General features: G+C 70.9%; 305 protein-coding genes, 7 tRNA genes, 5 pseudogenes and 1 riboswitch (1 of these 318 only partly in view). Of the genes and pseudogenes, 133 read left to right on the top strand and 184 right to left on the bottom strand.

The genetic code is table 11. From position 1 onward, the window contains the following. Positions 1 to 3: 3 nt before the first annotated feature. Complete coding sequence (purB, locus tag KBX00_RS02635; protein WP_210822767.1) at positions 4 to 1,428, bottom strand: adenylosuccinate lyase; 1,425 nt, start codon at positions 1,426 to 1,428, stop codon at positions 4 to 6. Positions 1,429 to 1,518: 90 nt separating this feature from the next. Between purB and KBX00_RS02630 the strand changes: the two genes are divergently transcribed. The 4 genes from KBX00_RS02630 to KBX00_RS02615 all read left to right on the top strand — a co-directional run bounded on the left by KBX00_RS02630 (position 1,519) and on the right by KBX00_RS02615 (position 2,837). Continuing rightward, positions 1,519 to 1,728, top strand: a complete 210-nt coding sequence (locus tag KBX00_RS02630; protein WP_210822765.1) for a type II toxin-antitoxin system VapB family antitoxin — start codon at positions 1,519 to 1,521, stop codon at positions 1,726 to 1,728. Then, entirely contained in the window at positions 1,725 to 2,150 is a 426-nt protein-coding gene (locus KBX00_RS02625; protein WP_210822763.1) for a PIN domain nuclease, read from the top strand. Before KBX00_RS02630 ends, KBX00_RS02625 begins: the two co-directional genes overlap by 4 nt. Positions 2,151 to 2,241: 91 nt before the next feature. Further along, positions 2,242 to 2,496 (top strand): hypothetical protein, encoded by a 255-nt coding sequence (locus tag KBX00_RS02620; protein ID WP_210822761.1) that lies wholly within the window; start codon positions 2,242 to 2,244, stop codon positions 2,494 to 2,496. Further along, on the top strand, positions 2,493 to 2,837 hold the full coding sequence (locus tag KBX00_RS02615; protein WP_210822759.1) for a type II toxin-antitoxin system PemK/MazF family toxin: 345 nt from the start codon (positions 2,493 to 2,495) through the stop codon (positions 2,835 to 2,837). Before KBX00_RS02620 ends, KBX00_RS02615 begins: the two co-directional genes overlap by 4 nt. Before the next feature lie 78 nt (positions 2,838 to 2,915). Here the strand turns inward: KBX00_RS02615 and KBX00_RS02610 are convergent, their stop codons facing one another. Then, positions 2,916 to 4,208 carry an acetyl-CoA C-acetyltransferase gene (locus tag KBX00_RS02610; protein ID WP_210822757.1) on the bottom strand — a complete coding sequence of 431 codons (1,293 nt, stop codon included), beginning with the start codon at positions 4,206 to 4,208 and terminating at the stop codon, positions 2,916 to 2,918. 54 nt (positions 4,209 to 4,262) lie between these two features. On the opposite strand from KBX00_RS02610, the gene KBX00_RS02605 reads away from it, so the two are divergent. From KBX00_RS02605 to KBX00_RS02575, 7 genes are all read left to right on the top strand, one after another. Continuing rightward, complete coding sequence (locus KBX00_RS02605; RefSeq protein WP_210822755.1) at positions 4,263 to 5,636, top strand: 3-oxoacyl-ACP reductase; 1,374 nt, start codon at positions 4,263 to 4,265, stop codon at positions 5,634 to 5,636. A gap of 290 nt (positions 5,637 to 5,926) precedes the next feature. After that, positions 5,927 to 6,784: a MaoC/PaaZ C-terminal domain-containing protein gene (locus tag KBX00_RS02600; protein ID WP_301547246.1), complete on the top strand. Its 858-nt coding sequence runs from the start codon at positions 5,927 to 5,929 to the stop codon at positions 6,782 to 6,784. A gap of 84 nt (positions 6,785 to 6,868) precedes the next feature. Next, positions 6,869 to 7,621: an NUDIX domain-containing protein gene (locus KBX00_RS02595; protein ID WP_210822751.1), complete on the top strand. Its 753-nt coding sequence runs from the start codon at positions 6,869 to 6,871 to the stop codon at positions 7,619 to 7,621. Then, positions 7,618 to 8,592, top strand: coding sequence for a serine/threonine protein kinase (locus KBX00_RS02590; RefSeq protein ID WP_210822749.1), 975 nt, complete (start codon positions 7,618 to 7,620; stop codon positions 8,590 to 8,592). Before KBX00_RS02595 ends, KBX00_RS02590 begins: the two co-directional genes overlap by 4 nt. A 10-nt stretch (positions 8,593 to 8,602) precedes the next feature. Continuing rightward, positions 8,603 to 9,562 (top strand): hypothetical protein, encoded by a 960-nt coding sequence (locus KBX00_RS02585; RefSeq protein ID WP_210822747.1) that lies wholly within the window; start codon positions 8,603 to 8,605, stop codon positions 9,560 to 9,562. A gap of 113 nt (positions 9,563 to 9,675) precedes the next feature. Beyond that, positions 9,676 to 10,968 (top strand): adenylosuccinate synthetase, encoded by a 1,293-nt coding sequence (locus KBX00_RS02580; RefSeq protein WP_210822885.1) that lies wholly within the window; start codon positions 9,676 to 9,678, stop codon positions 10,966 to 10,968. A gap of 54 nt (positions 10,969 to 11,022) precedes the next feature. Further along, on the top strand, positions 11,023 to 11,637 hold the full coding sequence (locus KBX00_RS02575) for a DedA family protein (RefSeq protein ID WP_210822745.1): 615 nt from the start codon (positions 11,023 to 11,025) through the stop codon (positions 11,635 to 11,637). An 11-nt stretch (positions 11,638 to 11,648) separates the two neighbouring features. On the opposite strand, the gene KBX00_RS02570 is transcribed toward KBX00_RS02575, so the two are convergent. After that, on the bottom strand, positions 11,649 to 12,233 hold the full coding sequence (locus KBX00_RS02570) for a TetR/AcrR family transcriptional regulator (RefSeq protein ID WP_301547244.1): 585 nt from the start codon (positions 12,231 to 12,233) through the stop codon (positions 11,649 to 11,651). A gap of 121 nt (positions 12,234 to 12,354) precedes the next feature. On the opposite strand from KBX00_RS02570, the gene KBX00_RS02565 reads away from it, so the two are divergent. Genes KBX00_RS02565 through KBX00_RS02555 form a run of 3 tightly spaced genes read left to right on the top strand, consistent with a single transcriptional unit; the run spans position 12,355 to position 15,587 of the window. Further along, complete coding sequence (locus KBX00_RS02565; RefSeq protein WP_210822741.1) at positions 12,355 to 12,807, top strand: SCP2 sterol-binding domain-containing protein; 453 nt, start codon at positions 12,355 to 12,357, stop codon at positions 12,805 to 12,807. 1 nt (position 12,808) lies between these two features. After that, complete coding sequence (locus KBX00_RS02560) at positions 12,809 to 14,023, top strand: acyl-CoA dehydrogenase family protein (protein WP_210822739.1); 1,215 nt, start codon at positions 12,809 to 12,811, stop codon at positions 14,021 to 14,023. 1 nt (position 14,024) lies between these two features. Then, on the top strand, positions 14,025 to 15,587 hold the full coding sequence (locus tag KBX00_RS02555; protein ID WP_210822737.1) for an AMP-binding protein: 1,563 nt from the start codon (positions 14,025 to 14,027) through the stop codon (positions 15,585 to 15,587). A 64-nt stretch (positions 15,588 to 15,651) separates the two neighbouring features. Here KBX00_RS02555 and KBX00_RS02550 read toward each other — a convergent pair whose 3' ends face one another. From KBX00_RS02550 to KBX00_RS02505, 11 genes and pseudogenes are all read right to left on the bottom strand, one after another. Beyond that, a complete protein-coding gene (locus KBX00_RS02550) occupies positions 15,652 to 16,155 on the bottom strand; it encodes a hypothetical protein (RefSeq protein WP_210822735.1) in 504 nt (167 codons plus the stop codon). A gap of 343 nt (positions 16,156 to 16,498) precedes the next feature. Then, positions 16,499 to 17,005, bottom strand: a complete 507-nt coding sequence (locus KBX00_RS02545; RefSeq protein ID WP_210822883.1) for a SigE family RNA polymerase sigma factor — start codon at positions 17,003 to 17,005, stop codon at positions 16,499 to 16,501. A gap of 167 nt (positions 17,006 to 17,172) precedes the next feature. Beyond that, positions 17,173 to 22,224 (bottom strand): DNA repair ATPase, encoded by a 5,052-nt coding sequence (locus tag KBX00_RS02540; RefSeq protein ID WP_307867963.1) that lies wholly within the window; start codon positions 22,222 to 22,224, stop codon positions 17,173 to 17,175. Then, a complete protein-coding gene (locus tag KBX00_RS02535) occupies positions 22,217 to 24,238 on the bottom strand; it encodes a flotillin family protein (protein WP_210822733.1) in 2,022 nt (673 codons plus the stop codon). The genes KBX00_RS02540 and KBX00_RS02535 overlap by 8 nt, the downstream gene beginning before the upstream one ends. Positions 24,239 to 24,380: 142 nt before the next feature. Then, positions 24,381 to 25,013, bottom strand: coding sequence for a hypothetical protein (locus KBX00_RS02530; RefSeq protein ID WP_210822731.1), 633 nt, complete (start codon positions 25,011 to 25,013; stop codon positions 24,381 to 24,383). A 118-nt stretch (positions 25,014 to 25,131) separates the two neighbouring features. Then, a complete protein-coding gene (locus KBX00_RS02525; RefSeq protein WP_210822729.1) occupies positions 25,132 to 25,728 on the bottom strand; it encodes a hypothetical protein in 597 nt (198 codons plus the stop codon). Continuing rightward, positions 25,725 to 26,231 carry an RNA polymerase sigma factor gene (locus KBX00_RS02520; protein ID WP_210822727.1) on the bottom strand — a complete coding sequence of 169 codons (507 nt, stop codon included), beginning with the start codon at positions 26,229 to 26,231 and terminating at the stop codon, positions 25,725 to 25,727. The genes KBX00_RS02525 and KBX00_RS02520 overlap by 4 nt, the downstream gene beginning before the upstream one ends. A gap of 173 nt (positions 26,232 to 26,404) precedes the next feature. After that, complete coding sequence (gene purD / locus KBX00_RS02515) at positions 26,405 to 27,655, bottom strand: phosphoribosylamine--glycine ligase (protein WP_210822725.1); 1,251 nt, start codon at positions 27,653 to 27,655, stop codon at positions 26,405 to 26,407. 84 nt (positions 27,656 to 27,739) lie between these two features. Then, positions 27,740 to 28,441 carry a hypothetical protein gene (locus tag KBX00_RS02510; RefSeq protein WP_374225237.1) on the bottom strand — a complete coding sequence of 234 codons (702 nt, stop codon included), beginning with the start codon at positions 28,439 to 28,441 and terminating at the stop codon, positions 27,740 to 27,742. A 93-nt stretch (positions 28,442 to 28,534) separates the two neighbouring features. Next, a pseudogene (locus tag KBX00_RS29035) lies at positions 28,535 to 28,651 on the bottom strand (type IV toxin-antitoxin system AbiEi family antitoxin domain-containing protein); the annotation flags it as partial. Between the two features lie 215 nt (positions 28,652 to 28,866). Further along, positions 28,867 to 30,156 (bottom strand): adenylosuccinate synthase, encoded by a 1,290-nt coding sequence (locus KBX00_RS02505; protein WP_210822721.1) that lies wholly within the window; start codon positions 30,154 to 30,156, stop codon positions 28,867 to 28,869. A gap of 125 nt (positions 30,157 to 30,281) precedes the next feature. On the opposite strand from KBX00_RS02505, the gene KBX00_RS02500 reads away from it, so the two are divergent. Both KBX00_RS02500 and KBX00_RS02495 read left to right on the top strand, forming a co-directional pair. After that, positions 30,282 to 31,280, top strand: coding sequence for a hypothetical protein (locus KBX00_RS02500; RefSeq protein WP_210822719.1), 999 nt, complete (start codon positions 30,282 to 30,284; stop codon positions 31,278 to 31,280). Positions 31,281 to 31,356: 76 nt separating this feature from the next. Beyond that, positions 31,357 to 33,324, top strand: a complete 1,968-nt coding sequence (locus tag KBX00_RS02495; protein WP_210822717.1) for a chromosome partitioning protein — start codon at positions 31,357 to 31,359, stop codon at positions 33,322 to 33,324. 97 nt (positions 33,325 to 33,421) lie between these two features. On the opposite strand, the gene KBX00_RS02490 is transcribed toward KBX00_RS02495, so the two are convergent. Continuing rightward, entirely contained in the window at positions 33,422 to 33,850 is a 429-nt protein-coding gene (locus tag KBX00_RS02490) for a DUF3151 domain-containing protein (RefSeq protein ID WP_210822715.1), read from the bottom strand. Positions 33,851 to 34,102: 252 nt separating this feature from the next. Here KBX00_RS02490 and KBX00_RS02485 point away from each other — a divergent pair, with 252 nt between their 5' ends. Continuing rightward, positions 34,103 to 35,347: an LOG family protein gene (locus tag KBX00_RS02485; protein WP_210822713.1), complete on the top strand. Its 1,245-nt coding sequence runs from the start codon at positions 34,103 to 34,105 to the stop codon at positions 35,345 to 35,347. 54 nt (positions 35,348 to 35,401) lie between these two features. Here KBX00_RS02485 and fbaA read toward each other — a convergent pair whose 3' ends face one another. Together fbaA and KBX00_RS02475 are read right to left on the bottom strand one after the other, a co-directional pair. Further along, the gene (fbaA, locus tag KBX00_RS02480) at positions 35,402 to 36,427 is read right to left on the bottom strand and encodes a class II fructose-bisphosphate aldolase (protein ID WP_210822711.1); all 1,026 of its coding nucleotides are present in this window, start codon (positions 36,425 to 36,427) and stop codon (positions 35,402 to 35,404) included. A 158-nt stretch (positions 36,428 to 36,585) separates the two neighbouring features. Next, positions 36,586 to 36,978 carry a phage holin family protein gene (locus KBX00_RS02475; RefSeq protein ID WP_210822709.1) on the bottom strand — a complete coding sequence of 131 codons (393 nt, stop codon included), beginning with the start codon at positions 36,976 to 36,978 and terminating at the stop codon, positions 36,586 to 36,588. A gap of 158 nt (positions 36,979 to 37,136) precedes the next feature. Between KBX00_RS02475 and KBX00_RS02470 the strand changes: the two genes are divergently transcribed. The 4 genes from KBX00_RS02470 (at position 37,137) to KBX00_RS02455 (ending at position 42,506) form a co-directional block, all read left to right on the top strand. Then, positions 37,137 to 37,349, top strand: a complete 213-nt coding sequence (locus KBX00_RS02470) for a hypothetical protein (protein WP_093403775.1) — start codon at positions 37,137 to 37,139, stop codon at positions 37,347 to 37,349. 169 nt (positions 37,350 to 37,518) lie between these two features. Continuing rightward, complete coding sequence (locus KBX00_RS02465; protein WP_210822707.1) at positions 37,519 to 38,952, top strand: 3' terminal RNA ribose 2'-O-methyltransferase Hen1; 1,434 nt, start codon at positions 37,519 to 37,521, stop codon at positions 38,950 to 38,952. Further along, positions 38,949 to 41,474: a polynucleotide kinase-phosphatase gene (locus KBX00_RS02460; RefSeq protein ID WP_210822705.1), complete on the top strand. Its 2,526-nt coding sequence runs from the start codon at positions 38,949 to 38,951 to the stop codon at positions 41,472 to 41,474. Before KBX00_RS02465 ends, KBX00_RS02460 begins: the two co-directional genes overlap by 4 nt. A 96-nt stretch (positions 41,475 to 41,570) precedes the next feature. After that, entirely contained in the window at positions 41,571 to 42,506 is a 936-nt protein-coding gene (locus tag KBX00_RS02455; protein WP_210822703.1) for a DUF368 domain-containing protein, read from the top strand. A gap of 50 nt (positions 42,507 to 42,556) precedes the next feature. On the opposite strand, the gene KBX00_RS02450 is transcribed toward KBX00_RS02455, so the two are convergent. The 9 genes from KBX00_RS02450 to clpB all read right to left on the bottom strand — a co-directional run bounded on the left by KBX00_RS02450 (position 42,557) and on the right by clpB (position 51,089). After that, entirely contained in the window at positions 42,557 to 42,934 is a 378-nt protein-coding gene (locus KBX00_RS02450) for a helix-turn-helix transcriptional regulator (RefSeq protein WP_007454255.1), read from the bottom strand. A gap of 57 nt (positions 42,935 to 42,991) precedes the next feature. Beyond that, the gene (locus KBX00_RS02445) at positions 42,992 to 43,522 is read right to left on the bottom strand and encodes an orotate phosphoribosyltransferase (protein ID WP_210822701.1); all 531 of its coding nucleotides are present in this window, start codon (positions 43,520 to 43,522) and stop codon (positions 42,992 to 42,994) included. Positions 43,523 to 43,690: 168 nt separating this feature from the next. Further along, positions 43,691 to 44,506, bottom strand: coding sequence for an SDR family oxidoreductase (locus KBX00_RS02440; RefSeq protein ID WP_210822699.1), 816 nt, complete (start codon positions 44,504 to 44,506; stop codon positions 43,691 to 43,693). After that, complete coding sequence (locus KBX00_RS02435) at positions 44,506 to 45,195, bottom strand: hypothetical protein (protein WP_210822698.1); 690 nt, start codon at positions 45,193 to 45,195, stop codon at positions 44,506 to 44,508. The genes KBX00_RS02440 and KBX00_RS02435 overlap by 1 nt, the downstream gene beginning before the upstream one ends. A gap of 149 nt (positions 45,196 to 45,344) precedes the next feature. Continuing rightward, entirely contained in the window at positions 45,345 to 46,160 is an 816-nt protein-coding gene (locus KBX00_RS02430; protein ID WP_210822696.1) for a hypothetical protein, read from the bottom strand. Positions 46,161 to 46,288: 128 nt separating this feature from the next. Next, complete coding sequence (locus tag KBX00_RS02425) at positions 46,289 to 46,888, bottom strand: DUF4178 domain-containing protein (protein WP_210822694.1); 600 nt, start codon at positions 46,886 to 46,888, stop codon at positions 46,289 to 46,291. Between the two features lie 73 nt (positions 46,889 to 46,961). Next, positions 46,962 to 47,984 (bottom strand): hypothetical protein, encoded by a 1,023-nt coding sequence (locus KBX00_RS02420; protein WP_210822692.1) that lies wholly within the window; start codon positions 47,982 to 47,984, stop codon positions 46,962 to 46,964. Between the two features lie 70 nt (positions 47,985 to 48,054). Beyond that, positions 48,055 to 48,435 (bottom strand): hypothetical protein, encoded by a 381-nt coding sequence (locus tag KBX00_RS02415; protein ID WP_210822689.1) that lies wholly within the window; start codon positions 48,433 to 48,435, stop codon positions 48,055 to 48,057. 62 nt (positions 48,436 to 48,497) lie between these two features. Continuing rightward, on the bottom strand, positions 48,498 to 51,089 hold the full coding sequence (gene clpB, locus KBX00_RS02410; RefSeq protein WP_210822687.1) for an ATP-dependent chaperone ClpB: 2,592 nt from the start codon (positions 51,087 to 51,089) through the stop codon (positions 48,498 to 48,500). Positions 51,090 to 51,251: 162 nt separating this feature from the next. Between clpB and KBX00_RS02405 the strand changes: the two genes are divergently transcribed. The 4 genes from KBX00_RS02405 to KBX00_RS02390 all read left to right on the top strand — a co-directional run bounded on the left by KBX00_RS02405 (position 51,252) and on the right by KBX00_RS02390 (position 54,222). After that, positions 51,252 to 51,824, top strand: coding sequence for a hypothetical protein (locus KBX00_RS02405; protein ID WP_210822685.1), 573 nt, complete (start codon positions 51,252 to 51,254; stop codon positions 51,822 to 51,824). An 80-nt stretch (positions 51,825 to 51,904) separates the two neighbouring features. Beyond that, a complete protein-coding gene (locus tag KBX00_RS02400; protein WP_210822683.1) occupies positions 51,905 to 52,405 on the top strand; it encodes a cation:proton antiporter regulatory subunit in 501 nt (166 codons plus the stop codon). A gap of 7 nt (positions 52,406 to 52,412) precedes the next feature. Then, complete coding sequence (locus KBX00_RS02395; RefSeq protein WP_210822681.1) at positions 52,413 to 53,624, top strand: cation:proton antiporter; 1,212 nt, start codon at positions 52,413 to 52,415, stop codon at positions 53,622 to 53,624. Positions 53,625 to 53,793: 169 nt separating this feature from the next. After that, entirely contained in the window at positions 53,794 to 54,222 is a 429-nt protein-coding gene (locus tag KBX00_RS02390) for a hypothetical protein (protein WP_210822665.1), read from the top strand. 56 nt (positions 54,223 to 54,278) lie between these two features. Here the strand turns inward: KBX00_RS02390 and KBX00_RS02385 are convergent, their stop codons facing one another. From KBX00_RS02385 to dnaK, 5 genes are all read right to left on the bottom strand, one after another. After that, on the bottom strand, positions 54,279 to 54,494 hold the full coding sequence (locus tag KBX00_RS02385; protein ID WP_210822663.1) for a hypothetical protein: 216 nt from the start codon (positions 54,492 to 54,494) through the stop codon (positions 54,279 to 54,281). A gap of 181 nt (positions 54,495 to 54,675) precedes the next feature. Further along, positions 54,676 to 55,113 (bottom strand): heat shock protein transcriptional repressor HspR, encoded by a 438-nt coding sequence (locus KBX00_RS02380; RefSeq protein ID WP_210822661.1) that lies wholly within the window; start codon positions 55,111 to 55,113, stop codon positions 54,676 to 54,678. A 28-nt stretch (positions 55,114 to 55,141) separates the two neighbouring features. After that, on the bottom strand, positions 55,142 to 56,317 hold the full coding sequence (dnaJ, locus tag KBX00_RS02375) for a molecular chaperone DnaJ (protein ID WP_210822659.1): 1,176 nt from the start codon (positions 56,315 to 56,317) through the stop codon (positions 55,142 to 55,144). 85 nt (positions 56,318 to 56,402) lie between these two features. Further along, positions 56,403 to 57,164 carry a nucleotide exchange factor GrpE gene (grpE, locus tag KBX00_RS02370; protein ID WP_210822657.1) on the bottom strand — a complete coding sequence of 254 codons (762 nt, stop codon included), beginning with the start codon at positions 57,162 to 57,164 and terminating at the stop codon, positions 56,403 to 56,405. 46 nt (positions 57,165 to 57,210) lie between these two features. Then, positions 57,211 to 59,094 carry a molecular chaperone DnaK gene (gene dnaK / locus KBX00_RS02365; RefSeq protein WP_210822654.1) on the bottom strand — a complete coding sequence of 628 codons (1,884 nt, stop codon included), beginning with the start codon at positions 59,092 to 59,094 and terminating at the stop codon, positions 57,211 to 57,213. A 220-nt stretch (positions 59,095 to 59,314) separates the two neighbouring features. Here dnaK and KBX00_RS02360 point away from each other — a divergent pair, with 220 nt between their 5' ends. From KBX00_RS02360 to KBX00_RS02315, 10 genes are all read left to right on the top strand, one after another. Further along, entirely contained in the window at positions 59,315 to 61,180 is a 1,866-nt protein-coding gene (locus KBX00_RS02360) for a GTPase domain-containing protein (protein WP_210822652.1), read from the top strand. Positions 61,181 to 61,185: 5 nt separating this feature from the next. Further along, positions 61,186 to 62,862: a GTPase gene (locus KBX00_RS02355; protein ID WP_210822879.1), complete on the top strand. Its 1,677-nt coding sequence runs from the start codon at positions 61,186 to 61,188 to the stop codon at positions 62,860 to 62,862. Between the two features lie 51 nt (positions 62,863 to 62,913). Next, positions 62,914 to 64,134 (top strand): hypothetical protein, encoded by a 1,221-nt coding sequence (locus tag KBX00_RS02350; protein WP_210822650.1) that lies wholly within the window; start codon positions 62,914 to 62,916, stop codon positions 64,132 to 64,134. A gap of 188 nt (positions 64,135 to 64,322) precedes the next feature. After that, positions 64,323 to 65,051 (top strand): hypothetical protein, encoded by a 729-nt coding sequence (locus KBX00_RS02345; RefSeq protein WP_210822887.1) that lies wholly within the window; start codon positions 64,323 to 64,325, stop codon positions 65,049 to 65,051. A 634-nt stretch (positions 65,052 to 65,685) separates the two neighbouring features. Beyond that, positions 65,686 to 66,861, top strand: a complete 1,176-nt coding sequence (pdhA, locus tag KBX00_RS02340; protein WP_210822648.1) for a pyruvate dehydrogenase (acetyl-transferring) E1 component subunit alpha — start codon at positions 65,686 to 65,688, stop codon at positions 66,859 to 66,861. After that, positions 66,861 to 67,850: an alpha-ketoacid dehydrogenase subunit beta gene (locus KBX00_RS02335; protein ID WP_210822646.1), complete on the top strand. Its 990-nt coding sequence runs from the start codon at positions 66,861 to 66,863 to the stop codon at positions 67,848 to 67,850. The genes pdhA and KBX00_RS02335 overlap by 1 nt, the downstream gene beginning before the upstream one ends. Positions 67,851 to 67,855: 5 nt before the next feature. Beyond that, a complete protein-coding gene (locus KBX00_RS02330; protein ID WP_210822877.1) occupies positions 67,856 to 69,352 on the top strand; it encodes a dihydrolipoamide acetyltransferase family protein in 1,497 nt (498 codons plus the stop codon). 217 nt (positions 69,353 to 69,569) lie between these two features. Then, positions 69,570 to 69,707 (top strand): hypothetical protein, encoded by a 138-nt coding sequence (locus tag KBX00_RS02325; RefSeq protein WP_165521953.1) that lies wholly within the window; start codon positions 69,570 to 69,572, stop codon positions 69,705 to 69,707. Positions 69,708 to 70,050: 343 nt separating this feature from the next. Then, positions 70,051 to 72,480 carry a hypothetical protein gene (locus KBX00_RS02320; protein WP_210822644.1) on the top strand — a complete coding sequence of 810 codons (2,430 nt, stop codon included), beginning with the start codon at positions 70,051 to 70,053 and terminating at the stop codon, positions 72,478 to 72,480. 213 nt (positions 72,481 to 72,693) lie between these two features. Continuing rightward, positions 72,694 to 74,529: an NHL domain-containing thioredoxin family protein gene (locus tag KBX00_RS02315; RefSeq protein ID WP_210822642.1), complete on the top strand. Its 1,836-nt coding sequence runs from the start codon at positions 72,694 to 72,696 to the stop codon at positions 74,527 to 74,529. A 29-nt stretch (positions 74,530 to 74,558) separates the two neighbouring features. On the opposite strand, the gene KBX00_RS02310 is transcribed toward KBX00_RS02315, so the two are convergent. Genes KBX00_RS02310 through KBX00_RS02300 form a run of 3 tightly spaced genes read right to left on the bottom strand, consistent with a single transcriptional unit; the run spans position 74,559 to position 76,808 of the window. Beyond that, positions 74,559 to 75,308, bottom strand: coding sequence for a LamB/YcsF family protein (locus KBX00_RS02310; RefSeq protein WP_210822640.1), 750 nt, complete (start codon positions 75,306 to 75,308; stop codon positions 74,559 to 74,561). Then, a complete protein-coding gene (locus tag KBX00_RS02305; RefSeq protein WP_210822638.1) occupies positions 75,292 to 76,149 on the bottom strand; it encodes a biotin-dependent carboxyltransferase family protein in 858 nt (285 codons plus the stop codon). Before KBX00_RS02305 ends, KBX00_RS02310 begins: the two co-directional genes overlap by 17 nt. After that, positions 76,146 to 76,808: an allophanate hydrolase subunit 1 gene (locus KBX00_RS02300; protein WP_210822636.1), complete on the bottom strand. Its 663-nt coding sequence runs from the start codon at positions 76,806 to 76,808 to the stop codon at positions 76,146 to 76,148. The genes KBX00_RS02305 and KBX00_RS02300 overlap by 4 nt, the downstream gene beginning before the upstream one ends. Before the next feature lie 106 nt (positions 76,809 to 76,914). On the opposite strand from KBX00_RS02300, the gene KBX00_RS02295 reads away from it, so the two are divergent. Then, positions 76,915 to 77,592, top strand: coding sequence for a hemolysin III family protein (locus KBX00_RS02295; protein ID WP_210822634.1), 678 nt, complete (start codon positions 76,915 to 76,917; stop codon positions 77,590 to 77,592). A gap of 72 nt (positions 77,593 to 77,664) precedes the next feature. Here KBX00_RS02295 and KBX00_RS02290 read toward each other — a convergent pair whose 3' ends face one another. Beyond that, the gene (locus KBX00_RS02290) at positions 77,665 to 77,949 is read right to left on the bottom strand and encodes a DUF6458 family protein (RefSeq protein ID WP_210822632.1); all 285 of its coding nucleotides are present in this window, start codon (positions 77,947 to 77,949) and stop codon (positions 77,665 to 77,667) included. Between the two features lie 118 nt (positions 77,950 to 78,067). Between KBX00_RS02290 and KBX00_RS02285 the strand changes: the two genes are divergently transcribed. Next, on the top strand, positions 78,068 to 78,607 hold the full coding sequence (locus tag KBX00_RS02285) for a histidine phosphatase family protein (RefSeq protein ID WP_210822630.1): 540 nt from the start codon (positions 78,068 to 78,070) through the stop codon (positions 78,605 to 78,607). A gap of 52 nt (positions 78,608 to 78,659) precedes the next feature. Here KBX00_RS02285 and KBX00_RS02280 read toward each other — a convergent pair whose 3' ends face one another. The 4 genes from KBX00_RS02280 to KBX00_RS02265 form a co-directional block, all read right to left on the bottom strand. Continuing rightward, positions 78,660 to 78,929: a DUF6458 family protein gene (locus KBX00_RS02280; RefSeq protein WP_043961115.1), complete on the bottom strand. Its 270-nt coding sequence runs from the start codon at positions 78,927 to 78,929 to the stop codon at positions 78,660 to 78,662. 195 nt (positions 78,930 to 79,124) lie between these two features. Continuing rightward, positions 79,125 to 80,981 (bottom strand): acyl-CoA dehydrogenase, encoded by a 1,857-nt coding sequence (locus KBX00_RS02275; RefSeq protein ID WP_210822628.1) that lies wholly within the window; start codon positions 80,979 to 80,981, stop codon positions 79,125 to 79,127. A 144-nt stretch (positions 80,982 to 81,125) separates the two neighbouring features. Further along, positions 81,126 to 82,253 (bottom strand): PP2C family protein-serine/threonine phosphatase, encoded by a 1,128-nt coding sequence (locus tag KBX00_RS02270; protein ID WP_210822626.1) that lies wholly within the window; start codon positions 82,251 to 82,253, stop codon positions 81,126 to 81,128. Between the two features lie 100 nt (positions 82,254 to 82,353). Continuing rightward, the gene (locus KBX00_RS02265) at positions 82,354 to 82,977 is read right to left on the bottom strand and encodes a septal ring lytic transglycosylase RlpA family protein (protein WP_210822624.1); all 624 of its coding nucleotides are present in this window, start codon (positions 82,975 to 82,977) and stop codon (positions 82,354 to 82,356) included. Between the two features lie 179 nt (positions 82,978 to 83,156). On the opposite strand from KBX00_RS02265, the gene KBX00_RS02260 reads away from it, so the two are divergent. Continuing rightward, entirely contained in the window at positions 83,157 to 83,726 is a 570-nt protein-coding gene (locus KBX00_RS02260) for a phosphoribosyltransferase family protein (RefSeq protein WP_210822622.1), read from the top strand. Positions 83,727 to 83,802: 76 nt separating this feature from the next. On the opposite strand, the gene KBX00_RS02255 is transcribed toward KBX00_RS02260, so the two are convergent. Beyond that, positions 83,803 to 84,318, bottom strand: a complete 516-nt coding sequence (locus KBX00_RS02255; RefSeq protein WP_210822875.1) for an alpha/beta hydrolase — start codon at positions 84,316 to 84,318, stop codon at positions 83,803 to 83,805. Positions 84,319 to 84,446: 128 nt separating this feature from the next. Between KBX00_RS02255 and KBX00_RS02250 the strand changes: the two genes are divergently transcribed. Next, a complete protein-coding gene (locus KBX00_RS02250) occupies positions 84,447 to 84,878 on the top strand; it encodes an ASCH domain-containing protein (protein WP_210822620.1) in 432 nt (143 codons plus the stop codon). Positions 84,879 to 84,992: 114 nt separating this feature from the next. Here the strand turns inward: KBX00_RS02250 and KBX00_RS02245 are convergent, their stop codons facing one another. Then, positions 84,993 to 85,871 (bottom strand): LLM class flavin-dependent oxidoreductase, encoded by an 879-nt coding sequence (locus KBX00_RS02245; protein ID WP_210822617.1) that lies wholly within the window; start codon positions 85,869 to 85,871, stop codon positions 84,993 to 84,995. A gap of 1,221 nt (positions 85,872 to 87,092) precedes the next feature. Between KBX00_RS02245 and KBX00_RS02240 the strand changes: the two genes are divergently transcribed. Further along, positions 87,093 to 90,902, top strand: coding sequence for a tetratricopeptide repeat protein (locus KBX00_RS02240; protein ID WP_210822615.1), 3,810 nt, complete (start codon positions 87,093 to 87,095; stop codon positions 90,900 to 90,902). 33 nt (positions 90,903 to 90,935) lie between these two features. After that, positions 90,936 to 91,325, top strand: a complete 390-nt coding sequence (locus KBX00_RS02235) for a hypothetical protein (protein WP_210822613.1) — start codon at positions 90,936 to 90,938, stop codon at positions 91,323 to 91,325. Positions 91,326 to 91,875: 550 nt separating this feature from the next. Here the strand turns inward: KBX00_RS02235 and KBX00_RS02230 are convergent. After that, positions 91,876 to 91,949 (bottom strand) — tRNA-Gly (locus KBX00_RS02230). A 329-nt stretch (positions 91,950 to 92,278) separates the two neighbouring features. On the opposite strand from KBX00_RS02230, the gene KBX00_RS02225 reads away from it, so the two are divergent. Beyond that, positions 92,279 to 93,283 carry a zinc metalloprotease gene (locus tag KBX00_RS02225; protein ID WP_210822611.1) on the top strand — a complete coding sequence of 335 codons (1,005 nt, stop codon included), beginning with the start codon at positions 92,279 to 92,281 and terminating at the stop codon, positions 93,281 to 93,283. Between the two features lie 69 nt (positions 93,284 to 93,352). Here the strand turns inward: KBX00_RS02225 and KBX00_RS02220 are convergent, their stop codons facing one another. Continuing rightward, the gene (locus tag KBX00_RS02220) at positions 93,353 to 93,889 is read right to left on the bottom strand and encodes a pyridoxamine 5'-phosphate oxidase family protein (RefSeq protein WP_210822609.1); all 537 of its coding nucleotides are present in this window, start codon (positions 93,887 to 93,889) and stop codon (positions 93,353 to 93,355) included. 77 nt (positions 93,890 to 93,966) lie between these two features. Between KBX00_RS02220 and dcd the strand changes: the two genes are divergently transcribed. Further along, a complete protein-coding gene (dcd, locus tag KBX00_RS02215) occupies positions 93,967 to 94,545 on the top strand; it encodes a dCTP deaminase (RefSeq protein WP_093409429.1) in 579 nt (192 codons plus the stop codon). 18 nt (positions 94,546 to 94,563) lie between these two features. Here dcd and KBX00_RS02210 read toward each other — a convergent pair whose 3' ends face one another. The 4 genes from KBX00_RS02210 to KBX00_RS02195 form a co-directional block, all read right to left on the bottom strand. Next, positions 94,564 to 95,490, bottom strand: coding sequence for an NlpC/P60 family protein (locus tag KBX00_RS02210; RefSeq protein WP_307867960.1), 927 nt, complete (start codon positions 95,488 to 95,490; stop codon positions 94,564 to 94,566). A gap of 120 nt (positions 95,491 to 95,610) precedes the next feature. Continuing rightward, a riboswitch (cyclic di-AMP (ydaO/yuaA leader) is annotated at positions 95,611 to 95,745 on the bottom strand. A 204-nt stretch (positions 95,746 to 95,949) separates the two neighbouring features. Further along, positions 95,950 to 96,945 carry an NlpC/P60 family protein gene (locus tag KBX00_RS02205; protein ID WP_210822873.1) on the bottom strand — a complete coding sequence of 332 codons (996 nt, stop codon included), beginning with the start codon at positions 96,943 to 96,945 and terminating at the stop codon, positions 95,950 to 95,952. 268 nt (positions 96,946 to 97,213) lie between these two features. After that, on the bottom strand, positions 97,214 to 99,403 hold the full coding sequence (locus KBX00_RS02200) for a (Fe-S)-binding protein (protein WP_210822871.1): 2,190 nt from the start codon (positions 99,401 to 99,403) through the stop codon (positions 97,214 to 97,216). A gap of 275 nt (positions 99,404 to 99,678) precedes the next feature. Next, positions 99,679 to 99,945, bottom strand: a complete 267-nt coding sequence (locus KBX00_RS02195; protein ID WP_093409169.1) for a cell division protein CrgA — start codon at positions 99,943 to 99,945, stop codon at positions 99,679 to 99,681. A 226-nt stretch (positions 99,946 to 100,171) separates the two neighbouring features. Between KBX00_RS02195 and KBX00_RS02190 the strand changes: the two genes are divergently transcribed. Genes KBX00_RS02190 through KBX00_RS02175 form a run of 4 tightly spaced genes read left to right on the top strand, consistent with a single transcriptional unit; the run spans position 100,172 to position 104,646 of the window. After that, on the top strand, positions 100,172 to 100,981 hold the full coding sequence (locus KBX00_RS02190; RefSeq protein WP_210822605.1) for a DUF881 domain-containing protein: 810 nt from the start codon (positions 100,172 to 100,174) through the stop codon (positions 100,979 to 100,981). A gap of 7 nt (positions 100,982 to 100,988) precedes the next feature. Continuing rightward, positions 100,989 to 103,685, top strand: coding sequence for a class E sortase (locus KBX00_RS29585; RefSeq protein ID WP_307867959.1), 2,697 nt, complete (start codon positions 100,989 to 100,991; stop codon positions 103,683 to 103,685). Positions 103,686 to 103,687: 2 nt separating this feature from the next. Continuing rightward, the gene (locus KBX00_RS02180) at positions 103,688 to 103,990 is read left to right on the top strand and encodes a hypothetical protein (protein ID WP_210822603.1); all 303 of its coding nucleotides are present in this window, start codon (positions 103,688 to 103,690) and stop codon (positions 103,988 to 103,990) included. A gap of 5 nt (positions 103,991 to 103,995) precedes the next feature. Further along, positions 103,996 to 104,646, top strand: a complete 651-nt coding sequence (locus tag KBX00_RS02175) for an aminodeoxychorismate/anthranilate synthase component II (RefSeq protein WP_210822602.1) — start codon at positions 103,996 to 103,998, stop codon at positions 104,644 to 104,646. A 91-nt stretch (positions 104,647 to 104,737) separates the two neighbouring features. Here KBX00_RS02175 and KBX00_RS02170 read toward each other — a convergent pair whose 3' ends face one another. From KBX00_RS02170 to KBX00_RS02135, 8 genes are read right to left on the bottom strand one after another with little or no spacing between them, the layout of a single operon-like run. Continuing rightward, entirely contained in the window at positions 104,738 to 105,406 is a 669-nt protein-coding gene (locus tag KBX00_RS02170) for an ElyC/SanA/YdcF family protein (RefSeq protein WP_307867957.1), read from the bottom strand. Between the two features lie 26 nt (positions 105,407 to 105,432). Further along, complete coding sequence (gene pknB / locus KBX00_RS02165; RefSeq protein ID WP_210822601.1) at positions 105,433 to 107,256, bottom strand: Stk1 family PASTA domain-containing Ser/Thr kinase; 1,824 nt, start codon at positions 107,254 to 107,256, stop codon at positions 105,433 to 105,435. Beyond that, entirely contained in the window at positions 107,253 to 108,635 is a 1,383-nt protein-coding gene (locus KBX00_RS02160; protein WP_210822600.1) for a serine/threonine-protein kinase, read from the bottom strand. Before KBX00_RS02160 ends, pknB begins: the two co-directional genes overlap by 4 nt. Before the next feature lies 1 nt (position 108,636). After that, entirely contained in the window at positions 108,637 to 110,142 is a 1,506-nt protein-coding gene (locus KBX00_RS02155; protein WP_210822599.1) for a penicillin-binding protein 2, read from the bottom strand. Then, the gene (locus tag KBX00_RS02150; protein ID WP_210822598.1) at positions 110,139 to 111,626 is read right to left on the bottom strand and encodes an FtsW/RodA/SpoVE family cell cycle protein; all 1,488 of its coding nucleotides are present in this window, start codon (positions 111,624 to 111,626) and stop codon (positions 110,139 to 110,141) included. The genes KBX00_RS02155 and KBX00_RS02150 overlap by 4 nt, the downstream gene beginning before the upstream one ends. A 26-nt stretch (positions 111,627 to 111,652) precedes the next feature. Next, positions 111,653 to 113,125: a protein phosphatase 2C domain-containing protein gene (locus KBX00_RS02145; protein WP_210822597.1), complete on the bottom strand. Its 1,473-nt coding sequence runs from the start codon at positions 113,123 to 113,125 to the stop codon at positions 111,653 to 111,655. After that, positions 113,122 to 113,610: an FHA domain-containing protein gene (locus KBX00_RS02140; RefSeq protein WP_210822595.1), complete on the bottom strand. Its 489-nt coding sequence runs from the start codon at positions 113,608 to 113,610 to the stop codon at positions 113,122 to 113,124. The genes KBX00_RS02145 and KBX00_RS02140 overlap by 4 nt, the downstream gene beginning before the upstream one ends. Before the next feature lie 6 nt (positions 113,611 to 113,616). Next, positions 113,617 to 114,426 (bottom strand): DUF3662 and FHA domain-containing protein, encoded by an 810-nt coding sequence (locus KBX00_RS02135; protein ID WP_204003876.1) that lies wholly within the window; start codon positions 114,424 to 114,426, stop codon positions 113,617 to 113,619. 229 nt (positions 114,427 to 114,655) lie between these two features. On the opposite strand from KBX00_RS02135, the gene KBX00_RS02130 reads away from it, so the two are divergent. The 3 genes from KBX00_RS02130 (at position 114,656) to KBX00_RS02120 (ending at position 116,714) form a co-directional block, all read left to right on the top strand. After that, positions 114,656 to 114,741: transfer RNA gene (locus tag KBX00_RS02130), tRNA-Leu, on the top strand. Between the two features lie 63 nt (positions 114,742 to 114,804). Continuing rightward, positions 114,805 to 115,920 carry an NAD-dependent epimerase/dehydratase family protein gene (locus KBX00_RS02125; protein WP_210822593.1) on the top strand — a complete coding sequence of 372 codons (1,116 nt, stop codon included), beginning with the start codon at positions 114,805 to 114,807 and terminating at the stop codon, positions 115,918 to 115,920. Next, positions 115,917 to 116,714, top strand: coding sequence for a WecB/TagA/CpsF family glycosyltransferase (locus KBX00_RS02120; protein WP_210822591.1), 798 nt, complete (start codon positions 115,917 to 115,919; stop codon positions 116,712 to 116,714). The genes KBX00_RS02125 and KBX00_RS02120 overlap by 4 nt, the downstream gene beginning before the upstream one ends. A 56-nt stretch (positions 116,715 to 116,770) precedes the next feature. Here KBX00_RS02120 and KBX00_RS02115 read toward each other — a convergent pair whose 3' ends face one another. Further along, a complete protein-coding gene (locus tag KBX00_RS02115) occupies positions 116,771 to 118,645 on the bottom strand; it encodes a S8 family serine peptidase (RefSeq protein ID WP_307867955.1) in 1,875 nt (624 codons plus the stop codon). A 221-nt stretch (positions 118,646 to 118,866) separates the two neighbouring features. Here KBX00_RS02115 and KBX00_RS02110 point away from each other — a divergent pair, with 221 nt between their 5' ends. Next, a complete protein-coding gene (locus tag KBX00_RS02110) occupies positions 118,867 to 119,469 on the top strand; it encodes a hypothetical protein (protein ID WP_210822589.1) in 603 nt (200 codons plus the stop codon). Here KBX00_RS02110 and KBX00_RS02105 read toward each other — a convergent pair. The 3 genes from KBX00_RS02105 to KBX00_RS02095 all read right to left on the bottom strand — a co-directional run bounded on the left by KBX00_RS02105 (position 119,434) and on the right by KBX00_RS02095 (position 121,150). After that, positions 119,434 to 119,838, bottom strand: a complete 405-nt coding sequence (locus tag KBX00_RS02105) for a hypothetical protein (RefSeq protein WP_210822588.1) — start codon at positions 119,836 to 119,838, stop codon at positions 119,434 to 119,436. The two genes, KBX00_RS02110 and KBX00_RS02105, sit on opposite strands and share 36 nt — an antisense overlap. 239 nt (positions 119,839 to 120,077) lie before the next feature. Continuing rightward, a complete protein-coding gene (locus tag KBX00_RS02100; protein WP_164448725.1) occupies positions 120,078 to 120,299 on the bottom strand; it encodes a DUF397 domain-containing protein in 222 nt (73 codons plus the stop codon). Next, entirely contained in the window at positions 120,275 to 121,150 is an 876-nt protein-coding gene (locus KBX00_RS02095) for a helix-turn-helix transcriptional regulator (RefSeq protein ID WP_210822586.1), read from the bottom strand. The genes KBX00_RS02100 and KBX00_RS02095 overlap by 25 nt, the downstream gene beginning before the upstream one ends. Before the next feature lie 457 nt (positions 121,151 to 121,607). On the opposite strand from KBX00_RS02095, the gene KBX00_RS02090 reads away from it, so the two are divergent. Both KBX00_RS02090 and KBX00_RS02085 read left to right on the top strand, forming a co-directional pair. Continuing rightward, a complete protein-coding gene (locus tag KBX00_RS02090; protein ID WP_210822584.1) occupies positions 121,608 to 121,895 on the top strand; it encodes a hypothetical protein in 288 nt (95 codons plus the stop codon). 125 nt (positions 121,896 to 122,020) lie between these two features. Further along, positions 122,021 to 122,455, top strand: coding sequence for a hypothetical protein (locus KBX00_RS02085; protein ID WP_301547143.1), 435 nt, complete (start codon positions 122,021 to 122,023; stop codon positions 122,453 to 122,455). A 9-nt stretch (positions 122,456 to 122,464) separates the two neighbouring features. Here KBX00_RS02085 and KBX00_RS02080 read toward each other — a convergent pair whose 3' ends face one another. Both KBX00_RS02080 and KBX00_RS02075 read right to left on the bottom strand, forming a co-directional pair. Next, entirely contained in the window at positions 122,465 to 123,328 is an 864-nt protein-coding gene (locus KBX00_RS02080; RefSeq protein WP_307867953.1) for a PASTA domain-containing protein, read from the bottom strand. Between the two features lie 99 nt (positions 123,329 to 123,427). Beyond that, on the bottom strand, positions 123,428 to 124,117 hold the full coding sequence (locus KBX00_RS02075; RefSeq protein ID WP_210822581.1) for a PASTA domain-containing protein: 690 nt from the start codon (positions 124,115 to 124,117) through the stop codon (positions 123,428 to 123,430). A 121-nt stretch (positions 124,118 to 124,238) separates the two neighbouring features. Between KBX00_RS02075 and KBX00_RS02070 the strand changes: the two genes are divergently transcribed. Beyond that, a complete protein-coding gene (locus KBX00_RS02070; protein ID WP_210822579.1) occupies positions 124,239 to 125,753 on the top strand; it encodes a hypothetical protein in 1,515 nt (504 codons plus the stop codon). A gap of 72 nt (positions 125,754 to 125,825) precedes the next feature. Here KBX00_RS02070 and KBX00_RS02065 read toward each other — a convergent pair whose 3' ends face one another. After that, positions 125,826 to 127,304, bottom strand: a complete 1,479-nt coding sequence (locus tag KBX00_RS02065) for a glutamate--cysteine ligase (protein ID WP_210822577.1) — start codon at positions 127,302 to 127,304, stop codon at positions 125,826 to 125,828. Between the two features lie 311 nt (positions 127,305 to 127,615). Next, on the bottom strand, positions 127,616 to 128,197 hold the full coding sequence (locus KBX00_RS02060) for a YceI family protein (RefSeq protein WP_210822575.1): 582 nt from the start codon (positions 128,195 to 128,197) through the stop codon (positions 127,616 to 127,618). Positions 128,198 to 128,300: 103 nt separating this feature from the next. Here KBX00_RS02060 and KBX00_RS02055 point away from each other — a divergent pair, with 103 nt between their 5' ends. Then, positions 128,301 to 128,852, top strand: coding sequence for a MarR family transcriptional regulator (locus KBX00_RS02055; RefSeq protein ID WP_307867952.1), 552 nt, complete (start codon positions 128,301 to 128,303; stop codon positions 128,850 to 128,852). A 294-nt stretch (positions 128,853 to 129,146) separates the two neighbouring features. Here the strand turns inward: KBX00_RS02055 and KBX00_RS02050 are convergent, their stop codons facing one another. The 7 genes from KBX00_RS02050 to KBX00_RS02020 form a co-directional block, all read right to left on the bottom strand. Then, on the bottom strand, positions 129,147 to 131,630 hold the full coding sequence (locus KBX00_RS02050) for a helix-turn-helix domain-containing protein (protein ID WP_210822574.1): 2,484 nt from the start codon (positions 131,628 to 131,630) through the stop codon (positions 129,147 to 129,149). A gap of 170 nt (positions 131,631 to 131,800) precedes the next feature. Next, a complete protein-coding gene (locus KBX00_RS02045) occupies positions 131,801 to 132,955 on the bottom strand; it encodes an acyl-CoA dehydrogenase family protein (RefSeq protein WP_210822572.1) in 1,155 nt (384 codons plus the stop codon). Positions 132,956 to 133,033: 78 nt separating this feature from the next. After that, positions 133,034 to 134,566 (bottom strand): acyl-CoA carboxylase subunit beta, encoded by a 1,533-nt coding sequence (locus KBX00_RS02040; RefSeq protein ID WP_210822570.1) that lies wholly within the window; start codon positions 134,564 to 134,566, stop codon positions 133,034 to 133,036. A gap of 189 nt (positions 134,567 to 134,755) precedes the next feature. Next, positions 134,756 to 135,667, bottom strand: coding sequence for a hydroxymethylglutaryl-CoA lyase (locus KBX00_RS02035; RefSeq protein WP_210822862.1), 912 nt, complete (start codon positions 135,665 to 135,667; stop codon positions 134,756 to 134,758). Positions 135,668 to 135,850: 183 nt separating this feature from the next. Beyond that, the gene (locus KBX00_RS02030; RefSeq protein ID WP_210822569.1) at positions 135,851 to 137,218 is read right to left on the bottom strand and encodes an acetyl/propionyl/methylcrotonyl-CoA carboxylase subunit alpha; all 1,368 of its coding nucleotides are present in this window, start codon (positions 137,216 to 137,218) and stop codon (positions 135,851 to 135,853) included. Between the two features lie 199 nt (positions 137,219 to 137,417). After that, entirely contained in the window at positions 137,418 to 138,044 is a 627-nt protein-coding gene (locus KBX00_RS02025) for a TetR/AcrR family transcriptional regulator (protein ID WP_210822567.1), read from the bottom strand. A 42-nt stretch (positions 138,045 to 138,086) separates the two neighbouring features. Then, on the bottom strand, positions 138,087 to 139,271 hold the full coding sequence (locus tag KBX00_RS02020) for an FAD-dependent oxidoreductase (protein WP_210822565.1): 1,185 nt from the start codon (positions 139,269 to 139,271) through the stop codon (positions 138,087 to 138,089). A 106-nt stretch (positions 139,272 to 139,377) separates the two neighbouring features. Here KBX00_RS02020 and KBX00_RS02015 point away from each other — a divergent pair, with 106 nt between their 5' ends. Next, positions 139,378 to 140,145, top strand: a complete 768-nt coding sequence (locus KBX00_RS02015; protein WP_210822563.1) for a TetR family transcriptional regulator — start codon at positions 139,378 to 139,380, stop codon at positions 140,143 to 140,145. 62 nt (positions 140,146 to 140,207) lie between these two features. Here KBX00_RS02015 and KBX00_RS02010 read toward each other — a convergent pair whose 3' ends face one another. Continuing rightward, entirely contained in the window at positions 140,208 to 141,098 is an 891-nt protein-coding gene (locus tag KBX00_RS02010; protein WP_204023064.1) for a sulfurtransferase, read from the bottom strand. A gap of 106 nt (positions 141,099 to 141,204) precedes the next feature. Here KBX00_RS02010 and KBX00_RS02005 point away from each other — a divergent pair, with 106 nt between their 5' ends. Both KBX00_RS02005 and KBX00_RS02000 read left to right on the top strand, forming a co-directional pair. Beyond that, positions 141,205 to 141,720 (top strand): SigE family RNA polymerase sigma factor, encoded by a 516-nt coding sequence (locus KBX00_RS02005; RefSeq protein WP_210822562.1) that lies wholly within the window; start codon positions 141,205 to 141,207, stop codon positions 141,718 to 141,720. Beyond that, positions 141,713 to 142,969: a sialidase family protein gene (locus tag KBX00_RS02000; RefSeq protein WP_210822561.1), complete on the top strand. Its 1,257-nt coding sequence runs from the start codon at positions 141,713 to 141,715 to the stop codon at positions 142,967 to 142,969. Before KBX00_RS02005 ends, KBX00_RS02000 begins: the two co-directional genes overlap by 8 nt. Positions 142,970 to 143,075: 106 nt before the next feature. Here KBX00_RS02000 and KBX00_RS01995 read toward each other — a convergent pair whose 3' ends face one another. Beyond that, positions 143,076 to 143,843: an SGNH/GDSL hydrolase family protein gene (locus tag KBX00_RS01995; RefSeq protein ID WP_210822560.1), complete on the bottom strand. Its 768-nt coding sequence runs from the start codon at positions 143,841 to 143,843 to the stop codon at positions 143,076 to 143,078. 206 nt (positions 143,844 to 144,049) lie between these two features. Here KBX00_RS01995 and KBX00_RS01990 point away from each other — a divergent pair, with 206 nt between their 5' ends. Then, positions 144,050 to 145,270, top strand: a complete 1,221-nt coding sequence (locus KBX00_RS01990; protein WP_210822559.1) for a hypothetical protein — start codon at positions 144,050 to 144,052, stop codon at positions 145,268 to 145,270. A 191-nt stretch (positions 145,271 to 145,461) separates the two neighbouring features. Here the strand turns inward: KBX00_RS01990 and KBX00_RS01985 are convergent, their stop codons facing one another. Together KBX00_RS01985 and KBX00_RS01980 are read right to left on the bottom strand one after the other, a co-directional pair. Continuing rightward, complete coding sequence (locus KBX00_RS01985; protein ID WP_210822861.1) at positions 145,462 to 145,812, bottom strand: hypothetical protein; 351 nt, start codon at positions 145,810 to 145,812, stop codon at positions 145,462 to 145,464. A 243-nt stretch (positions 145,813 to 146,055) separates the two neighbouring features. After that, the gene (locus tag KBX00_RS01980; RefSeq protein ID WP_301547142.1) at positions 146,056 to 146,952 is read right to left on the bottom strand and encodes an alpha/beta fold hydrolase; all 897 of its coding nucleotides are present in this window, start codon (positions 146,950 to 146,952) and stop codon (positions 146,056 to 146,058) included. Positions 146,953 to 147,121: 169 nt separating this feature from the next. Between KBX00_RS01980 and KBX00_RS01975 the strand changes: the two genes are divergently transcribed. The 4 genes from KBX00_RS01975 (at position 147,122) to KBX00_RS01960 (ending at position 150,509) form a co-directional block, all read left to right on the top strand. After that, positions 147,122 to 148,864 carry a proline--tRNA ligase gene (locus tag KBX00_RS01975; protein ID WP_210822558.1) on the top strand — a complete coding sequence of 581 codons (1,743 nt, stop codon included), beginning with the start codon at positions 147,122 to 147,124 and terminating at the stop codon, positions 148,862 to 148,864. A 78-nt stretch (positions 148,865 to 148,942) separates the two neighbouring features. Beyond that, complete coding sequence (locus KBX00_RS01970) at positions 148,943 to 149,368, top strand: CBS domain-containing protein (protein WP_210822557.1); 426 nt, start codon at positions 148,943 to 148,945, stop codon at positions 149,366 to 149,368. Positions 149,369 to 149,393: 25 nt separating this feature from the next. Continuing rightward, a complete protein-coding gene (locus tag KBX00_RS01965; RefSeq protein WP_210822555.1) occupies positions 149,394 to 149,822 on the top strand; it encodes a SufE family protein in 429 nt (142 codons plus the stop codon). Positions 149,823 to 149,873: 51 nt separating this feature from the next. Further along, complete coding sequence (locus KBX00_RS01960; RefSeq protein ID WP_210822553.1) at positions 149,874 to 150,509, top strand: DsbA family oxidoreductase; 636 nt, start codon at positions 149,874 to 149,876, stop codon at positions 150,507 to 150,509. Between the two features lie 57 nt (positions 150,510 to 150,566). Here the strand turns inward: KBX00_RS01960 and KBX00_RS01955 are convergent, their stop codons facing one another. The 6 genes from KBX00_RS01955 to KBX00_RS01930 form a co-directional block, all read right to left on the bottom strand. Beyond that, entirely contained in the window at positions 150,567 to 151,115 is a 549-nt protein-coding gene (locus KBX00_RS01955) for a YbaK/EbsC family protein (protein WP_210822859.1), read from the bottom strand. A 61-nt stretch (positions 151,116 to 151,176) separates the two neighbouring features. Continuing rightward, positions 151,177 to 151,374, bottom strand: coding sequence for a hypothetical protein (locus KBX00_RS01950; RefSeq protein ID WP_210822551.1), 198 nt, complete (start codon positions 151,372 to 151,374; stop codon positions 151,177 to 151,179). A gap of 37 nt (positions 151,375 to 151,411) precedes the next feature. Further along, positions 151,412 to 152,191 (bottom strand): SDR family oxidoreductase, encoded by a 780-nt coding sequence (locus KBX00_RS01945; RefSeq protein WP_210822549.1) that lies wholly within the window; start codon positions 152,189 to 152,191, stop codon positions 151,412 to 151,414. Between the two features lie 69 nt (positions 152,192 to 152,260). Next, positions 152,261 to 152,893 carry a GAP family protein gene (locus KBX00_RS01940; protein ID WP_210822547.1) on the bottom strand — a complete coding sequence of 211 codons (633 nt, stop codon included), beginning with the start codon at positions 152,891 to 152,893 and terminating at the stop codon, positions 152,261 to 152,263. A 98-nt stretch (positions 152,894 to 152,991) separates the two neighbouring features. After that, positions 152,992 to 154,371, bottom strand: coding sequence for an MFS transporter (locus KBX00_RS01935; protein WP_301547141.1), 1,380 nt, complete (start codon positions 154,369 to 154,371; stop codon positions 152,992 to 152,994). Between the two features lie 54 nt (positions 154,372 to 154,425). Next, entirely contained in the window at positions 154,426 to 154,743 is a 318-nt protein-coding gene (locus tag KBX00_RS01930; protein ID WP_210822857.1) for a hypothetical protein, read from the bottom strand. Positions 154,744 to 154,839: 96 nt separating this feature from the next. Here KBX00_RS01930 and KBX00_RS01925 point away from each other — a divergent pair, with 96 nt between their 5' ends. Then, positions 154,840 to 159,318 carry a cation-translocating P-type ATPase gene (locus KBX00_RS01925; RefSeq protein WP_210822545.1) on the top strand — a complete coding sequence of 1,493 codons (4,479 nt, stop codon included), beginning with the start codon at positions 154,840 to 154,842 and terminating at the stop codon, positions 159,316 to 159,318. Between the two features lie 45 nt (positions 159,319 to 159,363). Here the strand turns inward: KBX00_RS01925 and KBX00_RS01920 are convergent, their stop codons facing one another. From KBX00_RS01920 to gyrB, 9 genes are all read right to left on the bottom strand, one after another. Continuing rightward, entirely contained in the window at positions 159,364 to 160,329 is a 966-nt protein-coding gene (locus tag KBX00_RS01920; RefSeq protein WP_210822855.1) for an L-threonylcarbamoyladenylate synthase, read from the bottom strand. A gap of 79 nt (positions 160,330 to 160,408) precedes the next feature. Further along, positions 160,409 to 160,831, bottom strand: a complete 423-nt coding sequence (locus KBX00_RS01915) for a hypothetical protein (protein WP_307867949.1) — start codon at positions 160,829 to 160,831, stop codon at positions 160,409 to 160,411. Between the two features lie 107 nt (positions 160,832 to 160,938). Continuing rightward, on the bottom strand, positions 160,939 to 161,625 hold the full coding sequence (locus KBX00_RS01910; RefSeq protein ID WP_210822543.1) for an HAD family hydrolase: 687 nt from the start codon (positions 161,623 to 161,625) through the stop codon (positions 160,939 to 160,941). 133 nt (positions 161,626 to 161,758) lie between these two features. Next, positions 161,759 to 161,834, bottom strand: a tRNA-Ala gene (locus KBX00_RS01905). Between the two features lie 37 nt (positions 161,835 to 161,871). Next, on the bottom strand, positions 161,872 to 162,000 hold the full coding sequence (locus KBX00_RS01900) for a DLW-39 family protein (RefSeq protein ID WP_210822541.1): 129 nt from the start codon (positions 161,998 to 162,000) through the stop codon (positions 161,872 to 161,874). Between the two features lie 44 nt (positions 162,001 to 162,044). Next, positions 162,045 to 162,118, bottom strand: a tRNA-Ile gene (locus KBX00_RS01895). Between the two features lie 358 nt (positions 162,119 to 162,476). After that, positions 162,477 to 163,388, bottom strand: coding sequence for a DUF3566 domain-containing protein (locus tag KBX00_RS01890; RefSeq protein WP_210822539.1), 912 nt, complete (start codon positions 163,386 to 163,388; stop codon positions 162,477 to 162,479). Positions 163,389 to 163,392: 4 nt separating this feature from the next. After that, positions 163,393 to 167,172 carry an intein-containing DNA gyrase subunit A gene (gene gyrA / locus KBX00_RS01885; RefSeq protein WP_210822537.1) on the bottom strand — a complete coding sequence of 1,260 codons (3,780 nt, stop codon included), beginning with the start codon at positions 167,170 to 167,172 and terminating at the stop codon, positions 163,393 to 163,395. Positions 167,173 to 167,299: 127 nt separating this feature from the next. Then, the gene (gene gyrB / locus KBX00_RS01880; RefSeq protein ID WP_210822535.1) at positions 167,300 to 169,246 is read right to left on the bottom strand and encodes a DNA topoisomerase (ATP-hydrolyzing) subunit B; all 1,947 of its coding nucleotides are present in this window, start codon (positions 169,244 to 169,246) and stop codon (positions 167,300 to 167,302) included. 536 nt (positions 169,247 to 169,782) lie between these two features. Between gyrB and KBX00_RS01875 the strand changes: the two genes are divergently transcribed. After that, positions 169,783 to 170,364 carry a hypothetical protein gene (locus KBX00_RS01875; RefSeq protein WP_210822533.1) on the top strand — a complete coding sequence of 194 codons (582 nt, stop codon included), beginning with the start codon at positions 169,783 to 169,785 and terminating at the stop codon, positions 170,362 to 170,364. A gap of 32 nt (positions 170,365 to 170,396) precedes the next feature. Here KBX00_RS01875 and KBX00_RS01870 read toward each other — a convergent pair whose 3' ends face one another. The 5 genes from KBX00_RS01870 to dnaA all read right to left on the bottom strand — a co-directional run bounded on the left by KBX00_RS01870 (position 170,397) and on the right by dnaA (position 176,862). Continuing rightward, positions 170,397 to 171,092 (bottom strand): DciA family protein, encoded by a 696-nt coding sequence (locus KBX00_RS01870; RefSeq protein ID WP_307867946.1) that lies wholly within the window; start codon positions 171,090 to 171,092, stop codon positions 170,397 to 170,399. After that, the gene (gene recF / locus KBX00_RS01865; protein WP_210822531.1) at positions 171,082 to 172,215 is read right to left on the bottom strand and encodes a DNA replication/repair protein RecF; all 1,134 of its coding nucleotides are present in this window, start codon (positions 172,213 to 172,215) and stop codon (positions 171,082 to 171,084) included. Before recF ends, KBX00_RS01870 begins: the two co-directional genes overlap by 11 nt. 15 nt (positions 172,216 to 172,230) lie before the next feature. Continuing rightward, complete coding sequence (gene gnd / locus KBX00_RS01860; RefSeq protein WP_210822529.1) at positions 172,231 to 173,103, bottom strand: phosphogluconate dehydrogenase (NAD(+)-dependent, decarboxylating); 873 nt, start codon at positions 173,101 to 173,103, stop codon at positions 172,231 to 172,233. Between the two features lie 39 nt (positions 173,104 to 173,142). Next, positions 173,143 to 174,276, bottom strand: a complete 1,134-nt coding sequence (gene dnaN / locus KBX00_RS01855) for a DNA polymerase III subunit beta (protein ID WP_210822527.1) — start codon at positions 174,274 to 174,276, stop codon at positions 173,143 to 173,145. A 777-nt stretch (positions 174,277 to 175,053) separates the two neighbouring features. Continuing rightward, positions 175,054 to 176,862, bottom strand: a complete 1,809-nt coding sequence (gene dnaA / locus KBX00_RS01850; protein ID WP_210822525.1) for a chromosomal replication initiator protein DnaA — start codon at positions 176,860 to 176,862, stop codon at positions 175,054 to 175,056. Positions 176,863 to 177,480: 618 nt separating this feature from the next. Here dnaA and rpmH point away from each other — a divergent pair. The 9 genes from rpmH (at position 177,481) to KBX00_RS01805 (ending at position 185,827) form a co-directional block, all read left to right on the top strand. Continuing rightward, positions 177,481 to 177,618 (top strand): 50S ribosomal protein L34, encoded by a 138-nt coding sequence (gene rpmH / locus KBX00_RS01845; protein ID WP_013736606.1) that lies wholly within the window; start codon positions 177,481 to 177,483, stop codon positions 177,616 to 177,618. Between the two features lie 34 nt (positions 177,619 to 177,652). Next, positions 177,653 to 178,066 (top strand): ribonuclease P protein component, encoded by a 414-nt coding sequence (rnpA, locus tag KBX00_RS01840; protein WP_210822523.1) that lies wholly within the window; start codon positions 177,653 to 177,655, stop codon positions 178,064 to 178,066. Further along, a complete protein-coding gene (gene yidD, locus KBX00_RS01835) occupies positions 178,063 to 178,350 on the top strand; it encodes a membrane protein insertion efficiency factor YidD (protein WP_210822521.1) in 288 nt (95 codons plus the stop codon). The genes rnpA and yidD overlap by 4 nt, the downstream gene beginning before the upstream one ends. A gap of 3 nt (positions 178,351 to 178,353) precedes the next feature. Beyond that, entirely contained in the window at positions 178,354 to 179,343 is a 990-nt protein-coding gene (gene yidC, locus KBX00_RS01830; RefSeq protein ID WP_210822519.1) for a membrane protein insertase YidC, read from the top strand. 213 nt (positions 179,344 to 179,556) lie between these two features. Further along, positions 179,557 to 180,144 (top strand): R3H domain-containing nucleic acid-binding protein, encoded by a 588-nt coding sequence (locus tag KBX00_RS01825; RefSeq protein WP_210822517.1) that lies wholly within the window; start codon positions 179,557 to 179,559, stop codon positions 180,142 to 180,144. A 96-nt stretch (positions 180,145 to 180,240) separates the two neighbouring features. Continuing rightward, entirely contained in the window at positions 180,241 to 180,936 is a 696-nt protein-coding gene (gene rsmG, locus KBX00_RS01820) for a 16S rRNA (guanine(527)-N(7))-methyltransferase RsmG (protein WP_210822851.1), read from the top strand. 348 nt (positions 180,937 to 181,284) lie between these two features. Beyond that, a complete protein-coding gene (locus tag KBX00_RS01815; protein WP_307867943.1) occupies positions 181,285 to 182,577 on the top strand; it encodes an AAA family ATPase in 1,293 nt (430 codons plus the stop codon). Between the two features lie 27 nt (positions 182,578 to 182,604). Next, complete coding sequence (locus KBX00_RS01810) at positions 182,605 to 183,615, top strand: ParB/RepB/Spo0J family partition protein (protein ID WP_210822515.1); 1,011 nt, start codon at positions 182,605 to 182,607, stop codon at positions 183,613 to 183,615. Between the two features lie 1,393 nt (positions 183,616 to 185,008). Continuing rightward, positions 185,009 to 185,827, top strand: a complete 819-nt coding sequence (locus KBX00_RS01805) for a hypothetical protein (RefSeq protein WP_301547216.1) — start codon at positions 185,009 to 185,011, stop codon at positions 185,825 to 185,827. Between the two features lie 231 nt (positions 185,828 to 186,058). On the opposite strand, the gene KBX00_RS01800 is transcribed toward KBX00_RS01805, so the two are convergent. Next, a complete protein-coding gene (locus tag KBX00_RS01800) occupies positions 186,059 to 187,048 on the bottom strand; it encodes a D-alanine--D-alanine ligase (RefSeq protein WP_210822511.1) in 990 nt (329 codons plus the stop codon). An 8-nt stretch (positions 187,049 to 187,056) separates the two neighbouring features. After that, entirely contained in the window at positions 187,057 to 188,370 is a 1,314-nt protein-coding gene (locus tag KBX00_RS01795; RefSeq protein WP_210822509.1) for a PLP-dependent aminotransferase family protein, read from the bottom strand. A gap of 343 nt (positions 188,371 to 188,713) precedes the next feature. On the opposite strand from KBX00_RS01795, the gene KBX00_RS01790 reads away from it, so the two are divergent. Then, positions 188,714 to 189,379: a GNAT family N-acetyltransferase gene (locus KBX00_RS01790; RefSeq protein ID WP_210822508.1), complete on the top strand. Its 666-nt coding sequence runs from the start codon at positions 188,714 to 188,716 to the stop codon at positions 189,377 to 189,379. Positions 189,380 to 189,465: 86 nt separating this feature from the next. Here KBX00_RS01790 and KBX00_RS01785 read toward each other — a convergent pair whose 3' ends face one another. From KBX00_RS01785 to murJ, 7 genes are all read right to left on the bottom strand, one after another. Next, complete coding sequence (locus KBX00_RS01785; RefSeq protein WP_210822506.1) at positions 189,466 to 190,632, bottom strand: N-acetylmuramoyl-L-alanine amidase; 1,167 nt, start codon at positions 190,630 to 190,632, stop codon at positions 189,466 to 189,468. Between the two features lie 206 nt (positions 190,633 to 190,838). Then, on the bottom strand, positions 190,839 to 191,162 hold the full coding sequence (gene trxA / locus KBX00_RS01780) for a thioredoxin (protein ID WP_164448776.1): 324 nt from the start codon (positions 191,160 to 191,162) through the stop codon (positions 190,839 to 190,841). Between the two features lie 26 nt (positions 191,163 to 191,188). After that, positions 191,189 to 192,139 carry a thioredoxin-disulfide reductase gene (gene trxB, locus KBX00_RS01775; protein WP_210822504.1) on the bottom strand — a complete coding sequence of 317 codons (951 nt, stop codon included), beginning with the start codon at positions 192,137 to 192,139 and terminating at the stop codon, positions 191,189 to 191,191. 174 nt (positions 192,140 to 192,313) lie between these two features. Beyond that, positions 192,314 to 193,423 (bottom strand): hypothetical protein, encoded by a 1,110-nt coding sequence (locus tag KBX00_RS01770; RefSeq protein WP_210822501.1) that lies wholly within the window; start codon positions 193,421 to 193,423, stop codon positions 192,314 to 192,316. Further along, a complete protein-coding gene (gene sigM / locus KBX00_RS01765; protein WP_301547139.1) occupies positions 193,420 to 194,130 on the bottom strand; it encodes an RNA polymerase sigma factor SigM in 711 nt (236 codons plus the stop codon). The genes KBX00_RS01770 and sigM overlap by 4 nt, the downstream gene beginning before the upstream one ends. A gap of 64 nt (positions 194,131 to 194,194) precedes the next feature. Continuing rightward, on the bottom strand, positions 194,195 to 195,799 hold the full coding sequence (locus KBX00_RS01760; protein ID WP_210822497.1) for a protein kinase family protein: 1,605 nt from the start codon (positions 195,797 to 195,799) through the stop codon (positions 194,195 to 194,197). Positions 195,800 to 196,240: 441 nt separating this feature from the next. Then, the gene (murJ, locus tag KBX00_RS01755; RefSeq protein WP_210822495.1) at positions 196,241 to 197,986 is read right to left on the bottom strand and encodes a murein biosynthesis integral membrane protein MurJ; all 1,746 of its coding nucleotides are present in this window, start codon (positions 197,984 to 197,986) and stop codon (positions 196,241 to 196,243) included. 125 nt (positions 197,987 to 198,111) lie between these two features. Here murJ and KBX00_RS01750 point away from each other — a divergent pair, with 125 nt between their 5' ends. The 3 genes from KBX00_RS01750 (at position 198,112) to KBX00_RS01740 (ending at position 202,431) form a co-directional block, all read left to right on the top strand. After that, on the top strand, positions 198,112 to 199,572 hold the full coding sequence (locus KBX00_RS01750; RefSeq protein ID WP_210822493.1) for a CCA tRNA nucleotidyltransferase: 1,461 nt from the start codon (positions 198,112 to 198,114) through the stop codon (positions 199,570 to 199,572). Positions 199,573 to 199,886: 314 nt separating this feature from the next. After that, positions 199,887 to 201,848, top strand: coding sequence for a S8 family serine peptidase (locus KBX00_RS01745; RefSeq protein ID WP_307867941.1), 1,962 nt, complete (start codon positions 199,887 to 199,889; stop codon positions 201,846 to 201,848). Between the two features lie 103 nt (positions 201,849 to 201,951). Beyond that, positions 201,952 to 202,431: a methylated-DNA--[protein]-cysteine S-methyltransferase gene (locus KBX00_RS01740; protein WP_210822491.1), complete on the top strand. Its 480-nt coding sequence runs from the start codon at positions 201,952 to 201,954 to the stop codon at positions 202,429 to 202,431. Here KBX00_RS01740 and KBX00_RS01735 read toward each other — a convergent pair whose 3' ends face one another. The 3 genes from KBX00_RS01735 to KBX00_RS01725 all read right to left on the bottom strand — a co-directional run bounded on the left by KBX00_RS01735 (position 202,432) and on the right by KBX00_RS01725 (position 205,003). After that, the gene (locus KBX00_RS01735; protein ID WP_210822490.1) at positions 202,432 to 203,094 is read right to left on the bottom strand and encodes a hypothetical protein; all 663 of its coding nucleotides are present in this window, start codon (positions 203,092 to 203,094) and stop codon (positions 202,432 to 202,434) included. Positions 203,095 to 203,261: 167 nt separating this feature from the next. After that, entirely contained in the window at positions 203,262 to 204,341 is a 1,080-nt protein-coding gene (locus KBX00_RS01730; protein WP_210822847.1) for an inositol-3-phosphate synthase, read from the bottom strand. Positions 204,342 to 204,364: 23 nt separating this feature from the next. Next, positions 204,365 to 205,003 carry a PadR family transcriptional regulator gene (locus KBX00_RS01725; protein WP_210822489.1) on the bottom strand — a complete coding sequence of 213 codons (639 nt, stop codon included), beginning with the start codon at positions 205,001 to 205,003 and terminating at the stop codon, positions 204,365 to 204,367. 174 nt (positions 205,004 to 205,177) lie between these two features. On the opposite strand from KBX00_RS01725, the gene KBX00_RS01720 reads away from it, so the two are divergent. From KBX00_RS01720 to KBX00_RS01710, 3 genes are all read left to right on the top strand, one after another. Further along, positions 205,178 to 205,639, top strand: a complete 462-nt coding sequence (locus tag KBX00_RS01720) for a DUF5318 domain-containing protein (protein ID WP_210822488.1) — start codon at positions 205,178 to 205,180, stop codon at positions 205,637 to 205,639. A gap of 196 nt (positions 205,640 to 205,835) precedes the next feature. After that, on the top strand, positions 205,836 to 208,727 hold the full coding sequence (locus KBX00_RS01715) for a transglycosylase domain-containing protein (RefSeq protein ID WP_210822487.1): 2,892 nt from the start codon (positions 205,836 to 205,838) through the stop codon (positions 208,725 to 208,727). 217 nt (positions 208,728 to 208,944) lie between these two features. Then, a complete protein-coding gene (locus KBX00_RS01710) occupies positions 208,945 to 210,477 on the top strand; it encodes a glycosyltransferase family 87 protein (protein ID WP_210822485.1) in 1,533 nt (510 codons plus the stop codon). A 15-nt stretch (positions 210,478 to 210,492) separates the two neighbouring features. Here the strand turns inward: KBX00_RS01710 and KBX00_RS01705 are convergent, their stop codons facing one another. Continuing rightward, complete coding sequence (locus tag KBX00_RS01705) at positions 210,493 to 212,664, bottom strand: hypothetical protein (protein ID WP_210822483.1); 2,172 nt, start codon at positions 212,662 to 212,664, stop codon at positions 210,493 to 210,495. Next, positions 212,661 to 213,452, bottom strand: coding sequence for a deoxyribonuclease IV (locus tag KBX00_RS01700; protein ID WP_210822481.1), 792 nt, complete (start codon positions 213,450 to 213,452; stop codon positions 212,661 to 212,663). The genes KBX00_RS01705 and KBX00_RS01700 overlap by 4 nt, the downstream gene beginning before the upstream one ends. 511 nt (positions 213,453 to 213,963) lie before the next feature. On the opposite strand from KBX00_RS01700, the gene rpsF reads away from it, so the two are divergent. The 4 genes from rpsF (at position 213,964) to rplI (ending at position 215,603) form a co-directional block, all read left to right on the top strand. Then, complete coding sequence (rpsF, locus tag KBX00_RS01695; RefSeq protein ID WP_093409369.1) at positions 213,964 to 214,254, top strand: 30S ribosomal protein S6; 291 nt, start codon at positions 213,964 to 213,966, stop codon at positions 214,252 to 214,254. A 98-nt stretch (positions 214,255 to 214,352) separates the two neighbouring features. Beyond that, positions 214,353 to 214,862, top strand: coding sequence for a single-stranded DNA-binding protein (locus tag KBX00_RS01690; protein WP_164448791.1), 510 nt, complete (start codon positions 214,353 to 214,355; stop codon positions 214,860 to 214,862). A 41-nt stretch (positions 214,863 to 214,903) separates the two neighbouring features. After that, positions 214,904 to 215,143: a 30S ribosomal protein S18 gene (gene rpsR, locus KBX00_RS01685; protein WP_007073789.1), complete on the top strand. Its 240-nt coding sequence runs from the start codon at positions 214,904 to 214,906 to the stop codon at positions 215,141 to 215,143. A gap of 13 nt (positions 215,144 to 215,156) precedes the next feature. Continuing rightward, a complete protein-coding gene (gene rplI / locus KBX00_RS01680; RefSeq protein ID WP_210822479.1) occupies positions 215,157 to 215,603 on the top strand; it encodes a 50S ribosomal protein L9 in 447 nt (148 codons plus the stop codon). Between the two features lie 80 nt (positions 215,604 to 215,683). Here the strand turns inward: rplI and KBX00_RS01675 are convergent, their stop codons facing one another. Further along, complete coding sequence (locus KBX00_RS01675) at positions 215,684 to 217,318, bottom strand: hypothetical protein (protein WP_210822477.1); 1,635 nt, start codon at positions 217,316 to 217,318, stop codon at positions 215,684 to 215,686. Positions 217,319 to 217,691: 373 nt separating this feature from the next. Here KBX00_RS01675 and dnaB point away from each other — a divergent pair, with 373 nt between their 5' ends. Beyond that, on the top strand, positions 217,692 to 220,448 hold the full coding sequence (gene dnaB / locus KBX00_RS01670) for a replicative DNA helicase (protein WP_374225231.1): 2,757 nt from the start codon (positions 217,692 to 217,694) through the stop codon (positions 220,446 to 220,448). Between the two features lie 306 nt (positions 220,449 to 220,754). Here the strand turns inward: dnaB and KBX00_RS01665 are convergent, their stop codons facing one another. From KBX00_RS01665 to KBX00_RS01650, 4 genes are read right to left on the bottom strand one after another with little or no spacing between them, the layout of a single operon-like run. After that, on the bottom strand, positions 220,755 to 221,147 hold the full coding sequence (locus KBX00_RS01665; protein ID WP_210822473.1) for a zf-TFIIB domain-containing protein: 393 nt from the start codon (positions 221,145 to 221,147) through the stop codon (positions 220,755 to 220,757). 22 nt (positions 221,148 to 221,169) lie between these two features. Then, the gene (locus KBX00_RS01660; protein WP_210822471.1) at positions 221,170 to 221,802 is read right to left on the bottom strand and encodes a phosphoribosyltransferase; all 633 of its coding nucleotides are present in this window, start codon (positions 221,800 to 221,802) and stop codon (positions 221,170 to 221,172) included. Then, on the bottom strand, positions 221,799 to 223,121 hold the full coding sequence (locus tag KBX00_RS01655; protein ID WP_210822469.1) for a glycosyltransferase 87 family protein: 1,323 nt from the start codon (positions 223,119 to 223,121) through the stop codon (positions 221,799 to 221,801). Before KBX00_RS01655 ends, KBX00_RS01660 begins: the two co-directional genes overlap by 4 nt. A gap of 13 nt (positions 223,122 to 223,134) precedes the next feature. Continuing rightward, a complete protein-coding gene (locus tag KBX00_RS01650) occupies positions 223,135 to 225,642 on the bottom strand; it encodes a bifunctional diguanylate cyclase/phosphodiesterase (protein ID WP_210822845.1) in 2,508 nt (835 codons plus the stop codon). 477 nt (positions 225,643 to 226,119) lie between these two features. On the opposite strand from KBX00_RS01650, the gene KBX00_RS01645 reads away from it, so the two are divergent. The 5 genes from KBX00_RS01645 to KBX00_RS01625 all read left to right on the top strand — a co-directional run bounded on the left by KBX00_RS01645 (position 226,120) and on the right by KBX00_RS01625 (position 232,072). Then, a complete protein-coding gene (locus tag KBX00_RS01645) occupies positions 226,120 to 229,191 on the top strand; it encodes a BTAD domain-containing putative transcriptional regulator (protein ID WP_210822467.1) in 3,072 nt (1,023 codons plus the stop codon). Between the two features lie 231 nt (positions 229,192 to 229,422). Beyond that, positions 229,423 to 229,914, top strand: coding sequence for a cyclic pyranopterin monophosphate synthase MoaC (gene moaC / locus KBX00_RS01640; protein WP_210822465.1), 492 nt, complete (start codon positions 229,423 to 229,425; stop codon positions 229,912 to 229,914). Next, positions 229,911 to 230,393, top strand: coding sequence for a molybdenum cofactor biosynthesis protein B (locus KBX00_RS01635; protein WP_210822463.1), 483 nt, complete (start codon positions 229,911 to 229,913; stop codon positions 230,391 to 230,393). Before moaC ends, KBX00_RS01635 begins: the two co-directional genes overlap by 4 nt. 9 nt (positions 230,394 to 230,402) lie before the next feature. Continuing rightward, on the top strand, positions 230,403 to 231,659 hold the full coding sequence (locus tag KBX00_RS01630; RefSeq protein WP_210822461.1) for a molybdopterin molybdotransferase MoeA: 1,257 nt from the start codon (positions 230,403 to 230,405) through the stop codon (positions 231,657 to 231,659). Further along, a complete protein-coding gene (locus KBX00_RS01625) occupies positions 231,653 to 232,072 on the top strand; it encodes a molybdenum cofactor biosynthesis protein MoaE (protein WP_210822459.1) in 420 nt (139 codons plus the stop codon). The genes KBX00_RS01630 and KBX00_RS01625 overlap by 7 nt, the downstream gene beginning before the upstream one ends. A 9-nt stretch (positions 232,073 to 232,081) precedes the next feature. Here the strand turns inward: KBX00_RS01625 and KBX00_RS01620 are convergent, their stop codons facing one another. Together KBX00_RS01620 and KBX00_RS01615 are read right to left on the bottom strand one after the other, a co-directional pair. Next, complete coding sequence (locus tag KBX00_RS01620; protein WP_210822456.1) at positions 232,082 to 233,521, bottom strand: glycosyltransferase 87 family protein; 1,440 nt, start codon at positions 233,519 to 233,521, stop codon at positions 232,082 to 232,084. A gap of 233 nt (positions 233,522 to 233,754) precedes the next feature. Next, positions 233,755 to 234,300 carry a DoxX family protein gene (locus KBX00_RS01615; protein ID WP_164448805.1) on the bottom strand — a complete coding sequence of 182 codons (546 nt, stop codon included), beginning with the start codon at positions 234,298 to 234,300 and terminating at the stop codon, positions 233,755 to 233,757. A 137-nt stretch (positions 234,301 to 234,437) separates the two neighbouring features. On the opposite strand from KBX00_RS01615, the gene KBX00_RS01610 reads away from it, so the two are divergent. From KBX00_RS01610 to KBX00_RS01605, 3 genes and pseudogenes are all read left to right on the top strand, one after another. After that, complete coding sequence (locus KBX00_RS01610; protein WP_210822454.1) at positions 234,438 to 234,983, top strand: GNAT family N-acetyltransferase; 546 nt, start codon at positions 234,438 to 234,440, stop codon at positions 234,981 to 234,983. A gap of 159 nt (positions 234,984 to 235,142) precedes the next feature. Further along, positions 235,143 to 235,298: pseudogene (locus tag KBX00_RS29025) on the top strand (Scr1 family TA system antitoxin-like transcriptional regulator); the annotation flags it as partial. Beyond that, on the top strand, positions 235,295 to 235,489 hold the full coding sequence (locus KBX00_RS01605) for a DUF397 domain-containing protein (protein WP_210822843.1): 195 nt from the start codon (positions 235,295 to 235,297) through the stop codon (positions 235,487 to 235,489). The pseudogene KBX00_RS29025 and the gene KBX00_RS01605, both read left to right, overlap by 4 nt. 319 nt (positions 235,490 to 235,808) lie before the next feature. Here KBX00_RS01605 and KBX00_RS01600 read toward each other — a convergent pair whose 3' ends face one another. The 7 genes from KBX00_RS01600 to KBX00_RS01570 all read right to left on the bottom strand — a co-directional run bounded on the left by KBX00_RS01600 (position 235,809) and on the right by KBX00_RS01570 (position 244,820). After that, positions 235,809 to 237,050, bottom strand: coding sequence for an ATP-binding protein (locus KBX00_RS01600; RefSeq protein ID WP_210822453.1), 1,242 nt, complete (start codon positions 237,048 to 237,050; stop codon positions 235,809 to 235,811). 135 nt (positions 237,051 to 237,185) lie between these two features. Further along, positions 237,186 to 237,647, bottom strand: a complete 462-nt coding sequence (locus KBX00_RS29580; protein ID WP_210822841.1) for a hypothetical protein — start codon at positions 237,645 to 237,647, stop codon at positions 237,186 to 237,188. A gap of 402 nt (positions 237,648 to 238,049) precedes the next feature. Beyond that, entirely contained in the window at positions 238,050 to 241,268 is a 3,219-nt protein-coding gene (locus KBX00_RS01590) for a UvrD-helicase domain-containing protein (protein ID WP_210822451.1), read from the bottom strand. Positions 241,269 to 241,329: 61 nt separating this feature from the next. Continuing rightward, a complete protein-coding gene (locus KBX00_RS01585; protein ID WP_210822449.1) occupies positions 241,330 to 242,637 on the bottom strand; it encodes a metallophosphoesterase in 1,308 nt (435 codons plus the stop codon). Positions 242,638 to 242,650: 13 nt separating this feature from the next. Then, the gene (locus KBX00_RS01580; protein WP_301547204.1) at positions 242,651 to 242,905 is read right to left on the bottom strand and encodes a MoaD/ThiS family protein; all 255 of its coding nucleotides are present in this window, start codon (positions 242,903 to 242,905) and stop codon (positions 242,651 to 242,653) included. Continuing rightward, on the bottom strand, positions 242,902 to 243,909 hold the full coding sequence (gene moaA, locus KBX00_RS01575; RefSeq protein WP_307867938.1) for a GTP 3',8-cyclase MoaA: 1,008 nt from the start codon (positions 243,907 to 243,909) through the stop codon (positions 242,902 to 242,904). Before moaA ends, KBX00_RS01580 begins: the two co-directional genes overlap by 4 nt. Then, positions 243,906 to 244,820 (bottom strand): fructosamine kinase family protein, encoded by a 915-nt coding sequence (locus KBX00_RS01570; RefSeq protein WP_301547134.1) that lies wholly within the window; start codon positions 244,818 to 244,820, stop codon positions 243,906 to 243,908. Before KBX00_RS01570 ends, moaA begins: the two co-directional genes overlap by 4 nt. Before the next feature lie 139 nt (positions 244,821 to 244,959). Here KBX00_RS01570 and KBX00_RS01565 point away from each other — a divergent pair, with 139 nt between their 5' ends. Continuing rightward, on the top strand, positions 244,960 to 245,994 hold the full coding sequence (locus KBX00_RS01565; protein ID WP_210822443.1) for a DUF4192 domain-containing protein: 1,035 nt from the start codon (positions 244,960 to 244,962) through the stop codon (positions 245,992 to 245,994). Between the two features lie 140 nt (positions 245,995 to 246,134). Next, complete coding sequence (locus KBX00_RS01560) at positions 246,135 to 246,845, top strand: GAP family protein (protein WP_210822441.1); 711 nt, start codon at positions 246,135 to 246,137, stop codon at positions 246,843 to 246,845. A gap of 19 nt (positions 246,846 to 246,864) precedes the next feature. On the opposite strand, the gene fdhD is transcribed toward KBX00_RS01560, so the two are convergent. Next, complete coding sequence (gene fdhD, locus KBX00_RS01555; protein ID WP_210822439.1) at positions 246,865 to 247,719, bottom strand: formate dehydrogenase accessory sulfurtransferase FdhD; 855 nt, start codon at positions 247,717 to 247,719, stop codon at positions 246,865 to 246,867. 304 nt (positions 247,720 to 248,023) lie between these two features. Here fdhD and KBX00_RS01550 point away from each other — a divergent pair, with 304 nt between their 5' ends. The 3 genes from KBX00_RS01550 (at position 248,024) to KBX00_RS01540 (ending at position 250,116) form a co-directional block, all read left to right on the top strand. Continuing rightward, positions 248,024 to 248,671 carry a molybdenum cofactor guanylyltransferase gene (locus KBX00_RS01550; RefSeq protein WP_210822437.1) on the top strand — a complete coding sequence of 216 codons (648 nt, stop codon included), beginning with the start codon at positions 248,024 to 248,026 and terminating at the stop codon, positions 248,669 to 248,671. Beyond that, the gene (locus KBX00_RS01545) at positions 248,668 to 248,952 is read left to right on the top strand and encodes a DUF6457 domain-containing protein (protein WP_210822435.1); all 285 of its coding nucleotides are present in this window, start codon (positions 248,668 to 248,670) and stop codon (positions 248,950 to 248,952) included. Before KBX00_RS01550 ends, KBX00_RS01545 begins: the two co-directional genes overlap by 4 nt. An 84-nt stretch (positions 248,953 to 249,036) precedes the next feature. After that, positions 249,037 to 250,116 carry a hypothetical protein gene (locus KBX00_RS01540; protein ID WP_210822433.1) on the top strand — a complete coding sequence of 360 codons (1,080 nt, stop codon included), beginning with the start codon at positions 249,037 to 249,039 and terminating at the stop codon, positions 250,114 to 250,116. Positions 250,117 to 250,122: 6 nt separating this feature from the next. Here KBX00_RS01540 and KBX00_RS01535 read toward each other — a convergent pair whose 3' ends face one another. The 3 genes from KBX00_RS01535 to KBX00_RS01525 all read right to left on the bottom strand — a co-directional run bounded on the left by KBX00_RS01535 (position 250,123) and on the right by KBX00_RS01525 (position 253,633). After that, positions 250,123 to 251,079, bottom strand: coding sequence for a zinc-binding dehydrogenase (locus KBX00_RS01535; protein WP_210822431.1), 957 nt, complete (start codon positions 251,077 to 251,079; stop codon positions 250,123 to 250,125). 117 nt (positions 251,080 to 251,196) lie between these two features. Next, positions 251,197 to 253,116: a beta-propeller domain-containing protein gene (locus KBX00_RS01530; RefSeq protein ID WP_210822429.1), complete on the bottom strand. Its 1,920-nt coding sequence runs from the start codon at positions 253,114 to 253,116 to the stop codon at positions 251,197 to 251,199. Between the two features lie 58 nt (positions 253,117 to 253,174). Further along, positions 253,175 to 253,633, bottom strand: a complete 459-nt coding sequence (locus KBX00_RS01525) for an Lrp/AsnC family transcriptional regulator (protein WP_210822427.1) — start codon at positions 253,631 to 253,633, stop codon at positions 253,175 to 253,177. Positions 253,634 to 253,692: 59 nt separating this feature from the next. Between KBX00_RS01525 and ddaH the strand changes: the two genes are divergently transcribed. Next, positions 253,693 to 254,526: a dimethylargininase gene (gene ddaH / locus KBX00_RS01520; RefSeq protein WP_374225230.1), complete on the top strand. Its 834-nt coding sequence runs from the start codon at positions 253,693 to 253,695 to the stop codon at positions 254,524 to 254,526. Between the two features lie 58 nt (positions 254,527 to 254,584). Here the strand turns inward: ddaH and KBX00_RS01515 are convergent, their stop codons facing one another. Together KBX00_RS01515 and KBX00_RS01510 are read right to left on the bottom strand one after the other, a co-directional pair. Continuing rightward, positions 254,585 to 255,784, bottom strand: a complete 1,200-nt coding sequence (locus KBX00_RS01515) for an ABC transporter substrate-binding protein (RefSeq protein WP_210822425.1) — start codon at positions 255,782 to 255,784, stop codon at positions 254,585 to 254,587. Between the two features lie 77 nt (positions 255,785 to 255,861). Beyond that, complete coding sequence (locus tag KBX00_RS01510) at positions 255,862 to 256,662, bottom strand: S9 family peptidase (protein ID WP_210822423.1); 801 nt, start codon at positions 256,660 to 256,662, stop codon at positions 255,862 to 255,864. Positions 256,663 to 256,762: 100 nt separating this feature from the next. Here KBX00_RS01510 and KBX00_RS01505 point away from each other — a divergent pair, with 100 nt between their 5' ends. Then, complete coding sequence (locus KBX00_RS01505; RefSeq protein ID WP_210822421.1) at positions 256,763 to 257,365, top strand: bacterial proteasome activator family protein; 603 nt, start codon at positions 256,763 to 256,765, stop codon at positions 257,363 to 257,365. Between the two features lie 39 nt (positions 257,366 to 257,404). On the opposite strand, the gene KBX00_RS01500 is transcribed toward KBX00_RS01505, so the two are convergent. From KBX00_RS01500 to KBX00_RS01490, 3 genes are all read right to left on the bottom strand, one after another. Continuing rightward, complete coding sequence (locus tag KBX00_RS01500; RefSeq protein ID WP_210822419.1) at positions 257,405 to 258,217, bottom strand: HAD family hydrolase; 813 nt, start codon at positions 258,215 to 258,217, stop codon at positions 257,405 to 257,407. Next, positions 258,217 to 259,038 carry an HAD family hydrolase gene (locus tag KBX00_RS01495; protein ID WP_210822417.1) on the bottom strand — a complete coding sequence of 274 codons (822 nt, stop codon included), beginning with the start codon at positions 259,036 to 259,038 and terminating at the stop codon, positions 258,217 to 258,219. Before KBX00_RS01495 ends, KBX00_RS01500 begins: the two co-directional genes overlap by 1 nt. Positions 259,039 to 259,214: 176 nt before the next feature. Then, positions 259,215 to 259,928 (bottom strand): hypothetical protein, encoded by a 714-nt coding sequence (locus KBX00_RS01490; protein WP_210822415.1) that lies wholly within the window; start codon positions 259,926 to 259,928, stop codon positions 259,215 to 259,217. Between the two features lie 156 nt (positions 259,929 to 260,084). Between KBX00_RS01490 and KBX00_RS01485 the strand changes: the two genes are divergently transcribed. The 3 genes from KBX00_RS01485 to KBX00_RS01475 all read left to right on the top strand — a co-directional run bounded on the left by KBX00_RS01485 (position 260,085) and on the right by KBX00_RS01475 (position 261,768). Further along, positions 260,085 to 260,516, top strand: a complete 432-nt coding sequence (locus tag KBX00_RS01485; RefSeq protein WP_210822413.1) for an OsmC family protein — start codon at positions 260,085 to 260,087, stop codon at positions 260,514 to 260,516. 120 nt (positions 260,517 to 260,636) lie between these two features. Continuing rightward, positions 260,637 to 260,981 carry a metallopeptidase family protein gene (locus tag KBX00_RS01480; protein ID WP_210822838.1) on the top strand — a complete coding sequence of 115 codons (345 nt, stop codon included), beginning with the start codon at positions 260,637 to 260,639 and terminating at the stop codon, positions 260,979 to 260,981. A 70-nt stretch (positions 260,982 to 261,051) separates the two neighbouring features. Further along, a complete protein-coding gene (locus tag KBX00_RS01475; protein ID WP_210822411.1) occupies positions 261,052 to 261,768 on the top strand; it encodes an AIM24 family protein in 717 nt (238 codons plus the stop codon). Between the two features lie 75 nt (positions 261,769 to 261,843). Here the strand turns inward: KBX00_RS01475 and pheA are convergent, their stop codons facing one another. The 4 genes from pheA to KBX00_RS01455 form a co-directional block, all read right to left on the bottom strand. Then, positions 261,844 to 262,800: a prephenate dehydratase gene (gene pheA, locus KBX00_RS01470; RefSeq protein WP_210822409.1), complete on the bottom strand. Its 957-nt coding sequence runs from the start codon at positions 262,798 to 262,800 to the stop codon at positions 261,844 to 261,846. A 9-nt stretch (positions 262,801 to 262,809) separates the two neighbouring features. Further along, the gene (locus KBX00_RS01465; protein ID WP_374225229.1) at positions 262,810 to 263,478 is read right to left on the bottom strand and encodes a hypothetical protein; all 669 of its coding nucleotides are present in this window, start codon (positions 263,476 to 263,478) and stop codon (positions 262,810 to 262,812) included. Positions 263,479 to 263,539: 61 nt separating this feature from the next. After that, the gene (locus KBX00_RS01460; RefSeq protein ID WP_210822407.1) at positions 263,540 to 263,998 is read right to left on the bottom strand and encodes a PAS domain-containing protein; all 459 of its coding nucleotides are present in this window, start codon (positions 263,996 to 263,998) and stop codon (positions 263,540 to 263,542) included. Between the two features lie 167 nt (positions 263,999 to 264,165). Next, positions 264,166 to 264,906, bottom strand: a complete 741-nt coding sequence (locus tag KBX00_RS01455; RefSeq protein ID WP_210822404.1) for a hypothetical protein — start codon at positions 264,904 to 264,906, stop codon at positions 264,166 to 264,168. 163 nt (positions 264,907 to 265,069) lie between these two features. Here KBX00_RS01455 and KBX00_RS01450 point away from each other — a divergent pair, with 163 nt between their 5' ends. Continuing rightward, a complete protein-coding gene (locus tag KBX00_RS01450) occupies positions 265,070 to 266,290 on the top strand; it encodes an arginine deiminase (RefSeq protein ID WP_210822402.1) in 1,221 nt (406 codons plus the stop codon). A gap of 12 nt (positions 266,291 to 266,302) precedes the next feature. On the opposite strand, the gene KBX00_RS01445 is transcribed toward KBX00_RS01450, so the two are convergent. From KBX00_RS01445 to KBX00_RS01355, 19 genes are all read right to left on the bottom strand, one after another. Further along, on the bottom strand, positions 266,303 to 267,187 hold the full coding sequence (locus KBX00_RS01445; RefSeq protein WP_210822400.1) for a DUF5926 family protein: 885 nt from the start codon (positions 267,185 to 267,187) through the stop codon (positions 266,303 to 266,305). An 81-nt stretch (positions 267,188 to 267,268) separates the two neighbouring features. Then, positions 267,269 to 267,682 carry an ATP-binding protein gene (locus tag KBX00_RS01440; protein WP_210822831.1) on the bottom strand — a complete coding sequence of 138 codons (414 nt, stop codon included), beginning with the start codon at positions 267,680 to 267,682 and terminating at the stop codon, positions 267,269 to 267,271. A 66-nt stretch (positions 267,683 to 267,748) separates the two neighbouring features. Continuing rightward, positions 267,749 to 269,206 (bottom strand): PAS domain-containing sensor histidine kinase, encoded by a 1,458-nt coding sequence (locus KBX00_RS01435; RefSeq protein WP_210822398.1) that lies wholly within the window; start codon positions 269,204 to 269,206, stop codon positions 267,749 to 267,751. A gap of 54 nt (positions 269,207 to 269,260) precedes the next feature. Beyond that, positions 269,261 to 270,052, bottom strand: coding sequence for a glycerophosphodiester phosphodiesterase (locus KBX00_RS01430; RefSeq protein WP_210822397.1), 792 nt, complete (start codon positions 270,050 to 270,052; stop codon positions 269,261 to 269,263). A 10-nt stretch (positions 270,053 to 270,062) separates the two neighbouring features. Continuing rightward, positions 270,063 to 270,398 carry a rhodanese-like domain-containing protein gene (locus KBX00_RS01425; RefSeq protein WP_210822396.1) on the bottom strand — a complete coding sequence of 112 codons (336 nt, stop codon included), beginning with the start codon at positions 270,396 to 270,398 and terminating at the stop codon, positions 270,063 to 270,065. A 79-nt stretch (positions 270,399 to 270,477) separates the two neighbouring features. Beyond that, entirely contained in the window at positions 270,478 to 271,416 is a 939-nt protein-coding gene (locus KBX00_RS01420) for an LCP family protein (protein ID WP_210822829.1), read from the bottom strand. Between the two features lie 198 nt (positions 271,417 to 271,614). Next, positions 271,615 to 272,799, bottom strand: coding sequence for an LCP family protein (locus KBX00_RS01415; RefSeq protein WP_301547129.1), 1,185 nt, complete (start codon positions 272,797 to 272,799; stop codon positions 271,615 to 271,617). 173 nt (positions 272,800 to 272,972) lie between these two features. Beyond that, positions 272,973 to 274,199, bottom strand: a complete 1,227-nt coding sequence (locus KBX00_RS01410; protein ID WP_210822395.1) for an LCP family protein — start codon at positions 274,197 to 274,199, stop codon at positions 272,973 to 272,975. A gap of 64 nt (positions 274,200 to 274,263) precedes the next feature. Continuing rightward, positions 274,264 to 275,238 (bottom strand): NAD-dependent epimerase/dehydratase family protein, encoded by a 975-nt coding sequence (locus KBX00_RS01405; protein ID WP_210822394.1) that lies wholly within the window; start codon positions 275,236 to 275,238, stop codon positions 274,264 to 274,266. A 45-nt stretch (positions 275,239 to 275,283) separates the two neighbouring features. Next, entirely contained in the window at positions 275,284 to 275,814 is a 531-nt protein-coding gene (locus KBX00_RS01400; protein WP_210822393.1) for a flavin reductase family protein, read from the bottom strand. A 111-nt stretch (positions 275,815 to 275,925) separates the two neighbouring features. After that, a complete protein-coding gene (locus KBX00_RS01395) occupies positions 275,926 to 277,617 on the bottom strand; it encodes an ABC transporter permease (RefSeq protein ID WP_210822392.1) in 1,692 nt (563 codons plus the stop codon). Then, entirely contained in the window at positions 277,602 to 278,366 is a 765-nt protein-coding gene (locus tag KBX00_RS01390) for an ABC transporter ATP-binding protein (RefSeq protein WP_210822390.1), read from the bottom strand. The genes KBX00_RS01395 and KBX00_RS01390 overlap by 16 nt, the downstream gene beginning before the upstream one ends. A 107-nt stretch (positions 278,367 to 278,473) precedes the next feature. Continuing rightward, entirely contained in the window at positions 278,474 to 280,114 is a 1,641-nt protein-coding gene (locus KBX00_RS01385; RefSeq protein WP_210822388.1) for a cation acetate symporter, read from the bottom strand. A gap of 1 nt (position 280,115) precedes the next feature. Further along, entirely contained in the window at positions 280,116 to 280,562 is a 447-nt protein-coding gene (locus KBX00_RS01380; protein WP_301547128.1) for a hypothetical protein, read from the bottom strand. A gap of 121 nt (positions 280,563 to 280,683) precedes the next feature. After that, positions 280,684 to 282,762: a carboxypeptidase regulatory-like domain-containing protein gene (locus tag KBX00_RS01375; RefSeq protein WP_210822386.1), complete on the bottom strand. Its 2,079-nt coding sequence runs from the start codon at positions 282,760 to 282,762 to the stop codon at positions 280,684 to 280,686. Positions 282,763 to 282,902: 140 nt separating this feature from the next. After that, a complete protein-coding gene (locus KBX00_RS01370; RefSeq protein ID WP_210822385.1) occupies positions 282,903 to 283,682 on the bottom strand; it encodes a LytTR family DNA-binding domain-containing protein in 780 nt (259 codons plus the stop codon). Continuing rightward, on the bottom strand, positions 283,679 to 284,905 hold the full coding sequence (locus tag KBX00_RS01365) for a sensor histidine kinase (RefSeq protein WP_210822384.1): 1,227 nt from the start codon (positions 284,903 to 284,905) through the stop codon (positions 283,679 to 283,681). The genes KBX00_RS01370 and KBX00_RS01365 overlap by 4 nt, the downstream gene beginning before the upstream one ends. Positions 284,906 to 284,955: 50 nt before the next feature. Further along, entirely contained in the window at positions 284,956 to 286,527 is a 1,572-nt protein-coding gene (locus KBX00_RS01360) for a sugar transferase (RefSeq protein ID WP_164448911.1), read from the bottom strand. Positions 286,528 to 286,794: 267 nt separating this feature from the next. Further along, positions 286,795 to 287,655 (bottom strand): Fpg/Nei family DNA glycosylase, encoded by an 861-nt coding sequence (locus KBX00_RS01355; protein WP_210822383.1) that lies wholly within the window; start codon positions 287,653 to 287,655, stop codon positions 286,795 to 286,797. A 24-nt stretch (positions 287,656 to 287,679) separates the two neighbouring features. Here KBX00_RS01355 and KBX00_RS01350 point away from each other — a divergent pair. Together KBX00_RS01350 and KBX00_RS29775 are read left to right on the top strand one after the other, a co-directional pair. Further along, a pseudogene (locus KBX00_RS01350) lies at positions 287,680 to 288,757 on the top strand (glycosyltransferase family 4 protein); the annotation flags it as partial. Between the two features lie 71 nt (positions 288,758 to 288,828). After that, positions 288,829 to 289,017 (top strand): annotated as a pseudogene (locus KBX00_RS29775) (glycosyl transferase family 1); the annotation flags it as partial. A 90-nt stretch (positions 289,018 to 289,107) separates the two neighbouring features. Here the strand turns inward: KBX00_RS29775 and KBX00_RS01345 are convergent. The 4 genes from KBX00_RS01345 to KBX00_RS01330 form a co-directional block, all read right to left on the bottom strand. Further along, positions 289,108 to 289,824, bottom strand: coding sequence for a CDP-alcohol phosphatidyltransferase family protein (locus KBX00_RS01345; protein ID WP_210822381.1), 717 nt, complete (start codon positions 289,822 to 289,824; stop codon positions 289,108 to 289,110). Further along, entirely contained in the window at positions 289,808 to 290,875 is a 1,068-nt protein-coding gene (locus tag KBX00_RS01340; RefSeq protein WP_210822380.1) for an iron-containing alcohol dehydrogenase family protein, read from the bottom strand. The genes KBX00_RS01345 and KBX00_RS01340 overlap by 17 nt, the downstream gene beginning before the upstream one ends. Then, positions 290,863 to 291,594, bottom strand: a complete 732-nt coding sequence (locus KBX00_RS01335; protein ID WP_210822825.1) for a sugar phosphate nucleotidyltransferase — start codon at positions 291,592 to 291,594, stop codon at positions 290,863 to 290,865. Before KBX00_RS01335 ends, KBX00_RS01340 begins: the two co-directional genes overlap by 13 nt. Positions 291,595 to 291,769: 175 nt before the next feature. Beyond that, the gene (locus KBX00_RS01330; protein WP_210822379.1) at positions 291,770 to 292,219 is read right to left on the bottom strand and encodes an NUDIX domain-containing protein; all 450 of its coding nucleotides are present in this window, start codon (positions 292,217 to 292,219) and stop codon (positions 291,770 to 291,772) included. Between the two features lie 115 nt (positions 292,220 to 292,334). Between KBX00_RS01330 and KBX00_RS01325 the strand changes: the two genes are divergently transcribed. From KBX00_RS01325 to corA, 4 genes are all read left to right on the top strand, one after another. Then, positions 292,335 to 292,727 (top strand): cyclic nucleotide-binding/CBS domain-containing protein, encoded by a 393-nt coding sequence (locus tag KBX00_RS01325; protein WP_210822377.1) that lies wholly within the window; start codon positions 292,335 to 292,337, stop codon positions 292,725 to 292,727. A 105-nt stretch (positions 292,728 to 292,832) separates the two neighbouring features. Beyond that, complete coding sequence (locus tag KBX00_RS01320; RefSeq protein WP_210822374.1) at positions 292,833 to 293,288, top strand: ester cyclase; 456 nt, start codon at positions 292,833 to 292,835, stop codon at positions 293,286 to 293,288. A 128-nt stretch (positions 293,289 to 293,416) separates the two neighbouring features. Further along, positions 293,417 to 294,511: a PLP-dependent aminotransferase family protein gene (locus tag KBX00_RS01315; protein WP_210822372.1), complete on the top strand. Its 1,095-nt coding sequence runs from the start codon at positions 293,417 to 293,419 to the stop codon at positions 294,509 to 294,511. Between the two features lie 253 nt (positions 294,512 to 294,764). Continuing rightward, a complete protein-coding gene (corA, locus tag KBX00_RS01310) occupies positions 294,765 to 295,940 on the top strand; it encodes a magnesium/cobalt transporter CorA (RefSeq protein WP_210822370.1) in 1,176 nt (391 codons plus the stop codon). 116 nt (positions 295,941 to 296,056) lie between these two features. Here the strand turns inward: corA and KBX00_RS01305 are convergent, their stop codons facing one another. Then, the gene (locus tag KBX00_RS01305) at positions 296,057 to 296,848 is read right to left on the bottom strand and encodes a hypothetical protein (RefSeq protein ID WP_210822368.1); all 792 of its coding nucleotides are present in this window, start codon (positions 296,846 to 296,848) and stop codon (positions 296,057 to 296,059) included. Between the two features lie 59 nt (positions 296,849 to 296,907). Here KBX00_RS01305 and KBX00_RS01300 point away from each other — a divergent pair, with 59 nt between their 5' ends. Together KBX00_RS01300 and KBX00_RS01295 are read left to right on the top strand one after the other, a co-directional pair. Then, positions 296,908 to 297,435: a peptidylprolyl isomerase gene (locus KBX00_RS01300; protein ID WP_210822366.1), complete on the top strand. Its 528-nt coding sequence runs from the start codon at positions 296,908 to 296,910 to the stop codon at positions 297,433 to 297,435. Between the two features lie 152 nt (positions 297,436 to 297,587). Continuing rightward, the gene (locus KBX00_RS01295; protein ID WP_210822364.1) at positions 297,588 to 298,499 is read left to right on the top strand and encodes a rhomboid family intramembrane serine protease; all 912 of its coding nucleotides are present in this window, start codon (positions 297,588 to 297,590) and stop codon (positions 298,497 to 298,499) included. Positions 298,500 to 298,577: 78 nt separating this feature from the next. Here the strand turns inward: KBX00_RS01295 and KBX00_RS01290 are convergent, their stop codons facing one another. After that, positions 298,578 to 299,021, bottom strand: coding sequence for a PH domain-containing protein (locus KBX00_RS01290; protein WP_210822362.1), 444 nt, complete (start codon positions 299,019 to 299,021; stop codon positions 298,578 to 298,580). 128 nt (positions 299,022 to 299,149) lie between these two features. On the opposite strand from KBX00_RS01290, the gene KBX00_RS01285 reads away from it, so the two are divergent. The 5 genes and pseudogenes from KBX00_RS01285 to KBX00_RS01265 all read left to right on the top strand — a co-directional run bounded on the left by KBX00_RS01285 (position 299,150) and on the right by KBX00_RS01265 (position 303,843). Then, on the top strand, positions 299,150 to 300,322 hold the full coding sequence (locus tag KBX00_RS01285) for an acetyl-CoA C-acyltransferase (protein WP_210822360.1): 1,173 nt from the start codon (positions 299,150 to 299,152) through the stop codon (positions 300,320 to 300,322). 175 nt (positions 300,323 to 300,497) lie between these two features. Then, positions 300,498 to 301,007, top strand: a complete 510-nt coding sequence (locus KBX00_RS01280; RefSeq protein WP_210822358.1) for a hypothetical protein — start codon at positions 300,498 to 300,500, stop codon at positions 301,005 to 301,007. 70 nt (positions 301,008 to 301,077) lie between these two features. Beyond that, complete coding sequence (locus KBX00_RS01275; protein WP_210822357.1) at positions 301,078 to 301,770, top strand: response regulator transcription factor; 693 nt, start codon at positions 301,078 to 301,080, stop codon at positions 301,768 to 301,770. Then, positions 301,763 to 303,150, top strand: a pseudogene (locus tag KBX00_RS01270) (sensor histidine kinase). Before KBX00_RS01275 ends, KBX00_RS01270 begins: the two are co-directional and overlap by 8 nt. A 102-nt stretch (positions 303,151 to 303,252) precedes the next feature. Continuing rightward, entirely contained in the window at positions 303,253 to 303,843 is a 591-nt protein-coding gene (locus tag KBX00_RS01265; protein WP_210822355.1) for a hypothetical protein, read from the top strand. A gap of 71 nt (positions 303,844 to 303,914) precedes the next feature. Here KBX00_RS01265 and KBX00_RS01260 read toward each other — a convergent pair whose 3' ends face one another. Next, entirely contained in the window at positions 303,915 to 305,513 is a 1,599-nt protein-coding gene (locus KBX00_RS01260) for a ricin-type beta-trefoil lectin domain protein (protein WP_210822354.1), read from the bottom strand. A 164-nt stretch (positions 305,514 to 305,677) separates the two neighbouring features. Next, the gene (locus KBX00_RS01255; RefSeq protein ID WP_210822353.1) at positions 305,678 to 307,954 is read right to left on the bottom strand and encodes a hypothetical protein; all 2,277 of its coding nucleotides are present in this window, start codon (positions 307,952 to 307,954) and stop codon (positions 305,678 to 305,680) included. 125 nt (positions 307,955 to 308,079) lie between these two features. Here KBX00_RS01255 and KBX00_RS01250 point away from each other — a divergent pair, with 125 nt between their 5' ends. After that, positions 308,080 to 308,784, top strand: coding sequence for a glycosyltransferase family 2 protein (locus KBX00_RS01250; protein WP_210822352.1), 705 nt, complete (start codon positions 308,080 to 308,082; stop codon positions 308,782 to 308,784). Between the two features lie 99 nt (positions 308,785 to 308,883). Here KBX00_RS01250 and KBX00_RS01245 read toward each other — a convergent pair whose 3' ends face one another. Together KBX00_RS01245 and KBX00_RS01240 are read right to left on the bottom strand one after the other, a co-directional pair. Beyond that, positions 308,884 to 309,771 carry a transketolase family protein gene (locus KBX00_RS01245; protein WP_210822823.1) on the bottom strand — a complete coding sequence of 296 codons (888 nt, stop codon included), beginning with the start codon at positions 309,769 to 309,771 and terminating at the stop codon, positions 308,884 to 308,886. 2 nt (positions 309,772 to 309,773) lie between these two features. Continuing rightward, on the bottom strand, positions 309,774 to 310,499 hold the full coding sequence (locus KBX00_RS01240; RefSeq protein ID WP_210822350.1) for a transketolase: 726 nt from the start codon (positions 310,497 to 310,499) through the stop codon (positions 309,774 to 309,776). A gap of 46 nt (positions 310,500 to 310,545) precedes the next feature. Here KBX00_RS01240 and soxR point away from each other — a divergent pair, with 46 nt between their 5' ends. Further along, positions 310,546 to 310,983 carry a redox-sensitive transcriptional activator SoxR gene (gene soxR / locus KBX00_RS01235; RefSeq protein WP_210822348.1) on the top strand — a complete coding sequence of 146 codons (438 nt, stop codon included), beginning with the start codon at positions 310,546 to 310,548 and terminating at the stop codon, positions 310,981 to 310,983. 49 nt (positions 310,984 to 311,032) lie between these two features. On the opposite strand, the gene KBX00_RS01230 is transcribed toward soxR, so the two are convergent. Next, positions 311,033 to 312,010 carry an NAD(P)H-quinone oxidoreductase gene (locus tag KBX00_RS01230; RefSeq protein WP_210822343.1) on the bottom strand — a complete coding sequence of 326 codons (978 nt, stop codon included), beginning with the start codon at positions 312,008 to 312,010 and terminating at the stop codon, positions 311,033 to 311,035. 131 nt (positions 312,011 to 312,141) lie between these two features. On the opposite strand from KBX00_RS01230, the gene KBX00_RS01225 reads away from it, so the two are divergent. Next, a tRNA-Ser gene (locus tag KBX00_RS01225) sits at positions 312,142 to 312,228 on the top strand. A 48-nt stretch (positions 312,229 to 312,276) separates the two neighbouring features. Here the strand turns inward: KBX00_RS01225 and KBX00_RS01220 are convergent. Then, entirely contained in the window at positions 312,277 to 312,999 is a 723-nt protein-coding gene (locus tag KBX00_RS01220) for an SDR family oxidoreductase (RefSeq protein ID WP_210822342.1), read from the bottom strand. A gap of 75 nt (positions 313,000 to 313,074) precedes the next feature. On the opposite strand from KBX00_RS01220, the gene KBX00_RS01215 reads away from it, so the two are divergent. Next, positions 313,075 to 313,440: a MerR family transcriptional regulator gene (locus KBX00_RS01215; RefSeq protein ID WP_210822341.1), complete on the top strand. Its 366-nt coding sequence runs from the start codon at positions 313,075 to 313,077 to the stop codon at positions 313,438 to 313,440. Between the two features lie 89 nt (positions 313,441 to 313,529). On the opposite strand, the gene KBX00_RS01210 is transcribed toward KBX00_RS01215, so the two are convergent. Continuing rightward, positions 313,530 to 313,688: a hypothetical protein gene (locus KBX00_RS01210; RefSeq protein ID WP_210822340.1), complete on the bottom strand. Its 159-nt coding sequence runs from the start codon at positions 313,686 to 313,688 to the stop codon at positions 313,530 to 313,532. Between the two features lie 149 nt (positions 313,689 to 313,837). Here KBX00_RS01210 and KBX00_RS01205 point away from each other — a divergent pair, with 149 nt between their 5' ends. Further along, positions 313,838 to 314,371 carry a YbhB/YbcL family Raf kinase inhibitor-like protein gene (locus KBX00_RS01205; protein ID WP_210822338.1) on the top strand — a complete coding sequence of 178 codons (534 nt, stop codon included), beginning with the start codon at positions 313,838 to 313,840 and terminating at the stop codon, positions 314,369 to 314,371. A 103-nt stretch (positions 314,372 to 314,474) separates the two neighbouring features. On the opposite strand, the gene KBX00_RS01200 is transcribed toward KBX00_RS01205, so the two are convergent. Then, positions 314,475 to 315,185, bottom strand: a complete 711-nt coding sequence (locus KBX00_RS01200; protein ID WP_210822337.1) for a class I SAM-dependent methyltransferase — start codon at positions 315,183 to 315,185, stop codon at positions 314,475 to 314,477. A 211-nt stretch (positions 315,186 to 315,396) separates the two neighbouring features. On the opposite strand from KBX00_RS01200, the gene KBX00_RS01195 reads away from it, so the two are divergent. Further along, positions 315,397 to 317,223: a hypothetical protein gene (locus KBX00_RS01195; RefSeq protein WP_301547125.1), complete on the top strand. Its 1,827-nt coding sequence runs from the start codon at positions 315,397 to 315,399 to the stop codon at positions 317,221 to 317,223. 14 nt (positions 317,224 to 317,237) lie between these two features. Here KBX00_RS01195 and KBX00_RS01190 read toward each other — a convergent pair whose 3' ends face one another. After that, a complete protein-coding gene (locus tag KBX00_RS01190) occupies positions 317,238 to 317,954 on the bottom strand; it encodes a hypothetical protein (RefSeq protein ID WP_210822821.1) in 717 nt (238 codons plus the stop codon). 356 nt (positions 317,955 to 318,310) lie between these two features. Between KBX00_RS01190 and KBX00_RS01185 the strand changes: the two genes are divergently transcribed. Beyond that, positions 318,311 to 319,825 (top strand): peptide deformylase, encoded by a 1,515-nt coding sequence (locus tag KBX00_RS01185; protein WP_210822335.1) that lies wholly within the window; start codon positions 318,311 to 318,313, stop codon positions 319,823 to 319,825. Between the two features lie 160 nt (positions 319,826 to 319,985). On the opposite strand, the gene KBX00_RS01180 is transcribed toward KBX00_RS01185, so the two are convergent. Beyond that, positions 319,986 to 321,107: a globin domain-containing protein gene (locus tag KBX00_RS01180; RefSeq protein ID WP_210822334.1), complete on the bottom strand. Its 1,122-nt coding sequence runs from the start codon at positions 321,105 to 321,107 to the stop codon at positions 319,986 to 319,988. 155 nt (positions 321,108 to 321,262) lie between these two features. Between KBX00_RS01180 and KBX00_RS01175 the strand changes: the two genes are divergently transcribed. Further along, positions 321,263 to 322,033 carry a CPBP family intramembrane glutamic endopeptidase gene (locus KBX00_RS01175; RefSeq protein WP_210822333.1) on the top strand — a complete coding sequence of 257 codons (771 nt, stop codon included), beginning with the start codon at positions 321,263 to 321,265 and terminating at the stop codon, positions 322,031 to 322,033. A 70-nt stretch (positions 322,034 to 322,103) separates the two neighbouring features. Here the strand turns inward: KBX00_RS01175 and KBX00_RS01170 are convergent, their stop codons facing one another. Continuing rightward, a complete protein-coding gene (locus KBX00_RS01170; protein WP_301547124.1) occupies positions 322,104 to 322,754 on the bottom strand; it encodes a hypothetical protein in 651 nt (216 codons plus the stop codon). A gap of 1,236 nt (positions 322,755 to 323,990) precedes the next feature. On the opposite strand from KBX00_RS01170, the gene KBX00_RS01165 reads away from it, so the two are divergent. From KBX00_RS01165 to KBX00_RS01155, 3 genes are all read left to right on the top strand, one after another. Then, positions 323,991 to 324,081 (top strand) — tRNA-Ser (locus tag KBX00_RS01165). A gap of 35 nt (positions 324,082 to 324,116) precedes the next feature. Then, positions 324,117 to 324,189: transfer RNA gene (locus tag KBX00_RS01160), tRNA-Arg, on the top strand. A gap of 897 nt (positions 324,190 to 325,086) precedes the next feature. Continuing rightward, a complete protein-coding gene (locus tag KBX00_RS01155) occupies positions 325,087 to 326,211 on the top strand; it encodes a PIN domain-containing protein (protein ID WP_210822330.1) in 1,125 nt (374 codons plus the stop codon). A 390-nt stretch (positions 326,212 to 326,601) separates the two neighbouring features. Here the strand turns inward: KBX00_RS01155 and KBX00_RS01150 are convergent, their stop codons facing one another. From KBX00_RS01150 to KBX00_RS01130, 5 genes are all read right to left on the bottom strand, one after another. Beyond that, positions 326,602 to 327,489: a hypothetical protein gene (locus KBX00_RS01150; RefSeq protein WP_210822328.1), complete on the bottom strand. Its 888-nt coding sequence runs from the start codon at positions 327,487 to 327,489 to the stop codon at positions 326,602 to 326,604. Positions 327,490 to 327,685: 196 nt separating this feature from the next. After that, positions 327,686 to 329,074, bottom strand: coding sequence for a competence protein CoiA family protein (locus tag KBX00_RS01145; RefSeq protein WP_210822320.1), 1,389 nt, complete (start codon positions 329,072 to 329,074; stop codon positions 327,686 to 327,688). A gap of 201 nt (positions 329,075 to 329,275) precedes the next feature. After that, the gene (locus tag KBX00_RS01140) at positions 329,276 to 330,352 is read right to left on the bottom strand and encodes a hypothetical protein (RefSeq protein WP_210822318.1); all 1,077 of its coding nucleotides are present in this window, start codon (positions 330,350 to 330,352) and stop codon (positions 329,276 to 329,278) included. Positions 330,353 to 330,491: 139 nt separating this feature from the next. Next, positions 330,492 to 331,391 (bottom strand): PfkB family carbohydrate kinase, encoded by a 900-nt coding sequence (locus KBX00_RS01135; RefSeq protein ID WP_210822316.1) that lies wholly within the window; start codon positions 331,389 to 331,391, stop codon positions 330,492 to 330,494. After that, positions 331,388 to 332,767 (bottom strand): helix-turn-helix transcriptional regulator, encoded by a 1,380-nt coding sequence (locus tag KBX00_RS01130; protein WP_210822314.1) that lies wholly within the window; start codon positions 332,765 to 332,767, stop codon positions 331,388 to 331,390. Before KBX00_RS01130 ends, KBX00_RS01135 begins: the two co-directional genes overlap by 4 nt. Positions 332,768 to 333,069: 302 nt before the next feature. Between KBX00_RS01130 and KBX00_RS01125 the strand changes: the two genes are divergently transcribed. Continuing rightward, on the top strand, positions 333,070 to 333,780 hold the full coding sequence (locus KBX00_RS01125; RefSeq protein WP_210822312.1) for a sulfotransferase domain-containing protein: 711 nt from the start codon (positions 333,070 to 333,072) through the stop codon (positions 333,778 to 333,780). 91 nt (positions 333,781 to 333,871) lie between these two features. On the opposite strand, the gene KBX00_RS01120 is transcribed toward KBX00_RS01125, so the two are convergent. The 4 genes from KBX00_RS01120 to KBX00_RS01105 form a co-directional block, all read right to left on the bottom strand. Further along, entirely contained in the window at positions 333,872 to 335,164 is a 1,293-nt protein-coding gene (locus KBX00_RS01120; protein WP_307867927.1) for an MFS transporter, read from the bottom strand. Positions 335,165 to 335,492: 328 nt separating this feature from the next. Beyond that, the gene (locus tag KBX00_RS01115) at positions 335,493 to 336,059 is read right to left on the bottom strand and encodes a kinase (RefSeq protein WP_210822310.1); all 567 of its coding nucleotides are present in this window, start codon (positions 336,057 to 336,059) and stop codon (positions 335,493 to 335,495) included. Between the two features lie 11 nt (positions 336,060 to 336,070). Further along, complete coding sequence (locus KBX00_RS01110) at positions 336,071 to 338,077, bottom strand: ABC transporter ATP-binding protein (protein ID WP_301547122.1); 2,007 nt, start codon at positions 338,075 to 338,077, stop codon at positions 336,071 to 336,073. 132 nt (positions 338,078 to 338,209) lie between these two features. Next, positions 338,210 to 338,692 carry an NUDIX hydrolase gene (locus KBX00_RS01105; protein ID WP_210822308.1) on the bottom strand — a complete coding sequence of 161 codons (483 nt, stop codon included), beginning with the start codon at positions 338,690 to 338,692 and terminating at the stop codon, positions 338,210 to 338,212. A gap of 229 nt (positions 338,693 to 338,921) precedes the next feature. On the opposite strand from KBX00_RS01105, the gene KBX00_RS01100 reads away from it, so the two are divergent. Genes KBX00_RS01100 through KBX00_RS01090 form a run of 3 tightly spaced genes read left to right on the top strand, consistent with a single transcriptional unit; the run spans position 338,922 to position 341,504 of the window. Then, positions 338,922 to 340,259 (top strand): helix-turn-helix transcriptional regulator, encoded by a 1,338-nt coding sequence (locus tag KBX00_RS01100; RefSeq protein WP_307867925.1) that lies wholly within the window; start codon positions 338,922 to 338,924, stop codon positions 340,257 to 340,259. Then, positions 340,256 to 340,966, top strand: a complete 711-nt coding sequence (locus tag KBX00_RS01095) for a 2'-5' RNA ligase family protein (RefSeq protein ID WP_210822306.1) — start codon at positions 340,256 to 340,258, stop codon at positions 340,964 to 340,966. Before KBX00_RS01100 ends, KBX00_RS01095 begins: the two co-directional genes overlap by 4 nt. After that, positions 340,953 to 341,504 (top strand): NUDIX hydrolase, encoded by a 552-nt coding sequence (locus KBX00_RS01090; RefSeq protein ID WP_210822304.1) that lies wholly within the window; start codon positions 340,953 to 340,955, stop codon positions 341,502 to 341,504. Before KBX00_RS01095 ends, KBX00_RS01090 begins: the two co-directional genes overlap by 14 nt. Positions 341,505 to 341,632: 128 nt before the next feature. Here the strand turns inward: KBX00_RS01090 and KBX00_RS01085 are convergent, their stop codons facing one another. From KBX00_RS01085 to KBX00_RS01070, 4 genes are all read right to left on the bottom strand, one after another. After that, positions 341,633 to 343,024, bottom strand: coding sequence for a UDP-glucose/GDP-mannose dehydrogenase family protein (locus KBX00_RS01085; protein ID WP_210822302.1), 1,392 nt, complete (start codon positions 343,022 to 343,024; stop codon positions 341,633 to 341,635). Positions 343,025 to 343,225: 201 nt separating this feature from the next. Further along, on the bottom strand, positions 343,226 to 343,837 hold the full coding sequence (locus KBX00_RS01080) for a GTP cyclohydrolase II (protein ID WP_210822300.1): 612 nt from the start codon (positions 343,835 to 343,837) through the stop codon (positions 343,226 to 343,228). Further along, the gene (locus tag KBX00_RS01075; protein WP_307867924.1) at positions 343,834 to 344,712 is read right to left on the bottom strand and encodes a class I SAM-dependent methyltransferase; all 879 of its coding nucleotides are present in this window, start codon (positions 344,710 to 344,712) and stop codon (positions 343,834 to 343,836) included. The genes KBX00_RS01080 and KBX00_RS01075 overlap by 4 nt, the downstream gene beginning before the upstream one ends. Then, positions 344,709 to 345,519, bottom strand: partial view of a hypothetical protein gene (locus tag KBX00_RS01070; protein WP_210822299.1) — the 3' portion only. 479 nt of this gene lie beyond the right edge of the window; 811 of the gene's 1,290 nt are visible here — the last part of the coding sequence; its start codon lies off the right edge, out of view; it ends in the stop codon at positions 344,709 to 344,711. The genes KBX00_RS01075 and KBX00_RS01070 overlap by 4 nt, the downstream gene beginning before the upstream one ends.

The raw sequence follows: 345,519 nt of genomic DNA, 5'->3' as shown, positions 1-345,519 counted from the left end.
GGGTTAGAGGATGGGGGGTGGGGAGTAGGTGGCGGGGTGGGGGTGGGATTGGACGATTTTGGTGATCCTGGCGGTGACTGCCTGGATCTGGGCGGGGGCGGCGCCTACGAAGGCGGCGCGGTCGGCTACCAGGGCGTCGATCTCGGGACGGGTCAGGCCCAGGCGGCTGTCGGCGGCCAGGCGGTCGAAGAGGTCGTTGTCGGGGGTGCCCTTCTCCCGCATCGCCAGGGCGACCGCGACGGCGTGCTCCTTGATCGCCTCGTGGGCGGTCTCCCGGCCCACACCCCGGCGGACGGCGGCCACCAGGATCTTGGTGGTGGCCAGGAACGGCAGGAACCGCTCCAGCTCCCGGTTGATCACCGCCGGGTACGCGCCGAACTCGTCAAGCACGGTGAGGAACGTCTGGAACAGGCCGTCGGCGGCGAAGAAGGCGTCCGGCAGGGCCACCCGGCGCACCACCGAGCAGGAGACGTCGCCCTCGTTCCACTGGTCACCGGCCAGCTCGCCGACCATCGACAGGTAGCCCCGGATGATCACCGCGAAGCCGTTCACCCGCTCCGACGAGCGGGTGTTCATCTTGTGCGGCATCGCGCTGGAGCCGACCTGGCCCGGCTTGAACCCCTCGGTGGCCAACTCCTGACCGACCATCAGCCGGATCGTGGTGGCAAGCGACGACGGTGCCGCCGCCACCTGCGCCAGCGCGGAGATCACGGCCAAATCGATCGAGCGCGGGTACACCTGCCCCACACTGTCCAGCACCCGGCTGAAGCCGAGGTGCTCGGCAACCCGCCGCTCCAGTTCGGCGACCTTGTCCGCGTCGCCGTCGAAGAGGTCGAGCTGGTCGGCGGCGGTACCCACCGGCCCCTTGATCCCGCGCAGCGGGTACCAGGCGATCAGGTCCTCCAGCCGCTCGTACGCGATCAGCAGCTCCTCGGCGGCCGACGCGAAGCGCTTGCCCAGCGTGGTGGCCTGCGCCGCCACGTTGTGCGAACGGCCGGCCATCACCACGTCGGCGTACTCGTGGGCGTGCCAGGCGAGCCGGGCCAGCGTGGCCACCACCCGGTCCCGGATCAGCTCCAGCGAGCGGCGCACCTGGAGTTGCTCGACGTTCTCGGTGAGATCCCGGGAGGTCATCCCCTTGTGCACGTGCTCGTGCCCGGCGAGCGCGCTGAACTCCTCGATCCGGGCCTTCACGTCGTGCCGGGTGACCCGTTCCCGCGCCGCGATCGAGGCCAGGTCGACATCGTCGAGCACCCGCTCGTACGCCTCGACCACCCCGTCCGGCACCGGCACGCCCAGGTCCCGCTGGGCCCGCAGCACGGCCAGCCAGAGTCGCCGTTCCAGCCGGATCTTCTCCTCCGGCGACCAGAGAGTGACCAGCTCGGGCGAGGCGTACCGGTTGGCCAGCACGTTGGGAATCATCGTCACGGACCCATTCTTGCGATACCGCGGCGCGGCCACCCGCGCGGGTCCGGCCGGATATACTGCTTTCGCAAGTCGTATATAGGGGGGTGCTCAATGACCAAGATCTTGGTGGACGTCGACGACGAGGCACTGGCCGACGCGGCCGCCGCGTTCGGCACCAAGACCAAGAAGGACACCGTCAACGTCGCCCTGCGTGAAGCGGCGGCACGATTGCGCCGCGCCCGGGCGCTCGCCGAGCTGAGCGACCGGGCCGAGGCGGGCGATTTTGACGAACTCTTGGAGAAGACGACCTACCGGGCATGAGCTACGCGGAGTATCTCGTCGACACCAGTGCGCTCGTCCGGCTGCTGCGGGATCCGACTGTACGGGCTCGCTGGGAGCAGCCACTCGTCGCCGGCCTGCTCGCCGTCTGCCCGCTGGTCGAGTTGGAGTTCCTCTACTCGGCCCGCTCGGCCAGCGACCGCGCCAGACTGATGGCGCTACTCCGTACCGTGTTCAGTTGGGTGCCGGTATCGGAACGGGGCTACGAACGGGCGGCCGAGATCCAGAGCGAGTTGACCGACCGAGGCGCCCACCGCTCAGCCGGAGCAGTCGACCTGCTGATCGCCGCGACCGCCGAATATCACGGGCTGTCCCTGCTGCACTTCGACCGCGACTTCGACCAGATCTCGACCGTGACCGGCCAGCCGATGCGCTGGTTGGCCCCCGCCGGCAGCATCAAGTAAGTCCGCTGATCTGCGTTCAGGGCACATCCCGACTCCTGATGGGCCGCGATACCGTGCAACCACAGCGTTTACGGTCCCGTATACTCAATTGATGACGACGATGATGCGGGTCAGCCTGGAGACCCGGGAGCAGGTGCTCCGGGTCGCCGCCGAGGACTTCGGCGGGGTGACCGCCGACGAAGCAGTCAAGCGCCTGCTGGAGGAGCACTGGCGGGCCAAGGCGGTCGCCGCGATGGACCACTATCGCGCGGTCGACCCGGACGGCTGGGCGGAGTTCCTCGTCGAATCGGAGGAGTGGCACCGGGCCGAGGCGCCCGTCGGTGACCCGTGGAACGAGCAGGAGTGAGCCGGATCCGACCGTGGGAGGTCTGGTGGCTCGACTTCGACCCGACCGAAGGCCGCGAGCAGGCCGGGCAACGACCGGCCCTGGTCGTGTCGTCCCGTTTCCATCTTGATCTGACCGCAGGCGCGCTGGTCAGCGTGCTGCCGTTGACGACCCGGGAGCGACCCGGCTGGCTGCACCGGGTGGCGATCGAGGTGCCCGGCGGGCGGACGGGGTGGGTCATCACCGAGCAGGTGCGGACGGTGCCGGCAAGCCGGCTGACCGGCCGCGGGCCGGTGTACCGGCTGAGCCCGGAGCAGGTGACTGACGTGCGCCGGGTACTCCGACAGATGATCGACCTGTGAGCCGGCTGCGCACCGGTTCCGCAGGGCCCGGACAATCACTCCACCTCTGGCGACGCACGTCCCGTCTCAGCCTCCGGCTCAGCGCTCCAGGATCGCTGTCACACCCTGGCCGCCGGCCGCGCAGATCGAGATCAGCCCGCGTCCGCTGCCCTTCTCGGCCAGCAGTTTGGCCAGGGTGGCGACGATCCGGCCGCCGGTGGCGGCGAACGGGTGACCGGCCGCCAGCGAGGAACCGTTCACGTTGAGCTTGTCGGTGTCGATGGCACCGAGCGGGGCGTCCAGGCCGAGCCGGTCCTTGCAGAACTCCGGCGACTCCCAGGCCGCCAGGGTCGCCAGCACCTGCGAGGCGAACGCCTCGTGGATCTCGTAGTAGTCGAAGTCCTGGAGAGTGAGCCCGGCCCGGTCGAGCAGCCGGGGCACCGCGTACGCCGGTGCCATCAGCAGCCCCTCCTCGCCGTGCACGAAGTCCACCGCGCCCGTTTCGGACCAGGAGAACCAGGCCAGCACCGGCAGGTTGTGCTCGCGCGCCCAGTCCTCGCTGGCCAGCAGCACGGTGGAGGCGCCGTCGGTGAGCGGAGACGAGTTGCCGGCGGTCATGGTGGCCCGTTCGGCGTCCGGCCCCTTGGCGCCGAAGACCGGCCGCAGCGTGCCCAGTTTCTCCAGGGTGGTGTCCGGGCGCAGGTTCTGATCGCGGGTCAGGCCCAGGTAGGGCGTCATCAGGTCGTCGAAGAAGCCCTTGTCGTACGCGGCGGCCAACCGCTGGTGCGACCGCAGCGCCAACTCGTCCTGCGCCTGCCGGTCGACGTTCCAGCGCAGCGCGGTCTGCGCGGCGTGCTCGCCCATGGACAAGCCGGTACGCGGCTCGGCGTTGCGGGGGACCTCCGGCCTGAACGGCTGGGCCGGGCGCAGTTTCGCGGCGATCCGGAGCCGCTCGCCGAGCGTGCGGGCGGAGTTGAGCTTGAGCAGGGTGCGGCGCATGTCCTCGTTGACCGCGAGCGGCGCGTCGGAGGTGGTGTCGACGCCACCGGCGATGCCGACGTCGAGCTGACCGAGGGCGATCTTGTTGGCGACCAGGATGACGGCCTCCAGTCCGGTGCCGCACGCCTGCTGGATGTCGTACGCCGGGGTGCGCGGGTCGAGCTTGGAGCCGAGCACCACCTCGCGGGTGAGGTTGAAGTCCTTTGCGTGCTTGAGCACCGCACCGGCGACGACCTCGCCGACCCGCTGCCCGGCCAGGCCGAACCGGGCGATCAGCCCATCCAGTGCGGCACCGAGCATGTCCGAGTTGGCGGCGCTGGCGTAGCGCGAGTTGGAGCGGGCGAAGGGGATCCGGTTGCCACCGATGACCGCGACCCGTCGAACGTTCTGCACGATCCGCCTCCTCGAAAGTGTTGCCCGCACCTTACTCACCAGTAGGCTACGCCTATGACCGACAGGTATGCGAGCTTCGTCCAGTCGGGGGCCGGGCGGGCGCTGGTCAAGCGCCTCGGGCTGCCCGATCCGCCGCGACTGCGCCGGCACGCACCCGGCGAGCCGATTCTGCCCGGGCTGGTCCTGCTCGGTGCCGCCACCGGCGGGCGGCTCACCGAACCGGTCGGCAAGGCGCTGGCCGCCGCCGGGCTCGCGCTGCGCGACCCGGCCACCGCGGTGCCCGATCCGGCAACCGGTCGTACGCCGGAGAGCGCCGCTCTCGTCTTCGACGCTACCGGCATCACCGAGTCGTCCCAACTGCGCCAGCTCTACGACTTCTTCCACCCGCAGGCCCGAGCGGTGCAGCCCAACGGCCGGGTGATCGTGCTGGGCACCCCGCCGGCCGAGTGCGGCACGCCCCGGGAGGCGACCGCCCAACGGGCACTGGAGGGGTTGACCCGCAGCATCGGCAAGGAGTTCGGTCGCGGCATCACCGCGCAGCTGGTGTACGTCACGCGAAACGCCGACGCGGGGACCTGGACCAGCCTGGAGGCGACCCTGCGGTTCCTGCTGTCGGGTCGTTCCGCGTACGTGTCGGGGCAGGTCATCCGGGTCGGTGCCGGCCAGGCCACCGCTCCGGCCGACTGGGACCGCCCACTCGACGGGCAGGTGGTGCTGGTCACCGGCGCGGCCCGGGGCATCGGCGCGGCGCTGGCGCGGGTGCTGGCCCGCGACGGGGCGACCGTGGTGGCGCTGGACGTGCCGGCCGCCGGGGACGAGTTGGCCGCGGTGGCAAACGAGATCGGCGGCAGCGCCGTGCAGCTCGACCTGACCGCCGCCGACGCACCGGCCCGGCTCGCCGAGCACCTGGCCAGCCGGCACGGGCGGGTGGACGTGGTGGTGCACAACGCCGGCATCACCCGGGACAAGACCCTCGGCCGGATGGACGCCGACCGGTGGGACCAGGTCATCGACGTCAACCTGTCCAGCCAGGAACGGATCAACGACCTGCTGCTGGAGCGCGGATTGGTCCCGGCCGGCGGGCGGATCATCGGTGTCTCCTCGATCGCCGGGATCGCCGGCAACCGGGGCCAGACCAACTACGCCACCAGCAAGGCCGGGGTCATCGGGCTTGTCGACTCGCTCGCCCCGGCGCTGCGCGAGCGGCAGATCAGCGTCAACGCGGTCGCCCCCGGATTCATCGAGACCCGGCTGACCGCCCGGATCCCGCTGGCGCTGCGGGAGGCCGGCCGCCGGATGAACAGCCTCTCGCAGGGCGGATTGCCGGTGGACGTCGCGGAGACGATCGGCTGGCTCGCCTGGCCGGCCTCCGGTGCGGTGAGCGGCAACGTGGTCCGGGTCTGCGGCCAGAGCCTGCTGGGGGCGTGATGGCCAGGCGTAAACGCGGGGACGAGCCGAGCGACGATCTCTCGGTCGGCGAGCTGATCGACGGGCCGACCGAGATCCTGACCCCGGAGATCCGGGCCGCCGCGCTCGCCCGACGGGCGGACGGCGACGACCTGGAGGCCACCCGCGACCTGTCCCACCTCGCCCCGGGCGGCGGGCACTCCAACCCGTCGACGGATCAGCCGGCGCAGACGAGCCACGCCGGCACGCGGGCAGCCGGTGCCGCTGTCGGTGGCCCGGCCGGTGCTGCGGCCGCCCCTGGCGACCCCGCAATGCGGGCCCGGGTGGAACTGTCCCGGGTGCCGGCGGCCGGGCCGCTGTACCGGCGGGCGCTGCTGAACGCGGTGCCGGGGCTGGGTGGCCGGCGCGCCGCCGCGGTACCGGCGGTGGAGTTGGCCGTCGCCGGGGTGACGGTCGATCCGGAGCTGCTGGCCGACTACGACCGGGTTTGCGGGTTCCGCCTCGCCGACCGGCTGCCCGCTACCTTCCCGCACGTCATGGGCTTTCCGTTGGCGCTGCGTCTGATCACCGCACCGGACTTCCCGATCCCGCTGACCGGGGTGGTGCACGTCGGCAACCGGATCACGGTACGCCGACCGGTCACCGTCACCGACCGGCTGGACTTCACCACCTGGGCCGAGAATCTGCGCCCGCACGACCGGGGGCGGCAGCTGGACGTCGTACTCGTCGGGTCGGTCGACGGCGAGGAGGTGTGGCGCGGCGTCTCGACGTACCTCGGCCGGCAGCGCACCCCGGACGGCGGCGAGCGGCGCGACCACGGTGAGCGGCCCGCACCGCCGGCCGCCACCGCCCGCTGGACCGTCACGCCCCGGGTGGGTACGGACTACGCGCGGGTCTCCGGCGACCACAACCCGATCCACACCTCGTGGCTGGGCGCGCGGCTGCTCGGCTTCCCCCGGCCCATCGCGCACGGCATGTGGAGCAAGGCGCGGTGCCTCGCGGCACTGGAGAGCCGGCTGCCCGATGCGTACACGGTGGACGTGGTGTTCAAGTTGCCGGTGCCGCTGCCCGGCGCGGTGGCCTTCAGCGCCACCGCGCTCGATCCGGGCTGGGATTTCAGCCTGTACGACCGGCGGGGTCGCCCGCATCTGGCGGGCACCATCCGCTGAGCGGGGCCGGGCACTTGCCCGGCCCCGCCTTTTCAGCTAGGTTCTTCTCAAGTCGAGATGTTCTCTAAATGAGAGTGACCGAACGTGAACGAACAGGATTTCCTCGCCGCCTACGACCCGCGCGCCTACCCGGCGGTCGCGGTCACCGTCGACGTCGTTGCCCTGACCATCCGCGACGGCGCTGCGCACCTGCTGTTGATTCGCCGGGGCGAGCAGCCGCACGCCGGCCTCTGGGCCCTTCCCGGCGGTTTCGTCCGGCCGGACGAGGATCTGGTGGCCGCCGCCCGACGCGAACTGGCCGAGGAGACCGGTCTCGACGGCGAGCCGCTCCGCCGCGTCCACGTCGAGCAGCTGGCCTCATACGGCGCGCCCGACCGCGATCCCCGGATGCGGATCGTCTCGATCGCTCATCTCGCCTTCGCCCCCGACCTGCCGGACGCGACGGCCGGCACCGACGCCGACGAGGCGGTCTGGGTGCCGGTCGCCGAGCTGACCAACCGGCAACTCGCCTTCGACCATGGCCAGATCGTCGCCGACGGGTTGGAGCGGGCGCGCGCCAAACTGGAATACACCCCGCTGGCCACCCGCTTCCTCGCACCCGAGTTCACCATCGGGGAGCTGCGGGCCGTCTACGAGACGGTCTGGGGGCACCAGCTGCACGCCGGCAACTTCCACCGCAAGGTGCTCTCGGTGCCGGGCTTCGTGGAGAGCACCGGCGCCAGCACCGAACGCGGCGGTACCCGGGGCGGCCCGAGGGCCCGGCTCTACCGGGCCGGCGACGCGCGGCTGCTGCACCCGGCGCTGCTGCGCCCGGCGCGCGAGGAGACGGTGCGATGACCACCGACGAGGCGATCCGCCTGGTGACCACCGCCCGTGACGACGATGAGCTGTTCGGTGGCGACGCGCCGGAGCGGCGCTACCGGGAACTCGTCGGTGCCCTGCACCCGGACCGGCTCGGTTGGGCCGGTCCGGGGATCCGAGATGCCGCCACCGCCGCCTTCCTCCGGGTCACCAACCGCTGGCGGGCCCGGCGAGCCACCGTGTTGCACGGTTACCGGTGCGGGCGGCCCGCGTACTCCGGCGACCTCGCCGACCTGTACGACGTCGGTGCGGACCGGCTGCTCAAGTTGCCACGCGACGCGGCCGACAACGACCTGATGGTCCGCGAGCAACGCGCCCTGCGCACGCTCGCCGAACGGGGTGACCCGCGCTGGCTGCCGTACGTGCCCCGGCTGGTGGACAGCTTCACCCACCGCGACGCCGACACCGGCGCGGAACGCCGGATCACCGTGCTCGGCACCGCGCCCGGGCTGCACAGCCTGGTCGAGGTGCGGCGCGCCTATCCGGACGGGCTGGACGCCCGGGACGTGGCGTGGATGTGGCGTCGGCTCCTGGTCGCCCTCGGCCTGGCGCACCGGGCGGGCCTGGTGCACGGTGCGGTGCTGCCAACGCACGTGCTCATCGACCCCGATGCCCACGGCGTGGTGCTCGTCGACTGGTGCTTCTCCACCCCGCTCGGTGGCAGGGTGCCGGCGATGGTGCCCGACCACGACACGTGGTACCCGCCCGAGGTGCCCGACCGTGGCCCGTGCGGGCCCGGCACCGACATCTTCATGGCCACCCGATGCATGACCTGGCTGCTGAACCGCGACGCCCCACGCCAGCTGCTCGACTTCGCCAAGGGCTGCCGGCAACGGTTCCTGCGGTCCCGCCCCGACGACGCCTGGCTGCTGCTGCGCGAACTGGACGAGGTGCTGCACCGGCTCTACGGGCCGCGAACCTTCCGCCCCTTCACCCTCAACCCCTAAGGAGGCTGCCATGGGCAGCGGAGCATGGTCCACCGATGTGTACGACGCCGCCGACCGCTACCGCCGGGCCACCGGCACCAGCGCCTTCTCCTACAGCGACAGCGGAGCCCGGGTGGTGCACCCGGCGCTGGACCCGCGCGGCGCGGTACGGGAGAGCCGGGACAGCGCGGAGCACCCCCGGTCCACCCCCGTCGCGGTCCTGTTCGACGTGACCGGCTCGATGGGGCACGTGCCCCGCGTGCTCCAGGCCAAGCTGCCGCAGTTGCTGGGCCTGCTGCTGCGCCAGGGCTACGCCCGCGACCCGCAGATCATGTTCGGCGCGATCGGGGACGCCACCTGTGATCGGGTGCCGTTGCAGGTGGGGCAGTTCGAGTCCGACAACCGGATGGACGACGACCTCGGCCGGATCGTGCTGGAGGGCGGCGGTGGTGGCCAGATGCGGGAGTCGTACGAGCTGGCGCTGTACTTCATGGCCCGGCGCACGATCACCGACAGCTGGGAGAAGCGCGGCCGGCGCGGCTACCTGTTCGTGATCGGCGACGAGCTGGCGTACCCGCAGGTGAAGGCCGGCGAGGTGAGTCGGCTCGTCGCGGACGACCTGCGCGAGGACGTGCCGGTGCGGCAGATCGTCGACGAGGTCACCCGCAAGTGGGATACCTACTACCTGCTGCCCGCCGGCAGCCACTACTCGGGCAACCGCCGGGTGCTCGACTTCTGGCGCGACCTGCTCGGCCAGCGTGCCCTGGAGCTGGACGACCTGGCCGCGGTCTGCGAGACCATCGCACTCACCGTCGGTCTCGGCGAACAGGCCATCGACCTCGAACAGGGTCTGCGGGACCTGGACCGGGCCGGCTCGTCCGCCACCGGCACGGTGTCGAAGGCGCTGGCCCGGTTGGACGGGAGAGCCCGGGCCGAGGTGTCGAAGCTGCCGACCGGCCGGACCACCGGTCGCGGAGTGGTCCGGCTGTGACCCGGGCGGCGGCGGGTGTGGTCCCGGGCGGCACGGTGGCCGGCGGTACGGCCGGGCCGGGCCGGTGGTCGATCAGCGGGCCGGCGGCGAGGGGGCCGCACGGCCAGCACGTGATCGTGGTCGACCTCGGGTACGGCGACGCGGGCAAGGGCACGGTCGTGGACTGGCTCTGCGCGACCCGGCCGGTGCGGACGGTGGTGCGGTTCAACGGGGGTGCGCAGGCGGCACACAACGTCGTGCTGCGCGACGGCCGGCACCACACGTTCGCCCAGTTCGGGGCCGGCACCTTCCGTCCCGGGGTGCGGACCCACCTGTCCCGGCACGTGGTGGTGGACCCGCTGGCGCTGGCCGCCGAGGCGGACCACCTCGCCGTCGTCGGGGTGCCCGACGCGCTCGACCGGCTGACCGTGGACGGGGAGGCGCTGCTGGCCACCCCGTACCACCGGGCCGCCAACCGGGCCCGCGAGCTGGCCCGTGGAGCCGACCGGCACGGTTCCTGCGGGCTGGGGGTGGGCGAGGCCGTCGCGTACGGTCTCGCCCACCCCGACCAGGCACCCCGGGTGGCGGACTGCCGTAGCCCGGAGCTGCTGCGCCGCCGGCTGACCGCGCTGCGGGACCGGCTCAGCGCCGAACTCGGCCCGCTGGACGCCCCGCCGGTCGCCGACTGTCTGCCCGCGTACCGGGCCTTCGCCGACCGGGTGGCGATCGTCGACCGGAGCTGGCTCGGCGCGGAGCTGCGCGCCGGCACCTGCGTGTTCGAGGGCGCGCAGGGGGTGCTGCTGGACGAGTGGCACGGCTTCCACCCGTACACGACGTGGAGCACCACCACCGCCACCAACGCCGAGGCGCTGCTGGCCGAGGCGGGGCTGGCCGGATCGGCAACCCGGCTGGGGGTGCTGCGCACGGTCACCACCCGACACGGGCCGGGCCCGCTGGTGACCGAGGATCCGGCGCTCGGGTTGACCGATCCGCACAACCCGACGAACCCGTGGCAGGGCCGTTTCCGGTTCGGCCACTTCGACGCCGTCGCCCACGCGTACGCCCTGGCGGTGGCCGGTGGGGTCGACGGCCTGGCGCTTACCCACCTGGATCTCGTCGGTCACGGTTTCGACCTGCGGATCTGCCACCGCTACGCCGACTCGGCCGAGCTGGTGCCCGGCCCAGCCGGCGACCTCAACCGGCAGGCGGCGCTCACCACCCGCCTGCTGCGGGCCAGACCGGTGTACGACGCACCGCCGCCGGTCGACTGGCCCACGGCGGTGGAGCAGGCGCTTGGCGTGCCCGTCGTGCTCACCTCCCACGGCCCGACCGCCGAGGACAAGCGGGTGCGGACGGTTCAGCTCGACGCCGCTCGCGCCGAGCGCGGCACGATTACCCGGTCGACGGTGGGTGGAAGGCCCCATTAGCGGTGATCCGTCCGTCCCGCCCCGGTGTCGTCGCCCGGCGGCGAGCATGTATTCATGGAGGCCGCGCTCGACCTGCTTCGGCACACGCTCACCTCGCCGTGGGTGTATCTCCTGCTGTTCGGGCTCACCGCGATCGACGCGGTCTTCCCGCTGGTGCCGGCCGAGGCGGCGGTCATCACCGTCACCGTCCTCGCCACCGGCGGCGAGCCGAATCTGGTGGTGGTGATCGTGGTGACCATGCTGGGTGCCGTGCTCGGCGACCACGTCTCCTACGCCATCGGGCGCGGCGGCGGCTCGGGTCGTCTGGATCGTTCGCCGGAGGACAGCCGACGTCGGGCCGGATCGCAGTGGGCGCGGCGGGCGGTGTGCCGGCACGGCGGCGTCATCCTGACCTCCGCCCGATACCTGCCCGGCGGGCGGACGGCGGTCACCCTGACCATGGGGGCGGTGCGCTACCCACTGCGTCCGTTTCTGCTCTACGACCTGATCGGTGCCGGCACGTGGGCGCTCTACTTGGTGCTGCTCGGCCTCGTCGGCGGGCTGGCCTTCGAGCGGGAGCCGATCTACGGGATCCTGGCCGGCATCGGCCTGTCGATCGCGGTGACGCTGCTGGTGCAGCTGGCCCGCAGGCTGCGCCGCCGCGCCCACCACCGTGCCGCACGGCGCTGAGGCCCGGCCGGTCACGCCTCGGGCGGATGCCAGGTCAGGCCGCGCAGCAGTTGCCCGGCGCCGAGCCAGGCGACGTTCATCATCTGCGTGGCGGTCTTCTCCGGGTCGGCCTCCGGATGGTCGGCCAGCCAGTCGGCAAGTGACTCGCTCGCACCGACAAGCGCGTACGCGACGACCTCCAGCTCGGTGTCGGCCACCTCGCGCCCCTCGGCGCGCAGCGCGTGGTCGAGCATCCCGGCGACCACCTCCACCAGCCGGGCCCGCATCACGGTCAGCTCACCCGCGAAGGGCTGCTCGGCGCGGGCCTGCCGGTAGAGCACCGCCCAGCCGTCCCGGTGCGCGCCGACGAAGCCGAGGAACGCCCGTAGCCCACGCCAGAGTCGCTCGTCGGCGGGCAGGTCGGGGGCGGCGGCACCGGCGATCGCCTCCATCATCCGGGTGCCCTCACGGTGCAGGCAGGCGACGAAGAGTTCCTCCTTGGTGCCCAGGTACGCGTACACCATGGGCTTGGAGATGCCCGCCACCTCGGCGATCTCGTCCATGCTGGCACCGTGGTAGCCGCGTCGGGAGAAGATCCGCACCGCAGAGTCGAGCATCTGCTGCTGCCGTACGGCGCGCGGGAGGCGTTTGAACGCGGGACCGGTGGGCACCTTGCGAGCATACCTACCCGTGCGTAAGGTTACGCACGAGTAGCCACTGTCCGAGAGGTGCTTTCCCATGACTGACTTCGACCCGGCCAACTTCGCCAACGTCGGCCCGAAGGAGTTCGCCCAGCTCGTCAAGAACACCCCGGAGAGCAAGCTGGCCGAGGTGATGTCGGGTGACCTGCGGGGCAAGATCCTCGGCGAGGTCTTCGGGCGGATGCCGCAGATGTTCCGCGCCGACCGGGCCGGCAACACCAACGCGGTCATCCACTGGAACATCACCGGCGCCCCGGACGGCGGCACCGACACCTACGAGGTGGTCATCGCCGACGGCACCTGCACGGTCAACGAGACCCCGCAGCACGACCCCCGGCTGAGCCTGACCCTGGGCCCGGTCGAGTTCCTGAAGATCGTCTCCGGCAGCGCCAACCCGGTCATGATGTTCATGACCGGCAAGCTCAAGGCAAAGGGCGACCTGGGCCTGGCCGCCAACATCGCGAACCTCTTCGACATCCCCAAGGCCTGACATGGTCGAGTTCTCGCTCGACCTGAACGAGGAACAGCGGGATCTACGGGACTGGGTGCACGGCTTCGCCAGCGAGGTCGTGCGCCCGGCCGCGGCCGAGTGGGACGACCGCGAGGAAACCCCCTGGCCGGTCATTCAGGAGGCGGCGAAGGTCGGGCTCTACGGTTTCGAGTTCCTCGCCACCTGCTGGGCCGACCCCACCGGGCTGTCGCTGCCGATCGCCAGCGAGGAACTGTTCTGGGGCGATGCCGGCATCGGGCTGAGCATCTTCGGCACCTCGCTCGCGGTCGCCGCCATCTACGGCGCGGGCACCCCGGACCAACTCGTCGAATGGGTGCCGCAGTGCTTCGGCGACACCGACTCCCCGGCCGTCGCCGCCTTCTGCTCCTCCGAGCCGGAGGCCGGTTCCGACGTCGCCGCCATGCGTACCCGGGCGACCTACGACGAGGCCACCGACGAGTGGGTGCTGCGCGGGCAGAAGGCGTACGCCACCAACGGCGGGATCGCCGGAGTGCACGTGGTGACCGCCTCGATCGAGCCGGAACTGGGCTCGCGGGGACAGGCCGCGTTCGTCGTACCGCCCGGCACCGCCGGACTCAGCAGCACCCGCAAGCTGCGCAAGCTCGGCCTGCGCGCCTCGCACACGGCCGACGTCTTCCTCGACGACGTCCGGGTACCGGGTCGGTGCCTGCTCGGCGGCAAGGAGGCGCTTGAGGAACGCCTGGCCCGCGCCCGCACCGGGCAACGCGCCTCCGGCCAGGCCGCCATGCGTACGTTCGAGCTGTCCCGCCCCACCGTCGGCGCGCAGGCGCTCGGCGTGGCCCGGGCCGCGTACGAGTACGCCCTGGACTACGCGAAGGAGCGGTTCCAGTTCGGGCGGCCGATCATCACCAACCAGGCGGTCGCCTTCACGCTGGCCGACATGCGGATGGAGATCGACGCCGCCCGGCTGCTGGTCTGGCGGGCCTCCTGGATGGGCCGGAACAACCGGCCGTTCACCGCCGGTGAGGGCTCGATGTCCAAGCTCAAGGCCGGCGAGGTAGCCGTCTCGGTGACCGAGAAGGCGGTCCAGCTGCTCGGTGGCGCCGGCTTCCTGCGGGACCACCCGGTCGAGCGCTGGTACCGGGACGCCAAGATCTACACCATCTTCGAGGGCACCTCGGAGATCCAGCGGCTGGTCATCTCCCGGGCGATCTCCGGGATGCAGATCCGCTGACATGGATCTGCCGTTCATCGTCGGCACGCTGACCCGGCGGGGCCTGCTCGCCCCGGGCCGCCCGATCCGCGTCGCTTCCCAGCTCAGCGCGCTGCGCAAGTGGGGTTGGAGCCTCGCCGGCGAACTGCGCCAGGCGGCGGCCCGGGACCCGGGCCGGGTCGCCGTCATCGACGAGCAGGGCACCGAACTGACGTACGCCGAGCTGCTCGACCGGTCCATGCGGCTCGCCCGCGCGCTGCGTGCCGCACTCGGCGTCCAGGCCGGCGACCGGGTCGCCGTGCTCTGCCGCAACCACCCGGGCCTGATCGAGACCGTCGTCGCCGCCACGCTGCTGGGCGCCGACGCCGTACTGGTCAACACCGGGCTCTCGCCGGCGCAGCTGGCCACCGTGGCGCAGGAGCAGCGGCTGCGGGTCCTGGTGCACGACGACGAGTTCACCGAACGGGCCCTCGGGCTGCCGGCGGACCTGCACCGCCTCGACGAGCAGGCCCGCAACGAACTGATCGACACCGCCCTGCCCGGTGACCTTCACCCGCCCGAGCGGGACGGCCGGATCATCGTGCTCACCTCCGGCACCACCGGTGCGCCCAGGGGCGCCCGCCGACCCACCCCGAACGGCTTCGGCCCGTTGGTGTCCATCATCGACCGGATCCCGCTGCACGTGCGGGACCGGGTGCTGATCGCCGCCCCGATCTTCCACACCTGGGGGTACGCGGCCCTCCAGGTCTGCTTCGCCCTGCGGGCCACCATCGTGCTGCACCGACGCTTCGACCCGGCCGCCACCCTGGACGCCCTGGTTCGGCACCGCTGCCAGGCACTGTTCGCGGTGCCGGTGATGCTGCAACGGCTGATGGAGCTGCCGGCGCCGGAGCACCGACCGCCGCTGAAGGTGGTCGCGGTGAGCGGCTCGGCGCTGCCCGGCGGGCTGCCGGCGGCGTTCATGGACACCTACGGCGACGTGCTCTACAACCTGTACGGCTCGACCGAGGCGTCCTGGGCCTCCATCGCCACCCCCGTCGACCTGCGCCGGGCACCCACCACCGCGGGCAGACCGCCGCACGGGACCCGGCTGGAGATCGTCGACGACGACGGCAAGCCGGTGCCCGGCGGCCGGGTCGGGCGGATCCTGGTCGGCAACGAGATGCTCTTCGAGGGCTACACCTCGGGTACCGACCGGGATCGGCACGACGGCCTGCTGGACACCGGCGACCTGGGCCGGGTCAACGCCGACGGACTGCTCTTCGTGGACGGCCGCGCCGACGACATGATCGTCTCCGGCGGCGAGAACGTCTTCCCCGCCGAGGTGGAACAGCTGCTCACCCAACTCCCCCAGGTGCGCGAGGCCGCCGTCATCGGCGTACCCGACCCCGACTACGGCCAGCGGCTCGCCGCCTTCCTCGCCCTGCGCCCCGGCGAGACCCTCGACGCCGATGCGGTCCGCGAGTACGTCCGGCACTACCTGGCCCGCTTCTCCGTGCCCCGCGACGTCGTCTTCGTCAGGTACCTGCCCCGCAACGCCACCGGCAAGGTGCTCACCCGCGAACTACGCCGCTACTACGCCTGACCGCCGCCAGCAGAACGCCGAGCCCTCAGCTGCCGACGGTTGCTGGTGGATCGAGTCGGTGGGTTCACGGGTAGAGGGTCAGACCAGGTGTGCGGGCAATGGTCACGAGCTGGTCCAGTGTCAGCAGCGGCTCGTCCGCGGTCAGCGTCGTCTCGACCTGGTTACCGATTACCTCGTGGTGCAGGTTGTTCGTCATGATCTGCACCGAGGTCCCGTCTGGCCTGCTCAGCAGCGCCCAAAGCTGCCGGCCGTCAGCCATGAACTCGTTCACCCGAACCACTGCCGTCGCGCCGTCCGGGTAGTCCTTGGATTCGCAGCTGAGCTCGTCCGGACCGCCGCTGCAGAGTTCGGCCATGGCCTCGTCGGTGCCGGTTGGGAACACCCGCAGCTGAAAGAAGCCGGAGTCACCGTCGGCGCGCCGGATCGAGCCATCGACCGTGTACCACCGGTAGCTGGGGTGGTACACGAACTGGGGCTCGGTGCAGGTTGGCTGCGCCGGCTCCAGGCGTACGCCCGGCGGCAGCGCACTGCCCAGCATCGCGCGGAACACGCCGGTCAGCCGGACCACCGCCTCCTCGGGCGACTCGGTAGGACGGGCACGGACGGTGTCGTGCGACTGTGTCGGTGGTTGCGGGCCAGTAGGCTTCGGGCTCACACCTGTGCAGAGCGCGGGTGCCGAGCCCGTAGGCAAGCCCGGCGGGGCTGCGAAGCCGACCGGACCGGAAGCGGCCCCATGGCGGGCCAGCAGGTTCGGCATCACCAGGACGGCGGCGGCAACAGCAGCGGTTGCGGTGGCCGCAATTGTCCAGCTCCGGTGACGCCTACGGTGAACCTCGGCCTCAATCAACCGGTCCACCGAGATCCTGCTCGGTGGCGGCGCGACCACGGCAGAGCGCATCTGTCGGGACAACTCATCCATGCGTGGGTACCTCCTTGTCGCCGACAAGCCGCCCGCGCAGGGTCTCGATGGCCCGGGCAGCCTGGCTCTTCACTGTTCCGGTGGTACAGCCGAGTTCTTGGGCGGTCTCCTCCACCGAGAGGTCGCAGAAGTAGCGGAGCACCAGGACCGCCCGGCGACGCGGCGGCAACTCGGCGAGTAGGGCGAGGATGGCCAGCCGGTCCGCAGTACCCTCGACGGCCGGGATGACCGCCCGGTCGGGTACCTCGGACCAGGAGGTTTCCCGACGCCATGGCCGGCGGCGTTCGTCCAGCCAGACCCGCAGCAGGGTACGCCGCACGTACGCGTCGGGATTGTCCATCGCGGACACCCGTCGCCAGTGCCGCAGCAGCTTGACCAACGCCGTCGACACCAGGTCGTCGGCGGTGTGCCAGTCACCGCACAGCAGGTACGCGGTACGCCGCAGCGGATCCAGCCGCGCCGCGACGTACTCGCGGTAACCCTCGTAGTCCACCGGCAACCCGGTCACCTCCTCGCCTCACCACTCAAACGGAGGGCGTCAGGTGTGGGGTTGCCCGCCAATCGAATCGGCCCGATCACTGGTGGCGCGCTCCTGACGAGCATCGAACCCCGCCCCAACAGCTATGTCCTCGGGGTAGCGCAGGGAGCCCCCGCCCACTTTCGTGCTCAGCGGTCGGTGACGCGGCCGATGGCGGCGGCGACGCCGCTGACCCGGTCGGCGAGCAGGCCGAGCGCGCCCACCGCCCGGTCGACCGGGTCGTCGCCGGAGCCGCCGAGCGCCCGCGAGCGCTGGAAGGCATCCTTCACCTCGGCCCAGCGGGCGGCCTGCTCCGGCGTGAGCCGGCCGCGCAGCTCGGCGAGCTTGAGCAGGTTGGCCTCCGCCCCGGCCGCCAGGGTCTGCGCCTCACCCAGGTAGTGATCGTCGATCACCGCCTCCAGCTCCTCGTCGGTGAGCACCGGTACGATCCGCTCGGCCAGCTTGTTCATGTTCCGGTAGGACCCTTGGAGCTGGAACGGCGGTTCGGTGCGGGCGTCGTCGGACTGGGCCGCCGAGGCGATGTACGCCTGGTTGTTGGCAAGCACCACCTGCTGCACCCGCAGCAGCTTGCGCAGCACCGAGACGACCTGCTCCAGCTCGACCGGCTGGTACGGGTGCGACAGCTGGTCGGCGCGGACCGTGTCGTCGCCCCGGGCCATCCGCACCAGCAGCTCCAGGTCCGCCCGGTCCCGCCCGGACAGCGGCGCCAGCACCGGGTTCGCGGTGAGCGCGTTCTCGACATAGCTGAGCGCGAAGACCTCCTCGCGGCCAGAGAGCACGTCGCCGAGGTTCCACACGTCGGCCCGGTTGGCGAGCATGTCCGGGACCCGGAACCGCTTCCCCGACTCGGTGTACGGGTTGCCCGCCATGCACACCGCGAACCGCTTGCCGCGCAGGTCGTACGTGCGGGTCCGGCCCTCCCAGACACCCTCCATCCGGCGCTGGCCGTCGCAGAGCGAGATGAACTTCTGCAACAGCTCCGGGTTGGTGTGCTGGATGTCGTCCAGGTAGAGCAGCACGTTGTTGCCCAGCTCCAGGGCGAAGGAGATCTTCTCGACCTCCTGCCGGGCGGTGGCGTCGGGCGCCTCCGCCGGGTCCAGCGAGGTGACCTTGGTGCCCAGGGCCGGCCCGTTGACCTTGACGAAGACCAGGCCGAGCCGGCTGGCCACGTACTCCATCAGGGTGGTCTTGCCGTAGCCGGGCGGTGAGATCAGCAACAGCAGGCCGGACTGGTCGACCCGCTTGCCGTCGCCGGTCGCGCCGAGCTGCCGGGCCAGGTTGTCGCCGATCAGCGGCAGGTACACCTCGTCGAGCAGCCGGTTGCGGACGAAGGCGTTCATCACCTTCGGCCGGTACTCCTCCAGCCGCAGTCGCTCCCGCTCGACCTCCACCAGCGCGTTGCGTCGCCGCTGGTAGTCCCGGTACGCCGGGACCAGGTCGGTGCGGAAGCTGCGGGTCCGGGCCAGCGTCTCGTCCAGCCGTACGTCGAGAGTGGAGCCGTCGATGCGCGGGTACGCGCCGAGCAGGCCGGCGACCGTCTCGGTCATCGTCGCCGCGCTGTCCTCGCGGGCCAGGTCGGGGCCGCACAGCTCGACGGCGACCGCCTCCGGCAGGTCGTAACCGGACAGAGCACCGTCGTCGGTGGCCAGGAAGGCGGTCAGCCACGCCTCGACGAGCTGGTACCGGCCGGCCAGGTCGTCACCGAGCGCCCGCAGGTCGTCGTCGAACTCGCGGGAGGAACGGGACTGCGAGCCGCCGAGCGCCCGGCGGAACCGGTCCAGCAGGGCGCGCGCCCCGCCGCCGGTGACGAAGCGCACCGGCGGGGCAGCGAGTTCGGCGAACAGGTACTCGCCAGCGAGCGCGGTGCCAGCGGGCGGCAACGGCAGTCCGGTGTCGCGCAGGAACACCTCGATCGCCTCGGCGAGCTGGGCGCAGAGCAGATCGGCGGCGTCCGCACCGTCGGGGCGACCGAACCGCGCCCGGGCCCGGGCCAGCGAGGCGGCACGCGCCGTCCAGGTCGACCGGGCCGGCTCGTCGGTGCCGTACCGCCAGAAGAGTTGGGCGGCGGCGCGATCGGCCGGCGGGTAACGCAACAGCCCCGCACTCGCGTGCAGGCGTAGCAGCACCCGCAGGATCTCGGCCGCGTCGTGGTCGTGCACGCCGCGCTCGTAGCCCTCGTCGTAGCGGGTCTCGGCGATCCGCCGGACCAGCTCCCGCAACCCGTCGGCGTCCACCGCCGCCGCGTGCAACTCGTCCAGGCCGGGGCCGTCGCGGCCGGCCTCGGCGGCGGCCAGGATCGAGGTGGCCAGGTACTCGGCCCGGTACACCTGCGCCGACTCGGAGACCAGCAGCTGGTCCCAGAACCGTCGGGTCCGCTGGAACTCCTCGTCGCGTACCGGGGCGCGGTAGTCGGTGCCGGTCACCGCCACCACCATCCGGCCCTCGGCCGGCACCACCGCCACGTCGATCGGTTGGGTGTTCACCGCGAAGCGGTGCCGGCCCAGCCGGATCGTCTCGCCGCCGTCGGCGTACAGGTCGAGCCGGTCGCGCAGGCCGCGCCCGGCCTCCTGGCGGGCGGCCCGGACCCGGCCGTCCAGCTCCTCGGCCCGCACGGCGTCGCCGAGGGTACGCAGTTCCTCGACCACCGCGCGCAGCTTGTCCACCATCGGATCGGCCGCGAAGTAGGTGTTGATGTCGTCGAGCGAGCCGAGGGTGCCGGCCCGCCGGTGCACGCTCACCAGGATCCGTTCGGCGGAGGCGACGAGCCGGTCGGCGCGCCGGGCCCGCTCGTCCAGCAGCGCCTGCTTACGGGACGAGAACGCCTCGTAGATGTCGGTACGCCGGGTGGCCAGTTCGGCGAGGAAGTCGTCGAACTCGCCGAACCGGGACTCCAGCTCCTCCACCCGCAGCAGCAGGCGACCGAGCTGCTCGTCGCACCGCTCGGCAGTGTCCGCCGCCGCCAGCGCACCGGTGACCGCCTGCCCGAGTAGGGCGAACTCGGCAGCGAAGCCGGCCCGGCCCTCCGCGGCGGCCAGTTCCCGGCGGCGCTTGTCCAGCACCGCGCGGGCCCGGTTGACCGCGCCCAGCACCTCGCCGACGCGGCCCAGGATGGCGGTGCGGACCGTCGCGTCGGCGATGTCCAACCCGCCGACCACGTCGGTGATGGTCTGCAGGCCGTCGGTACGCGCGGTCAGCTCGTCGCGGACGGTGCCCGCCTCGGCCACCGTGCCGATCTCACCGGCCTTGGTGGCGAGCCGCGCCACCTCCTGCTGGTAACCGGTGAACGCCTCGTCGCGGCGCAGGAACTCCACCGCCCGGCGGCCGGCCGCCGCCAGCTCCTCGTCGAGTCGAGCGGCCAACTCGTCGATCCGGGCGTGGTCGACGTAGCGCAGCTCGCGCAGCGTCTCCAGGTGTCCCCGGGCGCGGCGCAGGCCGCCCAACTGGGTGACCCAGTCGTCGGCGGTCAGCGGCGCCTCGCCGCGGGCCCGACGGGCCAGCGAGGCGATCTGCTCGGCGCTGTCGTCAAGTTCGGCGCGGGCCCGCTCGGTGAGCGTCCGGACCTTCTCGTGCTCCTCCAGCACGGCGGCGGCGGTGCGGCGCAGGCCGGTCAGCGGGGTGGCCAGGTCACCGAGTTCGTCCTCGCCGAGCCAGTGGTAGTGGTCGGCGATCCGGGCGCAGGCGGCGATAAGTGCCTCGTAGACCCCGGCGGTGGCGGTGCCGTCGACCATCCGGGCCGCCGACAGGCAGTCCGAGATGCCGCGTACCAGGTCGGCGTTGCCGATCCGCTCCAGCGGTCCGGTGCCGGCCGGCTGCGCCGCCGCGTACGCGTCCGAGACATACGGCGTCTGCCAGACCTGCATCGGGTGCACCCGGGTCGGCTCCTCGGACACCGCCCGGAACACCACGAGCGTGCCGTCGTCGAACAGCGAGAAGCCGTGGCACGGGATCGGCGCGGCCACCTCCTTGCGGATCGCGTTGTACGGCAGCAGCAGGCTTCGGCCGTCGGCGCGGGCGTGGAAGACGTAGAGCACGTCCTCGCCGTTGGGCGAGCGCACCACTCGCTCGAACTCCAGCTCCGACACGTCGGTGTCGAAGGTCCTGGTGACCCCGGTGACCAGGTGGTAGCCGCCCGGGAAGATGATGCCGTGGTCCTCCGGGAGCCGTTGGCAGGCGACGCCGATGCCGTCGAGCCGGACCACCTCCCGGGTGAGCGTGTTGAACACCAGGTGCCGCCACTGCGTCTCCTTGTACGGCCGCAGCCGCAACAGGATCAGCGGCCCCACCCGGGCCCAGTGCACGTCGGCGTCGGCAAGGCTCTGCAACGGCTCGTCCACCGGCTCGCTGTAGACGCCCTCGCCGACCTCGGTGTTGTTCTCCACCTTCACGGTCAGCGTGCCGCCGACCGTCTCCACGAAGACCTGACCGTCGATCGAGATGTGCGGGTGCCGGCCGAGTACGTGGTCCTCGCGGGTCGTCTCGGTCCACTCGAAGTCGTGCGACGGCGGGAAGACGTGGTCACGCTCGCCCCGGCTGTCCAGGTACTCGGGTACCCCGTCGACGCCGACCCGCCACCGCAGCACCCGGATGTCCTCGGTGCGCGGACCGGTCTGGAACACCGCCAGCAGCCGGCCGTCGACCCGACGCAGCTGCAGCAGGCGGGCCTGCCGGTAGTAGCGGTACAGCTCGCCGAAGTCGCGGACGAACTGCGGGTCGCGCAGCAGGCCGGGCAGCTCGTCGTGGCCCGCCTCGTCGAACCGGAACCCGGCCATTTCCGGGCCGGCCGCGTCCGGCCCGGAGCCGCCGGATTCCCTCGTGAACCGGTGCAGCGAGAAGACGTCGTCGACACTGGTCTCCGGCTTCAACCCGATGAAGACGTTGTAGCCGAACAGCATCAGCCCGCCCACCGAAACGATGTCCCGGGGTACGCAGTTGTGCTCCGTGCGGATCCGCTCGGTGCTCAGCAGCCGCAGCTCGGTGCTGCCGAAGACCTCCAGCCGCCGGGCGTTGAGCGCCTCCGCCCGCCGAGCCAGTTCGGTCGCCTGGGTGCCGAGCCGCCGCCGCAGCACCTCGTAGCTGCCATCGTCCAGTCCCGGCCCGGTCGGGTCCGGGGCAGCCGGAGCCGGTCCGGCGTCGCCGGGCGTACGCCCGACAGCGGCCGGACCGGCGGTCGGCTCACTCACCGGCGCGCTGCCGTGGGCCGGCCAGGGCGGCGACCGGGGTCTCCGCCACGCCGAGGCGCTGCGCGACCTTCAGCAGCTCCTGAAGCTTGCCCTTGTCGCCGCCGCCGGAGCGCATCTGCTGCATCAGGAACGCCGACAAGGTGAGGTTCTGCACGTCGGCGCTGTCGACCGAGCCGACCATGCGGGCCAGGTCGTCGGTGAAGCTGGCGCTGCCGTCCAGCCACGGCTGGGCGAGGTTCTTCGCCACGTCCGAGTGGGCCACGAAACCGTCCACGCTCTTGCCGTACGAGATGGAGCTGAGCAGCCGGTCGAAGAAGATGCTGTCCCCACCGACGATGTCGATGTTCGCCTTCTCCAGGCCGGTGGCGACCAGCTTGGCCTGCGCCTCGGCGACCTGACGCTGGGTGTCCAGCCCGGCCAGCCGGACCTCCTTCTCCAACTCCAGGCGCAGCCGGTACTCCTCGTGCTCCCGGGTCGCGTCGTCGAGCGCGGCCATCGCGGCGGCCTTCTCGGTGAGACCTTCCGCCTCGCCCTTCAGCTTCTCGCGCACCGCCTCGGCGGCGGCCACGGCCTTCTCCCGCTCGACGGCGGCCTCGGCGCGCCCGACCTTCTCGATCGCCTCGGCGCTGCGCTCCTGGACCTGCACGTCGGCCAAACCAGCCGCCGCCGCCTCGGCCTGGACGCCTTCGGCCAGCCGGATCTTCGCCCGGGTGTCCAGCTCGGCGGCCTGCTGCCGGGCCTCGGCCAGCACCAGTTCCTCGCGAGCCCGGTGCTTCGCCGCCGCCTCCGCGGCCTCCGCCGCCTTGATGTCCTTGACCAGGTTCTCCTGCGCCTCGGCCTCCGCCTGGATGACGAGCGCCTGCCGGGTCCGCTCGGCCTCCTCGACCACCCGCAGCCGCTTGATGTTCTCCTCCTGCTCGGCCACGGTCTTCTCCACCGCGATCCGCTCCCGGATCACCTCGGCGATGGCCCGCTTCTCGGCCTCGACCTCCTTGTCCTTGGCGATCGTGCTCAGCTCGGTCTCCCGGTCCCGGCCGATGACCTCCAGCAGGCGGTCCTTCTCGATCCGCTCGGTCTCGATGGCGATGACCCGCTCGCGGTTCTTCTCGGCGACCGCGATCTCCCGGGCCCGATTCTCGTGCTGGACGCCCAACTGCTCGTCGGTACGGATGTTCGCGGTCTCCGCCCGCAGCCGCTCCTCTGCGCGTACCCGGGTGACCTCGGCCTCCTCGCGGGCCCGTACCGTCTCGATCTCGCGGCGCTGCTTGGCCTCGGCGTCCGCCTGCCGGCGCTCCAGTTCCAGGATCGCCTCCCGCGCGTCGACGTTCTGCCGGGTGATCTCCTTCTCCTCGCTGCGGCGGAACTCGTTCGTCCGCACGTGCTCCAGCGCGGTCAGCTCGGTGATCTTCCGGATGCCCTGGGCGTCGAGGATGTTCTTCGGGTCGAGCTGCGCCATCGGCGTCTGCTCCAGGAAGTCGATCGCCGCGTCCTCCAGGCTGTAGCCGTTGAGGTCGGTGCCGATCACCCGGATGATCTGATCGCGGAACTCGTCGCGTTTGGTGTAGAGGTCGACGAAGTCGAGCTGCTTGCCGACCGTCTTGAGCGCCTCGGAGAACTTCGCGTTGAACAGCTCCTGGAGGGTTTCCCGGTCGCTGGCCCGCGCGGTGCCGATCGCCTGCGCCACCTTGATGACGTCCTCGACGGTCTTGTTGACCCGGACGAAGAAGGTGATCCGGATGTCGGCCCGGATGTTGTCGCGGCAGATCAGACCCTCGTTGCCGGTCCGTTCGATGTCGATCGTCTTGACCGAGATGTCCATGGTCTCGGCCTTGTGCAGGACCGGCAGCACGACCGCGCCGGTGAAGGTCACGTCGACCCGCCGCACCTTGGACACGATCAGGGCCTTGCCCTGCTCGACCTTGCGGAACAGCCGGCTGACCATGAACACCACGCCGAGCGCGACGAGCAGGACGACGGCGAGGAGTACGCCTATACCGGTGGTGATGACATCCATGGCTGGGCGCGCGTGCGATGGCGACCGGCCGGGAAGGCCGGACGGGACGCCGCGCATCCTCCTTTCGGGGCGGCTCAGGGGCAGCGTGGGGCGGGCCGGCCGAAGGGGGTTGACCGGCTGCGCTCGGCGGGTTGGTGGTGAACTATTCGGGGACGTGTCTCAGCGGGTCGAAGGCGGGTCCGGCGGGCATCACCCAGAAGAACTCGCCGTCGGTGTCGTAGTCGTAGATCAACGCGGAACTGCCGGCCGGCATCCGTTCGTCGCCCGGTTGCCGGATCTGCACCACCGCCGACGAACCGTCGGCCGCGGTCACCTCGGCCTGACCGAAGTCGGCGGTGACCGTGCCGGTGCGTACGACGCAGAGGCGACCGACGAAGGCGTGCCGGGTGGCGTCCGTCTCGGTCGGGAAAAGCCGGCTCAACGGCACCGCGATCAGGCGGGTCACCAGCCAGGCGCAGGCCGCGGCGGCCAGCAGGACACCGACCGAGACGGCGATCCGGGTGCCGGAGCCGAGGCCGAGGCCGTCCAGCAGGGCGGTGCCGGCCAGGCTGACGAACCAGGCCACCGCCACGAGCAGGGAGAAGATCACGGCACTGGGCACGCCGCCCAGCCCGAGACCGGCCAGCACGGTGCCGGGTACGCCGTCGACGTCGAGGTCGTCGCCGAGATCCAGCACGCCGGTCAACACCAGCAGCCAGTAACCGACGACGACCACCAGGAGGAAGCTGAACAGCACGGTCGGAAAGCTGAGCGCCGCGCCGAGAAAGCCGGTCACCGCGTCCTCCTTCCCCGTCCCGGTGGCCCCTGTCCGGCCACCGGCACGATGATCGTGACATGGGATGTCAACGCCCGACGGTGGCCGATCGGCCGGTCCAGCCGGCCTGAACGGTCGCTCAACCGAGATTGGCCTCGATGAGGGCGTCCATCGTCGACGACCGGGTCTCGACGTCCGGTGCCGTCACCGCCAGGAACCAGCAGCGCCCGTCCGGTGCCCAGGCCGACAGGTACGCCGTCGACGTCGCCGGCTCATCCGTGGCCATCACCTCGGCGCGGGTCGTCACGTCCACCTCGCGCGGTGTGCCGGGCAGGCCCAGCGGAGCCTCGAAGTCGAACACCGCGACCACCCGGGAGACCGGACCGGATCCCTCGTACGCCGACCGGGTGCCGGCCGGCACCACCTCCGGCCGAGCCATCCGCAGCACCGCGTCGGTGGCGTCGACCGGCCGCAGATCGGGCGGCAGGCCCCGTAGCTCGGGTGCGACCGGGCTGGCGGGTGGCCCGGCAAGGGGCGGCGAAGATTCGTCGTGCCGTGCGGTCGCGGCCATGAACACCGCCAACCCGACGACCGCGCACGAGGCGAGCGCGGCGGCAGCGGCCCGCAGCTTGCGGCGACGGCGCAGGCGGGCCCGCACGGCCGGTAGCGGGTCCGGCGCGGGCGGCCCGGAGTCGGCGCTCCACACCCCGCGCAGCGCGTCGCGGATGTCGGTCATCCCGCCGCCTCCATTTCCGGGCGTACCCGGGCGGTCGGCAATCCGGCCCGCACGATGCCGAGGGCGCGATGACGCAGCGATCGGACGGTCCCCGGGCGACGTCCGATCGCCGCCGCGATCGACTCGTCATCCAGGTCGTCCAGATAGGTCATGACCAGTACCACCCGCTGCAACGGGGCGAGCCCGGCGAGCAGCCGGCGCAGTTGACCGTCGGCCACCTGATCGACCTGGTCGGCACCCACCGGCGTTCGCGCGGCCGCAACCGACCGGACCCAACGGGCGATCGTCCGCAGCCGACCCACGTGCAGCCGGACCATGGTGACCTTCGCGGACGCGAGTGGACCGCCGCCGGCCAGCGGGCCGTGCCACGCCGTGGCCATCCGTACGTAGGTCTGCTGGAGGAGTTCCTCGGCCTGGCCCGGATCGGCGGTGACGGCGCGGGCGTACCGACGCAGCGCCGGTGCGGATTCGCGTACGAACGTCTCGAACTCGTCGGCGTCCATCCCACCTCCCTCACCGGTTAGAGACGCCGCCACCGGTGCGTCCAGTTGCAGTGTCGGCCGTTGGTTTTCACCAACGGACGGGACGCATCACGGCAGCGCGGCCAACGAGCACCCGCAGCACCGGCTAGGCAGACCAGCAGTGTCCCTTCTCAACCTGCGCCAACACCCGCCCATCAGGCGGGAAGGGTGATCCGGCCGTCGACCGCGGCGGCGGCGATGTCCCGGCGGTAGTGCGATCCGGGCAGCTCGATCCCGCGTACCACCTGGTAGGCGGCCTCCCGGGCGGCGGCCAGGTCCGGGCCGGTGGCCGTACCACAGAGGACCCGGCCGCCGGCGGACAGCAGGGCGCCGTCGGCGGCCCGGCGGGCGGTACCCGCGTGGATCACGCCGGGCTGCTCGCCGCCGTTGATCACGTCGCCGGTACGCGGCCCCGCCGGATAACCCTCGGCGGCGACCACCACGGTCACCGCGGCGCCGGTACGCCAGCGCAGCGGCGGATGGTCGGCAAGGGTGCCGGTGGCGGCGGCGTGCAGTAGCCCACCCAGCGGCGTCTCCAGCAGCGCGAGCACCACCTGGGTCTCGGGGTCACCGAAGCGGGCGTTGAACTCGATCACCCGGGGACCGTCGGCGGTGATCGCCAACCCGACGTAGAGCAGGCCGGAGAAGGGCGTGCCCCGGCGGCGCATCTCAGTGAGCGTCGGGTGCACCACGTCCCGCATGACCTCGTCCACCAGATCCGCCGGCGCCCACGGCAGCGGCGCGTACGCCCCCATGCCGCCGGTGTTCGGGCCGCTGTCGCCGTCACCGACCCGCTTGAAGTCCTGCGCCGGCAGCAGCGGCACCGCGGTCTCGCCGTCGGTGACCACGAACAGCGACACCTCGGGGCCGGCGAGGTACTCCTCGATCACCACGCGACCGCACTCGCGGGCGTGCGCCTCGGCTGCGGCGCGCTCGTCGGTGACCACCACGCCCTTGCCGGCGGCGAGCCCGTCGTTCTTGACCACGTACGGCGGGTCGAACCGGTCCAGGGCAGCAGCCGTGCTCGCCTCGTCGGTGCACGGGTAGGCCCGTGCGGTGGGAACACCGGCGGCCGTCATCACCTCCTTGGCGAAGGTCTTGGAGCCCTCCAGGCGGGCCGCCTCGGCCGACGGCCCGAAGACCGCGATGCCCTTGGCCCGAACCGCGTCGGCGACCCCGGCGACAAGTGGCGCCTCCGGCCCGATCACGACCAGGTCCGCGCCCACCTCGACGGCGAGCCCCGCCACCGCCACCGGATCGACCGGATCGACGGCCCGCAACTCCGCCACCGCCGCGATCCCCGGATTACCCGGTGCCGCAATCAGCGCCTCAACGGATGAATCATCGGCCAACCCCAGGGCGAGCGCATGCTCCCGCCCTCCACCACCAAGAAGAAGAACCCGCACGCCGAGTCATCCTACCGACCCACCCCGACAGCGCGTTGATCATGAAGTTATTGCTGCCGACACGCCGATTCTCGGACAACAACTTCATGATCGGCCGCGCTCGGCGGCAATCTGCATGGCTTGGCGGACCGTCCAGGGGATGTACTCGGCCTGGAGGGTGTCGGCCCAGGTGAAGCGGAGAACGGCCCAGCCGGCGTTGAGCAGTCGGTTCTGCCTGCGGCGGTCTGTGAAGACAGCGGCGGGTGCGCTGTGCGAGCTCTTCCCGTCAGCCTCCGCGATGATTCGGTATCGCCGCCAACCCAGATCACCTATGGCGAGCAGATAGCCATCGTGGTCTCGTACCTCCATCTGGAGGACGTCGGGCGGGACCTTTCCGTCAACGCACCGCAACCGGGTGCGCGTCTCCAGCGGAGACTGTGCCCGGCAGTCCGCCTCGGTGAGGTAACCACGGGCCGCTACCGCTCCGCGCCGTCCCCGGATGAGGCGATTGATGGCGGGCAGATTTTCATCCTGGACCAATCCCTGGTTGAGCGCGGAGTCGACGAGGCACACCGCCGGATAGCGGGGCAACCTCAGGATGAGATCCGCGACTGTTCGTACCGGCTCGGTGACGGCGATCCCGGCGACCTCAACGAGTTGTGTCGGCTCGATCGCGAGTTGGTGCAGCGTCACCCGCGGATCGTTCGGTCTCATCGGCCGCGCGGCGATGCCCGGAACCGACACGTGGATCTCTTCTGACCGCTGGACGCCTGCGATGCCGTACAGCTCGGCGGCCGTCGCCAGCACCGCAACGGCACTGGGGCCGAATGACGCTACCGCCGCCCGGATCCGCGCCCGGCGCGGCACCCCGTCGTGCAGATCCGCATCCACCAGGTAGACACCTCTGGCCACCGTGCGCCATCGGCCGGCGCGGCAGAGCCGATGCACCTCGTGCACTGTCAGCCCGGCGGCACGGGCCTGAGCCAACGTGACCACCGAGTCCTGTGTGGCCGCCACCCGTCGGACCACCGTCAACGCATCCACCCGGCCGACTGTCCCGGGCTACGAAGATCGACTAAACCCCCTGTGGAAAACCCAGCCCATACCTGTGGATAACCCCTCTGCCTGACCCGTTGATCATGAAGTTATTGCTCCCGACACGCCGCACCGGTGACAACAACTTCATGATCAACGCGGAGGTATCGGGGTGGTACCCGGCGAGGTGCGGGGGGTTAGGGGAGGAGGGGGTGGCGGGTTACGTTTTCTTCGCGGCCGGGGCCTACGCCTACTACGCTTACGCGGGTTCCGCAGAGTTGCTCGATGCGGGCGAGGTAGCGCTTGGCGTTGTCGGGGAGGTCGTCCTCGGTTCTCGCCTTGGTGATGTCTTCCCACCAGCCCGGGTGCTCTTCGTAGATCGGGACGGCGTGGTGGAAGTCGGTCTGGGTCATCGGCATGTCGTCGACCCGCTTGCCGTTGATCTCGTAGCCGACGCAGATCGGCACCGTGGGCAGGCCGGTGAGCACGTCCAGCTTGGTGATCACCAGATCGGTTACCCCGTTGACGCGGCAGGCGTACCGGGCGACGACCGCGTCGAACCAGCCGCAGCGGCGTTCCCGACCGGTGGTGGTGCCGTACTCGTGGCCGACCTTGCGCAGGTGCTGGCCGTTGTCGTCGAACAACTCGGTGGGGAAGGGTCCGGAACCGACCCGGGTGGTGTACGCCTTGCTCACCGCGATCACCTTCGTGATCGCGGTCGGTGGGATGCCGGTGCCCACGCACGCCCCGCCGGCCGTCGGATTGGACGAGGTGACGAAGGGATAGGTGCCGTGGTCCATGTCGAGCATGGTGGCCTGGGCACCCTCCAGCAGGACGGTGTCGCCACGGTCCAGCGCGTCCCAGAGCATCGCCCGGGTCTCCGCGATGTACGGCCGCAGCCGCTCCGCGTACTCGAGGTATTCCTCGATGGTGGCGTCGACGTCGATCGCCTTGCGGTTGTAGACCTTGAACAGCACCTGGTTCTTCTCGCGCAACGCGAGTTCCAGCTTCTTGCGCAGGATGCCCGGGTCCAGCAGGTCCTGCACCCGGATGCCCATCCGGGCCACCTTGTCGCCGTACGCGGGACCGATGCCCCGGCCGGTGGTGCCGATCCGCGAGCTGCCCAGGTACCGCTCCACCACCCGGTCGAGCGCCCGGTGGTGCGGCATGATCAGGTGCGCGTCGCCGGAGATCCGCAGCCGGGACACGTCGACGCCCCGCTCGGCCAGGCCGTCGATCTCGCTGAGCAGCACCTTGGGGTCGACCACCACGCCGTTGCCGATGACGATCACGGCGTTCGGGGAGAGTGCGCCCGACGGCATCAGGTGCAGGGCGTACTTCTGCCCGTCCGGGGTGATCACCGTGTGACCGGCGTTGTTGCCGCCGGAGAAGCGGACGACGTAGTCGACCCGCCCACCCAGCTGGTCGGTAACCTTGCCCTTGCCCTCGTCGCCCCACTGGGCGCCGAGGAGCACGATCGCTGGCATCTTCTCGCCTCCAGAAGGCTCGGGTGCCAGATGGCGACCGGTCAGCGAGCCCGGGGTGTCAGGCTAACAAGTAGTGACGGCGCGACCGGCAGGGGTCGCGTCGGCAACAGCAGGAGGCGCTACCCGTGTACGACGTGGTGCTGCTCACCCTCGGCTCCGAGCGGGACGCTCCGGGAGCCGGGTGTGGCAGCGGCGGAGCCTGCTGTGGTGGCGGCACCGACGCCGCCAAGGAGCGCGAGGAACGCTGCGAGACGCCGCGCGTACCGGTGCTGACCTGCTCCGATGAGTTGACTGCCCGGGGTGCCCGGGTCGAGACCGTGACCGCCCGGTCGGACGCGGAGATCGACGAGGTGCTGGCCCGGCTGGACGGGCCGCCACGCCCCGACGGGCTCACCTGGCCGGACACCGACGCCAAGACCCGGCTCGTGGTGGCCGTGGCCGGTGACGCACAGTTGCGCGCCGTGCTCCGCCGCATGGTCCGGCGGTACGCGCCGCCGCCCAGTCGCCGCCCGACCGACCTGGCCGGCAACCGGACCGTGCCGGACCTGCCACCGGTCGGCGTACTGCCGCTCGATCCGGCTCGCAGCACGACGCACCGCGACCTGGCCGCGCAGCTCGGGCTGGCCCGCGACCCGGCGGTGGTGGCCGCCGCGGTGCTGGACGGCTCGCCCCGCCGGCTCGACCTGCTGCGCCATGACGGTGGCTCGGTGACGCTGGACGGCGCGCTGCTCGGTGCCGCCGGTGCGGACGGCACCCCGCTGCCCTGGCGCGGTCGGGTGGAGGTGGACGACGCCGTGCTGTCGAACGGCGACGAACCGTTGCTCGCCTGCGCGATCGGCAACGCGGGCGGCTACGCCCGGCTCGACGACGTGACGCTGCTGGCCGGGCCCGACCCGGCCGACGGCCTGGTCGAGGTGGCGGTGGCCGTACCGGTGGTCGCCCGGTCACGGTTCGGTCGCCGCCGGGTACGCCTGGAGGTCCGGCGGGCTCGGGGCCGGGCCGCCTCTGTGCTGCCTCGGGACGAGGCGGCGCTGCCGTACCTGGACGACGGTGTGACGGGGCAGCTGACGCGCAAGCGGTCCTGGTGGACCGAGCCGGGTGCCTGGGCGGTCTGGACAACCTGACCCGAGCCGGCCGGCGCACCGGAGGCCGGGGTCGGTCACTGGGCCTATCCTCGTCAGGAGGAATGGGGAGGACACCGTGGTGGACGACAACGCCGACCGGGTGCACGTGCCCGGCCAGCATGGCATGCCGGAACGGGACATCGAACCACTCTGGCCGCCGGAGCAGATCGACGGCTTCGGCGCGCCGACGTGGGGCGCCCCGCCGCCGGTGCCGCCCACCGTGCCACCTCCGCCCGGACGGCCGACGCACGCACCCGGTGCACCTCCGTCGCCTGCGGACTACCCGTCGTTGACGAACGGTGCGCCGAACGCCACCGGCTGGGAGCCGGCGCCGCAACCCGGGCCCGGCCAGGTCGACCTGGACCTGCCCTTCACCCTGGACCGGCCCACCGCCGTCGCACCCACCCGTGACGGTGGACCGACCGACTCGGCTGCCCAAGATCCGTCGGACGACACGGTGACAGGTGCCGACGATGATGCGGCTCCGCCGGTGGGCCTACCGCAGACCGAGCCGGTGGCCCGACCGCAGGCGGAGTCGCCGTGGGCACATCCACCGCAGCGGTCCGGATCCGATCCGGTCGCGTCCGCCGAGACCTCGGCCGGTGCGCCCCGCCCCACCTGGGCCGGGCCGGCCCAACCGCTACCACCGATTCCGCAGCCGCTGCCGCCCCAGCAACCCGGCCCGTACCCGTTCGTCGCGCCGCCGACGCCGCAGCACGGCAGCGCCCCAGTGCCGCAGCCCGGCAGCGCCCCAGTGCCGCAGCCCGGCAGCGCCCCAGTGCCGCAGCCCGGCAGCGCCCCGGTGCCGCAGCCCGGCGCCCCCCTGCCGCCCGTGTCATCCGATGCCGGTGTGCCGCCCGAATCACCACCCGCCGCCCCGCAACCGGCGGACGCCGGACCCGACGCGCCGCCGCGACCCGAGCCGCCCGCCCCGCCGTCGTACGCGCCGGCGCCCCCCGGTCCGTTCCCGCCGCAGCCGGCCTGGAATCCGGCGCCGTGGCAGCACGGCGCGCCGCCGATGGTGCCGCCGGCACCGCAGCAGCCCTATCCGCAGACGAACACCGCGCCACCGGTGCCGTCGGCCTATCCGGAGCCGGCCTGGCACCCGGAGGCCGGCACTGCGCCCACCGCCGAGGAATTCGCCCGCCGCCGGCAGGTACGCCCCGCCGACCCGGTCGCGACGACCGGGCTCCGCGCCGTGGTCAACAAGACGGGCCTGGTGAAGCTCCCGCCGGGGCGGCACGAGCTGGAACGCAAGCGGGACATCGAGATGGTGCGCCGTAACTTCGGTGGGCTGCGGCAGGTCACCGTGGTCAACCCGAAGGGCGGCGCCGGCAAGACCGTCGCCATTCTGCTGCTCGCGATGACCTTCGGCCAGAATCGCGGTGGTTACGTGCTGGCCTGGGACAACAACGAGACCCAGGGCACCCTCGGCATGCGAGCCCAGCAGGACTTCCACTCGCGTACGGTGCGAGACCTGCTCCGGGATCTCGGCCAGTTCCACGGCGCCCAGGGGCGGGTCGGTGACCTGTCCCAGTACGTCCGCTCGCAGGGCGAGGGGATGTTCGACGTGCTCGCCTCCGACGAGTCGGCCACCGGCGGCGAGATGCTCACCGCCGCCGCCTTCGGCGAGATCCGCGAGGTGGTCAGCCGGTTCTACAAGTTGATCTTCGTGGACACCGGGAACAACGTCCGGGCGCAGAACTGGCAGGCCGCCATGGACGCCACCGACCAGCTGGTGGTCACCATGTCCGCCCGGAACGACTCGGCGGAGACCGCTGCCCGGATGCTCGACCACCTGGAACAGAGCGGACGACACCGGCTGGTCCGGCAGGCGGTCACGGTGGTCTCCATGCCACCGTCCCGCAAGGAGATCGACCTGCCGGCGATCCAGGAACACTTCGCCGCGCGTACCCGGGCGGTGCTGCTGGCCCCGTACGAGCGGCTCATCGACACCGGCGAGCCGCTGCGCTACGCACACCTGTCGACGGCCACCCGGGACGCCTGGCTCAAGATCGCCGCTTCGGTGGCCGAGGGCCTGTAGCGGCCACCGTTGCGCGCCGCCGGCCCGGGCGTACCCGGGGCCGGCGGTGGCACGCCGACGGGTCGGAGCCGGTGCGGGTGTTCCGGCCCGGCACGTGTCAGTTGCTAGCCAGCGCGTCGGCGGCGGCCGGGTCGCAGTCGCGGAGGAACTGGGCACAGCGGGCCGCCTCGTCCGCCTCGGCGATCGCGTCCGCCGCCCGGGACAGCACGTAGAGGCAGCGCAGGAAGCCACGGTTGGGCTCGTGCGACCACGGCACCGGCCCGTGCCCCTTCCACCCGCTGCGTCGCAGCTGGTCCAGTCCCCGGTGGTAGCCGGTACGGGCGTAGGCGTACGCCGGCACGACCTGACCCTGCGCGAACGCCCGGGCGGCGAGCGCCGCCCACGCGGCGCTGTGCGTCGGGTACCGGGCCGCCACCTCGGCGAAGGCTTCGTCGCTGCCGGTCTGCTCGGCTGCGGCAAGCGCGGAGTCGGCCTCGACGTGCGCGGGCAGGAGCGTGGCGGGCGGCTCAGGTAGGAGGTTCTGCATCGCCCCATTCAACCCGCTTCGCACGGCGGCCCGCGAGGGGGTCCGGCGAGCCGGTCGGCTGAACGGCCGAGAGGTCGGTCACGCCTGCGGCCCATGCCGTCGGCGGGTCGCATCCACTACAACTATGGATCCGGAGCCTCCCCAGGAACCGGGTACGCGGGAGCCCGGCCAGGCCGTCGGGCTCCCGTCTCATGACCGGGTCGTGCCGAGGGCCACGTCCACGGCGTTGTGCCGGCCCGGCAGGATGACCCGATGCCGACTCCACCTCCCGCGGACGTGATCGAGCCGCACACCTGGACCGACGAGATCCAGACCCGGGCGGAGTTCGACCGGCGGCTGGCCACCGGCAGCCTGGTCGGGCTCACCGTGCAGGGCCTCCGACTGGACCTGGCGCCCCCCGACCTCACCGGAATCGAGGTGGCCGGGACGCTCTTCGTCGGCTGCCGTTTCGCCTCCCGGCAGGTCGGTGCCGACCTGGTCCAGCGGGGCGCCAACGTGGTCCCGCCGTTCTCCGGGCTGCCGTACCCGACCCAGCCGTCCCACCTCTACACCCCGGAGGAACTTGCCGCCGGCTTCACCGAGGGCGGCTTCGCGGCGATGTACGACACCCGGGTGTACGCGCACTTCCGTGCGCACGGTGGCGCGCTACCCGATGTCCGGGAGGCGCTCGGCCAGCGGCTGCACGACCACGGGGTGGACAACGCGCTCGCCGACGCCACCCGAGCCTGGCTGGCCACGCACGGGCCGCAGTCGGTGGTCGGGGTGATGGGCGGGCACGCGGTCCGCCGGGGCAGTCAGCCGTACCGGATGGCCGCGGTGCTCGGCCGGGAACTCGCGCGGGCGCACCGGCTGGTGGTCACCGGTGGCGGGCCGGGGGTGATGGAGGCCGCGAACCTGGGTGCGTACCTCTCGACCCGGCCGGCGGAGGACCTCAGCGCGGCCATCGACCTGCTCGCCGCCGCGCCGGACTACACCGATCACGACCGCTACACGGCGGCGGCGCTGCGGGTACGGGAACTCTTCGGCCGGTCGGTGACGCCGCCGGCGAACGGCACCGAGCCGGTGACCGCCTACCGGGCCGACTCGGCCGCGCTGACCACCGGTGACCTGGACTGGGCGGGCTGCGGCGGACTCGCCGTGCCGACCTGGCTGTACGGGCACGAACCGGCGAACCTGTTCGCGGGCCGGATCGCCAAGTACTTCTCCAATGCCATCCGGGAGGACACCATCCTGCGACTGGCCCGGGGCGGCATCGTCTTCGCCCCCGGGCGGGCGGGAACCGTGCAGGAGGTGTTCCAGGCGGCCACCAAGACCTACTACGGCACCGACGGCGCCAGCGGCGCGTACGTCTTCCTGGACCGCGCGTACTGGACGACGGAGCTGCCGGTGGAGTCGCTGCTGCGCCCGCTGCTGGCCGCCTCCCCCTTCGGCGACCTCTCGAACACCGTGCACCTGACCGACGACGTCCACGAGGCCGCCCGCCTGCTGACCCGATGAGCACGGCGGCCGGCCCCGCGAGCGGGGCCGGCCGCCGTGGCGGACGTCAGCTCGTCACTTGGTCATCGTGGTGCCGGTGGAGCGCAGGTGCTCGCAGGCCTCCGCCACTCGGGTGGCCATGCCCGCCTCGGCGGCCTTGCCCCACACCCGCGGGTCGTACATCTTCTTGTTGCCGACCTCGCCGTCGACCTTGAGCACCCCGTCGTAGTTGCGGAGCATGTGGTCCGCCGCCGGACGGGTGAAGGCGTACTGGGTGTCGGTGTCGATGTTCATCTTCACCACGCCGTAGTCCAGCGCCTCGCGGATCTCCGAGAGCAGCGAGCCGGAACCACCGTGGAAGACCAGGCTCAGTGGCTTGTCCTTGCCGTACTTGGCGCCGACCGCCTCCTGGATCTGGTTGAGGATCTCCGGGCGGAGCTTGACGTTGCCCGGCTTGTAGACGCCGTGCACGTTGCCGAAGGTCAGCGCCGCCATGTAACGGCCCTTCTCGCCCAGGCCGAGCGCCTCGACCATGGCCAGGCCGTCCTCGACGGTGGTGTAGAGCTTGTCGTTGATGGCGTTCTCGACGCCGTCCTCCTCGCCACCGACGACGCCGACCTCGATCTCCAGGACGATCTTGCCCTTGGCCGCCTCGTCGAGCAGCTGGGCCGCGATCTCCAGGTTCTCCCCCACCGGCACGGCCGAGCCGTCCCACATGTGCGACTGGTACAGCGGCTCCTGGCCGGCCTTCACCCGCTCCTTGGAGATGGCCATCAGCGGCCGGACGAACTTGTCCAGCTTGTCCTTCGGGCAGTGGTCGGTGTGCAGGGCGATGTTTACCGGGTACTTCTTGGCCACCTCGTGCGCGTACGCGGCGAACGCCACCGCACCGGTGACCATGTCCTTGACCGAGGGGCCGGAGAGGTATTCCGCGCCACCGGTGGAGACCTGGATGATGCCGTCGCTCTCCGCGTCGGCGAAGCCCTTGAGCGCCGCGTTCAGCGTCTGCGAGGACGTCACGTTGATTGCCGGGTACGCGTACCGGCCGGCCTTGGCGCGGTCCAGCATCTCGGCGTAAGCCTCGGGGGAAGCGATGGGCATGTCGAACGCTCCTTACTTGCCGCTGTCGGCCGTGCGGCCGCCTGTCCTACCTTGGGGGCCGGCCGTGCGGCCGCCTGTCCTACCGTGCTGCGCCGGACCGCGCTGTCCTCCGCGGGCAGTATCCCGTAGCGGCGGCCGACCGGCACAACCGGGCCGGTTCACCGCCGGTCCGCTGGATCCGGTACCGCCACGCTGATCAGCCAGGTGACCACCGCCATCACGATGGCTCCCCAGAAAGCCGCCCAGAAGCCGTCCACCTGGAACGGCAGGTCGAGCGCCCGGGCGATCCGGTCGGTCAGCAGGAACAGCAGGGCGTTGACCACCAGGGCGAACAGGCCGAGGGTCAGCAGGTAGAAGACACAACCCACGACCCTGATGACCGGCTTGAGTACCGCGTTGACCAGACCGAAGATCAGTGCCACGACGAGCAGGGTGAACACCGTGTGGTAACCGGTGCGCCCGGTCACCTCGACCCCGGGCACGATCAGCGTGGTGATCCACAGTGCGATGGCGGTCGCCGCCAGTCGGATGAGGAAGCCCACGGCAACCATCCTGGCACCGGCGACTGCCGCCGGTGGGTCGATTCGGCCGACTCGACCGGCGCGACGGCGTACCCTCGACGGCTCGGCGGCCGGCGGTTCCCAGCACTGCGCTGGCACAACCCGTACGGTGGGTGGGTGACCGTCCGCCGACATCCCGGAGGCATCGAATGGGCCAGCCCGACGAGGACTTCGCCCCCGGCGACCACCTGAGCCCGGAGGAGCGCGACCTGGAGGCCGAGCCGGCCGACGCCGTCGAGCAGGCCGCCGTGGTCGACCCGAGCCAGGTCGACGTCGAGCCGCACCGTGGCCTGGAGGTCGACGACTGGGACGCCATGGAGCAGGCCCGCGTGGTCGGCGCCGACGAGGACGACTACCGCTGAAAGCCGGCACCGCCGCCGCAAGCCGGAGCCCACCGGGTTTGCGGGGCAGCCCCACCCGCGCAGGGATCAAGCCTGACCGCCCGGAGCGGGTGGGGCCGCCCCGCAAACCCCACCGCAACCACCGAAAAACAGGACGGCACAAGATCGAGAGAGCTGACACCATGGGCGGGTGCTGCTCACCCTCACCACGACGCACCAGCCGGCGACGGACCTCGGTCACCTGCTGATCAAGCATCCCGACCGGGTGCACGCCTTCGACGTGCCCGTCGGCACCGCGCACGTCTTCTACCCGGAGGCCGACGAGCGGCGCTGCACCGCCGCACTCCTGCTCGACGTCGACCCGCTGAAACTGACCGCCAGCCGGGGCCGAGGCCGGAAGTCGACCACGACGCCGGAAAGTTTCACTCTCGGGCGGTACGTCAACGACCGGCCGTACGCGGCGTCCAGCCTGCTCGCCTCGGCGCTGTCGAAGGTGTACCGCTCGGCGCTACGAGGTGCTTCGAAGGAACGCCCGGAACTGGCCGCCCGAGGCATCCCGCTGGAGGTACGGGTGCCGGTGCTGCGCTGCCGTGGTGGGGCCGAGGTCGCGGAGCGGCTGTTCGGTCCGCTCGGCTGGGCGGTCACCGCCACCGCCATCCCGCTTGACGAACTGCACCCACAGTGGGGCGACAGCCGCTACGTGGACCTGACCCTCACCGGCACGCTGCGGGTCGCGGACGCGCTCAACCACCTGTACGTGCTGCTACCCGTGCTGGACGACGCGAAGCACTACTGGGTGGCCCCGGACGAGGTGGACAAGCTGCTGCGGGCCGGCGCGGGTTGGCTGGCCGACCACCCCGAGCGCGGGCTGATCATCCGCCGCTACCTGGCGCACCGGCGGGCGTTGGCGGGGCAGGCACTGGAACGGCTGGACGCCAAGCGACCCACCGACGAGCCGACCGCCGACGACGGGGTGTCGGACGCCATACCGACCGAGCCGGCGCCCCGGGCGTCGCTTGCCGCGCTCCGCCGCCAGGCGGTGCACGCCGCTCTTGTCGACGCGGGCGCCCACCGGGTGCTGGACCTGGGCTGCGGCGGGGGTGCGCTGCTGGCCACGCTGATCGGTGACCGCCGGTTCACCGAGATCGTCGGCACCGACGTCTCCATCCAGGCCCTCACCCTGGCCGCGCGGCGGCTGCGACTGGACCGGCTCCCGGAACGACAGCGTGACCGCGTCACGCTCCGGCAGTCCGCGTTGACCTACCGCGACGAGCAGCTGTGCGGGTACGACGCGGCGGTGCTGATGGAGGTCGTCGAGCACGTCGACCCGCCCCGGCTGTCGGCGCTTGAGGATGCCGTCTTCGGCTACGCCCGGCCGACGGCGGTCGTGGTGACCACGCCGAACGTGGAGCACAACGTGCGCTTCGAGGGCTTGCCGGCGGGCGCGTTCCGGCATGCCGACCACCGGTTCGAGTGGACCCGCGCCGAGTTTGCCGACTGGGTACGGCGAGTGGGCGCCACGTACGGCTACTCGGCCGTGGTGCACGGTGTCGGGCCGGACGATCCGGAGGTCGGCGCACCCACCCAGATGGCCGTGTTCACCCGTGCGGAGGCAGCCCGATGAGCGTGCTCGACATTCCCGAGCTGGCCCTGGTGGCACTTGTCGGGATCTCCGGCTCCGGCAAGTCGACATTCGCCGGCCGGCACTTCGCGCCCAGCCAGGTCCTCTCCTCCGACGCCTTCCGGGCGATGGTCGCCGACGACGAGAACGACCAGTCGGCTTCGGCGGAGGCCTTCGACGCGCTGCACTACGTGGCGGGCAAGCGGCTGCGCGCGGGCCGGCTCACCGTGGTCGACGCGACGAATCTCCAGCCACACGCCCGAGCCGCCCTGGTCCGGGTGGCCCGCGAACACGACGTGCTGCCGGTGGCGATCGTGCTGGACGTGCCGGAGGCGCTGGCCTGGGAGCGTACCGAGGCCCGGTTCGACCGCACCTTCGGCCGGCAGGTGCTCGCCCGAATGTCCCGGGACCTGCGGCGCAGCTACGGCCAGCTGGCGCGGGAGGGCTTCCGCAAGGTGCACGTGCTGCGCGGCGTCGATGAGATCGAGGCCGCCGAGATCCGCTACGAGCGGCTGTTCAACGACCGGCGCGAGCTGACCGGGCCGTTCGACATCGTCGGTGACGTGCACGGCTGCCGGGTCGAGCTTGAGGCGCTGTTGACCCGGTTGGGCTGGCGGCTGGAGCGTGACGACGCCGGCCGGGCGGTGGACGCGACGCATCCGTCGGGGCGTACCGCCGTGTTCGTCGGTGACCTGGTGGACCGCGGCCCGGACTCGCCCGGGGTGCTCCGCCTGGTGATGGGCATGGTCGCCGCCGGGCACGCGCTCTGCGTGCCCGGCAACCACGAGCAGAAGCTGCTGCGCAAGCTGCGCGGCCGCAACGTCAAGGTGGCCCACGGTCTGGCCGAGACGTTGGCGCAGCTGGACGCGGAGCCGGCGGAGTTCACCGCCGAGGTGGCCGCCTTCATCGACGGTTTGGTCAGCCACTACGTGCTCGACGGCGGTCGGCTTGTCGTCGCGCACGCCGGGCTGAAGCAGGAGTACCAGGGCCGGGCGTCCGGGCGGGTGCGCGCGTTCGCGCTGTACGGCGAAACCACCGGCGAGACCGACGAGTACGGCCTGCCGGTGCGCTACCCGTGGGCCCGGGAGTACCGCGGCTCGGCCACCGTCGTCTACGGCCACACCCCCACCCCCGAGCCGGAGTGGGTCAACGACACCATCTGCATCGACACCGGCTGCGTCTTCGGCGGTCGGCTGACCGCGCTGCGCTACCCGGAGCGGGAACTGGTCGCGGTGCCGGCGGAGCGCGAGTGGTACGCCCCGGTCCGGCCGCTGACCGCCGCACCGGCCCGGCCCGACGAGGTGCTGGAGTTGACCGACGTGACCGGTCGGCGGCACGTGGAGCACGCGTACGGCTCGCTGACCGTGCCGGCGGAGAATGCCGCCGCCGCGTTGGAGGTGATGACCCGCTTCGCGGTCGACCCGCGCCGGCTGGTGTGGCTGCCGCCGACCATGGCGCCCTGCTCGACGTCGCAGTTGGACGGCTACCTGGAGCATCCGGCGGAGGCTTTCGCCGACTACCGGTCGGTCGGCGTGGACCGGGTCGTCTGCGAGGAGAAGCACATGGGCTCCCGGGCCGTGGTGCTGGTCTGCCGGGAGCCGGACGGTGGCCCGTTCGGTCCTGGCGGCGGCGTCGTGCACAGCCGCACGGGTCGGCCGTTCTTCGGTGAACCGCTGGACACCGCGCTGCTGGACCGGGTACGCGCGGCGGTGACCGGTGCCGGGCTCTGGGACGAGTTGGCGACCGACTGGCTGCTGCTCGACTGCGAGCTGCTGCCGTGGTCGGCCAAGGCTTCCAGCCTGATTCGCGAGCAGTACGCGGGGGTCGGCGCGGCTGGCCGGGCCGGGCTGCCGGTGGCGGTGGCAACGCTGGACGCCGCGATCGGGCGCGGACTGGACGTGGCCGAGCTACGGAACCGGATGGCCCGCCGCCGCGACGACGTGTCGGCCTACACGGCGGCGTACCGTGCGTACGTGGGGCCGACCGACGGGTTGCGCGGGGTACGGCTCGCGCCGTTCGCGGTGCTCGCCGGCGCGAAGGGCAGTTACCACGACCGCGATCACGGCTGGCACCTGGCGTTGGCCGACCGGCTCTGCGCGGCCGATCCGGAGTTCTGCACGCCGACCCGCCGTCGGGTTGTCGAACTGTCCGACGACGACTCGGTGCGGGAGGCGACCGACTGGTGGCTGGCGTTGACGGGCTCCGGCGGCGAGGGCATGGTCGTCAAGCCGTACGCGGGCCCGGCCGCCCGCAGCGAGCGGGGCTCACTGCTCCAGCCGGGCATCAAGTGCCGGGGTCGGGAGTATCTACGGATCATCTACGGTCCCGAGTACACCGAGCCCGAGCAGCTGGCCGTGCTGCGGCGTCGGTCGTTGGGCCGCAAGCGGGGCCTGGCGCTGCGCGAGCACGCGCTCGGCCTGGCCGCCCTGGACGCCCTGGTCGACGGTGCCCCGTTGTGGCGTCGCCACGAGTTGGTCTTCGCCATCCTGGCCTGCGAATCGGAGCCGGTCGACCCACGGTTGTGACCTGGCCGGGCGGGCGTCCGAGCCCCCGGTAGCCTGATTGACCGTGGCGGACGCCACACGGGCCAGTGGTCGAGCGATTCACGGAACGGAATCTTCATGGCATTTGGCGAACGGGTAGGCCATGTCCTGCGCGGCGCGGCCATCGGTGTGGCCGAGGCCGTGCCAGGGGTCAGCGGCGGGACGATCGCGCTGGTGACCGGCGTCTACGAGCGGGTCATCGCGTCCGCCGGGCATCTGGTGAACACGGTGCGGTACGCGGTGACCGACGTCCCGCGCGGGCGCGGCTGGACGCGGGCGGGGCACCAGCTACGGCAGGTGCACTGGGAGGTGGTGATCCCGCTGCTGATCGGCATGCTGCCCGGCCTGCTGATCGCGGCGAAGCTGCTCGAACCGCTGCTGGCCGACCATCCGGAGCAGACCCGAGGGCTCTTCCTCGGGCTGGTCCTCGCCTCGGTGCTGGTGCCGATCTCGATGGTCGGCAAGCCGTGGCGGGGGGCGGAGGTGGTCGCGCTGATCGTCGCCGGGGTGGCGGCGTTCGTACTGACCGGACTACCGCAGGCCACCATCGAGCCGCATCCGCTTGTCGTGCTGGTCGCGGCGGCGGTCGCGGTCTGCGCCCTGGTGCTGCCCGGGGTTTCCGGGTCGTTCCTGCTGCTCACCATCGGCCTGTACGAGCCGACGATCAGCGCCGTCAACGACCGTGACTTCGGCTACCTGGCGATCTTCGCAACGGGCATGGTCATCGGCTTGGCGCTCTTCGTCAAGCTGCTCCAGTGGCTGCTTGAGCAGCACCGCCGGATGACCTTGGCGGTGATGGCCGGCGTCATCCTGGGCAGCCTGCGCGCGCTGTGGCCATGGCAGTCCGAGGACCGGGCCCTGCACGCGCCGGGCGACCACGTGCCGTCCATTGTGGCGCTGTTCCTAATCGGCGTCGCCGTGGTCGCGGCAATGATCGTCGCCGAGCGTCGCCGGCTGCGCCGGGCCGCCCGGGATCTCACCGAGGAGACCTACGAGACGCCGCACGTCCGCTGAAACCACCGCTTGGTGGCTGCCCGGCTGGGCCGCCACCAAGCGGTTCCGGTTCAGCGAGCCTTCTTGGTGGCTCGCTTACGCGGCGGGGTCAGCAGGTCGGCGATCGTGGCGATCGCACTCGGGACCAACCGGTAGTAGGCCCACACACCGCGCTTCTCCCGCTCCAGCAAGCCGGCCTCGGTGAGGATGCGGAGGTGGTGGCTGACCGTCGGCTGGGAGAGGCCGAGCGGCGCGGTGAGGTCACACACGCACGCTTCGCCCTCGGGTGCCGACTGGATCAGGCTGAGCAGCCGCAGCCGAGCGGGGTCGGCAAGGGCCTTGAGGACCCCCGCCAGCCGCTCGGCGTCGGCGCGTTCGATCGGCTCACCGGCAAGCGGCGAGATCTGAGGCATAGTCATTTCGGCCAACGCAGTTCCCACGTATTCCATCCTTCCACCAGCAGCATCGATCCGCCTGCATATCAGCAGGTCCGAATCGGCAGACTTTTACGCCACAAGGCCGAGGTCAGCCAACGTATAGGCCGCCCGATAGGGCAATCCGGCGGCTCGCACCGCGTCGCCGGCACCACGATCAACGATTACCGCCACCCCCACGACCTCGGCCCCGGCCTCGCGCAGGGCCTCGACGGCGGTCAACACACTGCCCCCGGTGGTGGAGGTGTCCTCCACCGCCAGCACCCGACGGCCGGCGACGTCGGGCCCCTCGATTCGACGTTGCAGCCCGTGCGCCTTGCCCGCCTTGCGGACCACGAACCCGTCCAACGGACGCCCGGCAGCGTGCAGCATCGCGAAGGCGATCGGGTCGGCGCCCAGGGTCAGACCGCCCACCGCCTCGTACGACCAGTCGGCGGTCAGCTCTCGCATCACCCGCCCCACCAACGGTGCCGCCTGGTGATGCAGCGTGACGCGACGCAGATCGACATACCAGTCGGCCTCCCGCCCGGAGGAGAGCACTACCCGGCCATGGACCACAGCCAGGTCGGAAATGAATTTACGCAGGTCGTCGTGGTCCCCCATGGCGATAGAGCGTACTGCGCAAGTCTGTGTGCCGCGTGTGCGGGCCACGTCGGTCAACCCGTCCGGGGGACCGATGAGTGGCGATGTCCGGTTACGCTACGTCGATCAATGAGGACGGATCGAGTGATGTCGTCCTCATCGGGCCGCCGCGGGTGACCCGGTCGCCGGTCAGTGACGGTCCCGACCGATGCGGCCTCGGGTGTCGCGGGAGACGACGTCGAGCAACCGACGCGGAGCGTGCCGCAGTCCCGCCACAGCAACCTTGTATTTCCACGACGGAACGCTTACCAACTTGCTTTTATGCAGGTCACTGAGGGCCTCGTCGACCACATCGGTGGCTTGGAGCCACATCCACTCGGGCGTTTTCGACATGTCGATGCCGGCTCGCTTGTGGAACTCCGTGCGGGTGTAGCCCGGGCAGAGCGCCATCACCCGTACGCCGAAGGGGCGGGCGGACTTCCCGACGGACTCGCTGAAGTTGGTGACCCACGCCTTGCTGGCCGAGTACGTCGATCCGGGCATCACCGCGCCGAAACCCGCGACGGAAGAGACATTTATCACTGCCCCGCTGCGCCGCTCGGTCATCGCGGCCAGCGCGGCGAGGGTCAGCCGCAGGACCGCGTGCACGTTCAGCCGCAGCAGCCGGGTCTCGTCCTGAACAGACGACCGGAGGAACGGCTTGTTGAGGCTGATTCCGGCGTTGTTGACCAGCAGCTCGACGGGTGGCCCATCGGCCAGCCGTCGTTCGACCAGGGCGCAGCCGTCGTCCGTGGCCAGATCGGCGGCGATGGTCTCGGTCTCCACGCCGTGCCGGCCGGTCAACTCGGCGGCCTGGGCCGCCAGCCGGGTTCCGTCCCGGGCGACCAGCACCAGGTGCCACCCGTCGGAGGCGAGCCGGGTGGCGAACGCCGCCCCGATACCCGCCGTCGCCCCGGTGATCAACGCCCATCGGTCGGTCGTCGGTTCGGGCGTCACGGGCGTCATCACCTCGGTGGGTACGGGGGCGACGTCGGCGCCCCGGGCGGGGGGTAGGGCTGGTACGGGGACGGCGCCGGTGGGTGGCCGAACGGTGGGGTGGGTGGCTGGTGCGGAGGTACGGGCCGCTGGGGTGCCGGCCGACGCCGGAACCAGGCGTTGGCCGCGGGCAGTGCCAGCAGCACGGCTACCACAAGGTAACCGAGCACCTGGGCGATCGAAAGGGCGACGGTGAGCGGAATCCACCAGGACGGGTAGGCGTCCGGCACCAGAGCGAGCAACTCGGCGGTCGCCCGGTCGTCACCGAGATCCAACGGCGCCGCGCGCTGCACGATCAGCGTGGCGAGCCCACCACACCCGCAGCACATGCCCAGCCCAGCGACCACCCAGGTCGCCACCCGAGCCGCCGGCCGACGAGCGGCCAGACCCAGCGCCAGGCCGACCAGGAGCAGGCCGGCGAGGACACTCAGCACCGCTGACACCACGGCCGAGGCCCGCAACAGCGCCACCACCGCGTCGATCTGAGTGGGGTCGGCGTCGGTGCCGACCGACGCGCGAAACCGGTCCACCGTGCCGCCGAGCGACGCCAGCCCGCTCACCGCGAACGCGAGCGCGCCGAGCGCCATCACGGCAAGCGTCACCGCCGCCAGCACGACCACCGCCGGCCGGCGGGCCGGTGCCTGTTCGGGATACGACACGACAAGTCCCTCCGGTAGGCGTTCGGAAGCAACCTACTCGGAGGGACCGTCGCGGTCGTGCCTTACGCGGGTGTCGACATCACGGGGCGAGCCGAGTTTCAGGCGACGGCTGGCCAGGGACGCCGGCACCCGCGCCGCGCCACCGAGGGTCAGCCGGGGCGGTCGGTGGGCGGCTGCGCACCGGGCTGCTCCGGACCATCGGCCGGCGGAGTCTGCCCGCCCGGGTCGCCTGCCGCTGGCTGGCCGCCGGTAGCCGGCGGATAGCCGGGCTCGGCCGGTTGCTGCGGGGTGGCCGGGTAGCCCGGCTCGGCCGGCGCGGTGCCCGGGTAACCGGGAGCCGGCGGGTAGCCGGGCTGGCCCGGGTACGCACCGCCCGGCGTGGGCGGCTCCCACTGCTGGGTCGGCTTGCGGAAGAACTCGTTCGCCTTGGGCAGTGCCAGCAGGATCAGCGCCACCAGCAGCGAGATCAGGCTGATCACCCCGAGCAGGATGGTGACCGGCGTGGTCCAGCCCGGCAACGCGTCTTCCAGCCGACGCTGGATCTCCTCACCGCTGGGCATGTCGCCGCTGGTGTCGCCGGGCGTGCCCATGTTGCCGGCGAACCCGCTGAGCTGGCCGAACCCGGTGCAGCAGAAGAGGATGCCACCGACGATCCAGGTGGCGATCCGGGTGCCGTTCTTGCCGCGCAGGTTCATCAGTCCCAGGCCGAACAGCGCGAACGACGCCACCAGCAGGAAGATGGCGGTGCCGACGCCGACGAGGACCACCACGTCGGCGACGTTCTGCGCCCCCTCGACGGTGGAGTCGCGGTAGGCGTCCTCCATCACGTCGCGGACGGTGCCGATGGTGGCCAGCGAGATGATCACGCTGATCAGTTGGCAGATCGCGAACAGCAGCAGCAGGTAGGTGGATATTGTCACCACGCCCGGTCGCGACCGGGCCGGGGTGTTTTGAGGATCGACCATCTTTCTCCCTTCCTGGAACGCGCTTCACCGTATCGGCAACGGGCCATTCCGGCACGACGCGACGCCGAGCGGTGGGCGCGTCACCGGCCAGCCGGTCGGTCGGGATCGATCAGACGGCCGTTGCCCGCTCAGGAGCCGCTCTGCGGATGGACGGTCACCCCGTCGCCGTCCAGCCGCTCACCACGGGCCATCTCCCAGCCCGCCTCGCCGTACGCCTCGAAGGTGAGCCGCGCCCCGCCCGGGGCCCGGTAGTCGTGGTAGCGCATGGTGCCGCTCGGCGTCAGTTCGGTGGATCCGGAAGCGGTGTACCGGGCCTGGCCCGACTCGTGCCAGCTGTAGCTCCGCCCGCCGGACTCCACGGCCGGCGCGCCCGGCGTGACGGTGGCGTCACGCGGCGCCGACTCCCACAGCACCAGTTCGAATGCGGGGCTCTCCGCGACCGAGAGCCGGCGTCGACCGCCGTGCTCGTCCAGGTCGTCGAGGAGGTGCTCGGCCCACCTCCACTCGCCTTCCACCAGGCGGATCGAGCCCCGCACGGCGTAGGTGGTGTCACCGATCTCGACGATGTCCCCGACCTCGATCCGCCTCGGGTCACGTCGCTGCGCGCCGCCGTACCGCTGCTGTTGCCGGCGGCCCGCCGCCGACCGGTCACGCCACCAACGCAGCGCGAACCCGGCGACGGCCAACCCGACCAGGCAACCGGCCGCCAGGTACGTCGTCCCGTCCACCCGGTCACCTCCCGAGACAGTTCAGCGGAGACGTCGACCATGATCCGGGCAGGGGCCACCTTCCGCCAACCGGCTACCGCTCGGCCCGGTCCGTCCCGTCGGCGACAGCACCTCCCCGCTCGTCACCGCCGGAGGCCGCGGTGACGCCGCCCGGGGAAGTTGATCCGTCCGACGCGGGTGGAGCAGCCGGCACCGGCGGTGTCTCCGGGACGGGAAGCGAGGCCGCCGGGTACGGGGCATTCCCGCGCGGTGCCGGGCCGCCCTCGGCATACCCCGGATACCAGGGCCCGGCATACCCCGCACCGGGCACGCCATAACCGGGCGGCGGCGGATAACCCGGCGGATATCCAGGTGGCGCGGGATAGCCCGTGGGCACGGGGTAGTTGACCAGGTATGCGTTCGGGATGTCGCCGCCGGGGGGTGGCCACGTAGTGGCCGGTTCGGAGCGGGGCACGAACCAGCGGTGGGCCGGCGGCAGCGCCAGCAGCAGCACCACCGCCGCCGTGAGCAGGAACACCAGCAGCACGCCGAGACCCGTCAACGGGAGGAACACCTCGAACGCGTTCGGCTGGTCGTAGAGAGCCTCGATGAAGTCCGACTCCGGCCAGAATTCGTCGTCCGGCGGCGGAACATCTTCCGGGTACGGCTCGTCGACGTACGGCCCGTCGGCCAGCGCGAACGCCAGACCGAACGGGATCAGGAACGAGCCGGCACAGCCCTGGGCGACGCAGAGCAGCAGTTGGAGGCCGCCGGCCACGAAGACCATCACGCGGGCGGTGTTGCTGCCCCGGAGCACCCAGCCCGACGTGAGTCCCAACCAGAGCGCCAGCAGCAGGGCCGGCACGCCGAACACCGTCGCCATCATGACGGTGTTCCAGCGCTCCGCGCGTACCTCGTCCGGGTCGGCGTCGGGCACCTGCCGCAGTGCCTTGTCGATCGCGTCGTTCCAGTCGACCGCCGCCAGCACCAGCAGAGTGACGAGGCCGAGCAGGATCAGCACGGTGCCGAGTTGCAGCCAGAAAGCCACGGTGACGGTACCGGGGCGCGGCGGCCGGGGCGGGGGTACGGCTGCCGACGGTTCGGCGGTCGCGGTCATGTCGCGGACGGTACGGACCGTTGGCAAGCCCCCGGCAGCTCCGTTCGGGTGAATCCGAGCGGCGGTCGGATCAGGAGGTGCCCAGTCGCTCGCCGGCGTACGCGCCCACGGTGGTACTTCCCATCACGCAGCCGGTCATGGTGCTCAGCTCCGCCGGGTCTCCGCGCAGCGCCGTCCAGGCCGCCCGCCCGGCCGCCGGGTCCAGCCGCTCCAGCAGGGTGGCGGCGTACACCCGCCCCGCAGGGGCGCCGCCGGTGAGCAGCCGGTCGAGCAGGTCGCGGACCTCCTCCGGGTGGTCGGTCACGGCCGCCTCGACGCGCTGGTACGCCTCGGTCTCGGGCAGCAACGTGCCCGCGATTCCCACCCCACCGAACGCCAGTGTGTTGGCGTGGCCGAGTTCCGCGACGGCCTTCGCCAACTCCGACTCCTTCTTGCGCCGCATCCCGAACATGTCTCCATCCTCGCCCCGGGAGCCCGCCTCCGCCCGTTGGAGGCGGGCCCGGCGCGACGGGTTCAGTTGGACGTGACCGAGAGGCCGTCCTTGCTGTCCCGCAGGTCGACCCGCACCGTGTCGCCGTCGCGGACCTCGCCGGCGAGCAGCGCCCTGGCGAGCTGGTCGCCGATCGCGGACTGAACCAGCCGACGCAGCGGGCGGGCACCGTAGATCGGGTCGTACCCGTGCTCGGCGAGCCACCCACGGGCGTCCTCGGTGACGTCCAACGTCAACCGGCGGTCCGCGAGACGCCGACTCAGCCGCGCCAGTTGGATGTCCACGATGGCCCGCAGATCGTCACCGTGCAGGGCGGCGAAGACCACGATGTCGTCGAGCCGGTTGAGGAACTCCGGCTTGAAGTGCGACCGGACCGTGGCCAGGACGCCCTCGCGGCGCTGCTCCTCGGCCAGCGTCAGGTCACTGATCACCGCCGAGCCGAGATTCGAGGTGAGGATCAGGATGGCGTTGCGGAAGTCGACCGTACGCCCCTGGCCGTCGGTGAGCCGGCCGTCGTCGAGCACCTGAAGCAGGATGTCGAAGACGTCCGGGTGGGCCTTCTCCACCTCGTCCAGCAGGATCACCGAGTACGGCCGGCGGCGCACCGCCTCGGTGAGCTGGCCGCCCTCCTCGTAACCGACGTAACCGGGAGGGGCGCCGACCAGGCGGGCGACCGAGTGCTTCTCGCCGTACTCGCTCATGTCGATGCGGACCATCGCCCGCTCGTCGTCGAAGAGAAACTCGGCGAGCGCCTTGGCCAGCTCGGTCTTGCCGACACCGGTCGGGCCGAGGAAGAGGAAGCTGCCGGTCGGGCGGTCCGGGTCGGCGACACCGGCCCGCGCGCGCCGGACCGCGTCCGAAACCGCGCCGACCGCCTCGGTCTGGCCGACCACCCGCCCGCGCAGCGACTCCTCCATCCGCAGCAGCTTCGCGGTCTCACCCTCAAGCAGCCGGCCGGCGGGGATGCCGGTCCAGGACGCGACCACGGCGGCGATGTCGTCCGCGCCGACCTCCTCCTTGAGCATCGCGCCGGCGGACTGGAGCCGGGCCAGTTCCTCCTCGGCGGTGGCCAGTTCGGCCTTCAGGGCGGGGATCCGGCCGTACCGCAGCTCGGCGGCGCGTTCCAGCTCGCCGTCCCGCTCGGCCCGTTCGGCCTCACCGCCGAGCCGCTCCAGCTCCTCCTTGGCCGTGGAGAGCTTGGTGATGTGACTCTTCTCCAGCTGCCACCGCTCGGAGAGGACGGTGAGCTGCTCACGCTTGTCGGCCAGTTCCTTGCGTAGCCGCTCCAGGCGCTCGGCGGACGCCGCGTCCGGCTCCTTGGCCAGCGCCATCTCCTCGATCTCCAGCCGGCGGACCGCCCGCTCGATCTCGTCCACCTCGACCGGGCGGGAGTCGATCTCCATCCGGAGCCGGGACGCGGACTCGTCGACCAGGTCGATCGCCTTGTCCGGCAGGAACCGGTCGGTGATGTAGCGGTCGGAGAGGGCGGCGGCGGCGACCAGCGCGGCGTCGGTGATGCGTACGCCGTGGTGCACCTCGTACCGCTCCTTGAGGCCGCGCAGGATGCCGATGGTGTCCGCCACGGTCGGCTCACCGACGAGCACCGGCTGGAAGCGACGCTCCAGCGCGGGATCCTTCTCGATGTGCTCGCGGTACTCGTCGAGCGTGGTCGCACCCACCATGCGCAGCTCACCACGGGCCAGCATCGGCTTGAGCATGTTGCCGGCGTCCATCGAGCCCTCGCCCTTGCCGGCGCCCACCACGGTGTGCAGCTCGTCGAGGAAGGTGATGACCTGCCCGTCGGAGCTCTTGATCTCCTCCAGGACCGACTTCAACCGCTCCTCGAACTGACCCCGGTACGACGCGCCGGCCACCATCGCGCCGAGGTCGAGCGAGACCAGCTTCTTGTCCCGTAGCGACTCCGGCACGTCGCCGGCCACGATCCGCTGGGCCAGACCCTCGACGATCGCGGTCTTGCCGACACCTGGCTCGCCGATCAGCACCGGGTTGTTCTTGGTACGCCGGGACAGCACCTGGATCACCCGACGGATCTCGGAGTCCCGCCCGATCACCGGGTCGATCTTGCCGTCCCGCGCGCTCGCGGTCAGGTCCACGCCGTACTTGGTGAGCGCCTGGTAGGTCTGCTCCGGGTCAGCGGTGGTCACCCGACGATCACCGCCGCGTACCGTAGGGAAGGCGGCGACCAGGCTCTCCTCGGTGGCACCGGCGGCCTTGAGCGTGGCGGACACGGCCCCGCCGACCCGGGCCAGTCCGGCGAGCAGGTGCTCGGTGGAGGTGTACTCGTCGCCCAGCGGGCGGGCGATCTGCTCGGCGGCACCGATGGCGTTTACGAACTCGCGGGCCAGGGTCGGCTCGGCGATGCTGGAGCCCCGGGCGGCGGGCAGCGCGTCGACGGCACGCTGGCTGGCCCGGCGCAGCTCGGCCGGGTCGGCCCCGACGGCGCGCAGCAGGCCGGCAGCGGTCGAGCCCTCGGTGTCCAGCAGCGACAACAGCAGATGCCACGGTTCGACGGTGGCGTGCCCCCGCTGGTTCGCCAGGGCGACTGCGCCGGTGATGGTCTCGCGGCTCTTGGTGGTGAGGCGTTCGGTGTTCATGGGCTCCCCTGGATCGGTGTGTCCACTGGTACCGACAGAACCAGAGTTGAGTCTATTCCACTCAACCCAAGCGGTGTGAGCTGTGTCACTTGTCGCACGCCACTCCATCGATCGACCCTCGCCGAGGATGCCTTCCGATTCGATCAGGGGTGGAGGGACGGCATGCAGATCAACGTGACGAGGTGGCTGTCCCTGGTGACCCGTGACGCGGTGGCGTCGGCGACCGCGAGCGTCGGCACGACCGGTCCGGACGGCGCCGTCCAGCACCTGTCCGAGCACCGGCTGGACGCTCCCGGCCTGCTGCGCTGGTCGTACACCGTCAGGGACGCCGACGGCGAGGTGCACCGCCGCTGCGACGGCCGACGCCTGGTGCAGGTGAACGGTGACGGCGAGCAGCTCAGCTCCCCGGTCCCGGATGAGGACTCGCGGGACGACCCCCGGTACTTCTACTCGTGGCCGGCGGTCGTGGACGCCTGGTTGGTGGAGATGCTCCGCCCGGTGGACCTGCTGTCCCGGGTGGTGGTGTCGGCGGTGACCGAGCCGGACGCCACCGGCCTGGTTCAGATCGACGCCAGCCCGATGGGCAACGAACCGTCGCCCTACCACGGCTTCGCCGTGCCTGACCGGCGGACGCTGCGGATCGTCCTCGACTCCGAGCGGGGCTGCCTGGTCACGGTGACCGTGGACCGCGGTGACCGGCCCTCGCTGACCTGCCGTCTCACCGCGCTTGCCTGAGCCGTCCGGCCGCCGGCACGGCAGGTCGTACCGCTGCGCCGGCTCCGTACGTCCGGCGGCGTGCCGGTAGCGTTGCCGGGGTGCGAGTACGTGTCGAACAGACTGCCTTACCGGGGATCGGTGTCCGCCACGAACTGGTGACGGAGTCCGGCCGTCGCCTGGGCGTGGTCTCCCATCGCAGTGGCCGCCGGGACCTCGTCCTGTACGACCCGGACGACCCGGACGCCAGCGCGGCGGACATCCCGCTCACCGATGACGAGGCCGAGGCGCTGGCCGACATCCTCGGCGCGTCGCTCATGCTCGGCCAGCTCTCCGGGCTCCGCGAGCAGGCCGCCGGTCTGCTCACCGAGCAGATCGCCATTCCGGCCGCCTCGCCGTACGTCAACCGGCCGTTGGGGGACACCAAGGCCCGGACCCGCACCGGCGCCTCGATCGTGGCCGTGCTGCGCGACGGCGAGGTGAACGTCTCGCCGGCTCCCTCGTTCCGGTTCGCCGCGGGCGACGTGGTGGTCGTCGTCGGGACCCGCCACGGCCTCGACGCCGTCACGGCCATCTTCGCCGACGGCGATCCGGACGGCTGAGGCGCGGATGCACGAAACCACGACCCTGCTTGTCGAAGTCGGCGCGCTGCTGTTCCTGCTCGGCATGCTCGGACGGCTCAGCCGCCGGATCGGCCTGTCACCGATCCCGCTGTACCTGCTCGCCGGCCTCGCCTTCGGCCACGGCGGCATCGTGGAACTCAACGCCAGCGAGGAATTCTTCGCCGTCGGCGCGGAGATCGGCGTGATCCTGCTGCTGGTGATGCTCGGCCTGGAGTACTCGGCCACCGAACTCGTTGGCAACCTGCGGGCCTCCGCACCCGCCGGGTTGATCGACGCGCTGCTCAACGCCCTGCCGGGGGCAGCCTTCGCGCTGCTGCTCGGTTGGGGCTGGGTGTCCGCGGTGGTGCTCGCCGGGATCACCTGGATCTCGTCCTCGGGGGTGATCGCCAAGATCCTCGCCGACCTGGGCCGGCTCGGTAACCGCGAGACACCCGTGGTCCTCTCGGTGCTGGTGATCGAGGACCTGGCGATGGCGTTCTACCTACCCCTGGTGACCGCTTTGCTGGCCGGCGTGGGCCTGGCAAAGGGCGGCATCGGCCTGGGCATCGCGGTGGTGACCGTCATCGCGGTGCTTGTGGTCGCCGTCCGGTACGGCAAACAGATCTCCCGGTTCATGTCGGCCAACGACGCCGAGGCACTGCTGCTCGGCGTGCTCGGGCTGACCCTCCTGGTGGCCGGGATCGCGGCGAAGCTCCAGGTCTCGGCGGCGGTCGGCGCGTTCCTGGTCGGCATCGCGCTGTCCGGCCCGGTCGCCCACCACGCCACCGAGCTGCTCACTCCCCTGCGGGACCTGTTCGCCGCCGTCTTCTTCGTCTTCTTCGGCCTGGTCACCGACCCACGGGGCATCCCACCGGTGCTGCTGCCGGCGCTGCTGCTCGCGTTCGTGACGATGGGAACGAAGACGTTGACCGGCTACCTGGCGGCCCGGCGGGCCGGAATCGCCGAGCCGGGACGCTGGCGGGCCGGGTTGGCACTCGTGCCCCGGGGAGAGTTCTCCATCGTGATCGCCGGGCTGGCGGTGGCCGCCGGCGGCGTCGACCCGCAGCTGGCGGCGCTCGCCACGGCGTACGTGCTGATCACGGTGGTGACCGGGCCGATGCTCGCGCGGTTGCCGGATCTGGGCTGGTTCAAGCAGTGGCTACGGGCGCGCGCCCGGGCCCAACGGGCGCAACCGGCACCGGTGGCCGACCGGGCGTGACCGCGCACCGGTCGGTGAGACCGCTCCGGACGACCCCCGTTGACCAACAGATGCCGAATTGCTTCCCGTAGGGTCTACCGGTACTCACCGGTACCGCGTTACGGTGTCGCCCCAGCAGCCAGGTTCCCGGTGGGCGCACGCCCCCGCGGCGGAAGCGGAAGGTTGGCCGGTGAGCGTGCAGGAGTCAGCGTTCCACGGCTTCGCCAACCCCGTCGACCCGACCTCGGCGGAGTTGCGAGCGTGGGCCTACCAACCCGACTCGGTCCCGTTGACGTCGATGCCACCGGACTGGGACCTGCTGGTCTCCGGCGACCGGCTGGTGATGACGCTGTTCGATCTCGCCATGGACACCCGCTGTCCGGCGCGCCGGTTCGCGCTGCACTGCCTCTACATCTACGCCGCCGACGGAATCCGGACGAACTTCCGGGCACACCCGAAGCGTCGCTTCCGGAAGCTCGTCGACCAGGCCGAGCGAAACGGCGACGAGATGATGCGCACCTGGGCGCACAACAGCCGGGTACTGCTGACCCGGCCGGAGCTCTTCGTGTACCGGGAGTGGTGCGAGGGCGGGCTGGTCCGGGAGAACCGCCGGCTCTGACGTGCCGAACGGGCCGGGACCCCCCGTGGCTCCCGGCCCGCACGTCGGCAATTTCCTCAACGCGACCCGCCCCGCTCGCGCCGGTGCTGGTCGCTGCGCACCTGGCCGGCACCATGACCGACCCGGCCACCCCGGTCGACGGACCTGTCGGCCTGACTCTGGTCGGAGAGACGTCCCTTGGTGATCCGGTCGAACCGGTTCTGGACGCTCTCAGCCAGGTCGTCGAGGCGTTGCTCCGTCTCCTCGGCCACCTTCCTCGCCGCTTCCGTCATGACTCCCCCCGCCAGATCGGAGTCCGGATTGGGTCGGTTTAGACCTGATTCCTGAAGGCTAATCGGGACAACCCGTCCAGCGCTCGGGTTTGCGGAAACACCAGCAGCGCAGGCTCGGCGGACACACGGAAAGGGTGTGGCTCCGCCTGGCGGAGCCACACCCTTTCGGCCGCAGCGGGCGTCAGCGCCCGGGGCTGCGGCGCGGACGCCAGACCACCAGGGCGGTCGAGGTCTGGTTGGTGGGGACGAGATCCCGACCGGGGAAGCGGGCCAACGACTCCAGCTCGGCCATCCGGCGGTACGCGGCGTCGAGCTCGGCCTCCAGCTGGGCGACCCGCTGCTGCACCTGCTCCAACAGTTGTTCCAGCCCGATGATCCGCTTGATGCCGGCGAGGTTGACGCCGTCGTCCTGGCTGAGCCGCTGCACCTCGCGCAGCAGCACCACGTCCCGGACGCTGTACCGCCGCCCGCCACCGGCCGCCCGGCCGGCCTGCACCAGGCCGAGCCGGTCGTACTGGCGCAGCGTCTGCGGGTGCATCCCCGCCATCCGCGCCGCAACCGAGATCATCAGCACCTTGGCCTCGTATGCCGGGTCATCCGAGCCGACGAACCCGTCCATCCCGCTCACCTCCGCACCGCTTCACCGATCAACCGAACCGACGCACCCGCGCGTCGAGATGTTCCCGGGCCGCCGGCGGGGTCTGCTCGGCGAACGTCTCCAGGGCGGCCCGTGCCTCGTCCGAGATCCGCGCCGGCACCACCACGTCGAGGGTGACCAGCAGGTCGCCCTGCTGTCCGTCCCGGCGGCTGACGCCCTTGCCCCGGGCACGCAGGATGCGGCCACTCGGCGTACCCGGCGGCACCCGCAGGGTCACCGGAGCGTCGAGGGTCGGCACCCGCAGATCGGTGCCGAGGACGGCCTCCGCGAACGTGATCGGCACGGTCAGGGTGAGATCGTCGCCGGTGCGCCCGAACACCTCGTCCGGGCGGACCTTCACGTGCACGAACAGATCGCCCGCCGGGCCGCCGCGCTCACCCGGCTCGCCCCGGCCGGCCAGCCGGATGCGCTGGCCGTCGGCCACCCCGGCGGGAAAGCGGACATTGAGCGTACGGGTCTTGGTGACCCCGCCGGTGCCCTGGCACTCCGGGCACTTCTCGTCCACCACCGTGCCGACGCCCTGGCAGTTGCGACAGGGCTCGGAGAAGCTGAACGCGCCCTGGTTCCGGTTGGTGACCCCGGCGCCGTGGCAGACCGGGCAGGTGCGTGGCGCGGTGCCGGGCTTGGCGCCGTTGCCGTGGCAGGTGTCGCAGACACCGGGTGCCCGCAACGTCAGCGGCAGCGTCACGCCGCGTACCGCATCGTTGAAGTCGAGCGCCACCTCGGTCTCGATGTCCCGGCCCCGGGCTGGACCCGGTGCGCCCGCACCCCCGCCACCGCCGGAGAAGATCGAGCTGAACAGGTCGGAGATGTTGCCACCGGCGAACCGACCGCCACCTGGCTGTGCCCCGCCGAACAGGTCGGAGACGTCGAACGGCGCCCCGCCCGGCTGGCCGCCCTGGCGGGCACCCCGTCGGAACGCGCCCGAGCCGAACAACGAGCGCATCTCGTCGTACTCGCGGCGCTTCGCGTCGTCGCCGAGCACCGCGTACGCCTCGGACACCGCCTTGAAGCGCTCCTCGGCCTTGGCGTCACCGGGGTTGTGGTCCGGGTGCGACTCGCGGGCCAGCTTGCGGTACGCCTTCTTGATCTCATCAGCCGACGCGGCCTTCGCCACGCCCAGGACCGCGTAGTAGTCCTTCTCGATCCAGTCCTTCGAACTCACCCGTACACCTCCTCCCCACCGCCGGGCCCGGTCCGCCCCGCCCGCCGGGTCTCGGCGGGCGGGGCGGCCGGGTCACCGTCGCGCACTATTCCGGGTCGGCGACCGCGACCAGCGCGGGCCGCAGCAGTCGCTCACCGACCTGGTAGCCCCGACGCATCACCTGCACGCAGGTCGGCTCGGTGACGTCGGCCGAGGTCTGGTGGGCCACCGCCTCGTGCCGCGTCGGGTCGAACGGATCGCCCTGCTCACCGAACGGGGTCAGCCCGAACTTGCCCAGCGCGGTGGCGAGTTGCTCGGCCACCGAGCCGAAGGGGCCGACCAGGTCGCCGTGCTCCCGGGCGCGGTCGAGATCGTCCAGGATCGGCAGCAACGCGGCGAGCACGGACCCGGTCGCCTGCTCGGTGACCAGGCCACGGTCGCGTTCGACCCGCTTGCGGTAGTTGGCGTACTCGGCCGACACCCGCTGCACGTCGCGGGTGCGTTCGTCCAGCTCGGCGCGGAGCGCCTCCAACTCGGCACCCAGCCCGCCGGCGGCAGGCTCGGACGACTCCCCGACCGGCTGTGCCGGCGCGTCCACCACCGGCGGACCCTCGGTGGACGCGTCGCTCAGCGCGCTCGCCTCGACCTCGATCGAATCGACCACGACCTCGGCCTCCTCGACCAGGCCCTCCGCCGGCACGTCCGGCCCGGCGTCGGCCGCCGTGCCGGCGGGTTCGCGGATCTCACTGATCTTGCGATTGTTGCGGATGACGACCCGCGGCGCGTCGCCGGTGGCCGGCTCGGACGCCGAGCCACCCGGCGCCGACCCGGTGTCACCCGGGTCGGCGGCTCGTGGCTTCTCCGTCATACGACTACCTCATCCCTCTGCCCGTGCGCTCGGGTGGCCAGGACCGTCACTTCTTGTCCTCGTCCACGATCTCCGCGTCGACCACGTCGTCCGCACCGGGCCGGGCGCCACCGGCCTGCGCGCCACCGGCCTGCGCGCCACCGGCACCATCGGCCGGGCCGGCGCCGGCCTCGCCGCCCGGCTGGGCCTGCTCGGCCTGCTGGGCGTAGAGCAGCGAGCCCGCCTCCTGGGAGACCTGCGCGAGCCGCTCGTGCGCCGACTTGATCTTCTCGATGTCACTGCCACCGAGAGCGCCACGCAGCTCGCCGAGGGCCTCGTTGAGCTTCTCGCGGTTCTCGGCGGGGAGCTTGTCGCCGTTCTCGGCGAGGAACTTCTCGGTCTGCCACTGCAGAGCCTCGGCCACGTTGCGGGTCTCGGCCTCCTCGCGGCGGCGCTTGTCCTCCTCCGCGTGCTCCTCGGCGTCCCGGCGCATCCGCTCGATGTCGTCCTTCGGCAGCGAGGAGCCACCGGTGATCGTCATCTTCTGTTCCTTGCCGGTGCCCAGGTCCTTGGCGTGCACGTTGACGATGCCGTTCGCGTCGATGTCGAAGGTGACCTCGATCTGCGGCACGCCGCGCGGGGCCGGCGGGAGGCCGGTCAGCTCGAAGGTGCCGAGCTTCTTGTTGTACGCGGCGATCTCACGCTCACCCTGGAAGACCTGGATCAGCACCGACGGCTGGTTGTCGTCGGCGGTGGTGAACACCTCGGACCGCTTGGTCGGGATGGTGGTGTTGCGCTCGATGAGCTTGGTGAAGATGCCACCCTTGGTCTCGATGCCCAGGCTCAGCGGCGTCACGTCGAGCAGCAGGACGTCCTTGACCTCGCCCTTGAGCACACCGGCCTGCAGGGCGGCGCCCACGGCGACGACCTCGTCCGGGTTGACGCCCTTGTTGGGCTCGCGGCCGGTGAGCTGCTTGACCAACTCGGTCACGGCCGGCATCCGGGTCGAACCACCGACGAGGATCACGTGCTCGACGTCCGAGACCTTGATCCCGGCGTCCTTCACGGCCTGCTCGAACGGGCCCTTGCAGCGGTCCAGCAGATCCTGCGTCATCCGCTGGAACTCGGCCCGGCTGAGCGTCACGTCCAGGTGCAGCGGACCGGCCGCGCCGGCGGTGATGTACGGCAGGTTGATGTTGCTGGTGGTGGCGGCGGACAGCTCGATCTTGGCCTTCTCGGCGGCCTCCTTGAGCCGCTGCATCGCCATCTTGTCCTGCGACAGGTCGATGCCGTGCTCACCCCGGAAGGTCTTCACCAGATGGTCGATGATCCGCTGGTCCCAGTCGTCGCCGCCGAGGAGGTTGTCACCGCTCGTCGACTTGACCTCGATGACGCCCTCGGCCAACTCCAGCAGCGACACGTCGAAGGTGCCGCCACCGAGGTCGAAGACCAGGACGGTCTGCTCCTTGGAGCCCTTGTCCAGCCCGTACGCCAGGGCGGCCGCGGTCGGCTCGTTCACGATCCGCAGCACGTTGAAGCCGGCGATCTCGCCGGCCTCCTTGGTGGCCTGACGCTGGCCGTCGTTGAAGTAGGCCGGGACGGTGATCACCGCGTCGGTGATCTGCTCGCCCAGGTAGGCCTCGGCGTCCCGCTTGAGCTTCATCAGCGTCCGGGCCGAGATCTCCTGCGGGGTGTACTTCTTGCCGTCGATGTCGACGGACCAGTTGGTGCCGATCTCCCGCTTGACCGAGCGGATCGTCCGGTCCGGGTTCGTCACCGCCTGGCGCTTGGCGACCTCACCGACCAGCACCTCGCCGTTACGGGCGAACGCGACGATCGACGGGGTCGTCCGCGAGCCCTCAGCGTTGGCGATGACGGTGGGCTCACCGCCCTCCAGAACGCTGACGCAGGAGTTCGTCGTGCCGAGGTCGATACCGACCGCACGTGCCATCTTCGCTTCCTCGCTTCGTTACGTTGAGCAGGTGACGGGCCCTCCCGTCCCGCTGCGCGGCGCCTGCCGTCCGCAGCGACCCCACCTCAAGTTGAGTGAACTTGACTCAATAGTGCCACGCCCCCGGAAATCGTCAAGTCAAGGTTGAGTCGGATCGACGCAACTCACCAGTCCTACCGACCTGTTGTCTTACCTTGTGTCGGTCGGGCACGCTTTAGCGGTGACGACGCACGGCGATTCCGCCTCACCGTCCGGCGCGCCCGCCGTCGCAGCCCGCACCGGGTCCACCGGCGCCGGCGAGGACCGGCCCGCGCCCACCGGGGACGACACCCTGCCAGACGCCCTGACCAGCCTGCGCGCCGCGATCGGGGCGGCCCGGTTCCCGCTGGCCCTGCCCTCGGCCGAGCTGGCCGCGCGCACCGTCGCCGCCCTCGCCGACCAGCTCGACGACTACCTGCTACCCAGACTGGCCCGCCTCGACGCACCACTGCTCGTGGTGGTCGGCGGATCCACCGGTGCCGGCAAGTCGACCCTGGTCAACAGCCTGGTGCAGGCCCGGGTCAGCCCCGCCGGGGTGCTGCGACCCACCACCCGATCGCCGGTACTTGTCTGCAACCCGGCCGACTCGGCCTGGTTCCGCCGGGGCGAGCTGCTGCCCGGGCTGACCCGCACCAACCAACCCGGCGACGATCCCCGCACCCTGCACCTGGTCACCGCCCCGGCGCTCCCGCCGGGGCTGGCGTTCCTCGACGCCCCCGACATCGACTCGGTGGTCGACGCCAACCGGGCCCTGGCCAACCAACTGCTCGCCGCCGCCGACCTCTGGCTTTTCGTCACCACCGCCGCCAGGTACGCCGACGCCGTCCCCTGGGAACTGCTGCACGGCGCCCGGGCCAGGGGTGCGGTGCTCGCCCTGGTGCTCAACCGGGTGCCCGCGGAGGCGACCGACGAGGTGGCCGCCCATCTCGCCGAGATGCTCGCCGAGCAGGGCCTCGACGCGGCGCCGCTGTTCGTGCTCCCGGAGACCTGGGTCGACGGGCAGGGGCTGCTACCGGGCCGCAGCACCGCACCGCTGGCCGACTGGTTCGCCCGGCTCGCCGCCGACGCGGAGGCCCGTGCGGCGGTGGTCCGGCAGACCCTTGGCGGCGCGCTGGCCCTGCTGCCACCCACCGTCGAGAGCCTGGCCCTCGCCGTCGACGAGCAGGTCGCCGCCGCCGACGCGCTGGACGATCGGGTACGCGCGGCGTACCGGGCCGCGAACCGGACCGTGGAACAGGGGCTGCGCGACGGTCGGCTGCTCCGTGGCGAGGTACTCGCCCGTTGGCAGGAGTTCATCGGCACCAGCGACCTCATCCGCACCCTTGAGGCGCGGATCGGTCGGCTACGGGATCGCGTGATGGCCGCCTTCGCCCGCCGCCCGGCCCCCGCCGTCGAGCTGCGCGACGCGATCGAGTCGCAACTGGTCACCCTGCTGCGGGGGGTGGCGGCCGAGGCGGCCGAGCACGCGTACACCGGATGGAAGGCGCACCCGGCCGGCGCGGCCCTGCTCGAAGGCGACCTGGCGCACCACTCCGCCGACCTGCCACAGCGCGCCGAGCGGCTGGTACGCGACTGGCAGCGGAGCGTGCTGGAGCTGGTCCGGGTCGAAGGTGGCGACCGGCGCTTCGTGGCCCGAACGGCGGCGTACGCGGTGAACGCCACCGGGCTGGCGTTGATGATCGCGGTCTTCGCCTCCACCGCCTTCATCCCGACCGGGCTGGAGGTCGCCACCGGGGCCGGCACCACCCTCGCCGGCCAGGCGGTGCTTCAGGCGATCTTCGGTGATCAGGCCGTGCGTACGCTGGCCCGCAAGGCCCGGGAGGACCTGCTGGAGCGGGTGACGGTACTGCTGGACGACGAGGCCACCCGCTATCTCATCCGGACCCGGCAGGTCCGGCCGGTGACCCGGACCGCGACGGCGTTGCGCCAGGCGGCCGAGCGGGTCGAGGCGGCCCGGTTGCGCAGCGGCTTCGCCGACGCCACACCCGTGCTCAGCGCCGCGACGACGGGCGTCGACGCCCCGATGACCGATGGGGAGCGGCCGTGACCGGCATGGGTGGGCGCCTCCGCGAGGCGTTGCGGATCGCCGACGGGCGGGTGGACGCCGACCAACTGGTCGCCCGGCTGGAGGCGGTGCGGCGCTTCCTCAGCATCGTCGACGGGCACCTACCGGACACCCCGCTGGTGCCGGCCCGCACCCTTGTCGAACGGGCCGGTACCCGGCTGGCGCTGTCGCGCGACCACACCGTGGTGGCGCTGGCCGGAGCCACCGGCAGCGGCAAGTCGAGCCTGTTCAACGCGATGGCCCGGATGAACCTCTCACCTGTCGGGGTACGCCGGCCCACCACCGGTGTCACGCACGCCTGCGTCTGGGGCCCACTCGACGGGGGCACCCGGCTGCTGGACTGGCTCGGCGTGCTGCCCCGTCACCGGTTCGTCCGGGAGAGCCTGCTCGACGGCGACGACGAGTCCACGCTGCACGGGCTGATCCTGCTCGACCTGCCGGACTTCGACTCCGTCGAGCACTCGCACCGGCTGGAGGTGGACCGGCTGCTCGGCCTCGTGGACCTGGTGGTCTGGGTGGTGGACCCGCAGAAGTACGCCGACCGGATGATGCACCGCAGCTACCTGCGCGAGTTCCACCGGCACCGGGACGTGACGGTGGTCGTGCTCAACCAGACCGACCGGCTGCCCCCGGCCGAGGTGCCCCGGGTACTGGCCGACCTGCGCCGCCTGCTCGACGCGGACGGGCTGGACGAGGTACCCCTGCTGGCCACCACCGTCGCGGACCCGGACGGCCCGGAGCGGCTGCGGGGGGCGCTGGAGCGTACCGTCGCCGAACGGCAGGCCGCGCTGCGTCGCCTCTCCGGTGACGTCGACGCCGTCGTCGACGCGCTCGACGGCATGGTCGGCGCGCCGCGCACCGCACTCGCCGCCGACGATCCCGCGGTCACCGCGCTGGACCGTGCCCTGGGCCGGGCGGCCGGAGTGCCGACGGTGGTTGCGGCGGTCGAGCTGGCGTACCGGCATCGGGCCGCAGCGGCCACCGGCTGGCCCCTGCTGCGGTTCTGGCGCCGGCTGCGGGCCGACCCGCTGCGCCGGCTGCATCTGCCCGATCGGCGGGCCGGCGGTGACCCGGCGGAGAGCCTGGTGGCCGCGACCTCCGTACCCGAGCCCAGCGCGGCCGACAAGTCGGCACTGGCGTTGGCCCTACGGACGGTGGCCGAGCGGGCCGGGGCCGGGCTGCCGAACGCCTGGCCGGACGCGATGGCCGCGGCGGCCCGGTCCCGCCTCGGCGACCTGCCGGACGCGCTGGACGGCGTGCTGGCCAGCACGGACCTCGGCGTCGACCGTCCCCGTGTCTGGTGGCGACTGGTCGGCGGATTGCAGTGGCTGGTGACGCTCGCCGCGGTGGCCGGGTTGGGCTGGCTGGTCCTCGGCTACGCGATGCGGGCACTCGGGTTGCCGGAGTTGCGGCACCCGATGGTGGGTGAGGTGCCGGTACCGACCCTGCTGCTGCTCGGTGGACTGCTGACCGGGGCACTCGTCGCGGCCCTGATCCGCCCGCTGGTGCGGTGGGCCGCGCGGCAGGCTCGCCAGCGGGCGGAGGCGCAGCTGACCCGGGCCGTCGCCAGCGTCGGCGAGCAGCAGGTGCTCGCCCCGGTGCGGGCCGTGATCGCCGCGCACGCGGACGCACGCACGGTCCTCGAGGTCGCCCGACACCGCTGACCCGGCCACTGAACGTTCCTGGACACCGCGCGATCGGCGTAGGGTCGAGTCATGGCCACGCCACAGACCCCTTATGACGCGGTGCTGCACGCCGCACGCGACGTGACCAAGCTCGACTCGGCCCTCGACGCGGAGATGCTCGGTGCGGCCCTGCTCGGCAGCGTGTACGAGGTCGCCGAGACGGACCGGGAGGCGGCGGTGCGCGACTTCGTGGGCGAGTTCCTCGCCGCCACCTCGCGACGACGGGCGGTCGCGGCGACGACGGTCCGGGCCGTCTTCGCGGCCCTGGTGCCGGACGCGGCGGGCGCGGACCGGGTGCGGCCCGGTGCGACCGCACCGGCCTGGTCCGGGCAACTCGGCAAGGTGCACCTCACCGGCACCTGGGCGTACGGCGACGTGTATGGCGACCAGACCTCCTACCTGGCCACGTTCGCCTACGACGATGCCACCGGAGGGCCGGAACACGCCCTGGTCGCCCTGATCGACCACAACATCGGCATCACCAAGGACGTGTTCGTCGGCGGCCCGGCGGGCCGGATCCTGGAGCAGGTACGGCAGTTGTGCGCCGAGGACGAGCTGACCTGGTTCCGGGAGGAGAGCCCGACCCGGATGCGCGACCAGGTGAGCCGGCATCTCGCCGTGACCGACCATCTGGGTCAGCTGCCCGGTGCCGCCTCACTGGCCACCGACCGGGCGCTCGTCGGGGCCCGGCTGGCGGTGCTGCCCGCCGCGACCGCGCCACCGCCCCGGCAGGCCGACGACCCGTTGCCGGACGCCGAACGAGCCGCGGAGATCCGCCGTTTCCTCGCCTCGCCGGACGCCGCCCGGGCCGGGCTGGACGCGGTCGACGACGCCGAACTGGCTTCACTGCACTTCTGTCTGGGCCTGCTGCTCGACCACGCGGCCACCTTCCCCGACGCCGACCCGCTGCGCTGGAGCCCGACCGTCGCCGGCCTCTTCCTGCTCGACTGGGTGCACCGCCGCGCGGTACTCGACATGGACGACGCGGCGATGCTGCCCCGGGTGCTGCGCGCCTGGGCCGGATACGCGGCCCACCGGCGTGGGCTGCCCGACTCGGCCGTGACCGCCACGGATGCCGCGATCGAGGAGATGGTGCCGGAGTTCGTCCGGCTCTACGCCACCGGTGAGCGGCGCAGCCCGGCCACCGCCGCAGTGGCCCAGTTGATGGCCGATGGCATCGACCCGGACGATCCGGCGGCCCTGGACGCCTGGATCGAGGCCAACCGGCACCGCCTCTCCGACGACGGCTGACCCCTACCAACGCTCACCGAACCGGGTTCGCGTCCGGCACCGTCCGTCAGGCCGCACCGTCGGTCGAGCCGGTACCGCCCGTCGTCGAGCTGGCGGCAGGCCGGCACCGGTTCCGCGGACGGATCCGCGCCCGGGCGCGGGCGCTGCCATTGCGCTCGGGTGCGCCGGGCAACAGCGGCTCGGTCACGATGTTCGTCGGTGGGGGCTCCGGTGCGGACCCGCCGCCGCTCGGGGCGACCGACGGACCTCCCGGCGCGGTCGGCCCGGCGGACGCGGACGGACCGCTCGACGCGCTCGGTCCGGTCGTCGGCGACGGGTCACTCGATGCGGTCGGCTCGGCCGACGCGGAGGGATCGTCCGACGGGCCCGGATCGGCGGACGCGGAAGGATCACCCGACGCGGAGGGATCGGTCGAGGGGCTCGGGCCCGTGGTCGGCGGGTCGTTGGACGCGCTCGGGTCGACCGGGTCGGCCGATGCGGTCGGCGGGTCCGGATCGGCGGTCGGCGTGGGCGAACCGCTCGTCGGGGCCGGCGACGGTGTCCGGGTCGGGGTGGGTGCCGGACGAGGAGCCGGTGTGCTGGTGGGCGGCCGGGGAGCCGGCGCGGTCGTCGGCGCGCCGGGGCGACGGGCCGGCGAGTGCTCGACCGGTGTGCCGACGATCGGCGGCCGCGGCGTCGGCACCACGGGGATGACCGGCGGAGCCGCCGGTTCGACCGACGGCACCGCGGTCACCGCGGCTGTCGGTGAGCCGCTGGGTGCCGGCGGCACCACCACCGGGCCCACGGAGGGCGTCGGGATGAACGGCGTGCTGCCGTCCGGCAGCGCCGTGCTGCCGACCGTCGCGGAGCCGGTGCTGATCGCGGCGAGGACCGGCATCGAAGCGGTGCCGGCGAGCAGCGCCACCGTCAGCAGATAACCCCTGGTGGGCCCGGCGGTACGCACGGCCCGGTGCGCACCCACCACGCGGCGGTAGCCGGCCGCCCGATGCCGACCGAGGATCGGTGTCCCGGGGCCTTCACCTGGTTCGGACACCACGCACTCCCTCGTCCTCGCCCCTGTCGGGGGTGGCCCCTCCGGCACCCTCGCGGGTATTCGGAGGCTGACGCCGACCCGCGCGATCAGCCTGGGGCAGTGACTCTGCGTCGGCCAAGACCACACCGCGTGTCGACACACGTATCTGGCCGAAAGGTGACGAACCACCACCGGAACGGCCGCGAGTCGCTCGACCCGACACTGCGGCACTTCGGGTAACGAAGCGGGCTGGCCACCGGACGCGGGGCAGGCGGGGTGTGGGACGCCTCACCTCTGATGCGAAACTGGAGTCACGGCGGCAGCGCAGCCGCGACCTCCGCGCACCCACGCGGTAGGCGCGACTGGGCACCGGCGCTCCCGAACCGGGTTCGGCCAGAATCCGGCTCATGCCGCGCGGCAACCCCTACCGGGGTCAGGCGCGGCCGCCAGGAACCATCCCGGCACCAGCCGGGACGGGCGCACGAGTCGCGCGGCCGGGTGACCCCCCGGTGCCGACGCAGACACGACAGGGAGAGACGATGGCAAAGGGCGACCCCGGGGCCCCGGCCCGCGGCCGGCGAGCCGCACCCCGATCCAGGAAGGCCACGACCGGCGATCCCGAGCTGGTGCAGTTGCTCACCCCCGAGGGGGAGCGGATCGAGAGCGTGACCGGCCCGGACGGCACCGAGTACCGCGTCGACTTCACCGACGAGGAGTACCGCGGCCTATACCGCGACCTGGTGCTGGTCCGGAAGCTGGACGCCGAGGCGACGGCCCTGCAACGGCAGGGCGAGCTGGGCATCTGGGCGAGCCTGCTGGGCCAGGAGGCGGCGCAGGTCGGTTCCGGCCGGGCACTGCGTACGCAGGACATGGCGTTCCCCACCTACCGCGAGCACGGCGTGCTCTACTGCCGTGGCATCGACCCGATCATGCCGCTGGGCCTGTTCCGCGGGGTCGACCAGGGTGGCTGGGACCCGAACGAGTTCAAGTTCAACATGTACACGATCGTGATCGGGGCGCAGACCCTGCACGCCACTGGCTACGCCATGGGCGTGGCGATGGACGGCAAGACCGGCACCGACGACGGCGAGGCGGTGATCGCCTACTTCGGCGACGGCGCCACCAGCCAGGGTGACGTCAACGAGGCGTTCGTCTGGGCCGGCGTGTTCAACTCACCCCTGGTGTTCTTCTGCCAGAACAACCAGTACGCCATCTCCGAGCCGCTGGAGCGGCAGACCCGCATCCCCCTCTACCGGCGGGCCGCCGGCTTCGGGTTCCCCGGCATCCGGGTCGACGGCAACGACGTCCTGGCCACGTACGCGGTGACGCGGCACGCGCTGGACACCGCCCGGCACGGGCAGGGCCCGAGCCTGATCGAGGCGTACACCTACCGGATGGGCGCGCACACCACCTCCGACGACCCGACCCGCTACCGGATCGCCAGCGAGGTCGAGGCGTGGCAGGCCAAGGACCCGATCGCCCGGATGAAGTCATTCCTGGAGCGGGAGAAGATCGCCGACGCCGCCTTCTTCACCGAGGTCGACGAGCAGGCCCGCCGCGAGGCGGTGGATCTGCGTGAGCGGGTGCTCGCCATGCCGAACCCGGAGCCGGACACCATCTTCGACCACGTCTACCCCAACGGGTCACCGCTGCTCGACCAGCAACGGGAGCAGTTCAGCCGGTACCTGGAGTCGTTCGAGGGGAGTGTGCACTGATGGCCACGGAGACCCTCACCCTCGGCAAGGCCCTCAACGCCGGCCTGCGCAGGGCACTCGAGAACGACCCGAAGGTCGTCATCATGGGCGAGGACGTCGGCAAGCTCGGCGGCGTCTTCCGAATCACCGACGGGTTGCAGAAGGACTTCGGCGACCAGCGCGTGATCGACACCCCGCTGGCCGAGTCCGGCATCATCGGCACTGCGGTCGGCCTGGCCATTCGCGGCTACCGCCCGGTGTGCGAGATCCAGTTCGACGGCTTCGTCTACCCCGCGTACGACCAGATCGTGTCGCAGGTGGCGAAGATGCACTACCGCTCGCGGGGCAAGCTCAACATCCCGATGGTGATCCGGATCCCGTTCGGCGGCGGCATCGGCGCGGTGGAGCACCACTCCGAGTCGCCCGAGGCGTACTTCGCGCACACCGCCGGGCTGAAGGTGGTCTCCTGCGCCAACCCGCAGGACGCGTACGTGATGATCCAGCAGGCCATCGCCTCGGACGACCCGATCGTCTTCCTTGAGCCGAAGCGACGTTACTGGGAGAAGGGGACTGTCGACCTGGACGCCCCGCTGTCCGAGGCGTACCCGCTGCACGCGTCCCGGGTGGCGCGGGCCGGCACCGACGCCACCCTGCTCGCGTACGGGCCGATGGTGCGTACCTGCCTCGACGCGGCGACCGCCGCCGCCGAGGACGGGCGGAACCTGGAGGTCATCGACCTGCGCACGCTCTCCCCGCTGGACCTCGGCGTGGTGTACGAGTCGGTGCGCCGTACCGGCCGCGCGGTGGTGGTGCACGAGGCGCCGTCAAACCTGGGCATGGGTGCGGAGGTCGCGGCCCGGATCACCGAGGAGTGCTTCTACTCGCTGGAGTCGCCGGTGCTGCGGGTGGCCGGCTTCGACACCCCTTACCCGGCGGCCCGGGTGGAGGAGGAGTACCTTCCCGACCTCGACCGGGTGCTCGACGCCGTCGACCGCACCTTCGGCTGGTGAGCGGCATGTCACGGATCAAGGAGTTCAACCTGCCCGACCTGGGCGAGGGTCTGACCGAGGGCGAGATCCTCGCCTGGCTGGTCAAGGTGGGCGACACGATCGAGCTGAACCAGCCGATCGTCGAGGTGGAGACGGCCAAGGCGGCCGTGGAGATCCCGGCGAAGTGGGCCGGTCAGGTCCAGGCGATCTTCCACCCGGAGGGCTCGACCGTCGAGGTCGGCACTCCGATCATCGCGATCGACACCGAGCCGGGCGCCGGCCCGGTGGAGCAGTCCACCACCGGTGCGCCCACCACCGACCTGCCCGCTCCGTCGGCGGCGTCGTTGGCTGCCGTCGAGGTCGCGCCGACCGAGGGTGCGGTCGAGCCGGGCCTGATCGGTGGTCCCGCCCCGGGGGGCCGCACCGCCGTTCTCGTCGGGTACGGCCCGCGCACCACGGCCGCGATGCGTCGTCCCCGCAAGGACACCGCCCCGACCGCAGCCGCACCGGCGGCACCGGCACCGGCACCGGCCGCGCCGGCCGCACCGGCGCAGGCGACCCCGGGGCGGGTCGTCCCGGCGCCGGTCCAGCCCGCTGCCGCGCCCCCGGTCAACGGCAACGGCCGGAGCACCGGTGCGGTGTTGGCCAAGCCGCCGGTGCGCAAGCTCGCCAAGGACCTGGGGGTCGACCTGGGCACGCTGACCGGTTCCGGTCCGTCGGGCTCGATCACCCGGGAGGACGTACAGCGGGCGGCGGCGGCCCCGGCGGCGGCCGAGCCGCTGACGGTGACCGCAGCGGATCCCTCGGCCGCGAGCTTCGGCGCGGACCGTGAGCAGCGCATCCCGGTCAAGGGAGTACGCCGGCTCACCGCCGAGAACATGTCCCGCTCGGCCTTCACCGCCCCGCACGTCACCGAGTTCCTGACCGTGGACATGACCCGGGCCATGAAGGCGCTGGACCGGCTGCGCGAGCGGCGGGAGTGGCGCGACGTACGGGTCTCGCCGCTGCTGCTGGTCGCCAAGGCGGTGCTGCTGGCGGTGCGGCGGCATCCGATGGTCAACTCCAGTTGGGCCGGCGACGAGATCGTCGTCAAGGAGTACGTGAACCTCGGCATCGCGGCGGCCACCGCACGCGGCCTGATCGTGCCGAACATCAAGGACGCCGGCCGGTTGACCCTGCGTGAGCTGGCCGACGCGATGACCGACCTGGTGCAGACCGCCAAGGCCGGCAGGACCTCGCCGGCCGACATGTCCGGTGGCACTCTGACGATCACCAACGTCGGGGTGTTCGGGGTGGACACCGGAACGCCGATCCTGCCTCCGGGCGAGTCGGCGATCCTGGCCTTCGGTGCGGTACGCGAACAGCCCTGGGTCCACAAGGGCAAGGTCAAGCCGCGCCTGGTCACCACGCTCGGCCTCTCCTTCGACCACCGGATCATCGACGGTGAGCTGGGGTCGAAGTTCCTTCGCGACGTGGGCGACTTCCTCGCCGATCCGGAGGCGGCGCTGCTCGCCTGGACCTGACGCGCCAGTACGGCTACGGCCGGTGTGCCACGGGTTACCGCCCGGCACACCGGCCGTTGCCGTTGGGCGAAGGAAAGGTTGCCCACAAGGGCTACTCACCTAAGATTCTTAGGCTGGTGTCCCAACTCACCTAATAATCGCTGGAAAACCTGGGCGCACTGCGCTTCAATAAAGGGGACGACGGGACGACAACCGAATAGCCAGGAGGAGAGACACCATGAGCATGATCGAGCGAATCCGCAACCGCCGCGACGCCAACCGCCGCGCCCGTGCCATCGAGCGGGCCCTGCGCTCCGCCAGTTCGCCCGCGGTCCGCGACGAGATCCTCGCCATCGCCCAGCGTCACATGCACTGACGCCACACGACGTTATCCGCCTCCTCCAGATCGACGACCCGCCCGGGCATACCGGGCGGGTCGTCGGCGTTACGACCGGCCGCTGACACCGGGATACCGCCCCGACGCAGCGCCCGGTACGGTGGGGCTCGGTCGTCGTCCACGCTCGGGGGCAGGCCGAGGCGATAGAAGCACCTCGACACCGCCCGGCGACGGACAGTGACGATCAAAGCTCCCCGGAAGCCCACCAGCGGCTACCGGGATACGGTGCGGGGAGCCGGCATCGCCGGTAGGCCGGCACCGCCGGCTGCCCTGCCGAGACCATCGGCGACGGCGGCCGACATGTGATGGAGGAGGCGCACACATGACGTCCGAGGGCCCGCACCGCCCCGGCCAGGAGCCGGACGAGGCGCCGCCGGGCGGCGGCGGACCGGCGCCGTACGGCGACCGTCCGGCTCAGCAGGACAACGGGTACGGCGCATCCGCCCCCGACCTCGGTTGGGCGCCGCCACCGCCCGCCCGCCCGGACACGTCCACACCAGCCTGGGCGAACCAGCCGGGCAACGCGTGGGGCAGCGCCCAGGCGACCCGTCAGGCGGAAGCCGCGCCCGGCAACTGGGACCAGCCCGCCGGCAACCAACCGGCCTGGGCGCCCCAGGCGGACCAGCCGCAACAGCCGACCCCGGGTTGGGCGCCGGCCGGTCCGCCCACATCGGAGGGGCCCGCCTGGGCACACGGCGGCCAGGCCGGGCCCGCCTGGGCCACCGATCCCGCCACTGCGGACACCGCGCAGCCAGCAGAGTGGGCGCCGAACCAGCCGGCGGCGAGCCAGCCGGACTGGGCGAACGGTCAGGCCGCTGCGGGACAGCCCCATCCCGCAGCGCCCAGCGGTTGGGGCGGCGGTCAGCAGCCCGACTGGGCCGCCGCACCCCGCACCGACGACCAGACTCCCGGCTGGGCCTCGACCGCCGGTCAGTCCGAGCCGGCCCAGCCGGCCTGGGCGCACGGGGACCAGCCGACACCCCCCCGCGAGCCGGCGGCCCGGGCCAGCGCCCAGGTGCCGGTCTCCGACGCGGGTCAGCAACAGCGACCCACCGACGGGCCGTCCCACGCCGAGGCGTGGCCCACCGAGCAGCCGGAGCAGCCCGGCTGGCCAGCCGGCCAGCGGCGGGAGCCCGCCGGCGGCTGGGCCAGCGAGCAGCCGCCGGAGAGCTGGCACGCGGGCGGTGACCGGCCGGCGCAGCCCGACTGGGCCACCTCCGCCCAGGACGAGCCGACCGGTTGGGCAGGAGGTAACCCGGCGGCCGGGCCGCCGCCGTCCTGGAGCCCGTCCGTCGAGCCGCTCCCGTCCCGTACCGCAGCCGACCGAACCGGCATGCCGGACGTCGAACCGTGGGCACCCGGCGAGGCGTGGGGTCAGGCGGCCGCAGAGCCCGTCGCACCCCGTACCAACGCCGAACCCGATGCGGGTCGGTCCGACGATCCGGTCTATCAGCCGGCACCCGCACCGGGTATCTCCCCGGCCAACATGGTGCCGTTGCCGCCGCAGGAGCAGCGGGTGCCGGGTGCCAGCCTGGCCGCCACACCGCCCGCGGACTTCGCCCAGCCCCCGCCGTTCACCGATGACCCGGCCGGATCGTCCGGTGGCCCGGCCTGGGGTCGACCCGATCCTCGATACGACGAATCGCAGTCCCCGGCCATCCCGGCGCCCCGTACCTCACCCGAGGCCGAAGGCCGGGCCGCGCCGCCGGCCGGCGGTGGTGGTGGTGTCGCGGCGAGCGCCTCCGTGCCGCTGTCCAGTCGCGTCACGCCCCCGGCCGACCAACCGGTTCGTCCGGCCAATTCGCCCGCGCCGCAACCACGGGTGTACGGCCGGTCGGCCCGCACCGAGCACACCGAGGAGCCGGCGCCGGAGCACGGCGAGCAGCCGCTGGTGCCCCGCTTCGACCAAGGCCCGGGGCGATTCGACGTCGACCCGGGTGTGGTGCGCGGCGATCAGGGCCCGGAGAGGTTCGAGCCAGCCCCGGAGCCCCGCTTCGCCGACCGGGAGCCGATGGGCGGGCCGAACGCCTTCGCCGGTCCGGCCGCTCCGGCATCGCCTGCTGCCCCACCGCCCTTCCCGCCCGGGATGCCGTCCTTCGTCGACGCGCCGCCGGCCAACCGGCCGGTCAACGGCGTACGGCCACACGCCGAGCCGGACCGCCCGGCCGACCCGTTCGGCGGTGCGCCGCGTGACCCGTACGGCGCGCCGGGCAACGACCCGTTCGGCGGTCCGTCCGAGCGCCCCGGTGGCGCCTACGGCTCTCCCGTCCGGCCCGAGCCGGGCGGCGAGCACAATCCGGCGTACCCCCCGCCGCCGCAGTCCGCACCACCGTGGAGCCCGGGTCCGGGCAGCGGGTCGGGCGAGGTGGAGCAGGGCCGCTTCGACGCCTTCAAGCCGGTCGCCGAGCCGGCCACGGAAACCCCGGCACCGAAGGTACGCAACGGACGGGTGCTCGCTGCGGTGCTGGTCGCCGCCGTTCTCATCCTGGCCATTCCGCTCGGCCTGCTGATGCTCCTCGGCATGATCGGCGGGTCGGACGACGCGAACGCCTTCGACCCACCGATCGGCTCGTGCGTCAAGCGATCCGGCGACACCCCCGTGGCGGTCGACTGCACCGATCCGGAAGCCTTCACCGTGGTGTCCAAGGTCGAGTCGAATGACAAGTGCCCCGACCCGGCCATGCCCTACGTGGACCTTCGCGGTGCCACCGCCAACCCGGTGCTCTGCCTGAAGGAGGCGACCGGCGGCTGAGTCCGCGTACGCGATGGCGGGGTCACGGATCATCCGTGGCCCCGCCTCGCTGTTGCACGGCCCGGCCCCTGCCCGCCGGCCAGGCTCGCGGTTCGCGGCAGGTCGCGCCTTCCGGCCGGCGTGAGAGCCCACGTTGCCGCAATCCGTGTCGGTTACCTCTCCGGCCTGCACGGTCGCGCTGGCCGGCGTCCGCCGGTAGGGCACGATGGGGGCATGAGTGCACGCGTGCGGGCTCCCGAGCTTCGAGGTCGGGCCTGGTTGAACACCGGCGGGCGGCAGTTGACGCTCGCCGACCTCCGAGGCAAGATCGTCGTGGCGGATTTCTGGACCTTCTGCTGTATCAACTGCCTGCACGTACTCGACGAGCTGCGTCCCCTTGAGCAGAAGTACGCCGACGTCCTCGTGGTGATCGGTGTGCACTCGCCGAAGTTCGAGCACGAGAAGGACGCCGACGCGTTGGCCGCCGCCGTCGAGCGGTACGGCGTGCACCATCCCGTCCTCGACGACCCCGAACTCGACATGTGGCAGCAGTACGCGGCCCGGGCCTGGCCGACGCTCGCGGTGATCGACCCGGAGGGGTACGTGGTGGCCACCATGGCGGGCGAGGGCCACGCCGACGGGCTGGCCCGGCTGATCGACGACCTGATCGCCACCCACGAGGCCAAGGGCACGCTGCACCGGGGCGACGGTCCGTACGTCCCGGTCGCCGAGCCGGAGACCACCCTCCGATTTCCGGGCAAGGCGGTGGCCCTGCCCGACGGCGGTCTGCTGGTCTCCGACTCGGCGCGGCACCGCCTGGTCGAGTTGGCCGCCGACGGTGAGACCGTGGTCCGGACCGTCGGCACCGGCGACCGGGGACGCACCGACGGTGCCGCAGGTGCCGCGACCTTCTCCGAGCCGCAGGGGCTGTGTCTGCTGCCGCCGCAGGTGGCCGAGGTGGCCGGCTACGACCTGGTGGTCGCCGACACCGTCAACCACCTGCTGCGGGGCGTGCGGCTGGCCACCGGCGAGGTGCTCACCGTGGCCGGCACCGGACGGCAGTGGCGGTCGACTGTCGACGACCACGCGCACGACGCCCGCTCGGTCGACCTCTCCTCCCCCTGGGATCTCGCCTGGTACGACGACAAGATCGTCGTCGCCATGGCCGGTATCCACCAGCTCTGGTGGTTCGATCCGGTCAAGCGCACCGCCGGCATGTACGCCGGCACCACGGTGGAGGCGCTGCGCGACGGGCCACTGGCCGAAGCGTGGCTGGCCCAACCGTCCGGGCTCGCCGTCTCCACCGACGGCAACCGGCTGTGGGTCGCCGACAGCGAGACCAGCGCCATCCGCTACGTCGAGAACGGTGTCCTGGGTACCGCGGTGGGTCAGGGCCTGTTCGACTTCGGGCACGTGGACGGGCCGGCGGCGCAGGCCCTGCTCCAGCACCCGCTCGGCGTCTGCGCGCTGCCCGACGGCTCGGTCCTGATCGCGGACACCTACAATGGCGCGGTACGCCGGTACGACCCGGCCAGTGATCGGGTCGCCACCGTCGCCACCGGCCTGGCCGAGCCCAGCGACCTGGTGCTCAACGCCGACGGCGCGGTGCTGGTGGTGGAGTCGGCGGCGCATCGGATCACCCGGCTGGCTCCCGGTGCGCTCTCGGCGGCCGGCGCGGATACCGTCGACGGTCCCCGGCACCGCACCGAGCGCCGGCCGACGGAGCTCAGCGCGGGCGAGGTGGTGCTGGACGTCGTCTTCACCCCGGCCCCCGGGCAGAAGCTGGACGACACCTTCGGACCGTCCACCCGGCTCGTCGTCTCGGCGTCGCCGCCGGAGCTGCTGGTCGAGGGGGCGGGCACCGGCACAGACCTGTCCCGGCGGCTGGTGATCGACGGATCGGTGCCCGACGGGGTGCTTCAGGTCACCGCTCAGGCGGCCACCTGCGACGCGGATGTGGAGCACGCGGCCTGCCACCTGACCCGGCAGGACTGGGGCGTACCGGTGCGGGTGGTCGACGGCGGCCCCGGCCGGCTGCCGTTGGTCCTGCGCGGCATGGACGCCGGCTGACGCCCGACCACGGTGCCCTGCCTCGCACCTCAGGCGAACGGGGCGGGGGTGACCCCGGCGTCGACGAGGGCGGCGCGGACGAGTTCCGCGGCGGCCACCGCCCCGGGGCTGTCCCCGTGCAGGCAGACCGACTCCACCACGCACGGGACCGTACCGCCGTCGACGGTGACCACGACCCGCTCGGTGGCCATTCGCACCGCCCGGCGGGCCACCTCCTGCGGATCGGTGACCAGCGCGTCCGGTGAGGTGCGCGGTACCAGGCGACCGTTGGGCAGGTAGTTGCGGTCGGCGAAGCCCTCGGCCACCACCCGGATTCCGGCGCCCTGGGCGAGCTGGGCGAGGACCGAACCGGGCGGGCAGAGGACGGGCAGCTCCGGGTCGTGGTCTTCGATCGCGGCCAGCAGGGCCGCCGCCGGCAGTTCCTCGCTGGCCGCCGCGTGGTAGAGCGCCCCGTGCGGCTTGAGGTAACGAACCCGGGTGCGGTACGCGCGGCAGAACGCCTGCAAGGCGCCGAGTTGGTAGAGCACCTCGTCGCGCAGCTCGGCGAACTCGTACTCGATGTGCCGCCGGCCGAAGCCGGCTAGGTCCCGGTACCCCACCTGCGCTCCGACGGCGACGCCCCGCTCGGCGGCGGCGGCGCAGACCCGGCGCATCGTGGCCGGATCGCCGGCGTGGAAGCCGCAGGCGACGTTGGCCGAGGTGACCAGGTCCAGCAGGGCCTGGTCGTCGCCGAGACGCCAGATGCCGAAGCCCTCGCCGAGGTCAGCGTTGAGGTCCATGAAATCTCACCGTAGTGCCTGGGCGGGCCTGCGCGAGCGGGGTCACGTCGTCCACCACCGCGATGACCGGGTATCCGCCGGTGGTGGGGTGGTCGGCGAGGAAGACGAGTGGTTGACCGTCGGCCGGCACCTGCACCGCGCCGAGCACGAGTCCCTCGCTCGGCAGTTCGTCGGCCACCACGCGGGGCAGCGGCGCGCCGGTCAGGCGCGCGCCGACCCGGTTGCTCAACGGACTCACCTGGTACGCCGTGCCGAGCAGCCGGTCCAGTGCCACCGGGGTGAACCAGTCGTGCCGGGGACCGAGCCGCACGGTGAGCCCGAGCTCCGTCGGGAATGCCGCCGGCACGGTGAGATCGACGGGGGCGGGTGGGCCGGCGGGGGTACCCAGCGGCAGCCGGTCGCCGTCGCGTAGCGGGGCCGGTCCGAGCCCGGCGAGGGTGTCGGTGGAGCGGCTGCCCAGCACCGGTGCGACGGCGATGCCACCGGCTACCGCGAGCCAGCAGCGCAGGCCCCGTCGGGCCGGACCGACGCGCAGCACCGCCCCGCCCGGTACGGCCAGTGGGCGACCGGTGTCACCGGGACGCTGGCCGACCCGCACGTCGGTCTCGGCACCGACCACGGCGACGGTGGTGGCCCGGGTGGCGCGCAGCTCGCAGCCGGTCAGGGTGATCTCCAGCCCGGCCGCCTGCTCCGGGTTGCCGACCAGCCGGTTGGCCAGGCGCAGGGCCGCCGGGTCGAGGGCGCCGGAACGGGGTACGCCCAGGTGTGCCCAGCCCGGCCGGCCGAGATCCTGCACGGTGGTCAGGGCACCGGCCCGGAGCACTTCGAGGATGTCGCTCACCGGTCCACCAGCCGGACCCGGGTGCCGGGGCTGAGCAGGGCCGGCGGGTCCGCCGCCACGTCGAAGAGGGTGGCCTTGGTGCGTCCGACCAGCAGCCAACCGCCGGGGGACGCGGTGGGGTAGATGCCCGCGTACCGGCCGGCAAGCGCGACCGATCCGGCCGGCACCCGTGACCGGGGCGTCGCCAGCCGGGGTACCGCCAGCTCGGCGGGCAGCCCGGTGAGGTACCCGAAGCCGGGTGCGAAACCGCAGAAGGCGACGTGGAACTCGGTGTCCCGAAGGCGATGTACGACTCCGGGTACGTCAGTGCGCCAGTGATCGGCCACCTGGGCCAGGTCTTCTCCGTCGTAGGTCACGGGCACCTCGACGAGACGGGTGGGCGCGGTCGCGGCTCTTTCGGCCGGTGGCGCGGTGGCGGTCCAGGCGGCGATCCGGGTGGCGGTGGCCGCCGGGTCGGGTACGCCGTCGAGCAACACGGTGGCGGCGGCCGGCACGATCTCGACGGCCACCAGTTCCCCCAGCTCACGGCGGCGCCACAGCTCCGCCCGCCACGCCTCGACGGCTGCGGCCACGTCGGTTTCCGATCCCGGAGCGCCAGCATCCTCCGGCGGGGCGAGGTCGAGCAGGAGTGCCTGGGTGCCGACCGTTCTGATCCGCATCCCGCCATCCTCCCGGACGAGCGGAAACGTTCGCGTCGGCCACTTGTCGGACGGCGTGACCAGTTGCACTACCCGAAAGTAACCTACGCTGCCGTAACCTATGGGCGTGACCACCTCAGCACGCCCCCGGCTCAAGCCGGTCGACATCGGGAAACCCCGGATGCGCGGCTGGCTGCACACGTACGCCTTCTTTGTCGCCCTGGTCTGCGGCATCGTGCTCTGTTCGATCGCCGCCACCCGTCCGGGCTGGACCCCCCTGGTCAGTTCCGCCGTCTACAGCTTCACCGTCTGCGGCCTCTTCGGCACCAGCGCGCTGTACCACCGGCGGGTCTGGTCGACCCGCGGCTACGCGGTCATGCGCCGGATGGACCACTCGATGATCTTCCTGTTCATCGCCGGCACGTACACACCGTTCTGCCTGCTGCTGCTGGAGACCCGGGCCGCCGTCATGATGCTGTCGATCGTCTGGGGCGGTGCCCTGGGCGGCGTGGCGCTCAAGCTGATCTGGCCGCACGCCAACCGGTGGATCTCCGCGCCGCTGTACCTCGCCCTCGGCTGGGTGTCGGTGGCGATGCTGCCCGACATCCTCTATCAGGGTGGCGTCGCCGCCCTGGTGCTGCTCGCGGTGGGCGGCGGGATCTACACCGTGGGCGCGGTCTTCTACGCGCTGCGCCGCCCGAATCCGTGGCCCACCGTATTCGGCCACCACGAGTTCTTCCACGCCTGCACGTTGGTCGCCGCGATCTGTCACCACATCGCCATCTACTTCGCACTGTTCGCCTGAGGCCGGCGCACGACGACAGCGGGGGTGGTGAGCCTCGTCGCTCACCACCCCCGCTGGGTCCGTCGAGTGGGATCAGATCGTGGGACCGGGCCGGCGCACCTCGCGGTACTCCTGGACCACCTGGTCGTCCCGTACCGGCACGGCGCGCTCGGCCACCACCCGTTCCTCGCGCACCGGCGCGACGACCGCACGCCGACGGGAGTTCCAGAAGTAGAGAGTCACGATCAGCCCGGCGACACCCGCGAGCATCAGCACCCAGCCGACGACGCTCAGGTTGAGCCAGCCCAGATCCGCCTCCACGGCGAACGCGAAGATCGCACCCAGCGCGATCAGGAAAATACTGCCACCGATGCCCATCTACGTCGTCTCCTTGGCTATCGAAGCTGGCATTCCACTTCGCCGCGGCCACGGATGAGGTTGCGGCACCGACCGACTTACCCCGGCACGGAGATCGCCAATCAGGCAAGCTGGAGACATGACGGACAGCCCGCCCCACGAGCGGACACTGGTGCTGCTGCGGCACGCCAAGGCCGAACCGCCCACCACGGACCGTCCCGACATCGAACGCCCGCTGAGCACGCGCGGTCGCGCGGACGCCGCGGCAGCCGGGGCGTGGCTGGCCCGGCGCGGGATGCTGCCGGACGTGGTGCTCTGCTCGGCAGCCGTACGAACCAGACAGACATGGCATGACGTCCAGTTGGGGATCACCGGCACCCCACCGGAGAGCGGTCCCGCAGGTCCGGCTCCGGTGGTCCGCTACGAACCGGACGCCTACGAGGCGCATCCGGAGGATCTGCTGCACCTGATCCGGCAGCTGTCACCCGACGCGACGACGGTCCTGCTGATCGCCCACAATCCTGGTATCTCACTGCTGTCCGAACTGCTCGATCCGGTTGAGGCGGAGCCGGAAGGGCTGCGTACCGGCGGGCTGGTGGTGCACCGGACGGCCGCGCCCTGGGCGGAACTGAGCCGCGGCGTGGCCCGGATCGAGACACGGCACACCGCACGCGGCTAGTCCGCGTGCGGTGCGGGTCGGAGGCAGTCGCTCAGCTCGGTGACGCGGTCGCTCAGCTCGGTGGCGCGGTCGGTGGTGGTGGATCGGGCGGTGGCGGCATCATCGCGGTCGGATGCGAGAGCCGGTTCTCCTCCACGATCAGGGTCCGGGCCCGTTTGCGGCGGTCCTGCCAGAACCAGAGCGTGGTGAGCAACACGGCCAGCCCGGCCAGGATGAAGACCCAACCGACCGCCCGCAGGTCGACCCACCAGACGTTGGCCCGGATGGCGAAGGTCAGGATCGCGCCGATCGCGATCAGGAAGATCCCACTACCAATGCCCATGTGCGCGGCACTCCCCCGTGCGGTTGCTCTGGGCGTACTCGGACTGGCCCGCAACGCATACCCACCCACCCCCCAGTTACCCCCACCCAACCCCCACCGACAGCCCGTCGATCATGAGGTTGGCGGCAGAGTTGATCTCTAGAACTGCCGCTAACCTCATGATCGACGAGGCAGGGGTGGGTGGGGTTGGGTGGGTTAGAAGGCTTCTTCGGGGAGGTCCATGATGTCCAGGTCGGCGGTCTCGATGATGCGGCGGTCGGCGCCGATGCGGGGGAGCACCTCGCGGGCGAAGAATCGGGCGGCGGCCACCTTTCCGGTGTAGAACGCCTTGTCCGCCGCGGTCACCTCACCGGCGAGGGCCTTCAGCGCCACGTCGGCCTGCTTCTGCAACAGCCAGCCGACGACCAGGTCACCGAGGGCCAGCAGGAACCGGCGGCTGCCGAGGCCGACCTTGTACAGCGCCCGGGTCTCCCCGCTCTGCGCCTCACCCAGCCAGCCGGTCATCACCCCGAGGATGTTCTGGATCTCGGCGAGCGCCTTGCCGAGCGCCTGACGCTCCTCCTTGAGCTGGCCGTTGCCCGCCTCGGTGGCGATGAACTCCTGGATCTCGCCGGCCACGGCCATCAGTGCCTTGCCGTTGTCTCGGACGATCTTCCGGAAGATCAGGTCGAGGCTCTGGATCGCCGTTGTGCCCTCGTACAGCGTGTCGATCTTGGCGTCCCGGACGTACTGCTCCAGCGGGTAGTCCTGGAGGAAGCCGGAGCCACCGAAGGTCTGCAGCGACTCGTGCCCGAGCAGCTCGTACGCGCGCTCCGAGCCGACGCCCTTGACCAGCGGGAGGAGCAGGTCGTTGACCCGCTTGGCCAGCTTGATGGCCTGCTCGTCACCGGCCGCCTCCGCCATGGCGACCTTGTCCTGCCAGGTGGCGGTGTAGAGGACCAGCGCCCGCAGGCCCTCGGCGTACGACTTCTGCAGCAGCAGCGATCGACGTACGTCGGGGTGCGCGGTGATGGTCACCCGCTCGGCGGTCTTGTCCGTCATCTGGGTCAGGTCGGCGCCCTGCACCCGGTTCTTGGCGTACTCCAGGGCGTTGAGGTAACCGGTGGACAGGGTGGCGATGGCCTTCGTGCCGACCATCATCCGGGCGTACTCGATGATCATGAACATCTGCCGGATGCCGTCGTGCTTCTCGCCCAGCAGCCAGCCCTTGGCCGGTACGCCGTGCTCGCCGAAGGTGATCTCGCAGGTGTTGGAGACCTTCAGGCCCATCTTGTGCTCGACGTTGGTGGCGAAGACGCCGTTGCGCTCGCCCAGCTCGCCGGTGTTCTCGTCGAAGTGGTACTTCGGCACGACGAACAGCGACAGACCCTTGGTGCCGGGGCCACCCACGCCCGCCACGCCGACCGGGCGGGCGAGTACGTAGTGGACGATGTTGTCGCTCAGGTCGTGCTCGCCCGAGGTGATGAAGCGCTTGACACCCTCGATGTGCCACGAGCCGTCCGGCTGCGGGATCGCCCGTGCCCGGCCGGCGCCCACGTCCGAGCCGGCGTCCGGCTCGGTGAGCACCATGGTGGAGCCCCACTGCCGGTCGATGAAGAGCTTGGCCCACTTCTTCTGCTGCTCGGTGCCCTCGACGTGCAGCACGTGCGCGAAGGAGGGGCCGGAGGCGTACATCCACACCGGCGCGTTCGAGCCGAGCACCAGCTCGGCGAGCGCCCACCACAGCGCCCGGGGGGCGTTTGTGCCGTCCAGCTCCGAGGGCAGGTCCAGACGCCAGAACTCGGACTCCATGAAGGCGCGGTACGACTTCTTGAACGACTCCGGCAGCGGTGCGGTGTGCGTGGCCGAATCGAAGACCGGGGGGTTGCGATCGCTGTCCTGGTAACTGGCGGCCAGGTCCTGCCGAGCCAGTCGGTCGACCTCAGCGAGGAAGCTCCGCGCGGTGTCGACGTCGAGGTCGGAGTACGGCTCCTGGCCGAACGCCCGGTCCGCCCCGAACACCTCGAACAGGTTGAATTCGAGGTCCCGAAGGTTGCTCTTGTAGTGGGTCATGTCGCTGGCCCCGCTTCCGGACAGGTGTTACCGATCAGTAACCCTGACTCTATTACTCGCGGGTAGGCAGCGACAAGCCGATCCCACCAGTGACGGGCATTACACACCTGCCGTTCAGGTTCGCCAGCCTCGGCCCGCCGGTTCTCACCCTTCGGCGGCACCTACCTCCCAGCTCGGTACCGCCGCCGTCGTCTTGCCCGGCGAGCCCGTGTACTCCATCAGGACCAGTGCGATGTCGTCGTCGAGCCGGCCGTGCACCCATTCGACGAGGGCGGTCTCCAACGAGGCGAGGCCGTCGCCGACCGTACCGTGGCCGAGTAGCCGCCAGGCCCGGTCCGCGGTGGGGAAGAACTCACCGTCCCGGCGGGCCTCGCCCAGCCCGTCGGTGAACAGCAGCAACCGGTCACCCGGCTCCAGCCGTTCGACCCGCGGCCGGACCACGGGCATGAAACCCAGCGGGGGCGCCGGCGCCGGTGGCTCAAGGGAGATCACCGCGCCGCGACGCAGCAGCAGCGGCGCGGGATGCCCACAGTTGACGATGGTGAGCGTGCCGCCGCGCTCCTCGACGAGTGCGGCGGTGACGAAGTCCTCGTCGCCGACGTTACGCGCCACCGCCCGGTCCAGATCCGTCACGACGGACCGCAGATCGGCCCGCTCGTACGCCACGTGCCGGTACGAGCCGAGCACGATGCTCGCCAGCCGGACCGCCTCCAGGCCCTTGCCGCGCACGTCCCCGATGATCATCCGAACGCCGTACGGCGTCTCGATCGCCTCGTAGAGGTCGCCGCCGATCTCGGCCGTAGCGGTCGACGAGATGTACCGGCCGGCCACGGAAAGCGCGCCGACCCGAGGACCGAGCGGACGCAGCACCGCCTGCTGAGCGACCATGGCCAGCTTCGACAGCTCGGCGATCTGCTCCGCCTGCCGCTGCCGCACCGCGGCCACCGCCCCCGCGATACCCGTGCCCAACGCGATGCCGGCCACCGCGACCGCGGTGGAGAGCGAGACCGTCCGCTCGGCCAGGGCGAAGGTAGCCCCCAGCACGGAGGCGGCCACACCGACGCCCAGCACGATCCGCCACGAGGCGAGCGCGGCGGCCAGGAACGGCGCGGCGACCATCAGCGCGATGTAGTTCGCCGTACGGCCGTCCGCCAACTCGACCGCCGAGACGATCGCGAGCAGGACGAGGGCCGCGCCGAGGCCGGCGCGGGATCCGGGGCTCAGCGGGCCGCGGCCCGGCTGGAGGAGTTGGGTACGTACATCCGACAGCATGCCCGATGTAGGTGAGCGAAAGAATGAGCCTGGCCCCTCGGACGAGACGGATCTGGCCGCCAGGGTCCGGGAGCGGAGCCGATCCTGACGCTCCACCGGCTCAGCCGAGCACCTCGTAGCGGACGTTGATGTGACCGAGGTCGAGCGACGCGATCTCGGCAAACGCGGCCCGCGCCAGGTCAAGGCAACGCCCCTCGATGAACGGACCCCGATCGTTGATCCGAACGGTGACCGACTTGCCGTTGGCAGGGTTTGTCACCCGCACCTTGGCGCCGAACGGCAGGGTCTTGTGGGCGGCCGTCATGCCTTCCGGGTCGAACGTCTCACCGTTGGCGGTCATCTGCCCCTGCCAGTAGAAGGACGCGCCGCAGGAGCCGGTGTCGACCACCGGGCGGGCCGTGGTCTTCGTGGCCGTCGGCTTCGGCTTCGGGCTGGCCGTACGCTGCTTGCTGCGGGACGGCGCCTGCGCGGTGCGGCTCGGCTTCGGGCTCGCCGTCGGGCTCGGCGAGGAGCTGGCAGTCGGCGACGCGCTCGGCGAACCAGGGGCACTCGTACCGGTGGTGGGCGACAGGTCGATCGCGGCCGGTCGCACCGGCTCCGACTCGGCGGTCAGCCGAATGGCACCGACGGTGCCGCCGACGGCGAGCGCGACCGCCACCACGGCGCTGGCCGTGAGACCGGCCGGCGAGGTGAACCTGCGGTTACGGGAGTGCCTACCAGCCACCGGCCCGGTCCTTTCTCAGCGGGTCAAACCGGGTCGGACCATAACGAGAGAAGCACTTCCGAAGTCAACGTGATCATGACACTATGCCCGCAATTATGGCGATACGTGAAGCCGATCATCCGATCCGGCCTGGGCCGGGCGGGCGGGTGTTCGGCAGGTACCTGGCGCAGGATGGTGACATGCCCGCTGAGCTGAGAAGACGTCTCGTCGAGCTGTTCGCGTGGGTCGATCCCGGACCGGGCGCGAGTCACCTGGTCAGCGACACCTCGGGGTGGTGGCGGGATCCGGCGACGCTCGCCGCGCTGGGGCCGGCGTTGGTCGCCCCGTTCCGGGCGACTCGACCCACGGTGGTGGTGGCCCCGGCGGTCACCGGGTTCCTGCTCGGGCCGTTGGCCGCCACCGCCCTCGGCGTGGGATTCGTGGCAGCACACAAGCCCGGTGACGGACGGCTGCCCGCCGGCGCGCTGACCTGGGCGCAGAGTCCCCCCGACTTTCGCGGTCGCCGCGTGGACCTCGCGGTGCGTGACCGGCACCTGGGCCCCGGAGACCGGGTGCTGGTGGTCGACGACTGGGTGGACACCGCCGCCCAGGTACGCGCCGTCTACGACATCTGCGCGGCCCGAGGCGCCGACCCGGTCGGCACCGCCGCCGTGGTGGCCACCTGCCCGCCACCGGTCGCGGCCGACCTGAGGATCACCGCCCTCCTCACCACCCCCGACCTCCCGCCTGACCCCACCCCATCCCGTTGATCATGAAATTGTTGCCCCACACGTCGGCGTGTCGCGACAACAAGTTCATGGTCGACGCGAGGAAGGGGGTGCGGGGTCAGCGGACGAAATCTTCGACCACGGTGCAGACCTGGCCGAGCGCCTCGGCGGAGCGGGCCAGCGGGCCAGGCACCATCAGCGCGTGGTCGGCGCCGGGGATCTCCAACACGTGCGGGGTGAGCCGCCGGGCCACCCCGCCGTCCCAGGACGAGTCGGCGGTGCCGCCGACCAGGATGAAAGGGGCGGTGGCCCGGCGCAGCGCGTCGACCACGTCGCCCCGGTGCAGCAGCGGGGTGAGCCAGACGGCGGGGAGCCCCCGCCCGGCCGCGAGCGGTGCGGCAAGGGTGCCGAGCGACTTGCCCACCAGCAGGTCGGTCCGCTCGGTCAGGGTCGGGGAGACCTGGTCACACACCCACCTGCCGATGGTGTCGATGTCGAAGTGCTCCGGCACCTGCCAGGAGATCCCGTGCAGCCCGAAACCGACCCGGCGCAGCGCCTCGCCCAGGTAGAGAAAGAGGGGGTACCGGGTGTCGTAGCCGCGTCCCGGGATGAGCACCGCGCGTCGGTCCGCCATGGACATCTCCTTGTCGTCAGCCATCGACCGTACCCCCATTCGCACCCTCGCGGGCCGGCTCAGCACGCTGGGGACGTTGGCGATGTCGCGGCAAGATCCCGACCGGACCGGGCGGTAGCCTAGACAGGATGTGGCCACGGATCGGCGGTCTCCGCGCACTAGCCCTCGGCACTCCCGGTGACCTGCGGTCGCGCCTCAACACCCTCGTGCTGGCCGGCGTGAAGACCGCCACCGCCGGCCTGCTCAGCGAGTACGCCGACGAGGACGAGAAACTTGAGCACGTCGGAGAGCGGTTGGCACTGGTGGACGACGCCGACGCCCTGGTGGCCGTCGTCCAGGTGACCGGTGTCGAGGTGACCCGGTTCGCCGAGGTGCCGTGGGACTTCGCCCGCGCCGAGGGGGAGGGCGACCGTTCGATCGAGGAATGGCGGGCCGGTCACGCCGCCTACTGGGCTCGCGTCGGCACCCCGGTCACCGACCAGAGCGAGATCGTCTGCGTACGCTTCCGCCTGGTGTCCGCCGAGGCGGGCGGCACCGCCACCGGCGACCTCGGCACCTGAGCCCGTCGTCCGCGAGCAGTACCTGAGGAGACCCGGCCGGCACCTCGGGTACCTACCTCGGGCAGTGGACCGACCCGGCCGGCGGGCGACCCGGCCGGCGGGCGGCGCGCAAGTTCAGCGGCGCAGCTCGGGCAGGAGGCGGGTGGCGACCTCCACCAGGACCGCCTCGTCACCGGCGTACCAGCTGTTCTCCCGAGGCCAGTGCGTGATCACGTCCGTGAAGCCGAGCTTCGCCGCCCGCTCCACCTGGTCGGCGAAGAACTGCACGCTGCGCAACGAGAAGGCCGGTGCCGAATCCAGCGAAAGGTAGCGGTCCAGGCTGGCCGGGTCCCGTCCCTGCGCGGCCAGGGTCGCGTCGAGCCGACTGGTCAACTCGGCCACCCCGGTCCACCAGTCGCCCAGGTCGTCGACGGCGGGCCCGGTCGTCACCCAACCCTGCCCGAAGCGGGCCGCGATCCGCATCGAACGGGGCCCGTTGGCGGCCACCACGAACGGCGCTCGGGGTTCCTGCACGCAGCCCGGATTGCTCCGCGCGTCGACCGCCGCGAACCAGTCGCCCCGCCAGGTGGTGCCGTCCCGTCGCAGGATGGTGTCGAGCAACTCGGCGAACTCGGCGAACCGATCCACCCGCTGCCGTGGAGGCAGCGTCGCACCGCCGAGAACAGCGGCGTCGAACCCGATGCCGCCCGCGCCGATGCCGAGCAGCGCCCGCCCGTCGGAGACATCGTCAAGCGCGGTCACCTGCCGGGCGAAGGCCGCCGGGTGCCGGAAGTTCGGTGAGGCGACGAGCGTGCCGAGGCGGATCCGGGCGGTCACCGTCGCGGCGGCGGTCAACGTGGTCATCGAGTCGAACCAGGGCCCGTCCACCAGGTCGCGCCAGCCCAGATGGTCGTACGTCCAGGCGTGGTCGAAGCCCCACTCGTCGGCCCGTCGCCACCGGTGCCGCGCCACCGACCAGCGCTGGTCGGGCAGGATCACGATGCCAATTCGCATGATCGCCAGCGTACGGGGGCCACGGCCGCGATCCCTCTTGCATTCCGGGGGCGCGGGGGTGCAGATCGCGTGCTGGGTCGTTGTAGGGTTACGACCCTGCGCCGCTCCAACTTCCAGCACACCTGCAACTGGCGGGTGTCCGTAGCGGCCCAGGTCGGGAACGTGTCCTGACCTCGGCCTTGCTCATGGAGCGGGTGACGGGAAGCGAACCCGCACTGCCAGCATGGGAATCGGGTTAATCGTCACTGTTGGCTGACATTCGATCAATCCCATACGAAATACCAACTACAGAGCGTCAGCCTTGAGGCGCCGCTCTCGGTTGTGTTGACCACTGTAGACCCAGTCTTCGGGCATGCATCGGGCATGAGGGCTCCGGTAGGCGGAGCCGTCTCGTCGGGCCAAGCACCCGATGGGAAGCCATGCATGGGAGGACGGCCATGAGAATCGCATTCCTCCATCCGCATCTGGGAACCTATTCGGCACAGGCCCGAAGGCACGTTGGGACAGGCCAGCAATCCGTTGGCTCGGGTGCTGTCCCTGTCCCGCAATCACTGAAGAAGGTGCAGGTTCATGAGGCTGATGAACAGGAGAGAGAGCCGGACTAGCCGAGGCGGGCGCAACACGCTAGGTGAGTGGATAGCACTCCTCGCTGGTATCGCTGCGCTCATCAGTGCCATCTCTGGCCTCCTCGCAGTCCTAAGGCAGTAGGGCGCGATGCCGCCGGCGGCATCGCGCCTGCCACGAAAGCAATCCCTCTTTGGCAGCCATACCACCTTGCATCACCGGCGAAGCAGACGCCGCAGGTGTCGCCATCCCACTGTCTGCCGTCGACCCGCACTCCTGTGGAGCCGGCCTCCGTCCGGCCCGCCACGTCAAGACGGCCTTGACACCCGTACAGACGCTGGCGGGTTGGGCGATGTTCTGCTCGGCTCGCCCGGGTCGACGGCGGGCGGGATGGCTCCCACCGACACCACCCACAGACCGCAAGACGCCGACGGCTCCCCGGTCATCCTGGAGCCAGAGCGCCCCCCGCCGGAGGTGCGGTAACCACAACCCCGCCACCGACGCGGCAGCCGGTCCTGGGCTTCGTCAACATCCCCGGAGATACCATCGAGGACGGCGTATCCGTGATCTACGACTACAAGGGCCGAGGAAAGCACCGTGCCGTATATGAGTCGTTGCAGCGGACCCGTCAGACCCTATTGACCTGAGGGGCGGGACATGGCGGAAGGTCTGACAGAACGGCTGCTAATGGACCTGTCACCGGAGGGTCAGGTATTGCTGCAGAGTTGGCCGTCAGGTGACTACCCCAGCTCGGTGGGCGGGCTCCCGCCGCTGGCGTGGCCGTTGACGGACGCGCAGCTGGCAGAGCTGCGCTGGTATCTGGAGGATTATTTACGGGAGCCGTTCGGCGTGTACGGCGAGCGCGGCCCGCAGCTGGCGGCGCGGCTGCCCGCGTGGGGCGCGCAGATCTTCGCAGCGGCGTTTCCCACCGGTTCGGCCCGTGAGGCTTGGGTGCGGGCACGGGCACGGGCTGAGGCCCCTGGTGGTGGCTTGGTGGAGATCGTGGTGAGCTCGGCGTCGGCGGATCTGTTGGGACTGCCCTGGGAGTTGATGGCAGATCCGGGTCGGCCCGCGCCGCTCGTGCTGGACGGGGTTGCGATCACTCGCAGCTTGCCCGCTGCCGATCTGCGGCAGAGGTTCGGGGTAGAGGGGTCCCGGCTTCGGGTGCTGATGGTGATTTCGCGGCCGGGGGGAACCGCAGATGTGCGCTATCGGATGATAGCTCGACCGTTGCTGCAACGCCTGGAGGCGGTGCGGGGGCGAGTGGAGTTGGTGGTGCTACGCCCGCCGACCCTGGAAAATCTGGAGCAGGTGCTGCGCGCAGCGCGGGTGGCGGGCGAGCCGTTCCAGATCGTTCACTTTGACGGCCATGGCGAGTTCCGGCCATCCAGCCAGGCAGGCGGCATTGGCTGGGGGCGAAAAGCGTCTCAGATGGATGAATTGCGGGGAGAGCTGGCCTTCGAAGATCGCGCGGGCGGCGCGGACTGGGTGTCGGCCGACCGGGTGGCGCGAGTGCTGGCTGTGGCCCGGGTGCCGGTGGTGGTGCTTAACGCCTGCCGGTCGGCGACGGTTGGTTCGCGGGTGGAGGCGGCGGTGGCGACCCGTCTCCTGCAGGAGGGCACGGCCGCTGTGGTCGCCATGGCTTATAGCGTTTACACGGTGGCGGCCGCTGAGTTCATGACTGCCTTCTACGAGCGGCTGTTCGCCGGCGACCGGCTGGCCGAGGCGGTGGCAGCCGGTCGCTATCGCTTGGCAAGGGCGGACCAGCGGCCCTCTCCCAAGGGGCCGCTACCGCTGGCCGACTGGATGGTCCCGGTGTTGTACGCACGCGGCGACGTCCGGTTCCCCGGCCTACACACGGAACGTGGAAACCGGGAACCGGTCGGGGACCTACTGGATCGCATCCGTCAGCGCGCAGTCAGTACGGATCGCCGACGGGACGTGCCAGCCATCAGCGATGATGGTATACCGGCAGAGACGGGAGAGTTCGTCGGCCGGGACAGGCCGTTGTACCTGCTGGACGTTGCCGCTCGGCAGCAGCGGGTGGTGGTGTTGCACGGCATAGGCGGGACGGGAAAAACCGAACTGGCCAAGGCTTTCGGCCGCTGGTACCGCGAAACTGGCGCGGTGGACGGCACGTCTGGGGTTATCTGGAATTCGTTCGAGCCCGGCGTTGCCTCTTACGGCATTGACGGGGTGATTGACACCATTGGACAGCGGATTTGGGGTGACGACTTTGTCGGGCTCGACCGCGACAAAGCCCAGTCCGATATTGAAGAACTCCTGGCAAGTAAGCGACTGCTGCTGATCTGGGACAACTTTGAGTCCGTCCACACCATGGCCGATCCCCACCAGGCGACCCCGCCCTTGGACGAGGAGCAGCGCAGCGAAATCTGTCAGTTCCTACGCCGCATCGCGGCCGGCGGGCGGAGTGCGGTGGTGATCACCAGCCGTACCACCGAGGACTGGCTCGGCGGACCGGACATGGTGGCCCGGGTAGCGGTGGGCGGGCTGGAGCCCGAGGAAGCAAACGAGTACGCCGAACAGCTCCTTGCGCCCTATCCGAAGGCTCGTCAGCGCCGCCAGTCCGTAGCGTTCGCTCAGCTGATGCAATGGCTGGACGGACACCCGCTGAGCATGCGGCTGACCCTGCCGTACCTGCAGACCGTCAGCGCTCACAAGCTGCTGGCCGGCCTGAGAGGCACAGCTCCGTTACCCGCTGGCGATGCTGAAGACGGCGGCCGGACTGGCTCCCTGTCCGCTTGCATCGCCTACTCCTTCACCCACCTGCAACCCCACGACCAGAGGGTCCTCAGCGTTCTCGGGCTGATCCACGACGTGGCCAGTAAGTGGGTGCTGGCGACATTTTCGGCGATGCCCGGGGTGCCCGAGCAGTACCAGAACAGGACCGCCGAGCAATGGGGCGCTGTGCTGGATCGGGCAACAGGTGTGGGTCTGCTCACCCCTCTCGGGCGGGGCATGTACCGCATCCATCCCGCACTGCCCGCCTACCTCGCACCCGGTGCGGAGCCCACCGCGACAACCCACACCCTGCTGGAAGCACACGCCCACTTCAGCCTCGCGCTGGCCATGCAAATCGATGGTGGCCGGGACGCTTCGGATGCCCTGGACATCATCGACCATATGCGCCATACCCTGGGCAGCTTGCTCGGCCACGCACTGGACCAGCGACAGTGGCTTGTCGCCGGCGGAATCATCAGCGTGATGATCATGTACTGGGATGCGCGAAGGATGGCAGGAGAGGCCAGGGTATGGCTGGATCGCGCACTCGCCGTCCTGGATCCGCCCGAGGGCAATGTTGTTATCGCTTCCGATCCCGCCGCCCTTCTGTGGCTGTCCCTGGCAAATGCCGAGGCCAATCGTCTGAGCCGGGCCGGTCGCCTGGAACAGGCCGAAGGCACTCTCCGTACGGCTCTCCGTGTCCTAGAACAGCAGCCACCGGTAGCCGCTGGGCAAGGCGATCTTTCCGCTGTCTACCTCAATCTCGGCAACGTGGCCCGTAAACGGGGTGACCTGGACCAAGCGGAGGACTGGTACCACAAGTCCCTCGCGCTCCAGAAGTCGCCCCGTGACAGTCACCGCATCGCCGGCATCTATCACCAACTCGGCATGGTGGCCCAAAATCGCGGAAAGCTGGACCAGGCCGAGGACTGGTACCGCAAATCCCTACGTCTCTGCAAAAAACTCGGCAACCGCGCGCGCAGCGCCCAGTGCCACTACGGCCTCGGGATCGTCGCCCGGATGCGGGGCGACCTGGACCAGGCAGAATGCTGGTACCGCGAGTCCCTCGCGCTCCAGAAGTCTCTCGATGATCGCCCCGGCCTCGCCGACACCTACCAGGGCCTGGCAATCATTGCCCGCCTGCGGGGGCAACCGGACATGGCCGAGGAATGGTTCCGCCAATCCCTTTCCATCTATGAGAAACTCGAAGATCACAGCGGTCGCGCCACCACATATCACCAGCTCGGCATGGTGGATCAGGACCGCGGAGAGCTGGACCGAGCCGAAGACTGGTACCACAAATCCCTCGACCTCAAAAAATCTCTCAATGACTACCGCGGCATTGCCAACGCATATCACGAGCTCGGCAGGGTGGATCAGAATCGCGGAGAGCTGGACCGAGCCGAAGACTGGTACCGCGAGTCCCTCGCCGTCAGGAAAACGCTCGATGACCGCCCCGGCCTGGCCCTCACCTACGCACAGCTCGCGCTCCTCGCCGAGGAGCGGGGGCAGCCAACGGAGGCCCTAAGGTGGACGGTCCGCTGCGTGTCGCTTTTCGATCGTGTGCCACATCCCCTCACCGGCACCGGGACCGAGCATCTGAAGCGGATGGCACGGAACCTCGGCATGGACACCGTCGCCCAGATCTGGCCTGAAGTGACCGGGCAGCAACTGCCCGCCCCTGTACGCAAGTACCTTCATACCGATCCAACAGCCAACGCATGAACCCCACCCGACCCCATTCCCGGAGACCCTACGATGACCGATCCGATAGCCACCGCCGCCCGGGCTACCGCCAACCGGCTGGCCGCACCACCCGGATCCGCCCTTTCCGCCGAGGTGGAGGCCGCCCTGCACGCCCAACCCAGCACCTCCCACCCCGTTCAGTACGTCGACCCGGTGTCCCTGGGCGGCCTGATCGTCTCCGTCGCAACCTTCGCCTGGATGGTCTACCGCGACTTGAGGAAATCCACCTCCGCGCCGTACCCGGAGGCGATCGCACGCCACGTCCGGATCAGGCTCGACAGGGACCCCGGCCCGCAGGGGCCGGAGCTCGAGGCTGCAGACCGTGATCGGATCATCGAAATCGTCATCGAGGAAACGATCCGTTTCGGCGAAGAGGGCGGCAACGCTCCGCACCGGAGCTGAGCTGGCGCCTGCGGCCGCTACCCGGTAAGTCCTGTACATCGGGGCCGTCCGATCCCAGAGCAGCAGAAGGTTCTCTTCGGCTTCCCGGTCTGCGATGTCCTCGGCGAGGCCGCGCGGAGAGCCCGCGGTCGCAGTAGCGCCGACGTTGTGGACTAATTCGCCCACCAGCACGCTGTGCAAGTAGCTCCGGCTGCCGAGTAGCGTCGCGGAGCACATGACACAGCAACCGGCGGCCCTCGCCTAGACAGCGAGCCGGACAGTGTCCTTGATACCTCCCCGCCTGACCGAAGTGTCCCGACCTGCTTCGACGCCACGAGGCGGATGGTGTCGGCACGGTCCGACAGAACTGGCGCACTCCATGGTGAGATGGGCGCACCCCGGTGATCAGGCACGGCAGCGTTCTGCTCTACGCCTTACTGACCAAGAACCGCTGCCCGCATAACCTTCACGACCACGGGCAGCGCTCGGTCGTCCCACGCCGTCACTTTCGGTAGGCGGCCCGCTACCTAGCGATCCCCCAGCAAAACGGCGATGAACTGCCGCAATGCACTGGAGCGGGTGACGGGAATCGAACCCGCACTGTCAGCTTGGGAAGCTGATGTTCTGCCATTGAACTACACCCGCAAGCGGGATCACTCTACCCGAGGCACCCAGGCCGACGCACCCAGGGCTCCACCCCGTCTACAAGTCACCCGCAGAACGTCCCGTTCCTCGCAACTTCCCCGAACTTGCTGCCTGAGGGCGGTTCGGAGAGAGCAACATCCCGGAAACTGCACGGATCTTGGTGACCTTCGACGTGCCGGGGCGAGGCGGGGCGGGGCGGGGCGGAGAGAAGTTTCAGCACCGCAACATATGGCCATGTTCAAATTCGTCTATCGGTTGTAACGTCTGCCCCACGTTTTCCGCACGACGCGACACAACCCCCGGTCGCGTCGCCAGAAAGAGGTGGGCATATGGGACTGCGTCCCGTCCTGCTGAACCGGCGCATGGCCGGCATCGCATCGACGTCACTCGCGCTGGCGCTCGGCGTGGCTACGGTCGGCCTACTGCCGGCCGCCACCACGACCGCGAGCCCGGCGGCGGCCGCCGTCACGGCCGACGAGGTGTGTGAGGATCCGACGGGCACCCTGGCCCGGGCCAAGGGCGGCGGTGCCGCCGGTCATGACCCGAACCAGTTGACCCTCGCCCAGGTGCATCAGCGCGAGGCCGAGTTCGCCGACATCCTGCAAGAGCGCGCCAAGCGAGTCGGCCAACGTACGCTGACTGCCCAGGCCGCGGCGGCCTCGGTCACCATCCCGGTGGTGGTGCACGTGATCCGCAGGGACACGACCCGGGCCGGCGGAAACATCCCCGACTCGATGATCCAGTCCCAGATCAACGTGTTGAACCAGTCGTTCAGCGGCGCGACGGGTGGTGCCGCCACCGCCTTCGCCTTCCAGCTGCAGAGCATCAACCGGGTGACCAACTCGTCGTGGTACCCGATCCGACAGGGCTCGTCGGCCGAGCGGCAGATGAAGACCCAGCTGCGGCAGGGCAACAAGGCGACGCTGAACATCTACCTCGGTGCGCTCAGCAACAACCTGCTCGGCTGGGCGACCTTCCCGCAGCGCAACCTGAACGTCATGGACGGCGTGGTCGTGCTCAGCGAATCGCTGCCCGGTGGCACCGCCACCAACTACAACCAGGGTGACACCGGCACCCACGAGGTTGGCCACTGGCTGAACCTCTACCACACCTTCCAGGGTGGTTGCTCGGGCAGTGGCGACCAGGTCGGGGACACCCCTGCCGAGGCCTCGCCGGCCAGCGGCTGCCCCACCGGCCGGGACACCTGCTCCAGCTCGGGCCTGGACCCGATCACCAACTTCATGGACTACTCGTACGACGGCTGCATGTACCAGTTCACCTCGGGCCAGGCGACCCGCATGATCAACGCCTGGAACTCCTACCGCGCGGCATAGCACCAGCGCAGCACCGCGTACCGCAGGTGCCGGCTCCGTCGGACGGGGGCCGGCACCTGCGCACGTGGGTCAGGCGGCCCGGCGGTGATGCCGCCCGGAGCTGGCCGGCACCGGGCGGGTGGCCTGGGGCGTGGCCCCCGCCGGGTCGAGCCAGACCTGGACCGCCGGATGGGACGCCAGCTCGCTCGGCCCAGCCACCGCCTGCTCGCGTCGGGCCAGCATCGCCACGTCGACCGTGAACTCGAAGAGGCGCCAGTCGGCGTGCGGGGCGGCCCGCGCCGCGAACGCCAGCCGGGCGACGGTGGCGTCGTCCGTGACGGGCCGGGCGCGCCCGGCCACGTACGCCTCGTCGTCGCTCTCCTCCGGCGGGAACGAGTGCAGCGCGTAACGGCCGTCGCGTTCCAGGTCGCGCCGCTTCGGTGAGTCGATCACGAAGCAGTAGAGACCGTCGTCGGTGATCACCGGGGAGACCGGGTGCACCCGGGGCCCGCCGTCGGCGCGGACCGTGGCCAGGTAGCCGAAGCCCGGGCCGTACTGCTGCATGAGAAGGCGGATCCCGTCGGCGAGTCGAGGCTCGTCGGCGGCGAATTCGGACCAGGAAGCCATGCCGACATCTTATCGAACACACGTTCGAAGCGGGTAGTCCGACACGCCCGCCGCATACCGGCAGCTATGGTGTGGCGATGCTGCTCTCCGACCGCGACCTGGTCTCCGAGATCAAGGCGGGCACCCTGGCGCTCGAACCGTTCGAGCCCACCCTGGTGCAGCCCTCCAGCATCGACGTACGCCTGGACAAGCTGTTCCGGGTCTTCAACAACCACCTGTACACCCACATCGACCCGGCCACCCGACAGGACGACCTCACCTCGGCCGTCGAGGTGCCCGACGGCCAGGCGTTCGTGCTGCACCCGGGCGAGTTCGTACTCGCCTCGACGCTTGAGGTCATCTCGCTGGGCGACCAGCTCGCCGGCCGCCTCGAAGGCAAGTCCAGCCTGGGCCGGCTCGGCCTGCTCACCCACTCCACCGCCGGCTTCATCGACCCCGGCTTCTCCGGTCACGTCACCCTGGAGCTGTCCAACGTGGCCAACCTACCGATCACCCTCTGGCCGGGCATGAAGATCGGGCAGCTCTGCATCTTCCGGCTCTCCTCGCCGGCCGAGCACCCGTACGGATCAGCCGTCTACGGATCCCGCTACCAGGGTCAACGCGGCCCGACGCCGAGTCGTGCCTGGCAGAGCTGGCGCACCTGGCCCACCCGCTGACACCGCGAGCGGCAACCCTCAGCCCGGCCGGCCGAAGCTGTGCACCGGGCTGCTGTCCAGCCGCTTCATCTTGACCGGTTGACCGGCCCGGGAGGCGTGCACCACCCAGCCACCACCGACGTACATGCCGACGTGGTGCAGATCCCGGTAGTAGAAGACCAGGTCACCGGGGCGCAGTGCGCCACGACTGACCGATTTGGTGACCCGACGCTGCCGGGCCGCGTTGTGCGGCAGCGCGACACCGGCCCGCGACCATGCGGCCAGCGTCAGCCCGGAGCAGTCGTACGCGCCGGGCCCCTCGGCGCCCCAGGAGTACGGCTTGCCGATCTGGGCGCAGGCGAAGGTGACCGCCTCGCCAGCCGCTCCGCCGGGGTAGCTGGCCGGGCAGGGCGCCGGCCGCAGCGGGCCACCACCGCCCTTGCCGTACGCCCGCAGCCGGAGCCGTTGCAGCCTGTCGATCTCGGCGTCGATCTGTCGCCGCTGCCCCGCGAGATCGGCCTCGGTACGGGTGAGTTGATCGATGGTGCGGTCCAACCCGGCCTTGGCGGCGGCGAGTTCGTCGCGCAGTTCACTCGCGTGCCGCACGTCCTGCTGCTGGACGCGGGCGTACCGGTCGAGCAGGCCGAGCTGCTCGACCACCTCGCCCGGCGACCGGCTGCCGAGCAGCGTGTTGACCGCCCGGACCTGTTCGCCCTTGTACGCCCGGGCAGCGAGTTTGCCGACCCGGTCCATGGCCGCGTCCACCTGGCGTTGCAGCGGTGCGATCCGGGCGGCCAGCGCGTCCGTCTCCCGCCGCTTGCCGGCCAGATCCTGCCGGGTGGCGTTGTGCTGTTCGATGACGGGTTCGAGCCGATTCCAGTCCTCGTCGATCTGACGCTCGATGTCGGCGACCGTGGGGTCGGCCCTGGCCGCCGCCGCGCCGCCGGTCAACATCACGGCGGTCACGGCCAGGGCGGCGGGGATGCAGCGGTACCAGCGAAAACGCGGCGCATCCGTCGGCCGGCCGGGCGATACCGGACGCGGTGACGGCGGCCGCGGGGCATAGTCTGCCACCGGGCTCAGCACTCCTTCTTCCCGTACCGCCTACCGGGTTAGCTGACGGGTTCGGGCGGGAAGGGGCGCCCTACCGTGACCGTCACGGATTCACCCCGGGTACCTGGTTCCCCGGCTCGCCTAGGAGCGATTCGGCGGTGTCGGACCGTTACCGCCCGGGCTGGGCGGATCTGCCTCCGGCCGACGATTGCCCAGCGTAGGGACGATCGGCGTCGATACGCAACAGAGCCGCACCCTCACTGTGGGTGCTGACATCTGACAATGCTGAGGGCCCCCGTCGACTTGACCGGGGGCCCTCGGGAGTTCCTGCGCGACCAGTCAGCAGCCGCTGACGCGGATGCCGATGTGGACTCAGCCGGGCCGGCGGAAACCGGCGAGCGGCATCGTCGTGATCGGCGAGACGTTGACCGGTTTACCGGCTCGGGCCGCATGCACCATCTGGTTGTTGCCCAGGTAGAGCCCCACGTGGTGCAGGTCGCTGAAGAAGAAGACCAGGTCACCGGGGCGGGCGTCGGACCGGGAGATGGCCTTGCCCTCGTTCCACTGTGCGCCGGTGAAGTGGGTGAGTGAGATGCCCGCGGCCCGGTAGGCGTACTGAGTCAGGCCGGAGCAGTCGAACGAGTTCGGCCCGGTGGCGCCCCAGACGTACGGCTTACCGACCTGGGCGCAGGCGGTGCGGATGGCCGTTCGGGCAGCCTCGCTGACCACACCGTTGATGGTCGGGCAGTTGGTCGTCTTGACTGTCGTCACCGGCAGTGACCGTTCGAGCCGCTTGATCTCGGCGTCGATCTTCTTCTTCTTCGCCGCCAGCTCCTTCTCCTGCTGCTCCTGGGAAGCGATCAGGGTGTCGAGCTTGGCCTTCTGGTCGTCGTACTTCTTGCGGATCTTCATGACGCCTTCGAGCTCGCGGCGCTCCTGCGAGGCGAGCCGGTCGAGGAAGGCCATCTGCTCGCCGAGCTCGTTCGGCTTCGAGTTGAGCAGTACGACGCCGATCTCCTTGGACGGGCCGGTCATGTAGTACCGGGAGGCGAGGTCGGCCACCCGGTTCATCGCCAGCTCCGTCTCCAGGGCCAGCGGCTGGATCTTCTTCTCCAGGCTCTTCGACTTCTGCCTGTTGGCCCGCAGCTGGGAGCGCACCTTGTTGTACTGCTCGATGGTGGGTTCCAGCTTCTGCCACTGCTTGTCGATCTGAGCCTCGATCTCCTCGACCGAGGGTTCGGCGTACGCGGGGGCGGCGAGCAGGCCGGCACCGACCGCGGCGGCGGCGACCAGGACGACCAGCCCACGGACGGCCCTACGCAGGCCACCCGGACGAGATCGTCCCGGCGCACGACGATGGAGGGGCATGGTTGCCACCGGCAGCGTCTCCTTTGCAACCGACCACCGGGCGTCCCGCGAGCGGTAGGAGGCGGGATCCGACGACCCATGGCGGTCGGTGCCTCACATTAGGGAACGCTAGGTGGGGAATCAAGGCGACCAACGGCTCATTCACCTTTGCGCGACGGTACGCACACTAAGGGTGTCGGCCGATTCGTTATAGTTACGCAGGTCAATACAAAACCGGGCGGGGCGGCACTGGATAGGGGTACCGCCCCGCCCGGTGCGTACCCGCCGGTCAGCCGGCCACCGGCGCCTTGGCACCACCGGCCTGCTCGGGCTTGACCGAGCGGAGCAGGACGCTGGCCACGTCGACGACCTCGACCTGCTCTCCGGCACCCTTGCCGTTCACCCCGTCGGTGAGCATCGTCGAACAGAACGGACAGCCGACGGCGACCGTCCTCGCCCCGGTGGACATGGCCTCCTCGACCCGGTCCACGTTGATCCGCTTGCCGATGCGCTCCTCCATCCACATGCGGGCACCACCGGCACCGCAGCAGAAGGAGCGCTCGCTGTTACGCGGCATCTCGGTCAGTTCACCCTCGATCGCGCTGCCGAGCACCTCGCGCGGCGGGGCGAAGACCCGGTTGTGCCGCCCGAGGTAACACGGGTCGTGGTAGGTCACGCCGCCGTCGACCGGCTGCACCGGGGTGAGCTTGCCGGTGGCGACCAGGTGGGCCAGCAACTGGGTGTGGTGCACCACCTCGAACTCGCCGCCCAGCTGGCCGTACTCGTTGCCCAGCGTGTTGAAGCAGTGCGGGCAGGTGGCCACGATCTTCCGCTTGGCCTTCTCCCGACCCTCGAACGCCTCGTTCAGGGTCTCGACGTTCTGCTGGGCGAGCATCTGGAAGACGAACTCGTTGCCGATCCGGCGGGCCGGGTCGCCGGAGCAGGTCTCCCCCTCACCGAGGATGGCGAAGGAGACACCCGCCTCGTTGAGCAGGGTCGCCACGGCCCGGGTGGTCTTCTTCGCCCGGTCCTCGAACGCACCGGCGCAGCCCACCCAGAACAGGTACTCGAAGTCCTCGATCTCACCGACCCGGGGCACCTCGAAGTCGAGACCCTTGGTCCAGTCCTCGCGGGTGTTCTGCGGTGCACCCCACGGGTTGCCCTTGTTCTCCAGGTTGCGCAGCATCACGCCGGCCTCGGAGGGGAAGCTGGACTCGATGAGCACCTGGTAGCGACGCATGTCGACGATGTGGTCGACGTGCTCGATGTCCACCGGGCACTGCTCCACGCAGGCACCACACGTGGTGCAGGACCAGAGCACGTCGGGGTCGATGACGCCGCCGGACTCGGCGTCGCCGATCAGCGGCTTCTCCGCCTCGGCGAGGGCCAGCACGTCGAGGTGGGCGAGTTGCGCGGCGGTGGCCTTCTCCTCACCGGTGAGATCCTTGCCGCCGCCCGCCAGCAGGTAGGGCGCCTTGGCGTACGCGTGGTCGCGCAGGCTGAGCACCAGCAGCTTCGGCGACAGCGGCTTTCCGGTGTTCCAGGCCGGGCACTGTGACTGGCAGCGACCACACTCGGTGCAGGTGCTGAAGTCCAGCAGCCCCTTCCAGGTGAACTGCTCGACCTGGGCGACGCCGAACTGGTCGGACTCCGGGTCGGCCTCCTCGAAGTCGAGCGGCTTACCGTCGGTCATCATCGGCCGCAGCGCGCCGAGGCCGGAGCCGGCCGCGCCCGGCCTGCGCTTGAAGAAGATGTTGGGGAAGGCGAGGAAGCGGTGCCAGGCGACACCCATCGTCACGTTCAGTGAGATCACAATGACCCAGGCCATCGAGATCGAGATCTTGACGAGCGCGGCGACGCTGACGCCGGAGTCCCAGGCCGGCAGCGCAGCGCCGACCGCGTGGCTGAGCGGGGTGGCCCAGGTGGGGTACTCGAAGTGATCGGTGGCCACCTTGAAGCCCCGGATCAGAAAACCCATCACCAGTACGGCGAGGACGACCGCCTCGACGAAGTAGCCCTGCCACATGGTGGAACCGGTGAACCGCGACCGGCGTCCCGCCCGAGTCGGCCGATTCGCCAGCCGAATCGCGATCAGGACGCCGATGCCGACCACGCCCAGGATGCCGATCCACTCGGTGACCAGCCCGTAGAGCGTCCAACCGCCGATCAGCGGCAGCCCGCCGGTCGGTGACACCACCTCGAAGTACGCCTCGAGCACGAGCAGCGACAGCACGACGAAGCCGACCATCACGAACCAGTGCGCCGCGCCCACCACGCTCCAGCGGAGCATCCGGGTGTGCCCGGCGGTCTCCGCCAGCATGGTCCTGGTGCGGCTGATCTTGTCGCCGGAGCGGGTCGGATCGGGCTGACCCAGCCGGATGACGGCCACCATCTTCGAGACCGCGCGTACCGCAAGCCACACCGCAACGGCGGTGATGGCGGCCGCGAGGATCGTGGTGACGATCTGGACGCTGCCCATCGAGTTGGCCTCCCGGTCTGCTGCCTGTCGACGGCTCGGCGACCGGGGGCGGCGGTGCGATCGTCGACCCACGCCGCCGCACCTCGACCCGATCGGTCGATGACCTCGCTCCGCTCGGTCATGCAGTGCAGCCTACGCGCAAGGTTACCCAGCAGTAACGTGAGTCATCTCGCACCCGGGGCCGCGCTGCCCTGCGCACACCTTAGGAGGCCGGCGGCACCGCCGCTCGGGCGGGCCGCCGGTGGTGCCGGGCAGTCACGGCCTTGAGCTGCGGGTCAGCGCCAGCGGGAGAGCACGATCAGGGAGGCGACCATCGCACCGAACCCGACCGCCAGGTTCCAGTACCCCAGCTCCATGACCGGGTACTCCTGCTCGGAGAGGTAGTAGACCACCAGCCAGCCGATGCCGAAGACGATCAGCGACACCGCCAGAACCGGCAGCCACACCGGGCTGGGCTTGTTGGTTGCCGCGGTCGTCGCCGTCGGGCGGACGTCCGTAGGCGGGGTGTACACCTTCTTCTTGCGGACCTGAGACTTGGGCACGGCGCTCTCCAGAGGGGTTACGACCTCGTCCGGCCTGACAACCGGGCGCGAGGGCGACGGTCCATGGCCAATAATGTTCGACAGCTAGCGTAGTCCGGAAGACCCGTCCGATCCACGAATGAGGTGAGACCGGTACGGGGCGGCACCGGGAAACGAGATCAGAACGACTGGCGCCGCGCCCCGCAACGGGTAGCGTCGGAGCGCGACGAGCAGGGGGGACTGGCCCGTGGAGTACACGTCCGGCGCAGCGTCGTGGCAGAAGGCGCTGCGCCGACTCGTCGCCGGGTTGCTGCCTGGGCGGCCACGTCAGCGCCGCCCGTTCTGGTCGGTCGGCGTGCCGCTGATCGCTCTGGCGGCTGGCCTGCTCTTCACCACGACGGCCACGACGGCGGGCGGCACCGCCCTGCGTGAGGATCGCCGACCCCAACTGACCGAGCTGATCGAGGATCGCCGCGCACAGGTGGCGGCAAACGAGCAGCGTGCCGCCACGCTACGCGGCGAGGTGGAAAGCCGGACGGCCGTCCTGGCCAACTCCTACGGCCCGATCCGGGAACAGCAGCAGCGGGCCGACGCCAACCGGGCCGCCGCCGGCTTCACCGCCCTCACCGGCCCCGGTCTGACCGTCGAGCTCAACGACGCGCCGCAGGTGAGCAAACTGCCCGAGGGGGCCTCCAACGACGACCTGGTGGTCCATCAGGGCGACGTGCAGGCGGTGGTCAACGCACTCTGGGCCGGCGGCGCCGAGGCGATGTCAATCATGAACGTGCGCGTCCTGACGACCAGCGCGGTACGCTGCGTGGGTAACACCCTGCTGTTGCACGGCCGGGTGTACTCCCCACCTTTCAAGATCGTAGCAATTGGCGACCCCGCCGCACTCCGGCAGGCCCTCGCCGCTTCCGAGGGAGTCCGGTGGTTCAGGGACGCGGTGAACAACTACCAACTCGGTTACTCAGAGACCGCTGGCACCGTCACGGTGCCCGCCTTCGAGGACTCCACCACCCTGCGATCGGCGACAGTGCCGGCGGTGCCACAGTGAGCCCGCGGTGAGCCCGCAGTCCGACGGTCGGCACCGCGACCAGACCGACGAGCCGACCGCCTTCCTGCCTAAGGTCGACCGGGCCGAGTCCACCGACACCGCTGCCGGGGCACGACTGCCCGACGGCCAGCGGCCGACCAACTCCGGCCGCTTCGACGGTGTCACCGAGACCACCTCACCCGCCGCCGGACGGTGGGACACGCCAGCGCCGACAGACCCGCCTGCCCGGACCACGGCCGCGTCCGCCGCCCCGCCGAGCTGGAGCGCACCTGCAGGGCCGGAGCGGGCCACCGCGCCGACGGCCGACCGTCGCAGTGCCGGCCCGGGCCAGGAGCAGCCGACCACGCCCGGACGTTGGGACACCACGCCGACCACGGACCACCGGGCGAACCAGTGGGACGCCGCGACGACCACCGCTCGCAGCGCCAACCAGTGGGACCCGGCCCCGGGCGGGCAGCGTCCGGTCGATCCCGACCGTACGGCGAATCAGTGGGACTCCGCGCCCGGTCCGGTTCGTGGCGCAGCCGGTCGGCCGCAGGACGCGGCGACCAGCGATCGGCCGCAGGACGCGGCGACCAGCGACCAGTGGCATGGCGTACCCCTGCCGTCGGGTCAGCCCGACATCCCGGTGGGGCCGACGCCGTGGCGCGGTGCCTTCCAGCCGGCCCGGGGGGCGGGCGACCCGCAGCAGCCGACCGGCACCCGGCCGGCCGGCGCGGACACCGGTCACGCCGGACCCGGTCACCCGAGTGTCGCCGGCACCACGGGTCAGCCGGGCCGGACGGTCCCGGACGGCACCACGGCCCGGACGGGCAACGGCGAGGCGGCCGGCACCGGCACCCCGCCGCCCTGGCCCGGTGCCCGACCGCCCGACCCGACCCGGTCCCGGACCGGAGCAGCGCACCCCGACGGCGGCCCGAACTGGCCCAACGGCGAGCAGCCGAGACAGCCCGCCGAGGCCACGCAACCGGTAACTGTGCGGCCGGCCACACCACCGTCGGTTCAGTCACCCGAACGTGCGCAACCGTCGCCAGCTCCGCAGTTCGGGGCCCCCTACGGCGATCACGCGCCGCGTCCCGGAGCAAACCGGGCCGGCACCGCAGCACCGCACGCGCCGCGTCCTGGGTCCGGGCAGCCTGCCAGCGCAGCACCGGCACCGGCACCAGCACCAGCACCAGCACCAGCACCAGCACCGCAAGCGTCCTACCTCGGGCCGGCGAGCAACAGTGGGCCGACGCAGCCGCCGTATCCCGGACAGTCAGGCCCGACCGGTCCGGCAGCGCAGCCGTCGCACCCGGCGCGGGCGGGCCAGGAGCGGCCGGCACCGCATGCGCCACAGCCCGGGCCGGCAGGCCAGGAGCGGCCCGCCGGGAGCGGTTCGGCGTTCCCGGTACCCGGCCAGCAGCCGACGACGCCCTGGTCGGTTGAGGGCCGGGGTACGCCGGGCGCCGAACCACCACGGCAGGTGACCGAAAAAGCACCCGGCCAGGTCGACTGGTCCGGTGAGGGACCGACCGCGTTGATACCGAAGGTCGGCGACCGCGCCGGCTCGGCAACCGGCGCTCGGGGCACGGAGCCGGCCAGGGCCAACCGGGTGACGAACGGGCAACCCGGTACCGCCGCCGGCCCGGGCAGCCCGGCGACTACGGACCGTCCGGTCACCCCGACCAACACCGCCTCGGGTCAGCAGACCCGGTCGGCGGCTGCGGGCCAGCCCGTGGCGGCTGGGCAGACTTCCGCATCGGGCCAGCCGTCCGCGCCGGGCCGATCGGCCGACCCGGCGGCGACCGCCCTCATTCCGGCGGTCACCGGAGCCAGGCCGAGTGCTCCGCCGGTCCTGGACTCGACCGCCCTGATGGGTGCCGTACCCAGACCGCCCAAGAGCGAGGAACCATCGGACGGCGACGCCCGGCCCGCCGAGGCACCGAAGCCGCGGCGTGGCGACCGGGTGGTGCAACTACGCGCCCACCAGACGGGTGAGGGCTACAAGAGCGTCTACTCGGAGCTGACCCGACCGTCGCTGTGGTCCCGGGTGCGTACCGGTCTCCGGTTCAGCGGCGAACTGCTGATCACCTTCGGCCTGGTGGTGCTGCTCTTCGCCGGTTACGAGATCTGGGGCAAGTCGGCGATCGTCGACGCTCACCAGGGCGAGCTGAGCGAGCAACTGGCCCAGGCGTGGGCACCCGAGCCGGTGACGGATCCGACGGTGTCGGCGTCGGCCAGCCCGTCCGCCAAGCCGAAACCGGCGGTGCAGGGCACCCCGATCGCGGGTCTCTACATTCCGAAGTTCGACAAGGAATGGATCGTGGTCGAGGGGGTCGGCCAGCAGGACATCCGGTACGCGCCGGGCCACTACCCGGACAGCGCCATGCCGGGCCAGGTGGGCAACTTCTCCGTGGCGGGGCACCGGAACCGGGCCACCTTCTGGCGGTTGGACGAGTTGCGCAAGGGCGACCCGATCCTGGTCGAGGGCCGCAACGAGTGGTACGTCTACCAGGTGACCGAGAGCCTTGTGGTCAAACCGACGCAGGTCGAGGTGGTGGCTCCGGTGCCGGGTCAACCGGGTGAGAAGCCGACCCGGCGGATGCTGACCCTGACCACCTGCAACCCGAAGTTCGACAACTACGAGCGGTTGATCATTCACGCCGAGTTGACGCGTACCCAGCCGAAGGCCGAGGGACGCCCGGCGGAGCTGGGGACCTGACGATGTACGCCTGGATCTGGCGCAAGCTGCCCTTCGGGCTGCCCGGCAAGCTCGTCGGTAGCCTGCTGCTGGCCACCACGATGGTGGCGTTGCTGTGGTATGTGGTGTTTCCCTGGGCGGAGCCTCTGCTGCCCTTCGACGACGTGCAGGTCACCCAGGAGGACTCCGGGGTACCGGGCGCACCGGACGGCGACGTCGGGCCCGGCGACGACGGCGCGGTCGACGACGCCCCACCGGGCGACGAGCACGATCTGCCGTACGACACCGACCGGAACAACACCCCGCCGCCGGACGAGGACGAGTGAGCCGGATGCGCGTCCTGGTGATCGACAACTACGACTCGTTCGTCTTCAACCTCGTGCAGTACCTCGGCCAACTCGGCGTGGAGTGCGAGGTACGCCGCAACGACGAGATCGAGGTGGCCGAGGTAGGCCAGGTCGGTGCGGCCGGCGTCCTACTTTCTCCGGGCCCGGGTACCCCCGACCGGGCCGGCATCTGCCTCGACGTGATCCGCGAGTACGCCGGCAAACTGCCGATCTTCGGAGTGTGCCTGGGCCACCAGGCCATCGGCGAGGCGTTCGGGGCTACCGTGACCCGCGCCCCCGAACTTCTGCACGGCAAGACCTCGGAGGTCCGGCACGACGGCACCGGCGTCCTCGCCGGCCTGCCCGACCCGTTCACGGCGACCCGCTATCACTCGCTCGCCGTGCTGCGGGAGACGCTGCCCGCCGAGCTGGAGGTGACCGGCTGGACGGCCTCCGGAATCGTGATGGCGATGCGGCACCGCACGCTGCCGATCGAGGGCGTCCAGTTCCATCCCGAGTCGGTGCTCACCGAGGGCGGTCACCTGATGCTGGCCAACTGGCTCGCCGCCTGCGGCCACCCCGAGGCCCTGGAACGTGCCCCGGAACTGGCCGCCGAGGTCGACGCCCGTCGCCGCGCCGCCTTCGCCACCACCTGAGAGTCAGGTTCGCGGTCGTCGCGCCGGTCCCGGCGTCAGGAGCGTCACGCCCAGACCGTCCCCGACGTCATCGGATCGAGCCGCAGGTCGGTCAGCGGGCCAGGGCGTCGGCGACGCCGGGGTCGGCGGGTGAGGTGAGGGCCGGTGGTCGGTCGCGGATCGCGTCCCAGGCCGCCTTTCCGCTGGCCAGGTAGTCCCGGGCCGCCTTGCGCACCAGCAGGCCGGTGTCGCAGCCGGAGCAGCGGGCGGTCACCCCTTCGGCGTCGATGCCAACGTGCCGGCACAGCGTCACCGCCCGGGACAGGTGATACGACTGGGTGACGATGAGCGCACGCTCGATCCCGTACACCTGACGGGCCCGTAGGCAACTGTCGTACGTGTCCAGCCCGTGCGGGTCGGCGACCACGCGTTGTGCATCGACGCCGAGCTGCTCGGTCAGGTGCGCGGCCATGATCGCCGGTTCGTCGCCGGACTCACCCGCACCGTCGCCGGACACGAGCACCACCCGGGCCTTACCACTGCGTACCAACTCGGCGGCGGTCTCCAGGCGGCCGGCGAGCCGGACGCCCGGTTGTCGGCCGTCCTCCGTCACGGCGGTACCCAGCACGATCACCACGTCGGCGGTCGGTGCCTGCGCCGCCGGGTGGACGTGGCCACGCGCACCGACGGTAGTCCAGAGCCAGGGCAGGCTGGCCAGCAGCAGCGCGATCATGACCGGCACGGCCAGCCGGAGTAGCCGTCGCCGTCGGCACCTGCTCACCAGGCCGACCGGAGGGGTCGGCGGCGTCACTCCCCGAGACGGAACGGGGAGAAGGAGGGCAGGAGCCCGCCGCCGCCACCCTCGTCGTCATCGTCCGGCGGCGGCGTGGTGGGGGCACCGGAGGTCGGCGGGGTCTGGGTCGGCGGGTCCGGGTCCTCCTCCGGCTCCGGAACCGACACGATGATCTTCACCGTGCTGCCCTTGGTGCGCTCGGTGTTGGCGTTCGGGCTCTGGTCGACCACCCGCCCGGCCTCATCCGCAGGGCGCTCCGGACCCAGCTCGGTCTCGACGTCGAAGCCGGCGCGTTCCAGGGTCCGCTTCGCCTCCGCCTGAGGCAGGCCGACCACCGACGGCACCGTCGCCACGTTGCCCCTCGAGACGGTCAGGGTGACCACGGTGCCTTCGGCGACCTTCTCGCCCGAGGGCGGGTCGACCCTCAACACCTGCCCCTTGGACGCCGCGTTGTCGTCCTCCTCGACCTTCACCTCGAGCTTGAGGTTCTCAAGCTGGGTCTCGGCGGCCTCCCGGGTGCTGCCGACGAGGCCGCGTGGGATCTCCACCTCGGGCTTGCCGCCGCAGATGTTCACGGTCACCGTGCTGTTCGGTTCCGCCCGCTCGCCAGGGGGTGGGGACTGGCTGGTGACCGTCCCCTCCTTGCAGTCCGAGGTGAATTCCTCCTCGCCGCGCGCCGGCACGAAACCGTCCCGCTCGATCTGGGCGAACGCCTCCGCCTGGCTCAACCCGGTGACCGTCGGCACCGCGATGTCCTGCGGCTCGTCACGCTGGTTCAGCAGCAGGGCGGCGACCAGGGCGATCACCGCGAGCACACCGAGCGCGGCGAACATGGCGATCAGCCAGGACGACGCCTTGCGCTGTCGCGGATCGCCCACCCGGGCCGGGATCTGCCGGGTCTGCGTCGCGCCCCCCGTCGGGTAGCCCGGGTGGCCGGCCGCGGCCATCGCCACGGTCTCGTCCTCGCGCATCACCGGGGTCGCCAGCACCGGCCGGCCGGCTGCCGCGCGGAGCAGGTCCGCCCGCATCTCCCCGGCGCTCTGGTAGCGGTTCAGCGGGTTCTTCGACAGCGCCTTGAGCACGATCGCGTCGACCGCCGGGTTGACGTCCGGGTTCAGGTCGCTCGGGGTCGGCGGAGCCTCCCGCACGTGCTGGTACGCCACGCTCACCGGGCTGTCGCCGACGAACGGCGGATGCCCGCAGAGCAGCTCGAAGAGCACGCAGCCGGCGGCGTACACATCGGAGCGGGCGTCGACCGCCTCGCCGCGCGCCTGTTCCGGGGAGAGGTACTGCGCGGTGCCGATGACCGCGCTGGTCTGCGTCATCGTGGTGGCGCCGCTGGCCAGCGCCCGGGCGATGCCGAAGTCCATCACCTTGACCTGGCCGGTCTGGGTGAGCATCACGTTGCCCGGTTTGATGTCGCGGTGGATGATGCCGTGCCGGTGGCTGAAGTCAAGCGCGGCGCAGATGTCGGCGGAGATCTCCAGCGCCCGCCGGGGCTGCAACCGGCCCTCGGCGCCGAGCACCTCCTTGAGCGTGCGCCCGTTCACGAACTCCATCACGATGAACGGCAGCGTCTCGCCGGTCGGCGCCTGCTCCTCACCGGTGTCGTAGACCGCGACGATGGCCGGGTGGTTGAGCGAGGCGGCGTTCTGCGCCTCCCGCCGGAAACGCATCTGGAAGGTGGCGTCCCGGGCCAGGTCGGCGCGCAGCATCTTGATCGCGACGTCCCGACCGAGCCGCAGGTCACGGCCGCGATGCACCTCGGCCATGCCGCCGTAGCCGAGCAGCTCGCCGACCTGGTACCTGCCACCGAGCAGGCGGGCCTGCGCTGTCATCGCGTCTGTCGTCCTTCGCTCGTCGTCGTCACGTCGCCGCCCGGTCGGGGCTGATCGAGTCGACGGTACGCCGTATCGACCAGATCGTCTCGCCCGTCAGGCCGCAGCGCGTCGGACGTCACCGTTGGCACGGAAACACCATCCGGCGTGCCCGCGCCGATGTTGTTCCGCAGTTGGTAGGAAATCACGCCGGAGCAGATGAGGACCAGTGCGCCCACCATGATGGCCAGGAAGACCATGCCGGATCGTGACCGTCGGGGCACCGGGCGTGACGGTCCGGGCTGCGGAGCGTACCCGGGCGGGACCGTGGCCGCGCCACGCGGATGGCCGGCGGCGGCCGGCCCCACTGAGGTGGGGTAATGCGGGGCCGCCGGTGGACGGGCCTGCGGGTGGGCCGGCGGCGGTCGGTGACCCACGGCCGGCGGGTGCGCCGGGGCCGGGGAGTGCGGGGCCGCGACCGGACGCGGCGACTGCGGTGGCGGGACCTGCGCGCGGCCGGGTGCCGGGGAGGCCGGCGCGGCGGAGATCGGTGCGGCCTGCCCACCGGCCCGGGCCTGTCGGGACAGCGACGTCTTCAGCTGCCGGGCCGCACCGGCCAGCGTGGCGGCGCTCGGCCAGCGCTCCTTCGGGTCCTTCGCCAACGCCCGCTCGACGAGCGCGCGGACCTGGGGCGGGATGTCGGAGGGCAGCGGCCGGGGGGTCTCCCGGACGTGCCGCATCGCGATGTCGAGGGGATTGTCCCCCTCGAAGGGCCGCCGGCCGGCGAGGCACTGGTAGGCGACCACGCCGAGGGCGTAGACGTCGGAGGCGGGGGTGGCGACCTGGCCGGTGGCCTGCTCCGGCGAGATGTACGACGCGGTGCCGAGCACCGAGCCGGCCGCGGTGAGCTGCCCGACCAGATCCGACCGGGCGATGCCGAAGTCGGTGAGCACCAGCGTGCCGTTGGGACGGACCAGCAGGTTGCCGGGCTTCACGTCCCGGTGCACGATGCCCTTCACGTGCGCGGCGTGCAGCGCGTCGGCGGCCTGGGCGACGAGCGCCATGGTCCGCGCCGGGGTGAGCCGGCCGACCCGGCTCAGCGTGGCCGACAGGGGATCGCCCTCGACGTACTCCATCACCAGGAAGGCGATGTGCTGGTCGTTGCCGAAGTCGTAGACGTCCACCACGCCCGGGTGGTTGATCGTGGCCATGGTGCGGGCCTCGCCGCGGAACCGCTCGGCGAAGCCAGGCTCGTCGAGCAACGCCGGGAGCAGGCTCTTGACCGCCACCGTACGACCGAGCACCTGGTCGGTGCCGCGCCAGACGTCACCCATACCACCGCTGGCGATCCGCTCGTCGAGGCGGTAGCGGTTACCGAGCTGAACACCGGGACTGAGCATGTCAGCGCCCCCCGGGTTCGGCGATGGCGGCCCGCATGATCTGGCCGGCGATCCGGGCGGCCTCGGCGCTGCCGCCGCTGCCAGCCTCCTCCAGGACGACACAGACGGCCGAAACCGGCTTGTTGTCGGAGTCCAGGGCGAAGCCGATGAACCATCCGTGGTCGGGACGGTCCGGCGCGGACTGTGCGGTGCCGGTCTTGCCACCGACGGTGTAGCCGTTGATCCGGGCGTTCCGCCCGGTGCCGTTCTCCACCACGCTGACCATCATCTCCCGCAGGTCGGCGGCGACCTGGCTGCTCACCGGCCGGCGCAGCTCGCGCGGGTTGGCGGTGTCGTAGACGGTGGTGCGGTCCGGTGCCAGCAGCTGACGCACCAGGTACGGCCGCATCTGGCTGCCGCCGTTGGCCACCGCCGCGGCGATCATGGCGCCCTGCAACGGGGTCATCCGCACGTCCCGCTGCCCGATGGAGGACTGTGCCAGCGCCGCCGGGTCGGGACTGCCGTCCGGGTTCTCCATGCTGCCCGTCCGGCTGGCGGCCACGTCCAGGCCGCCCTCGCCGAGCCGGCCGACGGTCAGGTCCTCCTGCTCGAACCCGAACTGCCGGGCCTTCTCCTTGATCACGTCGGGGCCGAGCTGGCCGCCGAGCTTGGCGAAGCCGGTGTTGCAGGATTCGGTGACCGCGTTCATCAGGGTCACCTGCGACTCGGGGCAGATCGACGGATCGGCGTTGCGGATCGGCTCGCTTGAAGTGGGCGGGGTGTAGCTCGACCCGGCCGGGATCTCCGTCTCCTTGGTGATCCCGTTCTCCAGTGCGGCCGCGGCCACCACGATCTTGAAGGTGGAGCCCGGCGGCAGCACCTCGCCGAGTGCCCGGTTGCGTAGCGGCCGTCCCGCCTCCTGTTCGAGCCGGTTGTACGCGGCGGTCGCCTCGTCGGTGTCGTGGCTGGCCAGCGGGTTCGGGTCGAAGCTGGGGATGGAGACAAGTGCCTGCACCGCCCCGGTGGCCGGGTCGACGGCGATCGCCGCGCCCTTGGTCGCACCGACGTTGTTGCCGCGCAACTCGTCGTACGCGGTGTCCTGCGCCCGCTTCGACAGGGTCAGCAGCACGTTGCCGCCGGCGGTGGTGTCGCCGGTGACCATGTCCCGCAGCCGGTTGACGATTAGCTGGTCGCTGGTGCCGGCGAGGAAGTCGTTCTCGGCGCGTTCCAGGCCGGTGGCGGAGCCGTTGACCGGCTCGTACCCGAGCACGTGGGCGTACTTCTCCCCGCCCGGGTAGGTGCGCAGGTACTTCAGCTCGCCGTCGGTCTCCTTGCTGACCGCCAGGGCGGTGCCGCCGGCCTCGATGTTGCCCCGCTTGCGGTCGTACTTGGCGACCTGGACCCGACCGTTGTAGTCGCTGGTGCGGTACTCGTCGGCCTTGTAGGCCTGAATCCAGTTCAGGTTGGCGAAGAGCAGGCCGAACAGGACGATGACGACGACACCGACCCGGCGCAGGGGTGCGTTCACGGCTTGATCACCTCCGTGGGGGCACCGTGCAGCTGCTCGGGCGGACCGGAGGGGCGGGTCACCTTGCCACCGGCACCTTCGACCGGCCGACGACCGGCGTCGGAGACGCGCAGCAGCACCGCGACGAGCAGCCAGTTCGCCATCAGCGAGGAGCCACCGGCGGAGAGGAACGGCGTGGTCTGACCGGTCAGCGGGATGAGCTTGCTGATCCCGCCGACGATCACGAAGACCTGGAGTGCGAGGGTGAAGGCCAGGCCACCGGCGAGCAGCTTGCCGAACGAGTCCCGGACCGCCAGGGCGGCCCGCAGCCCCCGCTCGACGATGAGCAGGTAGATCACCAGTAGCGCCGAGAGGCCGAAGAGGCCGATCTCCTCACCGATGCCGGCGAAGATGAAGTCGTTCCGCACCTCCGGCAGCAGCAGCGGCTGACCACCGCCCGGCCCGGCACCGAACAGCCCGCCAGAGCCGAGCGCGAGCAGCCCCTGCACCAGCTGGTAACCGTCGTCGTAGGGCTGGGCGAACGGGTCGAGCCAGATCTGTGCCCGCAGGTAGAAGTTCGCGAACGGACCGCCGACCGCCTCACCGAGCACGTACGCGAGGTAGGCGCCGCCGAAGAAGAGGACCAGGCCGATGAGCAGCCAGCTGACCCGTTCGGTGGCGATGTAGACCGTGGCCACGAACATGCCGAAGTAGAGCAGCGAGGTGCCCAGGTCCTTCTCGAAGACGAGAACCAGCAGGCTGATCACCCAGACGACGAGCACCGGACCGAGGTCGCGCCCGCGCGGAAAGTCGATGCCGAGGAAACGGTGGCTCGCCAGCGACAGCACCTCGCGCTTGCGCACCAGGTAGTAGGCGAAGAAGACGAGCAGGGCCAGCTTGGCGAACTCGCCGGGCTGGATCGAGAAGCTGCCGATGCGTACCCAGAGCTTCGCGCCGTTGATCTCGGAGATGCTGGCCGGCAGCACCGCCGGCAGCATGACCAGCACGATGCCCGCCAGACCCAGCGTGTAGGCGTACCGGGAGATCGACCGGTGGTCGCGCATCACCGCCAGCAGCCCGGCGGCGAGGATCACCGAGATCAGCGTCCAGGCGAGCTGCCGGCCGCCGATGCCGGCGAAGATGGCCAGGTCCGCCCGCTCCTCGGGGGCCGCATTGGCGAGGTCGAGCCGGCGGAGGAAGCCGACGCCCAACCCGTTGAGCAGGGCCACCGCCGGCAGCAGCGCCGGATCGGCGAAGGGTGCCAGGTACCGGATCACCAGGTGCATGCCGAGGAACACCGCGGTGAGCGTGGCGGCCGGCACCCAGAAGCCTGGGGTGACCGTGTCGAGCACGTTCGCCTCGACCATCGCCCCGTAGGCGGCCACCAGCGCCATCGCCAGCAGCAGCAACGACAGCTCGGCGTTGCGGCGGGACCGGGCCATGCGTACGCCGGGTCGCTCGCCCGCGGTCGCGGGCGAGGTTGCCGGGGTGGCCGCTGCGGTCACGATCGTCCTCGGGTGGGAGCCGGTGCCTACTCGGGCGACCGGCAGGCCGCCGGGTCGACCGTGGGCGTGAAGGTGTCGACGGGGGGCGCGTCGGGGGTGCTGTCCGGCGCGGTGGCGGAGGCACCGCTCGGCGTGCCCGTGGCTTCGCCGCCCGGTGACGGCGAGGCGCCGCCCACCTGGCTCGGCGAGCCGGCCGCAACGCTCGGCGATCCCGTCGGCGCGCTCGGCGTCGGGGACGGCGAACCCACGAGCGAGGGCGTGGGGCTCGGTGTCGGCGGACAGATCGGCTTGAGGTTCACGTTCGTCGGGCTGTCCATCGTCAGCTCCGCCAACCGCCGTTCCGCGTCCGGCTCGCTCTTGGCCGGGATGCCCTGTTTCACCTGCTCCTGGGCGGCCAGGGTGAGGTCGTCCAGCTGGGCCTCGCTCTCGGAGTGCACGCTGGAAAGATCCATCCCGGCGATCTGGCCCTGGATGCCACGGAACACGGCCACCTGGCCGCCCTCGGTCGCGCCCACGTAGTACTGGCGCTGCGTGTAGCTCCACCCGGCGAACACCCCACCGCCGACGATCACCAACAGGGCGGTCGTCATGGCGAGCGCACGCAGTGGACGACGGCGCGCCTCGGGCTCGTCGTCGTTGTTCGCGGACTCGTCGGGCGTCGCCGGCCGGGGTGCGGACAGCGCCGAGGCGCGAGCCGCCGGGGTGGAGACGTCGGCCGAGGTGGCCATTCCCCGGTCCCGGGCCGCCGCACCGCCGACGATCGGGGCCGCCTCGACGATGTCCCGGTCGGTGGCGTCGGCGATGATCACGGTGATGTTGTCCGGACCGCCACCGCGCAGGGCGAGCTGGACCAGCCGCTCGACACACTGCTGCGGGTCCGCGTACTCCCGCATGGTCTCGGCGATGGTCTCCGCGCTGACCACCCCGGAGAGCCCGTCGGAGCAGATCAGATACCGGTCGCCGGGCAGCACCTGCCGGACGGAGTACTCCGGGTCGATGTCGCGGCCGTCCAGGGCGCGGGTGAGCAGCGAGCGCTGGGGGTGGCTGCTCGCCTCCTCCGGGCTGATCCGGCCCTCGTCGACGAGCATCTGTACGTAGGTGTCGTCCTTGGTGATCTGCGCGAACTCGCCGTCGCGCAGCAGGTAGGCCCGCGAGTCGCCGATGTGGACCATGCCCAGCTTGCTGCCGGAGAACAGGGTCGCGGTGAGCGTGGTGCCCATCCCCTCCAACTGGGGGTTGGCCTCCACCGTCTCGCGGAGTTGTTGGTTGGCGGTGCCCACGGCGGAGCGGAGCGCGTCGACCAGGGCGTCGCCCGGGACGTCCTCGTCCAGTGGCGCCATGGCACCGATGACAATGTTGCTGGCGACGTCACCGGCGGCCATACCGCCCATGCCGTCGGCAACGGCGAGTAGCCGCGGCCCGGCGTAGACGGAATCCTGATTACCGTCTCGGATCAGACCGCGGTCGCTGTGGGCCGCATAGCGCAGGGTCAGAGTCATGGCCGTAATTCGAGAGAGGTGCGGCCGATCCGGATCGGCACGCCGAGGGGGACGGGGGTCGGTCCGGTGACCTTAGCGCGATCCAGGTACGTCCCGTTAGTCGAACCCAGGTCCTCCACGAACCACTGCCCTTCACGCGGCACCAGCCGGGCGTGTCGGGCGGACGCGTAGTCGTCGGTGATGACGAGGGTGGAATCCTCGGCTCGACCGATCGTTATCTGCGCCTCACCCAACGTGATCCGGGTGCCGGCCAACTGGCCTGCCGTCACCACCAGCTGATGCGCCGCCCGCCCCCGCTTCACCTTCGCCGGCTTCGCCGTCGCCTGGCCCGTCGACGCGCCCACCGTCCGGGGCGCGGCCACCAGCCGACCCGAGCGGGCACCCGCGAAGAGGTCCCGGCGGATGACGCCGACCACCGTGAACACGAAGATCCACAGCAGGACGAGGAATCCGAACCGGGCAACGGTGATAACGAGTTCCGGCAAGGCGGATCAGCCGTCCACGCGGAAGGTCAGAGTGGTCGTACCGAGCTGGATCATGTCACCGGGGTTCAACGCCACGGCGGAGACCCGCTGGCCGTTGACCATGGTGCCGTTCGTCGAGCCGAGATCGGTCAGCACGACCTGCCCACCGTCGAAGTCCAGCCGGGCGTGTCGGCGCGAGATGCCGACGTCCGGCAGGCGCAGGTTGGCCTGGTCGCCACGACCGATCACGGTCGAACCCATCTGCAGCGGATAGGTGCGGCCGTCACCGGAGACCAGCCGGATGTTGCGTCCACCGCCGTGACCCGGCGGCGGGCCGTAGCCGCCACCCTGGTCGTACGACGGATAGCCGGGCGGGCCGGCGTCGTATCCGGACGGACCGGCGTCGTAGCCGGGCGCCGAGACCGGGGCGACCTCGCCGCCGGTGTAGACCTCCGCGGTGACCCGGAACATCCCGGTGTCCAGTCCTTCACCGCGCTCGATCTCGACGATCACATCTCCGTAGACCGTCCAGGCCTGCTCGCCGATGAACTCCGCCTGCGACTGGGCCAGTTCCTGGGCCAGTGCGGCGGCGTACGGCGCCAGCCGGCTGTGGTCGTACGGGGAGAGATCGATCACGTAGCGGTTGGGCACCAACGTGCGCCCACCAGCCAGGATGGCCTTGTGTGCCTCGGCCTCCCGCTGCATGGCGTTGAGGATCTCCACGGGGTGGACCACCCCTTTGAAGACCTTGGCGAAAGCCCCTTCGACCAGGCCTTCCAGACGCTTCTCGAAGCGTTGCAGCACGCTCACCGGCTCCTCCTCGGGTCCCGAGGACATGATGGTATCCGTCCAGAGCGCACGCAGCTCACACGCCGCTCGGCCGGCAGGCCGCGGCCCGTTCGGACGGCTTCTGATTGTCGTGCTACTCTTTCGTCCGCCACGAACGGTAACCGCTGCGAGCAGCGAAAGCCATTCGCGGCAGCAGACCAAGGTCACGTAGCATGGCCGAGGCCCGCCGGTCACCGGCGACCTCCGGCCCGGGTAGCGTTGTCCGAGGTCGAGCCACGGGGAAGTGGCGGAATGGCAGACGCGCACGGTTCAGGTCCGTGTGTCCGAAAGGACGTGGGGGTTCAACTCCCCCCTTCCCCACCACAGTCGAGGGCTCCGCTGATGCGGGGCCCTCGCTCCGTATCGGGACGTGCCGGACGTCACGCTATGCTCCGATGGTTTCTGCCTCCGACGCACCAGGAGTGGCGTGTGAGTGTCGCATTCGTGACCGGGTCGGGCGGGCTGATCGGCTCCGAGGCGGTCCGGCATTTCGCCGGCCTCGGTCTCGACGTCGTCGGCATCGACAACGACATGCGGCAGGAGTTCTTCGGCGAGGAGGCGTCCACCGCGTGGAACGTCCGCCGACTGACCGACGAGCTGGGTGAGGCGTACTCCCACCACAGCATCGACATCCGGGACCGGGCGGCGCTCGGCGCGCTGTTCGGCCGGTACGGCCGGGACGTGGCTGTGGTGATCCACACTGCCGCGCAGCCCTCGCACGACTGGGCGGTGCGCGACCCGTTCACCGACTTCGACGTCAACGCCGCCGGCACCCTCAACGTGCTGCAGAACGTGCGGGAACACTGCATCGACGCCCCGGTCATCCACTGCTCCACGAACAAGGTCTACGGCGACCGGCCGAACAGCCTGCCCCTGGTGGAGCTGGCGACCCGCTGGGAGATCGAGCCGGGTCACCCGTACGAGCAGGGCATCCGGGAGGACATGTCGATCGACGCCTGCCTGCACTCGATCTTCGGAGCCTCCAAGGTCGCGGCGGACGTGATGGTGCAGGAGTACGGCCGCTACTTCAGTATGAGGACGGCCTGCTTCCGGGGCGGGACGCTGACCGGGCCGGCGCACTCGGCGACCGAGCTGCACGGCTTCCTCGGCTACGTGATGCGGGCGAACATGGAGCGCCGCACCTACAAGATCTTCGGTTACCAGGGCAAGCAGGTCCGGGACGCGATCCACAGCTCGGACGTGGTCTCCGCGTTCGAGGCGTTCTTCCGCAACCCGCGCTCCGCCGCCGTCTACAACCTCGGCGGCGGCCGGCACTCGAACACCTCCAACCGCGAGGCGTTCATGCTGGCCGAGCAGATCACCGGCCAAGAGATGATCACCGAATACGTCGAGGCCAACCGGATCGGCGATCACAAATGGTGGATCGGCTCCAACGAGGCGTTCCAGGCCGACTACCCGGACTGGAAGCAGGTGTACGACGTACCAATGATCATGCGAGAGATCTACGAGGCCAACGTGGACAAGTGGGTGCCGGGAGCATGACCAAGAAGAACGTGCTCGGTGTCCTGGTCGATGCGACCGACTACGCCGAGGCCACCGAGCAGGTGGTGGCTGCCGCGCAGGAACGCCGGTCGCTGGCGCTCACCGCGCTCGCCGTGCACGGCGTGATGACCGGCGTGCTGGACCGGGCGCACAACGCCCGACTCAACTCCTTCGACGTGGTGACCCCGGACGGTCAGCCGGTGCGGTGGGCGCTGAACCTGCTGCACGGCGCCGGGCTCACCGATCGGGTCTACGGGCCGACGCTTACCCTGCACGTGCTCTCCCGCTTCGCCGACGAGGGGCTGCCGGTCTACCTGTACGGCTCGACCGAGGAGACCCTCGCCCGGCTGATCCCGGCGCTGGAGCGGATGTTCCCGGCCCTGAAGATCGCCGGGGTGGAGGCGTCCAAGTTCCGCGGTGTGCAGCCGGGCGAGGACGTCGAGATCGCCGACCGGATCAAGGCCAGCGGTGCCCGGCTGGTCCTGGTCGGGCTCGGCTGCCCCCGGCAGGAGATCTTCACGTACGCCATGCGGCCGCTGCTGGACATGCCGATGATGGCGGTCGGCGCGGCCTTCGACTACCACGCGGGTCTGCTGCGTCAGCCGCCGCCGTGGATGCAGCGGGCCGGTTTGGAGTGGTTCTGGCGTCTCGGCCTGGAGCCCAAGCGCCTGTGGCGGCGCTACGTGATCCTGAATCCCGCCTACCTGGGTCGCCTGTTCGCCCAGAAGACCGGGCTGTGGAAGGCCCGGCCGCCGGCGCCGGCCACCGAACGCCCGACCGAGTTCGCGGTCTGACCCGGATCGACGAACGGGCCCCGGCGCTACGCCGGGGCCCGTCGCCGTAACGGACGTCAGAGGGTCAGCGTCCAGGTGTTGATGTACCCGGTGTCACCGCCGTAGACGTCACGAACCTGGAGTCGCCAGGTGCCGTTCGCCGCCTCGCTGGACAGGTTCACCGGGTAGGTGGCGTTCACGTTGTCCGTGCCGTCGAAGATGCTGCTGTTCTTCAGCCGGTAGGACGAGCCGTCCGGAGCGAGCAGGTCGATGACCAGGTCGCCCCGGTAGGTGTGCACGATGTTCACCGCGACCGTCGAGCTCGACGAGGCGTTCCGGTTGCAGCCGGAAATGGTGATCGAGCTGGTCACCGCCGAGCCCCTGTCCGGGATCGACACGTCCGTGCCGTTGGTCCCGGAGCAGCCACCGCCGCTGCCGCCGGTCACCGTGAGCGAGTACGTCGCGCTTTTGGTGCCGGAGGCCGCGCTGCCGGTGACGGTCACGGTGTACGTGCCGGACGGCGTGCTGGCCGAGGTGCTGATGGTCAGCGTGGACGATCCACCCGAGGTGACGGTTGCCGGGCTGAACGAGGCGGTCGCCCCGGACGGCAGGCCGCTGGCCGAGAGGCTCACCGACTGCGCGGAGCCGTTTGTGGTGGCGGTGGCCACGGTGGCGGTCGCCGAGCTGCCCGCCGTGACCGAGCCGGCGGTCGGCGACACCGAGACCGAAAAGTCGTTCGTCGGCGGCGGGGTGCTGCCGTTGACCACGTAGAGCAGCTGGTTGGGGGTGCCGCTGCCCACGTTCGAGATCACGTTCGGGGTGGAGTTGGTGACCAGGTAGTCCCGGACCTGCTGCGGGCTCCACGACGGGTTGGCCGAGAGCACCAGAGCCGCCGCCCCGGCGACGTGCGGCGAGGCCATCGAGGTGCCGCTGATGGTGTTCGTCGCGGTGTCGTTCGTGTGCCAGGCGGAGGTGATGCTCACTCCGGGGGCGAGGATGTCCACGCAGGTGCCGTAGTTGGAGAAGCTGGCGGCGGCGTCGTTGCTCTGGGTGGCACCGACGGTGATCGCCGGTGCGGCCCGGGCCGGCGAGTAGTTGCAGGCGTTCTGCCGCTGGCCGAGGGCGTTGCCGTTGCCGGCGGCCACCGCGTACGTCACGCCGGAGTTGATGGAGTTGACGACCGCGTTGTCGACCGAGGTGTTGGCCCCGCCGCCGAGGCTCATGTTGGCCACGGCCGGCTTCACCGCGTTTGCGGTGACCCAGTCGATGCCGGCGATGACACCGGCGTTGGTGCCGCTGCCGGAGCAGTTGAGCACCTTGACCGCCACCAGGCGGGTCGCCTTGGCCACGCCGTACGCCGAGCCACCGACCGTGCCGGCCACGTGCGTGCCGTGGCCGTTGCAGTCGGTGTTGTTGGAGTCGACCGTGTTGGTGCCCCAGGTCGCCCGACCGCCGAAGTCCGAGTGGGTGGTCCGGATGCCGGTGTCGATGACGTACGAGGTCACGTTCGTGGCCGTGTTGGGGTACGTGTACGAACTGTTGAGCGGCAGGTTCCGCTGGTCGATCCGGTCCAGGCCCCAGGACGGGGGGTTCGTCTGGGTGCCCGCGATGGAGACGACGTGGTTCTGTTCGACGTACGCGACGGCCGGGTCCGCGGCGATCCGCGCTGCGGCCCGCGCGCTGACCCGCAGCTCGGCACCACGGACGGCGGCGCTGTACGTCCGGGCCGTGACACCGCCGTGCCGGCGCAGCAGCCGGTCCACGGAGGAACCGACGGACGTACGACTGACCTCGCTGTCCTTGAACACGACGATGTAACTGTCCTTGACGGCGGTCGCGCCACCGGCGCTTCGGACGGTGCCGACCGGCTCGGCCGCCATGGCCGGCGTGGCCGCCGCCACCATGGCCAGCGTGGCCAGCCCGACGAGCACGGATCTCTGTGGAAGAGCCATCTTCCTACCTCCCTCCGACCGGCACCGAACGTCCACCTGCTCGTGGCAGATTGATCGATGAATGCCGATCACGGTGAGGGTAGTTGGATGTGTGCGGACAGTTAAACATGTCGGATCCCTCATAACACTGGCGAGATGGTTCCCCTACGGGGGACGGGTACGGGAGGAACGGGGGACGGCCCCGGATTCGCCGGGCCGGAAATCGGGCAAGGCTGATGGACATGCAGAGCCATCTCGCCCTCCTGCTTCCGGTCGCCGCCGTCTGGTGGACCGCCGGCTATCTCGCGGACGGGCTACCCCGCCTGCGCCACGCGCGCGAGCTACGCCAGCAGGCCGGCCGACTGCTCGCGCTGACGTTTACCGGGCTCGGTCTGACGCTGGCTCTGCCGATCGCCGGGCTGGTCACCGCCGGGCCGACAGTGGCGGACCGAGCCGCCGACGCGCTGACGCTCGCCGCCGTACCCGCCCTGCTGGTGGCCGGCTGCACGGTGCGCCGGTTGCGCCGGTTGTGGGCGGGAGCCGGCGCGCTGGCCGTCGCTGCCGGGACACCGGCCCCGCACGGGCTGCGGGCCGCCGCTGCCCACCCACTGATCGGACTGCCGTTGCAGGTGACCGGTCTGGCGCTACTGCCGGCAGTGATCGCCGCGAGCGGTGCCGGCCAGTACCTCGGGCCCTCGGCGACCGGGCCGGCGATCACCATCGCGGCGCTGGCCGTCGCGGCCATCGGCGTACGCCACGCATTGCGGCACAACCGGTTCGCCGAGCGGGCCAGGCCCGAACGGGTGGCGTCACCGCGCCCGGCCGCCAGCGCCCTGCACGTATAGCAGTTCCAGGATCGCCCTGGTCGCCTCGAACCAGCGGTCGAGCCACCCGGGTGGCGGCACGCTGCCCTTCGGCGGCAACTCCAGCAACAGCCCACGCAGCAGCGGATGGTCCACCAGGGAGCCGTCGTCCGCCGTCGACCAGCCGGTGGCCGGGAAGGACGGCTCGGTGAGTGGATTCGGGTCCAGCGACGGCAGGGTGAGCGGCGACGGCGGCTCCGCAGTCGCCGGGGTCTCCCGGCCCGTGTGGTCGGTCTCCGCCGACACCACCTCGGTCAGCACGGTGTCCCGCCGCGCTCCGCGATACTTGCCGCCGAACCGTTCCGGCTTTCCCGGCCCGTTGGTGAGGTTCTCCGACCCGATACTCGTCATCCTTCTCGCCTGCCTCGCTCGGTTACCCGCCCTGCCGGGGGGATGTCGACCAGCGCGTACCGAGAAGTACAACGACACGGGCACGATGTGGCGACGGCAGCCGGCGCGGCACGCGGGACTGCGGGCCGCTGCCGACGCCGTTCGGCTGCCGATGCCCGCCACCACCGCCGGTCACGACAGCGGATCCCCGCTCGGCCGGTGGGCCGAGCGGGGATCCGTCGTCACCGTCCCCGGGAGCGTCACACCCGGGGGAACGCGCCGTCCCTGGTGCTGGCGACGAAAGCGTGCCAGTCGCCCGGTGCGAAGACCAGGGCCGGTCCGGCCTTGTCCTTCGAATCCCGGACGCCGACCGCGCCGGTCACGTACGCCACCTCGACGCAGTTGTCACAGTTCGGCCCGCTCTTCGAGCTCTTGAACCATGTCGCCTGCGCCAGGTTCACGGAGAATCCTTGCGTCGCCACTTCCACAACGGCTCCTCTGCCAGTCTCGCGATGTACTCCACGGACTCCTCCGGACGTTCGGCCGCTGCTCGAATGTGATCGAAGATGAAGCTGTACTTCTGTAGCTCGTCGCTCTTCTCCAGGAAGAGCCCACCCGTGGCGTTCTCCGCGTACACGACATCCGGATCACCGGGTTCGGGGAAGCTGAGGATCGTGAAGGTGCCGTCCATGCCGGCGTGCGCCCCCACCTCGAACGGCAGGACCTGAAGCGTCACGTTCGGCAGCTGCGCCACCTCCACCAACCGTTTGAGCTGGTCACGCATGACCGTGTCCCCGCCCACCGGACGGCTCAACACCGCCTCATCGAGCACCACCCACAGATCGACCGGATCATCCTGGGTCAACAACGACTGACGGCCGAGTCGGACACGCACCCGTTGCTGTACCTGTTCCGGACTGAAATCGGGGCGGGCCGCGCGGATCATCGCGCTCGCGTAGTCCTCGGTCTCCAGCAGCCCCGGCACCACCTGCTGCTCGTAGGCGCGAATCGAACTGGCCGCCGCCTCCAGGCCCACGTACGCCCCGACCAGCACCGTGCTGTACGGGTGCCACCAGCCCTTCTGTCGCGCCTCACGGGCGATCTGCACCAGCTCGTCGCTCTCGGCACCCATCACCCCGTAGATCCGGAGCATGTCGCGCACGTCGCGGGGCGTGGCGGTGGTGTGGCCGGTCTCGATCCGCGACACCTTGGACGCCGAGCACTCCAACTGCTCCGCCACGGACTCGATGGTGATGCCGGCTGCCTCACGCTGGCGGCGCAGTTCCGCGCCGAGCCGGCGCCGCCGGATGGTCGGGCTGCGCCGCTCGCTCACCGTGTCACCTCTCCCGCCTCGACGCGCCGCGCTGATCGCCCACCCACGGCGCGATCCTTGCGGCGAGCGTTCGCGGCGTGGGGTGGTTCCGGTCCTCGGCCGGCCGCGGCGGGCGAAACCGGCTCTCAGTGTGCCGTCCGGGTGGCGGCCCATTCAAGCGCTGTTTCGCGCGAGCCGCTCACGTATCGGCAAAAGTCGACGTGCAACTTGCATGAAGCACACTCCTGATGCACTCTGTCCGTATGACCCGGGTTACTGACCGTCTCCGATCCGTCTCCACGAGTGATCAACGTTGTGCCGAGATGGGTCACCGGGCAGGCGCGCCATCAGCGGTTCCGCACTGACCGACCGGGCCACCCGCTCCGGCCCCCGAGACACGACCTCGTCGCCGGAGCCGAACAACCCCCATCATCCCCAGCCGGCCCTTCCCCGCCGGCCGACCCATCCAGGAGCCCATGTGCTTCCCCGCTCCGGTGACGTGCTGCACGTGACACGCGCGGCGAGTGTCCAGTTCCTCAGACCCATCCTGTTCCGGGTGATCCGGGTACTCGACCGGCCGACCTACGACGGTTGGCTCTGGCTCGAAGGCTACGAGTTGAACGCGGCGGGGGACGCGGTCAACCGTCGATCGATCTTCGTCCAGCGGGCCGGGCTGCGGCAGGTCCAAGCCGCCCCGCAGCCGCGTCCGCACACCGTACGCTCGGCCCGCCGGCCGGTCGTACGGACGCCGGTTCGGGTGCACTGAACACCACGAACCTCAGGTGAAAAGGATTCGGGGGGCATGCCGCCGACATAGAATCGGTATGCCCACCCCGGCACATCTACACCCCGCGCCTCCCGGACCCCGAACCTGGGATGGCCATGGTCAAAATGTCCGCGCGGGAGCCACGCCGGCCCCGCATCGCCTACACCTTCGGGCTCCTGGCGCTTCTCGGTGCCGTCACCACCCTGGTGGTGCTGGGCCGCGATCCGGCCCTGTCGTCCACCCGGCTGGCCGAGCCCGTACCGGCTCCGGAGATCACTGTCGTGGAGAGCGAACCAGTCGAGCCGGACATCACGACCGACGGTGTCTGGGACGCCTTCGCCCACGACGGTTTCTTCGGCCAACCGGCCGACCGACCGGCGGAGTCCGCCGACGACTCCCCGCAGCCCTCGTACCCGACCGAGCAGAACGCGCCGGCCAGGGCGACGAGTGACCACAGCCGGGCGGAACTCAGCCGTTCGCTGTTCTGGTCCGGGGTGTTCGGGCTGGCGATCTCCCTCGCCGGGCTGGGGCTGGTCGGTACCAGGCGCCGCATGTGGTGACCCGGGCGATCACCCCGTGGGGCTCGCCGTCGCGGTCGGCTCGGTGGGCGGCTCGGTCGTCGTCGGGGGCGACGGACTCGGACTGGCCGAGGCGACCACCAGACGAACCTCGTCACCGGCCGCCACCAACTCGCCGGCCTCCGGGTCGGTGGCGATGACGGTCCCCTCCGGCTGGTCCGACGGGCGGTACTCCACCTCGTAGTCGAGGTCGAGCCCGTCCAGCGCCGCCCGTGCCGCCGCCTCCGGCAGACCCACGAGCGGCGGTACCGGCACCTCGGCCGGCGCGGCGCTCGTCGTCGGTGGTGGTGACGGGGACGCGGTGGTCGGCGACGGCGACGCCGTGGTCGGCGGGGCCTGGGTGGTCGGCGAGGGCGACTCCGATGCCGGCCCGTCACCGTCGAGCCCCTGGCGGGCCAACCAGAACCCGCCCCCGATCAGGGCGAGCAGGAGCAGCAGCAGGACGCCCCAGAGGATCGGCAGCCACCACGGCCGACCCGGCTGCTCGTCGGCGTACCAGTCGCCGCCGGCCGGCTGGCGGTCCACCCCCGGCCGCACCGAGGGGACCTCCGCGCGGCCGGACCACGCCGCCGCACCGGAGCGCTGGGTCGGCGGCAGCTGCGCGGTGGCGTCGGCGGGTGCCGCCGGCTCTCCGGTCGCCCGGTCCATCGGCGCGGTCTCGTCGGGCGTCCGCCCCAGTGGGGCCGTTTCGTCCGGCGTACGCTCCGGCTCTGCGGCCACCCGGTCGATCGGCGCGGTCTCGTCCGGCGTACGCCGAAGCGGCGCGGTCTCGTCCGGGTTGTCGCCGGACAGCGAAAGCGGACGGGTCCGGTCGTCCGGTGGCCCGTCGGTCGGCTCCTGGCGGTCGTCGCTCACGGCACGTCCTTTCCGCCGATCGGGCGGGCAACAGGCCCCTCGACCGTCAACCTAGCGGTTCTGCCGGTCATCGCTCGGCATCAGCGTGTCGGGTGGGCGTCACGGCGCCGGAGCGCTCGCGTCCACACTCGGCGGCGTGCCGCACCAGATCTGGACCACGTCGTTCCACCTGCCGACCGTGCCGCCCGACGGTCGTTGTGCGGTTACCGTGCCGGAGCGCCCGCCCGGATATCGCGGGGAGAAGCCGTCGTCGACGAGTTCGGCCCTTGCCTCGTTGCACGTCTCGCCGATCAGATCCGGCACCTCGTTCGGCGGTGCGGCCCCCGCAACGTTGATTTTTACGGTGACACCACGCCGCACCGGCGTGCCGGGAGCCGGGTCGGTGCTGCGCACGCTGGGACTGTCGCCGCGGCCGAAGATGAATTGCCAGCCCAGACCCAGGTCGCGCAGCTCCTGCCTGGCCTCCTCGAAGTCCATGCCGACCAGGTCCGGAACGGTGAGCCCGGTCGGCCGCGATGGGCTGGGGCTACTGCTCGGCCGGGTCGGCGTGGTCGACGGCGGCTGTTCCCGAGGCGGTGAGGTCCGGACGGCGGGCGTCGGGGTGGGGGTGGGGGTCGCGCCGGAGGACACCGCATCCGGTCCCACCTGGTCTCCAGCGAGCACCCAGCCCCCGGCGGCACCGATGATCGCGAGCAGTACGGCGGCGACCCCACCACCGATGATCATTCTTGTTCGGTCCGGGGTGGTGCCACCGCGCCCCGGCCGCCCGTCCGTGGTCCCGTCCGTCATCCCGCCCACCGCCTCATTCCCCGCGACCATAGCGACCGGGGCCAAGCACTGTCCGTGACCGTTACCGGTCAATGCCGCGCACGACTCGCCGCACCGACCACAGGACGTTACGCTGCCCGGCATGGCCAGACAGGGCTGGGGAGGATCGATCGCCACCGCGGCCGGCGTGGCAGCCGGTGCCGGTGCGGCCCAACTGGGTTTCGGATACGGCCTGGGCATTCTCAACTGGGCGCCCCCGGCGGCGACCGCCGGCACGGCGACCTGGGTGGCGAGCCTGATCTGGGCGACCTGGATCGCCGCCACGTCGACCATTTTCGGTGCGGTCTGCGCTCAACGGCTGCACGACCGTCGGCGGGCCGCATCCCCGTCCGACAACTCGACGCCGGTCGGATCGCCCACCTCAGACGCCCCGCTTCCACCGTCCGGCACCGCAGCGCCGCCCAGTTCCGCAGCGGCGCCCAGTTCCGCAGCAGCGGCCAGCGAGTCGACGACGTCCGACCGCCCGGTTCCGCCCTCCACTGACCGTCCGCCCGCCACCGCCGAGCAGATCGGTGGCGGGCTGCGGGGAATCGCGCTGGCCGTGGCCGCCGGCCTGGGCGCGCTGATCACGGTGTTGCTGGTCGCCGTGCCGGCCCGGGTCGCGGTGGTGCCGGACACCCCGTCTCCCCGGGACATGGCCGCCGGGTACGCGGCGGTCGGCGTCCTGATCGGGACACTCGTGGCGATCTGGGGGCTGCGTTGTCGAGCCGCCGCCACGAATGTCATCGCCACCGCCGGCTGGCTCTGGCTGCTCGCGGTCGTCGCCGTGGTCGACTCGGTGCTCGCCGGTCGCGGACTGACCACCGCACAGCTCGGCATCTGGCAACTCAGCTCGGACAGCGACCAGTTCTGGGTCCGGGACTACTTCTACTGGCCCGGGGCGGTCCTGTCGCTCGGTTCGGCACTGGTGATCGGCGCGTTGGCTGCCCGCAGGGGAGTCCGGACGACCGACCGGCGGGTCGGTGCCACCGCTTCGGGTGCCGCCGGACCGCTGCTGGTGGCCATCGCCTACTTCCTCGCCGTGCCGAGGCTCACCGCGATCAGCCCGGAACAGGTGTCCGCCCATCTGACCGCCCCGTACGCGGTGATCGTCGGCATCGGCGGGTCGGTCCTGGTGGCGGCACTGGCCCAGCGGTCGGCCCGCCGATCGGGCGGCCCCGACGCGGCCCCGGTGGTGCCCCGGCAACGGGTCGGTGACTCCGACCGGCACACGCCCGGATCCGAACGGGATGCCGACCGGCCCGGGCCGGATGCCGAGCCGTCCGCGCCCGACGCTGTGCGGTCCGGGCCGGGTGTCCCGCTGTCCTCGACGAGTGCCACGCGGTCCGCGGCGGCCGCCGACCGGATCGACCAGACGGTGGCCGGCAAGGTGACGGCGGCCCCGAAGGAGACCGCATCGGCGGCAACCGCATCGCGACCGGCAGCGGTCGAGCCAGCGGCGGTCAAGCCGGCAGCACCGAAACCGGCAGCGCAGCCGGAAAGGCCGGCGCAGACGGGTGGGAGAACCGGCTCCTCGCCGTCCGAGGCATCGTCCGGCAACGAAGAGACGCCCGATGCCGGGAACCGCCGCGGCCGTCCCCGGCAGCGCGGTCGCTAGTCTGGATCTTGGTACGAAACGGCCCACCGAGAGGCGATTCCGCACCAAGAACCGGTGAGGTTGCCGCTTCGCTCAGTCGAGCGGCCAGGTGTGCACCGGATCGTTCGTGTACTGCAACTCCGCGTAGCGCTGGAGCATGTGGTGCAGCGCGGCCCGGCGATCCAGGCCCAGGTGCCGCTCGGCGGCCCACACGGTGGCGGTCTGCCAGACCGCGCCGTTGCGTCCGGCGCGACAGCGTTGCTCGATGATGCCGAGCAGCCGGTCCCGGTCGGCGGGGGCGACGCCGAAGCCGTCGAGGCCGGCTGCGGCGAGCGGCAACAGCGTGTCGAGCACCAGCGTGGTCACCGGTACCTCGCCCAGCTGCGGCCAGTGCAGGATCGCGTCCATGCCCCGGCGGGCGGCGGCGTGGAAGTTCTCCTCGGCGGAGCTGAAGGTGAGTTGGCTCCAGATCGGCCGGTCGGCCTCGGCCATGCCCCGGACCAGCCCGAAGTAGAAGGCGGCGTTGGCCAGCATGTCGACCACGGTGGGACCGGCCGGTAGCACCCGGTTCTCCACCCGCAGATGGGGGCGGCCGTTCATGATGTCGTACACCGGCCGGTTCCACCGGTAGACGGTGCCGTTGTGCAGCCGCAACTCGGCCAGCTCGGGAACGCCGCCGGCGTGCAGGACCTCCACCGGATCCTCGCTCTCGCAGATCGGCAGCAGGGGCGGGAAGTAGCGGACGTTCTCCTCGAACAGGTCGAAGATCGAGGTGATCCACCGCTCACCGAACCAGACCCGGGGCCGTACGCCCTGAGCCTTCAGCTCGTCCGGCCGAGTGTCGGTGGCCTGCTCGAACAGGGCGATGCGCGTCTCCGCCCAGAGCTGCCGATCGTAGAGAAACGGCGAGTTGGCGCCCACGGCCACCTGGGCTGCGGCGATCGCCTGGGAGGCGTTCCAGTAGTCGGCAAAGCTGTCCGGCGCCACCTGGAGGTGGAACTGGAGGCTGGTGCAGGCCGCCTCCGGCGCGATCGAGTCGTTGTGCGTACGCAGCCGCTCGACGCCGCGGATGTCGAGCTCGATGTCCTCGCCCCGGGCCCACACGATCTGGTCGTTGAGCACCCGGTACCGCTCGTTGGTCGAGAGGTTGTCCGCCACCAGGTGGCGCTCGTTCAACGTGGGCAGGATGCCGACCAGAACGATCCTGGTGTCCGACCGCGCCGCGCGTTCGTTGGCCCGGTCGAGGCTGGCGCAGAGGTCACGCTCGTAGTCGGCGAACCCGTTGCCGGAGATCAGCCGTGGATTCGCGTTCAGTTCCAGGTTGAACTGGCCGAGCTCGGTCTGGAACAACGGGTCGGCGATCGCGGCGAGGATCTCCTCGTTGCGCATGGCCGGTTCGGCCGCCGGGTCGACCAGGTTGAGTTCGATCTCCAGCCCGGTCATCGGCCGGTCGGCGTCGAAGCCGAAGTCGTCAAGCATCAGCGCGAACACGTCCAGGCAGCGACGGACCTTCTGCCGGTACCGAACTCGATCCTCACGGGAGAAGGCGGCTCGATCGACGTCCCTGCCCATGCTTCCTCCCGGCGCGCGACGCCACGGTACGGTGCCGCTCCGCAGCGCACTGTGAACCATACTCGTTGGAAGCGTCGATCCGGCTGTCCCGAAGATCGGTCCATTGCCGCAGTCCACCCGGGCTCAGCGGTTGATCGCATCGCCTTGACCAGGTCGGTCGCTCCCACTGGAGTACGTACCCACCCGTACCGCCGAACCCTCGGCGATCAGCTGCGAACAAGTTGTGACAATTCGCACCAGCACCGGCGTGCGGGCCCCGAACAGCCGACAGGCCCGCGCGGTGCGGGCGCGGGCCTGTCGGGGCGTACGGATCAGGACTGCCGGATGGCCTCGCCCTCGATCTCGATCTTGATCTTCTTGCCGACCAGGACGCCGCCGGACTCCAGGGCCACGTTCCAGGTCAGGCCGAAGTCCTCGCGGTCGATCTCGGTGCTCGCCGAGAAGCCGAAGATGTCCTGGCCGAAGGGGCTGCGGCCGACACCCTCGAACTCGACCTTGAGGTCGACCGGACGGGTCACGTCCTTGATGGTCAACTCGCCGGACAGGACGAACTCGTTGCCCTCGTGCGACTTCACGCCGGTGCTGCGGTACTCCAGCGTGGCGAACTTCTCCGCGTCGAGGAACTCGGGGCTGCGCAGGTGCGCGTCCCGGTCCGCCTGGGCGGTGTTGATGCTGGCGGCCTGGATGGTGGCGGAGACCGTGGACTCCAGTGGCTCCTCGGCGATGGTGATGGTGGCGCTCGCGTCCGCGAACTCGCCGCGAACCTTGCTCACCATCATGTGCCGGGCGACGAAGCCGACCCGCTTGTGCGCCACATCCAGCAGGTAGGTGCCGGCCGCCGGGATGGTGAGGCCGTTCCACTCGCGGGTAACCGGCTCGGTGCTGCTGGTCATGAGAGACTGCCCTCCAGGAGACATTGTTTAGTAGCCCAACGGCTGCGTCAGCAACTATAGCGTCGGCAATATTCCTGCTGTCAAGTATTGGTACGATGGACGGGTGGAAGCGAACACGTTCGACGACCCTCGGATCACGGCTGTCGGCCTGCTCTTCGAGGTGCACGCCGGGTTGGCCGCCCGATTCGCCGCCCAGCTGGAGGAACACGGCCTGTCATCGGTCGAGTTCGAGGTGTTGACCAGGCTCACCCGGTCGCCCGCCAATCAACTGCGGATGACCGATCTCGCCGCCCAGACCTCACTGTCCACCAGCGGCGTGACCCGGGTGGTGGACCGGATGGAACGCGACGGGCTGATCACCCGCCGCGCCTGCCCCTCCGACCGGCGCAGCTCGTACGCGGTCGTGACGCCCGCCGGCCTGCGCCGGCTCGACGAGAGCCTGCCCGGACATCTTCAGCTCATCGAGGACTGGTTCACCGGACAACTCGACCCGGCCGCGCTGGAAGCACTCCTCGACGGCCTGCGCCGGGTCCGCGACGCCGTGCATCCCTGCGCGACCGCCGGCAGTCGATCCGCCGCGCCGGGCGAGAACCCGTCCGAGTGCGCCGAGAACGGGACGGAACCGTCCGTACCGGGTGGCCAGCCGGGCCGGTGAGGCATCCCCGCGTCGTCCCCGCCAGCGGTTGCTGTCGGCGCCGACGGCTGCGGACCCTGGGTGTGCACGGCACCAGCCGAGCGTCACCTCACCGGCAGAAAGACCGGCAGAACCACGGGGTCAATGGGCGATAGCTCATCAAACCCGACAGACGGGCCGGCTACGCCTCGCTAGTCTCGCAGCGGCGGGGGCAGCGGGGGGCACCGGCGCGGGCGATGAGCGAGGGGTGGCAACAGGGGGCTTCCTCGCCCGCGCCGTCCCCGTCCCCGCCACCGATGGTCCGTCGGTGGTCCCTCACCGCCCGTCCGCCGTCGGGCCGTTCCGGGCCACCGACAGCACGTAGAGCAGTTCCTCCTCGTGGTTGAGCAGCCGGACACCAGCCTCCTGGCAGGCCACCTCCAGCCGATCGAGCACACCCGCGTCGGAGGTGCTCGCCGCCAAGCCCACCAGAGCCTCCACCACCGTGCGTCTGTCCCGTCCGGTCTCGTCCGGCTCCGTCGCGGCCGCGAACCACTCCGCCGCGACCTCCCGGTCGCCACGATGCAGCGCCAGGTGACCCTCGATCAGCGCCCCGATGCCATCGAGTGGACGCAACTCGGCCAGCACCTCGGCGGCCTCGGCCGCGCGACCGTCCTGGGCGAGCGCCAGACCCAGCGTCCCCAGCACCTGGCGCCGACCGCGCGGGGTGCCCAGATCGCTGAACGCGGCCAACACCCGGCGAGCCTCGTCGACCGCGTCGGCGTACCGGCCCTCCAGGCGGAACACCTCCGCGACGGTGCCCCGGGCCAGCAACCGCAGCCGCTGCTCCGCGCACTGCCCACCGAGCCGGTCCACCACGGCCAGCCGACGACGTGCCGTGGCCAGGTCACCGAGTCTCATCTCGTGCCACGCCAGCTGATGCTGCGCGACGGCCATCTGGCGGGTCATGCCGTGCTCGGTGGCCAGGGCCAGTACCGCCTCCGCCTGCTCCCGCGCCTGGTCCGGCCGTCCGGTCGCGGCCAGCAGGACGCCGAGCACCGTGCGCGCCGCCAACTCACCCGGCACGTCAGCGAGCCGACGAAACTCCGCCAACGCCGCGCGGGCAGTCGGCAGCTCCGTCGCGGCCGCACCGTGCTCACCGGCGAGCATCGCCACACCCACCGAGGCCCACGCGCGCAGGGCCGGATCGGCGTCGGCGGTACGCGGGTCGGCCAGCAGGCGCAGCAGCCACTGCCGACCGACCACGTCCCGGCCGCGTGACCGCCACCAGCGGGGCAGGCTCACCGCGAGGCGTAACGCGGTCAACGGGTCGTCGACCGCCGCGTACGCCAGGGCCGAGCTGATGTCGCCGGTGACCTCGTCGAGACGGTGCGCGGCGGCACTGGCACCGGCGCCGGTCAACCCCGGGGCGGTCCGCTCCACCAGCCGGGTCACCACCCGCGCGTGGCGACGTCGGATCACCGTCGACTCGCCGGTGCCGGACGCCTGCTCGACGGCGTAGTCACGGACGGCGTCGACGAGCCGGAACCGATACGCTCCGCCACCCCGTACGCTCAGCAGACCGAGATCGAGGAAGCGGTTCAACAGCGGCACCGGATCGACGCCGGTGCCGGCGAGCATCTCCTCGGCCAACTCCACCGACCACCGGTTACCGAAGGCAGCGAGCTGGCGCAGCGCCGCCTGGTCCTCGACGGCGAGCAGGCGGTAGCTGGTGGCCACCGCGTCGCGCAGGGTCTCCACCACCGAGGTACGAGCGTCGTCGCCCCGGGGCCGCGGCTCCCAACCGCTGTGGGCGGCGGCCGAGGTGTCCAGATCCAGCACCCGGTCGCCATACCGGTCGAGCAGTTCGGTGAGGTCGAGCAACCGCCCGCGCGCCGCCATCAGTTCGATCGCCAGCGGCAGCCCACCCAGCCGTCGGACCAGGGCGGCCAGCGCCGGTAGCTCGGCGTCGTCCGGCGGTTCCCGCCGGACCTGGGCCAGCCGCGAGGTGAACAGGGTCACCGCCGGATAGCCGGCGAGGGTGGCCGGATCGGTGTCGCCCGGTGACGGCACCTCCAACGGCGACACGGGACGCACCCACTCACCCGGCAGGCCGACCGGATGCCGACCGGTGACCACCACCCGCAGCGACGGCACCACACCGACGAGCCGCCGCAGAGTACCGGCCACCGGGTCGGGTGCCCGTTCCACGGCATCCACCAGCAGCAGCGCCCGACGGTCGCCGAGCCGGGCGGCCAACTCGGCGTCCCGGGCGACGCCGAAGACCGTCATCACCGCGGCGTGCACGTCGGCCGCGTCCGACCCGGCACCGATCAGGACACCGGCGACGCCGCCAGGGTGGGTGGGCGCAGCGGCATGGACCGCCGCCAACGCCAGTGCCGTCTTGCCGACGCCGGCCAACCCCACCAGGCTCACCACTCGGGGACCGCGCGGATCATTCAGCAACGCGGCCAGCTCGGTGACGTCATGCTCACGGCCGATCAGTTCCGGTGGTGGCGGCAGCCCCAGCGGGGTACCGGCCCCGGACCGGGCGGTCGTCGGCCCGGTGCCTCGGGCGGCGGCCAGGAAGGCCGCGCGGGTGGGACCGGTCAGTCCGAGCGCCCCGGCGAGCAGTTCCACCGTGGTGCGCTGTGGCCGGGTGGACCGGCCGCGTTCCAGATCACGCACCGTCCGCACCCCGACGCCGGCACGGGCGGCCAGCTCAGCCTGGGTGGCGCCGGCAGCCAGCCGATGCGCCCGCAGCAGCTCCGGAAGACCGGCGTGCGGCGGGCCGGATCGACGATCATGACCGGGAGCCATGGGCACGGACAATACGGGCCAGGCCCGACATCGGACACAGGATCGTCGGCCACCCGACGATGCCGTGCCGAAAGCCGACAACGACCGGTCGGGAACGGACGGCCGTCGATGCTTTCGGTAGCACCCTCCGGGGCGCACCCCGGCCGGAGCCGGCTACCGACCGGGCTCGCTCACATACCCAGGTCGCGAGCGATGATCATGCGCTGCACCTCGGAGGTGCCCTCGCCGATCTCCAGGATTTTGGAGTCCCGCCAGAACCGGGCCACCGGGTACTCGTTCATGAAGCCGTATCCACCGTGGATCTGGGTCGCCTCGCGGGCGTTGTCCACCGCGATCGTGCTCGCGTGCAGCTTGGCGATCGCCGCCTGCCGCTTGAACGGCTCGCCGGCCAGCATGCGGGCGGCGGCGTCGTAGTACGCGAGCCGGGCGGTGTACGCCTTCGCCTCCATGTCAGCGATCTTGAACTGGATCGCCTGGTAGTTGCCGATCGGCTGGCCGAAGGCGTGCCGCTGCTTCGCGTACTTGATCGACTCATCGACGCAGCCCTGGGCGAGGCCGACGGCCAGCGCGGCGATGGCGATCCGACCCTCGTCGAGGATGCGCAGGAACTGGGCGAAGCCGCGACCACGCTCGCCGAGCAGGTTCTCCGCCGGCACCCGGCAGTCGTCGAAGGTCAGCTCGTGGGTGTCCGAGGCGGTCCAGCCGACCTTGGAGTAGCCGGGCGCGACGGTGAAGCCGGGGGTGCCGCTGGGCACGATGATGGAGGACAACTCCTTCGTGCCGTCCGGCCCGGTGCCGGTGACGGCGGTGACGGTGACCAGGGCGGTGATGTCGGTGCCGGAGTTGGTGATGAACGCCTTCGAGCCGTTGATGACCCATTCGCCGGTCGCCTCGTCCAGCACCGCCCGGGTCTCGGTGCCCCCCGCGTCCGAGCCGAAGCCCGGCTCGGTCAGCCCGAACCCGGCCAGCGCCTCGCCGCTGAGCAACCGGGGCAGCCACCGCGCCTTCTGCTCGTCGGTGCCGAACCGGTAGATCGGCATCGCGCCCAGCGAGACCGCCGCCTCCAGGGTGATCGCCACGCTGGAGTCGACCCGGGCAAGCTCCTCCAGGGCCAGGCAGAGGGCGAAGTAGTCGCCGCCCATGCCGCCGTGCTCCTCGGCGAAGGGCAGGCCGAACAGGCCCATCTTGCCCATCTGGCGGATGATCTCGTACGGGAAGGTGTGCTGCTCGTAGTGCTCGGCGATGACCGGCGCGACCACCTCGCGGGCGAAGTCCCGCACGCTGTCCCGCAGCGCCTGATGCTCCTCGGAGAGCCGGAAGTCCATCGGGTTTCCTCCTGTGTGGACGGCCCGCCGGGCGCTCGTGAGGCCGGGACGGGAACGTGCTGGTGCCGGACGGACGACTCAGACCGGGGTGACGCCGTGCCGCCGTCGGGAGAAGTGCCGCTGCTTGCTTCGGGAGGCGGCGAACCGGCGTACCAGTTCCGCGCGCAGTTCCTGCGGCTCGACGATGGCGTCGACCACCAGCTCGCTGGCGAGCCTTACGACGTCGATGTCCCGCTCGTACTCCTCGCGCTTCGCGGCGACGAACGCGGCCCGCTCGGTTTCGTCCTCGATGGCGGCGATCTTGTTGGCGTAGACGGCGTTCACCGCGGCCTCCGCACCCATCACCGCGATCTTCGCCGTGGGCAGGGCGATGGTGGCATCCGGTTCGAAGCCCGGACCGGCCATGGCGTAGAGGCCGGCGCCGTACGCCTTGCGCACCACCACGCAGATCTTCGGCACGGTCGCCTCGGAGATCGCAGTGATCATCTTCGCGCCGTGCCGGATGATGCCCTGCTTCTCCACGGCGCTGCCGACCATGAAGCCGGGCACGTCGCTCAGGAACAGCAGCGGCACGTTGAACGCGTCGCAGAGCTGCACGAACCGGGTCGCCTTGTCGGCCGAGTCGACGAAGAGCACCCCGCCCTTGAACATCGAGTTGTTGCCGACCACGCCGACGACCTCGCCGTTCAGCCGACCGAACCCGATGGTCAACTCCTTGGCCCAGAGGGCCTGGATCTCGAAGAAGCTCTCCTCGTCGAGCAGGCCCTTGACGTACCGCCGCATGTCGAAGGCCTGCCGCTCGCTCGCCGGCACCAGCGCGGCGAGGTCGGCCTTTGCCGGTGCCTCGACGGCGGGAGCGGCGGGCGGCTGCTGCGTCCAGTTCGGCGGCAGGTACGACAGGTAGCGCTTCACCACGTCGAGCGCCTCCGCCTCGGACTTGCAGAGGAAGTGCCCGACGCCGGACTCGGCGCAGTGCACCCGCGCTCCGCCCATCGCTTCGAGGGTGGTCTTCTCACCGGTGACCATCTCGACCATCCGGTCCGAGCCGAGGTACATGCTGGCGTTGCCCTCGACCATGGCGACCACGTCGCAGAACGCCGGAATGTACGCCCCGCCGGCCGCGCTCGGCCCGAACAGCGCGCAGACCTGGGGGATCGAGCCGGAGGCGCGGACCTGGTTCCAGAAGATCTTCCCGGCGCCGCGCCGCCCGGGGAACAGCTCGACCTGGTCGGTGATCCGGGCACCCGCCGAGTCGACCAGGTAGACCATCGGGACGCCGGTGTCGTACGCCCGCTCGATGATCCGGATGATCTTCTCGACGGTGCGGGCGCCCCAGCTGCCGGCCTTGACGGTGGAGTCGTTGGCCATCAGGCAGACCTGACGACCGTCGACGGTGGCGGTGCCGGTGACCACGCCGTCCGCCGGCAGCCCCTCGGCGAGGGCGTTGGCGTAGAGCCCGTCCTCGACGAAGGAGCCCTCGTCGACCAGCAGCGCGACCCGCTCCCGCGCGAACAGCTTGCCCTTGGCCGCGTTCGCCGCGTGGTACTTCTCCGCGCCGCCGGCCCGGACCCGCTTGCGCAGCTGCTCCAGCACCTCACCGTCACCCGTCACCACGGCCCCCAACCCACGCAACCTGAACGATCGTTAGGCTACCCCACCCTCACCCACCCCCGCACCACCCACCACCCTCCCCAGCCCCACGCGATCTTGCACTTTCGGTCGCCGAAATGTCGGACAACAATGGATCTACCCCGACCGAAAGTGCAAGATCGCGTGGCCGGGGTGGTGGGGGTGGGGCGGTCAGGTGGGCAGTGGAGTTAGGCGGGTGCGGGGGCCGGCGCGGAGGATGGCGGAGGGGAGGGTGCGGGCGGTCAGGTACTCGGCCAGCTCGGCGACCTCGATGAGGGCGTCCAGGTCGATGCCGGTGTCGATGCCCATGTCGTGCAGCATGTGCACCGCCTCCTCGGTAGCCAGGTTGCCACTGGCCCCGGGCGCGTACGGGCAGCCGCCCAGTCCGCCGACGCTGGCGTCGAACTCGGTGACCCCGAGTTCCAGGGCGGTCAGCAGGTTGGCCAGCGCGGTGCCCCGGGTGTTGTGGAAGTGCAGCAGCAGCGGCACGTCGGCGTTGCGGTCGCGTACGGCGGTGAGCAGGTCACGGACCCGTCGGGGCGTACCCATGCCGGTGGTGTCGCCGAACGCGACGCGGTCGGCGCCGTCGCGAACCACCCGGTCCACGATGGCGGCCACCCGCGCCGGGTCGGTGTCTCCCTCGTACGGGCAGCCGAAGCTGGTCGCGACGATCACTTCGGCGCGGGCACCGGCGCCGTGCAGCAGGTCGATCAACTCGGCGATGTCGTCGAGGGACTCGTCGGTGGACCGGTTGACGTTGCGCCGGTTGTGCGTGTCGCTGGCCGAGACGACCACCTCGATCTCGGTGAAGCCGGCGGCCAGGGCACGCTGCGCGCCGCGCGTGTTCGGCACGAGTGCCGAGTAGCGCACCCCGTCGACCCGCTGCGCCCGTCGCCACACCTCGTCCGCGTCGGCCATCTGCGGGATCGCCCGGGGATGCACGAACGACACCGCCTCGATCCGTCGTACCCCCGTGCGGGAGAGCGCGTCGAGCAGCCGCACCTTGGCGTCGGTCGGGATCGGCGCCTCGTTCTGCAACCCGTCGCGCGGCCCGACCTCACGAATGGACACGTACTCCGGCATCTCCGCCACCCAGCCACCTCGCTGTAACACACCCCGCCCCCAACCACCCCCAGCATGTCACGCCCCACCCCACCTCATCCCCACCCCTTTCCCCCGGCGATCATGAAGTTGTTGTCCACGACACGCCGGGCGAGGCACAACAACTTCATGATCAACCTGCCGGGGGGTGGGTGGAGGGGACGGTCAGCGGAGGCGGGAGACGATTCCGGTGTCGTAGTCGCCGGAGAGGAATTCCTGGTTCTCCAGGAGGTCGGTGAAGAAGGGGAGGTTGTGCTTGGGGCCGGAGAGGTCGAAGGCGGCTACCGCCGCGCGGGCGCGGGCGAGGGCCTCGGTCCGGTCCTCGCCGTGCACGATGAGCTTCGCCATCAGGCTGTCGTAGAACGGGGTGACGGTGTTGCCCTCGGCGTAGCCGGAGTCGACACGTACGCCCTCACCGGTCGGCTCCACCCAGGTCCTGATCGTGCCGGGGCCGGGCAGGAACCGCTTCGGGTCCTCGGCGTTGACCCGCAGCTCGATGGCGTGCCCGCGCACGGTCAGCGCGTCTGGGTCGAAGGTCGGCGGCAGACCGGCGGCCACCCGCAGTTGCTCCTCCACCAGGTCGATGCCGTGCACCAGCTCGGTCACCGGATGCTCCACCTGAAGCCGGGTGTTCATCTCCAGGAAGAAGAATTCGTCAGCGCCGGAGCCATCCCCCTCGACGTCCCGCTGACGCGGAACCAACAGGCACTCGACCGTGCCCGCGTTGCGGTAGCCAACCGCCTCGCCCGCCCGCACCGCGGCGGCGAGCAGGCGGGTGCGTAGTTCCGGCGTCACCGCCGGGGAGGGCGACTCCTCCACCAGCTTCTGGTTGCGCCGCTGCACCGAGCACTCCCGCTCGCCCAGCGCCAGCACCCGGCCGTCGGCCAGGCCGAGGATCTGCACCTCGACGTGCCGCACCCGGGGGAAGTACCGCTCCAGCAGCACCGAGCCGTCGCCGAACATCCGCTCGGCGAAGGCGCGCACCTTGTCGTACTCGGTGCGCAGCGCGGCCTCGTCGACCGCGACGCCCATGCCCATGCCGCCACCACCGGCGGCGGCCTTCACCATCACCGGGTAGCCGATCTCCGCCGCCGCCGCGACCGCCGCCGCGAGGTCGGCCGACGGCTCGGTGGTTCCGGCCGCCACCGGCACGCCGGCCGCCGCCATCAGATTCCGCGCATTGATCTTGTCGCCCATCGCGCTTATCGCGTCCGCGCCGGGCCCGACCCAGATCAGCCCGCTGGCCTCGACGGTACGGGCGAAGTCGGCGTTCTCCGACAGGAAGCCGTAACCGGGGTGGATCGCCTGCGCGTCGGTCGACCGGGCAGCGGCGATGATCGCCTCGGTGTTGCGGTAGCTCTGTGCCGGGTTGGCCGGCCCAACGCAGACGGCCTCGTCGGCCTCGGCGACGAAGGGCAGGTCGGCGTCGGCTTCCGAGTGCACCGCGATCGCGCGTACCCCGAGCCGCCGGGCGGTGCGGATGATCCGGCGGGCGATCTCACCCCGGTTGGCGACCAGCAGCGACTCGATCATGTTTCCTCCGCGCGTTCCATTGGGTGGGACGCGGGCTAGCCAATCACGTCACACCGGAGGCGAGAAAGACCCCCTGCCGACGCCGGGGTGCAGTGCAGACCCTCCGCGGTGGCGGCCCCGATCGGTGGCTTCGTGGCAGCGGCAGGCCCGACACAGGTGCCGGAGAGCGGTCGGGCCGGCGTGAGCCGGGCGGCGACGGTCAGGCGGGCTCGGTGGGGGCGAGCAGCGCGGCCAGCGTGGCGGCGCGCAGCAGCTCGGCCCGCCGCCGGTGGTCGACCTCACCGCCGAGGAACGGGGTGGAGTTCATCAGGCCGAAGGCGGCGTGTGCCAGCACCCGCGCCTCGCCGTCGGGCAGCCCCGGGTGCAGGGCGGTCAGCACGGTGACCCACTCCTCGACGTAGAGCCGCTGAAGGCGGCGGATGCGCCGCCTGGGCTCCTCCGGCAGTCGGTCCAGTTCGTGCAGGTGCAGCGCGATGACGGCCGGATTGGCGAGCGCGAAGTCGACGTGGAAGTCGATGAGCGACTCCAGCGCGGCACGCGGGTCGCCGGGATGGGCGGCGCAGCGCTGCCGCCCGCCGTCGAGCAGTCCCTCACTCACCGGCGTCAGCGCGGCGACGAGCATCGCTTCCTTGCCGGCGAAGTGGTGGTAGAGCGCCGGGCCGGTCACCCCGGCAGCCGCGCCGATGTCGTCCATCGACACACCGTGGTAGCCCCGGGAGGCGAAGAGACCCACGGCGATCTCAAGAATCTCGTCCTTGCGGGATCGGCGTCGTCCCGCCCCCGTGGCCCCGCCGGACGCGCCCCGGGCCTGCTGCTCCACCGTCACCGGGCCAGCGTAGACCCGACCGTCGACAGCGTGGAGCCGTGGTTACCCGTCGGTCCGACTGCCGGGAACGGTGCCTGACGTCGGGCGTTGGTCGAGGCCGGAGAGCCGCAGCGCGATCCGGTGCCGGACCGGCGGCAGCACCGAGACCAGCCGGAGCAGCAGATCCCGGGCCGGCCGGCCGGCCGGCGGCACGGTGGCCAGCCGGGTCAGCCGGTCGGCGAAGCTGGCCACCTCGTGCGCGAGCGGGCGGCGTCGGGCCGCGTACTGGTCGAGCCGGGTCTCGTCGGCCCCGGCCAGCACGTCCGCCAGGGTCTCGCCGAGGTCGACCGCATCACTGATGCCGAGGTTCATGCCCTGCCCGCCGGCCGGGCTGTGCACGTGTCCGGCGTCGCCGGCCAGCAGCACCGGCCCGGAGCGGAACGTCCCGGCGACCCGTCGGTGCAGTCGGAAGCGCGAGGACCAGAGCACCTCGCGCACCTGGTCCGGCCGTTGCCGGGGGCCACGCTCGTCGAGCAGGCGTTGCAGATAGGCCGCGTCCGGCTCGGCCGGCGGATCGGTGACGGTGGCGACGAGGCGTACCCGGCCGTCGGGCAGTGGTGCCCAGACCAGCGGCCCGCCCCGGGCGAGGAAGATCGACGCGCCGTCGCGGGGCAGGCCGCTGTCGACGCGTACGTCGGCCAGCACGAACGACTCCTCTGAACCGGACGGCCCGGTGAAGGTGATGCCGGCCAGCTCGCGGACGGTGCTGTTGATACCGTCGGCGCCGACCACCCACCGTGCGCGCACGCTCGTGCCGTCGAGGTCGGCCACCGAGCCGTCGCCGTCGCGGTGCAGGCCGGTGAGCCGGTACGGCCGCAGCACCCGTACGCCGGCCTCGGCCAGCCGATCGGTGAGCACCTCCTCGGTCACCGACTGGGAGACCATCAGCGCGTACCGGTGGCGGCTGGGCAGCCCGCCGAACGGCACGGTGACCAGCACCCGGTCCCGGTCGCGGACACTGAATCGGGCCGACCGCAGCCCCCGGGCCGCAAGCGTCTCGCCGGCCCCGATCCGGTCGAGCACCTCCAGGGTGTACGCGTGCACCACCGCGGCCCGCGAGGTTACCGCCGGCGCTTCCCGCTTGTCGACCACGGTCACCTCGACCCCTCGCCGAGCCAGGGTGAGTGCGGCGGTGAGCCCGGTCGGGCCCGCGCCGACGACCAGGACGTCCGTTCGTTGGGGCAGCATGACGACCTCCTCGACGGATTGCCAACGCTTGTTGGCCAACGCTTGTTGGCAACAGTAGGTGGCCCTGGATTAGCAAGTCAACAGTCGTTGGCATACCGTCGGTCACATGACGGAGGGCGTACCGGAACAGGCTCGGCAACCGCTCGCGGAGCCGACGGCCGACGGCGGGCGCCGCGCCCCCGGACCGACGACGGCTGGCGGCGAGCGACCCAACGCCGGATCGTCGGCGGGCGGCGAACGACCCAACGCTGGATCTTCGGCGGATGGCGGGCGACCCGGCGCTGGATCTTCGGCGGCTGGCGGGCGGCGCAGCGCGGCGGCGACCCGGGCGGCCATCCTGCGGGCCGCGCGGGAACGATTCGCCGCCGACGGGTACGACCGCGCGACGATCCGGGCCATCGCTGCGGACGCCCGGATCGACCCGTCGATGGTGATGCGGTACTACGGCAGCAAGGAGAACCTGTTCGCCACGGCGGCCGAGTTCGACCTACGACTGCCCGACCTCAGCGGCGTACCGGCCGACCGCCTCGGCACGGAACTGGTCAGCTACTTCTTCACCCGGTGGGAGGGCGATGCCACTCTGCCGGCGCTGCTGCGCACGGCGAGCACCAACCCGAGCGGGGCGGAGCGGGTACGCGCCATCTTCACCACCCAGCTCGGCGTGGCGGTCGGCCGGGTGGTCGCCGACCCCGCCGAGGCCCCCCGGCGCGCCGGCCTGGTCGCCAGTCAACTGCTCGGCGTCGCCCTGACCCGCTACGTCCTGCGCCTACCCCCGATGGTCGACATCTCCCCTGCCGACCTGATCACCTGGCTCGCCCCCACCATCCAGCGCTACCTGAACGACCCCGACCCGCACCGCCCCCCACTGCGTTGATCATGAGGTTAGCGGCATGGTTGATCTTTGTTTCTGCCGCTAACCTCATGGTCAACATGGCGTCACCTCGGGTTGGGGCCCTTTACTACGGGGGCGCGGACTAGGTTGCCCCACTCGGTCCAGGAGCCGTCGTAGTTGCGGACCTTCGGGTAGCCGAGCAGGTGTCGCAGGACGAACCAGGTGTGGCTGGAGCGTTCGCCGATGCGGCAGTAGGCGATCACGTCGTCGTCGGCACTCAGGCCGAGCTGGTCGGCGTAGATGGCGCGTAGCTCGTCGGCCGACTTGAAGGTGCCGTCGTCGTTGGCGGCGGACTTCCACGGCTTGCTCACCGCGCCTGGGATGTGCCCGCCGCGCAGCGCGCCCTCCTGCGGATAGTCCGGCATGTGCAGCATCTCGCCGGTGTACTCGCCCGGCGACCGCACGTCGACAAGCGGCCGGCCGGCGTCGACGTGCGCCGACACCTCCTCGCGGAAGGCCCGCACCGGCGCGTCGTCGCGCTGCGGCACCGGATAGTCGGCCCGGGGCCGGGTCGGCTTGTCGCGGGTCAGCTCCCGCCCCTCGGCGATCCACTTCTGCCGGCCGCCGTCGAGCAGCCGCACGTCCTGGTGACCGAAGAGAGTGAAGACCCAGAGGGCGTACGCGGCCCACCAGTTGAAGTTGTCGCCGTAGAACACGACCGTGTCGTCACGGCCGATGCCCTTGGCGGCACAGAGTTCGGCGAACCGTTCGGCGTCCAGGTAGTCCCGGGTCACCTGGTCGTTCAGCTCCAGATGCCAGTCGACCTTGACGGCACCTGGGATGTGGCCGCTGTCATAGAGCAGTACGTCCTCGTCGGACTCGACGACCACGAGACCGTCGTCGCCCAGATGCTCGGCCAGCCAGTCGGTGGTGACCAGTCGCTGCGGGTCCGCGTACGACTGAAGTCGGGGATCGGGATCGTTCGGCACAGACATGTTCCCCAAAGTACGCCGGGCCGCGGTCGGCCATCGGAATTCGGGTGCAGCGGATCTGCTCCGCCAGGCGTGACACTCCTGACTGCCGCCGACCACGAGGACCGCCATGACCGGAGCGCCACCAGGGGCCGACCCACCGCCGGTGGGTTTCAGCGAGTTCTATCAGGCCCACTTCCAGCGGGTCGCGGTGCAGCTCTACGCCTACCTCGGTGATCACGCCGAGGCGCAGGACCTCACCCAGGAGGCGTTCTGCCGAGCGCTGGAACGCTGGGACCGGATCAGCGCGTACGACGATCCGTCGGCGTTCGTCCGCCGGGTGGCCTGGAACCTGGCCACCAGTCGACTGCGTCGGATCCGTACCGCCGTCCGCCATCTGGCCCGGCAGCGGGAGGAGCACGTACCGGGTCCGAACCCGGACCGGGTGGTGCTGCTGGACGCACTCACCATCCTGCCCGCCGCCCAACGCCGGGCGATCGTGCTGCACCACCTGGCCCAGCTCACCGTCGCGGAGATCGCCGACCAGCTCGGCGTACCGGAGGGGACGGTCAAGTCCTGGCTGTCGCGGGCCCGTACCACCCTTGCCCGGCACCTCACCGAGCGGCAGGAGGCCGGCCGTGCGTGAGATCAACCTGGACAAGCTGTTCGCCGAGTTCGAGGCGACCGCCGCTCCGACCTTCCGCCCGCCGGGCGTAGCCGATGTCCAGCACCGGGTACGCCGTCGTCGGGGTTGGCGACACCTGCTGGCCGGTTGGGTCGCACTTCTCGTGGCGGGTCCCGTCGGGGCGTACGTGTTGAGTGGTGCGGACGCCATGCCGCCTCCGCCCAATCCCATGCCGAGTCCGTCGACGACGCTCGTGCCGGACGGAACCCTGATCGACCGGCGCGTCGGCGCCCCCGGCGCAACCGCTGCTCACGTTCAGCCACGATTCGTCGACGCCCGACACGGATGGTCCTACAGCGACACCTGCTTCGGCCGGGACCTGACCGGAGACTGCGAGCGGGCCGTCATCCGGACCACGGACGGCGGCGCGACCTGGCGGGAAGTCACGGTGCCGCCGTCGGTCGCCGGGCCTGGATCCTTCGATTACCTGGAGCTACTTCCGCTGGACGCCCACCGCCTCGTCATGAGGGACGGCAATCGGTACTTCGTCACCACGGACGGCGGTGCGACCTTCACCGAATACCCCGGTGAAGGGCCACCCACGGCAGCCCTGCTCTTCGTGGCGACCAGTGGTGGGTTCCTGATCCACTGCCCTGGCGGCAACGGTCTGCAACCACCTGCCTGCCCCCGCCAGCAGCTCACCCGAGTCACCGGGGGTGGCGGCGTCAGCCAACCACCGGTGGTCCTTGCCAAGAATTATCAACTCGTCGAGGGCGGTGACGGCCGCCTGTGGGTAGGTGTGCGGGAAGGGAAGAAGCTGACCGTCGTGGTCAGCGGCGACGGGGCGAAGACCTGGCGGGAACTGCCGCCGGTGACCGGAGCCGCCAGCCTGCTGGTCTCTCCGGACGGCGCGGACGTGTGGCTGGTCGACTCCCAGTCCGAAGACGCGGTACCGAACCCCACTCGCACGTGGCGGCTGGTGGGCGACACCTGGCGCAAGGGTGCCCGACTGCCCGGCGACACGTACTCGGTCGAGGCCGGCAACGACGGGCTGCTCTGGCTGACCAGGACGAAAGGTGGAGGTGGATACGTCGTGGACGGCCGCTACACACCCGTACCCGAACTGGACGGCCTCTGGTCAGACCGCAAGGACGTCCCGTACTTTCGCACGCTGCCCGACGGCACCCTCAAGCTGTACAGCCCGCCCGCCATCTACCTAGGCGTCGGCTCCGCCACCGACCGCACCTGGATCCGCTTCCGCACCCAGTAGCCCCCTCCGACGCTCTCCGACGCCCGTTGATCATGAAGTTATTGCCCGATCCGGAGATCAACTAGGGCAATAACTTCATGATCGACAGGAGAGGGGTGGGTGGGGGTTAGTCGGTTAGGGGGGTGAGGGTGGGGCGTTTGGCGGTGCGGGTGTCGCCGGAGGAGCGGCCGGTGAGGCGGCGTCTGATCCAGGGGGCCAGGTGTTGGCCGGCCCAGCGCAGGTCGGCGGTGCGGGCGGAAAGCCAGGGGGTCGGCTCCGGGTTCGGCGGGACCAGCAGCCACTCCTCGTCGCAGCCGACGCCGAGGGCGTTGAGCACCTGGCCGGCGACGCGGCGGTGCCCGGCCGGGGACAGGTGCAGCCGGTCGGTGCTCCAGAGCAGCGGGTTCAGGTACGTGTCGTCGGCGTACAGGTCGACCAGGATGGCGCCGTGCCGCTCGGCGGTCTCTCCCACAGCACGGTTGAGCAGGGCGACCCGGGGCGCGATGAGCCGCTGGCCGGGCAGCCGCGCCATCACGTCGGCGAACCGGAACAGCAGCACGTCGGCACCACCGCTACGCAGCCGACGGACCACCTCGTCGAAGCGGGTCACCAGGGTGTCCGGGTCGAAACTGCGCCGTAGCACGTCGTTGCCGCCCGCCGCGAAACTGATCAGGTCGGGCTTCATCGCCAGCGCCGCCGGTGCCTGCTCGGCGACCACGCTCGGGAAGGTCCGCCCCCGGATGGCCAGGTTGGCGTACGTGAAGTCGGGGCCGGCCTCGGCGGCGAGCCGGGTGGCCACCAGATCCGCCCAACCCCGGAAGCTGCCGTCCGGGTATGCGTCGTCCAGACCCTCGGTGAAGCTGTCCCCGACCGCCACGTAACTGCGCCAGCGCACTGCTCACTCCTCCGACGTGCGAGTAGGGAAGGGAACTCCTGCCTACCACCGGAAGTTTTGCATCGGCCACCCTCGTGGCGGTGCCCCGTGCGGGGGAACGTGGCGGACGTCATCGAGGTGAGCGGGGTCCACGCGACGGGGCCAGCACGAGTAGTGTCCTGAGCCACACGCTTCGTTCATGCGCCGTTCATCTGAAGGAATCCGCTGTGGCCGTTGGTCGTCGCTGGCTGTCACGCACAGCCGCTGCCGCGCTGCTTCTCGTCGGCGGGATCGCTGTCCCCGCCGGTCCCGCCTCGGCGGTCGACCCGGACCCGAAGTTCACCTTCGATGTACCAGGTACGACGGTTCCGGTGGGAGTCAGCAAGAAGAGGGTCCACCTGAAGGTGACCAACCTGACCGACGAGACGCCGAGCGAAATCCAGTTCCGCGTCCGCCCCCTCGAATTCGACTGGTTCGATAAGGCCACGGTCGACTGGACGGAACGCGCCGGCTCCGGCGAGTGCGACGGTGACAGCGGAAGTTGGTACTGCCGGATCGCGAAGGACATTCGTCCTGAGTTGCTGCCGGCACCCGGCGGAACCTCGGACATTCCCATCGACATCAATGTCCGGGGGACGCCGGAGCCTTTCGAAGGCACGTTCGAGGTCGAGGTCGGCGTGGCCTGGGGTGAGAACGGGGAGCGGATCACCGACAAGAAGACCTTCCCGCTCGCCGTGGTCGACGACTCCGCAGCCGACCTGTCGGTGGTGGCGCCGGACGTCAAGCAGTCGGTGCGCGTCGGTGCCGGCGGCCGGTTGGAAACCACCGGGACGTTGCATCCGGGTGAGACGGGCGCGGTGCGGTACCGGATCGTCAACCACGGGCGGCAGGCGGTGAGCGGTGTCACCGTCACCCTGCGCCTGCCCGAGGGCGTGACCTTCACCCGGCCGCCGCAGGAGTGCGCGGTCGACGACGACGGACGGTCGACGGTCTGCACCTACGATTCGCTCGCGCTCGTGCCGATCGGCGAGGACACCGAGCCGAACGACGACGTCCACTCTGCTGTCGAGCTGTACAACCTGGTTACGGTGCCGGCCGACGTCGAGGCGCCGGTCACCCTGGGTGGCGGGACCGTGCAGGTCGAGGGCCTTACCGAAGGCATCAGCGCCCGCGCCACCCCGGAGCCGGCCGTGCTGCCGGCGAACGCCGTCGCCGTACCGGCGGCCGACGTCGACGCCAGCGACAACCAGGACGGATACGCCGTCGTGGTCGCCGCGCAGAAGGACGACGACAACGGTGGCGGGGGTGGCCTGCCGGTCACCGGGCCGCAGGCCGGGCTGATCGCCGGAGCCGGTCTCGCCATGGTCGCCGCGGGCATCGTGCTGCTGCTCGCCCGACGCCGTCGCTCGGTCGCCTTCGTCTCCGGCGAGGACACCACCGCTTCCTGATCCGTCCGCCGGAGCTGGGCCGGTCGCCCCAGCCGGCCGGTCAGCGCGGGCCGGCCGGGCCGGGGTAGTCAGCCTGGGGCCGGCCGGTACCGAGCCCGCCGACCCCAGATCGGCCACCATCGCGCACGCCAACTCCGGGCCCGCAGCCCCATGGGCCGACCCCGGTCCGGCGAGCCCGAAGCCGGTCCGGGTCAGGTGGTACGGCAGCGGCCGGTGCAGGCCGGCGGTAGGGCGACGGCCGGGCGACGGTACGGGCCCCACGCCACGAACCGCTGGAACAGCTCGCGCGGAGTGGGGCCGCCCTCCGGGTTCTGCCGGAACAGGTCGTGGGTCGCCTCGTAGTAGAGCCCGGACAGGTAGACGGCCAGGTCCAGCCAGCGGTTGTCGTACTCGACTCGGAGCAGCAGCCGGGCCTCGGCGCATGGCCAGGACAGCCCGCAGGCGCGGCACAACCAGAGTGGTCGGAGCGGCAGATGCTGCGGGCCGTCCAGCGGGTGCCGCCGGGGCCGCTCAGCCGCCGGGCCGCGACGCGGCACCGGCATCCCGGCCCGACCACGAGACGGTACGGCCGCCTGCCGCGCCCGGTCACCACGCTCCACGATCGACTTTGGCCAGCCATAGCAGGCCGCCACCGCCTGAAACGCCGAGGTGGGCGTCCGGCGCTCTCCGGTTGCGGCATCTGGGGGCTTCCCGGCCGCCGGAGGCCGCATGATGCCGCAACCGGAGTGGATCAGCGGCGTCGCCGCAACCGGGCGGACCACCGAGCGCTGGTCCGGCGGGGTGGGTCAGCGGGCGGCGACCGTCAGCACGGCGTCGGCGAAGGCCTGCGGTGCCTCCTGCGGCAGGTTGTGCCCCACCCCGCCGCTGACCGTGCGGTGCTCGTACGGGCCGGTGAACTGCTTGGCGTACGCCTCGGGTTCCGGGTGGGGTGAGCCGTTGGCGTCCCCTTCCAGGCTGATCGTCGGCACGGTGATCGGCGGTTTGCCGGCCAGCCGCTCCTCCAGGTCCGCGTACTGCGGCTCCCCGTCGGCCAGGCCCAGCCGCCACCGGTAGTTGTGGATGACGATGTCGACGTGGTCCGGATTGTCGAGCGCCGCCGCGCTGCGGTCGAAGGTGGCGTCGTCGAAGTCCCACTCCGGCGAGGCCGTCTGCCAGATCAGTTTGGCGAAGTCGCGGGTGTTACGCGCGTAGCCCTCCCGGCCGCGTTCGGTGGCGAAGTAGTACTGATACCACCAGGCGTGCTCGGCCACCGGGGCCAGCGGCACCCGACCCGACGCCTGGCCGTCGATCAGGTAGCCGCTCACCGCGACCAGCCCCCGGCAGCGCTCCGGCCAGAGCGCGGCCACGATGCCGGCGCTGCGGCCACCCCAGTCGAACCCGGCCAGGGTCGCCCGCTCGACCTCCAGCGCGTCGAGGAACGCCACGGTGTCTACCGCGAGGGCGGCCGGCTCGCCGTTTCGCATCGCGTCGGCGGACCGGAACCGGGTGCTGCCGTAGCCACGCGCGTAGGGCAGCAGCACCCGGTGACCGGCGCTGGTCAGCAGGGGCACGACCTCGGCGAAGCTGTGGATGTCGTACGGCCAGCCGTGCAGCAGGAGCACCACCGCACCGTCCGGCGGGCCGGCGTCGACGTAACCGACGTCGAGCACCCCGGCCTCGACCTTCCGCACGTCAGTGAACAAGCCCCCACCCCCATGAACGACATTCCCCCAAACCTAAAACGTCAAGCTCCTCCCCAAGCGAGCTTCCACAGATCTTGGTGCTCGGACGCCCCTATGAGGGCGCTGCCGCACCAAGATTCGCCGAATTAATGGGTCGGGGACGTAACGGGTGGGGGTTTAGGGTGCGGGGGTGTTGCTGCGGATGTCGACGTCGCTGATTCGGACCCTGCGGGAGGATCCGGCGGACGCGGAGGTGCCGAGCCACCGGTTGCTGCTGCGGGCCGGATACATCCGGCGGGCGGCACCGGGCGGCTACACCTGGCTGCCGCTGGGCCGGCTGGTGCTGGAGCGGGTCACCGAGATCGTGCGGGCCGAGATGGCCGCGATCGGCGACCAGGAGGTGCACTTCCCGGCGCTGCTGCCCGCCGAGCCGTACCGCACCAGCGGACGGTGGACCGAGTACGGCGACGACATCTTCACCCTGGCCGACCGGCGCGGTGCCGAGCACCTGCTGGCACCGACCCACGAGGAGTTGGCCGCGCTGCTGGTCAAGGAGCTGTTCACCTCGTACCGCGATCTTCCGGTGACGCTGTTCCAGATCCAGACCAAGTTCCGCGACGAGGCCCGCCCGCGCGCCGGTCTGCTGCGCGGGCGCGAGTTCCTGATGAAGGACGCGTACTCCTTCGACCTGGACGACGAGGGGCTGCGGGCCGCGTACGGCCGGCACCGCGCGGCGTACCAGCGGATCTTCGACCGGCTCGGGCTCGACTACACGGTGGTGCACGCGATGTCGGGCGCGATGGGCGGCTCCGCGTCCGAGGAGTTCCTGGCCACCACGCCGGTCGGCGAGGACACCTACGTCGGCTGCACCGACTGCCACTACGCGGCGAACACCGAGGCGGTGACCACGCCCGCACCGGCGGCCGGCGACCCGCAGGCACAGCCGGCTACCGAGGTGCACGACACCCCGGAGACGCCGACCATCGCCAGCCTGGTCGCGTTGGCGAACGACCGCCGGCTGGCCGGCCGGGACGACTGGTCGGCTGCCGACACCCTGAAGAACGTCGTGCTGACCGTACGGCGGCCGGGTGCCGAGACGCCCGAACTGCTGGTGGTCGGGCTGCCCGGCGATCGCGAGGTCGACCTGAAACGGCTGGCCGCCGCGCTGGCACCGAACACCGTGGACGTCTTCGACGCCTGGGACGAGCATCCCGAGTTGGTGCGGGGCTACCTCGGACCACAGACCCTCGACAAGCTCGACGTCCGCTACCTGGTCGATCCCCGGGTCGTGCCGGGCACCGCCTGGCTGACCGGGGCGAACGAGCCGGGCCGGCACGCCACGAACGTGGTGTGCGGCCGGGACTTCACCCCCGACGGCACGGTCGAGGCCGCCGAGGTGCGCCCCGGTGACCCCTGCCCGGCCTGTGCCACCGGCCGGTTGACCATGCGCCGGGGCATCGAGATCGGGCACATCTTCCAGCTCGGTCGCCGCTACACCGAGGCATTCGCGGTGGACGTGCTCGGTCCGCAGGGCAAGCCGGTCCGGCCCACCATGGGCTGCTACGGCATCGGGGTGTCCCGGGCGGTGGCGGCGATCGCCGAGCAGCACCACGACGATCGGGGACTGGTGTGGCCGACCTCGGTCGCGCCGTGCGACGTACACCTGGTGGCTGCCGGCAAGGGTCCGCAGCTCGACGCGGCGCTCGACCTCGGTGCCCGGCTCGCCGACGCGGGCCTGCGGGTGCTCGTCGACGACCGGACCGCCGTCTCGGCCGGGGTGAAGTTCACCGACGCCGAGCTGATCGGCATCCCACGCACCGTCGTGGTCGGACGCCGCCTGGCCGACGGGTACGTCGAGTTGCGCGACCGGGCGACCGGGGAGCGTGCCGAGCTACCCGTGGCGGATGTGCTGGAGAAACTGTTGAACGGGTAGGCGGAAAACATGGTGTAGCCGTCAGGTGACGGGGTACCGCATCCCGATCGGCTCAACGTTGCTCTGGAGGGCTCTCTGATGACCGGTTACCGGGTCGCTGACGTGATGACCCGGCAGGTGATCTATCTGCCGGCGGAGACCACCCTCGACGAGGCGGCCAGGGTGATGAAGGAGGCCGACATCGGCGACGTCGTCGTCACCGACGGCGCGAACCTGGCCGGCATCCTGACCGACCGCGACATCGTGGTACGCGCGGTGGCCGAGAACGCCAACGCCAACACCACCACCATCGGTTCGATCGTCACCCGCGAGGTCGTGATGATCGAGCAGTACTGCACCGCCGGTGAGGCCGCGTCGCTGATGCGTGAGCGTGGCATTCGGCGCATCCTCGTCTGCGACAACGAGCGGAAACTGGTCGGCATCGTCTCCCTCGGCGACCTCGCCATGCAGCTCGACCCCACCTCGGCGCTCAGCGAGATCAGCGAGCAGTCGCCGACGGTGTGAGGAGGGCCGCCGGTAGCCTGGCGGGATGCCCGAGATGCCGAGCAAGCTGGCCGAGATCGTCGACGAGTTCGCCGACGCGCCACGCGACGTGGTGCTGGAGATGCTGCTGGAGTACTCCGACGCCGTGCCGCCGCTGCCCGCCGGGCACCCCGGCCACGAGGGCATGGAGCAGGTCGTGGAGTGCCAGACCCCGTTCTTCCTGCGCGCCGAGGTGACGTCCGAGGGCACCGTCGACACCCTGTTCGACTGTCCGCCGGAGTCACCCACCACCCGGGCGTTCGCCGGCATCCTCGCCGAAGGGCTGGCCGGTGCCACCCCGGAACAGGTCCTCGCCGTTCCGGACGACCTGTACCAGCGGATGGGTCTGGCACAGGCGATCAGCCCACTGCGGGTACGCGGTGGCACCGCCATCCTCGCCCGACTCAAGCGGCAGGTGCGCGAACAGACGGCGTGACCCGGGCGGCAGCCGGGAACAGACCTGCCGGCCAGCGGGTTGTCTCTGGTCATGGAGATCGACATCTACGCCGACGTGGTCTGCCCCTGGTGCTGGATCGGCCGCCGCCGGTTCGCGCAGGCGCTCGCGTCGTACGACGGCACGGTGACCATCCGGCACCGGCCCTTCCAGCTCGACCCGTCACCGGTTCCGTCGCCGCGTCCGACGCTCGACGTGCTGGCCGAGAAGTTCGGTGGCCAGGAGCAGGCCCGACAGATGGTCGCCCGGGTCGTCGAGATCGGCGCGAGCGTGGGTCTGGACATGCGCTTCGACCGGGCGATCGCGGCGAACACCTTCGACGCGCACCGGCTGACCAACTGGGCCGGTCAGCGGGACCGGGCCGGTGAGTTGGTCGAGGCCCTGCACCGGGCCCACTTCACCGACGGCGTCGACCTCGGCTCCCGGGAGGCGCTGGCCGGAGTGGCCGCCACGGTCGGCCTGGCCGGCGACGACGCCCGCACCTTCCTCGACTCCGACGAAGGGGTGGCCGAGTTGCGGGCCGAGTTGGCCGCCGCGCGGCAGCTCGGGGTGACAAGCGTGCCCACCTTCGTGCTCGCCGGCAAGTACGGGGTCACCGGGGCGCAGGAACCGGAAACCCTGCTCGCCGCTCTTGCCGAGGTCGAGCAGCGCGAGGCCGCCGCATCCTGACGGCCATATCGACGTCGTTGATGTTTCACGTGCAACGACATCGATTCAGGTCGACGGTCAGGCCGGTCTGGCCAGGTCCTCCACCACTCGTGCGCCGGGCAGCGCGGCCAGCGCCGCGCCCGGCAGTGCGATCTTGCTGTGCCGTACGCCCGACCCGATCACCACGTACGGCATGGCCACCACCCGCGAGTCGACCAGGATCGGCCACTGCAACGGCAGCCCGATCGGCGTGATCCCGCCGTACTCCATGCCGGTCAGCTGCACCGCGTCGGCCATCGGCGCGAAGCTCGCCTTCCGCACGTCCAGCGCCCGGCGGGCGACCCCGTTGACGTCCGCCCGGGTGGTGGCGAGCACCAGGCAGGCCGCGTACCGGGTCACCCCCTCGCGCTTACCGGCCACGACCACGCAGTTGGCCGACTCGTCCAACCCGACGTCGTACGCGGCACAGAACGCCGCGGTGTCGGCGAGGTCGGCGTCGATCGGCGCGACCAGCACCGAGTCGACGTCCACCGGCGAGTCGGCCGGCCACTGGGCGAGCACGGCGGCGACCGGCGCGGCCAACAGGTCGGTACGGGTGCGGGCGGGCTCGGTCTTCAGCGTTCCCATCACGCCTGTGATCGTCGCATCCGCAGCCGGCGACGGGGACCGGGACCGGGCGGCCGGCACCTCAGCCCTCGTTGGTCAGGAAGCCGTGCCGTTCCAACATCGCCCGGTCCCGGGAGGCGGCCATCTCCTCCGCCCGCGCGGCCTGGACGCGGCGCACCTCGATGTCCTCCATCGCGTGCCGCACCGCGAGCCGGATCACGCCGTAGAGGAAGACGAACCCGCAGACGTACAGGAGGCTGGTGATGACGAACATGAGCATGGCTCGACGGTAGGGCGAAGGTGAACCCGGGCAGGTGTCATCGCGTCGTCGTTCGCCCGTACGTGTCGGACAGGTAGTCGGCCCAGGTTCGCCGGCCCGCCGGTCGGGCGTCGGTGACCAGGCCACCGCCGCGCAACTCCCGGCCGAGCCGACCGGGAAAACGGATCGGCAGCAGGGGGCGACGGGAGCCGCGCGCCTGCCGCCAGGCCCGCACCGCCGCGTCGAAGCGCTGCACCTCGGGGCCGCCGTACTCGACGATGCCGGCGCGTGCCCCGGCCCGGAGCAGTTCGACAAGCTTGTCGGCCACCTCGCCCGGGTCGACCGGCTGGGCCAGCACCGCCCGGTCACCGAGGACCGGGCCGAGTTTGCTGGACAGGCGCAGCAGCTCGTCGATGAACGGGAAGAACTGGGTGGCCCGCAGCACCGTCCACGGCACCTTCCCGTCGGCGACGACCCGCTCGGCGGCCAGCTTGTGCCGGTAGTACGAGTAGGGCACCCGGTCCACGCCGACGATCGAGACGTACACCAGGTGCGTCACCCCGGCGTCGGCGGCAGCACTGACCAGGCGGCGGGTGCCGAGCACGTCGATCTGGTGGGATCGCCGGGTCGGCGAGGACGCCAGGTGCAGCACCGCGTCCACGCCGGTCAGCGCGGAGGCGAGCCCTTCGCCGGTGGCCAGGTCCGTCACCACCCACCGCACCCCGGAGCCGGTACGCGGCCGGCGGCTGGTGGCCCGCACCTCGTAGCCCGCGTCGACCAGCCGGGGCAGCACCTCCCGACCCAGCGTGCCGCTCGCGCCGGTGACCAGTACGCGCATGTCAACCTCCCTCGTCGCCTGTCCGCTCGACGGATCGGGCCGCCACCGGCGTGACAGCTGTGCGCGGCTTCACTTCGCCAGGTCGAGTGCGGTGATCACCACGAACAGTGCGATGACCGCCTCACTGACCAGCCAGGAGTGGCTGTCGGCCCAGTCCCGGATCCTCGGCAGCACCACCGCCGCCCGGCGGCCGAGCAGCAGCAGGGCCAGCAGTGGGAGGGCGAGCAGGGTCAGGGTGAGCAGCACGAAGGGCAGCAGATGCCACCACGGCAGGTCGTGTCGTGCGGCACTGGCCCCGACGGTGGCCATGGTCAGATCGTCGGAGGGCATCCCCAGGAACAGCAGCAGGCCCACCTTCGACGCGTACCCGGGGCTGGCGTGCTGTAGCTGACCCATCCACCGGGGTGGCCCCGAGTGCCGACGGAGGAACACGACCACCGCCAGCACCGCGAGCAGCGCCAGCACGAACAAGTCGATCCACCGCTCGACGGCGCCCTGGCCCACACCGGTGAAATTGATCTTGAATAGGCGGACCGCCAGCCAGGCCAGCGTCGTACCGCCGAGGACGACGAGCGCCGCACCCGCCAGATAGCCAAGCGAGGCGGCCCGTGGCCGGTCGGACGAGGCGAAGAAGATCGCCGCCACCAGTTGCGTGCCGGCGACCATCACCACGGCCAACGGCAGCAGCGTCAGGACGGTCATCGTCAGCCCATCCTGCCGGCTACCCCGGCCGCGCACGGCCACTTCGGCAATCCACCCGCCACCCGGCCCGGTCGGTCGGCATCGGCCTGGTCGGCCGGTCAGACCGACACCGAACGCGACGTCGGCACGACCCGGCCGGCGAGCAGGGCACCAACCAGGGCGAGTCCGGCCGCCACGGCGAGAGTCACCCCGTAGTCGAGGCGGCCCGGTGCCGCCCCGGCGGCGAGCACCGCACCGGTAAGCGCCAACACCGTCGCCGACGCGAGCGAGTCGCACAGTTGCAGCGACGAGCTGTTACGTCCCTGCTCACCGGGAGCCGACAACTCCAGGGTGAGCGCCGACAGCGACGGAAAGAGCAGGCCCATGCCGAGCCCGGCGACCGCCCAGCCGAGAATGCCCACCCACACCGGCACCGCCGGGAGCACGCAGCCGCCCACCACCGCGGTACCGACCGTGATGCAGGTGAGGCCGGCCCTCGGCAGGGTGCCCCGGGACCGGGGTGACCGGATCCGCGCCTGCAACCACGAGCCGAGCGACCAGGAGAGCGCCCCGGTGGTCAGCACCAGCCCCGCCGCCGTCGGCGTGAACCCCCGCTCCCGCGACAACATCAACGGGATCACCACCTCGGCGCCGACGAACGCGGCCGAGGCCAACCCGCGCAGGCTGACCACGGTGGGCAGGCCGCGACCGGCCCGCAGAAACCCGGCCGGCAGCAGTCGCGGAACGCAGCTCAGCAGACCGACCAGGGCCAGCCCGACCAGCGACGCGGCGGCGGCGCCGCGCTGCTGACCCCCGATGTGCAGCAGTGCGGCGCTCACCCCCGCCCCGCAGGCCCAACCGATCCGCGCCAGCGCCCCGGCAGACCGGCGGACCGGCCCCGTCACGCCGAGGGACCGCAACCCCGGATGGATCAGCAGCACCGCCGGCACCGCCACCGCCGGCACCGCCAGGAACACCCACCGCCAGCCGACGTGCTCCACCACCAGCCCCGCCACCAGCGGACCGACGAGCGACGGAACAACCCAGGCCGCGGCGAACGCGGCGAAGATGCGGCGGTGCAGCCGCTCCGGGTACGCCTGCGCGACGATCACGTACAGCGCCACCGACAGCAGCCCCGAGCCGAAGCCCTGCACGATCCGACCGACCACCAGCGTCGCCATGTCGGTGGCAGCGCCAGCGAGCAACAGCCCGGCGACGAACCCGGCGAGACCCGACCACATCGGCGCGCGTGGACCTCGCGCGTCACACCAGAGGCCGGAGAGCACCATCGCCACCACCCCGGCCGCGAACGGGCCGCCGAAGGCGATCCCGTACAACGCCAGACCGTCGAGGGCGCGGGCGACCGTCGGCATGGCGGTGCCCACCGCCAACGCCTCGAACGCCAGCAACGAGACCAGCGCCACGCTGCCCACCGTCATCGCCCGCAGCCGAGGGGCGAAAAGCGACTCGGCAGGTACCGGCGATGGGGCGATCAGCATGAGGCAAGCGTCGGACCTCAACCTATGTTCAAGTCAAGGGTGACGCGGCTTACCTCAGGCGGACTCCAGCGCCTCGCCTAGCCCTTTGGCCAGCCCGGACAGGTGCTGGTCGGCCAGCAGATGCCCGGCCGTGATCACCAGCGCCAGGGGCCACTCGATCACCTGGAGCGCGGTCAGCACCCCGATACCCGCGTAGTACGTGAGCTTGTCCGGCGGCGGCACCGCCACCTCCCCCAGCAACGGCACGTTCACCCGGCGGGTGAACATCTGCAACGACTCCCGGCTGCCACTGAGCTGTCGCGTCAACGCACTCATCTCGCCTCCCCTACCGTCGGACGCCCCACCTCGGATTCCTCCGCCGCAGCCGTCCATGCCCGGCCCGAGCACGAAACTTTTCCCAGCTCCAAGGGGCATAAGGGACGTCCGGCCGGGAAGCCAGGCCGCCGGGCACGAACGGTAGGAGGCAACATGCGGTTTGGCGCCGTCGGAGTACCTCCGGTGGTGGAAGCCGCCTCCCGCCGCGTCGGTGCCACCGCTACCCGGCTCGCCCGGGCCGCCGGGCTGACCAGCCGGCGGGTGTGGTCCCGGCCCGGTCGGCACCACATCGAGGTGCACGGTGTCTGCCAGGACGGCGGCGACACCCTCGCCCGCCAGGTCGAGACGGCGCTGGAACGGATGCCGGGAGTCAACTGGGCACGGGTGAACGCCCCCTCCGGCCGGGTGGTCGTCGCGGTCGACACACCGGGACCGAAGGTACGCGAACTGGTCGCCACCATCTCCCGCGTCGAACGCACCTGCCCACACGAACCGGATCCGGAGATCCCACCGCCGCACCCACCCGAGGAGGGCCCGCGGACCCCGCGCACTCTCGGTGCCCTCGCCTCCGACGCCCTCGGCCTGACCATCTCCGCGGCCACCCGGATCCTGCCCGTCACCCCGGTCCCCGGTGAGGTCTCCGGACTGCTCACCGCGCTCGACCTGCACCCGAAGCTGCACACCCTCGCCGGTCTGGGACTGCGCCGCGACCCCCGCGCCGACGTTCTCTTTCCACTCGCCGAGGCGGTGGTGCAGGGCCTCACCGGCGGCTGGACGGGGATAGTGCTCGACGGCGCACAGCGGATCGTGCAGTGGGGTGAAGGGCTGGCCCAGCTACGAGCCTGGGAGAAGGCCGAACCCCGGCTCACCGGCGACCCGGACCGCGCCGTCGCCCGTACCCCCGACTACGAGCGGCCCTGCCCGAAGCCCGACGGCTCCGTGGAGCGCTACATCAACCGGATGCTCGCCGGCGGTGCCGCCGCCTTCGCCGCGGCGACGCCGGTGGTCGGCCCGAAACGGGCCGCCGCCCTGGGCCTGTCCGCGCTGCCCAAGGCACCCGGCAGCGGACGCGAGGGGTACGCGGCCCAACTCGGTCGGATCCTCGCCCGACGCGGCGTGATCGCGATGGACCGCAGCGTGCTGCGTGAACTCGACCGCATCGACACGCTGGTGCTGGATGCCCGGATCCTCGGCTCCGACCGGAGCGTCCTGGCCGACCTGGCCCCGCTCTCCGGCGTCGACACCTCCCAGATCGCCGCCCAGGCGTTCACCCTCTTCGAACCGACCGCACCGGACGACGTACACCAGCTCGACGGTTGGCGCCTCGGCCCGCTGGACCGGCTCGACGTGCGGGACCCCGGCGACACCGACGACAGCCGACGGCTCCGCGCGCGCGGCGGCACCCTGCTCGGTCTGGCCCGGGCGGACGCGCTCGCGGCCGTACTGCGGGTCGAACCGGAGCCGGCACCCGGTGTCGAAGCCCTGCCGCCCGTCGCCCGGCAGGCCGGCCTGCGACTCGTCGTGGCCGGCGGCGACCCGCAGCGGTACGCCTCCGCCGACGCGCTGATGCCCGGCGACGACCAGCTCACCGAGTCGGTACGCACCCTGCAACGGGAGGGCGCGGTGGTGATGCTCGTCTCCGGCGACCGCTGCGCGCTCGCCGCCGCGGACTGCGGCCTGGGCCTCGCCGACCCCGACGACCCACCGCCCTGGGGGGCGCACCTGCTGGTCGGCACCGACCTGCGGGTCGTCGCCCTGATCATCGAAGCGGCCGGGGTGGCCCGGCGGATGACCGCGCAGAACCTGCGCATCGGACTGGCCGGCACCGGTCTCGGCGCACTCGGCGCCTTCACCGCCGACCCGGCCCTGCTACCCGGCCGTACGCTCGCCTCGGTAAACGGCGCGGCGGCGCTGGCCTTCGCACACGGCGTGTGGCGGGCCGGTCGGTTGACCGAAGCGACCGCCGCGCCGGCACCCGCGATCACCGCCTGGCATCTGATGCCGGTGTCCACCGTCATCGACCAACTCGACACCGGCCGCAGCGGGTTGACCGAGACCGAGGCCCAGCGACGACGGGCCGACCGTCCAGGTGAGGTCGCCGGCCCCGGCGGGCTGCTCCGCGCCTTCGTCGACGAACTCGCCAACCCGCTCACCCCGGTGCTCGCCGCCGGAGCGGTGCTCTCCGCCAGTTTCGGTTCGCTCGTCGACGCCGCGCTGGTCGGCGGGGTCGTCGGCGCGTCCGCACTTGTCGGCGCGGTACACCAGCGCAACACCGAGAAATCGCTGGCCGAGTTGCTGTCCCGCTCGGCGGTGACCGCCCGGGTCCGCCGCGACGGCGTCGAACGGGTGGTGCCCGCCGCCGACCTCGTTCCCGGCGACGTGATCGTGCTCGAATCCGGCGACGCCGTACCCGCCGACTGCCGGGTGTTGACCTCCGTCGGGCTGGAAGCCGACGAGTCCTCCCTGACCGGCGAGTCGCTGCCGGTCGCCAAGGCCAACCAGCCGGTGGTCGCCGCCGCTGTGGCCGAGCGCTCCTCGATGGTCTACGAAGGGACCAGCATCGCTGCCGGCCGTGGCGACGCCGTGGTCGTGGCCACCGGCGCGGACACCGAAGCCGGCCGCAGTCTTGCCCTGGCCGGGCAGGCACCGCCGGTCAGCGGGGTCGAGGCCCGCCTGGGCAAGCTGACCCGCACCGCGATCCCACTGGCCGCCGGGTCGGCGGTCGCGGTGGCCGGCGCCGGGCTGCTGCGGGGCGTACCGCTGGCCCAGACGGCCGCGACCGCCGCGAACCTGGCCGTCGCCTCGGTGCCCGAGGGTCTGCCGTTCCTGGTCAGCGCCGCGCAACTGGCCGCCGCCCGCCGGCTCGCCGAGCACGGTGCGCTGGTCCGCAACCCGCGCACCATCGAGGCACTGGGCCGGGTCGACGTGCTCTGCTTCGACAAGACCGGCACCCTCACCGAGGGACACCTGATGCTGGCCGGGGTGGGTGACGCCGACTCGTACTCACCGCTGGAACACCTCGACGACCGACTGCGACGCACCCTGGCGGCGGCGTTGCGCGCCACCCCGGCGGCCGACGACCCCGAGGAACTCTCCATGCAGACCGACCGGGCGGTGCTGCGGGGCGCCCGCGCCGCCGGAGTCTCCGAACAGGACGGCGCCCCCGACTGGCGGGCCGCCGGTGGTCTGCCGTTCGAACCGTCGCGCGGGTACCACGCCAGCGTCGGGAAGACCGACACCGGGTTGCTGCTCAGCGTGAAGGGCGCACCGGAGGCGGTCCTACCCCGCTGCGCCGCGAAGCGCATCGCCGGGCGCGACGAGCCGCTCGACGACGCCGGTCGTACCGAACTGCACCGGTTGCTCGGCGAGCGGGCCGGCGCGGGGCACCGGATCCTCGCCGTCGCCGAGTGCACCGTCGCCGACCCGGACATCACCGACGAGGGCGTACGCGGCCTGGTCTTCACCGGCTTCCTGGCGATCGCCGACGGGGTACGCGCCAGCGCCGCGCCGGCCGTCCGGCGGATCCGCCAGGCGGGCGTGCACACCATCATGATCACTGGTGACCACCCGGCAACCGCCGAGGCGATCGCCGCCACCATCAGCGACGGAGACGCCCAACGGGTGGTCACCGCCACCGAACTCGACGAACTCGACGACAACGCGCTCGCGGAGCGGCTGGCCGGCACCGACGTGGTCGCCCGCTGCACGCCGGCCCACAAGGTGCGCATCATCCAGGCGCTGCAGAAGTGCGGGCGTACCGTCGCGATGACCGGCGACGGCGCCAACGACGCACCCGCCATCCGGCTGGCCGACGTGGGCATCGCCCTCGGCCAACGGGGCACCCCGGCGGCGCGTGCCGCGGCCGACCTGGTGGTCACCGACGACCGGCTGGAGACCATCATCGCCACCCTGGTCGAGGGTCGGGCGATGTGGTCCTCGGTCCGCCACGCGCTGAGCATCCTCGTCGGCGGCAACCTCGGCGAGATCGCGTTCAGCGTGCTGACCGCCGCCGCCACCGGCCGGGCCGCGCTCAACGGACGCCAACTACTGCTGGTCAACCTGCTCACCGACATGGCACCGGCGCTGGCCATCGCCGTGCGGCCACCGGGCGGCGACCATGCCGACGGACTGCTCCGCGAAGGCCCGGACAGCTCGCTCGGCCAGACCATGACCCGGGAGATCGGGTTGCGCGCCGCCGCCACCACCCTCGGTGCGACCGCCGGCTGGACACTCGCCCGCTACACCGGCACCCAGCGACGCGCCGGCACGGTCGCCCTGGTCTCCCTGGTCGGTACCCAACTCGGCCAGACCGTGCTGGCCGGCGGCACCAGCCCGACCGTGCTCGCCTCCACCGCCGCGTCCGTCGGCGTGCTGGCCGCGGTCGTGCAGACCCCCGGGCTGAGTCAGTTCTTCGGCTGCACCCCGCTGGGGCCGGTCGGCTGGACCATCGCCACCGGCTCCGCGCTCGGCGCCACCCTCGCCAACGGCGCCCTCACCCGCCTCGTCGCACGACTCCCGCAGGTCGACGGCGAACCGGCCGAAGGCGAACACACCGACGACGAGCAGCCTCACCCGACCGCCGTACCTGACCACGCAGGCGACCCTGTTGCGCAGCCGTTCCCGCGCGCCTGATCGACCTGCCCCGTCATCGGCCCTGCTGCAGCGGCCCGACCGGCATCAGGGGGCGGGATGCCAGGTGGCGGCGGCGCGGCGCAGCCGGTCGTTGACGGCCCGCCCCACACCGGCGTCCGGCACCGGCTCCGCGACGATCTCGGTAACCCCCACGGCGTCGAGTCGGTGCAGCGCATCGAAGAGGCGAGCCGCCGCCTCGGTCAGATCACCGGCGGCGGAGAGCACCTCCACCGCCGCCCAGTGGCCCGCCGGCCGGTCCCGGAACGCCAGGTACCCACGCCCCGCACCGCCGTCGGCACCCACCGACTCCGCGCCGTGGACCAGCCGCAACGGCGTACGCGGCGCATAGTGCGCGGCCAACGTCCCCGGTGCGACCGGCTGCCCCGAGCTACCCGGCCGCACCGTCACCGGGCCGATCGCCTTCTCCAACTCCTCCACCGGCAGGGCACCGAGCCGCAGCACCACGGGATGGTCTCCCCGAGCGTCCACGATCGTCGACTCGATCCCACACCGGCTCGGCCCCCCGTCGAGCACCACGTCCACCGCCGCACCCAGCCCGCGCACCACGTGTTCCGCCCGGGTGGGACTGAGCTGACCGAACCGGTTCGCGCTCGGCGCGGCCACCGGAACCCCGGCGGCGGCGATCAACCGCCGAGCATGCTCGTGGTCCGGCACCCGCACCGCCATGCTGTCCAGCCCGGACGTCACGATCGGCGGGATCCTCTCCGGCCGGTCCACGATCAGCGTCAACGGCCCCGGCCAGAACCGGGCAGCCAGCGCCGCCACGGCCGGCGACACCGGACCCACAAGCGGTGCCAGGTCCGCCGCGTCGGCCAGGTGGGTGATCAGCGGATCGAAGCTCGGCCGCCGCTTCGCCTCGAAGATCCGGGCCGCCGCCCGCGCGTCAAGCGCGTTCGCACCCAGCCCGTAGACCGTCTCCGTCGGAAAGGCCACCAACCCACCCGTACGCAACACGTCGGCCGCCTCACCGAGGTCACCGTCGGCAGGCAGCACACGAGGAGATCCCACGCTCACACCCTCGACGCTAGCCTGCCGCCGACGCCCACCCGACGCGCCCCGCGTCGAGTGCCTACATCTCCCCGGGAGCAGGCCGAAGCAGGCCCAACTGCGGATCGAAGCAGACGAGTCCGTGCTCAGCGGCAATTCGTGCGGCACCGGCCGACACTTCCGTACAACGGCTGTACACCATGGGAAAGTAGATGAACGGTCCCGACGCCTCGTCGATCAATGGTCCCGTCGACCACGGGCTACCGTCGTTCTCGTCCTCAGTGAGGTCGATCCACCGCTCAAGCAGGGCTTCGACGTAGGCTCGGATACGCGGCGTCGGCGGGAACTCGCCCTTACCGACGAACTTCTCATAGAGTGCCTCGAAGGTGGCCAGCGCTGCGGCGTTGTCAGCGGGCCGATCACCTTCCCACACCGCCAAGTCGTAACTCACGAGGCGCAGTGTGCCAGCCAGCAACGACATTCGCGGCAGCAGCGGTGCCGTCACCGCCGCCGGACGATGGTCCGGACGGCCTTGAGACTAGAAAGATCGCGGATGGCTGGTCGGGTGGCTCGCTCCCGGTCAGCCGTCCGTCGTTGTCGGGGGCGTCGGCGTCAATCGGCCGGCTCCATGACCCTGGACGGCTCTCGGAGGATGGCGGGCAGCTCACCCAAGGCATGCATGACCGGCCCGCACCAGCTGGGGTCGGTGTCGTTGTGCTCCGTGGTCCGGAAGACGCTCATACCGACCGCTGCCGCCCCGGGCAGCTCACCGTCTGAGCCGTCGCCGACGAAGAAGCACTCCGCCGGCTCTACCCCCAGGCGCTCGGCAGCAAGGTGATAGATCGCCGGGTCGGGTTTGGCCAGCCCGACATCGCAGGAGAAGATCGCGACATCGAACCGTCGGGCAAGCGGACTCTGCGGCCACGACTCGGAAGTGTCCGAGGTGGCGTTGCTGATAAGGGCCAGCGGATGACCACCGGCGCGTAGCGCGTCGAGCACGTCCAGGGTGGCGGGTGAGGCGCTGTCCAGCACCCGGCGTCCGAGGGCCCGCCGATGCTCACCGGCCCGTGCCACCTGGGCGTCGGTCGGGGCGCCGCCGAGGCGTCCGGCGATGATGCGGATGGTCTCCTCCACGTCCCACCGGACCAGCCGGTCCCGCCAGGTGGCGTGGTAGGCGGCGACCATCTCGGCCGGAGCCACGCCGACCATGACCGCCATTTCGCCGACTACCCGGTCACGCTCCTCGTCGGCCCCGTGGATCAAGGTGTGGAAGAGGTCGAAGATCACTGGTCGACACATCGCAGCATCCTACGGAGGCGACCTTCGGCACGCCTTCGCCACGCTTCTGCTCGACCAGGGCGATGAGCGGAGGGCGTGCACCGCTTGCTGTACGGATGGCTGTACTCGACCCGAGATCAGCCGAGGAAAGTGCTGGTGGAGCCCAGGGGACTCGAACCCCTAACCCCTGCCTTGCAAAGGCAGTGCTCTGCCAGTTGAGCTAGGGCCCCGTCACGGCGCTCAGGCCGCAGGTCGGAGCGGGTGGCGTCAGCGCAGGTCCGGCGAGGTGGTCGCCTCGTGCCAGAGGGCGCGCTCGTCGTTGGCTTCCTTGATCTTCTTGGCCACCACCGCGGCCACGCCGACGACACCGACCAGGATCAACAGCTTCTTGAACATCGGGGCTGCCCCTCACGCTCGACGTGCCGTCGGACCATGTGCGGTGGGGCTAGCTGGAATCGAACCAGCGACCTCAGAGTTATCAGCTCTGCGCTCTAACCGACTGAGCTATAGCCCCGCGTAGCGACGAGCAAGGTTAACCCATCCGCCCAGCGCCCCCCAAATCGGGGCCAGGCCCGCCAGTCACCCCGCGTCACCCCCTGAACCTACCCGAGCACCGGGGGCGGGCATACCGGGTTATCGCGCCCGCCACGACCCGCCACCACCCCGATGGACCCCTCCCGCCAGATGCGGCATCCCGCGCAAACCCCGCCGCCGGAAACCCCGAGATGCGGCATCCCGCGTCGGTCTGGCCGCCGACCCCGCGCGCATCTGGCCCGCCGCGGCGTCCGCACCGGCAGAGCAGGCGCCCCGGTACGGAAACGCCGGTCCGCGCCACCGCTGAGGGTGGCCCGGACCGGCGTGGATGTTTCTTGTCAGTCCCGCTCGGCGAGGGTCAGCTCGATGCCGCCGACCAGGTCGGCGCAGACGTTGTAGACGAACGCCCCGAGGGTGGCCAGCGCGGTGAACAGCACGACGTTTACCAGGCCGATCAACGCCGAACTGAAGATCACACCGCTTGCGGTGATCTGGAAACCGTCCGTGCTCTGCCCACCACCCGCGTTGACCAGGTCACCGAGGCTGTCATTCACGCTGGCGAACACGCCCATCGCGTCCAACGCCAGGTACAGCACCGAGGTCGCCACGACGATGACGATGAACAGCACCACCGACACCGCGAAGGCGAACTTCATCACCGACCACGGGTCGATGCGCTTGAGGTTCAGCCGGGCCCGGCGCGGCCCGCGCGAGGCAGCCGAACTGACCGAGGTACGCGCCGCGCGTACCGCCTCACCGACCCGCGCGGCACCCACCGCCGAACTGACCCCCGGGGGCAGCCCACCACCGTTGGCCGGTCGGCCGAGCCCGAACGGCCGAGTGGCGTCCGGCTTCGGACCGACCCCGGTCACCCGGGGCTGGGTGCCGGTCGTGCCGGTGCTGGCCGCCGGCCGGACCCCGGTGGTGCCCACGGTGGGCTTGCCCGCCGAGGCAGCCGCCGACGGGGTGGGGGAAGGCTTACCGACGGATGTCGTGGTGGCTTCCGTGGTGCTGCCCCCGTCGGACGACTTCGCCTCGGTGGCGTCGCCCTCCGACGCCTCTGTCGGCTTGTCGGGCGGTGGGGCCATACCGGGAGCCCGGGTGAATTTCGGGGCAGGCGCGTCGGCAGGGACGGTGGCCCGACCCACGGCCGCGCGGCCGGTCGTTGGCGTGCCGCTCTTCGCGGCCTCCTCGTCGACCGGGTTGGCCGAGGTCCCCGCGTTCCCCGACTTCGCCTGTGTCTCCGTCATTCAACTAGTCCTGTTCGTCAGGCTCGTCGGCATTTCGAGCAATCGCCACGATAGTCACGCCGTCCGGAAGGTCCATCAGCTTGACCCCCATTGTGTTCCGGTCACGCGTACGGCGTACAGGCTTCACCGGAGTCCGGATGACGCCACCGTTGCTGGTGATAGCGAACAGCTCATCGTCCGGGTCGATCACGACAGCGCCGACCAGACCACCGCGTCGCTCGGTGATCTTCGCAGTCAGCACACCCTTACCTCCCCGGCCCTGCACCGGGTATTCCTCGATCGGGGTACGTTTCGCGTATCCGCCGTTCGTGGCCACCAGCACGTCCAGACCCTCCCGGACGACCTCCATGGCCAACAACACATCTTCCTCACTGAAGCGCATGCCGATCACGCCGGAGGTCGCCCGGCCCATCGGGCGCAGTGCCTCGTCCGTGGCGTTGAACCGGATCGCCTGGGCGTTCTTGGAGACCAGCAGCAGGTCGTCGGTGGGGCCGACGAGCGCAGCACCGACCAGCTCGTCCTCATCGCGCAGGTTGATCGCGATGATGCCGCCGGACCGGTTGGAGTCGAACTCCTCAAGCCGCGTCTTCTTCACCAGGCCGTTCTTCGTCGCCAGGACCAGGTAGGGAGCCACCTGGTAATTCGGAATCTCGATGATCTGTGCGATCTGCTCGTCCGGTTGGAAGGCGAGCAGATTGGCCACGTGCTGGCCCTTGGCCACCCTACTGGCCTCCGGAAGCTCGTACGCCTTGGCCCGGTACACCCGCCCCTGGTTCGTGAAGAACAGCATCCAGTCGTGCGTCGAGCAGACGAAGAAGTGGCTGACGATGTCGTCCTGCCGCAGCGTGGCGCCACTGACACCCTTGCCACCGCGCCGCTGCGAACGGTAGAGATCGAGCTTGGTCCGCTTGGCGTACCCGGTCCGGGTGATCGTGACGACCACGTCCTCCCGCGCGATGAGGTCCTCCATCGAGACCTCACCGTCGAACGGCACGATCTTGGTACGTCGCTCGTCGCCCCACTTGGCGATGATCTCGCCCAACTCCTCCGAGACGATCCTGCGCTGCCGCTCCGGCTTCGCGAGGATGTCCTTGAGGTCCGCGATCTCCACCTCGAGCTTGGCCAGGTCGTCGAGGATCCGCTGCCGTTCCAGCGCGGCGAGCCGGCGCAGCTGCATGTCCAGGATCGCGGTCGCCTGGATCTCGTCGATCTCCAGCAGCCGGATCAGGCCCTGCCGGGCGTCGTCCACCGTCGGCGACCGCCGGATCAGGGCGATCACCTCGTCCAGGGCGTCCAGCGCCTTCGACAGACCACGCAGGATGTGCGCCCGCTCCTCGGCCTTGCGCAGCCGGAACGCCGTCCGCCGCCGGATCACCTCGATCTGGTGCTCGACGTAGTAGCGGATGAACTGGGCCAGGTTCAGCGTGCGCGGCACCCCGTCGACGAGCGCCAGCATGTTCGCACCGAAGGTCTCCTGGAGCTGGGTGTGCTTGTAGAGGTTGTTCAGCACCACCTTGGCGACCGCGTCGCGCTTGAGCACCAGCACCAGCCGCATACCGGTCCGCCCGGAGGACTCGTCCCGGATGTCGGCAATCCCGCCGAGCTTGCCCTCCTTGATCAGCTCAGCGATCCGCTCGGCCAGGTTGTCCGGGTTCACCTGGTACGGCAACTCGCTGACGACGAGCGCGGGCCGGCCCCGCTTGTCCTCCTCGACCTCGACCACGGCGCGCATCCGGATCGAGCCACGACCCGTGCGGTACGCGTCCTGGATGCCCGCCTGCCCGACGATCAGGCCGTAAGTGGGGAAGTCCGGGCCCTTGACGATCTCCAACAGCGCTTCGAGGGTCTCGGCCTCCTCGGCCCCCGGGTGATCCAGGCACCACTGCACCGCCGCGCCGATCTCCCGCAGGTTGTGCGGTGGGATCTTGGTGGCCATGCCGACCGCGATGCCCTCGGAGCCGTTGATCAGCAGGTTCGGGATCCGCGACGGCAGGATGGTGGGCTCCTTGGCCCGGCCGTCGTAGTTGTCCTGCATATCGACGGTGTCCTCGTCGATGTCCCGCATCATCTCCATGGCCAGCGGGTCGAGCTTGCACTCGGTGTTGTGGCTGACGAACCCGTCGGAGACGAACGAGTGGTCGTCGGTGTCGACCCGGATGCTGTAGACCGGCTGCACGCCGGCGTCCGCGACCTCGGCCACCTCGGCGTAGTAGAAGCGCCCGTCGACGAGCGGCTCGACCACGTCGAGCACCTCGGCGTTGGTGATCCGAGCGGCGATCTCGTCGCGGTCCCGCTCCCAGCGCTCGATCCGGTCGACGTTGTGCCGGCGCAACCAGTCCCGCTCGGTCCACCGGCTCGCGCCGTGCTCGCGGATGAAGTCGCCGACCAGCGGCACGTGATCGCTGGAGAGCGCGGTGCTGCCGGCCGGCACCGACGCCAATTCCGACTCCAATTTGGCCTGCTTGCGACCGAGGAAGCCGACCTGGGCGGCGAAGATCCGCGCATCCCGGCGGTTGGTGACGACGACCTTGATCTCGCCGCTGTCGTACCGGCACTGCCGGCTGATCACGCCGAACTCCAGCAACAACTGCTGCACCTCGCGGGCGAGCCGCTCGCTGCGGGTGGAGTAGCTGATCTGGATGGTGTTGCGCGGCAGCAGCGAGGAGGAGCCGTCGCCCTCGAAGATCGCCTGGAGGAAGGCCCGCTTGATGGCCGCCAGCCCCTGCCAGACGAACTCCGGCACGAACTTCGCCGCGCTCCGCGCCCCGATCATCTCGCCGAGCACGCTGGCCCGCAGCGCGGTGAGGTCTTGGACGTCCAACTCGTGCAGCCTGCTGCCAGAGGCGATAGTCCGCTCGCTGACATAGCGAGGGCCGCCCACCGCCAGGTCATAGGCGGCAAGCACCCGGACAAAGAACTCGCGATCGACGTTGTTGAAGCCGGCGCGGCTCTCGGAGACCCAGCCCTCGCTGACGAAGGCACCCGCGAGAACGGCGGCCTCGACGTGCTCCAGCATCGGGTAGCCGATCTCGTCCGGCACGCTGCGCTGGAGCACCACCCGGTCACTAGGGGAGATCTCGGCGAGCAGCTTCCAGAGCAGGGTCGGCACGCCGGCCACGTCCACCAGGCAGAGCACCGGGTGGTTGTGGGTGCCGGTCAGCTCGTACCCCTCGCGGGTGCGCAGCCGCAGCGTCGGGTGCTCACCGGAGTGGAAGAACTTCGAGGCGTGGACCAGGTCGCCGTTGCGGTCGCGGACCTTGAGCTCGATGTCGACCTCGCTGTTCGCCGCGGCGCCCGGCACCACGTCGCCGATCCGCACGCTTCCCAGGGCGGTACGAATACGGCTGTCTGCCGTGACGCAGTAGCGCATGGCCGCAGCCGGATCGTTACCGGGTGAGCCGAAGTTGCCGTTGCCGTCGACCAGGGGATAGCGCAGCGACCAGGGCTGGGCCATCCGGACCAGCGCGTCGTAGATGGGCGAGTCGCCGTGCGGGTGGAACTGGCCCATCACGTCGCCGACGACCCGGGAGCACTTCACGTAGCCCCGGTCCGGCCGGTAGCCGGAGTCGAACATCGCGTACAGGATCTTGCGGTGGACCGGCTTGAGCCCGTCCCGGACGTCCGGCAGCGCCCGCCCGACGATGACGCTCATGGCGTAGTCGAGGTAGGAGCGCTGCATCTCCACCTCGAGCCCGACCGGCTCGATCCGGTCGTGCGAGACGACGGCGGCCAGCGCCTCGGGGACCTCGGGCTCGTTAGGTGTGGACTCGGGGGAATCGGTCACTGTTAACCCTTATCAGACTGAGTGTCGCTTTTGCGCTGTGGATAACGGCTGTGGATACCGGCCAAGCTGTGGATAACTCTGTGGACCGGCAGCCGGACCGCTGGTCGCGGCCCGACTGCCGGGCCCGTCAGATGTCCAGGAAGCGAACGTCCTTGGCGTTGCGCTGGATGAACGAGCGGCGTGCCTCCACGTCCTCGCCCATCAACACGCTGAACAGCTCGTCGGCGGTGGCCGCGTCGTCCAGGGTCACCTGGCGCAGCGTACGGGTGGCCGGGTTCATCGTGGTCTCCCACAGCTCCGGGTAGTTCATCTCGCCGAGGCCCTTGAACCGCTGGATGTCATCCGGCTTGGCGTTCGGCTTCTTCTGCTGGCGCAGCGCGACCAGCCCGTCGCGTTCCCGGTCGGAGTACGCGTACTGCGCGTCGTCGCCCTTCCGGTTCCACTTGATCTTGTAGAGCGGTGGGGCCGCCAGGTAGACGTGGCCCAGTTCCACGAGCGGGCGCATGAAGCGGAACAGCAGGGTGAGCAGCAGCGTCTGGATGTGCTGGCCGTCGACGTCGGCGTCGGCCATCAGCACGATCTTGTGGTACCGCAGCTTCTCGATGTCGAAGTCGTCGTGGATGCCGGTGCCGAGCGCCGTGATCAGCGCCTGCACCTCGTTGTTCTTCAGCACCCGGTCGATCCGGGCCTTCTCCACGTTGAGGATCTTGCCGCGGATCGGCAGGATCGCCTGGGTCCGTGGATCGCGCCCCTGCTTGGCCGAGCCGCCGGCCGAGTCACCCTCGACGATGAACACCTCGGACTCGCGCGGGTCGGTGGACTGGCAGTCGGCCAGCTTGCCCGGCATCGAGCCGGATTCCAGCAGTGACTTGCGCCGGGCCAGTTTGCGGGCCTGCTGGGCGGCGATCCGGGCGCGGGCGGCCTGGGAGGCCTTGGTGATGATGATCTTCGCTTCGGCGGGGTTGCGGTCCAGCCAGTCGACCAGCCGGTCGTTGCAGACCCGCTGCACGAAGCTCTTCACCGGGGTGTTGCCCAGCTTGGTCTTGGTCTGGCCCTCGAACTGCGGGTTGGTCAGCTTGACCGAGATGATCGCGGCCAGGCCCTCGCGGATGTCCTCACCGGAGAGCTTCTCGTCGCTCTTGAGCAGCTTCTTGTCCGTGCCGTACCGGTTGACGACGCTTGTCAGCGCGGCCCGGAAGCCCTCCTCGTGGGTGCCGCCCTCGTGCGTGTTGATGTTGTTGGCGAAGGTGTAGACGGACTCGCCGTACGACTCGTTCCACTGCATGGCGATCTCGAGCGCCATGCCCTCCTCCTCGGCGCCGTACTCGATCACCGTCTTGTGGATCGGGGTCTTCGAGGCGTTGAGGTGCCGGACGAAGTCGGCGATGCCGCCGTCGTACTTGAAGGTGACCTCGCGGAGCTTGCCGTCCTCGCCCTCCGCGACCCGCTCGTCCAGCAGGTGGATGGTGAGGCCACGGGTCAGGAACGCCATCTCCTGGAGCCGGCGGTAGATCGTCTGGAGGTCGAAGTCGACGGTCTCGAAGACGTCCGGATCCGGCCAGAAGGAGACCGCGGAGCCGGTGCGGTCGGTCGGCTCGCCCTTCTCCAGGGCGGTCGGCTTGGAGTGGTGGTACTGCTGCCGCCAGACGAAGCCGTCCTTGTGGATCTCCACGGCCATCCTGGTGGAGAGAGCATTAACCACGCTGACGCCGACGCCGTGCAGGCCGCCGGAGACCGCGTACGCCTTGCCGTCGAACTTGCCGCCCGCGTGCAGGATGGTCAGGGCCACCTCGACACCCGGCTTCTTGAGCTTGGGATGCAGGTCGACCGGGAAGCCCCGGCCGTTGTCGGTGACCCGGACGCCGCCGTCGGCGAGCAGCACCACGTCGATGGTGTCGCAGTAGCCGGCCAGCGCCTCGTCCACGGCGTTGTCCACGACCTCCCACACGAGGTGGTGCAGGCCGCGTTCGCCGGTGGACCCGATGTACATGCCGGGCCGCTTGCGGACCGCCTCCAGCCCTTCGAGGACGGTGATCGACTCGGCGCCGTACTCCTGATTGTCCTGCGCTGCCACCCTCGGCCACTTTCTCGCGCCCGACGCGCCGTTGGGCACGTCGAACGCGGGTTCGGCGGACAGACGCGACGTCGGCACGCGGACCGGCACCGGGGACAATCCGGGGTACGGGTCGAACGCGCCGGTCGCCGTGGTTGCCCGCGGATCGCGATCGGCTCGACCCGAGTCGGACGGATGATCGCGGGCCCGCACCGGACCCGTGACCCGTCACTCCGCACCGGGTCTTCGTCTCACGCCAATCTTACTGTGCGCAGGCGACAGAACCACTACTCGGCACCCCTTCGCAGCGGCTCAGATCTCCGTAGCGGGCCGAATCGCGCTGTCCGCGACTCCCCCTACACGCCACGGCATGATCAACGCATCTGTCGCAGGACGGTGCTGCCGGGTGCGGCGACGAGCGGTGGACGGTAATGGTCGGTACGACCCGGGACGGGCGATTCTTGACCCTCGGGTTGCCGCAGCGGCCTTGATCTTTCACCGTTGGAACCGGACGATCGACCCGATCCACTCGCCCGTGCCTTGAGAGGTGACACCCGATGGGGCTGGACAACGTCGCGGTTCAGTGGCCGCGGACCGGCCGCTTCTACGATCCGGTCGCGCCGGCCGAGTTCGTCGACTTCGGCGACATCGTCGAGGTGCCGGGGATCTCGGCACCGACCGCAGCGCTCGCTGAGCTGATCGCGAAGACAGGCACGGTCCGGGCCACCGCGTACACCGAGGTGGTGGATCTGATCCTCGGACTCGATGGTGTGCTCTACGCCACAGACGCCGCCGCCGAGGACGAGGATCCGGTGATCGACCCGGACGGGTGCGGTTGGATCGCGGGCGGCATCGAACGCTTCGTCGCCGCACACCGGCCGCACGGCGAGGCGGTGACCTTCGACTCGGTGGGTACTGTGCTGCGCTCGCTGCTGGCCGACGGTCGCCTGGCCGAGCAGCAGCTACGGTGGCTGGACAGCCGGCTGGACGCGCTGCGCGACGACAGCGGGGCCGCGCCGCAGTGGACCTTCACCTGCGCGGAGTTGAGCGTGCTCGCCGCCTTCTACCGGCGCTGCGCCGACAACGGCTTCGCCGTCTACGCCGAGTCGGCGGCACCTCGCCGGGCAGCCCAGTCGTAGCGGTCGTCGGCCCTTGGCCCCGGGGCCGCCGGTCAGCCGTAGGTGTCCCGCGGGCCCCGGCCGCGTACCCGTCGCGGGCCACGGGACCAGGACGGGGCCGCCGGACCGTGGATGTGCAGTTTGCGGACCACGTTGTGGCCGACCTCGCGGGCGATCTGCTGCAGCAGCGAGCCGGCGAGCAGCCGTAGCTGCGTCGCCCAGGCCGTGGAGCGGGCCTCGACGGTCAGTTCGCCGTTCTCCAGCTTCACCGGCCGGCTGTGCTGGGCGACCTCCGCGCCCACCACCCGTTCCCAGGCGCCGAAGACGGTGGCCTCGGCCGCTGGTTGTTGCCAGCCACGGGCCTTCACTAGTCGGTTGAGTACCGCGCCCAGCGGCTGCGGATCGCGGGGGTCCGGGCCGGGCCCGGAGTAGCCGCGCAGCCGGCGCTCGCCGTCGCCGCCCCCGCCGGCGGCGCGGCGGCGGGGGCGGCCGGCGGCCTCCCGCCGCGCCTTGGCCGCGTCCAGGACCGCGCGAGCCAACTGCGGCCCGGAGACCCCCTCGCCGTCGCCGGACTGCGCCGTGGGTGCTGCGGCTGTCGGCTCCGCCGGGCGGCCGGCGGGTTCGTCGGTTCGGCCGCCGTCGCCGGTGCCACCCTCCCCGGCGGTACGCGCACCGCGTCGCTGCGGAACGCCACGCGGCTGGCTCGAAGGCGCGCTGTCCGGATCCGGCTGCGGTGGTTCAGTCGGCACGACGCACCGTCCCCTCCGTGACCTCGTACCGGGCGCCGCGCAGGGTGGCTGGCACGTCGTCGGCGACCGCGCAGGTCACCAGCAGTTGACTGGCTCCGCCGACGAGTTCGGCGAGCCGGTCCCGCCGGCCGGAGTCCAGTTCCGCGAAGACGTCGTCGAGCACCAGGACCGGTTCGATCCCGTCGTTGCGCAGCAGGTCGTAGCCGGCCAGGCGCAGCGCAAGCGCGTACGACCAGGATTCGCCATGGCTGGCGTAGCCCTTGGCCGGCAGCGGGCCTAGGGTGAGGGTGAGGTCGTCGCGGTGCGGGCCGACCAGGGTGGTGCCCCGTTCGATCTCGGCGGGGCGGGACTCCGCCAGCGTGCTGATGAGCAACGCCGCGAGGGCGTCCCGGTCGGTGGTGGGTTCGGCGAGGTCCACCGAGGGCCGGTAGCTGATTCCGGCCGCGCCCCGACCAGCGGCCACCGCGTCGTACGCCTTGGTCACGTGCGGCGCCAGGGCGGCGACCAGTTCCAGCCGCCCGGCGAGCAGCTCGGCGCCGTGCCGGGCCAGGTGGGTGTCCCAGACGGCGAGGGTGGACAGGTCCCCGCCCCGCGATCCGCCGGTCTTGCGGGCGAGGTACGCGGTGCGCAGCAGCGCGTTGCGTTGCTTGACCACCCGCTCGTAGTCGGCGCGCACCCCGGCGTAGCGGGGTTGACGCAGCACCAGCAGGTCGTCGAGGTAGCGGCGGCGTTCCGCCGGGTCGCCCCGGACCAGTTCGAGGTCCTCCGGGGCGAAGAGGACCAGCCGTAGCGCGCCCAGCACGTCGCGGGCCCGGCGGGCCGGAGAGCGGCCGAGGCGGGCCCGGTTGGCCTTGCCCGGGACGATCTCCAACTCCACCAGGAGTTCGCGGTCGCCGTGCACCACCGCGCAGCGGATCACCGCGGCGGCGGCGCCCATCCGCACCAGTGGTGCGTCGGTGGCGACCCGGTGGGAGTCGAGTGTCGCGACGTAGCCCAGCGCCTCGACCAGGTTGGTCTTGCCGACGCCGTTGACGCCGATCAGCACGTTCGGGCCCGGTTCGAGGTCGACGTCGATCCGCTCGTAGGAGCGGAAGTCGACAAGTTCGAGCCGGCGGACGTACACGGGTCGCGGTGCCGGTCAGGGCTTGCGTACGGCGTGCCCACCGAACTGCTGCCGCAGTGCGGAGACGGCCTTGAGCGCCGGGGAGTCCTCCTGCCGGGAGGAGAACCGGGCGAACAACGAGGCGGTGATGACGTTCAGCGGCACGGCGAGACGGACCGCCTCGTCCACCGTCCAGCGCCCCTCGCCAGTGTCCTCGGTGTAGTCGCTGAGCTGGGTCAGCTCCGGGTCCTCCTCGAGGGCCCGGTCGAGCAGGTCCAGCAGCCAGGAGCGGACCACGGTGCCCTCACGCCAGGACTTGATCACGCCGGGCACGTTCGTGACCAGCTCGGAGGCGGCCATCAGCTCGTAGCCCTCGGCGTAGGCGTGCATCAGGCCGTACTCGATGCCGTTGTGCACCATCTTGGCGTAGTGGCCGGCGCCGACCGGCCCCGCGTGCACGAAGCCGTATTCGCCGTCGGGCTTGAGCGCGTCGAAGATCGGCATGAGCCGGTCGACGTGGTCCTGCGCACCGCCGACCATCAGGCCGTAGCCGTTCTCCCGGCCCCACACCCCGCCGGAGACGCCCACGTCGACGTAGCCGATGCCGCGCTCGTGCAGCCGCTCCGCCCGGGGTGCGTCCTCGCTGAACCGCGAGTTGCCGCCGTCGATGACGAGGTCGCCCTCGTCGAGCACGGCGGCCACCTCGTCGATTGTGGCGTCGGTGACGGCGGCGGGCACCATCACCCACACCGCGCGGGGCGCCTCCAGCTTGTCGGCCAGCTCAGCCATGCTGGCGACATCGCTGCGCTCCAGGTTGTGGTCCAGACCGACCACCTCGTGACCGGCGGTGCGCAGCCGTTCGCGCATGTTGCCGCCCATCCGGCCGAGTCCTACCAGGCCGAGCTGCATCTCTGGTGACCTTTCGTGGGGTGCGGTTGGCTCTGCCGGTCAGCGGGACACGCGGATCGGCATGATGAGGTACCGGTACCCACCAATGAGCTCGCCATCCTCACCGGCGGGGGAAATCACCGCCGGCTTGAAGGCGTCGACGAAGTGCAGCACGGCGAACTGGGTGCCGAGGTTGGACAACCCGTCGATGAGGTACTGCGGGTTGAACCCGATGGTCAACGGCTCGCCGGTGAAGCTGGCCTCCATGGCCTCGCTGGCCCGGGCCTCCTCGGTGCCACCGGCCTCCACCACCAGCCCGTCGGCGCCGAAGCTGAGCAGTACGGGGGTGGCGCGCTCGGCGACCAGGGCGACCCGCTTGACCACCTCGATGAGGGTGCTGACCGGCACCCGGGCCTCGGCGTTGTGGTTGGCCGGGAAGAGCGATCGGACCGGCGGGTAGTTGGCACCGTCGAGCAGCCGGCTGGTGGTGCGTCGGGTGCCACCGGAGAAACCGATCATGCCTTCGCCGGCGGCACCCTGCGACAGAGCCAGGACGACCTGGCCGCCGAGGGGCCCGAGGGTCTTGGCGGTGTCGTTCAGCGTCCGGGCGGGGACCAGTGCGTTGAGGCTGATCTCCGGGTCGTCCGGGTTCCACTCCATCTCGCGCAGGGCCAGCCGGTAGCGGTCGGTGGCGAGCATGGCCAGGTTGCCGCCGGAGAGTTCGATCCGCACGCCGGTCATCATCGGCAGCGTTTCGTCCCGGCTGGCGGCTACCGCCACCTGCGCCACGGCTGCGGCGAACGCGGCCGCGTCGATGGTGCCGGCGCTGGCCGGCATCTCGGGCAGGGTGGGGTAGTCCTCCACCGGCATGGTGGGCAGGGTGAACCGGGCGCTGCCACAGACCAGTTCGAGATGCGCGCCGACGGCGGCGATGTCGACGGGCTTGGCGGGTAACGCCTTGGTGATTTCGGCGAGCAGCCGCCCGGAGACCAGCGCGGCGCCGTCGGCGTCGCCCTGGACCTCCACGGTGACCTGGCTGCTGACCTCGTAGTCGAAGCCGGAGACCTGCAGGCTGCCGTCGGTGACGCGCAGCAGCACGCCGGCCAACACCGGTACGGACGGCCGGTTGGGCAGGCTCTTCGCGGTCCAGGCCACGGCCTCGGCGAGCGCGTCGCGCTCCACTCGGAACTTCATCAATGCCTCCGCGTCGACGTCGACGTCGTCAACTCTCTCATGCCGGACGCTGCCCACCGACCCGCCTGGCGTGCGGGTACCCCTCGCACCTTAGGGCGCGAGCGTATCGGCTGTGTGCCCGACCCCGTGGATCGTGTCGCTGCTGACGGGTCCGTCCCGGCTGCTGTCGACCGATCCACAGGAAGTCCAACGGTGATGATTGGTTTTTGTTCTTTCAGAAGAGATAACTCATCGTCTTCATCGCACCTGTGCAAACTGTGGAGAACCCGAGTATGGGCAGGTCAGACAGGTTATCTACAGGTGGGTTCGCTGTGGATGAGCGGGGGTAAAACCCGGTCCGCGATCCACAGGCGGTCCTCGTGCACCCGGTTGTCCACCGTCGTCCACCGGTTGTCCACCGGTAATCCACCGACTTTCTCCCCAGCCCTGTGGATCGTCGTGGGCGTCCGGACCGTCGTTGTCCCCAGAACCTTCAACAGCTTCCCCACAGGCGACCGACCGGCAGTGGACAACGCCGAAGGTTGTCCCCAGGCGTCCACAGGAGTCCACAACGTTGTCCCCAGGGTTTCTCCACAGGCTGTGGGTAACCGGGTGTTGACGGCACGTGTTCGTCCACCGCCGGTGGACAACAAGCTGTGGACAACGAGTGGCGGGCGGTGTGGACACGCCTGCGATGGTGTGGCCTAGACCTCGTCGAGAGTCAACTCGGAGACCACGAAAAAGGGTCCGACCGTGACCGGCCGTACCCTCACCGTGATCGTGCGGCGGGCGTACCCCTCAGGTGTTCTGCTTGATCCGGTTGGTCAGCTCGGCGATCTGGTTGTAGAGCGAGCGCCGTTCGGCCATCTGCTGGCGGATCTTGCGGTCGGCGTGCATCACGGTCGTGTGGTCCCGCCCGCCGAAGGCCTGGCCGATTCGGGGCAGCGACAGGTCGGTCAGCTCGCGGCACAGGTACATGGCGACCTGGCGGGCGTTCACCAACACCCGCGACCGGGAGTGCCCGCGCAGGTCCTCCAGGCTGACGCCGAAGTAGTCGGCGGTGGAGACCATGATCTGGTCTGCGGTGATCTCCGGACCGGCACCGTCCGGGATGAAGTCCCGCAATACCTCCTCGGCCAGCGACAGCTCCACGTTCGACCGGGTCAGGCTGGCGAACGCGGTGACCCGGATCAGTGCCCCTTCCAACTCGCGGATCGAGTTCGACACCCGGGAGGCGATGAACTCCAGCACGTCCGGCGGGGCGTACAGGCGCTCCTGCGCGGCCTTCTTCTGCAGGATCGCGATCCGGGTCTCCAGGTCCGGTGGCTGGATGTCGGCGAGCAGGCCCCACTCGAATCGGGTCCGCAGCCGATCCTCCAGGGTCGCCAGCTGTTTGGGCGAGCGGTCGGAGGTGATCACGATCTGCTTGTTGGCGTTGTGCAGCGTGTTGAAGGTGTGGAAGAACTCCTCCTGGGTCCGCTCGCGGTTCTCCAGGAACTGGATGTCGTCGATCAGCAGGATGTCGACGTCGCGGTAGCGGCGTTGGAAGGCGCTGGTCTTGTCGTCCCGCAGCGAGTTGATGAAGTCGTTCGTGAATTCCTCGGTCGAGACGTACCGGACCGAGCGGGCGTTGCCCAGCGTGGTGGCGTAGTGGCCGATCGCGTGCAGCAGGTGGGTCTTGCCCAGTCCGGAGCTGCCGTAGATGAACAGCGGGTTGTAAGCCTTCGCCGGTGACTCGGCCACCGCCACGGACGCGGCGTGCGCGAAGCGATTGGACGACCCGATGACGAACGTCTCGAACATGTACTTCGGGTTGAGCCGGTTGCCACCACTGTCCGCACCGGTCGGCAGCCGCCGATCGTCGCGGCCGACCGGTCGGTGGTCCGGTCCGCTGCGGCCCGGTCCGCTGTCGGTTCCTCCGTCGGCCGGTATCGCCCGGATCACATGCTGGTCGCGGGGCGAAACGCCGGAATCGTCGCCGTAGCGGGGTGCGAAGCCGCGCGGGCCGGCGGTGGCTCGCTCCAGGTGCCCACCCTGTTCGGCGTAACCCATCCGCTCCGACGCCCGCCGTCCCGTGCTCTCGGCCGGCGGGACGGGCTCGCCGAACCCGGCGCCGAAGAGGCTCTCCTGCCCGCCGGGGCCCGCGGTACGCGAATCATCCTCGGCCGGCGGTGTCTCCGGCGGTGCCGGCCGGTCGAAGCGGCCCGGGTGCGGCTGCTCGGGAATCAGTGGGAGCTGCCGCCCGCCGTCGGGACCGGCCGACCGGTCGTCCAACCCGCCGGGACCGTGGTCCATCGAATCCGATTCGGGGGTGCTGCGGTAGACGGTGCCGGTGGCCCGGCCGTCCTCCGGTACCCGGACGGTGACGGCGACCTGGACCGGCCGGCCCAGCCGGCGGGTCAGCGCCTCGGTGATGGCCGGGCGCAGCCGGGACTCGATCACGTCTCGGGTGAAGGTGTCCGGCACGGAGAGCAGGACGGTGTCCTCGACGATCGCTCGCAGCCGGGTCAGCCGCAGGTAAGCCCGCTGCTGCGCGGAAATGATCTCGTCGGCGAGTTCGTCGGTCGTCGCCGTCCACACCGCGGCAAGGTCGGTCGTACCGGCCACCGTCGTGCCACCCCCTCGCCTCTGCTCCCGGACGCCGCCGTCTCCCGGTGGCGCCCGTACCGGCGGGCGAGATGACGCCACCCACCCGATCGCCGCACCCGGTCGTTCTCCACAAGTTATCCACAGCCTGTGTACCGACCGATTGTGGCCGCCCGCCGATCGCGGGTCGGACCTGCCCCCTGCCGTGGCCGGGCACTGAAGCGGGGTTCACCGTGCCGAACGATTCACTACCGTGTCCGGTCTTGCCTGCCGGCGACATCGGCGAAACTCCGACGCTGACCGCAATCGGGCACGGTAACAGCGTTGTCGCCGCGTCTTCAACCGCCGGCGCGGGTCGCCCCTGTCGGCATTCGTGAAAACCGCCGCTTCGGTCGTCTTCCGTCGCAGCTCACCGCCGCGGTGACCGGGTTTGACGCTGATTGCCCCCCGACCTACGCTGGAGGGGCTGCTCTCACGCCCTCTGCTAGGGTGATGGGTGCTCGCTGCCCGCGGTCGCACACCGCACAACCGAGGTCACGCACCGCAGGGCAGCACCGATCGGGGCTGCCGCAGCGGCGGCCCGGACCACCACGACCCGGCGATTCACTCGTCCGGGCGTCCGACAACGGAGAGCCTGACGTGAGCAAGCGCACCTACCAGCCGAACAACCGCCGGCGCGCGAAGACCCACGGCTTCCGGCTGCGCATGCGCACCCGGGCCGGCCGCGCCATCATCTCGACCCGTCGCGCCAAGGGCCGCGCCCGCCTGTCGGCCTGAGGCCGGTCAGGTCCGCTCCGGAGGACGTGACGTCGTGCTGGCGGCCGCCCAACGACTGCGGCGCAGCAGCGACTTCGCCGCAGCGGTTCGCGGTGGCCGGCGAGCCGGTCGCGGCGCCCTGGTCGTCCATCTGACGGTGCCGGGCACAACCGGATCCGAAGACGCAGCGCCGAAGCCGGCGCGGGACAGCGCGGAGGCAGACTCCACGCTGGTGTCCCGCGCCGGCTTCGTGGTTTCCAAGGCGGTCGGACCGGCGGTGGTCCGCAACCGGGTCCGCCGTCGGTTGCGGCATCTGACCCGGGAACGCCTCGTCGATCTGCCGGCCGGAAGCACCCTCGTGGTACGCGCCCTGCCGACTGCGGCCGACGCCACCTACCAGCACCTCGGCGCCGACCTGGATGCGGCGCTCGTCGCCGCCCGGTCCGGCCGGAGACGGCGGCCCCGATGAGTGCCGAGCAGCGGCCGTCCGGCCCGGCTACGCCAGGTGCCCGGGTGCTGACCCTGCCCATCATCGCGTACCGTCGGTGGGTAAGCCCGGCGTTGCCGGCCCGCTGTCGGTTCTACCCGTCGTGCAGCGCCTACGCCCTGGAGGCCGTGGCCCGGCACGGTGCGCTCCGGGGAGCCGGCCTGACGGTCCGGCGGCTGTCGCGCTGTCACCCATTCCATCCTGGCGGATACGACCCGGTTCCGGAGCCGGGCGGCCGTCGACCTGCCGACGTGACTGGAGCCTGAGAATTGAGTCTCGACTGGATCTACTACGCGATCTCGTGGATCCTGCTGGCCTGGCACTCGGCCTGGGACGCCATCGGCATTCCGGACAGCGCGGTCCTCGGCACCAACTGGGCGTGGATTCTCGCCATCATCTTCCTGGTGGTCACGGTCCGGGTCATCCTGTTCCCGGTCTTCGTCAAGCAGATCAAGTCGCAGCGGGCGATGCAGGCGCTCCAGCCGCAGGTGAAGGCCCTGCAGGAGAAGCACAAGGGTGACCGGGAGACGCTCCAGAAGGAGATGATGGAGCTCTACCGGAAGGAAAAGGCCAACCCGCTCATGGGCTGCCTTCCGATGTTCCTCCAGATCCCGGTCTTCCTCGGCCTCTTCCACGTGCTGCGCCGCCTGAACCCGGACCCGGCGAAGAACAACAAGGACATCTACGGCTGGACCATCGACCAGTTCAACAGTGCCTCGGACGCGACCCTGTTCACCGCCCCGATCGCCAGCAAGTTCGGCTCGACTGCGGCGGAACTGGCGCAGCTCGGTGCCAACGGGACGGTCGTGAAGGTCATGGCCGGTGTCCTGGTGCTGGTGATGATGGGCACCACCTACCTGACCAGCCGCCAGATGATCCTCAAGACGGGCTGGGCCGAGGACCCGCAGCAGCGCATGATCCAGCGCTTGATGCTCTACGGCATCCCGCTGTCCCTGCTGGTCTCCGGGGCCATCTTCCCGATCGGTGTGATCATCTACTGGGTGACCAACAACCTGTTCACCCTCGGCCAGCAGCAGTGGGTGCTGCGCAAGTTCCCGCCACCGGTGACCGCGACCAGCGGCAAGCCGGGCACCTCGGCGCGTAACGGAGCGCAGCCGGCGAAGACCGGCGGGCTGTTCGGCCGGAGCAAGCCGGCCGCCGTACCGCCGCCGCCGGCCGCGCCGAAGATCGCCGGCCCGAAGCCGGGCGCCAAGCCGGTCAACCCGAAGAAGGGCCGCCCCGCCAAGCGGCAGGGCTGAATCGTCCGGGCCGCCGCCGGGAGACCGGCGGCGGCCCGTCCGCGCGCCGTGCGGCCGCCGAGTGGCCGGCGCCGGAGCGCGAAGCGCCACGCGCGTGGTGGCGAACGGGCGAGACTGCCCCTACAGACGTGCCCGTGGGCACCGGCGACGTCCCGCCGGCCGCGGGAAACCAGCGGACCTGAGGTCCGGCCGAGCGAGTACGGAGATGACACCGTGACCGACACCAGCATCCCCCGCGCCGACCAGCCCCTGGACGACGAGGAGCCGACCGCGGCGGCTCCGGTCGGGGGCGAGCCGGCGGAGACCGACGCCGAAGCGGCACCGAGCAAGGCCGCCGGCGAGGGTGACCTGTTCCGGCAGAGCGAGATCGCGGCCGATTACGTGGAGGGGCTGCTCGACATCCTCGACTACGACGGCGACATCGACGAACTGGTGTCGGGCGGCCGCCCAGTGGTCGAGGTCGTCGGTGGACGCCTGCAGAACCTCGTCGGCCAGCGCGGTGCCACTCTCGAGGCACTTCAGGAGCTGGCTCGGCTCGCCGTGTTCCGGCAGACCGGTTCACCCAGCCGCCTGCTGCTCGATGTGGGCGGGTACCGGGCCAACCGGCGGAAGGAACTGGCGGCGGTCGCCCGCAACGCCGTCGAGAAGGTCAAGGAGCATGGCGAGCCGGTGCGGCTGGAGCCGATGTCGGCCTTCGAGCGGAAGTGCGTCCACGACGTGGTCAACGCGATCGACGGGGTGGAGAGCGAGTCCGAGGGCGTCGAGCCCAGCCGGCGCATCGTCGTGCGTCCTGCGGACTGACGGGTGACTCGAGAGAACGCCAGCGGCAGTGCCGCGTCCGGCCCGGGTGGTACGCCGCCCGGGCCGCCGGCTGTCCCGCCCCAGCCCACCACCGCCATGTTGCCGCCCGAACTGGCCGAAGCGGCTCGCCGGCTCTTCGGCGTACGCCTCGACGCCGCGGCCGCCTACGCCGAACTGCTCGCGACCGAGGGTGTGGTACGAGGGCTGATCGGCCCCCGCGAGGCACCCCGGATCTGGGACCGCCACCTGCTTAACTGCGCGGCGGTGGCCGAGCTGATCCCACCGCGCGCCACAGTGCTGGACGTGGGATCGGGTGCCGGGCTGCCCGGTCTGGTGCTCGCCATCGCCCGACCCGACCTGGCAGTGACGCTGATCGAGCCGTTGGCCCGCCGTACCGTCTTCCTGGAGGAGGCGGTGGAGGCGCTCGGTCTGACCGACTCGGTGCGGGTGTTTCGCGGCCGGGCGGAGGAGGCGGTCGGGGGATCGGATGCCGTGCCGGGCGAGGTGGTCACCGCTCGGGCGGTGGCGCCGCTGGACCGGCTGGCAGGCTGGTGCCTGCCGCTGACCGGGGTCGGTGGTCGACTGCTCGCCCTGAAGGGCGCCTCGGCGGCGGAGGAGATCGCTGAACATGCCGAAGCGGTGCATCGTCTCGGTGGTGGTCGACCTGTGTTGCACCGGTGTGGTGAGGGCGTCGTGGACCCGCCGACCACCGTGGTCGAGATAATTCGGGAGCGGTCCGTCGGTCAGGCACCCCGGACCCTGTCGAGGAAGTCGCGTTCACGTCGACGGTGAGCCGGGTCGGGGCCGGGCCTTTCGGTGCTGCGGCTTCCCGGCGGCTTCGGCTCGTCGTTCGTGCGGCTGACCTGCGTCCCTATGCCGTCTACCTCGATTCGAGTCGGTGTTTCGAGGCGGTCATGGCCGATTCGCCGGGCGTCGCGCGACCGGCGCGTTACGAACCCGACGTGGACCGGCCGCGCCCGTGCGCCGTAGGCTGGCCGCGCGTCGATAGTGTGGAGCGGGCGGCGATGGATCTCCCTCCGGGGCCCGACCGCTCCCACCGGGCGGTACCTCTGCGGAGAGCACGCGAGTGGCCCGGTTGACGGGTGCGGACCGACCATCCGAAGCGGGCAGGGATGACAGGTGCATGACGACGGCAGGTACGACGATCCGCGCGCGAACGGGTCAGCTGGTGACCCTGTTTCACGTGAAACCGAATATCCGAACTGGCGGCCCTCCGAGGTGCCGCAGAGCCCACCGGAGCCCGGTCGGAACGCGCCGACATCGGGTGTTCCGTGGTCGGGGACCGGCGAGGGACGCGACGGTGCGGACGCGAGTGGTCGCCCGGTCAACGCGTCGCCCGACGCGCGGGTGATCCCCATCCGTCGGAACGCCTCCGCCTCCGATCGCTTCGAGGCGGCGGCAGTGCACCCCCCGACGTCTCCGATGGCGCCGGATTCTCGACCGGCTTCCGACACGCCCGCACCTGCGGACGGTTCCTACGCGTCAGCCGCGACCGAGACCGCGTACGTTTCACGTGAAACCCCGACGCGCGAAGAGGATGACCCACCCTTGGCTATGGAGGCGATGCGCGCCGTGCAGATCCTGAATCCCAGTGGCGAGGTGACCATGCCTCGGCCCGACCGGACCCGGGTCATGTGCGTCGCCAACCAGAAGGGCGGCGTGGGCAAGACCACGACCACGGTCAACCTGGCGGTGGCGCTTGCCCTGCACGGCAACCGGGTGCTCGTGGTCGACCTCGACCCGCAGGGCAACGCCTCGACCGGGCTCAACGTGCCACACCACACCGGCGTGCCCGACGTCTATGACTGCCTGATCAACAGTGTGCCGCTGGAGGACGTGACCCAGGCGGTGGAGGGCATCCCCAACCTCTGGTGTGTACCGGCCACCATCGATCTAGCCGGTGCCGAGATCGAGCTGGTGTCCGTGGTGGCCCGCGAGTCGCGGTTGGACCGCGCCATCAGCGCCTATCCGGGGCACTTCGACTACGTGTTCATCGACTGCCCGCCCTCGCTCGGCCTGTTGACCGTCAACGCGTTGGTGGCCGCGCAGGAGGTACTCATACCTATTCAGTGTGAGTACTACGCGCTCGAAGGGCTCAACCAACTCATCAACAACATCAACCTGGTTCGTCAGCACCTCAACCCGCGGCTTGAGGTCTCCACGATCCTGCTCACCATGTACGACCGCCGTACCCGGCTCGCCGACGCGGTCGAGCAGGACGTCCGCAACCACTTCGGGGACAAGGTGCTCCAGGCGGTGATCCCGCGTAACGTGCGGGTCTCCGAGGCACCCAGCTACGGCCAGTCGGTGATGACCTACGATCCCGGATCGCGGGGCGCGACGAGCTACTTCGAGGCCGCGCAGGAGATTGCCGAGCGGGGCGTCAAGGAGCCGGTGAGCCGGAATGCGTAGTGCGTACGAGGCGCTGGGAGGCGTGGCATGAAGAACCGTCCACGGGGCGGCCTGGGGCGGGGCCTGGGGGCGCTCATCCCGACCGGGCCGGCGCCGGACGCTGGCGCTGCCGTCGGCGCGTCGACGGCGGGAGTGAGCGGGTCGACGGCCGTGGTGACACCGGCCCCGCTGCCGGTTCCGTCCCCCACCATCGAGCCGGACGAGATGCTGAGCCCGGTGCCCGGTGCGCGCTTCGCGGAGATCCCGGTCGACTCGATCGTGCCCAACCCGAAGCAGCCTCGCCAGGTCTTCGACGAGGAGGCCCTGGAGGAGTTGAAGACCTCCATCCAGGAGGTCGGCTTTCTCCAGCCGATCGTGGTGCGGCAACTCGACGGCGAGAAGTTCGAGCTCGTCATGGGCGAGCGCCGGTGGCGAGCCGCCCAGGCGGTCGGCCGGGACAACATCCCGGCGATCGTGCGTGACACCCGGGACGACGCGATGCTGCGGGACGCGCTGCTGGAGAACATCCACCGCGCGAACCTCAACCCACTGGAGGAGGCGGCCGCCTACCAGCAGCTGTTGGAGGAGTTCGGGGCCACCCACGAGGAACTCGCGCGGCGCATCGGTCGCAGCCGGCCGCAGATCTCGAACACCATCCGGCTGATGAACCTGCCGGCGCCGGTACAGCGACGTGTCGCGGCAGGTGTCCTGTCCGCCGGGCACGCCCGGGCGCTGCTGAGCCTGGAGGATCCGGAGACCCAGGAACAGCTGGCGCTGCGGATCGTCGCCGAGGGCCTGTCGGTCCGAGCGACAGAGGAAATCGTCGCGCTCGCCCTCAACGACGGACCGGGCAAGAAGGAATCGGCGAAGCGTCGCCCGAAGCCACATGCGCCGGCGCTCACCGATCTCGCCGACCGCCTTTCCGACCGGTTCGACACCCGGGTGAAGGTGGACATCGGGCGGAGCAAGGGCAAGATCACGATCGAGTTCGCGACCGTCGACGACCTGGAGCGGATCGTCGGCATCATCGGAGTGGAGCGCGAAGACCCGGAAGACTGATCCACGGGACCGACCAGGCCGCCTCATCGTGTACGCGACGAGGCGGCCTGGTCGTCTCAGTGCCGGTCCGATGCCCATGAGCCGTCGGCAGCGTCCGGCACCGGTAGGCATCGACTTACGGCATGTCGGGCCCTTGGGCCGAAGCTACGGCACGACATACCGCAATCCGTGACCGGCAGTCGGGCGCGAGTGGCCACTAGGGCAACGGCTCGGGAGGGCGTTCCTCAGACGGGCAGACCCAACGGAAACTCCGGCAGGGGAGGCCGGGCCATGTTTCACGTGAAACACGATGGCGTTGGAGTCGCCGGAATCCTGCCCTTGAGTTCGGCTGGCCGGTGGCAGACGCTTGCCGGGTGGCGCTCCGTGCCGGCGAAGACAGCACGCACGCACATGCCGCTGTTCCGCGACCGATCAACCCGACTGGCAGCAGCGCACGGTTCGACCATCGCTGAGATCCACCCGCCGTCTGGCACTGCCCTAGGCGGCAGTCCGTCCACGCTCTGCTCATCGGTGTCTGGCGGCCATCACCCGGGGTGCGAGGAGTGTCGTCCCGCGCCACGCGGGATCCGGTCGGGTGACCACACCGGCCGGCACGACTGACGGTCGGGGGCGTCGATCGCCACACCGCTCGTCTACCGAGGAGGTGGCTCGGCCAGGCCGTGGGCGGGCTTGCGGGCGGGCGCCCGCTGTGGGGCTACTTCGTGTCGGCGAGATCAGGAGGTGGGCGATCCGGGCCGCCGGACCGGCCGGTCGTGAACGGGATGCCGCGCCAGGCGCCGCCGCCAGGTCGACCCGGTCGAGACGCCCGGCGGGCCGGGGCACTCGACCGTCGGGCGAGCCGTCGTTTCACGTGAAACGACGATCGGCCCGGGTGAGTGGGCCGCCGCCCGACCGAGCGTACGACAGGGTGACAGCCGACTACCCCGGTAGCGCTCGGCTGCTGAGTTATCCACACCGGTTGTCCACAGGCTCAAGCTGTTTCACGTGAAACGTAGCCCGAAACCCCTTGTCGTACCGGGACAGCGGTAGCGATGCGGCAACCCGGCAGCCTGTGGATAACTCTGGGGAGAACTATCCGGCGATCTGGTCCCCGCCGTTCGAGCCCGCCGAGGAGTCGAACCCGATTCGGGTAGGGACAGTGGTCCCAGACTCCGTTAGGGTCAGCGTCGTGCACGACACCCCTCCCTCAGTCCCGGACTTCACCCAGTGGCCGTCCTTCCCGTTCGAGGGCGACCTCCGGGTCAAGCCACTCGCCGATCCGGTCTCTGTCGAGCCACCTCGCAAGGGTGAGGCTCACCGAGAATGCACTGCCTGTCAGGCACCCGACGACGCCTACATCTGGGTCGGTGAACGATGGCGCGTGCGGGCCATGGACCGACCGACCGGGCTACCCATGGTCCTCATCCTGGAGTCTCGGTCGCACCTCGACCTCGGTGACCTACCGAACCTGCTCGCCGCCGAGTTGGGCGTGATGACGGTACGACTCGAACGGGCCATCCGGTCGCTGGACGGCGTGGCCCGCGTACACGTCAACCGGTGGGGCGACGGGTCCGCCCATCTCCACATGTGGTTCCTTGCCCGGCCGTACGGTCGGCTCCAGCTTCGGGGCACCTTCCTCTCGCTCTGGGACTCGATCCTGCCGCCGATATCCGAGGAGCAGTGGCGGGAGAACCTCGCGCTCGTTGCGGCCTGGCTGGCCGAGTTCGGTGGGCGGCCACTCGCCGAACCGCCGCGCATTCAATGGCAGGCACCGTCCAGTCTGGCGGCGCAGTCGGCCTCGCCCACCGAGACGAAGCCGGCAGAAGGGGGGTCGCTGCTGGACGCCATCGGCGAGACGGCTGAGCCGCCTGACGCTCCGGGAGTTGGTGTCAGCTCGGAGCCGCCGGACGCACCGATTCCGGTCCAGGAGAGCGGCTCGGTGCCGGATGAGCCGATCGACGCGGCACCGCAGCGAGAGACGAAAGCGGATGCGGCCGAGGCGGCAGGGCCCGAGCGAACGACGCAGCCGGCTTCCGAGGCGGCAGGCCCAGCATTGAAGAGTGAGAACGCCGACAACGCAGCACAGTCCGCGACCACCCCGGGCGCCGAAACCACCGCAGACGCCAGCAGCGCACACCGGGGGGAAGCGGTGGAGGCGGTCGAGGCCGAAGACACTCAGGCGGAGCGGACGGCGTCGTCCGGTAAGCCGGGCGCCAAGGACGGGCAGCGATAGGACCGCAGGGGCCGGGCCGCGCTGGTCAGCAAGGCCTACGCCGGCACAGCCGCCATCGTCACCCGGCCGGAGGAGCTGCCTCGTCTCCACGGCACTGCGACCGACCGGGTCTACCGTTGGACGCAGCACGCCCACCGATCGCTCTGATCCGTCTGAGGTCGGTGGGCCGCCGCCCAAAGGTGATCCCGTGGAATCGCGAGTTCGGTCGGCGGGTGTCGTGCCGGCTGGGGCTCAGCGGGCCGCGGCGCGGGCGACCAGGTTGCTGATCATGCCGCCGAAGTCGAGGCCGGCGGCCTGGACCGCGAGCGGCAACAGCGACGTCTCGGTCATGCCCGGCGAGACGTTGACCTCGAGTACGTGCGGCTGACCGGTCGAGTCGACGATCAGGTCGACCCGGCTGAGGTCACGCAGGCCGAGGGCGGTATGGGCGGCCAGGGCGACCTGAGCCACCGATTCGGCGACCGCAGGTTCCAGACGGGCCGGGGTGTGCCAGGTCGTCCGGCCCGCGGTGTAACGGGCTGCGTAGTCGTACACCCCGTTGCGGGGCACGATCTCCACTGCGGGTAGCGCCTGCGCTCCGTCGCCGAGGTCGACGACGGAGACGGCCACGTCCATGCCGGGAACGTACCGTTCGACGAGCGCCGTCGAGTCGTACGCGAAACAACCCACCATGGCAGCCGGCAGCGACGCCGCATCTCGGACCACGGCGGCGCCCAGGCCGGAACCGCCCTGGGCCGGCTTCACCATGAGCGGTAGCCCCAACCGGTCGACGATGCGGTCCAGCACGGCCACCGCGCCGAGTTCGCTGAACCGGTCGTGTGGCAGGGCGACCCAGTCGGGCGTGGCGATGCCGGCCTCCCGGAGCACGGCCTTGGCCGACGGCTTGTCCCAGGCGAGGCGGGAAGCCCGCGCGTCGCAGCCGACGTACGGCACACCGCACAGGTCCAGGACTCCGCGCAGCGACCCGTCCTCGCCGGTGGCGCCGTGCAGGGCGATCACCACGGCGTCGGGTGGATCAGCGACCAGGGCCGGTAGCAGGGCGACGTCGGCGTCGCGCAGTTCGGCCTGCATCCCGATGGCGCGTAGCGCGTCGAGCACCCGGCGGCCCGAGCGCAGCGACACGTCACGTTCGTACGACAGGCCACCGGCGAGCACGAGCACGTGGAGATCGGTGGTCTCGGGGCCCGACACGGCGGGTTCTTCGGCAGCGGTGACACCCATGCCGGGCATCATGCCAAGTCTGGTCCTGGCGCGTCCCAGCCGGTCCTGCCGCGCCGCGCGCCAGCCCCGCCCACCGCACCGAACACCCGCCGCATGGCGATGTCCTGCTCCATCACGCTGGCCAACCGGCGTACGCCCTCCCGGATCCGTTCCGGTGCCGGGAACGAGAAGTTGAGCCGCATGTGACCGTTGCCGCTGCCGTCGGCGTAGAAACCGGTGCCGGGCACGTAGGCGACCCGGGCGGCGATGGCCCGGGGCATCATCGCCTTCGAGTCCAGCCCGTCGGGCAGCGTGGCCCAGACGAACAGCCCACCGCCGGGTACGGTCCAGCGGGTGCCGGCCGGCATCAGGTCCCCAAGTGCGGTGAGCATCGCGTCCCGCCGCTCCCGGTAGACCTCCCGGTAGACCTTCAGCTGCTCACGCCAGGGCATGGTGCCGAGGTACGTGCTGACGGCGGCCTGCGCGTACGCGCTGGGGCAGAGAATCTGCGCCTCGCTGGCGATCACCAGCTTGTCGCGCACCGCATGCGGCGCGAGGATCCAGCCGACCCGCAGCCCCGGCGCGAACGTCTTGGAGAAGGTGCTGAGGTAGAAGACCCCGTCCCGCCGCCGCGCCCGCAGCGGCGCGGGCGCCTCGCTCTCGAAGCCCAACTGGCCGTACGGGTCGTCCTCGACCACCAGCAGCCCGGCGCGCTCGCAGATGTCGAGGACCTGTTCCCGTCGCTGCTCGGTGAGCGTCACACCGGTCGGGTTCTGGAAGGTGGGAATCGTGTAGAGGAACTTCACCCGGCGTCCGGCCCGGGCCTGCTCCGCGATGGCGAGCTCAAGTGCGGCCGGGATCAGCCCGTCGTCATCCATCGGCACGTGCACGACCTGCGCCTGGGCGGCCTGGAACACCCCGAGTGCGCCGACGTAGGTCGGCCCCTCGGCGAGCACCACGTCACCCGGGTCCAGGAAGAGGCGGGCCACCAGGTCGAGCGCCTGCTGCCCACCCACGGTCACCACCACGTCCTCCGGGGAGGCACCGCAGGCGGCGTCGATGCCGGACAGGGCCATCACCTCGCAGATCCGCTCGCGCAGCTCCAGGGTGCCCTGACCGATGCCGTACTGCAGGGTGGTGCTGCCGTGCTCGGCGCCGAGCCGGCCGAGCATCTCGCCGACGGCATCCAGCGGCAGCGCGGCGATGTACGGCGCGCCACCGGCAAGGGAGACGACCTCCGGTCGGCTGGCGACCGCGAACAGGGCTCTGATCTCCGACGCCGTCATGCCCCGGACCCGGCGGGCGTACCGGTCGGTGTAGTCGTCGAGTGTCGTGCCGGTCATCACATCACCCCGATGGCTGCTCGGACGGCTCCGATCCCGGATACCCAGGACACCGGCGACCATGGCGTACGGCGCGCCGGATGTCGATCGTAGCCGCCTTGGACACCCCTACGCGCCCCTGATTATTCGTGCGTCCAGATGGCGGACCCGGAGCCGGCATCCCTGAGGTGGACGTTCATGCTTACTCTCCCCTGCCGGCGGGCGGCGGCGTACGATCGCTCGTCGGGGGCAGGAACACGGCGGTGCCACTCGGGCCGCTGGGGCGGCGGTGCCACTGGGGCCGCCGCGGCGGCGGTGCCGTCCGGGCCAGTCCCACCTCCGAGCCTAGTGTGGGGAAGCGCCAATGTCGCGACGTCTGGTCAGCCTGACCCTGGACACCCTGGAGGACCTGCCCCGGCCCTGCCGCCAATGTGTGTACTGGGAGCTTGATCCGGTTTCCGCGGACCGCGCCTGCGCCGCCGGCGACCCTGGGCTGGAGAAGGAGGCCTGGGTCTCGCAGACGCTGCTCGAATGGGGTTCCTGCGGCAAGCTGATCTACGTCGACGGGATGCCAGCCGGGTTCGTCATGTACGCCCCGCCGGCCTACGTGCCCCGGTCGATGGCCTTCCCGACGTCCCCGGTCTCCGCCGACGCGGCGCTGCTGATGACCGCGAACGTGGTGCCTGCTTTCGCTGGCGGCGGCCTCGGCCGGATGCTGGTGCAGGGGGTGGCCCGCGATCTGACCAAGCGGGGGATCAAGGCCATCGAGGCGTTCGGCGATGCGAAGTTCGGTGACTCCGCCGATCCGGGCGGAGCGTGCGTGGCCCCCGCCGACTTCTTCCTCTCGGTGGGCTTCAAGACGGTTCGCCCGCATCCGCGGTTCCCGCGGCTACGGCTGGAACTGCGCACGGCGTTGAGCTGGAAGTCCGACGTCGAGTACGCGCTGGAGAAGCTGCTCGGCTCGATGAGCCCGGAGACGTTGCTGCGTCCGGTCCGACCGACACCGGCCACCCGCTCCACGATCGGCTGACCGCGCCCTGACGCCTGACCGGCCGACGTCCGGCGTCGGCGGCCCCAGCCGCAGCCGGCCTTCCTTGTCCAGTCCGGCGGAGCCGCTCAGTCCACCACGGTGCCGGCGGCGACCGCGGCCCGCAGCTCGCTGACGTCGATCGAGCCGGTCGGCACGTCGCGTTCGATCGGCAGGTACATCCGCTGCACCGCAGCCACCATCGCCTCGACGAGCGTGTCCCGGAACCGGGGAGCGATCAGCCGTTCCAGGTCCGTCGGCGAGGTGAGGTAGCCGACCTCGACGCGGACCGCCGGCATCCGGGTGATCCGGAGCAGGTCCCATGCCTTGGCGTGGGTACGGCAGTCCCGCAGCCCGGTACGCGCCACGATCTCCCGCTGGACCAGCCCGGCCAGCCGTTCACCGGTCGCCGAGGTGACCCCGTTGTCGGTGCCGTAGTGGTACGTGGCGACGCCCTCGGCCATCGGGTTGGCATGGCCGTCGGTGTGCAGCGAGATGAACACGTCGGCGCCGAGCGAGTTGGCCAGCTGCGCCCGGTCGATGTCGGGCAGGCAGGTCTCCGGCGACGGTCCCCGGGTGAGTTGCACCCGTACCCCCGACGCGGCGAGGCGTCCCTCCAGCCGGCTGGCCAGATCGTGCATCAGGTCCGCCTCGGTCCAGCGCAGCGGGCCGTCCGCCACCACCACACCCGGGTCGGTTCCGCCATGGCCCGGGTCGATCACCACTGTCCGACCGACCAGGGTCGGGCCGGACTGCCGGATGGCGTCGGACTCGCGCAACCACTGCGGCCGGCCGCCGACCACCTTGCGCCCCAGCCGGCGCAGGGCGCCCATCGTGTGCGGGCCGCAGGTGCCGTCCGGGACGAGTCCCACCTCACGCTGGAACTGGGCCACCGCCCGCGAGGTGCGGATGCCGTAGATGGCGTCGGCCCCGCCGGTGTCGTACCCCATCTCCAGCAGCCGTTCCTGGAGCGACCGGACATCCTCGCCGGTCAGCGGCACCGGCACCGCGTGGTAGAGGGTGCGGGCGCCCAGCCGCCAGCGAGCGGCGTCGAGGGCCCGCCAGGTCTCGGCGCCGACCCGGCCGTCGACGCTGAGCCCCCGCGACTGCTGGAACGCGCGGACCGCCCGTTCGGTCGCCGGGTCGAACTCGTCGCTGTGCGGGCCGGTCGCCTTTGACAGCAGGTCGAGACCGGTCAACACGGCACGGATCTCGATCACTGCGGGTCCCCGGTCACCGGGACGGATCGGACGCACGCACGACCCCCTCTGCACGGTCGGTGGCTGCCGGACCCCGCCGACGGGTGGCTGCCGCGGGCGGGGACCAGGTGCTCACCGGCGTCCGGCGGCCCCGGTTCGAGGTTATGCGCTGGGCGATCCGCTGGGGTGGCGGGCGGCCAAAAACGCGTCGACCCCGTGCCGGTGGGCCCGGCACGGGGTCGACGGCGACGTCGTCGCTGGGGTCAGAGCGCCGATTCGATCAGCTTGACCAGTTCGCCCTTGGGCTTGGCACCGGCGATCGACTGCACCGGCTCACCGTTCTTGAACACGGTGAGGGTCGGCACCGACATCACCCGGTACGTCCGGGCGGTCTCCGGGTTCTCGTCGATGTTGAGCTTGACGATGCTGACCTGGTCGCCCATCTCACCGGCGATCTCCTCCAGCAGCGGCGACACCTTGCGGCACGGCCCACACCACTCGGCCCAGAAATCCACCAGGACCGGCTTGTCGGACTTCAGCACGTCTGCGGCGAAGCTTGCGTCGGTGACCGACTTGGTTGCTCCCACTTTGACCCTCCTCCTGCGTTGTGTCTTCAGCCCTTGGGCAGCGTGGCGATGAAGCGTTCCGCGTCCAGGGCGGCCGCGCAGCCGGTCCCGGCCGCGGTGATCGCCTGCCGGTACGTGTGGTCGACCAGGTCACCGGCGGCGAAGACGCCAGGGATGCTGGTCCGGGTGCTGGGGGCCTGCACCTTCACGTACCCCTCGTCGTCCATCTCCACCTGTCCCCGGAACAGCTCGCTGCGCGGGTCGTGGCCGATCGCCACGAACACGCCGGTGACGTCGAGCACCTTGGCCTCGCCGGTGTGGACGTTGCGCACCCGTACGCCGGAAACCTTGCCGTCCGCGCCGAGCACCTCCTCCACCACGGTGTTCCACTCGACCTTGATCTTGTCGTTGCTCAGTGCCCGCTCCGCCATGATCTTGCTCGCCCGGAACGAGTCCCGGCGGTGCAGGATCGTCACCGAGTCGGCGAAGCGGGTCAGGAAGCTGGCCTCCTCCATCGCCGAGTCGCCACCACCGACGACCACGATGTGCTGGTTGCGGAAGAAGAAACCGTCACAGGTGGCGCAGGAGGAGACGCCGTGGCCCAGGTACTCCTGCTCGCCGGGTACGCCGAGCGGGCGCCAGGCGGAACCCGTGGCGAGGATCACGGCCCGGGCACGGTACGCGGTCTCGCCGACCCAGACGGTGCTCAGCGCGCCGGGGTGACCGGTGTCGGTCAGCTCGACCCGGGTGACGTCGTCGGTCAGGAACTCGGCGCCGAACCGCTCGGCCTGCTTACGCATGTTGTCCATCAGCTCGGGGCCGAGGATGCCGTCGGCGAAACCGGGGAAGTTCTCCACCTCGGTGGTGGTCATCAGCGCGCCGCCGGACTGCACGCCCTCGATCACCAGTGGCTTGAGGTTGGCACGCGCCGCGTAGACCGCCGCCGTGTAACCGGCCGGCCCGGAGCCGATGATGACCAGGTTGCGGACCTCGTCCACTGCCGTCTCCCAATCGTGTTGACTGTCGTCACCGGCGTACCCGCCGATGCCGATCCGAGTGCCGACGCGGCGGCAACTGATGTGCAGAACGTCATCGTACGAAGCGGGAATTCCCGAGTCGGCCACCCGGTGGGTCAGGTCACGTGGACGGTCAAAAGTCCAGCGACCGCAGGATCACCCTACCCGCGTACGGTAACGCGCGTCCGAGCCGGACCCAGGCACCCCGCACTCCGGGCCGCTGACCCACGCCCAGTTCGTGCCGGATGCATCGGTGAACCGGAGGACCAGCGCCGGCAGCCCCTGGAAGCGGGCGTAGTCGATGAACTCGAAGACCAGCGGTCCGCCGCCGTGTTCCGCACCGATCTCGGCGAGGCAGGCGCTCAGCGCCGTCTGGTCGCCGAGCCGGGCCAGATCGCCCGGGCCGGCCAGACGCTCCTGGTTCTCCGCACCGAGTCCCGGATCACCACTGCTGGAGAACTGCCGGACGCTCGACATCGGGCGGGCCAGCGACTCCGGCGTGTAGTCGGTGTCGCTGCGCTGCGGGGGGTCGACGACCCGGTACGCAGCACCGCTCGCCGCGGCGGCGCGTTCGGGCGCCGACTTCGTGTCGGGCTGCCCCCCGGAGCCCGGTGGGAACGCGTGCGGCACTGCGGGACTGACGACCGGGTCGTTCAGGGCGGTGTCGGTGGCGACATCGCCCCCCCTGCCGGGCTGGAACAGTTGAAGCGCACCCAGACCGACCACGGCGGCGGTGGCGAGGGCAACCGGCCCGGCAACCCGCGCCCAGCGGCGACGTCGCGACCCCGGCCGTGACGACGAGGTCCGATCCTGCCCCGGTCGCAGCGGCCCACCGGGTCGCCGGGGACCACCCAGCGGCTGGGTCGGTACGACCGTCACCTTCCCGCCGGTCGGCGTCAGGCCGGGCTCGTCGACGGCGGCAATCCCGTCGCCGGTGGCCGCTGGCGCCTGCTCCGAGTGCTCGGCAGCCGCTGTCGTCGGCGCGACCTCGGCGGTAGGTGCGGTGAGCGGATCGGCAGCGGCGAGAGCAGCGCTGATCCGGTCGGTGACCTCCGGCGGAAGCTCAAGCGTCGGCTCACCCAACCCGGCCAGCTCGGCCCGGACGCTGTCCATGGCCGGGGCCAGACGAGCGTGGGCGCGGGCCCACGCCGGGTCCTGCGCCACCCGTCGGGCGATCTCGGCGTGCTCGGGGGTGCCGTCCAGTGCGCCGCCGAGGTAGTCGGCGAGCAGGTCGTGATCGACCGCGCTGAACTCCCCGGCGCTCACGCTTCCTCCTGCTGGTTGGCGGTCGGTCGGGACCGCCCCGACCCCGATCGGACGCCCGACGGCTCCTTCGGGTTCCCGCCGGTGACGTCCGGCACGTCCGCGCGGGAAGCGCTCGCCGGCCCGGCGCCCGGCCGCAGGTGGCCGAGCGTGACCGCGAGCCGGGCACGGCCCCGGGCGCAGCGACTCTTGACCGTCCCTTCGGCGACACCGAGGATCCGCGCGACCTCGGCGACCGGGTAGCCCTGCACGTCCACCAGCACGAGGGCGGCCCGCTGCTCCAGTGGCAACGCGGCCAGGGCGTCCCGGACGACCATCGCCGTATCGTGGTCGCGTTCCGGTGCGGCCGGCTCCACGCCGCCGGTGGCCGGACCGTTCTCGGGGCCGTGCACTCCGTCGGGTAACGGCACCGTCGGGTGAGCCCGCCGTCGGCGGATCCGGTCGAGGCAGGCGTTTACCACGATCCGGTGCAACCAGGTGGTGACCGCCGAGTCACCCCGGAACCGGCCGGCCGCGCGATGGGCGGACAGCAGCGCGTCCTGGAGGGCGTCCGCGGCCTCCTCACGGTCGCCGAGCGTACGCAGGGCGACCGCCCAGAGCCGGTCCCGGTGCCGGCGGAACAACTCGCCGAAGGCGTCCCGGTTCCCGGCGACATGGGCGCGCAGCAGATCGAGATCGCTCACCGTGCCGTCCACGGAAGCGGCGCCCATGTGGTCGCCTCCGGCGTCGCGTACCTCCATCACCCGACCCGGTGGCTGCCGCCGTGCTGGTGTCTCATGACCCCTGGACCGTGATCTCCTGGACGCCGACCTTGAAGCCGTTGCCGCCGGACGGCAGATCGGTGATCCAGAACAACAGGTAGCGGTACTTCTTGTCGGCGTCGAAGCCGTCAAAGGTCATCGTGGTGCCGTCGTGCTCCTCGAAGGGCTGCCCGATCCGGTTCTTGTCCTTCAGGTAGTCGGTGACGATCTTTTCGTCGCCGGCATCGGAGGAGGGTGCGTCGGTGGTGCCGGTGAGCAGTTCTGCCGAGGCTCCGGTGCTGGAGAGGTTGACCTGCACCGACTTGACGGTCCGCTCGGCGCCGAGGTCGATCCAGACGCCCATGCCCCGCTTGAAGTTGCCGAAATTGCTGCTCGGGTAGGTCTCGGTCGACCAGCCGTCGTCCTGGTTGCCGTCGAAGACCTTCTCGGCGTCGCGGACCTCACTGCGGTTGCGGCTGTCGGGATCGATGATCCGGGCACCGCTGATCTGGAGGTTCTGTGCCGCGGGCGGTGCCGGCTCCGAACTCACCGGCGCGCTGGAGGTCGGCGCGGCGACGGGGTTGGTCTGCGGATCTTCGCCGTCGTCGCCGAGCGTGCTGATCCCGATGAGCAGCCCGATCAGTGCCACCGCCAGCAGCCCGGCGATGCCCAGGGCGACCTTGCGCCCGCCGGCCGCGGCCAACGGTGACGGCTCCTCGCCGGTCTCGCCGGCGAACCGCAGCGGGCCACTGTTGTCGAGGTAATCGTCATCCGGCACGTCGAGCCGGGCCAACTCGGCCGTCAGCACGTCCGACGGGGGCGGGGCGATCTCGGCGTCGAGCAGATCCATGGTCAGGTCGTCCAGGTAGGCCGGCACACCGGCCCGCACCTGACGGGGCGCCGCGACCGCACCGTTGGCATCGCGTACCGCGTCGGGAATCGCCGCCCGTCCGTGCCCGGCGGTGGCACCGCGCAGCGGCACCTCGGCGTGCGGCCAGTAGCCGGTCATCGCGAAGTAGAGGATGCCGCCGACGGCCCGGACGTCACTCTCCTGGCTGTCGTCACCGTCGGTACGGGCGTCCGCCAGCACCACCCGGCCGTCATCGCTGATCATCACCGTGCCCGGATGCACGTTGCCGTGCACCATGCCGGTGGCGTGCACGGCGGCCAGGGCGCTGGCGACGGAGTTACCGACGGCGGTCGCGCGGGCGGCGTCCAACGGCCCACCCGCGACAAGGTCCCGCAGCGACTGACCGTCGACCCACTCGCGCACCACGTAGGCCCGCTCGGCTTCGTCGATGGCGTCGTACACCCCGACGAGGTTGGGGTGTACGACCCGGCTGGCGGCGACCGCGGCCTGAAGCATCTCGGTGGCGGACTCGCCGCCCGGGTAGCGCATGACGACCGCGACGGGCCGGCGCAGCACGACGTCGACCCCGCGCCAGACCAGCCGGCCGGCGCTGTCGTTGTTGATGTGCTCGACCAGTTCGTAACGTTCGGCGAGGATCTCACCGGCCGTCGGAGCACCGAAGGTCATGACCGGCGGAGTGGTCTCGTCCGCGTCCTGACCCTCGCCGACCTGGGTCACCCGTCCTCCCTCGGTGATCGTGTCGATCGATGGACCCGCGCTGCTGGGCATCTGCTTCCCGCTCCGGCTTCGTCTGGTACCGGCCGGCCGGTCGCAGCAGGGTGCTGCGTGCCGGTGTCTGCCGTACCCGTCGAGTGCGACCTTACCCGGGATGGCCCGGTCCCCGACATGTCATCTTCCCGCCGTCCGGTGGCGGCGAGGTCAGCGGTCGGCGGACTCGTCCCGTTAGCACCGTTGTCGGCCCCGTTGCTGGTACATGTACCAGCCAATCTAGAGGTTGACCACAACCGGCTCCGGCCGGGGCGGAACCGGTCGCATCGGCGAGTTCGGCAGCGCGAGATTCCCCGTCAAACGGGCGGGCATACTCGGCCGTCCGGTTGGTTATCCACAGGCTGATCCGTCAGTTGAGCGGCGGCGCGCGGAGTTATCCACAGGTACATCCCCAGCCTGGTGATCGTTGGTCACGCTGGGTGCACACCGGGCCGGGTGGGGTCAGCGGCCGAGCCGGCGGCGGACCATGCCGACCACCTCGGTGATCTCGGAAATCCGCAGCACGGTCGCCAGGCCGAGGTAGGTACCGCCGATCACCGCGCCACCGACGAGCAGCTGCACCATCGCCTCCAACCAGGTCGGCGTGTCGCCGCCGGGCAGGAGAACGACCACCAGCAGCCCGACCAGCGCCGCACCGACCGCGGCGACGGTCACCCGGCCGAGGGTACGCAGGATCGCGCCCAGCCCGATCTGACCCACCCGGGGGCGCAGCAGCCAGGCCGAGGCGATGGCGGCGGCCAGGTAGGAGACCGTGTTGCCGATCATCATCCCGGCTCCCGTGAAGCTCGGCGAGAAGATCAGGAAGAGCGCGATCTGCACCCCGACCCGCAGCGCCACCACCGGAATGTTGATCAGTGCCGGCATCCGGGTGTCCGGCAGCGCGTAGAAGGCGAAGGTGAACAGCTGACTGATCGCGAACGGGACCAGCCCGATCGCGGCGACCAGCAGCACGGTCGACGTGGCTACCGCGTTGTCGGCGCTGAAGGCCCCGTAGCGGAAGACCACCACCGAGATCGGGGTGGCCAACACGGCGTAGCAGACCGCGATCGGGGCGAGCACCGCGCTGACGGTCCGCGTACCCCGGCTCAGGTCACTTGTGAAGTCGTGGAATCGACCGTCTGCGGCGGCGGCGCTCATCCGGGGCATCAGCGCCGTGATGATCGAGACAGCGATGATGCCGTGCGCCATCATCAGCAGCAGGAAGACGTTGTTGTAGATCAGCAGGCCGGCGTTGTCCTCGCCCGCCGCTCGGGTCAGCAGGTTGACGACCACGAAGAGGCCGAGCTGGTTGACCGCCACGTAGCAGAACATCCAGCCGCCGAGTCGGGCCAGTTCACGCAGCCCGAGTTCCCGGAAGTCGAACCGCAGCTTCCACCGGAAGCCGACCTTGCGCAGTGCCGGCAGCAGACCGGCGGCCTGCACCGCGACGCCGAGCAGCGTCCCCCCACCGATCAGGAGGACCTGGTTCAGTCCCACGTCGGCGGGCTGCCGGGCCTGGGCGCCGAAGACCACGATGTACGTGCCGAAGGTGGCGATGGCGACCAGATTGTTCAGAATGGGCGCCCACATCGGCGCCGCGAAGTGGCCCCGGGTGTTCAGGATGGCTGCGATGAGTGCGCTGATGCCGGTGAAGAAGAGCATCGGCAGCATCAGGTACGACAGCCGGGTGACCAGGTCCGTGTACTCGGAGTCCTTGCCGCTGGCGTAGAGGCTGGTGAGCACTGACGCACCGCTCACCGCGATCAGCACGGTCACCGCGAGCGCGACCACCGCCAGGGTCAACAGCCGCTGCGCGTACGCCTGGCCCCGGTCGGAGTCCAGCTTGCTCCGGCGGACCAGCACCGGAATGAGCACGCTGGTCAGGATGCCGCCGAGCAGGAACTCGTACACCTGCTGCGGCAGGAACATGGCGGTGGTGAAGACGTTGCCGATCAGGTTGCCGAGGGCCGCGCCGATCATGAGGTTGCGGAGGAAACCCGTACCCCGGCTGACCAGGCTGCCGATCGCCATGATCGCGCTGTTCGCGGCGACGCTGCTCTCCGCCACCTGCTCCTGGGGCGGCGCGACGGCCTCGGCCGCCGGCTGGTTCAACGGTTCGGCGGAGATGAACGTGGCTCCGTCACCGGGCCAGCCGCCGGGCGCGCCGCCCTGCTGGGCGTTCGCGCTGCGGTAGAGCCCGCCGCTCATCTGTGCCTCCATGGGGTACGCCGGAGCCGGCACCGGCCCGCACGCCACAGACCTTAGTCAACCGTCGACCGTTACCCGCGCCCGGCGGAGGAGATGCCGGCCAGGACCGATAGGCTGCGGATCCGATGTCCGAAGCCGCCGCATCCCACGCCACCGACCGCCGCGATCTCACCGCCGCGCAGCGCAACGCCGTCGCCGAACTGCTCCGGGTATCCCCGGTGGCCGACGAGTTGGGCCGCCGATTCGCCGCCGCCGGTCACGAACTGCACCTCGTAGGTGGTTCGGTACGCGACGCCCTACTCGGCCGGCTCGGTGAGGATCTCGACTTCTGCACCGACGCGCACCCGGACCAGACGCTCGACGTGGTGCGGGGCTGGGCCGAGGCGATCTGGGAGACCGGGCGCGAGTTCGGCACCATCGGCTGCCAGCACGGTGGCCTGCGACTGGAGATCACCACTTTTCGCGCCGAGTCGTACGACCAGGTCAGTCGCAACCCGGTGGTCGCGTACGGCACCAGCCTGGCGGAAGACCTGCGCCGGCGGGACTTCACCGTCAACGCGATGGCGGTGAGCGTCCCGGAGCACCGGTTCACCGACCCGTACGGCGGGCTGGCCGACCTGGCCGCGAAGATCGTGCGTACCCCGGGTACGCCTGCCGAGTCGTTCGGCGACGACCCACTGCGCATGCTGCGGGCCGCCCGTTTCGCCGCGCAGTTGCGCTTCGCGGTCCACCCGGACGTGCGGGCGGCGATGACCAGGATGGCGACCGATCTGGACCGGATCACCGCCGAGCGGATCCGCGACGAGTTCACCAAGCTGCTCTGTGGCGCGGACCCGATCGCCGGCCTGCGGCTGCTCGTCGACACCGGGCTGGCCGAGCGCTTCCTGCCCGAGTTGGCCGGGCTCAAGTTGGAGATCGACGAGCACGCCCAACACAAGGACGTCTACGAGCACACCCTCACGGTGGTCAGCAACGCCGTCTCGTACGAGGCGGACGGACCGGACTTCATCCTCCGGATGGCCGCGCTGATGCACGACGTGGGCAAGCCGGCGACGAAGGCGATCGGCCCGGACGGACGGGTCAGCTTCCACCACCACGAGGTCGTCGGCGCCCGGTTGACGAAGGCGCGGATGAAGGCGCTGCGCTACCCCAAGGACGTCACCACGAAGGTGACCACTCTGGTCGGGCTGCACCTGCGCTTCTACGGGTACGGCCGGGGCGAATGGACGGATTCGGCGGTGCGCCGCTACGTCACCGACGCCGGTGACCTGCTGCCCCGGCTGCACAAGCTGACCCGCTCGGACTGCACGACCCGCAACCGGCGGAAGGCGGCCCAGCTGGCGGCGGACTACGACGCGTTGGAGGAGCGGATCACCCGGATCGCCGCCGAGGAGGATCTCGCCCGGGTCCGGCCCGACCTCGACGGAAACGCGATCATGGAGCTGTTGGGTGTGCCGCCCGGACCGGTGGTGGGACGCGCCTGGAAGCACCTGAAGGACCTGCGGCTGGAGCATGGGCCGCTGGATCGCGACACGGCCGAGGCGGAGTTGCTGCGCTGGGCCCGCGACGAGGGCATCCGCGACTGATCAGCCGCGCTGGGTGTGCCCGGCTGGCGCCCGAGGTCCACCGTGGCCCGTCCCACGGCGACGGCCGTACGTCGAAACGCTCACGTCTCGACCGAACGGTGGACGCGGTGCCAGCGAGGTTCGTCCATGATGTGGGGACGTCCATCAGCCCGCTGCTTCGCAGTTGGAGGCGGGACGATCCAGTATCCGTCCGACCGCCCACCGGGCCTGGTCGACGACCGACGGGGGCACATCCAGTGAATCGCCGTGGCGCACTGCGCCGCTCGGCGGCGGCGGGGCTTGCCCTTGCCACCGCTTCGTCCATTCTCACCGTCGTGACCGGCGGTGCCGCGATGGCCGCTCCGGCCGACCAGCCCCGCGTCGAGGTGCTCGGCACCAAGGGGGTCGGCGCCGTGCCGGATCGCTACATCGTCGTCCTCAAGGACCGGGGGGCGACAAACAAATCCGTCCGGGCCACCGCCTCGGCGCTCACCGGCGCGAACGGTGGCACGGTCCGCCGCGTGTTCGGCCACGCCCTCAACGGTTACTCGGCCACCATGAGCCAGCGGCAGGCGGACAAGTTGGCCAGCCACCCCGACGTGGCCTACGTGGAGCAGGTTCGGCGGCTGTCGGCGAACAGCGGCACGCAGAGCAGCCCGCCGTCCTGGGGCCTCGACCGCATCGATCAGGCCTCGCCGAAACTGAACGGCAGCTACAAGTACCCCAACACCGGCAGCTCGGTCACCGCGTACATCCTGGACACCGGAATCAACATCGCCCACCAGGACTTCGGCGGTCGGGCGAGTCACGGCTACGACGCCATCGACTCCGACGAGGTCGCCCAAGACTGCAACGGCCACGGTACGCACGTCGCCGGGACCGTCGGCGGCACCAAGTATGGCGTGGCCAAGGGTGTGCAGCTCGTGGGCGTACGGGTGCTCGACTGCGACGGTTTCGGCACCACCGAACAGGTCATCGCCGGTGTCGACTGGGTGACCGAGCACGCCCAGAAGCCGGCCGTGGCCAACATGAGCCTCGGTGACGTCGTCGCCGTCCCGTCCCTCGACGAGGCGGTGAACCGGTCCATCGCGTCCGGCGTCACCTACTCGATCGCGGCCGGTAACAGCTGGATGGACGCGTGCAAGGCGTCTCCGGCCCGGGTACCGGAGGCGATCACCGTGGGCGCGACGGACCGGATCAACATGCGGGCGTGGTTCTCGAACTACGGCAAGTGCCTCGACGTCTTCGCGCCGGGCGCGAGCATCATCTCGGCGCGGCACAACAGCAACACCAGCAGCGCGGTGTTCAGCGGCACCTCGATGGCCGCTCCGCACGTGGCAGGCGCCGCGGCGCTGCTGCTGAGCACCAATCCGGGCTGGTCGCCGAGGCAGGTCCGGGACCGGATCGTCACCACCGGCCTCGCCGGCGGGGTGTACGACACGAAGGGTTCGATCGACCGGCTGCTGACCGTCGGCTCGGTCACGCCGACCCGCTACTCACACGGCTTCAAGGCCCGTTCCAACGGCAAGTTCGTCACCGCCGCCAGCAGCACCAAGCCGCTGGTGAACAACGGGACGAGCATGGGCACGGCGCAGCGATTCGACTTCGTCGACGCGGGTAGCGGCCTGGTCGCGCTGCGCTCCAGGGCCACTGGGCTGTACGTGGTGGCGCCGAGCAACGGCACCAAGCCGCTGATCGCGAGTCACAAGACGATCGTCACGTCGGCCAAGTACACAATCGTCAACCACACCGACGGCACGGTAAGCCTCAAGTCCAAGATCAATGGCAAGTACGTCACGGCGTCCACGTCCGGCAGCTCGTCGATGATGGCGAGCAAGACCTCCATCGGCACCAACGAGAAGTTCACAATCGACGCAGCGCCGCCGATCGTCAGCCTCCGGTCCAAGGCCAGCGGCAAGTACGTCGTGGCCGCGAGCAGCACCAAACCGCTGGTCCCCAGCAGCACGACCGTCACCAAGGCGGCGAGGTTCGACGTCATCAACGTGGGTGACGGCTTCTTCAGTCTGCGGGCCCACGCCAACGGCAGGTACGTGACCGCGGCGAGCAAGGGCACCAAGCCGCTGGTCGCCAGCAGCACGGGGCGGGGTCTCTACGAGACGTTCGACTTCGCCAACTACAACATCGACGGAACGATCTTCCTCAGGGCGGGCGACGACCAGGCGGTCTCCGCCGGGTCGTCCGGCACCAGCCAGCTGATCTCGAACAAGACCATCAAGTGGTCGTCCTCCGGTCTGGGGCTGGGCAACGGCGAGAGATTCACCGTCTCCACCGCCTGATCCGTCGCGCACGGCCGGCGCCCGCCGGAGCTCCCGAACACCCGGGACGCTCCGGCGGGCGCTCGCCTGTTGCGGCCCCTGCTCACGAGTGGAGAATGGCGGGATGCGTTGGACCGTGCTCGACTCACCGATCGGGGAGTTCTCCGTGGCCACCGACGGGGACGGCGTATGCGGGGCACATTTCGGCCCGGTCGGTGAGGGGACGACCGAGCCGGCTGACGAGACCTCCCGACGGGCGGTGGCGGAACTGCGCGCGTACTTCGCCGGCGAGCTGACCGATTTCGGGGTGCCGGTGACCGTGCCCCGTGGCTCCGATTTCGAGCGCGCGGTGTGGCGGGAGATGACCCGCATCCCGTACGGCGAGACACTGACCTACGGCGAGGTGGCCCGGCGGGTCGGTGACGCGGGAGCGGCCCGAGCGGTCGGTGTGGCCTGCAACCGCAACCCGATCCCGGTGATCGTGCCGTGTCACCGAATCATCGGGGCGGGCGGGAAGCTGGTCGGCTTCGGTGGTGGCCTGGACCGCAAGGTCAAACTGCTGGAACTGGAGGCTCGGGTGGCCCTGCAACGCGCCTGGTGCTGATCAGTCCGGCGCGGGCAGACAACCACCGTCGGCGATCCGGGTGCCGATCTCCACCGTGATCTCGTCCCGGACGCTGCCGAAGACGCACGCCCGGCCGGTCCACCCCGCGAAGATCAGCCCGTCGCCGGGGCCCAGATCGAGCCGCCCGGGCGGCCTGACGACCACGTCGGTGAGGCCGGTGGCGGTCACCGCCCGCCGTACTGCCTCCTCGTCAGGCTCGTCCCGGCCGCCGGCGGTCAGCAGATTCAGGCCCTTGAGCACCTCGGTGGCACAAGCTCGAGCGCCGGCAGCCGTCTCGGGTTCGAGCGTGCCGCGCTGCCGGAAGGCGTCGTTGGCGGCCTGCTGACGGCGGAGCATCTCCTCGCGTACCCGTTCATCGGCCATCGGATGTCCGGTGCCCAGCGGTACCGGTGCAGTCGACGCCCCGGACGGGGCGGGGGCTTTCGTCGCGGTCTCCGGCAGTGTGGCCGCGGCGGCGACACAGCGGGCCTCGGCCACCGACGGCCGGGGGTTGGGCGGCACGACCTCTTGGTCCGACTCGGCCGGAGGACGGCTGCCGGGGACGGCGCAGGCGAACAGGCTGGTGGTCAGCAAAGCGCCCGCGAGTGCGGTGGCGACCCGGCGCACCGACCTGGCGGCGTGCGTAGCGTCGGTGAACGGCACGGCGGTCAGCGTAACGTTCCGCCATCGACGACGCCGCCCCGTGCGGCGCTCGACATGCCGCACATCGCGACACCCCTCGTACCGGGTGTGGCTGGCCTGCGCGGAGACGGCGAGGGCCGGGTCCGCGCGGACCCGGCCCTCGCCGTCTGCTGCTGGTGGTCGGCGCGTCAGCGCTCGATCTCACCGGCGATGAACTCCTCGACGGCGGCGTGCGCGTCGTGGTCGGCGTACTGCACCGGCGGGGACTTCATGAAGTACGACGAGGCCGACAGGATCGGGCCGCCGATCTTCCGGTCCAGCGCGATCTTCGCGGCCCGGACGGCGTCGATGATGACGCCGGCCGAGTTCGGCGAGTCCCACACCTCGAGCTTCAGCTCGGCGTTGAGCGGGGTGTCACCGAACGAGCGGCCCTCCAGGCGGATGTACGCCCACTTGCGGTCGTCCAGCCACGGCACGTGGTCGGACGGGCCGATGTGCACGTCGCTCTTGGCCATCTCGTGCGGCACCTGGGAGGTCACCGACTGGGTCTTCGAGATCTTCTTCGAGACCAGGCGGTTGCGCTCCAGCATGTTCATGAAGTCCATGTTGCCGCCGAAGTTGAGCTGGTACGTACGCAGCAGCTCGACGCCCCGGTCCTCGAAGAGCTTTGCCAGGGCGCGGTGCACGATGGTGGCGCCGACCTGGCTCTTGATGTCGTCGCCGACGATCGGCAGGCCCGCGTCGGTGAACTTCTGCGCCCACTCGGGGTCGGAGGCGATGAAGACCGGCAGGGCGTTGACGAACGCGCAGCCGGCGTCGATCGCGGCCTGGGCGTAGAACTTGTCGGCCTGCTCCGAGCCGACCGGCAGGTAGGAGACGACCACGTCGACCTGCGCGTCGCGCAGCGCCTTGGCCACGTCGACCGGCGTGGCGTCCGACTCCTCGACGATCTCGCGGTAGTACTGGCCGAGCCCGTCGAAGGTCGGGCCGCGCTGCACGGTGACGCCGGTCGGCGGCACGTCGCAGAGCTTGATGGTGTTGTTCTCGCTGGCGACGATCGCCTCCGCGAGGTCCATGCCCACCTTCTTGGCGTCGACATCGAACGCCGCGACGAACTGCACGTCAGAGACGTGATAGTCGCCGAAGGTGACGTGCATGAGACCCGGGACGCGGTCGTTGGGGTCGGCATTCCGGTAGTACTCGACGCCCTGTACCAGGGACGAGGCGCAGTTACCCACACCGACGATGGCGACGCGGACGGAGCCCATCGCGTGTGCCTCCTTCTTCTTTGTCACGGCCGCTCTGTCCTGGTCTCACCAGGCGGAGGCGGGTTGTTGTCTTGTCGTGGGCCGCCGGCCGTCCCGTCGTCCGGGACCGTCGGGGCACGGCCGGAGCGCTCGTTGGCGATGAGCTCCTCCAGCCAGCGGACCTCACGCTCACAGGCCTCCAGGCCGTGGCGCTGCAGCTCCAGGGTGTACGCGTCGAGGCGCTCGGCCGCGCGGCCCAGCATGTCGCGAAGGCCCTCGCGACGTTCCTCGATCGTGCGGCGGCGACCTTCCAGGATTCGAAGTCGGGTCGCCTGGTCGGTTCGGGAAAAGAACGCGAAGTGCACACCGAAGCCGGTGTCGCCGTAGGTCTCCGGCCCGGTCTGTGCGATGAGCTGGGCGAAGCGTTCCTTTCCTTCCGCGGTGATTTCGTAGACCACCCGACCTCGTCGGCTGGTCAGCGCGGGAACCTCCTCGGCGGTGGCGGGTGTCTCGTCGGCCTCGGTGATCCAGCCCGCCGCCTGCAGCCGGCGCAGGGTCGGATAGAGCGAGCCGTAACTGATCGCGGCGCGGATCGCCCCGAGCTTGGCGGTGAGCTCCTTGCGCAGCTCGTAGCCGTGCATCGGGGCCTCCTGCAACAGGCCGAGGATGGCGAGTTCGAGCACCGGCCACCCTCCCTTTACCCTGTTCGTGAAGCGCTTACCGCCACGATGTATCGGACCGATACATCGCACCGTAGCGTCTCGTCCCAGTCTGGGCAAACCCCCGTTCTGATGTCCTCCGGTCACGGATCGTCACGGTGGTCGCCTCGTCAGAAGAGACCGCGTACCCTTTCCCGCATGCGTACGCAGCGCCAGGTCGTCGACTACTCGCTCCGAAAGCGAGCGGCGCTGCGTGAGCTCCTCGCCGGCCGCGTCGGCACCTATGACCTGTGCGACGCATCGCCCTACCTGAAGAACGCGGCTCGGTTCCACGGCGAGTCCACCGACGAGCGGTGCCCGATCTGCCGCAGCGAGAACCTGACCCTGGTCCACTACATTTACGGGGACGAACTCAAGCAATCGGCCGGCCAAGCCCGTAATGTGGCTGAGCTGACCGTGCTGGCGATGACGCTGCGTGAGTTCCAGGTCTTCGTGGTGGAGGTGTGCCTCGGCTGTGACTGGAACCATCTCGTCGAGCAGTACCTGCTCGGCCGGGACGGTCTGACCGGCGTCGTCGACGGCGACCCGGAGCACGGTGAGGCGAGCGGCATGACCGCGGACGGAACGGGTGTCCGGCGAAGGCGAGAGGCGCAACGGTGATTCGAGCTCGATCGGTCGACCCCGGTCGCGTGCGACGCGGCTGGGGTGACCGACAGCTCGTAGGTCTGATTGGTCCGATTGATGCGGATCTGACGCCGCGACCACGGCACCCCCATGCCGGGCCCGCAGGTGTCACAACTCACGGCAAACCGGTGGCGGTGCTAACGCGCCCCACCGCGACGGCAGGGTGTGAGGAATGAACTCGTACGGCGATCCCAGCTCCTCGCGCGGCCGGGCCTGGGCTCCGGGCCAGGACGACCCGGGGCAGGCGGACGACGCGTACCGCCGCCCGGGTGGTGAACCGCGCGAAGTCAACTGGTCGACCGGGCCGGACACCTCCGGCCCGTCGGCCCGTGCCTCGGTCGGCGGACGTGCCTCGGTCGGTGGCTCGGCGAGCGTTCCGCCGTGGGGCGGTTCCGCCGGCGCGGCGCCGGTCGGCCGGGCCGGTCCTGGCCGCGCCTCCGTGCCCAGCTCGCCAGCTGGCCCCGGTCGTGCCTCGGTGCCGGTGTCACCGGCTGGCCCCGGTCGTGCCTCGGTGCCGGTCTCACCCGCACCGGGCCGCGCCGGTCGTGCCTCGGTGCCGGTCTCCCCGGCCGGGCCGGGTCGCGCCTCGGTCGGTGCCGCCGCCGTGGGCGCGGCATCAGCCGGTCGGGCGAGCGTCGGGTCGGCCTCGGTGGGTGGCGTCGGCGGTCGGGCCGCGGTGGCAAGGGCAAGCGTCGGCGGCCCTGGCGGGCCGGGCAGCCCTGGCGGCCCCGGTGGACCGGGTGGACCGGGTGGACCGACCCGGCCGGGTCGCGGTGGCCGTGACCCCGGTGCGGCGGCCCGCGCCCGCAAGCGCAAGCGGATGAACATGCTGATCGCCGGTTTCGCGGTGTTCATCATGCTGGCCGGCATCGGCGTCGTCGGGTTCACCTACTACTCGACGAACGTGGTGCTGCCCAAGGAGATCCCGCTGCCGCTGTCCACCACCGTCTACGCCAAGGACGGCAAGACGCTTGTCGCCAAGCTCGGCAACGAGAACCGCACCTTCGTCACCATCGACAGCATTCCGCAGCATGTGCGGGACGCCGTGGCCGCCGCCGAGGACCGGAACTTCTACCGGCACTCGGGCGTCGACTACAAGGGCATCGCCCGGGCCGCGTGGAACAACCTCTCCGGCGGTGACAAGCAGGGCGCCTCGACCATCACCCAGCAGTACGCCCGCAACGCCTACGAGAACCTCCAGGACGACAGCTACGCGCGGAAGGTGAAGGAGGCGATCCTCGCCTCCAAGCTGAACGACAACTACACCAAAGACCAGATCATGGAGAACTACCTCAACGTGATCTACTTCGGTCGTGGTGCGTACGGCATCGAGGCGGCGGCCCAGACGTACTTCAACACCAGCGCCAAGAGGCTGACGGTGGCGCAGGGCGCGGTGCTCGCCGCACTGATCAAGCAGCCGGTCGCCAGCGCCACCCACAAGGGCTTCGACCCGGAGACGAACGAGGTCGAGGCGAAGTCCCGGTGGGAGTACGTCATCAACGGGATGGTCGAGGAAGGCTGGCTGAACGCCCCGGACAAGCCGGAGCGGCCGACCGAGTACCCGAAGGTTCAGAAGTCGAAGAAGGACAACGGCTTCGGGGTCGCCACTCCGCGGGGCAACGTCATCAACTATGTCCGCAAGGAGATGGCTGAGTGGGGCATCTGCACCGAGTCCGGTGAGCCGGACAAGCCCACCTGCGTCGACGAACTGCGCGAGGGTGGGTACCGGATCACCACCACCATCGACCCGAAGATGCAGAAGGCGCTGGAGGCGGCGGCCCAGCCGGACCGTAAGGGCTCGGTGCTGAAGGGGCAGCCGAAGAACCTGATGGCGGCGGTGGTCTCCGTCGACCCGAAGACCGGCCGGGTGCTTGCCTACTACGGCGGTGACAGCGGCGCCGACTTCGACTACGCCGGCCTCAACACGGATCAGAACGGCAACATCGTGGGTGGCCATCCCCCAGGCTCGTCGTTCAAGGTCTACACCCTGGCCGCGGCGATCGACGCGGAGATCTCGGTCAAGTCGCACTGGGACGCCACCCCGTTCAAGCCCGAGGGCTACAAGGACCCGATCGTGAACGCTGGCCGGGATGTCGGGCGAACCTGTAACAAGTGGTGCACCCTGCAGGAGTCGACGGTGCAGTCGTACAACGTGCCGTTCTTCCACGTGACCGAGGACATCGGCCCCGACAAGGTCCTCGACATGGCTCGCCGCGCCGGCATCCGCACCATGTGGGACGACAAGCACAAGGTCTACGACCTGACGAAGGAGAAGCCCGAGGATCTCGCGCCGAGCAAGTTCGACCGGGTTATCGGCTTCGGCCAGTATCCGGTGACCGTGCTGGACCATGCCAACGGCCTGGCCACCCTCGCCAACAAGGGCAAGTACAACAAGGCGCACTTCGTCCGGATGGTGGAGAAGCAGAACAAGGCCACCGGCAAGTGGGACAAGGTGCGCGGCACCGGCGAGAAGCTCAAGCCGCAGCAGGTGATCCGGCCGGAGGTCGCCGACGAGGTGACCGCGGTGCTCAAGGAGATCCCTGGCAAGAACAATGCCAGCCTGGTGAACCGCCAGGCCGCCGGCAAGACCGGCACCTGGCAGCACGGCAAAACCGACAAGAACGCTCACGCCTGGATGGTCGGCTTCGACGAGAACGTGGCCACCGCGGTGTGGATCGGCAGCCGCGACCCGAAGAAGCCGGCGATCGTGGACCGAAATGGCGTCAACATCGGCGGTGGCAACATCCCCGCCGCCCTGTGGAAGCGGTACATGGACGACGCCTTGAAGGGCTACGACCCGTCCAACCTGCCCGATGTCACCGGAATCGGTGATCAGGACGCCGGCAACGGCGAGAAGCCCGCACCGCCACCGACCCCGCCGGGCGGCGGCAACCAGCAGGAGTGCAACCCGGTCGACTTCCTCTGTCAGCTCAACGGCGGAAACAACGGCGGAAACAACGGCGGCGACAATCCGATCACCCCACCCGATCGTGATCAGGGACCGGGCGGGCCGGGTGGTGGAGGCGGCGGCCTGCCAACACCCAGAACGACGAGTCGGGAGTAGCTCCCGCTGACGCCGCGGGCGGCTGGACAAATGTTCCGGCCGCCCGCGCGGCGCGGGTTGTTCCCGAGCGGTCCGCGTCGCACTTGCCGCCCTGCTCATCGCCCCGGCGGTCCTGTTCCTCGTACTCTGAGCTTCCGTACCACCGGCGGCAGTGCCTCGGGGATTCGCTGCGGTTTCGGCTTCAACGCGGTCACCGGATACGGCAGGATGCACGGTCATGAGCACGAAGTCGACGCCAGGCATCGATGGATCGGGTGCCTCCGATCACCCGTCCCGCTCCGACGGCTTCGTCCGGGGGCTTTCCGGTCTGATCGGCGGTCCGCTCGGTGACCACGCGGTCGCCCGCGACCGACCCGTCGGGGCGGAGAACCGGTTCTGGACGGCGGTACGGATCGTCCTGGCGCTGACCTGCCTCACGCTGGCCCTGCACTGGGTGCAGAAGTCACCCTGCCAGGACGGCGCGTGGGTGAACAACGAGCAGTACACGCGCTTCTGCTACACCGACGTGCTGGCGCTCTACTACGCAGAGCGGCTCAACGAGGGGGCGGTGCCCTACCGGGATCACCCGGTGGAGTATCCGGTGCTGACCGGGTACTTCATGGGGGCGCTCGGGTTGCCGGTCCACTCGGCCGGCGACGGCAACCCCGACATGAACCAGGGCCAGTGGTTCTACAACCTCAACGCACTCGTGCTCGGTGCGCTGGCGGTGGTCACCGTGGCGGTGATCCTGGCGCTGCGCCGTCGGCGACCGTGGGACGCCGCGCTCTTCGCGCTCGCCCCGGCGCTGCTGCTCACCGCCACCGTCAACTGGGATCTCCTGGCCATCGGGCTTGCCGCGTTGGGCCTGCTGGCCTGGGCCCGCTCCGGGCCGGGCCCGAAGGGTACCCGTCTGGTGGTGCTCTCCGGAGTGTTGCTCGGGCTCGGTGGTGCGGCGAAGATGTGGCCGTTGTTCATCCTCGGGCCCATCCTGGTGCTCGCGTTACGTGCCAACCGGATCCGGGCCGCGCTGCTGTCCATCGGTACGGCGGCGGTGACGGTGGTGCTGGTGAACCTGCCGGCGGCGATTCCGTACCGGGACAACTGGGACCGCTTCTTCGAGCTGAACACCACCCGCCCCATCGACTGGGGCACCTTCTGGTACATCGGTCGCTACCTGGACGGGAAGTTCGGCGACCCGGCCAGCATCGGGCCCTTCCAGTGGCTGGACGCCAACATTCCGACGCTCAACTACCTGTCGTACGCCCTGTTCGGGCTGGCCTGCCTCGGCGTCGGCGCGCTGGCGTTGCTGGCACCGCGACGTCCCCGACTCGCCCAGCTCGCCTTCCTGGTGGTCGCCGCCTTCCTGATCTTCAGCAAGGTCTGGTCGCAGCAGTTCGTGCTCTGGCTGCTGCCGCTGGTGGTGCTCGCCCGGCCCAGGTGGGGGGCTTTCCTCGTCTGGCAGGCCGCCGAGGTCTGCTACTTCATCGCCTTCTACGGCCAACTGCTCGGCGCGTCGACCGGCACGCCGGTCTTCCCGGAGGGCGTCTTCGTGTTCGCCGCGAGCCTGCGCCTGGCCGCCGTGGTCGCCCTGGTCGTCCTGGTCGTCCGCGAGATCCTCAACCCGGAGCAGGACGCGGTACGCCGCACCTATGCCGACGACCCGGACGGCGGCCTGCTCGACGGCGCACCCGACGCCTCCTGGCTGGACCGATGGCGAAGCCGCCGGTCAACCGTCGAGCAGACCCCGACGCCCGTCGCCACGACAACGTGACGATGACCGGCACGCTCAGAGGCGGAAGACGACGACGTCGTCGATCTCCTCACGGGTGATGCCCAGCCCGTCGACGGGTGCGTCGACGCTCACCTCCCACGGGGTGCCAGCGATCTTGTCGCGCAGCACCAGGACGTTGTGCACGCCAAGCGTGCGCAGGTAGTCGACGCTCGTCTGGTCAGGGAAGGTCATGGCGACCCGGCGTACGTCGTCGAGCTGACGTGGAGTGAAACCGCTGCCACCGTTGACGATGTCCTGGAACCGGGTGGTCGACCAGAGCATCACCGGCTGGTCGTGGTTCTGCCCGCTGGGCAGCACGAGCAGCGGGCCGTCGACCGAGCGCATCGCCGCCGGTTGCGCCGGCACCACCGGATGAGGTGTGGTGTTGGTGCCCTCGGCGATGACCAGCAGCAGCGGTACCAGGGTCGCCAGGCGCAGCCAGGGGCTCGGCCAGGAGGGGATCCGCTCGGCGGAGATCTCCCGGACCCGCTCGGCGAACGCGCTTACCGCCCCCGCCGCGAGCAGCCCGAGCAGCAACGTGGCCCACAGCATCAACCGGCCCGGGGTCCGGATGCCGCTCCAGCCGGGCAGGTGGTCGAAGAGCGGTACGTAGGTGAAGCGACCGCCGAACAGCTCGGTGCCCATCGACAGGGCCATCGCGACCAGCACCCCGGCGAACAGCAGGAGCCGCTGGCGGACCTTCCAGACGGAGAAGAACAGCCCGCCGAGGGCCAGCGCGTACAGCACGAAACCGGGCAGCAACGTCATCTCCGGATGCCATGGCAACAGCGAGCGTGCGCCTTCGTGCAGCCCACCCCAGAGGAGAGACTCGGCCGGGGCGGTGACGAAACCGGTCCCGGGCGGCGAGTAGACGGCGATGTCGTCGATCGTCCGCTCCGCATTCGGGTGCAGTTGCGTGACGGTGAAGTACGGGATGGCCATCAGGACACCCACCCCGGCGAAGATCAGCCCGCCGATCAGGTCGGCGACGAACAACCGCTGACCGAAGGGACGCTTGAGCCGCCAGAAGATCCGTTTCGCGTACCAGATGGCGGCGGCCACCAGCACGGTGCCGGCGAGCACGTACGCGAACGGTAGGCCGATCCCGAATCCGAGACTGAGCTGCCAGGCGGCCACCAGCCAGCCGGCGTACACCCAGCCCTCGTGCCGGCGCTCCGGTCGATAGCCGTGCCGCAGCGACCAGCCGTGCCCCCGGGCCAGCATGGCCAGCGCCAGTGGAATACCGCCGTTGGAGACCACGTGCAGGTGACCGGCCTGGGCCAGCAGCCACGGCGCGTACGTGTAGGCGGCACCGACCACCGCGGGACCCGTCCGGCTCGCGCCGAGCTGCCGGGCCAGCACGTACGCGCCGAAGGTGGCGAGGGCGTGCGCCAGCACGAACATGATGTTGTAGCGAACGAGGGCGGCCTCGGGACCACTGCCAATCATGCCGGCCGGCGCGTATCCGAGCAGGGTGTCCGAGAAGGCGAAGCTCCACCGTTCGGGGAAGAACGCATTGGCGTGCCAGAGCTGGGCCGGTTCGGTCAGCAGGATGTGCCCGGACCACGCCATCTGCCAGGCCTGGAGGCTCGGGTCCCAGTAGTCCTGCGGCAGCGTGTGCGCCGGGTAGCGCAGGGTCGGCCAGGTCATCAGCACGGCCAGTGCCAGTGACGCGACGGCGGCCAGCGTCCACTCGTGGATCAGCAGCCGGCCGACCCATCGGCCCAGCCGCCCGTGCCAGGTGGGTACCGGCTCGGGGGCGGGCCCGAAGGCGGCCCAGGGGTCCGGCTTGCTCTCGCCCTCCGCCGGGGCGCCGTCGGGCTTGCCGCCGCCGTCCGCGCCGGCCCCGTCGCCGCCCGCCTTCTTCCCGCCCTTGTCCCTCTCCGAAGTCGCGTCCTCCGAAGCCTCGTCCTGCTTCACGGCGGCCCCGGCGTCCTTGTCCGCGTCGGCGTTTTTCTCCGCGTCGGCGTCCTTGTCCGCGTCGGCGTTTTTCTCCTCGTCGGCGTCCTTGCGGGCTGAGGCGGTCCCCGCTGAGGTGCCTGCGTCGTCGAAGGCGTTTGCCGGGACACCGTTGCCCGGGTCGCGCCGACTCTGCGGGTCGGTGCCGCCAGGCGCCGGCTCACCGGTGGCCCGAGCGTCTCGCGAGGTCGGCCCGGGGCCACCGGCGGCGGACTGGTCCGTGGTCATCGTGCTCCGGTCTTCCCGTCGAGTTGCTCGCGCAGGAAGGCGATGTCACTGCCCTGCCCCTCGACCCCGCCGGGTGTCTCGACGATGACCGGTGCACCCGCCGCGCGGATCACCGCGACCAGGAGCTCCGGGTCGATGGTCCCGCCGGACAGGTTGTCGTGGCGATCCCGCCCCGACCCGAACCCGTCCTTCGAGTTGTTGGCGTGCACCAGGTCGATCCGACCGGTGATCGCCTTCACCCGATCGACCAGACCGAGCAGTTCCTCCCCGCCGGCATGGGCGTGGCACGTGTCCAGGCAGAAGCCGATCTCCTGGTCGCCGATGGCGTCCCATAGCCGGGCGAGCGCATCCAGTCGCCGAGCGCAGGCGTTCTCACCACCGGCGGTGTTCTCGATCAGCACCGGCAGCCCGAAGCCGCCCGACTCGGCCGCGTACGACAGCGCCTTTCGCCAGTTGTCGAACCCGGTCGCCGGGTCGTCTCCGGCGTTGACGTGCCCGCCGTGCACGACCAGGCCCTTGGCGCCGACGGCCGAGGCCGCCTTCGCATGCGCGAGCAGCAGCTTGCGGCTGGGGATCCGGATGCGGTTGTTGCCGGTGGCGACATTTATGACGTACGGCGCGTGCACGTACACGTCGACGTCGGCACCGCTCAGCGCCGCCGCGTCGGCACGGGGCTGTGGCGCCTTCCAGCCTTGGGGGTCGGAGAGGAAGAACTGCACGGCGTCTGCCGCGCGGGCGGTGGCCTCCGCCAGCGGGTCGGTCGGATCGACGTGGGCTCCGATACGCATGCAGGCGAGCCTACGTCCCGCCGCGGACGACCGGGGCGACGCCCGCTGTCCGGCCGCGTCACCGGCACCGACGGTAGTCGTTGATGCCAATGGACCGTCCGGTCATGACGACCCGGCCGGAGTTTGGCAGGGAAATTGTCGGTAATTCCGGGATTTGCCCCATGAAGCACCGGCTTCCGCGATAACGTCAGGTAACAACGTGATAAAGCTCCGCGGGGCGTCTCCGGTCCAACCTCATCGGTGTGGTCGTTCCTCCCCAGGTCCCACCCAAGGAATGCGGACCAGGCGCCCCGCGGCCCCGTGGCCGGGGGCCCGCGCCGACAGTGACGTCGGCGCGGGCCCCCGGTTCGCCGCGCCCCCTCACCTCGGTGATGGTGATCGTCCGGGCCGGGTATCCTGGTCCGGTTGTCCGTCCCCGGTCGGGTTCCCCCGGTGCCGGAACGGGCCACGACGCACGACCTCCTGCCACGGAAGGACCGTGGCCGCATAGCCCACAGGAGGTGAGCACGTCTTGCGTCATTACGAGATCATGGTGATCCTCGACCCCAGCCTCGAGGAGCGCACCGTCGCCCCGTCGCTCGACACGTACCTGAACGTGATCAGGACCGCGGGTGGCTCGGTGGAGAAGACCGACGTGTGGGGCCGCCGGCGCCTCGCCTACGAGATCAACAAGAAGGCCGAGGGCATCTACGCCGTCATCGACCTCCAGGCGACGCCGGAGGCGGTGGCCGAGCTGGACCGCCAGCTGCGGCTCAACGAGTCCGTGCTGCGCACGAAGGTCCTCCGGCCGGAGATGCGCTAGCAAACCCACCCCAGCCTCACCCGGATCAGCCTCACCGTCGCTGTCGGAGGGTTCTGAGAACCTGTACGGCGAACGGATGAGCGCGCGAGGAGTTGGTCATGGCAGGAGACACCACCATCACGGTCATCGGCAACCTGACCGATGACCCCGAGTTGCGGTTCACCCCCTCCGGTGCCGCGGTCGCCAAGTTCCGGGTCGCCTCGACGCCCCGGTTCATGGACAAGGCGTCCGGTGAGTGGAAGGACGGCGAGCCGCTGTTCCTTTCGTGCACCGTCTGGCGGCAGGCCGCGGAGCACGTGGCGGAGTCGCTACAGCGCGGCGCCCGCGTCATCGTCTCGGGTCGGCTGCGTCAGCGGTCCTACGAGACCCGCGAGGGCGAGAAGCGCACCGTCATCGAGCTGGAGGTCGACGAGATCGGCCCGTCACTGCGCTACGCCACGGCGAAGGTGCAGAAGATGTCCCGGTCCGGCGGCGGTGGCGGCGGCTTCGGTAGTGGTGGCGGTGGTGGCCAGGGCGGCGGAGGCAACTTCGACGACCCCTGGGCTTCGGCCGCACCGGCCCCCGCACGTTCGGGTGGCGGCAACTTCGACGAGGAGCCTCCGTTCTAATGGCGCCGAGCGCCCGTGATCGTAAACCAGGAGCAAGAGCAATGGCGAAGGCTGCGGCACTGCGCAAGCCGAAGAAGAAGGTGAACCCGCTCGACAAGGACGGGATCACGTACATCGACTACAAGGACACCGCGCTGCTGCGCAAGTTCATCTCCGACCGCGGCAAGATCCGCGCTCGGCGGGTGACCGGCGTCACCTCGCAGCAGCAGCGGCAGATCGCCCGTGCGGTCAAGAACGCCCGTGAGATGGCGCTCCTGCCGTACACCGCGACGGCCCGCTGAGAGAGGCACCGACATGAAGATCATCCTGACTCAGGAGGTGTCCGGGCTCGGTGCCCCGGGCGACATCGTGGAGGTCAAGAACGGCTACGGCCGTAACTACCTGCTCCCGCAGGGCTTCGCGATCGCCTGGACCAAGGGCGCGGAGAAGCAGGTCACCCTCATCAAGCGGGCCCGTTCGGCCCGCGAGATCCGCGACCTGGACCACGCCAACGAGGTGAAGGCCCAGCTCGAGGCCCTCAAGGTGAACCTGAAGGCCCGTGCCGGTGAAGGTGGCCGGCTCTTCGGCTCGGTCACCCCGGCCGAGATCGTCGACGCCGTCAAGGCGTCCGGCGGCCCGTCCCTGGACCGGCGGCGGCTGGAGGTTTCCGGTCACATCAAGTCGATCGGGTCGCACCCTGTGCGGATCAAGCTGCACCCCGAGGTGACCGCCACGTTCAACCTCAACGTCGTGCAGGACTGAATACCGGTACGGCGAAACGACGTAAGGCCCGCACCGTACATCGGTGCGGGCCTTTACGTCGTCTTCCGCGGAGTACCCGGTCAACCGATGGGCTGGCCGGTCACCGCGCTGATCATCACCGTCGAGAGACCACCACCCACCACGGCGGCGGCGAGCGCCACAGTGGTCGGACGCCAGGTCGTACCCACCCGACGCAGCAGCGTCGCGATGGCCAGGCTGCTGGCCAGGGCCAGGCCGAACCGCGGCAGCCCGCCTACCATCGCCCCGAACGCCCGCGCCCGGGGTGAGTCGCACCCGCCGCCGCTGATGTCGGTCACACAGCCCACGGGTGGCGCCCCGTCCAGGGTCAGCAGCCAGACGAAGACCACGACCGCCGGCAGGACGTAACAGGCTGCGGTGTAGAGCAGCGGCAGCCAGGGACCACCCGGGTCGGGATCGAGCAGGTCGTCTTCCAGCCGGCGGTTCCAACTGGCGTTGCCCACCGACTCGATGCGGCGCCGTACCGCCGCCATGCCGACCGGCCGAGCCTGCGGCACCGCAGCGGTACGCCGCCGTGGCGCCGGGCGGGGACGCGGAGCCGTGTAGCCCACCACCGGAGACCGGGGTGCCGATGCGGGCGCGTCGACCCAACGCGGATCGTCACCGGCGAGTCGGGTGCCCGGCCAGAAGGCCTCCTGCGGTGGCTCCGGCTCCGGCCGGCTGCTCCACGACCACTGCTGCACGCCAGGTGCGCCATCCGACCGGGGGCGCTCCGTACGATCCCAGCCGTCCGGCCCGGAGTAGTCCTCCCACCGGTTCCGGTCTCGCGGACGTTCCCGTCGATCGGGCTCGGGTTCTCGGTCCCACTGGCCCGTGGTGTCCGGCTCCAGCCACTGCTCCGACGCCGACGACTGAAGCCACTGGCTGGTGCTGTCGGCGTCCCAGGGGTCGGCCGGGGCGGCATCGGCACGACGGTCAAAGCCGGCGGGCTGCTGCCAGGCGTGCAGGCCGGAGGCGTCCCAGGGATCCACCGCGGGTCGGTGCGGCTCGGGTTCCGCGGCCCGCTCCCAGGGATCCACGGCCGGACCGGGTGCCGGCTCCGCCGCCCGCCGCCGACGTCGCGGCGTCGGGGCGGCGGCCGGCTCCGAGTCGGACGTCTGCTCGCCCTCGTCCGCCAGGCCGGACCAGGTCACCTGACGTCGGCGGGACTGTGCGCGGCGGGGCCGGCTCTGCGGCGTCACACCCGAGACCGGATCGTCCTCCTCGGCCCGGCGGCTGCCGACGTATCCCTCCTCCTGTGGACGGTCGAAGGTCCACTCGCGGGTGTGGTCGGACTGCGGTGCCACTGCTGGCGACGAGGCGATGGCGCGGGGTTGCGGATCACGCCAGTCAGCCTCCTGGGAGGGCCGGCTGCGCTCGCTCCGGTAGATCGCTGACGATCGCCGGCCGCCGTCGCCGTAGCGCGGCCGGTCGTCGTCATCGTCGTCCGGCGCGGCGTGCCGACCACCACCGTCGACGCTGCTGACGCCCGACTCCAGGGCCCAGCGCGGCAGATAGGGCTCGGCCGGCTCCTCCTGGCCACGCTCGATCGCTCGCCGACGGCTCGGGGTGCGGTAACGCTCGACCGCCGAGTCGTAACGCTCGGCCCGTGAATCCTCGACGGGCTCGGCCCACGAAGCGGTCGGTCGCCGCTCGCGCGGACCGTCCTCCCCGCGTGTCCAGTCCCGGTAACTCACGGCCGGAGCGTGACCCTTCTCAACCGAACGTGCAATCCGCTGTCCAGGTGTCGCCGTAGGCCACCGATCTTACGGGAGGTTCAGGACAAAGCCCTACCCGGAAATTCCGTCCACAGCCTGGGGAAAGAGTTTGCGCAGGTCAGAGGAGATCGCCAAGAATTCCCCATCCGTTATCCACACCCTGTGCACACGCTGCGCACATGGTTGTCCACCTGAGTCCACAGGTTGTCCCGAGGCTCATCCACCGCCACGGTTGAGTGGCTGACCTCGTACTCGTATGGTTGCCACGACCTGCCGACCCGATGGCCCCCGATCGGAGCGGCCGGTCGAGGTTGTCGCACCCGGGCGGTAGGCCTGGAACCGATCCGACGCAGTGGAGGGGGGCCCGGTGTCGGTCACCGACGACAGGCGGACGGAGTCGTTTCCGGGCGGCGGGCAGCAGCCCGGCAACGGGCCACCCGACGGTCAGTTCGACAAGACGCCACCGCAGGACGTGGCCGCGGAGCAGTGCGTCCTTGGCGGCATGCTGCTCTCCAAGGACGCCATCGCCGACGTCGTCGAGATCCTCAAGACCAACGACTTCTACCGACCGGTGCACGCCACCATCTTCGACACCATCCTGGAGATCTACGGCAGGGGTGAGCCGGCCGACGCCATCACCGTCGCGGCGGCACTTGCCGACTCCGGCGATCTGGCCCGGGTAGGTGGCGCTCCGTACCTGCACACGTTGATCGCGAGCGTGCCGACCGCCGCGAACGCCGCCTACTACGCCCGGATCGTCAGCGAACGCGCGGTGCTCCGGCGCCTGGTCGAGGCCGGCACCCGGATCGTCCAACTCGGCTACGGCACCGCGAGCGGCGGCAGCCGGGACGTGGACGACATCGTCGACCTGGCTCAGCAGGCCGTCTACGACGTCACGGAACGCCGGGTCAGCGAGGACTTCGCGATCCTGGCCGACATGCTGCAACCGACGCTCGACGAGATCGAGGCGGTCGGCGCTCAGGGCGGCGTGATGACCGGCGTGCCGACCGGCTTCACCGACCTGGATCGCCTGCTCAACGGGCTGCACGCCGGCCAGTTGATTATCGTGGCGGGGCGACCTGGCCTTGGAAAGGCGCTCGCGCTCGACACACCCCTACCGACTCCGGCCGGCTGGACGACGATGGGCGAGGTGCAGGTAGGCGATCAGCTTATCGGTGCGGACGGCCGTCCTACCACCGTCACGCACGCCTACGAGGTGCGCCACGACCGGCCCTGCTACGAGGTCGAGTTTTCCGACGGTTCAGTCATCGTCGCCGATGCCGAGCATCTGTGGACGACGACCACCCGGGCGGCACGCCGCCAGCAGAATGAGCGCCGGCCGCGCTACCAGTGGGATGCCTCGGCACCGGCCAAGGCGGCAGCCGTACACCGGGCCGTCACCGCCATCCCGGACCGGCTTGTCACCCACCGGGAAGCCGTGGAGATCGCCGGGTCCCGGTTCCGGAAGGTCCTGCACGTTGTGGCGGCCCAGGTCGGCATCGCCGGCACCGTCGAACGTCAGTACTCCCGGAATGGCAGGTCCTGGCGTCGGGCGGTCGACGCCTACAGCGCCCATGCTCTGTTCGACGCACATCTGAGCCGGGTGAGTCGGGTCATCACCAGCGATACGACCGTGGCACACCCTCGGGTCGTCACTACCGAACACATCGCCGCGACCCTGCGGCATCCGGCTGACGGGCGCGCCAACCACGCGGTGACAAATGCTCAACCGCTGTCCCTTCCCGCCCGCGAGGACCTGCCGATCCCCCCGTACACGCTTGGTGTGTGGCTGGGCGACGGGCACTCGGCAGGTGCCCGGTTCACGTCGGCGGACATGGTCGGGACCGCCGACCGCGGAGGCTGCGAGACCTGCGGTACGACAATGAAGTCGAGCTGGAACGGCGCCCGCCACTGCGCGTCGTGTCGCCGGTTGCATGGCTCGTTCACCGGGCTGCTTCGAGCCGCCGGTGTCCTGAACGACAAGCACATTCCGCAGCCTTACCTCCGAGCGTCGGAGGAGCAGCGACGAGAGCTGCTGGCGGGACTGCTCGACACCGCCGGTACTCCTGCGGCAGCCGGACACGTCCAGTACACCACCACCTCGGAGCGGATAGCCGAGGATGTGTACGAGCTCGTCGTCAGCCTGGGCTACCGATGCTCGATCAACCGCAAGCGAGTCAACGGCCGCACTCCCGAAAGCTCGACGGCTTTCACACTGAGCTTCTCCACCTCCGACGAGGTGTTCCGGTTGACCAGGAAGCGGGAGTCGCACGCCACGCGCCGACACGCGGTCGGTCGGGCGGGTACCCGATCCCGCTACATCGTGGATGTGCGACCGGTGCCGAGTGTCCCCGTGCGGTGCGTCACGGTCGACAACGAGGATCACCTTTACTTGGCCGGTCGATCAATGATTCCCACGCACAACAGCACCGCGAGCATGGACTTCGCGCGCAACGCTGCGATCCGTGCCAACCAAGCATCGGCGATCTTCTCGCTGGAAATGAGCAAGGTCGAGATCGTCATGCGGCTGCTCTCGGCCGAGGCCCGAGTGCCACTGCACGTGCTGCGCAGCGGGCAACTGTCCGACGACGACTGGACCAAGTTGGCCCGCTGCATGGGTGAGATCAGCGAGGCACCGCTGTTCGTCGACGACACGCCCAGCATGAACCTGATGGAGATCCGGGCGAAGGCCCGTCGGCTCAAGCAGCGGCATGACCTCAAGTTGATAGTGGTCGACTATCTCCAGCTGATGACCTCGCCGAAGCGTACCGAGAGCCGGCAGCAGGAGGTCGCGGACCTGTCGCGTGGCCTGAAGCTGCTCGCCAAGGAGGTCGAGTGCCCGGTCATCGCGGTCAGCCAGCTGAACCGTGGCCCTGAGCAGCGTACCGACAAGCGTCCACAACTGTCCGATCTGCGCGAATCTGGGTCAATTGAACAAGATGCGGACGTTGTTATACTTCTGCATCGCGACGACTACTACGACAAGGAGTCACCCCGCGCGGGGGAGGCGGACTTCATTATCGCCAAACACAGAAATGGCCCGACCGACACCGTGACGGTCGCCGCTCAACTGCACCTGTCGCGCTTCGTCGACATGGCGATCGTCTGACCTGACCCAACCGAGTCCGACGGGCTCAGCCGAGGCTCACCGGCTCAGCCGAGCACCGGGAAGCGGCCAGCGCCGCGTGCGGCGGCGGGTGCCGTGTCGGCACAGAGTTGCACCACTCCGGACGGGCTCTCGAATGCTGTCGTCCAGGTCAGCCACCACGGTGCTGATGCCGTCATACGCGTTGGCCAGTGCGATGTGCGAAGCTCGCGACCCCATGCCGGCAGCGTCCCACAGCTGGTGACCGGCTGTGGCGGTGAGACACCGGGCCGCCCGGTTGGACGGCCCGGTCACCCAGGGAGGTGCTGCTCAGCCGAACATCTCGTCGAGGAAGCTTTTGCGCTTCTTCCGGCGGTAGTGCCCGTGGTAGCCGTAGTGCTGCTGAGTGTGGCCGTAGGCAGGTGCCGGGGCCGGGTAGCCGTGCTGCGGTGGCGGTGGCGGCGGCACGGCACCGTAGCCCGGCTGCTGTGGCGCGGGCGGCGGAGGCGGAGGCTGGTAGCCGCCCGGCCGGGGTGCGTGCTGGGTCGGCTGTGGGGCGGGGGGCGCCTGCTGGGCGCTCCAGTTGGCCTCCGCCTCGAACAGCTTCTCCAGCTCACCACGGTCGAGGAAGATCCCCCGGCACTCGCCGCACTGGTCGATGACGACGCCGCTGCGCTCGTACTGACGCATTTCTCCATGACACTTGGGACAGGTCAGGCTCATTGTTCGACGGTACCTGGTCGACTCACGCGGAAGCGGTCAGCGCCTCCGTCACCTCGTCGTCGGAAACCTCGTGGAAGTCGTCGTAGTACGCCCCGACGGCGGTGAAGGCTTCCGGCCGCTGAGCGCAGATGACCTGGTCGGCCTCGTTGGCGAGCGTCTCGTACGCCTGCTGGGCACCGACCGGTACGGCGACGACCACCCGACGGGCGCCGAGCTGGCGGGCCACCTGCACGGCAGCTCGGGCGGTGGCCCCGGTGGCCAGCCCGTCGTCGACGATGACGGCGATGCGGCCGGTCAGCTCCAGTGGCGGCCGGCCGGCCCGGTAGAGCTGTTCGCGCCGGTCCAGTTCCGTCTGTTCCCGGCGCTGCACGTCGGCGATGTCGTCGGAGTCGAGTTGGCCGACCACCACGTCGTTGACCACGCGTACGCCGGCCGGACCGAGCGCGCCGAAGGCGACCTCGGGGGCCCACGGCATGCCGAGCTTGCGAACCACCAGCACGTCCAGCGGTGCGCCGAGGCGTTCGGCGACGACCCGGGCCACCGGCACGCCGCCGCGTACCAGGCCCAGTACGACGACGTCCGGTTCGCCGATCAGGGCGGTGAGTCGGTCGGCGAGCGCCCGGCCCGCCTCGCTGCGGTCGCGGTAGGTGGTCATGCCCTCAGGTCTACGCCCTGCGGGCCGTCTTCGCTCGCCGGTTGCCGGATCCCGGGAACGTCGAGTGCTGGTGCCCAGACGAGGAACGCCACCGGGTAGAGCAGATAGCCGAACCGGGTGCTGGGCATCAGCAGGATCGCCACCAGCAAGCCGTACCCGCAGACGAGTGCCGCCGTGCGGGCGGTGCGTGGCGGGTGGCGGAGGAGCCGGACGGCGATCGCCGCTGCGGCAGCGACCAGCAGCGCCGCCGCCACGGCCCGGCCGGCCGGCACCGCGTTCGCGATCAGATAACCGGGAAACGGCGACTGCGCCGGGCTGGAGACCAGGCCGTGCCCGAGGGGAAACCGCAGCACGTTCTCCACCAGGGCGTCCCGGTCCACCAGCAGGGTGGGCAGCAGCGCGGCGGCGGGTACGCCCACTGCGCCGGCGGCCACCCGCAGGCCGGCCCGGCGGCAGATGCCCCAGCTGACCAGTACGGCGGCGACCGGCCAGGCGAAGAGTTTCAGTGCACCGGCGAGTCCGACGGCGACGCCGGCCCAACCGGGCCGTGCGGTGGCGGCGAGCGCGAGAGCCAGCAGGCAGAGCGCGAGTACGGGTAGATCGTCGCCGCCGGTGGCGAGGGTCAGTGCGCAGATCGGCAGGACGGTGGCGGCCTGCACCCCGCGCAGCAGGGCGGCGTCCTGCCCGACCGTCGTGGCCACCCTCGCGGGTCGGCGCAGGACGCGGACGGCGAGCAGCAGGGCGAGGACGGTGCCGACGGCGAACCAGACGCGGGCGTCGCTCCACCACACGTCGGTGGCCGCGCGGGGCAGCCCGAACAGGGCCATACCCGGTTGGTACGGCGTGTAGCCGAGCAGTTGTTCACCGGGCGGCAGCGCGGCGATGGCGTCCGGTCCGAGGTAGGGGGTGCCGGTCTCCACAAGTCGCCGCCCGGACTCCTCGACGACGAGCACCTCCTCCTGGGCCCGGTCGGTACGTCCTGCCGCGCGCTGCACGCTCTGCGCAACGAGGGGAAGCAGGGCGACGGTGGTCCAGGTCAGGACGGTGACCAGCCAGCGTGCGGGCACTCCGGTCAACGCCGAGCCGGGCCGGTGCCGCCGCAGCAGGAGTTGGCCGAGTGCCATGATCGCGGCGCCGAGGTAGCCGAGTGCGGCCACGCCGCCCCACGCGCGGTGCGGCAGGAGGGTGGAGGTGGCCGCGGTGACTGCGGCGAAGGCGGCCGAGACCGCGTAGAGGCCGAGGTCGAGGGAGAGTCCGCCGGCGGCGGTGTCGATCCGGTGCCACCACCCGGTACGGCGGCGGGTCTGGGTGGTGTGCACCCGCCCAAGTCTCTCAGGCAGGCTGGTGACGACCCCGGCCGCCCTGCCGGCGTCCCTGCGGTAGCCGGACCACCGCGCCGGCGTCGTGCAGGGCGACCGCCAGGCGGCCGGTCCGGCCGCCGGTGCCGCGTTGCAGGGCGGCGAGCAGTGTGCCGGTGGGCAGTGGGCGGGCGAAGAGATGACCCTGGCCGGCGCTACAGCCCAGTTCCCAGAGGGTGTGTCGCTGTGCCTCCCGCTCCACCCCCTCGGCCACCACGACCAGGCCGAGGCTGCGACCGAGGTCGAGGGTGGAGCGGATGATCGCGGCGGCCTCGGTGGAGGATTCCATGGCGGTGACGAAGCTCCGGTCGATCTTCAGTTGGTGCACCGGGATCCGGGAGAGCAGCGAGAGTGAGGAGTAGCCGGTGCCGAAGTCGTCCAGGGCGAGCCGGACACCGGCATCACGTAGCCGGGTGAGGACCTGGTCGACGACGTCGAGCTGACTGAGGGTGAGGGTCTCGGTCAGTTCCAGGATCAGCCGGTCGGGTGGCAGGTCGTGGGCGCGCAGGCGAGCAAGCACCGAATCGGGGAAGCGGGTGTCGAGCAGGCTGCGGGGGGAGACGTTCACCGCCACGGGTACGTCGAAGCCGGCGTCACGCCAGGTGCCGGCGGCGATCAGGGCCTGGTCGAGGATCGCTTCGGCGAAGGCCGGTAGCAGGCCGGACCGCTCGACGGTCTCCAGGAAGCGCAGTGGGTCGATCAGGCCGTGGGTGGGGTGACGCCATCGGGCCAGCGCTTCGGCGGCGATGACCTCACCGGTGCCGAGGTCGACGATCGGCTGGAACTTGACGGTGAATTCGTGATCGGCCACGGCCCGGGTCAGGTCTCCGCCGAGCGTGAGACGACCCAGGTCGGCGGTGTCCCGGGCGGACGCATAGCTGGCCAGCCGCTGCCCGGCCCGCTTGGCCTGGTACATGGCGACGTCCGCGCGGCGCAGCAGTTCGGCCATGCCGCCGGTGGCGGGGGCGGCGGCGATGCCGCCGCTGGCTTCCACGTTGATCCGCATGCCGTCGATGTCGAAAGGTTCGTGCAGCGCCGCCAGCAGCGTCTCGGCCCGGTGGGCGGCGACTGCGGGCGCGGGCAGGGCGCGCAGGAGTACGGCGAACTCGTCGCCACCGAGCCGGGCGACCAGGTCGTCGGCCTGGGCGGCGGCGCGCAGCCGTTCGGCGACAGCGGCCAGCATCTGATCACCGGCGGTGTGGCCGAGGGTGTCGTTGACCTCCTTGAAGTGGTTCAGGTCGATCAGCACGAGGGCGGTGACCCCGTCGGCGTGCCGTTGGTCCAGGTGGTCGTTGCCCGCGTCGAGCAGGTGACGCCGGTTCGGCAGGCCGGTCAGCGCGTCGTGCGTCGCGTCGTGCGCGTGGGCCTGGGCCACCCGGGCGAGTTCGGCGTACGCCTGGGCGTTGCGGATTGCGGTGCACAGTGCCGAGGCGAAGGTGTAGAGGGTGTAGTGCTCCCGCTCGGAGAGTTTGACCGGTCCACGGAAGCGCAGCCGCAGCATGCCCACGTCGACCGTCTTGTCGTGCCCTTCCAGGCGGGCCGGGACCACCGCGCCCTGGACGGTGGTGGGCTCGGCTGCCGGACCGTCGTAAGTGACGCCGTCGGCGCCGCCGCGCACCACCCGGTCGGCGTCGCGCAGCTCGATCTCCACCTCGTCGGCGGAGAAGAGTTCGGCAGCCCGGGTGACCGCAGTGGTGATGACCTCGTCCAACTCGACCACGTTGAGCGCGTCGGTGGTCTGCGCGAGCCGCTGCCACACCTGTTGCTCGGTGCGTTGCCGGACCCTGCCGGAGTACGCCAGGTGCAGACTGAGCACGAGCGGCGGAACGGCGAGCAGCAACCTGGGGTCCGCTTCGAGGATGAGCAGGCTGCCGATGGCGACGCAGAAGCGTACGAGGTATCCCGCGATCCTGAGATCGAGGTTGTTGCGGAAGTGCTTGAAGATGGGGGTTCGCGAGGCCAGCGCGATCACGGGCATCGCCAGCGCCTCGTCGAGCAGAGCGGCGGCGAGGTAGGCCGCCGCGAGCGGAGGGATCAACTGCCACGGGTCGCCGTTGAGGCCGTCCCAACCGGCGGCGTGGAGGGTGGCGCCGGCGCCGACGGCCATCAGAACGTTCTTGCCCACGCCGAAGGCGAGCTTGATCGGCGGCAGCCGGAGCGAGGCCAGTGCCACGCCGGCCGCGGTGCATAGCACCACCCAAGACGTTGGCGCGAGGGCCAGGGCGATAACCAGTGCGGTTTCGTTCCAGCTGATGAAGTGAGCTGTCGACCTGATCCGGACGGGCGTGCGGACGAGGGTGCCGACAGTGCAAACGAAGATCAGCATTGCCAGCGTGGACAGTTCGTTGAGGGGGGTGACAAGCGGCGAGCTGGATGCGATCCACGTCGAGGCGAACACTGCTGCCACGGCAGCTACGACGACGAGACCGACTAGCAGCGCAAGCCGCCGATCGGTCTCATTGTCACGTGTCGAGGGATGGATCATTCAACTCCTGCCGACCACTGCACCGTACCGGCGAGCCTACCGTCAGCAACCGATGATTTGAGTCCCCGATTAGCCCCAGTCGTTGCCGCGCATCCCGACCTCCCCAATCTCGACGCCCCAGCTCATCGATCGAGATTCCGTTCGATGGCGAAAGTGAGGTTAGGTCGGGACAGGTCGGACGAGCCAGGATAAATGTGACAATGCGCAACATTAGCCAAGGAAGCCGCTATTAATGACGGTCCGCTTATATCGGTTATGCGGAGCGCACCGATCGTGGAGGGTGGTCGGTTGCCTGCCCGCTGCCGAAAGCTGGGCCAGCTGATTCGGCACGGCTTGTTCGTTGCCACTCGGATTGTGGTCGCACATTGCCGATGTCGCCACCGCGTGACCCAGTTTTTGTTGCGGTTCACCCGGTCCGATGCGGATTGTTAAGGTGCGATCACGCGAATGCCTGCCTCACAAGGGGTTCGAAAAGTGAAGATTGAGGTGCTTGGCGGCTTTCGGGTCTCGTTTGGTTCGTCCGGGGTGGACCTCGGCACACCGAAGCAACGAACCGTTCTGGCCAAGCTGGTGATGAACCCGAGCCGGACGGTCGCCATAGAGGAACTCATCGATGAGATCTGGCCCGACGACCCGCCGCGTTCGGCCGTACCGAATGTCCGGACCTACGCCGCAAACCTTCGACGCACCTTCGAGGCGCACGACGCTGGCCAGGGGATGCTGGTACGTCAGCGCGGTGGGTACCGGCTGGAGGTCGCCACCGACGACGTGGACCTGTTCCACTTTCTTGACCAGGTCGACCGAGCCCGGCAGCTCAACCTCCGCGACGACCCGGAGACCGCGCGGTCGCTGCTGAGCGACGTGATGCCCCGCTGGCACGGGCCACCCCTGCTCGGTGTGCCACTCGGGGCTTCGCTGGCTGCCGACGTGGCGGCGGCTCAGGAACAGCACCTTCTCGCCGTGGAGTTTCTCGCGGATCTCCACCTTGCGTCGGACCGCGTCGAGGAGGCCCTGCCGCTGCTGTGGCGAACCGTTGCCGCCCATCCGGTTCGTGAGCCCGCGTTGCTGCTGCTCATGAGAGCCCTGCATCGACGCGGCGACGTGACCGGCGCGATCTCGGTGTTTCGGTCCGCGGCCCGGGTCATGCGGACCGAACTCGGCGTCGAACCCGGACCGGATCTCCGGCGACTGCACCAGGAGATGATCGAGCGCCGACCAGCCGCGGTGCCTGCCGCCGTGTCGGCGGCAGCCAACGGCAGCAACGGGTCGAGCGCGCGGACCTCGACGGAACCAGACACCGGTCGGACGGATTGGGACTGGCTGCCCAGGCCGGTGGCTCACTTCGTTGGCCGGGAGGCCCTCGTCGAGCGGATGGTCGACCGGAGTCGGGGCATCGCAGGCCCGGCACCCGTCGTTCACCTGATCGACGGGATGGCGGGCAGCGGCAAGACGACCCTCGCCGTGCAGGTCGCCAGACGCCTGGCGGCCTCGCACCCGGATGGCCAGCTCTTCATCGACCTGCGCGGTCACGATGAGGGCAACGTGATGGACTCCGGCACCGCCCTCGTGGCGCTCCTCCGCCAGTTGGGTGTGCCGGCCCCCCGAATTCCAGTTGATATCGATGAACGGCGAGGGGTGTGGCGCAGGGAACTGTCCGCTCGCCGTGCGGTCGTCGTGCTCGACAACGCGGCGGACAGCGACCAGGTGGCTCCGCTGTTGCCGGTCACCGCCTCGTCGGTCATCCTGATCACTTCCCGTCGTCGACTTCTCGACCTGGATGTCGGGCCTCCCGAATCCCTGTCGGTGCTGTCGCCAGAAGAGGCTGTCCGCCTGCTCGCGGTCAGCGCTGGAGAAGAGCGGGTGCACGCCGAACCTGAGTCCGCGGCAGAGATAGTCCGGGACTGTGGCTACCTGCCGCTGGCGATCCGGCTGGTCGGGTCGCGACTGGCTCACCGGCGCAACCGCCGGCTGGTCGACCTGGCCGCTCGTCTGGCCGTAAATGACTCTGCACTGGCCAGCTTCGGAACGGGTGAGCGCAGCGTCGTTGCGGCCTTCACCGCTTCTTACGAGCCGTTGCCCGAGGTGAGTAAGCGGGTGTTCCGCTTACTGGGTCTACACACTGGACATTACTGCATCAGCATGGTGGCGGCGATGTCCGGCTTGTCGTACGCGAAAGCGAGCCACACCCTCGACGATCTGGTCGACTGTCACTTGGTCGAAGAGTCGGAGGATGGTCGTTACCGGATGCACGACCTGGTTCGACAGTTCGCCCGGGAGGAGTGCCTGAAAACAGATTCGGCGGAGATTCGGGGTGCGGCGCTCGCCAGTCTGCTCGACCAGGTGATGCAACTGTCGATCGTCGCCACGACATCATTGAACAGGCTCATCGACATCTACCGCGACATCGGCGACGTAGCGCCGGAGCGACCCGATCTCCTACCTGGTTCCGAGACGGTCGACATCGACTGGGTCGAGCGGGAGCGGGGCAACCTCAATCTGTTCATCGAACTGGCGGCGAAGAACTCACTCCACGGCTACACCTGGAAGATGGCCCGTGTGCTGTGGCGCTTCTACTATGTACGCGGCTACTTCGAGGATATTCAGCGTACGCACGAGTTTGGGCTGGCCGCCGCAGAGCAGACAGGAGACAGGCGGGCAGTTGGAATCATGAACAACTATCTCGCCTCGGCGCTGACCAAGACCGGGTTCTATCACCCAGCGGTTCAGTGCCTGGAATCTGCGCTGGCGGAGGCTGAGGCGGCAGGCCGCCGGGGAGATATCGCCCGGATCCGGGGAAACCTCAGCGTCGTCCATTACATGGGGGGTGATTTTCAAGAGGCCGCCGATCTCGCCATGGCGGCCCTGCGCGACCTCCCGATGCGGCTGATCAGCCAGGTTCGGTCACACCTGCCGAACGCTGGTATCGCCCTTACCTGGCTGGGTCGTTACGAGGAAGCGCTGCGGGTACATCGCCTTCATCTGCTCCGGGCACGGGTAGAAGGTGACCGCTACCAGATCGCCAACGCATTGAGCCACATCGCCGCCGTTCGGACCCGCAAGGGTGAGCACGTTCAGGCGCTGCGGCTGCTGCGGTCCGCCATGATCCTCTACGCCGAGACGGGGCATCGATACGGAGAGGCCGACGCGCGCAACGTGATGGGCGCGGCGTATCGCGGCCTGGGTCTGCTCGCGGAGGCCCGGCGGCAGCACGAACTGGCGCTGGAACTCACCGCTCACTCGGCCGAGCGGCAGGCGGAGTGCACCGCGTTGAACGAGTTCGGTCTGACGCTGGCGGCCGACGGCGACATCGACGCCGCCGTGCGGGCCCACAAGCGAGCGCTCGACCTGGCGGTCCGGATCGACAACCGTTACGAGCAGGCCCGGGCGCTGGCCGGTCTGGCCGAGCATCTGCTGAGCACGGACCCGACCGAGGCTCGACGACACCTGGAGCGCGCGCTGGTGCTCATCGTGCCGACCGGAGCACCGGAGCGGTTGGAGATCGAGCGCCGGCTCGCCGAGCTGAAGCAGAGAGCGTCGACTTGTTGAGGGCCGTTACCCCGGCCGTCGTCCTTATCGATTTCTTATCGCCAGGGTCGTTAGCCTCCGGGACGTTCGCCGACGGGGGGAGATCCGACAGTTGCCGGATCTCGTCGCGACCCCTGCCGCCGGGTCTACCCCAGCAGCCCGAGGCAGGCCGGTGAGGAAGGAGCGGCGCTCCCGCGCCGCTCCTTCCGAGCGCCGCACGGACTGTCGTACGACAGGGATAGGCTCGCGACCGTGACCGAACCCGCCCAGCTCACCCACGTCGACACCGCCGGCGCGGCCCGCATGGTCGATGTCTCCGCCAAACAGGTAACCGGTCGTGCGGCGACGGCGGCCGGCCGGCTGCGGACCACCCGTGAGGTGATCGACCTGCTGCGCGGAGACGGTCTGCCGAAGGGTGATGCCCTGGCGGTCGGGCGGCTGGCCGGCGTCATGGGCGCCAAGCGCACCCCCGACCTGATCCCGCTGTGTCACCCGATCGCCCTGCACGGCGTCACCGTCGACCTGACGCTGACCGCCGACACCGTCGAGATCACCGCCACCGCCCGTACCGCCGACCGCACCGGGGTGGAGATGGAGGCGCTGACCGCGGTCGCGGTCGCCGGGCTGGCTCTGGTCGACATGGTCAAGGCCGTTGACCCGGCGGCCAGCGTCGACGCGGTGCGGGTACTGCGCAAGGAGGGCGGCAAGACCGGTCTGTGGCGGCGCCCGGAGGATCGGTCGTGATCCGCGCTCGGGTGGTGGTGGCCTCCAACCGAGCCGCTGCCGGTGTCTACACCGACACCAGCGGCCCGCTCCTCGTCGCCGGGCTGCGGGAGTTGGGCTGCACGGTGGACGAACCGGTGGTCGTGCCGGACGGCGACCCGGTCGGCCAGGCGGTCTGGGCGGCCGTGGCGGACGGCGTCGAGGTGGTGCTGACCAGCGGTGGCACCGGGGTCACCCCCACCGATCGCACGCCCGACGTGACCCGGGCGCTGCTCGACTACGAGATTCCAGGCATCGCCGAGGCGATCCGCGCGTACAGCCGCGACAAGGTGCCCACCACCGTGCTGTCCCGAGGGGTGGCCGGCGTGGCCGGCCGCACGCTCGTGGTGAATCTGCCCGGCTCGACCGGCGGGGCACGGGACGGCCTCGCCGTGCTGGGGCCGATTCTGGCCCACACGGTCGATCAGTTGCGCGGTGGCGACCACCCGGCAGCCGGTTAGGCTCGGCCGGTGAGAACGGAAACCGCCTCCACCGACGAGGTCGCCGCGCCACCGCCGGCCGACTGGGCGCAGGCCCGGTCCCGGGTGCACGCGGTCGGCCTGGCCGCCGCGCTGCCCGCCGTCGAGCTGCCGCTCGCCGAGTCCGACGGTCGCACCCTCGCCGAACCGCTCGCCCCCCGGACGGACCTGCCGGCGTTCCCGACGTCGAGTGTGGACGGCTGGGCGGTACGCGGTGCCGGCCCGTGGCGGGTCGTCGGGCGGGTCCTCGCCGGCAGTAGGGCTGCCCCGCTGACCGAGGACGGGACGACGGTCGAGATCGCCACCGGAGCGATGGTGCCGGCGGGTGCGTCGGCGGTGCTCCGGGTGGAGGAGTCGAGACGTACCCCGACGGGGTTTGTCGACGGCGTGCCACGTGCCGCGCCGGAGTGGCGGCAGCCCGGCGAGGAGGCGACCGCCGGTGAGGAACTGCTGCCGGCCGGGACACCGGTCGACCCTGCGGTGATCGGCCTGGCCGCCTCCTGCGGCCTTGACACGCTGCGGGTACGCCGGCAGCCTCGGGCCGCACTGCTGGTCTTCGGCGACGAGCTGCTCACGGCAGGTCCGCCGGGCGACGGGCGGGTCCGTGACGCGCTGGGCCCGGCGGTGCCAGGTTGGCTCCGCCGGTACGGCTGTCAGGTGGACCCGGACGGCGTGGTCGGGCCCGTCGCCGACACGCTTGACGCTCACGTGGCCGCGCTGCGTGCCGCCCTGGACCACACCGATCTGGTCTGCACAACGGGTGGCACCATGCACGGCCCGGTCGATCACCTGCACCCGGCGCTCGCGGAGTTGGGTGCCGAGTACGTCGTCAACACCGTCGCGGTGCGTCCCGGCTTCCCGATGCTGCTGTCCCGGTTGGTCGGCCCCGACGGGCAGGTCCGGTTCGTGGCCGGGCTGCCCGGCAACCCACAGTCCGCCGTCATCGCGCTGGTGTCACTTGTCGCCCCGCTGCTGGCCGGGCTCGCCGGTCGGTCGTTGCCGACGCTTCCGCACGCCGTCCTCGCCGAGCCCGTCGCCGGTCGCGGCGACCACACCCACCTGGCGCTGGTGCGACTCGACCGGGTCGCCGGGACGGCCCACCCGGTCCGGCACGTCGGATCGGCCATGCTGCGAGGGCTCGCCAACGCGGACGGGTTCGCCGTGATCAACCCCGGCACCACCGGCGCGGTGGGTGACCGGGTTCCGATCGTGCCGTTGCCGCTGCTACCCGGGGAGCGGGCATGGTGACAGTCATCAGCACCGTCACAGACCAGCCTCTGGATCTCGCCGCCCACGAGGCGGCGGTAGCCGATCGTCGGGCCGGCGCGGTGGTGTCTTTCGCCGGGGTGGTGCGCGATCACGACCACGGGCGGTCGGTGGTCAGCCTGGATTACGAGGGCCACCCGAACGCCGCGAAGGTGCTACAGGAGGTCGCCGACGAGATCGCGGCCGACCCCGACGTGTACGCCGTGGCGGTGTCACACCGCATCGGCCCACTGGCCATCGGCGACGTGGCCCTGGCGGCGGCGGTCAGCACCGCCCACCGGGCCGCCGCGTTCGCCGCCTGTGCCCGGCTGGTGGACGAGGCGAAGGCCCGGCTGCCGATCTGGAAGCGACAGGTCTTCACCGACGGCACCGAGGAGTGGGTGAACTGCCCCTGATCGGTGGGGCTAACGCCGTCCGTACAGCATCGAGGCGCGCGCCGCCCGGTCGGTGTGGAAGGCGGGTTCCGCTCCGGGCCGCCAGGGCAGTGCGGCGACCAGCAGGATCAGCGCCAGCGCCAGGGAGTTCTCCATCAACGCGCCGAACAGGCCGTCCTGGTAGTGCGAGACCTCCGGCAGTTGGTGCTCGTACGGCCAGATGGGGGAGATCAGGAAGAGCAGGTAGAGCCCGATGGCGGCGAAGCCGTGGCGGAACCCGGTAAGCGTCGGGTACCAGATCGGTGGTCGGAGAGTGGCGACTCCAGGCGGTCCGCCGTACGGCGCCGACGCGGTTCGTACCGGCCCCCGGCTGGCGTCGTGTCGCCGGATCGCGGCGTCGGTCAGGACGATGATCGCCGGGATCACCCAGACGAGGTGGTGCGTCCAGGAGATCGGGCTGATCACGTTGGCGGTCAGGCCGACAAGCGTGAAGGCGGTCAGTTCGTCGCCGTCGGAGTGGGCGTTGGACGCCCGGGACAGGCCGAGCGCCAGCACCAGCACGGAGAAGGCGAGCCAGAGCAGGCCGGGGGTCTCGATCGAGTCGTAGAGCCGGGCCAGCAGTCCGGCCAGCGACTGGTTGGGCGTCATGTCGGCGGCGCCCACCCGCTCGGTCTGCCACAGCACGCTGCCGAAGTAGTCGCGGGACTCCGCGCCGACGATGCCGAAGCTGCCGATTGTCACTCCGACGGCGGTGCCGATGGCCGTCCAGGCCACCCGCCACTGTCGAGTGATCATCAGGTAGAAGATGAACAGGGCCGGCGTCAGCTTGACGGCGGTGGCCAGGCCGATGCCCACGCCGGCCCAGGCACCGCCGTAGACGAACCGCAGCAGCGGGCCGTCGTCCTCGGCCTGGTGGGTGCCCCGGCGCGACCGCCAGCGCAGGGCGACCAGGTCGGCCAGGATCAGGGCGAACAGCAGTAGGTTGACCTGCCCGTAGCCGAGGGTCTCCCGGGTGGGTTCGATGGCGGCGGCCAGCGGCGTGGCGATGGCCACCGTGTACCACAGTGGCCAGCCCAGCCGGTCGACGATCGGGCGCAGCAGCGCGGCCAGCACCACGGCCAGCGCGGCGATGCTGACCGCGGCGTTGACCAGACCGGCCAGGGTGACCGGCAGGTGCGCCATCGGCAACATGGCCAGCCCGGCGAAGGGTGGGTAGGTGAAACCCAGGGTTGTGCCGGGCGCGACGAACTCGTACAGCTCGTGACCGCTCGCCCACCAGACCACCGCGCCGTGGTAGATCTTCATGTCGAAGAAGTTGTACGGACGCCCGAACGCGCCGATGGCAAGCCATGCGGCGTAGGCGACGGCGGCGAAAATGCCGGCCCGTACGACTGTCCTACGATCGATCCCACGCGTTACGCGACGGACTGTGGCGAGGCGGTCCAGCCCTCTACCGACGATCGTCGGCATGGCGTGGCCACCCCCGTACCAAGGTCGTCCTACCCGTCCAGGTCCAGTACGGAGCCTAGAACGGCGCCTCACGTCAGTGCCTCCCGCGTTATGCGACCGTGTCCGATCCCACACATTCTTTTGACATTTCCACCGCGTTAACGCCTACCGGGCGGTTCAGGTGATTCGCGGCCTTAGCCTGGGTGGGGGTGGTCGGATAGCAGCTCAGCGGGGGTGAGGTGAACGGGTACCGCTCAGCCCGGCAGCCGCCGAGCGGTGGCGGCGGACCGGAGGGCGATCCGGGCCTCCCGGCGGGCGGTCCGGACGGCGCGGCGCACCGACCGTCGCGAGTGGCCGATGCGGTGACCGGCCCGCCAACGTAGCCCGGGCTTACCCTCCGTGTCCGCGGCGGCGAGCAGCAACCCACCGAAGAGACCGAGGTTCTTCAGGAAGTGGATCTGGTTGTTGCTCTTCGCTGCCGGGTCGTCGTTGAGCCAGAAGGGGTGCCCGGCGAGGGTGACCGGGATCAGCGTGCCGGCCAGCACCAGGGCCGCCGGCCGGGTGAACCGCCCGGTGGCCAGCATCAGCCCGGCACCGAGCTGCACGGCCGAGTTGGCTCGGATCAGGGTTTCAGTATCCGTGGGGATCCGCGGATGCGCCCGCTCCAGCAGCGGCGTCACCCGATCGGTTATCGGTTTCGCGGTGGGTGTCAGGCGGCCGGGGTTGGCGAAGTTGCGGGCGCCGCTGACCACGAAGATGCCGCTCAGCATGGCGCGGGCGAGGGATCGTACGGGCGTCATGGAACAGTCATACCCTGTCCGGGGCGTTACTACGCCCCGCAACGGGGTATGTCGATCGATCGAGTGTGTCGGTGGCGCCGCGCCCGGGATCGAGGACCGTCGCGGATGGACGGGTCTTCCGAGGTACCCTACGCCGCGTGACGACCCTGCGGCTGCGACCCGAGGATCCGGCCGACACCGGCGCGATTCGCCGGGTGCTGGCTGCGGCCTTCGCCCGACCCGACGTCGCCGTCCCGCCGGAGGTACGCCTCGTCGACGAACTGCGGGGCGGCGACGCCTGGCTGCCGGCGCTGGCGATGGTCGCCGAGTACGGCGGGGAGATCGTCGGTTGTGCCCTGCTGACCCGGGTGCACGTCAACTCGGGCATGACCAGCACGCCGGCGCTGGCGTTGGGCCCGGTTGCGGTGGCGCCGCACCGGCAGCGGATCGGGCTCGGCACATCGGTCGTGCAGGCCGCCCTGGAAGCGGCTACGGAGCTCGGTGAGCGGCTGGTCGTGGTCCTCGGCGATCCGGCCTACTACCGGCGCTTCGGTTTCAGCCGGGCCGACCAGTTGGGCCTGACCAGTCCCTGGTCCGGCCTCGGTGAGCCATGGCAGGCACTAGTGCTGCCGCCAGCCACCAGCGGCGAGCCGCCACCACCGCAGGGCGAGGTGGTCTTCCCGCCGCCCTGGTCCAAGGTCTGACCGCCCTCGCCGCCGAACCTCGTGGATCGTTCCGAAATATGAGAGCCGGATGCGGGAACTTGGACAGTTTCCGTTAGCGACGAACGCGAAGTGTCCAAGATCTAGGTCGGAACTTGTAGGACCGGTGGCACGTTGGCCTGGCGCATCCCCGCCGGCATGCTTGGTCACGCCGACAGCCAGGCCGAATCACAGATCATCGATAAGGCTGCGGAAGTTGCTACCCTCGGCCGCAGGTGGGAACGCATCCGTGGCGAGGCGCTGTCACGGGCGCAGTCCCTGGACCTCATCAGGGAAGCGGCAGCAGCATGGAGATGACCGGCGCGCAGTGGCGCAAGAGCAGCAAGAGCGGCAACAACGGCGGTGACTGTGTCGAGGTTGCCGACAACCTTCCCGGCGTCGTCCTGGTCCGGGACACCAAGAACCGTTCCGGCGGCACGCTCACCTTCCAACCGGCGGCCTGGCGGGGCTTCGTCGAGCTGGCGAAGGCTGGCCGTCCGAACTCCTGACGCACCTCGAAAGAAGCCCTCGGCTGGATGGGCCGAGGGCTTCCCGCTGTCTGGCCTGGGCCCTGCCTGCCATGCCACAGCTCGGACCGCAGATCATGAGCTGGTGCGGGCTTGCTTCCTCCGGGCGCGGGGAGTTGGTGGGTGTGTCCTGTCGAGCTGATGGCGTAGACGGATCGCGGCACCGGCACCGCCGCGCCGTCTCTTGTGATAGCACGGACGGTTCAACTCGACAGGACCACAGGAGGAACATCGACCGCCGGTCGCGGTGCCACGCGCGCCGCAGCCGCGCCAACCTGGCCGGTCTCCGTGGAGATTCAGCTCAGGCGGGCTGGGTGCGCAGGTAGCGGCCGAAGTGGGGGACGGTGAAGGCGACCGTGCCGCGTTCCCCGGAGTAGATCAGGCCCTTCTTGATCAATGCGTCGCGGGCCGGGGAGAGGCTTGCGGGTTTGCGTCCGAGAGCTCGGGCGATCTCCGAGGTCGGCACCGCCGCGTCCATGTCGTCCCGGCCGCCGCCGTCGGTCTCCCCTTCGATCAGGGATAGCGTCGCCATCGCCCGCATGTACTCCCGCTCGGCCGGGGTGGCCCGCTCGAAGCGGGAGCCGAAGAAGCCGACGGCCAGCTCCGCCTCGGCCTCGGGCGCGGCGACACGTACGTCGGCCGGGGTGATCGGTGACCGGGGGGCGTGGTCCCAGGTCGCCTTCCCGTAGGCCTGCACGAAGTACGGATAGCCGCCCGACTTCTCGTAGAGCAGATCGAGGGCCTTCGCCTCGTACGCGACGTCCTCCCGCTCGGCCGGTGCGCAGAGCGCGTGGTCGGCGGCGATCCGGTCGAGGCGGTCGATGCGTTGGTAGCGGAACAACCGCTCGGAGTACGACTTCGCCGCGCTCAGCACCGCCGGCAGGTGTGGCAGCCCGGCCCCGACCACGATCAGGGGCGCGCCGAGCTGGGAAAGCTCGTGGCAGGCGGCGCAGAGCGCGGAGACGTCCTCCGGCCCGAGGTCCTGCATCTCGTCGATGAAGATGGCGACGCCGGTGCCGACGTCGCTGGCGACGGAGGCGGCGTCGGTGAGCAGCTCCACCAGGTCGATCTCGATGTCCCCGGAGTCGGCTCGCCCGCTCGCCGCCGGCACGTCGATGCCGGGCTGCCACCTGTCGCGCAGCTTCGGAGCGGCCCCACCCCGACCGGTCGGCGCGCCGCGCTGGGCGAAGGCCTTGAGCACCCCGAGGAAGGCGTCGATCCGCTCCGGCGCCCGGTGCCTCGGCGCCAGTTCCCGGACGGCCATGTGCAGGGCGGCGGCGATCGGTCGGCGCAACGACTGATCCGGTCGTGCTTCGATCTTGCCGCTGCCCCAGAGCCGGTTGATCGCCTGCGAGCGCAACGTGTTCAGCAGGACGGTCTTGCCGACGCCGCGAAGCCCGGTGAGCATCAGGCTGCGTTCCGGCCGGCCGCGGGCGATGCGTTCCAGGACGATGTCGAAGACGTCCAGTTCCCGCCCCCGCCCGGCGAGTTCGGGCGGACGCTGGCCGGCGCCCGGCGCGTAGGGGTTGCGGACCGGATCCACGCATCGCAGAGTATCGGGCCGTCTAGAGGAGAGGCTAGACATGGATAGACGGCGGTACCGGCGTGTTGCCCTCGACCAAAAACTAGTGCTGTCTAGCCTCCACGCTAGACAGCACTAGTTTTGGTAATGGGGTCGTCAGCCGCGCTGCTTGAGGCAGAGCACGAAGTCGAGCGAGTCCAACTCGCTGTCGTAGAAGTACCAGTTGGTGTAGCCGTCGACCGCCGCGCACTTCTCCTCGGCGTCACGCTCCCCGCTGGTCTTGCCGTCGATGCGCCGCAGCACCTCGTACGACCTCGGCGCACACTCACTCAGCAGCAGCCTGGGCTTGCCGGCGGCTCCCGCGTCGTTGCGTACGCACTGCCCCGCCTGCACGAAGCGGGGATCGGCGGAGGCGGCGGCGGCCGGGTCGTCGAGTGGGGTCTCGTCGTCCGGCGCGTCCGGCGCGGACGCCACCTCCTCGGTCGGTGCGGCCACCGGGGTCGGTGTATCGCCGTCCCGTCCGAGCAGATAGAACGCCGTCGCACCGCCCAGCATCAGCACCAGCACGGCTGCCAGCACGACGAGCAGCCGTCCGCGCCGGCGCGGCGGCGGTGGCACGGGGGTGCCGGCGTATCCGTGGTCCTGACCACTGCCGTAGTGCGGGCCCGACTGGTAGTCCTGGCTCGGCCCGTAGGCGCGACCGTGGGACTGGTCAGCGTACGGGCGACCGAACTCGCGGGTCTGGTCCGGGTCGTAGGACGGCGGTGCGTCGGGCGACCGGCCGTGGCCGTACCACTGGCCGGTTGGCGGCTCGGGCCACGGCTGCTCGCCGGGTTGCGGCTCGGGCCACGGCTGCGGGCCCGGTGGTCCGTAGTTCGCCATGCAGGCCCTCCTGAGCGTCGGGTGGAGCCGGTGGGTGGTCGGTCGACCAACCGGCACCGCCATCGTCACCGTAGTGCGTGCGGCCGGTTCCCGGTGGGACAGCCGTCAAGCCGGTCGGCAACCCGACCGGCGCGAGCGTCAGATGAGGCGTAACTGGCGGTCCTTGGGCCGCCGGGGGCCCGCGCTGTCGCCGAGCCGTTCGAACAGCCCCGGGTCCACCGCGTCGAGGAACGGTGACGGGCGGCAGTCCCGCTCCGAGCCCTGCCGGAAACGGCGGGCAGTGTGGCTCACGTAGAGCCGGTCCTGGGCCCGGGTCAACCCGACGAAGAACAGCCGCCGCTCCTCGGCCACCGCTGCCTCGTCGGGAGTGGTGCCGGGCCAACGCAGCGGCAGCAGCCCGTCCTCGACACCGACCAGGAACACCACCGGAAACTCCAGGCCCTTCGCGGCGTGCAGGGTCAGCAGGGTGACCGCCTCGGCGCGCGGGTCGAGCGCGTCCACCTCGGCGCCGGTGGCGAGTTGGGACAGGAACATCTCCAGGTCGTCGCCGCAGCGGCGGGCCAGCGGTGTCAGCAGGTCGACGGCGGTCCGGACGTCCTCCGGGCGCACCCCGCCGGACCCGTCCAGGGTCGGGGTGGCGAACCGGTCCGCGAGCACCTGGCCGACGAGGCGTACCCGCGCGGGCAGGGCACCCTCCACACCGGGGGCGTGCCGCAACTCGCGAGCGATGGCGGCCACCCCGGGACGGTCCCGCAGCCGGTCGTGCGAGCGCTTCTGCACCGGGATGTTGGCTCGGGCCAGGGCGTCCACGATCGCCGCGGCCTGCGAGTCGGTGCGGTACAGCACCGCGACGTCCGAGAAGGACAGCGCGGTCGACCGTCCGTCGATCCGGCCGGAGTCAAGCGACCGGTGGGACAGGCCGCCGACCAGCTCGTCAACGGTGCGTACCACGAACTCGGCCTCGTCGGCGACCGAGGCGGCGGCGTACCGGCCGACCAGCGGGGCCTCCGGATCGAGCCGGGCCGGATCCAACCGACGACCCCGTACCAGCGATGACGGCGCGATGGCCTGCACCGCGGCGGCCAGGATCGGCGCAGAGGACCGGTAGTTGCGGTTGAGCCGGACCAGCCGGGCATCGGTGAAGTCCTGCGAGAAGCGCAGGAAGTACCCGACGTCGGCGCCCCGGAACGAGTAGATCGCCTGGTCCGGGTCGCCGATCGCGCACAGGTTCCCGTCCGGCGGACTGAGCAGGCGCAGCAGCTCGTACTGCACCGCGTCGACGTCCTGGTACTCGTCGACGAAGATCCACCGCCAGCGCTCGCGGTACCGGTCGACCAGCCGCCGGTCCTGGAGCAGCAGCGCCACCGGCAGGGTGAGCAACTCGTCCAGGTCCACCAGGCCCTGCTTGCGCAGCAGCGCGGTATAGCGGGCCGGATCGTCACCGGCATCGGTCCGCGCGGTGGCCCGCTCCGCGTCGTCGGCGATCCGGAAGTCGTCGGGCAGCCCGGCGGCCTGGGCATTCTCCCGCAAGATGGTCAACCCGAGCGAGTGGAACGTGCCGACGGTGACGTCTTCGGCGACCGGGCCGAGCAGGCCGTCGAGGCGGTGCCGCAGTTCCTCGGCGGCCCGCCGGGTGAACGTGATGGCCAGGCACTGCTCGGGGAAGACGTTCAACTCGGCGCACAGGTACGCGATGCGGTGGGTCAACGTGCGCGTCTTGCCGGTACCGGGACCGGCGACGATCAGCAGCGGACCTCCGGGGGCCGAGGCGGCCACCCGCTGCATCGCGTCGAGCCGGTCGAGCAGGCCGGTGCCGACCTCCTCCATGCCGGCGAGCATCGGTTCGAACGGCTCGTGCGGCGAGGGTGCCGGCGCGATCGGCGGTGCCGGGGCCGCCGGTTTCCGCTTCGGCTCGGGCTTCGCCGACGGACGCTTCGCACCGGTCGCCGGCTTCGCCGCAGCGCCCACCTTCGCCGTGGTCTCCGAAGCCCGACGCTGGGCGGGCACCGGCACGTCGAACAGCGTCTCCTGCCCGGCGGACACTCCGGCCCCGCCGCCCAACTCGGCCGGGTCGAACAGGGTGATCACGCCGTACTCGCCGTCGTAGCCCGGCACCCGGCGGACCTCACCGCGACGGAGCCGGCCGATGCCCTCGGCGAGCAGCTCGCCGCCGACCCGGCCGATCTCGTCAAGCGGAACGCGGGTCAGGATCTCCAGCTCGGGGCCGAGCGCGGCGACCAGCTCGATCAGCTTCCCCTCGACCCGCTTGGCGCGCGGCCCGACCTTGTTGACTTCGCCGAGGATCTCGGCGAGCTGGATCAGGTGGGTCACCTCGGGGGCGTGCTGCGGGCGGTAACCCTCGGGCCGGTCGGCCAGATCCTCGACCCGGCTGAGTACGCCCACCGTCAACGGTTTGCCGCACTCCGGGCAGCGTCCGCCGGCCTCCCGGGTACGCTCCGGTGCCCAGTTCACCCCGCACAGCCGGTGGCCGTCGGCGTGGTATTTGCCCTCCTCCGGGAAGAACTCGATCGTCCCGGCCAGTCCGTCACCGGTACGCAGCGCCTCCCGGATGCCGAAGTAGTCCCGGGCCGAGGCGAAGACCGTCGCCTCCCGGGCGAGCGCGGGTGGCGAGTGCGCGTCGGAGTTGGAGACCAGCCGGTAGCGGTCCAGGCTGCCCACCCGCCAGTTCATCTCCGGGTCGGAGGAGAGCCCGGTCTCCACCGCGAAGATGTGCTCGGCCAGGTCCGCGTAGCAGTCGGCGATCGCGTCGAAGCCGGACTTCGAGCCCAGGGCGGAGAACCACGGCGTCCAGATGTGCGCCGGCACGAGATACCCGTCGCCGCTCGCCTCCAGCGTGATCTCCAGCAGATCGCGCGAGTCCAGACCGAGGATGGGCCGCCCGTCCGAGCCGAGGTTGCCGATCCGGCCGAGCGCGGCGTTGAACCGGGCCACCGCGTCCAGATCCGGCAGGTAGACCAGGTGGTGGACCTTTCGCGTCCGGTCGTCCCGCTTGTAGATCGTGGAGATCTCCACGCTGAGCATGAACCGGACCGGATCGTGCTCCGCCGCGCTGGCCAGCCGGGGCGGTAGCCGACGGGCGATGTCCCGCTCCGCCTCCGGTGACAGCCGGTACAGGCCCGGCTCGGCGGGATGCAGGGTCTCCCGCAGGTGGTCGTACCAGGCCGGATGGGTGAAGTCACCGGTACCGAGGACCGCGATGCCCTTGCGCCGGGCCCACCAGCCGAGGTTCGGCAGGGTCAGGTCGCGGCTACAGGCCCGCGAGTACTTCGAGTGGATGTGCAGGTCCGCGACGAAGGGCGGAAGGCCACCGGGGGGTACGGGGCTGAACGGGGGCACGCCGCATCCTGTCACGACCGGCCGCGCTCCCGCGCGGCGCCACGCACGGAGGTGAGCTGCGCTATGCCGAACGGAGTTCGACGAGGGTGACCTGAGGCTCCGCGCCGACCCGCACCGGCGGGCCCCAGAAGCCGGCGCCGTTTGTCACGTAGACCTTCGTCCCGTCGACCTCGCCGAGCCCGGAGACGACCGGCTGTTCGAGCTTGACCAGCAGGTTGAAGGGGACGATCTGGCCGCCGTGCGTGTGGCCGGACAGTTGCAGGTCGACCCCGTACCGCGCCGCTTCCAGCGCGGCCACCGGCTGGTGCGCCAGCAGCACCACCGGCCGGGACGGGTCACGGTCGCCAAGCGCGGCGGCGTAGTCCGGCGGCGCGGAGACCCCGTCGCCGACGGCGGAGACGTCGTTGACGCCGGCCAGGTCGAGCACCCCACCACGGGTGGCGATCTCCAGTCGTTGGTTCTGGAGCACCCGCAGCCCGAGCCGGTCGACCTCGGCCACCCACTCCTCCACCCCCGAGTAGTACTCGTGGTTGCCGGTGACGAAGTAGCTGCCGTGGCGTGCCTGCAGGTCGCGCAGCGGTGCCGCGTCGTCACCCAACTCGGCCACCGTGCCGTCGACCAGGTCACCGACCACGGCGACGATGTCCGCGTCCAGCCGGTTGATCGCGGCCACGATCCGCTCGGTGTGCGCCCGACCGGTGAGCGGGCCGATGTGGATGTCCGAGACCGTGGCGATGCGCAGGCCGTCCATGCTGCGCGGCAGCTTGGCCAGCGGGATCTGTACCCGGTCCAGCCGGGGCGGACCCAACGCGGTGCGTACGCCGTAGCCGACCAGGCCGGTGGCGGTGAGCCCGGCGAAGATCGCGGCGCCCCGGGCGAGCAGCAGGCGGCGGCCCGGATCGTGGTCGGGGCCGACCGCGCCAGCGGCCGGTCGATCCGTCGGGCCGTCGGCGGTCGGCTGAGCCGGTGCACCCGGCTCGGCGGCGGCGGTCGGCTGTTCGGCCGACGCCCCGGGCACGGGCGCGGCGGCCGGGCCGACCAGGGCCGGTTCCGGGGCGACCAGGGCCGACCGGCGGCGCAGCACCAGCCGCGTCACCAACATCGGGACTTCCAGCACGACGAGCAGCACCAGCAGGTAGAACATCAGCGCGAGCCAGAGGTAGCCCGGCCAGGCGAGCCAGTACATCCCGGCCCTGGTGCCGACCATGGTCGCCGGCACCAGCAGGGCCAGCACCACGGCAGTCACCGTGCCGGCCCGCCGCCAGCGTCCAGCGGTGGTGGTGTCCTTCACCAGCCGTTTCCACAGGTAGAGATGGATCAACCCGGTGATCACGGCAAGGGTGGTCACGAAGCCGAGTACCGCGAACACGTGTGGATCCCCCTCAGCCGCCGGCGAAGGGAGGCAGGACGTCGATCGTCGACCCGGCCGGCAGCGGCTGCTGCCGATCATGACAGGTCACGCCGTCGATCAGAAAACTCGACACCGCCAGTACCGGCACCAGCCGGCTGCCGTGCCGTTCGGCCAGCTCAGCGACCAACTCGTCAAGCGAACGACCTGCGGCGATGGTCTCCTCGGCGCGGCCGGCCGCGGCCCGGGCCCCGGCGAAGTAACGGACGGTGACGCTGGCCAAGGTCAGCCTCCGATGGCCGACATCGGCCGGGTCGGTTGCAGGAACGAGGGATCGTCGATGCCGTGCCCGGCCCGCTTGGTCAACGTCGCCGCCCGCCAGCGCCGGGCAAGCTCGTCGTCGTCGGCGCCGGCCCGCAGTGCACCGCGCAGGTCCGACTCCTCGGTGGCGAACAGGCAGTTGCGGATCTGCCCGTCGGCGGTGAGCCGGGTCCGGTCGCAGTCGCCGCAGAAGGGCCGGGTCACCGTGCCGATCACGCCGACCCGACCCGGGCCGCCGTCGACCAGCCAGGTCTCGGCGGGAGCGGTGCCGCGTTCGGTCGGGTCCGGACCGAGGTCGTACGCGGCCCGCAACGCGGCCAGGATCTCGTCGGCGGTCACCATGGCGGCGCGGTCCCAACCGTGCTGGGCGTCCAGCGGCATCTGCTCGATGAACCGCAGCTCGTAGCCATGGTCGAGGGCGAAGCGCAGCAGCGTCGGTGCCTCGTCCTCGTTGACACCGCGCATCAACACGGCGTTGATCTTGACGGGCGTCAGCCCGGCGGCGGCCGCGCCGGCCAGACCGGCCAGCACGTCGGCCAGCCGGTCCCGGCGGGTGAGTCGGGTGAAGCGTTCCTGGTCCAGCGTGTCGAGTGAAACGTTCACCCGGTCCAGTCCGGCGGCGCGCAGCGCGGGAGCGAGCCGGTCGAGGCCGAGGCCGTTCGTGGTCAGCGAGATCCGGGGGCGCGGGTCGAGGGCCGCGACGGCTTCGACGATGCCGACCAGACCGGGACGGATGAGCGGTTCACCACCGGTGAACCGCACCTCGTCGACGCCGAGGTGGCACACCGCGACCCGGATCAGCCGGACCACCTCGTCGTCGGTGAGCAGTTGCGGCCCGGCCAGCCAGGGCAGCCCTTCGGCGGGCATGCAGTAGGTGCAGCGCAGGTTGCACTTGTCGGTCAGCGACACCCGCAGATCCCGGGCGACGCGGCCGTACCGGTCGACGAGGCCGGTGGGCGGGGGCAGGCTCACCGCTCGACGGTAGCGCGGCCGACCCCACTCAGGGCGTCCCGGGCGCTCCTGGTTACCGAATCGCGGTACGCGCCACCGAAGAGCGCAGTGTGCACGAGCAGCAGGTGCAGTTGGTGCAGCGGCACCCGGGACCGCCATCCGTCGGCAAGCGGCCAGCTCTCCTGGTACGCGGCCATGATCCGATCGTGGTACGGCGGGCCGCCGAAGAGCGCCAACTGGGCCAGGTCGGTCTCCCGGTGCCCACCGTGCGCCGCCGGGTCGACCAGCCAGACCCGGTCGTCGGCACCCCAGAGCAGGTTGCCCGGCCAGAGGTCACCGTGGATGCGGGCGGGCGGCTCGTCACCGCCGAACTCGCCGACCCGGGCGATGACCTGCTCGACCAGGGTCGCGTCGGCGCTGGTGAGGGCTCCACCGTCGACCGATCGGCGCAGGTAGGGCAGCAGCCTGGCCCGAGCGAACCACTCCGTCCACGGGCCGTCGTCCGAGGTGTTGTCCGCCGGCAGCGCCCCGATGAACCCGGGCCACCGTGCGCCGAACGCATCGGCACCAGCCCGGTGTAGTCCGGCCAGCTCCCGTCCGAGACGGTCGGCCGCCTCCGGGTTCGGCTCGCCCGGCTCGATCCATTGGAGGGCCAGCAACTCCGGCAGCGCGACAAGCACCTCCGGTACGGCGACCGCGTCGGCCTCGCGTAGCCACCGCAGCCCGGCCGCCTCGGCGGTGAAAAATCCCGCTGGCACCGGCCGATCCGCGTTCTCCGGCCAGGACTTCGCGAACACCGAGTGTCCGTCGTCGAGGGTCAACCGGGCAGCCGCGCAGATGTCGCCGCCGGACACCGGCGTCTCCCGGATCCGCTGATGGGTCAGGAAGGTGGGCAACTGCTCCGGATGCGCCCGCAGGTACGCCAGATCCATCCCCGCAACGTATCGCTATCGGCCTCGGTGCAGCCGCCGATCGCGCGTGAGCTGCAAGAACACTGTGGGTAACTGTGGATAACCGGTGTGTCGTCCACAGGGGCAGCGCCGCCCGATCCCGGGCTCGCAGGCTTCCTGCATGAACTCGACCGAGCTGCCCCGACTGTCCGTACGCTCTCCCGCCGACCTCATCGCCGCCGTGCCGTACCTGCTCGGGTTCCATCCCGCCGACAGCATCGTGGTGGTGGCACTGTCCGGCAAGCGGATCGTCTTCGCCGCGCGTGGCGACCTGCCCGGCGACGCCGACCCCTACGAGCCCGGTCAGCACATCGCGGCGGTGACCGCCCGCCAGGGTGCCGACTCGGCCACCGTCGTCGGGTACGGCCCGGCCGCCCGGGTGACCCCGGCGGTGGACGCGGTGCGGGCCGCGCTGGCCGAGGCGGGGCTGGCCGTGCTCGACGCGCTGCGGGTCACCGACGGGCGGTGGTGGTCCTACCTCTGCGAGGAGCCGGAGTGCTGCCCACCGGAGGGCACCCGCTACGACCCGCGGGCCAGCGCGGTGCCCGCGGCCGCGGTCTTCGCCGGCCAGGTGGCCCTGCCCGACCGGGCGGCACTCGCCGCGCAGGTGGCTCCGGCCGGCGGGGAGACGATGCGGCACGCCGCCGAGCGGGCTGAGCAGCGGCTCACCGATCTGCTGGCGGCGGCGCCCGCCACGGACCTGCTCGGTGCCCGGGCGCTGCGAGCGGCCGGTACGGCGGCGGTACGGGCAACCCTGCGTCGCCACCGTGCTGGCGAACGGCTGACCGACGACGAGGTGGCCTGGCTCTGCCTGCTCCTGACTCACCTGCCGGTGCGCGACCACGCCTGGGAGCGCACCGACGGCCGGGACGAGGACGTCGCGTTCTGGGCCGAGGTGTTGCGTCGGGCCGAGCCGGAGTTGATCGCCGCGCCGGGCTCGCTGCTCGCCTTCGCCGCCTGGCGGGACGGGCAGGGCGCCTTGGCGGCGGTGGCGCTGGAGCGGGTGCTGGCCGATCATCCGGACTATTCGCTCGCTCTGCTGCTGGACGACCTGCTGCGTCGGGGGGTGCCGCCGTCGCGGCTGGACGGTTGGCCGGCCACCGGGTTGCCCCGGGCACGTCGACGGGCGAAGCGACGCGCCCGACGACGTCCGTGACGACCGGTTCACCGGACGGTCCGGCCGGCGGCTGGTGCTCCGACATCGGTGCCGGTGGCGGTGCGGTGACCGGCGGGGTCAAACCCCGGCGCGGCAGTGCCGGATAATCGGCGCATGTCCGAGCTTGCCGCCGGTACGGCATGAGCGCTGCCCTGCTGCTGTCCCTCGTCGGCCTGGCGCTGGTGGACAGCACCAGCATCGGTACCCTGTTCATCCCGGTGTGGCTGCTGCTGGCACCGGGGCCGGTGAGCGTTCGGCGGGTGATGATCTACCTCGGCACCATCGCCGGTTTCTACTTCCTGGTCGGCTTGCTGCTGTACTTCGGCGGCAGCGGTCTGGCCGAGTTGCTGGGCGGTGCGCTGGACAACCGGCCGGTGCTCTGGGGGCAGTTGGTGCTCGGGGTCGCTCTGTTCGCGCTCAGCTTCCGGTACGACGGCAAGCGGGGTGCCGGCACCGGTCGGGTGCTGCGCTGGCGGGACCGGGTGACCGCCGGTGACTCGTCGTCTCGTTGGCTGGTGGGGCTGGCGCTGTTCGCGGCGTTGGCCGAGGTGGCGACGATGCTGCCGTACCTCGGTGCTCTGGGCCTGCTCACCACCTCCGGCCTGGCCGTCCCCACCACCGTGGCGCTGCTCGGCGGCTACTGCCTGGTCATGGTGCTGCCGGCGATGCTGTTGCTGGGTGCCCGGGTGGCCTGGCCCAGGCTCGTCGAGCCGGTGCTCGCCCGGCTCAACGCGTGGATCGTCCGCACCTCGGGCAGCATGCTGGGCTGGGTGCTGGGCATCGCGGGTTTCCTGATCGCTCGGGACGCCGCAGTCCGGCTGGAGTTGTTCGAGATGCTGGCCAACCTCTGAGGGTGGGGCCGGGGCGCGGTCAGTCGGTGACCCGGTGCCCGCCGGTGTAGACGTTCATCGTCCGCCCGCGCAGGAACCCGACCAGGGTCATACCCGCCTCAGCGGCCACGTCGACCGCGAGCGTGCTCGGTGCCGACACCGCAGCGAGCATCGGCACCCCCGCCATCCACGCCTTCTGGGTCAGCTCGAAACTGGCCCGGCCCGACACGAGCAGCACCTGCCCGGCCAGCGGCAGTCGGCGTTCGCGTACCGCCCAGCCCACCACCTTGTCGACCGCGTTGTGCCGACCCACGTCCTCGCGCAGCACCACCAGCTCGCCGTCGGCGGAGAACAGGCCCGCGGCGTGCAGACCGCCGGTGCGGTCGAAGCCCCGCTGCCCGGCTCGCAGCCGCTGCGGCAACTCGGCCAACAGCTCCGCCGGCACGCCGAGCGGGTCGTCGCCGACGTCGTACCGGGACCGGGTACGGACCGCGTCGATGCTCGCCTTGCCGCACACCCCGCAGGCGCTTGTGGTGTGAAAGTGCCGGGTCGCCTCGGTCACCGGGTCCGGCACCCCGGGCGCCAGGGTCACGTCCACCACGTTGTAGGTGTTCGGGGTGTCGGTGCCGGCACACAGCTGCGCGGTGGACACGTCGTCCGCGGAGCGGATCAGACCCTCGTTGAACAGGAAACCGATGGCCAGGTCGAGATCGGCACCCGGGGTACGCATGGTGACGGTCAGCGGCGGACGTCGCCCGGGCCCGGCGGAACCGACCCGGATCTCCAGCGGCTCCTCGGCGGCGAGCGTGTCCGGCCGCCGCACCCGGCGTCGGCCGGTCTCGGCCGTGTCCAGCTCCACCCGCACCACATGACGTCGATCCGAAGCCCGTCCCACGTCATCCATCCTGCCCCGGATCGCTGGACGTCATGCACACCGCCCCGAGCGCCACGGGACGGTGCTTCCGCCCACTGCCAAGGCTCACCGCGTGAGAGCACGCTGACGCGAACCCGGCGGCCTCGCCGACGCCGACGCCAGCACCGCGCGGAATACCTGCGTGCACGCTGTCGAGCTGATTCGTTCGTGCCATCGGAGCGCGCGCTGCGCGATCCGTACGTGCGATCAGCTCGACAGGAGCCCGCCACCTATGCCTGCCCGTCGCTGTGGCTCTCGGCGTGGCGCGGGCCGCTAACGTGGCGCCATGACGGCGTACGCGGCGGTGGTGCTCGCGGGTGGTGCGGGACGTCGGATGGGCGGGCGGGACAAGCCGGCGTTACCGGTCGGCGGGGTGCCGATGCGGGAGCGGGTACTGACCGCGGTGGCCGATGCGTCGCCCCGAATCCTGGTCGGGCCCGGACCGGCGATCGCCGGAGTGCGCCTGACCCGGGAGATGCCACCGGGCGGCGGGCCGGTGGCCGCCGTCGCGGCCGGACTGGCCCTGCTCGACATGGAGGTACCCGTCGTCGCCCTGCTCGCCGCCGACCTGCCCCTGCTGACCCGGCCCGCCGTCGGCGACCTGCTGGATCACCTGCACGGCGTCGACCGTCCCCGGTCCGCCGGGACGGCGAGCAGGCAACGGCCGAGGTCGGTGACGGCCGACGGAGCCTGCTACGTCGACCGGTCGGGGCGGCGGCAGACGCTGTGCGGGGTGTGGCGGTCAGCGGCCCTGCGGGCGGCCCTGGATCGACTCACCGTCCGGCGCGGCGGCGACGTGGCCGGTGCGCCGCTGCGGGAGCTGCTCGCCGGCCTCACCGTGCGCGAGGTGACGTGGCACGGTGACGACCCGGGGCCCTGGTTCGACTGCGACACTGAGCGTGACCTACGCCGGGCAGAGGAGTGGACGCGATGACGGTGCTGGACGACTGGGTCACGGCCGCCTGCGCGGAGCTGGGTCTCGATCCGGCGCAGGTGCCGGTGCCGGCCGTGCTGGATCTGGCCCGCGATGTGGCTCACCAGGTGCTGCGGCCCGGTGCGCCGGTCTCCGCGTACCTGCTCGGTCTGGCCGTCGGGCGCGGCGCTGATCCGGCCGTGGCCGTGGCCCGGCTCGCCGGGTTGGCCGCCACCTGGCCGGTGGAGTTGGGCGGCGATCCACACCCGCGGGCCGACCCGGCCGGCCCCGACCACGGTTGACGACCGCGTTGTCCGATCACGGTCCGGGCTGATCCGTCCCGGCAGCCTGCTGGGTAGGGTGACCGGAACTGGACGGAGGCGATCATGACGGCTGACCACCCCTCGGCACCGCCCGGCACGCCGGTGCACCACGAGTCGATCCTGCTCGACGAGCCGAGCACGGCCGACCTGCGGGCGAAGGTGACCGAGGCGTGGCGGGACTTCGCCCGGGCGCTGGCGGAGCGGCTGTCCACGCTGCCGCCGGGCGCGGAGGTGGCACTGACTCTCGACCCGACCGCCTCCGGCACCGATGACGCCGTCTACTCCGTCTACGTCGAGGTGCGCGGCGACGGCCGGTTCGCGGCCCGGGCGGTGGGCAACGCCGCTCTGCCCCAGGGGTACCGGCTGGACCGGGCGGCGGTCGCCGACATGGTCGCGCTGGGCTGGTCACCGCCGGGTGTGGTGGACGGTTCGGGGGATCATTTCGGGTTGGATTCGGTCGCCGACGAGGCCCCCCGGCTGGCCGCACTGCTCTCCCGCACACTGCGCGACATCTACGGTGCCCCACATCCGGCTTTTCTCGTCTACGCGATCGAGAACGGCGGGGGTGAGCCGATCCCCGGAGAGGCGCTGGGTACCGCCCGCAGCGCGGCGAACCTGGTGCGGGAGATCGGCACCGAGCTGGAGAAGGCGCTGGCGGCGACCGACGAGGCCGATGCCGACGACGAGGTGCTGGATCTGGCCGAGCGGGTGCGTACGGTCGTCTCGACCATGCTCAAGTCGGACTCCGACCGGCTCCAGGTCGACTCCGACGGCGACATCAACATCCGGGCCGGCTCGGCGATGGTCTTCGTCCGGGTGCGGGACAATCCGCCGCTCGTCGACGTCTTCTCGCCGGTGCTGACCGAGGTCGAGCCGACCGAGCGGCTGTACGTGAAGCTCTCCGAGCTGACCAACCGGATGCCGATCGGGCGCCTCTACTGTGCCGACGACACCGTGTGGGCGTCGATCCCGGTCTTCGGCCGCAACTTCCAGCCGACCCACCTGATGCTCGCGGTGCAGGTGATGACCGGGCTCGCGGACGAGCTGGACGACCGCCTGCACGGTGAGTTCGGCGGCAAGCGGTTCTTCGGCGAGGGAGACAAGCCGGGACGCGGCGAGCACCGCACCGGCATGTACCTCTGAGGGCGGTCAGCGCACGTCGAGCAGGGTCTTGCCGACCGTCGACCGGGCCTCGATGGCCGCGTGCGCCTCGGCCGCCCGAGCCAACGGGAAACGCTGGCCGATCACCGGGCGCAGCCGCCCGGCCGCGCCCTCCGCCAGCGCCCGCTCGGTGTACGCCCGCAGCTGGGCGGGGGTCGACGTCGGCTGGACCAGGGTCACGCCCCGCTCGGCGGCGGACTCCGCTTCGATGCCCGCCCACTCGCCGCTGGCCAGGCCGAAGCTGAGCATCCGACCACCCGGGTCGAGCAGCTCGAACGCGTCCCGCCCGATCGCGCCCCCGACCCCGTCGAAGACCACGTCCACGGCACCGGTCGCCGACCGTACCCGGCCAGCCCAGTCCGGCGCCCGGTAGTCCACGGCGATCTCGGCGCCCAGCGGGGGTAGCAGCTCGACCTTGCGCGTACCGCCGGCGAGCCCGACCACCCGCGCTCCGGCACCGGCCGCGAGTTGGACGAGCAGGCTGCCCACCCCACCGGCGGCGGCCTCGACCAGCACCCGGTCACCTGGTTCGAGCCCGGCCGCCTCCGCCAGCAGCAACGCCGTACGTCCGTCGGCGAGCAGGGCCACCGCCTGATCGAGCGGCATCCCGTCCGGTACCGCCACCGGCAGCGCCGCGTCGACGACGACCCGCTCGGCGTACGCGCCGGAGCCGCCGGTGCCGCTCACCACCCGTCGACCGACCAGTCCCGGGTCGACGCCCGGCCCGACGTCGCTGATCACACCGCCGACGCCGTTGCCCGGAATCACCGGCAGCCTCGCGCCGGACGGGCCGAAGCCGGTCGCCCGGAACTGGGTCTCCACGAAGGTGATGTTCGCGTGCACGACGTCGATCAGCACCTGTCCCGGCTCGGGTACGGGATCGGGTGCGGTGCCGGGCACCAGCTTCTCCGGCCCGCCGAACTCGTGAAGCCACACCGCGCGCATGTCTCCCCCTCACCGCCGCTTCCCACCGGAGTCGATCAGTTGAAGCGTGGTTGAGGTCAAGGCGGGTGGGGCCCGGAAACCCCGAGAAACCGGACCCCACCCGCGCGGGAGGAAGGTTCAGGTGGCGGCGATCCAGGCCAGGCTCCGGGCCGAGGCCGGGTCGGTGGCGCGCAGGCCCGCCTCGGAGACCGTCCAGAGCACGTCGCCGACCACGAGTGACCGTCGTACCGGCGGACCCCACTGCCGCCGGCTGCTGTCGCCGCCGCCCGGGTGGGTCACCTCACCGATCTCTTCGATGGTGTCGTCACTGACCCGCAGCAACCGGACACCGGCGTCGACCGGCAGCGCCACCAGGCCGGTCTCCGGGCGGTACAGGAAGGCGTGCGGGTCGTGCTCGGCGTGGGACCACCCGCCGGGCAGGTGCCACTGGTCCAACCGGTCCGGCCGGGCGGGATCACGGACGTCGAAGAGCGAGACCTGCACGCCCTTGGTCCTGCCCTGGGCGTCGGCCTCCTGACCGACCCCCAGCAGGCGTCCCTCCGGTAGCGGATGCAGGTACGCGGAGTAGCCGGTGATCTTCAGCTCGCCGGTGACCACTGGTGCGGCCGGATCGGCGAGGTCGAGCGCGTAGAGCGGATCGGTCTGCCGGAACGTCACGACGTACGCGACCGGCCCGAGGTAGCGCACCGAGTAGATGCGTTCGCCCCGGCCGAGGCCGCCGACCATGCCGACCGGCACCAGCGCGCCGTCGTCGACACGTAGCACCCGAACCGCCGACTCGGATGCGGTGCCGGCGTCCCGGAATTCGCCGGTTGTGGTGGCCACCCGGAGGTGTCCGGCCCACTCCGAGAGCGCGTACTGGTTGATCAGTCGGCCCGGAACCGAACCGGTGGCCAGGAAGCGGGGACGCCCCGGCGCGGCGGTGTCGAACTGGTAGATGTCGGTGACCGGCTCGGCCGGCGATTGCCGCCAGCGGGGCCGGCCGGTGATCGGTGTTGGCCGCTGACCCGCCAGGTAGAGGCTGGTCGCCGTGCCGTAGACGGTGTCGGCGTCGGCGGCCACCGAGACCGGATCACCGTCGCCCAGCCGGTCACGGGTGAGATCGAAGCTGAGCACGGTGAGGGTGGACGAACCGGTCATCCGCTCGGGTCGACTGAGCCGGTCGCAGCCGACCCGACCGGTGTGCCGCTCCGGGCCGGCGGTCCACTCGTACTCCGGCAGCCACGCCTCGACACCGGCCCGGGCGATCACCTCGCGGTTCCGTTCGGTGCGGACCTGGTCGGTGCCCTCGGCCTCCAGCGGGAATGCCAACTGGGTGTACGAACGAACCGCCACCCGGGCCGTGTCGCCGGTCAGCCGGGCGTCGACCGTGCTGCCCTGGATGCGGTACGTGCCGAGCACCACGGGACGACCGGCCAGTCCGATCAGCAGCAGGCGGGTGCCGCCGGGACGCCTGATCGAGCGGAGCGTGTCGGCCGGACGCGTCGGGTCCTCGCCGAGTACCAGCGCGCGGTCGCCGAGCAGTAGCAGCCGGTAGTTCTGCCAGCGCAGTTCCTCCCGGCCGCCGGCCAGGTCGAGTCGCCCGGTGACGCGGCGGCTCACCGGATCGACGACCCGCAGCACACCGCCGGTGACCGTGACGATCCGCCGGCCGTCGGTCTTCACCAGGTCGGGTTCGTCCGCGCCGGCCTCGTGGTTGTTCGTCGTCGAATGGTCTGCCCCGGCGTCCCGACCGGCGGCGTCGCCCGGCGCTCCGGCGAAGGTCCGGGCCGCCGACTCCGCGCCGCCGAAGGCCGCCGCCTTCAGCACCTCGTCCCCGGCGAGACCGTACGGGCCGACCGAGGCGGTGGCCGCCGCCCGCAACTCCGTGAGGGCCTCGGCGCAGGAGTCGAAGGAGACCAGGCCGACCGGCACCATCGGTGCTCCGGCGGTGTCGGGCCCGGTCTGCGGAGGTGACGTCACGGTCATGCTGCCGGCGAGCAGAGCGAGTGCGACTAGCGAACCGCCCGCCGTGGCGACCTTGGTTCCCCGTTTCATGGCCGGTTCGACGCGGTGGCTCCGCGTTCGGTTCCAGCCGGTGCCGGCTATCGCGGCTTCAGCCGGTGGAGGGGCCCACGCCGGGGGACTCGACCAGCCGGGAGAGCACGATGGTGCTGCGGCTGGAGGTCACGAACGTCTCGGCCCGCAGCCGCTCCAACGCCTCCTCCAGATGAGCGATGTCGGCGGCCCGCAGGTGCACCAGGGCATCGGCCTCCCCGGAGACGGTGTACGCACCGACCACCTCGGGATGACGGCGCACGGCCGCGCCGATCTGCGCCGGGGTGGTCCGACCGGCGCAGAACAGCTCCACGAAGGCCTCGGTGGTCCAGCCGACCGAGGCCGGGTCCACGATGGCCGTGAACCCCCGGATCACCCCGGCGGCCCGCAGTCGATCGACCCGCCGCTTCACCGCCGGAGCGGAGAGCGATACCCGGGTGCCGATGTCGGCGTACGAGGCGCGGGCGTCAGCGACGAGTAGCGCAATGATTCGCTGGTCAACGGCGTCGATCTGCAATGTTCCGCCTCTGGGAAGCAATGTTTGCGGCTGTTACCAAAGTTCTACCGTACCTACTCTTGGTGACCGTGAACCAGCAGCGCGTGCCGCGAAAGCGGACATATCTCATGTGCTCCCCCGAGCACTTCGCGGTCGAGTACGCGATCAACCCGTGGATGGACGTGACCGCCGCGGTCGACGTGGAGCTGGCGGTCAAGCAGTGGGACCGCCTGCGGGAGACCCTGGTCGGCCTCGGCCACGAGGTGCACCTGCTGGAACCGGAGCCCGGCCTGCCCGACATGGTCTACGCGGCCAACGGTGCGTTCATGATCGACGGCACGGTCTACGGGGCGCAGTTCAAGCACCAGCAGCGGGCCGCCGAGGCGGCCGCGCATCGAGCCTTCCACGAGTCGCAGGGCTGGCGGTTCATCGCGCCGAACGAGACGAACGAGGGCGAGGGTGACTTCGCGTACCTGCCGGAGGCGCACGGCGGGCTGATCCTGGCCGGGCACGGCTTCCGTACCGAGTTGCCGGCGCACGCCGAGGCGCAGGAGGCGCTCGGCCGGCCAGTGGTCTCACTGCGGCTGATCGACCCGCGCTTCTACCACCTGGACGTGGCGCTCGCCTCGATCGACGACGGCAACGTTGTCTACTACCCCGGTGCCTTCTCCGCCGCCAGCCAGCGAGTGCTCACCCAGCTTTTCCCGGACGCGGTGCTGGCGGACGACGAGGATGCCCTCGCCTTCGGGCTGAATTTGGTCAGCGACGGCGCCAACGTGGTGCTCAACAGCGAGGCCACCCGGCTCGCCGGTCGGCTCAAGGTGGCCGGCTACACCCCGGTGCCGGTGGAGTTGGCCGAACTCAAGAAGGGCGGCGGCAGCGTGAAGTGCTGCGTCGCTGAGCTCCGGCACTGAGTCAGGCCGAGCGACGAGGCCGTCCCTGTCCGGGGACGGCCTCGTTCCGTCTCACGACTCAGCCGAGCGTGGCCAACTCGTTGACCAGCACGTTCGATACCACCTGGCCGTCGCGCTGCACCTCGCGCAGGTACCACTTCTGCTGCGGCGTACGCGGCTGGTTGAACTGCCAGGCACCGCGTGGACTGTCGATCTGCCCGATCCGGCCCAGCGCGAGGTTGACCTCCTGCGGGGTGGGTGCCTCACCGGCGAGACGGATCGCCTGGTCGAGCACCTTGGCCGCGTCGTAGGAGGCCATCGCGTACGTGGTCGGAGAGGTGTTGTGCTTCTTGCGGTACGCCGAGGCGAACCGGCGGTTGGCGGCGTTGTTGAGGTCGGCGGAGTAGTTCAACGCGGTGCGGATGCCGAGTGCGTCGCTCGTCGGCCGGATGTCCTCCAGCACCGAGCCTTCGGTGAGGAAACCGGGGGCGTAGATCCGGCCCCGGAACCCGGCGTCGCGCAGCTGCATGATGAACTCCACGGCCGCCGTGCCGGAGTAGAAGCAGAAGACGACCGACGGGTTGCCGGCCAGCGCGCGGTTGATGTCCGAGACGTACGCGGTCCGGCTCGGGCTGCTGTCGCCGGAGGTCCAGACCACCTGGGAGGCGATCCGCGGGTCGGATTCGCCGAACTCCTCCCGGAAGCCACGTAGCACGTCCTCGACGCCGAGGACCCCTTCCGGCAGGATCGTGGCGATCCGGTCGGAGGCGGCGAGCTCGTCCTTCAGGTAGCGACCGAGCGCGCGGCCCGCCTCGTCGAGCACGTACGAGGTGCGCCAGATGTACACGACGCTCTGCAGGCTCGGGGGGGAGGCGTTGGAACCGATCAGCGGAACTCGGGCCTGCTCCACGATGTCCCGAATGCCGAACATCACCGCCGAACTGGCGACTCCGGTCAGGGCGAGCACACCCTGCTTGAGTAGTCCCTCGACGGCGGCCTGTCCGGACTTGACGTTGTCGCCCTCGTCGGCCGTGATCAGGTCGACCGGGTGACCGCCGAGTTGCCTTTCGTTCAGGTCCAGGTACAGCTGGAAGCCGTTGCCGAGTTCGTCGCCGATGGCCTTGCCCGCACCCGACTGTGGCGCGATGAGCCCGATCTTGATCGGGCTCGCTGAGCTGGTGACCTCGGGCTCGGCGTCGGAGCCGCATCCGGCGACGAGTCCGCTCGTACCGAGCGCGGCCAGCAGCTGGAGTGCCCGCCTGCGGTTCATCTGCGACACCGGGTTCCCTTCGAATGTGTTGCCGGGCGCATCCGCCCCTTCGGCGTTCTACCTGCTCGGCGACGCTGCGTCAATGGCTAGTGATCTTCGTGCAGAGACCGCAACGCGGCGGTAACTTCCGGCCATGCCGACGAGTCGGGGGCGATAAGACCGAAATGCTCGCAATCTGGCAGCTCAATCAGGCGGATATCGGCACCCTCGGCGCGGGCGGTAGCCACGTAACTTCGAGAGAGGTCGATTGGCACCTGCTGATCCAGCGTGCCGTGCATCACTACCGTGCGTGGCCGCAGGGGGACCAGGGACCGTGGATCCGTGGTCGCGTACCGCTCCGGCACGTCGGCCGGGCCGCCGCCGAGCAGCGCGGCCACCGCACCGGCGTCCAGGTCCAGCCGGTACGCCTCGGCCAGGTCGGCGACCGGTGCCAGGGCGAGCACCCCGCCGACGGCACCGGGGGCGTGGGCCGCCGCGTACATCGCGAGGTGCCCGCCGGCCGAGTGACCGAGCAGCAGCAGCGGCGGCGTCGACGCGACCCGGTCCGACAGTGCGGCCTCGGCCAGCCGGGGCAGCGCGGAGACTCCGGCCAGCACGTCGGTGAGGGTGCCGGGCCAGCCACCACCGGGCTGCCCGGTCCGCCGGTACTCCAACTGGGCCACCGGGTAGCCGAGCGCGGCCAGCGCGCTCGCCAGCGGCCCGGTGTGCCGCCGGTCGTACTCCGCGCGCCAGAAACCACCGTGCACCACCACCACCAGCGGCCGGGGCGGCCCGGAGCCGGCCGGGCGGCGCAGATCGGCGATCTGGTCCGGGTGTTCGCCGTAGGCGACGGTGACGTCCGGTTCTGGCGCGGGCCGAGTCAGCACCGCCCGGGGATCGGAGGGCATCGGGCGACGGTAGCGCGGTTCCCGACCAGTCGGGGGGTGGGTGCCCGACCGGGATCGGAGCAGCGGGCCGGCGGGCGTTGCGGGGCGTCACTGGGTAAAGATGGAGGGCATGACCGAAGCGCACTCCGCTGGACAGAACGACGAGCCCGACCGGGACGGTGCCGGGCGGTCCGGAACCGTGGTGGTGGTGGGACCGGACGGCCGGCCCGTCGGCACGGTGCAGACCGAGGACGGACCTGGCGAGGATCCGTCGCGCCTGGTCGAACAGCCGGCCAAGGTGATGCGGATCGGCAGCATGATCAAGCAGCTGTTGGAGGAGGTCAAGGCCGCTCCGCTGGACGACGCCAGCCGGCACCGGATGCGGGAGATCCACCAACGGTCGATCGTCGAGCTGAAGGAGGGGCTCGCCCCCGAGCTGCGCGAGGAACTGGAGCGGATCTCGCTGCCGTTCTCCGAGGACCAGGCACCCAGCGAGGGCGAGCTGCGCATCGCCCACGCCCAGCTGGTCGGCTGGCTGGAAGGACTGTTCCACGGCATCCAGGCAGCTCTGGTCGCGCAGCAGATGGCGGCCCGGGTACAGCTTGAGCAGATGCGCTCCGGCCGGCAGGCGCTGCCCAGCGGACCGGCCGGGGGGATGCTGCCGGGGATGCCCGGAATGGGTCAGCCGAGTGGTGAAGGACACAGCACCGGCCAGTACCTCTGAACCGCCGTCCCGGTGCGCCGCGCGGCGCACCGGGACGACTCACTGCACCCCGAAGACCTTCTCCAGGTACGCGGCCACCCCGTCGGACGAGTTCGCCGGGGCGACCTCGTCGGCGATCGCCAGCACGTCCGGGTGCGCGTTACCCACCGCCACGGCGCGTCCCGCCCAGGTGAGCATCGGCAGGTCGTTGGGCATGTCGCCGAAGGCCAGCACGTCCGGTGCCGCGACGCCGATGCGGTGGCAGTACCAGGCCAAGCCGGCGGCCTTCGTGACCCCCGCCGCCGAGATCTCCACCAGCCCGGAGTGCGAGGAGTGGGTGGCCTCCGCAAGCCCGGCGAGAGCGGCGGCGACCAGTCGGGTGAAGCGGTCCGGGTCCTGCTCACCGGCCCGCGCGAGCAGCTTGACCGCCGGCGCCGACAACAGCTCCTCGGCGGTCTGTACGGCCCGGATCGCCGCGTCGTCGGCGTCCCACCGCAACGGGTAGTGCGCCTCGTGACGCATCTCCCGGCCGTCGACGATCTCCACGGCCAGGCTGACCCCCGGCACCTCGGCACGCAGGCGTCGGACCACCTCGGCGAGCAGTTCCGGGGCCAGCGGGTCGGCCCGCAGCACCTCGTCGGTGGTCGGGTCGTAGACGACCGCGCCGTTGGCGCAGACCGCCGGCAACGGCGCGGCCAGCTGGTCGTACACCAGCCGGAGCCAGCGGATCGGCCGGCCGGTGACCAGCACGACCGGCGTGCCCTGGTCGGAGATCCGGGCCAGTACGGCGGCGGTGCGGGCGCTGAGGGTGCGGTCGTCGCGCAGCAGCGTCCCGTCGATGTCGGTGGCGACCAGGTGCGGCGTGGAATCCATCACCGGGACAGTAGCCGGTCGAGATAGACCGCCACCCCGTCGTCGTCGTTGCGCAGGGTGATCTCGTCGGCCACCGCACGCAGGCTCGGGTGGGCGTTGGCCACGGCCACCCGCCCCCAGCCGGCCCACTGGAACATCGGCAGGTCGTTCGGCATGTCACCGAAGACCAGCACGTCCGCCGGGTCCACCCCGAGGGTCTGCGCGATGACACTGAGCCCGGAGGCCTTGTCCACCCCGGGCGGGCAGATCTCGATGAAGCCCAGGCCCGCCTGGGTGAGGGTGGCGAGGTGCGGCGGGACGATCTCGCGGGCGGTGGCCAGCAACTCGTCCACGTGGTGATCGGCGGTACGCGCGAACGCCTTGATCACGTCACCGGCAAGGCACTCGGCGCGGCTGCGCACCTCGAACGCGTCCTGATAGGGCCACGCGGGGTGGTAGTCACCCCAGAGCGGAGCGTCGTGCTCGTCCGACGCCTCGACCATGACCGTCAGCGGGCCGACCGCAGCCTCCAGTTCGGCGAGCAGGGCGGCCAGCACCTCGCTGGAAAGGCGCTCGTCACGGAGCACCACCGGCCCCTCCGGGTCGCTCTGGTCGACCACCCGGCCGCCGCCGGCCAGCACGAGGAAGTCGGCGGCGCGGATGTCGTTGCGGGTCAGCTCGGTCAGCCGGGGGCCGCGACCGGTGGCGCCGACCACCGGGATGCCGGCGGCGCGTACCCGGTCAAGAACCTCGTGGGTGAAGGCCGATACGGTGTCGTCGCTACGGACGAGCGTCCCGTCGAGGTCGGTGGCGATCAGCTTGGGCAGGCCCGGGCGGGTCATCGTTCCTCCTTCGCCCGCCGCCGTCGCGACCAGCCGTTCACCTCGTCGATTGGCGACCCGGCGTGACGGCGGGCAGCAACCGTACCTCGCAGAACCGGTCGCAACCATGGCTTCCAGGCGAATCGGGTGCCAACGGGCGACGCACCGGAGATGACCTCTCGGCCAGGGCCGGTGAATCAGTCGGGCGGTGCCTCCCGGGCGAAGGGCACCGTCGGGGTGACGGTGATGTCCGCAGGTGGGCGCTCCCCCTCCGGCTCCGCGTCCGTTGACGGCCGGCGGCCACGTCGGCGCCGCCCTTCCGATGCTGGCCGGGCTTCGGCCGGTCCGGGCGAGGCCCGTAGCAGCGCGGCGGCGAACAGCCCGACGGCGACGAAGGCGACGATCAGACCGCGGCCGTACTCGACGTCGACGGTCAGTTCCGGGTTGAGGTACATCCCCCGTCCCAGGGTGTCGTCGAGCGCCGTCGCGGTCGTCGCCAGCAGCGCGAGCACGCCCGCGGCGAGGGCCAGTCCGGCCACCCGGGCATTCGCCCGGACAGCGTCGGTACCGCGCACCGCGAGCGCCACCGTGGCACCGAGCGCGAGTAGCCCGACCAGGTACGCCGAGCCCAGCCCGAGGTCGGAGACGCCGCTGGTCACCTGGAGCGGAGTGTCCGGGTCCGGTCCGCCGTTGGGGATGGTGATCGTCGACCACTCGCCCAGCAGCGACGCCAGGGCTGCCGCCGCACCGAGCCCGGCCAGCAGCACCGGCACCCGGTGGTCCCCGCCGAGGCCACCGAGAGCCCGCCGGACCCGGCCGGTTGCCGGCGACTCGTCCTCCGCACCCCACTCGATGACGCTGGCGCCGTCGGAGCGGTCGTCCTGACGGGGGATGGGGAGGTCGTGGGTCATCACTCACCCTCTCCTGGTGGCCGGGACGCCGCGCGTCCGCCGCGCTGCGGGGTCCGGGTCGCATCATGACACAGCCGGGACGCGACGCCGAGGAACGACGGCGCGGCCACCGGCGGTCGGTCGCCTGCCGGCCGTCGGTGGACTAGCGTCAGGTGCATGCCTATCCGTACCGCTTCCGCACGCTGGCAGGGCAACCTCACCGAGGGGTCCGGCACCATCCGCACCGGCAAGGGCGGGCTGGAGGGGAACTACTCCTTCAAGTCCCGTTTCGAGGAGGGTGAGGGCACCAACCCCGAGGAACTGATCGGTGCCGCGCACGCCGGCTGCTTCTCGATGGCCTTCTCCAAGGCGCTGGCCGACGCCGGCACCACGCCCACCTCCGTGGAGACCACCGCGAAGGTTCACCTGGACAAGACCGACGCCGGGATGACCGTGACCCGGATCGAGCTCGACACCGTCGGCGAGGTGCCCGGCATCGACGAGGCGCAGTTCGCCAAGCTGGCCGAGACCGCCAAGCAGAACTGCCCGATCTCCCGCCTGCTCTCACCCGGCGCCGAGATCACCCTCACCGCCCGCCTCACCTCCTGACCCACCCCCAACCCGCGCCGATCTTGCACTTTCGGTCCCCGTTACGCGGCTTCTGTGCCGATTCGCGGCGACCGGAAGTGCAAGATCGCGAGTGGGGTGGGGGAGAATGGGGGTGTGGCGGTGGAGATGGGGCGGGAGCGGTTCGAAGAGCTTGTGGGGGAGGCGCTCGATGAGGTTCCGGAGGAACTGCTGGCGCTGATGAACAACGTGGTGATCCTGGTCGAGGATGATCCACCGCCCGGGGAGGAACTGCTCGGCCTGTACGAGGGACACGCGTTGACCGAACGCGGCTGGGACTACGCGGGCGTACTGCCGGACCGCATCCTCATCTACCGCAATCCGATCCTGCGCATCTGTCAGAGCGACGAGGACGTCGTCGACGAGGTGGCCGTCACGGTGGTGCACGAGATCGCCCACCACTTCGGTATCGACGACGCACGCCTGCACGAACTGGGCTGGGGCTGAGGGCCGCCGCCCGGGGTTGCGGGCCGGCCCTACCGTCTCGGCCAGGTACGGGCGAGTGCGGGAGGAACACATGCGCAGCGAGTTGTTCTCGGCGGCGAATCTGGAGCAGGAGTCGGCGCAACCCGGCATGCGGTTGCAGAACTCCAAGATGTTGAAGATCGAACTCGACGGTGAGGCGATGGCCCGGGTCGGTTCGATGGTGGCGTACCAGGGGCAGGTGCAGTTTCAGGCGCTCGGCTCCGGCGGACTGGGCAACTTCATCAAGCAGAAGCTCACCGGCGAGGGCGTACCGCTCATGAAGCTCACCGGACGCGGCGACGTCTTCCTCGCCGACTTCGCCAAGGATGTGCACGTCATCGACCTGGAGCCGGGCGACGCCCTGTCCATCAACGGCTCAAGCGTGCTCGCCTTCGATGCCACCCTCCGCTACGACATCAAGATGGTCGGCGGGGCCGGGATGGCCTCGTCCGGCCTGTTCAACTGCGTCTTCACCGGGCACGGCAGGATCGCCGTCACCACCCGGGGAACCCCGGTCGTGCTCAACGTCGACGCGCCCACCTACGTCGACCCGCAGGCCGCCGTCTGCTGGTCGGCGAGCCTGCAGACCGGTTACCACCGGGCCGACCAGCTCGGGCTCGGCACGCTGCTGGGCCGCACCACCGGTGAGGCGTACACGATGAGCTTCGCCGGCCACGGCTTCGTCGTCGTCCAGCCCTCCGAGGAACCACCGATCATGGGCAGCGGCCAGCAGGACCAGGGCGGCGTGCTCGGCGGCCTGTTCCGGTAGTCCGGTCCTGCGGCGACTCGCGCCGGCCGGCGCAGCCGGACCCGGCCGCGCCGGCAGCCGGCGAGCCCGGGCCGCTCAGGTCAGCTCGCCCGCGCGCAGCCGGGCGAGCCAGGCCGCAGCGTCGGTGTAGTCCACGTCGGAAAGGCCCGCCGGGGCGGCCACCGGCCGCTCCCTGGTCGATCCGTCCCAGCGGTGCCGGGGATACGAGCCGAGGAAGCGTACGTCGGCGCAGACCCGGCGCAGCCCCTGCAACGCCTCGCCCATCCGCACGTCGGCGACGTGACCGGTGCAGTCGAGGAAGAAGACGTAACGGCCGAGGGCCTCACCCGTGGGCCGGGACTCGATCCGGGTCAGGTTGACCCCGCGCACCGCCAGTTCCATCAGCACGGACAACAACGCGCCCACCCGGTCGTGCGCGATGTAGACGGCGAGCGACGTCACGTCGTCGCCGGTGGGTGGTGGCGGCGGACCGGGCCTCGACAACAGCGCGAAGCGGGTCACCGCGTCCGGATGATCAGCGATCTTGTCGGCCAGGACGGCGAGTCGGTGTCGGGTCGCACCGATGGGCGCGCAGATGGCCGCGTCGAACTCGCCGTTGGCCGCGCCGGCCGCCGCCGCACCGTTGGACAGCACGTCCACCACGACCGCGTCCGGCAGATGCGTACGCAGCCAACCTCGGCACTGGGTGGACGCCTGCGGGTGGGCGGCGACGCTGCGCACCGACGGCAGCAGGGTCCCCGCGCGTGCCCCGAGCACGAACTCCACCGGCAGGATCACCTCCCGGGTGATCACCAGCGGTTCCCCCTCGGCCAACTCGTCGAGGGTGACCCCGACCGCGCCACCGATCGAGTTCTCCAGGGGCACCAGCGCCGCATCGGCCTCGGCGGCGCGGACGGCCTCCAGTGCCTCGCCGACGCTGCGGGCCGGCGTACGGCTGCCCCGTTCGGCGGCCGGCACGGTACGCAGTGCCTGCTCGGCGAAGGTGCCCTCGGGCCCGAGGTAGACGAAACGGGTCGGCGGCGTTCCCGGCATGCGCTCAGCCTACGCACCCGGAGTCGGCGACGAGCCCGACGGCGTGGGTGACGGCGTCGGCGTCGGCGGGGGAACCGGCACCGGAACGCCGCCGTCACTGCCACAGGCCAGCGTCTGGATGCCGGGCGGACTGGCGACCCGTACCTCGGCCGTGCACACGTCGGTGCCGGCGGTCACCAGGCGCAGCGTTCCGGCCCGGTCTCGGGTGACCACCTGGAGCGGCTCGTAGCCGGCCACGTCCAGGCTGGTCAGGTGCCAGTCGGCGGCACACAACGGACCGTTGCTGACGCTGACCCGGGCGCTGCTGGACAGCAGCCCACGACGACCTCGCACCAACTCGATGATCCGCTTCGCGGACGGTTCCCCGGTGCAGGCCACCGCGACCAACCCGGGGTCGGCCGACGGGGTGGTGGGACCGGCACCGGGAAGTAGGCCGAACGACGGGGTGACGGGGGCGGTCGGGCTGCTCGGCGTCCGGGTGGGCGCCAGGGTGGGCAGGCCGCCGCTGTCGCGTACCTCCGGGGGCGCGCCGCATCCGACGGTCAGCAGTGCGGCCAGCACGGCGACACCGACAAGTCGGCGGTGCCGCCGGGAGGGGCGGAGAGCCACGTCGGCACCGGGACGTAAGCCGGTGGCCGGCCGGCCGGGGACGGCGTGGAACGGCGAGGTGGGCGGCACGGGGTGGTCCTCAGGGCGGGAGACTCGGAGTGGCAGGGGCCGAGCCCATGGTAGGAGGAAGTCAGACCGCGGAGAAGAAGGTGAGGGAGCCGGCCACCGCTCCGTCGGCGACCACGGGGGTGGAGATCGCGTCCACCGTCGCGTCGGGTGCGTCCTCCTCCGCCGCCTCGATCCGGAGCAGACCACGGGCCAGTCGGCCGGAGGTGAGCGCCAGCAGCGGCGGAATCTTGTCGATCTCGGGCTCGGCCAACTCGCCCCGGTAGGCGGTGAAGTCGAGCAGCCGCAGCCCGCCGTCGAGCAGCGGTAGACCGATCACGTCCTCCGGTGCGCCCAGTTGGAGCAGCTCGCAACCGGCGGTGGAGACGGCCAGCACCCGGGTTTCGGCGTCGATCAGCAGGCAGGGCTCGTGAGCGCTGGAGACCGTGGCCGACCAGCGGTTGATGTTGTCGCACCCAGGCTCTGTCGGTGTCCCCCCGGAGGGCGCGAACACTTCCGAGAGCGAGAGTTCGACGTGGGCCACCGAGCCTCCTATGCGCACCGACGATACGTCCACGCTAGCCGGTCGCGGTAGCGACCGCCGACCGCGTTGGGCGTACCGTTCCGTCGGTGTCGATCAGTGCCCGGTCGGCGACGGCGCGGGCCGGCGGAAGCTGGGCCGCCCCCGGCCGCCTGGCGTCGCCGCTGACGTTACCGGCGGCCGGCCGGCTTGTCAGCGGCCATTCGGCCGTCCTCGTACCACCGGTAGTCGGCCGCGGGTGGGTAGCCGCTGTTTCCCCAGGTCCCGGGGTGCTGCGCGACCCGGGACAGCTTCTCGGCGGTGGCCGGGCTGATCCGGTTCCCGCCGGCCACCAGCAGCCGGTCGAGCTCCCGGTGGGTCGCCATGAGGCAGTCCTTGGGCAGGCCGTAGACGCTGATGACCCCGGAGCCCACGAAGGTGAGCACCGGGGTCACCGGGATCGGGTGGCCGACGGCCGCGGTCAGCGCCTTGCTGGCCCGCCGGGCGTCGCGACGGGCTTCGGTCACGTACGGCGGGCGCTTGCCGTTGATCTGCACCACGTCACCGGCGACCAGAACGCGGGCGCGGCCGTGGTCGGCGATGGTGACGGCGAACAGCCCGCTCGGGCCGATGGCCAGGAACCCGGCCCGGTTGTCCGCGGGGTCGTCGAGCAGGACGTCGGCCGCGTCGGTGCGGGGCCAGTCGATGACGTGCCAGGCCGGCCCGAGATGGTCGAGCTGACCGAGTGCGCGGGCCCCGGCCGCCTCCAGCCGTCGCGCGCCGCGCTCCGCCCGACGGCGGCGGGCCCACTCCAAGGGAGACGGGCGAGGAGTCGCGACCACCCCGGGAGACTCGACGCGGGGGTGCGGTACCGCCACTGGCGGCAGCGCCCTGGCGGACGGTACGGCTCGACGTGTGGGGAAGACAGTCATCGCGACCTCCGGCAAAAGGTCCCTCGAAGTTACGTTCTCACTACCCTACGTTGCCAGTCCCGGTGGTCGGCAAGCCGGAGCGCCGGAATGACTGTGGATGAATGCCATATTCATCCACGGTTGTTTTACCGGATACCGCCAAACCCTGCCCTACGCTGCGAGGGTGAGCCACTACGTGGACAGTGAGGTCGGCCGACTCGGCACCGTCCTGTTGCACCGGCCGGGGCCGGAACTCGCCCGGCTCACCCCACGCAACAACGACTCGTTGCTCTTCGACGCTATCCCGTGGGTCGGCCGGGCGCAGGAGGAGCACGACGCCTTCGCGGGGGCCCTGCGGGAACGCGGCGTCGAGGTGCTCTACCTGACCGACCTGCTCACCGAGACGCTGGCCGTGCCGGATGCCCGGAACGAACTGACCGACGAGGTGCTCGACTCGCCCCGGCTCGGCGACACCCTGCGCGCCCGGGTCGCCGCCCACCTGGCGTACCTCGATCCGGCCGCGTTGGCCGGCGTCCTCGTGGCCGGACTGGCCCACGAGGAACTGCGGGTCGGTCGGGACCGTCGAGGTGGCCTCGTCTACACCCTGATGGACCGACACGACTTCATCATCGACCCGCTGCCCAACCTGCTGTTCACCCGTGACTCGTCACTGTGGATCGGTGACCGGGTCGGCGTGACGAGTCTGGCGATGCCCGCCCGACGGCGGGAGACCACGCTCACCGATGCCATCTACCGCCACCATCCCCGGTTCGCCGGCACCGAGTTCGTCTACCGGCCGGGCCTGGAACCCCTGGAAGGTGGTGACGTGCTGCTGCTGGCACCCGGGGTGCTGGCCGTCGGAGTCGGCGAGCGGACGACCCCGGCCGGTGCCGAGCGGCTGGCGCGGCGGGTCTTCGCGGCCGGGCTGGCGCACACCATCCTCGTCGTACCGATCGCCCAGGAACGGGCCACCATGCACCTGGACACGATCTGCACGATGGTCGACGCCGACGCGGTGCTGATGTACCCGAACGTGGCCAGCACGCTGTCGGCGTACACCGTCGTCGCCGGCGCCGACGGTGAGGACCCGAGGGTGGACGGGCCGTCGCCGTTCCTGCGGGCCGCCGCCGACGCGATGGACCTGGACCGGCTCCGGGTGATCGACACCGGGCTCGACCCGGTGACCGCCGAACGCGAACAGTGGGACGACGGCAACAACACCCTGGCACTCGCGCCCCGACTCTGCGTCGGTTACGAGCGCAACGTCGAGACAAACGCCCAGTTGGAGCGGGCCGGCATCGAACTCGTTCCGATCGCCGGCTCGGAGCTTGGCTCGGGGCGTGGTGGCCCCCGTTGCATGTCCTGCCCGCTGCTGCGGGAGCGGAGCCCGGTCCGGTCCGGCTGACCGGAGGGTGGCTCAGCGCAGGGTGAGTTGGCGGCCGAGCAGTCCCTGCCGGGACCGGCGGGCGTCGGCGTCGAGCGGGCCGGCCCCGGCCAGGGCGTCGGCGTACCGCTTGGCGAAGTCGGCGACCGGCTGCTCCCAGTCACCCGCCGGAATTTCCTCCGGTAGGTCCCAGACCGGCACCAGCCGCCCGTGGGCCCGGAACATGCCGGCGAACCGGGTCGCCTCGCCGAGGGTCAGCGAGCCGGCCGCGCCGAGCCGGGCCAGTGCGTCCAGGGCGGCCTCCTCGGCCTCCGGCAGCACCCAGCGGACGTGGGCCTTCTCCGACACCCGGCACCAGTACGCGGCACGCGCGGCGGCCAGTCGCTGCGTCGGATAGATCGCCGCGTTGGCCCGCTCCAGCGAGGCGCGCACGGTCGGATCCTCGGCGGCCTCGGGAGCCAGCCAGAACTCGAAGCCCTCGTGCAGGCTGATCTCCAACGGGCCGTCGACCAGGATGTCCTGCAACCGGGGACCCGGGCCGGGCAGCGGTGGCACCGCGACCGGTGCGCCCGGGGCGGTACGCAGTGCGCAGAGCAACGACTCGGCCAGGTCGCGAGAGACGTCACCGGACTGCAGATGACGCTGGAGCCCGATGAAGATGTGGCCGTCGTCCCGGCTCATCGCGGGAGCGGCCATCGGCAGCACGGTGGCCAAGGTCACCGGCCGGTCGCCGTGTTCGTCGACGAGTGCCGGGACCAGCCGTAGCGGCGCGGAGGCGGCCGGCACCAGCTCCCGCAGGGCGATCCACTCGGGCTCGTCGATCAGCCCCTCGAAGGGCCGGGGAACGAAGACGTCCCGGATCCGTTCCCGCTTGCCGGTGGCAGTGGCGGCCCGCTGGTTCTTTCGACGCTTGCTCACGGCGACACAGCCTAGAGCCCACCGGCGGCCGGTGGGGGCCGGACCCGCCTCCGCGTCGCGCCAACGGGTCGACCTCCCGGTTCAGCCGGTCGTTACCAGCGCCGGCCGGTCGCCGACCGGATCGAAGTCGGCCCAGACGCTCTGACCGAGTCCGTCGCGTTCCACGCCCCAGCTGGTCGCCAGACCGGAGACGATGTGCAGGCCGCGCCCGTCGGCCGCGTCCGGGTCGGGTGGGCGGATCCGTGGGCCAGTCGCGGCCCCGCCGTCGGTGACCCGCAGTCGCAGCTGCGGCCCCTCGGGCGGGTAGCGCAGCCGCCAGGCGACCCGGACCACGCCGCCCGGCAACGGGTCGGCGTGTCGGACCGCGTTACCGACCAGCTCAGCCAGGACCGCCACCAGATCCGCGAGCATCGCCGGGGAGACGGTTCCGGCCAGTTCGGCGGCGAGCCGGTGCCGGGCGATCCGCGCCCCACTGGGATGGTGCGGCACCACCACGCACCACGCGCGTTCGACAGCTGTCCTCGCCACCTCTGCCCCTCTTTCGCCCCGTGACCCCCACTGTCACCTGCGGGGCAGCCGCACCTCTGCGACCGTACCCCCACCATTTCTCGGGCGAAGGAATACCCACCCATTCTGTTGTTCAACGATCCGGCGGACGAGATAGAGGCCGAGCCCGGTGCCGGGGTAGCGCCGCCGGTCGCCGGAGTCGCCCTGCCAGAACCGGTCGAAGGCCCGTTCCACGTGCTCCGGGCGTACGCCGATGCCCCGGTCGGCGACCCGGAAACAGACGGTCTGGCCGTCGGCGCCTGCGGTGACGTCGATCGGGGAGCCCGGCGGGGAGTACTTGCCGGCGTTCGTGACGAGTTCGGTGAGCACGGTGGCCAGGCTCTGCCGATGCCCGATCGCCCTGGGCAGCTCGGTCGGCACCTCAAGAGTGGTCCGCCGACGCAGGTCCGCGGGCAGGTCGGCGACTGCGACCCGCAGCGTCCCGGCGAGATCGAAGGGGGCCGGCGGCCCGTCGCCCGGCCACGCCTCGGCGGCGGACGAGAGCAGCCGGTCGAGCAGCCGGGCCAGCTCGTTGGCCCGCTGGCCGATGACCCGGGCTGCCTGCCGCCGGTCGGTCTCGCTCAGCGACTCCCAGTGGTCGGTGAGGGTGTCCGCGTAGCCCTTGATGACGGTGACCGGAGTACGCAGTTCGTGGCTGGTGACCGCGACGAAGAGATCTCGCTCGTGGTCGTGCCGCTGTTGGTCGGTGGTGTCCCGGAAGGTGACCACCCGCAGCGCGCCGGGGCCGGGCAGCTCACCGGAGGTGATCCGTAGCCAGCGCCCGCTCGGCAGCCGATGATCAAGGACCTGCCCCGACGGCGGCAGCGGGAAGGGCAGCGGTTGGTTGATCGCCTCGGTGGCGGACCGGCCGGTCACCTGCGCGGCGGCCGGATTCCAGAGCCGTACGTGGGCGTCCCGGTCGACCACTGCCAGGCCGTCGGCGAGCGCCGCGACCACCGGACCGTCGCCGTGCACCGGCAGGCCGCTCTGGTCGCCGTACATGTGGGCGATGCAGGAGCCGAGGTATCCGACCACGCCGCGTTCCTCGACCGTGGGTTCCTCGTCGCCGGCGAGGTAGAGGGCGTGCAGGCTGCCGACGGTGTGGCCGCCGATCTCGGCCCGGGAGACCACCATCCGCCGCAGGCCGCGCTCGGCCAGTTCGTCGGCGAGCGCGTTGCTGAACCGGTCGGTCCGTACGCACTGCACCCGGGGACCGGCGAGCAGGCAGATGGTGACCGGATCGTTTGCGGGCAGCGGGCGGCCGACGGTCCACTCGGCGGCACCGGTGGCGGCGATCACCCGGCCGCCGGTGGGCGCGAACTCCACGAACGCCATCCCGGCGGCCCCGAGCGCCGGCTGGGCCACGCGGAGCAGCTGGTTCAGCACCGGCAGACCCGCCTCACCGGAATTGATCATCTCGATGACGGCGGTGTGCCCGGCGATGAGGGCCGAGTAGTCGGTGCGGTCCGGCATGACCCGAGTGTGCCCCCCCGACCGCGTTCCCGGGCACCCCCGGCCCGGCTGCGATCACCGACGCAGCCGGGCGAGAGTCTGCGCCGGACGGTCGGTGATCACCCCGTCCACCCCCGCGGCCAGCACCAGGTCGAGGTCGGCCGGTTCGTTCACGGTCCACACGTAGATCTGGATGCCGGCCGCCCGCAGCGCCGGCACCAGGGCGGGGCGGGCGCGGACCAGCGCGATCCCCGGTCCGGCGATGCCGGCACCGAACGGCAGCCGACCCGTGGGCAACCAACGGGGGAGCACTTCCAGCAGGAGCACGGTCGGCAGCGCGGGGGCCAGTGTCCGGATCCGGCGCACCGCCAGCGGAGAGAAGGACATCACGGTGACCCGTACGGAGGTGTCCGGGTGCGGCTCGGCCAGCCCGTACCGGCGTAGCAGGGCGACCAGCCGCCGTTCCACGTCGCCGCCGTAGCGGGACGGATGTTTGGTCTCCACCAGCAGCCGGACGGATCGGCCGGCGGCCAGCACCGCCTCCAGCAGCCCTTCGAGGGTGAGTAGCCGGGTGTGCGCGTCGTCGAGCACCTCGTCGCCGTTGGCCGGCACACCGCCGGGATGCCAGGAACCGAAGTCCAACTGCTCCAACTCGGCGAGCGTACGGGCGCTGACCAGACCGCGGCCGTTGCTGGTCCGGTCCAGCCGCCGGTCGTGTACGCAGACGAGGTGCCCGTCCCGGGTCAGCCGGACGTCACACTCCAGCCCGTCGGCACCCTCGTCGAGAGCGCGTAGATAGGCGGCGAGGGTGTGCTCCGGCAGGTCGTACGAGGCGCCACGGTGGGCGAAGACGAGGGGCCCGGCCACGGCTCGCGTCCTACAGGACCCGGCCCGGCTGCCCGTCGGAGCCGATCACCGGTCGACCAGCCGCCGCCCAGTCGCCCATCCCACCGGCGACGTTGCTCACCTGTTCCCAGCCGTTCCGCAGCAGATACGCGACGACCTGGGCGGAACGACCGCCGGAACGGCAGATCACGGCCACGTCCCGGTCCGTCGGCACCTCGGCCAGCCGGGCCGGTAGTTCCATCATCGGCAGGTGGTGGGCGCCGGGGGCGTGACCGGCGGTCCACTCGTCGTCCTCCCGGACGTCGAGCAGGTACGTCTCGTCACTGATCTCGGAAGCGGTCACGGTGGGTATCTGAGGTCCGAACACGGGTACCAAGCCTAGAACCTCGTCGCGCGGTTGCCCGCCACCGGCCGGCGGTCACCCCCGGGACCCGGTCTCGGGCCGGTCAGAGCGTGGTCACCCAGCGCGGATGGGCGCCGGCCCAGTCCGCCATCCGGCTGCCGCGTACCGCCGCGAACAGCCCGTCTCCCTCGTCGTCGAGCCGGACGTAGGACACCTGGTCGATCATCTGGGGGTAGGACGGCACCTGCACGCCCCGTAGCCCGTCGGTGGCCAGGCCGTGCAGGGCCAGCAACAGCTCCTCCACCGGGACACCGTTGGTGTCCACGGTCAGCGAGTCGCCGACGGCCCCGATCAGCCGGTGCAGCCGTACCGGGTCGGTGCGGAGTCGGGACTCGCCGGCCTGTTCCAGCATCGCTCCCAGCAACTGCTGCTGATGGGTCTGCCGGTCGTAGTCGCCGCCCGGCAGGTCGTAGCGCTGACGCACGTAGTCCAACGCCTGCGCGCCGTCCATCCGCTGGCACCCGGGCCGGAAGATCCGGTCGGTGTGGATCGACCGGACCTCGCTGCGTAGGCACATGTCGACCCCGCCGAGCAGGTCGATCACGTTTCGTAGGCCGGCGAAGTCGACAAGTGCGGCACCGTCGAAGCGGATGCCGGTGAGCCGGGCCAGGGTGGCCGAGAGCAGGTGCGCGCCGGGCTGGCCACCGCCGCCGTACTCGTACGCCGTATTGATCTTGTCTTCGCCGCCGGGGTAGCCGCCGCCCGGCGGGATGGCCACGAGCAGGTCGCGCGGCACCGAGACCAGATAGCCCTCGCGTAGCCCGGGCGGCACGTGCACGATCAGGATGGTGTCGGTGCGCTGCTCGGAGTCGGCGTCACCGGGACGCCGGTCGGAGCCGACGAGCAGGTAGTTGAGCGGGCCTTCCAGGTCGGTACGGTCGGCGCGGGCGCTCGGATCGAGCAGCTCCGCCCGGGTCATCGTGCCCTCGTACCGGTCGGTGAGCGTCCGGAGCCCGACCACGGCGAGGGTGGCCAGCAAAATCGCCGCCAACCCGATGCCGAGCAGCACGCGGGGCCATCGCGGTCCTCGGGCGTGCGCGCCCGGTGACCGCTTTCCGCTCGTACGCCCCGTCCCGGCCGTGACGACCCTCCCGTAGACCTGACATGAATTCTTCTCACGTCAGGCTACGGAACTGTCACTGGGAGCGACGGCGGTTTCGTCAATCGCGATCCGGCCGGGTCACTTCCTGGAGGAGATCACCTCGGGGTTGTAGAAGACGAACTCGGCGAGCTTGTCCTTCCGAACCGCCTGGAACATGTCCAGGGTCTGCTCGCTGAGCGCCTCGGTGCCGTTGCCCTTGGCGTTGTACGTGCCGCCGTTGGTCTTCAGCATGATCAGCTCGTTTCCGGTGACCCCGCGCATGGTGAACACGAAATCCTCCACCGGCACACCACCGGTGTCCAGGATGAACGCGCTGCCGGCCGCCTTGATCAGCTGGTTCAGCTTCACCGGGTTGGTCAGGCTGCCGTTCTGGGTGGCCTTCTTGGCCATCGCCTTGATCAGCTGCTGCTGGTTCTGCTGGCGGTCGTAGTCGCTGTTCTTCAGGCCGTACCGCTGGCGGGAGAAGTCCAGGGCCGCCCAGCCCTCCATCTCCTGGCAGCCCTTCTTGTGCACCACCGGGGTACGCGGCTTGCCGGTCTTCTTGGCGTCCGCGTTCCACATCGGCTCGCCGTCGACGTACGACATGTGGATCGAGGTGACCTCCTGCTTCGGGCAGATGCGCACCGAGCCCAGGGAGTCGATCACGTTCTTGAAGCCGCCGAAGTTGATGATGGCGGCACCGTCGAAGCTGACCCCGGTCATGCCCTTGATGGTCTGCGCCATCAACTGGGCGCCGCCCTCCCAGCCGCCGCCGTTCTGGGCGCCGGCCTGGAACGCGCCGTTGATCTTGCCGACGCCGCCCGGGTAGCCGGTCTTCTCGAACGCCGGAATCCGCGCCTCGGTGTCGCGTGGAATCGAGATCAGATACGCCTGGTCGTGGGTGGCCGGGATGTGCAGCACGATGATGCTGTCCGCGCGTACGTCGTCGGCCGCCCAGCGCTCCCGGGCGTCGACCCCCAGCAGCAGCATGTCGATCGGGCCCTTGAGGTCGGCCCCACCCTCCGCGGAGGTCTTGCTGGCATCGCCGAGCAGGTTGCGCTGCGAGATGCTGCCGGTGGCCTGACTGATCACCGCCTTGCTGCCGACGATCGCCACACCGCTCGTCATCATCAGCGCGGCACCGAAGATCACGGTGAGCCGCGCCCAGAGCGGATCCTTGCGCCGGGTGCGCTTCTTGCCGGACTTGCCGGGACCCTGGTTGCGGGTGGGTGGGGCGGCGGACGCGCGCGGCGGCTCAAGCAGGGCGGGGCTGTGAACCGGCATGCGTGCTCCAGCTCGTGTACGCAGAAGGGGGCGGGAACACTTTACGTTCGCATTCCGGAGCTGGCGAGTTCACATGGTGTCCAGTTCACGTTCTCTACCACGTCATCCTGCTGAAATGGCCGATCGTCCACTGTAAAGTGGACGATCGGCCGTTCCTGGCGTGCCGGTCGTGGTCAGCCGTTGCCGGTGGTCGCCGGCTTGTTCGCCTGCATCCAGTCGGCCATCGTGTCCCCGGCCATCGCCCGGTACATGGTCAGCGCCTTCTCCCGGTCGGAGACGACCACCGACTCGCCGTTGATGGTCTGGCTGCCCAGGTGCGGGCTGGTGACGAAGGTCAGGTTCTCGCCGCGCAGATTGCGGAACTGCACCGCCATGTCGGTGAGCGAGAAGCCCTGGTCGACGGTGACCGCTTCGGTGACCGACTGGAGGAAGGCGTTGAGCTTCTTCGGGTTGGTGAGCGTGCCCGTGCTCGCCGCCTTGTCCATCAGCGCCCGAAGGAAATCCTGCTGGTGGCGCATCCGGGCGAAGTCGCCGTCCGGGAACTGCTTGCGCTGCCGGATCCAGTCCAGGGCCTCGGCGCCGTTCATGTGGTTGGTGCCCTTGGTGAACTTCCGGTAGGGCTTGTGGATCGAGGTGATGGTCTGTTCCACCTTCAGGTCCACTCCACCGAGAGCATCGGTGACCTGCTTGAACCCGGCGAAGTCGATCGCCATCACGTGATCGATGTGCACGTCGGTGAAGCACTCGACCGTGCGTACCGCAAGCGGTAGCCCGCCGAACGCGAACGCTGCGTTGATCTTGCGTCGTTGACCCGTCTCACATCCGGCACCGGCGCTCTCCGGGATCGGCACGTACAGGTCCCGGGGGATGGAGACGAGGTACGCCTGCTTGTGGTCGGCGGGGATGTGCATGACGATGATCGTGTCGGCCCGCCACTTGCCGGCCCGGTCCACCGGCGCGTCCGGATCCCGCGAGTCGGTGCCCACCATCAGGATGTTGAGCGCACCGTTCACCGCCTTGGGCGGCCGGTCACCGGTGATCTCCGAGAACGGGTCGGTCCGGGCCATGTTGTTGTCCAGGCTGCGCGCGTAGAACCAGGCACCCGCGCCGCCGATCAGGGCCAACACCAGCACGGCGACCCCGGCCACCAGCGCGATGCGGCGCCAGTGTGGCCGCCGCCGTCGTGGCGACGGACCGCCACCGGGCCCACCCGGACCGAACGGACCGCGTGGTCCTCCCGGGCCGGCGGGCGGGATCGGCTCGTCGTCGTACGCCGGGTGCCACCGGGTGTCGGCCGGTCGGCCGGCCCGGCCCCCGCGTCCCGGACCCGGCACTGCCGCCCGACCGGCGCTGCGGTGCAGGTGGAGGGCCGGCAGCCGGGCGGAAATGGTCGCTGACATGTAACTCAATGTACGCAGCACGAGCCAGTCTCGCCCCTACCGCGCGGTGCGCCGTCGGTGTCGACTACCCCAGCCGCTGGCGGAAGTGCTCGATCGTCCGCCGCAGTCCCTCCTCGGGCGCGACGGTCGGCTCGTAGCCGAGCGCTTCCCGGGCGAGGGTGAGATCCGGACGGCGCATCTCCGGATCGTCGGCGCTGCGCGTGACGTATGTCACCTCGGATCGGCTGTCGCAGAGCGACACGATCGTCTCGGCCAGCTCCCGCATGCTCATCTCGTGCTCGGTGCCGCAGTTGACCGGCCCGCTCTCGGTCGAGTCAAGCAGCAGCAGGATGCCCCGGACCAGGTCGGCGACGTAGCAGATGGAACGGGTCTGGTTGCCGGTGCCGTGCACCGTGATCGGCTCGCCCCGCATCGCCTGGGAGATGAAGGTCGGGATGGCCCGCCCGTCGTCGGGCCGCATCCTCGGCCCGTAGGTGTTGAAGATGCGCACGATTGCGGTGTCCACGCCCTGACTGCGGCGATACGCCATCGTCGCGGCCTCCGAGAAGCGCTTCGCCTCGTCGTAGACACTGCGAATGCCGATCGGGTTGACGTTGCCCCAGTACGTCTCCCGCTGAGGATGCTCCTTCGGGTCGCCGTACGCCTCGGAGGTGGAGGCCAACAGGAACCGGGCGCCGTCGGCGGCGGCCCGCTCCAGCAGATGCAGGGTGGCCACCGAGCCGACCCGCAGGATCTCCACCGGCAGCTTCTCGAAGTCGGTCGGGCTGGCCGGCGAGGCCAGGTGCAGGATCGCGTCGAACCGCTCCGCCACCGCCGGATGGCTGGGCAGCCCGTCGGAGATGTCCGCCTCCACAAGTGTGAAGGTCGGCTTGTCGAGCAGGTGTGCGACGTTCTCCTTGGACCCGGTGACGAAGTTGTCGAGGGCGACGACTGTGCAGCCGCGTTCGATCAGGGAATCCACCAGGTGCGACGGGACGAACCCGGCTCCGCCGGTGACCAGGATGCGGTGACCGGGACCGAAGCGCTGCTCAACCTTCATGAGTTGTCAGCCTAAAGGAGCCCGGTGGCCGGTCCGTCGTGACGGTCAGGTCAGTTCCCGGTAACGGCCCCGGTGGTGCAGCAGCGGTTCGGTGTCGTCGGCCAGTTCCACCCGCTCGATTGTCGCCTCCACCAGCAGACCCCAGCCGTACTGTCGGGCGCCGTCGAGGCGGCAACCGGCCCAGCCGCCCGCATCGTCCGGCACCGGCCCGTACGGCGTGTCGAGCCAGGCACCGATGGCGAAGAGGCCGCCCGGCGAGGGAAACAGACCGGCGAACCGGTCGGCGAGCTGCCGATGTGCTGGGCCTAGCGGCGTCACCGCGAAGCGGCCTGCCTCCTCGACCGCCGCCCACAGCTCCGACTCGGCGTCCACCAGCCCGAGCAGCCGGCCCGGTTCACCCTCGGCGACCAGGGTCGACGACACCGTCAGGCCGGCGGGTCCGGGCGCCGTCCAGAGGGTCACCGGCGCGGCGAGCCGGCCCCGCAGCCGGCGTACGGGCGAACGGTTCTCGGCCGGCGCGGCGAACGGGTCGGTGTGATGGATCTGGGCACCCGGCTCATGATTCACGTGAAACATTGTGACCCGTACGCCCGGTTCGGCCAGCCCTGGCCGCGACTACCGCGAGATACGGCATGTTGCGGTATCCCACGAACGTGATACCGCGACCTGCCGCATCTGGTGCAACGGTCAGCGGCGGGGGGTGACCAGGGCGAGCAGTTCGGGCTGGCGGCGGTCCAGCACGTCGCCGGCCAGATACGCGCCGAGCAGCGCCGCGCCGACGCCGTAGGCCACGCCCAGCGGCAGGCCCAGCCAGAGCCAGGTGTCGCCGAGCAGTGCCGCGGCGAGCACCATCGGTGCGGCGAGCGCCCCGGTGGCCGCCATGGCCAGCAGGGTCAGCATGCCCTTGACCACCCCGGCTCCGCTGTTCATCGCGAACGGGTTGCTCGTCTCCGGCAGCGAGTACGCGCCCAGCACGGAGACGAACGAGTTGACCGCCAGCCCGGCACCGTAGGTGGCGACAAGCGCACCCGCCATGAACCCGATCCACGTCGGCTCGCCGATCACCAGCGCGATCACCACGGCGACCACGGCCAGCATCGGCAGCACGTAGAGCGAGAACGCGGTGATCCGGGCGCGCAACTCCAGCCGCCCCGGCACGCCGGCCACCACGTTCGCCGCGTACGCGCTGCCGTCGAAGCCGAACTGGTTGGCCAGCGTCACCGCGGCGAGCAGACCGACGAAGAGCATGGAGAGACTGACCAGCACCGGCGAGGAGTCGCCTGCGGCGCTGAAGCCCTGGTCGCTGTCGATCGTGAAGCCCTGCCCACCGAAATTGACCATCACCGGCACGAAGAGACCGACCACCGCGATGGTGATCAGATTGGCGCGTCGGCGGGCGTCCCGCCACCAGTAGCGGGCCTCCCGGGAGACCAGGGCACCGAACCGGTCCCGGCGCAGCCGGCCGACGGCCCGGGGGAAGAGCTGGGCCACCACGCCGCCGGTGACTCCGGGCCTCGCCCGGGTGGGTCCGGCGCTCGCCGCGCCCACCATCGCCGACTCCAGCGAGCGTGACCACCAGGCCAGCAGCGCGACGATCGTCACCAGGGTGATCAGCAGCTTCACGGGCGCGGCCCAGGCTCGGCCCTGCGCCACGTCGATACCCACGGTCCACGGGGCACCCAAGGGGGTCCAGCCGATCACCGACGCCACGCCGGTGAGCCGGTCCCAGTCGGTGTCCTGGATCGCGGCCACGCCGGCGAGCTGCAACGGGCCGAGCGACGCGGCGAGCACCGCGAGCAGGACGGCGGCCAGGTCGCGTACCCGGCGGGAGCGCAGCATGGAGGCGAACGCGCCGGTCACCGCTCGGGCACCGGCGACGCAGAGGAGCAGCCCGCAGACCACCCCGACGGCGCTGACCAGGGCGGCCGACCAGCCACCGAAGACCCCGGCGGTGACCACCAGGCCGGAGAGCGCCAGCAGCACGGCGACCGTGGGTACGCTCACCAGCGCCGCCGCGAACAGCCCGGTCACCAGGGTGCGTCGGGACAGCGGCAGCAGCGCGAACCGGGCCGGGTCGAGGGTCTCGTCGACACCGAAGAAGACCAGGGGCAGCAGCAGCCAACCGAGCACCGTCAGCCCGCCAGCGAACGCGGCGACCAGCAGGGCGTACCGGTCGTCGCCGGCCAGCCCGGGAGCGGCCAGGCCGAAGAAGGCACCGACCGCGAACCAGAGCCCGATCAGCGAGCCGACCAGGAACAGCGCCACCCGCCAGCCCTGACCGCGGAAGTTGTTGCCCATGACCCGCAGCTTGAGCTTGACGAAGTGACGCGCCGAGACCGGCCGCACCTGGCTCGCCGGTGCGGTCACCGGGACAGCCATGCCAGCTCCTCACCGGTGGCGGTACGCCCGCCGACCACCTCGACGAAGACATCCTCCAGCGAGCGGTCGCCGCGTACCTGCTCCAGCGTGCCGACCCGCTTGATGGTGCCCCCGGCGAGGATCGCCACGTGCGAGCAGAGCCGTTGCACGACCTCCATGACGTGGCTGGAGAAGACCACCGTCCCGCCGCCGGCCACGTACCGCTTGAGGATGTCCCGGATCAGCGCCGCCGAGACCGGGTCGACCGCCTCGAACGGTTCGTCAAGTACGAGCACCCGGGGCCCGTGCAGCAACGCGCAGGCCAGACCGATCTTCTTCTTCATGCCGGCGGAGTAGTCGACCACCAGGGTCCGGCCGGCGTCGGCGAGGGCCAGCACGTCGAGCAACTCCGCCGCCCGCTGGTCGACCACGGCCGGGTCCATGCCGCGCAGCAGACCGTGGTACGCGAGCAACTCGGCCCCGCTGAGCCGGTCGAACAGGCGTACCCCGTCCGGCATGACGCCGAGCAGTTGCTTCGCGGTGACCGGATCGGCCCACACGTCGTGGCCGAGCACCCAGGCGCCGCCGGCGTCGGGACGTAGCAGCCCGACCGCCATCGACAGGGTGGTGGTCTTGCCGGCGCCGTTCGGGCCGAGCAGCCCGTAGAACGAGCCGGCCGGGACGTCGAGATCCACGCCGGCCACCGCGACCTTGCCGTCGAAGCTCTTGGCCAGGCCGCGCAGCGCCAGCGCCGGGTGCTCACCAGTCATGCGCCCGACCGTATCCCGCGCCGACCAGCCCGCCGCCCGACCGGAGGAGGATCCGCGGCTCATCCCCGAGTCGGACCACCGCCGCCCGGTGCCGCCAGGGCCCTGCGTCACGAGTGAAGGGCGTCGGGGGCGTGCAGGCGGAGCATGGTGCGGCCGATGTCGGCCGGGGCGCGGCGGCGGGTGGCCAGTGAGACCGCGATCATCACCGTGAAGGCCAGCGGCACCGTCCAGGCGGCCGGCTGGGCGATGAAGGTGGCCGGCCAGCCGGTCATCTCCGGGCCGAGGACGGTGATCAGGACCGACGTCACGGCGGCGCCCCCGCCGACGAGGATCCCGGCGGCGGCGCCCGCGTCGGTGAGCCCCCGCCACCAGATGCCGAGTACCAGCAGTGGGCAGAAACTGGACGCGGCGACCGCGAACGCCAGGCCCACCACCTGCGAGACGTCCAGGCCGGAGACGTTGAGGGCGAGGGCCGTCGGCACCACCCCGGCGATCACCGTGGCCAGCCGGAAGCCGCGCACCGAGCCGCGACCGAGTACGTCGGTGGAGATCACCCCGGCGACGCTGGTGAGCAGCCCGGACGAGGTGGACAGGAAGGCCGCGAACGCCCCGGCGGCGACCAGCGCCGCCAGTAGCCGGCCGGTGGTGCCGGCACCGAGCGCCGCCTCGGGCAGCAGCACCACCACCGCATCGGTCTGGCCGGTGACCAGCAGTTGCGGTGTGTAGATCCGACCCAGCACGCCGTAGATGGTGGGTAGCAGGTAGAAGACCCCGACCAGGGCCAGCACCACCAGGGTGGTCCGGCGGGCGGCGGCACCGTCGGGGTTGGTGTAGAAGCGCACGAGTACGTGCGGCAGCCCCATGGTGCCCAGGAAGGTGGCCAGGATCAGCGAGTACGTCCCGAACAGTCCCCGGTCGTCGGAACCGGCGTCACTGGGCAGCAGCCAGTCGGTGGCCCCGTTTGTCACGCCGGATACCTCGGGCACCGGTTCGCCCTCGGCGAAGCTCAACTCGTCGCCGGGGCGTACCTCCAGGGTCTGACCGTCGGCGAGGGTGAGCACGGCACGTTGCTCGACCACGACGGTGGTCGCCGTCCGGAACGTGGCCCCGTCGGGCGGGGTCACCGCCGGCCGGCCGTCGGCCTGCCACTGCAGCGCGAGGAAGATCGCCGGTACGGCGAGCGCGGTCAGCTTGAGCCAGTACTGGAACGCCTGCACGAAGGTGACCGCCCGCATCCCACCGAGGGCCACGTTCGCGGTCACCACCGCCGCCACCACCAGCGCGCCGACCGGGTACGGTGCGCCGGCCAGCGTGGCCAGCGTCAGGCCGGCCCCCTGGAGCTGCGGCACCAGGTAGAGCCAGCCGATGAAGATCACGAAGACGGTGGCCAGCGTCCGAAGCCGGCGGGATCCGAGCCGCAGTTCGCAGAAGTCCGGCAGGGTGAACGCGCCGGAGCGACGCAGCGGCGCGGCCACGAACAGCAGCAGGGCCAGGTAGCCGGCGGCGAACCCGACCGGATACCAGAGCACGTCCACGCCGTACTTGAGGATCAGCCCGGCGACGCCGAGGAAGCTCGCCGCCGACAGGTACTCGCCGCCGATCGCGGCGGCGTTCCAGGTGGGGCTTACCACCCGGGAGGCGACCAGGAAGTCGGAGGTGGTGCGGGCCAGCCGCAACCCGTAGAAGCCGATGGCGACGGTGACCAGGGTGACCGCCACGATCGCCGGTACGACGAGGTCGTTGCCCACGTCAGCGCTCCGGCCGCTGGACCAGGTCGGTGAAGTCCTGCTCGTTACGCTCGGCCAGGCGGACGTACGTCCACCCGACGGCGACCAGGAACGGGAAGGAGAGCACCCCGAGCAGCAGCCACGGCAGGTTGACGCCGAGCACGGTCATCCGGCCGACCGAGGGCGCGATGGCGAACAGCCAGGGCAGCCCGCCCAGCCCGACCATCACCACCGCCGACAGTTGCAGGGCCAGCGCCAGCTGAGCGCGGACCAGGCCGCGGACGAGCGCCTCACCGACCCGGGTCTGCTGGGTCAGTTCGGTGTGGGTGCCGGCGGGCCAGCGTGACCGGCGGGACACCTCGGCCAGCACCACCCGGGTACGCGCCGGTGGCCCGGATCCGACGGGCGAATCGGAGGTTGCGGCGGGTTCGGGTCGGCGGGGTGCCGGCGGTGCATCCTCGGCGGCCATCCCGGCAGTCTGGTCCGCCGGACGGGATTGTCAAGGGGCCTGTGGACAACTTGTGGATAACGAGGTGCAGCTGTGGACAACCACATGGCCCGGGGGCGACAGGCGCCCCCGGACCATGCCATCAGCTGGTCGGGATGACCAGATCAGCGGTCATCGAACCCGATGCGGGCACGGTGAACCGGGCCAGCCGTCGGGTGCCGTCCGGGTCGGCCACCTGGTACCTGCCCGAGTACATCTGCTCATCGTCGAAGTACACGTCATAGCTGAAGAAGATCCGCTGGCGGCCGGTCAGCCGCATGGTGAACTCCCCGTTGGAGACCCAGCCGCTACCGGCGTAGTCGCCGGTGTCCACGCTGTGGGCGAGCACCCAGCCGCTGCGCAGTGGCGTGCCTTCGGTGTCGCGGAAAGTGCCGTTGAGCTGCACGCCACGCCCGAGCGTCGCGTCGAGGGCGGCGGTGGCGCCGGCACTTACCCGCACCGGAGTCGCGCTGAACCGGCTCGCCGCACCGCCGGACCACACGGTCGCGTAGCCCCCACGGCTGAAGACCACCGGCCACTCGTACGGGCCGAGCCGGCTCAGCGTGTAGTCGCCCTGGTCATCGGTGACCGCGTCCTCGGCGCCGACGCCAGGATGGCCGGTGAGCACCGAGACGTTGACGTCCGGCAGGGCAGCGCCGGTCTCGGCGTCGGTGACCCGCCCGGTGACCTGGCCCGCCCGGTCGAGCTGGATCACCGGGCCGGTGGCCACCTGGCCGGCGGTGGCGGTGACGGTCGCCGCCTCCCGCTCGTCGCCGGTACCGCCGGCGGAGCCCACCCACTGCCGGCCGTACGTCGTGTTCTGCGGTACGGCGAAGAGCTTGTACTCCCCGGTGGTGAGCGGACCGACGCGAACCTGACCGCTGCGGTTGCTGCAATTGCCGTAGCCGTCCCGCAGCGTCGCCCGTTTCGGCGCGAAGGCGTCCAGGCAGACCCCGGAGACGGGCGAGCCGCTCTGCCGGTCCAGGACGGTGGTGGTGATGACCGCGCCCGGACGGAGCTTGATGGTCAACTCGGTGGTCTGGTCGGCACGCACCCGTACGCCGGTGCGCTCCCGGGGGAAGTACCGACCGTCCGGCGCGTACACGTAGATGTCGTGCCGGCCCTGCGTCAGGTCGCTGATGGTCACCCGGCCGCTGCCGTTGCTGCACCCGTCGTGGGCGCAGAAGTTGGCCACCGGCGCTCCGGTCACCGAGTCCACCGCGCTGATCCGTACGGAGCCGGTGCCCAGCAGGCTGTCGGTGATGGCGGTCTGCTCGCCGCCGCGCACGGTGACCAGTTCGGCCTGGTCGGATTCGAGCTGCCCCGGGTAGTACTGGTGCCGCTCGTTCGTGTAGAGGCCGACCTTGTAGGCGCCGGCGAGAAGCTGGGCCTCGAAGGTGCCGTCGGCGCTGGTCCCGTCCGAGTGCACGCTGTACATGCTCGGGGTGTAGACGTAGACGTCTGCGTTCGTCAGCGGTGCCCCGGCGGCGGTGGTGAACCGGCCGGACAGCGTGCCGACGGGCAGTACGGTGTCGTCTGCGACGACCCGCTCACCTTCGGTGACCGCGAAGAGGGTCGCGCTCTCCTCGTCCACCTGCCCCGGCACGTACTGGCGCTGGTAGGAGCCCTCGATCGGCTCGAATTGCACCCGGTACCGTCCCGCGACCACGTTCACCTCGTACCGGCCGTCTTCGTCGGTGCGTGCGCCGGCCACGTGGCCGGAGTCGGCCTCGATGGCGAGCACCCGCAGGTCGAACACGGGCTCACCGGCGGCATTCAGGAGCTGGCCGGAGATGGTGCCGGTGGCGAGCAGTTGTTCGTCGACCGTGGTCGTGGCGCCGGCGGTCACGACGACCGGGTCGGCGTCCCAGGGTCGCAACTGTTGCCGGTGGTACTGCTCCGGACGGCTGTCGGGCAGGTATCCGACGGTGTAGGACCCCGGGTTCAGCTGGGGCAAGGTGTAGGCGCCGTCGGCGTCGGTCATCGTGCCGGCCACGACGTCGTACTCGCCGCTGCGGTAGACGACCACCGGGACGTCCGGTGCGGCGGCGCCGTCGGCGGTGGTCAACCGGCCGCTGATCGTGCCGGTCGAGGCGGCCAGCGCGGGTGTGGCGCCCGGCAACAGCACGGCGGCGGCCGTGACGCAGGCCAGGGCGGCCCGGCGGAGGAGAGGGATATGCATCTTTGTCCAAACCGGAGGGGGCGGGGCGGCTCAGGCAGGCACCGCGCCCACGCCGGTCCCGCGCCCCGTGACGGACCGGCCACCGGAGAATAGAACAATAATGATCTCTGTAGGGGGCGCGAATGACTCACCCGGCCGGGTCAGCGGCTCCACTCCTGCTTGGCGGCCCGGACCAGCTTGTCCTTCAGCTCGCGGGTGTGCCGGCGGCTCACCGGTAGCTCCGTCCCGTCGACCACCACCACGTAGCCGGAGTTGACCAGGCGGAGTTCGGCGATCAGCCGGAGCTGCACCAGGTAGGACCGGTGGATCCGGACGAACCCGGCGTCGGCCCACCGCTCGGCGAGCGTGGCCAGCGACACCCGCACCAGGTGCGACCCGTCGGCGGTGTGCAGCCGGGCGTAGTCCCCCTGTGCCTCGACCCACCGTACGGCGGAGCGGGGCAGCATCCGGGTGGTGCCGGCCAACTCGACCGGGATGGTGGGATCCGCCTCGGCCCGGGCCAGCGCGGCGGGGTGGGTGGGTACCACCCGCGAGCCGACCACCCGGCGCAGCGCCTCGGCCAGCCGCTCCGCGCGTACCGGCTTGCGCACGTAGTCGGTGGCGCCCACGTCGAAGGCGTCGGCGGCACCGTCGTCGTACGCGGTGACGAAGACGATCGCCGGAGGTCGGGCGAAGCGGCGCAGCACCCGGGCCAGCTCCATGCCGTCCAGTCCGGGCATCCGGATGTCCAGGAAGACCACGTCCACGTCGTCGTCGCGGAGCACCCGCAGCGCCTCGGTGGCGTCACCGGCCGTGTGCAGCCGGGCCACCCGGGGGTCGGCCCGCAGGTGGTACGCCAACTCGTCGAGCGCCGGTGGCTCGTCGTCGACCGCCAGCACCCGCAGGAAGCCGGTGCCGGGCGCCGGGCCGGAGCCGGTCACGAACCGGCCCGTACGCCGGGGTGGAACTTCGGCACCCGCATGCTCACCTTCGTACCCGAGCCGACCCCGGTCTCGACGACCAGGCCGAAGCCGTCGCCGAAGACCGACCGCAGCCGCTCGTCGACGTTCGACAGCCCGACATGCTGGCCCGGATCGTCCCCCGGGTCGCCGGTCGACCCGGCCAGCTCGGCGATCCCCGCGGTCAGCGTGGCCGGATCCATCCCCACTCCGTCGTCCTCCACCGTTATGTGGCATTCGGCGCCCGCATCCCGGGCCTCGATGCTCACCATGCCCGTGCCCGGCTTGCGCGACAACCCGTGACGTACCGCGTTCTCGACAAGTGGCTGCAGGCACAGGAACGGCAGGGTCACCGGCAGCACCTCGGGGGCGATCTGGAGCCGCACCTGGAGTCGGTCGCCGAACCTGGCCCGTTCGATGGTCAGGTAGCGGTCGATCGAGCGAAGCTCCTCGGCCAGCGTGGTGAACTCGCCGTGCGCCCGGAACGAGTACCGGGTGAACTCGGCGAACTCCAGGATCAGCTCCCGGGCCCGCTCCGGATCGGTGCGGACGAAGGAGCCGATCGCGGTAAGCGCGTTGTAGATGAAGTGCGGGCTGATCTGGGCGCGCAGGGCGCGCACCTCGGCGCGGGCCAGGCGCTCCCGGGACGAGTCCAGCTCCGCCAGGGCCAGTTGGCTGCCGGCCCAGTGGGCGGTCTCCAGGGTGGCCTGGACCAGACCGGGCGCCGGTGCGCCGTCGGTGACGGCGACCAGCGCGCCCGCGATCCGGCCGGACGCCCCACCGAGCGGGGCCACCACCGCGCCTCGGACCGGGCAGTCGATCCGGTCGCAGGTCAGCTCCGCTTCCCCGAGCACGGTGGAACGCTCGGATGCGATCACCCGCCGGGCGGCGGTCCGCAGCTGCTCCCGGTGGTGCGCGCCGCGTCCGTCCAGCGCGAGCAGATCCTCGGTGTCGGTCAACGCCAGCCCTTCCGCGCCGACCAGAGTGCGCAGGTGACGGGCGGCCTTTGCCGCGCCGGCCGGGTTCAGTCCGGCCCGCAGCGGTTCGGCCGCGAGCCCGGCGGTGTGCAGCACCTCGTAGGTCGCCCGTTGTCCGGGCGTGGCGATGCCGCGCCGACCGCGCAGCCGGCCGACCGCGTACAGCGCCCCGGCCAGCACGCTGACCAGGGAGAAGACGCCGATCACGGCGGAGATGTTGCCACCCACGTCGACGATCCTGCTGGTTGCGGACGCTGTGGGAAAGGGGTGGACGCCGGTCAGTACGCGCCCTTGCGCGCGACCACCACGCCGACCGTGCGCCACAGGATGCTCAGGTCGTACGCCAGTGACCAGTTGTCGACGTAGTACAGGTCCAGCCGGACGGCCTCGTCCCAGGAGAGGTCGGAGCGACCGGACACCTGCCACAACCCGGTCATACCCGGGCGGACCAGCAGCCGGCGTCGTACATCACCCAGGAAGTCGCCGTCGTCGGCGGGCAGCGGACGCGGCCCGACCAGCGACATCTCACCCTTGAGCACGTTGATCAGCTGCGGTAGCTCGTCGAGCGACGAGGCGCGCAGGAAGCGGCCCACCGGGAAGACCCGGGGATCCTGCTTCATCTTGAACAGCATGCCGTCGGTCTCGTTCTGGTCGACCAGGCTGGCCAGCCGGTCCTCCGCGTCGACGTACATGGTCCGGAACTTCCACACCCGGAACGTGCGCCCCTCGTGGCCCACCCGGGGTTGCCGGAAGAAGACCGGACCCGGGTCGGAGATCCGGATCGCGATGGCGATCGCGATGAACACCGGAATCAGTGCGAGCAGTCCGAGCCCGGCCGCGACCCGGTCCATCATGTTCTTGGCCAGCAGCGCCGGCCCGGAGAGGGTGGGCTCCTCGACGTGCAGCAGCGGCAGGCCCTCGATCGGGCGGATGTGCACCCGGGGCCCGGCGATGTCGGTCAACTGCGGCGCCACCACCAGGTCGACGCCGGAGCCCTCCAACTGCCAGGCCAGGCGGCGCAGCTCACCGGGCTCGGCGCTGGCCGAGCCGCAGACCGCGATGGTGTCCGCGCCCATCTCGCGTACCAGGGCGAGCACGTCCCGACCGGCGTACACCGGGACCGGGGTCTGCACGCCCTTGGCGGCCGCGTACCCGTCGGTGATGTGGATGGCGACCGGAACGAGCCCGGCGGCCGGGGTGCGGGTGACCGCCGTGTACACCTCCAGGCACTCCGGCAGGGTGCCGACCAGCACCATCCGGTGCGCCGCCTGCTGAATGTTGCGCCGGACGGTGTGCAGTACGAAGCGGGCCAGGATCCGGCCCAGCAGGATCAGCAGCAGCGCCAGCAGCAGCGCCGTGCCGACGGTGAACCGGGACAGGTCGGTCTTGGTGGCGAAGGCGAGGAACGACAGCGCCGCGCAGACGGCCACGCCGGCCCGGATAACCCGCTTGAACTCGTCCGGCCCGAGCCCGAGACAGCGTCGGTCGTAGGCGCCGTTGAACCAGAGGGTGACCAGCCAGCCGAGCGGCAGCAGCAGGAATGCGACCGTGTAGAACCAGGTCGGATCGTTCTGGGCCTGGTGGAAACCCGCGGTGGCCTGGTCGAAGGTGCGGATCGCGGTGTAGCTGGCGAAGGCCGCCGCGGCGAAGTCGAGCAGCAGCAGGATCGCCGTGTACGGCCGGTGCCAGCGCGACACGCGTCGCCGGGCCCGGGCCCACGCCGACCGGGGTACGCCGTTCGGAGACGGCGGGTTCGGCGGCTGGATCTCGAAGCTGTCGACGTGCCGCACGAGTCTGCTCCGGCCTTCGTTGGTCACCGGGCGCTGGAGGCTAGCGGTCACCTCACCCATGTCCTCCCGCATGACCCGCCACGTTCACTCGCCGTGACCGCCCGGGTCGCCCACCGTTCCAGTTTCCCACGCGAGTTCCGTTCCGTCGCCGACCCGAGGGACATTGCGCGGCGGCCACCTACCGCCTGGGATCTGGCCGGCCCCATGCCATTCGGGAGCCGGGGACCGGGGCCACTATACCGATGGATGGCGGCCCCGGTAGAGCGCCGGACCGGCGGTTGCGCACGGCGCGTCCGATTCCGCTCCGTAATCAGTGAGTGGTGTTACTCACCGTACGAGCCTTGACAACCGTCGGTCAGCAAGGGGCTTCCCGCCGGTCTGGCAGGTCGGGCAGTACTGGAGGCTGGAGTCGGCGAACGAGACCTCCCGGACGGTGTCGCCGCAGACCGGACAGGGCAGCCCGGTGCGGGCGTGCACCTTGAGCCCGGAGCGCTTCTCACCCTTCAACTCCGCCGCCCGCTGCCCCAGCGACCGGGTCACCGCGTCACCCAGCACCCGACGGGTCGCCGCGTGCAGGGTCGCCATCTGATCGTCGGACAGCCGATCGGTCAACGCGAACGGCGACAGCTTCGCGGCATGCAGGATCTCGTCGGAGTACGCGTTGCCGACCCCGCCGAGCACCGACTGGTCGGTGAGCACCCCCTTGACCTGGCCCCGGCGGCCACGTAGGGCAGCGGCGAAGGTGGCCAGGTCGGCCGAGAGCGCGTCCGGCCCGAGCTTGGCCACCCCGGGCACCGCCTGCGGATCCGTCACCAGGTAGGCGGCGAGCTTCTTCTGCGTACCGGCCTCGGTAAGGTCGAACCCGGAGCCGTCGTCGAGGCGTACCCGGATCGCGATCGGTCCCTTGCCGGGCCGCAACGGAACCGTCGAAGCGAACGCCTCCCGGTAGTGCAGCCAGCCGGCGCGGGCCAGGTGGACCACCAGGTGCAGGCCGCCGTCGAAGACCACGTCGAGGAACTTGCCGTACCGCCGGGCGTCGGTCACCGCCCGGCCCGCGACGGCGGTCGGCGCCGGGTCGTACGTCTTCAGGGCGCTGATCGCGGCGACCTCCAGGCGGTCGACCCGCCGGCCCACCGCGCGCTGTCGCAGGTAACCGGCGAGCGCCTCCACCTCCGGTAGTTCGGGCATCGTCCAACGGTAGCCTTCTTTCCCGTGAGAATCGTGGTGGCGCACAACCGGTACCGGGAAGCTCAGCCGTCCGGTGAGAACACGATCGTCGACGCCGAGATCGCCCAGCTCAGCGCCGCCGGGGTGGAGGTGCTGCCGTTCCTGCGCAGCTCCGACGAGATCCCGTCGATGCCGAGGACGGCGAAGGCGCTGCTGCCGATCTCCCCGATCTACGCGCCACGGGCCCAACAGGAGCTGTCCCGACTGCTCACCGAGCACCGCCCGGACGTGCTGCACCTGCACAACCCGTACCCCCTTCTGTCGCCCTGGGTGGTGCGGACCGCGCACAAACACGGCGTGCCCGTGGTGCAGACGGTGCACAACTACCGACAGGTCTGCTCCTCGGGGCTGTACTTCCGGGACGGCGTGATCTGCCAGGACTGCCGGGGTCGGGCACTCGGTGTACCGGCGGTGGTGCACCGCTGCTACCGGGGGTCGCGGGCGCAGAGCGCGCTGATGGCCACCACGCTGGCCGTGCACCGGGGCACCTGGAAGTCGGTGGACCGGTTCGTCGCCCTGACCACCGCGGTCGCCGATCACCTGCGGGACTACGGCATCCCCGACGAGCGGATCGTGGTGAAACCGAACGGAATCCCCGACCCGGGCACGCCCGCACCGCTCGGCCAGGGCTTCCTGTTCCTCGGCCGGCTCTCTCCCGAGAAGGGCCTCGACCTGCTCGTGGACGCCTGGCGGCGACACCCGGACGGCACGTTGGGCCCGCTGCGCGTCGCCGGAGACGGCGAGCTGCGCCAGCTGGTCGAGGCGGTGGCGGCGGAGCGCTCCGACGTCACGTACCTCGGCCCGCTGGACCGGGCCGGCGTGCGGCAGGCGCTCGCCGACAGCGCCGTGGTGCTGGCGACGTCCACCTGGCACGACGTGTTGCCGACCGTGATCATCGAGGCGTTGGCCAGCGGTCGGCCGGTGCTCGGCACCGCACTCGGCGGCATTCCGTACCTGGTTGGCGCGGACACCCCTCGGGAGCCCGCCGGCACCGGTCCGGCCGTGGTCGCCTCGGCATCCGCCCCTGCGGTAACCGGCTCCGTGCCGGGTTCCTCGGCTCCGAACTCCTCCGCCGACGCCGGGTCGGCGATGTCGGATGCCGCTGGTACCGGGGAAGGGTGGGTGGTGCCGGCCGGTGTGGTGACCGGCGAGGCGGGCTGGGTCGTGCCGCCGGAGCCGGCAGCCCTGGCCGCCGCCCTGCCGGTGGCCGCCGCCGGTGCCTCGGCGATCTCGGCGGCCGCACGGATGCGCTACGAGCGCAACTTCCACCCGGACACCGTCACCAAACGTCTGATCGACATCTACGCTGGCCTGCGCCGCTGACGGCGGACACAGGTTGCGGGATGTCGCGGTCTCCCGGCGAGGGGAAGCCGCGACATGCCGCATCTCGCGGAACGGGCGCCGCGACGTCGGTCAGCGGAGGCTGGCGCGGGCGGAGAAGGCGATGCTGGCCAGGAGGAAGCCGCCGTTGACTGCGGTGAAGGCGATCATCACCCAGAGGGTGAGAGCCGGGGCGAGGGCCAGGACCAGGGCGGCCACGAAGATGACCGCGCCGTAGTCGCGGACCAGCTTGACCAGGCGTACGGGCAGGCTGGTGGAGGTGACCATGCTGGCCGCGTTCGGGCCGGACTGCATCACCGAGGTGACCAGGTTGACCATCCAGGTGCCGGCGAACGCGGCCACCAGCCAGGTCGGGGTCGCCGGCTGCTGCGCCACGGCGGTGGCGGACAGGGCGGCGACCAGGGCGATCTGGGCGGCCACGTCACAGAGCACGTCGACCCGGGCGCCGGCCGCGCTGCCCTGCCCGGTCACCCGGGCCAGTTGCCCGTCGGCGCAGTCCAGGGCGTACGCGATCTGCCAGCCGAGGAGCGCGACCAGCCCGACCACCGGAGCCGGCACGTCCCCGGCGGCGACCGGGCCGGCGAGCGCGACCACGGTGACCGAGGTGGCCAGCCCGAGCAGCAGGTTGGTGATGGTCAACGCGGTCGGCCGGAGCCCGAGGCGCTGGGCGACGAGCGCGAAGACCGCGCCGATCCACTGGCTGACCGACTCGCTGAACAGGCCACCACCCCGGTTCACCCGGTGGAAGTCGGTGACCGTGGGGTGGGACGGCTCAGCCAAGGTGCTCACGAAGGGCGTCAACGTAGTCTCCCAGCCGGGTGTGAAGGTCGTCGGCGGACAGCGCCAGGTGTTCGAGGATCGTGTAACGGTCGGGCCGGGTGTGCGGGGCGAAGGCCACCGCCTCGACGAACTGCTCGTCGGTCAGCCCGAGGTCGGCGGGTCGGGTGGACAGCCCGTGCCGATGCAGGCAGCGGGCGAGCTGGCCGAACCGTTCCAGGTCGCCCCGGAGGAAGGTGCAGAACAACGCGCCGAGGCCGGCCTGTTCCCCGTGCGAGGCGGTGCTCGGGAAGAGGTGGTCGATGGCGTGTGAGATCTCGTGGTCGCCGCCGCTGGCCGGCCGGCTGGAGCCGCAGATCGACATCGAGATGCCGCCCAGGATCAACGCCTCGGCCAGCGTGGTCAGGAACCCGTCGTCGGTGATCTTCCCGGGATGGTTGACCAGCGCCTCCGCTCCGGTGCGGGCCAGCGTCACGGCCAGCCCGTCGATCGGCTCGCCGCGGATCTCGTGGGCCAGTTCCCAGTCGGCGCAGGCGCTGAGGTTGCTCACCGCGTCGCCGATGCCGGCCTGGGTCTGCCGATCCGGTCCGTTCTCCACGAAGTCGAGGTCGACCAGGACGGCGATCGGGATGTGCACCCCGTACGAGCCCTTGCCACCCTCGTGGGTCAGCGACGCCACCGGAGAGGCGATCCCGTCGTTGGCGAGGCTTGTCGCCACGGTGACCATCGGGATGCCGTAGCGGGTGGCGGCGTACTTGGCGGTGTCGATGGTCTTTCCGCCGCCGATGCCGACCACGGCGTCGTAGTTGCGGCGGCGCAGCTGGTCGCCGAGTTCGTTGGCGGAGTCGACGCTGCCGCCGGCGACGGTGAACACGTCGGCCGACCCGAGCGAGGGCCGGCACAGCTCGACGATCTTCTCGCCCTGACCCGGGCCGACCACCACCGCGACGTCGCCGCCGCTGGAGATCCGGCGGTCGGCCAGCAGCGAGCCGAGGTCGGCCACCGCGCCCCGGCGGACCTCGATCGACAGCGGCGTGGCGACGGTACGGGCTAGTAGCGGCACGCGATCTCCCGGGCTCGGGCCAGGTCGGCGTGGTTGTCGACCTCGACCCAGGCCACGTCACCGATCGGTGCCGCCCGGACCTCGCCGCCCCGGTCGGCGAACTCCTGGTACCCGTCCTCGTAGTACAGGTTCGGGTCGCGTCGCCAGGTCGCCTCCAGGGCGTCGGCGAGCGCCTCGGCCACCTGTGGCTCGATGAGTGTGGCCCCGATGTACTCGCCGTACGCCTCGCCCGGGTCCATCAGCTTGGTGATCCGGGTGAGCTGGCCGGCGGCGTCGAAGGTGGTCTTCATCTCCTCCTCGGCCAGCGGCTTGAGGGTGTCGATCGCGAGCAGCACGCCCGGCCCCCGCTCGGCCAGCAGGGTCTTCTCGATGCTCACCGGGTGCACGGTGTCGCCGTTGACCAGCAGAACGCCCCGGGAGAACCAGGCCCGGGCCAGCCAGAGGGAATAGGCGTTGTTCCACTCCTCGGCCTTGTCGTTGGGCACCAGGGTGATCGTGACGCCGTACCGCTGCTCCAGCTCGGCCTGGCGTTCGCGGACGGCGTCCGCGGCGTAGCCGACCACCACCACGACCTCGGTGAGCCCAACTGCGGCCAGGTTGCGCAGCGCGATGTCGAGGATGGTGATCTCGCCGTCCACCGGCACCAACGCCTTGGGCAGGGTGTCGGTGTACGGGCGCAGCCGGCGACCCGCGCCAGCTGCCAGCACCATTCCGACCATGCCGGCATCAGCTTCTGTTCTCGCAGCGTTCACCGAAGGAGGATAGCGCCGCCCGGGGCGGCGCTGTCGCCGGTCAACCGGCCACCGGTCGTCCCCGATCGCCGGCAAAGCCGGTCAGCCCGGGCAGAACCGCCGGGTCAGCTCGTCACCCGTGGACCGGGCCCGACCGTGTCGCTCACGAACCGGTGGATCGCAGGACGGCGAAGGCCCGCTCGGCGATGTGCCGGATCAGCCCGTCGTTGACGTCACGGTGCTCGTCGAGCAGGTCGAGGTCGCCGGGGCCGAGCCAGCGGTACTCGGTGTGTTTGCCGGCCTCCAGCACGGGTGCGGTCAGATCGCCGTCGACCCGGACCAGCCAGTCGCTCTCGATCCGGGCCAGGCCGTCGTCCCCGACGTAGCGGTACTCGCCGATCTCGGCGATCACCTCGGTCACCCGCCAGCCGGTCTCCTCGGTGACCTCCCGGTGCAGCGCGTCCTGCACGGACTCGCCCGGTTCGAGGTGCCCGCCGACGATGTCCCAGCAGTTGGGGAAGAGTCGCCGGTGCGGCGAGCGGCGCTGAAAGAACAGGCGTCCGTCGGGAGCGACGATCAGCGCCCCCGCGCAGCGCAGCGGCTCGGTGGACATTCATGAACAGTAGCCGTGGGGGCCTGCCGCCATGATGTCCGGTCTTGTCCTGGAAACCTGCGGGGCTCACCATTGCGGGTAACCGGGTGCAGCCGTCCCAAAGGGGTGATGTGTCATGCAGGTTCGGGAAGCCATGTCCAGTGAGATCCTCGTGGTCGGTCCAGAGCACACGCTGCGGCAGGCGGCGCGGATGATGTCGGAGCGCCGTATCGGGTCGGCGGTGGTGATCGACCCGGATTCCGAGGGCATCGGGATCATGACCGAGCGGGATGTGCTCAATGCGATCGGAGCCGGTCTCGACTGCGACGTCGAGCGGACTGGTGCCCATCTGACCTGGGACGTCGTCTACGCGGGGCCGGAATGGACGATCGAGGAAGCGGCGGTGGCGATGGCCCGGGGTGGCTTCCGGCACCTCGTCGTCCTCGACGGTCGCGAGGTCGCCGGCGTCATCTCGGTACGCGACATCATGCGCGTGTGGGCGGCCAGCCGGATGGTCGGCACCGGCTGACCACGGTGGGCTATCGGTCGATCCGCCGCGGGTTGGGCGGGCTGATCGGCGGGTAATGCCCTGGCTGCGGGCGCGGGCGGAGCGTGTCCCGCGTGGGGAGGCGTGATGCGTGGCGCGGACCGGTTGATCCAGCAGCAGTACGAGATGCTCCTGCGGCGGGACGTGGCTCGCCTGCCGGAGCTGTACGCGCCGGACGCGCACTACGCCATGCCGGGCGTCACGGTACGCCCGACCGAGTTGCCGGCCCTGCTGCGTACCTGGACGGGCGCCTTTCCCGACCTGCGGGTCGAGCCGCTCGGTGCGGTACGCACGGCCGGTGGCGCGGCGGTCGAGCAGCTGCTGACCGGCACCCACACCGGCGTGCTGCACACCCCGTTCGGGACCGTCGCGCCCACCGGACGGGACGTCGCCTGGGAGGTGGTGGACGTGGTCCGGGTGCGTCGTGGGCGGATCGCCGCCTGGCGGTCCTACTTCGACTGGGGCCAGCTGATGACGCTGCTGGGTCTGCACGTGGCGGGGACATCCCGGCGGCCGTCGGAACCGGTGGGCGTGCCGGCCTGAGCTGCCGCACAGTCGGCGCGGGCGGGTAGGCCACCGGCCGCGACCGTTCACCCGACCCGGTGGCTCAGAATGCGGACATCGCCGTGCCTTCCGCGCACGTCCCACCTCCGCCCGTACGCTGAACAGCCATGACCGCCGAGCAGCTGATCTCCTTCGCCCGTGGCGCCCCCTCACTGGACATCGTCGATGTCGAGGGGCTCAAGGCCGCCGCTGTCCGCGCTTTCGACGCCGACCCTGCCGGGGTGACCGCGTACGGCACCTCCGTCGGTTACGTCCCGCTCCGCAGGTGGATCGCCGAGAAGCATGGTGTCGAGGCGGAGCAGGTGCTGGTCACCAACGGCTCGTTGCAGGCCGACGCCTTTCTCTTCGACCACCTGGTCCGCCCCGGCGACGCGGTGGTGGTGGAGCGTCCCACCTACGACCGGACCCTGCTGAATCTGCGGAACATGGGCAGCGAACTGCACGCGGTCACCATCCAGCCGGACGGTATGGACACCGCCGAGCTGCGCAAGCTGCTGGAGTCCGGGGTCCGCCCCCGGCTGGCCCACGTCATCCCGAACTACCAGAATCCGGCGGGCGTGACGTTGTCCCTGGAGAAGCGTCGCGAACTACTGGACCTGGCCGCCGAGTTCGGTTTCACGATCTTCGAGGACGACCCGTACGCCGACATCCGGTTCCGGGGTGAGGCGCTGCCGTCGATGCTGTCGATGGACACCCGCAACGTGGTCGTGCACGCGTCCAGCTTCACCAAGACCGTCTGCCCGGGGGTCCGGGTGGGCTACCTGGTGGGTCCGGCGGACCTGATCGGCGACATCGCGAAGAAGGCGACGAGCCTCTACATCTCGCCCGGCATGGTGTCCCAGGCCATCGTGCACCAGTTCTGCGTGTCGGGGGACATCGGCCGGTCGATCGAGACGGTGCGGGCGGCCCTCGGCGAGCGCGCCACGGTGCTCGCCGAGTCGCTGCGCCGGCACATCCCGCAGGCCCGGTTCGTGGAGCCCGACGGCGGCTACTTCCTCTGGGTCGAGCTGCCGGAGGACATCGAGGTCGACCGGCTCGCCCCGGCGGCCGCCGAGCGTGGTGTCGCGGTGGTCAAGGGCAGCGATTTCGTTCTGGACGGAGGGCGGCACGCCCTCCGACTGGCCTATTCGGCGGTCACTGCGGACCGTATCGACGAGGGCGTTCGGCGGCTGGCCGAGGCGATGGAGGCGGTGCGCGGCTAATTTCTGTCGGCTTTCCGACAGAAAGGCGATGCCGTCCCGCTCGGGGCTCCCACTGAGGGGACTCGGGGCCCACAATGCTGCGAGCGTTATTCACGACGCGTAGGCACAACCCCCGCCCCCACGGCGCCGGACGGGCCGGACCACCCCTCACCCCCCTGATGCGGTCCGGTCCGTCCGGCGCCACCCTTGCCGCTCGGCCATGACCGCTGCGGCGGCGTAACCTGCAAACCGCAGCCGGCGGGGGGAGGGCGTGATGACGGAGCGGACGCGGCGCGCGGGGACGACCTCCCCGGCCACCCCCGACAACCGGACCGCGAGCGCCAGCGGGAGCCGTGCCCTGCGGCCGCGGAGCTGGTCGCCGGTACGGGCCGTGACCCGTCGACGCAACCCGGACGAATCGCAGTCCGGCGAGATGTCGGCCGACCGGCGACGCAGCGCGGTGGTCGACTGTGCGCTCTACATCGACGGCCAGCGGCAGGCGGGCGACTGGGACTACGCCGATGCGTTGGCTGCGGCGCGCAGCGCCGAAGCGGGTTTCGTCTGGCTCGGCCTGCACGAGCCGGAGCTTGCCGAGATGACCGAGATCGCCACCACCTACGGGCTGCACGAGCTGGCCGTGGAGGACGCGGTCAAGGCCCACCAACGTCCGAAGCTCGAACGTTTCGGCGAGGTCAGCTTCCTGGTGCTGCGCACCGCCCGCTACTGCGAGCACACCGAGCTCACGGAGAACTCCGAGGTGGTGGAGACCGGGCAGGTGATGCTCTTCATCGGCCCGCAGTTCGTGATCAGCGTCCGGCACGGTGACGCCTGCCGGCTCGCGCCCGTACGCGAGGAGCTGGAGGCTCGCCGGGAGCTGCTGCTCAACGGCCCCTGGGCCGTCGCGTACGCGATCACGGACCGGGTCGTCGACCTCTACCTGGAGGTCGCCGACCAGCTCGAGGACGACATGGACGTGCTGGAGACCGAGGTGTTCGACCGCCAGACCAGCGGCCGGATCCAGCGGATCTACCAGCTGAAGCGGGAACTCGTCGAGTTCAAGCGGGCGGTGATGCCGTTGCAGCGGCCGCTTGTGACGCTGACCTCGCAGATGAACCGGGACGTGCCCAAGGAGGTACGCCGCTACTTCCGGGACGTGCAGGATCACCTCAGCCGCACCGTCGAGCAGGTCAACTCGTACGACGACCTGCTCAACTCGATCCTCCAGGCGCGACTGGCCCAGGTGACGGTCGACCAGAACAACGACATGCGCAAGATCGCGGCCTGGGCGGCCATCGCCGCCGTGTGGACCGCGATCGCCGGCATCTACGGCATGAACTTCGACTTCATGCCGGAGCTGAGGATTACCTACGGCTACCCCGTGGTGCTGGCCCTGATGCTCAGCATCTCGCTGGCCCTCTACCGCTGGTTCCGCCGCAACGACTGGCTCTGACCCTCGCCCCACCCGATCGCCTGCCTCGCCGTCGCGTCGACCATGAAGTTGTTGCCGCGCTCACCGGAGTGTCGCGGCAACAACTTCATGATCAACCCCGGCGGGGGCGGGAGGGGTCAGGCGCGGGTGTTGGACTTGTGGTTGGTGGCCTTGCTCAGGTCGTCGGCGGGGCGGCCGGTGGTGGTGCGGGCACCCTCGGCGGCCGAGGGGACCTTTCCGGTGGCGGCGACGCCGGACGGGGCGGTGGCGGTGGTGGCGGCGCTGTCGCCGGCGGCCACCGCCGAGCTGCCCGCTCCGGTCGAGATCTTGCCGGTGCCGGCCGGGCCGGCCGTGCGCACCTCGATGGTCTCCACCTCCTCGTGCATCGGCTCAAGCGCGGCACCCGCGTCGTACTCGGCCCACTCCTGCTGCTCGCGGTGCCGACGCAGGGCCATCGCACCGGCGAGTCCGGCCACCGTGCCGGCGGCCAACAAGCCGATCATGGTCCCGCTCCGGCGGGACTTCTTCTTCGCCTTCATCTTCTTCGCCTTCCTGGTGACCGCGGCCTGCTTGGCGACTGCGGCCTTCTTCCCCTTGGCGGCCCGATCGGCCGCGTCGGACTGCGCGTGACGTACGGCCAGAGTCAGCGGCGCGAGGGCGGCGGCCGTCGATGCGAGGCCGCTCGATGCCCGGTCCCGCACCACGACGGCGGTCGGTGTCACCGCACCGCGGGCCGCCTGGAATCGCGGGCCGACCGTGTCGCCGGCTCCCCTTGCGGCATGCGTGGCGGCCTGCCTCAGGTGACCGATGCTGCGGTTCAGTTCGGCCCGGGCCAACTGCGCCTGGCTCTTGCGCCGCCAGTTTCCAAACACGGTCCCACCTCCTGGGAGTTGCTCTGTCTCATCCTCCACCTTCGGATGCCTCCGCATGTCCAGATCGGGCACATGGGAGGATCCGCATGGAACTGACCAACGAGTAAGGAGTACCCGTGGCCGAGGCTGTCTACGCCACCCTGCACACCAATGCCGGCCCGATCCGGCTGGAGCTCTTCGGCAACCACGCGCCGAAGACCGTCCGCAACTTCGTCGAGTTGGCCGAGGGCACCCGCGAGTACACCGACCCGCGGACCGGGCAGCCGGGCAACGGTCCGTACTACGACGGCACCATCTCGCACCGCGTGATCAGCGGGTTCATGGTTCAGATGGGTGACCCGACCGGCACCGGCCGTGGCGGGCCGGGCTACACGTTCGCCGACGAGTTCCACCCCGAGCTGCGGTTCGACCGGCCGTACCTGCTGGCGATGGCGAACGCCGGGCCCGGCACCAACGGCTCGCAGTTCTTCATCACCGTCTCGCCGACGCCGCACCTGAACAACCGGCACACCATCTTCGGACAGGTCGCCGACGAGCAGTCCGCGAAGATCGTCGAGGCGATCGCCAACACCCCGACCGGCCCCAGCGACCGGCCGCTCCAGGACGTCGTCATCGAGCGCATCGAGATCGAGCGCTCGGCCTGACTCGCGCTGGATCCGGCCCGCCGGCCGCGGCTGGGCGCGGCGGGCCGGGCCGGGCGAGGGCGGCCCCGGCCGGGATACGTGTCGACCGCCCGAGTGGCAGCGCGGGGTACCTTTGCTCGCATGACTGAGCGCTCGGGTGTCTGGGGCCGGCGATGAGTGAGTCCCCGCCGACCACGCCGGCCTGCTACCGCCACCCCGGCCGGGAGACGTACGTCCGTTGCACCCGGTGTGACCGGTCGATCTGCCCGGACTGCATGAACGAGGCGTCGGTCGGGTTCCAGTGCCCGGAGTGCGTGTCGGAGGGACGCCGCAGCGTGCGGCCGGCGCGTACCGCCTTCGGTGGCGGTGAAGTCGGCCGGCAGGGTTACGTGACCAAGACCCTGATCGCCCTCAATTTGCTGGTGATGCTGGTGTCGATCGCCTCGGACCGGGGTGGGGACGCGGCGGCCGGCGGCACCGGCTTCGGCGGGCTGATGGGCGGCGGCACCCCGTTGACCGAGTGGGGCGCGGTGCTGGGTCGGGCGATGTTCCTCGACGGCACCGTCGGCGGAGTCGCCGAGGGCCAGTGGTACCGCCTGTTCACCGCGATGTTCCTGCACTACGGCGTGGTGCACCTGCTGTTGAACATGTGGGCGCTCTGGGTGCTCGGCCGTTCGCTGGAGGCGGTGCTCGGGCCGCTGCGCTTCGCCGCCCTCTACTTCATCGCCGGCTTCGGCGGCAACGTCGCGGTCTACGTGTTCAGCGCGCCCAACCGGATGTCGGCGGGAGCGTCGACCGCCATCTTCGGCCTTTTCGCGGCGATTTTTGTGATCATGCGGCGGCTGGGGCGGGACACCTCGGCCATCGTCCCCATCCTGGTGATCAATCTGATCTTCACCTTCACCGTGCCGCAGATCTCGATCGCCGGTCACCTGGGCGGCCTGGTGTTCGGCGCGCTGATGGCCCTGGTGCTGGCCTACGCGCCGCGCTCGCGCCGGACGCTCGTGCAGGTCGCCGGTGGCGTGATCATCGTGGTGGTGCTGCTCGGGATGGCCCTGGTCCGCACCGCCGCGCTGCTGGGCTGACCGCTGCCCGGCACGTGGCGGCGGGCACGGGGCAGCACCGCCGGTGGCGGGTCGCCGGCCCGGGGTGCGCGGAGTGGATCAACCGGTGCCGTCGGTACTCGCCGCCCGGGCGGCGCGCAGCGCGTCGGCGACCTCGGCCGGATCGGCACCGAGATCGAGCCGGCTGAACAGGTGCAGCGAGTCCCCTGTGTCGATCTCCAAGGTCGGTCCGGCGAGTCCGCGTCCGGACCGACGGTGCACCTGAATGGTCTCCACCGTCGGCCAGGGCAGGTGCCGCCGGCTCAGCATCCCGGCCGGCACGGTGACGCCGCTCGCGTCCACCGCCAGTCGTACCGGCGCGAGCAGATCCCGCAGACCCCACCCGACGAGGGCCGCCGCGGCCAACCCGCCGAGCACCGGCCGAAGCGGGTCACCCGCGGCGAGCAGTATGCCGAGGGCGAGCACGACGGCCGCGGCAGCCAGTTTGAGCACGGATAGGGCGGGTGGCACCCGCCACCGTTGTGCGATCGTGTCGTCCGCCACGGCACCAGCATGCCAGCGCCGCCGGGCACCGGCATCCGCCCCGGAGCGCCGACCGGCGAGAGCGGGGTCGGGGAGGGGGCCCGGGTGGGCGTAGGATCGGGAGCAGCCCAAGTTACCGGGGAGTAGATATGAGTGACGCGGTTGTCGTCGGTGCGGTGCGTACCCCGGTCGGGCGGCGCAAGGGCAGCCTGGCCACGGTGCACCCGGTGGATCTGTCCGCACATGTCCTGCGCGCCCTGGCCGAACGCACCGGAATCGATCCGGCTCTGGTGGACGACGTGGTCTGGGGCTGCGTGTCGCAGGTCGGCGAGCAGTCGTGGAACACCGCCCGCAACGCCGTACTGGCCGCCGGCTGGCCCGAGTCGGTTCCGGGCACCACCGTGGACCGGCAGTGCGGTTCCAGCCAGCAGGCCCTGCACTTCGCCGCGGCCACCGTGCTCTCCGGTCAGGCGGATCTGGTCGTCGCGGGCGGGGTCGAGTCGATGACCCGGGTGCCGATGGGCTCCAGCGTCGCCGGTGGAATGCCGTTCAGCGAGCAGATCCTGAACCGTTACCGGGGGGTCGAGGGAGTCGCCGAGGACTCCCCGCTTCCCTTCAACCAGGGCGTGGGAGCGGAGCTGATCGCGCAGCGGTGGCGCCTGTCCCGGGCTCAGCTCGACGAGTTCGCGCTGACCAGCCACGAGAAGGCCGCCGCCGCGCAGGACGCGGGGGCGTTCGAGGCCGAGCTGGCCCCGGTGGCGCTCGCGGACGGCGGCAAGTTCGCGGTGGACGAGGGCATCCGACGCGACACCTCGCTGGCGAAGCTGGGCGAGCTGCCCACGCCATTCCGCCCGGACGGTGTGGTCACCGCCGGTTCGGCCTCGCAGATCTCCGACGGTGCCGCCGCGCTCGCGGTCACCACGAGCGAGTGGGCCAGCCGGCACGGGCTGCGCCCGTTGGCCCGCGTGCACACCGCCGTGGTCGCGGCCGACGACCCGGTCGCCATGCTCACCGCGCCGATCCCGGCGACCGCGAAGGCGCTGCGCCGCGCGGGGCTGGGCATCGAGGAGATCGGGGTGTACGAGGTGAACGAGGCGTTCGCCCCGGTACCGCTGGCCTGGTTGGCGGAGACCGAGGCGGACCCGGAGCGGCTCAACCCGCGCGGTGGTGCGATCGCCCTCGGGCATCCACTCGGCGGCTCCGGTGCCCGGATCATGACCACGATGCTCGCCCACATGCGCGACAACAACATCCGCTACGGCCTCCAGACCATGTGCGAAGGCGGCGGAATGGCCAACGCCACCATCCTCGAACTCCTCTGACCGCGCCCCACCCACCCCACCCCGCCAAGTTGATCAAGAAGTTCTGGTCGGGCTGAGCGCGCGTCGGCGACCAAAACTTCTTGATCAACGCAGTGGGGTGGTGGGGTGGGGTGGAAATTGCAGAAAGCATGTTGGGGGCCGCGTCGCTGTGGGGGCAGGGGTCGTTGGGCAGGTCATGGACGTCTTCTCCCGAACGTTCCTTCCGGCCGCCGCCGAGGCCGGACTGGCGGTGCAGACCGCCAGTCGGCACATGCCGGTGTTTCGTCGCTGCGTGGGTTCCGGCGACGCCACCATCCTGGTCACCCGGTGCAGCCGGCCCGACCGGCCGGTCCACGGGGAGTATCTGCTGCTGCTCACCCATCGGCGGCTGGTGGTCACCCGGCAGACGCGGGTGCTGCATCGGCTCCGCCTGCACCTCAACACGGAACTCCGCGAGCTGAGCCACGTCACCTGGAGCCCCGACCCGCGCCTGCACTGCGTCGAACTGGCCGCCACCGCGATCGACGGTATCCGCGAGCGTTTCCTGATCCGTACCCAGCACCCGAAGCAGGTATGGCAGCTGGACGCGTTGCTGAACCACGCCTTCCGTACCCGCGTCCGCAGCGCGCAGCCACGGGTCGTGACCACCGTCGCCGACGCCCCCACCGCCCGACCGGTCACCTTCCAGCCCGTCGTGGCCCGCTGAGGCGCGTCTTCTTACCGAATCCGAACACAGCCTGACGCTGCCGGTCCCGTCGATCGGCAATCATGGCCCAGTGACCGCCGAGAACCCGCAACGCGGGCTGGTCCTCGTGGTGGAGGACGAACCGAGCATCGCCGACCTGGTCCGGCTCTACCTCAGCCGGGACGGTTTCGGTGTGCACGTCGAACGGGACGGCAGCGCCGGCCTCTCGGCGGCTCGCCGGTTGCGTCCGGTGGCCTGCGTACTCGACATCGCCCTGCCGGGTCTGGCCGGCACCGAGATCTGCCGTCGCCTGCGCGAGGCCGGCGACTGGACCCCGGTCATCTTCCTCACCGCCCGCGACGACGAGGTGGACCGGGTCGTCGGCCTGGAGTTGGGGGCCGACGACTACCTCACCAAGCCGTTCAGCCCCCGGGAACTCGTCGCCCGGCTGCGGGCGGTGCTGCGCCGCGCCGCCGGCCCGCCGGGCGGTGCCGGGCAGCCCGTCGTGCTCGGCCGGGTCACCGTCGACCCGGACCGTAGGTCGGTCACCGCCGACGGCGCTCCGGTGCAGCTGACCTCCACCGAGTTCGACCTGCTGGTCCACCTGATGAGCCGGCCCGGTCGGGTCTTCTCCCGGGAGGAACTGCTGGCCGCGGTCTGGGGATACGCGGCACACGCCGGCACCCGTACCGTCGACGTGCACGTGGCGCAGGTCCGGGCGAAGCTCGGCGATGCCAGCGTGATCCGGACCCATCGCGGAGTCGGGTACGCCGCCGATGGCTGATCGTCCCGGCCGTACGCTCACCGCTCGCGCAGTGCTGGTGACCTGCGCGGTGGCCCTGGTGTCGGTGCTGGTCACCGCGGTGGTCGCGGTGCCGGTGGCGGTCCGTGCCGCCGAGCGGCGGGACCGGCAGGCGCTCGCCGCGCAGGCGCAGGTCGCCGCCGAGCTGCTGCGGGCGCGCCCCGGCCGGGTCCGGGAACTGGCCGGCGAGCGGTTGATCCGCCAACTCGGGAACCAGGGCACCACCATCTACCTGATCTCGGGCGGTGATGTCGACCGTGCCGGCCTGCCTCCCCAGGTGGTGAAGCGGGTGTCCAACGGCCGGAATTTCTCCGGCCGGCGGCTGGTCGACGGGCAACGGGCACTCGTCGAGGGCCGGGCGCTGCCCGGCGGCGACGGCGTGGTGCTGACCCGTCCGCTCGGGGCGGGAGTGTGGCGTCAGGTGCTGCGCGGCCTCTGGCTGCCGCTGCTGGCGGGGATGGCCGCAGGTGCGGTCGCCGGCTCGCTGCTCGCCCGCCGCCTGGCCCGACCGATCCGCCGAGCGGCCCTCGTCGCGGCCCGGCTGCGGGCGGGCGATCGCACCGTTCGGGTGCCGGTCGAGTCGCCGGCCGAGGTGGCCGACCTGGCGTACGCGCTGAACGGGCTGGCCGCCGCACTGGCCACCAGCGAGGGACGACAGCGGGAGTTCCTGCTCTCCGTCTCGCACGAACTGCGCACCCCACTCACCGCGATCCGGGGCTACGCCGAGGCGCTGGCCGACGGGGTGATCGAACCGTCGGCGACGGCCGAGACCGGTCGGACCATGCTCGACGAGGCCGAGCGCCTGGACCGCCTGGTCGCCGACCTGCTCGCCCTGGCCCGCCTGGAGGCGGTCGACTTTCCCCTCGAACCGGTGCCGGTGGACCTGGTCGCCCTGGCGGCTGACGCCGGCCGGAGCTGGGCGGACCGGTGCTCCTCGGTCGGGGTGACGTTCCGCACGGAGCTGCCGGGGCAGCCGGTGCCGGCGTACACCGACCCGGGGCGGATCCGGCAGGTGATCGACGGGCTCCTGGAGAACGCGCTGCGGGTGGTGCCGCCGGGTGCGCCGGTGGTGCTGGCGGTCTGGCCGGTCGGTGCCGACCCGAGTGCCGGTGGGGTGGTCGAGGTCCGCGACGGCGGACCCGGGCTGACCGACGACGATCTGACGGTGGCCTTCGAGCGTGGAGCGCTGCACCAGCGCTATCGAGGGCTCCGCAAGGTCGGCAGCGGGCTCGGGCTCGCGCTCGCCGCCGGCCTGGTCCGCCGGCTCGGCGGTGAGATGAGCGCCGCGCACGCCCCCGAGGGCGGTGCCGCGTTCACCATCCGGCTGCCGGGATTCCTTACCTGACCCGAACGTTCGCCTGACGGTCGGCTCATCCGGCCGGTCCACGCTGGGTGGACGGATCCGCGCCGGCCGTGACGCGGCGCGCGAGATCCGGCAGACCAGCACTGACGAGAGGACGAGGAATGGCACGCAGGGGATCCTTCACCGCCACCGCGGCGCTGCTGGTGACGGTGGCGTTGGCCGCCGCCGGCTGCGGGGTGGGCCGGGCCGAGCGGGATGCGATGCAGGAGAGCGCCGTCGAGGTGGTCGCCGCGCTGGGCGCGGAGGGCCAGGCCCTTGCCGCGCTCGGTCTCGACCCGGGGGAACTGGACGCCGAGCCGAGCACGGCCGCGCCGGCGCAGCCGACCCCGAGCGCGGGCAACAAGCGCAAGGAGCGGGTCGAGGAGTGGCGCAAGCGTCGGGCGGCCCGGGTGCTGCTGCGCAAGAACACGCTGCACGGTGATGTGGTGGTGCAGACCAAGGACGGTGGTACGAAGACCGTCTCGGTACAGCGCGGCGAGGTGACCGCCCTGGCCGACGGCAAGATCACGGTCAAGTCGACGGACGGCTTCACCCGGACCTGGGCCTTCACCGACGACCTGCGGGTGATCGAGAGGCGGAAGTCGATCGCCGCCACGGACATCAACGTCGGCACCAAGCTGGGCGTGGCCGGCACCGTGAACGGCGAGCAGGCACAGGCCCGCCTGATCGTCGTACCGTTCAACCAGAAGTGACAGTGGGCCCGCCGCGTCCAGGTGATCAATCTTGACCACCTGGTGCGCGGCGGGCCCGCCTGCCGTCGGTGTCAGTAGACCCGGGAGCCGATGAAGTCGTCCCGCCCGTAGCCGACGGGCTGGGCGAACGAACGTGACTCGAACGACCACTGTTGCCGGGAACTGCTGGAGCAGGTGGCCAGCCGCAGTCGGGGCGTACCGAACAGCGGGTTGTCGAAGGCCAGACAGAGGTTTGTGGCACCGGCGGCGCGGATCTGGTTGCCGGTGATGGTGAACCTCTGGTTGGTGCCGCCATGGCAGTCGTAGATGTTCACCGCCGTGCCCGAACGCAGCGAACCACCGGCCACGTCCAGGCAGCGGTCGTGGGAGAGCTCGGAATGCAGCGACTGCCGGGTCGGGTCGTACCAGAAGCCCTGGTTACGTCCGCCATGGCAGCGGTACGACTGCTGGGTCGTGCCGTTGCGCGAGTCGTAGCCCTTGCCGTCCACACAGGTGCCGGTGGCGGCGTTGCGCAGCTGCCGGAACTCCAGCAGTCCGGGGTAGAGCTGGCCGTTGCCGGTGCTGGCCGGGTCGACGCAGGTGCCCTGCTGCTGGCCGGAGGCGTAGAACTGGGTGATGCACTGGGCGAACATGCCGTGCCCCCGGTAGTTCGGGTGGAACGACTGGCGGGCCGCGTTCTCGTCCCAGATCCCCACCTCGATGTAGAGCCCACGTACCGAGGTGTTGTCGGTGCACACCTCGTGGCCGTGGAAGAGGCGGCTGGCGTCGAGGTAGCGGGTGCCGGTGTTGGCCGCCGCCGCGCGCAGCGCCGACTCGAACAGCGGCACCGCCTTGTTCCGGGCGAAGGCGGCGTCGGCGAGGTACAGCAGGCAGCCGCCGGAGTACCAGCCGGGGAAGTCCGGGTTGTCCTCGACGTCCGGGCTGGCCGGGCTGGAGTACGACATGAACACCAACTCGTAGTCGGAGCTGAGGTAGCCGGCGTTCGTCATCGTCCGGCGGATGTCGGTGAGTGCCTCCTCGACGGCCCGGCGGCTGCCGTCGGTGCGTACCGTCCACTGGTCGGTGTAGGTGGGCCAGCAGGGCCCCTGGAAGAGGACCCGGCGAATGGCGCAGTCGGTGGCGACCGGGCCGAACTGGATCGTGCCGTCGCCGTTGGCGCCGGCCACCACCCAGATCAGCTTGACGTGCGTGTTGCGTGCCTTGATCGCCAGGTGGTCACCCTGGTTCAACTCGTTGTGCTGGGTGGGGCCGCCGGCGACCAGGTTCCACGGGGTGGCGCCGGAGCAGGCGATGTTGTAGCGCTCGTCGGCGGCGATGCCGGTGCGAAAGACCGCCTGGTCGTACGAGCGGTCGCACCAGTTGCCCGGCTGGTGGGTGCCGGGCACGTAGTTGCCGACCCCCTCACCGGAGATCTGACTGTCGCCCATGGTGAGCAGCGCGGTGCGGCGCTGGTCGAGCGGGCGGATGCCGGGGGCGCCGTAGAGCGCGGTGGCCTCGGCGGCGCGGATGGTTTCGAGGTGGGCGGGGAGCGGCTGGACGGCGGGACGGTCGGCCGCGGCGGCGGGTGAGGCCGTGGCCAGCATCGGCAGGACGAGAGCGGTGGCGAGGACGGCGACCTCGGCAAGACGCCGTCGAGGTGTCCGTTCACGCCTGGCGTGAATACCAGACATCGACGCACTCCTTTCGGCTCGATCGCGGGACGTCGATCGGGTTACCGGACGGTAACGCGCGCGATGCAGGTATGTGAATACGTCTCGGAATACTTGCGTGCTGCGGCGAACCGGGCCAATGGCCCCTTAACGGTCCGCACCGGTCGACGCGCCGCGCCGACCGGTCACCGCTGTCCGGGCAGTGCGTAGCCGACGTAGCTGCGGAACTCCAGCCGCCAACCGGTGGGCACCAGGTCGGCGCAGAGTTTCCGACTGCCGACACAGAGGATCGCGTCGACCGAGGCCGGGTCGGCCGGTGGCCGATCGTCGAGCACCGACTGGAGCGCCAGCAGGTCGGGCGGTGTCCCGTCCGCGTCGCGGAGCAGCAGCCACCAGGGGTACTCCCAGTCGTCGTTGCGCTGGGACAGCCCGATCCGGCGCGCGTCGGCGGCCCGGACCGCGTCGGCCGCCCACCGGTACTCCTGCGCCCACTGCGGACGCCGCACGAACCGGCTCTCCCAGTCGGAGGTGGTGAAGACCGAGCCCGTACCGACCAGCCGGCGCGGAAAGCCGTACGACACCGCCAACACGCCGGCCAGTGCGCAGGTGGCCAGCACCGTCACCGCGAGCCCGGCGGCGACCGACCGCCGGCCGCCGGCCCTCACCGGGCCGGTGCGCCCCGCACGGACGCTTGACGCGACCTGCCCCGAGCGGCGGAAAAGGGCGTCGAGCCAGAGGCCGGCCAGTGGCACCGCGGCCGCCAGGGCGTAGAGGATCAGGCGGTTTCCCCACGGCTGCCACTTGATCATCGCGGTGTGCAGCACCACGGCGAAGACCACCACCAGGGCGTACGCGCGCAGCGTCCCCGCCGCGCCCGGACTGACCCGGGCCGGGCGGCGCAGTGCCACCACCGCGCCGATCAGCGCCAGCACCCCGGCCAGCGGGAAGGCCACCCGGTCCTCGTCGGGATACCAGGACGCGACCGGGAAGACCTCCCGCCCGAACGTGATCGCCCGGTCCTGCGGGTCGACCCCGATCAGCCCGGCCAGCCCGATGATCACCTCGGCGGACACCTCGCGCAGCGGTGCCAGCGGAGTGTCCAGCGCGGTGTGCCCGATCCGGAGCGCGTTCACCAGCACCGACGGTGGGTCGTGCCGTTCCATCGGAACCGACTCGCGCAGCCGCTCCGGTCCGAGCGGGTGGCCGAACTCGGCGTACACCCGGCCCAGGAAGGGGCCGACCACTGCGGTGGCGACCAGCAGGATCAGCACCGACACGCCGACCGTACGAGAGATCCCGGCGACCGGGGCCCGGCGGTTCATGGCCGGCCGCCCGAGGTACGCCAGGCGTAGCTGGCCCACCCCCCAGAGCACCAGCAGCGGACCGACCGCGAGCAGCCCGCTGGTCTTGGTGACCGCGGTCAGCCCGGTCGCCGCACCGAGCGTGAGCAGGTCACCCAGGTGCGCCCGCCGGCGCAGCCCGTCCAGCGCGAGCGTGCCGGCGCAGAGCACCCAGGCGGCGCAGACCAGGTCGGTCTGGGTGCTGGTCGCCTGCAGGGTGACCATCGGCGTGGTGGCCAGCACGAACGCGGTGAGCAACTGTGCCCGCCGGCCACCACCGAGCTGCGCGGTCACCCGGGCGGCCGCGAGCAGACAGACCAGGCCGGCAGCCCACTGCACCAGGTGGTGCAGGGCGTCACCGCCGGTGAGCAGCCGCAGGTGCAGCAGCAGGTACTCGGCCCCCGGCGGAATGGTGACCTGCCGATGGATCGCGGTCGCCCAGAACGTCAGGTCGCCCTGGGCCACCCACCGTTCCACCTTGGGCAGGTGGTACGTCTGCGAGTCGTAGTTGTTCGGCGCGGCAAGCAGGGCGATCAGCAGCTCGACCAGGAGCAGCCCGGCGACCGTGCCGGCGAGCAGCCGTTCACCACGGCCCGCCGTACGCCAGAAACCACAGGCGGCGCTGCGCCAACCGTCGGTTGTGGAGGTTTCCGGGTCGGCCGGCACCACCGGCCGGTCCCGACCCACGGTGACCGTACCGACCGTCGCCGTAGCCGCCTCACCGGGCGCGTCGCCGGCATCCGCCGACGGTCCCGCCGCGCCGGACCGAGCGACCCCCGCCAGCGACGGCGGCGTACGACCACCGACCGTCACGGCACCCGAGCGCTCGGGCCTGTCACGCTCGCGGATCCGGTTGTCGACCCGCCGCCGGCACACCGCCGCCAGGGTCGCCACGACGAGGAAGCTCAGCCAGGTCAGGACGAAGGCGGGCGCGGTGAGCAGCCGCAGCGCGCCCAGCACCTCGACGGTCGCCACCGCGAAGGTGCCGACGACAAGGGTCGCCCGGAGCACCGCGAGTCGCCGTGACGCCACGACACCTACGTCCCGTGGCCGCAAGACCACGGTGAGTAGAACGAGCGCGGCGACGGGAAGCAGGACGAACGGGAAGCCGGCGGCCGACATGGCCGGAAGTAAACACCATCGGCCTGGATGCCCGAGCGTGGATCGCCGTCGGCGGTCGTCGCCACCCGGCTGACCTGCCGGGCTAGGCTATGGCCGACACATTGCCCGCCCTCGTGGAGATTCCCGTGAAGCTGTCGATCCTCATGCCGGTATACAACGAGGAAGAACGCATCGCGGATGCCCTCAAGCAGGCGCTGGCGGTCGAGTATCCGTGCGAGATCGAGCTGCTGGTGGTCGACGACGGCAGCCGCGACGGCACCGGGGAGATCCTCGGCCGCGCCGACGACGCCCGGCTGCGGGTCATCACCCACCAGCGCAACGCGGGCAAGGGCGCGGCCATCCGCACGGCGGTGGCCAACGCCGGGGGCGAGTACATGGTCATCCTCGACGCCGACCTGGAGTACGACCCACAGGACATCCCCAAGCTGCTGGCGCCGGTGCTGGACGGCCGGGCGACGGTGGTCTACGGCAACCGCACCTTCGGCAGCCACAGCGCCTACAGCTTCTGGTACGTGATGGGTAACAAGGGCGTCACCATGGTGGCGAACGTGCTGTTCAACTCCTACATCGGCGACCTGGAGACCTGCTTCAAGCTGATGCCGGTCGCGCTCTACCGCTCGCTGGACGTGCGCTCCCGAGGGTTCGGCATGGAGGCCGAGGTGACCGGCAAGCTGCTGCGGCGCCGCATCCGGCCGTACGAGGTGCCGATCAGCTACCGGGCCCGGGGCCGCGAGGAAGGCAAGAAGATCACCTGGCGGGACGGCGTCGAGGCGATCTGGATCCTCGGCCGCGAGCGCACCCGTCGCAATCGCGGCGCCGCACCCCGCTGACCTTCCTGCCGGCTGCGCCACGAGATGGGTGCCGGTTTGCGGCATGTCGGGCCGTACGTCGCCCGTGCCGGCCGCGACATGCCGCGAATTGGGCAGCGCTCAGGCCAGCGCCGGTGACAGAAAATCGGTGATCGAGCGGCGCAGCCCGGCCGCATCGAGCCCATGCCACCGGGCGTGGTCCGCCGCCGAACCGTAGCGGCGCAACTCCTCGCGACGAACCCCGAGCGCCGACAACCGGTGTGGTCGGTCGGCCAGCGCGGCCGAGACCAGCCGGGCCGAGGTGCCCGCCAGGTACGGCTCCACCAGGATCACCGCACTGTCCACGAGCGCCCGCAGGCCGACGGTGTCGAACGGGCGTGGCCGGTGGGTGTACGCCACGGTCACCGGCAGCCCCGCGGTCGCGTCGAGGGCCGCGTCCACCGTGGGACCGACCGCCACCAGCAGCGCCGCCCCGGGCCCGGCGTCCCGGAGCACTCGCAGGTCGCCCGTCCCCGGGTACGCCCGCGCGTTGCTCAGCGTGGAGAGCCGCACGTACGCCGAGTCCTGACCACAGACCACGTCGCGCAGCAGCCCGGGGACCTCGTCCCGATGGCCCGGCACGTGCACCGTCCAGTCGTGCAGGGTGTCGATCAGCGCGACGTCCGCCGGACCGAGATGGGTGCGCCCCGCTGCCGCCCGGTCGTACGACGCCCCGACGCTCACCAGCACCGCCCCGACCCCCTGATGGTCGAGATCCAGCTTGATCTGCTCGTACGACCGCTCCACGAGGAACGGTGCGTAGCTGTGCACGATGGGGCGCAGCCCGGTCAGTGCCAGGCCGCCCGCCACCCCCACCATGAGTTGCTCGCGGATGCCGACGTTGATGACCCGGTCGGGGTGCCGGGCGGCGGCCGGAGCGAACGCCTCGGCCGAGATGTCGGCCAGCACGACGACGGTCCGTGAGTCGCCCAGGAACTCGGTTGTGGTGGCCACGAAGGTGTCCCGCACGCTCACTCACCGTCCCCGACGAGGGCGACCACGACGTGCGGCCGGTGGCCGTGGTGTCCGGTCAGTGCCGGGTGAAGGGCGTCCCGGTCCCGCCCGTCCACCGTCGCGGCGGTCCACCCGTTGACGGTGAACCGGGTGGCCACTCCGCCCGGCCAGCCGTGGGTGGCGGAGAAGTTGTCCACCACGATCGCGGTCAGGTTGCCCAGGCCGAGCGCCCCGGCGTACGCGATCGCCTCGTGATTCGAGCCCTCGTCCAGTTCGGCATCGCCGAGCAGCACGTAGACCCGGGGGCCGAGCCGGCCCTGGGCGCGTAGCCCGAGTGCGCTGCCGACACCCAGCCCCAGACCGTGCCCGAGCGAGCCGGAGCCGATCTCCACGCCGGGGATCAGGGTCCGGTCCGGGTGGTCGCCGAGCCGGCTCGACGGCCCGCCCTGGTCGTCGAGCCAGTCCGGCGGGATGAAGCCCTTCGCGGCGAGCAGGGCGTAGTAGCCGGCCACCGCGTGGCCCTTGGATAGCAGGAAGCGGTCACGGTCGGGGTCGTCGACGGTCGCCGGGGTGATCCGTAGCACCCGGTCGTAGAGCACCTGGAGCACGTCGAGGGTCGACAGGACGTTCGCACCGAACTCCCGGCCGGCGCGAACGCGCTCCAGCAGCGGTGCGAGTTGGTCGCGGCCATCGATCGGTGCGGCGGCCTCGGCAACCCGGGCCGTGGTGGCAAGTCTGGTCATACGGATAGCCTGCAAGTTGAAGCGAGGTTCAACTCAAGGCGACGTGATGCAGGAAGCATTGACCATCGGCCAACTCTCCGCCCGAAGTGGGGTGGCGCAGTCCGCGCTGCGCTACTACGAGCGGCTGGGGCTCATCCGGGCCGAGCGGACCAGCGGCAACCAGCGCCGCTACCACCGCGGTGAGCTGCGCCGGGTGGCGTTCATCCGGATCGCCCAGCAGGTCGGCATCTCGCTCGAGGAGATCCGTGCCGCGCTCGACTCGCTGCCCGCCGCCCGTACTCCCACCGCCGAGGACTGGGCCAGGCTCTCCACGACCTGGCGGGCTCGACTGGACGAGAGGATCCGGTTGTTGAACCGGCTCCGCGACGACCTGGACGCCTGCATCGGCTGCGGCTGTCTCTCGCTGCGGCGCTGCACCCTCTACAACCCGGAGGACAACCTGGCCGGTGAAGGCCCCGGAGCACGCCTCGTGCTACCCGGCTAGCTTCCTGCCCGGCTGCCCGGCTGCCCGGCTGCCCGGCACGTCGCCACGCTCAGCCGACGGTGAGCAGGACCTTGCCGACGTGCTCGTTGGACTCGACGAGCCGGTGCGCCTGCGCCGCGTCGGTGATCGGCAGCCGGCGGTCGATCACCGGACGTACCCGGCCCGCCTCGACCAGCGGCCAGACCTGCTCGCGTACCCCGCGTACGATCGCCGCCTTCTGCTCCAGCGGCCGGGAACGCAGCGCGGTGGCCGCGACGGTGCCGCGCTTGGCCAGCAGCGCAGCCAGATCCAGCTCACCCTTGCGGCCGCCCTGCATGCCGATCACCACCAGCCGCCCGTCGGCGGCCAGGGCGGCCACGTTCCGGCCCAGGTACGACGCGCCCATGATGTCCAGGACGACATCCGCGCCCCGGCCGTCGGTGGCCCGCCGGACCTCCTCGACGAAGTCCTGCTCCCGGTAGTCGACGAGCAGGTCGGCACCCAGCTCGCGCAGCCGCTCGTGCTTGGTGGCCCGCGCGGTCGCCACCACCGTCGCGCCGAGCGCGGCACCGAGCTGGATCGCGAACGTGCCGATGCCGCTGCCACCGCCGTGCACCAGCAGTGTCTCGCCAGCTGCCAGGCGGGCCACCTGCACCACGTTCGACCAGACCGTGCAGGCCACCTCCGGCAACCCGGCGGCGTCGACCAGGTCGACGCCGTCCGGCACCGGCAGCACCTGCCCGACGGGCACCGCCACCCGTTCGGCGTACCCGCCGCCGGCCAGCAGCGCGCAGACCTGGTCACCCACCCGCACGCCGGCCACGTCCGGGCCGGTGGCGCTCACCACCCCGGAGCATTCCAACCCGGGGTACGCGGGCGCGCCCGGCGGCGGCGGATAGTGCCCCTGCCGCTGCAACAGGTCGGCCCGATTCACCGCGGTGGCCCGGACGTCCACGACCACCTCGCCCGGACCCGGCTGCGGGTCCGGCGCCTCGCTCCAGGTGAGTACCTCGGGTCCGCCGGGCTCCACAACGGTGATCGCTCGCATGTCCCAGTCTTACCCGATCCTGAGCCGGCTCCACGTCGCGCCCCGCACCGTCCTCACCGCCCGGGTGGCTCGGCCGTTCGCTGGCGTACACGGCGTGGCAGACTAGGCACGGCCGCGCACCGCGTGGTCCGGGAGGGTTCGCCTAGTGGCCGATGGCGCTGGTCTTGAAAACCGGTAAGGCAGCGATGTCTTCGTGGGTTCGAATCCCACACCCTCCGCCCACCTGGCCCGCGAATGGGAGTCCCTTGCTCGGGTGCAAGGACGGCTCAGGTCAGCGTCGCCAGGGCGCGGTCCATCGCGGCGTTGAACTCTTCCGGTTTCAGCGTCAGTCGGGACTTGACGTCCCGGCTCCACTGGTCCGCGAGAACCTCGGCGGAGCCCGCTTCGACACCGTCGAGCGCCGCGTCGGCCAGGTCCGACGGTGCGATCTTGTCCACAGGCCAGCCCGCGGACATGTCGGTGTCGGCCAGGCCGAGGTGCACCGCCGTCACGAGGGTGCGCTGTTCGGCGAGTTCCAGGCGGACCCCGTTGGTCATGGCCCACGCGGCGGCCTTGGTCAGGTGGTAGGCGTTGGCACCCTGGACTCCGAACCACGACATGGCGGAGAGGACGTTCACGATCGCGCCCCCGCCGTTGCGGGCGAGCGTCGGCGCGAACTCCCGGATCATCCCCAGATGACCGAGCACGTTCGTCTCCAGTTCGTGCCGAATCGCGGCAAGCGAACCCGTCACCAGGTCGGTGCCGGTCTGGATTCCCGCGTTGTTGACGAGCAGCGAGACGTCCGGGGCGGCCTCGGCGGCGGCGCGTAGGGAGGCGGCGTCGGCGATGTCGAGCGGCAGCACCTCGACTCCGGGCAGATCGACGCTCTCGGGCCGGCGGGCTGTCGCGTAGACCTTGCGGGCGCCGCGTTCGAGCAGGCGCTTGGCGAAGGCGCGGCCCAGGCCGCGATTGGCCCCGGTGACCAGGGCAACAGAGTTGTTGATATCCATACCGGCTACGCTAAAACCTGACGCTGACGTCAGGGGCAAGCGCTGGACGTCGGTGCCGGCGTGAGAGGAGTCACCATGACCGCCACGGAGCGGCTGATCCGCATCGGTGAGGTGGCGCGGGAGGCTGGCGTCTCGGTACGCGCCGTGCGCTACTACGAGCAACAGGGGTTGCTCACCGCGGAGCGCAGCCCGTCCGGCCAGCGCCGCTACCGGCAGGACGCGGTCACCCTGGTGCGCTTCTTCCAGCAGATGTACGCCGCTGGCCTGACCAGCCAGCGGATCGCGGAACTCCTGCCCTGCTGGAACGCCGGGCACACCGATGCCGGGCAGCGCGCGATGCTGCGCGCCGAGCGGGACCGCATCCAGGCCAAGGTCGACGACCTGCAGGCCGCCCTGGACCGCCTCGACGAGGTCATCGCGATCAGCGAAACACACCCGTAGCCGCTGTCGGTCGGACGGGCGCAGCGGCAACCCGCCGACGGTGGTCAGCGACGCGGTCGTGGTCGCGGCCGATGTGACTGCCACCTGCCTCAGGTGCTCTCCGGGGGGCGTTTCCGCTGTTCCTCGCGGATCTTCTCGTCGGCCAGCCGATCCAGTGCCCGGCGGCGTTCGTCATTGAGATCCGCCTCGTCACGTCGACGCACGGCATCGATGACGGCGGTGATGAAGTCACGCCAGACCCCGGCCAAGAGACTCCTTCGCTAGATGTTGCAGGGTGACAACCGCCGTGAGGCGCTTTCGGTTACGGCGGACTTGGGGCCGGTTCTGTCGAATGTCAGCGCGTCACAGGGTATGAAAGGGACGCAGAACACCACTTCCACCGGAAGGACCTGTGTCGATGACCCTGGAACGTCCCATCGCTCCGGACCCGTACGAGCTGCTGCCGACCGTCGCCTCCTTCACGCTTACAAGTGACGATGTCCGCAACGGTGAGCCGATGGACGCGGCTCACGCGCACGGCAGCACCGGTGGCGACAACGTCTCGCCACATCTGGCCTGGTCGGGCTTCCCGGCCGAGACCAAGGGTTTCGTGGTGACCTGCTTCGACCCGGACGCGCCGACCGGCAGCGGCTTCTGGCACTGGGTGCTGGTCAACCTGCCGGCCGACGTGACGGAGTTGCCGCGCGGCGCGACCGAGAAGGATCTGAAGGGCGCATTCACGGTACGCAACGACTACGGTGAGCACGGTTTCGGCGGTGCCGCGCCGCCGCCCGGTGACCGTCCGCACCGGTACGTCTTCGCGGTGCACGCTCTCGACGTCGAACGTCTCGACGTCACCCCGGAGGCGACCCCCGCCTACGTCGGCTTTAACCTCGCCTTCCACACCCTGGCCCGCGCCACCACCCGCCCCACCTACCAGCTCACCGGCTGACCCCGCCCACCCTCGCTCGATCATGAGGTTAGCGGCGACTTCGATCTCTGCGAGTGCCGCTAACCTCATGATCAACGGGACGGGTTCGGTCCCGGGGAAGGGTTCAGGAGGGGGTGCGGGCTACGGCGAAGACGGACTGGCCGAAGGGGGGGCGGACCAGTTGCTCGGCGGCCTTGGTGGCGGGGAGGACCAGGGTGTCGTAGACCTTCACCATCGGGCCCTCCTTCGGCATCAGGCGGAAGACCTTTGTGGCCATGAAATAGCCGATCAGGCCGAGCGCGTTCGCGTAGTGGATCTTCTCTACCCGCAGGCCCGCCTCGGTCATGGCAGCGGCCAGGGTCTTCTTCGTGTACCGCCGGACGTGGCCGGTGGCGATGTCCGCCGGGCTCATCGCGAACTGGAACGCCGGCACGATGATGACCACCGCTCCGCCGGGCCGGACCAGCTGACCCATGCTGCGCAGCGCTCCGACGTGGTCCTCGATGTGCTCCAGGACGTTGTAGGAGACCGCAGCGCTGTAGTCACCGTGCTCGGGGTTGGGCAGCAGCATCTGGCGTACCTCGATCGAGGGCCGATCGGCGAGCCGCTCCTTGAGCGCGACCAGGCGGTCCGGGTCGGCCTCGGTGGCGGTGAACCGGGGGAAGCTCTCGCTCCACTCCAGGGCGTAGTCGCCGAGGCCGCTACCGATCTCGATGGGGTTGTCGCCCAGGTAGGGCACGGCCAGCTCGACGAACCAGCGCCGGTGATTGACCGCCGTGGCGAGGCCCTCCAGGACCTCGGACTGCACGCGCTGATCCCCAGTGATTTCTGCCATGCGTCGATTCCTCACGATACGACTCGACCCGCGCCGGGACCGACTGAGTGAACCATCCGCCCGGACGGCGGGGATATCGGGGCCCGCGATAGCCGATTAACGGTCGGGGGTAGGTGCACGATCGGTGGTGGCCAGCGAACTCCGCCGATACTACGCCAGTGCCCCGAACCCTGCACGCTGGCCAGATAGGCCGACTACGCTCTGAATTGTTATGACTACTCCCGATTCGGAGCGACGGGTGGCGCAGTCCGGGGCGGGAAGGGTGGCGCGCCGCTCGGAGCGAACGAGTGGCCGCGTGGGCTCGGGGCGGTGGAGGGATGCCGCAGCGGTGGTGAGCTTCGCGGCACTCGGCTTCTGGGTCACCGCACGGATTTGGCTGAATCCGGACGACGGCATTCGGGACAACCCCACCGACATGGCGCAATTCGAATGGATGTTGGCGCACGGTGCCCGGGTCGTCACCGAATTCGCCTACCCATTCTCGTCGGACCGGATGAATGTCCCGGAATCGGTCAATCTGATGGCCAATACGTCTGTGTTGTCCGTATCTCTGCCACTCACACCGATAACCCTGCTGTTCGGCACCCGGGCCGCGTTCCTGGTATTCCTCACGCTCGGCCTGATCGCCACGGCCACCGCCTGGTACTTCCTGCTCTCCCGCGTGGTGCTGCCCGGCGCCCGCGGGCCGGCCTGGCTGGGTGCGACGTTCTGTGCGTACGCGCCGGCCATGGTCTCCCATGCCAACGCGCATCCGAACATCGTGTCGCAGTACGTGGTGCCGCTGATCATCTGGCGGACCCTGCGGCTCGGTGACCCCGGGCGTTGGTTGCGCAACGGTCTGCTCCTGGCCCTGGCGATCGTCTGGCAGGCGTTCCTGAACCTGGAGATCCTGCTGATGACCGCCATCGGCCTCGCCGTGGTGGTCGTCGCGATGGTGATCGGCCGGTCCGAGTTGCGGGCCCGGGTCCGTACGTTCGCCGCGGGCCTCGCGGTGGCCGCCGTCGGCTCCGCCGTGCTGCTGGCCTACCCGCTGTACGTGCAGTTCTTCGGTCCCGGCGCCTACCACGGGCTGCCCTGGGTGATCCGGGGCTACTCCACTGACCTGGCCTCGTTCTTCGCCTACGCCCGCGAGTCCCTGGCCGGTGACGCCCGCAGCGCCGCCGGACTGGCCAAGAACCCCACCGAGGAGAACGCCTTCTTCGGCTGGCCACTGGTGATCCTAGTGGCGGCGCTGGTGTGGTGGCTGCGGCGCAACGTCGTGGTGCTCGGCCTGGCCGCGCTCGGGCTGCTTTTCGCGGTGCTCTCGCTCGGTCGGGAGATCCGCTTCGATCGTCGCGGAACCGGCGTACCCGGGCCGTGGGCGCTGTTGGAGGACCTGCCGGTGCTGCACTCGGTGGTGCCGACCCGCTGGGCGCTGGCCATCACCCCGATCATCGGACTGATCCTGGCGTACGGCTCGGCGCAGGTCCGCGACCTGGCGTCCCGGTACCCGGACCGCCGGTCGCAGATCCGCTTCGCCACGGTGACCGGGCTGGCGATGGCGCTGGTGCCGGTGCTGCCCACGCCGCTGCCGACGAAACGGCTCGAACCGGTCCCTGCGTTCGTCACCTCGGGTGCCTGGCGTCCCTACCTCAGCGGCGGGCGCAGCGTGGTGACCTTGCCGTTGCCCGACACCGAGTACGCCGAGCCATTGCGCTGGTCCGCCCGTACCGGGCAGGAGATGCCGATCGCCCGTGGCTACTTTCTCGGCCCGGACACCCGGCCGGGTCGGAACCGGGTCGCCCTGTTCTCCGCGCCTCCCCGGCCCACCAGCAGTTTCTTCGGCACCATCCGGCGTACCGGCGAGGTGCCGCCGATCACCGAGCGGACGCGCCGGGCGGTGGTGGAGGACCTGCGGTACTGGCGGGCCGGGGTGGTGATCCTCGGGCCGCACGAGCGCGCCGACGCGCTGCGTACCGGGATGACCGAGCTGACCGGCATCGAACCCGAGCACACTGGCGGCGTCTGGCTCTGGGACGTGCGCCCGCTGACAGGCTGAGCGGCGGGACCAGCTCAGCTGCGGATGCAGCAGCCCTGGCAGACCTTCGGCTGGGGCAGGGTGAAGGCCAGACAGCAGGTGCGACGCTGCACGACCGGCTCACCGTTCGGCCCGGGCACCAGCTCCACCAGATCGGCCAGGCCGAGTGCGTCGAGCAGTGTGTCGATCGCCTCGATCGTGGAACCGGGCAGGTTGTCGGCGGCACGCAGCAGCCCGTGGGCGATGCCGGACGCCACCGAGCCGAGGAGGGTGCGGGCGCCGATGCGTACCTCGCCCTGGATCGCGGAGACCACGGGCGACAGGTGCCCGTCCAGGAGGGTGGCGCGAAGTGCGCCGAGCAGTTCCCGCTCGTCGGCCACCACCCGGACCTGAGGCAGCCCGGCGAGCGCCAGCGGATCGTTCGGCAGCACCGCGACCGGGATCGACTCGCGTAGTCCCACGGTCACCAGGGCGCGCCGGTCGGCGAAGTGGATCAGTGCCTCGGTGTGGTCGAGCAACGGCACCCGACGGGCGGCGGCCCAACCGAGCACCACCGGCAGCGCTGCCCAGTAGCTGTATGCCTTCCAGGCGAGCGCGGCGGAGGCGTGCGGGGTGCCACCCCAGAGCCGGACGGCCGAGTCGAGCAGCTCCGGCAGCCGGGTACCGGTGAGGGTGGTCGCCGGGGTCCAACCGGTCTCGTCGACGACGCACAGGCCCGGCGCCAGCCCGGGGAGGTCGTCGGTGCCGAACATGGCCCGCAGGGTCGTGGTGACCGGCGCCAGGGGTGCGGTGGCCGGGTCGTGGCGGGGCAGCACCGCTGTCACCTGATCCACCCCCGCGTCACCCGACCCACTCGATCCGAAGCGTCCATGACCGTACTAAGGCTAGCCTAACCACACTTCGGGGCGCAGGGAAACCCGACGGCGGGATCGAGTTGGCGACCCGGGTCGCGGGCGCCGGTGGGGCTACGCACGGTATCGGCGCGGAAACTCGGGGCAGTATCGGTAGGAACCGCACATCAGTCAAGGTTCTTGTCGACTAGGTGCCAGATGAGTGTGCGACCGGCGACTCAACGTGAAACTTGGTACTCCCGGCCACGAGGAAGCTGATGACGACCTCACCGCTCGATCGGGCTGCCGACTCCTTCGCCGCCGAACTCGCTCGGCACCGGACGGAACGGGGGCTGTCCAAGAAACAACTCGCCACCCTGATGGGCTTCGACCCCTCGTACGTCAGTCACGTCGAGGGACGCCGGCACCGGCCCACGGAGGACTTCGCCCGGCGCGCCGAGGCCGTCCTGGAGGCCAGCGGCGCGATCTGGCAGCGCTTCCGGGAGTACGACGACCTTCGCCACGCCCGCGGCGAACGCAACCACCGGGAAGGCGGCCTGCCCGGCCAGTGGATGCCGCCCGGCACCGGACTGATCGTCGAACGCGAGACGGCCGTCCTCACCCACACCGAGGGCGCGTACCGCTGCGTCATCCGCCGTGAGCTGTACAACGCCGGAGTCGAGCCGGTCACCCGCTACCTGATCCGCGTCGCCGTCGACCGCTACCCGAACGACCCGGGCCGCTCCAACCGCCATCACCGGGAACACCCGCTCAGCTTCGCCGAGCTGCAACTGTCCGCCTGCCGCGAGGAGTCCGGCGAGCGGGAAACCATGCACTGGCGCGCCAAGCACGACCGGGACGCGTTCAAGGAGATCTGGCTCCTCTTCGAGAACGGCGAACGCCGCTTTCCGCTCTACCCCGGTCGCCGCGCCACCATCGAGTACGCGTACACCGTCGGGCAGGACAAGTGGGGGCCGTGGTTCCAGCGGGCGGTCCGCGTACCGACCCGGCACCTCGCCGTACGCCTGGACCTGCCGGTGGCACTGGATCCGCAGGTCTGGGGCGCCGAAACCTCGCTCTCGGCGGAGGAGGGCCCGCTGCGGACCGCGGTGACCCGTAGCGACGAGGGCGACCGGGCGATCTTCGACTGGGCGACCGACGAGCCGCCGCTGAACGCCCGATACCGGTTGCAGTGGCGATTTCGGGCCCAACCGGAGCCCGAGGCGGAAGGCGGGCGCGTCCGACCGTCGGATCGGATGCGCGGGTTCGGCATCGTGCAGCGCGGCGCGGACCTGCTGCGCCAGCCGGCCCGTCCGTTCGACCTGCCGCGCGAGGAATCGCTCGCCCGGGAGATCATCGACCGGCTGGTCACCGCGCTGGCCCGGCTGGACGAACTGCACCCCTTCACCAAGGGAGTGGGAATCGCCGCACCGCAGCTCGACCTCGACCGGGCCGCCGCGGTGGTCCGCCCGCCGGACCGCACCGTCGAGCCGGTCGTGCTGCTCAACCCCCGGGTGGTCGACGCGGCGCCACACACCGACGAACAGTACGAGGGATGCCTCTCCTTCTTCGACCATCGCGGCCTGGTGCCACGACCGCTGCGGCTGGACGTCGAACACGCACAGTTCGACGGCGGTCGGATCATCACGTCCTTCGAGTTCGGCATGGCCCGCCTGGTCGCGCACGAGATCGACCACCTGGAGGGCCGGCTCTACGTCGACCGGATGGCACCCGGGGTGCCGCTGGTGCCGATCGAGGAGTACCGCGAATCCGGCCACCCGTGGCGCTACTGACCAGGCTCGACTCCTGGGCGCGACCCCGCCCGCCCGGGTGGGAACGACGGCCGGACGGGCGAGGTGGCGCGGGGCGGTGCCGGTCCGCCCGATCGGGGGGACCGGGGCGCGTGCCCCAGGGGGCAGGGGCACGCGCCCCGGTTTCGGGGGGAGCAAAGTTCTACAGGTTGCCGAACGTGTCGTACCGGGTCCGCTGCGGCGGTACGTCGTCGGCGGCGAGTACCCGGAGCGTGGCACGCACCATCGGCGCCGAACCCGAGACGAAGCAGTCGTGCGTCGTCCATGGCCCGTACCGGGCCACCACGTCGGAGATCTCGCCCTGCTCACCGTCGAAGTCCGGATCGTCGCTGCACGCCGGAGTCACCGAGAGCCACGGATGGGCAGCGACAAGTTCCCGCAGCCGGTCCAGACCGTACAGGTCCGCCTCGGTGCGGGCGCCGTAGAAGACGTGCACCCAGCGGGCCCGGTTGTACCCGGTCAACTCCTCCACCAGCGCCTTGATCGGTGCCAGCCCGACGCCGCCGGCCACGCAGAGGATGTCCCGCTCGGACGAGCGGTCGACAGTCATCGAACCCATCGGCGCGGCCACCCGCAGCAGGTCGCCCGGCCGGGTCCGGCGGACCAACGCGCCGGAGACCCAGCCGGCGGCGTCGGCCGGCGTCCGGACGTGGAACTCCAGCACGTTGTCGTCGTTCGGTGCGTTGGCGATCGAGTACGTCCGCCACACCCGGGGGTGATGGCGCGGCACCTCCACGCTGACGTACTGACCCGCCTGCCAGGACAGCGGATGCTGTAGCGCCCGGCAGGTGAGGACGGCGGTGTCCGGGCCGTACCGCTCGTGGGTCAGCACCTCGGCGTGCCAGAACGGTGGGTCGTCGTCCGCCGCCGCTCCGGCGAGCATCTTCTCGGTGATCGCCGCGTACGCGTCCCGCCACGCCTGGTCGTACTCCAGGTTCCAGCCGTCGCCGGCGATGCTGCGCAACGCGTCCAGCAGCGCCACGCCCATTGTGTCGTAGTGGGCCGCGTCGACATGATATTTGCGGTGGTCCCGGCCGAGTGCCCGGAGGAACTCGTCGAAGCCCTCCGGATCGTCCACCGTGTGGATCGCCGCGATGATCGCTTCGAGCAGTCGGTCGCCCTGGCCGGCCATCTGCACCGGGAAGAGCTTGCGCAGCTCCGGGTCGAGGAGGAAGAGCCGGGCGTAGAAGTGACCGCTCAACCGGACCCGGTCCTCCTCGACCAGGGTCCAGCTCTCCTTCAGCAGCCGCGCGAAGTTGTCCATCGGGGGCGCTCCTTCTTCTGACGGCGGATCGGGCCCAGACAGAATCTCCACGGAGCGTGTATGAAGGTCGCACAGAATGTGCGATCGCATCATGAGGGCTGCTCGCCGGAGGGCGGGTGCCACCCGGAGCGTCGGCGGTCGGGCAGAGTGGACCAGTGACCGTTGAGCTCACCCGCCCGGTGTCCCGCCGGATGCTCGGCACCGAGACGGTGCTGGTACTCGGCCTCTCGCTCGGCCAGTCGGCCGTGTACGCCGCCGTGTCGATCATCGCGAAGCTGACCGCCGAAGGCGGCCTGTCGCGGCAGACCGCCGCGTTGAACACCTCCGCGTCGGCCCGCCCTTATCTGGACCTGACATACCAGCTGCTCGGCATCGTCTTCGCGCTGCTGCCGGTGCTGCTGGCCGTACACCTGTTGGCGCGGGATCCCGGCGATCCGGTGCGGACCCTCGGCCTGGACACCGGACGGCCCGGGTCCGACCTGGCCCGGGGAGCCGGGCTGGCGGCGCTGATCGGACTTCCCGGCCTGGCGCTGTTCTGGGCGGCGGCCCAACTCGGCATCAACGCCACCCTGGTGCCGGCCGCCCTGCCCGAGCTGTGGTGGACGGTGCCGGTGCTGATCCTCGCCGCGTTCCAGAACAGCATCCTGGAGGAGGTGATCGTGGTCGGCTACCTGATGACCCGGCTGCGCCAGCTCCAGTGGCGGGTCGGCGCGATCATCGCCACGAGCGCGCTGCTGCGTGCGTCCTACCACCTCTACCAGGGATTCGGCGCATTCGTCGGTAACGCGGTGATGGGTGTCGTGTTCAGCCTCTTCTACCTGCGTACCCGTCGGGTGATGCCACTGATCGTGGCGCACGCCCTGCTCGACATCGTCGCCTTCCTCGGCTACGCCCTGCTGCCCCGCGAGTGGTTCACCTGGCTCTGACCGGCCGCCCTCCTGTCCGAAGTTGATCATCGGCGGGTCATCACGCAAACCTCTTGGTCAACCGGCTCCGTCAGTGACCGAGGCGAGGCCGGCGGGCCGGATGGTAGTGGGTGGTGGCGCGGTAGTGGGTGGTGGCTCGGGCGGCCAGCCGTTCGGCCACCGCCGAGTTGCCGGCCGCCGCGGTCAACGCCGCCGTACCCGGCAGCAGCCGGGACACCAGGCGCAACGCCAGCCAACCACTCGCCTGTGCGGCCAGTGGGGCCGCCAGTCGCCAGGCCGCCTCGACCGCCCGGAGCCAGGGATCCTCCTCCGCCGGCTCGGGCGTCGCCCGCGCCGCCGCCAGCGCCGACTCCGCGCTAGCCAGGTCGGGATGCACCTGAGTCAGTGTGAGTAGTTCCGCCGCCCGGTCCGGATGCGCCGGATCATGTCCGTACGCCGCCGCCAGATGCAGCACCAGGTTCGCCTGTGACCACAGCACCACGGTCAGTTCGACCACCGGCGCCAAGAACCCGGTGAGCGCGGCGGTCGCCCCACCGACGCCGGCCTGCCGGACGAAGCGTCGAGTGGCCAGCCGGGCCAACCCGTCCGCATCCGCCCCCGGGTACAACTCCCGCAGCCGCCGCACCCACTCGGCCGCGCTGGGCCCGAGGACCTCCACCGCGGCCAGAGCCAGCAACTCCGGGGCGAAGCCCGGGTGGTCGAGCACTCGCGCGACGATCACCCGCAGCTCCGATTCCGGCGTACGCTCCGAGATGTCGCGCCCGGCACCGTCGTCGAGTAGCGGGACTCCAGCCGCCGCGCTCGTGGTCGTTCCGCTGGTGGGCGTTTCGCCGGTGACCGGCGCGCCGACGGCTGTCTCGCTGGTAGGCGTGTCGCCCGTGACCGGTCCGCCGGTGGCCGTCCGACGGGCTGCCTTCTTCGTGGCTTTCCGGGCCGCCTTGACCGGTGCCGTCTCGGTGGCCGACGCCGGAGCAGCCTCGCCCGGGGCGGCAGCCGCGCCGGTTGCCGTTCGCCGCGTGGCCTTCCTCGCTCCCTGCGCGACGCTTGTCACCCCGCTGGTCGGCTCAGGTGCCGTCCGGTCGCCGCGCCGTGCCCCTTTTCGCGCCGCCGCTTTCCCTGCCGGAGTCCCTCCAGCCTCGCCCGCTGCCGACCGCGTCGTTTCGCTGCCCGTCTGCCCCGAGGCCGTCTCCCCCGAAGCCGTCTCCCCGGTGTCGGCGGCGCCGGCGTCGGTGGTCCGGGAAACCGTCTCGCTGTCGTCGATCCGCCCAGTTCCCGCCTTCGTGGTGTCGACGGCCCGACCCTCGGCAGCGGAGGCTTCGGGGCCGGAACCGGCAGAACCGCCCTGAATCGGCGGTACCCGGCCCGGGGCCGCCTTCCTGCGCGTGGGTCTGACGTCAGCCGGAGCCTTGTCCGCTCCGGCGGCGTCGACACCCGCCGCCGGCTGGCCGGTCCGACCGCGGCGCCGCGCCGCGGGTACCGCCGTCGCATCCCCGCTCTTTCCGGTGACCGGCGACGCCGTACGCCCGCTCGGGTCGGCTACCCCGGGGCCGCTGGCGAAAGGCTGTACCGGGGCGGCCGGAGGCCCGGACACGTCCGGGTCGGACCGGCGTGGCAGCGTCTGCTCTGGCACCGGTGGGGGCTGGAAAAGCACGCTCGGAGCCGCCTTCGACCGCCGAGGACGGGACCCGGCAGGATCCTCCTGGTCCTCGGGCGGCGGCGGTGCCGGAGGTGGCGTGAAGGTCGCCTTCGGGGAGCGTCGACGGGCTCCCTCAGCAGGCTCACGGCGGTTGTGCTCGCTGGACGGCTGCTCCTGCATGTCGATGGAGCGTAGTCCTGATCACACCAATGCACAGCGGGAGCCGTCCCGGACACCTGGGCGCAGCCTGTTCCGGTAGTCGCTTTGCCCCCGGCCGGGCGGGGCCTGTATCCTCGGGCGCGGTGGCCTGCGGGCCACCTGGGAGACTTCGCCTAGTCTGGTCTATGGCGCCGCACTGCTAATGCGGTTGGGGTCTTAAAGCCCCTCCCGGGTTCGAATCCCGGAGTCTCCGCGCGAAGGCCGGGTGTGTAGACTGGCCGAGCACCAGCGCCCGTAGCTCAACGGATAGAGCATCTGACTACGGATCAGAAGGTTAGGGGTTCGAGTCCCTTCGGGCGCACTTCACAATCAAGGCCGCGACCAGCGTAAACGCCGGTTGCGGCCTTGATTGTTTCCCAGGATGTGCCGTGATCTTCCACGATGTGGGAGCTTGGTGCTCCGTCGGTGCTCCGTTGTCACCGTGCTGTCCGGGTGGGGGTTCGTGCCTGTCCGTGCTGACCAGTGCGTTTGCGTGGCGCCTGGTCTGGATCATGGTCGGGTGTCGGCGGGTGAGCGTACGGCTGTTGTCCACTGTGGTGGGTGTTGTGAATCTTCTCTGCCGGTTTGTGTTCGGGCTGTCGGCCGCCGTTGGTCTGGGCTGGCGTACGGCGGCGAGCGGGGTCGGGACGTTGGGCAGGGCGAGCATCGGGGGTTGACGGTCGGGAGGTCGATGCATCTGATTCCCGCACTTTTGACCGGCGCGGCGGATCGGGGCAGTGCCAACCCGTCGGCGTGATGGGCGACCTCGGCGCATTCGGCCGGGTCCCGCCCGGGCATCGCTGCCGGGGGTACTCCCGACCCGAGGTCGGTTCGACGGTCGCACGTGACGCGACCGGCCCGCGTGCCAGGTCAGGTCGACATCGGCGGACTTGGCCGTCGTTGCCGCTGATCGTCGGTGACCCTTAACGGTCTCGTCGGCGCGTCGTCGGCAGGGGTGGATCCGGGCGGCGGGACCCACATCGACTAGCCGGACGCTGATACAGCCCTGACCTACGGTGAGGGACCACCTCCCGGGACGGCCGGCGGTGCGCGCTCATGGCCGATGAGCGCGCACATCTGAGCGCGAACTCGACTGGCTTCACAGCTTGGCTCGCGCATGCTCGATGCTTCGAGGCCGGCTGCTCACGGTCGGCGGCTACCGCCACCCCCTGCTGAAACCCGCTCGCGTTGCCGTCGGCCCGGGTCGCAGAATGGTCGGGTGCTCGTCGTCCTCGACGCCAACGCGCTTACTGCCGACCCCCGCCTCACCGGATCCGTGTGGGAGTTGCTCGCCGCCCGAGTCTCCGCCGGTTACGACACGGTGGTGGTCCCGGCCGTCGCGTTCATCGAGGTCGTCGCCAACCAGCGACGCGAGGCGGCGGTCGTCCGGCAGGTCCTAGACAAGCACGGGCCACGGCTGCGGAAGCTGGGCGCCGACGACGCGGCGTCGGCGTTCCGCGGGTCGCTCGATCGGCTCGCCGCCGGCTACGAGACCTGGCTGCAGGAACGGCTGGCAACGCTCGGGTTCGTCGTGGACGCGATGCCGGACGTTGACCACGAGACCCTCGTGAAGTGGGCGACCCAGCGCCGGCGCCCGTTCAACGACAACGGAGGCGGCTACCGGGACGCGCTCGTCTGGTCGGCGGTCGTCGCGCGGCTCGCCCGGACGCACGCCGACGCGGCGTTCCTGGTCTCCGGCGACAAGACGTTCACCGCGGACGGCGGCGAGCTGCACCCCGACCTAGCCACCGACCTGCCCCAGGGCGGCAGCGTCATGGTGGTCCCGACTGCCGCCAAGCTGGCCGAGGTGTTGTTCGCATCGCTGCGCGGCACCACGGGCCCGGACGTCGACCCGCGTTTGTCGGCGTACGTCACGGGCCTCGACGCAGCGTCGCTGGTCGACTGGGTTGCCGACCGCCTCGACGACGCGCTCGCCAGGTTCGACCTGAGTCCCGAGGCGCTGGCGTTGCCACGGTGGAGCGAGGGCGTCGCCGTCGAAGACACCTACGTCCTCGAGCTGGACCGGCGGGCGGAGCTGGCAGGCGGGTTCAGCGGCTCGGCGCTGGTGCCCTTCGACGCCCGGATCGAGATCGGGCTCTCCTTCGAGCTGGACGCGCTTGACGCCGATGCGGCTGGGCTCGCGTCATCCGACCACGGCGGAAGGGACCGCGTCTGGGTCACCCTGCATAAGCCTGTCGACGTGCGGCTTCTGGTGAAGTTCGACGGGCAACACCACCTGCCCACGACCCTAGACGTCCTGTCGGTCCAGGCCCCGAACGACGACCCTGGCCATGACGAATGGGTGCCCCCGGACCATTGCCACGCGCAGCGTCGCCGGGCGTGACGGTCACGTAGTGGAACGCTCGGGTTTCCTCGCAGCGCGCAGTAGGAAGATGATGTTGGTGAGTCCGTCAAGATCGGCATTGAAGGGAGCTCTTGACCGGCGCGGGTGCCCGCAGGTAGCCGCGATCCGCGCCCTACGGCTACGACGTAGGCATCAGTGTGTTCGGCGTGGTGCTCATGCACCGCTTTTGCTGGCGGGGGAGTCCTGCGGCGCTCACCTTTAGGTGATATCTCTGTCGGAGCCACGGCGATTGCCGTCCGCGGACGCGATAGGTCCGAGAGGTCTGCGAAGAACGCGCTCCCCGTCGCGCGGGCAGCCTGCTCTTGATGCAGGTCTGCGGCACCAAACCGGAAAACGTAACACCAGCCCCCTGTCGCGGCCGAAAGTCAGCTAGTCGCCAGGGTTGGCTGCTGCCCAGCGGAGAAGACTGGTGTATGCCGCGATCGCGGCATACACGTCCTCGCGTAGTCCGGCCATGGTGATCAGTTGGGATCCGCGGGTCCGGCGGTCCACAAGGTGCCACTCCACTCGCTGGGTCTTGCCTGCTCCGTCGGGTCGCGGGTAAGCCTCGCTGATGACTCGGGTGATGTTCCCGTGCGCTAATTCGTTGCGGCGCCTGATTGCGGCCCATAGCTCCTCGCGTGGGAAGCTGCGGTCTGCGTCTGGGGATGCGCCGCTAGCCAGAAGCGACTCCACACGATTTAGTCGTTTGCCGATCATCCACTGGTCTAGCTCGCTTCGACGCGTCTCAGGATCGTTCGGTCTTTCCAGCTGCAGGATCACGTCGCCGAGAAGATCCTCCAAGGCAGTGCTCTGCGTTATAACGAGACCTCGCCGTTCATCAAGCGCGCTGCGTTCAGCGACTTCTTCCCAGTCAAGGTCGACCGTGTCGTGGAATGACAGGAGGAGGTCACAGTTTGAGAAGACGCTCAAGGGTTCGTCCGAGTCGTCGTCGAACGACACCTCGACCACGTCGACCGACATCTCCTCAAGGCTCCGAACGTTGTGCTCGTCTAGCATCCCGACGTAGGCCCAGTCGACGGTGTACGAACAGGCCACGTCGGGATAGTCCGGCGTCCAGAAGGCGCAGCGCCAACCGCTGACGTCTGGAACGAGATCCGAACTCTTGCGCCGCACGTCGCCGTGACGGGGGCACCTCATGTGTGCGGCGATCGGAGCAGCCTGCCAGCGACCAAGTAGCGCGACCTGCTCAGCAGTGAACGGTGCGTGGACCTTTGGCGTGTCGGTTGGAAGTCCCAGCGTGATTCGGAGCGCCACTCGGTGTCTCCCCTACCTCGTTTCTGCGACGGCCAGCTCGGTGGCGACGGTGCCCCACGCCCCTATCCTGCCGTAGCGCCATCACCCTAGGCGGCCGTCATCGCGGCGTTTCCGGGCCGCTAGTGAGGACCGGGATAGTGAGCGGCCAGGTCGCGGACGCCGGATCCGACGCGGCGCACTCGGAATGGATCTTGATCTAGATCAGCGACATCTGCTCGTGGTCGGGGAGGTTGAAGTACACGATACGGGCGGTGTCGATGGTGCCTGTGCCGGCGAGTTGTTGGGCTTCCCGAGCATTGCGGACGTAGACCCAGACGGCAGGGGGCAGCCGGTGCAGCGAAACGGGGCTGGGCCGGAGCACCCCGTGTAGCCGCTGGCGAATGTAAATGGCGATGCCGTAGGCGCGGTCCGGGGTGGGGCCCTGGGCGTCGAACTCGGGGCGGGCGGCGTGTGTCTTCCACAGCGGCTCCGCGACGGCCTCGCGGAGTTCGTGGATCTGCGCGGCAGACAACTCCCCCCACCACCGGTCCGCGGCCAGTCGCTCGTCCTGCTCTTGGCACAGCCGCTGCTGCTCGGCGGCGCGTTGCTGTGCCTGCCGCAGCTTCTCCTCGGCTTCGCGTCGCTGGCGTGCCTGTTCGGCGTCGGCCGCCCATTTCCGAAGTTGCTCGTCTCGCCGGGCGGCCTCCTCCGCTGCCCTGATCTCGCGTTGCCGTTGCTCGTCTTGGCGTCGGGCCTCGGCTTCGGCTGCGGTCTGCTGCTCGGCCTGGCGTTGCTGCTCTTCCCGTTGGCGCTTGCGTGCGTCCTGGCGTTGCCGCATCGCCTCGTGCCGGGTCTCGGTATCGATATGCGGGCTGGAGGTCCAGACCAGGCGCCGCCGGCGGTAGACGTGGTCGGAGCCGAACCAGACCCGCCGGTATCGGGGGCGGAGCTCGTGCACGACGGGCTGCCCTCGCGACGCCCAGCGGACGAAGGCGGTCAGCTCCAGCGTGTCGACGGCTACCCAGGCGCCGTAATCGATGTCGAATGCGGCCGGACCCTCCACGACGGTCCAGGCCTGGCCCTGGGCAGGTTCGCGGACCCGGATTGACGGCACGTGTCCCATCCACGGGGCCTGCGCGGCCGGACTGACCCAGCACACGCCGACACCGGCGGAGCGGTATCGCTCGGTGCGCTCCTGGATGTCGTCGATGGTGATGGGCGACAGTTGGGCCTCCCAGGCGATGCGTCGGGTGCCGTCGTGCGAGGAAGCGAGCACGTCGGCGCGCCAGGTGCCATCCGGGGAACGAACCTCCAGCTCGGCGTGCCAATCAGCGGCACGTACCGCGGTGGCCAGTTCCAGCTTAAGGAGGTGATGCTCCAGCGACTCGTTCAGCCAGGCGCAGTCGGCGGGGCGTCCAGGGTCATGGGCGAAGTACCTGAGGTTGCGGGCGGACACCTTGGCATGCACACCATGCCCGCACTCCGGACACCGCAACGCCACGCGAGGCCGAGTCTTGTGCACCGCCGGCCAGGTCAGGCCGCAGCCGAGGTCGGGCAAGGTGGCGTCGATGCGGCCAGCCTCGGGATGGATCGCCGCGAAGGCCATGTCATCGCCGCCGTGTGATCTTGTTGTCGACAGCCGGGCCGCCGCTGGTGCCCTTGCGGATCTCGCCCACCGCGTACCTCTCACTGATGATCGCGGAATTGCGTATACACCGAGCATGGCAGAGCGGTACGACAACATCACTGCTCGTGCCGGCCCCGCCTCTGGTCGTGTGCTGACGCTGGTCAGCGGCGAGGTGCTGGATCACCAGCAACCCTGCGGCTCGCCCAGCGGCTCACTGACTCGTAAATCCATGAGTGCTTGTGGTACGGCCCGCCTCGCTTCAGCGTTGAGGCGGACCCCACCGATACTGAAGGGGAACTTGTTCGACATCCACAGCAGCCCCGACAATCGGGCGGGCATCGTCCATCGGAACGGATGCGCTAGGTCAACCTGACACGAGCCAATGTGCCAATCGCCTGGGTTGAACTGGAACGTCATAACCTGCTCGCCAGCGAGCAGGTTATCGACGTTGGTCAGCTCGAGCCCGGTGAAAGGGTGGGCGCCGACCGCCACGACGAACGGTACGTCGTGCGTGTCGATGACGTCGGCGTACTTTCTGACCTTGGCGTCGACGGCCGCGGCGAGCCTGCGGGCGTCAACAGGGCCCGCGATACCACTCGGAGAGGCGAACTGCGCGCAGAGTCCGCTGGCTGAGCGGAGCGGACCGAACCGATCGCGCACCACGGTAAACCGGTAGCCATGCGTATCGATCACTGCTGGCGGGACCGGTGAAGCGAGTAGCCGCCCGCGCAGGTCCCGTGCGATCCGCTTGGCGGTGCCAGCCTCGGGCGGTCTGGGTGGCACGTTGCCGCGAGCGGCCATGCCAAGGACAACACCCACCGGGATCTTCCTGATCAACTGGTCGAGGTAGTGCCACCCCCGGATCTGCCCGAAGGTCTGCCTCGCCGGCTGGTCGGTGTGAACCTCCACGAACATGGCCGGCTTCCCGTCCGCGCCAAGCACGGTCCAGTCCGGGGTGAGCCTGCCATGTTCACCTTCGTATACGGCGGTGAAGCTGGCCCCTCGAAGCGCCGCACCGGCCGCGAGCTCGAAGACACACGGCCAGTGACTTTCGTCGAGCCACAACTTTCGCCCGAATTCTGCGGCCTGCTTCGCGGCGAGTAGATCAAGCTGCTCGCTGAGCCAGGCGCGCCGCGGCGCGTACTCTTCATCAACAGCGATGTCGTAGGTAAGTTGTCGTCCAGAACGCGGCCGAGTGCCGAAGCGACGCCGATGTTCTTCGACAAACTCTGGGCCGAACCACAGTTGTTGCTCCACGAGGGAATCATCACGAGAAACGCCCAGCGCGGCCACAGCTATATAGCCGAGATGTCTCCGCAGACTGACCGTGTCTCGATACTCGGTTGCCGGTGCTGGGTCAGCGGCTGGAGCAGCTGCCCTTGAACGGAGGTCTCCGTCAGGGGACCTGATGTGGCGGGGTGTGAGCGCCGCTGTGCCCGACGGTGTGGGAGCCGGCGTGGACGGCGGCGGTGATGGCCTCGGGTAGCGGGGTGTGGCGGGCGAGGTCGAAGGCGAGACAGCCGAGAAAGGCGTCGCCGGCTCCGGTGGTGTCGACGACCGGGACGGCCGGTGCCGGCATGGTGCCGGATCCGTGGGGGTGGGTAAAGGCGGCGCCGTTGGGGCCTGCGGTGACGATAACGGTACGAGGGCCGAGGCGTTGCAGTGCGGCGGCGGAGTCGAGCGGGTTGCCGGTGTTGGTGCGCAGGATGGCGGCGGCTTCGTGCTGGTTGACCACGAGGACGTCGAGTTCCGCGAGCAGCCGGGGGTCGAGGTCGGGGTGGGGGACGAGGTTGCCGAGGATGATCGGTGCGCGGCGGTGGCTTAGCAGTGTGGTTACGGGTTCGGGTGGCAGGTCGAGCTGAACGATCACGGCTTCGGTGGTGAGGCCGGCGGTGGCGCGGTGGATGTCGTCCGTGGTGAGTTCGGTGGCGGGTGAGAGTGCCAGGGTGATGTAACTTTCGCCGTCTGGGGTCACCTCGATAATGGCCGCGCCGGTGGTGGCGTCGGGGACGAGCCGGACGTGGCGGGTGTCGACCTTGGCGTCGGTCAGTGTTGCAGTGATCTGGTGGCCCCAGGTGTCCGCGCCGACGTTGGCGATCAGGGCAGCGCGCCCGCCGCGGCTGGCGGCGGCGATGGCCTGGTTGAGGCTTTTGCCGCCGGCATTGACGGGTGAAGCCGAGCCGATGGCGGTGCGGCCAGGTCGGGCACGGTGGGGTACATGGATGGTCAGGTCGATGTTGGCCCGGCCGACGAAGGCGGCATCGACCCTGTCACCGACCCCGCTGCTGTCGGTCACGAGGTCGCTGTGGAAGCGGCCAGGGCGGCGTGCAACTGCTGCACCGCAGGGTCGGTAGGAAACGCCGCGAGCTGGCGGCCTGCGATTGCGACCTCGCGTTGAATTCGTGCCGAGCGGGTGAGGTTGGCCAGGTTGAGCGCGGCGAGGGCGGCGGCAGCGGCCGGCCCGGGTTCATCGGCGGCGGCGTGGGCGACGGCGGTGCGCGCCAGATAGCGGCCCCGTTCACGTCGGTACGTTTCGGGCCACGCGTCGAGAGCCTCCCCGAAACACCGGACGGCGGCGCTGGGGCGGCCCAGCCGAAGCCAGCCCTCGCCCTCCTGCGCGCTGATGTATGCCGTGGTGCAGAACGCACCGAGCCCACCGCCGTCTGTTCCGGTGGCGGCAGCGAGGTGGTGGGCCTCGTCGATGGCGGCCCGGAACGAGCCAGTGTCACCTTCGACCGTGTGCCCGTGGGCGCGCTGCACCGCCGCGAACGCGCGCACCTGCTCCCGGATGCTGCCAGCGCGCTCGGCGGCACGGGCAAGCCCGAGTACGCGGTCCTGGTCGGCGGCGTCGCTGGCCCGCTGCGCCATGCGAGCGAAAACGTAGGCGGTGAACTCCATGTCGCCGGCTTCTTGGGCCATGGTCAACGCTTGGGCGAGCCACCATTCGCCGGCGTCCCGGTCGCCCATATCGTCGCTGAGCCAGCCGGCGAATTCTGCCCACCGGGCCTCGGTACTCAACAGCGCGTCGCGCAGGCTGCCTCGTGCGGCTCGGCGGTAGTCGGCGATGTGGCCGAGCTGCTGGCGGGCCGTGGGGAGGATCGCTGCGGCGCCGACCCGGTTGTCGGATTCCACGAGCACCGACCGCAGTGCCGCGAAGTGCTCCACGACGGCCGGATCAACTTGCGCCGCCCGTGTCGCTGCGAGGAGTGGTTCCGCACTCGCCAGGGACGCCACCACACTGCCGGGGACCGCCTGCAGGAGAGACCGGCGGCTGACCTGAACGTGCCGTCCTCGCCCGTCTGCCACAGTCATCACAATATCCGTCTCCCCTGCGGGCTGGCCGCTTGAGCCAGTCACCAGGGTGGTGCCGGCTGCGGTCAGAGCGGTGGTGAATGCTGCTGTTCCCCTGGCCCGGCGGTACTTCTGTTCAATGGTCGCGACCCGGTCGTACCCGGCGGTGAGGGCGCCGTCGGTGTCGAGGACCTCGTCACAGCGTTTCCAGAAGGCCCGGTCCGGGTGCTGGCGTCCGACTTCGGTATTCGCGATCGTGCTGCGGCCGGTGAGGATCCTGGGCGCCAGTGAGTGCTGGGTGTGGCCAGCCGCCTTGCGGTACGCGGCCAACTGCTGGCCGAGCGCGCGCCACGCTTCGCTTACGTCGTGCGGATCTGCCACCGCCGCCTCCCCGGGGCCATCGCACCTCGGCTGGCTAAGCGAGATAACTCGGTGCCGGCCAGAGGCGGTCTTCGATGTGAGTCGTTACCCTACCGTGCGGTCGTGCCTGCGTAGGTCGTTCACCCGCCGTTGCTGGCAGCGGCTTCCGTTGCGGGCGGTCGCCTGTCACGGCCGGGCGGCGTGCAGGGCGATACGGCTGCGGGTGTGACATCGAGGAAAGGTGCCCCGTCGGCGTCGATGGGTGACAGCCCGGCAGGCCCTCGCGTCTACACGCCTGGGCATCAGATCGTTACAGTTCGTGGATGATTGTGTGGGTCGCGTCGTTCCCCCGCTCCGGTAACACCTTCCTGCGGATCGTCCTGCATCGCATGTACGGCCTCCGTACTTCAACGATCTATGACGTCGATGGCGTGGCCGCCCGCTTGGGGCCAGATCTCATCGGCTTCACCGAGCGTTTTGCGCCACTCGGCGAGCTGCGGGCGGCGCCCGATGCGTACTTCATCAAGACCCACCGGCAGCGTGACGCGGACGTCCACGACGATGACCGCGCCATCTGTCTGATCCGTGACGGTCGCGATGCTCTGGTCTCCTGGGCGCGCCAGGACAGTGAAGATGATTCGAGCCGCTACGAGGTTGAACTCCGCGCAAAGATCCTTCGCCAGAGCGTGGTCGGTACCGGTAGCTGGGGCAGCAATGTCCTCAGCTGGCTCCAGCCACCGGTGCCGCACCGATACGTGCTGCGCTACGAGGACCTGACCCGCGCACCAGCAGCGACCGTGCAAGCCCTCATCGCCGCCATGACCCCCGAACTCACACCGCTCGCGGATGCTTCGATCCCGTCCCTCGCCGAACTTCGCCAAGCCGACGACCAGTTCTTTCGCCGCGGCCGTACCGGCAGTCACCGTGACGAGTTGCCTGAGGATCTCCACGAGCTGTTCTGGTCCCGCGCCGACAACCGTGCCGCCATGCAACTGCTCGGCTACGCCGCCCCAACGGCACCGGGCAACGACTAACGGGACCGGCAGGACCAGAGAATTGCAAGACCCGCCCCCACCTTCTGCCATGACGGTGTAGCCGTCGATCATGGTGCTTGAGGTTGCCGAGCTAGCACCCACGCTGCACCGGCAGGTTGCGCAAGGTTGCTTTCCAAGGCAGGAATGCGGCGCTGGCGGCGGTGAGGGCAGCCGTGGCGGTGATGGCGGTGCGGGGGTCGGTGGCGGCTGCGAGGATGCCAGTCGCCGCGATGAAGATCGGCTGGGTCAGTTTGCTGCTGATGGACCAAACGGTCAGGACGCGGGACAGGCAGTGTTCGCTGGTGTGGGTCATGCGGTAGGTGGCGAAGGTGGGGTTGAAGGCGCCGGCGAAGAAGAGCAGGAGCGTCTCCGCGATCACGATGATGATCAGGCCGGGTGTGCCGGGTTGTGCGAGCGGGATGAGACCCATCCAGAGGGTACGGCCCACTCCGGTGGTGAGCAGTACCGCGTGGAGGCCGTAGCGGTTGGTGAGGGGGCCAGCGGTCAGGGAGCCGAGGATTCCGCCGACGCAGGGCAGCCCGAGGGCTAGGCCGTACTGCCATGGCGCGAGGTGTAGGTCGCGGAGCATGAGCACCGTGACGACGGGCATAGCGGCCATGATGGCGCCGCCGAAGATGAGCGCGTTGATCAGCAACGCCCGCAGGCTGGCGTGGTGGAGGATGTACCGCCAGCCCTCGACGATTTCCCTGCCTCGGCGGGTCGCGGGGTGGCGTGGGGGCGGTGGTGGCTCGGGGCTGCGCAGGCGGCGGATTCCGAGTGCGGACAGCAGGAAGCTGACGGCGTCGACGGTGACGGACGCGGTGGTGCCGAGCCAGGAGACGAGGATCCCGCCGATGGGTGACCCGATGCTGTTCGCCGTCCACTGGGAGGTGTCGAGCCGGCCGATGGCGGTGACGCGCTGCTCGGTCGTGACCAGGTTCTTCAGGTGTGCGCTGCTGGCAGCGCCGAACGCGATACCGCCGGTGGTCTGGACGATCGCCACGACGCACAGCTGCGCATAGGTCAGCTCGTGCAGCGCGGCGGTGACGGGGATGCTGGCGAGGGCCGCACAGCGAAGCAGGTCGGCGCCGCACATGACGGGTCGCTTACGGCGGAACTCGATCCAGGGTCCCAGCGGCAGGACGATGACCGCTGAGACGATGCCGGAGATCACCGCGAGCAGGGAGACCTGCAAACTCGATGCGTCCAGCAGCAGGATCGCGACCAGCGGCAGCGCGCCTGCCCCAACAGACGATCCCAGTTCGCTGACCGAGTAGGCGCCCCACAGGCGGTAGAAGTCACGGCTCAGAGGCGACGATGCCCCACCAGCGGCCGGTGGCCGATGGTGGGCCGGCACGCTGGCGGTCGTCCGGCTTCTGGTCACCGCGTCAGTGCCCGAGGGCCACGACGTGCCTGCCGCAGCGTCTGGCGCAACTGCGCGAGTCGAGACCTGGGCATGCCGGCGGCCGATAGGTGGGTGCGTATGCAGAGCTGGCGCCGGCCCACCCAGTAAGGATCATCCATGGGACGTTTCGCTACTACTGGCTGGCCGTCCTGGCGCCCGATGGCAACGAGGGCCCTGTCCGAGCGGCGTACGACCCGCTCGATGCCCACCCCGGCGGGCGCGGCACCGGCGACGAGCGCCGCGCACACGATGCCCGCCGCGCCCATCGGGACGCCCACACGGTCCGGGGTTGTCACATGAGGTGTGGTCACGGGACGGCTGGTAGTAGGTCGCTGTCGCGACCAGTCAACGGTAGGCCGGCGGCAGTGGCGATGAGGCCGATCGCTTCTTCCATCGAGATGCTCTCAGGCAGGACGAGTTCGCCCGGCCAGCCGAGAAGGTCGCGCGGGGCGTACCAGTTGCGCATGATGTCGGGGGTGAACTCCGTCGCCTCCGGGCGCGTTTCGTGTCGCCGCAGCGTCTCGGGTAGCGACACGTCTAGATAGACGAACAACGTCCGCCCGCGATGGGCTTCGCGCAGTTCCGTGAGCATGGTGCGGTACCGGGCGGCATGCATGATCCCTTCCAGGATCACGTGGTAGCCGTGGTCGAGGCAGAAACGGACGTTCTGCGCGATGAGCGCGGGTGCCAGGCCACCTGGCTTGTCGCGTTCTCTGAGCAGGATCCGGCGGAGGTGGTCTTGCTCGACGAGGGCGCAGCCGCGGCCGTGCCGGCGCCGCAACACGCGGGCGATGGTGCTCTTCCCGGAACCGGAGTTGCCGCGGATGCAGACGAGGATCGTCTCGGGGCTGCCGGTGTGAGTCAGGTCGTCCATCGCGACGCTCCTCATGACGAGACAGGCTGGTGCTGGTGCGGAACCTGACCCTCCGCATGGGCATCGGCGACCTCGTCCAGGCAGTCGACCCCGCTTCCATAGCCGGCCGCTTGGAGGTTGAACAGTTCGGCGTACCGCCCGTCGGAGGTCATGAGCTGGTCGTGGGTGCCGGTCTCGATAAGACGGCCGTGGTGCATGACGTAGATGCGGTCGGCGTGGCGGACATTGGCGAGCCGGTGGGTGATCAAGATGGTGATGCCGGTGCCCTGCCGGTCGCGGATGGCCTGGAAGAGGGCGTCCTCGGCGCGGGGGTCGAGGGCGGAGGACGGCTCGTCCATGATGAGTACGTCGGCGTCGCGCAGGAAGCCGCGGGCGGCGGTGATGCGTTGCCACTGGCCGCCGGAGAGGTCCTGGCCGCCAGCGAAGGTGCGGTCCAGCAGGGTCTCGTACCCGTGGGGCAGCTCGGAGATCATGTCGTGGGCGACCGCGCGGGTGGCGGCGGCCTCGATCCGGTCCTGCTCCGTCGTGGTGCTGATGTCGCCGATGGCGATGTTGGTGGCCGCAGTGAACGGCCACTTGTGGTACTCCTGCGTCACGACCCCGATCCGGGCCCGCAGCGCGCCGGTGCCCCAGTCGTCGCCGGACTGCCCGTTGTAGCGGATGGTGCCGCTGGTGGGGGTGCGGAGGGTGGCGATCATGGTGGCGAGGGTGGACTTGCCGGAGCCGTTCTCCCCTACGAACGCCACGGTCTGCCCGGCGGAGATGGTCAGGGTGACGCGGTCGACGGCCGGGGTGTCGCGGTCGGGGTAGCGCAGGCTCACTGCGTCGACGGTGATCTCCCGCAGCCGCTCCGTGATCGGCGCACCGGCGGCCCGGTCGGTGGGTGGTGGCAGGTAGTCGGCGGCCCGGGTCATGAAGCCGGTGTAGTCGCGGAAGTGCTGCCCCTCGGTGTAGACGCGGTCGACCTGGAACGTCACCACGGCCAGCGAGCGTTGCGCGGACTGCACGGCGATCACGCAGGTCGCGGCGGCGGCGAGCGGGATCTGACCGTCGACGAGCAGCAGGCCGAGCAGGACGTAGACCACGGCGGTGGCGACCCCGCCGATCATCGCGCCGACGGTGGTGGTCGTGGTGACCCGGCGGGCCAGGGCGAGTTGGATCCGGGTCTCCACACTCATGACCCGGTCGTACTGGTCGAGCAGGAAGTCACGCAGGCCGTAGGAGCGCAGTTCGGGGGCGGAGTCGCGTTCGGCCATCAGCCGGTGCAGCAGCCACAGCCGGCGGCGGCGTACCGACCCGGCGGCGTAGGTCTGATAGCGCAGGTGCCCGGCCCGCAGTGCCGCCCAGCCGTTCGGCACGGTCGCCACCAGCAGGGCGAGCAGCAGCAGCGGGTGGACCACCACCACGGCGACCGCGACGGCGATCACGCCGGCCAGGCCGGCGAGCAGGTTCATCGACGCCTGGACCAGGGAGGTGGTGGAGTTCGCGCCGCGGGAGGCGCGTTCCATGTCGTCGGCGAACGCGTCGGCGTCGAAGGCCTCCAGGCGTACGGCGGTGGTCACCTCGAACAGCCCGCGTTCGACCTCCCGGTCGACCTTCGGGGTGAGGCCGTTCTGGGCGTATCCCATGGCGGTGGCCATGCCGGCGCGCAGCGCGGTGGCCGCCGCGAGCGCGGCCAGGGCGGGTAGCGCGGCGGTCACTTTGTCGGCGGTCGGGCCGCCGGCGAAGAGTTCCACCAGCACCCGCTGCGCCGCGAGGAGCCCGAACGCTGACATCACCCCGGCGACCACCGTGGTCGCCGCCACCACTGACGTGCGCGCCCGGTCGGCGCGCCAACTCACCGTGAGCGCGGCCCAGACCAGGCGGGGTAGTTCGGAGAAGACGGCGAACAGGCCGGCTTGCGCTCGCGCCCGCACGCCGGTCTCCCACCACACCTCCCGCAGCTCCGGCAGCACCGAATCCCGCTGCAGTGGTGCGGGACGGGCGGGCGTGCGGTCAGGGTGGTCGGTTTTCGGCATGGCGGTACCTCCCGAAGGTGAGCACGGTGGGCGGTGGTGGTGTCTCGATGCGAACGGCGGGAGCGGAGGTGTCCCGTTGGCGTCCCGGCTGGAGCAGCCGACACTTCGCCCTTCCGGGCGGTGGGTCTCCGGTCAGGTGACTCGGACGCCGTCTTCGAGGTAGTAGCTGCACCCGTCCGCACGGGCGTTCAGCGCCTCGGTGATCCGGCGGGTCAGCAACGGCGGTAGCCGCTGGGCGGCCTCTGGCGGGTCGGAGAAGGCCCAGCCCTTCAACTCGCCGGGCGGCACCACGATCCGTTCGTGCACGCGGGGGTCGAGGGTGCCGCCGTCGTAGATGACCATGAGGCCCTCGGTGCGCTGAGTGCGGGCCGGCACCCAGTCCACAACGAGCAACCGACCCGGTGCCAGGTCCAGGCCGAGTTCCTCCCGGCACTCCCGGATCGCGGCTTGGTATGGCGACTCGTCCGCCTCGACGCACCCGCCGGGAACTTCCCAGCCCGCCTTGTAGACCGGCTCGACCAGCAGAACCCGATCGTCCGCGTCGGTGATCAACAGCCCGGCGGCCATCCGCTTACGGGGCAAGCCAGCGGTGACGTCGCGGCGTTCGGAGGGCATGAAGGGACCGTAGGACGCCGGCCGGTCGACACGCCCGCAGCGCCGTGCGCCGACATTGTCGGCAGATGCCGACACAACTCCGACACCACCCGGACCACGTCCGCGTCACGGCCCCGCCCCGATGATGCCGGCACTGTGAACTGGCTATTCACCCATCGGGGGGCAGTCGCGCGGGGAGTCCGCCGGGTCCAGAAAGTGTCACCGGGAGCAGCTACGGTGTCGGCTCATCGTGACTGCGGCACCGGGGGTGGCAGCGATGGTCGACCACGACGAGATCGCCGCCGCTCGCCGCGCGCTCGGTCGCCACCTCGCCCACCTGCGTAAGGACGCCGGCCACACCCAGCACGGGTTGGCCCGGCTCGTGCGGTACGGGCGCAGTTCGGTGGCGAACACCGAGACCGGCCGCCAACATCCCGAGCGGTCCTTCTGGTCTCGCTGCGACGCGGTGTTGCGCACCGGTGGCGTGCTGACCGCCGAGTACGACCGCATCGCCGACGTGGACCATCAACACCGCCACCGCCCGGCGCCCCCACCCGCTGGCCCCAGCACTGCTACCGACGCGGGAGCCTTGTGGTGGGAGCACGAGGAGCGCATCACCGCCCGCCGGTCCGCGCTGACCGTGCCGGCCGATAACGACGCGCGGCTGGCGCACCTGGAGCACGAGGTGCGGCAGGCAATCAGTGACAACGAACGACTCCCGCCGGCCACGCTCGTGTCCCGGCTGCGTCCGCTGCGGGTCAGCGTCGACCAGCTGATGGCGGCCCGGCAGCACCCACCGCAACGCGCCCGGCTGTACACCGCCGCCGCCCACCTGTCCGGGCTCCTCGCCACCCTCGCCCTGGACCTGCGCGCCTTCCCGGTCGCGCGCGCCTACGCCGCCGAAGCTTTCGACCTTGCCCACGCCGCTGGGCAACCCGACACGCAGGCCTGGGCCCGCGCCACCCAAAGCTTGGTCGCCTACTACACCGGCATGCACCGCGACGCGCTCGCATTCGCCGAAGACGGTCTACGCCACGCCGGCGCCGGCCCGCATCGCCTTCGCCTCACGATCAACGGGCAGGCCCGGGCGCTCGCCCACCTCGGCGACCGCCGGGGTGTCCACCAGGCCGTGGACCGTGCGTTCGCCCTGCTGCTCGAACACCCGGCGGACGGGCAGGTCAGCACCAGCCTCACCCTCGGCCCGTACTGCCCGACCCGGGCCGCCGCCAACGCGGCGACGGCCCACCTGGTCCTCGGCGACGCCACCGGCGTCATCGAGGACCTCACCGCCGCCGTCGCGGCGTTCGACGCGGCGCAGCTGCGCGGTCCGCAGGCGCTCAGCCGCCTTGATCTGGCCACGGCCCACGCGCGGGCGGGCGACCTCGACCACGCCGCCGGGCTGGCGCTGGAAGCGCTCAGCCTCACCGCCGAGCACTGCTTCGAATCGGTCTACCAACGCACTCGTCAATTCCTCGCCGCCGCCCACACCTTCGGCCGTCACCCGCGACTACAGGACGTCGCGGACCTGTTCACCGAATTGACGCATCCCGGCAGCCCGCCACCACCGGGCCTACGATCGCCGACATGAGCAGCCGGGAACTGGCCAGCCTGCGGCAACGGTGGACCGCCTACCGGGACCTGACCGCACTCACCGAGCACTGGTACTGGCGTCCCGGCTGGCGCGCCGGCCGCCACTTCTACACCTGGCACCTCACCTTCCAGGAACAGCCCGACCTCCACCGCCTCGTCACCGACCTTCAACACCAGCTCCAGTTCCCCGGACTGGACCTGGTGCCGATCGACGGCCTGCACCTGACCATGCAGGGCCTCGGCTTCACCGACGAGGTGCCCGACGGCGACATCGAAGCGATCGTCACCGAAGCTCGGCAACGGTGCGCCGGCCTGCCGCCGCTGGACCTGTCCCTCGGCCCAGTCGACCCCGACGCCGAAGGAATCGGTCTGCTCGTCCGACCCTGGAGCTCCGTCGAACGGGTTCGCGCCGCGATCCGGGCCGCGATCGCCGCCGTGTGGCCGACCGTCCCCGAACCAGCTGACGGGTTCCGGCCCCACGTCACGATCGCCTACAGCGGGGCACCTGCCCCCACCGCCCCCATCCGCGCCAGGCTGGCCGAGTTGCGGGCCCTGCCCGCCATGACAGCGACGGTCAGCGAGGTGTCATTGATCGCCCTCCACCGGGAGCACCGCACCTACCGATGGTCGACCCGGACAACCGCGCCCCTGATCGGTCAGTGCCCTCAACGCGTTGAAGCGGAGGCAGGTCGTGGCGATCAGTAGCTCGGACATCTCTAGGGTTCTCTTGGCCTACCTTGAGTGCTATCCGGACGAGGCCGTGGCGCTGTCTGAGCCGGTGAAGCTGCTGGCTGAGGGAGAGGGATTCGCCTCGCGCCGAACCTTCCCGATGCATGTGACGGTTGGCGCTCTCCTGGTCCGCGGCGGCACCGAGGTGCTGCTTGTTGATCACCTCGCCTACGGGATCCTCCTCCAGCCGGGAGGACACCTGGAGCCGACCGACTCCACGTTGATCAGCGCGGCGGTGCGTGAGCTGGTAGAGGAAACCGGTGTTGATCCCAGCGAACTCGTCCCAGCATCGCAGATGCCGGTCTACGTCGAGTACGGCAGAGTTCCGGCGCGGCCGGCGAGGGACGAGCCGGAACACTTCCATCTCGACTTCGGCTACTCGTTCTTGACGGCGCAGGCGGACGTGGGGCGTATCCAAGAATCGGAGGTGGGAGGTGCGACGTGGTATCCCCTCTCCGTGGCTGAGCGGCTTGTCGGCCCTCGCATCGCGCGGGCGATGACCGCATTGACATGAAGCAATGACGGCCCAGTGGCCGTCACGTTACTCATCGCCGCTCATGCTGAGGCCGGCGGTTGCCCGACCGCGACAGGCAGACCGCCGGCAGAGTCGTACGCCGTCAACTTGCCAATAGGCCAGGACAATCAGGCCTGGGAGCGCGGTGGGATGGCGGGTGCGGTCATGGTCAGGTATCGGTAGCCGATTTCGGTGAGCCTGTCGGCGTCGAGGCAGTGTCGCCCGTCGAGGACGAGCGGTGAGCGCATGGTGGGGGCGAACTTGGCCCAGTCGAGATCGCGGTAGTGCGACCACTCGGTGGCGACCACGATGGCGTCGGCGTCGTCGAACACGTCTTCGACGCGATCGGCGAGGTGCTCGGCCAGGGTGGGCTGTTCGCGGCGGAAGCGATCGGCGGCGACGGGGTCGTGCAGGGTGATCCGGGCACCGCGTTCGAGGAGCAGATTCGCGATGTCGATGGCGGGTGAGTCACGCAGGTCGTCGGTGTCCGGCTTGAACGCGAGGCCGAGAATGCCGATCTTGCGACCCTTGATGATGTGGAGTTCGTCGAGGAGCCGGTCGACGACCTTGGTGCGCTGGCGGTGGTTGACGTCGCGGGCGGCGGTGACGATCGGCATGGCGAGGTGGTACTCGCTGGCGGTGGCGATGAGCGCTGCGGTGTCTTTGCCGAAGCAGGATCCGCCCCAGCCGATGCCGGGGTTCAGGAAGCGGGGGCCGATGCGGGCATCGAGGCCGGTGCCGCGGGCGACTTCGCGGACGTCGGCGCCGACCTTGCCAGCGATCGCGGCGATCTCATTGATGTAGCTGATCTTGAGGGCGAGGAAGGCGTTGGCCGCGTACTTGATCAGCTCGGCCGAGGCAAGGTCGGTGGAGACCAGCGGCACGGCGCTCATGCCGGCGGGGCGGGGCAGCACGGTGGGCGGGGTGAAGGACTGGTTGAGGATGGGTCGGTAGAGCTGGTTGAGGACGTCCAGGCTCTTCTGGTTGTCGGAGCCGATGACGATCCGGTCCGGGTAGAGGGTGTCAGCGAGCGCGGTGCCCTCGCGCAGGAACTCGGGGTTCGAGGCGACGGCGAATCGACCGTCGGGGCGGTGACCGTGGTGACGTTCGTAGGCCTCGCGCAGGATCGCGTCGACCCAGTTGCCGGAGCCGATCGGAACGGTGCTCTTGTTCACCACGACGGTGAAGTCGCCACGCAGGTGCTGGGCGACGCTCTCGGCGGCGGATCGCAGGTACTGCAGGTCGGGGTTGCCGTTGTCGAGTTGCGGGGTCTGCACGGCGATGAACACGACGTCAGCGTCGGGTACGCCGACGGCGTAGTCGGTGGTGAAGGTCAGGTGGGAAGAGGCCTGCTCGAGAAGCGCTTCCAGATGCGGCTCGTAGATCGGGCAGTGACCGCCGCGGAGGGTGTCGATCTTCTGCTTGTCGAGGTCGATGCAGGTGGTGTCGTGGCCCAGGAAGGCCAGGCTGACGCTGGTGGTGAGACCGACGTATCCGGTGCCGACAACACAGACCTTCATTGAGCGTTTCCTCTCGCCATGAACGATACCGACGCGTGGTGATCCGGATTGAGACGTCAGCAGTGCGGCTGACCAGCGCCTTCGGCGCGCCACCATTTTGCTGCGGTGAACAGCCGGCCTGAAGGCCGTGGCCCGCCTGCTGCCCGCCGGAATGATACCGACCGGAGGCGGGCGGCGGGTCGTGTCGGACTGGACATCGGGTCAAGAAGCGGCGGCTCCGCTGCTGTTCAGATGTCCGAGCAGGGTGTCCTTCTGCCCGAGATAGTCCCGGTTATCGGAGGTGACGAAACCGGAGAGGGGGACACGGTCGACGGTGATCCCGGCGGTACGGAGGGCGTCGATCTTGTGAGGATTATTGGTGGCGAGTCGGGCTGAAGTGACGCCGAGCCAGGCCAGGACGCTCGCGGCGGGTCGGTAGTCGCGGGCATCGGTGGGTGCGCCAACGGCGGCGTTTGCGGCAACGGTGTCGTAGCCCTGGTCCATGAAGGTGTAAGCGCGGATCTTGGCAGCAAGCCCGATGCCGCGGCCTTCGTGGCACAGCATGTAGAGCAGGATCCCGTAGTCGGATGCGCCGATCATGCGCAGGGATGTGGCCAGCTGGGGGCCGCAGTCACATTTGAGGGATCCGAGCAGGTCACCTGTGGCGCAGGCGCTGTGAATCCGTACCAGCGGATTCTGTTGGCCGGCGGGCTGAGGGCGGTGGACGGCGGCGAGCACCTCCTCGGGGCCGGTCTCGGAGCCGAAAGCATGGAGTTGGAATTGTCCGTACGCGGTGGGGAGGTCACAGCTGGCGAGCCGAACGGTAGTGGTCATCTCGTTTCCTTCGCAGCGGTGCTGTCGGGTGTGGGCTTGTGGGCGATGAGCAGGACGTGTTCAGACATGCCGAGGAGTGAGGGTTCTGCCTCGACCCGGCGGATCGCCCGCAGGAGGAGGTCGCGACGGTGTGGGTCGCGGAGGCGGTCGGCGAGGTCGGGCAGCAGTTTGGCGGCGCCTTCAACCGCGAGCAGGGCGTGCGGGCGCAGGCCTGCGGTGGTGGCTTCTGCAGCGAGACCATTCGGGTTGTGGAAGTAGCCGGTGGTGAACAGCCGTCGATCACCGGTCGGGTTGCGGTGTTGCCCGTCGCGAAGATGTCGGGCCAGGATCGCCTCCACCGCCGGGTCGTCGTAGAGGTTCTTGGCGAGGTACTCCCAGGTGGTGTAGTAGCGGGACGTCGCTGCGGCGGCGACCACGCCGCCTGGGACAAGTACGCGGTACGCCTCGCCCCAGGCGCGGGCGCGGTCAGCGGCGTTGGTGAGGTGATACAGCGGTCCGAGCAGAAGAACTGCGTCGCAGCTGGCGGAGCCGAGCGGCACCTGGCGCGCGTCCCCGCGCGAGATCGAGGCCAGCGGCGACTCGGCGCTGGCGGACGTGGTGGCGGCTTGCTCCAGGTGCAGTGGGACAGGGTCCACGAGGTGGACGCGGTAGCCGTCCGCGGCCAGCTGAAACGCGTACGCGCCAGGTCCTCCGCCGACGTCGGCAACAGTTCCGGCTGGGGGAAGGTGGCGGCCCAGGATGTCGCGGGTGCGCAGGTACTCGATGTGGCGGCGCGGGTCGCTCAGGCGTCCCTGCTCGGCCCCGTGGGCGTAGAAGGCGAGGACCTCCGGAGTGATGCTCGCCGCTGAGGTCACGTCGGGCGGATGGAGATTCACGCTGCTGCCTCCGGCGCGCCATGCTCCAGATCCGCGAGGAAGCCGTCCTGGAACTGTCGACGCAGGCGGGTCTGCTGCGCCGACATGATCGGGCCGCGGAAGCGGTCGAGGATCGATGCGACGCTGCCGCCGATCGCCGGGCTGCTACCGATGGCGCTGAGCAGCTTGAACTGCATTACGAGGTAGACCGGCGGACATTCACGCGAGCTGCCAAGTCGCGCTGGGGACCAGAATCCGAGGTGGTAGTCCAAGCCAGCCAAGGTCAGGCACCGGTTCGCGAGATCCATGTTCGTTCGCAACAGGGCCATCTCGTGGGCGGTGATGTCCCGGAGTAACGCCCTCAGCATCACGAGACCTTGCCGGCCGGGTTCGGACAGCCAGGTGAGGTTGTTCAGATTCGCCGCGACCTGGCCGGGCGGCAGCAGCCCCGGCCGAGTCCACGGGGGCGACGCCGCCGGGCTGCCGGTGAAGCACTCCCGCAGCTGCGCGTACGCGCCGGTGGCCATCTCATGAAGTTGGACGAGAAGGCGCGCGCAGGCGGTATCGAGGAGGAAGTTCCAGTCCGGAAGAGCGATCTTGAATCCGACTGGGCCACCAGCAGCGGACAGATCTGCGTCGCCCGCGAGGTGGCAGCCGGCGGGCAGCGGCTGCGTACGGGATGCGTCACGCATGACCTGGGCGGCTAGGTGCGCGATGGGGTCCACCAGCGCCCGTCGTCGGTTGAGGTCGCCTACCTCGCCCAGCGGCACGATCGAGGCGTCGCGGTAGGCGGCAGCCGGCCAGCAGTTGAGGTGCCAGTGCATCCGC

Source organism: Micromonospora sp. C95 (genome assembly GCF_018070465.1).
Classification (GTDB): Bacteria; Actinomycetota; Actinomycetes; order Mycobacteriales; family Micromonosporaceae; genus Micromonospora.
This window is presented reverse-complemented; position numbering and strand designations above follow the sequence as displayed.

Bases quoted from the DNA above. Each gene is read 5' to 3' on its own strand.
- KBX00_RS01955 (WP_210822859.1), bottom strand. From the start codon at position 151,115: ATGGGAACGCTGAAGACCGAGCCCGCCCGCACCCGTACCGACCTGTTG.
- KBX00_RS01355 (WP_210822383.1), bottom strand. From the start codon at position 287,655: ATGCCCGAACTACCGGAGGTGGAGGCGCTCGCCGGTTACCTGCGACAG.
- KBX00_RS01605 (WP_210822843.1), top strand. From the start codon at position 235,295: ATGACCGGCGCGCAGTGGCGCAAGAGCAGCAAGAGCGGCAACAACGGC.
- KBX00_RS02450 (WP_007454255.1), bottom strand. From the start codon at position 42,934: ATGGAATACGTGGGAACTGCGTTGGCCGAAATGACTATGCCTCAGATC.
- KBX00_RS01415 (WP_301547129.1), bottom strand. From the start codon at position 272,799: ATGCCGGTTCACAGCCCCGCCCTGCTTGAGCCGCCGCGCGCGTCCGCC.
- KBX00_RS01550 (WP_210822437.1), top strand. From the start codon at position 248,024: ATGACGGCGTACGCGGCGGTGGTGCTCGCGGGTGGTGCGGGACGTCGG.
- KBX00_RS01395 (WP_210822392.1), bottom strand. From the start codon at position 277,617: ATGGCTGTCCCGGTGACCGCACCGGCGAGCCAGGTGCGGCCGGTCTCG.
- KBX00_RS01080 (WP_210822300.1), bottom strand. From the start codon at position 343,837: ATGACCACTACCGTTCGGCTCGCCAGCTGTGACCTCCCCACCGCGTAC.
- KBX00_RS02395 (WP_210822681.1), top strand. From the start codon at position 52,413: ATGCACGAAACCACGACCCTGCTTGTCGAAGTCGGCGCGCTGCTGTTC.
- KBX00_RS01530 (WP_210822429.1), bottom strand. From the start codon at position 253,116: ATGAAACGGGGAACCAAGGTCGCCACGGCGGGCGGTTCGCTAGTCGCA.
- KBX00_RS01945 (WP_210822549.1), bottom strand. From the start codon at position 152,191: ATGCGCGTACTGGTCACCGGCGCGAGCGGCACGCTGGGTCGGGAGGTG.
- KBX00_RS02015 (WP_210822563.1), top strand. From the start codon at position 139,378: ATGACGGAGGGCGTACCGGAACAGGCTCGGCAACCGCTCGCGGAGCCG.
- KBX00_RS01890 (WP_210822539.1), bottom strand. From the start codon at position 163,388: ATGACGGAGACACAGGCGAAGTCGGGGAACGCGGGGACCTCGGCCAAC.
- KBX00_RS02475 (WP_210822709.1), bottom strand. From the start codon at position 36,978: ATGGTTGCCGTGGGCTTCCTCATCCGACTGGCGGCGACCGCCATCGCA.
- KBX00_RS01940 (WP_210822547.1), bottom strand. From the start codon at position 152,893: ATGACCGTCCTGACGCTGCTGCCGTTGGCCGTGGTGATGGTCGCCGGC.
- KBX00_RS02035 (WP_210822862.1), bottom strand. From the start codon at position 135,667: ATGCCGGAGTACGTGTCCATTCGTGAGGTCGGGCCGCGCGACGGGTTG.
- KBX00_RS02440 (WP_210822699.1), bottom strand. From the start codon at position 44,506: ATGACGCCCGTGACGCCCGAACCGACGACCGACCGATGGGCGTTGATC.
- KBX00_RS02600 (WP_301547246.1), top strand. From the start codon at position 5,927: ATGCGGGCCCGGGTGGAACTGTCCCGGGTGCCGGCGGCCGGGCCGCTG.
- KBX00_RS02060 (WP_210822575.1), bottom strand. From the start codon at position 128,197: ATGACCAGCAGCACCGAGCCGGTTACCCGCGAGTGGAACGGCCTCACC.
- KBX00_RS02260 (WP_210822622.1), top strand. From the start codon at position 83,157: ATGCCCGCTGAGCTGAGAAGACGTCTCGTCGAGCTGTTCGCGTGGGTC.
- KBX00_RS02555 (WP_210822737.1), top strand. From the start codon at position 14,025: ATGGATCTGCCGTTCATCGTCGGCACGCTGACCCGGCGGGGCCTGCTC.
- KBX00_RS01690 (WP_164448791.1), top strand. From the start codon at position 214,353: ATGGCAGGAGACACCACCATCACGGTCATCGGCAACCTGACCGATGAC.
- KBX00_RS02020 (WP_210822565.1), bottom strand. From the start codon at position 139,271: ATGCTGCCCCAACGAACGGACGTCCTGGTCGTCGGCGCGGGCCCGACC.
- rplI (WP_210822479.1), top strand. From the start codon at position 215,157: ATGAAGATCATCCTGACTCAGGAGGTGTCCGGGCTCGGTGCCCCGGGC.
- KBX00_RS01200 (WP_210822337.1), bottom strand. From the start codon at position 315,185: ATGGCAGAAATCACTGGGGATCAGCGCGTGCAGTCCGAGGTCCTGGAG.
- KBX00_RS02240 (WP_210822615.1), top strand. From the start codon at position 87,093: ATGGCGGAAGGTCTGACAGAACGGCTGCTAATGGACCTGTCACCGGAG.
- KBX00_RS01510 (WP_210822423.1), bottom strand. From the start codon at position 256,662: ATGCCCTCCGATCCCCGGGCGGTGCTGACTCGGCCCGCGCCAGAACCG.
- KBX00_RS02050 (WP_210822574.1), bottom strand. From the start codon at position 131,630: ATGGCTCCCGGTCATGATCGTCGATCCGGCCCGCCGCACGCCGGTCTT.
- corA (WP_210822370.1), top strand. From the start codon at position 294,765: ATGACGGAGCGGACGCGGCGCGCGGGGACGACCTCCCCGGCCACCCCC.
- KBX00_RS02235 (WP_210822613.1), top strand. From the start codon at position 90,936: ATGACCGATCCGATAGCCACCGCCGCCCGGGCTACCGCCAACCGGCTG.
- KBX00_RS02330 (WP_210822877.1), top strand. From the start codon at position 67,856: ATGTCACGGATCAAGGAGTTCAACCTGCCCGACCTGGGCGAGGGTCTG.
- KBX00_RS02255 (WP_210822875.1), bottom strand. From the start codon at position 84,318: ATGGCGGACCGACGCGCGGTGCTCATCCCGGGACGCGGCTACGACACC.
- KBX00_RS01545 (WP_210822435.1), top strand. From the start codon at position 248,668: ATGACGGTGCTGGACGACTGGGTCACGGCCGCCTGCGCGGAGCTGGGT.
- KBX00_RS02245 (WP_210822617.1), bottom strand. From the start codon at position 85,871: ATGCGAATTGGCATCGTGATCCTGCCCGACCAGCGCTGGTCGGTGGCG.
- KBX00_RS01930 (WP_210822857.1), bottom strand. From the start codon at position 154,743: ATGGACGGCTGCGGCGGAGGAATCCGAGGTGGGGCGTCCGACGGTAGG.
- KBX00_RS02470 (WP_093403775.1), top strand. From the start codon at position 37,137: ATGGGCCAGCCCGACGAGGACTTCGCCCCCGGCGACCACCTGAGCCCG.
- rsmG (WP_210822851.1), top strand. From the start codon at position 180,241: ATGTTGCCGCCCGAACTGGCCGAAGCGGCTCGCCGGCTCTTCGGCGTA.
- KBX00_RS02415 (WP_210822689.1), bottom strand. From the start codon at position 48,435: ATGTTCGGGATGCGGCGCAAGAAGGAGTCGGAGTTGGCGAAGGCCGTC.
- KBX00_RS01540 (WP_210822433.1), top strand. From the start codon at position 249,037: ATGACGGCTGACCACCCCTCGGCACCGCCCGGCACGCCGGTGCACCAC.
- KBX00_RS01810 (WP_210822515.1), top strand. From the start codon at position 182,605: ATGAAGAACCGTCCACGGGGCGGCCTGGGGCGGGGCCTGGGGGCGCTC.
- KBX00_RS02120 (WP_210822591.1), top strand. From the start codon at position 115,917: ATGACCAAGAAGAACGTGCTCGGTGTCCTGGTCGATGCGACCGACTAC.
- KBX00_RS01660 (WP_210822471.1), bottom strand. From the start codon at position 221,802: ATGACCACCTACCGCGACCGCAGCGAGGCGGGCCGGGCGCTCGCCGAC.
- gnd (WP_210822529.1), bottom strand. From the start codon at position 173,103: ATGCAGCTCGGCCTGGTAGGACTCGGCCGGATGGGCGGCAACATGCGC.
- KBX00_RS02030 (WP_210822569.1), bottom strand. From the start codon at position 137,218: ATGATCGAGTCGCTGCTGGTCGCCAACCGGGGTGAGATCGCCCGCCGG.
- KBX00_RS01805 (WP_301547216.1), top strand. From the start codon at position 185,009: ATGGTCCTCATCCTGGAGTCTCGGTCGCACCTCGACCTCGGTGACCTA.
- KBX00_RS02590 (WP_210822749.1), top strand. From the start codon at position 7,618: ATGACCACCGACGAGGCGATCCGCCTGGTGACCACCGCCCGTGACGAC.
- KBX00_RS01565 (WP_210822443.1), top strand. From the start codon at position 244,960: ATGAACTCGACCGAGCTGCCCCGACTGTCCGTACGCTCTCCCGCCGAC.
- fbaA (WP_210822711.1), bottom strand. From the start codon at position 36,427: ATGCCCATCGCTTCCCCCGAGGCTTACGCCGAGATGCTGGACCGCGCC.
- KBX00_RS01315 (WP_210822372.1), top strand. From the start codon at position 293,417: ATGACCGCCGAGCAGCTGATCTCCTTCGCCCGTGGCGCCCCCTCACTG.
- pheA (WP_210822409.1), bottom strand. From the start codon at position 262,800: ATGCCGGGAACGCCGCCGACCCGTTTCGTCTACCTCGGGCCCGAGGGC.
- sigM (WP_301547139.1), bottom strand. From the start codon at position 194,130: ATGGGCGCCGCTTCCGTGGACGGCACGGTGAGCGATCTCGATCTGCTG.
- KBX00_RS01085 (WP_210822302.1), bottom strand. From the start codon at position 343,024: ATGAAGGTCTGTGTTGTCGGCACCGGATACGTCGGTCTCACCACCAGC.
- KBX00_RS01375 (WP_210822386.1), bottom strand. From the start codon at position 282,762: ATGCATATCCCTCTCCTCCGCCGGGCCGCCCTGGCCTGCGTCACGGCC.
- KBX00_RS01195 (WP_301547125.1), top strand. From the start codon at position 315,397: ATGACTACTCCCGATTCGGAGCGACGGGTGGCGCAGTCCGGGGCGGGA.
- KBX00_RS01985 (WP_210822861.1), bottom strand. From the start codon at position 145,812: ATGCCGGTGCCGCGTCGCGGCCCGGCGGCTGAGCGGCCCCGGCGGCAC.
- KBX00_RS01475 (WP_210822411.1), top strand. From the start codon at position 261,052: ATGCGCAGCGAGTTGTTCTCGGCGGCGAATCTGGAGCAGGAGTCGGCG.
- KBX00_RS01105 (WP_210822308.1), bottom strand. From the start codon at position 338,692: ATGCCCTCCGAACGCCGCGACGTCACCGCTGGCTTGCCCCGTAAGCGG.
- KBX00_RS01740 (WP_210822491.1), top strand. From the start codon at position 201,952: ATGCGTTGGACCGTGCTCGACTCACCGATCGGGGAGTTCTCCGTGGCC.
- KBX00_RS01285 (WP_210822360.1), top strand. From the start codon at position 299,150: ATGAGTGACGCGGTTGTCGTCGGTGCGGTGCGTACCCCGGTCGGGCGG.
- KBX00_RS02270 (WP_210822626.1), bottom strand. From the start codon at position 82,253: ATGCTGTCGGATGTACGTACCCAACTCCTCCAGCCGGGCCGCGGCCCG.
- KBX00_RS01325 (WP_210822377.1), top strand. From the start codon at position 292,335: ATGCAGGTTCGGGAAGCCATGTCCAGTGAGATCCTCGTGGTCGGTCCA.
- dnaN (WP_210822527.1), bottom strand. From the start codon at position 174,276: ATGAAGTTCCGAGTGGAGCGCGACGCGCTCGCCGAGGCCGTGGCCTGG.
- KBX00_RS01335 (WP_210822825.1), bottom strand. From the start codon at position 291,594: ATGGTCGGAATGGTGCTGGCAGCTGGCGCGGGTCGCCGGCTGCGCCCG.
- KBX00_RS01215 (WP_210822341.1), top strand. From the start codon at position 313,075: ATGACCGCCACGGAGCGGCTGATCCGCATCGGTGAGGTGGCGCGGGAG.
- KBX00_RS01760 (WP_210822497.1), bottom strand. From the start codon at position 195,799: ATGCCCAGCAGCGCGGGTCCATCGATCGACACGATCACCGAGGGAGGA.
- KBX00_RS02385 (WP_210822663.1), bottom strand. From the start codon at position 54,494: ATGACGGAAGCGGCGAGGAAGGTGGCCGAGGAGACGGAGCAACGCCTC.
- KBX00_RS02455 (WP_210822703.1), top strand. From the start codon at position 41,571: ATGGCATTTGGCGAACGGGTAGGCCATGTCCTGCGCGGCGCGGCCATC.
- murJ (WP_210822495.1), bottom strand. From the start codon at position 197,986: ATGAGCGGCGGGCTCTACCGCAGCGCGAACGCCCAGCAGGGCGGCGCG.
- KBX00_RS01800 (WP_210822511.1), bottom strand. From the start codon at position 187,048: ATGGGTGTCACCGCTGCCGAAGAACCCGCCGTGTCGGGCCCCGAGACC.
- KBX00_RS01390 (WP_210822390.1), bottom strand. From the start codon at position 278,366: ATGACTGGTGAGCACCCGGCGCTGGCGCTGCGCGGCCTGGCCAAGAGC.
- KBX00_RS01720 (WP_210822488.1), top strand. From the start codon at position 205,178: ATGCGTACGCAGCGCCAGGTCGTCGACTACTCGCTCCGAAAGCGAGCG.
- KBX00_RS01380 (WP_301547128.1), bottom strand. From the start codon at position 280,562: ATGGCCGCCGAGGATGCACCGCCGGCACCCCGCCGACCCGAACCCGCC.
- KBX00_RS02535 (WP_210822733.1), bottom strand. From the start codon at position 24,238: ATGGATGTCATCACCACCGGTATAGGCGTACTCCTCGCCGTCGTCCTG.
- KBX00_RS02585 (WP_210822747.1), top strand. From the start codon at position 8,603: ATGGGCAGCGGAGCATGGTCCACCGATGTGTACGACGCCGCCGACCGC.
- dnaK (WP_210822654.1), bottom strand. From the start codon at position 59,094: ATGGCACGTGCGGTCGGTATCGACCTCGGCACGACGAACTCCTGCGTC.
- KBX00_RS01925 (WP_210822545.1), top strand. From the start codon at position 154,840: ATGCGGTTTGGCGCCGTCGGAGTACCTCCGGTGGTGGAAGCCGCCTCC.
- KBX00_RS02570 (WP_301547244.1), bottom strand. From the start codon at position 12,233: ATGCTCGACTCTGCGGTGCGGATCTTCTCCCGACGCGGCTACCACGGT.
- KBX00_RS01240 (WP_210822350.1), bottom strand. From the start codon at position 310,499: ATGACCAGACTTGCCACCACGGCCCGGGTTGCCGAGGCCGCCGCACCG.
- KBX00_RS02490 (WP_210822715.1), bottom strand. From the start codon at position 33,850: ATGCAGAACCTCCTACCTGAGCCGCCCGCCACGCTCCTGCCCGCGCAC.
- KBX00_RS02520 (WP_210822727.1), bottom strand. From the start codon at position 26,231: ATGGACGCCGACGAGTTCGAGACGTTCGTACGCGAATCCGCACCGGCG.
- KBX00_RS02280 (WP_043961115.1), bottom strand. From the start codon at position 78,929: ATGGGCATTGGTAGTGGGATCTTCCTGATCGCGATCGGCGCGATCCTG.
- KBX00_RS02560 (WP_210822739.1), top strand. From the start codon at position 12,809: ATGGTCGAGTTCTCGCTCGACCTGAACGAGGAACAGCGGGATCTACGG.
- KBX00_RS02010 (WP_204023064.1), bottom strand. From the start codon at position 141,098: ATGTCTGTGCCGAACGATCCCGATCCCCGACTTCAGTCGTACGCGGAC.
- KBX00_RS02565 (WP_210822741.1), top strand. From the start codon at position 12,355: ATGACTGACTTCGACCCGGCCAACTTCGCCAACGTCGGCCCGAAGGAG.
- KBX00_RS02085 (WP_301547143.1), top strand. From the start codon at position 122,021: ATGTCCGCGCGGGAGCCACGCCGGCCCCGCATCGCCTACACCTTCGGG.
- grpE (WP_210822657.1), bottom strand. From the start codon at position 57,164: ATGACGGAGAAGCCACGAGCCGCCGACCCGGGTGACACCGGGTCGGCG.
- KBX00_RS01495 (WP_210822417.1), bottom strand. From the start codon at position 259,038: ATGACCCGCCCGGGCCTGCCCAAGCTGATCGCCACCGACCTCGACGGG.
- KBX00_RS01950 (WP_210822551.1), bottom strand. From the start codon at position 151,374: ATGCTCATGTTCGTCATCACCAGCCTCCTGTACGTCTGCGGGTTCGTC.
- KBX00_RS01730 (WP_210822847.1), bottom strand. From the start codon at position 204,341: ATGGGCTCCGTCCGCGTCGCCATCGTCGGTGTGGGTAACTGCGCCTCG.
- KBX00_RS02275 (WP_210822628.1), bottom strand. From the start codon at position 80,981: ATGACCCACTACAAGAGCAACCTTCGGGACCTCGAATTCAACCTGTTC.
- KBX00_RS01110 (WP_301547122.1), bottom strand. From the start codon at position 338,077: ATGCCGAAAACCGACCACCCTGACCGCACGCCCGCCCGTCCCGCACCA.
- KBX00_RS01505 (WP_210822421.1), top strand. From the start codon at position 256,763: ATGGAGGGCATGACCGAAGCGCACTCCGCTGGACAGAACGACGAGCCC.
- KBX00_RS01620 (WP_210822456.1), bottom strand. From the start codon at position 233,521: ATGCCGACGATCGTCGGTAGAGGGCTGGACCGCCTCGCCACAGTCCGT.
- KBX00_RS01265 (WP_210822355.1), top strand. From the start codon at position 303,253: ATGGCACGCAGGGGATCCTTCACCGCCACCGCGGCGCTGCTGGTGACG.
- KBX00_RS02290 (WP_210822632.1), bottom strand. From the start codon at position 77,949: ATGGGCATCGGTGGCAGTATTTTCCTGATCGCGCTGGGTGCGATCTTC.
- KBX00_RS01875 (WP_210822533.1), top strand. From the start codon at position 169,783: ATGGGGCTGGACAACGTCGCGGTTCAGTGGCCGCGGACCGGCCGCTTC.
- clpB (WP_210822687.1), bottom strand. From the start codon at position 51,089: ATGAACACCGAACGCCTCACCACCAAGAGCCGCGAGACCATCACCGGC.
- KBX00_RS01960 (WP_210822553.1), top strand. From the start codon at position 149,874: ATGGAGATCGACATCTACGCCGACGTGGTCTGCCCCTGGTGCTGGATC.
- KBX00_RS01710 (WP_210822485.1), top strand. From the start codon at position 208,945: ATGAGCACGAAGTCGACGCCAGGCATCGATGGATCGGGTGCCTCCGAT.
- yidD (WP_210822521.1), top strand. From the start codon at position 178,063: ATGAGTGCCGAGCAGCGGCCGTCCGGCCCGGCTACGCCAGGTGCCCGG.
- KBX00_RS02605 (WP_210822755.1), top strand. From the start codon at position 4,263: ATGACCGACAGGTATGCGAGCTTCGTCCAGTCGGGGGCCGGGCGGGCG.
- KBX00_RS02045 (WP_210822572.1), bottom strand. From the start codon at position 132,955: ATGGACTTCCGGCTCTCCGAGGAGCATCAGGCGCTGCGGGACAGCGTG.
- KBX00_RS01400 (WP_210822393.1), bottom strand. From the start codon at position 275,814: ATGTTTCACGTGAATCATGAGCCGGGTGCCCAGATCCATCACACCGAC.
- KBX00_RS02300 (WP_210822636.1), bottom strand. From the start codon at position 76,808: ATGCGGATCAGAACGGTCGGCACCCAGGCACTCCTGCTCGACCTCGCC.
- KBX00_RS02405 (WP_210822685.1), top strand. From the start codon at position 51,252: ATGCAGATCAACGTGACGAGGTGGCTGTCCCTGGTGACCCGTGACGCG.
- KBX00_RS01125 (WP_210822312.1), top strand. From the start codon at position 333,070: ATGATTGTGTGGGTCGCGTCGTTCCCCCGCTCCGGTAACACCTTCCTG.
- KBX00_RS02625 (WP_210822763.1), top strand. From the start codon at position 1,725: ATGAGCTACGCGGAGTATCTCGTCGACACCAGTGCGCTCGTCCGGCTG.
- KBX00_RS02485 (WP_210822713.1), top strand. From the start codon at position 34,103: ATGCCGACTCCACCTCCCGCGGACGTGATCGAGCCGCACACCTGGACC.
- KBX00_RS01190 (WP_210822821.1), bottom strand. From the start codon at position 317,954: ATGTTCGGCACCGACGACCTCCCCGGGCTGGCGCCGGGCCTGTGCGTC.
- KBX00_RS01180 (WP_210822334.1), bottom strand. From the start codon at position 321,107: ATGGACAACTTCGCGCGGCTGCTGAAGGAGAGCTGGACCCTGGTCGAG.
- KBX00_RS01795 (WP_210822509.1), bottom strand. From the start codon at position 188,370: ATGACCGGCACGACACTCGACGACTACACCGACCGGTACGCCCGCCGG.
- KBX00_RS02575 (WP_210822745.1), top strand. From the start codon at position 11,023: ATGGAGGCCGCGCTCGACCTGCTTCGGCACACGCTCACCTCGCCGTGG.
- KBX00_RS01320 (WP_210822374.1), top strand. From the start codon at position 292,833: ATGCGTGGCGCGGACCGGTTGATCCAGCAGCAGTACGAGATGCTCCTG.
- KBX00_RS01095 (WP_210822306.1), top strand. From the start codon at position 340,256: ATGAGCAGCCGGGAACTGGCCAGCCTGCGGCAACGGTGGACCGCCTAC.
- KBX00_RS01185 (WP_210822335.1), top strand. From the start codon at position 318,311: ATGACGACCTCACCGCTCGATCGGGCTGCCGACTCCTTCGCCGCCGAA.
- KBX00_RS02310 (WP_210822640.1), bottom strand. From the start codon at position 75,308: ATGGACCTCAACGCTGACCTCGGCGAGGGCTTCGGCATCTGGCGTCTC.
- KBX00_RS02175 (WP_210822602.1), top strand. From the start codon at position 103,996: ATGCGCGTCCTGGTGATCGACAACTACGACTCGTTCGTCTTCAACCTC.
- KBX00_RS01230 (WP_210822343.1), bottom strand. From the start codon at position 312,010: ATGCGAGCGATCACCGTTGTGGAGCCCGGCGGACCCGAGGTACTCACC.
- KBX00_RS01970 (WP_210822557.1), top strand. From the start codon at position 148,943: ATGACCGGTTACCGGGTCGCTGACGTGATGACCCGGCAGGTGATCTAT.
- rpsR (WP_007073789.1), top strand. From the start codon at position 214,904: ATGGCGAAGGCTGCGGCACTGCGCAAGCCGAAGAAGAAGGTGAACCCG.
- KBX00_RS01700 (WP_210822481.1), bottom strand. From the start codon at position 213,452: ATGCGTATCGGAGCCCACGTCGATCCGACCGACCCGCTGGCGGAGGCC.
- KBX00_RS01965 (WP_210822555.1), top strand. From the start codon at position 149,394: ATGCCCGAGATGCCGAGCAAGCTGGCCGAGATCGTCGACGAGTTCGCC.
- KBX00_RS01570 (WP_301547134.1), bottom strand. From the start codon at position 244,820: ATGGATCTGGCGTACCTGCGGGCGCATCCGGAGCAGTTGCCCACCTTC.
- KBX00_RS02620 (WP_210822761.1), top strand. From the start codon at position 2,242: ATGACGACGATGATGCGGGTCAGCCTGGAGACCCGGGAGCAGGTGCTC.
- KBX00_RS02320 (WP_210822644.1), top strand. From the start codon at position 70,051: ATGACGTCCGAGGGCCCGCACCGCCCCGGCCAGGAGCCGGACGAGGCG.
- KBX00_RS02105 (WP_210822588.1), bottom strand. From the start codon at position 119,838: ATGACGAGTATCGGGTCGGAGAACCTCACCAACGGGCCGGGAAAGCCG.
- KBX00_RS01750 (WP_210822493.1), top strand. From the start codon at position 198,112: ATGTCCGAAGCCGCCGCATCCCACGCCACCGACCGCCGCGATCTCACC.
- KBX00_RS01665 (WP_210822473.1), bottom strand. From the start codon at position 221,147: ATGAGCCTGACCTGTCCCAAGTGTCATGGAGAAATGCGTCAGTACGAG.
- KBX00_RS02180 (WP_210822603.1), top strand. From the start codon at position 103,688: ATGTACGCCTGGATCTGGCGCAAGCTGCCCTTCGGGCTGCCCGGCAAG.
- KBX00_RS01455 (WP_210822404.1), bottom strand. From the start codon at position 264,906: ATGACTGTCTTCCCCACACGTCGAGCCGTACCGTCCGCCAGGGCGCTG.
- KBX00_RS01410 (WP_210822395.1), bottom strand. From the start codon at position 274,199: ATGTCAGCGACCATTTCCGCCCGGCTGCCGGCCCTCCACCTGCACCGC.
- KBX00_RS01490 (WP_210822415.1), bottom strand. From the start codon at position 259,928: ATGACCCACGACCTCCCCATCCCCCGTCAGGACGACCGCTCCGACGGC.
- KBX00_RS02315 (WP_210822642.1), top strand. From the start codon at position 72,694: ATGAGTGCACGCGTGCGGGCTCCCGAGCTTCGAGGTCGGGCCTGGTTG.
- KBX00_RS02285 (WP_210822630.1), top strand. From the start codon at position 78,068: ATGACGGACAGCCCGCCCCACGAGCGGACACTGGTGCTGCTGCGGCAC.
- KBX00_RS02110 (WP_210822589.1), top strand. From the start codon at position 118,867: ATGCAGAGCCATCTCGCCCTCCTGCTTCCGGTCGCCGCCGTCTGGTGG.
- KBX00_RS01255 (WP_210822353.1), bottom strand. From the start codon at position 307,954: ATGTCGGCCGCCGGCTTCCCGTTCGTCCTGCTTCCCGTCGCCGCGCTC.
- KBX00_RS01790 (WP_210822508.1), top strand. From the start codon at position 188,714: ATGTCGCGACGTCTGGTCAGCCTGACCCTGGACACCCTGGAGGACCTG.
- KBX00_RS01205 (WP_210822338.1), top strand. From the start codon at position 313,838: ATGACCCTGGAACGTCCCATCGCTCCGGACCCGTACGAGCTGCTGCCG.
- KBX00_RS02355 (WP_210822879.1), top strand. From the start codon at position 61,186: ATGGGTGGGCGCCTCCGCGAGGCGTTGCGGATCGCCGACGGGCGGGTG.
- KBX00_RS02135 (WP_204003876.1), bottom strand. From the start codon at position 114,426: ATGTCCTCGGGACCCGAGGAGGAGCCGGTGAGCGTGCTGCAACGCTTC.
- KBX00_RS02350 (WP_210822650.1), top strand. From the start codon at position 62,914: ATGGCCACGCCACAGACCCCTTATGACGCGGTGCTGCACGCCGCACGC.
- KBX00_RS02005 (WP_210822562.1), top strand. From the start codon at position 141,205: ATGACCGGAGCGCCACCAGGGGCCGACCCACCGCCGGTGGGTTTCAGC.
- KBX00_RS01625 (WP_210822459.1), top strand. From the start codon at position 231,653: ATGGTGACAGTCATCAGCACCGTCACAGACCAGCCTCTGGATCTCGCC.
- KBX00_RS02630 (WP_210822765.1), top strand. From the start codon at position 1,519: ATGACCAAGATCTTGGTGGACGTCGACGACGAGGCACTGGCCGACGCG.
- pknB (WP_210822601.1), bottom strand. From the start codon at position 107,256: ATGACAGCGCAGGCCCGCCTGCTCGGTGGCAGGTACCAGGTCGGCGAG.
- KBX00_RS01935 (WP_301547141.1), bottom strand. From the start codon at position 154,371: ATGCTGATCGCCCCATCGCCGGTACCTGCCGAGTCGCTTTTCGCCCCT.
- KBX00_RS01280 (WP_210822358.1), top strand. From the start codon at position 300,498: ATGGACGTCTTCTCCCGAACGTTCCTTCCGGCCGCCGCCGAGGCCGGA.
- KBX00_RS02430 (WP_210822696.1), bottom strand. From the start codon at position 46,160: ATGGTCGATCCTCAAAACACCCCGGCCCGGTCGCGACCGGGCGTGGTG.
- KBX00_RS02065 (WP_210822577.1), bottom strand. From the start codon at position 127,304: ATGGGCAGGGACGTCGATCGAGCCGCCTTCTCCCGTGAGGATCGAGTT.
- KBX00_RS02115 (WP_307867955.1), bottom strand. From the start codon at position 118,645: ATGGCTCTTCCACAGAGATCCGTGCTCGTCGGGCTGGCCACGCTGGCC.
- KBX00_RS02225 (WP_210822611.1), top strand. From the start codon at position 92,279: ATGGGACTGCGTCCCGTCCTGCTGAACCGGCGCATGGCCGGCATCGCA.
- KBX00_RS01560 (WP_210822441.1), top strand. From the start codon at position 246,135: ATGAGCGCTGCCCTGCTGCTGTCCCTCGTCGGCCTGGCGCTGGTGGAC.
- KBX00_RS01145 (WP_210822320.1), bottom strand. From the start codon at position 329,074: ATGGCCTTCGCGGCGATCCATCCCGAGGCTGGCCGCATCGACGCCACC.
- KBX00_RS01330 (WP_210822379.1), bottom strand. From the start codon at position 292,219: ATGTCCACCGAGCCGCTGCGCTGCGCGGGGGCGCTGATCGTCGCTCCC.
- KBX00_RS02525 (WP_210822729.1), bottom strand. From the start codon at position 25,728: ATGACCGACATCCGCGACGCGCTGCGCGGGGTGTGGAGCGCCGACTCC.
- KBX00_RS01115 (WP_210822310.1), bottom strand. From the start codon at position 336,059: ATGGACGACCTGACTCACACCGGCAGCCCCGAGACGATCCTCGTCTGC.
- KBX00_RS02200 (WP_210822871.1), bottom strand. From the start codon at position 99,403: ATGGGCAGCGTCCAGATCGTCACCACGATCCTCGCGGCCGCCATCACC.
- KBX00_RS01715 (WP_210822487.1), top strand. From the start codon at position 205,836: ATGAACTCGTACGGCGATCCCAGCTCCTCGCGCGGCCGGGCCTGGGCT.
- soxR (WP_210822348.1), top strand. From the start codon at position 310,546: ATGCAGGAAGCATTGACCATCGGCCAACTCTCCGCCCGAAGTGGGGTG.
- KBX00_RS01485 (WP_210822413.1), top strand. From the start codon at position 260,085: ATGCCTATCCGTACCGCTTCCGCACGCTGGCAGGGCAACCTCACCGAG.
- KBX00_RS01900 (WP_210822541.1), bottom strand. From the start codon at position 162,000: ATGTTCAAGAAGCTGTTGATCCTGGTCGGTGTCGTCGGCGTGGCCGCG.
- KBX00_RS01405 (WP_210822394.1), bottom strand. From the start codon at position 275,238: ATGAAGGTTGAGCAGCGCTTCGGTCCCGGTCACCGCATCCTGGTCACC.
- KBX00_RS01305 (WP_210822368.1), bottom strand. From the start codon at position 296,848: ATGCGGAGGCATCCGAAGGTGGAGGATGAGACAGAGCAACTCCCAGGA.
- KBX00_RS02145 (WP_210822597.1), bottom strand. From the start codon at position 113,125: ATGACTCTGACCCTGCGCTATGCGGCCCACAGCGACCGCGGTCTGATC.
- KBX00_RS01260 (WP_210822354.1), bottom strand. From the start codon at position 305,513: ATGTCTGGTATTCACGCCAGGCGTGAACGGACACCTCGACGGCGTCTT.
- KBX00_RS02420 (WP_210822692.1), bottom strand. From the start codon at position 47,984: ATGACCGCGACCGCCGAACCGTCGGCAGCCGTACCCCCGCCCCGGCCG.
- KBX00_RS01910 (WP_210822543.1), bottom strand. From the start codon at position 161,625: ATGTGTCGACCAGTGATCTTCGACCTCTTCCACACCTTGATCCACGGG.
- KBX00_RS02220 (WP_210822609.1), bottom strand. From the start codon at position 93,889: ATGGCTTCCTGGTCCGAATTCGCCGCCGACGAGCCTCGACTCGCCGAC.
- KBX00_RS01360 (WP_164448911.1), bottom strand. From the start codon at position 286,527: ATGGGTGAGGTGACCGCTAGCCTCCAGCGCCCGGTGACCAACGAAGGC.
- KBX00_RS02125 (WP_210822593.1), top strand. From the start codon at position 114,805: ATGCTCCGATGGTTTCTGCCTCCGACGCACCAGGAGTGGCGTGTGAGT.
- KBX00_RS02250 (WP_210822620.1), top strand. From the start codon at position 84,447: ATGTGGCCACGGATCGGCGGTCTCCGCGCACTAGCCCTCGGCACTCCC.
- KBX00_RS01615 (WP_164448805.1), bottom strand. From the start codon at position 234,300: ATGACGCCCGTACGATCCCTCGCCCGCGCCATGCTGAGCGGCATCTTC.
- KBX00_RS02460 (WP_210822705.1), top strand. From the start codon at position 38,949: ATGAGCGTGCTCGACATTCCCGAGCTGGCCCTGGTGGCACTTGTCGGG.
- KBX00_RS02075 (WP_210822581.1), bottom strand. From the start codon at position 124,117: ATGACGGACGGGACCACGGACGGGCGGCCGGGGCGCGGTGGCACCACC.
- KBX00_RS01500 (WP_210822419.1), bottom strand. From the start codon at position 258,217: ATGGATTCCACGCCGCACCTGGTCGCCACCGACATCGACGGGACGCTG.
- KBX00_RS02160 (WP_210822600.1), bottom strand. From the start codon at position 108,635: ATGCTCAGTCCCGGTGTTCAGCTCGGTAACCGCTACCGCCTCGACGAG.
- KBX00_RS02325 (WP_165521953.1), top strand. From the start codon at position 69,570: ATGAGCATGATCGAGCGAATCCGCAACCGCCGCGACGCCAACCGCCGC.
- KBX00_RS02345 (WP_210822887.1), top strand. From the start codon at position 64,323: ATGTTCGTCGGTGGGGGCTCCGGTGCGGACCCGCCGCCGCTCGGGGCG.
- KBX00_RS02380 (WP_210822661.1), bottom strand. From the start codon at position 55,113: ATGGACGGGTTCGTCGGCTCGGATGACCCGGCATACGAGGCCAAGGTG.
- KBX00_RS02335 (WP_210822646.1), top strand. From the start codon at position 66,861: ATGGCCACGGAGACCCTCACCCTCGGCAAGGCCCTCAACGCCGGCCTG.
- KBX00_RS01435 (WP_210822398.1), bottom strand. From the start codon at position 269,206: ATGCCGGACCGCACCGACTACTCGGCCCTCATCGCCGGGCACACCGCC.
- pdhA (WP_210822648.1), top strand. From the start codon at position 65,686: ATGGCAAAGGGCGACCCCGGGGCCCCGGCCCGCGGCCGGCGAGCCGCA.
- dcd (WP_093409429.1), top strand. From the start codon at position 93,967: ATGCTGCTCTCCGACCGCGACCTGGTCTCCGAGATCAAGGCGGGCACC.
- KBX00_RS01295 (WP_210822364.1), top strand. From the start codon at position 297,588: ATGAGTGAGTCCCCGCCGACCACGCCGGCCTGCTACCGCCACCCCGGC.
- KBX00_RS02070 (WP_210822579.1), top strand. From the start codon at position 124,239: ATGGCCAGACAGGGCTGGGGAGGATCGATCGCCACCGCGGCCGGCGTG.
- KBX00_RS01220 (WP_210822342.1), bottom strand. From the start codon at position 312,999: ATGGATATCAACAACTCTGTTGCCCTGGTCACCGGGGCCAATCGCGGC.
- KBX00_RS02205 (WP_210822873.1), bottom strand. From the start codon at position 96,945: ATGCCCCTCCATCGTCGTGCGCCGGGACGATCTCGTCCGGGTGGCCTG.
- KBX00_RS01535 (WP_210822431.1), bottom strand. From the start codon at position 251,079: ATGCGCGCGGTGTGGCTTCACGAGTTCGGCGGGCCGGAGAAGCTGGTG.
- KBX00_RS02505 (WP_210822721.1), bottom strand. From the start codon at position 30,156: ATGCCAGCGATCGTGCTCCTCGGCGCCCAGTGGGGCGACGAGGGCAAG.
- KBX00_RS02445 (WP_210822701.1), bottom strand. From the start codon at position 43,522: ATGGGGGACCACGACGACCTGCGTAAATTCATTTCCGACCTGGCTGTG.
- KBX00_RS01705 (WP_210822483.1), bottom strand. From the start codon at position 212,664: ATGACCACGGACCAGTCCGCCGCCGGTGGCCCCGGGCCGACCTCGCGA.